The 461,373-nt window shown below is 71.5% G+C and carries 351 protein-coding genes, 9 pseudogenes and 1 riboswitch (2 of these 361 running past the window's edge); of the genes and pseudogenes, 183 read left to right on the top strand and 177 right to left on the bottom strand.

Annotation, left to right across the window (positions count from 1 at the left end; all coding sequences use genetic code 11):
• Positions 1-5,721, bottom strand: the 5' portion of a protein-coding gene (locus tag ACRAS8_RS34895) for an amino acid adenylation domain-containing protein (RefSeq protein WP_438490040.1). It extends 1,470 nt beyond the left edge of the window; 5,721 of the gene's 7,191 nt are visible here — the first part of the coding sequence; the start codon lies at positions 5,719-5,721; its stop codon lies beyond the left edge, outside the window.
• Positions 5,722-6,365: 644 nt separating this feature from the next.
• Between ACRAS8_RS34895 and ACRAS8_RS34890 the strand changes: the two genes are divergently transcribed.
• Positions 6,366-6,695, top strand: coding sequence for an ArsR/SmtB family transcription factor (locus ACRAS8_RS34890; RefSeq protein WP_438490039.1), 330 nt, complete (start codon positions 6,366-6,368; stop codon positions 6,693-6,695).
• 279 nt (positions 6,696-6,974) lie between these two features.
• Here the strand turns inward: ACRAS8_RS34890 and ACRAS8_RS34885 are convergent, their stop codons facing one another.
• Entirely contained in the window at positions 6,975-7,352 is a 378-nt protein-coding gene (locus tag ACRAS8_RS34885; RefSeq protein WP_438490038.1) for a hypothetical protein, read from the bottom strand.
• 409 nt (positions 7,353-7,761) lie between these two features.
• Between ACRAS8_RS34885 and ACRAS8_RS34880 the strand changes: the two genes are divergently transcribed.
• A complete protein-coding gene (locus tag ACRAS8_RS34880; protein ID WP_438490037.1) occupies positions 7,762-11,508 on the top strand; it encodes an nSTAND1 domain-containing NTPase in 3,747 nt (1,248 codons plus the stop codon).
• An 86-nt stretch (positions 11,509-11,594) separates the two neighbouring features.
• Here ACRAS8_RS34880 and ACRAS8_RS34875 read toward each other — a convergent pair whose 3' ends face one another.
• Together ACRAS8_RS34875 and ACRAS8_RS34870 are read right to left on the bottom strand one after the other, a co-directional pair.
• Entirely contained in the window at positions 11,595-12,077 is a 483-nt protein-coding gene (locus tag ACRAS8_RS34875; RefSeq protein ID WP_438490036.1) for a DUF3995 domain-containing protein, read from the bottom strand.
• Between the two features lie 10 nt (positions 12,078-12,087).
• A complete protein-coding gene (locus ACRAS8_RS34870) occupies positions 12,088-12,600 on the bottom strand; it encodes a DUF3995 domain-containing protein (protein WP_438490035.1) in 513 nt (170 codons plus the stop codon).
• A 270-nt stretch (positions 12,601-12,870) separates the two neighbouring features.
• On the opposite strand from ACRAS8_RS34870, the gene ACRAS8_RS34865 reads away from it, so the two are divergent.
• Both ACRAS8_RS34865 and ACRAS8_RS34860 read left to right on the top strand, forming a co-directional pair.
• On the top strand, positions 12,871-13,791 hold the full coding sequence (locus ACRAS8_RS34865; protein WP_438490034.1) for a trypsin-like serine peptidase: 921 nt from the start codon (positions 12,871-12,873) through the stop codon (positions 13,789-13,791).
• Positions 13,792-14,028: 237 nt separating this feature from the next.
• Positions 14,029-14,238 (top strand): hypothetical protein, encoded by a 210-nt coding sequence (locus tag ACRAS8_RS34860; RefSeq protein ID WP_438490033.1) that lies wholly within the window; start codon positions 14,029-14,031, stop codon positions 14,236-14,238.
• Positions 14,239-14,362: 124 nt separating this feature from the next.
• On the opposite strand, the gene ACRAS8_RS34855 is transcribed toward ACRAS8_RS34860, so the two are convergent.
• Positions 14,363-15,244, bottom strand: a complete 882-nt coding sequence (locus ACRAS8_RS34855) for a hypothetical protein (RefSeq protein ID WP_438490032.1) — start codon at positions 15,242-15,244, stop codon at positions 14,363-14,365.
• 596 nt (positions 15,245-15,840) lie between these two features.
• On the opposite strand from ACRAS8_RS34855, the gene ACRAS8_RS34850 reads away from it, so the two are divergent.
• Positions 15,841-16,785: a phosphotransferase enzyme family protein gene (locus ACRAS8_RS34850; protein WP_438490031.1), complete on the top strand. Its 945-nt coding sequence runs from the start codon at positions 15,841-15,843 to the stop codon at positions 16,783-16,785.
• A 66-nt stretch (positions 16,786-16,851) separates the two neighbouring features.
• On the opposite strand, the gene ACRAS8_RS34845 is transcribed toward ACRAS8_RS34850, so the two are convergent.
• From ACRAS8_RS34845 to ACRAS8_RS34780, 14 genes and pseudogenes are all read right to left on the bottom strand, one after another.
• Positions 16,852-17,541 (bottom strand): NAD(P)H-binding protein, encoded by a 690-nt coding sequence (locus ACRAS8_RS34845; protein WP_438490030.1) that lies wholly within the window; start codon positions 17,539-17,541, stop codon positions 16,852-16,854.
• A 2-nt stretch (positions 17,542-17,543) separates the two neighbouring features.
• Positions 17,544-18,830 carry an MFS transporter gene (locus ACRAS8_RS34840; RefSeq protein WP_438490029.1) on the bottom strand — a complete coding sequence of 429 codons (1,287 nt, stop codon included), beginning with the start codon at positions 18,828-18,830 and terminating at the stop codon, positions 17,544-17,546.
• A gap of 32 nt (positions 18,831-18,862) precedes the next feature.
• A complete protein-coding gene (locus ACRAS8_RS34835) occupies positions 18,863-19,639 on the bottom strand; it encodes a thioesterase II family protein (protein WP_438490028.1) in 777 nt (258 codons plus the stop codon).
• Positions 19,640-19,671: 32 nt separating this feature from the next.
• The gene (locus ACRAS8_RS34830) at positions 19,672-22,449 is read right to left on the bottom strand and encodes an AAA family ATPase (RefSeq protein WP_438490027.1); all 2,778 of its coding nucleotides are present in this window, start codon (positions 22,447-22,449) and stop codon (positions 19,672-19,674) included.
• A gap of 421 nt (positions 22,450-22,870) precedes the next feature.
• Positions 22,871-24,916, bottom strand: a complete 2,046-nt coding sequence (locus ACRAS8_RS34825) for a non-ribosomal peptide synthetase (protein WP_438490026.1) — start codon at positions 24,914-24,916, stop codon at positions 22,871-22,873.
• Positions 24,913-26,058: an acyl-CoA dehydrogenase family protein gene (locus ACRAS8_RS34820; RefSeq protein ID WP_438490025.1), complete on the bottom strand. Its 1,146-nt coding sequence runs from the start codon at positions 26,056-26,058 to the stop codon at positions 24,913-24,915. The genes ACRAS8_RS34825 and ACRAS8_RS34820 overlap by 4 nt, the downstream gene beginning before the upstream one ends.
• A gap of 19 nt (positions 26,059-26,077) precedes the next feature.
• On the bottom strand, positions 26,078-26,356 hold the full coding sequence (locus ACRAS8_RS34815) for an acyl carrier protein (RefSeq protein WP_438490024.1): 279 nt from the start codon (positions 26,354-26,356) through the stop codon (positions 26,078-26,080).
• On the bottom strand, positions 26,353-27,249 hold the full coding sequence (locus ACRAS8_RS34810; RefSeq protein ID WP_438490023.1) for a 3-hydroxyacyl-CoA dehydrogenase family protein: 897 nt from the start codon (positions 27,247-27,249) through the stop codon (positions 26,353-26,355). Before ACRAS8_RS34810 ends, ACRAS8_RS34815 begins: the two co-directional genes overlap by 4 nt.
• Positions 27,250-27,284: 35 nt before the next feature.
• A complete protein-coding gene (locus tag ACRAS8_RS34805) occupies positions 27,285-32,687 on the bottom strand; it encodes a type I polyketide synthase (RefSeq protein WP_438490022.1) in 5,403 nt (1,800 codons plus the stop codon).
• A 28-nt stretch (positions 32,688-32,715) separates the two neighbouring features.
• Positions 32,716-37,569, bottom strand: coding sequence for a type I polyketide synthase (locus tag ACRAS8_RS34800; protein WP_438490021.1), 4,854 nt, complete (start codon positions 37,567-37,569; stop codon positions 32,716-32,718).
• A 47-nt stretch (positions 37,570-37,616) separates the two neighbouring features.
• Positions 37,617-42,656: a type I polyketide synthase gene (locus ACRAS8_RS34795; protein ID WP_438490682.1), complete on the bottom strand. Its 5,040-nt coding sequence runs from the start codon at positions 42,654-42,656 to the stop codon at positions 37,617-37,619.
• A 20-nt stretch (positions 42,657-42,676) separates the two neighbouring features.
• Complete coding sequence (locus ACRAS8_RS34790) at positions 42,677-47,473, bottom strand: type I polyketide synthase (protein ID WP_438490020.1); 4,797 nt, start codon at positions 47,471-47,473, stop codon at positions 42,677-42,679.
• A gap of 25 nt (positions 47,474-47,498) precedes the next feature.
• Positions 47,499-57,425, bottom strand: coding sequence for a type I polyketide synthase (locus tag ACRAS8_RS34785; RefSeq protein ID WP_438490019.1), 9,927 nt, complete (start codon positions 57,423-57,425; stop codon positions 47,499-47,501).
• Positions 57,426-57,479: 54 nt separating this feature from the next.
• Positions 57,480-70,211: pseudogene (locus tag ACRAS8_RS34780) on the bottom strand (SDR family NAD(P)-dependent oxidoreductase); the annotation flags it as partial.
• A 1,124-nt stretch (positions 70,212-71,335) separates the two neighbouring features.
• Between ACRAS8_RS34780 and ACRAS8_RS34775 the strand changes: the two are divergent.
• From ACRAS8_RS34775 to ACRAS8_RS34765, 3 genes are all read left to right on the top strand, one after another.
• Positions 71,336-72,487, top strand: coding sequence for an ABC transporter substrate-binding protein (locus tag ACRAS8_RS34775; RefSeq protein ID WP_438490018.1), 1,152 nt, complete (start codon positions 71,336-71,338; stop codon positions 72,485-72,487).
• A gap of 714 nt (positions 72,488-73,201) precedes the next feature.
• Positions 73,202-74,788, top strand: coding sequence for a sensor histidine kinase (locus ACRAS8_RS34770; RefSeq protein WP_438490017.1), 1,587 nt, complete (start codon positions 73,202-73,204; stop codon positions 74,786-74,788).
• A 122-nt stretch (positions 74,789-74,910) separates the two neighbouring features.
• A complete protein-coding gene (locus ACRAS8_RS34765; protein ID WP_438490016.1) occupies positions 74,911-75,561 on the top strand; it encodes a response regulator in 651 nt (216 codons plus the stop codon).
• Positions 75,562-75,564: 3 nt separating this feature from the next.
• Here ACRAS8_RS34765 and ACRAS8_RS34760 read toward each other — a convergent pair whose 3' ends face one another.
• Both ACRAS8_RS34760 and ACRAS8_RS34755 read right to left on the bottom strand, forming a co-directional pair.
• Positions 75,565-76,791: a PP2C family protein-serine/threonine phosphatase gene (locus tag ACRAS8_RS34760; RefSeq protein WP_438490015.1), complete on the bottom strand. Its 1,227-nt coding sequence runs from the start codon at positions 76,789-76,791 to the stop codon at positions 75,565-75,567.
• A 46-nt stretch (positions 76,792-76,837) separates the two neighbouring features.
• On the bottom strand, positions 76,838-77,002 hold the full coding sequence (locus tag ACRAS8_RS34755) for a hypothetical protein (RefSeq protein WP_438490698.1): 165 nt from the start codon (positions 77,000-77,002) through the stop codon (positions 76,838-76,840).
• Between the two features lie 220 nt (positions 77,003-77,222).
• Here ACRAS8_RS34755 and ACRAS8_RS34750 point away from each other — a divergent pair, with 220 nt between their 5' ends.
• From ACRAS8_RS34750 to ACRAS8_RS34735, 4 genes are all read left to right on the top strand, one after another.
• Positions 77,223-78,071: a hypothetical protein gene (locus ACRAS8_RS34750; protein WP_438490014.1), complete on the top strand. Its 849-nt coding sequence runs from the start codon at positions 77,223-77,225 to the stop codon at positions 78,069-78,071.
• A 5-nt stretch (positions 78,072-78,076) separates the two neighbouring features.
• The gene (locus ACRAS8_RS34745; RefSeq protein WP_438490013.1) at positions 78,077-78,757 is read left to right on the top strand and encodes a hypothetical protein; all 681 of its coding nucleotides are present in this window, start codon (positions 78,077-78,079) and stop codon (positions 78,755-78,757) included.
• A gap of 68 nt (positions 78,758-78,825) precedes the next feature.
• Complete coding sequence (locus ACRAS8_RS34740) at positions 78,826-79,380, top strand: Rv0361 family membrane protein (protein WP_438490012.1); 555 nt, start codon at positions 78,826-78,828, stop codon at positions 79,378-79,380.
• A 308-nt stretch (positions 79,381-79,688) separates the two neighbouring features.
• Positions 79,689-80,534, top strand: a complete 846-nt coding sequence (locus ACRAS8_RS34735) for a putative RNA methyltransferase (protein ID WP_438490011.1) — start codon at positions 79,689-79,691, stop codon at positions 80,532-80,534.
• 371 nt (positions 80,535-80,905) lie between these two features.
• Here the strand turns inward: ACRAS8_RS34735 and ACRAS8_RS34730 are convergent, their stop codons facing one another.
• Positions 80,906-82,681: a right-handed parallel beta-helix repeat-containing protein gene (locus tag ACRAS8_RS34730; RefSeq protein WP_438490010.1), complete on the bottom strand. Its 1,776-nt coding sequence runs from the start codon at positions 82,679-82,681 to the stop codon at positions 80,906-80,908.
• 214 nt (positions 82,682-82,895) lie between these two features.
• On the opposite strand from ACRAS8_RS34730, the gene ACRAS8_RS34725 reads away from it, so the two are divergent.
• Both ACRAS8_RS34725 and ACRAS8_RS34720 read left to right on the top strand, forming a co-directional pair.
• Positions 82,896-83,789 (top strand): TetR/AcrR family transcriptional regulator, encoded by an 894-nt coding sequence (locus tag ACRAS8_RS34725; protein WP_438490009.1) that lies wholly within the window; start codon positions 82,896-82,898, stop codon positions 83,787-83,789.
• A 197-nt stretch (positions 83,790-83,986) separates the two neighbouring features.
• On the top strand, positions 83,987-84,262 hold the full coding sequence (locus ACRAS8_RS34720; RefSeq protein ID WP_438490008.1) for a hypothetical protein: 276 nt from the start codon (positions 83,987-83,989) through the stop codon (positions 84,260-84,262).
• Between the two features lie 102 nt (positions 84,263-84,364).
• Here ACRAS8_RS34720 and ACRAS8_RS34715 read toward each other — a convergent pair whose 3' ends face one another.
• Positions 84,365-84,883 carry an SLATT domain-containing protein gene (locus tag ACRAS8_RS34715; protein ID WP_438490007.1) on the bottom strand — a complete coding sequence of 173 codons (519 nt, stop codon included), beginning with the start codon at positions 84,881-84,883 and terminating at the stop codon, positions 84,365-84,367.
• 348 nt (positions 84,884-85,231) lie between these two features.
• Here ACRAS8_RS34715 and ACRAS8_RS34710 point away from each other — a divergent pair, with 348 nt between their 5' ends.
• On the top strand, positions 85,232-85,525 hold the full coding sequence (locus ACRAS8_RS34710) for a hypothetical protein (protein WP_438490006.1): 294 nt from the start codon (positions 85,232-85,234) through the stop codon (positions 85,523-85,525).
• Positions 85,526-85,664: 139 nt separating this feature from the next.
• Here the strand turns inward: ACRAS8_RS34710 and ACRAS8_RS34705 are convergent, their stop codons facing one another.
• Positions 85,665-86,837, bottom strand: a complete 1,173-nt coding sequence (locus tag ACRAS8_RS34705; RefSeq protein ID WP_438490005.1) for a hypothetical protein — start codon at positions 86,835-86,837, stop codon at positions 85,665-85,667.
• 162 nt (positions 86,838-86,999) lie between these two features.
• On the opposite strand from ACRAS8_RS34705, the gene ACRAS8_RS34700 reads away from it, so the two are divergent.
• Both ACRAS8_RS34700 and ACRAS8_RS34695 read left to right on the top strand, forming a co-directional pair.
• Complete coding sequence (locus tag ACRAS8_RS34700) at positions 87,000-87,779, top strand: SDR family oxidoreductase (protein ID WP_438490004.1); 780 nt, start codon at positions 87,000-87,002, stop codon at positions 87,777-87,779.
• Positions 87,780-88,101: 322 nt separating this feature from the next.
• Positions 88,102-88,863, top strand: coding sequence for a VC0807 family protein (locus ACRAS8_RS34695; RefSeq protein ID WP_438490003.1), 762 nt, complete (start codon positions 88,102-88,104; stop codon positions 88,861-88,863).
• Between the two features lie 64 nt (positions 88,864-88,927).
• Here ACRAS8_RS34695 and ACRAS8_RS34690 read toward each other — a convergent pair.
• From ACRAS8_RS34690 to ACRAS8_RS34675, 4 genes and pseudogenes are all read right to left on the bottom strand, one after another.
• Positions 88,928-89,178: pseudogene (locus ACRAS8_RS34690) on the bottom strand (GNAT family N-acetyltransferase); the annotation flags it as partial.
• 250 nt (positions 89,179-89,428) lie between these two features.
• The gene (locus tag ACRAS8_RS34685) at positions 89,429-90,058 is read right to left on the bottom strand and encodes a rhomboid-like protein (RefSeq protein ID WP_438490002.1); all 630 of its coding nucleotides are present in this window, start codon (positions 90,056-90,058) and stop codon (positions 89,429-89,431) included.
• A gap of 225 nt (positions 90,059-90,283) precedes the next feature.
• Positions 90,284-91,573, bottom strand: a complete 1,290-nt coding sequence (locus ACRAS8_RS34680; protein ID WP_438490001.1) for a methyltransferase family protein — start codon at positions 91,571-91,573, stop codon at positions 90,284-90,286.
• Positions 91,570-92,556: a hypothetical protein gene (locus ACRAS8_RS34675; protein ID WP_438490000.1), complete on the bottom strand. Its 987-nt coding sequence runs from the start codon at positions 92,554-92,556 to the stop codon at positions 91,570-91,572. The genes ACRAS8_RS34680 and ACRAS8_RS34675 overlap by 4 nt, the downstream gene beginning before the upstream one ends.
• A 109-nt stretch (positions 92,557-92,665) precedes the next feature.
• Here ACRAS8_RS34675 and ACRAS8_RS34670 point away from each other — a divergent pair, with 109 nt between their 5' ends.
• Positions 92,666-93,370: a TetR/AcrR family transcriptional regulator gene (locus ACRAS8_RS34670; RefSeq protein WP_438489999.1), complete on the top strand. Its 705-nt coding sequence runs from the start codon at positions 92,666-92,668 to the stop codon at positions 93,368-93,370.
• 89 nt (positions 93,371-93,459) lie between these two features.
• Here the strand turns inward: ACRAS8_RS34670 and ACRAS8_RS34665 are convergent, their stop codons facing one another.
• Positions 93,460-94,320 (bottom strand): haloalkane dehalogenase, encoded by an 861-nt coding sequence (locus ACRAS8_RS34665; protein WP_438489998.1) that lies wholly within the window; start codon positions 94,318-94,320, stop codon positions 93,460-93,462.
• Positions 94,321-94,457: 137 nt separating this feature from the next.
• Complete coding sequence (locus ACRAS8_RS34660) at positions 94,458-95,333, bottom strand: LysR family transcriptional regulator (RefSeq protein ID WP_438489997.1); 876 nt, start codon at positions 95,331-95,333, stop codon at positions 94,458-94,460.
• A 59-nt stretch (positions 95,334-95,392) separates the two neighbouring features.
• Between ACRAS8_RS34660 and ACRAS8_RS34655 the strand changes: the two genes are divergently transcribed.
• Positions 95,393-96,289 carry a 4-hydroxy-tetrahydrodipicolinate synthase family protein gene (locus ACRAS8_RS34655; protein ID WP_438490681.1) on the top strand — a complete coding sequence of 299 codons (897 nt, stop codon included), beginning with the start codon at positions 95,393-95,395 and terminating at the stop codon, positions 96,287-96,289.
• A 50-nt stretch (positions 96,290-96,339) separates the two neighbouring features.
• The gene (locus ACRAS8_RS34650; protein WP_438489996.1) at positions 96,340-96,957 is read left to right on the top strand and encodes a DJ-1/PfpI family protein; all 618 of its coding nucleotides are present in this window, start codon (positions 96,340-96,342) and stop codon (positions 96,955-96,957) included.
• Between the two features lie 180 nt (positions 96,958-97,137).
• Here the strand turns inward: ACRAS8_RS34650 and ACRAS8_RS34645 are convergent, their stop codons facing one another.
• Positions 97,138-98,895 carry a serine/threonine-protein kinase gene (locus ACRAS8_RS34645; protein ID WP_438489995.1) on the bottom strand — a complete coding sequence of 586 codons (1,758 nt, stop codon included), beginning with the start codon at positions 98,893-98,895 and terminating at the stop codon, positions 97,138-97,140.
• A 220-nt stretch (positions 98,896-99,115) separates the two neighbouring features.
• Between ACRAS8_RS34645 and ACRAS8_RS34640 the strand changes: the two genes are divergently transcribed.
• Positions 99,116-100,027 (top strand): hypothetical protein, encoded by a 912-nt coding sequence (locus tag ACRAS8_RS34640; protein ID WP_438489994.1) that lies wholly within the window; start codon positions 99,116-99,118, stop codon positions 100,025-100,027.
• On the opposite strand, the pseudogene ACRAS8_RS34635 reads toward ACRAS8_RS34640, so the two are convergent.
• Positions 100,022-100,451 (bottom strand): annotated as a pseudogene (locus ACRAS8_RS34635) (GNAT family N-acetyltransferase). The gene ACRAS8_RS34640 and the pseudogene ACRAS8_RS34635 sit on opposite strands and share 6 nt — an antisense overlap.
• Positions 100,445-100,966, bottom strand: coding sequence for a DUF1203 domain-containing protein (locus ACRAS8_RS34630; RefSeq protein WP_438489993.1), 522 nt, complete (start codon positions 100,964-100,966; stop codon positions 100,445-100,447). Before ACRAS8_RS34630 ends, ACRAS8_RS34635 begins: the two are co-directional and overlap by 7 nt.
• 635 nt (positions 100,967-101,601) lie before the next feature.
• On the opposite strand from ACRAS8_RS34630, the gene ACRAS8_RS34625 reads away from it, so the two are divergent.
• From ACRAS8_RS34625 to ACRAS8_RS34590, 8 genes are all read left to right on the top strand, one after another.
• Positions 101,602-102,291, top strand: coding sequence for a response regulator transcription factor (locus ACRAS8_RS34625; RefSeq protein ID WP_438489992.1), 690 nt, complete (start codon positions 101,602-101,604; stop codon positions 102,289-102,291).
• A 302-nt stretch (positions 102,292-102,593) separates the two neighbouring features.
• Complete coding sequence (gene lanKC, locus ACRAS8_RS34620) at positions 102,594-105,236, top strand: class III lanthionine synthetase LanKC (RefSeq protein WP_438489991.1); 2,643 nt, start codon at positions 102,594-102,596, stop codon at positions 105,234-105,236.
• Between the two features lie 6 nt (positions 105,237-105,242).
• Positions 105,243-105,350, top strand: coding sequence for a noursin family copper-binding tricyclic lanthipeptide (norA, locus tag ACRAS8_RS34615; protein ID WP_438489990.1), 108 nt, complete (start codon positions 105,243-105,245; stop codon positions 105,348-105,350).
• A 220-nt stretch (positions 105,351-105,570) separates the two neighbouring features.
• Positions 105,571-107,664 carry a prolyl oligopeptidase family serine peptidase gene (locus ACRAS8_RS34610; RefSeq protein WP_438489989.1) on the top strand — a complete coding sequence of 698 codons (2,094 nt, stop codon included), beginning with the start codon at positions 105,571-105,573 and terminating at the stop codon, positions 107,662-107,664.
• A 208-nt stretch (positions 107,665-107,872) separates the two neighbouring features.
• A complete protein-coding gene (locus ACRAS8_RS34605) occupies positions 107,873-108,685 on the top strand; it encodes an MgtC/SapB family protein (RefSeq protein WP_438489988.1) in 813 nt (270 codons plus the stop codon).
• Between the two features lie 467 nt (positions 108,686-109,152).
• Positions 109,153-109,770 carry a hypothetical protein gene (locus ACRAS8_RS34600; protein ID WP_438489987.1) on the top strand — a complete coding sequence of 206 codons (618 nt, stop codon included), beginning with the start codon at positions 109,153-109,155 and terminating at the stop codon, positions 109,768-109,770.
• 29 nt (positions 109,771-109,799) lie between these two features.
• On the top strand, positions 109,800-110,681 hold the full coding sequence (gene uppS / locus ACRAS8_RS34595) for a polyprenyl diphosphate synthase (protein ID WP_438489986.1): 882 nt from the start codon (positions 109,800-109,802) through the stop codon (positions 110,679-110,681).
• Positions 110,682-110,823: 142 nt separating this feature from the next.
• A complete protein-coding gene (locus tag ACRAS8_RS34590) occupies positions 110,824-112,926 on the top strand; it encodes an MMPL family transporter (RefSeq protein ID WP_438489985.1) in 2,103 nt (700 codons plus the stop codon).
• A 54-nt stretch (positions 112,927-112,980) separates the two neighbouring features.
• Here ACRAS8_RS34590 and ACRAS8_RS34585 read toward each other — a convergent pair whose 3' ends face one another.
• The 3 genes from ACRAS8_RS34585 to ACRAS8_RS34575 form a co-directional block, all read right to left on the bottom strand.
• Positions 112,981-113,199, bottom strand: coding sequence for an EF-hand domain-containing protein (locus ACRAS8_RS34585; protein WP_438489984.1), 219 nt, complete (start codon positions 113,197-113,199; stop codon positions 112,981-112,983).
• Positions 113,200-113,311: 112 nt separating this feature from the next.
• Complete coding sequence (locus ACRAS8_RS34580; RefSeq protein WP_438489983.1) at positions 113,312-114,244, bottom strand: hypothetical protein; 933 nt, start codon at positions 114,242-114,244, stop codon at positions 113,312-113,314.
• An 89-nt stretch (positions 114,245-114,333) separates the two neighbouring features.
• Positions 114,334-114,681, bottom strand: a complete 348-nt coding sequence (locus tag ACRAS8_RS34575) for a PadR family transcriptional regulator (protein ID WP_438489982.1) — start codon at positions 114,679-114,681, stop codon at positions 114,334-114,336.
• A 377-nt stretch (positions 114,682-115,058) separates the two neighbouring features.
• Here ACRAS8_RS34575 and ACRAS8_RS34570 point away from each other — a divergent pair, with 377 nt between their 5' ends.
• Both ACRAS8_RS34570 and ACRAS8_RS34565 read left to right on the top strand, forming a co-directional pair.
• Positions 115,059-116,507, top strand: coding sequence for a glycosyltransferase family 39 protein (locus ACRAS8_RS34570; protein WP_438489981.1), 1,449 nt, complete (start codon positions 115,059-115,061; stop codon positions 116,505-116,507).
• Between the two features lie 279 nt (positions 116,508-116,786).
• Positions 116,787-119,162 carry a hypothetical protein gene (locus ACRAS8_RS34565; RefSeq protein ID WP_438489980.1) on the top strand — a complete coding sequence of 792 codons (2,376 nt, stop codon included), beginning with the start codon at positions 116,787-116,789 and terminating at the stop codon, positions 119,160-119,162.
• 199 nt (positions 119,163-119,361) lie between these two features.
• Here ACRAS8_RS34565 and ACRAS8_RS34560 read toward each other — a convergent pair whose 3' ends face one another.
• Positions 119,362-119,535 (bottom strand): hypothetical protein, encoded by a 174-nt coding sequence (locus ACRAS8_RS34560; RefSeq protein ID WP_438489979.1) that lies wholly within the window; start codon positions 119,533-119,535, stop codon positions 119,362-119,364.
• A 1,344-nt stretch (positions 119,536-120,879) separates the two neighbouring features.
• Between ACRAS8_RS34560 and ACRAS8_RS34555 the strand changes: the two genes are divergently transcribed.
• Positions 120,880-121,104, top strand: a complete 225-nt coding sequence (locus ACRAS8_RS34555) for a hypothetical protein (protein ID WP_438489978.1) — start codon at positions 120,880-120,882, stop codon at positions 121,102-121,104.
• Between the two features lie 18 nt (positions 121,105-121,122).
• Here ACRAS8_RS34555 and ACRAS8_RS34550 read toward each other — a convergent pair whose 3' ends face one another.
• The 4 genes from ACRAS8_RS34550 to ACRAS8_RS34535 form a co-directional block, all read right to left on the bottom strand.
• Positions 121,123-121,941 carry a maleylpyruvate isomerase family mycothiol-dependent enzyme gene (locus tag ACRAS8_RS34550; RefSeq protein WP_438489977.1) on the bottom strand — a complete coding sequence of 273 codons (819 nt, stop codon included), beginning with the start codon at positions 121,939-121,941 and terminating at the stop codon, positions 121,123-121,125.
• A 239-nt stretch (positions 121,942-122,180) separates the two neighbouring features.
• The gene (locus ACRAS8_RS34545; RefSeq protein WP_438489976.1) at positions 122,181-122,750 is read right to left on the bottom strand and encodes a rhodanese-like domain-containing protein; all 570 of its coding nucleotides are present in this window, start codon (positions 122,748-122,750) and stop codon (positions 122,181-122,183) included.
• Positions 122,751-122,860: 110 nt separating this feature from the next.
• Complete coding sequence (locus ACRAS8_RS34540; RefSeq protein ID WP_438489975.1) at positions 122,861-123,406, bottom strand: nitroreductase family deazaflavin-dependent oxidoreductase; 546 nt, start codon at positions 123,404-123,406, stop codon at positions 122,861-122,863.
• Positions 123,391-124,887: an FAD-dependent oxidoreductase gene (locus ACRAS8_RS34535; protein WP_438489974.1), complete on the bottom strand. Its 1,497-nt coding sequence runs from the start codon at positions 124,885-124,887 to the stop codon at positions 123,391-123,393. The genes ACRAS8_RS34540 and ACRAS8_RS34535 overlap by 16 nt, the downstream gene beginning before the upstream one ends.
• A gap of 88 nt (positions 124,888-124,975) precedes the next feature.
• Between ACRAS8_RS34535 and ACRAS8_RS34530 the strand changes: the two genes are divergently transcribed.
• Positions 124,976-126,322 carry a cytochrome P450 gene (locus ACRAS8_RS34530; protein WP_438489973.1) on the top strand — a complete coding sequence of 449 codons (1,347 nt, stop codon included), beginning with the start codon at positions 124,976-124,978 and terminating at the stop codon, positions 126,320-126,322.
• On the opposite strand, the gene ACRAS8_RS34525 is transcribed toward ACRAS8_RS34530, so the two are convergent.
• Positions 126,291-126,884 carry a hypothetical protein gene (locus ACRAS8_RS34525; RefSeq protein WP_438489972.1) on the bottom strand — a complete coding sequence of 198 codons (594 nt, stop codon included), beginning with the start codon at positions 126,882-126,884 and terminating at the stop codon, positions 126,291-126,293. The genes ACRAS8_RS34530 and ACRAS8_RS34525 overlap by 32 nt on opposite strands.
• 246 nt (positions 126,885-127,130) lie before the next feature.
• Between ACRAS8_RS34525 and uppS (ACRAS8_RS34520) the strand changes: the two genes are divergently transcribed.
• On the top strand, positions 127,131-127,808 hold the full coding sequence (gene uppS, locus ACRAS8_RS34520; RefSeq protein WP_438489971.1) for a polyprenyl diphosphate synthase: 678 nt from the start codon (positions 127,131-127,133) through the stop codon (positions 127,806-127,808).
• On the opposite strand, the gene ACRAS8_RS34515 is transcribed toward uppS (ACRAS8_RS34520), so the two are convergent.
• The 3 genes from ACRAS8_RS34515 to ACRAS8_RS34505 form a co-directional block, all read right to left on the bottom strand.
• The gene (locus tag ACRAS8_RS34515; RefSeq protein WP_438489970.1) at positions 127,762-128,496 is read right to left on the bottom strand and encodes a DUF6114 domain-containing protein; all 735 of its coding nucleotides are present in this window, start codon (positions 128,494-128,496) and stop codon (positions 127,762-127,764) included. The genes uppS (ACRAS8_RS34520) and ACRAS8_RS34515 overlap by 47 nt on opposite strands.
• Positions 128,497-129,018: 522 nt before the next feature.
• Positions 129,019-130,395 carry a serine/threonine-protein kinase gene (locus tag ACRAS8_RS34510; protein WP_438489969.1) on the bottom strand — a complete coding sequence of 459 codons (1,377 nt, stop codon included), beginning with the start codon at positions 130,393-130,395 and terminating at the stop codon, positions 129,019-129,021.
• Positions 130,396-130,405: 10 nt separating this feature from the next.
• Positions 130,406-131,173, bottom strand: a complete 768-nt coding sequence (locus tag ACRAS8_RS34505; protein WP_438489968.1) for an AraC family transcriptional regulator — start codon at positions 131,171-131,173, stop codon at positions 130,406-130,408.
• Positions 131,174-131,342: 169 nt separating this feature from the next.
• On the opposite strand from ACRAS8_RS34505, the gene ACRAS8_RS34500 reads away from it, so the two are divergent.
• From ACRAS8_RS34500 to ACRAS8_RS34480, 5 genes and pseudogenes are all read left to right on the top strand, one after another.
• Entirely contained in the window at positions 131,343-132,746 is a 1,404-nt protein-coding gene (locus ACRAS8_RS34500; protein WP_438489967.1) for an MFS transporter, read from the top strand.
• A 138-nt stretch (positions 132,747-132,884) separates the two neighbouring features.
• Positions 132,885-133,054, top strand: a pseudogene (locus ACRAS8_RS34495) (ornithine decarboxylase); the annotation flags it as partial.
• Positions 133,055-133,128: 74 nt separating this feature from the next.
• Positions 133,129-133,479, top strand: coding sequence for a DUF6480 family protein (locus ACRAS8_RS34490; RefSeq protein WP_438489966.1), 351 nt, complete (start codon positions 133,129-133,131; stop codon positions 133,477-133,479).
• 803 nt (positions 133,480-134,282) lie between these two features.
• A complete protein-coding gene (locus tag ACRAS8_RS34485; RefSeq protein ID WP_438489965.1) occupies positions 134,283-134,879 on the top strand; it encodes an NAD(P)H-dependent oxidoreductase in 597 nt (198 codons plus the stop codon).
• A gap of 1,836 nt (positions 134,880-136,715) precedes the next feature.
• Positions 136,716-137,315: a YdcF family protein gene (locus ACRAS8_RS34480; RefSeq protein WP_438489964.1), complete on the top strand. Its 600-nt coding sequence runs from the start codon at positions 136,716-136,718 to the stop codon at positions 137,313-137,315.
• Here the strand turns inward: ACRAS8_RS34480 and ACRAS8_RS34475 are convergent.
• The gene (locus tag ACRAS8_RS34475; protein ID WP_438489963.1) at positions 137,284-137,847 is read right to left on the bottom strand and encodes a transposase; all 564 of its coding nucleotides are present in this window, start codon (positions 137,845-137,847) and stop codon (positions 137,284-137,286) included. The two genes, ACRAS8_RS34480 and ACRAS8_RS34475, sit on opposite strands and share 32 nt — an antisense overlap.
• 178 nt (positions 137,848-138,025) lie before the next feature.
• Between ACRAS8_RS34475 and ACRAS8_RS34470 the strand changes: the two genes are divergently transcribed.
• Positions 138,026-138,688, top strand: a complete 663-nt coding sequence (locus ACRAS8_RS34470) for a maleate cis-trans isomerase family protein (RefSeq protein ID WP_438489962.1) — start codon at positions 138,026-138,028, stop codon at positions 138,686-138,688.
• 1,620 nt (positions 138,689-140,308) lie between these two features.
• Here ACRAS8_RS34470 and ACRAS8_RS34465 read toward each other — a convergent pair.
• The 3 genes from ACRAS8_RS34465 to ACRAS8_RS34455 all read right to left on the bottom strand — a co-directional run bounded on the left by ACRAS8_RS34465 (position 140,309) and on the right by ACRAS8_RS34455 (position 143,688).
• Positions 140,309-141,838, bottom strand: coding sequence for a serine/threonine-protein kinase (locus ACRAS8_RS34465; protein ID WP_438489961.1), 1,530 nt, complete (start codon positions 141,836-141,838; stop codon positions 140,309-140,311).
• 336 nt (positions 141,839-142,174) lie between these two features.
• Positions 142,175-142,687 (bottom strand): GNAT family N-acetyltransferase, encoded by a 513-nt coding sequence (locus ACRAS8_RS34460; RefSeq protein WP_438489960.1) that lies wholly within the window; start codon positions 142,685-142,687, stop codon positions 142,175-142,177.
• 824 nt (positions 142,688-143,511) lie between these two features.
• On the bottom strand, positions 143,512-143,688 hold the full coding sequence (locus ACRAS8_RS34455) for a hypothetical protein (protein ID WP_438489959.1): 177 nt from the start codon (positions 143,686-143,688) through the stop codon (positions 143,512-143,514).
• Between the two features lie 745 nt (positions 143,689-144,433).
• Between ACRAS8_RS34455 and ACRAS8_RS34450 the strand changes: the two are divergent.
• Positions 144,434-144,733 (top strand): annotated as a pseudogene (locus ACRAS8_RS34450) (IS5/IS1182 family transposase); the annotation flags it as partial.
• Positions 144,734-144,832: 99 nt separating this feature from the next.
• On the opposite strand, the gene ACRAS8_RS34445 reads toward ACRAS8_RS34450, so the two are convergent.
• Complete coding sequence (locus ACRAS8_RS34445; protein ID WP_438489958.1) at positions 144,833-145,681, bottom strand: alpha/beta fold hydrolase; 849 nt, start codon at positions 145,679-145,681, stop codon at positions 144,833-144,835.
• Between the two features lie 85 nt (positions 145,682-145,766).
• Here ACRAS8_RS34445 and ACRAS8_RS34440 point away from each other — a divergent pair, with 85 nt between their 5' ends.
• Positions 145,767-146,264, top strand: a complete 498-nt coding sequence (locus ACRAS8_RS34440) for a MarR family winged helix-turn-helix transcriptional regulator (RefSeq protein ID WP_438490680.1) — start codon at positions 145,767-145,769, stop codon at positions 146,262-146,264.
• 283 nt (positions 146,265-146,547) lie between these two features.
• Here ACRAS8_RS34440 and ACRAS8_RS34435 read toward each other — a convergent pair.
• The 4 genes and pseudogenes from ACRAS8_RS34435 to ACRAS8_RS34420 form a co-directional block, all read right to left on the bottom strand.
• A pseudogene (locus ACRAS8_RS34435) lies at positions 146,548-147,954 on the bottom strand (S10 family serine carboxypeptidase-like protein).
• A gap of 26 nt (positions 147,955-147,980) precedes the next feature.
• Positions 147,981-149,204, bottom strand: coding sequence for a phosphatidylserine decarboxylase (locus ACRAS8_RS34430; RefSeq protein ID WP_438489957.1), 1,224 nt, complete (start codon positions 149,202-149,204; stop codon positions 147,981-147,983).
• Positions 149,205-149,319: 115 nt separating this feature from the next.
• Positions 149,320-149,919: a hypothetical protein gene (locus ACRAS8_RS34425; protein WP_438489956.1), complete on the bottom strand. Its 600-nt coding sequence runs from the start codon at positions 149,917-149,919 to the stop codon at positions 149,320-149,322.
• A gap of 715 nt (positions 149,920-150,634) precedes the next feature.
• Positions 150,635-151,108 carry a DUF1348 family protein gene (locus ACRAS8_RS34420; RefSeq protein ID WP_438489955.1) on the bottom strand — a complete coding sequence of 158 codons (474 nt, stop codon included), beginning with the start codon at positions 151,106-151,108 and terminating at the stop codon, positions 150,635-150,637.
• A 150-nt stretch (positions 151,109-151,258) separates the two neighbouring features.
• Between ACRAS8_RS34420 and ACRAS8_RS34415 the strand changes: the two genes are divergently transcribed.
• From ACRAS8_RS34415 to ACRAS8_RS34405, 3 genes are all read left to right on the top strand, one after another.
• A complete protein-coding gene (locus ACRAS8_RS34415; protein WP_438489954.1) occupies positions 151,259-151,813 on the top strand; it encodes a TetR/AcrR family transcriptional regulator in 555 nt (184 codons plus the stop codon).
• Positions 151,814-152,201: 388 nt separating this feature from the next.
• The gene (locus tag ACRAS8_RS34410) at positions 152,202-152,684 is read left to right on the top strand and encodes a hypothetical protein (protein ID WP_438489953.1); all 483 of its coding nucleotides are present in this window, start codon (positions 152,202-152,204) and stop codon (positions 152,682-152,684) included.
• A complete protein-coding gene (locus ACRAS8_RS34405; protein ID WP_438489952.1) occupies positions 152,681-155,557 on the top strand; it encodes a M48 family metalloprotease in 2,877 nt (958 codons plus the stop codon). The genes ACRAS8_RS34410 and ACRAS8_RS34405 overlap by 4 nt, the downstream gene beginning before the upstream one ends.
• Positions 155,558-155,632: 75 nt before the next feature.
• On the opposite strand, the gene ACRAS8_RS34400 is transcribed toward ACRAS8_RS34405, so the two are convergent.
• The gene (locus ACRAS8_RS34400) at positions 155,633-156,787 is read right to left on the bottom strand and encodes a GNAT family N-acetyltransferase (RefSeq protein ID WP_438489951.1); all 1,155 of its coding nucleotides are present in this window, start codon (positions 156,785-156,787) and stop codon (positions 155,633-155,635) included.
• Between the two features lie 543 nt (positions 156,788-157,330).
• Between ACRAS8_RS34400 and ACRAS8_RS34395 the strand changes: the two genes are divergently transcribed.
• From ACRAS8_RS34395 to ACRAS8_RS34380, 4 genes are all read left to right on the top strand, one after another.
• Positions 157,331-157,792: a hypothetical protein gene (locus ACRAS8_RS34395; protein WP_438489950.1), complete on the top strand. Its 462-nt coding sequence runs from the start codon at positions 157,331-157,333 to the stop codon at positions 157,790-157,792.
• Between the two features lie 328 nt (positions 157,793-158,120).
• The gene (locus tag ACRAS8_RS34390) at positions 158,121-158,984 is read left to right on the top strand and encodes a chitosanase (protein ID WP_438489949.1); all 864 of its coding nucleotides are present in this window, start codon (positions 158,121-158,123) and stop codon (positions 158,982-158,984) included.
• A 215-nt stretch (positions 158,985-159,199) separates the two neighbouring features.
• Positions 159,200-159,742, top strand: coding sequence for a hypothetical protein (locus ACRAS8_RS34385; RefSeq protein ID WP_438489948.1), 543 nt, complete (start codon positions 159,200-159,202; stop codon positions 159,740-159,742).
• Between the two features lie 273 nt (positions 159,743-160,015).
• Entirely contained in the window at positions 160,016-162,085 is a 2,070-nt protein-coding gene (locus tag ACRAS8_RS34380) for a bifunctional polysaccharide deacetylase/glycosyltransferase family 2 protein (RefSeq protein WP_438490679.1), read from the top strand.
• A gap of 24 nt (positions 162,086-162,109) precedes the next feature.
• Here ACRAS8_RS34380 and ACRAS8_RS34375 read toward each other — a convergent pair whose 3' ends face one another.
• The 4 genes from ACRAS8_RS34375 to ACRAS8_RS34360 all read right to left on the bottom strand — a co-directional run bounded on the left by ACRAS8_RS34375 (position 162,110) and on the right by ACRAS8_RS34360 (position 165,558).
• Positions 162,110-162,904, bottom strand: a complete 795-nt coding sequence (locus tag ACRAS8_RS34375; RefSeq protein WP_438489947.1) for an ABC transporter permease — start codon at positions 162,902-162,904, stop codon at positions 162,110-162,112.
• A complete protein-coding gene (locus ACRAS8_RS34370) occupies positions 162,901-163,581 on the bottom strand; it encodes an ABC transporter ATP-binding protein (protein ID WP_438489946.1) in 681 nt (226 codons plus the stop codon). Before ACRAS8_RS34370 ends, ACRAS8_RS34375 begins: the two co-directional genes overlap by 4 nt.
• A gap of 103 nt (positions 163,582-163,684) precedes the next feature.
• Positions 163,685-164,848, bottom strand: coding sequence for an ATP-binding protein (locus ACRAS8_RS34365; protein ID WP_438489945.1), 1,164 nt, complete (start codon positions 164,846-164,848; stop codon positions 163,685-163,687).
• Complete coding sequence (locus ACRAS8_RS34360) at positions 164,845-165,558, bottom strand: response regulator transcription factor (protein WP_438489944.1); 714 nt, start codon at positions 165,556-165,558, stop codon at positions 164,845-164,847. The genes ACRAS8_RS34365 and ACRAS8_RS34360 overlap by 4 nt, the downstream gene beginning before the upstream one ends.
• Positions 165,559-165,737: 179 nt before the next feature.
• Between ACRAS8_RS34360 and ACRAS8_RS34355 the strand changes: the two genes are divergently transcribed.
• The gene (locus ACRAS8_RS34355) at positions 165,738-166,706 is read left to right on the top strand and encodes a DUF1259 domain-containing protein (protein WP_438489943.1); all 969 of its coding nucleotides are present in this window, start codon (positions 165,738-165,740) and stop codon (positions 166,704-166,706) included.
• Positions 166,707-166,799: 93 nt separating this feature from the next.
• Here the strand turns inward: ACRAS8_RS34355 and ACRAS8_RS34350 are convergent, their stop codons facing one another.
• Both ACRAS8_RS34350 and ACRAS8_RS34345 read right to left on the bottom strand, forming a co-directional pair.
• Positions 166,800-168,062 (bottom strand): M6 family metalloprotease domain-containing protein, encoded by a 1,263-nt coding sequence (locus tag ACRAS8_RS34350; RefSeq protein WP_438489942.1) that lies wholly within the window; start codon positions 168,060-168,062, stop codon positions 166,800-166,802.
• 121 nt (positions 168,063-168,183) lie between these two features.
• On the bottom strand, positions 168,184-169,104 hold the full coding sequence (locus ACRAS8_RS34345) for a LysR family transcriptional regulator (RefSeq protein ID WP_438489941.1): 921 nt from the start codon (positions 169,102-169,104) through the stop codon (positions 168,184-168,186).
• Positions 169,105-169,281: 177 nt separating this feature from the next.
• Between ACRAS8_RS34345 and ACRAS8_RS34340 the strand changes: the two genes are divergently transcribed.
• The 4 genes from ACRAS8_RS34340 to ACRAS8_RS34325 all read left to right on the top strand — a co-directional run bounded on the left by ACRAS8_RS34340 (position 169,282) and on the right by ACRAS8_RS34325 (position 176,195).
• Positions 169,282-170,823 (top strand): M20 family metallopeptidase, encoded by a 1,542-nt coding sequence (locus tag ACRAS8_RS34340; RefSeq protein ID WP_438489940.1) that lies wholly within the window; start codon positions 169,282-169,284, stop codon positions 170,821-170,823.
• A complete protein-coding gene (locus ACRAS8_RS34335) occupies positions 170,723-172,030 on the top strand; it encodes an MFS transporter (protein WP_438489939.1) in 1,308 nt (435 codons plus the stop codon). Before ACRAS8_RS34340 ends, ACRAS8_RS34335 begins: the two co-directional genes overlap by 101 nt.
• Before the next feature lie 265 nt (positions 172,031-172,295).
• Complete coding sequence (locus tag ACRAS8_RS34330) at positions 172,296-173,321, top strand: hypothetical protein (protein WP_438489938.1); 1,026 nt, start codon at positions 172,296-172,298, stop codon at positions 173,319-173,321.
• Positions 173,322-173,495: 174 nt separating this feature from the next.
• Positions 173,496-176,195 carry a glycosyl hydrolase gene (locus ACRAS8_RS34325; protein ID WP_438489937.1) on the top strand — a complete coding sequence of 900 codons (2,700 nt, stop codon included), beginning with the start codon at positions 173,496-173,498 and terminating at the stop codon, positions 176,193-176,195.
• Between the two features lie 152 nt (positions 176,196-176,347).
• Here ACRAS8_RS34325 and ACRAS8_RS34320 read toward each other — a convergent pair whose 3' ends face one another.
• The 3 genes from ACRAS8_RS34320 to ACRAS8_RS34310 all read right to left on the bottom strand — a co-directional run bounded on the left by ACRAS8_RS34320 (position 176,348) and on the right by ACRAS8_RS34310 (position 177,873).
• A complete protein-coding gene (locus ACRAS8_RS34320) occupies positions 176,348-176,755 on the bottom strand; it encodes a DUF2267 domain-containing protein (protein ID WP_438490678.1) in 408 nt (135 codons plus the stop codon).
• Positions 176,756-176,932: 177 nt separating this feature from the next.
• Positions 176,933-177,328, bottom strand: coding sequence for a DUF2267 domain-containing protein (locus tag ACRAS8_RS34315; protein ID WP_438490677.1), 396 nt, complete (start codon positions 177,326-177,328; stop codon positions 176,933-176,935).
• A 110-nt stretch (positions 177,329-177,438) separates the two neighbouring features.
• Positions 177,439-177,873, bottom strand: a complete 435-nt coding sequence (locus ACRAS8_RS34310) for an Hsp20/alpha crystallin family protein (RefSeq protein WP_438489936.1) — start codon at positions 177,871-177,873, stop codon at positions 177,439-177,441.
• Between the two features lie 131 nt (positions 177,874-178,004).
• Between ACRAS8_RS34310 and ACRAS8_RS34305 the strand changes: the two genes are divergently transcribed.
• The 3 genes from ACRAS8_RS34305 to ACRAS8_RS34295 all read left to right on the top strand — a co-directional run bounded on the left by ACRAS8_RS34305 (position 178,005) and on the right by ACRAS8_RS34295 (position 179,659).
• Positions 178,005-178,676 (top strand): type III effector protein, encoded by a 672-nt coding sequence (locus ACRAS8_RS34305; RefSeq protein WP_438489935.1) that lies wholly within the window; start codon positions 178,005-178,007, stop codon positions 178,674-178,676.
• 403 nt (positions 178,677-179,079) lie between these two features.
• Positions 179,080-179,256, top strand: coding sequence for a hypothetical protein (locus tag ACRAS8_RS34300; RefSeq protein WP_438489934.1), 177 nt, complete (start codon positions 179,080-179,082; stop codon positions 179,254-179,256).
• A 100-nt stretch (positions 179,257-179,356) separates the two neighbouring features.
• Positions 179,357-179,659: a hypothetical protein gene (locus tag ACRAS8_RS34295; protein WP_438489933.1), complete on the top strand. Its 303-nt coding sequence runs from the start codon at positions 179,357-179,359 to the stop codon at positions 179,657-179,659.
• A 233-nt stretch (positions 179,660-179,892) separates the two neighbouring features.
• Here the strand turns inward: ACRAS8_RS34295 and ACRAS8_RS34290 are convergent, their stop codons facing one another.
• Positions 179,893-181,596 carry a mycolysin gene (locus ACRAS8_RS34290; protein WP_438489932.1) on the bottom strand — a complete coding sequence of 568 codons (1,704 nt, stop codon included), beginning with the start codon at positions 181,594-181,596 and terminating at the stop codon, positions 179,893-179,895.
• A 1,125-nt stretch (positions 181,597-182,721) separates the two neighbouring features.
• Between ACRAS8_RS34290 and cseB the strand changes: the two genes are divergently transcribed.
• The 4 genes from cseB to ACRAS8_RS34270 all read left to right on the top strand — a co-directional run bounded on the left by cseB (position 182,722) and on the right by ACRAS8_RS34270 (position 188,398).
• Positions 182,722-183,423: a two-component system response regulator CseB gene (gene cseB, locus ACRAS8_RS34285; RefSeq protein WP_438489931.1), complete on the top strand. Its 702-nt coding sequence runs from the start codon at positions 182,722-182,724 to the stop codon at positions 183,421-183,423.
• A 26-nt stretch (positions 183,424-183,449) separates the two neighbouring features.
• Positions 183,450-184,727: a sensor histidine kinase gene (locus ACRAS8_RS34280; protein ID WP_438489930.1), complete on the top strand. Its 1,278-nt coding sequence runs from the start codon at positions 183,450-183,452 to the stop codon at positions 184,725-184,727.
• 260 nt (positions 184,728-184,987) lie between these two features.
• Positions 184,988-185,761: an ABC transporter ATP-binding protein gene (locus tag ACRAS8_RS34275; RefSeq protein ID WP_438489929.1), complete on the top strand. Its 774-nt coding sequence runs from the start codon at positions 184,988-184,990 to the stop codon at positions 185,759-185,761.
• 75 nt (positions 185,762-185,836) lie between these two features.
• Entirely contained in the window at positions 185,837-188,398 is a 2,562-nt protein-coding gene (locus ACRAS8_RS34270; RefSeq protein ID WP_438489928.1) for an ABC transporter permease, read from the top strand.
• A gap of 78 nt (positions 188,399-188,476) precedes the next feature.
• Here ACRAS8_RS34270 and ACRAS8_RS34265 read toward each other — a convergent pair whose 3' ends face one another.
• The gene (locus ACRAS8_RS34265; RefSeq protein WP_438490676.1) at positions 188,477-189,139 is read right to left on the bottom strand and encodes a DUF4097 family beta strand repeat-containing protein; all 663 of its coding nucleotides are present in this window, start codon (positions 189,137-189,139) and stop codon (positions 188,477-188,479) included.
• Between the two features lie 277 nt (positions 189,140-189,416).
• Here ACRAS8_RS34265 and ACRAS8_RS34260 point away from each other — a divergent pair, with 277 nt between their 5' ends.
• The 9 genes from ACRAS8_RS34260 to ACRAS8_RS34220 all read left to right on the top strand — a co-directional run bounded on the left by ACRAS8_RS34260 (position 189,417) and on the right by ACRAS8_RS34220 (position 200,865).
• Complete coding sequence (locus ACRAS8_RS34260) at positions 189,417-190,169, top strand: helix-turn-helix domain-containing protein (RefSeq protein WP_438489927.1); 753 nt, start codon at positions 189,417-189,419, stop codon at positions 190,167-190,169.
• A gap of 77 nt (positions 190,170-190,246) precedes the next feature.
• The gene (locus ACRAS8_RS34255; RefSeq protein WP_438489926.1) at positions 190,247-191,290 is read left to right on the top strand and encodes a hydroxymethylglutaryl-CoA reductase; all 1,044 of its coding nucleotides are present in this window, start codon (positions 190,247-190,249) and stop codon (positions 191,288-191,290) included.
• A gap of 278 nt (positions 191,291-191,568) precedes the next feature.
• The gene (gene mdlC, locus ACRAS8_RS34250) at positions 191,569-193,173 is read left to right on the top strand and encodes a benzoylformate decarboxylase (protein WP_438489925.1); all 1,605 of its coding nucleotides are present in this window, start codon (positions 191,569-191,571) and stop codon (positions 193,171-193,173) included.
• 88 nt (positions 193,174-193,261) lie between these two features.
• Positions 193,262-194,665: an FAD-binding oxidoreductase gene (locus ACRAS8_RS34245; RefSeq protein ID WP_438489924.1), complete on the top strand. Its 1,404-nt coding sequence runs from the start codon at positions 193,262-193,264 to the stop codon at positions 194,663-194,665.
• Positions 194,662-196,095: a cytochrome P450 gene (locus ACRAS8_RS34240; protein ID WP_438489923.1), complete on the top strand. Its 1,434-nt coding sequence runs from the start codon at positions 194,662-194,664 to the stop codon at positions 196,093-196,095. The genes ACRAS8_RS34245 and ACRAS8_RS34240 overlap by 4 nt, the downstream gene beginning before the upstream one ends.
• 11 nt (positions 196,096-196,106) lie before the next feature.
• Positions 196,107-197,468 (top strand): hypothetical protein, encoded by a 1,362-nt coding sequence (locus tag ACRAS8_RS34235; RefSeq protein WP_438489922.1) that lies wholly within the window; start codon positions 196,107-196,109, stop codon positions 197,466-197,468.
• Positions 197,469-197,564: 96 nt separating this feature from the next.
• Positions 197,565-199,400 carry a peroxidase family protein gene (locus ACRAS8_RS34230; protein WP_438489921.1) on the top strand — a complete coding sequence of 612 codons (1,836 nt, stop codon included), beginning with the start codon at positions 197,565-197,567 and terminating at the stop codon, positions 199,398-199,400.
• A complete protein-coding gene (locus tag ACRAS8_RS34225) occupies positions 199,397-199,678 on the top strand; it encodes a hypothetical protein (protein ID WP_438489920.1) in 282 nt (93 codons plus the stop codon). The genes ACRAS8_RS34230 and ACRAS8_RS34225 overlap by 4 nt, the downstream gene beginning before the upstream one ends.
• Positions 199,679-199,824: 146 nt before the next feature.
• Entirely contained in the window at positions 199,825-200,865 is a 1,041-nt protein-coding gene (locus ACRAS8_RS34220) for an aldo/keto reductase (RefSeq protein WP_438489919.1), read from the top strand.
• Positions 200,866-200,885: 20 nt separating this feature from the next.
• On the opposite strand, the gene ACRAS8_RS34215 is transcribed toward ACRAS8_RS34220, so the two are convergent.
• The 9 genes from ACRAS8_RS34215 to ACRAS8_RS34175 all read right to left on the bottom strand — a co-directional run bounded on the left by ACRAS8_RS34215 (position 200,886) and on the right by ACRAS8_RS34175 (position 207,739).
• The gene (locus tag ACRAS8_RS34215) at positions 200,886-201,320 is read right to left on the bottom strand and encodes a VOC family protein (RefSeq protein ID WP_438489918.1); all 435 of its coding nucleotides are present in this window, start codon (positions 201,318-201,320) and stop codon (positions 200,886-200,888) included.
• A 116-nt stretch (positions 201,321-201,436) separates the two neighbouring features.
• The gene (locus tag ACRAS8_RS34210) at positions 201,437-202,891 is read right to left on the bottom strand and encodes an amidase (RefSeq protein ID WP_438490675.1); all 1,455 of its coding nucleotides are present in this window, start codon (positions 202,889-202,891) and stop codon (positions 201,437-201,439) included.
• Between the two features lie 149 nt (positions 202,892-203,040).
• Positions 203,041-203,628, bottom strand: coding sequence for a transcriptional regulator (locus ACRAS8_RS34205; RefSeq protein WP_438489917.1), 588 nt, complete (start codon positions 203,626-203,628; stop codon positions 203,041-203,043).
• Positions 203,628-205,325, bottom strand: a complete 1,698-nt coding sequence (locus tag ACRAS8_RS34200) for a helix-turn-helix domain-containing protein (protein WP_438489916.1) — start codon at positions 205,323-205,325, stop codon at positions 203,628-203,630. The genes ACRAS8_RS34205 and ACRAS8_RS34200 overlap by 1 nt, the downstream gene beginning before the upstream one ends.
• A 14-nt stretch (positions 205,326-205,339) precedes the next feature.
• On the bottom strand, positions 205,340-205,738 hold the full coding sequence (locus ACRAS8_RS34195) for a hypothetical protein (RefSeq protein ID WP_438489915.1): 399 nt from the start codon (positions 205,736-205,738) through the stop codon (positions 205,340-205,342).
• A gap of 65 nt (positions 205,739-205,803) precedes the next feature.
• Complete coding sequence (locus ACRAS8_RS34190) at positions 205,804-206,172, bottom strand: hypothetical protein (protein ID WP_438489914.1); 369 nt, start codon at positions 206,170-206,172, stop codon at positions 205,804-205,806.
• Between the two features lie 197 nt (positions 206,173-206,369).
• On the bottom strand, positions 206,370-207,047 hold the full coding sequence (locus tag ACRAS8_RS34185) for a GNAT family N-acetyltransferase (RefSeq protein ID WP_438489913.1): 678 nt from the start codon (positions 207,045-207,047) through the stop codon (positions 206,370-206,372).
• A gap of 63 nt (positions 207,048-207,110) precedes the next feature.
• Entirely contained in the window at positions 207,111-207,386 is a 276-nt protein-coding gene (locus ACRAS8_RS34180; RefSeq protein ID WP_438489912.1) for a hypothetical protein, read from the bottom strand.
• Positions 207,387-207,454: 68 nt separating this feature from the next.
• Entirely contained in the window at positions 207,455-207,739 is a 285-nt protein-coding gene (locus ACRAS8_RS34175) for a hypothetical protein (RefSeq protein WP_438489911.1), read from the bottom strand.
• 246 nt (positions 207,740-207,985) lie between these two features.
• Between ACRAS8_RS34175 and ACRAS8_RS34170 the strand changes: the two genes are divergently transcribed.
• The 7 genes from ACRAS8_RS34170 to ACRAS8_RS34140 all read left to right on the top strand — a co-directional run bounded on the left by ACRAS8_RS34170 (position 207,986) and on the right by ACRAS8_RS34140 (position 216,281).
• Positions 207,986-208,543 carry a PadR family transcriptional regulator gene (locus ACRAS8_RS34170; RefSeq protein WP_438489910.1) on the top strand — a complete coding sequence of 186 codons (558 nt, stop codon included), beginning with the start codon at positions 207,986-207,988 and terminating at the stop codon, positions 208,541-208,543.
• An 89-nt stretch (positions 208,544-208,632) separates the two neighbouring features.
• Positions 208,633-210,354 (top strand): acyl-CoA dehydrogenase family protein, encoded by a 1,722-nt coding sequence (locus tag ACRAS8_RS34165; protein ID WP_438489909.1) that lies wholly within the window; start codon positions 208,633-208,635, stop codon positions 210,352-210,354.
• A 409-nt stretch (positions 210,355-210,763) separates the two neighbouring features.
• Entirely contained in the window at positions 210,764-211,927 is a 1,164-nt protein-coding gene (locus ACRAS8_RS34160; RefSeq protein WP_438490674.1) for an MFS transporter, read from the top strand.
• Positions 211,928-212,021: 94 nt separating this feature from the next.
• Positions 212,022-213,191 (top strand): anhydro-N-acetylmuramic acid kinase, encoded by a 1,170-nt coding sequence (locus tag ACRAS8_RS34155; RefSeq protein ID WP_438489908.1) that lies wholly within the window; start codon positions 212,022-212,024, stop codon positions 213,189-213,191.
• A 96-nt stretch (positions 213,192-213,287) separates the two neighbouring features.
• Positions 213,288-213,770, top strand: a complete 483-nt coding sequence (locus ACRAS8_RS34150; RefSeq protein WP_438489907.1) for a GNAT family N-acetyltransferase — start codon at positions 213,288-213,290, stop codon at positions 213,768-213,770.
• 496 nt (positions 213,771-214,266) lie between these two features.
• Entirely contained in the window at positions 214,267-215,253 is a 987-nt protein-coding gene (locus ACRAS8_RS34145; RefSeq protein ID WP_438489906.1) for an LLM class flavin-dependent oxidoreductase, read from the top strand.
• A gap of 143 nt (positions 215,254-215,396) precedes the next feature.
• Entirely contained in the window at positions 215,397-216,281 is an 885-nt protein-coding gene (locus tag ACRAS8_RS34140; protein ID WP_438489905.1) for a sigma-70 family RNA polymerase sigma factor, read from the top strand.
• Positions 216,282-216,414: 133 nt separating this feature from the next.
• On the opposite strand, the gene ACRAS8_RS34135 is transcribed toward ACRAS8_RS34140, so the two are convergent.
• From ACRAS8_RS34135 to ACRAS8_RS34120, 4 genes are all read right to left on the bottom strand, one after another.
• The gene (locus tag ACRAS8_RS34135) at positions 216,415-217,656 is read right to left on the bottom strand and encodes a serine hydrolase domain-containing protein (RefSeq protein WP_438489904.1); all 1,242 of its coding nucleotides are present in this window, start codon (positions 217,654-217,656) and stop codon (positions 216,415-216,417) included.
• 132 nt (positions 217,657-217,788) lie between these two features.
• Complete coding sequence (locus tag ACRAS8_RS34130; RefSeq protein WP_438489903.1) at positions 217,789-218,316, bottom strand: hypothetical protein; 528 nt, start codon at positions 218,314-218,316, stop codon at positions 217,789-217,791.
• A gap of 168 nt (positions 218,317-218,484) precedes the next feature.
• A complete protein-coding gene (locus ACRAS8_RS34125; RefSeq protein ID WP_438489902.1) occupies positions 218,485-220,803 on the bottom strand; it encodes an ATP-binding protein in 2,319 nt (772 codons plus the stop codon).
• 174 nt (positions 220,804-220,977) lie between these two features.
• Positions 220,978-221,907 carry an SDR family NAD(P)-dependent oxidoreductase gene (locus ACRAS8_RS34120; protein ID WP_438489901.1) on the bottom strand — a complete coding sequence of 310 codons (930 nt, stop codon included), beginning with the start codon at positions 221,905-221,907 and terminating at the stop codon, positions 220,978-220,980.
• 50 nt (positions 221,908-221,957) lie between these two features.
• Between ACRAS8_RS34120 and ACRAS8_RS34115 the strand changes: the two genes are divergently transcribed.
• Positions 221,958-222,419 carry a MarR family winged helix-turn-helix transcriptional regulator gene (locus ACRAS8_RS34115; protein WP_438489900.1) on the top strand — a complete coding sequence of 154 codons (462 nt, stop codon included), beginning with the start codon at positions 221,958-221,960 and terminating at the stop codon, positions 222,417-222,419.
• A gap of 58 nt (positions 222,420-222,477) precedes the next feature.
• Here ACRAS8_RS34115 and ACRAS8_RS34110 read toward each other — a convergent pair whose 3' ends face one another.
• On the bottom strand, positions 222,478-225,300 hold the full coding sequence (locus ACRAS8_RS34110; RefSeq protein WP_438489899.1) for a helix-turn-helix transcriptional regulator: 2,823 nt from the start codon (positions 225,298-225,300) through the stop codon (positions 222,478-222,480).
• Between the two features lie 703 nt (positions 225,301-226,003).
• Between ACRAS8_RS34110 and ACRAS8_RS34105 the strand changes: the two genes are divergently transcribed.
• The 8 genes from ACRAS8_RS34105 to ACRAS8_RS34070 all read left to right on the top strand — a co-directional run bounded on the left by ACRAS8_RS34105 (position 226,004) and on the right by ACRAS8_RS34070 (position 232,247).
• Entirely contained in the window at positions 226,004-226,918 is a 915-nt protein-coding gene (locus tag ACRAS8_RS34105; RefSeq protein WP_438489898.1) for a hypothetical protein, read from the top strand.
• Between the two features lie 131 nt (positions 226,919-227,049).
• Positions 227,050-227,967 (top strand): hypothetical protein, encoded by a 918-nt coding sequence (locus ACRAS8_RS34100; RefSeq protein WP_438489897.1) that lies wholly within the window; start codon positions 227,050-227,052, stop codon positions 227,965-227,967.
• Positions 227,964-229,550: a hypothetical protein gene (locus ACRAS8_RS34095; protein ID WP_438489896.1), complete on the top strand. Its 1,587-nt coding sequence runs from the start codon at positions 227,964-227,966 to the stop codon at positions 229,548-229,550. Before ACRAS8_RS34100 ends, ACRAS8_RS34095 begins: the two co-directional genes overlap by 4 nt.
• A gap of 191 nt (positions 229,551-229,741) precedes the next feature.
• A complete protein-coding gene (locus ACRAS8_RS34090) occupies positions 229,742-229,924 on the top strand; it encodes a hypothetical protein (RefSeq protein WP_438489895.1) in 183 nt (60 codons plus the stop codon).
• 86 nt (positions 229,925-230,010) lie between these two features.
• Positions 230,011-230,187 (top strand): hypothetical protein, encoded by a 177-nt coding sequence (locus ACRAS8_RS34085; protein ID WP_438489894.1) that lies wholly within the window; start codon positions 230,011-230,013, stop codon positions 230,185-230,187.
• Between the two features lie 254 nt (positions 230,188-230,441).
• Positions 230,442-230,849, top strand: a complete 408-nt coding sequence (locus ACRAS8_RS34080) for a hypothetical protein (protein ID WP_438489893.1) — start codon at positions 230,442-230,444, stop codon at positions 230,847-230,849.
• Positions 230,850-231,024: 175 nt separating this feature from the next.
• Complete coding sequence (locus ACRAS8_RS34075) at positions 231,025-231,588, top strand: hypothetical protein (RefSeq protein WP_438489892.1); 564 nt, start codon at positions 231,025-231,027, stop codon at positions 231,586-231,588.
• A gap of 95 nt (positions 231,589-231,683) precedes the next feature.
• Entirely contained in the window at positions 231,684-232,247 is a 564-nt protein-coding gene (locus ACRAS8_RS34070; RefSeq protein ID WP_438489891.1) for an MFS transporter, read from the top strand.
• 44 nt (positions 232,248-232,291) lie between these two features.
• On the opposite strand, the gene ACRAS8_RS34065 is transcribed toward ACRAS8_RS34070, so the two are convergent.
• Positions 232,292-233,170, bottom strand: a complete 879-nt coding sequence (locus ACRAS8_RS34065; RefSeq protein WP_438489890.1) for a helix-turn-helix transcriptional regulator — start codon at positions 233,168-233,170, stop codon at positions 232,292-232,294.
• A gap of 199 nt (positions 233,171-233,369) precedes the next feature.
• Between ACRAS8_RS34065 and ACRAS8_RS34060 the strand changes: the two genes are divergently transcribed.
• The 6 genes from ACRAS8_RS34060 to ACRAS8_RS34035 all read left to right on the top strand — a co-directional run bounded on the left by ACRAS8_RS34060 (position 233,370) and on the right by ACRAS8_RS34035 (position 239,535).
• Entirely contained in the window at positions 233,370-234,419 is a 1,050-nt protein-coding gene (locus tag ACRAS8_RS34060; protein ID WP_438489889.1) for an aldo/keto reductase, read from the top strand.
• Positions 234,420-234,460: 41 nt separating this feature from the next.
• On the top strand, positions 234,461-234,757 hold the full coding sequence (locus ACRAS8_RS34055) for a putative quinol monooxygenase (protein ID WP_438489888.1): 297 nt from the start codon (positions 234,461-234,463) through the stop codon (positions 234,755-234,757).
• A 467-nt stretch (positions 234,758-235,224) separates the two neighbouring features.
• The gene (locus tag ACRAS8_RS34050) at positions 235,225-237,138 is read left to right on the top strand and encodes an ABC transporter ATP-binding protein (RefSeq protein ID WP_438489887.1); all 1,914 of its coding nucleotides are present in this window, start codon (positions 235,225-235,227) and stop codon (positions 237,136-237,138) included.
• Complete coding sequence (locus ACRAS8_RS34045; RefSeq protein WP_438489886.1) at positions 237,135-238,004, top strand: serine/threonine-protein kinase; 870 nt, start codon at positions 237,135-237,137, stop codon at positions 238,002-238,004. The genes ACRAS8_RS34050 and ACRAS8_RS34045 overlap by 4 nt, the downstream gene beginning before the upstream one ends.
• Positions 238,005-238,178: 174 nt before the next feature.
• Positions 238,179-238,793 (top strand): RNA polymerase sigma factor, encoded by a 615-nt coding sequence (locus ACRAS8_RS34040; protein WP_438489885.1) that lies wholly within the window; start codon positions 238,179-238,181, stop codon positions 238,791-238,793.
• Positions 238,786-239,535 carry a hypothetical protein gene (locus ACRAS8_RS34035; protein WP_438489884.1) on the top strand — a complete coding sequence of 250 codons (750 nt, stop codon included), beginning with the start codon at positions 238,786-238,788 and terminating at the stop codon, positions 239,533-239,535. Before ACRAS8_RS34040 ends, ACRAS8_RS34035 begins: the two co-directional genes overlap by 8 nt.
• Before the next feature lie 43 nt (positions 239,536-239,578).
• Here the strand turns inward: ACRAS8_RS34035 and ACRAS8_RS34030 are convergent, their stop codons facing one another.
• From ACRAS8_RS34030 to ACRAS8_RS34020, 3 genes are all read right to left on the bottom strand, one after another.
• Complete coding sequence (locus ACRAS8_RS34030) at positions 239,579-240,019, bottom strand: hypothetical protein (RefSeq protein WP_438489883.1); 441 nt, start codon at positions 240,017-240,019, stop codon at positions 239,579-239,581.
• 85 nt (positions 240,020-240,104) lie between these two features.
• On the bottom strand, positions 240,105-240,938 hold the full coding sequence (locus tag ACRAS8_RS34025) for a heavy metal-binding domain-containing protein (protein WP_438489882.1): 834 nt from the start codon (positions 240,936-240,938) through the stop codon (positions 240,105-240,107).
• 155 nt (positions 240,939-241,093) lie between these two features.
• Positions 241,094-242,032: a heavy metal-binding domain-containing protein gene (locus ACRAS8_RS34020; RefSeq protein WP_438489881.1), complete on the bottom strand. Its 939-nt coding sequence runs from the start codon at positions 242,030-242,032 to the stop codon at positions 241,094-241,096.
• Between the two features lie 480 nt (positions 242,033-242,512).
• Here ACRAS8_RS34020 and ACRAS8_RS34015 point away from each other — a divergent pair, with 480 nt between their 5' ends.
• The 3 genes from ACRAS8_RS34015 to ACRAS8_RS34005 all read left to right on the top strand — a co-directional run bounded on the left by ACRAS8_RS34015 (position 242,513) and on the right by ACRAS8_RS34005 (position 245,719).
• The gene (locus ACRAS8_RS34015) at positions 242,513-243,508 is read left to right on the top strand and encodes a phospholipase D-like domain-containing protein (RefSeq protein ID WP_438489880.1); all 996 of its coding nucleotides are present in this window, start codon (positions 242,513-242,515) and stop codon (positions 243,506-243,508) included.
• A gap of 507 nt (positions 243,509-244,015) precedes the next feature.
• Positions 244,016-245,335, top strand: a complete 1,320-nt coding sequence (locus tag ACRAS8_RS34010; RefSeq protein ID WP_438489879.1) for a S53 family peptidase — start codon at positions 244,016-244,018, stop codon at positions 245,333-245,335.
• A 147-nt stretch (positions 245,336-245,482) separates the two neighbouring features.
• Positions 245,483-245,719, top strand: a complete 237-nt coding sequence (locus ACRAS8_RS34005) for a DivIVA domain-containing protein (RefSeq protein ID WP_438489878.1) — start codon at positions 245,483-245,485, stop codon at positions 245,717-245,719.
• A 6-nt stretch (positions 245,720-245,725) separates the two neighbouring features.
• Here the strand turns inward: ACRAS8_RS34005 and ACRAS8_RS34000 are convergent, their stop codons facing one another.
• Positions 245,726-246,793, bottom strand: a complete 1,068-nt coding sequence (locus tag ACRAS8_RS34000; RefSeq protein WP_438489877.1) for a YncE family protein — start codon at positions 246,791-246,793, stop codon at positions 245,726-245,728.
• 229 nt (positions 246,794-247,022) lie between these two features.
• On the opposite strand from ACRAS8_RS34000, the gene ACRAS8_RS33995 reads away from it, so the two are divergent.
• The 5 genes from ACRAS8_RS33995 to ACRAS8_RS33975 all read left to right on the top strand — a co-directional run bounded on the left by ACRAS8_RS33995 (position 247,023) and on the right by ACRAS8_RS33975 (position 251,399).
• Positions 247,023-247,952: a LysR family transcriptional regulator gene (locus ACRAS8_RS33995; protein WP_438489876.1), complete on the top strand. Its 930-nt coding sequence runs from the start codon at positions 247,023-247,025 to the stop codon at positions 247,950-247,952.
• A gap of 109 nt (positions 247,953-248,061) precedes the next feature.
• Positions 248,062-248,778 (top strand): molybdopterin-dependent oxidoreductase, encoded by a 717-nt coding sequence (locus tag ACRAS8_RS33990; RefSeq protein WP_438489875.1) that lies wholly within the window; start codon positions 248,062-248,064, stop codon positions 248,776-248,778.
• Positions 248,762-249,391 (top strand): cytochrome b/b6 domain-containing protein, encoded by a 630-nt coding sequence (locus ACRAS8_RS33985; protein ID WP_438489874.1) that lies wholly within the window; start codon positions 248,762-248,764, stop codon positions 249,389-249,391. Before ACRAS8_RS33990 ends, ACRAS8_RS33985 begins: the two co-directional genes overlap by 17 nt.
• Before the next feature lie 147 nt (positions 249,392-249,538).
• Positions 249,539-250,297 carry a response regulator transcription factor gene (locus ACRAS8_RS33980; RefSeq protein WP_438489873.1) on the top strand — a complete coding sequence of 253 codons (759 nt, stop codon included), beginning with the start codon at positions 249,539-249,541 and terminating at the stop codon, positions 250,295-250,297.
• Positions 250,287-251,399, top strand: a complete 1,113-nt coding sequence (locus tag ACRAS8_RS33975) for a sensor histidine kinase (protein ID WP_438489872.1) — start codon at positions 250,287-250,289, stop codon at positions 251,397-251,399. The genes ACRAS8_RS33980 and ACRAS8_RS33975 overlap by 11 nt, the downstream gene beginning before the upstream one ends.
• Positions 251,400-251,457: 58 nt before the next feature.
• Here ACRAS8_RS33975 and ACRAS8_RS33970 read toward each other — a convergent pair whose 3' ends face one another.
• Positions 251,458-252,384, bottom strand: a complete 927-nt coding sequence (locus ACRAS8_RS33970; RefSeq protein WP_438489871.1) for a phosphotransferase — start codon at positions 252,382-252,384, stop codon at positions 251,458-251,460.
• Between the two features lie 110 nt (positions 252,385-252,494).
• Positions 252,495-252,716: riboswitch (cobalamin riboswitch) on the top strand.
• 164 nt (positions 252,717-252,880) lie between these two features.
• Between ACRAS8_RS33970 and metE the strand changes: the two genes are divergently transcribed.
• Positions 252,881-255,199 (top strand): 5-methyltetrahydropteroyltriglutamate--homocysteine S-methyltransferase, encoded by a 2,319-nt coding sequence (metE, locus tag ACRAS8_RS33965; RefSeq protein ID WP_438489870.1) that lies wholly within the window; start codon positions 252,881-252,883, stop codon positions 255,197-255,199.
• Positions 255,200-255,262: 63 nt separating this feature from the next.
• On the opposite strand, the gene ACRAS8_RS33960 is transcribed toward metE, so the two are convergent.
• The gene (locus tag ACRAS8_RS33960) at positions 255,263-256,057 is read right to left on the bottom strand and encodes a TSUP family transporter (RefSeq protein ID WP_438489869.1); all 795 of its coding nucleotides are present in this window, start codon (positions 256,055-256,057) and stop codon (positions 255,263-255,265) included.
• A gap of 94 nt (positions 256,058-256,151) precedes the next feature.
• Here ACRAS8_RS33960 and ACRAS8_RS33955 point away from each other — a divergent pair, with 94 nt between their 5' ends.
• From ACRAS8_RS33955 to ACRAS8_RS33945, 3 genes are all read left to right on the top strand, one after another.
• Complete coding sequence (locus tag ACRAS8_RS33955; RefSeq protein ID WP_438489868.1) at positions 256,152-256,916, top strand: AraC family transcriptional regulator; 765 nt, start codon at positions 256,152-256,154, stop codon at positions 256,914-256,916.
• Between the two features lie 101 nt (positions 256,917-257,017).
• Positions 257,018-257,917: a DUF4190 domain-containing protein gene (locus ACRAS8_RS33950; protein ID WP_438489867.1), complete on the top strand. Its 900-nt coding sequence runs from the start codon at positions 257,018-257,020 to the stop codon at positions 257,915-257,917.
• Positions 257,918-258,060: 143 nt separating this feature from the next.
• Complete coding sequence (locus ACRAS8_RS33945) at positions 258,061-258,654, top strand: MarR family winged helix-turn-helix transcriptional regulator (RefSeq protein ID WP_438489866.1); 594 nt, start codon at positions 258,061-258,063, stop codon at positions 258,652-258,654.
• On the opposite strand, the gene ACRAS8_RS33940 is transcribed toward ACRAS8_RS33945, so the two are convergent.
• From ACRAS8_RS33940 to ACRAS8_RS33925, 4 genes are all read right to left on the bottom strand, one after another.
• A complete protein-coding gene (locus ACRAS8_RS33940) occupies positions 258,635-260,527 on the bottom strand; it encodes an alpha-keto acid decarboxylase family protein (RefSeq protein WP_438489865.1) in 1,893 nt (630 codons plus the stop codon). The genes ACRAS8_RS33945 and ACRAS8_RS33940 overlap by 20 nt on opposite strands.
• Complete coding sequence (locus tag ACRAS8_RS33935) at positions 260,524-262,653, bottom strand: flavin monoamine oxidase family protein (RefSeq protein ID WP_438489864.1); 2,130 nt, start codon at positions 262,651-262,653, stop codon at positions 260,524-260,526. Before ACRAS8_RS33935 ends, ACRAS8_RS33940 begins: the two co-directional genes overlap by 4 nt.
• A 67-nt stretch (positions 262,654-262,720) precedes the next feature.
• A complete protein-coding gene (locus tag ACRAS8_RS33930) occupies positions 262,721-263,029 on the bottom strand; it encodes a hypothetical protein (protein ID WP_438489863.1) in 309 nt (102 codons plus the stop codon).
• A 245-nt stretch (positions 263,030-263,274) separates the two neighbouring features.
• Positions 263,275-264,444 carry an FAD-dependent monooxygenase gene (locus tag ACRAS8_RS33925; protein ID WP_438489862.1) on the bottom strand — a complete coding sequence of 390 codons (1,170 nt, stop codon included), beginning with the start codon at positions 264,442-264,444 and terminating at the stop codon, positions 263,275-263,277.
• Between the two features lie 192 nt (positions 264,445-264,636).
• Here ACRAS8_RS33925 and ACRAS8_RS33920 point away from each other — a divergent pair, with 192 nt between their 5' ends.
• A complete protein-coding gene (locus ACRAS8_RS33920) occupies positions 264,637-265,614 on the top strand; it encodes a TetR/AcrR family transcriptional regulator C-terminal domain-containing protein (protein ID WP_438489861.1) in 978 nt (325 codons plus the stop codon).
• A gap of 28 nt (positions 265,615-265,642) precedes the next feature.
• On the opposite strand, the gene ACRAS8_RS33915 is transcribed toward ACRAS8_RS33920, so the two are convergent.
• Complete coding sequence (locus tag ACRAS8_RS33915) at positions 265,643-266,869, bottom strand: PP2C family protein-serine/threonine phosphatase (RefSeq protein WP_438490673.1); 1,227 nt, start codon at positions 266,867-266,869, stop codon at positions 265,643-265,645.
• A 79-nt stretch (positions 266,870-266,948) separates the two neighbouring features.
• Positions 266,949-267,893: an amidohydrolase family protein gene (locus ACRAS8_RS33910; protein ID WP_438489860.1), complete on the bottom strand. Its 945-nt coding sequence runs from the start codon at positions 267,891-267,893 to the stop codon at positions 266,949-266,951.
• Between the two features lie 65 nt (positions 267,894-267,958).
• On the opposite strand from ACRAS8_RS33910, the gene ACRAS8_RS33905 reads away from it, so the two are divergent.
• Positions 267,959-268,474 carry a MarR family winged helix-turn-helix transcriptional regulator gene (locus ACRAS8_RS33905; RefSeq protein ID WP_438489859.1) on the top strand — a complete coding sequence of 172 codons (516 nt, stop codon included), beginning with the start codon at positions 267,959-267,961 and terminating at the stop codon, positions 268,472-268,474.
• A 47-nt stretch (positions 268,475-268,521) separates the two neighbouring features.
• Here the strand turns inward: ACRAS8_RS33905 and ACRAS8_RS33900 are convergent, their stop codons facing one another.
• From ACRAS8_RS33900 to ACRAS8_RS33875, 6 genes are all read right to left on the bottom strand, one after another.
• Entirely contained in the window at positions 268,522-269,160 is a 639-nt protein-coding gene (locus ACRAS8_RS33900; protein ID WP_438489858.1) for a class I SAM-dependent methyltransferase, read from the bottom strand.
• Positions 269,157-270,320 carry a CaiB/BaiF CoA transferase family protein gene (locus tag ACRAS8_RS33895; RefSeq protein ID WP_438489857.1) on the bottom strand — a complete coding sequence of 388 codons (1,164 nt, stop codon included), beginning with the start codon at positions 270,318-270,320 and terminating at the stop codon, positions 269,157-269,159. Before ACRAS8_RS33895 ends, ACRAS8_RS33900 begins: the two co-directional genes overlap by 4 nt.
• Before the next feature lie 315 nt (positions 270,321-270,635).
• The gene (locus tag ACRAS8_RS33890) at positions 270,636-271,352 is read right to left on the bottom strand and encodes a cutinase family protein (protein WP_438489856.1); all 717 of its coding nucleotides are present in this window, start codon (positions 271,350-271,352) and stop codon (positions 270,636-270,638) included.
• A gap of 291 nt (positions 271,353-271,643) precedes the next feature.
• Complete coding sequence (locus tag ACRAS8_RS33885; RefSeq protein WP_438489855.1) at positions 271,644-272,276, bottom strand: GmrSD restriction endonuclease domain-containing protein; 633 nt, start codon at positions 272,274-272,276, stop codon at positions 271,644-271,646.
• A 111-nt stretch (positions 272,277-272,387) separates the two neighbouring features.
• Positions 272,388-272,600 carry a hypothetical protein gene (locus ACRAS8_RS33880; protein WP_438489854.1) on the bottom strand — a complete coding sequence of 71 codons (213 nt, stop codon included), beginning with the start codon at positions 272,598-272,600 and terminating at the stop codon, positions 272,388-272,390.
• Positions 272,601-272,728: 128 nt separating this feature from the next.
• The gene (locus tag ACRAS8_RS33875) at positions 272,729-273,496 is read right to left on the bottom strand and encodes a MerR family transcriptional regulator (RefSeq protein ID WP_438489853.1); all 768 of its coding nucleotides are present in this window, start codon (positions 273,494-273,496) and stop codon (positions 272,729-272,731) included.
• Positions 273,497-273,819: 323 nt separating this feature from the next.
• On the opposite strand from ACRAS8_RS33875, the gene ACRAS8_RS33870 reads away from it, so the two are divergent.
• Positions 273,820-274,446, top strand: a complete 627-nt coding sequence (locus tag ACRAS8_RS33870) for a DUF1062 domain-containing protein (RefSeq protein WP_438489852.1) — start codon at positions 273,820-273,822, stop codon at positions 274,444-274,446.
• Between the two features lie 56 nt (positions 274,447-274,502).
• Here ACRAS8_RS33870 and ACRAS8_RS33865 read toward each other — a convergent pair whose 3' ends face one another.
• The 3 genes from ACRAS8_RS33865 to ACRAS8_RS33855 all read right to left on the bottom strand — a co-directional run bounded on the left by ACRAS8_RS33865 (position 274,503) and on the right by ACRAS8_RS33855 (position 276,998).
• Entirely contained in the window at positions 274,503-274,934 is a 432-nt protein-coding gene (locus ACRAS8_RS33865) for a TIGR03668 family PPOX class F420-dependent oxidoreductase (protein WP_438489851.1), read from the bottom strand.
• A 34-nt stretch (positions 274,935-274,968) separates the two neighbouring features.
• A complete protein-coding gene (locus tag ACRAS8_RS33860) occupies positions 274,969-275,793 on the bottom strand; it encodes an LLM class F420-dependent oxidoreductase (protein WP_438489850.1) in 825 nt (274 codons plus the stop codon).
• A 206-nt stretch (positions 275,794-275,999) separates the two neighbouring features.
• Positions 276,000-276,998 (bottom strand): zinc-dependent alcohol dehydrogenase family protein, encoded by a 999-nt coding sequence (locus ACRAS8_RS33855; RefSeq protein WP_438489849.1) that lies wholly within the window; start codon positions 276,996-276,998, stop codon positions 276,000-276,002.
• 163 nt (positions 276,999-277,161) lie between these two features.
• Between ACRAS8_RS33855 and ACRAS8_RS33850 the strand changes: the two genes are divergently transcribed.
• A complete protein-coding gene (locus tag ACRAS8_RS33850; protein WP_438489848.1) occupies positions 277,162-277,539 on the top strand; it encodes an ArsR/SmtB family transcription factor in 378 nt (125 codons plus the stop codon).
• 338 nt (positions 277,540-277,877) lie between these two features.
• On the top strand, positions 277,878-278,036 hold the full coding sequence (locus ACRAS8_RS33845) for a hypothetical protein (protein WP_018539529.1): 159 nt from the start codon (positions 277,878-277,880) through the stop codon (positions 278,034-278,036).
• 80 nt (positions 278,037-278,116) lie between these two features.
• Here the strand turns inward: ACRAS8_RS33845 and ACRAS8_RS33840 are convergent.
• A pseudogene (locus tag ACRAS8_RS33840) lies at positions 278,117-278,209 on the bottom strand (VOC family protein); the annotation flags it as partial.
• Positions 278,210-278,242: 33 nt separating this feature from the next.
• Here ACRAS8_RS33840 and ACRAS8_RS33835 point away from each other — a divergent pair.
• Positions 278,243-278,380 (top strand): annotated as a pseudogene (locus tag ACRAS8_RS33835) (VOC family protein); the annotation flags it as partial.
• A gap of 49 nt (positions 278,381-278,429) precedes the next feature.
• On the opposite strand, the gene ACRAS8_RS33830 reads toward ACRAS8_RS33835, so the two are convergent.
• From ACRAS8_RS33830 to ACRAS8_RS33820, 3 genes are read right to left on the bottom strand one after another with little or no spacing between them, the layout of a single operon-like run.
• Positions 278,430-278,993: a TetR/AcrR family transcriptional regulator gene (locus ACRAS8_RS33830; RefSeq protein WP_438489847.1), complete on the bottom strand. Its 564-nt coding sequence runs from the start codon at positions 278,991-278,993 to the stop codon at positions 278,430-278,432.
• 16 nt (positions 278,994-279,009) lie between these two features.
• Entirely contained in the window at positions 279,010-280,485 is a 1,476-nt protein-coding gene (locus tag ACRAS8_RS33825; RefSeq protein ID WP_438489846.1) for an amidase, read from the bottom strand.
• Positions 280,472-280,687 carry a hypothetical protein gene (locus ACRAS8_RS33820; protein ID WP_438489845.1) on the bottom strand — a complete coding sequence of 72 codons (216 nt, stop codon included), beginning with the start codon at positions 280,685-280,687 and terminating at the stop codon, positions 280,472-280,474. Before ACRAS8_RS33820 ends, ACRAS8_RS33825 begins: the two co-directional genes overlap by 14 nt.
• Positions 280,688-280,951: 264 nt before the next feature.
• Here ACRAS8_RS33820 and ACRAS8_RS33815 point away from each other — a divergent pair, with 264 nt between their 5' ends.
• The 4 genes from ACRAS8_RS33815 to kdpF all read left to right on the top strand — a co-directional run bounded on the left by ACRAS8_RS33815 (position 280,952) and on the right by kdpF (position 286,340).
• Positions 280,952-281,917 carry an MBL fold metallo-hydrolase gene (locus ACRAS8_RS33815; protein ID WP_438489844.1) on the top strand — a complete coding sequence of 322 codons (966 nt, stop codon included), beginning with the start codon at positions 280,952-280,954 and terminating at the stop codon, positions 281,915-281,917.
• Positions 281,918-283,307: 1,390 nt separating this feature from the next.
• Positions 283,308-284,513, top strand: a complete 1,206-nt coding sequence (locus ACRAS8_RS33810; protein ID WP_438489843.1) for a PLP-dependent cysteine synthase family protein — start codon at positions 283,308-283,310, stop codon at positions 284,511-284,513.
• Positions 284,510-285,805 carry an MFS transporter gene (locus ACRAS8_RS33805; RefSeq protein WP_438489842.1) on the top strand — a complete coding sequence of 432 codons (1,296 nt, stop codon included), beginning with the start codon at positions 284,510-284,512 and terminating at the stop codon, positions 285,803-285,805. The genes ACRAS8_RS33810 and ACRAS8_RS33805 overlap by 4 nt, the downstream gene beginning before the upstream one ends.
• Before the next feature lie 445 nt (positions 285,806-286,250).
• Positions 286,251-286,340, top strand: coding sequence for a K(+)-transporting ATPase subunit F (kdpF, locus tag ACRAS8_RS33800; RefSeq protein WP_018539518.1), 90 nt, complete (start codon positions 286,251-286,253; stop codon positions 286,338-286,340).
• Positions 286,341-286,387: 47 nt separating this feature from the next.
• Here kdpF and ACRAS8_RS33795 read toward each other — a convergent pair whose 3' ends face one another.
• Positions 286,388-287,137 carry a DUF4118 domain-containing protein gene (locus tag ACRAS8_RS33795; protein ID WP_438489841.1) on the bottom strand — a complete coding sequence of 250 codons (750 nt, stop codon included), beginning with the start codon at positions 287,135-287,137 and terminating at the stop codon, positions 286,388-286,390.
• A 225-nt stretch (positions 287,138-287,362) separates the two neighbouring features.
• Between ACRAS8_RS33795 and ACRAS8_RS33790 the strand changes: the two genes are divergently transcribed.
• The 3 genes from ACRAS8_RS33790 (at position 287,363) to ACRAS8_RS33780 (ending at position 290,212) form a co-directional block, all read left to right on the top strand.
• Positions 287,363-288,160 (top strand): hypothetical protein, encoded by a 798-nt coding sequence (locus tag ACRAS8_RS33790; RefSeq protein WP_438489840.1) that lies wholly within the window; start codon positions 287,363-287,365, stop codon positions 288,158-288,160.
• Complete coding sequence (locus ACRAS8_RS33785) at positions 288,157-288,387, top strand: hypothetical protein (RefSeq protein WP_438489839.1); 231 nt, start codon at positions 288,157-288,159, stop codon at positions 288,385-288,387. The genes ACRAS8_RS33790 and ACRAS8_RS33785 overlap by 4 nt, the downstream gene beginning before the upstream one ends.
• Before the next feature lie 256 nt (positions 288,388-288,643).
• Entirely contained in the window at positions 288,644-290,212 is a 1,569-nt protein-coding gene (locus tag ACRAS8_RS33780) for a Na+/H+ antiporter (protein ID WP_438489838.1), read from the top strand.
• Between the two features lie 84 nt (positions 290,213-290,296).
• Here the strand turns inward: ACRAS8_RS33780 and ACRAS8_RS33775 are convergent, their stop codons facing one another.
• Positions 290,297-290,386, bottom strand: a complete 90-nt coding sequence (locus ACRAS8_RS33775) for a hypothetical protein (RefSeq protein ID WP_018539510.1) — start codon at positions 290,384-290,386, stop codon at positions 290,297-290,299.
• 345 nt (positions 290,387-290,731) lie between these two features.
• Positions 290,732-291,112: a VOC family protein gene (locus ACRAS8_RS33770; protein WP_438489837.1), complete on the bottom strand. Its 381-nt coding sequence runs from the start codon at positions 291,110-291,112 to the stop codon at positions 290,732-290,734.
• Between the two features lie 240 nt (positions 291,113-291,352).
• Between ACRAS8_RS33770 and ACRAS8_RS33765 the strand changes: the two genes are divergently transcribed.
• The gene (locus ACRAS8_RS33765) at positions 291,353-293,386 is read left to right on the top strand and encodes a S8 family serine peptidase (RefSeq protein WP_438489836.1); all 2,034 of its coding nucleotides are present in this window, start codon (positions 291,353-291,355) and stop codon (positions 293,384-293,386) included.
• Between the two features lie 92 nt (positions 293,387-293,478).
• On the opposite strand, the gene ACRAS8_RS33760 is transcribed toward ACRAS8_RS33765, so the two are convergent.
• From ACRAS8_RS33760 to ACRAS8_RS33740, 5 genes are all read right to left on the bottom strand, one after another.
• Entirely contained in the window at positions 293,479-296,106 is a 2,628-nt protein-coding gene (locus ACRAS8_RS33760) for a hypothetical protein (RefSeq protein WP_438489835.1), read from the bottom strand.
• Between the two features lie 448 nt (positions 296,107-296,554).
• The gene (locus ACRAS8_RS33755; RefSeq protein WP_438489834.1) at positions 296,555-297,022 is read right to left on the bottom strand and encodes a hypothetical protein; all 468 of its coding nucleotides are present in this window, start codon (positions 297,020-297,022) and stop codon (positions 296,555-296,557) included.
• 22 nt (positions 297,023-297,044) lie between these two features.
• Positions 297,045-297,488: a hypothetical protein gene (locus ACRAS8_RS33750; RefSeq protein ID WP_438489833.1), complete on the bottom strand. Its 444-nt coding sequence runs from the start codon at positions 297,486-297,488 to the stop codon at positions 297,045-297,047.
• Between the two features lie 271 nt (positions 297,489-297,759).
• Positions 297,760-298,671, bottom strand: a complete 912-nt coding sequence (locus ACRAS8_RS33745) for a hypothetical protein (RefSeq protein ID WP_438489832.1) — start codon at positions 298,669-298,671, stop codon at positions 297,760-297,762.
• Between the two features lie 291 nt (positions 298,672-298,962).
• Entirely contained in the window at positions 298,963-300,984 is a 2,022-nt protein-coding gene (locus ACRAS8_RS33740) for a DUF2264 domain-containing protein (protein ID WP_438489831.1), read from the bottom strand.
• 275 nt (positions 300,985-301,259) lie between these two features.
• On the opposite strand from ACRAS8_RS33740, the gene ACRAS8_RS33735 reads away from it, so the two are divergent.
• Positions 301,260-302,483: a Gfo/Idh/MocA family protein gene (locus ACRAS8_RS33735; RefSeq protein ID WP_438489830.1), complete on the top strand. Its 1,224-nt coding sequence runs from the start codon at positions 301,260-301,262 to the stop codon at positions 302,481-302,483.
• 201 nt (positions 302,484-302,684) lie between these two features.
• A complete protein-coding gene (locus ACRAS8_RS33730) occupies positions 302,685-303,293 on the top strand; it encodes an HAD family acid phosphatase (protein ID WP_438489829.1) in 609 nt (202 codons plus the stop codon).
• A gap of 48 nt (positions 303,294-303,341) precedes the next feature.
• Here ACRAS8_RS33730 and ACRAS8_RS33725 read toward each other — a convergent pair whose 3' ends face one another.
• Together ACRAS8_RS33725 and ACRAS8_RS33720 are read right to left on the bottom strand one after the other, a co-directional pair.
• On the bottom strand, positions 303,342-303,542 hold the full coding sequence (locus ACRAS8_RS33725; protein ID WP_438490672.1) for a ferredoxin: 201 nt from the start codon (positions 303,540-303,542) through the stop codon (positions 303,342-303,344).
• Positions 303,543-303,573: 31 nt separating this feature from the next.
• Positions 303,574-304,794, bottom strand: a complete 1,221-nt coding sequence (locus ACRAS8_RS33720) for a cytochrome P450 (protein WP_438489828.1) — start codon at positions 304,792-304,794, stop codon at positions 303,574-303,576.
• 271 nt (positions 304,795-305,065) lie between these two features.
• Here ACRAS8_RS33720 and ACRAS8_RS33715 point away from each other — a divergent pair, with 271 nt between their 5' ends.
• Positions 305,066-305,572, top strand: a complete 507-nt coding sequence (locus tag ACRAS8_RS33715; protein WP_438489827.1) for a TetR-like C-terminal domain-containing protein — start codon at positions 305,066-305,068, stop codon at positions 305,570-305,572.
• Positions 305,573-305,635: 63 nt separating this feature from the next.
• Here the strand turns inward: ACRAS8_RS33715 and ACRAS8_RS33710 are convergent, their stop codons facing one another.
• Positions 305,636-305,977, bottom strand: coding sequence for a hypothetical protein (locus ACRAS8_RS33710; protein ID WP_438489826.1), 342 nt, complete (start codon positions 305,975-305,977; stop codon positions 305,636-305,638).
• A 532-nt stretch (positions 305,978-306,509) separates the two neighbouring features.
• Here ACRAS8_RS33710 and ACRAS8_RS33705 point away from each other — a divergent pair.
• Positions 306,510-307,334: a lipase family protein gene (locus tag ACRAS8_RS33705; protein ID WP_438489825.1), complete on the top strand. Its 825-nt coding sequence runs from the start codon at positions 306,510-306,512 to the stop codon at positions 307,332-307,334.
• Between the two features lie 85 nt (positions 307,335-307,419).
• Here the strand turns inward: ACRAS8_RS33705 and ACRAS8_RS33700 are convergent, their stop codons facing one another.
• The 3 genes from ACRAS8_RS33700 to ACRAS8_RS33690 are packed head-to-tail and all read right to left on the bottom strand — an operon-like array spanning position 307,420 to position 311,110.
• Positions 307,420-308,154, bottom strand: coding sequence for a hypothetical protein (locus tag ACRAS8_RS33700; protein ID WP_438489824.1), 735 nt, complete (start codon positions 308,152-308,154; stop codon positions 307,420-307,422).
• On the bottom strand, positions 308,151-309,317 hold the full coding sequence (locus ACRAS8_RS33695) for an NAD(P)/FAD-dependent oxidoreductase (RefSeq protein ID WP_438489823.1): 1,167 nt from the start codon (positions 309,315-309,317) through the stop codon (positions 308,151-308,153). Before ACRAS8_RS33695 ends, ACRAS8_RS33700 begins: the two co-directional genes overlap by 4 nt.
• Positions 309,314-311,110 carry a LodA/GoxA family CTQ-dependent oxidase gene (locus tag ACRAS8_RS33690; protein WP_438489822.1) on the bottom strand — a complete coding sequence of 599 codons (1,797 nt, stop codon included), beginning with the start codon at positions 311,108-311,110 and terminating at the stop codon, positions 309,314-309,316. The genes ACRAS8_RS33695 and ACRAS8_RS33690 overlap by 4 nt, the downstream gene beginning before the upstream one ends.
• A 646-nt stretch (positions 311,111-311,756) precedes the next feature.
• On the opposite strand from ACRAS8_RS33690, the gene ACRAS8_RS33685 reads away from it, so the two are divergent.
• Positions 311,757-312,020 carry a hypothetical protein gene (locus ACRAS8_RS33685; RefSeq protein ID WP_438489821.1) on the top strand — a complete coding sequence of 88 codons (264 nt, stop codon included), beginning with the start codon at positions 311,757-311,759 and terminating at the stop codon, positions 312,018-312,020.
• Between the two features lie 401 nt (positions 312,021-312,421).
• Here the strand turns inward: ACRAS8_RS33685 and ACRAS8_RS33680 are convergent, their stop codons facing one another.
• Positions 312,422-312,850, bottom strand: coding sequence for a MarR family winged helix-turn-helix transcriptional regulator (locus ACRAS8_RS33680; protein WP_438489820.1), 429 nt, complete (start codon positions 312,848-312,850; stop codon positions 312,422-312,424).
• Positions 312,851-313,112: 262 nt separating this feature from the next.
• On the opposite strand from ACRAS8_RS33680, the pseudogene ACRAS8_RS33675 reads away from it, so the two are divergent.
• The 4 genes and pseudogenes from ACRAS8_RS33675 to ACRAS8_RS33660 all read left to right on the top strand — a co-directional run.
• Positions 313,113-313,400: pseudogene (locus ACRAS8_RS33675) on the top strand (SDR family NAD(P)-dependent oxidoreductase); the annotation flags it as partial.
• Positions 313,401-313,402: 2 nt separating this feature from the next.
• A complete protein-coding gene (locus ACRAS8_RS33670) occupies positions 313,403-314,284 on the top strand; it encodes an amidohydrolase family protein (protein ID WP_438489819.1) in 882 nt (293 codons plus the stop codon).
• An 11-nt stretch (positions 314,285-314,295) separates the two neighbouring features.
• Positions 314,296-315,801: an acyl-CoA synthetase gene (locus ACRAS8_RS33665; RefSeq protein WP_438489818.1), complete on the top strand. Its 1,506-nt coding sequence runs from the start codon at positions 314,296-314,298 to the stop codon at positions 315,799-315,801.
• Between the two features lie 33 nt (positions 315,802-315,834).
• On the top strand, positions 315,835-316,290 hold the full coding sequence (locus ACRAS8_RS33660; RefSeq protein WP_438489817.1) for a MaoC family dehydratase: 456 nt from the start codon (positions 315,835-315,837) through the stop codon (positions 316,288-316,290).
• A gap of 42 nt (positions 316,291-316,332) precedes the next feature.
• On the opposite strand, the gene pcaB is transcribed toward ACRAS8_RS33660, so the two are convergent.
• The 4 genes from pcaB to ACRAS8_RS33640 all read right to left on the bottom strand — a co-directional run bounded on the left by pcaB (position 316,333) and on the right by ACRAS8_RS33640 (position 320,189).
• A complete protein-coding gene (pcaB, locus tag ACRAS8_RS33655) occupies positions 316,333-317,712 on the bottom strand; it encodes a 3-carboxy-cis,cis-muconate cycloisomerase (RefSeq protein WP_438489816.1) in 1,380 nt (459 codons plus the stop codon).
• 184 nt (positions 317,713-317,896) lie between these two features.
• Positions 317,897-318,670, bottom strand: coding sequence for a protocatechuate 3,4-dioxygenase subunit beta (gene pcaH, locus ACRAS8_RS33650; RefSeq protein WP_438489815.1), 774 nt, complete (start codon positions 318,668-318,670; stop codon positions 317,897-317,899).
• 59 nt (positions 318,671-318,729) lie between these two features.
• Entirely contained in the window at positions 318,730-319,407 is a 678-nt protein-coding gene (locus ACRAS8_RS33645) for a CoA transferase subunit B (RefSeq protein WP_438489814.1), read from the bottom strand.
• The gene (locus ACRAS8_RS33640; protein WP_438489813.1) at positions 319,407-320,189 is read right to left on the bottom strand and encodes a CoA transferase subunit A; all 783 of its coding nucleotides are present in this window, start codon (positions 320,187-320,189) and stop codon (positions 319,407-319,409) included. Before ACRAS8_RS33640 ends, ACRAS8_RS33645 begins: the two co-directional genes overlap by 1 nt.
• A gap of 152 nt (positions 320,190-320,341) precedes the next feature.
• Here ACRAS8_RS33640 and ACRAS8_RS33635 point away from each other — a divergent pair, with 152 nt between their 5' ends.
• Positions 320,342-320,812 carry a MarR family winged helix-turn-helix transcriptional regulator gene (locus tag ACRAS8_RS33635; RefSeq protein WP_438489812.1) on the top strand — a complete coding sequence of 157 codons (471 nt, stop codon included), beginning with the start codon at positions 320,342-320,344 and terminating at the stop codon, positions 320,810-320,812.
• Positions 320,813-320,933: 121 nt separating this feature from the next.
• Here the strand turns inward: ACRAS8_RS33635 and ACRAS8_RS33630 are convergent, their stop codons facing one another.
• Positions 320,934-321,215, bottom strand: a complete 282-nt coding sequence (locus ACRAS8_RS33630; RefSeq protein WP_438489811.1) for a chaplin — start codon at positions 321,213-321,215, stop codon at positions 320,934-320,936.
• Positions 321,216-321,694: 479 nt separating this feature from the next.
• On the bottom strand, positions 321,695-322,438 hold the full coding sequence (locus ACRAS8_RS33625) for an SDR family NAD(P)-dependent oxidoreductase (protein ID WP_438489810.1): 744 nt from the start codon (positions 322,436-322,438) through the stop codon (positions 321,695-321,697).
• A 289-nt stretch (positions 322,439-322,727) separates the two neighbouring features.
• On the opposite strand from ACRAS8_RS33625, the gene ACRAS8_RS33620 reads away from it, so the two are divergent.
• Together ACRAS8_RS33620 and ACRAS8_RS33615 are read left to right on the top strand one after the other, a co-directional pair.
• Positions 322,728-324,239, top strand: a complete 1,512-nt coding sequence (locus tag ACRAS8_RS33620; protein ID WP_438489809.1) for a carboxylesterase/lipase family protein — start codon at positions 322,728-322,730, stop codon at positions 324,237-324,239.
• A 75-nt stretch (positions 324,240-324,314) separates the two neighbouring features.
• On the top strand, positions 324,315-324,704 hold the full coding sequence (locus ACRAS8_RS33615) for a tautomerase family protein (RefSeq protein WP_438489808.1): 390 nt from the start codon (positions 324,315-324,317) through the stop codon (positions 324,702-324,704).
• Positions 324,705-324,782: 78 nt separating this feature from the next.
• Here ACRAS8_RS33615 and ACRAS8_RS33610 read toward each other — a convergent pair whose 3' ends face one another.
• The 3 genes from ACRAS8_RS33610 to ACRAS8_RS33600 form a co-directional block, all read right to left on the bottom strand.
• Positions 324,783-325,280 carry a nucleoside deaminase gene (locus ACRAS8_RS33610; RefSeq protein WP_438489807.1) on the bottom strand — a complete coding sequence of 166 codons (498 nt, stop codon included), beginning with the start codon at positions 325,278-325,280 and terminating at the stop codon, positions 324,783-324,785.
• Between the two features lie 86 nt (positions 325,281-325,366).
• Complete coding sequence (cynS, locus tag ACRAS8_RS33605) at positions 325,367-325,861, bottom strand: cyanase (RefSeq protein WP_438489806.1); 495 nt, start codon at positions 325,859-325,861, stop codon at positions 325,367-325,369.
• A 20-nt stretch (positions 325,862-325,881) separates the two neighbouring features.
• Positions 325,882-326,484 (bottom strand): carbonic anhydrase, encoded by a 603-nt coding sequence (locus ACRAS8_RS33600; protein ID WP_438489805.1) that lies wholly within the window; start codon positions 326,482-326,484, stop codon positions 325,882-325,884.
• 149 nt (positions 326,485-326,633) lie between these two features.
• Here ACRAS8_RS33600 and cynR point away from each other — a divergent pair, with 149 nt between their 5' ends.
• Entirely contained in the window at positions 326,634-327,539 is a 906-nt protein-coding gene (cynR, locus tag ACRAS8_RS33595) for a transcriptional regulator CynR (protein ID WP_438489804.1), read from the top strand.
• 44 nt (positions 327,540-327,583) lie between these two features.
• Here the strand turns inward: cynR and ACRAS8_RS33590 are convergent, their stop codons facing one another.
• Entirely contained in the window at positions 327,584-328,783 is a 1,200-nt protein-coding gene (locus ACRAS8_RS33590; RefSeq protein WP_438489803.1) for an alpha/beta hydrolase family protein, read from the bottom strand.
• Between the two features lie 142 nt (positions 328,784-328,925).
• On the opposite strand from ACRAS8_RS33590, the gene ACRAS8_RS33585 reads away from it, so the two are divergent.
• Together ACRAS8_RS33585 and ACRAS8_RS33580 are read left to right on the top strand one after the other, a co-directional pair.
• On the top strand, positions 328,926-329,471 hold the full coding sequence (locus tag ACRAS8_RS33585; protein WP_438489802.1) for a helix-turn-helix domain-containing protein: 546 nt from the start codon (positions 328,926-328,928) through the stop codon (positions 329,469-329,471).
• Between the two features lie 46 nt (positions 329,472-329,517).
• On the top strand, positions 329,518-329,973 hold the full coding sequence (locus ACRAS8_RS33580) for a GNAT family N-acetyltransferase (protein ID WP_438489801.1): 456 nt from the start codon (positions 329,518-329,520) through the stop codon (positions 329,971-329,973).
• 61 nt (positions 329,974-330,034) lie between these two features.
• Here ACRAS8_RS33580 and ACRAS8_RS33575 read toward each other — a convergent pair whose 3' ends face one another.
• Positions 330,035-330,838 (bottom strand): alpha/beta fold hydrolase, encoded by an 804-nt coding sequence (locus tag ACRAS8_RS33575; RefSeq protein WP_438490671.1) that lies wholly within the window; start codon positions 330,836-330,838, stop codon positions 330,035-330,037.
• 234 nt (positions 330,839-331,072) lie between these two features.
• Between ACRAS8_RS33575 and ACRAS8_RS33570 the strand changes: the two genes are divergently transcribed.
• A complete protein-coding gene (locus ACRAS8_RS33570) occupies positions 331,073-331,885 on the top strand; it encodes a GNAT family N-acetyltransferase (protein ID WP_438489800.1) in 813 nt (270 codons plus the stop codon).
• A 189-nt stretch (positions 331,886-332,074) separates the two neighbouring features.
• A complete protein-coding gene (locus ACRAS8_RS33565) occupies positions 332,075-332,866 on the top strand; it encodes a DsbA family protein (RefSeq protein ID WP_438489799.1) in 792 nt (263 codons plus the stop codon).
• 106 nt (positions 332,867-332,972) lie between these two features.
• On the opposite strand, the gene ACRAS8_RS33560 is transcribed toward ACRAS8_RS33565, so the two are convergent.
• Positions 332,973-334,577, bottom strand: a complete 1,605-nt coding sequence (locus tag ACRAS8_RS33560; RefSeq protein ID WP_438489798.1) for an ABC-F family ATP-binding cassette domain-containing protein — start codon at positions 334,575-334,577, stop codon at positions 332,973-332,975.
• 212 nt (positions 334,578-334,789) lie between these two features.
• Entirely contained in the window at positions 334,790-335,713 is a 924-nt protein-coding gene (locus ACRAS8_RS33555; RefSeq protein ID WP_438489797.1) for an LLM class F420-dependent oxidoreductase, read from the bottom strand.
• Between the two features lie 167 nt (positions 335,714-335,880).
• Here ACRAS8_RS33555 and ACRAS8_RS33550 point away from each other — a divergent pair, with 167 nt between their 5' ends.
• The gene (locus ACRAS8_RS33550; protein WP_438489796.1) at positions 335,881-336,471 is read left to right on the top strand and encodes a DinB family protein; all 591 of its coding nucleotides are present in this window, start codon (positions 335,881-335,883) and stop codon (positions 336,469-336,471) included.
• A 112-nt stretch (positions 336,472-336,583) separates the two neighbouring features.
• Here ACRAS8_RS33550 and htpG read toward each other — a convergent pair whose 3' ends face one another.
• On the bottom strand, positions 336,584-338,485 hold the full coding sequence (htpG, locus tag ACRAS8_RS33545; RefSeq protein WP_438489795.1) for a molecular chaperone HtpG: 1,902 nt from the start codon (positions 338,483-338,485) through the stop codon (positions 336,584-336,586).
• 134 nt (positions 338,486-338,619) lie between these two features.
• Here htpG and ACRAS8_RS33540 point away from each other — a divergent pair, with 134 nt between their 5' ends.
• On the top strand, positions 338,620-339,624 hold the full coding sequence (locus ACRAS8_RS33540; protein WP_438489794.1) for a YdcF family protein: 1,005 nt from the start codon (positions 338,620-338,622) through the stop codon (positions 339,622-339,624).
• Between the two features lie 55 nt (positions 339,625-339,679).
• Here ACRAS8_RS33540 and ACRAS8_RS33535 read toward each other — a convergent pair whose 3' ends face one another.
• The gene (locus ACRAS8_RS33535) at positions 339,680-340,591 is read right to left on the bottom strand and encodes a helix-turn-helix domain-containing protein (RefSeq protein WP_438489793.1); all 912 of its coding nucleotides are present in this window, start codon (positions 340,589-340,591) and stop codon (positions 339,680-339,682) included.
• Positions 340,592-340,718: 127 nt separating this feature from the next.
• Positions 340,719-340,955, bottom strand: coding sequence for a DUF397 domain-containing protein (locus ACRAS8_RS33530; protein ID WP_438489792.1), 237 nt, complete (start codon positions 340,953-340,955; stop codon positions 340,719-340,721).
• Between the two features lie 197 nt (positions 340,956-341,152).
• On the opposite strand from ACRAS8_RS33530, the gene ACRAS8_RS33525 reads away from it, so the two are divergent.
• Positions 341,153-341,677, top strand: a complete 525-nt coding sequence (locus ACRAS8_RS33525; protein WP_438489791.1) for an ATP-binding protein — start codon at positions 341,153-341,155, stop codon at positions 341,675-341,677.
• 44 nt (positions 341,678-341,721) lie between these two features.
• Here ACRAS8_RS33525 and ACRAS8_RS33520 read toward each other — a convergent pair whose 3' ends face one another.
• From ACRAS8_RS33520 to ACRAS8_RS33500, 5 genes are all read right to left on the bottom strand, one after another.
• Entirely contained in the window at positions 341,722-342,564 is an 843-nt protein-coding gene (locus tag ACRAS8_RS33520) for an SAM-dependent methyltransferase (protein ID WP_438489790.1), read from the bottom strand.
• A gap of 74 nt (positions 342,565-342,638) precedes the next feature.
• Positions 342,639-343,523 (bottom strand): SAM-dependent methyltransferase, encoded by an 885-nt coding sequence (locus ACRAS8_RS33515; protein ID WP_438489789.1) that lies wholly within the window; start codon positions 343,521-343,523, stop codon positions 342,639-342,641.
• A gap of 158 nt (positions 343,524-343,681) precedes the next feature.
• Complete coding sequence (locus ACRAS8_RS33510) at positions 343,682-344,905, bottom strand: cytochrome P450 (RefSeq protein WP_438489788.1); 1,224 nt, start codon at positions 344,903-344,905, stop codon at positions 343,682-343,684.
• A 122-nt stretch (positions 344,906-345,027) separates the two neighbouring features.
• Complete coding sequence (locus ACRAS8_RS33505) at positions 345,028-345,945, bottom strand: alpha/beta fold hydrolase (protein WP_438489787.1); 918 nt, start codon at positions 345,943-345,945, stop codon at positions 345,028-345,030.
• Positions 345,942-346,373, bottom strand: a complete 432-nt coding sequence (locus tag ACRAS8_RS33500) for a helix-turn-helix domain-containing protein (protein WP_438489786.1) — start codon at positions 346,371-346,373, stop codon at positions 345,942-345,944. Before ACRAS8_RS33500 ends, ACRAS8_RS33505 begins: the two co-directional genes overlap by 4 nt.
• 176 nt (positions 346,374-346,549) lie before the next feature.
• Between ACRAS8_RS33500 and ACRAS8_RS33495 the strand changes: the two genes are divergently transcribed.
• Entirely contained in the window at positions 346,550-347,131 is a 582-nt protein-coding gene (locus ACRAS8_RS33495; protein ID WP_438489785.1) for a hypothetical protein, read from the top strand.
• Positions 347,132-347,288: 157 nt separating this feature from the next.
• On the opposite strand, the gene ACRAS8_RS33490 is transcribed toward ACRAS8_RS33495, so the two are convergent.
• The 5 genes from ACRAS8_RS33490 to ACRAS8_RS33470 form a co-directional block, all read right to left on the bottom strand.
• The gene (locus ACRAS8_RS33490; protein WP_438489784.1) at positions 347,289-347,492 is read right to left on the bottom strand and encodes an MbtH family protein; all 204 of its coding nucleotides are present in this window, start codon (positions 347,490-347,492) and stop codon (positions 347,289-347,291) included.
• A 143-nt stretch (positions 347,493-347,635) separates the two neighbouring features.
• The gene (locus ACRAS8_RS33485) at positions 347,636-367,699 is read right to left on the bottom strand and encodes a non-ribosomal peptide synthase/polyketide synthase (RefSeq protein ID WP_438489783.1); all 20,064 of its coding nucleotides are present in this window, start codon (positions 367,697-367,699) and stop codon (positions 347,636-347,638) included.
• A gap of 11 nt (positions 367,700-367,710) precedes the next feature.
• Positions 367,711-386,322 (bottom strand): non-ribosomal peptide synthase/polyketide synthase, encoded by an 18,612-nt coding sequence (locus ACRAS8_RS33480; RefSeq protein WP_438489782.1) that lies wholly within the window; start codon positions 386,320-386,322, stop codon positions 367,711-367,713.
• Positions 386,323-386,468: 146 nt separating this feature from the next.
• Positions 386,469-387,824 carry a serine hydrolase domain-containing protein gene (locus ACRAS8_RS33475; protein WP_438489781.1) on the bottom strand — a complete coding sequence of 452 codons (1,356 nt, stop codon included), beginning with the start codon at positions 387,822-387,824 and terminating at the stop codon, positions 386,469-386,471.
• Between the two features lie 143 nt (positions 387,825-387,967).
• Complete coding sequence (locus tag ACRAS8_RS33470; protein WP_438489780.1) at positions 387,968-389,176, bottom strand: cytochrome P450; 1,209 nt, start codon at positions 389,174-389,176, stop codon at positions 387,968-387,970.
• A 1,710-nt stretch (positions 389,177-390,886) separates the two neighbouring features.
• Here ACRAS8_RS33470 and ACRAS8_RS33465 point away from each other — a divergent pair.
• Positions 390,887-391,168: an acylphosphatase gene (locus ACRAS8_RS33465; protein WP_438489779.1), complete on the top strand. Its 282-nt coding sequence runs from the start codon at positions 390,887-390,889 to the stop codon at positions 391,166-391,168.
• Positions 391,169-391,593: 425 nt separating this feature from the next.
• On the opposite strand, the gene ACRAS8_RS33460 is transcribed toward ACRAS8_RS33465, so the two are convergent.
• Positions 391,594-391,941 (bottom strand): DUF3040 domain-containing protein, encoded by a 348-nt coding sequence (locus ACRAS8_RS33460; protein WP_438489778.1) that lies wholly within the window; start codon positions 391,939-391,941, stop codon positions 391,594-391,596.
• A 354-nt stretch (positions 391,942-392,295) separates the two neighbouring features.
• Positions 392,296-392,796 carry a DUF402 domain-containing protein gene (locus tag ACRAS8_RS33455; RefSeq protein ID WP_438489777.1) on the bottom strand — a complete coding sequence of 167 codons (501 nt, stop codon included), beginning with the start codon at positions 392,794-392,796 and terminating at the stop codon, positions 392,296-392,298.
• Between the two features lie 288 nt (positions 392,797-393,084).
• On the opposite strand from ACRAS8_RS33455, the gene ACRAS8_RS33450 reads away from it, so the two are divergent.
• From ACRAS8_RS33450 to ACRAS8_RS33440, 3 genes are all read left to right on the top strand, one after another.
• On the top strand, positions 393,085-393,282 hold the full coding sequence (locus ACRAS8_RS33450; RefSeq protein WP_438489776.1) for a DUF6126 family protein: 198 nt from the start codon (positions 393,085-393,087) through the stop codon (positions 393,280-393,282).
• A 13-nt stretch (positions 393,283-393,295) separates the two neighbouring features.
• On the top strand, positions 393,296-393,898 hold the full coding sequence (locus ACRAS8_RS33445; protein ID WP_438489775.1) for a SixA phosphatase family protein: 603 nt from the start codon (positions 393,296-393,298) through the stop codon (positions 393,896-393,898).
• An 88-nt stretch (positions 393,899-393,986) separates the two neighbouring features.
• Positions 393,987-394,532, top strand: coding sequence for a hypothetical protein (locus ACRAS8_RS33440; protein WP_438489774.1), 546 nt, complete (start codon positions 393,987-393,989; stop codon positions 394,530-394,532).
• Positions 394,533-394,556: 24 nt separating this feature from the next.
• On the opposite strand, the gene ACRAS8_RS33435 is transcribed toward ACRAS8_RS33440, so the two are convergent.
• Entirely contained in the window at positions 394,557-394,892 is a 336-nt protein-coding gene (locus tag ACRAS8_RS33435; RefSeq protein WP_438489773.1) for an SHOCT domain-containing protein, read from the bottom strand.
• Positions 394,893-395,092: 200 nt separating this feature from the next.
• Between ACRAS8_RS33435 and ACRAS8_RS33430 the strand changes: the two genes are divergently transcribed.
• Positions 395,093-396,205 carry a baeRF2 domain-containing protein gene (locus ACRAS8_RS33430; protein ID WP_438489772.1) on the top strand — a complete coding sequence of 371 codons (1,113 nt, stop codon included), beginning with the start codon at positions 395,093-395,095 and terminating at the stop codon, positions 396,203-396,205.
• 54 nt (positions 396,206-396,259) lie between these two features.
• Here ACRAS8_RS33430 and ftsH read toward each other — a convergent pair whose 3' ends face one another.
• Positions 396,260-398,209, bottom strand: coding sequence for an ATP-dependent zinc metalloprotease FtsH (gene ftsH, locus ACRAS8_RS33425; protein WP_438489771.1), 1,950 nt, complete (start codon positions 398,207-398,209; stop codon positions 396,260-396,262).
• A 177-nt stretch (positions 398,210-398,386) separates the two neighbouring features.
• Between ftsH and ACRAS8_RS33420 the strand changes: the two genes are divergently transcribed.
• Positions 398,387-398,962, top strand: coding sequence for an Rv1733c family protein (locus ACRAS8_RS33420; protein ID WP_438489770.1), 576 nt, complete (start codon positions 398,387-398,389; stop codon positions 398,960-398,962).
• A gap of 24 nt (positions 398,963-398,986) precedes the next feature.
• On the opposite strand, the gene ACRAS8_RS33415 is transcribed toward ACRAS8_RS33420, so the two are convergent.
• Complete coding sequence (locus ACRAS8_RS33415) at positions 398,987-399,622, bottom strand: TetR/AcrR family transcriptional regulator (RefSeq protein WP_438489769.1); 636 nt, start codon at positions 399,620-399,622, stop codon at positions 398,987-398,989.
• Positions 399,623-399,789: 167 nt separating this feature from the next.
• On the opposite strand from ACRAS8_RS33415, the gene ACRAS8_RS33410 reads away from it, so the two are divergent.
• The gene (locus ACRAS8_RS33410) at positions 399,790-400,713 is read left to right on the top strand and encodes an alpha/beta fold hydrolase (RefSeq protein WP_438489768.1); all 924 of its coding nucleotides are present in this window, start codon (positions 399,790-399,792) and stop codon (positions 400,711-400,713) included.
• A 331-nt stretch (positions 400,714-401,044) separates the two neighbouring features.
• Here the strand turns inward: ACRAS8_RS33410 and ACRAS8_RS33405 are convergent, their stop codons facing one another.
• The 3 genes from ACRAS8_RS33405 to ACRAS8_RS33395 all read right to left on the bottom strand — a co-directional run bounded on the left by ACRAS8_RS33405 (position 401,045) and on the right by ACRAS8_RS33395 (position 403,133).
• Positions 401,045-401,800, bottom strand: coding sequence for an SDR family oxidoreductase (locus ACRAS8_RS33405; protein ID WP_438489767.1), 756 nt, complete (start codon positions 401,798-401,800; stop codon positions 401,045-401,047).
• A 345-nt stretch (positions 401,801-402,145) separates the two neighbouring features.
• The gene (locus ACRAS8_RS33400; protein WP_438489766.1) at positions 402,146-402,391 is read right to left on the bottom strand and encodes a hypothetical protein; all 246 of its coding nucleotides are present in this window, start codon (positions 402,389-402,391) and stop codon (positions 402,146-402,148) included.
• 163 nt (positions 402,392-402,554) lie between these two features.
• Positions 402,555-403,133: an RNA polymerase sigma factor gene (locus tag ACRAS8_RS33395; RefSeq protein WP_438489764.1), complete on the bottom strand. Its 579-nt coding sequence runs from the start codon at positions 403,131-403,133 to the stop codon at positions 402,555-402,557.
• Between the two features lie 128 nt (positions 403,134-403,261).
• Here ACRAS8_RS33395 and ACRAS8_RS33390 point away from each other — a divergent pair, with 128 nt between their 5' ends.
• Positions 403,262-403,399: a hypothetical protein gene (locus tag ACRAS8_RS33390; RefSeq protein WP_438489762.1), complete on the top strand. Its 138-nt coding sequence runs from the start codon at positions 403,262-403,264 to the stop codon at positions 403,397-403,399.
• A 180-nt stretch (positions 403,400-403,579) separates the two neighbouring features.
• On the opposite strand, the gene ACRAS8_RS33385 is transcribed toward ACRAS8_RS33390, so the two are convergent.
• Positions 403,580-403,930: a DoxX family protein gene (locus tag ACRAS8_RS33385; RefSeq protein WP_438489760.1), complete on the bottom strand. Its 351-nt coding sequence runs from the start codon at positions 403,928-403,930 to the stop codon at positions 403,580-403,582.
• A gap of 136 nt (positions 403,931-404,066) precedes the next feature.
• Here ACRAS8_RS33385 and ACRAS8_RS33380 point away from each other — a divergent pair, with 136 nt between their 5' ends.
• Both ACRAS8_RS33380 and ACRAS8_RS33375 read left to right on the top strand, forming a co-directional pair.
• Positions 404,067-404,969, top strand: a complete 903-nt coding sequence (locus ACRAS8_RS33380; RefSeq protein WP_438489758.1) for a LysR family transcriptional regulator — start codon at positions 404,067-404,069, stop codon at positions 404,967-404,969.
• Between the two features lie 50 nt (positions 404,970-405,019).
• Positions 405,020-405,835 (top strand): maltokinase N-terminal cap-like domain-containing protein, encoded by an 816-nt coding sequence (locus tag ACRAS8_RS33375; RefSeq protein WP_438489756.1) that lies wholly within the window; start codon positions 405,020-405,022, stop codon positions 405,833-405,835.
• Between the two features lie 400 nt (positions 405,836-406,235).
• On the opposite strand, the gene ACRAS8_RS33370 is transcribed toward ACRAS8_RS33375, so the two are convergent.
• Positions 406,236-407,585: a hypothetical protein gene (locus tag ACRAS8_RS33370; protein ID WP_438489754.1), complete on the bottom strand. Its 1,350-nt coding sequence runs from the start codon at positions 407,583-407,585 to the stop codon at positions 406,236-406,238.
• Positions 407,586-408,012: 427 nt separating this feature from the next.
• Here ACRAS8_RS33370 and ACRAS8_RS33365 point away from each other — a divergent pair, with 427 nt between their 5' ends.
• The 8 genes from ACRAS8_RS33365 (at position 408,013) to ACRAS8_RS33330 (ending at position 416,956) form a co-directional block, all read left to right on the top strand.
• Entirely contained in the window at positions 408,013-409,380 is a 1,368-nt protein-coding gene (locus ACRAS8_RS33365; RefSeq protein ID WP_438489752.1) for a hypothetical protein, read from the top strand.
• A gap of 297 nt (positions 409,381-409,677) precedes the next feature.
• Positions 409,678-410,583 carry an acyltransferase domain-containing protein gene (locus ACRAS8_RS33360; protein WP_438489750.1) on the top strand — a complete coding sequence of 302 codons (906 nt, stop codon included), beginning with the start codon at positions 409,678-409,680 and terminating at the stop codon, positions 410,581-410,583.
• A complete protein-coding gene (locus ACRAS8_RS33355; RefSeq protein ID WP_438489748.1) occupies positions 410,555-412,393 on the top strand; it encodes an acyl-CoA dehydrogenase family protein in 1,839 nt (612 codons plus the stop codon). The genes ACRAS8_RS33360 and ACRAS8_RS33355 overlap by 29 nt, the downstream gene beginning before the upstream one ends.
• A gap of 14 nt (positions 412,394-412,407) precedes the next feature.
• Entirely contained in the window at positions 412,408-413,508 is a 1,101-nt protein-coding gene (locus tag ACRAS8_RS33350) for a 3-oxoacyl-ACP synthase III family protein (RefSeq protein ID WP_438489745.1), read from the top strand.
• Positions 413,505-414,350, top strand: a complete 846-nt coding sequence (locus ACRAS8_RS33345) for an SDR family NAD(P)-dependent oxidoreductase (protein WP_438489743.1) — start codon at positions 413,505-413,507, stop codon at positions 414,348-414,350. The genes ACRAS8_RS33350 and ACRAS8_RS33345 overlap by 4 nt, the downstream gene beginning before the upstream one ends.
• A 25-nt stretch (positions 414,351-414,375) precedes the next feature.
• On the top strand, positions 414,376-415,482 hold the full coding sequence (locus ACRAS8_RS33340) for a beta-ketoacyl-ACP synthase III (RefSeq protein ID WP_438489741.1): 1,107 nt from the start codon (positions 414,376-414,378) through the stop codon (positions 415,480-415,482).
• A complete protein-coding gene (locus tag ACRAS8_RS33335; RefSeq protein ID WP_438489739.1) occupies positions 415,455-415,715 on the top strand; it encodes an acyl carrier protein in 261 nt (86 codons plus the stop codon). The genes ACRAS8_RS33340 and ACRAS8_RS33335 overlap by 28 nt, the downstream gene beginning before the upstream one ends.
• Entirely contained in the window at positions 415,712-416,956 is a 1,245-nt protein-coding gene (locus ACRAS8_RS33330; protein WP_438489737.1) for a beta-ketoacyl-[acyl-carrier-protein] synthase family protein, read from the top strand. The genes ACRAS8_RS33335 and ACRAS8_RS33330 overlap by 4 nt, the downstream gene beginning before the upstream one ends.
• Positions 416,957-416,986: 30 nt before the next feature.
• Here the strand turns inward: ACRAS8_RS33330 and ACRAS8_RS33325 are convergent, their stop codons facing one another.
• Positions 416,987-417,652: a TetR/AcrR family transcriptional regulator gene (locus ACRAS8_RS33325; protein ID WP_438489735.1), complete on the bottom strand. Its 666-nt coding sequence runs from the start codon at positions 417,650-417,652 to the stop codon at positions 416,987-416,989.
• An 81-nt stretch (positions 417,653-417,733) separates the two neighbouring features.
• On the opposite strand from ACRAS8_RS33325, the gene ACRAS8_RS33320 reads away from it, so the two are divergent.
• Positions 417,734-419,338 carry an FAD-dependent oxidoreductase gene (locus tag ACRAS8_RS33320; RefSeq protein ID WP_438489733.1) on the top strand — a complete coding sequence of 535 codons (1,605 nt, stop codon included), beginning with the start codon at positions 417,734-417,736 and terminating at the stop codon, positions 419,336-419,338.
• 71 nt (positions 419,339-419,409) lie between these two features.
• Here the strand turns inward: ACRAS8_RS33320 and ACRAS8_RS33315 are convergent, their stop codons facing one another.
• Complete coding sequence (locus ACRAS8_RS33315; RefSeq protein WP_438489731.1) at positions 419,410-420,225, bottom strand: isocitrate lyase/PEP mutase family protein; 816 nt, start codon at positions 420,223-420,225, stop codon at positions 419,410-419,412.
• 231 nt (positions 420,226-420,456) lie between these two features.
• Between ACRAS8_RS33315 and ACRAS8_RS33310 the strand changes: the two genes are divergently transcribed.
• The 7 genes from ACRAS8_RS33310 (at position 420,457) to ACRAS8_RS33280 (ending at position 427,232) form a co-directional block, all read left to right on the top strand.
• Positions 420,457-420,924, top strand: coding sequence for a DUF4334 domain-containing protein (locus ACRAS8_RS33310; protein WP_438489729.1), 468 nt, complete (start codon positions 420,457-420,459; stop codon positions 420,922-420,924).
• Between the two features lie 87 nt (positions 420,925-421,011).
• A complete protein-coding gene (locus ACRAS8_RS33305; protein ID WP_438489727.1) occupies positions 421,012-422,115 on the top strand; it encodes an NAD(P)-dependent alcohol dehydrogenase in 1,104 nt (367 codons plus the stop codon).
• Between the two features lie 736 nt (positions 422,116-422,851).
• Positions 422,852-424,354: a sensor histidine kinase gene (locus ACRAS8_RS33300; RefSeq protein ID WP_438489725.1), complete on the top strand. Its 1,503-nt coding sequence runs from the start codon at positions 422,852-422,854 to the stop codon at positions 424,352-424,354.
• A gap of 50 nt (positions 424,355-424,404) precedes the next feature.
• Positions 424,405-424,791, top strand: a complete 387-nt coding sequence (locus ACRAS8_RS33295; protein WP_438489723.1) for a roadblock/LC7 domain-containing protein — start codon at positions 424,405-424,407, stop codon at positions 424,789-424,791.
• Positions 424,788-425,156 carry a DUF742 domain-containing protein gene (locus ACRAS8_RS33290; protein WP_438489721.1) on the top strand — a complete coding sequence of 123 codons (369 nt, stop codon included), beginning with the start codon at positions 424,788-424,790 and terminating at the stop codon, positions 425,154-425,156. The genes ACRAS8_RS33295 and ACRAS8_RS33290 overlap by 4 nt, the downstream gene beginning before the upstream one ends.
• Positions 425,137-425,760, top strand: coding sequence for a GTP-binding protein (locus ACRAS8_RS33285; RefSeq protein ID WP_438489719.1), 624 nt, complete (start codon positions 425,137-425,139; stop codon positions 425,758-425,760). The genes ACRAS8_RS33290 and ACRAS8_RS33285 overlap by 20 nt, the downstream gene beginning before the upstream one ends.
• 116 nt (positions 425,761-425,876) lie before the next feature.
• The gene (locus ACRAS8_RS33280; protein ID WP_438489717.1) at positions 425,877-427,232 is read left to right on the top strand and encodes a cytochrome P450; all 1,356 of its coding nucleotides are present in this window, start codon (positions 425,877-425,879) and stop codon (positions 427,230-427,232) included.
• 155 nt (positions 427,233-427,387) lie between these two features.
• Here ACRAS8_RS33280 and ACRAS8_RS33275 read toward each other — a convergent pair whose 3' ends face one another.
• Positions 427,388-428,377 carry a terpene synthase family protein gene (locus ACRAS8_RS33275; protein ID WP_438489715.1) on the bottom strand — a complete coding sequence of 330 codons (990 nt, stop codon included), beginning with the start codon at positions 428,375-428,377 and terminating at the stop codon, positions 427,388-427,390.
• 826 nt (positions 428,378-429,203) lie between these two features.
• Between ACRAS8_RS33275 and ACRAS8_RS33270 the strand changes: the two genes are divergently transcribed.
• Positions 429,204-430,658, top strand: coding sequence for a hypothetical protein (locus tag ACRAS8_RS33270; RefSeq protein WP_438489713.1), 1,455 nt, complete (start codon positions 429,204-429,206; stop codon positions 430,656-430,658).
• A gap of 495 nt (positions 430,659-431,153) precedes the next feature.
• Positions 431,154-432,764: a multicopper oxidase family protein gene (locus ACRAS8_RS33265; protein WP_438489711.1), complete on the top strand. Its 1,611-nt coding sequence runs from the start codon at positions 431,154-431,156 to the stop codon at positions 432,762-432,764.
• Between the two features lie 70 nt (positions 432,765-432,834).
• Here the strand turns inward: ACRAS8_RS33265 and ACRAS8_RS33260 are convergent, their stop codons facing one another.
• Both ACRAS8_RS33260 and ACRAS8_RS33255 read right to left on the bottom strand, forming a co-directional pair.
• Positions 432,835-433,452 (bottom strand): HAD family hydrolase, encoded by a 618-nt coding sequence (locus ACRAS8_RS33260; RefSeq protein ID WP_438489709.1) that lies wholly within the window; start codon positions 433,450-433,452, stop codon positions 432,835-432,837.
• A gap of 3 nt (positions 433,453-433,455) precedes the next feature.
• The gene (locus ACRAS8_RS33255; protein WP_438489707.1) at positions 433,456-434,211 is read right to left on the bottom strand and encodes a DeoR/GlpR family DNA-binding transcription regulator; all 756 of its coding nucleotides are present in this window, start codon (positions 434,209-434,211) and stop codon (positions 433,456-433,458) included.
• Positions 434,212-434,418: 207 nt separating this feature from the next.
• Here ACRAS8_RS33255 and ACRAS8_RS33250 point away from each other — a divergent pair, with 207 nt between their 5' ends.
• Both ACRAS8_RS33250 and ACRAS8_RS33245 read left to right on the top strand, forming a co-directional pair.
• Positions 434,419-435,615: an MFS transporter gene (locus tag ACRAS8_RS33250; protein WP_438490670.1), complete on the top strand. Its 1,197-nt coding sequence runs from the start codon at positions 434,419-434,421 to the stop codon at positions 435,613-435,615.
• 200 nt (positions 435,616-435,815) lie between these two features.
• Complete coding sequence (locus ACRAS8_RS33245) at positions 435,816-436,595, top strand: alpha/beta fold hydrolase (protein WP_438489705.1); 780 nt, start codon at positions 435,816-435,818, stop codon at positions 436,593-436,595.
• Positions 436,596-436,645: 50 nt separating this feature from the next.
• Here ACRAS8_RS33245 and ACRAS8_RS33240 read toward each other — a convergent pair whose 3' ends face one another.
• Together ACRAS8_RS33240 and ACRAS8_RS33235 are read right to left on the bottom strand one after the other, a co-directional pair.
• Positions 436,646-436,807 carry a hypothetical protein gene (locus tag ACRAS8_RS33240; protein ID WP_438489703.1) on the bottom strand — a complete coding sequence of 54 codons (162 nt, stop codon included), beginning with the start codon at positions 436,805-436,807 and terminating at the stop codon, positions 436,646-436,648.
• Positions 436,804-437,043, bottom strand: a complete 240-nt coding sequence (locus ACRAS8_RS33235) for a hypothetical protein (protein ID WP_438489701.1) — start codon at positions 437,041-437,043, stop codon at positions 436,804-436,806. Before ACRAS8_RS33235 ends, ACRAS8_RS33240 begins: the two co-directional genes overlap by 4 nt.
• Positions 437,044-437,127: 84 nt before the next feature.
• Here ACRAS8_RS33235 and ACRAS8_RS33230 point away from each other — a divergent pair, with 84 nt between their 5' ends.
• Positions 437,128-437,811, top strand: coding sequence for a TetR/AcrR family transcriptional regulator (locus ACRAS8_RS33230; RefSeq protein ID WP_438489700.1), 684 nt, complete (start codon positions 437,128-437,130; stop codon positions 437,809-437,811).
• 7 nt (positions 437,812-437,818) lie between these two features.
• On the opposite strand, the gene ACRAS8_RS33225 is transcribed toward ACRAS8_RS33230, so the two are convergent.
• Positions 437,819-438,607 carry an aminoglycoside phosphotransferase family protein gene (locus ACRAS8_RS33225; protein WP_438489699.1) on the bottom strand — a complete coding sequence of 263 codons (789 nt, stop codon included), beginning with the start codon at positions 438,605-438,607 and terminating at the stop codon, positions 437,819-437,821.
• A 126-nt stretch (positions 438,608-438,733) separates the two neighbouring features.
• Between ACRAS8_RS33225 and ACRAS8_RS33220 the strand changes: the two genes are divergently transcribed.
• The gene (locus ACRAS8_RS33220; RefSeq protein ID WP_438489698.1) at positions 438,734-439,681 is read left to right on the top strand and encodes a CPBP family glutamic-type intramembrane protease; all 948 of its coding nucleotides are present in this window, start codon (positions 438,734-438,736) and stop codon (positions 439,679-439,681) included.
• Positions 439,682-439,752: 71 nt separating this feature from the next.
• On the opposite strand, the gene ACRAS8_RS33215 is transcribed toward ACRAS8_RS33220, so the two are convergent.
• The gene (locus ACRAS8_RS33215) at positions 439,753-440,622 is read right to left on the bottom strand and encodes an NmrA family NAD(P)-binding protein (protein ID WP_438490669.1); all 870 of its coding nucleotides are present in this window, start codon (positions 440,620-440,622) and stop codon (positions 439,753-439,755) included.
• A gap of 82 nt (positions 440,623-440,704) precedes the next feature.
• The gene (locus ACRAS8_RS33210) at positions 440,705-441,055 is read right to left on the bottom strand and encodes an ArsR/SmtB family transcription factor (protein ID WP_438489697.1); all 351 of its coding nucleotides are present in this window, start codon (positions 441,053-441,055) and stop codon (positions 440,705-440,707) included.
• Between the two features lie 173 nt (positions 441,056-441,228).
• On the opposite strand from ACRAS8_RS33210, the gene ACRAS8_RS33205 reads away from it, so the two are divergent.
• On the top strand, positions 441,229-442,485 hold the full coding sequence (locus ACRAS8_RS33205; RefSeq protein ID WP_438490668.1) for an MFS transporter: 1,257 nt from the start codon (positions 441,229-441,231) through the stop codon (positions 442,483-442,485).
• Here ACRAS8_RS33205 and ACRAS8_RS33200 read toward each other — a convergent pair.
• Positions 442,482-443,333, bottom strand: coding sequence for a cupin domain-containing protein (locus ACRAS8_RS33200; protein WP_438489696.1), 852 nt, complete (start codon positions 443,331-443,333; stop codon positions 442,482-442,484). The two genes, ACRAS8_RS33205 and ACRAS8_RS33200, sit on opposite strands and share 4 nt — an antisense overlap.
• A 274-nt stretch (positions 443,334-443,607) precedes the next feature.
• Between ACRAS8_RS33200 and ACRAS8_RS33195 the strand changes: the two genes are divergently transcribed.
• The gene (locus ACRAS8_RS33195) at positions 443,608-444,810 is read left to right on the top strand and encodes a cytochrome P450 family protein (protein WP_438489695.1); all 1,203 of its coding nucleotides are present in this window, start codon (positions 443,608-443,610) and stop codon (positions 444,808-444,810) included.
• A gap of 51 nt (positions 444,811-444,861) precedes the next feature.
• On the opposite strand, the gene ACRAS8_RS33190 is transcribed toward ACRAS8_RS33195, so the two are convergent.
• Complete coding sequence (locus tag ACRAS8_RS33190) at positions 444,862-445,518, bottom strand: response regulator transcription factor (RefSeq protein ID WP_438489694.1); 657 nt, start codon at positions 445,516-445,518, stop codon at positions 444,862-444,864.
• On the bottom strand, positions 445,511-446,671 hold the full coding sequence (locus tag ACRAS8_RS33185; RefSeq protein WP_438489693.1) for a sensor histidine kinase: 1,161 nt from the start codon (positions 446,669-446,671) through the stop codon (positions 445,511-445,513). The genes ACRAS8_RS33190 and ACRAS8_RS33185 overlap by 8 nt, the downstream gene beginning before the upstream one ends.
• A 185-nt stretch (positions 446,672-446,856) precedes the next feature.
• Here ACRAS8_RS33185 and ACRAS8_RS33180 point away from each other — a divergent pair, with 185 nt between their 5' ends.
• Positions 446,857-447,318: a hypothetical protein gene (locus ACRAS8_RS33180; protein ID WP_438489692.1), complete on the top strand. Its 462-nt coding sequence runs from the start codon at positions 446,857-446,859 to the stop codon at positions 447,316-447,318.
• A gap of 51 nt (positions 447,319-447,369) precedes the next feature.
• On the opposite strand, the gene ACRAS8_RS33175 is transcribed toward ACRAS8_RS33180, so the two are convergent.
• Entirely contained in the window at positions 447,370-448,869 is a 1,500-nt protein-coding gene (locus ACRAS8_RS33175; RefSeq protein ID WP_438489691.1) for a carboxylesterase/lipase family protein, read from the bottom strand.
• Positions 448,870-449,202: 333 nt separating this feature from the next.
• Between ACRAS8_RS33175 and ACRAS8_RS33170 the strand changes: the two genes are divergently transcribed.
• Positions 449,203-449,574 (top strand): ATP-binding protein, encoded by a 372-nt coding sequence (locus tag ACRAS8_RS33170; RefSeq protein ID WP_438489690.1) that lies wholly within the window; start codon positions 449,203-449,205, stop codon positions 449,572-449,574.
• Positions 449,575-449,691: 117 nt separating this feature from the next.
• Entirely contained in the window at positions 449,692-450,582 is an 891-nt protein-coding gene (locus ACRAS8_RS33165; protein ID WP_438489689.1) for a SigB/SigF/SigG family RNA polymerase sigma factor, read from the top strand.
• A gap of 58 nt (positions 450,583-450,640) precedes the next feature.
• Here ACRAS8_RS33165 and ACRAS8_RS33160 read toward each other — a convergent pair whose 3' ends face one another.
• Positions 450,641-451,789: a macrolide family glycosyltransferase gene (locus ACRAS8_RS33160; RefSeq protein WP_438489688.1), complete on the bottom strand. Its 1,149-nt coding sequence runs from the start codon at positions 451,787-451,789 to the stop codon at positions 450,641-450,643.
• A gap of 81 nt (positions 451,790-451,870) precedes the next feature.
• Positions 451,871-452,140, bottom strand: coding sequence for a hypothetical protein (locus tag ACRAS8_RS33155; RefSeq protein ID WP_438489687.1), 270 nt, complete (start codon positions 452,138-452,140; stop codon positions 451,871-451,873).
• 138 nt (positions 452,141-452,278) lie between these two features.
• Between ACRAS8_RS33155 and ACRAS8_RS33150 the strand changes: the two genes are divergently transcribed.
• From ACRAS8_RS33150 to ACRAS8_RS33130, 5 genes are all read left to right on the top strand, one after another.
• Positions 452,279-453,130, top strand: coding sequence for a maleylpyruvate isomerase family mycothiol-dependent enzyme (locus ACRAS8_RS33150; protein ID WP_438489686.1), 852 nt, complete (start codon positions 452,279-452,281; stop codon positions 453,128-453,130).
• 201 nt (positions 453,131-453,331) lie between these two features.
• A complete protein-coding gene (locus ACRAS8_RS33145; protein WP_438489685.1) occupies positions 453,332-455,077 on the top strand; it encodes a hypothetical protein in 1,746 nt (581 codons plus the stop codon).
• On the top strand, positions 455,074-455,697 hold the full coding sequence (locus ACRAS8_RS33140; protein WP_438489684.1) for a hypothetical protein: 624 nt from the start codon (positions 455,074-455,076) through the stop codon (positions 455,695-455,697). The genes ACRAS8_RS33145 and ACRAS8_RS33140 overlap by 4 nt, the downstream gene beginning before the upstream one ends.
• A gap of 11 nt (positions 455,698-455,708) precedes the next feature.
• Entirely contained in the window at positions 455,709-456,398 is a 690-nt protein-coding gene (locus ACRAS8_RS33135; protein WP_438489683.1) for a DUF3558 family protein, read from the top strand.
• 349 nt (positions 456,399-456,747) lie between these two features.
• Positions 456,748-457,140: an SH3 domain-containing protein gene (locus tag ACRAS8_RS33130; RefSeq protein ID WP_438489682.1), complete on the top strand. Its 393-nt coding sequence runs from the start codon at positions 456,748-456,750 to the stop codon at positions 457,138-457,140.
• 69 nt (positions 457,141-457,209) lie between these two features.
• On the opposite strand, the gene ACRAS8_RS33125 is transcribed toward ACRAS8_RS33130, so the two are convergent.
• Positions 457,210-458,028 (bottom strand): class I SAM-dependent methyltransferase, encoded by an 819-nt coding sequence (locus ACRAS8_RS33125; RefSeq protein WP_438489681.1) that lies wholly within the window; start codon positions 458,026-458,028, stop codon positions 457,210-457,212.
• Positions 458,029-458,137: 109 nt separating this feature from the next.
• Between ACRAS8_RS33125 and ACRAS8_RS33120 the strand changes: the two genes are divergently transcribed.
• Positions 458,138-458,743 carry a TetR family transcriptional regulator gene (locus ACRAS8_RS33120; protein ID WP_438489680.1) on the top strand — a complete coding sequence of 202 codons (606 nt, stop codon included), beginning with the start codon at positions 458,138-458,140 and terminating at the stop codon, positions 458,741-458,743.
• Positions 458,744-458,754: 11 nt separating this feature from the next.
• Here the strand turns inward: ACRAS8_RS33120 and ACRAS8_RS33115 are convergent, their stop codons facing one another.
• From ACRAS8_RS33115 to ACRAS8_RS33105, 3 genes are all read right to left on the bottom strand, one after another.
• Positions 458,755-459,090, bottom strand: coding sequence for a hypothetical protein (locus ACRAS8_RS33115; RefSeq protein WP_438489679.1), 336 nt, complete (start codon positions 459,088-459,090; stop codon positions 458,755-458,757).
• Entirely contained in the window at positions 459,087-459,932 is an 846-nt protein-coding gene (locus tag ACRAS8_RS33110; RefSeq protein ID WP_438489678.1) for a DUF4344 domain-containing metallopeptidase, read from the bottom strand. The genes ACRAS8_RS33115 and ACRAS8_RS33110 overlap by 4 nt, the downstream gene beginning before the upstream one ends.
• Before the next feature lie 100 nt (positions 459,933-460,032).
• On the bottom strand, positions 460,033-460,614 hold the full coding sequence (locus tag ACRAS8_RS33105) for a GNAT family N-acetyltransferase (RefSeq protein ID WP_438489677.1): 582 nt from the start codon (positions 460,612-460,614) through the stop codon (positions 460,033-460,035).
• A 163-nt stretch (positions 460,615-460,777) separates the two neighbouring features.
• On the opposite strand from ACRAS8_RS33105, the gene ACRAS8_RS33100 reads away from it, so the two are divergent.
• Positions 460,778-461,373: the 5' portion of a permease gene (locus tag ACRAS8_RS33100; protein WP_438489676.1), read on the top strand. It continues 583 nt past the right edge of the window; the window shows 596 of its 1,179 coding nt (coding positions 1-596); the start codon lies at positions 460,778-460,780; its stop codon lies beyond the right edge, outside the window.

The raw sequence follows: 461,373 nt of genomic DNA, 5'->3' as shown, positions 1-461,373 counted from the left end.
GATGGTCCCGTCCGGCAGGACCAGGCCGAGGTCACCGGTGTCGTAGAGCATCTGGTCGCCGCCGGCGAAGGGATGGGGGATGAACCGTTCCTTGGTGAGGTCGGGGCGGCCTTCGTAGCCGTCGGACAGGCAGGTGCCGCCGAGGTGGATCGTGCCGCGCGCTCCGGCGGGCACCGGGCACAGCCGGTCGTCCAGCACATGGGCCTCGGCGCCGTCGATGGAACGTCCGATCGGGGGCAGTGTGGGGAACGTGGCCGGGTCGCCGGTGAGGGTATAGGCGGTGGCGACGTGGGTTTCGGTGGGCCCGTACTGGTTTTCCAGGACGGCGCCGGGGAGCGCGGCGCACAGCCTGCGGATCTCCCGGGTAATGCGGAGTTGTTCGCCGGAGGAGATCAGCACCTTCAGCGCCCGTGGGGTGATGTCCAGTGCCTGTGCGGTCTCGGCCAGTTGTTGGAGGGCGACGTAGGGCAGGAAGATCCGCTCGATCCCCTCGCGGTCGATGCGTCGCAGCAGCTCGGGCATGTCGCATCGCTCGGCGTCGGCCACCAGGTGCAGCGTGCCGCCGGAGCACAGGGTCGAGAAGATCTCCTGGAAGGAGACATCGAAGCTCAGGGGCGCGTACTGCAGGGTGGCGCCGCCCGGGGCACCGCTGGTGGCACGGGTTTGCCAGGCGACCAGGTTGGCCAGGGAGCGGTGCGGCATGGTCACGCCTTTGGGCCGGCCGGTGGAGCCGGAGGTGAAGAGCACGTAGGCGGTGCTGTCGGCGGGAGGGTGGGCCGGAAGCTCCATGGCCGGGTCGGGGGCCGGTTCGGTGGCGGACTCTGCGGGCAGCAGCAGGTCGGGGACGAGGTGGGCATGGGCGGCGTGGGCGATGACGCGGAAGGGCTGTGCCTGTTCGAGCATGTGGGCCAGGCGCTGGGCGGGGTAGCCGACGTCCAGCGGCACCACGGCCCCGCCGGCTCGCAGCACGCCCAGGATCACCGCGATCGTCCGGGGTGAGCGGTCCATGGCGATGCCGATGCGGGCTCGGGGCGGGGCGCCCAGCGCGCGCAGGTTCCGGGCCACGGTGTCGGCTGCCTGGCCCAGTTGCGCATAGCTCCACCGCTCCTCCCCCCTCACCAGGGCCGTTGCGTTCGGTGTACAGGTGACTTGCCGGGTGAACCGCTCGACGACGGTGGGGGTGGGGTGCGGTGTGGTCGCGGCGAGGATCGGCTCGGCTGCGAGGAACGCGAAGTCGGGCTGGGCATGCGGGTTCTGCACCATCGTGCGCAGGATCTGTGGGTAGGTGCGGGCGTAGAGGCGGAGCTGGTCGGCGGGGAGGGGGCCGCCGGCACCGTCGATGCGCAGCCACACGCGCCCGCCGTCGGGGTCGGTGACTGCGTTGACCAGGAGCCGGAAGTTGGTCTCCTCCCAGGTGTGGAAGGACCGCAGGCGCACCTCGGGCAGGCCGAGGACGTCGGCCAGTTGGTGGAAGTGCACGTAGTTGAAGGCGGTGTCCAGGACGGGGCCGCCGTGGTCCTCTTGGATGGCGCTGAGCGGGTAGCGGCGATGGGGGTGACTGTCCTGTTCCTGCTGGAAGGCGTCCCGCGCCACGTCCAGCCAGGTGGCCTGTGCGATGTCGAGCCGCAGGGGGAGGGTGTTCAGGAAGAGTCCCGCGGTGCGTTCGGCGTGGGCGAGTTCGGGCCGTCCGTGCGTGACCAGTCCGGTGGTCACGTCGTGGGTGCCGGCGAAGACGGCCAGCGTCAGGCAGTGCGCCGCGAAGAGCACGGACTTCACCGGAAGTTTGTGCTCGGTGGCGAACTGCCTTACCTCGTCGATGAGTTCACCTGGCAGGTCGGCGCGGTGCGTGGCCGGTTCGTTGCCGACGGCGGGCAGGTGCGCGGTGAACGCTTCGATCCCCGGCGGTTCGCAGCCGGCCAGCCTCTCCTTCCAGTACCGCTGTGCGCGCGGGGAGTCCAGGGCGTCGCGCTCGCATGGGACGAAGGAGGCGGCGGAGGGTGGTTGCGGGGCGTCGACGGGGCCGATGGGCAGTCCCAGGCCGTGGGCGTAGTCCTGGAGGAGTTCCTGTAGGAGGTTGGCCACGCTTCCGCCGTCGAGGAGTGCGTGGTGGAAGCTGAGGACCAGGTCGACGGTGTCGGGCCGGATGTGGGCCCGGAGGAGATACAGCGGCGCCTGGTCGAAGACGTAGGCGTGGCGGCGGCGTGCGTCGATGTGTGCGCGGACCTCGGCGTCGGCGGTGGCGCCGGCCAACGGGCGTAAGTCGACGACATCCAGGCCGCCGGGTGCCTGGGGATGGACGATCTGCAACGGCTCGGAGAAGCCGGCCAGGTCGAAGGCGGAGCGCAGGACCGGATGGCGTGCCACCAGTCCGTCGAAGGAGCGCCGGAAGGTGTCCTCGTCCCAGGGGATTTCGAGGGTGTACCGGAAGACGTCCTTGTAGGTGGCGGAGGTGGCGTATTGGCGGCTGTGGTAGAGCAGGCCGAGTTGGAGGCGGGTGAGCGGCCAGGCGTCCTCGGCGCCTTCCAGGCGGGCACGGTCCACGCCGGATATCAGGCCGAACGGCGCGGGAGCCGCGTGCTCGACGGGCGCGGCCAGGCTCTCGATGCACGTGGCCAGTCCCGCGACCGTGGGGTTGCGCAGGAGGTCGGTCAGGGAGAACCGCAGTCCCTGCGCCTCGGCCCGGGCGCGCACCTTGAGCATCAGGATCGAGTCTCCGCCGAGGGCGAAGTAGTCCTCGTGCACGCCGACGGTCTCCCGGTCCAGCACCCTGGCCCAGATCTCGGCCAGGAGGGCCTCGGTGCGGTTGCGCGGCTGTTGGCCGCGGGTCGCCGTCTCCTGCGGCAGGGGCAGCGCCCGGCGGTCGGCTTTCCCGTTGGGGGTGAGGGGAACGGCGTCGATGCGTACGAAGGAGGCCGGGACCATGAACGCCGGCAGCGTCCGTGCGAGCAGCTCACGCAGGTGTGCGGGGTCGATGACGGCGTCGGCGGCGTAGTAGCCGATGAGGTGGGTGCCGCGAGCGGGGGTGGTGTGGTCGGTGACGAGGGCGTCGCGGACGCCGGGGATCGTGCGCAGGGCGCTCGCCACCTCTCCCACTTCCACACGGTTGCCCCGGATCTTCACCTGGCCGTCGATCCGCCCGAGGTACTCCAAGGTGCCGTCCGCCAGCCATCGTGCGAGGTCACCGGTGCGGTAGAGGCGACCGCCCGGGACGAACGGGTCGCGGAGGAACTTCTCGGCGGTCAGTTCCGGGCGGTCCAGATACCCTCGGGCGACCCCGACGCCACCGATGCACAGCTCACCGGCGACGCCCACCGGCTGCGGCAGGCCGTCGGGGTCCAGGACGTAGAGCCGGGTGTTGTCGATCGGCCGGCCGATCGGGACACGGTCGATGCCGCGGGCGGGGTCACCGGGGCAGTCGTAGTACGAGACGTCGACGGTGGCCTCGGTCGGTCCGTACAGGTTCACCAGCCGTACCGGGCACGTGGCACCGGCTGCCCCGAAGAGGGCGTTGAACTGCTCGACGCGCTCGGGCGGAAGGGCCTCGCCGCTGCAGAAGACGTACCGTAACGAGCCCAGGTCCGCGCGTGCCTGTGGCGTTGCCTGGAGCAGGTCGAGGAACGGGGCGAGCATCGAGGGCACGAAGTGCACGACGCTGACGCGCTGCCGGCGGATGGTCCGCAGGATCTGCCGGGGATCCTGCTGGCCACCGGGCGGAAGCAGCGCCACCGCGGCACCCTCGATGGCCCACCAGAACAGTTCCCACACCGAGACGTCGAACGAGGCCGGCGTCTTCTGTAACAGGACGTCACCGTCGTCGAGCGGATAGCGTCGCTGCATCCACGCCAGGCGGTTGACGACGCTGTGGTGCTCCACCATCACGCCTTTGGGCCGGCCGGTCGAGCCGGAGGTGTAGATGACGTAGGCCAGGTCGCGGGAGGTGCTCAGCGGTGGGAGCGGGGCACCGCTCGGGTGCCGCAGTTCCCCGATGTGCCGCACGTTCGCCCCCGCAGGCACAGCCGCGGCAGGCTGTTCGTCATCGACCATCACCACCTTGGCGCGACTGTCGTCGAGCAGGAACCGCACACGGTCGGCCGGGTAGCCGGGGTCCACCGGTACATAGGCGCCCCCGGACTTCAACGTGCCGAGGAGCGCCACCAGTAGCTGGGGCCCCCGTTCCATCATCACCGCGACCCGGTCGCCCGGCCCCACGCCCTCGCCGCGCAGGGCCCGGGCGACGCGGTTGGCCCGTTCGTCCAGTTCCGCGTAGGTCAGGGTCCGGCCTGCGGCATCGACGACGGCCGGCTGCCCCGGCCGGCGCCTGGCCTGCTCCTCGAACAGGCCATGGAGCGTGGCCCGGTCCGCGTAGGGCACGGTCGGGCCGTGACTGCGCACCGATGTGAGGTCCTCGTGTTCGGCGGGTGTCAGCATCGACAGGGCCGTCACGGGCTGGTCCAGCATGTCCGCACCGTGCGTCAGCAGCGTGCCGAGGTGGCCGGCGACCGAGGTGACGGGCAGGTCCTGATCGAAGACGTCGAGGGCGTAGTCCAAGTCGATGTGGAGGTCGGCCGTGTCGTCGAAGGCGGACACGACGACGGCCAGGGCGTCCTGTTCGTGCGAGCGGGCCATCATGGCCGTGTGTCGCGTGATGCCCGGCAGGGGTGCCGGCCGCGACCAGCGCAGGTAGGAGAGCGTCACGTCGAAGAGTTGGCGGGGGCCCTCGGTGTTCGTGGGCAGCTCGCGCAGGACATCACCCAGCGAGAGCCGTTCGTGGTGCCGGAGCGCGACGACCGCTGCCTGGGCGTCGGCGACCATCTCCCGCACCGTCCGCCCTCCGTGCGCCGCCAGTCGCAGCGGCAGCGTGTTGGCGAACTGCCCCAGGATGTTCTTGTGGTGGCTCGCCGGCCGATTGAGGAAGGGCACGCCCAGGACCACCTCCTGACTGCGGTGCAGCCGCGTCAGCCAGGTGCCCAACATGGCGGCGAGGTAGGCGAACGGCGAGAGACCGGCGGCCCGGACCTGTTCGACGACGCGACCGTCGACGACGAACGAGTGGCGGCCGCGGCCATCCCCGCCCGGTGTCCGCGTGAAGAGCGCGGGCGCCACACCGTCGAGAGCCTCCCGGTGAAAGGCACGGTCGCGGTCCCCCTCCGCACCGGCACGGTAGGCCAACTCCTCTTCGAGGAACGCGAGGTACGAGGAAGGGGCGCGATGACCGACGCCGCCGCCCTGCCAGGCACCCACGGCCCGTGCGTAGTCCTCAAGGATCTCGTGACTCAACCGATTGACGGTCCATCCGTCGGCAACGATGTGATGGGCCTTGATGTGCAGATGTGTGACGTCCCCGCTCTCCCGGAGCAACGTGGCTTCGACCAGGGCCCCGCCCTCCACGAGCGGCAGCGCCCTCGCCATCGAGCGTCGCATCCACTCCGCACAGGCCACGTGCGGGTCGGCCTCGCCTGCGAGATCGACTCGACGGACCTGGACGCTCTCGCCCGACACCCACTGGAACGGTGTGCCCTCCGCCTCCCCGAACCGCAGCCGGAAGGTCTCGTGACGGCGCAGCGCGCGCTCGACGCATCCGGCGAGCCGGTCGTGGTCGACGTCACCGTGCAGACGCTCATGGAGGACGCAGTTGAACTGCGGCGATTGCGGAGCCTGCGAACCCGCGGCCCAGATGTCCCGCTGATACGCCGTCAGCGAGCTCCGCGCGTGTTCTTGCACCTGGGTGTCACGGGGTAATGCTCCGGCAGCCGCTTTCCTGATCATGATCAACATCATGCCTACTCACGAGTAGAAGCGTGACAGGCACAGAAGCGCCCCAGGCGAAGAGTGACCAGATCACGCCAACCACCATGAGCTCCCGAACCCGGCGCACACCAACCCCACCACCTCCACGATCCATCGCAGGATCGCTTCCGTCAGCCACAGCAGGGGCCCTCCCGACGCACCCGACTCCACTCCGGAAGTTGTCCAAATCCGCAAGGGGGACAGCCGGGACCGACGGCACCCGACTCGACTCCCCCCGCCTGCTAAAAGAGCGCTTCATCTACGGGGAAAGCGTTTCAATTCGCTGTGGTTATGGGGGTATGGGGACATCGAGGCATGGGGGTATGCGGGAATTTGGTTCGGGATTCACATGTCAGGCCAGCTCGGGGGTGGAGGGGAGCACGGAGGTGAGGCGTGCGCGCCGGAGAAGGTGCGCCGCAGCCGGCGTGGAGGATCCACGACCTACCGCCCAACGCTTTCCTCGGCGAACCACCCCACATGACTTGCGCAACACCTAAACTGAGTGGTCCGGCAGGCAACGCCGCTCCAAGCGGCGGAGCCCAACAGTGCCTCAGGGCGGCGAAGGCGAGGATGATGTGGTGGACCGGTCCGCCGAGGTGCTGGACGAAACCGCCGCCGTGTTCGGATTGCTCGGCTCACCCCCGCGCCTGCGCATCGTGTGGACGCTGCTCCACGGAGAAAGCGATGTGACGGGCCTCGCAGAGCGGGCCGGCGGCACCCTCGCGCTGCCCACAGTGAGCCAACATCTGTCGAGGCTGAAGCGTGGGGGCCTGGTGCGCTCACGGCGGGAGGGCCGACGGATCGTGTACTTCGTGGACGACCCCGATGTTGTGGCGGTGGTGCGGCTCGTGGTTGCTCAGCTCTCCGCCCGCTCCACCCCTCTCGCCACAGGTGTGAAATGCCCATAGAGGGCCGCTGATTCACCTACATCCTGGGTGACGAGTCCAATGTCGCTGAGGCCGAGTTCAACGACCCGCGTAAACCTCAGCTGGATACCGACGACCTCGACCGGTACCCGGCCTACATCCGCCTTGAGCAGGAAGGCACGACGGCTGACCGCACCTACCCGAAAGCGGCCGGAGCCATTGCAGCTGGCTCCGGCCGCCCGGACCGCACTCCAGCTCAACTCCCCGACATGAGCGGGGTGATGGCGTCCGGTCTCGCGGGCTGTGGGCTGTGCGGTTCGGTCAGCAGAAGATGGTCGTGTAGTGGGCGCCCGGTGTCGTGGAGTTCCAGTGCCACCATGCGACGTCGTTGGGCCCGATGGTGCGCGGCGGTGCGACGTAGCCGTCGGAGAGGTTCTTGGCGCAGACCGTCACCGCGGAGTCGCTGCAGTTCTTGTAGTACTGGTCCATCGGCTTGCCCTCCGGGTTCTCGGGCACGAACGACGTCCAGCACGGGTGGTCCGCGAGCGCCGGGGTGCCGGTCGTCGCGGCGCGAACGGAGGCGTTTCGGGTGGCCTGGTCCTGAGTGGGCGCGGCGGATGCGGTGGTGGAGGCCGTCAGTATCGCGCCGACCGCCACAGCGGCCATCGCGACCGCGGCGGCACCGTTGCGGATCTTCATCGTGGTGTTCCTCTCGTGTGTGGTGCGTTCTCGTGTGTGGTGTGTTCGGCACGGGCTACGGCGTGGCCCGTGCCGGGCCGGCGCGGACGGCGTCACTCCGAGTTCTGTCCGGGCACCTCCCGAAAGGGGTGCGGCGCCCGGGGTCAGTAGCTCGGCTCCCCCGTCGTTCAGCCGATCCGTAGCCAACGTTGGTGCACCGCAGGGTTGTTGGGCAGCACATTTCCTGTGCACAACAATCCGCGGGCGGCGGCCGGAAAGGACCGCATCCGCCATGAGCATGTCTTGTGGGGCGCGGCGGAACATGCCTAGCGTGGCGGGCAATCAGGACACCGCGGGGGACGTGGAACAGCGTGGGGGGGGACAGGGAGCACCGCGGAGGACGGGGAACAGCGCGGGGGACGGGGACGACATGGGGCGTCGTGAGAATCCGGTGGATCCGACGGCCGGGCCGGTGCAGCGGCTTGCGTTCGAGTTGCGCAAGTTGCGCCAGGGGGCGGACGGCATCACCTATCGGGAGATGGCGCGGCGGGTTCCGTACTCCGTGCCCACGCTCTCCCAGGCGGCCGCGGGCGAGAAACTGCCGTCCCTCGCGGTCACCCTGGCCTACGTGGCGGCGTGCGGCGGGGACGCCGAGGAGTGGGAGCTGCGGTGGCGCCAGGTGTGCGAGGAACTGGCCGCGCGGTCGGCCGGCGGGGACGGTGCGGGTGCGCCGTATCGGGGGCTGGCCCGCTTCGAGGCCGATGACCACGCGCGGTTCTTCGGCCGCGACGCGCTCACCGACACGCTCGTGCAGTTGGTGCGCGAGCACCGGGTCGCGGCTCTCTTCGGCCCCTCCGGGAGCGGCAAGTCCTCCCTGCTCCGTGCCGGGCTGATCCCACGCCTGCAGTCCACCGAGGATGCCGGTCTGCGTCCTGCCGCGCTGCGGATCGTCACCCCCGGGCCGCATCCGCTGCGCAACCATGGACGGCTGTTCGGCCCGTCCGAGGCGGAGGGGGATGTCTGGCTGATCGTCGACCAGTTCGAGGAGCTGTTCACCCTCTGTGCCGACGCGGAGGAACGCAGCCGGTTCATCGACCTGCTGCTGGCCGCGGAGGATCCCGGCAGACGGCTGCGGGTGGTGCTGGGCGTGCGCGCGGACTTCTACCCCCGCTGCGCCGAGCACCGAGGGCTGGTGACCGCTCTGCAGCATGCGACGCTCATGGTCGGTCCCATGAGCCCGGCCGAGTTGCGCGAGGCCATCGTCAGGCCCGCCACGGCCGCGAACGTCGTCGTCGAGCGGGCCTTGACCAACCGGCTGATGGGCGAACTGGCCGACGCGCCGGGCGGATTGCCGTTGCTGTCGCACGCGCTGCTGGAGACCTGGCGCCGCCGCCGCGGCAGGACCATGACCGTGGACGCCTACGAAGCGGCGGGCGGTGTGCACGGCGCCGTCGCCCAGACCGCCGAAGACGTCTACACCGGCCTCTCCCCGGCCCAGGCACGTCTGGCCAGGCGCATCCTGCTGCGGCTCATCGCTCCGGGCGACGGAACGCAGGACACCCGACGCCCCGTCCCGCACGTCGAGCTCGACACCGGTGAGCCGGCCGGCACCCGTATCGTCCTCGAACGGCTGGCCGGCGCCCGGCTGATCACGCTCGATGACGGCATCGTCGACCTCGCCCACGAAGCCCTGATCACCTCGTGGCCACGCTTACGCGGCTGGATCGAGGAACACCGCGACCGGCTGCGCATCCACCGAAAGCTGACCGAGGCCGCGCAGGCATGGCAGGAGCTGCGGTGCGACGCCGGGGTGCTGTACCGCGGAGCCCGTCTGGCCACGGCGAAGGACGCCTTCGCCACTCCCCCGGCACGGGCCGAACTCACCGTCCTGGAAGGGAAGTTCCTCGATGCTTCGATCGCCGCCGAAGAAGGCGAGCGGGCCGCCGCCCGTCGCCGTACCCGTCGCCTTCGTCAACTCGTCGCGCTGCTCACCGCCGCGGTCCTGGTGGCCGGCGTCAGCACCGTCCTCGCCTTCCGCGCGGAGCGGTCCTCCGACCGGGAACGCGACATCGCGGTGTCGCGACAGGTGGCGATCGAGGCCATGGCGCAGCGGGCCACCACTCCTGCCCTGGCGGCACAACTCGGTCTGGCCGCCTACCGCCTGGCCCCCACCACCGAAGCCCTGGGCGCCGTGCTCAGCACGTTCGCCACGCCCTACGCCCACCAGCTGACCGGCGTCGCCAGTGCCGTGGGCTTCAGCCCGGACGGGCGGGTCCTGGCCACCGCGACCGAGGACCACGCGGTGCGGCTGTGGAACCTCACCGGTCCGAGCGGCCCGGGCGGTCCAACGGGGCTGGCCACCCTCACCGGACACTCCGACACGGTCCGTTCGGTGAGGTTCAGCCCCGACGGCCGTCTTCTGGCCACCGCCGCCGTCGACCGGACCGTCCGCCTGTGGGACGTCACCCGTCCCCAACGCCCCCAACGCCTGGCCACCCTCGGCAACCACACCGACAATGTCTGGTCGGTGGCATTCAGTCCCGACGGGCACACCCTCGCGGTCGCCGGCGACGACCGCCGCACCGTGCGACTGTGGAACGTCACCGACCCCCGGCACCCCGACCGGCTCGCATCTCTGGTCGGTCACACCGACACCGTGCTGTCGGTGGCGTTCAGCCCCGACGGCCACACCCTGGCCACCGCCGGAGACGACCACACCGCCCGCCTGTGGGACGTGAGCGATCCCCGTCATCCCCACGGCCTCGCCACTCTCGACGGCCACACCGACACCGTGTGGTCGGCCGTCTTCAGCCCCGACGGACGCACACTCGCCACCGCCAGTGCGGACCGGACCGCACGCCTGTGGAACATCTCCGATCTCGAACATCCACGGCATCTCGCCACCCTCTGGGGACACACGGACGCCGTCCGCTCGGCGGTGTTCAGCCCGGACGGGCGCACGCTCGCCACCGCCGGCAACGACCACACCGCCCGCCTGTGGGAGGTCACCGACCCCGAACATCCCCACCACCTCGCCACGCTCACGGGCCATACCGACAACGTGGTGCAGGCGGCCTTCAGCCCGCAGGGCCATACCCTGGCCACGGTCGGCGACGACTCCACCGCACGGCTGTGGGACCTTCCCGGCCCGATCCTCACCGGCCACACCGACGGCCTCTACAGCGCGGCGTTCACTCGCGACGGCCACACCCTGGCCACCGCGGGAATCGATCACACCGTGCGCCTGTGGAACGTCACCGATCCCCACCATCCGCAACAACTCGTCACCCTCACCGGCCACTCCGGCACGGTCCGCTCGGTCGCCTTCCGTCCCGACGGCCGGCTGCTCGCCACGGCCGGCGACGACCGCACCGCACGCCTGTGGGACGTCACCGATCGCCGGCACCCGCGCCCCGTGGCCACCCTTCACGGCCACCGGGACACGGTGTGGAAGGCCACGTTCAGTCCCGACGGACACACCCTCGCCACCACCAGCGAAGACGCCACCGCCCGCCTGTGGGACGTAGCAGACCCCTACCGCCCCACGCTCGCGGCCGAGCTGGACGGACATCGCAACAACACCGAAGGGGCGGCGTTCAGCCCCGATGGTCACCTCCTGGCAACGACCAGCCAGGACCGTACCGTCCGCCTGTGGGACATCGCCGATCGCCGGCACCCGCACGGCCTCGCGGTCCTGACCGGCCACACCCAGTCCGTCCGTTGCGCCGCCTTCAGCCCCGACGGCCACACGCTCGCCACGGCCGGCCTCGACGGCACCGCACGCCTGTGGGACGTCACCGATCCGCAGCATCCCCACCGCCTGTCCGTCCTCACCGGCCACACCAACGCCGTCTACGGCGTGGCGTTCAACGGCGACGGTCGCGTCCTGGCCACGGCGAGCGCCGACACCACCGCGCGCCTGTGGGACGTCGCAGACCCCGCAAGGCCGACGGCACTGGCCACCCTCGCCGGCCACACCGACCGCGTCTACGGACTGGCCTTCAGCCCCGACGGCCACACGCTGGCCACCGCCGGAGACGACCACACCGCCCGCCTGTGGGAGACCGACCCGCAGCGCGCCGCCGCTCGGATCTGCACCACCGTCCACCCCGCACTCACCCACTCCGGCTGGAACCGCTTCTTTCCCGGGCTCCCGTATCACCCGCCGTGTGCATGAAGGAAGGGCCTCGTGGTGCCGGCCTGCCGTGCCGGGTACGCGTACGGGTGCTGCGACTCACCCTGTTTGCGTGCTCCGACGTACCGTCAGGCGGCACCGGGACTCGGACGCTCCGCACCTCCGAACTTCCGAGCAGCCAGGCCGAAGACGAGACCGCCGACCAGGAACCAGGGGTTCCACAGCACCAGCGTCCACAGTCGTTGTTCCGGGCTTACGTCGATCTCCTGGCCCGCTGTGCCGGTCAGCAGCAGCATCTCGACGGCGATACCACGCACCAGCAGCACAGCGCAGACGCACCAACCCAAAGCCTTGACCGCCAGTCCTGCCGGGCCACCAGGCCGCGGCCTGGCGAGCAACCATCCCAGCACAGCGCCGACCAGGCACAGTGTTCCCACACCCCACAATCCCAGCGCCACAAACCACCCGGGGCGTTCCTCGGCCAGCGGCCCCGCTGAGACGCTCAGGCCCCAGCTGCCGCCCAACGCCCAGTAGAAATGCAGCAGGGCGAAAGCGACCGCCCAGGCACACGCGCTACGCCCCCACACCCCGGGCGCCCTGTCAACAGTCATGTGACGGCTCTCAACCGATCCCGGTGACCGTCGAGGCCACGGACAGGAGCAGGGCGCCCAGCGTGCCCACAGCGCAGTAGAGAAGCAGCTTGCGACGCCTGTCGTCGTCGCGGTGGCGGACATACAGCGCGGTGGCGCCGGCGAAGGCCAGACCACCCACGATGAACCACGGGCCCCACAGATAGAGGTACCAACCAGTCAGCGCAGCCAGATCCGGTTCGACGGAGGCGGCCCCAGTCTCGACCAGCACCCCGTGGACGACGAACAGGCCGCCATGCCACGTGAGCAGGGTCGCCGCGGCGCCGCCGCAGAACACCATGAGTCGACTGGTCCACAAGCCCCGCGGGCGCGTCAGGCCGATGCCGACCAGGGCCCCGAAGAGCTTCAGAAAGCCGGTTACCACCAGGACTGTCAAGAACCAGGGCACTCCGTCGCGAGCGAGCTTCACCAATGACGGCGACACGGTTGACTGCGCACCGAAGGTATTGCCCGTTGCCCAGACGAAGCTGGGTACCGCGAACAAGATCCCCCATGCCGCGGCGGCGTATCCAGGCCATCTGCTCAGGTGGAGGCGGGCTGCCCGGGGCGGGACGGGACGCGTGGCGTCGTCGTCCAAGGAACACATGAGTGACATGCCTCGATCATGGTTCGGCGCGTGACGATATGCCTCGTCCGCACGGATGATCTACCTTCCGCGGATTGCGTTGCGGACGTATCCGCACGCCCTCCGGGGAACACCAGTCGTAGTGGCCAAGCGCCCCTGAACCGGGCGGTATGCGCCTAGCATCCCACCATGCGCCACAGGTTTGCCGTGACAGCTGTGACAGTTGCCCTGCTCGCCGGGCCGGCTGCCGTGTCGGGTTGTGCCACCGACAGCGTACCGGCCAGGAGCACTCCGGTCTCCGCATCGCCCTCGTCCTCCCCGCTCGCCAGTGCCACCGGGCCCGCGCAGATCTGGTCCGCGCAGCGGATGCGGAGTGCGCGGCCGTTCCGCCACCAACCGGGGGTCTCGCACACCCCGCCGCCCACCACGTCCAACGCCCGCGTGGGCGCGCTGTTCAGCCACGGTGGCAGCGGCGACCACTTCTGCACCGGGAGCGTCGTGGACAGTCCCGGCAAGTCCGTGGTGATCACCGCTGCGCACTGCATTCACACCGGCAAGGGTGGCGGCTACCAGACGGACCTGGCTTTCGTCCCGGGCTACCGTGACGGGCAGACGCCCAACGGCACCTGGCCGATCACGAAGATGGTGGTGGACGACCATTGGGCGCAGTCCTCCGACCCCGGATACGACGTGGGGTTCGTCATCGTCGGCAAACTCGACGGCAAGCGGATCGCCGATGTTCTGGGCGCCAACAGCTTCGGCTACGACGTCGGATACGGCAACAGCGTGCGGATCACCGGCTATCCGGCCAGCGGCCAGGACCCCATCTCGTGCGTCAACAAGTCCACGAAGTTCCAAACGGGCCAGATGAAGGTGGACTGCACCGGCTACAGCGGCGGAACCAGCGGCAGCCCCTGGCTGACCCACTTCAACCGCGCCACTCGCACCGGCGAGGTCATCGGTGTCATCGGCGGCTACCAGGCCGGCGGTGACACCGACGACACCTCCTACAGCCCCTATTTCAACGACGCCATCAAGTCCCTCTACGACAAGGCCGTCAGCGAGGAGAGCCACACGGTCGGCGCCCCTTCCCATACACCGCAGTCTTGAGGCGACGGCGGCAGACTGCACCGGCACCACCATGATGACGACGGCCAGGCCACTGTCCTGCGTGAAGTGGGCCTTCCGCTTCCAAGCATGGCGTGTGCAGTGCGTGAAGGGTGTGACGTTTCGCTCTTCGCACCACACCAGAGCGTGCAGTCTGGCGCATGCGGGAGCCGTTCAAGGGTCCCCGCTCGCCGTGTGCCATGCATGGCGACCCATCGGAGAAAAAGGACGCCCGTCACCATGAGCAACACCTCCGGCATCGAGACCCGCGAGATCGCCGACGACGACCTGGACAACGTCGCCGGCGGCCTCTCCGTCAGCGGCACCCTGGACGGTCTCACCGCCAAGTTCGCCCCCGGCCCCAACGGCGTGCCCGTCCTCACCGGCGGTTCCGTGAAGTCCATCAGCGTGACTGTCTCGGACATCCCCCTGGGCCCGATCGGCGGCTGACATACGGCGATCGCTGTCGACGGATCCTCCCGCCGACATGGCGCGGCGCCAGCCCAAACGGGCTGGCGCCTTTCCCTTGCACTGCGTGCATGACCTCGACGAGGTGCCGTGGCTGCCCCGCGAGTTACCAGTCCCGCGCGTTCTTCGCCAGCACGCTCCTCAGGACGCGCCAGGAGAGGTCCGAGTACGTCTGGAACTGCTTCTTCTCGTGCGTGACTTCGTCGATGTAGTCGAAGGCATCCCGCGAGTGGGAGTCGTCGAGTGCCACGCTCAGCTCGTCCTGGTTGAGGTAGACGTGGAAGCTGGCCCCGAAGTCGCCGGTGTCGTTGAGGAGTTTGGTGGGGTTGGGGCCGCCGTCCAGGGGACAGAACACCTTGTGCACCGCGTAGTTGTCCTTGGTCAGCCAGGCGCACTGACCCGGTGTGAGCGTGACCAGGCCGCGTTTTTGCGCGTCCCAGTCCAGGGTGGCGTAGGACATCACGTCGATCTGCCCGGCGAGGCAGTAGACGATGCCGGTGGTCTCGCCGTGCGAATGCATCGGCGAGTAGTGCTGCGCCGGCCAGATCTCCAGCACCACCGGTGATCCGTAGTCGCCCTCGTGGGTCACCTCGTACCCGTGCTCCGCGGCGAGGTCGTCGTAGTCGCCCTTGCCGGTGCAGGCCACGCGGATGTACGGCGGGTGACTGTCGTCGCCGCCTTGCTTCGGATCCGACTTGTTGATCAGGATCTGCCGCAGCAGCGGCTCGCGGGCCCCGGGCGCGGCCGGGGCCAGGAGTTGGCGGATGCCCTCGATCTCCCAGGCCGAGAACCGGATGTCTGCCGCCTTGCGTGCCAGATCCATGACCGCGGGCGGCACCATGAGCTGACGCGCGTATTCGTCGAACGACGACGCCTGGGTGATGACCAGCGAGGGAGAGATCTTCTCGGCAGCGAGGCGCAGCTGCCTCTCCTCGTCCTTCGAGATGTAGAAGGGAGGGCCGACCTGGGTGTTTTTCTGCTGAGTCATGCAGGCGACCCTTCCACCGACCCCCACACCCGGAAAGGGGGCACGCATGATCCGGCCACGCGCCAACTCGGCATGTTCCGCCTGCGGATAGGCCCATTCGCTGGTGTACTGCCGGTGCCTGCACACGGCGCGCCACACCGTTCTCTCCTGTCACAACGAAAAGCCCGGCGGATTGGCGTGGATGCCCTTATACCCTTCCCGCTGAGGCTGCCTGGTCCTCGCGAACGGACCGAACAGGCCGTAGCACGGTGCGACGGCCCTCGCCGCGGAGCGAGGGGGGCCACGTTCAGCAGTTCAGTAGTTCAGTAGTTCAGCGCGAACAGATTTGCTGTGACGGGGAATTCTCCATGAGTTGAACAGAAAGGAAACGTGCGGCAACACCCCACTCTCCCCCCTAACACCCCCCTCAATGCGGCGCCCCCTACATGGGGAACGGCGGTGTTGCCCAAATGTTGCTTAAGCAGTTGCGGAACGGTGGGCCGGCCGGCGTGGCATGCGGCGAGCGGGATGTACAGTCCGCGGAACCTCATGAGTGAGCACCGGGTCGCCCGGCGAGCAGCTCGGCGAGACCGATGCGGCAGGACCGATGAGAACGGATGGACATGCCTGTTTTTGATCCGCTGCCCGCGGCACCCGCGGTGGGTGATCTTCCTCTGCACCTGTGGGACGCCGCGGACTTCACGGTGGTGCCATGGCCGGCGGACACCTGGAAAATCGGCTACAACTCGCACACCTGGTTGTTGGCACGCGACGGCGACCGTGCGGTGCTGAAAGCCGTACCGAAGGGATACGGCGTCAAGTTCGCCTCCGGTCTCCGGGCGGCGGAGATGGCGGAACGGGCGGGCGTACCCTCCGCGGCGCCGCGCCGCACCCTTGCCGGCGAGGTCGTCGCGGAGCAGGGAGACTGGTGCTGGGGGCTGTTGGAGTACCTGGACGGCCGGCCGACCGACACCGACGAGCCGGCCGAACTGGCCATGGTGGGACGCACGTTGGGCCGTATCCATGAGAGCCTGCGCGCGGTGCCTCCGCTGCCGGAGACGATGGTCTGGTCGCGGATGGAGTGGCTGCTCGAACCGCAGCCGTTCCTCGCGGACCTGGAATGGATCCAGCAGGCCATTCGCGAGGGCTTCGCCGCGCTGCCCGAAAAGCTGTCGGACGGCATCATCCACTGCGATCCCCGGCTGACCGAGTTCCGCTTCGACGGCGCCAAGGTCGGGCTGCTCGACTGGGGCGAAGTCATGCACGGGCCGCACATGTTGGACGTCGCGACCACTTTGAGTTTCGCGGAGCCGGAAATCGATCCGACGCCGTTTCTGAGCGGCTATCTGGAGACGTCACCGGCCGGCGTCGAAGAATATGCGCAGCTGCCGACCATGTTGAAACTGCGGGCCGCCATCGAAGGGTGGATCTACGCCCGCCGACGGCACTTCGAAGTCGATCTCGGGCAGGTCGGCGAGCACACGAACAGCACGCTGATAGAGCGGGCGCGAGAGAACATCGCGGCCGCCGACGCATTGCCGGCCGACCACTACCTGATCTGAGTTGCACCGTAGTCGCCGGGCGCCGGCCACCCACCGCGCCCGGTGATTTTCACTGTCTGCGGCTCTTCACCCGTGTTGCAGTGCTCGCCCGTGTCGCAGTGCCGCAACGGCGTCGCGAATGGGTACGTCCCCGGCGGAGACGGCCAGTGTCCCACGCACCGGTACGGGGCCGGTCAGTATGTTGCAGACGGTCGTGGCCAGGTCGGTCCGGGCGATTCGTCCGTCGGGGCGGGGGTCCGCTCCGGTTCGCACCCGGATGCGGCCGGTCGCGGGGGTGTCGTCGAGGCTTCCGGGGCGGAGCACGCACCAGTCCAGGTCTCTTTCGCGCAGGGCGTGTTCGGCCTTTGCCTTCTCCCGCAGGTAGGCCGGGAGCCGGTCGCCCAGTTCGGCCCGGACCGCCTCGTCGGGCAGCAGTGCGCTCACCATCACGTACCGGCGCACACCGGCCCGTTCCGCGGCCCCGGAGAGCAGCTCGGCCGGGGAGGCCGTGGCGGTGGCGGCGCCCAGCGAACCGGGGCCGGTACCGGTGCCGGCGGCCAGGACGACGGCACCGGCGCCGGCGAGGGCCCGTGACAGCCCGTCGCGCACCGGGTCACCGCCGGTGTCCAGCAGGACCGGCTCGACGCCCGCCGCCCGCAGCGGCTCCCGCTGCGCTGCCTTGCGGATCAGTCCGACCGGAGTGCACCCGTACGCCGGCAACGCCTGTGCCAGTCGGGCGCCGAGACCCGTGGTGATGCCCAGGACGACCACGCGCATCGTCAGCCCGCCTCTCCGGCGGGGCCGGCGAGGCCCGCCCCGGGTTCGTCGGACGCCTCGTGCTCCTCGGGCTCCTCGGTCCGCTTGGGCAGGGTGAGGGCCAACGCGGCGGACAGCACGGCGGCCACCGAACCGGAGCCGAGGGAGGCGGCGGGGCCGGCGAGGTCCAGCAGGCGGCCGCTCAGCGGCAGCATGGCGGCGGCGCCGGCGGTCGTCGCGGTGGCCAGCCAGCCGAACGCCTCCGCGCGGCGGTGTTCCGGTGTCAGGTCGCCGATCCGGGAGTTGCTCGCGCCCAGGCTCGGCGAGACCACAGATCCGGTGACCACCATCACGAGAGCCAGCAGCCATACGGGAGTTGCGCCGCTCGCCGGAGGGAGCAGGAGGGCGAGGACGCCGGTGCCGGCCGCGAGGCCGCCGATGCCCAGGGCGCTGCTGCGCTTCCCGCCGCGGCCGACGGCGAGCAGTCCGCCGAGTGCGGAGCCCAGGCTGAAGAGCGCGATCAGCACGCCGGCGATGCCCGGTGTCCCGCGGTCGCGGCCCCAGGCCACCACCGAGAGGTCCACCGAGAACAGCGCGGCCATCAGGAAGAACGGGACGAGGATGGCGCGTACGAAGACCTGGTCGCGCAGGAGGGAGCGCTGCTTGCCGTGGGTGCCGGGTTCGGAGCCGGTGGTGGCGGGGAGTTCGGTGCGGTCCAGTCCGGCCGCGCGCAGTACCAGCCCGAAGAGCAGTGAGCCGCCGGCGGCGAGCGCCGCGCAGACCACCACGGCCGCCGTGCCCCCGGAGAGGGTGACCACGCCGGCCGCCAGCAGGGGGCCGGCCATTGCCACGATCTCGTAGCCGGTGGCCTCCAGCGTGAACAGCGACTCGCGGACCTCTCCCTTGGCCAGTCGGGGCCACAGGGCCCGGGATATCTGGGAGATCGGGGGCAGGGTGAGTCCGGTGAAGAAGGAGATCGCCACGGCCACGGGCCAGGCGCCGGCGGGGAGCAGCACCGCCGCGAGGAGCAGGGCGAGGAGCCCCACGGTGTACCCGCCGCCGGTGACGAAGAGCAGTGTGCTGGCCGAGCTGCGGTCGGCGACCCGTCCCCGGATCGGGCCGGCCACCGCCTGGCCGATGGCCATGGCGCCGGTCACCAGGCCGACGGTGGTGTAGCCGCCCGTCCAGCCGGCGATGAGGAAGGACAGCGCGACCGGCAGGCCGCTCAGGTGGATGCGGCCGAGGAGCGACAGCGGGAGCAGCGTCTTCAGCCGTGGGATTGCGGACAGCGCGCGTAACGAACTGGACATTGCTGACTCTCCTCGTGTGGTGCGTTCAGCCGTCAGGCGCGGGTCGCGTGGTGCATCATGCCGCCCAGTGCGTCCCTGATCAGGGCCAGGACGTGCGGGCGCTGCTGCTCGAAGAAGAAGTGGCCGCCGGTGACCTCGTGCACGGTGCAGGGAGCGGTGGTGTGCGCACGCCAGGCCGCGGCGTCGGCGGACGAGACGCGCGGGTCGGTGGTCCCGGTCAGCACGGTCAGCGGGCAGGGGACCGCCGTGCCCGGTCGGGGCACGTAGGACTCGGCCAGCCGGGAGTCGGCGCGCAGCGCGGGCAGGACGAGTTCCAGCAGGTCCGGGTCGCGCAGCAGGGCGGGGTCGGTGCCGCCCAGGGCGCGCATCTCCTCGATGATCTCCGCGGTGCTCAGCCGGCGACCGCCGCGGGGCGGGCGGACCGAGGGGGCGCGACGGCCCGAGACGATCAGTCCGCGCAGCGGCCCGGCGCCGTCCCGCAGCGCCAGGGCGGTCTCGTACGCGATCAGGGAGCCGAGGCTGTGCCCGAAGAGCACCAGCGGGAGGGGCGGACGGGCGCGCAGCACGTCCGTGACCGCGCTGATCATCGCGGTGAACTCCTCGACGGGCGGCTCGCGGTGGCGTTCCTGCCGCCCCGGGTACTGCACGCACAGCAGCTCTCCCTGCGGGGGCACCGCGGCGCGCAGCCACGGGTAGTACGCGGCGGAGCCGCCGGCGTGCGGGAAGCACACCATGCGGAACTCCGGCTCGGGGCATGCCCCGTAGCGCACGAGCCAGGTGTCGGGTGCGGGCGCGCTGGGTGGCGTCACCGGTTTCCTTTCGTTGCCTGCCGCGGCGCCGGTCACAGGACGTTCACCCGTGCTCCCAGTTCGGAGCGGCGGCGGATCTTGAGCTTGCGGTAGATGCGGGTCAGGTGTTGTTCGACGGTGCTCGCGGTGACGTACAGCGCGTCGGCGATCTCCCGGTTGGTGTATCCCTCGGCCGCCAGCCTGGCGACCTTTCCCTCGGCGAGGGTGAGCGCCGGTCCCCCGGCGGCGGCCCAGGGGGCCTGGGCGGCGGCGCTCTTGTCCTGCGCCGCGGTGGTGCGGGCAGAGGACGGCTGTGCGGGGGCCGGCGGGCAGATGGCGGGGTCGGGCGAGGGGGCCGGGGTGTGCCGTGTGGTGAGGGCCCGGATCTCCTCCAGGGCGCGGACGCCACCGCATTCCCGGGCGAGTCGCTCCGCCCTGCGCAGCGTTCTGCGGCCGTAGGCCAGGTCGCCGGTGAGCTGGTAGGTCTGCGTCAGCACGCCGAGTGTGCGGGCCAGTTCGAGCGGGTCGCCGCACCGTTCGAGCACCATCGCCGACTCCCGCAGCCCCGCCGCGCGCCGTCCCTTCGGGGAGGCCATGGCGCGCAGCCGGAGCGCGATGCCGCGGCTGCGGGCGTGCGGGGCCGGGAAGAGGTCGAGGTGTTCGTCGATCCGGACCCGTGCCTCCTCGCGTTCCCCGAGGCGCAGCAGGGTCTCGGCAAGGTCCAGGCGCCACGGCACCAGGCCCGGCAGTTCGGTCTTCCAGGACCGCAGGATGTCCCCGCAGCTGCGGAAGTCGTCGAGGGCGGCCCGCAGGCCACCGGTGGCCAGGTGGTGCCGGCCCCTGGCGCGCAGGAGGACCAGCCCGTAGGGGCTGCGCGCGAAGAACGCCGGCATGGGCCGGGACAGTTCCTTCTCGACCTCCTGGTGCCGGCCCTGTTCGGTCATGGCCAGGAGGTGGAGGCCGCGCGGGAGTCCGAGCAGGATGCCCCACTTCGGGGCGTCCAGCAGTTCCAGCGCGGATTCCACCGAGCGCACCGTGCCGGCCGGGTCGCCCCGCCACAGGTCGACGACGCCCTTCGCCACCGACAGCATCGCGGTCCACAACGCGGGCACCGGTGTGCCCCCGGACTCCACCGCGGCCTGGATGGACCAGAGTCCGTCGGCGTCCAGTCGTTCCGCGGCCAGCAGGGAGAACAGGGCGACCTGCGCCGCTTCGAGGTCGGCGTGGTCGGGCCGGGCGCGTTGGAGGATCTCTTCGGCACGGCGCGCCACGGGCTCCTGCCCGCCACCGGTGAGCAGTCCGGGCAGTTCGCTCGCGCTGCGCAGCCACGGGAATCCGCCGATGACCATCTCCGGGTTGAGCTCGCCTCCGTCGCTCGCCGCGGCGTGCGGCGTGCCGGGGAACGCATGGCGGATCCAGAAGTCGGTGATGGCGAGTTCGATACGGGTCTCGGGATCGCTCGGGTGGCCGGCCCTGGCCATCGCGAACACCTCGTCGGCCTCGTCGGCGCGGCCCTGCCAGGCCAGGCGCCGGGACAGCCGGGAGAGCCAGCGCCCGGACAGGCAGCCCTCGCGGGCGCTGGTCACCAGGGAGTTCAGGCGCCGGGAGACCAGGGTCGGGTCCACCCACCAGGTGATGTCCAGCAGTTTGGCGTGGACTTCGACGCGGGTGCGGTCGTCGGTGCAGCCGTCGGAGGCGAGTTTGAGCAGGGCGATGGCGTGCTGGTAGTCGTAGCGCCGGGCCGCCTGGTCCGCGGCCTCGCACAGGATGCCCACCGCCCAGGGCTGCGGTGCGGCCTGGGCCGCGAGCAGGTGCTGTGCGATGTGCTCGGCCGGTGCGCCGTCCTCGTAGAGCACCTCCGCGGCGCGCAGCCGCAGCCGGCGCGTCGCCTCGTGGTCCATGGCACCGGTCAGCACGTCACGGACGCGGGGGTGCAGCACCCGCCCCGGGGACAGCACGCCGCCGGCGGTCAACCCGTCCAGTACGTGGTGCAGTTCACGGGGCGCCAGTTCCACGACGCGAGCCAGTCGGTCCTGGGTGCAGGACGGGCCCAGGACGGCCGCCGCCTCCGCGATGTCGGCGGTGGCCGGGCAGTTCGAAGGGCGCAGGCGGGTCAGGACGGTCTGCGCGAAGGAGCAACCGTAGACCGGTTCGTCCCGGTCCTCTGCTCCCGCGGCCACGACGTCGTCCAGCAGGGCCTGGAGGAGCAGCGGGTTCCCGCCCGTCACGGCCATCAGTTCGTCGACCAGAGCGACCGCGGGGTCGCGGTCGAGCCGGCTGCGGACCAGTGCGACCACGCCCGGGCGGGTCAGCGGTCCGAGGGTGAACGAGCGCCGGCGGGAAGGGGGGAAGAGGGGGACGGTGTGCCGGGAGTTGTGGGCGCCGGCGGAGCGTCGGAAGTCGGAGACCAGCACGTGCAGCGGCGCGGAGTCGAGGTGTCGGGCCAGTTCCCGCAGGAATGTCGTGGAGTCCGGGTCCGCGAGGTGGGCGTTGTCCACGACCAGCAGCAGCGGCTCGGCCGGGGCGAGGGCGATGAGGTGCCGGGCGAGCGCGGTGGGGGCGGTCGGCGGCTCGGTGGCCGTGGCGTTGCGCAGTACGTCGCGCACCGATCCCACCACGTCGACCACGGCCGGCCCTTCGGGGTCGGGGCCGCCGACGGTCAGGACCCGCCAGCCCTGTGTCCGGGCACGCTCCGAAGCCGCTTCGAGCAGGGCGGACTTGCCGCAGCCGACCGGCGCGCTGACGGCGAAGAACTCTCCTCGCCCTGCCGTGCTCGGCCCGATGCGGTCAGCAAGCTCGCTCAACGGCGCGTCCCGCTCGACTAAGTACATTCCGCCTCCTGCGATGGGCATCGCCCAGTTCCCGTACGGCTCGGGCGTTCTCCGTGGGGAAGTCGCATCCGGAGGACCACGCTGTCATCAGAACCCGACTCTTCGATCCGCGAGGGTCGCGGGGTGTGCATGTGCAACAACCGTGCTCGGGCGACTTCCGCTCGGGACCGAGCAACGCATTACGGCATCCGATCACAGCCCGCCCGATTCGCTCAAGATTGACCGGGCGGTCATGACTGATACCAGTCGCTCCTACAGTCATCCCTACAGTCATCGCTACCGTCACCGGTCGCGCCATGCCCCGGTGACACGGGAGCGCTTTGCAAGAGCGCCCTCCGCAGGAGACGCCGGCCCTCGGTGAAACGGAGGTGGGGGATGCCCTCGACGTACGCGCCGAGGGCATCCCCCACCATGTGCCGTGCTACCACCGTCTGCCGTGCCGGTCCGCCCAGGCCGGGTCCTGGAGCGTACGGCGGTCCAGCTTTCCGCTGCCGGTGCGGGGCAGTCGGTCGAAGTGGTGATGGACCGTGGGCAGCATGTACTGCGGCAGCCGGGCAGCCGCGTGGTCGCGTACCTCCTGGGGAGACAGTCCGTCCGGCCCGGCCACCGCGGCCCGGAGCACCGCGACGGTCGGGGCGGGGCGGTCCACCACGACGGCGCACTCGGTGATGCCCGGGAACTCCAGCAGCACGCCCTCGATCTCACCGAGGTCGATGCGGATGCCCCGGATCTTCACCTGGTCGTCCGCGCGCCCCAGGAACTGCAGCTCGCCGGAGGGCAGCCACCGGCAGATGTCCCCGGTGTCGTACATCAGCCCCGGTCCGCCGTCGAGTTCCGGCACGAAGCGCCGGGCGGTCAGCTCCGGGTCGCCCAGGTACCCGCGGGCGACCTGGGCGCCCGCCAGGAACAGCGTGCCCCACACCCCCACCGGTGCCGGGCGGCCGTAACGGACGACGTACGCCCGGGTGTTGTCCACCGGGCGTCCGATCGGCACGGTGCCCTCGCACGGGCCGGGCGGGCAGTCGTGCGCGGTCACGTCGACGGTGGCCTCGGTCGGCCCGTAGAGGTTCACCAGCCGGGTGCCGCGGTCCTCGAAGACCTCGTTGAACGAGGTGACCGCGGCCGGCGACAGGCTCTCGCCGCTGGCGAAGACCCAGCGCAACCGGTCGCCCACCACCCCGCCCCCCTTGCCCCGCACATGGTCGACGAACATGCCCAGCATCGACGGGACGAAGTGCAGCACGCTGACCCCCTGGGCCCGCACGGTGGCGGCGGTGGCGAGCGGGAAGCGTTCCATCCCGGGGGCGAGCAGGTGCATCCGGGCGCCGGCGAAGAACCACCAGAAGAGTTCCCACACCGAGACGTCGAACACGAACGGCGTCTTCTGCAGCAGGGTGTCCCCCGCCGTCAGCGGGTACTGCCGCTGCATCCATGTCAGCCGGTTGATCACCGAGCGGTGTTCGACCATGACCGCCTTGGGCCGGCCGGTCGAGCCCGAGGTGTAGATGACGTAGGCCAGGTCCGTCGGACCGCCGCGCCGCAGCGGTGCCCCGGGGTGCTCGGCGTACGGCTCGGGGGCGTCCAGGCGCGTCACCGGGGCGGCCAGGCCGTCCGGTACCGGCACACCGGGCTGGGCCAGCACCCGGGCCGCGCCGGCTCGTTCGACGAGGTCGAGCAGGCGCAGCGTCGGGACCGTCGGGTCCAGGGGCAGGTAGGCGGCACCGGCCTTGAGCACGCCCAGCACGGCGACCGGCAGTTCCAGGCACCGGTCGCTGAGCACGCCGACGACGTCACCGGGGCCGATGCCCTGCGCGACCAGGAAGCCGGCGAGCCGTTCGGTGCGCTCGTCGAGCTCGCGGTAGGTCAGCGCGGCCGTGTCGGTGCTGACCGCCACCGCGTCGGGGGTCCGGGCGGCCTGCGCTTGGAAGATGCCGTGCAGCGTCGCGTCCGTGGGGAAGTCCCGGTCGGTGGCGTTGAATTCCCGCAGCACCCGGTGCCGGTCCTCCGGGCGCAGCAGTTCATGGCTGCCGACCGGGAGGGCGGGGTCGGCGACGGCCTGGGCGAGCACCGTGCGGTAGACCTCCGCCAGCGCGGCGGCCTCCAACGGGCCGTCGGGGGCGCCGTCGTGGCCGACCGACGGCTCGGTGCCGCTGAGGTCGAGCACCCGCCGGAAGCCGTCCCGGGCGGTGCCGGGGACGCAGGTGACCAGGAGGTCCGGTGCGTCCCCCGCCGCCTCGCCGGCGGGCTGCGCGGCGTACAGCGCGGCCTCGACCCGGTCCGCGAAGTCCTTGAAGGACACCGTCGGGTCGACGGGGAGCGCGAGGATGCGGGGCGCGCCCGCGGCCGGGACCACCCGGACGCGGGGTTCGGCGTCGTGGACGACGTGGTGCAGCGCCAGGAGGGCCGCGGCCAGCCGGTCCCGGTCGCCGTGCGCGTCCGGTGCGCCCGTCCGTGGTGCCGCGGTCACCGGGCGGCCCCCGTCGCGCCGGCGAGCATCGGTGCCAGGGTCCGCTCCAGGATCTGCTCGGTGCCCTCGATGATGTTCAGTACCTTGCTGTCCCGGTAGGCGCGGGCGGTGACCGACCGCTCCGAGACGCCGGAGGAGGCCAGCAGCTGTACCGCGGAGGCGGTGTGCTCCTGGGCCACCCGGCACACGAAGTACTTGGCGAGCAGCACCGACCGCATCGTCTCCGGTGCCTTGTCCCGCATCGCACGTGAGGCGGCGACGCACAGGTGGCGGGCGGCCTCCAGGTCGGCGCCCATCCGGGTCACGAGCGTCTGTATCTGGCCGTGTTCCAGCAGCGGGCTGCCGAAGGTCCTGCGGGTGCGCACGAACCGGGCGCATTCCTCGAAGCACGCCTCCAGCATGCCGAGCGCCATCCACGCCACGGCGTGCCGGCCGTGTTCCAGCGCGGTGGGGACCAGCACCGGTACCGCGAAGTCCGGTTTGCCGACCAGCGCCTCCGGGGCGATCACGCAGTCCTCGAAGTCGATGCGCGCCAGGCCCGCCGCGCGCAGGCCCAGCATGTCGCCCATGGGCGTCACGGTGATGCCGGGGGCGTCCCGGCTGACCAGGCACGCCTCGGAGCGTCCGGCGCGCTGGGCGAACACCAGCAGGTCGTCGGCGCGTTGGCCGAAAGTGATGTACACCTTGGTGCCGTTGAGCACCAGGTCGTCGCCGCGTTCGGCCAGGGTGGTGGTGATGTCGCTCAGGTCGCTGCCCGCGTGCGGCTCGGTCATGCAGATCGCGGCGACCCGCTTGCCCGCGCCGAGGGCGGGCAGGACGTTCTCGCGCTGCCAGGGTGTGCCCCAGCGGGCGAGGGTCTGCGCCATCATCCCGTGCACATTGACCAACGAGGCCAGTGAGATGCTGACCCGCCCCAGGGCCTCGTACAGCAGGCCCGCCTCGATGGCGCTCCATCCGCCGCCCCCGACGGAGGCGGGCAACGGGGCGCCGAGCAGGCCCTGTTCGGCGGTCCATGTCACCACCTCCTCGGGCAGCAGCGCGCCGTTCTCCCAGGTGTGTGCCTGGTCCTCCCAGCGGTCCCGTACCAGGGTGAGCATCCGGCGGTGGTGCTCCCGCTCGTCCGGTGTCAACAGCCGGTCCACAGTGTTGCTCTCCCTCGGATCAGGCGGGGTCGGCTTCGAGCTGCTTGCGCTGCACGAAGCCGGTGATCTTGGCGATGCTGGCGAAGTTGCGGAGGTTCAGGTCGTCCACGTCGACCTCGACGCCGAACCGGCTCTCCAGGAAGCTCATGAGCTGGATGGCGAAGAGCGAGTTGACCCGGCCGGTCTCGAACAGGTCCTCCTCGCGGGCGGGTTCGGGGGCGGTGCTGTGGGAGGCCAGGTACTCCAGGACGATGCGGTCGATGTCGGTGGCGTTGTACGTGGCGTTGTGCTCGGTCATCGTGCGTTCCTCGTGGTGTCGGCCGCGGTGGTCCCGCGGTGTTCGTAGAAGCCCCGGCCGCTCTTGCGGCCCAGGCGCCCGGAGGCGACCATCTCCCGCAGCAGGCCGCAGGCTTGGTAACGGTCGTCCCGGTAGCTGTCGTGCAGGTACTCCAGGGTGAGCAGCACCGTGTCCAGGCCGATGAGGTCGGCGGTCTCCAGCGGGCCCATGGTGTGCCCGAAGCACTTCTTGAAGATGTCGTCGACCACTTCGGGGCGTTCGCCCTGGTCCTGGACGGTGCGGATGGCCTCGTTGAAGAAGAGGTGGGAGATGCGGTTGCTGACGAAGCCGGGGAAGTCGCCGACCACCACGGACTGTTTGCCCAGGCGGCCCAGCATCTCCTGGACGTAGGCGAGGCAGGCGTCGGAGGTGGCGGCGCCGCGCATCACCTCGACGGCGTCCTTGAGGTAGGAGGGGTTCATGAAGTGGATGCCGACGACGCGCTCGGGCCGGGTGGTCTCGGCGGCCAGCAGCCCCACCGGGATGCTGGAGGTGTTGACGCCGATGCCGGTCCCGGCGGGCAGGATCTTGTCCAGCGCGCGGTAGAGGTCGCGCTTGGCCTCCCAGCGTTCGCTGATGTTCTCCACCACGAACTCGCAGTCGGCCAGGGCCGTCAACTCGGTCGTGGTGACCAGGCGTTCGTCGGCGGTGGCGGCGGGCAGCCGGTCCAGTCCCGGGCGTACCGCGGGCAGGAAGCGGTTGGTCTCGCGCAGCAGCCGGCGGGTGGCGTCCAGTGCCGCCCGGTCGGTGTCGACGGCGATGACGCGGAAGCCGTGGATGACGTAGTCGACGCAGACGCTCGCGCCGATGCAGCCGGTGCCCACCACGCCGATGGTGCGCAGGGGTGGTGCCATGGTGTTCTCCGTAAGTGGGGTGGAAGGGGCGGGGGTCAGAGGGTGTCGAGCCAGTCGTGCACCACGGCGGCGGCCTCTCCGGCGTTCTCCGCGACGATGGTGCAGTGGTCGCCGGGGATGACGGCCTCGGTGTGCGGCAGCGGCCAGTGGGCGCGCCAGTCCTCGGTGATGGGCGGGGCCTCGGGGTCGCCGGGAATGCAGTCCTCGGGGCGGAGGAAGAGCGTCGGTGTCGCGATCGGCTCGGGGGTCCAGCCGCGGAACAGCTTGCGGTAGCTGCCGAGGGCGGTGAGCGAGGTGAAGTTCATGGTGGTGAACCGTGCGCGGCGCTCGTTGACCTCGTACGTCATGGCCTGCCGGACGGACAGCGGCATGCTGTCGGGCAGGTAGGTGTCCAGCAGGACGACGCCCTGTGCCGGGGTGCCGGCGGACTCCAGGCGGGCGGCGACGCCGTGGGCGAGCCAGCCGCTGGAGGAGTAGCCCAGCATCGCGAAGGGTTGGCCGTCGGCGCAGCGCAGGGTGGCGTCGGCGAGCACGTCGACGAGGACGTCGATGCCGGCGGCCAGCGGCTCGTCGGGCAGGAAGCCGGGCACGGTCACCATCGACAGGTCGCGGCGGTCGCGGAAGAAGGTGGACAGCCGGGCGAACTGGAGGGACTGCTCGACGGGCGCGAACGGTGGCAGGCAGACCACCGCGGGGCCGCGGTCGCCCTTGGCGAGCCGTACGTAGCCGGTGCCGGCGGGGGCCTGGGAGGGGTCGGTGAAGCGCCTGCGGAGTCCCGAGGCACCGCTGAGCAGGGCCTCGACCTCGGTCATGCGGCCGCGCAGGGCGACCTGGCGGTAGACGGCCGCGAAGGACTCGGCGGCGTCCACGCTCGGTGCCGTGGCGGCGGCCGGGGCCGCGGCGCCCTGGTCGAGGGCCTGTTGGAGGAAGGCGCACACGTCCGTGACGGTGGGGTGGTCGAAGACCAGCATGGCGGGCAGGTCCAGGCCGGTGGCCAGGTTCAGCCGGCTGCGGACCTCGACGGCCGACAGGGAGTCGAAGCCCAGCTCCACGAACGGCTGTTGGTCGCCGACCGAGGTCGCGTCGGGGTGTCCGAGCACGGCGGCCACCGTGCCGCGCACGAGTGCGGCGAGTTCCTCGTGACGCTGTGCGGCGGGCAGGGCGGCCAGCCTGCGGCGTACGTCCTGGTGGTCGGCCGGGGGCGCGGTCTCGTTGCGGGCCGCCAACAGCTCCCGTACCCGCGGCAGTTCGCCGATCAGCGGGCGCGGCCGGGCGGCGGTGTAGCCGGCGAGGAAGGGCTCCCAGTCCACGTCGGCGACGACCAGGGTGGCTTCGTCGCCCTCCAGGGCCCGTTCGAGGGCTGAGATGCCGTCGGCGGGGGGCATCGGCACCAGGCCGCGCCGGCGCAGCTGGTGGCCGCCCTCCGGTCCCACCATGGCGGAGCCGTCCCAGACGCCCCAGGCGACGGCGGTGGCGGTGAGGCCGCGCGCGCGGCGGCGTTCGGCGAGGGCGTCGAGGTGGGCGTTGCCGGCGGCGTAGGCGGCGTAGTGGCCGCTGCCCCAGACTCCGGAGACCGAGGAGAACAGCACGAAGGCGTCCAGGGCGTCGTCGTGGAAGAGTTCGTCGAGGACGTCGGCGCCGGCGGTCTTGGCGGCGGCGACGGCGCGGAACTCCGCCAGGTCCATGGCGGCGAGCGGGGTGTTCTGTCCGACGCCCGCGGCGTGGAAGACGGCCCGGACCGGCTCGCCGTCCGCCGCCAGTCCGCGGACCAGCGCGGTCATCTCCTCGCGCGCGGCCACGTCGGCGGCCACGATCCGTACCCGGGCGCCCGCCTCGGTCAGCTCGGCGGCGAGGTCGGCGGCGCCGGGGGCGCGTTCGCCGCTGCGCGAGAGCAGGACGAGGGAGGTCGCGCCGCGGGTGACGAGCCAGCGGGCGACGTGGCCGCCCAGCGAGCCCGTACCGCCGGTGATCAGCACCGTGCCGGTGGGTTTCCAGGTGCGGACGGCCGTGGGCGCGGGGGCGGGGACGACGCGGCGCCGCAGTACCCCGCCGGCCCGCAGCGCCACCTGGTCCTCGGTGCCGTCGCCGGTGAGCAGTCCGGCCAGCAGTGCGGTGGTGCGGTCGTCGAGGGTGCGGGGCAGGTCGATCAGGCCGCCCCAGCGGTCGGGGTGTTCCAGGGAGGCGACCCGGCCCAGGCCCCAGGCGGCGGCTGGCCGCGTCCGAGGCTCCTCCTCGGCGGCGGTGGCGACCGCACTGCGGGTGAGGCACCACAGGCGGGCGCCGATTCCGGCGTCGCCGAGGGCCTGGAGGAGGACGAGCAGCGGTTCGGGCTCCTCGACCAGGGCGATGACGCCGGACAGCGGCGGCGCCCCGGCGGCGGCCTCAGCGAGCGCGGCGCGGGCCCGCGCCCGGTCGGTGCCGGTCTCGACCGTCACCACGTCGGCGACGACCCGGGTGAGCGCGCGTACCGTGTCGGCCTGCTCCGTAACGCCGCCTTCGGGCAGCACCACCAGCCAGGTGCCGGGCACTTGGGAGGCGGTGACGGGCTCGGCGGCCGGGTGCCAGGCGACGCGGTAGCGCCAGGAGTCCTGGGTGGCGCGGCGGCGGCTTTCCCGGTGCCAGTCGGCCAGTTCGGGCAGGACGGGCAGCAGGGCGGCGGGGGCGCCGAGCGTCCGGGTGAGCGCGTCGTGGTCCTGCTGCGCGACGGCGTCCCAGAAGCTGCCGTCGCGGTCGGTCGCGGGGTGCGCCGCGGTGCGCGGGGCGGAGCCGGTGAGCCAGTAGGTCTGCCGTTGGAAGGGGTAGGTGGGCAGGGGTACGGGCGGGCGGGGGGTGAGGAGCGCGGACCAGTCGACGGGGGTGCCGTGGGCGTGGGCCGCCCCCACCGCGGTCACCAGGGCGAGGACCTCGTCCTGGCCTCGACGGGCGCTGGGCACCGCGGCGCGGTCCGTCAGCACCGGCGTCAGCACGGCGTCGGGGCCGACCTCCACGAGGACGTCCGCGGTGCCCAGGCCCGCCACGGCGTCGGCGAACCGCACCGTGTGCCGGGCATGATCCAGCCAGTACTCGGGCGACGCGAAGGGGTGCCCGCTCTCCGCCGCCGGGCTGACCGGAATCCGCGGCTCGGTGAAGGTCAACTCGCCCAGGAGGGACCGGAACTCGTCGAGCATCGGCTCCATCAGCGGGGAGTGGAAGGCGTGGCTGACCCGCAGCCGCGTGGTGCGCCGCCCCTGGTCGCGCCAGTGGCCGGCGATGCGCTCGACGGCCTCCGTCCCGCCGGAGACGACTACGGCGCGCGGCCCGTTGACGGCGGCGACGGCCACCGTCGGCTCGACGTCGGTCAGCACCCGGACCTCGTCCTCGGTGGCGGCGACGGCCGCCATCGCGCCGCCCGCCGGCAGCGCCTGCATCAGCCTGCCGCGGGTCACCACCAGACGGCCGGCGTCCTCCAGACCGAGGACGCCGGCCACCACCGCCGCGGCGATCTCCCCGACCGAGTGCCCCGCCACCGCGTCAAAGGCCACGCCGAAGGACTCCCACAGCCGCGACAACGCCACCTGGTAAGCGAAGAGCGCCGGCTGCGCGTACTCGGTACGCTCCAGCACCTCCGCCGGCTCGTCCCACATCACCGCACGCAACGACCGGCCGAGCAGCGGGTCCACCACCCCACACACCTCGTCCAGCGCCGCCGCGAACACCGGGAACCGCGCGGCCAGTTCACGCCCCATCCCCGGACGCTGCGAACCCTGACCGGAGAAGACCGCAGCCGTGCGCCCCTCCCCCGCCGTCACCGGCACCACGCCCGACAGGGCTTCCAGTGCCGCCCCGCGGTCCGGCGCCGGCACCACGGCCCGCACCTCGAACGACGAGCGCGCCGACACCAACGACCACGCCACGTCCGGCAGCGGGATCTCGGTGCGCTCCCACAGCAGGGTGGCGAGCGCGGCGGCCTGGTCCCGTACGGCCTGTTCGGACCGGCCCGAGAGGACGAGTGGCACCGGGCCGTCCAACGCGGGGGTGTCGGGCGCGGGTTCGGTGGCCGGTGCCTCCTCCAGGACGATGTGCGCGTTGGTGCCGCTGATGCCGAAGGAGGAGACGCCCGCGCGCCGCGGGCGGCCCTCGGCCTGCCACGGGCGGGCGGACGACAGCAGACGGACCTCGCCGCCGCCCCAGTCCACGGCCCGGGTCGGGGTGTCGGCGTGCAGGGTGGGCGGGAGGATGCCGTGCCGCATGGCCTGCACCATCTTGATGATGCCGACGACACCGGCGGCCGACTGGGTGTGACCGATGTTGGACTTCAGCGAGCCCAGCCACAGCGGCCGCTCCGGGTCCCGGTCGCGGCCGTACGTCGCCAGCAGCGCCTGGGCCTCGATCGGGTCGCCGAGCTGGGTGCCGGTGCCGTGCGCCTCGACCGCGTCCACGTCCGCCGGCCCGATGCCGGCGCTGGTCAGCGCGTCGAGGATGACCCGTTGTTGGGAGGGGCCGTTGGGCGCGGTGAGCCCGTTGGACGCGCCGTCCTGGTTGACCGCGGAGCCGCGTACCACGGCCAGTACGCGGTGTCCCTTGCGCCGGGCGTCGGAGAGCCGCTCCACCACGAGCATGCCGACGCCCTCGGACCAGCCGGTGCCGTCGGCGTCGGCGGAGAAGGACTTGCAGCGGCCGTCGCGGGCGAGGCCGCCCTGGCGGCTGAACTCCACGAAGACGCTGGGGGCGGCCATGACGGTCGCCCCTCCGGCGAGTGCCAGGTCGCACTCGCCGCGGCGCAGCGCCTGGCAGGCCAGGTGCAGCGAGACCAGGGAGGAGGAGCAGGCCGTGTCGATGGTCAGCGCGGCGCCCTCCAGGCCGAGGGTGTAGGCGAGGCGGCCGGACAGCAGCGACGTGGAGACGCCGGTGATGCCGTATCCCTCGACGCCGACGCCGCCGCTGTGGACGTCGAAGCCGTAGCCCTGGGTGGCGGCTCCCACCCAGACCGAGGTGCGGCTGCCGCGGAGGGTGCCGGGGACGATCCCGGCGTCCTCCAGCGCTTCCCAGGTGGTCTCCAGCAGCAGCCGCTGCTGCGGGTCCATGCCCAGGGCCTCGCGCGGTGAGATGCCGAAGAACGCGGCGTCGAAGCGGCCCGCGCCGTAGAGGAAGCCGCCCTCGCGGGTGTACGTGGTACCGGGCCGGTCGCCGCTGGGGTCGTAGAGGCCCTCGGTGTCCCAGCCCCGGTCCGTGGGGAACCCGGAGATGGCGTCGGTACCCGAGGAGACCAGCTCCCACAGCTGGTCGGGGCTGCCGACGCCGCCGGGCGCCCGGACGCCGGCGCCGACGATGGCGATCGGTTCGTGCTGCCTGGCCTCGTGGTCGTCGAGTCGCTTGGTGGTCTGCCGGAGTTCGGTGGTGAGTTGCTTGATGAAGTGCCGCATCCGGTTCTCCGCGGACGCGTGGGTGTCTGGGCACATGGGAAGGGCCTTTCGGGGGCGGACCGGGTCAGGAGATGCCGAACTCGCGGCCGAGGGCGTCGAGGAGTTCGTCGTCGGAGGCGGTGTCCATGTCCGCGGTGTCCTCGGACTCCGTCCCCGGTTCCGGTGCGGCGGGCTGTCCGGTCTGCTTCCAGCGGGTCAGGATGCTGGTGAGGCGCATGGTGATGCGGGAGCGGGCGACCGAGTCGGCGTCCAGTCCCTCCAGCGCGCTCTCCAGCCGGTCGATCGCGGCATCGGCGCCGTCCGCCTCGGCCGGGCCGTCGGCGGCCCGCAGCTCTTCGAGGAGGAACGCGGCGGTCGCGGCGGGTGAGGGGTGGTCGAACGCCAGCGTCACGGGTGTGGTCAGGCCCGTCCTGGCGTCCAGGCGCTTGCGCAGGCCGACCGAGGCCAGGGAGTCGAAGCCCAGGTCGCGGAAGGAGCGGTCGGTCTCCAGCCGTCGGGCGTCGGGCAGACCGAGTTCGGCGGCGGCCTCGGTGCGCACCAGGTCCAGCAGCGCGCCCTTGCGGTCGTCGGGGGCGAGGGCGCGGAGCCGGGTGCGGAAGTCCTCCGCGGCGGTCGGGTCGGCGGCCCGCGCCGCCTCGCGCAGCGCCCGGACCGGCGCCAGGTCCTCGATCAGCGGCCGGGGGCGGCCGGCGGTGTAACCGGCGGCGAAGGGCTCCCAGTCGACGTCGGCGACGGTCACCGTGTCCGTCCCGGCGTCCAGGGTCAGCTGGAGGGCGGCGACGGCGCGCTCCGGGGGGATGGCGCCCAGTCCGATGCGGCGCAGGGCCCCGGCCGTCTGCGCGTCGACCATGCCCGCGTCGGCCCAGATGCCCCAGGCGATCGAGGTGCCGGCGGCGCCTCGGGCGCGGCGCCGCTCGACGAGGGCGTCGAGGTAGGCGTTGCCCGCGGCGTAGGCGCCGCTGCGGGCGCTGCCCCAGATCGCGGAGATGGAGGAGAACACCACGAAGGCGTCGAGGTCGGCGTCGTGGAGCAGCTCGTCGAGGATCTCGGCGCCGGCGGTCTTGGCGGCGGTGACGGCCCGGAACTCCTGCGCGGTGATGTCCGTCAGGGCGGTGTTCTGGGCGATGCCGGCGGCGTGGAAGACCGAGCGGACCGGTTCGCCCTCGGCGGCGAGCGCGTCCAGCACCCGGGCCATCTCGTCCCGGTCGGCGACGTCGGCCGCCAGTATCCGCACCGGGGTGCCCCCGGCGCGCAGTTCGGCCGCCAGTTCCTCGGCTCCGGGCGCCTCGGGGCCGCGCCGGGACAGCAACACCAGCGAGCAGTTGCCGTGCCGGGCCAGCCAGCGGGCCAGGTGGCCGCCGATCGCCCCGGTGCCGCCGGTGATCAGTACGGTGCCGGAGGGCCGCCAACTCCCGGCCGCGGGAGGCGTGGTGGCGGTGTCGAGGCGGCGGACGTACAGGCCGTCGGGCCGTACGGCCAGTTGGTCCTCGGGGCCGGGTGTGCCCAGGAGGGCGGTGAGCGCGGCGTCGGTGCCGGCGCCGGGGTCACCGGCGGGCAGATCCACCAGGCCGCCCCACGCCCCGGGCCGCTCCAGGCTGATCACCCGCCCCAGGCCCCAGAGGGCCGCACCGGCGGGGTCGGGGGCCGGGTCGGCGGCGGACACGGCCACCGCGCCGCGGGTGAGGCACCACAGGGGGGCCTCGATCCCGGTGTCGCCGAGTGCCTGGGCCAGGGTCAGCAGCGCTCCGGCGTCGTGTCCGGCGTACAGCACCCCGTCGAACGGGCCCTCCAGGGCTGCCAGTTGGCCGCCGAGTGCGGCGCGGTCGCCGGGGTCGGCGGGCAGGCGGAGGGGCTCGGCGGCCTGGTCGAAGAGGTTCGCGGCGGGCAGGAGGGACGCGTCTCCGGCCAGCAGCCAGCGGCCCGGTATCCGCGCGGCGGCGGCCTGGGGGAGGTCGGCGGTGCGCCAGGTGATCCGGTAGCGCAGGCCGTCCAGGTCGGAGTGGAGCTGCCGCTCGCGCCGCCAGCGGGCGAGCGCGGGCACCACCTGCGGCAGGCCGTCCGCGGTGCCGAGGTCGGCGGCGAGCCGGTCCAGGTCCTGGCGTTCCACGGCCTCCCAGAACCGGGCGTCGGCGTCGGACGTCCGGGCGGCGGACGGCACGAGCCAGTAGTGCTCGCGCTGGAAGGCGTGGGTGGGCAGGGTGACCTGTGCGCCGCGGGGCAGGACGCGGGTGAGGTCCGCGGGCAGGCCCCGGACGTGGCCCTCCAGGAGGGACAGCAGCAGGCGGTCGGCGCCGCCGGAGTCGCGACGCAGCGAGCCGATCACGACGCCCTCGTGGTCGCCGGCCTCCAGGGTCTGCTGCACGCCCACGGCCAGCAGCGGGTGGGTGCTGGCCTCGACGAAGAAGCCGAACCCGTCGGCGACCATGGCCTCGATCGCCTGCTGGAAGCGCACGGTCTCGCGCAGGTTGCGGTACCAGTACGCGGCGTCGAGTTCCCGGCCCGCGGTCCGGGCGCCGGTCACGGTGGAGTACAACGGCACGTCGGTGTCGTGGGGTTGGACGTCCGCCAGGGCCGCGAGGAGGTCGGCGCGGACCGACTCGACCTCGGGCGAGTGCGAGGCGTAGTCGACATCGATCCACCAGGCCCACACGCCGTCGGCCAGGCACTGCTTGGCGAAGGCCCGCAGCGCGTCCCGCTCCCCGGAGACGACCACCGAGTCGGGGCCGTTGACCGCCGCGACGGACAGGGCGTCCGCCCAGGGGGCGACGGCCTCGGCGACCCGCGGTGCCGACAGGCCGACGGACAGCGCCCGGCCGCCGCCGGGCAGCCCGGCCAGCAGCCGGGAGCGGGCCACCACGACCCGGGCGGCGTCCTTCAGGGACAGCGCGCCGGTGACGCAGGCGGCGGCGACCTCGCCCTGCGAGTGCCCGACGACCCCGTGCACCGGCACGCCGAAGGACTGCCAGACCCGGGCCAGGGAGACCATCACCGCGAACAGGGCGGGCTGGACGACGTCGACCCGTTCGAGGAGCTGCTCGTCCTCGCCGGTGACGGCGTCGAGGAGCGACCAGTCGACGAGCGGGTCCAGGGCGGCGGCGCACTCGCGCAGCGCGTCGGCGAAGACCGGGACAGCGGCGTACAGGTCGCGGGCCATGCCGACCCACTGCGCGCCCTGGCCGGGGAACATCAGCGCCACCCGGCCGTCGGTGGCGGTGCCGCGGGCCACGCCGCGCGGCAGGCTGCGGTCGCCGGTCAGCGCCTCCAGGCCGGCCAGCAGGGTCGCGCGGTCGGCGGCCAGCACCGCCGAGCGGTGGTGGAACGGCGAGCGGGTGGTGGCCAGCGACCAGGCGAGGTCGCCGAGCGGGAGGTCGGGGTGGGCCAGCAGGTGGTCGTGGAGGCGGGCGGCCTGGTCCCGCAGGGCGGCGGGGGACTTGGCCGAGAGGACGACGGGGGACGGTCCGTCAAGGCACGCTGCGGGAGCCTCCGTTGGGGCCGCGTCGGCCGACTGGACGCGAGCGTCGTGCTCCAGGACGACGTGGGCGTTGGTGCCGCTCATGCCGAACGCGGAGACCGCGGCCCGGCGCGCGCGGTCCACCTCCGGCCAGGGCAGCGCCTCGGTGAGCAGTTCGACGTGCCCGGCCGACCAGTCCACCTCCGGCGTCGGCGCGCTGACGTGCAGCGTCTTGGGCATGACGCCGTGCTGGAGGGCCATGACGGTCTTGATGATGCCGGCGGCGCCGGCGGCGGCCTGGGTGTGGCCGATGTTGGACTTCAGCGAGCCGAGCCGCAGCGGGCGGGCGGGGTCGCGGTCCTGGCCGTAGACCTCCAGCAGGGTCTGGGCCTCGATCGGGTCGCCCAGGGGGGTCGCGGTGCCGTGGGCCTCGACCATGTCGACCTGGTCGGGGGTGACCCGGGCGGCGGCCAGCGCGGCCTCGATGACCCGGCGCTGGGAGGGGCCGTTGGGGGCGGTGAGGCCGTTGGAGGCGCCGTCCTGGTTGAGGGCCGTGCCGCGGATCACCGCCAGCACCTGGCGGCCGTTGCGCCGGGCGTCCGACAGCTTCTCCAGGACCAGCATGCCGCAGCCCTCGGACCAGCTGGTGCCGTCCGCGTCGGCCGAGAAGGACTTGCAGCGGCCGTCGGGGGCCAGCGCGCGCTGCCGGCTGTACTCGCTGAACACCGTCGGGGTGGCGATCACCGCGACGCCGCCGGTCACCGCGAGCCCGCACTCGCCACGGCGCAGCGCCTCGCAGGCCAGGTGGAGGGCGACCAGCGCCGAGGAGCAGGCGGTGTCCACCGTCATCGCCGGCCCCTCCAGACCGAGGGTGTAGGCGACGCGGCCCGAGGCGATGCTGGGCGCGCTGCCGGTGACCAGGTGGCCCTCCACCTCGGTCGGTACGGACCCGCCCGCGCCGTAGTTGTGCGCCGACAGCCCGACGAACACCCCGGTGTCGGTGCCGCGCAGCGAGGCGGGGGCGATGCGGGCCCGCTCCAGCGCCTCCCAACTGGTCTCCAGCAGCAGCCGCTGCTGCGGGTCCATGGCCAGCGCCTCGCGCGGGGAGATCCCGAAGAACCCGGCGTCGAACGCGGCGGCGTCCTTGAGGAAGCCGCTCTCGGTGACGTAGCTCTTGCCGGGGCGGTCGGGGTCCGGGTCGTAGAGGTCCGCGAGCGGCCAGCCGCGGTCGTCGGGCAGCGGGCCGATCGCGTCGGTGCCGGATACCACCAGCTCCCACAGGTCCTCGGGCGTGCGGACGTCGCCGGGGAAGTGGCAGCCCATGCCGATGATGGCGACGGGCTCGGTGGCGCGGTCGCGTTCCTCCTGCAGCCGCTGCCGGGTGCGGCGCAGATCGTGGGTGACGCGCTTGAGGTAGTCGCGGTACTTCTGTTCGTCGAAGCGGGCGTCGGTGGCGGGTTCGGGCACGGCGGGGTCTCCTCTGGCGGTACGGGCGGTGCGGGGCGGTGAGGGGATCAGTCCAGGCCCAACTCCCGGTCCACCAGGGCGAAGATGTCCTCGTCGGCCGATGCGTCGCCCGGGTCGTCGCCCGGGTCGTCGGCCCCGGGCGCGCCGGTGGCCGGGGCCGGTGCGTCGTCCAGGCCGTCGGTCCACCGCCACAGCAGGGCGCGCAGCCGCTCGGTGACGCGCCGTCGCTCCTCGCCCTGCGGGTCCTGTTCGGCCACCAGCCGCGCGAGCCGGTCGAGGCCGGCCTCGACCGGGGAGGCGGTCCGCTCGGGCGTCAGGCGTGTGGCGAGGTGCCGGGCGAGGGCGGTGGGCGAGGGGAAGTCGAAGACCAGGCCGGCGGGCAGGGTGAGGCCGGTGACGGCGGTGAGCCGGCTGCGGAGTTCGACCGCGGTCAGCGAGTCGAAGCCCAGGTCGGTGAAGACCTGGTCGGCCTGGACCGCGGCGGCCGAGGGGTGGCCGAGGACCTCGGCGGCCTGCTGCCGCACCAGGGTCAGCAGCCTGCTCTCCCGGTCGGCCGGGGACAGGGCGGTCAGCTCGTCGCGCAGCGCGGTGTCCCGCCGGTCCGGTGTCGCGGCGGTACGACCCGCCAACCGGTGTAGCAGGGGCGGCAGTTCGGGCGCGTCGGCGCGCGAGCGCAGCACCCGTACGTCGAGGCGGGCCGGGAGCAGGACGGCGTCGCCGTCGCCCCCGGTGGCGGCGTCGAACAGGTCCAGGCCGAGCCGGGTGGGGAGTTGGCCGAGGCCGATCCGCCCCATCCGGCGCAGGTCGGTGCCGGTGACCGAGGCGGTCAGGCCGCTGGTCTGCTGCCACAGGCCCCAGGCCAGCGAGACGGCGGGCAGGCCGGCGGCCCTGCGGTGCTGGGCCAGGCCGTCGAGGAAGGCGTTGGCGGCGGCATAGTTGCCCTGGCCCGGTGCGCCCAGGACGCCCGCGGCGGAGGAGAACATCACGAAGCCGGCCAGGTCCAGGCCGGCGGTGGCGCGGTGCAGTGCCAAGGCGGCGTCGGCCTTGGGGCGCAGCACGTCGGAGACGGCGCCGGGCCGGAGCGCCTGTATCACCGCGTCGTCGAGTACGCCCGCGGCGTGCACGACGGCGGTGAGCGGGTGCTCGGGGTCCACGAGGGCCAGCAGCTCCGCCACGGCGCCGGGGACGGTCAGGTCGCAGGCCACCGCCCTTACGCCGGGGCCGAGTTCGGCACAGAGTTCCGCCGCGCCCTCGGCGGCCGGACCCTTCCGGCTGACGAGCAGCAGGTGCCGGATGCCGTGGGCGGTGGCGAGGTGGCGGGCGATCAGCTTGCCCAGTCCACCGGTGCCTCCGGTGATCAGGACGGTGCCCTCCGGGTCCCAGCCGGTGGCGGCCGGGCCGCGGACGGGGAGCGCGTCGTCCTCCCCGGGCTCGCGCGGGGCGGGCGGCTCGGCCCGTACCAGGCGGGCGACGTGCGGGCGGCCGTCGCGGATGGCGTACTGGGCCTCGCCGTCCGCCAGCGCGGCCGGGACGGCCAGGGTGGACAGCGGCCGGTCGTCCAGGTCGACCAGCACGAAGCGGTCCGGGTGCTCGGACTGTGCGGAGCGCACCAGACCCCACACCGCGGCCTGCACGGGGTCGACCGGGGCGCCGTCGCCGGTGCTCACCGCTCCCCGGGTCAGGAAGACCAGGCGGCTGGCAGTCAAGTGGTCGGCGTTCAGCCAGAGTTGGAGTGCTTCCAGGGCCCGGCCGAGGGCCTGGTGCGCCGCTTGCGCCGGGTCCTCGCTGTGGTCAGTGGGCCACCACAGGACGACGGTGTCCGGTGCCTGGCTCCGTTCGGCGAGAACCTCGGGCAGGGTGTCGCCGGTGGTGGTGACGGTGACCCCGCTCCACAGGTCGGCGGAGTGTCCGGGGTCGCCGACCACGGCCCACCGCTGTCCGGCGGGCTCGGTCCGTTCGCCGCAGGGGGCCCAGTCCAGCCGGAACAGGCTGTCGCGCACCTCGCGTTCGGCGACGGTCCCGGCGTCGGCCAGTGGCCGGACGGTCAAGGCGCCGACGGTGGCCACCGGCAGGCCCTCGCCGTCGGCGAGGTCGATCGCGGCGGGTTCCCCCGCGCCGCCACGGATCCGGACCCGTAGCCGGGTGGCGCCGCCCGTGTGCAGGCCGACGCCCTCCCACAGGAACGGCAGTACGGGGGTGGCGTCCGCGCCGCCGCGCAGCGCCAGGGTGTGCAGGGCGCTGTCGAACAGTGCCGGGTGCAGGCCGAACCGGCGGGCGGCGGCGTGGGCCTCCTCGGGCAGCGCCACCTCCGCGTACAGCTCGTCGTCGGTGGCCCAGGCCCGGGTCAGGCCGCGGAAGAGCGGTCCGTAGTCGAGCCCGGCCGCGGACAGCCGTGCGTAGAGCCCGGCGGTGTCCAGGGGTTCGGCGGCGGGCGGCGGCCAGGGGAGGGTCGCGGCCGGTTCCGGCCGGCCGGGGGCCAGGGTGCCGGCGGCGTGGCGGGTCCAGTCGGTGTCCGCCGTGGCGCGCGAGTGCACCGTGACGCCGCGGGCGCCGCGGGCGTCCGGGGCGGCGGCCTCGACGCGCAGGAGGCGTGCCTCGCCGGTCTCCAGGACCAGCGGGGTCTCCAGGGCGAGTTGTTCCACCTGGTCGCAGCCGGCGGCGCGGGCCAGGTGGAGGGCCAGTTCCACGAGGGCGGTACCGGGGACGAAGACGCGGCCGTCGACGACGTGTTGGGCGAGCCAGGGCTGCGCGGACAGCGACAGCCGCCCGGAGGCGGACAGCGCGTCGCCGTCCACGCTGCCGATCAGCGCGCCGAGGAGCGGGTGTGCGGCGTCCTCCAGGCCGGCCGCCGTCACGTCGGCGGCGGTCTCCCCGTCGGGCCAGAAGCGGGTGTGCCGGAACGGGTAGCCGGGCAGCGGCACGGGGGTGGCGGCCATGCCGTCGTAGGTGCGCGCCCAGTTCACCGGTACGCCGCGCAGCCACAGGTCCGCCAGGGCCGAGAGCAGTGCCCGGCGGTCGCCCGGGGCGTCCGGTCCGGGGCCCGCCGGCACGGTGATCCGGGGTGCCGCGGCGGCGGGCGGTGCGGCGGCCGGCAGCGGCTCCCGGCCCGCCGCCTGTGCCAGCGTCAGGGCGCCGTTGAGGTGGGCGGCGATGCGCGCGCCGTCGCCGTCCCCGGTGCACCACACCGGTTCCACGCCGTGCGTCTGCCACATGCGCGCGGCCGCGAGCAGGCCGGTCAGGGCCGTCAGCCGCCCGCCCTCGTCGTCCTCTTGCTCTTGGTCTTGCTCTGGCTCTTGCGGGGCGGCCAGCGGGTCCTGGCCGGTGGCTGCCGCCATCTCGGTGCGCGCCTGCTCCAGCGCGGCGGCGTACGCGGGGAGGGCGGCGGCCCAGGCGCGGACCCGTGCGGGTGTGCCGGGGTCGGGGTCGGGTGCGGGCAGGTGCAGGACGACTTCGGGGCGCTGGTCGGTCTCGGCGGACGGTGGCGCGGTCAGCAGCGCCTCGGCCATCGGGCCGGTTTCGTCGCCGATGACGACGGCGCGGTGCGCGAAGCGGGCGGCGCGGCCGGCGAGGGCGATGCCGATGCCCGCCGCCGGTCCGGCGGTCCGGGCGATGGCGGCGCAGCGGTCCGCCAGCCCCTCGCGGGTGCGGGCCGACACCACCCAGGCGACCGGGGTGGCCGGCGCGGGTGCGGGCGTCGCGGGCGTCGCAGGCGTCTGCTCGGGGGGCGCCTCCTCCAGGATGACGTGGGCGTTGGTGCCGCTGATGCCGAAGGAGGAGACGCCGGCCCGGCGGGTGCGGTCCCCGGCGGGCCACGCGCGCTCCTCGGTCAGCAGCCGTACGCCGCCGCTGCTCCAGTCGACGTGCGGGCTCGGCCGGTCCACGTGCAGGGTTCGCGGCAGTACGCCGTTGCGCAGCGCCAGCACCATCTTGATGAGGCCGGCGGCACCGGCCGCGGCCTGGGTGTGGCCGAGGTTGGACTTCAGCGAGCCGAGCCACAGCGGGTCGTGGCCGGCTCGTTCCCGGCCGTAGGTGGCCAGCAGTGCCTGGGCCTCGACGGGGTCGCCGAGCCGGGTGCCGGTGCCGTGCGCCTCGACCGCGTCGACCTGGGCCGGGGAGAGCCCGGCGGCGGCGAGCGCCTGCCGGATCACCCGTTGCTGGGCGGGGCCGTTGGGCGCGGTCAGCCCGTTGGACGCGCCGTCGGAGTTGACGGCGGAGCCGCGCACCACGGCGAGCACCCGGTGGCCGTTGCGGCGGGCGTCCGACAGCCGCTCCAGGGCGAGGAGTCCGGCGCCCTCGGCCCAGCCGGTGCCGTCGGCGGCCGCCGCGAAGGGCTTGCAGCGCCCGTCCGGGGCGAGGCCGCGCTGCCGGGAGAACTCGATGAACATCAGCGGACTGGCGATCACCGTGGCGCCGCCGGCCAGGGCCAGATCGCACTCCCCGGCCCGCAGTGCGCGGCAGGCGAGATGCAGGGCCACCAGCGACGAGGAGCACGCGGTGTCGACCGTGAGGGAGGGCCCCTCCAGGCCGAAGGTGTAGGCGATCCGGCCGGCGGCCACCGACATCGCGTTGCCGGTGGCGAGGTGGCCGCGGGTCTCCGCCGCGGACCGTGCCGCCGTGGTCAGGTAGTCCTGTGCGCCGGCGCCGACGAACACGCCGGTGCGACTGCCGCGCAGGGCCGCCGGGTCGGTGCCCAGTGCTTCGAACAGGTCCCAGGAGGTCTCCAGGAGCAGCCGCTGCTGCGGGTCCATGGCCAGCGCCTCGCGCGGGGACAGGCCGAAGAACTCCGCGTCGAACCCGGGGGCGTCGGCCAGGAAGCCGCCGTTGCGTACGTAGCAGGTGTCGGGCCGTTCCGGGTCGGGGTCGTAGACGGCCGCCAGGTCCCAGCCGCGGTCCGCGGGGAAGTCGCCGATCACGTCACGGCCCTGGCTCAGGACGTCCCACAGTTGCTCGGGGGTGTCCACCCCGCCGGGGAAGCGGCAGCTCATGGCGGTGAGGGCGATCGGTTCCGCCGCGGCTTCCTCGGCCGTGCGCAGGCGTTCCCGGGTCTCGTGCAGTTCGGTGCTGACCTTGCGCAGGTAGCCGAGCAGTTCGCGTTCGCTGGTCATAGTCAGTTCACCTCGTGGGGCGCGGTGATGCCCAGTTGGCCGGTGATGAAGTCGATGACGTCACCGGCGGTGGAGTCGTCGTCCAGGACGGCCGGGGCGGTGTCGTCGGGTCGTGCGGCGCCGTCCCAGCTCCGTGCCAGTTCGCGCAGTCGGGCCGTGACGACGCCGCGCCCGGCGTGATCGAGGTCGGCCGAGCCGAGCAGCGCGTCGAGCCGGTCGAGCTCGGCGAGCACCGTCTCGGGCCCGGCGGAGATCTCGCGCAGCATCGCGGTGCGCAGGAAGGCGGCCAGGGCCTCGGGCGTGGGGTGGTCGAAGACGAGGGTGGCGGGCAGTTCGACGCCGGTGGCGCGGTCGAGCCGGTTGCGCAGCTCGACGGCGGTGAGGGAGTCGAAGCCCAGGGACTGGAAGGTGCGGTCGGGCGTCAACTGCCGGTCGGTGCCGTGCCCCAGGGTGGCGGCGATCTCGGTGCGCAGGGTCTCCAGCAGCACGGCCCGCTGCTCGTCCTCGCTCCGGCCGGCCAGGCGCTGGACGAGGGTGCCCCCGGCGACGTCGGGGCCGGTCCCGGTGGTGAGTTCGGCCAGTTGCGGGCTGGGGCGTGCGGCGCAGACTTTGGCCGCGTAGGCGTCCCAGTCCAGGTCGGCGACGAGCAGGGCGGGGGTGCCCTCGCCGACCGCCTGCCACAGGGCCTCCAGGGCGTGCGGTGCGGGCATGGGCCGCAGGCCCGCCCGGCGCAGTTGCCCGGTGTCCACGCGTCCGGCCATGCCTTCTTCGGCCCAGGGGCCCCAGGCCACGGAGGTGGCGGGCAGGCCGAGTGCGCGGCGTCGCTCGGCGAGGGCGTCCAGGTGGGCGTTGGCAGCCGCGTAGTTGCCCTGGCCGGCGTTGCCCAGCACCCCGGCCAGCGAGGAGAACAGCACGAAGGCGTCCAACGGCCGGTCCTTGGTCAGCTCGTGCAGATGGTCGGCGGCGGTCGCCTTGGGCGCGGCGACGCGGGCGAAGCGGGCGGCGTCCTGTCCGTCCAGCACGCCGTCGTCGAGCACGCCGGCGCTGTGGAAGACGGCGCTCAGGGGGCGTTCGGCGGGGATGGCGTCCAGCAGTGCGGCGAGCGCGGTGCGGTCGGAGACGTCACAGGCGGCGAGGGTCACCGTGGCGCCGAGGGCCTCCAGTTCGGCGCGCAGCTCCTCCGCGCCGGGGGCCTGCGGGCCGCGGCGTCCGGCGAGGAGCAGGTGGACGCCGCCGCGGGCGGCCAGCGCGCGGGCGACCTGGGCGCCGAGGCCGCCGGTGCCGCCGGTGACCAGGACGGTCCCGTGCAGGGCCGGCGGCGCCGCGGGGGCCAGGGGCAGCCGGGCGATGCGCCGGGCCAGCAGGCCGTCGGTCCGCACGGCGAGTTGGTCCTCCTCGCCGGTGAGTGCCGCGGCCAGCAGAGCGCCGGTGGCCGGGTCGTCGACGGCGGGCAGGTCCACCAGGCCGCCCCACCGGTCCGGGTGTTCCAGGGCCACCACCCGGCCAAGTCCCCACACCTGCGCGGCGTCCGGGTCCGGCGGGCCGTCCCCGGCGTCGACGGCGCCGCGGGTCAGGCACCACAGCGGCGCGGTGTTCCGGGCGTCGCCGAGGGCCTGGACGAGGGTGAGGGTGGCGGCGGCCGCGCCGGCCGGGCGGTCCAGGGCCAGCGTGCTGAGCACGCCCTCGGCCGGTCCGGCGGCGGTGAGCGCGCCGGCCAACTCCGCCCGGTCGCCGTGGGCTTGGACCGGTACGACGTGGGCGCCGTGGGCGGTGAGCCACTCGGTGAGCTGCGGCTGCCGACCGGTGCCGACGAGGAGCCAGGTGCCGGACAGCGGGCGTCCGGTGGCGGGCACGGGCCGCCAGGCGGCGGTGTAGCGCCAGTCTCCGGCGGGCGTGGCGGGGGCGGTCAGCCGTGCGTGCAGGGCGGGGAGCACGGTGGCCAGATCGGCGTCCTCGGGCAGGCCGAGTGTGCCGGTCAGCGCGGCGGGGCCGCCCTCCAACAGCTCCCGCAGCCGGGTGTCCTGGGTGCGGGCGCCGCCGGCCGGCACGTCCAGCCAGTGCCGTTCGCGCTGGAACGGGTAGGTCGGCAGGTCGAGGTGGCCGGTGTGCTCCGGCAGCAGCGCGGTCCAGTCGGGCTCGATGCCCTGGCAGTGCAGCCGTGCCAGGGCGGTGAGTGCGGCCTGCGGCTCGGGCAGGTCACGGCGGAGCAGCGGTGCGGTCAGGGCGTCCCGGTCGGTCAGGCAGTCCGCGAGCATGCCGGTCAGGATGCCGTCGGGCCCGAGTTCGAGGTAGGTGGTGACGCCGTCGGCTTCGAGGGTCAGCGCGCCCTGGTGGAACCGTACGGCCTCCCGTACGTGCCGCACCCAGTAGGCGGGGTCGGCCAGTTCCTCTGCGGTGGCGAAGGCGCCGGTGACGTTGGAGACGAGCGGGACGGCCGGCGCGGCGCCGCGGACCGAGGAGGTGACGGCGAGGAAGTCGTCGAGCATGGGGTCCATGCGCGGGGAGTGGAAGGCGTGGCTGACGTTGAGGAGCTTGACGGGGCGGCCCCGTTCCCGCCAGGCGTCGGCGATCTCGTCGACGGCGTCCTGGTCGCCGGAGATCACGACCGCGCGGGGGCCGTTGACGGCGGCCAGGCCGAGTCGGTCCTCCTTGCCGTCGAGCAGGGCACGCACCTCGGCCTCCGTGCCCTTGAGGGCGGCCATCGCACCGCCGCCGGGCAGGGCCTGCATCAGCCGACCGCGGGCGGCGACCACCGCGCAGGCGTCGGGCAGGGACCACACACCGGCGATCCGGGCGGCGGCGAGTTCGCCGATGGAGTGGCCCAGCAGCCGGTCGGGTCGGATGCCCCAGCTCTCCAGCAGGGCGGCCTGAGCGACCTGGAGGGCGAACAGCGCGGGCTGGGCGTACTCGGTGCGGTCCAGCAGCGGGGAGCCGCCCAGGACCACCTCGCGCAGCGGCTCCGTCAAGTGGGGCGCGAACGCCGCACAGACCTCGTCGTAGGCGTCGGCGAACGCCGGGAAGGTCTCGTACAACTCCCGCCCCATGCCGGGGCGTTGGCTGCCCTGGCCGGTCAGGACGAAGGCGAGCCGTCCGGCGGGGCGGGCGGCGCCCGTGACCGCCCGGCGGGACCCGGTGCCCTGGGCCAGGGCGGCCAGGCCCTCCTGGAGGGCCGGCAGGTCGCTGCCGAGGACGACGGCCCGGTGCTCGAAGCGGCTGCGGGTGGTGGCCAGGGCGTGCGCGGTGCGGTACGGGTCGGTGTCGGGGCGGGCGGTGGACCACTCCAGCAACGCGCGGGCCTGCTCACGCAGGGCCGGTTCGGTGCGCGCGGACAGCAGCCACGGGACGGGGCCGGGGCGGGCGGCAGGCGGCTCGGTGCCCGCCGGCTCCGGCGCGTCCGGGGCGGCGGGGGCCTCCTCGACCAGCACGTGGGCGTTGGTGCCGCTGATGCCGAACGAGGAGATCCCGGCGCGCCGCGGACGCTCGCCGCGCGTCCAGGGGCGCGCGGCGGTCAGCGGGAGCACGGTGCCCGGCGACCAGTCGACCTGGTCGCTCGGCGGGTCGGCGTGCAGGGTCGGCGGGAGCGTCCCGTGCCGCAGCGCCATGATGACCTTGATCACTCCGGCGGCGCCGGAAGCGGCCTGGGTGTGGCCGATGTTGGACTTCACCGAGCCGATCGGGAGCGGGTCGGCGGGGTCGCGGGGCGGCCCGTGCACGGCGAGCAGGGCGCGGGCCTCGATGGGGTCGCCGAGCGCGGTGCCGGTGCCGTGCGCCTCGATCAGGTCCAGGTCTCCGGCGGACCAGCCGGCGGCGTCCAGCGCGGCGCGCAGGACCCGTTCCTGGGAGGGGCCGTTGGGGGCGGTGAGGCCGTTGGAGGCGCCGTCCTGGTTGACGGCGGAGCCGCTGATGACGGCGAGCACCGGGCGGCCGAGCCGGCGGGCGTCGGAGAGCCGTTGCAGCAGCAGCACGCCGGCGCCCTCGGCGAGGCCGAAGCCGTCGGCGCCGGCCCCGAACGCCTTGCAGCGGCCGTCGGGGGCGAGCGCCCGCTGCCGGCTGAACTCGGCGAAGGCGGTCGGTGTGGTCAGCACCGTCACACCACCCGCCAGGGCGGCGGTGCACTCGCCGTTGCGCAGTGCCTGCGCGGCCTGGTGCAGGGCGACGAGCGAGGAGGAACAGGCGGTGTCCACGGTCACCGACGGCCCCTGCAGGCCCAACGCGTAGGAGATCCGGCCGGAGACCACGGCGCCGGTGGAGCCGGTGACCACGTATCCCTCGGCGGCCTCCCCCGCGTCCGCGAGCACTTGGCCGTAGTCCTGGATGTTGGACCCGGCGAACACACCGGTGCGGCTGCCGCGGAGCGCGCGCGGGTCGATCCCGGCCCGCTCCACCGCCTCCCAGCAGACCTCCAGCAGCAGGCGCTGCTGGGGGTCCATCGCGGCGGCCTCGCGGGGCGAGATGTCGAAGAACTCGGCGTCGAACCGGTCGGCGTCGTGCACGAAGCCGCCGGCCCGGCTGTAGCTGCGCCCGGGGGCGTCCGGGTCCGGGTCGTACATTCCGGCGACGTCCCAGCCGCGGTTGACGGGCAGGCCGGTGATGGCGTCCCCGCCCCGCGCGACCAGCTCCCACAGGTCCTCGGGGGTGCGGATCCCGCCGGGGTAGCGGCAGGCCGCCGCCACGACGGCGATCGGTTCGCGGGCGCGGTCCTCCAGTTCGCGGGCCCGCTGCTGGGCGTCGCGCAGTTCGGCGCTCATCCTGCGCAGGTGTCGTCCGAGGCGTTCCTCGGTGGTGCGGTCGTTGCTCACTTCTTCTCTCCCACCCTGATCGGGCTCAGGCTTCGCCGAACTGCCGGTCGAGCAGGTCGAGCAGTTCCTCGGTGCTGTCGGCGGTCTCCAGGCCGCCGCCGTCGTCGCCGGGGTCCTGTGGCGGGCGGACGGCGGTCATCAGCGCGCCGATCCGCGCGGCCAGGCGTCCGCGGGCGGTTTCGTCGTCGGGCGACCGGCGGATGTCCGCCGCCAGTTGGTCGATGCGGGTCAGTAGGGCCTCCTCGGAGGGGCCCGCGCCGTCGGTCAGCAACTCCAGCAGGTGCCCGGCCAGTTCGGCCGGGGTGGCGTGGTCGAAGACCAGGGTCGGCGGCAGGCTCAGTCCGGTCGCGGCGGCCAGCCGGTTGCGCAGTTCGACGGAGAGCAGCGAGTCGAACCCGGACTGCCGGAAGGCGGCGTCGGCCGCCGGCGCGCCGTCCCCGCGGTGTCCGAGGACGCTCGCGGCGTGTGCCTGGACGAGTTCGACCAGGCTCCGGGCGCGGTCCGCCGGGGGCAGTGCGGCCAGTCGGGCGCGCAGCGCGCCGCCCGCGCCGTCGGATGCGTCCTGCTCGGCGGCGGGTGCGCCCGCCGCCTCCGGGATCTCGGCCAGCAGCCGGGTGGCACGTCCGGAGGTGAACACCGGCACGAAGGTGGGCCAGTCCACGGCGGCCAGGGCGACGAACGCCTCCTCGTCGGCCAGTGTCTGGTACAGGCCCTCGAAGGCCGTGTCGCGGTCGAGGAACGGCAGGCCGCGGCGGAGCACCGCGTCGGCGTCGGTGCGTTCCCTGGTGATCTGCTCGTCCCAGATGCCCCAGGCGACGGAGGTGACCGGCAGCCCGGCCGCGCGCTGCTGTGCGGCGAAGGAGTCGAGGAAGGCGTTGGCTGCGGCGTAGGCGCCGTGGTCACCGCTTCCCCACACCCCGGCGATGGACGAGAACAGCACCAGTTCCCGCAGGTCGGCGGGGTCGAGCAGGCGCGCGAGGTGGACCGCGCCGGCCACCTTGGCGTGCACCACCTCGGCGAACTCCGCCAGTGTGGTGGTCGCCAGCGGCGCGATGTCCAGGTGGGCGGCGGCGTGCAGGGCCGTGGTCACCCGGTGACCGTCGGCGGTCAGGGTGGCCAGCGCGGCCTCCAGTGCCTGCGCGTCGCGCACGTCGCAGGCGAGCACGGTCACGGCGGTTCCGGCGCCTTCGAGTTCGGCGGCCAGCTCGGCCATGCCGGGCGCCTGCGCGCCGCGCCGGCTGAGCAGGGCGATGTGGCGGGCGCCGCGGGCGGCCACGGAGCGGGCCAGGTGCGGGCCGAGCGAGCCGTTGGCGCCGGTGATCAGCACGGTTCCTTCCGGCTGCCAGGCCGGCTTGGTCCCGTCGGCCGGGCGCCGGTGGCGTACCAGGCGGCGTACCCGGGCCTGGCCGGCGCGCACCGCCCACTGGTCCTCGTCGACGGCGCCGGCCAGGATGCCGAGCAGCAACTCGGCGTCCTGTTCGCCGGGTTCGGCGGGCAGGTCCACGAGGCCGCCCCAGCGGCGCGGGAATTCCAGTGCGGCGACCCGGCCCAGGCCCCAGACCTGGTGCTGGCCGGGGTGTTCGGGCGCCTGGTCCCCGGCGCCCACGGCCCCGGTGGTGACCGCCCACAGGGGCGCGTCGGTGTCCTGGAGCGCCTTCAGGGCGGTGACGGTGAGCGCCAGGCCGGTGGTCATGCCGGGCAGTTCGGGGTGCGGGCGCTCGTCCAGGGCGAGCAGGGAGAGGACACCGTTGAAGGTGGTCGCCTGCACGTCGATCCGCGCGGCCAGGTCGGCGGGGTCGGTGCCGTAGGGCTCCAGCGTCAGGCGGCGCACGTCCAGTTTGGCGGCGGTCAGCAGGGCGCAGAGGTGCTCGGCCGCGTCGGTGCCGGTGTCCAGGACGAGCCAGGGGCCGGACGGCGCGGTGCCGGTGTCCAGCGGCTGCGGGCGCCAGGCGGTGGCGTAGCGCCAGCCGTCCAGCACCGACTGCCGGCGGCCCTCGCGGCGCCAGCGGGCCAGCGCGGGCAGCACGTCGGCCAGTCCGTCGGCCGGGCCGATCTGGGCGGCGAGCCCGTCGAGGTCCTCGCGGTCGACGGCGTCCCAGAAGCGGGCGTCGGTCTCGGACAGGGCCGCCGGGGCGTCCTGCGGGTCGAGCCAGAACCGTTCGTGCTGGAAGGCGTAGGTGGGGAGTTCGGCCCGACCGCCGGGTCCCACGATGTCCTCCCACCGTAGGGGCAGGCCCTGCACCCAGCCCTCGGCGAGGGACAGCAGCAGCCGGTCGCGGCCGCCGGAGCCGCGGCGCAGGGTGCCCAGGACGGTGCCCCGCCCGCTCAGCGTCCGGCTGAGGCCGACCGTGAGCACCGGGTGGGGGCTGGCCTCGACGAAGAACCGGTGGCCGTCGGCGGCCAGCGCCTCGACCGCCGTCCGCAGCTGCACGGTCTCGCGCAGGTTGCGGTACCAGTAGGCGGCGTCGAGTTCGTTGCCGGCGAGCCGGGTGCCGGTCACGGTGGAGTACAGCGGCACGGTGCCGTCGCGCGGTGCGATGCCGTCGAGTTCGGCGATGAGCCGGGTGCGGAGCACCTCCATCGCGGCGGAGTGCGAGGCGTAGTCCACGTCGATGCGGCGGGCCCGTACGCCGGCGCGCTCGGCCCTGGCCATCAGGGCGTCCAGCTCCTCGTCGGGGCCGGAAACCACCGTGGAGTCGGGGCCGTTGACGGCGGCGACCGACAGGCCGTCGCCGAGCCAGGGCGTCAGCTCTGCGGTGGGCAGTTCCACCGAGACCATGCCGCCGGTGCCGGACAGCTCGCGCAGCAGGCGGGAGCGGGTGACGGCGATCCGTGCCCCGTCGGCGAGCGAGAGCGCCCCGGCGACGCAGGCGGCGGCCACCTCGCCCTGGGAATGGCCGACCACGGCGTCGGCGGTGACACCGCAGGACTGCCAGACCCGGGCCAGGGACACCATCACGGCGAACAGGACGGGCTGGACGACGTCCACGTCCGCGAGCGCGTCCTGGTCGGTGTCGCGCACCACGTCCAGCAGTGACCAGTCCACCAGCGGGTCCAGTGCGTCCGCGCAGGCGCGCATCGCCTCGGCGAACACCGCGTCGGTGTCGAGCAGTTCACGGGCCATGCCGGGCCACTGGGACCCCTGGCCGGGGAAGAGCAGGGCGACGCGGCCGTCCGCCGCCCGGCCGGTGGCGGTGCCTGCCGGGGCGACGGCCTGCGGGTCGCCCAGGGCGGCGAGGCTTTCCAGGAGCGTCTGGCGGTCGGCGGTGACGACCGTGGCCCGGTGCTCGAAGGCGGAGCGCGCGGTGGCCAGCGGCCCGGCGACGTCGGCGGGGCCGAGGTCCGGTGCGGTCAGGAGGTGGGTGTACAGCGCCCGGGCCTGTGCGGGCAGCGCCTCCGGGGTGCGGGCCGAGAGGACGACCGGGACGGTGGTCGGCTCGGCGGGCTCCGGACCGGTCAGCGGGTCGCCCTCCTCCAGCAGGACGTGGGCGTTGGTGCCGCTGATGCCGAACGAGGAGACGCCGGCCCGGCGCGGCCGGTCGCCCGCGGGCCACGGCCGGGCCTCGTCGAGCAGGGCCACGGCGCCGGAGGACCAGTCCACCTCCGGGGACGGGGTGCCGGCGTGCAGGGTGCGCGGCAGGGTCTGGTGGCGCAGCGCCAGCACCGTCTTGATGACGCCGGCGACGCCGGCCGCTGCCTGGGCGTGGCCGATGTTGGACTTCAACGAGCCCAGGTACAGGGGCCGTTCGGGGCTGCGGTCGGGCCCGAAGACGCTCAGCAGTGCCTGGGCCTCGATCGGGTCGCCGAGGCGGGTGCCGGTGCCGTGGGCCTCGACGGCGTCGATGTCGGCGGGCGACAGTCCGGCGCGGTGCAGCGCCTCGCGCACGACGCGCTCCTGAGAGGGGCCGTTGGGGGCGGTCATGCCGTTGGAGGCGCCGTCCTGGTTGACGGCGGAGCCGCGGACGACCGCCAGTACCTCGTGTCCGAGCCGCCGGGCGTCGCTGAGCCGCTCGACGAGCAGTACGCCGGTGCCCTCGGACCAGCCGGTGCCGTCGGCGTCGGCCGAGAAGGACTTGCAGCGGCCGTCCCGGGCGAGCCCGCCCTGCCGGCTGAACTCCACGAAGATGTTGGGCGAGGCCAGCACCGTCGAACCGCCCGCGAAGGCGAGGTCGCACTCCCCCTGGCGCAGCGACTGGCAGGCCAGGTGGAGCGTCACCAGTGAGGTGGAGCAGGCGGTGTCCACGGTGACCGCGGGGCCTTCCAGGCCGAGCAGGTAGGACAGCCGACCGGACATCACGCTGTTGCTGTTGGCGATGCCGAGGATGCCTTCGAGGCCGTCGGGGATGCCGTTGAGGCGGTTGAGGTAGTCGTTGTACATCACGCCGGCGAAGACCCCGGTACGGCTGCCGCGCAGCCGCTGCGGGTCGATCCCGGCGCGCTCCGCCGCCTCCCAGGCGGTCTCCAGCAGCAGCCGTTGCTGCGGGTCCATCGCCAGGGCCTCGCGCGGCGAGATGCCGAAGAACGCGGCGTCGAAGCCGGCCGGGTCGGTGACGAAGCCGCCTTCGCGCGCGTAGGTGCGGCCGGTGCGCTGCGGGTCGGGGTCGTAGAGGTTGGCCAGGTCCCAGCCGCGGTCGGTGGGGAACGGCGTGATCGCGTCCCGGCCCTCCTCGACCAGCCGCCACAGCTCCTCGGGCGAGGAGACGTCGCCGGGGAAGCGGCAGCCCATGCCGACGATGGCGATCGGCTCGTCGTGGGAGAACGTGGCCGTGGGTGTGTGCGTGGCGGTGACGGGCTCGGTGGGGGCCGCACACTCGCGCTCCAGGCGGGCGGCGAGGGAGGCCGCCGTGGGGTGGTCGAAGACCAGGGTCGCCGGCAGCCGGGTGCCGGCGGCGGTGGCGAGCCGGTTGCGCAGTTCCACGGACATCAGCGAGTCGAAGCCGAGCTCCTGGAGCGGGCGTTCGGGGTCGATCCCGGCGGCGTCGGCGTGGCCGGCGACGGCCGAGATGTGCTCGCGCACAGTGCGCAGCAGCTCCGCGGTGCGGGCTGCGGCGTCGAGCCCGGCGAGCCGCTGCCCGAGGGTGCCCGTCGGGGCCGCGGGCTCGGTGGCCCGGGGAGTCGCGGGGACCAGGGCCTCGAAGAGCGGGGCGGGGCGGGCGGCGGTGAAGGCGGGCAGGAACCGCCGCCAGTCGACGTCGGCGAGGACCGCGTCTCCCCCGGTGTGCAGCGCGTCCGTGAGGGCGTCGACGGCGTCGGCCGGAGGCAGCGGGGTCAGCCCGAGGCGTCGCAGCCGGTCGTCCAGGTCGGCGTCGACCATGCCGGCACCGGCCCACGGTCCCCAGGCCAGTGCGGTGCCGGCCAGGCCGCGGGCGCGGCGGCGGGCGGCGAGGGCGTCCAGGGCTGCGTTGCCCGCGGCGTATCCGGCCTGCTGGGCCGCGCCCCAGGTGCCGGATATGGAGGAGAACAGGACGAAGGCGTCCAGTTCGGTGTCGCCGAGCGCCCGGTCGAGGGCGAGGGCGCCGGCGGCCTTGCCGGCCATGGCCGCGCGCAGCCGCTCGGGGGTGGTCTCCAGCAGCGGTGCCTCGTCGGCGATCCCGGCGGCGTGGAAGACCGCGCGCACCGGGGCGCCGCGCTCGGCCGCGTCCCGCAGCAGGGCGGCGGCCACCTCGGGGTCGGCCACGTCACCGGCGGTGATGCGCACCTCTGCGCCCAGCGCGGTCAGTTCGGCGGCCAGTTCGTCCGCGCCGGGCGCGTCGGGCCCGCGGCGGGAGACCAGCAGCAGCGTGCAGTCGTGGTGGGCGGCGAGCCGGCGGGCGACGTGCCCGCCCAGCGCTCCGGTGCCACCGGTGATCAGTACGGTGCCGGACGGCGTCCAGGCGTCGCCGGACGGTGCGGGCCGCGGGGCGGGTACCAGCCTGCGGGCCAGCACCTCGTCCGCGCCGATGAGGACCTGGTCCTCGGTGTCCGGTCCGGTGGCTCCCTGCGTGAGCAGGCCGGCGAGCCGGCGGGCGGTCCCGTCCCCCACGGACGGTTCCGTGTGTCCGATCAAGCCGCCCCAGCGGTCCGGGAGTTCCAGTGCGGCCACCCGGCCCAGGCCCCAGACGGCGGCCGCGTCGGGGTCCTGCCGGGGGTCGCCGGTCAGGCACCAGGTGCGGGCGTCGACGCCGGCGTCGTCGAGCGCCTGGAGTGCGACGAGCAGGGTCTCCGGCTGGGAGGCCAGGACGAGCACCCCGGTGTACGGGCCGGCGGGAAGCGCGGAGGCCAGTGCGGCGCGGTCGGGCTCGGGGCCGATCACGACGGTGGTGACGTGCTCCAACGTCCCATCGGGCCGGGGGTGTTCGCCGGCGGCGTCCAGCACCAGCCAGGTACCGGGCACGGTGGTGGCCTCGGGCGCGTCGGCGAGGGGCTGCCAGACCACCTCGTGGCGCCAGGAGGCGGGGCGGGTACCGGCGGCGTCCCTGATGCGGGTGCGCTCGACCTCGCGCAGCACCACGCCCGCCGACAGCGCGGGGGCGCCGGTGGTGGTGGCGGCCTGGAGGTCGACGGCGGTGTCGGTGATCCGCAGCCGGACGCGCAGGGCACCGGCGCCGGTGGTGTGCACGGCGGCCCGGCCGAAGGTGAACGGCAGCCGGACCCGGTCCTGGTAGGAGCCGTCGATCAGCGGCAGCACGTGCAGGGCGCTGTCGAGCAGCGCGGGGTGCAGGGCAAACCGGGCATCCTGCCGCCCTTCGGGCAGGGCAACCTCGGCGTACACGTCCTGGCCGAGCCGCCACACGGCGCGCAGTCCGCGGAAGGCCGGGCCGTAGCGGTAGCCCTGGGCGGTCAGCCGGTCGTAGTGGCCGTCCAACGGCACGGGCTCGGCGCCGGCGGGCGGCCAGGTGCCGGCGGCCCACTCCACGTCGGCGGGCGCGGCGGCGCCCAGCGTGCCGGTGGCGTGGCCGGTCCAGCCGCCGCTCTCGTCACGGGAGCGGATGACGAAGTCGCGGCTCGCCGCCCCCTCGTCGGGCGCCACCCACACCTGCACGTCCACGCCGCCGTCGGGCAGCACGAGCGGCGCTTCGAGGACGAGGTCGGTGACCTCCGAGGCGCCCACCTGGGCCGCGGCACTCGCGGCGAGCTCCAGGAAGCCGGTGCCCGGCAGCAGCACGGTGTCGTACACGGCATGGTCGGCCAGCCAGGGGTCGACGGAGGGCGAGAGCCGTCCGGTGAGCAGGACGCCGCCGGAGCCGGGCAGTTCGACGGCGCCGGAGAGCACGGGGTGCGCCAGGCCGTCCATACCGGCGCCGGAGGCGGGCGGCGCGGCGAGCCAGTAGGTGCGGCGCTGGAAGGCGTAGGTGGGCAGGTCGACCAGGGTGCGGTCGGGGAGCACGGCGGCCCAGTCCACGGCGGCGCCGTGGGCGTGCGCGGAGCCGAGCGCGGACAGCGCGGTGCGGGTCTCGGAACGGTCGCGGCGGCAGGAGGGCAGGGCCGTGCGCTCCCCCGCCAGCGGCGTCAGCACGGCGTCGGGCCCGATCTCGACGAGCACACCGGTGGCGGGGAGGTTCCGCAGGGCGTCGGCGAAGCGGACGGTGGCGCGGATGTGATCGACCCAGTACGCGGCGCGGTCGACCGGCTGGTCGGTGGCGGCGGACGGCGCGAACGCCACGGCGGGCTCGTGGAAGTCGAGTTCCCGTACGACGGCGGCGAACGCGTCGAGCACGGGGTCCATCAGCGGCGAGTGGAAGGCATGGCTGACCCGCAGCCGCGTGGTGCGCCGCCCCTGGTCGCGCCAGTGCGCGGTGACCGCCTCGACCGCGTCCCGGTCGCCGGAGACGACCACGGCGCCGGGCCCGTTGACCGCGGCGAGCGCCACCCGGCCGTCCAGGGTGGGGCGGATCTCCTCCTCGTCGGCGGCGACGGCCGCCATGGCTCCGCCCTCGGGCAGCGCCTGCATCAGCCGTCCGCGCGCCACGGCCATCCGGGTGCCGTGCTCGGTGCTGAGGACGCCCGCGACGACCGCGGCGGCGATCTCGCCGACGGAGTGTCCCGCGACGGCGGTGACGGCGACGCCCCAGGACTGCCAGAGCCGGGCCAGCGCCAGCTCGAACGCGAACAGCGCGGGCTGCGCGTACTCGGTGCGCTCCAGCACCTCCGCGGGCTCGTCCCACATCACCTCGCGCAGCGACCGGCCGAGCAGCGGGTCCGCGACCGCGCACACCTCGTCCAGCGCCTCGGCGAACGCCGGGAAGCGGGCGGCCAGTTCCCGCCCCATGCCCGGGCGCTGCGAGCCCTGGCCGGAGAAGAGCAGGGTCACCCCACCGGGGCCCGCGGTGACCGGGTCGACGTCGGCGAGCCCGGCCAGGACCTGGTCGCGGTCGCCGGTGACCGCGGCGCGGTGCTCGAAGCGGGCGCGGGTGCCGGCCAGCGTCCAGGCGACGTCTTCCAGCGGCAGTTCCGGGTGGGCCAGCAGGTGGCCGCGCAGCGCGGCGGCCTGGTCGCGGACCGCTTGCGGGGTCCGGCCCGACAGCACCAGCGGGACCGGTCCGGCGGACGGGCGCGCGTCGTCCGCGGCCGGCCGCGGGGCGGTGAACTCCTCCAGGATCACATGGGCGTTGGTGCCGCTCATGCCGAAGGAGGAGACCGCGGCCCGGCGCGGGTGGCCGCCGCGCTCCCAGGGGCGGGCCTCCGCCAGGAGCCGGACCGTGCCCGCGGACCAGTCGACCTCGTCGGTGGGGTTGTCCGCGTACAGGCTCTTGGGCATGGTGGCGTGCCGCATCGCGAGGATCGCCTTGATGATGCCGGCGACGCCGGCCGCGGCCTGGGTGTGGCCGATGTTGGACTTGAGCGAGCCGAGGTGGATCGGGTCGTCCGGGGTGCGGCTGGTGCCGTAGGTGGCGATCAGCGCCTGTGCCTCGATGGGGTCGCCCAGGCGGGTGCCGGTGCCGTGTGCCTCGATCAGGTCGACCTCGGCCGCCGGGATGCGGGCGCTGGTCAACGCGGCCTCGATGAGGCGCTTTTGGGAGGGTCCGTTGGGGGCGGTCATGCCGTTGGAGGCGCCGTCCTGGTTGACCGCGGAGCCGCGCACGACGGCCAGCACGGGGTGGCCCCGCCGCAGCGCGTCGGACAGCCGCTCCACGACGAGCACGCCGACGCCTTCCGACCAGCCGGTGCCGTCGCCGTCGGCGGCGAAGGAGCGGCAGCGGCCGTCCCGGGACAGCACCCGCTGTCGGCTGTACTCCTGGAAGTACAGGGGGGTGGACATCACGGCGACACCGCCGGCCAGCGCCATGTCGCACTCGTCGTTGCGCAGCGCCTGGCAGGCCAGGTGCAGGGAGACCAGCGAGGAGGAGCAGGCGGTGTCGACGGTGACGGCCGGGCCCTCGAAGCCGAACAGGTAGGACACCCGCCCCGCGGCGATGCTCGGGGCGCTGCCCGCCGCCAGGTAGCCCTCGAAGCCGTCGGGGGCCTGCTGGAAGCGGGTCCCGTAGTCGTGGTGCATCACGCCGGTGAAGACGCCGGTGCGCGAGCCGCGTCGGTCGGCCGGGTCGATGCCGGCCCGCTCCAGCGCCTCCCAGCTGGTCTCCAGCAGCAGCCGCTGCTGGGGGTCCATCGACATCGCCTCGCGGGGGCTGAGCCCGAAGAAGTCGGCGTCGAAGCGGTCCACTTCGGTCAGGAAGCCGCCTTCGCGGGTGTACGACTTGCCCACGGCGTCCGGGTCGGGGTCGTAGAGGTTGGCGAGGTCCCAGCCGCGGTCCTCGGGGAACGTGGTGATCTCGTCGCGTCCCTCGGCCACCAGCCGCCACAGGTCCTCGGGGGAAGCCACCCCGCCCGGGTAGCGGCAGCCGATACCGACCACGGCTATGGGCTCGGTGTGCTTCTCCTCCACTTCGCGCAGCCGGGTGCGGACCTTCTGGAGATCGGTCGTGGCCTTGCGCAGGTATCCGACAAGTTGTTCTTCATCGGCCATGAGGGGCACCTATCGAGTGGGAGGGGAGAGGGACGACGGGGGTGGCGGCGCGGCGGCCGGGGGTCACAGGTCGCCGAGTTCGTCGATGAAGCGCATCAATTCGTCGGCGCTCGCGGTCTCCAGGGAGGACGCCTCGGACACGGGGCGCGCGTCCCTCTCGGACAGCCGGTCCAGGAGCGCGCCGAGCCGGGAGGCCAGGGCCGTGCGGTCGGCCGGGGTGGTGAACACGGACAGCGCCGCCTTCTCCACGCGGGCGAAGTCGTCCAGCACCGAGCCGCTGCCGGACGGTGCGTCGGCCACGGTGATCTCGCCGCGCAGGTGCTCGGCCAGCGCCGACGGGGTCGGGTGGTCGAAGACCAGCGTGGCCGACAGCCGGACGCCGGTGGCCTCGGAGAGCCGGTTGCGCAGTTCGACGGACATCAGCGAGTCGAAACCCAGGTCCTTCAGCGCCCGGTCCGGGGCGATGTCGCCGGCCTCGCCGTGGCCGAGGACCCCGCCGACGGTGGCGCGCACCAGGTCGAGCAGGACCGCGCCGCGGTCGGCCTCGGGCAGTGCGGCCAGCCGCTGGGCCAGGGGTTCGCCGCCGGCGGGGGCCGCGGACCGCTGCGGCGCCCTGGGGGCGAACCTGGCCAGCAACGGGCTGGGCCGGGAGGCGGTGAACGCGGGCAGGAACCGTGACCAGACGACGTCGGCGACCACCAGGTCGGTGCCGGCGGTGACGGCCTCGTCGAGGGCGTCGAGCGCGGCGTCGACGGCCAGCGGGACCAGCCCGCGGCGGCGCAACTCACGTTCCACGCCGGGCTGTTCGACCATGCCGCCGCCCGACCAGGGGCCCCAGGCGACGGAGACCGCCGGTCGGCCGGCGGCCCGGCGGCGGCGGGCCAGGGCGTCGAGTGCGGCGTTGCCCGCCGCGTAGCCGGCCTGGCCCGCGGCGCCCCAGATGCCGGAGATGGAGGAGAACAGCACGAAGGCACGCAGGTCCGGGAGGAGTTCGTCGAGGACGAGGGCTCCGGTGACCTTGCCGGCCATCTCCTCGGCGAGCTGCCGCGGGTCGCTCTGCGCCAGCGGTACGTCGCGCACGACTCCGGCGGTGTGCACCACGGCGTCGACGACGGTGCCCTGGGCGCGCAGCTCCGCCAGGAGCGCGGCCATCGCGGCACGGTCCGCGACGTCGGCGGCCAGCACCCGGACTTCCGTGCCGGTGGCGGCGAGTTCGGCGGTGAGCTCGGCCGCGCCGACCGCGTCGGGGCCGCGGCGGGAGAGCAGGAGCAGCGAGCAGTCGCCGCGAGCGGCGAGCCGGCGGGCCACGTGGCCGCCCAGTGCACCGGTGCCGCCGGTGATCAGCACGGTGCCGGCCAGCGGTGTACCGGTGTCCGGGACGGTGGTGTCCGGCGCCGGTACGGGTGCCGGCACGGACCGCGCCGGTGCGACCCTGCGGGCCCACACCCCCGTGTTGCGGATGGCGAGTTGGTCCTCGGTGCCGTCCCCGGCGAGCAGGGCGGCCAGCAGGTTCCGGGCGGGTGCGTCGAGCGGGTCGGGCAGGTCCACCAGACCGCCCCAGCTGCCCGGCGTCTCCAGCGCGGCGACGCGGCCCAGGCCCCAGGCCGCGGCGGCTCCCGGGTCCGCTTCCGGATCGTCGGTGCCGACCGCGACGGCGCCGCTGGTCAGGCACCACACCGGCGCCTGGATGCCGCGCCGCCGCAGCAGGGTCAGGGTCTCCAGCAGCTCCTCGGCACCGGTCGCCGTGCACAACACGCCGTCCGGTGTGCCGGCCGCCTCCGGTTCGGTGGTGCTGTGCTCGAAGAGCCCGGACAGGTGTCCGGTGCCGAGCAGCAGCCAGCGTCCGGGTACCGCGACCACCTCGGCCGGGTCGGGCAGCCGCTCCCAGGTGACGGCGTAGCGGCCGGTCCGGTCGGCGGCCACCGCGTCGAGCTGGGCCCGGTCCACGGGTCGCAGCACCAGCGCGTCCACCGCGATCGCGGGGGTGCCGGAGGCGTCGGTGGCGTGCACGGCGACGGACTCCTCGCCGGCCCGCAGCCGCACCCGCAGCCCGCGGGCGTCGGGGGACAGCGGCCGCACGCCGGAGAAGGAGAACGGCAGCCGCACCTCGTCGGCCTGGTAGCCGCGGCCGGTCAGCGGCAGGGCGTGCAACGCGGCGTCCAGCAGGGCGGGGTGCAGGCCGAAGTCGGTGGGCTGGCCGTCGGGCAGGGCGATCTCGGCGAAGACCTCGTCGCCGCGCTCCCAGACTCCGCGGACGCCCTGGAAGGCCGGGCCGTACTCGTATCCGCGCTCGGCCAGGTCGGGGTAGAGGGTGCCCACCGGCACCGGGACGGCGCCGACGGGTGGCCACTGTGCGCCCGTCCAGTCGGCGGTGAACGCGTCGTCGTCAGTAGCGCGTGGGCCGACGCTGCCGGAGCCGTGCAGGACCCACTCGCCGTCGGCACCGCGCGAGCGGATATGGAGCTCCCGTTCACCGCCGCCGTCCGCGGCCACCCAGACCTGTACGTCCCTGGGCCGGCCGCCGGGGAAGACCAGGGGGGCCTGGAGCACCAGTTCCGTAACGCCCCCGGCGCCGGCCGCGCGGGCGGCCTCGGTGGCCAGTTCGACGAATCCGGTGCCGGGCAGCAGCACGGTGCCCATGACGGCGTGGTCGCGCAGCCACGGGTCGCTGCCCGGAGCCAGCCGTCCGGTGAGCAACAGGCCGCCGTTGCCGGGCAGTTCGCTGCACGACGAGAGCATCGGGTGCGGCCGGCGGTCGGCGCCCGGCGCGTCGCCGGCGGCGGTGGGGGCCGCGAGCCAGTAGGACGCGCGCTGGAAGGGGTAGGTGGGCAGGTCGGCGGTGGGCCGGACGGGCAGGATCGGGGACCAGTCCACCGGGGCGCCGTGGGCGTGTGCCCGGGCGACGGCGGTGAGCCAGGTGACGGTCTCCGCGCGGTCCCGGCGGGCGCTGGGCAGTGCGGTGCGGCCGTCCAGGTGCGGCAGCAGAGCGGCGTCCGGCCCGATCTCCACGGTCAGGTCCGCCGCGGGCAGCCGCTCGACGGCGTCGGCGAACCGTACGGTGGCGCAGACGTGCCGGGCCCAGTAGGCAGGGGTGTCCACCGGGTGGGAGGTGTCGGCGGCGGGGACCAACGGCACAGTGGGCGGGCGGAATTCGAGCCCCTCCAGCAGGGCGGTGAACTCCTCCAGCATCGGCACCATCAGCGGCGAGTGGAAGGCGTGGCTGACCCGCAGCCGCGTGATGCGCCGCCCCTGGTCGCGCCAGTGGCCGGCCACGGCGGCGACGTCCGCCTCGGGGCCCGAAACCACCAGCGCACGGGGCCCGTTGACGGCCGCGAGCGCCGTGCCCGCCGGCAGCGTCGGGACGACCTCGTCCTCGGTGGCGGCGATGGCCGCCATCGCGCCGCCCGCCGGCAGCGCCTGCATCAACCGGCCGCGGGTCACCACCAAACGGGCGGCATCCTCCAGACTGAGAACACCGGCCACCACCGCCGCGGCGATCTCGCCGACCGAATGCCCCGCGACCGCGTCGAAGGCGATCCCGGCGGCCTGCCAGAGCCGGCACAGCGCGACCTGGTGAGCGAAGAGCGCCGGCTGCGCGTACTCGGTACGCTCCAACACCTCCGCCGGCTCGTCCCACATCACCGCACGCAACGACCGACCCAACAACGGGTCCACCACCGCACACACCTCGTCCAGCGCCGCCGCGAACACCGGGAAACGCGCGGCCAGTTCACGCCCCATCCCCGGACGCTGCGAACCCTGACCGGAGAAGACCGCGGTCACGCGGCCGGTGCCGTCGGCCGTCACCGAGGGCTCGCGCAGCGCGTCCGCCAGTTCCGCGCGGCCTCCGGCGACCCCGGCGCGGAAGGCGAGGTGCGCACGCCCGCGGGCGAGGGTCGAGGCCACGTCGGCGAGGGGCACCTCGGGGTGCTCGGCCAAGAAGGTGCGCAGCGCCGCGGCCTGGTCCCGTACGGCCTGCTCGGACCGGCCCGAGAAGACGAGCGGCACCGGGCCGTCCAACGCGGGGGCGTCGACCGGGAGTTCGGCAGGCGGCGCCTCCTCCACGATCACATGCGCGTTGGTCCCGCTGATGCCGAAGGAGGAGATGCCCGCGCGGCGCGGACGGTCCCCGGTCGGCCAGGCGCGCTCGCGGTCGAGCAGCGCCACCGTGCCGGTGCTCCAGTCCACCTCGTCCGTCGGCCGGTCGGCATACAGGCTGCGCGGCAGTACACCGTTGCGCAGCGCCAGCACCATCTTGATCACCCCGGCCACCCCGGCCGCCGCCTGTGCGTGACCGATGTTCGACTTCAACGAGCCCAGCCACAGCGGACGTTCCGGGTCCCGGTCACGGCCGTACGTCGCCAGCAGCGCCTGCGCCTCGATCGGATCGCCCAGCCTGGTCCCGGTACCGTGCGCCTCCACCGCGTCCACGTCGTCCGCCGACAGGCCGGCCGCCGCGAGCGCCTGACGGATCACCCGCTGCTGCGCGGGGCCGTTGGGCGCGGTGAGCCCGTTGGACGCGCCGTCCTGGTTGACCGCCGAGCCGCGCACCACGGCCAGCACCGGGTGCCCGTTGCGGCGGGCGTCGGAGAGCCGCTCCACGACCAGTACGCCGACGCCCTCGGACCATCCGGTGCCGTCGGCGTCGGACGAGAAGGAGCGGCAGCGACCGTCCGTGGCGAGCCCGCCCTGCCGGCTGAACTCGACGAACATGCCCGGCGAGGCCATCACGGCGGCCCCGCCGACCAGGGCCAGGTCGGTTTCGCCCTGCCGCAGGGACTGGCCCGCCAGGTGCAGTGCGACCAGCGACGAGGAGCAGGCCGTGTCGACGGTGACGGCCGGGCCCTCCAGGCCGAGGACGTAGGCGAGGCGGCCGGAGGTGACGCTGGAGGTGGTGCCGGTGAGGGCGTGGCCGTCGGCGGCGGGGCCGGACTCGTGCAGCCGCGGCCCGTATTCCTGCGCCACGGCGCCGGTGAACACGCCGGTGCGCGTGCCACGCAGGGTGGTCGGGGCGATGCCCGCCCGTTCCAGCGCCTCCCAGCCGGTCTCCAGCAGCAGCCGCTGCTGCGGGTCCATCGCCAGCGCCTCGCGCGGCGAGATGCCGAAGAACGCGGCGTCGAAGGCGCCGGCCGCGGTGAGGAAGCCGCCCTGCTGGCTGTCGGAGGCGGTGCCGCCCTCGCGCAGCGCGTCCAGGTCCCATCCGCGGTCCTCGGGGAAGGCGCCGATGGCGTCCCGGCCCTCGGCGACCAGCCGCCACAGGTCCTCGGGCGAGGCGACGTCGCCGGGGAAGCGGCAGCCCATGCCGACGATGGCGAGCGGCTCGCCCGCGTCCGGGGCCGGGGCAGCGGAGGTGGGGGCGGGGGCCGCCTCCCGTGTGCTTCCGTCTAGCAGCCCGGCGAGGTGGTCGGCCACCGCGGCGGGGGTGGGGTGGTCGAAGAGCAGGGTGCTGGGCAGCGGGCGCGCCACGGCGGCGCTGAGGCGCTGCCGCAGTTCGAGCACGGTCATGGAGTCGAACCCGGCGTCGGAGAAGGCGCGGTGCGGGTCGACGGCGGTGGCGTCGGCGTGGCCCTGGACGGCCGCCGCGTGCGTCAGGACGAGGTCGAGCAGCGCCTCGGGCGTGGTGGCGGCGGGGGCCGTGGCCACGGTGGCGTTGCGGCGCACGGTGGCGGCCGGGCGGACCAGGGAGCGCAGGACGGCGGGCACGGTCGGCCGGCGGCGCAGGGTTGCCGCGTCGAACGCCAGCGGGGCGGTGACGGGGCGGCCCGACGCCAGTGCGCGGTCGAAGAGTTCGAGGCCGGTGCCGGCGGGCAGCGGGGCGATGCCGCGGTCGGCCCAGCGATGCCGGGCGGACGCGTCGAGGCCGGCGGTCATCCCGGTGTGCTGGTCCCACAGCCCCCAGGCGAGGCTGAGGGCGGGCAGTCCGGCGCGGTGGCGCCGGGCGGCGAGGGCGTCGAGGTGGGCGTTGGCGGCGCCGTAGGCCGCCTGGCCCGGGACGCCCAGCTGTGCGGAGACCGAGGAGAACAGCACGAACGCGCTCAGGTCCAGGTCACGCGTCAGCTCGTCCAGGTGGACGGCGGCGGCCGCCTTGGGCGCCAGGACCGCGTCGGCCCGCTCCGGGGTGAGCGACGGCAGCAGGGCGTCGTCGACGACGCCGGCGGCGTGCACGACGGCAGTGAGCGGGTGTTCCGCGGGAACGCCGTCGAGCGTCCGGCGCACCTGGTCGCGGTCGGCCGCGTCGCAGGCCACGACGGTGGCCCGGCCGCCGAGGCCGGCGAGTTCGGCGCGGGCCGCCTCGGCGTCGGGGTGGTCCGGGCCGCGCCGGCTGACGAGCAGCAGGTGGCGCACGCCGTGCCGGACGACCAGATGGCGGGCGAGCAGCGCACCCAGGCCCCCGGTACCGCCGGTGATCAGAACGGTGCCCTCGGGGTCGAGGGGCGCGGGCAGGGTGAGCACGACCTTGCCGGTGTGCCGGGCCTGCTCCATGTACCGGAACGCTTCGGGGGCGCGGCGCAGGTCCCAGGCGGTGAGCGGCGGCAGCGTCAGCGCCCCGGTGCCGAACAGGCCGGTCAGCTTGCCGTTCATGGCGGCGATCAGGTCCGCGTCCACCTCGTAGAGGTCGAACGGCAGATAGCGCACGCCCGGGTGGTCGGCGGCGATCCGCTCGGGGTCGCGGAGGTCGGCCTTGCCCATCTCGACGAAGCGGCCGCCCGCGGACAGCAGCCCGAGGGAGGCGTCGGTGAACTCCCGGGCCAGGGCGTTGAGCACCACGTCCATGGGGCCGAAGGCGTCGGCGAAGGCCAGGTCGCGGGAGGAGGCGAGGTGGGCGTCGTCCAGGCCGAGTGCGCGCAGCGCGTCCCACTTGCCCGGGGACGCCGTCGCGTACACCTCGGCACCCAGGTGACGGGCGATCTGCACGGCGGCCATGCCCACGCCGCCCGCGGCCGAGTGCACCAGGACCTTCTCGCCGGGCCGCAGGCGGGCGAGTTCCGCCAGCCCGTACCAGGCGGTGAGGAAGGCGATGGGGACGGACGCGGCCTCGGCGAACGTCCAGCCCTCGGGTATCGGCGCGAGGCGGCGCCGGTCGGCGACGGCGACGGGGGTGAAGCCGCCGGTCACCATCCCCATGACCCGGTCGCCGGGGCGCAGTTCGGTGACGTCCGGGGCGGTCTCGGTGACCACTCCGGCCACCTCGCTGCCCGGTACGGCCGCGCCGGGATAGGCGCCGAGCCGGATCAGCACGTCGCGGAAGTTGACGCCGGCGGCGCGCACCGCGACGCGTACCTCTCCGGGCCGCAGCGCCCGGTCTGCCCGGTCGTCGGGGACGAGGGCCAGCTCGCGGGTGCGGGCGTCGCCGACGTCCAGTCGCCAGGACCCTTCGGGGGCCCTCAGCGGTGAGTCGGCGCGCTCCAGCCGGGGCAGCAGGACCTCGCCGGCGCGGAGCACCAGGTGGGGTTCCTCGGCCAGCAACGGCAGGGCGCGGCGCAGGACTTCTTCGGACGCCGCGCTGCCGTCGCTCGCCACAAGCCCGAAGCGGTCCGGGTCCTCGGCCCGGGCGGCGCGCAGCAGTCCGCCGAGCGCGGCCCCTACGGGGTCGGCGGTGTCGGTGACCAGCACCAGACGGCCGGTGCCGGTGGCGGCGTGGTCGCGCAGCCGGGTCAGGACCTGTCCGACGGCGGCGCGGGCGTCGGCGGCGGCATCGCCGGTGGCCGGCACGTCGGGGCGCAGCAGGACGGTGTCGGCTTCGGCGGCCGGCCCGCCCTCGGGCAGCGCGGCCGGGATCAGACCGGGTACCAGGAGCGAGCCGGCGGACGTCCCGTCGGCCTCCCGGAGGGTCAACGTCCCGATGGCCAGCACCGGTTCGCCCGCCGGGGTGGCCGCGTCCAGGCGTGCGGTGCCGGTGGTTCCGGTCAGCCGCACGCGCAGGGTGTCGGCCTGCCGCGGCGACCCGACGGCGCCGCCGAAGGAGAACGGGAGCACGGTGCGGTCGCCACCGGTCAGCAGCAGTGCATGCAGCGCGCTGTCCAGCAGTGCGGGGTGGACGTCGAATCCGGCGCCGGCTCCGGAGCGGTCCAGGCCCACCTCGGCGAAGATCTCGTCCCCGCGCCGCCATGCCGCACGCAGTCCGCGGAACGCGGGTCCGTAGCCGTAGCCGCGGTCCGCGAGGTCGTCGTACAGGCCGTCGACCGGGACCGGTTCGGCATCGGTGGGCGGCCACTGTGCCGGGCTCCAGTCGGGCGCGGTGGCGTCCTCGGTGAGGGCGCCGGTGGCGTGGGTCACCCAGTCGCCGTCGCCGGTGCGGGCCCGGATCTCCAACTCGCCGCCGCCCGGGGCGGCCCACACCTGTACCTCGACGCCGCTCGCGGTCAGCGGCAGCGGTGTGTGCAGCGCCAGGTCCGCCACGCCGCGGGCGCCGGCGTGCCGTGCGGCGCGCAGCGCCAGTTCCAGGAAGCCGGTGCCGGGGAAGAGCACGGTGCCGTCGACGGCGTGGTCGGCGAGCCAGGGATGGGTGTGGCGGGAGAGCCGTCCCGACAGCAACACGCCGCCGCTGCCGGGCAGTTCGCACACCTCCGTGAGCAGCGGGTGGTCCAGGGAGTCGGTGCCGGTACGGGCGGCCGGGAGGGACCGGAGCCAGAACGACTCGCGCTGGAAGGGGTAGGTGGGCAGGTCGGTGTGGGACCCGGCGGGCAGCACGGCCGTCCAGTCGACGGGGGCTCCGTGGGCGTGTGCCTGCCCGATCGCCTGCAGGAGGCACGGCACCTCGTCCTGAGCGCGCCGCGCGCTCGGCAGGGCCACCCGGTCCGGCGCCAGCATCGGCGTCAGCGCGGCGTCGGGCCCCACCTCCACCAGTACGTCCACCGGGCTCAGCCCCGCCACGGCGTCCGCGAAGCGCACCGCGTGGCGCGCGTGCTCCAGCCAGTAGCCGGCCGAGGCGAACGGGTGCCCGCTCTCGGCTGCGGCGCTCACCACGACCCGCGGCTCCGCGAACGTCAACTCCCCCAGCACCGAGGCGAACTCGTCCAGCATCGGCTCCATCAGCGGGGAGTGGAAGGCGTGGCTGACCCGCAGCCGCGTGATGCGCCGCCCCTGGTCGCGCCAGTGGCCGGCCACGGCGGTCACCTCCGCCTCGGGGCCCGAAACCACCAGCGCACGGGGCCCGTTGACGGCCGCGAGCGCCGTACCCGCCGGCAGCATCGGGACGACCTCGTCCTCGGTGGCCTCGATCGCCACCATCGCGCCGCCCGCCGGCAGCGCCTGCATCAGCCGGCCGCGGGTCACCACCAGACGGGCGGCGTCCTCCAGACCGAGGACGCCGGCCACCACAGCCGCGGCGATCTCCCCGACCGAGTGCCCCGCCACCGCGTCGAAGGCCACGCCGAAGGACTCCCACAGCCGCGACAGCGCCACCTGGTAAGCGAAGAGCGCCGGCTGCGCGTACTCGGTACGCTCCAGCACCTCCGCCGGCTCGTCCCACATCACCGCACGCAACGACCGGCCGAGCAGCGGGTCCACCACCCCACACACCTCGTCCAGCGCCGCCGCGAACACCGGGAAACGCGCGGCCAGTTCACGGCCCATCCCCGGACGCTGCGAACCCTGACCGGAGAAGACGGCGGCCGTGCGCCCCTCCCCCGCCGTCACCGGCGCGACCTCGGACAGCGCTCCCAGCACGCCGGCGCGGTCGGCACCCGAGGCCACCGCCCGGCACTCGAACACCGTCCGGGCCGAGGCCAACGTCCACGCCACATCGGTGAGCGGGACGTCGGGGCGTTCCGTCAGGAAGGTGCGCAACGCCCCGGCCTGGTCCCGTACCGCCTGCTCCGACCGGCCCGACAGCACCAACGCCACCGGCGCGGAATCCCCTTCGGGCACCGGCACGGGCCGCGGCTCCGGCTCCGGTGCCTCCTCCAGGATCACGTGCGCGTTGGTGCCGCTGATGCCGAACGACGACACCCCCGCGCGCCGCGGGCCACCGCCCGGCACCCACGCGCGCTCGCGGTCCAGCAGCGCGACCGCCCCTGATTCCCAGTCCACCTCGTCCGTCGGCCGGTCGGCATACAGGCTGCGCGGCAGCACGCCGTTGCGCAGCGCCAACACCATCTTGATCACACCGGCCACCCCGGCCGCCGCCTGCGCATGACCGATGTTCGACTTCAACGAGCCCAGCCACAGCGGACGTTCCGGGTCCCGGTCGCGGCCGTACGTCGCCAGCAGCGCCTGCGCCTCGATCGGATCGCCCAGCCTGGTCCCGGTACCGTGCGCCTCCACCGCGTCCACGTCCGCCGGCCCCAGCCCCGCGCTCGTCAACGCGTCCAGGATGACCCGCTGCTGCGACGGGCCGTTGGGCGCCGTCAGGCCGTTCGACGCGCCGTCCTGGTTCACGGCACTGCCCCGTACGACTGCCAGCACCCGGTGGCCGTTGCGCCGCGCGTCCGACAGCCGCTCCACCAGGAGGACGCCCACGCCCTCGGACATGCCGAAGCCGTCGGCGTCCGCCGAGAACGCCTTGGAGCGGCCGTCCGGGGAGAGCGCGCGCTGGCGGCTGAACTCGATGAACATGCCCGGTTCGGCCATGACCGTGGCCCCGGAAGCGAACGCCAGGTCGCACTCACCCCGGCGCAGCGCCTGGCAGGCCAGATGCAGCGCCACCAGCGAAGAGGAACAGGCCGTGTCCACGCTCACCGCGGGGCCTTCCAGACCGAGCAGGTACGACAGCCGGCCGGAGACCACGCTGGAGGTGGTGCCGGTGAGCACATAACCCTCCAGGTCCGGGCGGGCCTGGTGCAGCGGCTGGCCGTACGGGAGGTTCATCACGCCGGTGAAGACTCCGGTGCGCGAACCGCGCACCGCGGGGCCGGTGAGGCCGGCGTGCTCCAGCGCCTCCCAGCTGGCCTCCAGCAGCAGCCGCTGCTGTGGGTCCATCGCCAGCGCCTCGCGCGGCGGGATACCGAAGAAGCCGGCGTCGAACCGGTCGGCGCCCGCCAGCAGGCCCGCCTCGCGCTGGTAGAACGTGCCGGGGACGCCGGCGTCCGGGTTGTAGAGGGCGTCGAGGTCCCAGCCGCGGTCGGACGGGAACTCCGTGATGGCGTCCCGGCCGCCCGCGACGAGCTCCCACAGGCCCTCCGGCGAGTCCGCGCCGCCCGGGAGGCGGCAGGCCATGCCGATGACCGCGATCGGGTCGTCCTGGTCGACGGGCACCGTCCGCGTGGCGAGGAGCGGCTCGGCGGTGCCGAACAGGCGGCGCCGGATCTCCTCGGCCAGCGCGCCTGGCGTGGGGTGGTCGAAGACCGTGGTCGCGGGCAGGCGGAGGCCGGTGGCCTCGTTGAGGCGGTTGCGCAGGGCCAGTGCGCCGACCGAGTCCACGCCGAGCGAACGGAAGTCCTGGCCGGCGCGCACCGACGCGGGCACCTCGGGTCCCGGTGCGTCGGCGAGCTGCCGGACCACCAGGTCCAGCAGTGCGGACAGTTGGTCGGCGGGGCCCAGCGGCAGCAGCCGTTCGTACAGCCCGCCGTCCCCCGCCGGGGTGCCGGCGGCGTCGCTCTCCAGCCGGTAGCCGGGCAGCAGCACGGTACGGCCGGCCCCTTCCAGGACCGCGGACCAGTCGGGGGACGCGCCGTGCACCTGCGCCTCGGCGAGGGCGCGCAGATGACCGGCGAGCCCGGCGTCGTTGCGCCGCATGGTGTCCAACACCACGGCGTCCGTGCCGACTTGGGCCACGGTGTCCTCGGCGCCCGGCGTGAGCACGGGATGCGGACCGAACTCGGCGAACAGCCGGTATCCGTCGCGCAGCGCCGCCTCGGTGGCGGCGTGGAACCGGGCGGTGTCGCGCAGGCTGCGGTACCAGTAGCCGGCGTCCAGCGTCGCGGTGTCCACGAGGCCGCCGACGGCGGAGGCGTACATCGGCACCTCGCCGGCCCGCGGCCTGATCGGCGCGAGCTCCCGGAGCATGTAGTCACGGACACGCTCGATCTGCCGGGAGTGCGCGGCGACCCCGACCGGCAGCAGCCGGCTGCGCACGCCGCGCTCCGCGAGCCGCCCGGTCAGGGCGCGGGCCGCCGCCGGGTCCCCCGAAACGACCGTCGCACGCGGGCCGTTGACGACGGCGATCTCCAGATCGAGTCCCCATTCGGCAAGCAGCGCCCCGGTCTCCTCGGCCGGGAGGCCCACCGCCACCATGTCGCCCTGCCCCTGGATCAGCGCCTGGGCCCTGCTGAAGTACGTGACGAGCCGGGCGCCGTCGTCCAGCGACAGCCCGCCCGCGACGGTGGCCGCCGCGATCTCGCCGAGGCTCTGCCCGACGACGGCCGCCGGACGCACCCCGTGCGCGCGCCACAGGCCCGCCAGCGCGACCATGACCACGAACATCGCGGGCTGGACCACGTCGATGCGGTCCAGCGGCACCGCACCGGACAGCACGTCCCTCAGCGGCACCTCACCGTACTGGCGCAGTGCCTGGTCGCAGGCGTCCAGCTCGGCGCTGAAGTGTGCGCTCTGCGCGGCCAGTTCGCGCCCCATGCCGACCCACTGGCCGCCCTGCCCCGGGAACATGAAGACCATCGGCTGCGGTTTCGGGGCGATGCCGTGCACCGCCCCGGTGACCGGCTCGCCCGCGGCCACGGCACGCAGCCCGCTCAGTTGCTCCTCCCGCGTCCCACCGGGCAGCGCCACACGACGCGGCCACACGGTGCGGGAGACCAGCTGCGTGTACGCCGCGTCGGCCGCGGCGAGCCCGGGGTGCGCGGCCAGGTGGTCGGCGAGCCGCCCGGCGTGCTCGCGCAGCCCCGCCTCGGTCCGACCGGAGACCAGCAACGGCACGCGCGCCGAAGACGCCGCCGAGTCCCGCTCGGCAGCCGGCCGCGAGGCCGACGGGAGCGGCGCGGGCTCCATGGCGGAGAGCTGCGCAGCAGGTGCGTCACCGAGCACTCCGTAGCGCCCGCTGTCACCGGCCGACGCCAACACCACCGCGACGCCCGCCGCGACGACCTGCACGGCCACCGCCGACGCCGTACCCGCCGCGAGCACCGCCCGCGCCACCGCCCAGGGCTCGTCGTCGTGCCCGGATACGACCTCGACACCGGCAACGCCGTCCAACTCGGGAAGCGGGCCACTGCTCAGCACCGTCACCGCGCAATGTGGTCCGGGCACGATCCCGGCGTCCTCGATGGCGGCCCACAGCGCCGCGGCTTCGGGGGCGCCCGACGACGCGTCGGCTCGTGCGACACCCATGATCACGACAGCGGTGGTTTGCTCAGCCATTTTCGGTAACTCCTGCAACGTTCTGGCGAGCGCTGCCGCGGACCCCCCGATCGCGCGCTCCCTGCATGCCGTTCATTCAACGTTCGACGCGAATTCACCAGCCACCCCTAACCCACCCCAAAGACCCCCCTAACCCGGCGATTAAGGGGAGCGCCTCATGCGCCCGAGTGGTAAAGCCCAGGGCAGGCCACCCGACGACAACACCACCCATTGATCAACTTTGCACTCGCGGCAGCGAACGACGCCCGACCCGACCCGGAGCGCATCGGCGACCGGTTCACAACAAAGGAACGACCGGTTCACAGCAAAGGAAAAGGAAGGGGAGCGAACAGCCAGGCACAGAGGTATCCCACGGCAGCCGGACTGCCGCAAACCGGAATATCTCTCCTCGAACCGATGAATTAAGGCCGGTTCAATTCGGAGAAGTTCGGAGAAGTGGGGTCAAGCCAGACCGTCAGCGCCTGCAAGGACGCCTGTGAGCTGCGATTTCGAGAGAAACGAAGTCTTTCGTTTCCCCATCGTTTACCTTGTGGACACCATAGTTGGGCCTACTGAGGCGCAGCTTGTTCAGCCAAACGTCGGACAGGTGCTCACCCCCCACGTGCATCCCCTGTGTGGCCCCGCATGAATCCCCTCAACCCTCTGTGCGTACCCCTGGAGAGTCCGTGACCGTCCCCCTCCCGAGAACCGCCGTCCTCACCGGCGTCCTCACCACCGCTGCCGCCCTCACCCTCAGTGCCTGTGGCGCGGACTCCGACGCGTCGACCCCCTCCGGCGGGAAGAGCGCGGCCGCCGCGACCACGGCCCAGGCATTCGGCGGCATGGACGCCCTGGTCACGGAGGCCAAGAAGGAGGGCACGCTGCATGCGATCGCGCTGCCCCGCGACTGGGCCAACTACGGCGCCCTGATCGACGGTTTCGAGAAGAAGTACGGCATCAAGGTCGAGGTCGAGAACCCGAGCGGCGCCAGCCAGGACGAGATCAGCGCGGTCACCTCGCGCCAGGGCAAGGAAAACGCACCCGACGTCCTCGACCTCGGCAGTTCCTTCGCGCAGAGCGCCGCCCAGCAGGGGCTGCTCGCGCCGTACATGGCCGCCGGTTTCAACGACATCCCCGATGACCAGAAGGACTCGATCGGCCGCTGGTCGAACGACTACGGCGGCTATATCTCCTTCGGCTGCGACGCCAAGCGTGTGCACACCTGCCCGACCAGTTTCAAGGATCTGCTCAAGCCGCAGTACAAGGGAGAGATCGCGCTCAACGGCGACCCGACCAAGTCGGGTTCGGCCTTCAGCGCCGTGTACGCGGCCTCCCTCGCCAACGGCGGCTCCTTCGACGACATCCAGCCCGGCATCGACTTCTTCGTCAAACTGAAGAAGAGCGGCAACTACACGCCCGTCGCCTCCACCGCGGCCACCATCAAAGCGGGCAAAACGCCGATCAGCATCGACTGGGACTACCTCAACGCCGGGTACACCGACGAGTTCAAGTCCAAGGGCCTCGACTGGACGGTCACGGTCCCGTCGGACGGCCAGTTCTCCCAGTACTACTCGCAGGCCATCAACAAGTACGCGCCGCATCCCGCGACCGCGCGCCTGTGGCAGGAGTATCTCTACAGCCCCGAGGGCCAGAACCTCAGGCTCAAGGGATACGCCCGCCCGGCTCTGATGACCGCCATGGAGAAGGCCGGCACGCTCGACAAGGCCGCGGCGGCGAAGCTGCCCAAGGTCTCCGGCACGCCGACCTTCCCGACCGAGGCCCAGCAGAGCAGCGCCAAGTTTGCCCTCTCCCAGACCTGGGGCGAAGCCGCCGGATGAGAACCGCGCACGACGCGCTGCGGCGCTCACCCCGTTGCCGCGGGGTGAGCGCCGTCCGCCGCGAGGTGAGCGCCGTCTCCGTTCAGGCCGTTCGTCCGGCTTCTCGTCCGGCTGCGGTGGATGCTCGCGACCTCAGTGGCGCGCGAGACCGTCGAGCATCAACTCGATGGTGAAGTCAAAACGTTCGTGGTCGGTCCCCGCGGTGAGTTCGGCGGCGTAGCGCCTGGTCCGCGGGAAGGCGCCGGGCAGGTTGGAGAACCGGCTGCGCAGTTCGTCCCGGTTGACGGCCCACTCGTTGCCGGATCCGCCGAGCAGCGAGATCTCAAGGGTGTAGGCGTTGACGTAGAGCGTCAGGGAGCCGACGCCCCCAGGCGGCGGTCTGCGGGGCGATGCCTCCGGCGAGCAGGACGGCGAGCAGCTCGTCCAGGTCTTCCTTGTTGTCCCTCGGGGACGGGCTGATGGTGCCGCGCCGCGCGCCGTCGCCGAGGGGTGGAGGGCATAGCCCGAGCGGACCGAAGAACGAACCTTGTTCCGCGCTGACGACCATCGTTCGCTTTCACACGAACAACGTTCCGCTGCCCCGTATATGTATACGCAGACCGCCCCGTATACCGCCCCGTATGCCGCGCGAGCCCGGTAGGGGCACCTTTCGTCGTCGGCCATCGCGACCAATGGCGTATGCGGAGTCCGGCAGTGGCCGCCTACCGTGGCCGCGTGACGCGTGTGGAACGTACGGACGGCTGGGCCTCGACCCGCCAGGCATGGACAGCGGGATTGCGCTCGGCGCCCCGGCGGCTGGCCGAGCCGGGCAGGGCACTCTTCGCCCCGGGGATGTGGACTCCCTGGCGCATCATGGGCGAAACGCTGCTGAGCGTGGTGCTCGGGCTGCTGGCGGCGGCCTCCTACATCCCCAGCGGGCTGGCGTTCGGCGCCGACGTCGGACCGGCCGTCGCCGTGGGGCTGGCCGCTGCGGTGCTGTCACCCCTGCGTCGGGTCCTGCCCGCGACCGTGCTTCTGCTCCCCGCCATCGGACTGGACCAGTTCAGCGGCCTCGGCCCGCTGCTCCTGGTCGCCGCCTGGTCGGCCGGGCGGCGGATCGACGGAGCCGGCAGGGCGGCCGGCACCTTCGCCGCCGCATATGTGCTCAGCCTCGGCCTGAGCCTCCTGAAGGCTCCGCCCCCGGTATGGCTGACCCTTGCCTTCGACGGCCCGCTGCTACTGGTCGTGATCGTCGTACCCGGCCTCATCAGCCGCTACTGGTCGCAGCGCCGCACGCTGACGGACACGCTGCGGGAGTACAACGCCCAGCTGCTGCGCGAACGCGCCATGGTCGCCGGCCAGGCCCGGATGCGGGAGCGCCAGCGCATCGCGCAGGACATGCACGACAGCCTCGGCCATCACCTCACGCTGATCTCGGTCCACACCGGGGCGCTGGAGGTGGACCGGGAGCTGACCGGACGGCAGCGGGAAGCCGTCGGTGTGCTGCGCGAGGCATCGGTGGCCGCGATGCACGAGCTGCGCGAGGTGGTGGGACTGCTCCGGGACGGCACCGAGGGCCCCCGCAGGAGCCCTTCCTCCCCTGCCGGTCAGGCCACGGGAGAAGAGGACGCCGCATCGCCCTCGCGCGGGGTGTCCGGCATCGAGAGCCTGGTGGGGGCGTCCCGGAGCGCGGGGACGGCCGTGGAGCTGCGACGCTCCGGCGAACCGCGCCCGCTCCCCCCGACCGCCGACCACGCGGCGTACCGCATCGCGCAGGAGGGCCTGACCAATGCCCACAAGCACGCCCCGGGCGCCGCGATCACCATCGAGCTGCGGTACGAGCCGGACGCATTGGTCGTGGAGGTCGCCAACGGCCCCGCCCCGGAGACGGCGGCCACCGGCCGGAGCGTGGTGAGCGGCGGTCTGGGCCTGACCGGGCTCGGCGAACGGACCCGGCTCATCGGAGGCATGGTGCACGCGGGCCCGACGGCGGACGGCGGCTTCCGACTGGCGGGCGTACTGCCCTACGCCTCGCCGGAAGGCGGTGCCCCGAGCCGCTCGCCGGGGGATGCGGAGACGACGTTCGTCGGTCCCAGCAGCGACTTTCGGGAGCAGATCCCGGCCGGCTCCCTGGGCGAAGGTGTTCCGGTCATCGACGGGAACGATCTTCCGAAGGAGCTGGCCAGAGCAATGAGCAGGAACGCGAAGAGCAGCAGCATCGGCATCGGCTGTGGGATTGCGGCACTGGCCCTCGTGCTGCTGGTGGTGGTCCTCGGGGTCGTCGCCGCAATCTTCCTGGCGGGTTCCTCGGCCAGGCCGTGAGCGAGCCGGAGCAGTACGACGCGGTGCGGGCGGTCCGGTCCGGTCCGGTCCGGGGACGATGTCGGGGATGATGGCATGGTGGCCGCGCGGGCCGTTCGGAGTCGGAACAGTGCAGGAGCGTCGTGATCAGGGTTCTCGTCACGGATGACGAGCCGCTCATTCGGGCCGGCATCAGGATGATCCTCACCTCGGCCGACGACATCGACGTCGTCGCGGAGGCCGGCAACGGCCGCGAGGCGGTCGAGCTGGCGCGTGCCCAGCGGGTCGATGTGGCACTGCTCGACATCCAGATGCCGGTCATGGACGGCCTGACGGCCCTGGCCGAGCTACGCCGGACCGTCCCGGACACCCGCGTCCTGATCCTCACCACCTTCGGCGCCCAGCAGAACGTGCTGCAGGCCCTGACCGAAGGCAGCGCGGGCTTCCTGCTCAAGGATTCGGCACCGGCGGAACTCATCCGGGCGGTGCGCGCCGCGGCCGCCGGAGAGGCATACCTGTCGCCGGGCGCCACCCGTCATGTCGTGGACTCGCTGGCGTCCGGCCGGACCGGCCGGGCCGAGCAGGCCCGTCGCCGGCTGGAGGCGTTGACCGAGCGCGAGTTGGAGGTCCTGGCCCTCCTGGGCGAGGGCCTGTCCAACGCGAACGCCGGCCAACGGCTCCACATGAGCGAGGCCACGGTCAAAACGTACGTCAGTCGGATCCTGACCAAGCTGGACTGCGAGAACCGCGTACAGGCGGCACTCCTGGCACGCGACGCGGGCCTGGGAGCCTGACACTCACCGCCCCAGCGACCTGACAGTCGTGTGCTGCGGGCCCCATTCGAAGAGCAGGATGGTCGCGTCGTCCCGCAGTTGGTTGCGCTGGCGGTCGAGGATGGCGTGGATGAGCAGCCGCAGCACCTCGGCCGGGCGCTGGCCGGCGGCGGAGGAGCGGATGATGAAGTCGGTGAACCGGTCGAGGCCGAACTCCCGTCCGTACGCGTCGCGTGCCTCCACCACTCCGTCGGTGTAGAGCAGTACGTGGTCGCCCGGTTTCAGTGTCGTCTCGTGGACCTGTCGGGTTACCGGGGAGAGTTGGCCGGCCAAACCGATGGGGAGTTGAGGGGGACTGTCCAGCGCCCCGGCGAGCACCCGCTCGGCACGGATCAGCAGCGGCGGCGGGTGACCGCAGTTGACCCAGCGCAGCACCCCGGTCTCCGTGTCGAGCCGGCACAGCACGCCGGTGCAGAAATGGTCGGGCAGCCACTGGGTGAGGGCCTGGTCGATGGAGTCCACGATGTCGACGACGTCACCACCGCCGCGGCGGGTGTTCCGCGCCGCAGCCATGGCGACCGACGCGGTCAGTCCGGAGTTCAGATCGTGCCCCATGGAGTCAAGGATCATGGTGTGCAGCACAGTCTTGACCACCGAGTGGTCGAAGGCGTCGCCGGCCACGTCGTACGCGGGTTCCAGGACCGCGCTCGAAACGCACCTGCTGCTGCCGACGGTGTGGGGTGGCAGGAAGGCCCGCAGCATCTCGGCGGGCAACCCCATGGTCACGGTGCGGGCACGGGCAGCAAGCCAGTCACTGTAGGCGCGCTTGGAAGTGATCAGCATGGCGAACAGATGGGCCAGAATCCGGCTACGGCGCATCCGCGCCCCGTCGAGCGAGGCGGTCCTCAGCGCCAGCACACCCAGCCGCTCCGCACCGTCGACCAGAGGCATCCAGACGATCACGCCGTCGTCGACGTCGGCCACCCTCGGGGAGACGGTGCGGTAGGCCCAGCCCGCCAGCGAGTCGGCCACCGGCAGCGGTTCCATCGCCTCGTCGAGCGGCATGAGCAGTCGTTCTTGCAGGTCGGCTAGGTAGATCAGCGCGGCGTCCAGGTCGAGGGCGCGGGCGCACCGGTTCGCCAGGGCGGGCAGTTCGAACGGAAGGGCCGTCTGCGCCTCGCTGATCAGCACCTCCAGCCGACTCTCGTCGACGGCGGCGCGACCGACGGACGCATGCGGTGTACCCGACACGGGATCACCCCTTCCGCACCCAGTCTCACACCGATCCCGACCCCTCTCACATCAGGCACGCTCCTGCCGTGCCGCACGCCGCGGCCTCGGCGAGCGGGTACGTCTTGCTGCGCAGGTAGTCCTGGTTCGCGCCGCCGGCCGTGCCGATCACCGTGATGCCGCGGTCTCGGGCGATCTGCCCCTCGGCCAGGTCGCTCGGGAGCGATTTCATCGGCATTTCAATGCCTGCCGCAATGGTTGATGTGGCGGCACCGGCTTCCGAGGGACGTCTCGCGCGCCCAGTGGTCAGCGTCGCCCCGCCTTCGCCAGGCAGAAAGTAACTAGATGGCCGGGCAAGGGATTTGGCGAAGCCGGATCGCGATTGATGGGGGATGGGGGGAGAAGACATGCGTCTGTCACCAAGGTCCAAACGGGTCCTGACCGTGCTCGTGGTGCTGTTCGCACTGCTCGCGTTCGTGTCCCCGGCGGAGGCGAAGCCGGTCCGGCCCGTGGATCTGTGTGGGGCGCAGGTCGCGGCAGCTCGGCAGCTCGGGGCTGATATCCGGGCGCACAACGCCAAACCGCATCGCTTCCGGATGCCGGAGCAATCCTTGGCCGCCGCGGCGTACAACGCGGAGAAGGCGGCCCTGGAGGCTCGTAGGGCCGCGGTCGTCGCCCAACTGCAAGCCTGTATGCAGGCGATGCGCGCGCTCGAAGCGGCCGATGCGGGTTCCCTGGGCCTGAAGTCCCCGGCCCGGCGGACGTTATCCAAGATCGAGAAGGCCCGGGACCAGGTTCCGTCGAACTGGACCGCACCGCCGCCGCCCCGGCCGGGCAGGAACTGGGAGGTCCCCAAGAACTCCCCGATACGTCCGGTCTTCGAGGCCCTCCGCGGCAGCAACCCGGGCAAGGTTGGCAACATCCGGCTGAACGGAATCGACCGGCCTCGGGTCTCGGACCGGGACCCGGCCTATCCTGCCTCGTCGGGCCGCACGATCGGGTCCTATGACTCCGGGAATTCGAAGGTCTCGCCCGACCACATCATCCCCCTGGCCGAACTCGTCCAGATGCGGGGCTTCATGAAGCTCACGCCGCAGAACATGTACGTGGTCTCGCGTGCCCCGATCAACCTCCAGTGGCTGTCGAAGGCGGCGAACGAATCCAAACAGTCCCGGAGCGCTGCGTATGTGTCGGGGGCCGATCCACAATGGATCAGCGCTCAGACCGCGCTGGAGGACCAGACCCGTAAGAAGCTGCAGGACATCATCGACCAGCTGCTCAAGAGCCAGTACCGAGGTTAGAGGACATGGGCCCTGAAGAAATCGCCGCTACGTTGGAGGACTGGTCGCTGACGTTCGTCGGGACCGACTCCGGTGAGATCGCGCGGATCCCCGACAGGTGGCGGCCGATCGCGCTGTCGGCCGATCCGGAAGACCGCCGTCGAATGGCGTTGTCGCTGTGGAACCATGGTTTCCTCGACTTGGTCCCCGAGTTCGCCGAGGTGCTTGACGCGCACTGTGTCGATGTGCGCGTCGGTATCACCGACGGCTCCGCCGTGCTGGTCTATGTTCTGGCGACGGAGGACGGCGAGCTGGTCTCCTGGGTCGGTTACGATCCCGGCACTTTCGATGAGCCGGAGTTCTGGGCGAGTTTCCCAGCGGCGGTTCAGGTGTTCCTGCGCGAGGTTCATGCGGGGTTCGTCTCGGGGAGCAGGGAAGCGTTCGGCGTGGCGCGCCCCGTCGCCATGGGAACCCTCGCCGAGTTGGCCGACTTTCCCGAGGGCATTCCCGGATGGGAGGACGAATCCCGCATTTCGTCGATGCGCCTGTTGCAGATCACGACGGATGGCGGCCTGCTCAAGTTCTGCCTGTCCCCGGATCTCGCAGTGGGCAAGGTCGCCCTGGTCTACGAAGGAGACATCGACCCGAAGGACTTCGGTCAGGAACTGGACGAACTCCTGATGTCCCGCTTCGCGGAACCCTCCTGATCCACGAAACCTTCCTGACCCACGGACCCTCCTGACCCACGGACCCTCCTGAACTCAAAGGCGTTCACATGTCGTATGAGCCCGGTCAAGAGCCGCCGCCCTGGCCCCCACGCGCGCCTCAACCACCGCCCACGCCATCAGGAGGCGGGCCGCAGTCGCCGATGCCGCATGACCCGTCATCCTCCCGTCCTTCGTCCCGCCGCCGGAAGACCTGGTGGACTCTCACGGCAGTCGGCGTACTGCTCGCCGCCGTCGTCGTATGCGTTGGCGTGTTCTTGCGACCCGAGCGGGGCGACACCGAGCAGTCGAAGGTCCAGAAGGTGGTCGCGGACTTCGCCCTCGCGGTCGATCGGGGGGACACCTCCACGATGGTCGCGCTGCTCTGCCTGGAGGAAGCCCGTGGAATCACCGACAACGACGACAACTCGGCAGACGGTGAACGCGACACCCGGTCGAAGCCGATACCGACCACGACATCGGACGTCAGGATCAAGGGGAACGTCGCCAGCGCCGTGGTCACCAGGCCCGCCCAGAAGCCGGCCTCCGTCTACCTTCGCAAGGAAGACGGCACGTGGAAGATGTGCGCCCCCGTTGAGAAATCCTGGTCGCAGCCTGCGCGGTGAGGCAGGCCGCAGTCCGTCCAGCCCGCGGCGTAGAGCGCCTCGCCAGGGCCGCTGCCGGAAGAGTCGTAGACTTGTGGCGTGGCATTCATGAGCATCCCGCACTACTGCTTCCTGTGATCGGGAGGTCTTGAGGGCGACGCCGGACGGCGTCGCCCTCCTCGGCGTGCCTGCCGCGTGAATCACGTCTCCTCGCGCTGCCGCACCCAGGTGACCAGACGCTGGACCTGCGTGTTGCTGGGGCAGCGCCCTTCTGGGCGCACGTACAGGCACGGTCCCTTTCCCTTCCTTCACCGTTGCCAGGAGTGCTCGTGCCCGTTCTTCGCCCTGCCCTCGAATCGTTCCTCGACCTGCTGCGCTGCCCGACGTGCCGCGCCCACCTCCATCCCGACGGCAGTGCGCTGCGTTGCCTTGCAGGCCACACGTTCAACGTCGCTCGCCATGGCTACGTCAGCCTCCTGGCAGGCACCCGCCCCACCAGCGGCGATGACGCCGCCATGGCCCGGGCCCGGGACCGGTTTCTGTCCACCGGCGCGTACGGGCCCATCCGCCAGGCCGTGGCACGCCTGGCGGCCGACGCCGTGATCGAACAAGGCACGGTGGTGGACGTGGGGTGCGGCACGGGCTACTACCTGGCCGGTGTACTCGACCAACTACCCATCGCCCGTGGGCTGGGGCTGGATACCTCGGTGCGCGCACTGCGCTCGGCGGGCCGAGCCCATGAACGAGCCGCCGCGGCGACCTGGGACGTCTTCCGTCCCTTCCCACTGGCCGACGGGGTGGCCGACGTCGTGCTGGACGTGTTCGCGCCCCGGAACCCATCCGAGTTCCACCGAGTGCTGCGCTCCACCGGCCGGTTGGTCGTGGTACGGCCTACCCGGCGGCACCTGGCCGAACTGCGCGGCCCACTCCCCGCAATGGTCACGATCGACCCGGCCAAGGAAGAGCGCCTGCATCACGCGCTGAATCCCTTCTTCGACACCGCCGTCACCGAACTGGTCGAGTACCCCATATCCCTGGCCAGGCAGGAGGTCCTCGACCTGGTGGGGATGACACCGAGTGCGCGCCACGTGCCAAGTGCGGACCTGGATGATGACGGGACCCTGCCCAACCAGGTCACCGTCTCCGTCCTGGCCACCTCCTACCGGCCTCGGTGACCACGAGCCGGCGTGTGCGCCCGCTGACGGATGAGCAGTGGGCACACCGGCGCGATCCGGTCACCCGCTCGGCGACGCACTCGCCGACGTGGTCGAGCGCGACCCGGCGCCGCCACTATGCATGGGCCGCCTTCCTGGGCATCGACTCGGCTCACCGTCCAAGTAGTAATGCACTTGCATACGTTCGCGCCCCGGCGACGCGATGAACGCTGAACTGTGGAGCAACTCGGGCCACACCAACACGCCCGACCTGGCGATCTCCGTGCGCATGCCCGCGGCCTTCAACGGAGTGGCGGGACCGGCGCCGAGCCACGACCGCTTCGCCGCCGATCACCGCGGGCTCTGTTGGCGGAGTCTCCGAGGCGGGAGGGTCACACAGCCTGGCCGGGGTTCGGGGCAGCGGATGGCATGCTCCGGCCTGCGGAAGCCAGTATGGCGGCGCCGGCGGGGTCGGCGGCCAGGGCCGACTCGAAGCCGTCCTTGGGCAGCACCTTGTTTCCGGCCAGGGTGACTCCGCTCGGCGGGGTGTCGGCGTCGGCGGGGTGGTCGTCCCAGAAGTTGTCGAGGAAGGTCACGTTCTCCAGTGGGGGTGTCACCCGGAGCACGATCGGGGTGTCGCTGCGGTGGACGACGTTGCCCTGCACGGTCACCCAGGCGGCACCGAAGTCGGTGTAGAGGCCGAAGTTGTAGGGGGTGAGGGTGTCGCGGATGACGTTGCCTCGTACCAGGGTGCCGTCGGCGTAGGAGGTTCCCTGGGGGCCGTTGAGGTAGATGCCGCCGCCGTCGGCCAGCACGGTCATGGTGCGGTGGATGAGGTTCTCGATGATCTGGACCCGGGCGGCCCGGTCGCCGCCGGTGACGACGATCCCGCTGTAGGGCACGTCGTGGATCTCGTTGTGAGCGACCGTCACCTCTCGGGCATCACTGACCCGGAGGGCGGGTGAGCCGTGGTACTCGCGGCCGATGTGATGGATCAGGTTCTGCTGGATGCGGGTACCGGTGCCCGAGGTGACGGTCAGGGCGCTGCCGGAGACGTCCTCGATCCGGTTGCCGACGATCGCGTTGTCGCGGCCCGGGCCGGCGAAGCCGATCGCCCCGGCCCCGAGCCGGGTGAAGCTGTTGTCGTGCAGTGCGACCCGCACGGCGCCGGTGAACTCGACGTTGGCCGGTATGGACCGGGGCGCTGCCGGGACCGTCACATGGGCGTTTCCTTCGGCGAGTTCGACCTTCTGCAGCTCCCCGCCGCCGTAGTACGCGTTGGCGAAGAAGTGCAGGAACCCGTGGGGACCGTCCGGTTCGGTCCAGCCGGCGTGGGAGAAGGTCAGGCCGCGCAACGTCACGTCGTGCAGCGGGTGTTCCTCGGTTCCCCGGCCGACGACGAGCTTCTCCAGGACCGGCGCGATGATCTCGGCTTCGGCCATCTCCTCCCCCGGCAGTGGCAGGTAGTGCAGGACATGGTTGCCTGGTGTGGATCGGTCGAGGACGAAGGTGCCCGGCTCGGTCAGGAAGCTCACGCTGTTCTCCGCCGATCCCGGCCGGGCCAGGCCGTCCCACCGCGGGTCCCGATGGCTGTCGGGGCTCTTGGGACTCTCGGGCTGGTCGCCGACCCAGGTGGCGGCGTAGAGCTCGCGGGCCCAGTCGAAGGCCGGTTGCGCGAGGGTGATGGTCGTGGACTGCGCGTCGCCGGTGATCTCGGCGACGCGGCAGCGGGCCTCCGACCACGGGTACACCCACGGGAAGACGAATTCGATGCCCGTCGGATCCTGCCAGCTCTGCGGAGCCGCACTGTCCGTGACGTAACCAGTCTCGGTTTTCGTCACGCTGCCCGGGATGCCGGGACTGAGTGAGGCCCTGGGTGCCCGGCGGCCGTTCACATACAGCTGCCGGGTCTCCAGCGACCCCACCTCGGCCCGCCAGGCACCGTCCACCTCACCGGGAATCCACCCCGTGATCACCCGGCCGCCACTGACAACGACCTTCTCCTGACGGCGACTTCCATAGCCATATGCCTGGTAGACGACCCGGTGGCCATTCTCGCCGGAGTCTCCTGCCTGGCCGTCCAGGGCGAGCGGAGCGTCGAGGAAATACGTTCCGGCGTGGAGATTGACCAGAAGGTCGGTATGCAGCGACGCGGTGCGGGCACGCACGGCACGCTGTGCGGCAGGCAGGGTGGCGAACGGCCGGTCGTGCGTTCCGGGCCAGGAGTCTCTACCCCAGGGAGCGACGTGGAGCTGGTCGGACTGACCGGACTGATCGTGGAGCATGGCGTACCTTCCCCCAAGTAGGTCTATGCCGTACACGGATGCGTACACCATAAACGCCAGGCTAGGGTGGAGGTCAAGGATGGGAAGGTGAGTGCGCATGACCGAAGAGAACACGGCGGCGGACCCTGGACGCACCGTCGAACTGCTCTGGGGCGCAAAGGAGAGCCAGGCAAAAACGGGGCTGAACCTTGCCGCGATCGTCTCGGCGGCGATCGAGGTCGCCGACGCCGAGGGACTGTCCGCACTGTCCATGCGGCGGGTGGCCGAGCGGCTGGGTTTCACACCGATGTCTCTCTATCGGCATGTGCCCGGCAAGGCGGAGCTGATCGAGCTGATGCGGGACACCGTGGTGGGCGAACTCGTCGCGACCGCATCCGACCGTCCCGAGCCCGAGAACGTCGACTGGCGCAGCGGCATGGAGGCATGGGCCCGCGCGCACTGGGCCCTGCACCTGCGCCACCCGTGGATCGTGCACACCGCCGGCAGTCGCCGTCTGCCCGGTCCCAACATCATGGCCGACTACGACCGCGCGTTGCGGATCGCCGAGGGGACGGGGTTGCGGGCTTCCGAGGTGGTCGCCGTGGTCTCACTGGTCGGCGGATTCGTGAAGACCGCCGCCCGGCAGGTCCATGAAGTCCTCAGCGAAGAGCGGGAGTCCGGCGTTTCCCACGCGCAGTGGTGGCGCAGCCGGGAGGATCTGGCCGAGCACATGGGCCCGTATCCCGCGCTCGGCCGCCTGTGGCAGGCCGGCGGCTTCGACCAGCCCGAAGACCCCTTCGACTTCGGCCTGGCCCGCACTCTCGACGGGGTCGAACTGCTCATCCAGCGCCGACGTGACGGAAATCGTGACGTAACTACGTCGCAGCCCCCCACAGGGCAGTGCTCGGTCTGCGGCAGCCAGTTCGACGGGACACACCGAGGCCGGCCACGGGACTACTGCTCCCCCGCCTGCCGCCAACGGGCCTACCGCCAGCGCCGATCGGCGACCTAGGAAATTTCTGCATACTCCGCAGAACATGTCTGACATATCACATGCCACGGCAGAGGCCGTGATGGCCTGGCGCCAGGACCTGGTGTCTGGTGTCTGCCGCCTGGCGTCGATCTGACTGCGCATCAGTCCCTGACCCCCCGACGCACAGTCAGCCAGAGGTCAGCTGGTGGTCAGCTATTGGTGAACCGTTTGACGTGGTGGCTGGCCAGCGCCTTCTGGGGCCGGACTCGGGCTGGCCAGCCCTGTTCGGGGGCCTGGCTCTGAGCGGCATCGGCATGGGACTGATCTTCCAGGTCGCCGCCTCCCGCGCGCTCGACGCGTTACCCGCCGAGCACGCGGGCGCGGTCATCCTCGCCGTCGCGGCCCTCGTCCGATGGCTGACGCGGACCCGCCGCCCCGCACCGGGCCGCCTGGACGGCGCGCCCACGGTGCCTTCCCCGCAAGAGGCCACGTTTGTGATGCACGACCAGTAGTTGCGTGAGCGTGACCAGTGCCGCGTGAGAAGCCTGGGCCCTGTTGTTATGGCCATTACGGCCATGCGTCGGTCAGGTTCCGGTCTCGGCGACGTGGCGTCGTCAGGCGCGGTGCTCAGGCACGGTGCTCAGGCCGCGTTGCGGGATGCGGGCGATCTCTCTCCTGGCGCGGCGACGGACACCGATCGGCAGCTGTGGGGCCCACCGCTCGATCTCTTCCCACTCGGACGACGTGGCGTCGACGTCTGCCTCGGTCACCTGGTCCTGCCTCGCCAACCGCAGGTCCACCTGTCGGCGGAGGGTCGCGTAGCGCACAGCAGCGGCTCGGTGGCGCGAGGCTAGTTCGGGATAGTTCCAGACGAGTTGCCCGGCACTGAGCGCGGCCGTCAGCAGGCTGGCGGCGCCGGCTACCTCGCGGATAGCGGCGAGGCCGGAGGTCGAGAGCGAGGCGAAGAGCGTCGTACCGACGGCCGCGGACAGCATGGCTGTGGTGATCCCGGTGACGCGGTTCCGGAGGTTGAATCGCTCCGAGGCGATGTTGTGAGCCACATGGAGCATCTGTAAGCCCCGGCCCCAACGCTCCAGTATCTCGAAGTGGTCCGGGATGCCGGTATCAGTCACTACGTGCCCCCCCGACTCGACGGCCGCGCCCAGTGCGCACTCATCATCTCGCCCGACATTGAAGCCAACGTCAAGAGCGCACCGTGAGTCGCTACCTCGCCCCGCGGGTCGGCGCACGTCAAGGCCCCTGTCGCGTTGGCTCGCACGGCGGCGGGCCAACGTTGCAACGAACACGACGCCGGCAACGGCGAGGGGCCGTCCGGCCCCCAGGCAGAGCAGTGCGGAGAGGCTTTGGGCTGGAGCCGGCACCCGGGCCACGTCACCGCGATGGCCCGCGCCAACCGGCAGAACCGTCCGACCGCGGTGAGGATGAGCGGGACAAGAGGGGGAAAGCGAAAGGATCTGATCATGTTCCGTTCGATTGCCACGGTACTGGCCGCTACCGCCTTCACCGGTTTCCTGAGCGCCGGTATAGCCAACGCCGCGCCCGCCCAGCCCCAGGCCCCTGCGGCCGTCACCCAGCAAACGCACGGCAGCGACCACGGCGGCGGTTGCCACAGCCGCGGTGGCGGCGTCGGTGTCGGGGGCGTCGGCAACCCTGACGTCGGCGTCGGCGTCGGCGGCCTCGATGCCTGCGCCACCGTCGGTGTCGGCGGCCTCGGCCCCAACGGTAACGAAGGCGTCGGCGTCGGCGGCATGTAAGGTTCTGGCCGCTGTTCCCTCCCGGCATCCGTCTCGTGCGGGGCCGGGAGGTTGCGGCCGACGACAGGCACCAAGTGACTCCTCATGGTGTTCCCCACCCTCACCAGGCACGTCGCCACAGGGGCACCTTCGCCGCCGGTCAGTGCACCTGTCGCGCCGTCACCGTCAAGTAGCCGACCTTCATGACGCGGCGGTGGTGGGCAACGACAGTCACGGGGTAGCGGCCCGGCTTGAGACCGTCATGGATGGTCGCCGTGTTGAAGTAACGCGGGTCATCGCCGTCTGCGGACTTGCTGTCGTCGCGGTTGAGGCGGAGTGCCCGCGTGAACGCCGGGGAGGTGGCGGTCAGCCGTGTCTCCTCGCCGGGATCCGGGACCGCGTCGTGCCACATGACCGCGACCCGTCCTCCGGGGCTGACCTTGAAGTCGTGCCGATGAGGACTGTCGGCGTAGCCGATGCTCGGATCGTAGAGGTCGGGGCCGTGTGCCTTGCCGAGGTAGTCGGCGTCGCCGGGGCGGGCTGCGCGGACCGTCAGGCGCTTCTCGGCGATGCGGTGGCCGTGCGGGCCGTACAGCGCGAAGGTGTACTCACCGTCCGCGAGACCGGGTGCGAGCTCCGCCCTGGCCGAGAACGCCCGGGGGTTGTAGAAGTCGTTCCGCTCGTCGTGGACGAGACGGACGGGCCGGTGCAGTGCGGCGGACCGTACGGTGAAGTCGGTGCCCCGCTCACCGGGGTACAGATCATCGAAGTTCAGCCACAGCGGCTCACCGGGCCGCGCCACGTCCGACTCGAACGTCATGGTGAAGGAAGGGCGCTCGGAACGCAGGACGTGGATCCTGTCACGGGCGACGATGCGGCCTGCGACGGAGACCTCCAGCGGGTACCAGCCGGCCTTGTCCGTCATCGCGAGCGCGCGCGTGGCGCCGTAGGAGTCGTCGTCCTGCCACCACAGCCGTACGGGCCCGCTGAACGCCGGCGAATGGGCGGTCACCGCGTCATGGCCCTGAGCGCGGGAGATGAAGTCAAGCCGGATGCTCACCAGTTGGCCGGGGCGCGCGTCGAGATTGCCCGCCAGCTCCAACACGGGCTTGAAGGGCTTGCCGGTGAGCGCACCGTCGCGGTTGCCCGCGGTCTTCTCCGCAGCCTCGTGCTTGTCCGCAGCCTCATGCGCCTTGTGGGCAGACGCACCCGAGCCCTGCGCCGCTGCCCCGCTCGCGCTCGCCGCATGGGCGCACCCGCACAGCGCGAGACCGGCCGCCGCAAGCCCCACCAGCCTGGTCCAGTCCATCGTCTCCCCCATGTAGTTGGTCACAGGAAGAGATGACGGGGTGGCGCTGTCGGTTGTCTGGGGTAGTACTGTCAGTTGTCGACGTTGCTCCCCAAGGTCATGGTCGGGGCACCGTTGCAAAAGCCGCCGGAGCAGCGGAGCGTCGGAGCGAGGAAGTGACGCTGCGCGACGGTAGCCTCCGATCTCGTGGATCTTGGTCTGGCAGGACGAGTAATCGTGGTGACCGGCGGCAGTTCCGGGATCGGCCAGGCCACCATCGGACTACTCCTGGCCGAAGGCGCCCAGGTGGCGACGTGCGCCCGGGACGGGGAACGGCTCCAGCGGGTCTGGAACGGACACCAGGCACACCTGCACCTGGCGGCGTGCGACGTTCGCGATGTGTCCGGGGTTGACGACTTCATCCACGCGACGGCCGAGCGGTTCGGTCGGATCGATGCCGTGGTGGCCAACGCAGGAGAGGGGACCCTGAGCACCTTCGGGGAGGCAACGCCGGAACGCTGGCTCGCCGACCTGGAGGGGAAGGTGCTGGGCGCCGTACACCCGGTGCGCGCCGCACTGCCGTGGCTGCGGCGCTCCGACGCGGGTCGCGTGGTGCTGATCAGCGGGCTGATTTCACGCGAACCCGAGCCCACACTGGTCACGGCGAGTGCGGCCCGTGCCGCGCTCGCCAACCTGGCTCGCTCCATGGCGACCGAACTCGCGGACGACGAAGTCCTGGTGAACACCGTCAGCCTGGGCATCATCGACACACCGCGGCAACGCGTCATCCACGCGTCGTCGGGCAGCACTGCCTCCTACGAGGAATGGGCCGCCGACTGGGCCCGGCGCCGGGGAGTGCCCCTTGCACGAATGGGACGTCCGGATGAGGTCGCCCCGGTCATCGCCCTGCTGGCCTCGCCCCTGGCCTCGTACGTCAGCGGCGCCGATGTCACCGTGGCAGGCGGCGCGGGGCGCTCCGTGCACTGACCATCTCAGCCCGCTGCCACCGCCCATGACGACCAGAACACGGCCGCGAGCGTCGTGCCTGTTTGCGCGCCAGCGTCCCGTACCGCTCGCGCCAGCTCGGCCTGGGCGCGCAGCGCGTGCGGAGCCCAGGGACGCCGGGAGCTTCGGCGGCCGTGTCCAACGCACCGGGGTGCCGCACCCCCGGGCACACCCGGCCCACGCACGTCGATCTCGTGCTCGCGCGTCTTTGACCAGCACGTTTCCGTGATAACTCTATGCAACAGCCGCGCGCTCCAGACATGTCGCAGCCACACACTGAAAAGCTCATCAAGGGAGCCATTACATGAAGACCCAGGCATCGACCCAGGCATCCAAGTCACCGGGCCCGGCACGCAAGTTCCGGGCCCTCGCCCCCATGGTGCTCGACCTGGTCATCCCCGTCGCGGGCTTCTACGTACTGCACCAGTTGGCCGGCCTCAGCCAGGTCTGGGCGCTGACCCTCGCCGGCGCGGCGGGCGGCGTGTGGACGCTGATCCACACCATTCAGCGGCGCAAACTCGACGTCATCGGCCTGCTCGTCGTCCTCGAAATGGCGCTGACCGTCGCCTTGCTGTTCATATCCGACGATCCGCGCCTGATCGCCGCCAAGCCGTCCTTCTACACCCTGCTCGCCGCCGTCTACCTGCTCCTCACCTGTGTCGCCGGGCGGCCCCTGGTCTATGTGGCGGCCACCCCGATGGCGACCGACGGCGACCCCGACCGCACCGTCGCCTATGAGCAGGCGTGGGAGCGCTCGCAGCCGTTCCGCGCTCGTGAGCGCATGGTGACGGCGGCGTTCGGGCTCGCCGCACTGGTCGACGCCGTGCTGCGCGTGATCGTCGTCTACAGCTTCGACGTCGACAAGTTCAATGAGTCGTTCCTGCTGTCCCAACTGCCGGGCATCGTGCTGATCGTCGCCGTGCTGCTGTTCACCAAGTCCCAGATCAAGGTGCTGCACGGGCTCGTCGACGAGGTCCACGATCAACTGGCCGCCGAAGGTGTCATCGGCCCGCGCCCCGACGCCGGCCGGCACGCCGCCTCAGCACCGAACGAGGCCACACGATGAGTACGAGTACGCGCGTGAGCATCGCCTGCACCCTCATCCACTACCGCGCGTACTGACCGCCCCCTCACCCCGCGGCGTTCAAGATCATGAAGTTCTCGGGGTGCGGGACGGGGATGAATCCAGCCTTCGCGTAGACCTCGTGCGCGTCGCGCGTCGAAGGAGCACACGCTTCAGCCGATACGGGGCGAGGTGGTCGCGAACCGCCGTGGCAAGCCAGGTCCCAAGTCCCTTGCCACGGTGGGCAGGAGCGACGTAGACGTCACACAGCCAGGCGAAGGTGGCGCGATCGGTGACCACACGGACATAGGCGACCTGTCGTGCCACATGAGATGTGCTCGACGAACCGACTGCGGCCCCAGACCTTCCCCGCGGCGGGGCGGGCAGCACGACACCGGTCAGCCGGACGGTCGCGTACTCTGCGCCAGCCGCAGCGCGGTGGCCGGCCCACCGGCCGGCGACGTGGTTGGTGCAGTCCGCCACCGGCAAGCGCCAGGCTCAGGGCCGGGGCCAGGATCCGGCAGGTCGCCGGCGACGACACCATGCAAGTCGCCCCGCGCTACTGAGGTCAGTTGGCGGTCCGCGACCTACGGGCCCGGAGCCAGCGGCTGCGTGCAGCCACGACACCCAGCCCGAGCGCCACCAGGTGCCCGGCGTCGGCCAGTTCCTGGTTGATCGCCCATGCCGCCGCGAGGAGGGCGGCGAGTATCGGCAAGCCGTAGCGCCGGGAGCGTCTACTGCCCAAGGACAGCAGGCAAGCGATGGTGGCCACCAGGCCGTAGCTGATTCCGACATCTCGGGCGCGAGAAAGCGCACCCGGCAGATGCGCGAGCCGCATCAGCCACATGACGCCTTCGGTGACCAGGGTCGCCGCCACGTGTCCGAAGAGGAACACACCCATGCCGCGTACGCTGCCCCAGCGCCACTCGGCCAGTCCGAGTGCGGCGGCCACTGCACCGATGCCGAGCAATACGGGGACGCCGTCGACCACCAGGCCGCTGGTGAGCAGGGTCCACCACTTGCCGACTTCGAGGTGGTGCACATTGCTGCTGTTGTGGCGTATGAAGCGCGCTTGCTCGCGGAACGGTTGGAGAGCCAGCCAGGCGGCGGTGGCGACGAGCAGTGTGACGTACACCGTGGTCGCGGGCAGCCCCCGGACCATGGTCCACGGCCGCAATGCCACGTGCTTCAGTGTCATTCCCTCCCCCGCCGCCCCGTCGAACCACTCCCGGAATTATCCGCATCGCTGCCGGAATTATCCTCAAATCGATATACAGCTTAGCTCAGGCATCCGTCACAGCGCATAAAGGGCCATGCGGGCCCTCAACTCTGCGGCACACCTACGACGCCCAGGTCACCCTGGGCGCCGGCAGCCGCTGCCGAAGCCGGTGGGACGTCCGCTACGGCACGGCCTCCTCGTCCGCTACCTGGGGGCGGTGCGTGGCGACTGTGGGATGTCGCGCGGGCCTGCCCCGAGCGCGTCGGCGCACAGTTGGGCGAACCACCGCAGCCCCGGGACCATCAGCAGCCAGCCCAGCACCGCCCACCCCAGGTGGAGATGGTTGAGCATCCGGCCGAGCGCGGCGATGCCCTCGGCCCGGACGGCGCCGTCGTCCGTCTCGTACGTCATCCGGCGCAGTCGTTGCGGGTGCCGCTCGGCCGGTACGAGTTCCAGCGCCACGGGCCGTCGGCGGGCGATCCAGCGTCCGAACTGGCTGCACGGGCCGCAGGTTTCGGCGACGTACAGTCGGGCGCGGGCGCTGCCGGGCCAGGGCCGGAGACTGGGCAGCCAGGCCGGTACCGCGGCCCGGTAGGCGGTCCAGGGCTCGCCGTAGGTCTCGCGCATCCGGCCGCCTTCGTGCCAGGCGGCGAGGCCGGCGCCGTAGGCGAAGGCCGCGGCGGCCCCGGCCAGCAGCCGTGCGTCGCGGGCCAGCAGGCCGAGCAAGGCATAGAAGAGGAAGACCGACAGCTGCATCGGGTTGCGGACGTAGGCGTACGGTCCGCTGGTGACGAGCCGGCGCGGTGGGTCGTAGGGCAACGGGGTCCCGCCGCCGCGCTGGACGAACTCGCGTACCGCGACGGCACCGAGCAGCAGTGGCACGGCGAGGAGCTGCCCGGAGACCGCCCAGCCGGTGCGGCCGCCGGGCGGCGCGGGCCGGACGAGTGCGAGCGGCAGGGCGAGCATCAGTGCGCCGCTGAGCAGCATCTGGGCGCCCGCGCGCAGAGCCAGGCGCCGCTGGTGCACCGTCCAGCGGGCGAGCAGGAGCCCAGGCACGAGGGCGACCGCCACGGCGACCGCCTCACCGACGAGCCAGCCGTCGCCGAGCCGCACGACGGGTGCGGCAAGCGGCATCGCCGCCAGATCGAACCAGGCCAACCCCGCGGTGAGCAGCGGCAGTGCGATCCGGTCCGCGCCGGCGAGGACGGGGAGCGTGCCCCAAAGGATCGCCCAGCCGAGGAGGAGGTCGAGCGGGAGCCCGGCGACCGAGCCACCGTCGACGTGGAAGGTCCACCAGGCCCGATCGATGGCGAGGAGGTTGACCGCGGGGAGCCAGGCCACGTTCCAGGCGGTCGCCAGTATCGCCGCGGCGAGCGTCCGCCGGCCCGGTGGCCTGCGGAGCGCGGCGGCACCGGTGGCGAGGAGCGGGCCGAACAGGCAGGCGGCGCGAATGAGCGCCGGATCGGCTTCGGGAAGAATGGTCAGAACGGTCATCGGGTGCTGGTGCCGGCCGGCGCGGAGGAGGACGTGGCGGCCTGCGCGGTGGGGTGGGAGTGGGAGAAGGTGTCGGAGAGGTAGGCCGCCGCCTGTTCCATCCCGTACTGCTGGATCGGGCCGAAGTACCAACCGGGGTCGAAGGTGCGGCGGTAGTGCAGGGTCCAGGTGACCTCGGTGCGTCCCTCGGCGGCCGGCCGCCAGGTCACCTCGGCCGATCGGAGGTCCAGCCAGCGGGCAAGGGTGGTGTCGTGGGTGACGGCGAAGCGGACGTGGCCCGGGGTGTGCTCGGCGACGGCCAGGCGCATGGAGCGCGGCGTGGGGTGCGACCCGATGCCCAGTGACCGGTGCGGGTTGAAGGCGATCTCCCGGTGGGCGCCGACTCCCAGGCCCACGCCCTCGGAGTGCTGTGGCCGGGGGAAGGGGATCTGCAGGAACACGGGCTCGGGCGCGGCGAAGTGGGGCGGCGCGGCGAGGGTCCGCTCGAACTGTGCGGGGTTCATCGCCACGGTGCGGGTTACGGCGGCGGTGCCGTCCCGCGGGAGTTCGTAGGCGCCGGTGCCTTCCAGGGCGAGGAGCGCGATGAGCGGCACCGTCGCGAAGGCGTGCGCGCGCCCGCCCCGGCCTTTGCGCGCCCGGCGGCGGGCGAGGTCCACGGGCGCGGCGATGATCACGGCCAGCAGATAGAACAGCGGCGCCGCCATGACCAGGCAGATGATGCCCTCGTCGAGCAGCGGTCCGGCGAGCGCCAGGCCGATGGTCACGGCGGCGAGGGCGGTGCCGGTGACGCTCTTGGGCCGGGCGCCGACGGCCACGGCGAGCGCGATGAATGCGGGCAGGCCCACGTAGAAGAGCGCGGTCTGCTCCAGGTGCCCGGCGTGCAGCACCTTGTAGAGCAGCATCGCCGCGAACAGCACCACCAGGACTCCGACCAGTTGCCGGCGGGCCCGTGTCATGGGCCTGCGTTCCGGTGTCTCGTCCATCGTCTCCACCCTGCCTTTCCCTCAGTCCACTCGTTCATCGACTCATTCATCGACTGATTTAACCAGTCGATTAAACCCTATGATGAAGACACCAGCGAGAGGACGGTCGATGACGACGGGCAACAACAGCGAGGAAGCCCCTGCGGGAACGCAGGGCACCGGGGGCGCGAAGCGGGCGAAGGAGTCGAAGGCGGCCGGCGGCGCCGCGGCGACGAAGGACCGGCTGATCGAGGCGGCCACCGCCGTCCTGAAGAACCAGGGCTACGCCGGAACGAGCGCCCGGACCATCGCCAAGGAGGCCGGCGTCAACTCGGCGCTCGTCTTCTACCACTTCGGCGGCGTCGATCAGCTGCTGCTCGCCGCCCTCGACCGTTCCTCCGCCGAGCGGATGGCGCAGCACCGCGCCACGGTCGCCAAGGTCCACACCCTGGAGGAACTGGCCGACGCCGCCACCCGCATCTACCGGGACGACCTCGACGGCGGCCACATCACGCTCTTCTCGGAGCTGGTGGCCGCCGCAGTGGCCAAGCCCGAACTGCGCGAGCCGGTGTCGGAACGGGCCGAGCCATGGCTCGCCTTCATCGAGGCGACCCTCGACCGCGTCATCGGCGGCACCCCACTGGCCCGTCTCACCCCGCCCCGCGACCTGGCGAACGCGGCGATCACCTTCTATCTCGGCGTCAACCTCTTCACGGTCCTGGACGCCGACCGGTCGCGCACCGACTCGGTGTTCGCGATGGCCCAACGGCTCGCCCCGCGCGCCAAACTGCTCACCCTGCGGATGCCGCGGCGCCGACCACGGGGGGATGCCTGAGGCGCTTGTGACGGATCCGGGCCTTCACTGCGATCGACCGGCCCAGGTCAAAGAACCGTGGTCAAGGAACCGTGGCCATAGAACCGTACTCACGGGAATCGCTTCGCGATCGCCTCCGTGATCGCATCCGGCGCCTGTTCCTGAATGAAGTGCCGCGCGCGTGGCAGCTCGACTACGTCGAGATCGGCGAAGGCGGCACGCATTCGCGGGATGCAGGCGTTCGGACGGAACACCATGTCCCGCATTCCCCACACCAGCAGGGCCGGTTTGTCGCCGAGCAAGGCGGGCACGTCTCGGGCGAGTTGGTCCAGTAGAGGGCGTGCGGCACGAATTTCTTTGGGCATCGCGGCAAGTCCGCGCCGGGCTTCCGCGGTGGGCTGCACCTTTCGATAGTGATCGGCCTCAGCCGCGTTGATCTTGTGACCCAGCTCTGCGAGCAGGACGCGCTCAACGAGGAAATTCTCTTCGAGAATCCGCCGTTGCATCGGACGGCTGCTCATGATCACGCCGAACGCCCGATTAGCCATCGCTTCGGTCGGCCAGAACAGGGTGTTGCCCAGCACGATCCCCCTCACCCGGTCCGCGCGCGTGGTGACCGCGCCCAGACCGACGGGTCCGCCCCAGTCCTGTCCCATCAGAACGAAGCCGTCGAGCCGCAGGTGATCGATCAACTCGCCGAGGACCGCGGTGTGTTCGGCGATGGTGTAGCCGAAACCCGCAGGGCGTTCGGACAGCCCAAAACCCAGATAGTCGACGGCGATACACCGATACCGGTCGCGCAGGTCCTTCACGATGTGGCGGTACAGAAAACTCCACGCCGGAGCGCCATGACAGAAAAGGAGCGGCGGGCCGGTGCCCTCGTCGACGTAGTGAACCCGGCCGACGGACGAGTCGAACCAGCGCGACTCGAAAGGGTACAAGCTCCTGTCGGGAACGAAGTCGACCAGCATCGGGCCCTCCCCCTGATCCAGGACTACGTGCGTAGTGCCCTGCAGATACTACATGTGTAGTACCCGAGTGCACGGGCACAGCGGGCGGTACGCCGGCAACAATGTCCGGGGAGAGCAACCGAGCAGGCCCGGCCCGCTCACCGGAGTTCTGGTGGGAGGGTCATGCGGAGGGCTGCGGTGACGGTGGCGACGGCCGGGTGGTTGGCGGCGCCCGCGCGGTGGACGGTGCGGGTGCGGCGGGACATCGCCAGTCGCGTGAGGGTGAGGCCCGGTGGTGGGGCGGTGGCGCCGAGGTGGGGAACAAGAGCGACGCCCTGACCGAGGGCGACCAGGGCCAGGACGGTCGCGAAGTCGTCGACCTCGTGGCGTACACGAGGGGTGAAGCCGGCTGCCTGGCAGGCCCGTACGGTCATGGTGCGGCAGAGCCTGCCGGGCGGAGCGGTGATCCATGGGCTGGTGGCGTGGTCGGCCAACGAGCTCGGCGTGCGTGCCGCCAGGTACATCGGTTCGGTGAACAACTCCTGTCCGGTCAGGCCGGGCTGCGGCTCGGCGGGGACGAAGTCGTACTCGTGCACCAGGGCCAGGTCGAGGTCTCCGGCTCGTAGCGCCGCGGCCACACCGGCCGGATCGACGTCGGTCACCCGTGCCTCCAGCGCGGGGTGTTCGCGGGCGAGCGCGGCCAAGGCGGCCGGGATGATCGCGTGGGTCGCGGACGGGTAGCTTCCGATCCGTACGGGGCCGGCCAATCCGTCGCGGACGGCTGCGAGTTCGGCGTCCGCCCGTTCCAGGCGCTCCAGCAGGTCCTCGGTGTGCCGGACCAGGTTCTGCCCGGCCGGGGTCAGCGCGACCCGGCGGCCGGTGCGCTGCAGCAAGGACACTCCGGTCTCGCGTTCCAGCACGGACAGTTGTTGGGAGACCGCGGACGGGCTGAAGGACAGCGCCTCGGCAACGGCGGCGATGGTGCCCCGGTGTGCGAGTTCCCGGAGCAGACGCAGGCGGCGAACGTCAAGCATCAGCTCAGCTTACGAGCACCATCGATAATGTGTGCTGGACCTGTGCAGTACCGGTCGCCATGCTCAAGGGCATGGAACTGCACGGCATTTACGTACCGCTGGTGACACCCTTTGCCGAGGATGGAGCGGTCGCGCTCGACGCGTTGGAACTACTGGCCCACTCGGTGCTGGCGGAGGGCGCCGCCGGGCTGGTCGCGCTGGGCACGACGGGGGAGCCTGCCGCGCTCTCGCCGAAGGAAAAGCTCCAGGTGGTGGAGGTCTGTGCCCGAGTGTGCCGGGAACACAGAGCGACGCTGATCGTAGGCGCCGGGGGCAGCGACACCAGGCAGAGTGCGGTAGCGCTGGCCGAACTGGCGGGCGTCGCGGACGCCGCGCTGGTCCCCGTACCGCCGTTCGTCCGGCCCTCGGAGGACGGGGTGCTCGCGCACTTCGCCCACCTCGCGGAGCGGAGCCCGGTACCGCTGGTGATCTATCACATCCCGCACCGGACCGGTCAGGCACTCGGAGCGGGCACGCTGCGCCGGCTGTGCCGGTTGCCCGGGGTCATCGGGGCCAAGCTCGCAACGGGCAAGGTGCTGGACCACGACACCGTCGAGCTGTTGGGCGACCTGCCGCCCGGCGTCGCCGTACTGGCCGGGGAAGACCCCTTCCTCGTCCCGCTGCTCGCCCTCGGGGCCACAGGCGGCATTCTCGCCTCGGCACACCTGGCCACCGCGCGCTTCGTCGAACTGCTCGATGACTGGGAAACGGGAGATCTGGCGCATGGCCGCCCCCTCGGTCATCGGCTGGCGGAACTGTCCCAGGCGGTCTTCGCCGAGCCCAATCCCGCGGTGGTGAAGGCAGTACTGGCGGCTGAGGGGCGGATTCCGACACCGTCGGTCCGGCTGCCGCTGCTGCCGGCGAGCGAGACCGCAACGGCCCGGGCACTGGCTCGCCTCGGCGCGCTCGCCGCATGACATCAGCACAACCGCCGGACGGGAGCGGGCCAGTCTGCTTGGATCGCGACATGATCAGCAAAGACACGATCAGCAAAGACACACGGAAGATCGGGATCCTGCTGTTCCCCGACGTCGAGGAGCTCGATGCCGTCGGACCGTGGGAGGTCCTGTCGTACTGGACACGCAACTTCGCCGAGGACGGGTGGCAGGTGTTCTGTTTCTCCGCCGACGGCAATCCCGTGACCTGCGCGAAGGGGCTCACCCTCGCGGCTCATCATGCGAGGGGCGACATGCCGGCCCTGGACGTACTGGTCCATCCCGGCGGCCGCGGTACTCGTCCGCAGCTCAACGACGACACACACCTGGAATGGGTACGTTCCCAGCGGCGATCGGTTCCCCTGATGACAAGTGTCTGCACCGGCTCGCTGGTCTTCGCGGCGGCCGGGTTGCTGGCAGGGCGAGCGGCAACCACACATTGGGCGTCATTGGACCGGCTCGCGGAGCTCGACCCGACGATCGACGTGCGGGCCGACGAGCGGTTCGTCGACGAGGGCGACGTGGTCACCTCCGCGGGGATTTCGGCAGGCATCGACATGGCGCTGCACCTGGTTGCCCGACTGGCGTCGTCAGAGCGGGCGCGTGAGGTGCGACGCGGCATCCAGTACGACCCGCAACCACCGGTGTGAGCAGCCCCGGCTTCGCTAGGGCGTGTCCGATGGGTCAGGGCCGGGGCCGCGACGCCTGGCACGGCACCTCGCCGCGTTGCCGAACCGTCCCGATAGCTCCGCTATCAGGCCGCTCCGGCGCCTTGCGATGCACCGCACCAGACGCCCCGGCCTATCCGCCCCTGACCCATCGGACACGCCCTAACACCGGACCGGCCAGCCACTCTGGCGGATGATGCTGTCGGCGGACACCCAGCCCGCGTCCTTCGTCCCGCCGATGCGGACGTAGAGCCACTTGTGGCCGTAGGAGTTCTCGACGGAGCAGTGGAACCACAGCTTCGTGCCGGACTTGGCCGCGGCCACGGAGGAGCAGGCCATGTAGGGCCCCGTCAGGAGGCGGTGATCGCCGGACAGGTAGCCGTACGTTCCCGGCTCCGGGTCATGGTGGCTCCAGCCGCTGCAAGTCGTCGACACCGAAGTGGGCTTGGCCGAAGGAGAAGCGGATGTGCTCGGCGTGGCACTGGGCTTGGCCGACGCCGACGGGGAGGTGGAAGAGGGAGAGGTCGAACTGGACGGACTTCCCGGGCCCGTGGACGGCGAGGGGCCCGGGGAGTTCACGCCGTCGACCACTCCGCGGCCGCTCGGCTGACCGCTGCCTGCCGGGGAGCTGGTTCCTGGGGCTGCCTGCGGCTCGTCACCGTCCGCCGCGCCGTGCGGGCCGGTCAGCGCGTACGTGACGCCGCCTCCCGCGAGCACGGCGAGCGCAGCTGCCGCCGCGATGAGGGCACGACGTGGGCGCCGGCCGTGGCTGGCGGTGGCGGGGACGCCGCCAGGAGCGTAGCCCGCGGTCGGCACGCCGGACTGCGGAACGGGTCGCGGGCCGGACGGCGGATAGCCGGTGTGCGGAGGCTGCGCGGAGGAGGGGTGGAACGGCGGCGCAGCACCGAATCCAGGCGGCGGCACCGGGGCGGCAGCCTGGGACGGTGCCGGGGCGACGGGCGGGGCCGGGGCGACGGGCTGCGCCGGCGTAGAGGTGGGGCCGAGGGGGACCGGCGGCGCGAGGTTCATCGTCGTGCCCACGGCCGCCGCCCGCTGCAGCATCTCGCGCGCCTGCTCGGCCGTGGGCCGGTTCTCCGGCTCCTTCGCCATCAGCGCCCGCAGTACCGGCGTCAGCGGCCCCGCGCGCCGGGGCTCCGGCAGCGGCTCGGTGACGATCGCCGACAAGGTGGACCACACGGACGTGCGGCGGAACGGCGATGTGCCCTCCACCGCCGAGTACAGCGTCATGCCGAGCGACCAGATGTCCGACGCGGGGCTGGGCGCCGTGCCCTGCGCCCGCTCCGGCGGCAGGTAGTCGAGGGAGCCGACGAGCTGACCGCTCTGGGTCAGCTTGGCCATGGCCTCGTCACCGGAGGCATCCATGCTGGCGATGCCGAAATCGGTGAGCACGACCCGGCCGCCGTGCTCCAGCAGCACGTTCCCCGGCTTGACGTCCCGGTGCAGTACCCCCACCCGGTGCGCGGCGTCGAGCGCGTCCATCAGCTTGGCGCCGATCTCCGCCGCCTCGTGCGGCGGCAGCGTGCCGCGCTCCGTCAGTACCTCGTCGAGCGACGGTCCGTCGACGAGTTCCATGACGATGACGGGCAGGCCCTGCTCCTCGGTCACGTCGTGCACGGTGACCACGCCGCTGTGCCGGATACGGGCGGCGGCCTGCGCCTCCCGCTGCATCCGGGTCCGCAGATCGAGCAGCTCGGGCGCGGAGGCGTCGGTGAAGGCCCGCAGGACCTTGACGGCGACCTCGCGGTTCAGCAGTTGGTCCACAGCCCGGGCGACCACGCCCATGCCGCCCCGCCCGATTGTCGCGGTCACCCGGTAGCGGCCCCCGAGAACCTTTCCTATCAGTTCCTCGCCGCTCGCTTTCCCGGCCGTCACCGCACGCTCCGTTCCGCCACCGCTCATCGCCGTTCGTCGTTCACACCTGGCGCCCCAGAGTAAAGGCTGGCAGGCACCGGAGCGGACACCGGGAGGGGTCGCACAGCGGTGCCCCCTGGCCGGCCTCGCGGGCCTGGGGAGGGGGACGGACCCGAGGGAGACCACCGGGGAAGACCGAGGACCCACCGGAGAGGGATGATGCCTGGCGGCACCGCATCGACGTTCCGCGAGAGAGAAGGCGCCCCGCATGACTGATCCGGCCGCTGAACAGGAGCACCCGAGCCCGCCGCCCGCCGCCCCGGAAGCAGCGGAAAGCGCGGTGTGGCTGAGAGGGCATCTACTGGAGATCGCCTCCGCGCTGCGTCCGGACCACCGCCCGGTGGTGGTCCGTGAGTGGAGCGACCCGGTACGGCTCCGTGACCCCGCACCCATCGGTCACCGCTTCCTGTGCCTTGTCTGTGTCGGTGGGAACGCGCGCCCGTCGTCCCCCGGTTTCGACGACGCCCTCAACGCCTTCACCGCGGCCGGCTGGAGAGCGGACGTACACGATGGAGGCCATCCCGGGGAGAGCTGGGCGACGGCCCGCCGTGACGGTTACCGGGTCAAGGTCTACGAGGGCGGCGGTCCCGGAATCCTGACGTTCACCGGCTGGACACCGGTCCTGTACACAGACACCGAACGGCAGCCGGTCCAACCGCACTTCACGCTCAGCACGGTGCCTGCCGACGAGGTGTTGTGCGATGACTGCCATGGCTGGGGCGTGTGCCTGGACTGTGAAGGCAGGGCCTACAGCGGCGGCAGCGGCGGATATGGGCGGTGCTGGTGTGTCGGCAACAACGCCGGGCCGGGCAAGTGCGTGGAATGCGCCGGGCGGGGTGTCCTCTCCTCCGCGGCGATGTCGTGGAAGCGGAAGCAGTACGGACTGCCCGAGGCCGACAGCGACGAGGCTGTCCGGCAGTCGCCGGCCGAGGACGGTCACGACTCCCACCTCAACGCGTTCACCGAGGTCAGCCAACGGACTTGCGCGTGCGGGGAGTTCCGCTGCTTCTGGCGCAACATCCTTACCCAGGCCGGCGACCACCTCCTCGCCCGGTTCGTCGGCACCTGCCAGGGGTGTGCTGCGCGGCGCGCCTATGCGTTCAGGCTCCCCCTGTCATGAGGCGGCACCGAGCTCCCTCGTCGTACTACGGGCGGCGCGGTACAGCACGTTCGGACGCAGTGGCCCTTCGGGCGCGGTGGGGTCGTCGAAGTCGTCGGCCGGGTCCCGGGTCATGCCGATCCGGCGCATCACCGCCTGTGAACGGAGGTTGGTGGCCGTTGTCACGGCGAGGATCTCGTACCTCGTCCAAGCCCGCGAAGCCGATGAACTCGCCCGTGGCCCGCACCTCAACCGCCCACCATCCGTATCCCCGCTGGTCGAACTCGGCCTGGAACCGTGCCACGGACGCATCGCTCTGTTCGCGGGTCAGCAGATCGAGCCATGCTGCCCGGCCAACGTGACCTCCGGCCGCAGGGCAATCCCTTTTCTGCACCCCACAGTCGCGCGCGACCCAGCTTGCCGGTTTCCGGGACGACCTCACCATTGCACCTCTGTGGAGGGCCGGCGCACCTCGAAGTGGAAGCACCCGTATTCCAGTGCCCGGACGTGTACGAGCACCACGTCCGGATCGTTGAACGCGTCGTCGAAGGCTGCATCGAAGCCGTCCGTGGCGTCGGCCGGAATCTCCAGAAGGCGGCCACCTGCGATATGGCCCCGGGCGTCGTAGCGACGCACGGTACGCAGGGCACCCGGTCGGGCGAAGGGGTAGTTCTCGCCGGGAGTGAAGCCACCGCAGTCATCGGCGTGGATGAAGATGGGCCCCTGTTCGTCGTACGCGCCCGGATCTGCCCCCTTCGCGGCGGCCCAGCGACGCAACGGGGCATACGAAACGAGGGCGATCCGCTCGCCGAGCGTGATGGGGCGCAGGCAGCAGCGCAGCGGCGAGCCGGCGTCGTCGGGAGTCGCGATGTACGGGGCGCAGGGGCGACCCGCGTCGTCGGCAATCCGCAGTTCCTTGAGAACGGTCGCGTCAACGGGGAGCACGGTGTACCTGGTCATGTACCCATGCTGGACGGACGGGCGTGTGCTTGCTGGCGGGAAACGGACGCCACGTACGTTCGGCGGTCCTCCCGCCATCGGCAGAGGCGTGCTGCACGCCTCTGCCGCGACGGATCGCCGAGCGTGCCATCCTGCCCCGTCAGACCTCCGGGATCTTGGCGGGCGGGCACTCCCTGTCCCGCTGCCCGGCGAGCGCCTCGCGTGCTTGCCGGTGCCATCCACCCCGAGCAAGCCGCTGCTCTTCGAATCTGTCTGAATGTTGGGCCGATTCAGGCGATGTGAGCCTTGGTTACTTACGACCTCGCGCAGGCGTTCATCGACGGCGAGCTTGTTCCGCCAGCTCCACCCGGAGATCTTGATCACCCATGCGGGTGAGGTTCCGGAAACTCCCGGTCAAGTGGGCCCGGCCCTTGATGGAGTGGAGATCTCGGGGGCCCTTTGACAGTTGACGCCAGGCATCGAAAGTTCCCTGATACTCCCTGACGAACCTGACACCCCCTGACGAAGTAGACACCTGACGAAATAGACACAGCGCCACCGAGGAGTGGCAGGCAGGCCGACACGCCCCCGAACTGCCCTGCCACGCCTCCCCCAGGCAGTCGAGAACTCATCAATTCATGGCAAGGGAGCATGCGATGGCAGCCATGCGGGAGCCGGTCGGTTCGCCTCGGGCGGCCGACTGCTCCGTCGGCCCGTACACGGGGATCTCCGTCGCAGTGGTGGACCAGGCCCTGGTCATCCGGCGGGGTATCCCTACGATGTTCGCCGCCACCCCCGAGATCCGATCGGTTCGGTGTTTCTCGGAGGTACCGACGGTCAGCGAGTTGTCCGGTTACGACGTGCTCCTCCTCGGTCTCCATTCGAGCCGGGATCTGGGCCTGCTCCGACTGGCCCATGACCTGGCCGTCGTCTGCCGCCTGGTCCTGCTGTGCACGTCGGTCACCACGGCAGCCGCTCTGGCCCTGCTGGATGCCGGGGCCGACGGCTATCTGACGACAGACGCCGACGCGCACGTCTTCCGGGAGGCCGTGCTGCGGGTCGCTCGCGGCCACACCTACCTGTACCGACCGGTGGCGGACCTGATCCGCGACAACAGCCGGCCGGTCACCCCGAAACTGGCGCCGCGGGAGGCGGAGTTACTCGGCTACCTGGCCATCGGCTTCACCCACGCGCAGGCAGCCCGGCGGATGGGCGTGGCCGTCGGCACGGTGGAGACCTACGTACGCCGCATTCGAACGAAGTGCGCCGTCTCCGGGCCGATGCGCCTGGCCCGGGTCGCCAGGGAGGCGAGGCTTCAGCTGATGCTCGACTGCCAGGATCGTTGACGGCGGTCAAGTCCCTGTTTTCAGGACGTCCCGGCGCGACCTCATTCCAAGGCGTTTTCGCCCCAACCGCTTGCATGTATACCCGACTTCGGCCGCATCACGGAGGCAACGGGATTCGGCGGGCACCCGACAGGCACTCGACGGGCACCCGAGGGTCACTCGCCCGACCGAATGCGGTCGCTCCCCGCTCCGCGTGCGCACTGACAAGTCCCCAGTTACATGGACTCGCTCTCAATCGGCCATACAGATAATCATGTTGGCGCCCGGCCAAAGGCTGCGGCGACCTTTGGGGGCTGATTCCGTTGGACCTGGCGGCGTTCTACCTCGCACACTGTCTGGCCGATCCGGACTTCTACGACACCGCGGAGCTCTGGGACGACTCGGCGAGCCGCTTCGCGCTGACCAGTGCGGAGCTGCCCGGCGGATGGCACCGCTCCGAGCAGGGACTGTGGGTGCTGCAACTCCCGCCCGGCCATCGGCTTCCCGAGCAGGGCTGGAAGGTCCACGTCTCGGCGGGCCTGGACAACGCCGAGGAGGTGCTGGGCGCGGTGTGGGACCACTGCGTCGAGCGCCGGATCGCATTCAAGTTCCTGCGCAGCCGGCAGGTCCTGCAACTCACCAACGCCAAATACGCCGACCGCGGCTCCAGCGGGAAGTTCTGTGCGATCTACCCGTCCTCCGACGAAGAGCTGTCACGGGTGCTCAACGAGCTGGGCGAGGTGCTCGATGGCCAGCCCGGCCCGTACGTCCTCAGTGACCTGCGGTGGCGCGACGGTCCCCTGTTCGTACGGTACGGCGCCTTCCAGCACCGCACCTGTCGCGGCGAGTCCGGCGAGCCGGTCCCCGCGCTGACCGATCCGAGGACCGGCCGGCTGGTCCCGGACCTCCGAGGGCCGTCCTTCCGGATAGCGCCGTGGGTCGAACCGCTCCCCTTCCTGGCCGAAATGATGGCGGCGCGCGACAACGGCGGCGGCACTTTCCCGTACCAGGTGCGGAAGGCGTTGCACTTCTCCAACGCGGGCGGTGTCTATCTCGCGACCGATCCGCACACCGGCCGGAACGTGGTGCTGAAGGAGGCCCGGCCGCTGGCCGGGTTGGACACCGACGGGGTGGACGCGGTGACGCGCCTCCGACACGAGCGCGCCGTCCTCGACCAGCTCGCCGGACTGGCCGTGGTCCCCCGCGTTCTCGGTCACTTCACCTGCTGGGAACACCACTTCCTGGTCGAGGAGTACATCGAAGGGGAGCCCCTGACCAGGGAGGCCGCGCGCCGGCATCCGCACCTCAAGCCGGAGCCCTCGCCCCGGGAGATCGCGGACTTCACCGCCTGGGTGACGGAGGTCATCGGGAAGGTGCGCGCCGCGTTGCGCGCGATCCACTCCCGGGGCGTCGTGGTGGGCGACGTGCACCCCGCCAACATCCTGTTGCGCCCGGACGGCGGCATCGCCCTGATCGACTTCGAGCTGGCGCTGCCCAACGGCACGGCGGAACGCCCGCCGCTGGGCGCACCCGGGTTCGTCCCCCCAACGGGCTGTACCGGCCCGGCCATCGACCACTACGGGCTCGCCGCCAGCGCGCTGTGGGTCTTCTTTTCCATGGCGCCCGTGCTTCAGAGCCGGCACCCCGGAAAGACCGAACTCTTCCTCCGGGTTCTGGCCGACCACTTCGGAGTCTCCAACTCCTTCCTCGCCGACTTGCGCCGCGACCTTCGGTCTGAGGACCTTCGGCCTGAGGACGAGACCTCCGGCACGACGGCCGGCCACGGGCACCGTACCGGCGTCCAGGCACTCGGCGATCCGAAGCCCGAGGACTGGACGCACCTGCGGCGGTCCCTCGCCGAGGGCATCCTGGCGACAGCCACCCCGCAGCGATCCGACCGGCTCTTCCCAGGCGACGTAGAGCAGTTCCGCACCGGCGGGCTCAACATCTCCCACGGCGCGGCCGGTGTACTGCTCGCCCTGGCCGAGGCCGGTGTCCCGCCCGACCCCGAGCACGTCGACTGGCTGATCCGCGCGGTGGACCGCTGGGAGACACCACAGCCCGGCTTCTACGACGGACTGCACGGAATCGCCTACGTCCTCGACCGGTTGGGCCGTCGCGACGCCGCGCTGTCCACCCTGGGCCGCGCGGTGGACCTGAGGGAAACCGAGCCGCCTCTCGCCGGCCTCCACTCCGGGCTCGCCGGAATGGGACTGAACCTGCTGCACTTCGGCGCCGCGGACGCCGACTGCCTGCGCCGGGCCCTGGCGATCGCCGACCGACTGGCCGCCGACGTACGCACCGGCGCACTGGGCCCGGACCGGCCCACCGCCGCCGGGCTGATGTTCGGGGCGACCGGCGTCGCGCTGTTCTTCCTCCACTGCTTCCGCGCCACCGCGGACCCTGAGCTCCTCGAACTGGCGGGGGCCGCTCTGCACCGGGACCTGGCCGACTGCGAAACCGGCCCCGACAACACCTTGCAGGTCCGCGAGCGGAACCGGCTGATGCCTCATCTCGCCATCGGCACCGCCGGCATGGCCCCCGTGCTGGGCGAGCTGCTCCGGGAACGCGACGACGCACCGCTCGCCGTCGCGTACGAGCGGATCCGTCGTACCTGCCGGGCCGAGTCCGGAATCTTCCCCGGACTGTTCACCGGCCACGCCGGAGTGATGGCGTCCGCGGCGGCCACCGGCCCCACGTCCGCCCTGGACGATCCCGCCGTTCGGAAGCACCTGCGCCGACTGTCCTGGTACGCCGAGCTCCGCCGCGGACGGCTGGTCTTCCCGGGCGAGCAGCTGTACCGGTTCTCCACGGACCTGGCGACCGGCGCGGCCGGTGTACTGCTCGCCCTCACCGCGGTCTTCGACGACCGCCGCGACTTTCTGCCCTTCCTGCCGGCGGACGCCTCCGCGCCCCGGCAGACACCGACCTGCGACCCCGCAGGAACTACGGCTGGAAGGAGGTGAACCGCCATGGCCATGATCCTTGAGCTGCAGGAGCTGGAGACCCCGCAGGGCCCCTCGCTCGCCCCGAGCAACGTGCTGAGCACGCTCCTGCACGGCGAGACCACCTGTCTGTGAAGCGTCACACGACGCACTACGCGGCGCCCAACGGTACGCACCGCGTGAAGCGTCGGTGATCACAGATCCGCTGGGTGGGGCAGGCCATCACCTCGCCCCACCCAGTTGGCTGCCATCGCCACCGGACGCATTCGGTGGCCCGAGCTGCCCTGAGACCAGTTCGCTTCGCCCCGCCCCCGGCTCCTCCGCTCTCCCCGATCCAGCCCTACGGAGGCCGCTCGTGCCTGACCGGTTCCGGTTCCCGCCCACACCGCTTCGCCCGGAGTCCAACGAGATCGGCGGGATCGGCTTCACGGATCCGTACCAGTGGCTGGAGGAGGACAGTCGCGCCACGCTCGCCTGGGCGGCGGCGCAGGACCGGTTCGCCCGCGACCTGCTGCACACCGATCCGCCCTGGCGTCTGGCGCGCGATACCGCCCGACGGTTCAACGCCAGTGCACTGACCCACCGTCCTCCGGAACTCCACGGTCGCCGCTGGTTCATGGAACACGTACCCGAGGACCACGGGCTTCCGGTGCTCGATGTCGCCGAGGCCCCTGACGTACCGGACACGGACGCACCTCGGGTGCCGGCGACCCCGGCATCGGCCCGTCGTGTGCTGGATCTCGCGGTGGAGCTCGCCGAGTCACCCCCGTACGAGCCGGCCAGCATGCTGTGGCAGCCGTCGCCGGACGGCGAGATGCTCGCCTACCAGGTCTCCGGCCCTGGGCGGAAACCGCTCTTCCGGGTCCGCGACGTGGATTCCGGGGAGATCCTGGTCGACGGGTTGCCGGAGACCGGCATCTGCCGGGTCGGCTGGCTGCCCGACGGCCGGCGGTTCTTCGTCGTGGTCATCGACCGGGAACGGTTGGACCGGTGCCGGGGCGTCTTCCAGGTCGATCTCACGGCATCCGGCTCGACGCCGGCCATCTGCCGCGAGGACCTTCCACCGGAGTTCCCCGCCCGCGGGGTGAGTGTCTCCCCCGAGGGGCGGTGGGCGCTGGCGCACGGCCCCGGCAGGCCGTACTACGTACGCGACCTTGCGGCGCCCGCCGCCCCGTGGCGACCGTTCCTCCGGGACTCACGTTCGGTCTTCCGCGGCGCCCTCGTCGGCGACGAGTTCATCGCGGTGACCGATGACGGCGCACCGCGCGGCAGGGTCGTCGCCCTCCCGTTGCCCGGCCCGGCGACGGACCCGGCCGTCTGGCGCGAACTCGTCCCACCCGGTGACTCGATCCTGTTCTCCCTCACCCCGGTGGGCCCGGACCTGGTCCTGTCCGAGCACGCGAACGGCGCCACCCGGCTGCGCCGGATCTCCGCCCAGGGCGCTCCGCTGGGCGAAATCCCGCTGCCGGAACCGGGGATGGCATGGCCGGGAAGCGGCCGGGACGGCGGACTGGTCACGCCGGCCGGCAACGGATGCACCTTCGCCTTCTCCTCACTCACCCGGTCTCCGGCGGCCTATCGCTACGATCTGGCCACCGAGACCCTGCTGCCGCTCACGAAGCCGCGCGTCGTCGTCCCGGATGCGGTGACCCTTAGGGGAACGGCACGCAGCGCCGACGGAACCGCCATCCCGTACCAGATCGTCTCCCGCGCCGGCGTCGACCTCAGCGTGCCGCAGCCCCTGATCATCAGCGGCTACGGCGCCCTGAACATCGCCTGGCTGCCGGCCTACCTGTTCGCCCTGCCCGCGGCCTGGGTCGAGCTGGGCGGCGTCTACGTCCACGCGCATCTGCGCGGCGGCGGCGAGTTCGGTACCGACTGGTGGCGCGCGGCCCGCCGCGGCACCAAGCAGCGCACCTTCGACGATCTGCATGCGGTGGCCACCGACCTGATCCGCCGCGGCCACACCGCACAGAGTCGGCTCGGCGTCTTCGGCTACTCGATCAGCGCCCTGACCGCAGTCGTCGCAGTCACCCAGCGACCCGATCTGTACCGGGCGTGCGTGGCCGCGCTTCCCGTACTGGACCTGCTGCGCTGCAAGCGGGACCAGGTCACCATGGCGGACATCGTGTCCGTGGACTTCGGGGACCCGGACGACCCCGGCGACGCGGCCGTCCTGCACCGCTACTCCCCTTACCACCAGGTGCGCGACGGCGTCGACTACCCGGCCGTCCTTCTCGACTGCGGCTCCGCCAACCGCAGCTGCCCCGCCTGGCACGCCCGCAAGATGGCAGCCCGCCTGCAACGGGCCACGTCCTCACCGCACCCGGTACTGCTGCGCACCCGGCAGGCCGGACACACCGTGGAGACCTCCCCGGAGGACGCACTCCTGCGCGAGTCCGAACACCTCGCCTTCATGATCCGCGAACTCGGCCTGGCCATCGCATAGTTGCCGACTACGCCTGCTCCGACGCCTCGGAGCGGGGTCACCTGACCGTGCGTCCTTGAACCCGTACCCGGCGGACCACCACCTCCTTGCCCAGGGACGGGCGGCGGCATCGAGCCCCGAGACGCATCCGCTGGTTCAGTACCTGGTTGCCAATTGCCGATACAGGAGCCGACACGGGAAAGGGATCAACGTACGGGAGGAACGGATCATGGTCATCGTCAACGAGTGGCAGATGGTGGACAACATCGCCGCCGGGCTCGGCTTCGGCGCTGCCATCGGCCTGGAACGGCAGTGGCGGGCCCGGATGGCCGGGCTGCGGACGAACGCGCTGGTGGCCGCCGGGTCCGCGCTCTTCGTCCTGTTGTCCAACTACGGCTTCGCACAGGCCACCAGCACCATCGGGTACGACGGCTCGCGCGTCGCGGCCCAGATCGTCTCCGGCATCGGCTTCCTCGGAGCCGGCGTCATCATCCGGGACGGGCTCAGCGTGCGCGGGCTCAATACCGCGGCCACCCTGTGGTGTTCGGCCGCGGTGGGCGCCCTGGCCGGTACGGGGCTGTACATCCTGGCGGGACTCGGCACAGCGGCCGTGGTCGGTGCCAACCTGGTGCTGCGCCCGCTGGGCAGGCGCCTGGACCGGGAGCCGCGCGGCGGCGCCGAGGTCGCCACCGACTACTACTTCGAGGCGGTGTGCGCCGAGTCCGAGGAGGCACACATCAGGGCCCTGATCGTCCAAGCCGTCGCCCGGCCCGGCTTCCGGCTGCGCTCGGTCTTCAGTCGCGACGCCGAGGCAGGCAAAGTCACCGTCGCCGCGGAACTCACCACCGAGCGGCGTGACGACTCCCTCCTCGAAGCGGCCGTCAGCCGACTGTCGTTGGAGCCCGCAGTCTCCGCAGTCAGCTGGACGGTCATCGGCCACCCGGACGAGGACGACGTCAACTACCCCACGGACGAGGCGCCCCACCACCGCTTGAGGAACCTGTTCACCGGGTGGGTCCGTACGGGAACCCGCCGGCGGTAGCCAGATAGCGGGGACGGCGGAAGAAGGTCTCCAGCACCCATACTGAACGCATGAATTACGTTTCAATGTTCCGTCGAACCAGCGTGCGGAAAATGTCCGCACTATGGCATGACGGTGTCGCCGGTAAAGATTAGTCATTGAATTCCATCTGGCATCTTCCACCTGGATCGGCCCCGCAGTACGGTGGCTGCAATACGGCAGGTCTGTACGGCGAAAGCGGCCTCGGCGGATTCTGTGACAGCGTTCCGCATATCGCGGACTGTGGCGCATATCCCTTCACGGAGCCCTTTTCCGGAAGTCACCCTCTCTCGCCGCGCATCTGTGGTGACATTTTTCTTTGGATTCGCGGAGCGGTGAGTTGCGTCCACTCGGGCCGATGACGGCCCACTTCCCATTATTTTCCCGCACTGCGACGTGTAATCACTTCTGCCCCGACGCAGTTCCAATTCCTCTTGGAAGGGGGAAGCGTGTCAACTCAAGGAAATGTCCATGGAAATCCGCAGGAAGGCGCCGTCGAAGGTGCGGGCGCGACGTCGAAGTGGCGTCGCCGTCTGACCCGCCTCGGTGTCTACAGCCTGTTCGCGGTGCTGGCCGGAACCGCGGCGACGGCCACGGCAGCGCCCGCCACGCAGTCGCCGGCGGTCAGCGCCGCACCCGTGTCCATCACCTGCCCGAACGGCACCGGCACCGTGGCGGTGACCGACGCCGACCCTGGTAAGCCGGTCATGTATCAGGCAAAGGGCACCTGCTCGGTCACGGGCACGGAGAACGGCACCGCCAGCGGCATCGCCACGTTCTCCATCCCCCGGAACAACTGCGCGAACGCAACCACACCCGTCACGGGGACCATTACCTGGCCCGATGGGAAGAAGAGCACCGTGACGGCCACCGTGGTGTGGGCCGCCACTGCCGGAAAGGGAATCACCGCCAGCATCTCCAACGGCTCGATTACAAGCGGTGCCTTCACAGGAGCCGTGGTGAACGGTACCGCCAAGGCCGCTCAACAGGTCGAGGTCAACTGTCTCACCAGCGGGACCTTCAATGGGGCCACCGGCACCGGCTCCGGGACGCTGAGCGGTAGCTGACGGTCTCCCTCACGAATGCGGGGTGCACTGTGCGACGAGAGCAGTCATGTCGAGCCGAGGCGACGTCACCGGGCACCGCCGTGACCAGTCCGTGCTCCGTGGCGGAGAATCCCCGGGTGGATCCGCGTCCGGTCCGTTCGGCGTCGCCCATTCCCGGTCATGTCGCCATCGTCATGGATGGGAACGGGCGTTGGGCCACCCGACAGGGTCTTACGCGCGCCAGGGGCCACGTAGCCGGCGAAAAGGCGCTGTCGCAGGTCGTCGAAGCCGCCGTCGAGATCGGTGTTCGCCATTTGACGGTATTCGCGTTCTCCACCGAGAACTGGTGCCGTCCCGCGGCCGAAGTCGACTTCCTCATGACGCTGATGCAGCGCACCCTGCGCAATCGTCTCCAGCGGCTGCATGCCAACGCCGTGCGCATCCGCCACCTGGGGCGACGCACCGGACTTCCGCCCGCACTCGTCAGCGAGATCGAGACGGCCGAGCAACTGACCGCCGGCAACGACCGGCTCACCTTGAGCGTGTGCCTCGACTACGGAAGCCGGACGGAACTTGTGGACGCGGCGCGCCGTATCGCCGAGGCCGCCGCCCTCGGCACGCTCGACCCGGCGTCCCTCGACATCCCGACGTTCGCCCGCCACCTCTACGCACCCGACCTCCCGGACGTCGACCTGTTCATCCGTACTGCCGGCGAGCAGCGCCTCAGCAACTTCCTTCTCTGGCAGTGCGCTTACGCCGAACTCGTCTTCGTCGACATGCCATGGCCCGACTTCGACCGTCATCACCTGCGGCAGGCGGTGGAGATCTACGCGACCCGCAACCGCACCTTCGGAACAGTCGAGGAACCAGAGCGCGGCACCGCGCGGTCCGCACCCGGGAGGCAGCCGTGTACCTCGACCAACGCGCCCTGACCCGCGCCGGCATCCACGATCCGCTCCAGCACCCCCATGCGCGGATGGCGCCGCACCTGGGCGGTCCCCTGCTGACATCCCGGGCTCGCCGTTCCGGTACGGGAGCGGGCCCCGCGCGGCACTGGGAGGGAGCCGCGTGTTCGTGAGGCTCGGACGTGCCGCCTCCCACCACAGATGGATCTTTCTCGTGGTGCCCTTGATGCTGGCCGCACTGGCCGCGGTCGCGGCGTCCGACATCCACGACCGGCTCAGTTACGGGGGAATCATCGCGCACGACGCGGAGTCGAACCGGGCCGCGGTGGCAGTGCGGGAGCGCATCGGGCGGGGTGGCGCGGATGTGATCGCCCTCTACCGCAGTCCCCACCACACGGTGGACGAGCCGGTGTTCCGACAGGCGGTGGAGCATTCGCTGGCGTCCGCGCCGAGGGGGACCGTCATCTCCACGATGACGTACTGGTCGCGCGATCTGCCCCCGCTGGTCTCCAAAGATCACCATGCGACCGCGGTCACGATCATGCTCGCCGGAGCGGACGACACGAGTCGAGTGGCCAGTTACCACCGGCTGCGCCCGGCACTGCGGGCCGAGGGTTTCGACGTCGAGTACGCCGGGCCGGTCGCCGTGGTCGACGGGGTCGCCGAGCGTGCCCTGGCGGATGCGCGCCGCGCCGAGCTGGTCGCCTTCCCCCTGGTGCTGGCCCTGCTCCTGCTGCTCTTCCGCAGCTTGGTGGCGGCCCTGTTGCCGGTGGTCATCGGCGGGCTCAGCATCAGCATCACACTTGGCGTTCTGGTGCTGCTGAGCGGCACCGTGGAGATCTCGTTCATCACCGTCAGTCTGGTGACCTCCCTGGGACTGGCCCTGGGAGTGGACGCCGCGCTCTTCGTCGTCGGCCGGTTCCGCGAAGAGCTCACCCACCGTGGCAGCGTGCCGGACGCGGTGGCAGCCACCTGCGCCACCGCCGGCCGCACGGTGTTCCTGTCCGGGACCACCATGACCGGAATCGCGTTGGGACTCCTGCTCTTCCCCATCGGCGTGCTGCGGGCGTTCGGTGTCGGAGCAGCTGCGGTCATCGCCATCAGTGCCGTGCTGAGCGTCACCGCGCTGCCCGCCGCGCTGGCGCTCCTCGGACCGCGCGTGAACGCCGGACGCCTCCGCCGGCCACGGCGTAAGGACGCGGCCCCGGCAGAAGGACCGTGGGCCGGACTGGCCCGGGCTGTGATGGCCCGGCCCGGTCACTACGCGATCGGTGTACTGCTGGCCTTACTTGCCATGACGGCACCGTTCGCGCACATCACTCTCGGGTTCCCCGACCAGCGGACCCTGCCCGCCGACGCACCGGCTCGCCTGGCCTCCGACGCCCTGGGGCGCGACTTCGCGCTCGGGGGGCTGGACGCGGTCCAGGTGGTGGTCACCGTGCCGCAGCACCTGGACACCCACGCCGGACAGCAGACGCTGACGGCCTGGGTCGGCGAACTCGTCCGTCTTCCAGGCACCGGTGCCGGTCTCATCGCCGCGACGTCCGAGCACAGCGCCGTGGTCTATCTGACACACAACAGCAGCGCCGAGGACCCGGCCACCCGCACACTGGTCAGACGCATTCGCGCGCTCTCCCCACCGGACGGTGGACAGGTGCTGGTGGGTGGGTTGTCAGCCATGGCCGAGGACACCCTCCAGCTGCTGGGTCACCGCCTGCCATGGGTCTTGCTCGCCATCGCGGTGTTCACGTATGCGCTGCTGCTGACGGCGTTGCGGTCGGTCGTCCTGCCCGCGAAGGCGTTGCTCGTCAACGCGCTTTCCCTCGGCGCCTCCTTCGGCGCCCTCGTGTGGATTTTCCAGGACGGGCATCTGACGTGGCTGGTCGGCGGGGATCGCATTGGCTACGTCGATGTCGCCCAGCCCGTGACCATGCTTGTCCTGCTGATCGGGCTCTCGATGGATTACGAATTCTTCCTGTTGTCGCGCATCCGTGAGCAGTACGACGCCACCGGGGACAACACCGCCTCCGTCGCAGCCGGGCTACAGCGGTCCGCTCCGGTCATCACCGCTGCCGCGGCGGTGGTTCTGGTGGTGAGCGCGGTCTTCGCCACCAGCAGCGTGAACATGGTCAAAGAGCTGTGTGTCGGAATGTTCATCGCCATCGCCCTGGACGCCACCCTCGTCCGGGCACTGCTGGTTCCGGCGACCATGCGGCTGCTGGGCCGGGCCAACTGGTGGCTGCCCGGCGCGAAGCGACGTCAACGGCCCTGATCCGACGCCTTCGTGGAGCGGGTCCGGCACGTTCACATGCCGGACCCGGCCGTGTCAGCCATTCATGGCCGCCCAGAACTCCTCGAAGGACATCTTGCGGTCGCCGTCGGTGTCGACGGAGTCGATCAGCTCCTGAGCCTGCGACTCGGTGAGCTCCAAGCCCTCCAACTCCGCAACGACCTTCCGGTACTCCTCCGCGGTGACCTGACCGTCCCCGTCGATGTCGTAGCGCTCGAAAACCTTCCGCGCCGCCGCCTCCACTATGTCTGCCATGTGCTCCGCCCTTCTGCGATCTTGCTGACGGACCCAGGTTAACCGTCCGTCCGGAACAACGCGGGTCCGCCCAACCCGCCGGACCGCTATGGGCTGGGCTCGCCAGGAGGCATCAGGCTGGCTGTGCGGGCGTCCCATGGTGGGTGCGGCGCCGGAGTCGTACGACGATGGCCGCCAGTACGGCGGCGCCGAAAGGGTAAGCGGCGATGAAGCCGTCGTCCGGCAGGAAACCGAGGGACGCGAAGTCGCGCCAGGCCAGGATCGCGGCCGCCGTGAGCACGCCGGCTGCCGCGGGGAGGGCGCGTCTGCCGCCGCGCGCCAGAGCGACGAAGAGGAAGACCGCGAGCAGAGCCGGGGGCGCCAGCCTTTCCACGGACCACAGCACCCCGCCGACGCCCGGCCTGTCCCACTCCGTGAGTTGGGGGAAGAAGCCGGACCCCGCGGCCACTTGTGTGACGAAGACCGTCACGGCCACGACCGCGATCATCGTCCGGTCACGGCGCGAGACGGCGGGCAGATCAAGGGGGCAGCCCAGCAGGATCAGGACGACGCACGTGGGACAGAGGATGTTCACGAGGGCGGCTGCCGGGCCGTCAGCGCAGTGATGGTAGACGAGGTAGCTCCCCATCCCCGCCCACTGCACGATCTCCTCGGTCACGACACCGAACGCCGCGAGCATCCGCGCCGAGCCCCACCGCCCTCCCGCCGCGCACAGCACCGCCGAGGTCAGGGCCAGGGCGGTCCCCGTCCCTACGGCCCATGCCCACGCCCCGTTCTGTCGGACTATGGGGTGGGCCGCATTCCTCAGCAGGCGGAAGAGGGCGGGGGCACACACGACGGCCAGGACGTAGGGCGCGGCGGCGGCCAGCAAGCGGCCGGCCGGGTTGGCGGACGTCAGGCTCAGCCGCACCCGCAGAGCATGGCCGGTCAGGTCGGCGGCTTCGCGGAGGCGGGCCGGTTTCGTGGCGCCCTGGGTGGCTTCGGCGTAGATGGCGGCGATCTCCTCGCCGTGCTCGCGCCGGTAGTGCGCGGGGTAGAGGCGCAACAGCCGTGTTTCCGGGGCCTGTTCACTCTGCGTTTCGCTATCCGGAGCCGGAGTGCGCCCGGTGGTGTGGCGCGGGGCGGGTGCCTGGTTCACGCGGTGGCCCCCTTCGGGCCGGGGCGGTGCAGGGCGAGGCGGCGCTCGGCCTCGGAGGCGGTGGCGTGGAGACGCTCGGCCTCGGAGGCCAGTGTGGCGCGTCCGGCGGGGGCCAGGGTGTACGTACGGCGCAGCCGCCCGCTGACGATCTCCTCGCTGTGGACCTGGATTTGGCCGTCCTTGAGCAGGCGTTCCAGTGCACTGTAGAGAGTGCCGGTACGCAGGGTGACGCGACCGCCGGAGATCTTCTTGACCTCCTGAAGGATCGCGTACCCGTGGCGGGGCTCGTCCGCGAGGGCGGTGAGGAGAAGCAGGGTGGGTTCCTGCAGGGCACGGTCAGACATGTGGCAAGCATATGCCGATCGCCGACATATGCTCTCGCTCCTCGCCGGGCTTCCGGATGAGGCAGGCAAGAAGACACAGGGGCGCGCCGTCACGCAACACAGATCAGCGCAGATATTCCCGTGGACGTCATATATCGATGAACGTCATATGCTGGTGAGGTGTACATCGGTAAGTCGATGTCGGACGTCAGGCGGTCTCCGTGGGCAAGTGCCAGGTCAGAGGTATCTCCGCATGTGGACACCCCGTCCATGAACCCTGCGCGCACAGCGCCCGCACAGTGCCCGCTGTATCGCGTCATGCCCTCCTCGCTCCTCCGCCGGTCGACTCGGCGGCCACCGCTGCTGTCGCCGCGCCGCCAGGCACCGGCCGACGCCGGTTGACAGCGGCCCTTGCCGTCCCCGCGGCCCCCGCCCTGCTGGCCGTCGCCCTTGGTCTGTGGGGTATCGCCCGGGACGGCGCCGCCTGGCGGGACGAGGCCGCGACCTGGCAGGTGGCTCGGCGTTCCCTGCCGGAGATCTGGCACATGCTGGACACGGTCGACGTCGTCCACGGCCTCTACTACGCGCTGATACACGGCGTCTTCGAGATATTCGGCGCCGGACTGCTCGCCCTGCGCGCGCCATCCGTGCTCGCCGTCGCCGCCACGGCGGCACTCACCGCTGCCGTCGGGCGTAGACTCGCCGGGCCATGGGTCGGTATCGGCGCCGGAATCGTGCTGGCCCTCCTTCCCAACATGCAGCGGTACGCGCAGGAGGGACGTTCCTATGCGCTGGTCGCCGCCGCCGTGGCACTGGCCACCTGGCTGCTGGTGGGCGCGCCGGCCCGGGCCGGCGCGCGCCTCACTCGGTACCGGCGTTGGAGCGCCTACGCCGCCGTGCTGTTGACCGCCGCGTATCTCAACTGGTTCTCCTTGCTGGCCCTGCCCGCCCACGCCATGACCGTCCTGATCGCGTACCGACGCGGTGCCCGCCGCCTCCTGGCGCCATGGACCGCGGCCGCCCTGGTCACAGTGGCGGGAACGCTGCCGCTGATCCTGGCCAGCTACCCCCAGTCGGGCCAGATCTCCTGGATCGGACCCGTGACCTGGACCACCATCACCGCCATGGCCGCCGTCTTCTCGGCGGCACTGCTCTGCGCCCGGCTCCCCTACGGTTCAGCAGCCCGTACGGCTCCGGCCGCCCGCATGACCTTGGCCTCCGTCGGACTTCCGCTCCTCACGGCACCCCAACTCGGCCTGCTCCTGGCCTCGTTCGTCAAACCGCTCTACGTGGACCGCTATGTCCTCTTCGCAAGCCTCGGCTTCGCGCTGCTCCTCGGGGCAGGCACCGCCGCCATCGTTCAGGCGCTTCCCGTGCGCCGCCGACTCGCCCTCCTGGTCACCACCGCCATCGCCTTCCTCGCGCTGCTCCCCACGGAACTCGGTCTGCGATCAGCGACAAGCCGGACGGACGACGTCATGGCCACGGCCGAGAAGGTCGCCACGGTCGCCCGCCCCGGCGACGGCGTACTCTTCCTCCCCGCCGCCCGCCGCGATACGGCGTCGGTAACCCCCACTGCTTTCACCGGACTTCACGATCTCGCCCTCGCCGACGACGCCATATCCTCCGGCACCCTGGAGGGCATCGAGGCCGGGCCCGATGCCATCCGTGTCGCCATGCTCGCCCAGCCCCGTATCGTCCTGGTCACCGATCCGGACGTGGCCTCTCGCGACCTGGCCTCGGAACGCGAAGCCACCAAACGACGCACCCTGGACGAGCACTTCATCCACACCGGCATCTGGAAGGCCGGCGGCCGGCTCGTGGAGATCTACGAGCGAGCCCGCTGACCCCGCCCTCACGCCTGCGGCCAGGTACGGCATCGCGCCGTTCAGCCGGCCGCCCGGGGCGGAGAGGCGGAACGGCCTGGTGGCGGGAACCGTCCGGGGTGGCGTCCCGTTCCACGCATTCTGACAGCTCGTCAGCGGGATGGCCGCGTCGACATCTCACCCATTTCAGGGATAAAGCCGATTTTCCGAGTGCCTTGCCCCCGCTGCATCACACCTTGGGCGAGCCTTGTCATGCCTCCACAGGCCGAGCCGATCCCCGACCACTCGAAAGGATGTGCAGTGTTCCGTTCCCGACACAGGCGCGGCCTGATCGCCGCGCTCATCGCTGCACTCACCGCGATGTCCGGATTCTGGTTCTCGGCCTCCGCCGGCCACGCCGCGCGCCCCACTCCGGCGCGACACCGCTCACCCGACACCGGCTCCGCCGTACGACACGACACCTCTCGCACCCTGCGGTCCATGGCCGCCGCGCACGGCCACCATCGCGGGCGCGGCGGCACGAGGCAGCAAGGCCAGAAGCGCAGGCAGCTGCCGCATCCACCCGCTTCATCCGTTCCGGACTCGGTGGTGCAGCCGAGCCCCCGCGGCTCCGCCGCTCCCACCTCGGGGGCCAACTTCGAGGGCATCGGCGCCGGCAACTACTCGGTCGCCGGGCTCCCGCCGGACCCCAACGCGGCCGCCGGCTCCAGTCAGATCGTCGAGACCGTCAACACCGCCTACGCGGTGTATACGAAGAGCGGGGCCACCGTCCTCGGCCCGACCAACACCAACGTCCTGTGGTCCGGGTTCGGCGGCCCCTGCGAGTCCACCAACGATGGTGATGCCGTGGTGCGTTGGGACAGCCTCGCAAGTCGGTGGGTGGTCACCCAGTTCGCCAACGTCCGGTCCACCTCGGGCCCGTACTACCAGTGCGTGGCCGTCTCCACCGGCGGGGACGCCACCGGCAGCTACCACCGCTACGCGTTCCAGTACGCCAGCTTCCCGGACTACCCGAAGCTGTCGGTGTGGCCCGACGCCTACTACGTCACGTACAACATGTTCAGCTCCTCCGGCAGTTTCCTGTACGCCGAGGCGTGCGCGCTGAACCGGGCGAACATGCTGACCGGCGCCGGCGCCGCGCAGCAGTGCTTCACCACGTCATCCTCGTACGGCGGGTTGCTCGGCGCGGACCTGGACGGCCGGACCGCTCCCCCGTCCGGGGAGCCAGAACTGATGATGGACCTGGGGACCTCCAGTTCGGGGCTGGCTTACTGGAAGTTCCACGTCGACTGGAGCAACCCCGCCAACTCCACCTTCACCGGCCCGTCGACGCTGGCCGTGGCCCCCTACACCACCGCCTGCGGCGGTTCAGGGGCCTGCATTCCGCAGAGTGGCACCAGTCAGCAACTCGAATCCGTCTCCGACCGGTTGATGTTCCGGCTGGCCTATCGCAACTACGGCGAACACGAGTCCCTCGTGGTGAACCACGCGGTGACCGCAGGAAGTTCGGTGGGCGTGCGCTGGTACGAGTTCCGGCTGTCGGGCGGCACCCCCACCGTCTACCAGCAGGGCACCTACGCGCCCGACTCCACATTCCGCTGGGTCGGTTCGATGGCCCTGGACAAGGTCGGCAACATCGGGCTCGGCTACTCGCAGTCCTCGTCGTCGACGCATCCATCGATCCGCTACACCGGCCGGCTGGCCGGCGACACACCCGGGCTCATCACGCAGGGCGAGAGCACCGCGATCACCGGCGGCGGCTCCCAGACAGGGGTCGAACGCTGGGGTGACTACACCTCCATGGCCGTGGACCCGGCGGACGACTGCACGTTCTGGTACACGAACGAGTACATCCCGACCAACGGCAGCTACAACTGGCACACCAGACTGGCCTCGTTCACGCTGCCCAACTGCACTTCCTCCACAGCGAGTTCCCCCACGCCAAGTCCCACCACACCGAGTCCTTCCGCACCAGGTCCCACCACACCAAGTCCCACCACAGCGGGCAACAACTTCTCTATGGTGGTCAGTCCGGCCTCCCCCAGCGCGACCGCCGGGTCGCGGGTCACCACCACGGTCTCCACCCGGGTCACCTCCGGCTCGGCGCAGCCCGTGAGACTGTCGGTATCCGGGCTGCCGAGGGGAACCACCGCACGCTTCAACCCGGCGTCGGTCACCGCGAACAACAACACCTCCACGCTGACCCTTTCCACGTCTACCTCGACCCCGCCGGGCACGTACCGCATCGTCGTCACCGGCGCCGGCGCATCCACCACGCACACGACGACCTTCACCCTCACGGTCACCGACTGCGGCTGCCGTACGGACCCCGGCGGCGGCCTCGAATCCGGCAAGCCGGCCGGCCAAAAGCCGCCCGGCACCAAGCCGACGACCGGCTCCCGGACGCACGGCGGCGCGGCACGGCCCAAGCCCACGGCGCTGCACCCACCGACAGCCCACCGCCGGCCGACGGCGCCCCACCCACCGATGACGCCGCACGGCCCCACGGCGCCCCACCAACCGCCGAAGCCGCACCGACCACCGGCGCCTCACCCGCCAACAGCGCCTCGCCGACCAACGGCCACCCATCGCCCGCCCAGACCAGCCTCACCGCACCCATCAGCAACATCGGCGGCATCGGCAACGCCGGCACACCCGGCTTCCCGCCGCACGTGACCCGCTTGCCTCCGGGGGCGTCGTCCCAGCCCTGATGCGACGCCGCCGCCCGGAGTTCTTCCGCGACGGTTTCTTTGGCCCGTACGGGCAGCGGCCGCCGCCCTCATACGCACCGACCGGGCCGCCGTCCTGCAGTGGGCACCTAGAGCGGTGTCGCGGACGGCGACGATCGCGGCCTTCGTGGACCGGGAGAGCGGCGTCAGAACCAGTCGAGCATGGACCCGAAGTCGCGGAACGGCGCCAAGCCATACGGTCCCAGGCCGACCATCCCGGAGCCGAACCCGCCGAGCAGGTCCCCCAGGCCGCGGACATTCCCCAGGTCGAAACCGCCCGTGCCAGCACTCGAACGGGCGCTACCGGGACCGGTACTCACCAGACCTCCACCACCCGGACCCCCACCACCGGGGCTGGTGCCGACTCCCCCACCAACCGGAGCCTCTCCGCCGGGACCGGTGCCTTCTCCCCCACCACCGGGACCAGTGCTGCATGGACTGACACCACCGGGACCGGTACCAGTCGGCTCCCCGGGAGCGGTACCAGTCGGCTCGCCACCCCCCGGACCCGTACCAGTCGGCTCCCCACCACCGGGACCCGTACCGGTCGGCTCCCCACCGCCCGGACCGGTACCAGTCGGCTCCCCGGGAGCGGTACCAGTCGGCTCGCCACCCCCCGGACCCGTACCAGTCGGCTCCCCACCACCCGGACCGGTACCAGTCGGCTCCCCACCGCCGGGACCAGTGCCAGTCGGCTCGCCACCCCCCGGGCCGGTATTAACCGCACCGCCGCCACCGATACCACCGTCACCCGAGCCGGAGTCGCCGCACGCACACGCGTCGCACCCGTCGTGACGCTGCATGCGGCCGTGTTCACCACTCACCCTCAAGGACCGGCCGTGAGAGACGGCCTGGGATATTTCGGCGATCGGGACAACGGTAGCCGCGCTCGCCACCACGACGGCAAGCGAACGGCCTATGAACGTACGCATCGCTTCTCCTAATCGACAGGCAATCGGACGCCGAATGAATACCTCCCCACGCCCGATGTCACACCGGCGCCCCGAAAATCCACTCCAACGGCCGGATGTCGTTACCCTGATCGCCGCAACGATCAGACACCCGCCAAACGTGAAGCACACCGGCCCGGGCCTGAGCAGGTCACGGCACGGGGCGGCATCGGCATCGGCCCTGAGACACTGCTGTCACTCGAACTCGCACACGGCATAGACGGTGGCCGTCCCCGTTGAAAATTTCCACACGCCACCATCTGTCACTCGCACCGTCCAGCCCTGCCCATCATCCGTCGGGTGGTCGGCCCACGCGAACAATCTCAAGCGCCCGGAGTCGAATCCGCCACCAACGACCGCAGAGCCCTCGGGGCATCGTGCGGTGCCCTCTCCGTACGCTCCCCAGTACCCTGCCCTTACCGAGAATTCCTGCTGGACGATCTGCTTAGCGGGGGCAGCCTGCGCTGGGGCGGCAAGGGCGCCCAGAAGCACGGTGGACCCGAGAATAGTGCTGGCGATGCGATACACAAATTGCCCCTTTTCCCTCTGGGATTGAACCACGATGCAGGTTGCCTGGATTTCACCGACTAGATACCGACCCCTTGCCGAAATCACCTAATGAGAGGGGGAGCGGCGCTCCCATCCCTCATTGGAGGTGCCATGCCCCGAAACCGCTGCTCGGCCCACCGGTAAATGACGGACCGGAGCCCGGGCATGAGAATGCTGAGCACGGCCAAGATCAGGCTCTACTGCTACTTCTGCCCGACGGCCAACTGCAGGGCTGAAGACCGCCGGTTAGCGGCAGCTCACGTCGTCTGTGTGACCGGCGCCAAGAACATCGTCCGCGGTGACGACGACGCTCACCCGTTGCGCCTGGCCCTGCTCAACGACTCCCTCGACGGCCCTGTGAAGGGACGGCCAAGCGGCCGGCCGTGGTAGCGGGATCCTCGGCACGGGTCAGAAAGCGGTGTGGGCGAACCAACGGTCGAGTGCCGCGGTCTCACCCGAGACGTGGAAGGCGGTTTCCTGGTACGACCGTCGCCCATAGAGCAACATCAGAAGGTCCGTTGCCTGGCCCCGAACCGCTGCCTGTGCTCCGGACGGCCCGGCGTCAGTCCCTGCCGACCGGCTCGGCAGCAGGCGGAAGCCGTCCGGGTTCAACCGCACGCGCCACTCCTCGCCGATGCGGCCGGCACCGTCCAGGCACTGGAAGGCGATCACCTCGCCGTCGCCGCGCAGCTTCGTCACGGCCGGGGCGAAGAGTCCCGCGTAGGGCAGGTTGACGAGGAACTCGTCCACTCCGTCCGCTGCCAGCGTGGGATCGACGTCCGATTCCCGGCCCACCGCACGCTCCGCGTCCACCCGGTGCACAAGAGTTTCGAACAGCATCCGACGGGCCCAGAACCGCGCATGCTGGTCCTCTCCCCAGGCCCACATGGCAGCCAGCGGATCTGTCGCCCGCAGCACGGCGCTTACCGCAGGCACACCCTGCGCCACCCAGTCGGCGTACTCCTCGACACGTTCCGGCAGCCCCAACTCCACCTCACGGCTACGTGGCGGCTCCTGCACCAGGCGGCTCAGCAACGTGCAGAACCAGCGCTGCAACGCTCCCACGTGCTGCGTGAGCTCGGTCAGCGTCCAACCAGGACAGGAGGGTACGGCGGTACCGGGGTCCACGCCTTTGACCACCTCGGCGAAGCGCAACGTCTCCTGCTCGATCGCCCGCTGATAGGTGCCGTAGGGCAGAGGGTGCCCCGCCCTGTTCGTCGTCTCCATCTGCTGTCGCCTTCCGTCCATGGCGCGGATCCGTCGTGATCGGACCGACCCGTCGCGATCAGTGTGAGCGTTGGAGTCCACTCGAAGGCAAATGCGGGGCAGATCCGGAGCAGACCGGAGTACCGCCTGGTCCGACCGGGTCACTCCGCTCGTCGGTTGACCGGCCGGAATCCGGCGCGGCAGGTCGATCGGCCATCGACGCGGACGCGCCGGGGCACGGTGCGCCGTGCCGGACGGTGTCAGCCGGTCAGAGCGGCGAGAGTGGCGTCGAGGTCGTCGGTGGCCTGGGACTGGTTGTGGGGGAGTTTGGCGAGGACCTTGGCCATGCCGCAGGTGTTGGTGAGGGCGGAGAAGACCAGGCCGCCGGCGATGCCCGCGGACAGCAGGCGGGCCTTGGGCCAGCGCCGACCGGTCAGCAGTCCGGTCAGGACGAGGCAGCCGGCGGCGAGGCGGACCTGGCGCTCCATCGCCCACACGGCGCGAGCGCCGGCGAGGCGCTGGACATCGTGGCCGAGTTGCGTCCAGGCGGTGGTGCCGCCGGTCAGGTTGGCGGCGGCGATGCCGTGCTGGGCCAGGCGCTCACGGGCCTGGTCGGAGCGGGTACCGGAAGCGCACACGAGGAGGAGGTCGCCACGGCCGGCGGCGGTTTTCAGGGCGGGAAGGGCCACGTCGAGGTGGTCCAGGGGGATGTTGTGTGCGCCGGGCAGATGGCCGGAGGCGTATTCGGCGGGGGTGCGGACGTCGATGACGGTCAGCTCGTGCAGGCGGGTGTGGGCCTGGGTGGCGGTGAGGGCGGTAGTGGGTGCCACAGGGATTTTCCTTTGCTCTTCGTGGATTCCCCCTTCGATAGGTTACCCAACGGGGCATTCCCGTGAAGGAGTTCGGGCTGTGGATTTGGCGCCGGCGGCCGACGACGGCTTTACGGGGCCGAACGGCGGCGCCTGCCGACGGAAGAGGAGCGGATGGCGGAGGCGGGCACGAGGCGGAAGACGCGGAGGGGCCGGTTCGCGGCGCGGGCCACGTAGTGGTCGTACACCGGGAGGGCGGTGAGAATCCTGGGGCGTTCCGCGCGCACCTCCTCCGGAGTGAGGAGGCAGGCGGTCACCGGGTGATTGCGGCCACCGCTGGTCACCGTGGCCGGCGGGTGGCGAAGGAGGTTCTCGCTCCACAACGGGTGCCGCGGGCGGCCGAAGTTGGAGGCGATGACGAGCCAGGCGCCGTCCGGGTAGGGGTAGGCGCAGACCGGGGTGGTGTGCGGGTGGCCGTGGGGGTGCCGGGTGGTGAGCAGGATGGTGGGGAGAAAGAGGCGGCTGGGCATCCAGTGGCCGCGGGTGGCCCGGTGGGCCAGGCGGTCGCACGCCGGCAGCAGATGGGGGGCCAGCGCGTAGAAGAGGCGAGTGCGGCCGAGGCGGCTGATGAGTGGGTGGACGGGCCGCGTCCGCTCGCCGCTCATGCCGTCGGCCACCGGGCAAGGGCCCGTTCCGCCATGGCGGTTATGGTGAGCGCGGGGTTGCAGCCGAGGTTGGTGGGGACGGCGGAAGCGTCGACTATGTGCAGGTCCGGGTGGCCGTGCACCCGATGGTGGACGTCCGCGACGCTGGTGTCCGGGTCGTCGCCGAGCGGGCATCCGCCCAGCAGGTGGGCGGTGAAGGGCAGACGCAGCAATCGGCCCCACCACAGTACGTGGGTGCGGCCCCCGACGTTCTCGGCGTAGCGGTGGGCCACCGCCCGGGCTGCGGCCAGGCTGACTGGTTCGGCCGGGCCCTCCCCCGGTCGGAAGGTCATCCGCCCCCACCGGTAGTGGCTGGTGAGGCCGGAGTCGGCGTTCTCCATGGCGAACAGCAGGGCGGTGTGCGGTCCGAAGCGCCGCACCGGTGGTATGAACGCGGCGCCCAGCGGATGGAACTTCGAGCCGAGGCGGGCGAGTTGGACCAGGGTCTGGTCGTCGGGGCGCAGTGCGGAGCTGATGACGACACCGGGGCCCACCTGGGCACCGGGATCCGAGATGGCGAGCGGCACTTCCCGGTTGGTGCGGGTGCCCGTGCCCAGGGCGGGAGAGAGGCCCGGGAGGATGCCGGCGGCCCGGCAGCGGTGCAGGAGCTCCACCGTGCCCCAGGCACCGGCGGCCAGTACGACCTGGTCGGCTTCGAGCGTCTCGCCCCGCCGGCGGATCAGCGCGTCCGACCGCACCGTAGGGAGCCGCCATCCGCCGCCCGGCCGCGGGTGGAGCGAGGTGACGGTGGTGCGGGGGCGGATGCGGGCACCCAACTGCTCGGCGAGACAGAGGTAGTTCTTCACCAGAGTGTTCTTCGCGCCGACCCGGCAGCCGGTGAGACAGTGTCCGCATCCGGTGCAACCCGTACGGTCGGGGCCCCGGCCGGCGAAGTACGGGTCGGCGGCGGGCACTCCCGGGGAGCCGAAGTACACGCCGACCCGGGTGGGATGGAAGGTGTCGGTCACCCGCAGGTCGTCCGCGACCCGGCGCAGCGCGGCGTCGCCGCCGGTGTCGCCGTCGATGTCGATGTCGCCGTCGATGTCGCCGTCGGGCAGCGGCACGGTCGTGGTGCCGAGCATGCGTTCCGCGAGGTCGTAGCAGGGGGCGAGTTCGGTCTGCCAGTCGACCGAGGGATCCCAGCCGGGTGCGCGGAAGATCTCGGGCTGCGGGCGGTAGTGCACCCCTGCGTAGGCGAGCGAGCCGCCACCGACGCCGATGCCCGTGAGGGTCAGCAGCCTACGGCGCGCGCGGACCTGGACGATGCCGGACATTCGTAGCTTCGGCGCCCACACCAACCGGTGCAGCTGCCAGGGGGAGCGTGCGAAGTCGGCGTCGGCGAAGCGGCGGCCCGCCTCCACGACGGTGACGTCGTACCCCTTCTCGGCGAGCCGTAGTGCGGCCACCGCACCGCCGAAGCCGGAACCGACAACCACTACCCCAGACCTCGACATGCCGGATATTCTACCAATGACGCCATGTCAATAGCCATAACTCCCCTGTGTAGGTGGTTCTTTGAGCGTCCCTACCGCACCCTGGGCCGTGCCGCCACCAATCGGCCATGGTGGTCAACTCTGGTTCCGTCCACTGGAGTTCGTCACCAGCCTCAACGAACTCGGGCCGCTCGTCCGCTTCCGCCCCGGGCTCCGCCCCTGCTACCTGGTCACCGACCCGGAGCTGATGCAGCGCATGCTCGTCACCGGTACCCGGGACTTCGTCAAAGGGCGGCTCACCGACGCCGCGGGCCCGCAGATCGGGGTGAGCCTGGTGATGGACATGCAGTTCCCCGGGCTCACTCCCGCCGCCGCACACCGCCGCCACCGTCGCGCGATCCAGCCGGCTTTCCACCCCTACCGGCTCGCGCGGCAGCTGGAGTTCACCGTGCGGGCCACCGAGGAACGGCTCGCCACCTGGCGTCCCGGGCACCCGCTCCGTCTGGAACGGGAGCTGCTGACGCTCGCCAACCGCATCGCCGCGCACGCCTTCTGCGGCGAACCCGTCGACGAGGTGGCCGCGGCGCTCTCGGCGGTCGAGGCGCACCTCAACACCGGTCTGTACTGGCGAACGGTCGCCCCGCAGTGGACCCAGCGGGTGCCGGTGCCCGGAACCGGCGGCTTCGTGCGGGCCCGGGCCAGGCTGCGCGCCGCGATCGGCGAGGCTCTGCGGGCACGCCGCCGCTCCCCCGGGCGGGATGACGGCGACGTCCTGTCGGCACTGGTGCGCTGCCGCTACCCGGAGGGACTGGGGATCGACGACGCGCAGATCGTCCGGGAGACGTTCTTCTATCTGGTCGCCGGGGCCCATGGGGTCGGTGACGTGCTGCCGTGGGTGTTCTACGAGCTGGCTGCCCATCCGGACGTGGAACACCAACTGCACCAGGAGCTCACCGCGGTGCTCGCGGGGCGGCGGGTCGGGGCGGACGACCTGCCGAAGCTGGCCTACACCCGGCGCGTGGTGCTGGAGGCGCTGCGCCGCTACCCACCGGTGTGGCTGCTGGGGCGACGCACTCTCGACGAGGTCGAGTTCGGCGGCATCCGCATGCCCGCCGGTACGGACCTCGCCTGGTCGGCATATGCACTGCACCACCACCCGCAACACCATCACGACCCGCACCGGTTCGACCCCGACCGCTGGCTTCCCGAACGGTCCCGGACCCTCGCCCCGTGCGCCTACCTCCCCTTCGGAGCCGGGCCGCGCAAGTGCATCGGCGAGCGGATGGCGATGCACCAGATGCTCACCGTGGTAGCCACGATCGCCGCCCGATGGCGGCTGCGGGCCCTGCCAGGCACTCCCGTCCGGCCGTCGGCGCGGATCTTCCTGCGTCCTCAGGCGATGACGATGGTGGCCGAGCCCCGGCTCAGCCGGCCAGCCACAGCACCACGGCAGTGAGCCCGGCGCCCAGCACCCCGCCCGCCCACACCTGACGCCCCGTATGCGCTCCGAGCCGCACCCGCGACCAGCCGACGAGCGCCAGCAGGGGGACCCCGACAACCGCACACCACCCGCTCACCTCGATCGAGAGGAGGGCGACCCCGCCCGCCGCGGCACTGGTGTGCAGCGAAACCTTGCCCCGGCGGGTGCACACCACGAACGCCGCGCCACCCAGCGGAGCGAGCGCCGCGGGCACCAGCAGTTCACGCGGGGCGCCGAGCCGCCAACATGCCAGCCACACCACCAGGGCACCGGCCGTGGCCCAGGCGAGCGGCAGCGGACGTTCGCCCCGGCGGCTCAGCTCCCAGTCAGACCACCAGCCCCGCCGCACTCCCAAGCCGATGGCCATCGCTCCCAGCGCCGCCCATACGGCGGCGGTGATTCCCCACACGGGCGAGGCCGCCCGCCAGCTGAGTGCGCAACCGGCGGCCACCGGCAGTACGGGGGGCGCGAACAGCCTGCCCGTCCAACGGGCCAGCCGGTCGGGCGCGTTACTTGTGCGCGTGCGCCTCTCTGCCACTTCTCACCACCAATTCGCCCAACCGGATGGATTAGGCATGCGAGTTCCACCCTCCAGGTAACGCTCCACACAGATGCGCGGTCAGGATGCGCGGTCAGGGGGTGGCCGATGTCCAGGTTCTCGAACTGGCGGATATCCGCCGCGGCATGGCTGCTCCGCGGTGTTGACGCACGGTCCGAGGAAGGCCACAGGATCTCCTCGCGTTCCCCGGCCCGGGACGGTCGCCCCCGGCATATCGCCATCATCATGGACGGTAACGGGCGGTGGGCCACCGCCCGAGGGCTGCCCCGGATCAAAGGTCACGAGGCGGGAGTGCGCGCGGTGCGGTCGGTGCTGGACGCGGCACTCGACGAAGGCGTCGGCCATCTGTCGCTCTTCGTCTTCTCCACCGAGAACTGGCGCCGGCCCGAGGCGGAGGTGGTTGGCCTGATGCAGCTGGCCGCCGACAGCATCCGCTCGGTCGCCGACTACACCGACCGCGGCCTTCGTCTGAGGTGGTGCGGCGCACAGGAAGGGCTGGCTCCCCATGTGGTCGAGGCGCTGGGAGAAGCGGAGCTGCGGACCCGGCACGGCCGGTCCATGACCGTGGTCTTCTGCCTCAACTACGGCGGCCGGGCCGAGATCACGAAGGCCGCTGCGGCGCTGGCCCGCGCCACGCTGGCCGGGCAGCTGGAACCGGATGCCGTCGACGAGCAGGTTTTCGCCCGGCACCTGCTGCTGCCCGACCTGCCCGACGTGGACATGCTCGTTCGTACCTCGGGAGAGCAACGGATCTCCAACTTCCTGCTGTGGCAGTCGGCCTATGCGGAGTTCTTCTTCGTGGAGACCCTCTGGCCCGACTTCACCGGTGACCAACTCCGCCTCCTGATCCAGGCGTTCAGCGCCCGTAAGCGACGGTTCGGCGCGGTGCCCGAGGCGCCGTGACGCTCTCACCCGTACCCGTACCCGCACCCGTGCCCGTGCCGGTGCTCGTTCCCGTGCCCGTGCCCGTTCCCGTGCTGTGCTGTACGACGTCCCGGAGTCGGCCGCCCAGTAGGGAGAAGCCGTCGACGGTGGTGGTCACCTCGCTCAGCGCCGGGCCGCCGAACCGGCAGTGCAGCAGTGGGCGTTGGCCGTCCGAACGCCGGACGCACTGGGTGGAAATGGCACTGATGCTCCGGGCGCGCACCATCAGCGGCGCGGACGCCAGGGACTGGTCGAATGTCGGGACTGGCGCCGGCTCCGGCTCCGGGTCCAGATCCGGCTCCAGATCCGGCTCCGGGTCCGGTGCAGTGGGCGGAATCCAGGCAAACCCCCACACGCCGCCGACGCCGGCCAGCGCACTGCCCACCAGCAGACCTCCCACGTTGCAGGTCACCAGCGCGACCAGCGCGAGCACCAGCACCACCAGCACTACCGGCGTATGGAACTGCGGAGGCGTGATCAGCATCAGGGAGGCCGCCAGCAGCGGCACGCTGGTCGAGAACCCCGCGCCGCCGACGATGCCCGCCACCACCACCGTCGCCGGACCGCCGGAGAACGGCAACAGCAGCATCTCCGCCGACCCCAACACCGCGAGCACGGCAGCGCCCCAAGGGCGGCCACGCCGCCACACCCGGTCACACGGCCGCATCAGTAGCATTCCGCCCGGCCGGGCTTGACGGTGACGTCCACATCCCGCACCCGGAAGCTTCCCGCCGTGGCGAGCGAGGAGGTGAACGGGTCCGGGTCACCGCCACATGACCGGCCCGGACACCCATGCCGCCCTTCGAAAGGAACCCCACCCGCAATCCGCTGTGACGGGTCCCGTCCTGCTCCGCCACGGAATCGGTCACCTCCGTGACCCCGTCGCGCTCCAGTTGTTCACCGGACACCTTGAACGCACTGCCCGAGCCCGCCACGGACACCGCCAACACGCCATGGGCCATGCACAACATTGAACTATCGAGCAGCAGCCCCAGTCGCCCTGCCGACCCGGCGTGCGGAGGCCCACCGGGGCTGCTCGAAGCGCACGGGGGCGCGCGAAGTGCGTGGGGCCCGACTGCGGTTTCCCCGTCCGGCACCGCATCGTGCCGCACCCGGCGGGCGCGTCCCAGCCAGCCGCGGGCGACCGACCTCGACGCGCCCGGCGCGACGGATGGGCGGGAACACCGAGTCAGCGGTTCCGCCACCTGCCCTGCACCGACCGCCACAGGCCCCAACAACAGGTGCCCAAGAGCAGCGCGTTGAGGAAGATCCCCATCCATGCCCATACCTGGAAGATGACGTTCACCCCGAAAAACAGCACGAGGTTCGCTGCGACGAACAGCCGCCACGCCGAAACCCCCGGCAGTCTGGGGCGAATCGCCGTGTTGACCAGAGCCGCCACCACAGCTACGCCGGTGATGAGCAACTCCCGTGGAATGCCGTACCAGTACGGCCTGATCTCCCGACCCCACAGGACGAAGGCGCCGACCCAGACCAGGGCGAAGCAGCCCACAGCTCGCACCAGAAGGGCCGTGGACGACTGCGCCCCGCGGGCGGGTGCCGCGGCCCCTGCAACAGCACCGGGCGCTGACGCGACGAGAGGCTGCGGTGACGCGAACGGCGCCGGCGGCGCACCGAAACCCGGTTGCGGCGACGCACCGAAACCTGGTGGGACCGGTCCTTGTCCCGGCGGCGCGACTTCCGTCGGCACCGGAGCCTGCGGCCAGGAAACTCCGGCCGCCTCGACACCCCTCGCGATGGCATCCAGTGCGGCCAACGCCTGTTCGGCGGTGGCACGTCGCGCCGGATCCTTGGTCAACAGGGCTGCCAACACCGGCGCCAACGGCCCGGCCCGCTCCGGCGCCTGCGGCTCCTGCGTGACGATGGCGATGCACAGGGCGGTGAACGTCTCGGCGGAGAACGGCGGCCGGCCCTCGACGGCGGTGTACAGGGTGGCACCCAGCGACCAGAGATCGGTGGAGGGCGTCGGCGGACGGCCCTCCAGTTGTTCGGGGGCCATATAGGCAGGGGTGCCGATAAGGGTTCCGGAGTGGGTGAGTGCCATCGTGGCATCAGCCATGTGCGCGATGCCGAAGTCCGTGATGATCACCCGGTCGTCCATCAGCAGAACGTTGTCGGGCTTGAGGTCACGGTGGACGATGCCCGCAGCATGTGCCTGAACGAGGGCCTTCAGCATCAGGGCGCCGATCTCCGCGACCCGCCGAATCCGCAGGCGTCCGTCGCGCGCCACGGCGGCGGCAAGGGACACACCCGTTGCGTACTCCATGACGATCACGGGCGCGCCCTCGTGCTCGACCACGTCATGCACGGTGATGATCCCCGGATGGTTGAGCCGCGCGGCAGCCCGCGCCTCCCGCATCACGCGCTGGAGCAGGACATCACGGTCCTCGTCGCTCACGCCCTCCGGAAGCGTGACCTGCTTGACAGCGACTTCCCGGCCCAGCCTCTCGTCGCGGCCCTTCCACACCCGGCCCATACCGCCCCGGCCGATCAGCTCCAGGAGCCGGTACCGGCCGCCTATTAACGCCCCGCTCACCTCTGACATGGCGCATACCCTAACCGCACTCCGTCGACCGGCTGCCTTCATGTTGGTAGCGGCCGGGAGTTTGGCCGATGGCTACGGTGAAGGCGCGAATGAAGGTGCTGGGGTTGGACCATCCGCAGGCGTGAGCGGTGGCAGTGACGGTGTGTCCCTCCGAGAGCAGGACCAGGGCGTGATGTAGGCGCAGTTGGGTGCGCCATTGATGGAAGCTCATGCCCAGTTCGTCGTGGAACAGCCGGCTGAGGGTGCGTTCGCTGGCCCCCACTGCCTGGCCGAGCGCCACGAGTGGTGCGGTGTTGGTGGGATCGTCATGGAGCAGGCGGGCCAGGGCCCGTAGGCGGTCGTCCTGAGGTTCGGGCAGGTGGAGAGGTTGCTCTGGAGACGTGCTGACTTCGTCGACGAGGATGGCGCGTAACCGGGTGCGGGTGGCCGGGCGGTAGGAACGGCTGCCGGTGAGCGCCAGCAGGACTTCCCGGGCCAGTCCGGAAATGGCGAGTACGGCAGGACGGTTGGGAAGGGCGCGGGCCAGGGAAGGCGCAAGGAACACGATGCGCATGTCGGTGCGGCCGTGGGCTTGGTGCTGGTGCTCGGTCCGGGCCGGAGTCCAGGCCGCTCGGTTGGCGGGGCAGATCCATCTGCCCCGCTGAGTGGTGACTGACAGGATGCCGCTCGCGGCATAGACGAGGTGTCCGCGCTCATGCTGGTGAGGGGGGCTGATATCGCCGTGGGTCAGGTCGTGAGAGATCCACCCTGCTCTGGGCAGATGGCGGGCTACGAGCATGACGTGGCAGTCTATCGGTAGCCCGCAAGGCATCGCATCGGTGAGATTGTGGTCCATGTCCGCACACGTGCACTTACCATCGACTGCTGCGATCCGGGACGCCTTGAGGGGGCCGTCGGGGCGGCGCCGCCGACTGGCGGTGCTCGGGATCTGTGGTCTGTCCCTTTTCATGACCTACCTGGACAACACCATCCTCAACGTCGCGTTGCCCGCGATCCAAGCCAGTCTGGCCTGCGATCTGACCGCACTGCAGTGGGTGATGGACGCCTATCTGCTGGTGCTGGGCAGCTTGCTCCTGCTGGCCGGCTCCGTCGGCGACCGATGGGGACGACGTCGACTGTTCCTGTTCGGGCTGCTGGTATTCACCGTTGGGTCGGCGCTGTGCAGCGCGGCGGTGAATCTGGGAACTCTGGTCGCGGCGCGCGTGGTTCAGGCCATCGGCGGGGCTGCACTGACACCGACTTCGCTGTCGATCGTGCGCGATGTCTTCCGCGACCCTGATGAGCGGGACAGGGCGCTGGGGGTGTGGAGTGGGATCTTCGGCGTGGCCACCGCCTGTGGGCCACTGGCCGGCGGGCTGCTCGTGAGTGTTGCGGGCTGGCGCTCGGTGTTCTGGGTCAACGTCCCGCTTGGCCTGGTCGCACTGGTACTCGCGCGCCGGTTCGTGCCCGAGTCCCGGGCACCCCGACCTCGCCGCGCGGACCCGCTCGGACAGGGCTTGATGATGGCGCTTCTTGCCACCTTGACGTACACGCTCGTCCAGGGCCCCAGGGATGGTTGGACCAAACCGCTGATCGTGACTGGTCTTGTACTCGCTGCCGTCACGCTCATCGCGTTCGTCGCGGTCGAACTTCGGCAGCGCGAACCGATGTTGGACCTGCGGTACTTCCGGAACCCTTCGTTCAGCGGCGCGAATGTGATCGCGCTGCTGGCGTTCGTCGCGCTGGCCGGCTTCCTGCTCGTCAGCACGCTGTACCTGCAGCAAGAACGGGGGTTGTCCGCACGAGGCGCCGGAGTGGCTCTGCTGCCGGCCACGGTGGCGATCGCTGCCGGAGGGCCGTTGGGCGGCTGGCTGGTGGCTCGCTACGGGCCCCGCCTGCCGTTGACTGCCGCCGGCCTGTTCATGACGGCGGGCAGCGCGGTACTGCTCGGGTTGAGCCCCACCACCCCCTACGCGCGGATCGCACTCGCCTACGTGCTGCTGGGCGCCGGGTTCGGCCTGGTCAACCCGCCGATCACCAGCATCGTCGTCAGCGGTATGCCGGCCAACCAGGCCGGCGTCGCCTCGGCGGTGGGTGCCACCGCGCGTCAGTTCGGCAACGCCCTGGGCGTTGCCGTCCTGGGAGGGCTGCTGGCCGTCGAGCTCAAGTCACCAACCGGCTCGCACCTCCTCGGCAACGCCGTGCGGCTGCCATGGGCGTTCCTCTGTCTCGACGGCCTGGCCGTCACCGCCGTCGCGCTGCTCGCCACCAGACGGCGCCCACGGCACGGCGGCGGAGAGTCCGTCTCACCGAGCATGCCAACACCAGAGAATGCGCAGCCAGTCACAACCCGCCTCTACCCAACAGATTGAAAACAGACGCCACTGAGTTCACTGTCCAGGAGACCGCGGACGCCCTGGTGGCGACGGTGCGGGCGTTCGCGGCCATCGCGCCGGACCTGCCCCGCGGCCCACGCGTGAACGTCTCCCCCGGCCGTCCGCGATCCGGCTGCCGCGGAGATACTGGCGCCCTATCCGCCAGGCATCCCGGTCGTACTCCCCGGCGAACGGATCACGTACCCGTTCTCGACTACCTCTGCTCAGGGGTCGCCACCGGCATGAACGTCCCCGACGCCGCCGACCCCGAACTGCGAATCGTCAGAGTCGTGGCGGACCCCTGACCCACCTCACGACACGGTTGCGCTGACCCCGCAACAGCTACCTGCCCAGCCCAACCCGCCAACGCTCAGCCCTCTTGGCGCGCAAGCCGTACGGATTGCATTTTGCATCATGCCCGCACAGGCGGCCGCACCACCGGCCGGCCGTCGCGCGCAGGGACAGTGACCGTGCCGGCGAAGTCCCCGACGAACAGAGCCCGGACCACCCGTGGGGCGGCGAGTTCGGATCGGTGCCGTCGATCAGCAAGCCGGGAGCCGATGTACTGCCGGGTGAGACACCACCGGACGAAGCCGGCACGGAAGCGGAAACGGGCCCACGGGACAAGCCGAAGCCAGGCTGTTACAAGGTCCCGACGATTCTCATCGCCTTCGTCGTCGCCCTCTGTGTGACCTTCTTCGTGGCATACGCAGTGATCACGGCGCGCTGAGCCCACGTTGCGGCTCTCCTCGATCCCGCTGCGCAGGGTTCCCCTCCGGTCCACGACGTTGGTTGGCCTCCGGCGACTCCTCGGCGCCGACGGACTCCTGGCCCTTGGCCTTTGCCGCGCCGAGCTCACGGCCGGTGGCCAGGCGGCGGAGGGGCGGCCATGCTGGCGCGGACATCGGCCACGTCCAACGGCAATGGCATCGGTCAGCAAACGTGGATCTTCCCCAACTCCCGGTGCGCGCGGGCCAGGCTGCCGAAGTCACGCGGTACGCGGCGGCATCCACACCACACCGGTCAGTACCCCAACCCTGCGGGCGTGTTGAACCGTGCGTTGCCAGCCGTGCGCGCTCACCAGGCGGATCAATTCGATGCCGTGGTTGAACAACAGAATCCGGGTGTCCCGTCACGTCATACGCCTCGACGGAGTCCAGACAGGTTCTCGCAGCCCAGGCGTCAGCTCTCGGCGCCGAAGACAGACCAGCACGTCACCTACCCGGTGCGCAGTTCCTGTCACGGGTCGAGCAGGAGGAAGGACCCCACCAGGAGCCGGCCGGTCGACGGCAGGTGTCGGCGTACACCTGAATGTGCACGAGTGGTACGAACAAGAAGGCTCAGATGATCTGCCAGACCGCCAAACCGTGAGACGGCGAGACGGCGAGACGGCGGGTCACTGGGCGGCTGGTGAATTCACCCGGATCTTGTCAACCAGTTCCATGAGCAGTCCTCACCAGCCATGATGATCAGCGGAGCGAGGACGACTGCAGACCCCGCTCGGCTGACGACATCGATGCCTTCGGAGGATGAATGCCGCGTATAGGGGCCTACCTCGCGCACCCACGGCCTGGCAGTTTTAACCACGCCGTGTTCCACACCGTTGTGCAACACCTGCGCGACCTCGGATGCGAGGTTCTCGCGCATGACCTCTACGCCGAGGAATTCGCACCTGGGCTGACTGCCGACGAAACGGAGACGGTCCTGCCTGTCACAGGCACTCAGGATTCGCAAGTGGCGCTCCATCGGGCGGAGGTGGCCACACTTGACGCCATGGTGTTCGTGCACCCGAATTGGTGGGGCATGCCACCGTCTGTCCTTGCAGGTTGGGTGCAGCGTGTCCTCGCACCCGGAGTTGCCTACAAACTGGGAACCTCGGAGGGGGAGCCCGAGGGGCTACTGAGAGCCGGCCGAGCCCTCATCCTGAACACCTCTGATACCCCCGCCGACCGCGAAGAAGCAGAGTTCGGAGACCCGCTGCAAAGGATCTGGGAGGCATGCGTCCTGCCATACGTGGGAGTTACCGACGTTCGCCGGGTCGTCTTCCGAACGGTCACCGACTCTTCCGACGAAACCCGCGCCTCATGGTTGCATCAGGCACGTCACCACGCCGCTGCACTGCTGGCCTGACATGTACGCGGGGTGGTGGGCCCGCGCAGGATGCAGTCCACGGCTACGACCTTGCCGCCGCGAGCCAGGCACTCGTGGACGAACCGGCGGTACGCTTCGGGGAGCCGGCACCACTTGAAGCCGAAGAGGTATGGCAAAACATCGTCGCAGGTCAGAGGGCATTCAAGGTCAGCAAGTCAGCATCGGCGGCGCTACGCCGGGAACCGCGCCTGCCGCCGGACCAGGCAGTGGCACTCGCCCGCCTCCAGGGAGCCGACTGGCCTCGACGGAGGCCATGCCAGCTCGCCTACGAGGTAACGGTGGACCCGCCCGGCAGCTGGCTCTGGACTCCGCCGGGAATCAGGTCGACGTCATCGTCGCAGCCGCTGAGACTGCGGTTCGACGCCGCGGGGAAGCGCTGGAGCCACACGTCGGACTTCCTCGCGGTGACCCGGGGCCGGGAGTCTGGCTGATCGACATATGTCCGGAGCCTTGATCAAGAAAGGTGGCCGGGAGCCTGAATTCACGCCGGCAGTCTGGGGACGCCCCCACGCGGCAATCAGTTCCAGCCGTCTGCCGTGGTCGGCGCTCGGCGCTCGCCGGTAGCAGCCTTCGCCGACATGTCCGCGGCACCCTTAGGGGGATCCAGCCGCCACGATCCTTCCCGGTCATGACCGTGCTGCCGCACCACACAACACCGATAGCTTGAGCGTGCATCAGCCCACTGAGGACCCGTCATGCATCGCCGCACAATCGTCGTCTCAAGCCTTCTCGCTGTCGCGGTCCTCGCACCGTACGCCCCCGGCCGCCGCCTCGGCCCAGCGAGCGGACACCCTTTAACTCAACGCACCCTGGACGCAGTCGTCGCTGGGCGTGCCCACCGCCATCGCCGAGGGTGCGGGGCGGCGATACGGTCTTGCGCGACGGTAGCGGCCTCGCCGGCCCGGTCGAGGGAAGCGGGCGCGGCCGGGGACCGCTTCCGGGCTGGCAGCGTGACCAAGTGTTTCGCCGCCACGGTCGTCCTCCAGCTCGTGGCCGAGGGTAAGGCCACCCTCGCACGGACTCCACCAAGTCCGACCGGGCCAACGACGCCGTGCTTAAGGTACTCGCCGCCCTGTGCACCAAGTAAGGTCGCCGGCCTCAAACCAGACACCCCTCTCAGGTCGGCCAGCCCTCGTGCACAGGTGGGCTTGGTGGACGCGCCGGAGCCGTTGAACCCAACGAAAGCCACGACCTGGCCGGCGGTGAGGGCCATGGAGGCACGATCCAAGCCTGGGAGGTCCTGGCCGGGGCAGCTGTACGACATATCGCGCAACGCTCGTTCGCTGCACGGCCATGACTGGCCTGGTTGAACGGCTGGTGCCAGTGCGAGTTGTGTGCGCACTCCCCCCGTCGTCGGCTCCGATCCGATGACGAACGGCTTGTCGTCCGGATCGCCGCCCGGCCGCTGTTGCCATACGAGCCCGTGGCAGTTGCGGAACACCTGGCCGAAGTACCGGTAGGCCGCCTGGATGCATGGGGGGCTTCGACGGTCTCGGCCTCCCCCGCCGTCGCCGCACCCGCACAGCGGCACGTCCGCGAGCTCGAACAGCTCGTCCTGATGCGCGTGCCGACACGTAGAGAAGTCGGACCGGAAGTGCGATGCGCAGGCGAACCGCCTCCTGCCGGACATCGTGGTGCAGCAGACTCACCAGACTCACCTCCAACGGCGTCCTTGAGGCTGGTGGCACGCACGATCTGGTCAGCATGAAGGATGCCGCCAAGACCGCCTCGGCACCTCCGGAATCTCCAGAAGGCGTCGTCAGTGGCGCGGCTGGTGCCTTCGCTTCCGATACCGGGGTGCCCTAGAGTCGCCGCATGCGACGAAGGACGGGACTGGGGATAGCTGGGGCCGCGGCCCTGGCCTGGGGCGAGTGGTTGAACTGGCGCTGGTCTCGATCCCTCGTGGGGACCAACGGGGGCGTATCCGAAGCTGTGGTCGTGCTGGGCTACCGGAATCCCCAAGCGACGGCGAACTTCATCAACCGCTGGCGAGTCCGCTCTGGAATTCGCTCCGTTGCCGCTGACAGTGCGCGTGGCACTCTCGTAATCTTCAGCGGTGGTGCGACCAGCGGCTGCATTGCGGAAGCCCAGTTGATGGCTGACTACGCACAGTCGGTGCTTGAGTTCGATGGCACAGTGCTTCTCGAAGACCAAAGCGCGACCACATGGGAGAACATCACGAACGTGATCCCACTGCTTGAGGATGTCGATCGAATCAAGATCGTCTCCCAACCAGCTCACGCGCTCAAGGCCCGTGCGTACTTGCGGCGGCAGCGCCCTGATCTTGCTGAGAGGCTCGTGCGAGCGGGTGACTACCGTCCTGGCGAGTGGTTGGTTGGGAAACCGCTGCTGGCTCTGTACGGGCTTTGGACACTCCGCGGTCTCAAGGCCGAAGAACGGAAGGTCTCGCTGTAGAAAGCCGCTGTCGCGTCGGTGTCACAAGCGGGGGGTTGTTCAGCCGTCGCCAGCAGATGACTGCGCATCCGACGGTGAGGAAGGCTTCGTGGGTGTCGTCGCGGATCTCCCAGCGGATCCGCAGGCGGCGGGCACAGTGAAGGTGGGCGAACGCGCGCTCCACGACACAGCGTTGGGTGCCAAGGCTGGAGCCGCGCGGGATCCCGCGCCGCCGGACGACCAGCGGCTTCACGCCGAGATCGCAAGCCAGACGGCGGTACTTGTCGTGGTCGTAGCCGCGGTCGCCCAGCACGATGTCCGGGCGGCGCCGGGGCCGGCCACGCTTGCCCGCACCGGCGGAACGGCTTCGAACAGCGGACTGAGCTGGGTGACATCGTTGCGATTGCCGCCGGTCAGCATGGGGAGCGGGATAGCGGTGACGTCGTTGATCAGGTGATCGGTGGACGCCCGGTGCGGACGGCAGGAGACGACGGCGGCGCGCAGCTGACCGACCGCGCCGTAGCCGGGATTTCGTGGTCGGCCGCCTTCGCATGCGCGCTCCGGCGCTGGTCCGCTCGAAGGCCGGCCGCAACAGTGACACGACCGGGTGCGGCAGCACCCTTGACGTGCCAGCCTCGCCCCGGACACTGACGCATCAGGGAGACCTTCTACGCACACTCCGAGAAGGGACAAAAACAGTGCCGGCCACCGAAGTTTCCTCTCTGCCCCGCGTGGGCCTGCTCATCCCGTCCTCGAACACGGTCATGGAGCGAGACCTGCGCCGCAGCCTCGCGGACGTCGCCGAGCTGTACTCCGCGCGGATGCACCTCGTCGAGACGACTGCGGACGCCGAGGCCGCGATGCTCGACACCTATCTGCCCCAGGCCATCGAGGACATCGCGTCGCTGCGGCCGACCGTCACCATATTCGGGTGCACCAGTGCCGGCGCGCTGCGCGGGCCGGAATATGAGCGCGAGCTCTGCGTGCGGATTGCGGACTGCACGCAGAGCCGTGCGGTCAGCACGATCTCGTCCGTAAGCGCCGCGATCTGCAAAACCGGCCGCCACCGTGTTGCTGTGCTGACGCCGTACGTGGACGAGCTCAACGCAAAGATTCGCAGCAGCCTGGGCAGCGATGGCCTCGAGATCCTGGATATCGAGGGCTTCGGCATCGCGGACTGCTTCCGTCTCGCCGAGCCGACTCCACGGGAGATCGCGGACCGCGCAGTGAAGTTGGTAGAGCGCGCCCGCCCTGAGGTGCTCTTTCTCTCGTGCACGAACTTCCGGGCACTGGAGGCGGTCGACGCGATCGAGTCGGTGACTGGGATCCCGGTCGTCACCAGCAACGGAGCGGTCGCCTCGGCGGTGCGCGAGGTGTTGGACAAGGCCCAGTAATCCGGATCTGTCCGTCAGCCGTCAGAGCACGCCTGCAAGAACATGCGGGACGACAGTGGCCAGCGGCAGGCGGCCAGCGGCAGGCGGCACCGGCACTCGCAGTCCGCCCCCGTACCGCCCAACCGCCGGGCGGTGGCAGGCTGGTGGAGCAGTAGCCGGCCGACGGGCAGGCCGAACCGGCAGATTCGCCCTCCTTGGCGTGGTCCCGCCCTGCACGGTCGGCATCCTGTGCCGTCTGGCACTGCCCGCACCGTCGCCTCAGCTGTGCCCTCGGCATCATCGTGGGCATCATCGTGCGGTCGCCGTCGCTCTGTCCGGGTCGCTCCTCCTCTCCTACATCAGCACCAGCGGCAACCTCGGCCGGTTACCAACTACCAACAGTTCTTAACGACACGCATCGGAGACGCCCTCCAGCCAGTCGCGGATCGCGCCTCGCTGTTCCGGTGTGAACTCGGCCTTGGTGTGGGCGGCCTACTCCGGCGATGCAAACCAACTGATCGCCGCTCGGGCCGCGATGGGCGTGGGCAGCGCACTGATCACGCCCGCGCAAATGGCCATCCTGATGTGGACTTTCAGCGGCCCCCGCCCGCGCCACCGCGATCGGCATCTCCGCGTCAGCCGCCGGCGTCGGCATAGCCGCCGGCCCTATGCCGGCCGGACTCCTTCTCGACCACTTCGGGTGGGGCTCGGTCTTCCTCGTCGACCTCCCCATCATGGTGCTGACACTCGATCGGCAGGGTGATCGGCCCAGTCATGGCAGGGCTCACGAGCACTCTGCCGTTGGAACGGGCCGGTGCCGGTCCGGCCGTTCTCAACACCGTGTGCCAGGCCGGCAGCCTGCTGGGGATCGCGATCGGTGGCACGATCATGCCGATCGCCAACCGGAACCCGATCGAAGGCTCTCTGCGCGGATGCCCCGGCCCCGTGCGGGAAACAGGCGCGAAGCTCCGCGGAACAGGCCCGACACGCCGCCAGCACGATCCACCAGCCCGCCCTCGCGAACGCCGCCGACCACGCGTTCATCCACGCCATGCACGTCGCCGCCGGCGCGACCATGCTGATCGCCCTGGCGGAGCGGTCCTGCTGACGGCCGCCTTGCGTCCCGCTCGAAAGGCCACGAAGCCGGTCCGGTACCGGAGTTGACCTGACACGCTGGTCTTGGCGACGGGCAATAACCGTTGCATCCGTCGCCAAAACCACAAGGCCAACGGGCTCCAATGCTTGCTCCCCTGCCATACCTTCCCCGCTCAGGGGCGGAACCGCCTGGCGTCACCGCCGATGAAGTATGCGCGTCGGGCCGGACGGATGGACGAGGCCGTGGCCCGTCCTGTCTGGTGCCAGGCAGCTGGTGTTCCGGGGAAGGACCAGAAGGGCTGGGTTGGATAGTGCTGGCGGAGGAGCTCTCGACGATGACGTGTTGGAGGACTGGCTGAAGTGGGCCATGGAGGTCACCGTGGAACTGCCGCCCAAGTGATCCCGTCCGTCTGGCCATTCCGGCTCACGGACCGGCTTCCTGGGCTCCCGTAGCCGCCGGGTCCTCCGGATCTCGACGTCCATCGCACCCCTTGAACTGGGGTGTTGCAGCGACTGCGGGAACGGAAGCAGCAACCGTGCGGCCCTCTATTCACGAAGACGGATTCCCTTGACAGCGGTGTCGAAGACCGGCCGATACCGGTCCCATCGCTCATTCGGCGCGGAGAAGTAGATCACGTACTGAGTGGCGTCGGCACCGCTGAAGGCCAGCTCCACCGCCCGGTACTCCCGTGCTCTGCCCTGGAACGTGAACTCCCAGTACCCCGCGGGCCGCCCCCGGAACGTCGTGGGGCCCATTCTGACCCGTTCATAGCCCGGGTTGTCGCGACGCGTCTGGGCCTCTTCTGTCTCCCGCCAGTGCCGGAGAGGATCACCGCCCGCGAACTCGACGACGTCGATCCTCAGGCTGGCCAGCCCGGAGAGGTAAGCGACCTCACCGCCAGGCATCTTCTTGAAGGTCCAGCCGTCCTGCACGGGGATGGAGAAGCCTTGGCCCGCCTGCTCAAGGTGGTACCCGTTGGGCAGTGGTGGCAGAGATGACGGCGACGGGGGACTGGGAGTCGGCGGGTGGTTGGAGGTGCTGCCCTGCGAGGGGTGAGCACTCGGCGAAGCTTCCCCGCCCCCGGGCCAGAGCAGCACCCCGCCCGTCGCGAGAGTGGTGACAACCAGCGCCGGGACCATCCACAACGCCGTGCGGCGGCCGCCTTTGGCGCGCCCGGGCGCCGGAGGCACCGGAGCCGCCAGGCTACCTACATGGGCCTCCGGCCGCGTGGGCGAGTCGAGGGAGACGGCTCCCGTTCCAGGCTCAAGGTCCAGGAGTCGTTGGGCTTCCTGGGCGTCCATGCGCTGGTCAGGTTCCTTCACCAGCAGGCCCTCGATCACCGGAGTGAGGTGCCCTGCATCGCTCGCGGGCGGGCACTCCTCGGTGGCGATGGCGTACGCCGTCTCGATCGCGGTGTCCCGCTGGAACGGGGGACGCCCTTGGACTGCCTGGTACAGGGTTGCCCCGAGGGCCCACAGGTCACAGGCGGGGCCGGGCTCGGCGATCCCGGGTCGCAGGCGTTCCGGCGCCAGGTACTGGATCGAGCCGACCAATTCGCCAGTCTTGGTCAGTGACGGCGTTCCGGGCTCCACCGCGATCCCGAAGTCGGTGAGGACGATCCGCCCGTCCTTCCCCAGGAGTACGTTGGCGGGCTTGACGTCCCGATGCAGCACTCCGGCCTCATGCGCGGCGCGCAACGCGGCGGCCATGGCCCGGCCGACCCGGGCCGCCTCGCTGACTGGCACCGTGCTCTGCCTCTTCAGGACGTCGCTCAGTGTGACCGAGGGGATGTACTCCATGACGATGCACGGCAGCCCCTCGTCGTCGACGACGTCGTGCACCACGATCACGTTGGGGTGGGCGATCCGAGCGGCGCTGCGGGCCTCGCGACGGGTGCGCTCGTAGAGCCGCCGCACCTCATCGTCGTGCAGGTGCGGCGGAACGTGCAGTTTCTTCACCGCGACGTACCGGCCGAGCAGCTCGTCCTCGGCCCGCCAGACAGTGCCCATCCCGCCACGGCCCACCCGCTCCACCAACCGGTAGCGGTCGGCTATGAGCCGCCCCAGATCAGACACCGTGAAACCTTCACCTTCCCCGCACGCCTGAGCATGCCCGACAGATTGCGGGAGAACTTTAAACGCGTGTCGGTTGCATGGCCACGCCAGCGGATTTCCCGAGCCGCCGCATCCCATGGGCACCTCATGTGCTCGCACCCACACCAGGATCGTGTGCTGATGGCAATCGTCAGAAGGTGGCTGCCTGGGTCCTCTGGTTCCAGCGCCGCCGACTTACGCCCTGAAGGCACGGCACTCGGGCAGTGGGCGCTGCCTCTCCACAGCCGCCACCGGCTCGGCCGCGGCGAGGTGTCGCGGTCAGAGCCTCTGCAGATGGGGCGGCGCCGGAGACTATTTCTACAGCTCTTTCACCCATCGGTTCTGCCTACCTGGGACCGGGGAGTGAACAAACCCATACCGGGTCAATGCGCGACTTCCGGCCATGGTGCCCATGTTGGACACGATGCGCTCGAAGCCGCCGTCCTTGACGGTCTGGAATCCCCTCTCCATGATTGCGTCCAAGACGCCTCTGCGGTAGGCGCGTGGGAGGTCTGGGGCAAGAAACACCCAGCCCACGTCGCAACTTTTCTCGCCTTTGTTCGGCCGTGTCGGTAGGCAGAAGAATCCGCCGACGAGTGCTCCGTTCTCGATTGCCACTACGTGTTTCACCCCAGGCCCCAGTTCTCCGTCCACGCCGGCGCGGGTGAAATGGACCGGGTTCTCTATCGAGTAGCCTTCGTCGTTGTACTGAGCACTTTCGAATGCTTTCCGCAGCATGCGTTCGACCTCGTCCCAGCAGGACCGCATTCCTGCTCCGTCGAGCAGCCTGACCTCAAACAAGCGATCCTCAACCTCTATGTTCCAAAACATGGCAAGCCTCCTCGCGAGATGAACGAGGCATCTGGTGTCGCGAAACCGGCTGGTTGGCGGGCTGGCGAGATGGAGATTTACAGTACCGCTTTTCAGTACCGCACGGAGCCTTGCTTCGCGGCATGTAAACGTAGGCCATACGAGTGAACATCGCGGCCGGTGTCGGTAGGTGAACTGTTGGTGACTGCGGATTCGATGGAAAGCCAGGCTCGAAGTCTCAGGGACGCTTGAATCCGGCCGCATGGCAGTGGCAGCCGTGAAATGCCAGTGGTGTGCTGTGGGCGGTGATCGAGCCTCTTCTGTAGAAGGTTGCGCGCCGTGTGCGTCATCCGAGCCGCCAACGCACGTTAGATTCGTAAATGGCCATGTGGAAAAGGTCCGTCACCGTCGCAGCGCACCTTCCCGGCAAGTACGCCAGCCTCGGTAAGCGCATCACGGGCTTGAAGACGGTGCCCGGCGGCGCCCGGCGCGAGAATCCGTCCGGCGCACTGTCCGTCTTCCGCAGACGTCGGCGGCTTTCCAAGGGGGGCGGCAATGCAACTTGCTTTCCTTAAACGGCTTTACACGGAGGCTGGTCTTTTCGCTTCGATCTGTCCCGACACCTCACGCGACGACGCCATCAAGGATCCGGAAGCCGTCATGGAGCTGCGTTGGCGGCACCTTCGTGATGACCTGATCACCCGAGGCGCAGACCCCGGACTGCCTGGCGGCCCTGGCGAGCACCGTGCGGGACGACGCCGCAATGCCTGGCATGCACGGCCAGGCCGCCGACACGGGGCACAGCTCACTTCGGCCCGGCTGCCGGACACCATGCCTCTGGTGCTTCAGCATGCGCCAGAGATCCATACCTGGCGGTGCGCGTGCACCACACCGGCCGCCACTCCGCCGCTGCCGAAGGGGCCGTCCGGGTCGATGCCGAGGCGGGTGTCTGGTCGCTGGCCTACCGCAGCGGCACGGAGACCCTGGTGCTCGCCGGAGAGGAACAGCTGGGCCAGGAGCATCCTGGCCCACCGGCTTCCCAAGCGCCTTCGCGGCCACCGGCGCATCTCTCCCTGGGGCGATGAACATCCGCCGCCAGGCCCTGAACCGTCGTGATGCGCAACATCCGCGCGACGCACGGCCACCCGACCGGTTCCGGCCGTGCGCGCCCGGGCATGAAGCCCCGCGACCGGGCCAAACCGATCCTGCGCAAGCGCCGGTGGAGGTAAAGGTGAGGTGCGGAACGACACCTGCCCTTGGCCATGGCGTTTTCGGTATTTCGGCGTTGCGCAGTGTGTCGTTGGCGTGCGTGCTGGAGCGAATGACGCGTGTCCGTGGCTAGCCTCGACTCCGCGCCCGACGTCGGGGCTGCCTTGCTCTGAATGCCCCGTCGTCGGTGAGCAGGCGTCTGGCGATGAGGCGTCGGAGACCTCCTGCTCCTGCGGGGCGAGGTCGCCGCGGCGCACCTGCCGGCGGGTGACCTCGTTTTCGTCGACGGTGACGAACTGCAGCAGCGTGGTGTTCACGGGTGTGTCCGCCAGGTCGGCGGCGATCTGATCAACCCGCTAGGACAGGGCTCCGGCGACGCCGCTGAGGGCGCGGTGGGTCTCCTCGGTCGCCGTCCCACCGGAACCTCCTGCGCGCAGGTACAGCTCTTGGAGGGTGTATGAGGTCGCGCAGATAGGCGGCCGGGAGACGGGGACATCACAGGCTCCGTGATCACGGAGTTGCGACGCTCCAGGGACACCGGATGGCGCCGTCCACGGCGATCTGGCCGCTGGCCACGACTCGGCCAAGTCCCGCGCCATGCATGGCGAGCGGGGCCTGCGCGGCCGGATCGCCCAGAACGGGACCAGGGCGCCTGTCCAGGCCACCCAGCGGTGGCAGGTCGAGCGCGCCCACGCCTGACAGACCGCCTTCCACCGGCTCGCGCGCTGCTACGAACGGCGGATCAGCGTCATCGAAGCCCTCTTCGACCTCGCCGACGCGATCATCACCGCCCGTAGCCTGATCCGCCGAGCCAGGACCGCCCACCGCGGGGAGGGACGTCCCCGCCTCCGACCATGAACGACCACGTGCCTTCCCCCGAAGTGTAGATCGCACCGCTGAACGGCCTCAGCGCAATCCGCTCCGCTTGATCTCCCTTCAAACCGGGGCCGGAACGGCCTACTTCTCCTGGTTGCCTGCCAGGAAGTCGGTGATCCAGTGGTTCGTCTGCGCAGGCACGGCGGTGGGCATAGCGAAGTGGGTGAGCTCGGCGAGGATCTCGATCCGGGCGTCCGGTACGGCCTTGCGGACGCGGACTGCGACGTTCGCGGCGTCGTGGACGCCACTGCGGCCGGCGAGAAGGACCAGGAGCGGGACGCTCAGCGCCGCGGGGTCCGGGCGGCGGCCGACGACCAGTTTCCGGTTCGAGAAGCCCGAAGCCGCCAAGGCATAGAGCCGCTTCCAGCCCAGATCGGTGTCGGTCCCCGCGGTTTCGCGGTCCAGAAAGGCCCGCGCACGGGCTTCCGTCGGGCGCAACAGAATCGGCAGCGAGCGCAGCAGGAAGCCCAGGCGGTAGTTGGCGAAGCACTGGGTCGGGTCGAGCAGTACCAGCCGATCGACCCGCCGTGCGGCGTGCAGGGCGTAGGCCAGGGCGATCCAGCCGCCGTAGGAGTGGCCCAGCAGGTGCGTGCGGGACACGGCCAGGCCGTCGAGCAGTGCATCCAACCAGGCCATCAGGTCGGTGGTGGTGCGCAGCGGGCGCCCGCCGGGGACGCTGCGTCCGGCATCGCCGAGGATGTCGACGGCCAGCACCCGGTGCTGCGTGCCGAGTGCCGGGGCATTGGCGAACCAGACTGCGCCGGTGGAGCCACCGCCGTGCAGAAGGAGGACCGGGGTGGCGTCAGCGGGGCCGTAGGCGTGGACGCGGGTGGTGCCGTACGGGGTGGGAACGTCGATCTCGGTGGTACCGGTGGGCCAACGGGCGAGGAGTGCGTCGTAAGCGGCGAAGAAATCTTGGGATGAGGACACGGTGAACCCCCGGGGACTCGTCTCGTTGACCAAGTGTCTCGCTTGGCGAGATACTAGCCCGGTGAGTGATGACACCAACCCCGCGATGCGGCTGGTCCACCTATTGCGCGCAGTAACCGTGGAATTCGACCTGCGCGGCGCCGAGTTCGCCGCGCGAAACGGCCTGCACACGACCGATCTGCGGGCTCTCATCCACCTGCTTGACGCCGACCGGGCGGGCACCGACGTCTCCCCAAGCCGACTCGGTGCGGCGCTACGGCTCAACTCGGCTGGTACGACTGCCCTGTTGGACCGGCTGGAGCGCCTGGGGCTCGTCCGCCGTAGGCGCGATGAAAACGACCGGCGGCGGGTTGTGCTGACGGTGGAACAGAAAGCGATGGAACTGGGCCGGTCCTTCTTCGGCCCGCTCATCGCCAACCTGGTCGAGGCAGCCGAGGACTTTACCCCGGCCGAACTGGACATCGTTCACCGCTACCTGACGGCTGCCCTTCAAGCAGCCGCTCCCGGCCACAACGCGTCGACGGCCACCGCCGGGATGTCGCCAACACGACAACCGTTCTCACGGCGGTGCGGTCAGCCATGATGAGCAGGACATCGACCACGAGCACCTTGGTGTGTCGTCGATCCATAGGTCGACAACTCATCTGACGGAGAGGGTCAGATAGCCAGATCCTCACAAGGCGCCCGGCCGGACCTCTGATGTACGGACCGCCTCCGGCTCACCGGAAAGGTGCTGGTCCATCGCCGCCGCATTGCGCTGTGCGACGCGCACGGGCCCGGCCGACAGGGGCGGCTCCCTGCCGGCCGGGCCCGTGCGGCAGTGCCGGCGGCGGTCGGAACGCCGTACGGAGGCCGCGAGGGCGCGTTCATCGCTTCCGCAGGCCGAGGTTGCCATGACGGTGCTTGGGGGATTGCTGCGGGTCGTAGCCGGGGAAGGGACGATCGAAAAGCCAGTTGTAGAGCATCTCCCGGCAGTATTGCGGCTGGAACGCCGGCACCTGGTGCCCGGAGCCAGGCACGCTGACCTGCGTCAGATTCCTGTGGTGGCGCACGAATCCCTTCGGATTCCCCTGCGCCTGCGTCCAGACCGTCCGGGGAGCGTTGCGCCACTCCGCGTGCGCGTGCTCGCCTTTCTGCCTCATGAGGTCGTCGAGCATCTCCTCCGTGCTGCGGTGTCCGCAGGCGGTGTCGAAGTTCCCGGTGTAGAGCAGGGTTTTGTAGCCCTTTTCGATGATCTCGGAGTACTGCCCGGAGGAGTCCGCCATGTTGTCCTTCACCAGCCATTCGGCGACCGGGCCCTCGTTGTCGGCGCACTGCCAGGTGACGTCCGCGGGGACGTGCAGGGACTCCTTCACCGCCTTGCTGTCGAGGTAGACGCGCAATGCCCCCATGGGTAAGTCGTCCCATCACCGCACGTCGTAGACGTCGAAGTTCCCTCCGTAAGCCACGGTCCGGTCCACCAGTTTGTTGCCGAGATCGGTGGCCTTCTCCATTTCTCCGGCAGCGAGGGCGGCTTGGTATTCGGCGTAGGCGTCGTAGAGCGCGTCACGCTGGCTGATGCCGAGGAACCCGGTCGTGTAGACGTAGTCGATCAGGACGCGGAGCGACAGTTCGGGTTTGATCCAGCCGTTGCCGACGGCGATCCCCTTCAGATTGATGTGCCGTTCGCCCGCGTTCCGGCGATTCTGCTCGTCGATCTCCAGGGCGATCGTCGGCACGTACTTGCCGGCATAGCTCTCCCCGCAGACGTACACCGGGCATTGGGCGTACTCCGGGTGCGCGGCGAAGAATTCCTGTAGACCCTCCCAGAACATCCGGCCCAGGGTGCGCTCGTCCTGGACGTACTCCCCGACGTCGGAGTAGCTGTATCCGGTGCCGACCGGCTGGTCCCAGAAGATGACGTGTGCTTCCTGGTTCCAGGAGTTGGAGTTCACCGATATGGTCCCGGTGGCATCGTCGCCGATGGACAGCGGCCCGTTCTCCAGGAACAGACCCAGCAGCGAGGAGGCACCGGGCCCGCCGTTGAGCCAGATCAGCAGCGGCGTCCGGCTGATCAGCTCCTGCTGGTTGTGCGCCTCGAGGTAGGGGGTGCAGGTCTGACTCTCGAAGAACCAGTAGAACAGGTGGTTCTTGGTCCCCGGGTGCTCCGTGCTGTTGAGGTGCACGTGCCCGGAGTAGGAGCGGACCTTCTTGGTGGCTCCGGTGCAGAAGTCGATGCGCAGGGTGTCGAGGATGTTCGCCGGAATCGAGACGACGAGGTCGTCTGAGGACACGGTTCACCTTCCGTTCGGCAGCAGGGTCACGGAGCCAGGGGGCGACGGCGCCGGGACTGCGTGTGATAGGAGCCGGTGAACAGCCCGGCCGTGCGCTCCGGTTGCTCCAGAACCCCGATGCGCTGGCCCTGGAGCAGTTGCAGCGCGGGGAACCGGCCCTTCTCGAACAGCAGGATGTTCAGCGACCCGCCGTACTTGAAGTTCCCGATCTTCTCGCCCTTTTCCACCGGGACCGGCGTCGTGAGGCCCGGGCCGAGGCCCTGGAATTTCTCCAGGAAATTCACGGAGGCGATCGAGTTGAGGCCGACGGGCACCAGTCCGACGAACCCCACCTCGTTGTGTTCTCCCTTGGCATCGGGGTACCAGGTCTTGATGATGAGGTATCCCCGGCGGAAGTTGTCGAACATCTCGTAGTCGTAGCCGTAACCGACGTTCCCCTTGTTGAGCAGTTCGGGGAAGTCCCGCATCCCGTAGTAGGCACCGCCGATGTCGCTGCGGGCCTCCACCACCTGACCCCTCACCGGGGCGTGATACCAGTGGTAGGAGTCGGGCATGAGGATGCACGACACCGCCGTACCGCCGAGGAACATCTCGGCGTAGTCGGAGTCGCCGAGCAGCTGCCTGACGTTCATGGTCACCGTCTTGACCGGGATCGGCGTTTCCTCGGTCAGCTCATCAACGATCATGTTGATGACGCAGTCGGCCGGGGCGACCACCACGCTGTCGTCGTCCTTGTGGTCGATCGGCCTCCTGCCCTCTTTGAGGTCCCGAACGAAGAAGTCGTTGAAGTTCCGCCAGGGACCGGGCTCGAAGTCGTCCATGCGCTTGTGCCCGAGCTCGTCGACCCACTTCTGGATGAGTGCCTGCCCCTCGGGCCCCTCGTCGTCCATCTGCAGGCCCTGCAGGTTCGTGAAGTCGGCGGTCATCTTGTACCCCGGCCCGGAGGTGACGAAGACCATGCCGTAGTCGTTCTCGTAGTTGAGCCAGCTGAACTTCTCGATGTAGTCCAGCCCGTTGTTGACCCCCGACTTCCAGTGGTACCACTCCCTGAAGAACTCGCACAGGAACTGGATGTCCTTTCCCTTCCAGTCACAGCGCACTTCTTCCGGTGTGTCCTCCGGGTACGGCACGACATTCGCGACCGCCGCGTCATACATGGTCTTGAAACCCTCGTGGTCGGTTTCGTACCACAGCGTGATTTTCTTGAGGAAGTCGTCGAGGTTCGCCGAGTACTGTTCGTCGCCCTGCATCACTTTCCTGTCTCCTTCCACGCGAGGGAAGTTGACCCCGCGGACGCACTGGATCCTGCGGGCGGCGGGGAGGGCCCGGCCGGGCCGTCCCTCCCCGCCGCGTGAGGCTTGATCGTCAGCCGCAGATGGGGTTGACGGCGAGGTCGTCGACGTTCACCGCGTAACCGTCGCAGCCGCCGCGGATGTTGGAGAAGTGGTACTGCAGGTGCGGCCGGGCCACCAGGGGCTTGACCAGCGAGACGTACTGGTAGGCGTCTCCGTGTCCGGCATCCTGGAGGACGGTGTACGCCTCGTCGGGTGTCAGGCCGGCCTGGTCGGTGATCGGCATGACGCCCGCCCAGGACGAGGTGTGGTAGACCGGCTGGTCGATCTCGCCCTCAAGCGTGGCGTGGAGTTCGATCGACTTGATGCGGGAGGCGCCGTCGTTGGTGTTGTAGACGAGCCGCCAGTCGGTCACCTGCGACATGTCCTGGGTCTTGCCGCTGGGTGAGCTGCCGTCGGCCACCATGAGCGTGGCGTTCGGGAACGTCATGTGGACCTCGTCCGCGGCCGCGTCGAGGAGTTGCTGCAGGGACAGCTGGTCCGCCGCCTTCACCCCGTGGGCGACCGACGCGGAGGCCGGCGTGGCCGCCTGTGCCGCACCGGTTCCCGCTACGCCAGTCACTGCGAGTCCACACGCGACGATGACGACCGCGAGACTGTTCCTGAGCTTCATCAGCTCTCCGTTCTCTTCTCGGAAGGGGACACTTCTCGGAATGGGGACACACTCATCCGCCCCTGGTCGGCACAAGGACAGCGATGCGCCTGGCCGACAGGAAGCCCTGAGCGCGACCCACCATTCCGTCACGATGAGTGCTCGATCAAGAGCGAAATGTAGTCATGGGGTTGCGGGTGAGTGTGCGGTCAAGAAGGCCGAAATCCCTGCCCTGTCTGCTGCAGGGCAGCGGAGGTTGAAGTCCTGCCGAGACCGGAAGAGATCACCAACAGCAGTCGCCGCGATCGGCGCTTCAGGCGAGCAGCGCCTGCGCCCACACCGCCTTGCCACCCGTCGAGCCAGGCGTGATACCGCGCGAGTGCCGAGCACCTCCACCAGCGGCAGGCCCGCCCCATCACGACCTCCTCGGGCCAGGCATCCGGGGCGGGCGCCCACTCTTCGCACACATTAACGAGCTCGATTCGCAGCGTGCCAGCCTCGACACCGAGGGCCAAAAGCCGCGCACCCGCCCCGTACCTGTCCGTGGAGCATGGCAACGGACGCCGGGACCACAGGGGATGCGCGAATGCCCGTACGTCCGACCGGAGTTGGAGGCCAATCGTGTGCGAGGCCCACGATGGCGGGCGGACGGGAGCGGTTGCCGCAGCCGGCCCTCGCACACTCCGTCAGCGTGCGGGGCGGGCCGCTCCCCTCTGTGGCTGCCGGGAAGGGGTCCTCAGAAGCCGAGGTCGCCGAGTCCTGGGTGGTTGTCGGGGCGGCGGCCCAACGGCCAGAAGTACGTGCGCTCGGATTCGGCGATCGGGAGGGAGTTGATGGAGGCGTGGCGGGTGCGCATCAGGCCGTGCTCGTCGAACTCCCAGTTCTCGTTGCCGTAGGAGCGGTACCAGTTCCCGGCGTCGTCGCGGTGCTCGTAGGCAAAACGGACGGCGATGCGGTTGCCGTCGTACGCCCACAGCTCCTTGATCAGCCGGTAGTCGAGCTCGGTGTTCCACTTGCGGGTCAGCAGCGCGACGATCTCGTCTCGGCCCGTGGCGAATTCGGAGCGGTTGCGCCAGCGGGAGTCCACCGTGTAGCCGAGCGACACCTTCTGCGGGTCGCGGGTGTTCCACGCGTCCTCGGCCAGTCGAACCTTCTCGATGGCGCTCTCCCGGGTGAACGGGGGCACCGGTGGGCGGGGCGTGTCAGCCATGCCGCCTCAACTCCTTCGAAGTCTGGAGGCCGGCGGGTCAGCGTGCCCGCGGACCCACGGACCCGCTGACCTCGGAAACATTGGAGAACGAACGTTCTCTCCGCGCTTGATAGCGTAGAGAACGTTGGTTCTCCATGCAAGGGGGCTTAGATGCTGGACCGGGAAACGGCGCGGATGCGCGTGCTCGAAGCGGCCGAGGAGCTGTTCTACAGCCAGGGCATCCAGGCAGTCGGGATGGATGCGGTGCGCCAGGCTTCCGGGGTTTCGCTCAAACGCCTCTACCAGCTGTTCCCCTCCAAGGAAGAGCTGGTGCTGGAATTCCTCCGGCAGCGGGACAGGCGGTGGCAGCAGGCGCTCGCCGGCTACGTCGACGCACAGCCGACGCCCGAGGAGCGGATCCTCGCAGTGTTCGACTGGCTGCACACGTGGTTCTCCGAGCCCGACTACCGCGGATGCGCCTTCATCAACTCCTTCGGCGAGCTGGGCGCAGTCTCACACGAGGTCGCCGAGCAAGCCCGGCGCCACAAGAAGACCTTCCACGACTACCTCGCCAGCCTCGTCACGGCAGCTGGGCGGCCCGCCGAACTGGCCGATCAGCTCGCGCTCCTCGCCGAAGGAGCGATCACCACGGCAGCCATCTTCGGCACACCCGAACCTGCGCACCGGGCACGAGAGGCTGCGCTGATCCTGATGCACACGCCGTGACAAGGGCACGCGAGCCCGACCGGGAGCGGTCGCACAGGAACGGACGCCGTCGAGCACCTTGATCAACCGGCTCAAGGACCGGCGCGGCATCGCCCCACGTTTCGGCCAGACGCCCGAGAGCTACATCAGGCCCCTCCCGCCACGGACTGGGCTACGTCCCGAAGCCACCCAGGCCCTGGCGCAGTTCGCCCTCACCACACCCGACGTCCATACCGTGTCGGCGTACGTGCTGCGCCGCTGGCCGGTTCGTGACGGTGTCGGCCGCGCCGGCGCGCGCTTTTGCCACGGGTCCGTCACCGTGTCTCCCCGGGGGTATCCCACGTTCCCCCTTTGGTGCTGCAATGCAATGAACTGGACTGCTACGTACGGGGGTTGAACGGTGCTGTATGTGCGCGATCTGGTGCGCGAAGTGGTGGCAGAGCACGCGGCCCACGAGTTGCCGCTCGTCGACAGTCTGCGGACGTTGGACGACGACCGGGTCGTCCGCACCCTCGCCGGGGGCGGGCAGAAGCGGGAGCCGCTCGGGTTCGGCTACGCCGAAGTGTCCGCGCTGGTCACTCCGGTTGTCTGGCTCGTCCTCGATCAGGCAGCCCGCCGCACGGTCGACCGAGCCACGGAGGGCCTGCTGGCGCGCGGCCGGGCCGGCGTGCGCAGGCTGCTGCGCCGGGCGCCGGGCGCGCCGAGCCGCACGCTGATCGCGTTGGACCCTGTCGAACTGGCGCTGGTCAGAACGCGCATCGTGGAACAAGCCACCGAGCGGGGCGTCGACCGCCGGGAGGCCGAGGCGCTGGCCGACAGCGTCGTGGCGCGGATCGCGACGGCGGCCGCGGCCGACGAGGCCCGCCCCGAAACCCCTGGTGCGGGCTCGTGAAGGCCCGCACCGCGCTCCGGAGCGCGACCGGGACCGGCCCCCGCTTCGCGCTGCTGATGGTCCTCGTCGTGGCGTCGAGCATCCCCACGCTCGACACGCTGCTCCAGGATGTCCCGGTCCTCCTCGGCCTGCGGGACGGCCGGGAGGCCCTGCACGGTCCGTCGGGGTGCGAGTACGCCGCCGGATTCGACCCCGGCAGCAGCGATATGGAGAACCTCCTGAGGGCCCTGATCCGGCCGGACACCCTACACAAGTGCATCGGCGACCACACGCTCGTCCCGTACCGCGGCGCCCTCGCCACCCTGGTGCTGCTCGCCCTCGCGGCCGCGCTGTACTGGTGGCTGCCGACGGCCCGCGAGCGGTGGCGCCGGACGGTGCCGCTCGAAACCGTCGACGCCGACGGCACACTGCGGGCCGAGCTCGCCGCGCTGTGCGCCCGCACCGGCGTCCGCGCGCGGTTGCGCTTCCGGGTCGACCCGACGCGGACGACCTCCGGCGCCAGCGTCCACGGCCGCTCCGGGAACTACACCGTCTTCCTGCACTCCGGTCTGCTCCCCCGGCTCGACACCGACCCCGAGGGCTTCCGCGCCGTCGTCCTGCACGAACTGGCCCATGTGCACCACCACGACGTGGACTACGCCTACGCCAGTACCGCCCTGTGGCGGGCCTACGTCCTGCTCGCCCTGATCCCGACCTTCGCCGTGACCGGCTGGCTCCTCTTTCTGGCGCTGTCCGGCACCAAGTCCCCTTGGTGGCCCGGCGCCGCGGCCAACCTGCTGGCCCCCGTGCTGGTCGGACTGCTGCTGGCCGTGCTGGTGCATCTCGCCCGGGCCGACCTGCTGCGGCGGCGCGAACTGTTCGCCGACCGCCGGGCAGTCATCTGGGGTGCGGATGACGCCAGTTGGCAGCGCCCCGACCCCGTCGGCCCCGTGGCACCGTGGCTACGGCGGCTGACCGCGCTGCTCGGGACCCACCCGCGATGGGAGGAGCGGCGGCGCGCGCTCGTCGACGCCGGCCGCCTCCACCACGTCAGCGCCCTGGCGATGTTCCTCACCGGCATCTCGGCGGCGCTCCTGAACCAGGCCCTGGCGACGCTTCCGGTCCTGTCCGGTGGCCCAGGCTCCATCTGGATCACGGTCGGCGCGGTGACCCCGGTGCTCTGCTTCGCCCTGGGACTGCCGCTCGTGCGGGCCTCGGGCACGTCCGACGGAGACGGGCGGTCCGCCGCGGTGGCGGGCCTCTGGCTCGGCTTCGGCCTGCTGCTGGGCGAGTTCGTGTCCAGCGGTGAGTACCGGATCGACTGGATGCTGCCGCAGCCCCAGTACTTGCTCGCGTTCCTGCCCATCGCGGCCGTGCCCGCGGTGTGGTGGTCCCAGTCACTGCGCCAGGCACTCGCCCTGCCCCGGCGGGGTCGCTGGGCGGCCGCGGTGTGCTGCGCGCTGGTGACCGCGACCGTGCTGTGGGCCGGGCTGCAGTGGTGGCGGACGGCGGGTCGGGCGCTCGCGCTGGGCGCCGTCACCCAGGGCGCGGAACTGGCCGCGTACTACGCCCGGACGGTCCCGGGCGACTGGCACGGCTACGGCCCGGACCTCTCGGCCTTGACCACCGGCCTCGTCCTCCTCACCCCGCTGAGCGACGAGATCCTGGCCGGGGCCGCCGCGCTGCTGATGTGGCTGGTACCGCTGGCCCTCGCCCTGCTCCGGCGTACGGGCCCGACGGGCACGGGGCTGCGGCTGCGCCGGACGCTCGGCGCCGGCCTCGCCGGGGCCCTGGTGTGCGGGGCCGGCCTGGTCCTGGCCCAACTCATGATGAACCAGTCACGGCCGGCGACGAAGGGACCGGCCGGCCCCTTCATCGTCGTCCATGTCTGGTGGGTGACCGTGACGGTCCTGGCGGCCTGCCTGCTGACGGCCGCCGTGGTGGCCGCCCGCTCCCGCCGGCACTGGCTGCCGCGGGCGCTGATCGCCGCGCAGATGGTCCAACTGCTCGCCTACGCCGAGGTGTTCCTGCTCTTCTCCGCCGACGGCTGCCTGGGGCCGCTGAACACCGCCTTCGACGTGTGCCGGTGGCGCCCCCGCAACGGCCTGATCATCGACGGCCCGGTCACCTCCCTCACGCTCGTCAACGCCGTCCTCGGATCGGCCGGCGCGGCGTTGGCGGGGGCGGGTCTGGCGTGGGCGGTGCGCCGGCTCCGCAGCCGGCCGACCGCGGACAACGCCGAAGAACCGGCATCGAGGGCGGCCGGCCGCCCGCCCTCGATACTCCTGAAGGCGGGCACGCTCCTCACGCTCGCCGTACCGGCGATGGTGCTGGCCGCCGTGACCTTCACCCAGGCAACCGCCCCCGATGACTCCCGCCTGTGGCAGGAAGCGGCCGATACAGCCAGGAAGCAACGCGGGCCCGCCCCGCCGGCGCAGGCACCGCAGACCCGCGCCTGGCAGGCGGCGTCCTGGCTGAACGACGGCGGGACCCGGCATGCACAGCAGATCAACGCCGCCTCGATCGCCCTGGACTCCGAACTCCTCAAGGCCGCCTCGGGGAAGCGCAACGCGGACGGGAAGGTCGCGCTGGATGAGAAGGCGTTCCACCGCCTCTGCGGTGCGCTGAGCCAGCGGGTCGAGGAAGCCCGGGACTACTTCCCCGTCCCGGACCGGGACCTCCAGAAGAACTGGTCCGCCGCGCTGAATCAGGTGCACCACGGTGCCCAGGACTGCCAGGAGGCGACTTCCCCGCCCAAGGGCGCGCCGCACCGGACCGACGCGGAGCGCGAGCGCCTCTTCGCCACATCCCTCAACGAGATCGTCAGCGGAATGCGCACCTTCGGCGCCACGGTCCAGGACATCAAGACGGCCGCCACTTCGCTGACCAAGTAGCTCCCACGGTGCCGCCGGCGGGGTGCGTGACGGGCAATCCGCCCCTCTCGTATTGACAATTACGCGCTCGTCGACTCAGGACTGTTCTCCGTACCGCTTGAGTGCCATCGGGAGGAACTTCCTGAGGATGACTCTCCATACCCGGTTGCGGTGCGTCACGGCATGTTCGAGTGGGACGAGGTGGCACCCCAACTTGCGTTTCGCCTCGTAGGCGTTCTGCATCAGGTCGATTCTGGCCATACCCAAGCCAATCATCTCCTCGATGCTGCGATAGTAACTGACCTGATAGACCCGCAGTTCACGCGAGCAGTCGTAGTCGAGGCCGATGCGGATCGCCACCGCACTCTTCTCCCCGAACAGGAAGATCAGGAATCCCACCAGACGGTCTCGCTGCCAGCAGGTGACCGCCCTGGCCGGAATCCTCGGGTCGGTGGAGAGCACGGTCATGAACTCCGGTGTCCAGACATCCAGCCGGGACTCCGCACGGTCGAGTACCGCCTGATAGAGCGGCATCATGGACGGTACGAGGTCCTCGAATCGTTCACGCACCTCGACGCACACGTCTTGATGATCGGCAAACCTCGCCAGATTACGTCGGATGTTACGCCGGCCGTTCCTGGACAGAGAGGCAACATATTCCTCGAAGCTCTTGGCGCGCAGGCGGAGCCATGCATGGGGAAGCCCTGGAACGCGGAAGTATCCGGCTCTTCTCAGAGCCGGATCCAGCCACTCCAGTTCCGACGGCGAGAAGTCCTTGAAGACGGTCCCCCGGGCGCCCAGCGAGGCAGCCAGCTGCTGCACCGCATCGACCAAGAGGTGTGGCGCGGTCTCGGGGAGCCCGCCCTCACGCAGGACCCTCCCTTCGCCCAGGAGATGTCCGCAGATCAGAGCCTTGATGCGCAGCGGTCTTCCCGTGATGAGGCGCAGAGGCCGCAGTGCTCGGCGTCCCTGGGATCCCACGACGTCTTCCAGAACCAGTTCGTCGAAGAGGCACGTCGGCAGTACGGCCTGTAGCTGCTGTCCTCGTCTGAGCAGGATGTAGTGATAGGAATCCGGGCCGATTCCGGTCCGCTCCATAGCCTGGAAGAACGCGTAGCCGTAGATCGGGTCGTCGGACGGTGCGAGCTTCTGCCAGACCTCCGGCGGGATCTCGGAGACGCTGTCGGCCACTACGACCCGCCAGCCGGATCGAGAATCCGAAGGCGTCTGTTCAGGGCTGACCACCGTCACACTCCGAAGGTGTCGAGGACAGATCCTTGCATTCCGCGACCTGCGCCCTGGGGCCCAAGGGAAACCCGAGAGCGCGTCGAATACCTTATTCGGCTCCACACCGGAAACGTGGAGAGCAACATGGGCCTGGCGAGCTGAACCCCCAAATTTTCCGAGCCACGGGTCAAGGATGGCACGAACTTCCTCAGCCTGGCGCGAACCAGGCAGGTCATCCGGCCCTTGCGGCCCCAGGTCCCGGCACGCGGCGGCGCTGTGGACGAGCGTCCTCCGTTCCAACTCGCACTCCAGAATGGCTATTTGCTCCGGGCCGAGTCTCGGGCGGCATATCTCACGCCCAACGGCTACCGGAGCCAGCCGGCGGCTCGTGGTGCGGCGAAGTGCGTGGAGAGGAGGCTTCGGGTAAAGCCCCCGAGCGCGGCGCCGCCTGCGAACGATGAATCCCCAGAAATCCCCAAGAAATCCCCAGACCGCTTCCGCTCGTAGTGAGTAACAGAGGACGTCTCGGATTGCCTGATCAACGCGACGGAAGCACCTGGAGTCCCCATGACCTCCACCAAGACCACCGGAGCCGCCCTACGAGGACTGGGCGTGTGCTGTGCCATCGGGAACACGGTGCTGCACGGCCTCCTCACCCCCAGCCACCTCGAAGAGAAGTTCTACATCGGCGTCCTCTTCGCCGTGGGCAGCGCCGTCATGCTGGCCGTGGCGGCCGGCCTTGCCACGATGAGGCGTCCCACGGCCGTGTGGCTGGCCGGAACTCTCGTCTGCCTGGGCATGATCACCGGCTTCCTGCTGTCGCGCACCACCGGCTTGCCTGGCGGCTACTACGAGACAGACTGGGAGCCGCCGTACGGGCTCCTCTCCTTGATCGTTGAAGGGTTGTTCCTCCTCACCTTCCTGACCTGGCTCGCAAGAAGGGAGGGACCGCAGCGCATCTTCCGGCCACCTCGCGCGGCGGGCCGCGAGTGGATCCTCGCCCGGCGGAGCACGTCCGGGCAGGGCTGACGCACCCGCTCAAGTCAGCGGATGTACGCGGGGGCGATCCTCCGCCGCCCATAGCGCCGATCGCCGCGTTCGATGCTTCGTCGCAGGTCAGACCGCGATCCGGCTAGATGCGCTCCAGAACTCGGGCTCAGATGCGCTCCAGAACCTTGCCCCGGGTCTCCGGCAGCAGGAACACGTCAGCCGAAGGGCCGCCTGCGGGCGCCTTACGGCCGTCACCAGGCGGCTCGCCTGCCCGGGCCTCCGGCGCCCGCGTCCACCACCCTGATCAGCGAGAACCCGGCACGCTAAGGTCTCCGGCAAGGCTCGGGGCAAGAAGGTGGAGCGGTTCGTGAAGTTGAGCAGAATACGGCGCACCATGCTCGTCGTCCTCGGGGCGGTGCTCACCGTGGGTGGCTGTGCGTCCGGTACCGCCGACCAGGCCGGCGGTACGGCCGGTGCTCCGGCGACGCCCGCGGCGGCGGGTCCGGCGGCGATCCTGATGATGGATGACATCACCGCGGTGTTCGAGAACGGCGCCACCGTTCCGCAGTACGCCTACATCACCGATCTGCACGACGGCTGTGGCTACACGGCGGGGTGGATCGGGTTCTGCAGCCAGAGCGGCGACATGCTCGGGTTGGTCAGGTCGTACAACGCCGCCGCTCCCCACAACGTGCTCGCGAAGTACACCAGCGCCCTTCAGCGACTGGCCGGCTCGGGAAGCGAGGACACCGGCGCGCTGGGCGAGGCGTTCGTGCGTGACTGGAAGAAGGCCGCCCTGGACCCGGCGTTCCGGAGGCTGCAGATCAAGGTGGGACACGACATGTACCTCACCCCGGCCATGAAGCTGGGCGCACAGGAGGGGGTGAAGAGCGAACTGGGTCTGGAAAACCTCTTCGACACCGCCCTGATGATGGGCCAGGCTTCCGATGACTGCGACGGCATGGTCAAGATCGCCCGTGAGACCGACCGGACGCTCGGCGGCAACCCGGCCTCCGGTGTGAACGAGGCGAAGTGGCTGGCCCGGTTCAACACCGTCCGGCAGAAGCACATGAAGCACCCCTGTACTCCCGACCGCGGGAACGACTGGCCGCAGGCGGTCGACCGGTCGCAGGCTCTGCAGGAGCTCGCGGACCGCGGCGAGTGGGAGCTGAAGGCTCCGCTGACCGTGCGCGCCGACTTCAAAAGGACCATCAGCAGGCCGCAGGACTGACACACTTCGCGCTACCCGTCGCGGCGACCCGGCGAGCCAGTCATCAGCTTTGCTGACTTTTTTCGCGGGCTTCACGACTCCTGTACTGCCCGTACATTTTCAGCCACTAGTGTCTGGATCTTGTGCAGACCATTCCGGAGGGCCAGGCGCCCGCCGGAGACGAAGTGACGCCTGACGCGTCCACGTCTCCCGATGTTCCCTCTCAGGGCCCTACCGTGGCCGGTTCCCCGGCCGAGCCCACCGGTGACACCCTGCGTCTGAGTGCCGGACCGATACGGCGCACCGCTCCCAAACCCATCTTCGTCGACGCATCGGGAGGCCGCCGCAGGCGGCTGCGCCTCCTGGTGGCCGCGTTGGTGGCTCCGGCAATGGCCTACGTCGCCCTGCTGGTCAGCACCCTGCTGGGCGGCCCGACCCTGCCGGCGCTGCTGCCGCACCCCATGCGGCCGAAGCCTGGCGCGGGCGCCGTCGCCGCGCACAAGACACGCCGGGCCCAGCCGTCCCCCACAGCCGCGGCCACCCCCCAACGGCATCGGAGCCCAGGCCGGACGACGACGGTGCCGAAGGCCATCGGCGGCGCGTCCGCCAAGGCGAAGTCGCCCTCGACGGCGAAACCGTCCCCGACCGCGAAAGCGTCGCCGAGGCCGAAGCCGTCCGAGAGCCACAAGCCTTCCCCTGGCCACAAGCCTTCCCCGCATCCGAAGCAGACCCCGTCCCCGACGCCCTCCTTCCTTCCGCCCACCCACGGCACGCTCTGATACGCGCCTGACGGTTCGCCAGGAAGCCCTGCTGGGCCCCTGGGCCGGTGGGTCGTTGGGTCGCGCCCGCGGTGCCCCGCCGACTCCTTGCAGCGCCGCGCAGTCCAACCGCCGCGCAGTCCAACCCCGGCACTTCCCTGGCAAGCCGATCAGTTCCAGACAGTTCCAGAACTCGTCACTCCTCCAGAAATCACGGTTGTGAGCACATCTCCACGGCGTGGCCGTACCGCCCGCGAAACGCCGGTTCGCACCCATTGGGTGTTGCTGGTGACCATGGTGCTGACCCTCACCCTCACGCTGCTCATCGAGGGCTACACACAGCACATGTTCGGCTTCCAGGACGACGGCGGGAACCCTCCGCAGGGACCTGTCGACCAGGTGCCGCCCTCGGTCCAGAACGGCGGCCCGGTGATCTCGGCGAGCGGGTCACCGGTCTCGCTCGCCCCACCGGCGCACACCGTGGTACTCACCTTCGACGACGGCCCCGACCCGACCTGGACCCCCAAGATCCTGGCGACGCTGGAACGGCACCACGTGCCTGCGACCTTTTTCCTCGTGGGCACCGGCGTGACCGCACACCCCGAGCTGGCCGCGCGGATGGCGAAGGATCACGACGAACTCGGCCTGCACAGCTTCACCCACCCCTATCTGCCCAGCCTGCCCAACTGGCAGCGCACGCTGGAGATGCGGGAGGATCAGCTCGCGGTGGCCGGCGCCGCGGGTGTCACCAGCACCCTCTTCCGCCCGCCGTACTCGTCCGGCGCCGACGCGGTGGGCAATGCCGACTGGGCCACCATGCGACAGCTCGGCAAGCAGGGCTACCTGACCGTGCTCGTCACCCAGGACAGCGAGGACTGGCAGAAGCCGGGCGTGCAGCGGATCGTCCGCAACGCCACCCCTCACGGATCCACCGGCCAGGTGCTCCTCTTCCACGACGCCGGCGGCGACCGCGCGCAGACCGTGGCCGCGCTGGACACACTGATCCCGCGCCTCAAGGCACGCGGCTACCGCTTCCAGACGGTCAGCCAGGCATTCCACCTCACCGACGCCACCCGCCCGGCCTCCACCACCCAACACCTGCTCGGCATCGGGCTGCTGTGGCTGCTCAAGGGGGCGGTCTGGGGCCTCGACGCGCTCGACCTGCTGCTGCTCGTCGCCGGATTCCTGGGCATCCTGCGCGCGGTGATCTCCATGATCGCCGCGGCCAGGCACCGGCGGCATGCCAGGAAGACGTGGGGAGCGCAGGTCACCGAACCGGTCTCGGTGATCGTGCCCGCCTACAACGAGTCGGCCGGTATCGAGGCGACTGTCCGGTCCCTGGTCGCATCCGACCACCCGGTCGAGATCATCGTCGTGGACGACGGCTCCACCGACGGCACCGCCGACATCGTCGAGGCACTCGGCCTGCCGGGGGTACGGGTGATCCGCCAGCGGAACGCGGGCAAGCCCGCCGCGCTCAACACGGGGATCGCCGCCGCTTCGTACGAGATCGTGGTGATGATGGACGGCGACACGGTCTTCGAGCCGGACGCGGTCCGCCATCTGGTGCAGCCGTTCTCCGACCCGGGGATCGGAGCGGTCTCCGGCAACGCCAAGGTCGTCAACCGAGGTGGCCTGCTGGGCCGTTGGCAGCACATCGAGTACGTCGTCGGCTTCAACCTGGACCGGCGGCTCTTCGACCTGGCCCGGTGCATGCCCACCGTGCCGGGCGCGATCGGCGCCTGGCGGCGGGCCGCGCTGGTGCGCGTCGGCGGTGTCTCCGAGGCGACCCTCGCCGAGGACACCGACCTCACCATGGCGATCTGGCGCGACGGCTGGCGCGTGGTCTACGAGGAGAAGGCCATCGCCTGGACCGAGGCCCCCGCTTCCCTCGGCGCCCTGTGGCGGCAGCGTTACCGCTGGTGCTACGGGACCCTCCAGGCGATGTGGAAGCACCGCGGCGCGGTCCGCCAGAGCGGCGCGGCCGGCACGTTCGGCCGTCGCGGGCTGCTCTTCCTGGCGCTCTTCCAGGTGCTGCTGCCGCTGTTCGCACCCTTGGTCGACGTGCTGAGCGTGTACGGGCTGATCTTCCTCGACCCCGTCCACGTACTGCTGCTGTGGTGCTCGTTCCTGCTCGTCCAGGTCGTCACCGGGGCCTATGCGTTCCGCCTCGACGGCGAACGGCTCGGACCGCTGTGGAGCCTGCCGTTCCAGCAGTTCGTCTACCGCCAGTTGATGTACCTCGTGGTGGTCCAGTCAGTGGCCACCGCCCTGTCCGGCAGCCGCCTGCGCTGGCAGCGCATGGAGCGCTACGGCTCCCACCAGGAACCACCGCTGTCACCGACGGCGGGGGCGCGGGGCTGACGGCGGGGCGGGGCCCGGCGCCTCCTAGGACACGCCCTGGGAGGCGCCGGGCTCGCGCATGTCGCGCAGGCGGTGGGCGTCGTCGAAGAGGGCGCGTTCGGCCAGGCGGGCCGAGGTGAGGGAGGCGAGGGCGGCTGCGGCGAGCAGCATGTACATCACGACGATCTGGTAGCGGATGGCGGTGAAGGGGTCGACGCCGGCGAGGATGAGGCCGGTCATGGCGCCGGGCAGGCTGATCAGGCCGACGGTCTTGGTGGAGTCGACGGCGGGGATGAGTGCGGTGCGCAGGGTGGTGCGCAGGTAGGGGGCGAAGGCTTCGGTGGCCGGCAGTCCGAGCGCGAGGCGGGCCTCGATGGCGGGCCGTGCGGTACGGGCTTCGTCGCGCATGCGGATCAGGACCAGGGCGGTGGCCTGCATGGCGCCGGAGACGACCATGCCTCCGACGGGGATGACCACTCGGGCTTGGGCGGCGATGACACCGAGGGCGAGCAGGGCGCCGAGCGTCGCCGCGGTTCCGGCGCTGATCGCGGCCGTGGCAATGGGCAGTGCGCGGGGCAGGCCGCGGGCACGGCGGGCGGCGACCTGGCCGGCGATGAGCACCATCAGCGCGAGCCAGCCACTCGCTCCGGCCAAGCCGGTGTGCTGGAAGACCAGCAGCAACACCGCACCCACGGCGGCCAGTTGGGCCCCGGCACGGGCCGCGGCGATGGCGATCTCGCGGGCCAGGTGCAACCGCCCGTGCCATGCCACGGCCACGGCCAGCAGGACCAGTGCGCCGGAAGCGGCGACCCCCGCCCAGGTGGGGACGGCGGGATTCATGACTCCTCCCTGAGGTGGTCGATGTCCGCTGCGGGGCCGCAGGCCACCAGCTTCCCGGCCCGCAGGACGAGGACCCGGTCGGCGATCCGGCGGGCCTGCGCGGTGTTGTGACTGGCCAGGATGACCGTCAGCCCGATGGAGATCAGGCGGCGCACCGTTGCTTCGACTGCTCTGGCGCTGGCGGCGTCCAGCGCTGAGGTGGGTTCGTCCAGCAGCAGCACCTCGGGGCCGACCGCGAGGGCGCGAGCCAGGCAGAGGCGTTGGGCCTCGCCGCCGGACAGTCCGGCCGTCCGCCGGGTGAGCATGGCGGTGGGCAGGCCGACCTGGTCCAGCAGCGTCTGTGCCTGGTCGTCGGTCAGGCCGGGTCGGCCGACGCGTAGTTCGTCCGGGACGTGGTCGGTGAGCAGGACCGGTTGCTGTCCGACCAGCCCGACCCGGCGGCGCAGGGCGAGGACGTCCCCGTCCGGCAGTGGGCGGCCGTGCAGGCGGATCTGGCCGGCGGTGGGTTCCTCCAGGCGGTTGAGCAGCCGCAACAGGGTGGATTTGCCCGCGCCGGACGGTCCCATCAGCGCGGTGCACGCCCCGGCGGGGATCTGGCAGGTCACCTCGTCCAGCAGCACTGCGGGGCCGCGCCGTACGGTCACCTGCTCCAGCGCGAACAGCTCGTTCGGGCCCATCGTCGCCTTCCACCTCCACCTCGTAGAGCCACCCGGTAGACCCGAGAGCGGATCAAGGCATCCTTCCTGACCCGCGCCGAGTTGCACGGGAGTGCGGAGACGGTCAGGAGGTATGTGCGTCATCTTCGCCGAGATCTGTTGGGGGATCTGTTGCGAGGTCTGTTGAGAGATCTGTAGGGAAGCTGATCCACACGTCCGCGCCGCCTTCGGGGTGGTTGGCCGCGCCGTGGGTACCGCCGGCGGCGCGGGCGATGGCGGCGACGATCGCCAGTCCGAGGCCGGAGCCGCCGCCGGTGCGGGCGTGGTCGGCGCGGGTGAAGCGGTCGAAAGCGGCCGGGAGGAAGCCGGGCGGGAAGCCGGGGCCGTGGTCGCGGACGTGGATCTGGGTCTGGGTCGGTGACTGGGTCTGGGATTGGCGCCCGCCGTGGTGTTCCCGGGCGGTGATCTCGATGGGGCCGTCCCCGTGCTGGAGGGCGTTGGTGATCAGGTTGGTCACCGCGCGCTCCAGTCGGGACGGCTCGGCCACCAGATGGAGCTGATCAGGACAGTCCACGGTGAGGATCGCTTCGGGGAAGGCAGCCCGGTGCCGGGCGGCGATCCGTTCCAGCAGCGGCGCCAGCTCAATGGTTCGCCGGCCCGGTTGCGTGGGTCCGTGGTGTGTCTGGTCGGTGCGGGCGAGGAGCAGCAGGTCTTCGGCGAGGGCGACCAGGCGCTGGGTCTCCTCGCTGGCGGAGGCCAGGGCGGCGGTCAGTTCGGCGTGGCTGCGCGGCCGTCGCAGGGCCAGGTCGAGTTCGGTGGTGAGCAGGCTGAGCGGGGTGCGTAGCTCGTGGCTGGCGTCGGCGGCGAAGCGCTTCTCCCTCTCCAGTCCGGCCTGCAGACGGTCCAGCATGGCGTTGAGGGTGGTGGCCAGGCGGGCGATCTCGTCCCGGCTGGGCGGGATCTGGAGGCGGCGCTGGGGGGTGGTGTCGGTGACGGCGGCTGCCTGGGCGCGCATCCGCTCCACCGGGCGCAGCGCGGCGGTGGCCAGCAGATAGGCGCCGACGGTGGCCGCTACGAACACCAGAGGAAGCGCGGTGAGCAGTTCCCGGCGCAGGTCGGCATAGGCTTCCTGGCCGGCGAGGGCCTGGGCGGGGGTGACCCGGTGGGTGTATTCGTTCTGGGATTCGGCGAACCGGCTCAGGGTGAGGTATCCGGCGCCGGCCAGTACCACGGCCATGGCCAGCGCGAAGATCGCCGTCAGGCGGATCCGCAGCGGCACCCTGTTCATCGCGGACGCGCCGGGGGTGAGGTGGGCCGGGGGCGGCCGCCGTCGCGGCGCAGCCGGTAGCCGGCGCCGCGGACGGTCTCGATCCCGGCCGCGCCGAAGGGCCGGTCGATCTTGTCGCGCAGGGAGCGGATGTGTACGTCGACCACGTTGGAGTACGGGCTGGTGGCGAAGTCCCAGCAGTGTTCGAGGAGCATCTCGCGGGTCAGGACGGTGCCCGGGCGGCGCAGCAGAGCCTCCAGCAGGGCGTATTCCTTGCCGGTCAGGGTGATCTCCGTTTCGCCGCGCCAGATCTGCCGGGTGGCCGGATCCAGGCGCAGGTCCCCGACACAGAGCACCGGCGGCAGCGGTGCCGGTCCGCGGCGGATCAGGGCGCGGAGCCGGGCCAGCAGTTCCGCCAGGCTGAAGGGTTTGGTGAGGTAGTCGTCCGCGCCACCGTCCAGGCCGGCGACCCGGTCGGCGACCGCGTCGCGGGCGGTCAGCATCAGGACCGGCACCCGCGCCCCGCGGCGGCGCAGCCTGGCGCACACCTCGAAGCCGTCCAGGCCGGGCAGCATCACGTCCAGCACCACCGCATCGAAAGCGGCGGCCTGCGCCAGGGCAAGGGCCTGCGGCCCGTCCGCGGCCGCATCGACGGCATAGCCCTCCTCGACCAGTGCCCGGCGCAGCAGCGCCCGCATCTTCGGCTCGTCCTCCACCACGAGGATCCGCATCGCGTCGTCCCTCCTCCCGCCTGTACGCGACCTTTCCCGCCGATCATGAAGTGCGGATGAAGTCGGGCCCCGCCGGACGCGTCTTCATCTCCACTTCATCATCGGCCGCTTCCGTTGTCTGCACAGTGGGTCGCACAGACCGTGTGCGACCGGCACTCTCCCGTTTCCGAGGAGGGCCGATGTTCCCTCGTTCACGCAGCAGGCGGCTACGCCTGGCCGGCGCCGGCACCGCGGTGCTGCTCGCGCTGACCGCCTGCGGGACAACCGCCACCGCCACCAACATAGACCGTGATCACAGCGGCCGACCGCAGCCGCCGGTGACCACGACCACCGCCGACTGGAAGGACGTGGCCCATACCCTGGGCCGGACCGGCACCCTGATGGGCGGCACCGTGTACCGCGTCCCGCTGCCCCGTAAGGACCTCACCGTCACCTCCCACGGCGTGACCATCAAGCCGGGCCTGTCCCTGGGCGGCTATGCGGCCTTCGCCACGTACGGGGACGGGACCATGCTCATGGGCGACCTGGTGGTCACCGAACCCGAACTGCCCAAGGTCACCGACGCGCTGCAGGCCGCCGGCATCGACCAGACCGCCCTGCACAAGCACCTGCTCGCCCAGCACCCGGACATCTGGTGGACGCACATCCACGCCATGGGCAACCCGGCCGGCCTGGCCAGGGGACTCAAGGCGGCACTGGCCGCCACCGCCACCCCGCCGGCCTCCCCACCCCCCGCCTCTCAGCCACCCCTCGCACTGGACACCCACGGCATCGACAAGGCACTCGGACGCGAGGGCACCGCCGACGGCGGCATCTACAAGTTCTCCCTCGCCCGCAAGAACACCGTCACCGACGGCCGGCACATCCTGCCGCCCGCCCTCGGCATCACCACCGCCGTCAACTTCCAGCCACTCGGCGGCGACAAGGCCGCCATCAACGGCGACTTCGTCATGACCCAGGCGGAGGTCCAAAAGGTCATCCAGAACCTGCGCAAGGGCGGCATTGACATCGTCGAACTGCACAACCATACCCAGGACGAGCAGCCCCGCCTGTTCTACCTGCACTACTGGGCCACCGGTGACGGCGTCACCCTGGCCAAGTCCCTGCGCCCGGCCCTGGACGCCACCGCACTGGCTCCCGCGTCGTGATCGGCTGGGCTCAGATCGGCTACGGCCCCGGGCTTCAGCGAGGTCACGTCGTCGCCTGACTCCAAGGTGCAACTCCCCCACATTTCAGGCGAGTTACGACTTGGTGAGGCGTACGGTGTCCGAGTGGTCGTCCGAGCTCAGCACGTCGATCCGTACCCCGGCGTCGGTGTCGGTGAAGGACGTGCCGGCCGTGTACGGCGCGTCGTCCAGGGGCCGGCAGCCGCTTGGCGGGGTGGCGTCGGGCTTGGCGTCCATGACCCGGATGGGGCCTTCGCCGGTCTGCACGGACGAGTCGACCTTGTAGACGAGCGCGCCGGTCGCGCACGCGCCCCGGTCCGCGAGGTCCGCGCGACGGGATTCGACCACGTACGCCGTCGTGGGGCCCGTGCGGAGCACGGCCAGCTTGGTTCCGCCGGGGCGCTCGACGGCGGAGAGTCGGACGGTGTCGCTGCCCGCCGAGGCCCGGCACACGACCTGGCTGTCATCGGTCCAGCCGAGCTTCCACGACTCCCAGCCGAAGTACTGCGGCCCAGCCCCGCTGATCAGGCCCATGACGTCCCACCCACCGACGAAGCGGTGCGCGTCGCTGCCGGCGTCGAAGGCGTAGAGGTCGGGCAGTCCGAAGGTGTGCGCGGTCTCGTGGCCGACGAGTTTGGGACCCCAGTGCCACATGTCCTGGCCGAAGGTGACGGCCCACTTGATGCGTTTGCCGTCGGCGACGACGCCGTCCGTGCCCGGCTCGTAGACATAGGTGGGCGTGAAGGAGATGGCCGCGGCGTTCTTGGTCGGCATGACGTACACCATGTCGTACTGGGAGAAGTCGACGTCCGCATCGGCGGCGGTGACGGCATCCTTGATGTACGCCTCGTGGGTCTCGTGGCTGAAGCCGCGCTGGAAGTGGTAGTCGGTGGAGTTGTGGGGCATACGCACCCAGTGCCGGTGCTGGGTGATGGCGAGCCATGCCTTGCCGTACGACGCCTGCCATACCCAGTCCGCGCCGGGCGTGACCTGGGCCGCGTCGTCGCCCGGCGACTCGGTGGCCGGGGCGTCCGGGAAGTCCACGAAGATCATGGCGGCCTTGATGGTCCCGGCGGGGCGCTGGAAGACGGAGAAGTCGGTGTTGTGGCCCTCGTCCGTCCATCCGGTACGGCCCGGCAGCGCGCAGTCACCGGCGTTGTCCGCGGTCTTGGAACTGTCCGCCGCCCTGGAACTGCCGGCTGCCTTGGAACTGTCGGCTGCCCTGGATATCAGCGAAGCCTGGGCGTACGGAATTCCGGCAACGGCCAGCAGCAGACCGGCGATTACCGCCGACAGCAGCACCGCACCTCGCTTGCGGGAAACACGCAGGGCTTTCACGGCCTGGCACCTCCATATGAATCCATATGAACAGCGTGTGAAGTGCGCACAAGACTGAGGGCTGAACGCCGTGTTGGGTACCCCTCGCCTGCCCATAACATCCGCTGCGAGCCACTCACAGTCATCGCGTCGACTCCGACCGTCGCAGCAGTGAGACCAGCAGCCCGGTGAACTCTGTGGCCGCCCAGGGGAGTTGTCGGCCGAGCATCGTCTGCACCTGGGCCTCGCGGCGGCGGAAGACCGGGTGGTCGAGCGGTACGTAGACGACGCCTTCGGCGGCCGGGTCCGGGTGCGGGTCCGGGACGCCCAGGTCGCCGACGAGTGCGATGCCGCCGCCGGAGCGGACGAACTCGTACTTCGAGGCCATGGCGTCGCAGACCAGGGCCGGCCGGACGGTCAGTCCCTCCAGTTGCACGCCGATGTCGAAGAGGTCGCGCTGGGTGGTTCCGGCCGGCGCCAGGGCCAATGGGTACGCGCACAGTTCGGCCAGGCCGACCCGCTCGCGGTCGGCGAGTTGGTGTCCTGACGGGACGATGGCGGCCATCTGCACCACCACGGCGCACTCCACCCGTACGTCGTGCCGCGGGCCCATCGCGTAGGTGACGGCGACGTCGGCGATCCCCTCGGCCACCCGGCGGGTGGCCTCCTGGTGGGGTACGCGGTCGAGCCGGAACGTCACGTCCGGATGGTCCTGGCGGAAGGCCGCCATCGCATGCGGGACGAGGCGGCGGGCGAAACCCTCGGAGCAGGCCACGGTCACGCTGCGGACGTCGGCGCCGCTGCCGGTGCGCAGTTCGGTGAGGAGCGCGGAGGACTCGGCCTCGCTGCGGCGGGCGTGGACCAGCAGGCGCGAGCCGGCGTCGGTCAGGGTCATCCCGCGTGGATGCCGGACGAACAGGGGGACGCCGACCCCGGCTTCCAGCTTGGCGATCTGGCGGCTGATCGCCGAGGGGGCGACCCGCAGATTCTGGGCGGCCTCGCTCACCGCTCCCGTCCGGGCGACTTCGAGAAAGTACGCCAGGCTCACCGGCATGAGCTGCATCGGACCTCCGTGGATACGTCGAGCGGCGCCGCCCGACGCGTACACCGGTGTGCCGAAATTAGAACGCTGGGCGGCACAAACGGCAATAGTCAGTGCGCAGCGGGCGCCCTTACGCTGCTGAGCCAACACGGCACGCGCCGTTCACCGTTACCTGCTGCATTCCCGGGAGTACCCCAAGTGATCCCCGAAAGTCTGATCCAGCGAGCCGAGGAGTACGTCGACTCGGGCGCCTTCTTCGCCGACTTGAGCACCATGGTCGGCTATCCGACGGTGAGCGCCCGACCTCAACACCGCGTTGCCGTCAAGGCATACCTCGACGACGTTCTCGTTCCTGCGCTGACCGGCCTCGGGTGCTCCGTGGCCGAATACGCCAACCCGGATCCGGCCGGCGGGCCGTTCCTCGTCGGCACCCGCGTCGAGTCCCCCGAACTCCCGACGCTGCTCTGCTACGGGCATGCCGACGTGGTGGACGGCCATGCCGGCCAGTGGAGCAACGGTCGCGACCCGTGGACGCTGACCGCCGACGGCGACCGGTGGTACGGCCGTGGGGCGGCCGACAACAAGGGGCAGCACCTGGTCAACCTCACCGCGCTGCGGCTGCTCCTGGCCGAGCGGGGGACGCTCGGCTTCAACCTGACCTTCCTGTTCGAGACCGGCGAGGAGACCGGCTCACCGGGCCTTGCCGCCTTCGCCGCGGCGCACCGCGACCAGTTGCGGGCCGACGTTCTCATCGCCTCGGACGGGCCGCGCCTGGACGCGGCGACGCCGACGCTGTTCCTGGGCGCGCGTGGGGGTGTCAGGCTTGTGCTCGATGTCGACCTGCGCCCGGATGCGTACCACTCGGGCAACTGGGGCGGGATCCTGCGCAACCCCGCCACCACCCTGGCCGGTGCCGTCGCGAGCCTGGTCGACGGGCACGGCCGCATCCAGGTCCCCGCGCTGCGGCCGCCCGGCCTCCCGGATGAGGTGCGGGCGGCGCTGGCCGGCGTCACGGTCGCAGGCAGTCCCGGCGACCCCGCCCCCGACGAGGGGTGGGGCGAGCCCGGTCTGACCCTGGCCGAGCGGCTCTACGGCTGGAACACCCTGGAGGTCCTGTCGCTGGGCTCCGCCGACATCGACCGCCCGGTCAACGCGATCCCCGGCCGGGCCCGGGCCGTCCTGCAGCTGCGGTACGTCGCCGGCACCGAGGTGAGCGGGATACGGGAGGCCGTCGCCGAGCACCTGGCCGAGTGCGGCTATCCGATGGTCGACGTGAGCGTCCGGGGCAGCTTCCCCGCGAGCCGCACACCGCTCGACGACCCGTGGGTGCGCTGGGCCGAGGCGACGCTGGAGCGGGCCACCGGCAAGACCGTCGCCGTCCTGCCCAACATCGGCGGCTCGCTGCCCAACCACGTCTTCACCGACATCCTCGGCCTGCCCACCCTGTGGCTGCCGCACTCCTACCCCGGCTGCCTCCAGCACGCCCCCGACGAGCACCTGCTCGGCACCCTCGCCCGCGAGGGCATCGTGCTGGCGGCCACGCTCTTCCACGCCCTCGGCCATCCCGCGGCCGACCTCCCGCTCCCCGCCCCCGCTCGGCTGACGACCGTCGGCCCGGCGCCTGCCGGAAGGACTCGCGATGACCGCAGTCTCCCCTCAACCCACCGAGCCGAGCGCGCCCCCGAGACGGGCCTCCGCCAAGCGCGCGATAGCGGCGGCGACCATCGGCAACGCCCTTGAGTTCTACGACCTCGCCCTGTACGCCCTGATGGCGACGTACATCGGCAAGACCTTCTTCCCCGCCGACACCCCGGGCATCCAACTCCTCCAGACCTACGCCGTGTTCGGCATCAGCTATCTGATCCGTCCGATCGGCGGCCTGCTGCTCGGCTCGTATGCCGACCGGCGGGGGCGCAAGCAGGCGCTGATGCTGTCGATCCGGCTGATGGTCCTCGGCACCGGGCTGATGGCGTTCATGCCCGGATATGCCACGCTCGGGTTCGCCGCACCTCTGGGTATCGTGCTCGCGCGGCTGATCCAGGGCTTTGCGGCCAGCGGGGAGTTCGGCGCCGCCACCGCGTTCCTGGTGGAGCAGGACGGCCGGCGCAAGGGTTTCCTCGGCAGCTTCCAGTTCGCCAGCCAGGGCATCGCCACCGTGCTGGCCTCGGGATGCGCCGCGGGGCTGACCGCGGTGCTGTCCGAGGCCCAGATGACGGCGTGGGGCTGGCGGTTGCCGTTCGTCTTGGGCCTCCTGGTCGGCCCGGCCGGCTACGTCATACGGCGCTGTGTCGAGGAGTCGCCCGCGATGACGCAGGTCCCGGCGGCGCGGGAGCGCGGCCGGGCGCCTTCGCCGATCCGCTCGGTGTTCCGCCGCCACTGGAGCGGCCTGTTGATCGCCGGCGGAGCACTGGTGGTCTCCACCGCTCTCAACTACACCCTGCAGTACCTTCCCACCTTCGCCATCAGGCAACTGGGCCTGGACGACTCGCTGTCGTTCACCGCGCTGCTCATCACCGGCACGGTCCTCACGTTCGGGACTCCGGTCGTGGGACTGCTCGCCGACCGCTTCGGCCGACTGCGGATCATGGTCCCCGCCGCGGCTCTTATCGGCCTGAGCGCCGTCCCCTTGTTCCTCTGGCTCGCCAAGGCACCGTCCTTCCCGGCCCTCGCGCTGTGCATGACGGTCCTCGGCCTGCTGAAGGCGGCGTACTTCGGCGCGCTGCCGTCGGTGATGGCCGACGCCTTCCCGGCGGAGGCGCGCGCGACCGGGCTCGCGTTCAGCTACAACACCACGGTCGCCCTCTTCGGCGGCTTCACCCCCGCGATCGCCACGGCGCTGATCACGGCGACCGGTTCCCCGATCTCGCCGAGCTACTACCTGCTGGCCCTGTCGGCCCTGAGCGTCGCCTCGTTGGCGGGCGCGTACCGGATCCGCGGCATCCGCTGACCGGGCGCTCGCAGGCGAGGGAGGGGCGCAATACCCGGTGGCCCGTCGGAAGTTCGGGACAGCACGACCCTTGCCCGGTCCGATCGACCCGAGTCGACCGAGTCACTTTCGTTACAAAACCCTCGGGTGAACGTAATAGTAACTTTCTAGGTTATTTGCCGCGGCCCCATCGATGCGGAATACCAACTCCGGTGCACGCCGCACCCCCCACGAACCAGCACGGCGGCCCACGTGCGGCCGATGCACTACTGATAAGGAGACCCGCGTGTCAACGCAGCTGCAGGCCGGCCTCGTTCAGGGCCGGCGCAAGCACAGTGTGATGGCCGGGGCACTCGCCACCGCTTTCCTCACCGGCATATCCCTGGTCGGCTCCCAGTCCCCCGCGTTCGCCGACGACGGTCAGCCGGCGAAGGTCGCCGACGGCACCTACCAGTCCGACCAGGACGTCATCGCCGCGATGACCAAGACGGATCCGGTCAACCCCTCGGAATCCTCCATGGGTTACCCGGCCGGGGTCGACAAGGACAAGAACGGCAACGTCAAGACCTTCACCCTGGCGGACGTACAGAGCAAGTACGCTCCCGAACAGGCCGTCAAGGACGCCCAGGCGGCAGCGACGCAGTACGCGGCCGACACCAACCACTCCGCGCCGCTGCGGGAAAGCGCCAAGCACCTGGTCGACGGATGGGCCGATACGACCAAGCCCAACGGCACCGACGTCCGCCAGAACACCAAGGACAACGCACTGACCGGCGGGCAGAGCGCCGAGCAGTACTGCAACATGACCAACAAGGACCCGAAGAGCCCGTTCTACGGCCAGGCGGCGCCCTGCATGTTCGTCGGGAAGGTCGACGAGAAGTACCCGCAGCGGGGGGCCAGCGACGGCCTCACAGGCGAGGGCAAACTCACCTACAAGGTCACGGCGTCCGTCGCCGACGAGAGCAGCACGACCGAAGGCTGGCAGGTGGGCGGCAAGATCACGCCCTCGATCAGCGGCGATGGCGCATCGGTCGGCGGCGAGGCCAGCTTCACCTACAGCTACAGCTCCACGTCCACCACCAAGGTGCAGAACACCCGGGAAACGGGCGTCGAGATCAACGTGCCGCAGGGCAAGAAGGGCTACCTGGAAGGCCGGGCCAACGGGGCCACCTACACCGGCTACATCGTCGTCCGCGACCTCGACACCGGCACCAACCAGGAACACCTCGTAGCCATTCCCGCACGGGTCTTCATCCAGGCGCCCGGCAGCAGCAGCTCGGTCACCTGGGTCAAGCGGCTCACCGCCGCGTAACGGGTCACGGGCCCCGCATTCCGGTAGCGAGAGCGAAGTTTGGGCCCATGCGGGCCACAAACGTAAACTCCGCACCATTTTTCTCGCGGGCCTCTACGCAGTGATGTCGCGGACACGCCAAGATCTCCTCCGGCGTCGGGCCACCCCGCATACCCGGCGCAGGGAGGAGTGGGCATGTTGCCCCAACGGCACCGATGGCACCCCCCGCACCGACGGCGGTTCATCACCTGCACCGTCGTGGCCGCCGCGTTCGGCCTGGCCGCCGGCCAGGCGTTCGCGGCGTCCGGTGACACCAGACCCCGGCCCTGGAACGCGCGTCACCAAGCCGACGTGGGCCGCCAGCACACGAAGGCGGTGCACCACCACGGCGAAAGATCCGCCGTCCTCGCCCCCGGAAGCGGGGACGGCGGCTCCGACGAGGCGGAGAACTCCGCAGAAGCCACTGCCCAGTTCACCGAGGCGCGGACGGCTCCAGGCGTGGTGGCGCCTGGAGCCTACGGGGCGGCGTGGCAGCAGCTCCAGTCGATGCGGCACGCGGGAGGTGCCTGGGGGCACGTCACCAAGAAGGCGTACGACGCCGACGACCCGCGCTACCGCGATGTGAACTCCAACTCCAGCGGCGGTTTCGGGAAGGTGACCGGCCGGATCACCGGGATCGCCGCCGACGACCAGGGGTATGTGTACGCGGGCGGCGCCAACGGCGGCGTCTTCCGGTCGAAGACCGGCGGCGGGCTCTGGGAGCCGATCGCCGACAAGCTGCCGTCCCTGTCGACGGGCACCCTCGCCCTGGACGGCAAGCAGCGCCTCTGGTACGCCACCGGCGAGTCCAATACCGGGGCAACGTCCTTCGTGGGTACGGGAGTCTACGTCCTGGGCGACCCGCGGCACGGGCAGTTCCGGCCCGGCGGCCGCGTGGGCGGCACCGAGCTGGAGAGCACCGTCATCCATGCGCTGCGGTTCGCTGGCACCAAGGTGTGGGCGGCGACCAGCCGTGGCGTGTGGTCGCACTCCACAACTACCCTGTCCGGGCCGTGGAAGCTGGAGTTCGCCCCCAACCCCGACTATCTGCCGGGCGGTTCGAAGGCGGACGACCCGAGTGCGCCGTACAAGAACATCGCCAATGACCTCGCCGTCGACCCCAGGGACCCGTCCAAGGTCCTGCTCGCGGTCGGCTGGCGCGGTGGCGACACGTACAACGGGCTGTATGCCAAGCAGGACGACGGCGGCTGGAAGCCGGTCAGCGGGCTCGGTGACCTGCCGACCGGCAGTGCCGACGTCGGCAACATGACGTTCGCCGCCGCTGCCGACGGCTCGCGGCTCTACGCCATCGACCAGTCCCCGGCACAGACCGCCGCCAACCCGGACAGCGGCCTCAAGGGCGTGTACGTGTCGAAGAACGGCTCGCCGTTCGGGCCGTGGACGCAGATCGCCGACTACGCCAAGCTCAAGGCATCGGGATCCGCGCTCCAGAGCGCCGGCTATCTGCCCGGCATCCAGTCCTGGTACAACCAGTTCCTCCAGGTCGACCCGGCCAACGCCGACCACGTCTACCTCGGTCTGGAAGAGGTCTTCGAGACCAGGAACGGCGGCGCCAGCTGGACCACGCCGGGCCCGTACTGGAACTTCCCCTTCCCCTGCTGGAGCATCGACCCGGCCAAGCAGACCGGCGACTGCTCACAGACCACCCACTCCGACCAGCACGCGGTCGCGATCGGCAGCCACCACGGCAGGACCTGGGCATACGTCGGCAACGACGGCGGCATCTACCGCCGCCCGCTCAACGGCGCAGTCGACTCCGGCGGCCACGCCAAGGACTGGCAGTCCCTCAACGACGGCACCCTCGACACCCTGCAGTACTACTCGGTGGGCGTCGGCAAAGACCTCACCTACGGCGGCGTCTCGGTGACCGGCGGCCTCCAGGACAACGGCCAGTCCATCCTGCGCGGACGGGACAGGGTCATGGGCTCCGACTTCGGCGGCGACGGCGCCGACACCATCGCCGACCCCGCCAACGGCTGCAACATCGCCGCGGAGTACGTCTACCTCGACATGTGGGTCACCCAGAACTGCGGTGTCAACAACGGCTCGTGGGCCACGGACCCGTCCAAGGCCACCGAGTACGAGGTCGCCCCGCCGGACAAGGACCTGGGCGGCGCCGGCGCCCGCTTCATCGCCCCGATCACCGCCGACGCCAAGGACACCCACACCTGGATCGCCGGCGGCCGGCATGTGTGGGTGCAGAACAAGGGCTTCGCGATCCGCTCCCGCACGGAGTGGAAGAACGCCTACGACCTCGGCGACGGCCATGTGGCCACCACCGTCGCGTCCTCGGGCGGCACCGTGTACGTCGGCTGGTGCGGGCCCTGCGACAGCAAGGGCTTCACCCGGGGCATCGCCGTCGGCAACGCCGACGGCACCGGCTGGCACCAGCTCGGCCTCCCGGCCGACGGCACCCTCCCCAACCGCTACATCTCCGGCTTCGAGGTCGACCCGGCCAACGCCCGGCATGTGTACGTGGCCGTCAACGGCTTCTCCCGCAAGTGGACCGAAGGCCCCGGCGCGGGCGTCGGCCACCTCTTCGAGTCCACCAACGGCGGCACCGACTGGACGGACATCTCCGCGAACCTGCCCGATGTCCCCGCCAACACCGTCAAACTGCTCCCGAACGGCGGCCTCGCCCTCGGCACCGACCTGGCCACCTTCTACCGGCCCGCCGGCGCCACCCAGTGGCAGGTACTGGGACACAACCTCCCCACCGCAGCCGTGCTGCAACTGCGCCTGGGCCCGGACGACAGGCTCTATGCCGCCACCCACGGGCGCGGCATATGGTCCTTCGACGTACGGCGCCTCAAGGCCACCCCTAACCCCGACTGACCGCGAAGCATCCTGGTCCTACGGCGGCCGGTGCGTACCCCACCCGCGGGGGCGCACCGGCCGTCCGCCTCCGCCGACACGAGGCCGCCCGATGCCCGGGCGCTTCGTGAGCTGACTTCGTGCGCTGAGCGAAGAGACCGACCGGCCAGGACCTAGGCGGCCTGTCCCTGCCGGGGGCGGAGTTCAGGCCGTCCGAACAGCAAGGCGTAGCCCTCGGGCAGCTGGTCGAGGATCTGGTCCAGCAGAGCGGGCTCGGTCAGCTGGGCGAGGACGGAGAAGACCGTCCCGGTGTTCCAGCGGGCGACCGCCGGCGTGGTGCCGGTCCGCAGCGCGAGGTCCTTGATGAAGCCCCACCCCGTCAGCCGCTCGGCGGCGGGGGCCTGGCCGGTGAACTCCAGCGCGGCCTCCAACGGCAACCGGGCGGCAAGCGCGACCCGTTCGTCGCCGGTGAGCTGGCGGCCGAGCGCGGCGAGAACCTGAAGGGTGACCTCCTGGGCCCGTTCCCGGGTGGGGTAGGCGCCTTCGTACCGGACCTTCGCCAGCAAGGCGTCGAAGGTCATCGCGACATCGGGACGGTCCGGGTACCGCTGGTCGCTGTACCGCTGGTCGATCATGACGGGTGGCATGCCTTTCGTGTCGATACGGGCCCGGCCGGCCCCGCTCACGCCGGGTGGCAGGGGCCGGCGGGCCGGATGGGCAGAAGCTCCGGCGGTGGTGTGCGGATCAGATCGGCGGGGTCAGATCGGCTGGGGGTGACCGAACAGCAGGTCGTAGCCGACCGGCAGCTGAAGCAGCAGCCGCCGGGTGAGGTCTTCGCCGGCGGCCTCGGCCACCGTGCTGAGGACCGCGCCGACGTCCCACTTGGCGGTCTCCTCGGTGGCCCCCTCGATCCAGGCCGCGGTGGCCCGGACGAAGCGCTCGGGGGTCAGCGGTTCGGCCGCGGGCAGCGGGTTGAGCAGGATCAGGGCGAAGGTCTCGGGCAGCCGGGCGGCAAGTGCGGACCGCTCCTCGCCGACCACGTGCGCGCCGAGCAGGGCGAGCACGACCCGGGCGGCGCGTTCGGCCTCGTGCCGGGTGTCGTACTCGCCGCGTTCCCGGACACGCTCCAAGAACTCCTCCCATCGGACGGCCACCATGGCCACCCCTCCTAACGGGAGACGGTGGACGGGAGGCGGGATGCCGGGAAGCGCTCCCGGTGCCGGAATGCGCTCCCGCCTCCCTCGCTGCTGCGGGCCGGAGCGGGTCAGCCGCTGATCTGCTTGGGCTGCGCCGATCCGCCGATGGTGATCTTGCGGGGCTTGGCGCGCTCCGCGATCGGGATGCGCAGGGTCAGCACCCCTGCTTCGTAGGTGGCCTCGATGCGCTCGGCGTCAAGGGTGTCGGCGAGCATCAGCTGGCGGGAGAAGACCCCCAGCGGCCGCTCGGACAGCTCCATCTGGACGTTCTCGCCCTTGGCCGTCGGCCGGCGCTCGGCCTTGACGGTCAGCATGTTCCGTTCAAGATCGATGTCGATGGCGTCGGCGTCCACGCCGGGAATGTCCAGCGTGATCACATAGACGTCGCCCTCGCGGTAGGCGTCCATCGGCATCGTCGACGGCCGTGACCAGGTACCGGACGTGCCCAGGAGCTGCTGGGAGAGCCGGTCGAGCTCGCGGAACGGGTCAGTGCGCATCAACATCGCGAAACACCTCCAGTGAGACGGGCAGAAACTGCTGCCAATGCGCTGCACCTGCTCCCGTTGTAGCATGTCATCGAAACGATGACAAACAATATGTCGTCCGAACGACGACGAAAGGAGGGAATCCCCACGTGACCGCAGCAGACGAGCAGCCCCAGGACCTCCCCCCGGTGCCCTTCCTCACCGCGGAGGCAGCCCTGCGCGCCATCGACGAGGCGGTACGCGCCGCCCGCAACGCCCCCGACGGCGAGCCCCGCGCCGGCGATCCGCCCAAGCCCGAGCAGGCACTGGCCGCGCTGCTCCTGCTGCGCGAGGTGCGCCACCAACTCGCCGACTGGGAACCCGGCCTGGTCGAAGCGGCCCGCGCGGCCGGCGCGAGCTGGGCCGACCTGGCCGCACCTCTGGGCGTGGCCAGCCGCCAGGCAGCCGAACGCCGCTACCTCCGGCTCCGCCCCGGCGCCGCCGACACCACCGGCGAGCAGCGCGTCAAGGCCACCCGCGACCGCCGCGCCGCCGACCGTGCGGTCATCGGCTGGGCCCGGGACAACGCCGGCGAACTCCGCCGGCTCGCCGGCCAGATCGCCGCCCTGTCCGACCTCCCGGCCACCGCCCGCCCGCCCGTCCGCCGCCTCACCCTCGCCCTCGCCGACGACGACGCCGCCCTGCTCCTCGCCCCGCTCACCGACACCGAACCACACCTACGTGGCAGCCACCCCACCCTGGCCGCCCACATCGACCGCCTCACCCACCACACCGACCAACTCCGCCACCGCAGCAACACCGCCCGCCGCGCGCAGACCTGACGAACCGATGAGCGCCTCTGGCGGCCGCCGCTCCGTCCGGGGCACTCGTCGACCTGGCGCTGATTCCCGAACACCGCTGTGATCACGGCTCGTTGTATCGCGGTCTCAACGCTGACTGCCCTGGGCAGGCGCTTGGCCGGCCCGGCGCGGGACGTCCTCGGTAAAGCGGAGCGCGTCCGCCCGCGGCCCCAGGAGTCGCTTTCCCGGTGGTACTGGACGATTCAGCGGCGAACCGCAAGTTTTGCTGCCCTGTTCGGGTGATGGGCCGTTACTACGCCCGACGCGGAGGAATGCCTCTTATCGAATCCGCTCCGCCTCGGGGGCGCCCTCCACGCGACTTCACGCATGTGAAAGGCGCGCACGTCGACGCTGCCCGCGAACGAGAAGAAAGAAGGGGCCTGCCATGCGGCGCCATTTCCGCATCCTGACCGTCTCCGCCGCGCTTACCTTGCTCGCCTTCGGCTTTGTCGCCCCAGCCCACGCCGGGGATTCAGGCGGTAGCGGTAAAGCGCCCAAGATCAAGGCTGTTCTCACCAACGTTCCCGTCGTTGGTCACCTTCTTGACGGGCTCAACGACTGAGCAGCCCAAAGAGGTTGAGGAGATCGCCTCCGGGTGCGACAGATTGCGACACCAAGCCGATCACTGCCTGATCGGCCTCTTCCAATCAATCGGAGAAGAAATGCGTAAGCTTCAGAAGGCTGCCGTCGTGGTGGCTGTCCTTGGCAGCGTCTCCCTTCTTGGGGCCGGCACGTCCTACGCCGGCGGCAAGGGTGGGAGCCAGTTCGACATCAGACAGGGCAGCCAGTGCCGGTCGCACGACTTGAACGTCAACGTGCTCGGCGAGGTCGGGATCATCGACGGAGCACTGGGCAACCTGCTCGGCGGCGAAGGGTCCACGGGCGCCCAAAGCACCCCGATGGGCTCGAGAATGGGCTGCGACAACAGCTTCGGCGGTGGCGGCAAGGGCGGCGGCAAGGAGTAAAACGCCGGCTGCGGTATACACGGCTCGCGGAAGGCTCGACGGCCGGCGTGTGGACGCCGGCCGTCGAGCCGCTGAGTCTCTGCGAGCTCGCCGGCGGCGTACTGGACGGCTGCCCCTCGGGAATGCGGCTGCTCACGCGAGAGGAACGCCCGCATCCTGGGGCCCAGTTGCGTCGCGCGCATGGGTCCGCCCGGGACGTACCCCGGACCGGACCCATGCGGTCGTTGCTGTGGTCAGTACTGGATGGTGTGGTTGTAGAGGATGCTCCGGGCCTTGGGTCCGCTGTCCAGGCCGTAGTCGGGCCGGTCGTTGACGTACTCGCGGAGGCTGGACTGCCAGGTCCTGGTCATCATGGTGTTGCTCTTCGTCCAGTTGCCGTCGATCTGGGACCACAGGTCGAGCAGTGCGGTGGCGACGCGGGCCTCGCAGGCGTCGCCCTGGTCGATTCCGGTCGTGGTGCGGTCGTTGGCGAGGTTCATGGAGCTGCCGTTGCCCCAGTAGTACGTGGTGTCGTTGAAGGTGTGGAACGCCACCGCGTTGGCGAAGCCCTCGGTCCAGCCGCAGCTGGTGGAGGAGGTGCGGTTGACGTAGTGGGGCGAGCAGTTGGTCACGTGGGGCCACCAGCCCTTGTAGAGCTTGCCCATGAGGGCATGGCCCGACTCGTGGATGGTGGTGTGTTCGGAGTCGGGGTCGTTGTCCGCGAGGTGGATCTTGTCGTCGCCGGTGCTCCAGTAGGTGCCGTCGGTGGAGCCGGGGTACCACTGGACGGTGATCGGGGTGCAGTGACCGTCCTGCTGGCTGCCGGCCCAGCAGTTGGTGGTGGAACCGCGGTTCCACCAGAGCTTGTTGAGGGTGTCGAAGGCGTGCCAGGCGCGGCTCTGCCCGTCATTGGCGTAGACGTTGCCCAGGTTTTTGCTGCCGGAGACGTTGTCCTGTGAGTAGGTGGCGGTGGCGTAGAGGCTGCCGTTGCCGTCGACCACCGACCACATGGCGCCGGCCTGGGTCTTGAACTCCACCCAGACCTTGGACGTGACGGAGGTGGTGGGGGTGTAGCAGAGGTTGAACCTGCCGTCGTTGTTGCCGGTCATTCCCGTGGCGAGCTTCTGCGTACCGCTGTTGGCGGTGGGCCGGCCCCACAGGGTGACGTTGGCGTTGTGGACCGGCTCGTCACGGTTGGCCTTGCCGTTCCAGTTTCCGCCCTCGGCGGACTGGAAGCGGTTGCGGTAGGTGCCGCTGATGCAGACCTGGGAGGAGGCCCTGGCGGAAGCGGTGGCGCGCGGGGCGGCCGAGCCTGCGGCGGCCGAGGCCGAGGCCGAAGCGCGAGCAGGGGCAGGGGCGGCCTTGGGGGTGACCGGCCGTTCCTTGTGGGCGTCGGGCGCGGGACGGTGGACCGGGGCCGGGCGGGCCTTGGTGACCGAGACGCCTTTGGCCGTGGAACCCTCGGACGTGCCGACGGTGAGTTCCACCGAGTCGTGCGCGGCGCGACGCGGGTCGGGGCGGTCGGTGTCGCTGATGTCGGCCTGGATCTGGGCCGGTCCGGCGGCGACGGCCTTGACCTGGACCTTGACGGTGCGGTTGCCGGGGGTGAGGGCGAGCGTCCGGCTGGTGCGCTGGCCGAAGGTGTCTGTCGTGGGGGCGGTGAGGCCGGAGTCCGCACCGGATATCCGGAGCGCGGGCGGCAGTTGGAGGGACAGGCCGGCGTGCTTGACGTCGGTCTGCGCCGTGATGTCCACGGTGAGGGTGGCCTGTTCGCCGACGGCGGGCAGGTGGTCGAGGGAGGCGGTGATGCCGAGGCAGCCGAGCGGGGCCTCGGAGTCCTTTGCCGCGGGGCGGATCGTACAGGTGCCGGTCTGGTTCGGGGCGCCGGCCTGTGGGGAGGTGCCGGCGAACGCGGACGGTACGACGACGGCGGCCAGGCAGGCGCCTGCGCCGGCCATCGCGAACAGACCGACGGATTTCGGAACCCGTCTCCGGGACCGTATTCGGGACATGGGCATGCCTTCCTACGGCGTGCCCGACCGACTTCGGTGCACGCCGACAGAGCGTGAGGGGGGTAAGGCACCGGCCCTGGGCGCTATAGCCAGCAATCATTGGCCATAGCAGCACCGTGGGTGACGGTGGCCGGAACCATATACCTCAGGGCTTGCGCATGTCACTGCTTCGGAGAAGAGCGCGACCGGACAAGAGCACGAGCCGCACGACGCACGCGCCTGGCGAACGCCTCGCTGTGGGGCTCCCCTTGGCGTCAGCCGACGTGCGGAGAACTCCTGTGTGTCGATGTCAGTCGATGTCAGAGGTGCGGCGATCTGCCGTTGAGGCGTGGTCTATGGGCCTAATGGCCTTCGGCAGTGTCTGCGGGCCGTTGCGTCTCAGCTGCGTCTCAGCGTCGTTTCCGCGATGCGTTTTTGACGCTCTGTCTGTCGCAAGCTGCGGTGTCTCAGGGGGCATTGGCGTGCCCGGGTGCGGTGTCGGCTGGAGCATCCATGTCGCAGGCAGTCCCCACCCCGTCAGTCGCGTTCGTATCGCCGTGGGAAGCTTCCCGCCCGTCGGCGGTCGGCTTGCGTGGCCGGCTGGTCCGCGCTGATGGGTGTGCTTCGCGTCGGCGCCCCTCACCGGAGAACGTCCTGCGCGGTCCAGGCAGCACCGCTCGCGCACCAGGCGGGCTTGATGGGCCGAGCAGGATTTGTATCCGGTGAGTATCAGGGAGCGCTTGATCGTGCATCGAATCGGCGCGGGGGCACGCGACGAAGGGGGCCTACAGGGGGTTGGAGTGCCGTGGTCCTGCCGTGGTCCGGCCAGCTGCCCGGGCCGGCGTTACCGGTCTGACCTGGTGATTCGCGGTGGGAAGAGGCCGTGGAGGAAGGCGCTGCGTGCCGCCTGTGCGACACGGCCGCCGAGCCCGCTGTCTGCCGTATCGTTCCTACAGTAATCAGGTCGCCGCAGTAATCAGGTCGCCGGCTGTGCGTGCAGCCGGGATCGATACCGCGTCCAGTCCGTCCGAACAGGAGATTCCGCCCGTGTCCTCGTCTGCCCCGGCCGGGGCCTCCTCGCGCCCTGTTCGCGTGTTGCTGGTGGAAGACGACGAGCTGATGCGCCGGTCCTTCACCGTCGCCCTGGAGCGCTACGGCTACGCGATGAAGGCCGCGGCCGACGGCCTTACGGGGCTTGAGCTCTTTCGGGACGAGGACTTCGACCTGCTGATTCTGGACGTGATGCTGCCCGGTCTGGACGGGATCGGCCTCTGCCGCAGAGTCCGGGAGTCCAGCTTGGTGCCTGTTTTGATGATGTCCGCCCGAGGGGACGGACTCGATGTCGTCGCCGGACTGGAGGCCGGAGCGGACGACTACGTGGTCAAGCCCGTGGAGACCTCCGTGCTCGTGGCGCGCATCCGCTCGCTGCTGCGGCGGGCAGCCTACGCGCCCGCCCCGGGCCTGGGCGCCGAGCAGCCCGTGGGCGAGGAGCCGACGCGCTCCGAGGGGGCGACGCTGGTCTTCGGGGACCTGACCATCGACACCGGCGGCCTGGAGGTCTTTGTCTCCGGAAGCCCGGTGGCGTTGACCCCGACCGAGCTGAAGCTGCTCCTGGAGTTCGCCGCCCACCCGGGCGTCGTGCTGGAGCGCCACACGCTGCTGCGCGATGTCTGGGACTACGGCTGGGACGGCGACAGCCGGGTCGTGGACCTGTGTGTGCAGCGGCTGCGCAGGAAGCTGGGCCGGGACCGGATCGAGACGGTCCGCGGCTTCGGCTACAAGTTCAGGCGCTGAGGCCGGTGCGCCCGTTCCGCCGACCGATGCGTCCGTTCCGCCGGCTGTGGCTGGGCCTCGGGTCCCTGCGGTGGAAGATCGCGGCGCTGGCCGCGGTCACCGCCTGCCTGGTCATGGCCGTGGTGGGGGTGCTGGTGCATCTGTGGACCGCGCGCGACATCCGCTTCCGGGCCGAAATGCAGGTCTTCAACGCGGTCTACTCGGCCATGGACGTCTACCGGCGTACCGGAACGCTGACGGACGGTGCCGAGCTGGATCCGGCCGACCTGCCCGCCGCCCTGCGGGACCCGGCCGACAGCAAGCGGCACACGTCCTACGACGGGCGCGTCCACGCGGACGCCAACGTGGGGCCGACCATGTGGGCCGCCCAGCGGACCGGCGGCCCGGGCAGCCCGGTCCTCGCCGTCCGGGTCAACATGAGCACTGACTTCCACAACCTGCGCCAACTCGATGTGACCATGGCGGTGGCCTCACTGGTCACGCTCGCGGCGGCCACGCCCCTGGCCGTCTACGCGTCCGGGCTGCTCGCCCGCAGACTGCGACGGGTCTCCGAGACCGCGGGCCGGATCTCCGCCGGGGACCTCGACGCACGGACCGGGCCCACCAAGGGCCGCGACGAGGTGGCCGACATCGCCGCCACCGTCGACCTCATGGCCGACAGCCTCGGCCAACGGCTGCGCACCGAGCGCCAGTTCACCGCGGACGTGGCCCATGAACTGCGCACCCCCGTCGGCGGTCTGCTGGCCGCCGTCGACCTGCTGCCGCCCGGTGAGACGGAGGATCTGCTGCGGGCCCGCGTACGCGATCTGCGCAGCCTGGTCGAGGACCTGTTGGAGATCTCCCGGCTGGACGCGGGCGCCGAACAACCGATCCGCGCCCATGTGCCGCTCGGCGCGGTCGTCTCCGAGGCCGTGGCGCGCACCGGCTTCGACACCGAGGTCACCGTTGCCGAGGCGGAAGCCGCGCAGGCCGTGCAGGCCGGGCAGACCGTGGAGACCGACCCGCGACGCCTGGAGCGGATCGTCAGCAACCTCGTCGTCAACGCGCACCGGCACGGAGAGGCCCCGGTGCGGGTCACCGTCGAGGGCCGGACGGTCGTCGTACGCGACCATGGTCCCGGCTTCCCGGCGGACCTGCTGCTGCATGGCCCGCGCCGCTTCCACACGGGTGCGGCGGAGCGCGGCTCGGGCCACGGCCTGGGCCTGACCATCGCCCTGGGGCAGGCCCGGCTGCTCGGCGCCGAACTGCGCCTGGACAACGCCCCGGACGGCGGGGCCGTCGCCACCCTGCGCCTGCCGGCCTGACCGCCGCGGCACCCACTCCCCCGCCCCCTGCTTCCCCGCCGCCCTGCCACGAACCTGCAGAACCACTCCGGACCTACAGAACCACTCCGGGCTACAGAACCGCACGGGCCTACAGAACTGCTACGAAGCGGCGCAGACGCCGATACACAGCGGCTCAGGCCCCGATACGTTCCCCGGACACCCTTCGAAGTGCACCTTTCCGCACCCGAAGAGGAGTCCCTGTGACCGCCGACCCCCTTGCCTCACTCACGCAGCGCACAATGCCCGGGATCGCGGCCGCCGCCACCGGCCTGACGAAGGTCTACGGCAGCGGCGACACCCAGGTCGTAGCCCTCGACCAGGTCAGCATCGACTTCCGCGAGGGCGAGTTCACCGCGATCATGGGCCCCTCCGGCTGCGGCAAGTCCACCCTGATGCACTGCGCCGCCGGACTCGACACCCCCACCTCCGGCAGCGTCCGCATCGGCACCACCGAACTGAGCACGCTGGGCGACCGGCAGCTCACCCAGCTGCGCCGCGACCGGATCGGCTTCATCTTCCAGGCGTTCAACCTGTTGCCGACGCTGACCGCGCAGGAGAACATCACGCTGCCGCTGGCCCTCGCCGGACGCCGGCCCGACCAGCAGTGGCTGGACCGCGTGGTCTCCATGGTCGGCCTCTCCCAGCGCTTGGGCCACCGCCCCGCCCAGCTGTCCGGCGGACAGCAGCAGCGCGTCGCGGTCGCCCGTGCCCTGGCCGCACGTCCCGCGATCATCTTCGGCGACGAGCCCACCGGCAACCTCGACTCCCGCACCGGGGGCGAGATCCTCGGCTTCCTGCGCGACTCGGTACGCGAGCTGGGCCAGACCGTGGTGATGGTCACCCACGACCCCGTCGCCGCCGGCTTCGCCGACCGTGTGGTCTTCCTCTCCGACGGCCGCCTGGTCGACGAGATGGCGCACCCCACCCCGGACCGGGTCCTCGACGTCATGAAGACCTTCGACACGAAGAGCGTCGGCACGGAGAACGTCGACGCCCGCTCGCGCACCAGCTGACCCACACCCGCGCCACTTCTCCCCCGTCGCTCCCCGTCGTCCTACCCCTCCCTCCCACGTTCCCGAAAGCTGCCCATGCTGAGAACAGCCCTGCGCAACGTCCTGGCGCACAAGGCCCGTCTGGTCATGACCGTCCTCGCGGTCTGCCTGGGTGTCGCGTTCGTCTGCGGCACCCTTGTCTTCGCGGACTCCTCCGCCGCGGCCTACCGCGCCGCCGCATCGAAGAACTTCGCCGACATCGCGGTCAGTGTGACCGCGAAGGAGCCCCCGCCGGGGGCCGCCGCCAACCAGCACTCCAGCGTGCTCGACGACACGCTCGCGCGGAAACTCGCCGAGGTGCCAGGTGTCGCCGCCGTGCGGCCGTCGGTCGACGGCTCCGCCGTCCTGAACGCGGCGGACGGCGCTCCGCTCCGGGCCGACAAGGCATGGGCGAACCTCGCCGCCGCCTACGTACCGGGCAAGGACGGCAAGGACAGCCGCTATCCGCTGGTCGAGGGCCGCGCCCCGAAGAGCGCGGACGAACTCGCCGTGGACAGCGGCACCGCAGCCGCCGGCCGCTTCGGCATCGGCGACACGGTCACGCTCGCCACCGACGGCCCGGTCATGACCAAGCGGCTCGTCGGCATCGTCACCACCACCGAGACCCGGGTGACCACCGGCGGCACCCTCGCCCTGTTCGACAAGGCGACCGCCCAGAAGCTGTTCGCGTCCCCGGGCCGGTACACCGGCATCGATCTGTCGGCCGCACCCGGCACCGCCCCGTCCGAGCTCTCCCAACGGGTCACCGACGTGCTCCCGGCCGACCGCGCCGAGGCCACCACGGGCACCGCCCAGGCCGACCAGCAGGCCCTCCTCGTCGATTCCCTGACCCGGGGCTACGCGAAGATGCCGATGGTTTTCGCCGGAGTCTCGCTGTTCATCGGCTCGTTCCTGATCATCAACACCTTCACCATGCTCGTCACCCGGCGCACCCGCGAGATCGCGCTGCTGCGGGCGATCGGTGCCGCGCGCCGTCAGGTGGTCCGCTCCGTCCTCGCCGAAGCCTTCCTGGTCGGTCTCGCCGCATCAGCAGCCGGTTTCCTCCTTGGCCTCGGCATCGCCTCCGTACTGCCCGACGTCCTGAGCACCGGCGGGAACACGCTGCCCCGCGGCCCCCTGGTGATCGGCCCGCTCCCCGTCATGGCGGCGCTCGGCGTGGGCGTGGGCATCACCGTGCTCGCCGCCTGGCTGCCCTCCCGCAAGGCCGCCAGGATCGCGCCCGTCGAGGCACTGCGCACGGCCCAGCAGCCGCCCACCAGCCGGTCCCGAATCCGCGCCCTTGTGGGCCTGGCCCTGCTCGTCCTCAGCACCGGCCTGCTGATCTCCCTCACCGGCGCGAAGGACGCGTCCGAGGAGAACCTGCGCAGTGCGATGCTCGGCTGCGGTGCCCTCGTCGTCGCCCTGATCGTGCTGGCGCCGTTGCTCGCCGTCCCGGTGATCCGGCTGATCGGACGACTGACCGGCCGCTTCGGGATCACCGGCCGGCTGGCACAGCGGAACGCGCTGCGTGACCCGCGACGCACGGCGGCCACCGCCGCCACCCTGTTGATCAGCACCGCACTGGTCACCGGACTCGCCGTCATCGGCAACTCCACCGGCCAGGCCCTCGACCGTCAGGCCGCGGCCGGTCTCGGCGCCGACTACGTGATCAGCACCCGGACCCCCACCACCGGCATCGACCCGGCCGCCGTAGAGCGGGTGGCCGGCACCTCCGGGGTGCGGACCGCGACCGCCGTCACGGACTCCACGCTGTTCACCGGCGGCGGTGTCCGGCAGATCTCCGGCATCAACCCCCACGCCGTGAAGGACGTCATGAAGCTCGACTTCGTCAGTGGCTCGCTGGCGGATCTCGCGCCGGGCCGGATCGCCGTCTCCAGCACCCTCGCCCGGGAGCACGGCGTGCGCGCGGGGGGCAAGCTCCACGCGAGCATGGGCCGGAACCAGGGCTTCAAGCAGTACACCGTCGTGGGCGTCTACAAGGACAACCCCGTCGCCCACGACGCGCTGGGCGCCCGCGCCGAAGTGCAGCAGAACAGCCTCAAGCCCGGCTCCGTCCAGCGGATCCTCGTCCGCGCCGACAGCGGCGCGCTCTCGGAGACCACCGAGGGACGGCTGCGTACCGCGGTGGGCAACAACCCGCTACTGAAGGTGCAGGACCGCGCGGAACTCGTCCGCGAGGCCGCCGGCACCGTGGGCGAGCTGCTCACCCTGATGTACGGGCTGCTCGCCATCGGCGTCGTGATCTCCGCGCTCGGCATCGTGAACACCCTGGCCATGTCGGTCGCCGAACGCACCCGCGAGATCGGCGCCCTGCGCGCCATCGGTATGGACCGTGCCGGTATCCGCCGGATGATCCGCCTGGAAGCGGTGACCGTCGCCGCGTTCGGTACGCTCCTCGGCCTGGCGGGCGGGCTGTTGGGTGCCTGGGCGGTCGGCTCGCTGGCCAACGGCGCGGTGGAGCAGTACTCCCTGGCGCTGCCCTGGGGAACGCTGCTTCTGGTGTGCCTGGCCTCCCTCGCGATCGGCGCGGCCGCGGCCGCCGTCCCGGCCCGCCGGGCAGCCGGCCTGAGCCCGCTGGAGGCCGTCGCGGAGGCGTGACGCACCTCGGGGTCGAGCAAGTCGACCCCGAGGCACTGCAGGGTGGGGCCGGCCATCACCAGTCCTGGTCCTGCTCGCTCAGAGGCTGCGGGCGGTGATGTCACCGTTGGAGGTGGTGGCGCGGATGTCGAGTTCGGCGGCGCCATCGTTCTTGAGGGCGTTGCTGATGCGGCCGTGGCTGGTGCCGGCGTCCAAGGTGGCCGAGACGCCGGCGGCGGCGCCGATGATGATGTCGCCGGACTGGGTGGTGAGCACGACCGTGCCGCCCATGGCCTCGGCGATGCGGATGTCGCCCCGTGCGGTGCTGATCTCCGCGGGGCCGCCCAGCCGGCCGACCTCGACATCGCCGTCGATCGCGGCGAGGCGAAGGCTTGCGGTCTCGTCCAGCTTGATCTGACGGTACGCGCCTTCGAAGGTGACGTCGCCGAGGCGGCCGAGGGTCCTCAGTTCGGCGCTGGCGGTCTTTGCCTCAACGCGGGAACCGGCAGGCAGCTTGACCGTCACCTCGATCGACCCGGAGGGGCCGAAGTACTGGTCCCTGACCGCAGAGACGATCCGCAGGACGCCGTCGGCGTATTCCACCGCGGTCTGCTCAACTGCCTTCACATCGCGGCTCTTCGAGGCGTGCACAGGCAGGACCTCGACCACAGTGTCGGACCGGTCGGCGGCGATGAACTGGACACGTCCGGCGGGGACATCCAGGACGACGGAGATCGGGGCGGGGGTGTCGAACTTCTGCATCATGCTCTCCCTGGCACTCACTGTTCGGCGTTTCCGAACGATGGAAACGCTACGTTGCTTTCCATGGCAGCGCAACGATGGGTTTGCTTCAAAATGCTATCTGCGCAGGCGAGATGGGAAATATCATTGCAACGCCCTCTCGTTTAACGCAACGATAGGGCCACCGATCGTTGCAATGTAATGACGATGAACGCTATGGTGGAGGCGTCAAGGAACACCGAGCAGTGCCACGGAGCATCACGGAGCACCCGTGGGGCAAGGCACGAAGGAGGACGTGATGCCGGGAGGCAGGCTCACTCAGGCCGAACGCCAGCAGATCGCGGTGGGGTTGGCCGACGGTCTGGCCTACGCCGAGATCGCCCGCCGCCTGGACCGTCCGACCTCCACCATCACGCGTGAGGTGACACGGAACGGCGGCCCCACCGCCTACCGCGCCGACCTGGCCCACCGCGCCTCCCAACAGCGCACCCACCGACGCAGACAGACCGCACCGGCGGGGCCCCAGGCATCCCCGCAACCCTACGGACGCGACGCCGAAGCCGTGCGCGACTACCAAGAGGTCCTCACCACCGTCTACATGGCCTCGGGCCTGCCCAAGATGATGGCCCGGGTCCTGGGCTGCCTCTACACCACCGACAGCGGCAGCCTCACCGCCTCCGAACTCGCCCAACGCCTCCAGGTCAGCCCCGCATCCATCTCCAAAGCCATCACCTTCCTGGAGAGCCAGGACCTCGTCCGCCGGGAGCGCGACGAACACCACCGCCGCGAGCGTTACACCGTCGACGACGACCTCTGGTACCAGGCGATGATCCGCAGCGCCCGGGCCAACGACCAGTTCATCGAAACCGCACGACAGGGCGTCGACGTCCTCGGCCACGGCACCCCCGCCGCCACCCGCCTCGAAAACGCCGCCCGCTTCCTCGACTTCGTCAGCGAAGCGCTCATCCGCGCCGCAGACCAAGGACGCGAAGTCCTCTACACCAGAACAGACACGCCCCCGGACAGCACCACCACAACGGCCACAGACTGAGACGAAGCCGGACGCGCGCGACCGGGCCCGCGCCGCCGGTGCCTTCGCGCCCTCCGCCAGACAACAGGAAGTGCACGATGAACGACACTCACGGAATCGCCGGGGTCCCCATGAAGTGGGTGGGACCACTGAGAATTTCGGGAAATGTAGCAACGACGGAGACCGAAGTCCCGCTCGCCACCTACGAGTCACCGCTGTGGCCATCCGTGGGGCGCGGCGCAAAGATATCCCGGCAGACCGAGCGGGGTGTCGTCGCCACTCTCGTCGACGAACGGATGACCCGCTCGGTGCTCGTCGAAGCCGAAGACGCGCAGACCGCTTACGCAGCCGCGCGCCAACTCGACGCGCAGTTCGACGTCTTGGGCAAGGTCGTGCGCGCCTGCAGCAAATTCGCCGAACTTGTCGGCATGCGGCACGAGATCACGGCCAACTTGTTGTTCATCCGGTTCGAGTTCACCACCGGCGACGCGTCCGGGCACAACATGGCGACGCTGGCGGCCGACGCTCTCCTGGGGCACATCCTGCAGAACGTTCCAGGGGTTTCCTACGTGTCGATCTCCGGAAACTACTGCACCGACAAGAAGGCGAACGCCGTCAACGGAATCCTGGGCCGTGGAAAGAACGTGGTAACCGAACTGCTCGTGCCGCGCACCGTGGTGACCGGGATGCTGCACACCACGGCCGCCAAGGTAGCCGAACTGAACGTACGCAAGAACCTGATCGGAACGCTGCTCGCCGGCGGAATACGCTCGGCCAACGCGCACTACGCGAACATGCTGCTCGCCTTCTACCTGGCCACCGGCCAGGACGCGGCAAATATCGTCGAAGGCTCACAGGGTGTCACCGTGGCCGAAGACCGGGACGGCGACCTCTATTTCTCGTGCACGTTGCCGAACCTGATCGTGGGTACGGTCGGCAACGGCAAGGATCTGGACTTCGTCGAGGCCAATCTGACGCGGCTCGGCTGCCGGACGGAGCGCGAGCCGGGAGAGAACGCCCGCCGGCTCGCCGTCATCGCGGCCGCCACGGTGCTGTGCGGCGAACTCTCGACCCTCGCGGCGCTGACGAACCCCGGCGAACTCATGCGCGCGCACATCCAACTGGAACGCAGACAGGATTAGTTGGCTAGTTAGCGGCAGCCGACGGCCGCCGGAATCTTGCTGGTCGGGTGCAGCTACCCGGATCATCAAGGGAAGCCGGAAGAACGCCGACACGTGGGGTTTGCCGAACGCGTAGTTGACAGAAGTCCGGCGCCGTCGCGGAGAAGAACCTGGTGCGGCGGTCCGGAGGCAGTCAAACGGAGAGTTCCGGACGTTTTGTCGGACCGCACCTGTCATGCTGTATTGACCTTCGCGCGCTGTGACCACCGTCACCGTCAACTCCGCGGGAAGGGACCACCATGCGCACAGTCCGGGAATCGGCCCTTGATGTCCTGAGGGCGCGTGGCATGACCACGGTCTTCGGTAACCCCGGTTCGACCGAACTTCCGTTCCTCAAGCACTTCCCGGACGATTTCCGCTACGTCCTCGGTCTCCAGGAGGCCGTCGTCGTCGGCATGGCGGACGGGTATGCGCTCGCGTCCGGGACCACCGCCCTCGTCAATCTGCACACCGGTCCGGGCACCGGGAACGCGATGGGCGCCATGCTCAACGCCCGCGCCAATCGCACCCCCATGGTGGTCACCGCGGGTCAACAGGTGCGGGCGATGCTGACCATGGAAGCGCTCCTCTCCAACCCCCAGCCCACGCTGTTGCCGCAGCCGGCCGTCAAGTGGGCGTACGAGCCGCCACGTCCGGCCGACGTACCGGCCGCACTCGCCCGCGCCGTGCAGATCGCCGAAACCCCGCCGCACGGGCCGGTGTTCCTCTCCCTGCCGATGGACGATTTCGACGCGGCCGTCACGGAGGACGAGGACCGGAGCGCGCTGACGACGGCGGCCCGCAGAGTCGAGCACACCGCCGCCCCGCAGCCGGAGACCGTTCGTTCGCTCGCCGAGCGCATCGCGGCGGCCGGTTCCGCCGTCCTGGTCGTGGGGGACGATGTGGACGCCGCCGGTGCCTGGGACGCCGTCGTCCGCCTGGCCGAGCGTGGCGGCCTCCCGGTATGGGGAGCACCCGCCTCGGCCCGTGTCTCCTTCCCGCACGACCACCCGCTGTACCGAGGTGAACTGCCGCCCGCCATCGGTCCGCTCGCCCGTGCACTGGAGGGCCACGACCTGGTCGTGGTCATCGGGGCGCAGGTCTTCCGCTACTACCCCTACGTGCCGGGCCCGTACCTGCCCGGCGGTGCCGAGCTCGTCCTGCTCACCCGGGACGCGGACGAGGCCGCCAAGGCGCCCGTCGGTGACGCGGTCGTCGCCGACCTCGCGCTGACGGCCCAGGCACTGGCCGCACACTTCCCGGACCGCGAGCCCGCTCCGGCACCGCACCGGCCGGCACCCACCCCGCAGACGGAGGACGGCCTGCTGCCACCGGGCGCCGCGCTGGCGGCCGTTGTGGAGGGAGCGCCGGCAAACACGCTGTGGGTGAACGAGTCACCGTCCAACGTTCCGCAGTTCCACCAGGCGGCACGGATCAACACCCCCGGCTCCTACCTCTTCTCCGCCGGCGGCGGGCTCGGGTTCGGAGCCGCCGCGGCCGTCGGCGCGCAACTCGGCGCTCCCGACCGGCCGGTCGTCGCCGTCCTGGGCGACGGCTCGGTCCACTACGCCGTACAGGCCCTGTGGACCGCGGCGGCCTACCGCGTGCCGGTCACCTTCGTGGTGCTGAGCAACGCGCGCTACGCGATCCTGCAGTGGTTCGCGCAGCTCGAACACGCGCAAGGGGCTCCCGGCCTGGAGATTCCCGGACTCGACATCCTCGCGATCGCCGCCGGGTACGGGGTGCGGTCCCGGCGCGCCGAGAGTGCCGCGGACCTCACGAAACTCGTACGGGAAGCCACGGCCCAGCGCGAGGGCCCCGTACTGATCGACGTACCCGTCACGACGGAACTGCCCTCGCTGTGACCACCGGCGGGCTTCCCGCCATCCGCCCGTCCGCCCGTCCGCCCGCAGCAGCGCGAACCCCCTTGCCGCACGACCTCTGGAAGGCTGTATGTCCCCTGACTCCGTACGGCTGTTGAGTGAACTCCGGGACCGGCTCCCCGCCGACACCCTGCTGACCGACCCCGGAACGCTGGCCGCTCACGCCCGGGACGCCGCCCCGTTCTCGGTGGCCGGCTCTCCCGCCGCCGTCGTCCTGCCACGCACCGCCGCCGAGGTCGAGGAGGTGATGAGGACCGCGTACGAGTGCGGCGTGCCCGTCGTCCCGCAAGGCGCGCGCACCGGACTGGCCGGTGGTGCGAACGCGGTCGACGGCTGCGTGGTGCTCGCCACCACCCGCATGGACCGGATCGGCACCATCGACCCCGTCAACCGGCTCGTCAAGTGCGAGCCGGGTGTGATCACCAAACGCCTCAACGACGCCGTCGCCGAGCACGGGCTGACCTACCCGCCCGACCCCGCGTCCTGGGAGACCTGCACGATCGGCGGCAACATCGCCACCGGGGCCGGCGGTATCTGCTGTGTGAAGTACGGCGTGACGGCCGACTACGTTCTCGGCCTGGACGTGGTGCTCCCCGACGGGCGGCGCATGCGCACCGGGCGCGACACGGCGAAGGGCGTGGCCGGGTACGACCTGACCCGGCTCTTCGTCGGCTCGGAGGGCACCCTCGGCGTCATCGTCGGTGCCACTCTCGCCCTGCGGCCTGCCCGGTCCGCTGCGCTCGCGCTGCTCGCACAGTTCCCGAGCCTGGCCGCGGCCGGGCACGCGGTCGCCGCCATCACCGGCGGCGGGTACGCCCCCTCGGCCGTGGAACTGCTGGACCGTGCGACCTCCCAGGCCGTCGCCGAGTTCGGGCACGCCCTGCTGCGCCCCGACAGCGCCGCCACCCTCATCGTGGAGAGCGACGCCCCGGACCCGGCGCCGGACCTCGCGGCGATGAAGGCGCTGTGTGAGAAGGCCGGCGCCCACCAGGTGGTGGCCGCCGGCACCGCGGAGGAGTCGCAGAAGATCATCGAGGCGCGGCGGCTGGTGTCCCCCGCGCTGGGCGCGTTCGCCGCGTCCCTCGGCGGGCGGCCCACGGCGTTCATCGAGGACGTGGCCGTGCCACCGTCCGAACTGCCCGAGTTCGTCGGCACCATCGAGGACATCGCACGGCGCCACCGGCTGCGGATCTTCACCCTCGGCCACGCCGGGGACGGCAACCTGCACCCCACGGTGGTCTTCGACGAGTCCGATCCCGACGAGGTGCACCGGGCCAGGACCGCCTATGACGACATCATGGCGGCGGGACTGGCGCTCGGCGGCACCACCACAGGCGAACACGGCATCGGCACCCTGAAGCGTGCCTGGCTCGGCCGCGAACTCGACGCCGTGAGCCGGGCGTTGCACCGGGATATCAAGCGGCTCTTCGACCCGCGCAACCTCCTCAACCCGGGAAAGGTCGTGGAAGCATGACCCGGCCCCTGCCCGCCGCCGGCCCGGCCGGTCCGCACAGCCCCGTGGACGGTCCCACCGACCCCGGCGCCCTGCCCGCCTCGCCGGACGGGCCCACTGCCGTGCGGCCGCGCCGCGCGAGCCGGGGCGCGTCCCTCCGCTTCGCCCTCACCCACACCCTGCCCGCCTTCGTACGAGGGGTCCCGGCCCCGCGCCCCGCGATCATCAGGCTGCTGGGCGCGGCGGGGCAGCCACGCTGGTCGGCCGCGACCCTGCGCGCCCTGCGCGAGGGCCACGGCGGTGCCCCTGTGGTGGTCGGCGGGCCCTCCGGTGACCTGCTCGTCCTGCTCGACCCCGCCGACGTCCGGGAGTTCTTCGCCCGCCCGGTGCGCGAACTGGCCCTGGACGCGGTGGACAAGACCAGGATGCTCTCGGTCTTCGAACCCACCGGTGTCGTCTGCTCCCATGGCGAACTGCGCGACCGGCGGCGCGCCCTCAACGACCAGGTGCTGGCGCCCCACGAGCCGGTGCACCCCTCCTGGGACGCATTCCGCACCGTCATCGCCGAGGAATGCACCCGGCTCACCACCGGCCCCGCCCTCGCCTTCGCCCGGCTGCAGCGCACCGTTCAGCGCATCTCACGCCGCATCACGCTGGGCGACCAGGCCGCCGGTGACGAGGAACTGCACCGCTGGCTGGTCGCCCTGCGCAAGGAGGGCAACTGGGGAGCGGTGCGACGGGGGCCCACTCCGGCCAACCAGCGGATGTACGAAGCCGCTGCCACCCGGCTGCATGTCTACGCCCCGCACGCCCCGGCGACCACTCTGCTCGGGCGCGTCCGGGCCACTGCCTGGGACGCGGACGTCGACGCCGTGGGCCAGGCCCACCACTGGCTGCTGGCGCTGGACTCGGTCGCCGCCATCGTCGCCCGCACGCTGCTGCTGCTCGCCTTCCACCCCGCCGAACAGGCCGCACTGTACGAGGCGCCGCATGCGCTCGACACCACCCGGCTGGGTGTCTGCGCCCTGGAGAGCCTGCGGCTCTACCCCGTCGTGCCCGACCTGTTGCGGATCGTGCGCGCCGACACCACCTGGCGCGGGATGCCCTGCCCGGCCGGGACCCATGTCCTCGTCCCCATCGGGTTCCTGCAGCGGGACAGCGGCGTGGTCCCCGGCGGAAGTCTGTTCATCCCCGGCCGCTGGCTGGCCGAGGGGGCCGAACACGACCCGCGGATGGCGCCGTTCAGCCATGGCGAGGGCCGCTGCCCGGGCGATCGACTCGGGCTGATGGTCGCCACCGAGGTCTGCGCACAGCTGCTCCGCGAGCACCGTGTCACCGCGGGCCGTCCTCGGCTCGATCCCCACCGGCCGCTGCCGGACACCCTGGAATCCTCCCGCATTCACCTCACCCTGGCCCGCCGCCGGCCCGACGCGACCGCCGACCATTCGTAGGGACACCACCCATGCCCGAGACCGACAGCGAACCGGACGTGGCCGCGCTGCACGACCTGAGCCGCGAGCTGGGTGAGGCCGCGGACGCCGTACGCCGAGCCGCCCGGTACACCAGCGAACTCGCCCTGGACTCCCGCCTCCCGGCACAGGCCCTCGGCAGCGGCCGGGCCCGCGCCGTGCTGCGCTGCCTGGTGGGCACGCTCACCGACCCGGCGGGACTGGGCTGGGCCTTCGACGGCCGGGGGCCGGCCGCCCGCATCGCCTGGCTGGCCGGGGTGCTCACCAGCCGGGAAAGCCTGGCGGTGAGCCTGGCCGTGGCGGGGCTCAAGGCGCGTATCCGGGCGGCCGCCGTCACCCATCCCGACCTGCTCACCGACCCCGACACCGGCCGGGTGCTCCGGGCCATCGAAGACGACCGGCAAACCGAAGCACTGCGCGCCTTCCGGACCATCATCGGCAGCCGCGGCGCGGAACGCGCCTTCGCCCTGCTCGCACCGTCCTTCGGCGACATCCTCGCGTGGAACGCGCTCACCGACGAGAACCCGTTCAACGACTCCGCCGGCTGGGACATCGCCACCGGCCGCACCCTGACCACCGCAGAGCCGCTCTTCGGCATCAGCAGCCGCATCTGGGCCCTCCTCGACCGCGGCCCCGGCCGGGCCGAACCGGTCGCCCCCGACCCGTCCCTGCTGGAACGGCTCGACTGCTCCGGCACGCTCGTCGGCTACGTTCGCAACATCGGAACCCTCGGCACCGAGGGGAGGCTGCTCGTCCAACGGGTGACCGGCCCGGACTCGGTGACGCGGTATGTCGTCCAGCTCGCCGGCATGGCCACCGACGCGATCTCCAAGGAAAGCCCCCAGGACGTACTCGGCGCCATCCACGCGGTCGCCCGGACCTCCACTCCCTACTCCCGCGCCGTCACACGGGCCCTGCGCACTCTGGTGCCCTCCGGCACCGACATCGCCCTGATCGGGCACAGCCTCGGCGGCATCACCGCACTGAACCTCGCCGCCGACCCCGACTTCTGCGCGCTGTACCACGTCACACACGGCGTGGCGATCGGCTCGCCGGTCGACGGCAAGCACCCCGCCGACCCCCGCACCCAGGTGTTCTCGCTGGTCAACCAACACGACGTGGTCCCCAGTCTGGAGGGCCGCTCGACGGTTTCGCCCTACGCCCTGCCGGCGCAGTTCACCGAATACACCTGGACCGACGACACCCACGCCTTCCCGCTGTGTCATGCGGCCGAACGCTACGCGCACAACCTTGAGTTCGACGTCCTCAAGGCGAGCGCCGACATCGACGCGGCGCTCGCCCCGTACCGAGGCCGGGTGACCGCCAACCGGCTCTTCGCGCTCTATGACCGCTGAGTTGCGCTCTACGACCGCTGAGTTCGCGGTGTCGCTGCCGCTGCGGCCCGTTCCATCCGTCCGATCCGTCGCCGACCGTCCGTCCGGAGGTTCCCGATGACCGATACCCCACCCCGCACCGCCGGCACGTCCACCAGCCCGCAACCCGCCCTCCTCGAACGCCTCGGCTCCGCAACGTTCGCCCGCCTGAACCGCAGCCGCGAATGGCATCAACTTCCCGCGCCCCTGGCCCTGTTGAACCTCCGTGTGCTCCGCGACGACCTGCGCCGCGACAACCTGCACGACACCTACGGCGCCGGCGGCGAGCGCACCCGCCGCGCCCCGGCCGACCTTCCTCCGTACCGCTCCTACGACGGATCGGCCTACGACCCCCACGACGAGGACATGGGCCGGGTCGGCACCCGCCTGGACCGCAACGCCCCGCTCCACCTCGCCTTCCCGGACCCCGAAGCCGAGCTGATGTCGCCCAACCCGCGCGAGGTCAGCCGCCACCTCCTGGCCCGGCGCGGCTTCATCCCTGCGCCCACGCTCAACCTGCTGGCCGCCGCGTGGATCCAGTTCGAGAACCACGGCTGGGCCAACCACGGCGACAACCATCAGGCCGACCCCTTCACCGTTCCGCTGGCCGAGGACGACGACTGGGCGGGCGAGTGCCCCATGCGTATCAACCGCACCCGTCCCGACCCGGTCGCGCACACCACCCCGCACGCCCCGCCCACCTACGAGAACACCGTCACGCACTGGTGGGACGGCTCACAGATCTACGGCTCCACCGAGGAACGCTGCCGATCGCTGCGCACCGGCGAGTCGGGACAGCTCATCCTCCGCAACGGCCGGCTGCCGGCCGATCCCGCACCGGGCCTGTCCTGCCTGGACGCCACCGGAATGAACAGCGACTACTGGACCGGCCTGTCCCTGCTGCACACCCTGTTCGCCAAGGAACACAACGCCATCTGCGACCACCTGCGCTCGCACTACCCCACCTGGGACGACGAGCGGCTCTTCCACACCGCCCGGCTCGTCAACACCGCTCTGATGGCCAAGATCCACACGGTGGAGTGGACGCCGGGCATTCTCAACACTCCCGTGCTGCACCGGGCGATGAACGCCAACTGGTACGGCGTTCTGCCCCGCTGGGTCCGCCGCAAGTACGGCCGCGTCGGCAACGGCGAGATGCTCAGCGGCATCCTCGGCTCTCCGACCGACCACCACGCCGCGCCGTTCTCCATGACGGAGGAGTTCGTCTCCGCCTATCGTCTCCACCCCCTCATCCCGGACGAACTGACCCTCCGCGACCACCGCTCGGGCCGCCGGGGCAAGACGATCGGCTTCGACGACATGCAGGGCGCCACCACCCGCACCGCGATCGACGCACACGGCATGAGCGACCTGTTCTACAGCTTCGGCACCGCCCACCCCGGCGCCCTGGTCCTGCACAACCATCCCGACGCGCTGCGCAACCTGACCCGACTGACCGGCGAGCACATCGACCTGGGCACCGTCGACATCCTCCGGGACCGCGAACGCGGCATCCCCCGCTACAACGCCTACCGGAAGATGCTCCGCAAACGCCCCGTCGCCTCCTTCGAAGAACTCACCGGCGGCCATCCCACCGACACCCGACTGCTGGAAGAGCTGTACGAAGGCCGTCTCGACCGCGTCGACGTCCTCGTCGGCAACCTCGCCGAGCCGCGCCCCGCCGGCTTCGGCTTCAGCGACTCCCTCTTCCGCATCTTCATCCTCATGGCCAGCCGACGCCTCAAGAGCGACCGCTTCTTCACCACCGACTACCGGCCCGAGATCTACACCCCCGAAGGACTGGAGTGGATCGACCGGAACGGCATGATCCGCGTCCTGCTGCGCCACCACCCCGAACTCGCCCCCGCGTTGGACGGCGTCTCCAACGCCTTCGCTCCGTGGAGGCACCTGTGACACCCCCGTCCGCCACCACGGTCCCCGTCCCCCGCCCAGTCACCGACGACCGGCGTACCGCCGCCGCCCGGCTACGCGCCCATGCCGCGGCTCTCCAGGCACACGCCCGACAACTCCGCACAAGGGCCGCCGCCGTCCACTGGACCGGCCCGGAGGCAACCGCCTTCCACCACCACGTCGAGCAACTGGCCGACCGTTGCTCCATCGCCGCCCACGCCCTCACCCGATCCGCAGACCACCTCGACACGCTGCGCTCACGCGCAGGGAGGGAGGTGTAGCCGAACCGATCAACTCGGGAAGTGGTCGCTCGCTGGTCATGGCATGCCTAGGCAGCGTCCGGCACTGTCTGGTCCGGCGTGTGTCGCCGAAGGTTGAATCCGCCGGAACGGTTCCGGCTCTTTCGACTCGCAGGAGCGCATCACTCATGACTGTCATGCTTGGCCGTACCGGCATGGAGATCACGCGGTTGGGTTTTGGTTCGTGGGCCGTGTCGGGCTCTGGCTGGACCTTCGGCTGGGGTGCCACGGACGACGCCGAGTCGGTCGCCGCGATCCGCCACGCGCTGGACGCGGGCGTCAACTGGATCGACACGGCCGCGGTGTACGGCCTGGGCCACTCGGAAGAACTGGTCGGCAAGGCCATCGCCGGCCTGCCCGAAGCCGACCGCCCCTACCTCTTCACCAAGGTCGGCCTGGTCTGGGACCCGGACAATCCGTCGGCCGCGCCCCGGCGGATCATGAAGCCCGCCAGCGTGCGCCGCGAGGTCGAGGACTCCCTGCGACGGCTGGGCGTCGACCACATCGACCTGTACCAGGTGCACTACCCCGACACCGGCGAATCACTGGAGTACGCCGGTGGCGGCTTCGGCGCGGTCTCGCCCAACGCCACCCCGCTGGAGGAGTACTGGCAGGTCATGGCCGACCTCAAGGCCGAAGGCAAGGTCCGGGCCATCGGACTGTCCAACCACACACCCGACCTGCTCGAAGCCGCCGAGCAGATCGCTCATGTCGACGCCATCCAGCCGCCGTTCTCGGCGATCAACCGGTCCTCCGCCGCCGAGATCGCCTGGGCACACGCACACCAGACCGGCGTGATCGTCTACTCGCCCCTGCAGTCCGGCCTGCTCACCGGGGCCTTCTCCGCCGAGCGTACGGCCGGCCTACCCGCCGACGACTGGCGGAGAGCCCACCACGACTTCACCACCGGCCTGACCGCCAACCTCCAACTCGCCGAGGCGCTGCGGCCGATCGCCGAACGCCATGGACGCAGCGTGGCCGAGGTCGCCATCGCCTGGGTACTCGCCTGGCCAGGCATCACCGGGGCGATCGTGGGGGCACGCAAGGCCGCTCAGGTGGACGGCTGGATCGGCGCGGGATCGTGCGAGCTGACCCCGGCCGACATCGACGAGATCGCCACCGCGATCGCCCTCTCCGGCGCGGGCAGCGGCCCCGCCCGCCACGCATGACGGGCCGGGGCCAGCTCCCCTCAGTCGAGACAGAACTCGTTGCCCTCGACGTCCAGCATCGGGATGCACGACTCGTTCACGCCATCGGCGCGCAGGACTTGCACACATACCGCGCCGAGCGCTTCCAGCCGTGCCCGCTCGGCCTGAAGCGCCGCCAGGCGCTCTTCACCCACGAGCCCGGTGCCGACCCGCACATCAAGATGCACCCGATTCTTGACGACCTTGCCTTCGGGAACGCGCTGGAAGTACAGCCGCGGGCCCACACCCGAGGGATCAACGCAGGCGAACGCCGAACCCTGACGCTCGGGCGGCAGCGAACGGTCGAAATCGTCCCAGGTGGCAAACCCCTCCGGTGGCGGCGGCACGACGTACCCCAACACCTCGCACCAGAAGCGGGCGACGCGCTCAGGTTCCGCGCAGTCGAAGGTGACTTGGAACTGCTTGATCGATGCCAACGGTCCTCGGTCCTCCATATCCGGTGATCTCGGTCGCCGTGGGCGAGCTTGCCATCTGATCACCGGAGGCTCAACCAATTTTCCCTCTCGCCCCAGGTCTTCAGTCGGCTGTGCGCCTACTTCGTCGGTGCCTGGAACCCGCCGATCTTCTGCTCAAGCAGTTCGGCCAGCCGCAGCGGGGTCCGGTCCTCAAACATCGGACCGATGAGCTGCACTCCCACCGGCAGCCCCTCGGGGGACCGGCCCGCTGGTATGGCGGTGGCGGGCAGGCCAGGCATGGTGGCCAGACCAGCCCAGACAAGCTGGTCGAAGTACGGGTACGCGACGCCGTCGATGTCGATCCGGCGTTCTCTCGGATCGGGGTTGTGGTCGTGCGGGTACGCGGGAGTGGGCGTGATGGGACACACCACGGCGTCGAACTCGGCGAGGAACCGGCGCCAGCCGTGGCGGTGGAGCTCACGACGGTTGTTCGCCTCCATCCAGTCGCGGTGGCTGCAGACCATGCCGCGCAGCATCGCCGCGTCGAGGCTCTGGTCGTCGGCGCTCAGTCCGGCGGCGCGGGTCCGAAGCTCCTCGTACGCCTCGACGGGAAACCGTGCAACGGAGCCCGAAAACAGCAACTGCCTGTAGAGCATCGCGGCTTCGGTCAGATCGGGCAGCAGCGGACTGTGCCGCTCGACGCGGGCGCCCTCGTCGGCAAGCGCGTCGGCCACCCGGTTCACGCCCGCCCGCACAGCGGACCCGGTCGGAATGAGCGGATGCTGCTCAAGTACCAGGACCCGGAAGTCGCGGAGCCGGTCACGGCGCGCGGGCGGCAGCGTCAAGTCGTACGCCACACCGTGGGTCAGCGGGTCCGGTCCGGCCATGACATCGAGCAGGAGCGTGAGGTCACGGGCGGTGCGCGCCATCGGACCGACGACGGCGAGGTCGGAGTCGGTCGGCAAGGCCGGCGCGGGCGGCGGAACCATACCGCGGATCGCCGCCAGCCCGAGCGTCGGCTTGTGTGCGTAGATGCCGCAGAAATGGGCGGGGGTGCGCAACGAACCGGCGAGGTCGGAGCCGATGGACAGCGCGCCGAATCCCAACGCCAGGGCGGCCGCCGATCCGCCGGAGGATCCGCCCGACGTGCGATCGTGATCCCACGGATTGTTGGTGGTTCCGTAGATCTCGTTGAAGCTCTGGATATCTTGCAGCCCCAGGGGCACATTGGTCTTGCCCAGCACCACCGCGCCCGCGGCCTTGAGCCGCGACACCTGCACCGCGTCCTCGGCCGGCACATAGTCCCGGTGTTGCGGCATGCCCCAGGTCGTGGGCAGCCCGGCCATGTTGTAGGACTCTTTGACCGTCACCGGAATACCGAGCAGCGGCCGGTCCTCACCGCGGGCGCGCGCCTGGTCGGCGTCGCGCGCGGCGGCCCGTGCACGGTCGAAGTCCGGCACACAGATCGCGTTGATTTCCTTGTCGTCCCGCTCGATACGGGCGATTGCCTCGTCGGTCAGTTCCGCCGAGGTCACTTCACCGGCACGCAAGGCAGCCGCGAGTTCTTCGGCCGTCGGAAAATTCCGCTCCATGGATTGCATGGAGCGGACCGTAACGGCCTCTGGGAGAAGTCACGAAATGCCAATTTGTGCAAGGGGGGATATCTCCTCCTCGTGATGTTCCTCTCCGGCCACAGACAATGCGCCGGACCGCCGCGGACCTTGAGACCCCGCACTGGCGGTCAGGCGGCCCAGCCGACGGAGGAGACGTAGGTGTAGGCATCCCAGTCGGTGCCCAGGCCGCCTTGGATGATCTCGTCCCAGATGGCTTCGAGTTCGCGCGCGTCGTCCGCGATCCAGGCATCGACCGTGCGGTCCCAGATGATGCCGCGAACGTTGATGGAGCGGGTCTCCACGGTGCGGCGATGGCGGGGGTCGACCTCGGACTGGTCGGCCGGATCGATCTCGATGCGGGTACCGCGGCCGCGGTTGGCCAGCCGGCGCTTGAGGTCGGCGACGACGTTGTGGCGCCGCAGGTCCCAGTAGGCGACATCCAGGCGTACCAAGTTGGCGCTGCTCGGCGTGCGTTCCTCGGCGAGCCAGGCGATCAGGGTGCGGGGACGGACGTGGATGCCGGCGCGGTCCATGGCGTCGTAGCCGGCGTGGGAGGCGGTGAGGTAGCGCAGGCGGGCGGCCAGGCCGCGTTCGGAGGTGACGGGGGATTCGATGCCGGTGACCATCTTGTCGATGCCTTCGGCCAGCGCGACCCAGCCGGGCAGCCCTCGGGCTCCGTAGTGGCCGTAACGCCGCCAGCGGGAGTCCTGCGCCATCAGCCGGCCACCTTGCCGACGGTGTACTCACCAGACGCCTTGGCGTCGCCGTGCTTGATCTTCATCTGTGCCAGGCCCCGGCCTTCGGTGAAGACCTGGCGCCAGTCACCGGTGACGTGGAGTTCGTCGGTGCCCATCATGGCGATGACTTCCAGGCCGGCCTGGTGGGCCTTGTATGCCTTGCCCCAGAGGTTGGCGTATGCCTGGCTGTGGATGATGTGCATCCAGTCCGGGCGCTGGATCTCGCGGTTGTGGATGGACTCCCCCATCGTCGAGATGAACTTCGAGTACATCGCCTTGACGTAGGTCTCGGTGATGGTGTCGTCCTGGGCGAGGGCGGTCTCCCGGGCGGCGGCGAGGACCTTGCGCAGGGCGTCGAGGAAGTTCTCCGTCGCGCCGGAGGTCCAGGACTCATGGACGGTCGGCGGGGCGACGAGGCCGTGTTTCGGGCCGGACAGGCGCAGGAGGAGGCGCAGGGTGGCATCGGTGATCCACAGGGCGCCGGGCTCCTCGCGGTCGCCGAGCGGGTCGGGCAGGTGAGGATGCTGCCACTGCGTGGGGGTGACCAGGTGGACGCCGGAGCGCTTGGGGTCCACGCCGTCGCTGCCGGCGTGGTGCTCCAACTTTCCGATCGGCAGCCAGCACTTGAGGGCGCTGAGGTAGGCGGCGTTCGCGTCCAGGGCCGTGACCTGGACGTCGCCCGGGGCTTTGAGGGAGTAGTGCGGGTGGTGGAAGTTGGGACGGGCTTCCCAGATCTGGTCCGGCTCCCGCTTCGAGGGCTTGTGCAGGATCTCCGGCAGGGAGGGGTAGGCGGTGTACTGATAGCGGGCGGTCGCGCGAGTCTCCTCGAACAACCGCATCACATCCGGGATCGCACGCTTGATCAACGCCTGCTGCGCCGCATCCGCATCCCCTGCGGCGCGCTCCAACTCCTCATGCACGGCCTGGGTGATCAGACTGTTGGTCTCGGACTGGGCGCGGGCCGAAGAACGAGCTCGGCGCTCCGGGCGAGACGGTAGTGGCGCGGGAACGGGTGCCGGCCGAGGGGCCCCGGCCGGCGCCGAAGCCTGAACGATGGGCGGGGCGTTGGTATGGGGCACAGCGGAGACGGCCGGCGTCGCGACGGAAGGCTGGCACATCGCACCGGGGTGCAGAGAACGCCCGTCGGTTGCCTTGAACGGCGTCACCACCCCACACCGGATGCAGGGTGCGGGCTCGCCTTGCACCACCAGCCCGTCCGGACGGAACGCCGTCGGCGGCAACTCCTCGGCAGAAGGCAGCCGCGGCGCGGCAACGGGCGCATCGGGAACCGGGGACGGATCGGAGCCGGCCTGTGTCTGCTGAGCGGCTGCGGTCGCGTCCGGCGTCTCCACCACGTCAGGAGCAGTGGACTCCGGCACGTCAGGAGCAGCGGACTCCGGTGCCGGTGCGGTGGGGGCGGGGAAGCGGTGGGCGAGGCCGTCGAGGAGCTTGCGATAGGCCTCCAGACGCTGCCCCTTGGGCTCGGCTCGGCCGGCCTCCCAGGCATGGATGCTCTGGACGCGCACACCGAGAGCGTGGGCGACGGCCGCCTCGGTCAGGCCGGCCGCCTCGCGCAGCCGGACCCGCTCGGCCGGAGCAGGCAGCAGCGTATTGTCGTCAACGGCCTGAAGGAGCAGGTCGACAGCGTCGAACAATCCCTGCGGCTGATCGGTCATCTGCTGTTTCTCTCTTACCGGATGCCTTGGCGGATCTCTTCGAGGCGGGTGGTCAGCCGCTGATAACGCTGGGAAGCGGCCTGAGAGGATCTGAAGCCCTGGTGCCGGGAGATCTGCCGCCAGTCCATGCCGCAACGCCGGGCCTCCATGACCACCTGCGTCTCCAACTGGTCCAACGCCAGGCGCATCTGGTCGAACAGGCTCAACCCGGCAGCCACCTCGCCCGCCAAGTCCTCCTGCGGATCGCCGTTCTGCCGCCGGTCGACGGCGACCGCCAGAAGACGCGCCAGCAGAGCCGCGTCCCGCTCCAGAGCGCGGGCGGGGACACCGTCGGCCCCAGCGGGCCCGGCGGCCACCTCGTCCGGCAGCCCCGCCAAGCGCCGTCGAGCCGCATCCCGAAAGTCCTCTGCCATGCGACCAGCCTACCGCAACCGCCCAACGAACCAACAGAACGTTGTCTCGTTGGGCGGTTCGCTTCTCACTGGTACAGCACGATCGAGTTGACCGGGGTCAGGTCGGTCCACCAGCCGTGCTGCGGTTCCATGTCGTGGTAGCAGTTGCCGGTGCCGTTGTAGCCGGTGCACAGCTTGGCGTGGGCGCCGCCGTACTGGTTGTTGAGGACCCAGTGGTATCCGTACTGCCCGTCGAGGTTGTGCGCGCCGTAGCTCCAGAACGTCAGACTCGGCGTGGCGGCCGGGGTCTGCCCCTGCGGGTAGACGCAGACCGCGCCGTCGGGGCAGCCGGCCCAGTCACTGGCGGGTGCGGCGCCGGCGGTGCCGACCGTGAGTACAGCCGCTGCGGCGGTGCCGGCTGCGACGATGGCAGCGCGGCGAAACATGCTTCGCATGAAGGCCCCTCCCCTGGCGGTTCCGGCCGGGCATCGGTTGCCCCGCCGGCCCTCAGCATCGTGGAACGGCCCCGCCTCCCCCAGTGCGGAATCAGACATTACCGCCTCAAGTCAGCTCTTCTCCCATGACATCGGGCCTTCGATCCGTTGCGGGCGTGGCCTCAACGACATGCTCAACGACGCACTCAATGGCGTGCTCAATGATCAGGCAGACCCTGGATTCCGAGGACCGGCAGGCAGTCGGCGACACCGACGAGTTCGATGTCGTCGCGCCGCGTCCTGAGCCACTGTTCGCGGGTCAGCTTCCAGCGATTCACCTCGGCGGCAGCGCCTCGGCGCGTGTCCCAGTCCATGCCGTTGGGCAGGTAGCCCACGGCCCGGGAGACGCGGTTGGACGCGTGGTTGTCGACGAACGCCGCGCTGTCCGCCTGCCTGGCGCCGAGTCCGGCGAAGGCCAGATGCAGCACGGCCTGCCGCATCTCCTTGCCCAGGCCCAGTCCGCGGGTTTCCGGGCTGAGCCAGGAGAACGTCTCGACCGTGCCGAACCTCGAAAAGTTGGTGCCGATAAGGTCCTGCATGCCCACCGGCCGGCCGTCGACGACGACCACGAAGTACAGCCGCCAGAAGCTGTCGCTGACCTTCGCACGGCCGGCCCAGATCCCACGGAGCCAGGCCCATTCCCGGTCCGGGTTGTCCTGGTACAGCGACATCGGGTCGTCGAACGGCCACGGCGGCCCCACGGCCACCCCCTTGCGGACCGCAGGCACCAGTTGCTCCAGCAACTCGTCCGTCGCCCCGAGCAGCGACAGCCGGGGCGTATGCACCTGCACGTTCAACGGAGGATACGGGGACGCGGACTTGGCGATCGTCGGCACGGACGTAACCGTAGAAGCAGTCGCCAGGCTCCGCACCTGAATACTTCCGAATACTTCCGCGGGTCAGCCGAGATAGGTCACTTGCAGGACCGTGACGGTCCGCAAGGTCTCCCCGACCAGGATGACGGCGGCGATCTGCTCACCGAGAACCATCCGCACGTACTTGTCCTCCTCGCCGTAAGGGATCGTGGCGTCCAAGGGGTCGGTACAGGCATCGGCGAGAGCCAGGGTGAGTTCTTCGCCGGCGCCCGCAGGCAGCGCTTCGTGAACCGCTTCGGCAGCCGGGTCGTACTTGAGGCGGTACACGCATTCCTCCAGAACCAGCTCCGTCTCCCCCACGGCACGCGTGAGCGTAGCGGATCACCAACTGTGCGTGTCCACAGCGTGGGTGACGTGCACTCAGGCGGTCAGGTTGCGCCGCGCGCCCGGATCTGCGCCGCCTTCTGTGAAACAGCGTCGGTCCGCTCGACCCAGGCTCCGGGGAGGTGCTCGCCACGGGCGACGTGCTCGGCGAGGATGTGGCCGCGGTCGACGGCGGCTTGGAGGTCTTGGGCGATCCGCTCCCACTTCGCAAACACCGCTAGTAGCTGGTGAGCCGGCGCACGGCCGATCTCGCCGAGGAAGCGCTGGGCGAGGGCGGGGCTGCCGAGGGCGTCACCGATGCTCTCGATGGTCCACGGCTCAGCGCTCATGCCGCCTCCAGAAGCTGGAATCGCGAATCACCCATCACGAATCACGAGACAAGATAGCGCAGCGTTCGACCTTCAAAGCACAGCGTTCGACCTTCAACCTGAACGCCCATACCGCAGACATATGCGTAATTTGCGCGGCGGCGGGGCAAGGCTTCCACTCCCGCTCCGGCCCCGTCGGGAGTGACCCACGTCTCACCCCGGCGGGACCGCTTGTCTATGCAACTCGTTGCATAGCAGGATCGGGGCATGGCGCTCGAACACGCGATCCTTGTGTCCCTGCTGGAGCAGCCGGGGTCCGGCTACGAGCTGTCCCGGCGCTTCGAGCGGTCCATCGGCTACTTCTGGACCGCCACCCACCAGCAGATCTATCGCGTGCTCAAGCGGATGGAGCGGGACGGCTGGATCGACGTCCGGGACGTGCCGCAGCAGGGCCGGCCGGACAAGAAGGAGTACTCCGTCGCGGCCCCCGGCCGGGCCGCCCTGTCCCAGTGGCTCAACGAACCGGTCGAGCCCGAGAGCGTGCGGCACGATCTCGCCGTCAAGATCCGGGGCGCGGCCTTCGACGACCCGGGCGCTCTGATCCGCGAGGTCGAACGGCATCGCCAGGCACATGCCGACCGGCTCGCCCACTATCTCGCGGGTGAGCGGCGCGACTTCACCGGTCCCGGGGCCGGCGCCCCGCTCGACGCCGGACAGGAGCTCCAGCATGTCGTGCTGCGCGGCGGAATCGCCTACGAGCGGATGACGATCGCCTGGCTCGACGACGTCCTCGCCACCCTGCACCGGCTCCGCCCCGCGCCCTGAACCTCACGCGGGCGTCACGGCCCCGCAGCCCCACGGCCCTGCAGCCCCACAACCGAAAACCCTCAGCTCAGCCCGGAAAGGTGACCGTCATGGCGGATTCCCTGCTGTTCAACCCCCGCACCTACGACCCGGCGCACTTCGACGCCGAGACCCGCCGGCTGCTGCGCGCCACCGTCGACTGGTTCGAGGAGCGCGGCAAGCGCAAGCTCATCGAGGACTACCGCTCCCGTGCCTGGCTGGCGGAGTTTCTCGCGTTCGCCGCGAAGGAGAAGTTGTTCGCGACCTTCCTGACCCCGGCCTCGGCCGCCGACGGGCAGCCGGACAAGCGGTGGGACACCGCCCGGATCGCCGCGCTGAACGAGATCTTCGGCTTCTACGGGCTCGACTACTGGTATGCCTGGCAGGTGACCATCCTCGGGCTCGGCCCGGTCTGGCAGAGCGACAACGCCACCGCCCGGGCCCGCGCGGCCGAACTCCTCGACCAGGGCGAGGTGTTCGCCTTCGGCCTGTCGGAGAAGGCGCACGGTGCCGACATCTACTCCACCGACATGCTGCTGGAGCCCGACGGCGAAGGCGGTTTCCGCGCCAGCGGCTCCAAGTACTACATCGGCAACGGCAACGCCGCCGGGCTCGTCTCCGTCTTCGGCCGGCGCACCGACATCGAGGGCCCGGACGGCTATGTCTTCTTCGCCGCGGACAGCCGCCACCCGGCATACCACCTGGTGAAGAACGTCGTCGACTCTTCCAAGTACGTCAGCGAGTTCCGTCTGGAGGACTACCCGGTCGGCCCCGACGACGTCCTGCACACCGGCCGCGCCGCCTTCGACGCCGCCCTCAACACCGTCAACGTCGGCAAGTTCAACCTCTGCACCGGCGCCATCGGCATCTGTGAGCACGCGATGTACGAGGCCGTCACCCATGCGCAGAACCGCATCCTCTACGGTCGTCCGGTCACCGCCTTCCCGCACGTGCGCCGCGAGCTGACCGACGCCTACGTCCGTCTCGTCGGGATGAAGCTCTTCAGCGACCGCGCCGTCGACTACTTCCGCTCCGCCGGCCCCGACGACCGCCGCTACCTCCTCTTCAACCCGATGACGAAGATGAAGGTGACCACCGAGGGCGAGAAGGTCATCGACCTGATGTGGGACGTGATCGCCGCCAAGGGCTTCGAGAAGGACACCTACTTCGCGCAGGCGGCCACCGAGATCCGGGGTCTGCCGAAGCTGGAAGGCACGGTCCACGTCAACCTCGCCCTGATCCTGAAGTTCATGGGCAACCACCTGCTGAACCCGGCCGAGTACGCGCCTGTGCCCACCCGTCTCGACGCGACCGACGACGCCTTCCTCTTCCAGCAGGGGCCCGCGCGCGGACTGGGCGCCATCCGCTTCCATGACTGGCGCACCGCCTACGACCGCTACGCCGAGGTGCCCAACGTCGCCCGCTTCCGCGAACAGGCCGACGCGCTCTGCGAGTTCGTCACCACTGCCGCCCCCGACGAGGAGCAGAGCCGCGACCTCGACCTCCTGCTCGCCGTCGGCCAGCTCTTCGCGCTGGTCGTGCACGGCCAGCTGATCCTGGAGCAGGCGCAGCTGACCGGACTGGAAACCGACGTCCTGGACGAGCTGTTCGCCGTGCTCGTCCGCGACTTCTCCGCGCACGCCGTCGAACTGCACGGCAAGGACTCCGCCACCGAGGGCCAGCAGCGCTGGGCACTGGGCGCGGTCCGCCGCCCGGTCACCGACGAGGCCCGCTCCGCCCGTGTCTGGCAGCGCGTCGAGGCGCTGGCCGGGGCCTACGAGATGGCGCCGTAACGGCCTGATGGTGCCGTAACGGCCTGGTGTGCGACTCGTCCGCCCGGGACCGCAGCCGGTCCCGGGCGGCGGTCGGTCCCGGCTCGCCTCCTCGGCGCCCGCGCACCGCCCCCAGTACTGCTCCTCGCCGTCGTCGTCCTCACGGACCAGCAGGTACTTGACCGGCAAACCGCGTTCCCAGGCGGCGTGATCCACGATCCGCGATCCGCGATCCGCGATCCGCACACAAATTCCTGCCCCATGATCCCCACACGGCAGACGAATTGGGTTGCGGGAGGGTCGGTGGGCCCGATGAGGTACGTCCATGGACGGGGTCGCGGAACAGGCACAACGGGCGAGGGCAGGAAGAGTCCGCGTGCGCACGCGGCCACCGGCTGCCTGGCATGGGCCGGCAGTACTCGTCGCCCTGATGCTGGCCGCCTTCACGTTCAACACGGCGGAGAACCTGCCGGTCGGCCTCCTTCAGCTCATCTCCCGAAGCCTGCGGGTGTCCCAGTCAGCGGTCGGTCTCCTGGTCACCGGTTACGGCCTGACTGTGGCCCTCGCCTCTGTGCCGCTCGCCCACGTCGTGCGGGCCGTGCCCCGACGTCACGTGCTCACCGGACTCCTCGGCGCGCTCGTCGTGTCCAGTCTGGTGGCGGCGTTGGCGAACTCCTACTGGTTGTTCCTTGCCGCGCGGCTGCTGACCGCGCTCGCCCAGGCACTCTTCTGGGCCGTGCTGGGGCCGGTCGCGGTGGGCCTGTTCACACCACGGGTCCGCGGGCGTGTGGTCGGGGCCCTGTCCGTGGCCGGTTCGCTCGCCCTCGTGCTGGGTGTTCCTGCCGGGACATGGCTCGGCCAGCAGAACGTCTGGCGGGTGCCCATCGCCATGCTCGCGGCCGCGGGGTGCGTCTCCTGGGTGACGATTGCCGCACTGTTCCCCACCTCGCGCCCGGAAGAAGAACCCGCCGCCTACGGAACCCGTCCCCACACTCGCCGGTTCGCAACAGTGCTGACGAGTGGGGCCCTTTCGGCCACCGGGGCGTTCGCGGGATACACCTACCTCTCGACCTTCCTGAGCGACGTGAGCGGGTTCTCCCCAAGCATCGTCAGCGCCTTGTTCGTGGCGTTCGGTGTTGCCTGCCTGGCCGGGGTGAGCATCACCGGCGCGCTGCTGGACCGCTTCCCGCGCTCCGCACTGGTCGCGGCCGTGGCCACGCAGGCGGTGGGCATGTTCGGCCTGTACGCGGCAGGCAGCGAACCGGCGGCAGCGGTGGCGTTCCTGGCCCTGATGGGCGGCGCACTCGGGCCGGTGTTCATGACCACCCAGAACGCCATGCTGGAGTGCGCACCGGGCCGCACGGACCTGGCCCTGGCGGCCAACTCCGGTGCCTACAACGCCGGCATCGCAGCGGGCGCCGCGCTCGGGGCACTGGTCCTCACGCTGGCCGGCGTGCGGATCACCTTCCTCGCCGGCAGCCTGCTGACCGTCGTAGCCTGCGCGGTACTACTGTGCGAACGACTACTGCCTCATGGGCGAACGACTGCCAGGCGAAGGTGTCGTCTCGGGACCCAACTCCGGGAACGGTCATAGAGTTTGCTTCGCCTCCTCCCCTACCCTCGTCCCCAGGAAGGAACCGGTGCCCCCACCCCACCCCGACCGCGCAACCAACCTACCCAACGACGCCATGCGCGTGATCGGACTGATGTCAGGGACCTCCTACGACGCCATCGAGGCTGCCGCGGCGGACCTCGTCCTCGACGGCGATGCCCTGCACCTGCGCCCGCTGGGACATGTGTCTGTGAACTATCCCGACGATCTGCGGAACCTCATCGCCGGCGCCCTGCCCCCGGCCGCCACGACCGTGCAGACCATCTGCGCTCTGGATACCGGCATCGGACGGGCCTTCGCCACCGCTGCCGAACGAGCCCTGCACGAGTTGTGCGCCGACGCCGCCGACCTCGTCGTCTCGCACGGCCAGACCCTCTACCACTGGGTCGACAACGGCAGCGCCCGCGGCACGCTTCAATTCGGCCAGCCTGCCTGGATCGCCGAGCGAACCGGGCTCCCCGTCGTCTCCGACCTGCGCAGCAAGGACGTCGCCGCGGGTGGACAGGGCGCCCCGCTGGTCAGCATGGTCGACACCCTGCTGCTGGGTGCGCTGCCAGGCACACCGGCGGCTCTCAATCTCGGAGGCATCGCCAACATCACCGTCGTCGCCCGCGGGGACGAGCCGCTGGCGTTCGACACCGGCCCCGCCAATGCCCTCCTGGACGCCGCCGTCCGCCACTTCACCAACGGGGCAGCGCACTACGACCAGGACGGACGCAGAGCCGCCGCCGGCCGAACCCATCCCGACCTGCTCCGCCGCCTCCTGGCCGACCCTTACTACCGCAGGCCCGCGCCCAAAAGCGCCGGCAAGGAACACTTCCATCTGCCCTACCTGCAGCAGGCGCTGCAAACGACGCCAGGGCTCGCCGCCGTCGATGTGCTGGCCACCCTGACGCGCCTGACCGCGATCACCGTTGCCGACGCCTGTCGGAATCACCGCGTCACCGACCTCGTCGTCTCCGGCGGGGGAGCCCGCAATCCGACGCTCATGCGGATGATCGCTGAGGAACTTCCCAACGTGCGGACGCGTCCAAGCGACGACTTCGGACTGCCCTCCGACGCGAAGGAAGCGCTTGCCTTCGCCATCCTGGGCTTTCTCACCTTCCACGGACTGCCCGGCACGATCCCCTCAACCACGGGCGCCCGCCATACGACTCTCCTGGGGAGCATCACTCCGGGTCGCACCCCTCTTCAACTACCCGAACCGGCACTCCGTTCCCCTCGCGTACTGCGGATCACTGCTTGACCACCCTGCTCACCAACCGAGGAAACACCTTTGAGAGCATGCCAGAAACCGATTAACCGGTGGGGTGGCGGAACCTGGGGCCGCTAGCGTGTAGCCATGCAGATCCGTGAATTCCAAGATGCCGACTGGTCCCAAGTATGGGAAATCATCCGGGATATCGTGCGGGCACAGGAGACGTTCCCCTATGACCCGGAGATGAGCGAGGAAAAAGGCCGGATGTGGATCGAGGAACCGCCCGGCCTGACCGTTGTCGCAACTGAGGGCGAACGCGTTCTGGGCACCGCCAAGATGGGGACGAACCGGCCCGGCCCTGGTTCGCACGTTTCCACCGCGAGCTTCATGGTGGCCGCTGATGCCCGGGGCAAGGGTGTGGGTACGGCCCTGTGCCGATTCGCAGTGGACTGGGCAAGAGAACGCAGCTACGCAGGGATGCAGTTCAACGCTGTGGTCGAGTCGAATCACATCGCCGTCGAGCTCTACCAGCGCCTTGGTTTCGAGGTGCTCGGAACCGTTCCCGGTGCCTTTATGCACCCAGAACTCGGAGCCGTTGGCCTGCATGTCATGTATCGGCAGTTCTGACTGAGGCCCCTCACCCGCTGCGCCGCACAAGAGCCAGAGGAGTGCACAGAGCGCTCCGGTACGTGGGCAGGTGATTCTCCGACCTTTTCTCACAGCGCACGCCCGCGGTCATCGCGTCGACTACGGCCGGCGGCGTCATGCTGAGGGGTTGCTGCTTCCGTTGCCCCCGCGCCAGCCCGACCCCGTCCCCCACACCTCAAGTACAGCAGCGGACGAAACACGCGGACGCGATCCGTGGTGATCCGCGAACGCGCTGCGGCCGGCGGTTCTGACCGAAATGGCCCGCAGGACCGTCGTGTCAGCGTCGGCGAGCGCCCCACTGATCGGCGCGCCGCCGATCACTGCGCCGATGCCTCCGCACGCGTAGGTGATGCCAGCGGCCGCGGAGAGGATCGCAGACAGCACTTTGCGGCCACCGTGCTGCCGCCGTCCCACGAACTCCGGCCATGACGCACAACTTGCTGGACCACACGAAATGACCTCCTAGGCTTGCCACATGATCGATGTACCTCTTTCCGCACTCGAAGTCGCCATGGTGCAGTCCGGTGCCGCAGCCTTGGAGACCCTGCGCGACACCGCCGCTTTCGCACAAGGGGTGGAACGGCTTGGCTACCACCGGATCTGGTACGCCGAACATCACCACTCCCCCGCCATCGGCGCGTTCCCGCCCGTGGTGTTGATCGCGCACGCTGCCGCGTCCACCTCGGCGATCCGTCTCGGTTCGGGCGGAGTACTGGCGCCCAACCACGCACCCATCATGCTCGCGGAACAGTTCGGAACGCTGGCCGCCTTGCACCCGGACCGCATCGACATAGGTGTCGGCCGCGGCCCAGGCACGTTCGACGAGGCCATCGCGCGGGCGCTGCGCCGAGGAGCCGGACCGACGACCGATGCGGAGTACCACGCCGATGTGGCCGCGATCCTCTCCTTCCTGGTGGACGAGGTCGCACTCGGCCCGCTTCCGGAGCCCTGGCTGCTGGCCTCCAGCACCGCGGGTGCCGCCCTCGCCGCGGAACTCGGCCTCCCGATCGCCCTCGCCCACCACATCCGTCCGGAGAACACCCAGGCAGCGCTGGAACGCTACCGGGCCGACTTCACCCCGTCCCGGTGGTGCGAGCAGCCCCGCGCGCTGGTGTGCGTGGAGACGGTGTGCGCCGAGACCGAAGAGGAAGCCGCCTGGCGCGCCGGGCCGATGAACGTCGTCAAGGCCGGGCTGTTGAAGGGCATCAGCGATATCCCGTTCCCCACGCCTGAGGAAGCAGCCAACCACCCCTTCACGGCGCAGGAGCGAGAGGCACTGGCCGGCTTCCGTGCACAGCAGGCCCACGGGACGCCCAAGACCGTCATGGACCGACTGGCACAGCTGGCCGACGAGACCGGAGCAGACGAACTGATGCTCACCACTCCCGTCTACGACCTCCACGACCGCCTGCGTTCCTACGAGCTCATCAAGGAGTACTCCAACGGCACGACTGCGCGGTAGGCACGCATGGCTGAGGATGATGCCTGGTGCCCCGTCCTCGCAGCCGGTGAACCCGAACGTTGTGGCCTTCATGTGATGCTCCCCTGGTGACCGGTTAGCGTCTGTCACTGGACCGACGGATGCCCGACACGGGGGTGTGACAGGTGAGCGACGACATTTCTCTGGCCGAACGCTTCGAGGCGGAGCGGCCGGGACTGCGGGCGGTGGCGTACCGGATGCTGGGGTCGCTGGCCGAGGCGGAGGACGCCGTCCAGGAGACCTGGCTCAAGCTCGGCCGTACCGACGTGAGCCAGGTCAAGAACCTGGGTGCCTGGCTCACCACGGTCGCCGGACGGGTGTGCCTGGACATGTTGCGTTCGCGCACCTCCCGGCGGGAGGATCCGCTGCCCGAGCAGGAGGAGTCGGTCCGGCTGCCTGACCCGGTGGTCACCCAGCTCGGGCGCGTCGATCCCGAGCAGGAGGTCCTGGTCGCGGATGCGGTGGGCATCGCGCTGATGGTCGTGTTGGAGACCCTCTCCCCCGCCGAACGGCTGGCCTTTGTGCTGCACGACATGTTCGACGTGCCCTTCGACGACATCGCCCCCGTCCTCGGCCGTACCACGGTCTCCACCCGGCAGCTCGCCAGTCGCGCTCGCCGACGGGTCCAGGGCGCCGCCCCGGCGGCCGACACCGACAACGCCCGCAAACGCGATGTCGTGAACGCCTTTCTGACCGCCTCCCGTGGCGGTGACTTCGAGGCGCTCCTGGCCGTTCTCGACCCGGAGGTGGTCGCGCGCTCCGACGGCGGTACGCGCGTGCCGAGCGTTCTGCGGCGTGGTGCGGCCGATGTGGCGTCGCAGGCGATCACCTTCGCCCGCTTCGCGGCGGACGCGCGTCCGGTGCTGGTCAACGGGACTCCCGGCGTGGTCGCGTTCGCCGGGGGACGGCCGATGTCGATCATGTCGTTCACCATCCGGGACGGTCGCATCACCGGACTCGACATCCTCACCGATCCCGACCGCCTTTCCGCGCTGGACCTCAGCGCCTGAACTCAGGGGAGCCCACCGAGGGGATCTCGCCCTCGGTGGGCTCGGTTTCAGCCATCGTGTCGGTCGTCGTATCAGTCGTCGCGTCAGTCGTCGGTCGGCGTGTCAGTCATCGGTCGTCGTGTCGATCGTCGTGTCAGTCGTCGATCGCCTGGTAGAGCGTGGTCCAGAAGTCGTGGATGACCCGGGCCGAATCAGGGGTGGACATCCCGACCTGGGTGAGCAGGATTCCGGTGAGCTGGTTGTCCGGGTCGGCGTAGGTCGAGGTGCCGCTTCCGCCGTCCCAGCCGAACTGGCCGATGGGAGCGTAGTCGCCGCGGCAGGTGCGCACCGCCATGCCGAAGCCCCAACCGCCGTGCTGTCCTTGGCCGAAGGAGAGGTGGACGTTGTCGCGAGCCATGGCGTTGCGGGCGGCGTTCTGCTCGGGCGTGAGGCGGTTGGTGGTCATCAGCTCGACGGCGGCCCGGGACAGGATCCGTTCGGTCCCGTGCATCCCGTTGTTCAGCAGCATCCGGAAGTAGGCATGGTAGTCGTCGACGGTGGAGACCAGGCCACCGCCGCCGTCCTGGAACGCCGGAGGCTGGCTGTGGCGTCCCCCCTCGGCCTCGTCCCACACCATGAACTCGCCGGTCTGCGGGTCAGGAGTGTAGAGGGGCGGCAGCCGGTCCATCTTGTCGGCGGGGACGTAGAACCCGGTGTCGTTCATCCCCAGCGGGTCGAAGATCCGCTCACGCAGGAACGTCTCGAATGACTGGCCCGTGACCCTGGCGACGAGCACGCCGAGCAGATCGTTGCTGATGTGGTACTGCCAGCGCTCTCCGGGCTGGTTCATCAGCGGAAGCGTGCCGAGGCGGCGCATCCACTCGTCCGGCTCGGGCATCGGCTCCGGCAGGTTGGGCGTGAGCCCCTGCTCGAATATCGCGTTCATGATCGGAGTGCCCAGCACCGTCAAATCCATGCCGAGCCCGAACGTGGAGGTCAGCACGTCCCGTACGGTGATCGGCCGGCGCGCCGGCACGGTGTCGTCCAGCGGGCCGTCGATCCGCTTGAGCACCTGCCGGTCGGCGAGTTCCGGCAACCACGGCTCCACCAGGTCGTCCAGGCGCAGCCGACACTCGTCGAGCAGGACCATCGCCGCCGCCATCGTGACCGGCTTGGACGTCGAGGCCATCCGGAAGATCGTGTCCCGGCGCATCGGCGCGCCACCGTCGTGGAGCATCGTCCCGATCGCTTCGACATGTGTCCGATCGCCCCGGCTGACCAGGGCGACGAGCCCGGGAATCTTCCCGGAGTCGACATGCCGGGCCAGGACCTCGTGCAGGCGGGACAGTCCCGCGTCGGAGAAGCCGCTGTGTCGGTCGGTGCGGGTGAGGGACATGGTGGTGTGTTCCTTCGGTTGAACGGATGGATGGGATGGATGGGATGGATATGGATCTGTAGGGGTGGATATGGGTGGGTGGGGGTGGAGACGGATTGGGCAGGGGAACCCACTGGGGAGGAGGCCGGGTTGTCAGCAGCCGAGCCGGTCGGCGATCACGTCCAGCACTTGCCCCAGGTCGCGTAACATGCGCGACCGCAGGCCGATCTCGGCGATTCCGGCCGCGAATCCCGGATGGTCGGGGAGGACGCGGTGGACGCGATGGGTCACCAGGGTGCCTGCGGGGCAGGCGGTGGCGGTGTGCACCCCGGCGTACCAGCTCTGCACCGCCAGCCTGGACCGGGCCCGGTCCACCTGGATCTCCACCGGCTCCACCAGCCCGGCGAGTTCGGCGCGATAGGTGCCGGCATCGGCCCCAGTCCCGGTCCCGGTCCCGGCTATCCCAATTCCGGTCCCGGTCCCGGCTACGACAGTCATCGCCCCCTGCCGGGCCGCCGAAGCCCTGCCCAGCACCAGCAGGTTGTCATCGCCGACCCGCCCCTCGGCGACGGCGAGCAGCAGCGCGGCGACCGCTGCGACGGGTGCGGCGAGCGTCCCTTGCACTTCCCACCGGGCGGGCAGCGCATCCAGTTCGGTGAGGAGGGATGGCGTCGTGTTCATGGTGGAGAGTTTGGGCATGGGGCCCGTCCGGGGCCACCCATGCGGCACGGTCCGGGACGCGGGAAGGCCCGCCGCTGCCCGGCTGACCTGCGCTGTCACTCCGGCGGACGGCTGCTGCGCGGGTGTCCCGGGACGGGACGGGACACTCGCGCCACGCCTGGGACAGGCTCAGGACACCCGGGCCAGACCCGCACGCGCCGCCGGCACCAGGTAGTTGAGGCCGTGTGCGGTGGCGCTCTCCAGCGCCGCTTGGAAGTGCCGCGCCGCGGCGTCCCGGTCGCCCGTGGCCAGGCATGCCTCCGCGTACGGGAGGAGACTGCGCACCATCCGATGCGGCTCGCCGGCCCGTTCGAGGATCCGCAGGGCCTCGGTGTGCCTGGCCGTTGCCTCCTCGGTGCGTCCGAGGTGGCGCAGGGCGACGGCGGCGTCCGTGAGGCTGGCCGCCTCGAATACCGGATGGCGGGTCGCCCGATTGAGCGCGACAGCCTGCTCGGCGAAATCGAGGGCAGTGCGGACGTCGCCCAGGCCGAGTGCCGCCCGACCGAGTACGTCCAGGCACATGCGCTCCGCCTGTCGGTCCAGTCCGCGCGCGGTCTCGGTCACCTCCGAGACCGTCTCTCGGGCCTCGCCGTACTTCCCCAGCTGCACCAGAGCCTGGCCGAGACCGGTGACCACCCGCACGCGGGCGGCGGCTTCGCGCGGTGGCAGCAGCGCGGCTGCCTGGCGCAGGAAATCGACGGCGGCTTCGGCGTCGGTGTCGACTTCGGTGTCGGCTTCGGCTTCGGCGCAGTACATCCGGCTCTCCGCCAGCTGAAGGAGGGCCATGGCCTCGCCGAGGATGTCGCCCTCCGCGGCCATCAGCACGCGGGCCGCCGCAAGCTCCGGCGCCGCCTCCGCCAGCCGGCCGACGCGCATCAGCGCGGCACCCAGCAGGTACCGGTGCGAGGCCAACACCCTGCGCTCGCCGAGCCGTTCGGCGGCGGGCATGCTGAGTTCGAGCCCGCGAAGCAGCTGCGCCATGCCACCGCGCCGCGCGTGGGCGATCAAGGCGAGCTGTCCGAGCCCGACCGCCGGTGCGTCGATGCGCAGTTCCACGGCGAGCGAGAACGTCGCGACGAGGTTGGCCCACTCGGTGTCCAGCCAGTCGACGGCGGTGTCGTAGCCGGCGAGGCCGGGCAGGGCGGGAGGTGGCTGCGCCACGGTGACCGGCAGCGGGATGACGATCTCGACCAGCTCTTTCACGGCCAGCATGCCGCTCAGGTAGTAGTCGGCCAGCCGGGCGATCGCCGGTACGGGGTCGGCTGCGGCGGCGTCGGCGCGGGCGGCCTGGCGCAGCAGGTCGTGCATCCGGTAGCGGCCCGCCGCCGGCTCCTGGACGAGATGCACGTCGACCAGATCCTCCAGCAGGGAACGGGCGTTGGGCAGCGGAATCCCGGCCAGGGCGGCCGCACCGTACGCGTCGATGTCCTCGCCCGGCACCAGCCCCAGCAGCCCGAACATCCGCCGTTGGGCGGGGTCGAGCTGCCGCAGCGACATCTCGAACACGTCCGACACCGCCAACTCGCCCTCGCGCAGCCGTTCCACCAGGGTGTCGAGAGTCCACGCGGGCCGGTGCCGCAGCCGCGCGGCGGCCACCCGGATGGCCAGTGGCAGGTTCCCGCAGCGGCGCAGCACCTCGCCGACGTCACCGGGCCGGGTCCCGCCCGCGGACGCGACGAACAGCGCCGCCGCCTCTTCGGACGGCAGGACGTCCAGCGAGATCGGCCAGGCGCCGTCCAGCTCCACCATCCGCCGGCGGCTGGTGATCACGACGAAGCTCCGGCCTGCGCCAGGCAGCAGCTCGCGCACATGATCGGCGTCGGCGGCGTTGTCCAGCAGCACGATCGCGCGCCGCGTCGCCAGCTCCGACCGCCACAGCGCGGCCCGTTCGGCGACCCCGTCGGGAATCCTGCCGGGCGGCAACCCGAGCGCGGTCAGCAGCACCCGCAGCGCCTCCGCGGGCTCGACCGGTGCCCGGCCCGGAGTGAAGCCGTGCAGGTCCAAGTAGAGCCGGCCACCGGGGAAGTCGGCGGTCAGCAGATGCGCGGCGTGTACGGCCAACGCGGACTTGCCCACTCCGCCCATGCCGTCGATCGCCACCACCGACGTGTTCCGCGCGGCGCCGAGGAGAGCGTCCAGCTCCGCCCGGCGGCCGGTGAAGGCGGTGATGTCGTGGGGCAGGTCATTGCGGACGGTCGGCGCGGCAGCCGTGCTGCTGCTCGTCTGGGGTCCGTCCTTGGCCCGCTCCCACACCTCGCGCAGTGGCCTGGGGTCATGACCGGCTGCCTTGCAGAGCGCCACCACCGCCGGCCAGGGAGGTACGGCCTGGCCGGAGAAGTAGCGCGACAGCGAGGAGCTGCTGATGTGGATGTCACGGGCGAGCTCGCGCAGGCTCCGTCCGGTCAGGTCTCGCAGCTGCCGTAGCCGCCCCGCCAACTCCTCGCGCATGCTTGCCCCCGTTTCTCCGGTGTCAGGCGCTGATACTAGAGGGGTTGAGGTGGGGCTGCTCCGGGATGTGGGCTTGCCTGGGGGGCGGCTTGCCTGAGGGCATCGGCCTGCGTGCGGAAGAGGAGCTCGATACGTTCCCTCCCCTCCCTGCATGCGTATGGCGGCAGTCGCCGATCAGCTGGTGAGCCAGGGGCGGGTGAGGTTCTGGACGGCCGAGCCGTCGAGGTCGGCGAGCTTGGTACTGACCACCTCGCGGGCACGTTCGGAGGTCTGGATGCGGAAGGCCGGGCGGTCGCCGGTCAGGGCCTCGACGATCGGGGCGGCGGCATCTGCCTGGGACTGGGCCGTGACAAAGACGTTCTGGATGCGGTCGAAGTACGCCTCGAGGGCCGGCGCGTAGGGCCCGGCCTCGGCGACCATCGCGGGCCGGCCCAGACTCATACTGGCGACGAACTCGCTGGCCACGGCGGCGGGTTCGACCACGGCGACCTCGACGCCGACGGCGGCGGCGACGGGCGCGAGCGACTCCATGAAGCCCTCGACGGCGAACTTGGCCGCGCAGTAGGGCTCGTTGAAGGGCTGGCCGACAATGCCGCCGACGCTGGTGACGGTGATCACCCGGCCCTGGGAGGCGCGCAGGTGCGGCAGGGCGGCGCGGGTGAGGGCCACCACGCCGAAGAAGTTGACCTCCATGGCGGTGCGGAAGTCGTCGAGCTCGATGAGTTCCGCGGTGCCGACCTGGCCGGCGCCGGCGTTGTTCACCAGTGCGTCCAGGCGGCCGTGTTCGGCGATCACCTCGTCCAGGCAGGTGGCGATGGTCTCGGAGTCGACCACGTCCAGGCGCTTGACCTGGATGCGGTCGGCGACCCCGTGGTCGGCGGCGGCCTTGAGCAGGGCCTCGGCCTTGGCGGTGTCGCGCATGGTGGCGATGGTCGTCCAGCCGGCCCGAGCGGTGCCGAGGGCGGTGGCCAGGCCGATGCCGGAGGAGGTGCCGGTGATCAGGACGGTCTTCGGGGCGGTGGTCATGGGTGTGCTCCGCTTCTGATGCCGATGCCGATGTCGATGCTGAGTTCTGAGCTCCGACGCGATTGCGTGTGTGCACACACATCTTGCATATGCGTGTGCGTACACGCAACCCGGCTAGGATGGCCCCCATGCCGGACACCGACACCAACCCGCAGGAATCCACCCCCCGAGACCGCGCCTTCTACGGACTGATCTGGGCCTGCACCACCCTCACCGCCCAGGCCGACGCCGCCCTGACCCGCACGCACGACCTGCCGCTGACGTGGTTCGAGGTCATGCTCTGGCTCCACACCCAGAACGAACCGATGGCCGCCTCCGATCTCGGGGCCAAGGCACTTCTCAGCCGCAGCCAGGTCTCCCGTGTCATCGACTCGCTCCAGGCCCGTGGGCTGGTCGAGCGCACCCCCTCCCCCCACGACGCCCGCTCCGTGCAGATCACCCTCACGCCGGCCGGCCGCACCGCCTTCGCCGAAGCCAACGCCACCCGCCGCGCCGCGCTGGCGGAGGTCTTCGACGATCTCCTCGACGACGAGGACATCACCGCCCTCCAAACCGTCTGGAACAAGCTCAAGCGCGACGCACCCTGCTGACCCGGCGGCCACGCGCGCCGGCTTACGTTACGGAGGGCGCCGGCCCCGGCAGCGGGCGTCAGCCCAAGTTCTTGCCGTAGAGCTGGGTGCGGGAGGAGATGCCGAGCTTGGGGAAGAGTTTGTAGAGGTGGTAGCCGACGGTGCGGGGGCTGAGGAAGAGGCGGGCGGCGATGTCGCGGTTGCTCATGCCCTGGGCGGCCAGGCCGGCTATCTGGAGTTCCCGTGAGGTGAGGCGGGCGGTTTCCGCGGCGGCTGCGGGGTCCGGTTGGTCGGCGGCGCGGTCGCCGGCGGCGCGCAGTTCGTGGCGGGCCAGGTCGGTCCAGGGGCGGGCGCCGAGCGTGCGGAGATAGGTCTCGGCCTGGTGGAGGTGTTCCCGAGCCTGCTTGATACGGCGGTTGCGGCGCAGCCACTCGCCGTAGAGGAGGTGCGTGCGGCCGGTGTCGAAGGCCGAGGGGTGAGTGGCGTCCAGGGCCTGGGTGTACAGGTCGTCGGCTTCCTGGCTGGGCGCGAGAAGGGCGCGGCACCTGAGCCACATGGGGCGCAGGTGCGGGAGGTGGGCGGGATTGGCCTGTTGCTCGAAGCGTTGCAGAGCTGCCTGGGCCGTTGTCTGTTCACCGGCGCGTACCAACGCTTCGACGAGGTCCGGGAGTACGAGCCAGCCGACCATGAAGTGCTCGGCGGGTCCGCCGGCGGAGGTGACCTCGCCCAGTAGCCGGGCGGCGCGGTCCGGGTGGCCTTCGGCGAGGGCGTGCAGCCCCAGGGCCCACTGGGCCAGGCCGATGGCGGAGGTGATGCGGCGCGGTACCGACAGCGCCAGGGACTCCTCGGCCAGGGACCGGCAGCGCTCCCCCTCACCCTGGGCGGCGGCGGCCCAGGCAAGCATGGCCCGCAGGTGACTGGCGGCGCCGAGCTGACCGGTGTCGTCGGCGAGGGCGAGGGCCTCGATGGCGTGGGAGATCGCCGCGGGCCACTGGCCGGTGATGAGTTGCAGCGCCACCAGCGGGGCGAGGGACATCGGGAGCGCCCCCACTGCACCGACCTTGCGCAACTCGTCGACGGCGCGCTGGTGGGCGTGCAGCATCTCCTCGGTCGTCCCGGTCAGATAGGGCAGGAACACCGGCGGCCAGATCCAGGGGCGGGGATGTGTGGGGGACAGCCAGGCCATGCGGGCGACTGGGACTTTCGGGGGGCGCGGAGGGGCTGTTGGGCGGACTGTTGGGTGGGTGCCGGGGGCGAGGCTGCCCAGGTAGTGGAAGTGGCGGGAGAACTGGTCGGTGATGGCGGCAGCCCGGTCGTCGCTGGTGGGGGCGGGGTCGACCGCGGTGCCGGTGGTGGTGGCGGTGTCGCCCTGGGCGGCCGCTCGGGAGGGCAGGCGGGCGAGAAGGTCGGCGATCTCCGTCAGATGTGCGGGGGCGCCGGCCACCCAGGCCGAGCGGGCGGCCATCACCAGCAGTTCGCCTGCCAGTTCCGCGTCCGTCTCCCCCACCAGGCGGGCGCCGTCCACCAGCATCCGGCAGGCCAGGGCCGGGTCGCTGCTGGCGTGGGTGATGGCGCCGCGCACCCGGGCGGCGCGTGCCCGCAGCGCCGGGTCGTCGGTCAGCGACTCGGCGCGGTCCAGGAGGGCTTCGGCGTGGGAGGTCTTGGCCGCCGTCCATGCGCATTCGGCCGCATCCACCAGCCACCGGGCCCGTCGGCGGGAGTCCGAGGCCAGCGCGGCGGCGCGGCACAGTGCCTGGGCGGCGGTGGTCACGCCGCCGGTGCGGCGGCTGCGTTCGGCGAGCGCGGCCAGCAGTTCGGCCACGGTGTCGTCGGTGCCGACCGCGGCCGCCGCCGCATGCCAGACATACCGGTCGTTCTGGCGCCCGACGGCCTCGGCCAGGGCCAGGTGGGCGGCGCGCCGGTCGTTGAGGGGCGCGCCCTGGTAGAGCGCGGAGCGGACCAGGGGGTGCCGGAAGCGGACGTGCTGCTGGTCCAGGTGGAGCAGTCCCTGGGACGAGGCCGCGGACAGGACCTCCATGGCCGCCTCGGCGTCACCGGCGGCACCGAGCACGGTGGCCAGGTCGCCCTCACCCTCCGCCGCGGCGAGCAGCAGTACGCGGTGGTGGTCGGCCGGCAGGCGGAGCGCGCGGTGCCGGAAGATCTGGTGCAACCGTTCGCTGAGCGGCAGGTGTTCGGGCAGCGGAGCGGTGCCGTCCAGGTGGTCGGGGCGCAGCGTGGAGGGCAGTTCCATCAGGGCCAGGGGGTTGCCGCCGGCCTCACGCAACAACCGTTCGCGGACGGTCGGTGTGGACTGCGGCAGATGGCAGGCCAACAGGTCCGATGCGGCGGATGCCGACAGCGGCCCAACTCGCAGATGGCGCAGGCCCGGTGCGGGGAAGGGCCGTGCGTGGTCGCGGACCGCGAAGACCAGGGCCACGCTCTCCCGCTCCATCCGCCGGGCCACGAACATCAGCGCGTCCGCCGTCGCGGAGTCCAGCCAGTGGGCGTCGTCGACGACCAACAACAGCGGCACGTCCTCGGAGGCGTCGGAGAGCAGGGTCAGTACGGCCAGTGCCACCAGGAACGGGTCGGCGAAGGCGGTGGCCATCCCGAACGCCCCGCGCAGTGCGGCGGCTTGCGGCTCGGGGAGGCGTGCCACATACCGCATCAGGGGCCGCAGCAGTTGATGCAGTGCGGCGAACGGGAGCTCCACCTCGCCCTCCACGCCGACCGCGCGCAGCACCCACACGTCCGGTTCGGCCCGCTGCACCATGTCCGTCAGGAGCGCGCTCTTGCCGATCCCGGCGGGCCCGCGCAGCACCAACGTGTTGCTGCTCCCCTTACGTGCGTCGTCGAGGAGCCTGCCCAGCTCGTCCCGCTCCGGCTCTCTCCCGACCAGCATCCGACGGTGTCCCTTCTCCTTGAGTATCCCCTGCGTATGACGGGTGTGTATAGCGGCCGGTTGCATCCGCCGATCGCATTCAGCCGCTGGTCACGACGGGTTTCCGGGCAGATGTTGCGGATGGCGGCCCAGTCGGGGGCCGGTCGTGTGACGGATGCCTGCGGAACGACCGTTCACACAGACTGACGAACAGACCGACGAAACGTAAGGACCGGAACAGACGGGGCGGTCCGGGCCCCGCCCGGGACAAGCAAGGAGCAGCCAGCGAGGAGCAGCCATGCATTTCGAAGTGTCCGACCTCCCTGACGTCTGCCGCGAGAAGTGGAAGCCCTGCGACCCAGTGGCAGATTACTTCGCCGGCGCGCGTGCCCAGTGCCCCCGGACAGAATCGACCGCATCTGCGCCCGCTCGCGAAATCGGCCGGATTTGTATGGGTGAAGATGCGCGTCCGCCATCCCATCGACTACTGCGGCGACTGCCGCCCGGGCCGCTGTCCGAGCCGCTTTCCGAGCCCGTTGCCCTTTCCCGGCGCGGTCTCGGCGGCGACGCGCTCAGCGGGCCTCCGCTCGCCCCAATTACACGGTTGCGACTGCCGAGGGGCGGTAATCGGGCGACTACCGCGGCTACGGCGACTTTGGCCGGAATTCGGTGGGTGTCGCCCCCGCCCACGCCCGAACCCCCTTCCTGAAAAGACGTCGAGGCCATGGAAGTCGAGACCATGGAAGCAGAACGCCAAACACTGCGAGATGCGGTTGTCCCGACCACCGGCGCGGTGCGCCCACGGCTGCGCGGCGATGTGTCCGGCGCGGCGACGCCCGACGGCGCGGTCGTCCGCCTTGAGGTCGAGGAGGCCCAACGGTACGCCGCGCAGGTCCAGTTCATCGATTGCTTCACCGACTCGGCCGAGCGCCGCTTCCAGGACTTCCGCGCCGCCTGCCTGGTCTGTGTCTGCGGCCCCGATGCGGCCCGCGGTTTCCTCGGCGCGCTGACCGACTGCGGCACCACGCGGCTGACCCTCGTTCTTCCTGACTCCGACGCGATGTTGACGGTTCATCAGTTCGCGACCACGCTGCCCGAGGTGCCCGCCGAGCTGGCGTTCGTTCCGGCGCCCGTCACGGCGGACGGCACCGACGCGGCGGACTGGGAGACTCTGTTGGGCACGGCCGACGCCGTCCTCCATCTCGCCGACCACCCCGGGGTCGGCGACCGCGAGGCCGTGGCACGCTTCTGCACCCGCCTGGGCAAACCGCTGGTCCAGGGCCTGGCGGTGGCGGACGCGGTGTGGATCTGGCCGGTCCGCATGCCGGCGGGGGGCACGGCGGGCGGTGACCGGGGGCGGGGTGGTGACGGGAAGCGAGACGGTGACGGGGACGCGCCGTGGCAGCGGCTGCTGGCCACTCGTACCGAGGCCGAGCGTCGGGCGCTGCTCGCCGGTCCCTGTCCCGATGAGCTCTACCGCGGTCCGGTACCGGAGTTGGCCGCGATCCAGCTCGCGTTCCGGGCGTTCTGCCATCTGACCGGAGTGGCCATGCCCGAGCTGGCCGCCATGGCCCGACTGGACACCGGGACGCTGGAGATCGATCACCACCCCGTCCGGACGGTGCTCGGCAATGCCTGAACAAATCGCGTGGGCTGCCGGCAGGTCAGGGCCCGCGGCTGCCGCAACCGCAACAGGAAGGACAGGCGGCCCGGCCCCCGCGGAGGAGGACGAGGAGAGGCAACCATGCCAATTTCGGGAGGTACCAGGTGATGGGGGAGACAGCATCGTGGGTGGCGCACGACCTGATCGCGGCGCCCGGGCTCGGGGCCACCGTGCAGGACGTACTGGCCCCCGCCGTGGAGCGGCTGACGGCGGCCGGCGCCACGTACCGCTTCGTCTTCCAGGCGGTCAAGTCCGGTGGCCGGCTGCGCGCCTGGTTCCACCTCGCCGACCCCGGGGCGCAGGAAGCCGTACGGCACGAACTGGACCGCCGGCTGACCGCCTACGGCCAGGAGCGGCTCACTCCGCCACCCGACCGGCAGCGTCCGCCGGTGCTGCTCGACGGGACGCCCCGGGTCGTTCGATGGCAGGAGGAGCACCTGGCGACCAGCAGCGAACTGGCCCTGCGGATGCTGCTCCAAGGGCTGGACGAGACCGACCGTGACACCGAGGTGCTCTCCTTCCTCCTCGCCAACCGGACCCATGACCTGCGCCGCCCGCCCGAGCTGCGCGCCCGGTCCGAGGCCCTGGCCGCCGCCGACGATTTGGAGGAGGTGCTGAGTTCGGCGGCGCTGACCACGGAGTTCGCGGCCGGGCAGCGGGACTTCGTCGCCCTGCTGCGAGGCATATGGACGCTGCCGAAGGGCTGGGACGGGGCCACGCTGGGCCCGTACCAGGGCGGGCCGTGCGCACCGGGGCCGCACGAGGAGGACTTCTGGGCGCTGGGCGCCTGGATGACCGCCACCCACCCCCTGCTGGCCAGGCTGACCGGCGCGGTCGGAGCCTCCAGGACACCGGCCTCCGCAGTCCCGGAGGTCCATCTGCTGCGGCTGCTCGACGACTACACGGCGCTGATGGGCAACCGACTTGGCGTTTCCGGCGATCGCCACCGGACGCTGCTGGCCCTGGCGGCCGCCTCGGTCCGGGCGCTGGTCCCGGCTCCGAGGAAAGAAGGCCCCCACCAATGAAGACCAAGACGGTGGAAGCTGTTGCGGCTTCCCTCCCTCATCCCGACCCGGCCGCCGAGTACCTGGCGCCGCACGTCTTCCCCACCCCCGTCCACCTACCGGACGGCACCTCGAACGCCGACTCCGAGACCGAATCGGGTCCCGCCCCCGCCGCCATCCCGCTGCCCTGGCCACCACCCTCAGGCTCCGGTCTCGGAACGCTGCTGCATGCCGCGTACGGCCTCACCCGCGCCCAGTGGTTAACCGCACTCGACCGGCTGCCGCTGGTCGGCGACCTCGACGAGTTGGCCGTCGAACCCGGAGGCGGGCCGGTGCTCCGCCGCCCGGTGCCATCCGTCGGCGGCCTGTACAGCGTCGGCCTGCACTGCGTACTGCCCGACGGCTGCCACCGCTACGACCCGCTGCACCACCGCCTGCTGCCGGTGCGGTCCGGCGATCACCGGGCGGCGCTCGGGATTCCGCCGACAGCCGAATTCGGCTGGGTGTGCTCGGTGTCCTTGCGCACCATCGCCGCGCGCTACGGCGAGTTCGGCTACCGCTTCGGATGCCTGGAGACCGGCATCGTCACCGCACAGTGCGAGGTCGTGGCCCCGTCGGCCGGGCTGCGCGCGGTGCGCGCCGCACCGTTCGACCCCGCCGTGGCGGCCGGTCTGCTGCGGCTGGACCCGCTCGCCGAACCGGTCACCGAGGTCGTTGCGTTCCATTCCGCGCCGTCCGCCGCGGGCGCCGCACCGCCCGCGGAGTGCCCAGACAAGTCCGCCGCCACCCTCCGCGCCCCCGAGCCGCCGCCCGGCCCGGTGGACGCGCTGCTACCTCGGACGGCCGCACTGCTCCGCGCCGTGCACCGCGGCCCCGCCCCGGACCACACCACCGTCGAACTGCCCCGCGCCCACCCCTTCGACCTGGCCCGCGGTCTGACCCGCCGACGGTCCGCCCTCGGCGGCTTCGCCCAACTACCCATCAAGGGAGCTGACTTCGCCACGGTGCTGGCTGCCACCACCACCCCGGAGGACAGCGGCTTCCTGTTCTGCTACGTCAACGAGGTGACCGGACTGCCCCGGGGCCTGTTCCGCTATCTGCCCGGCCGCCACCGCCTCCTGCCGGTCTCCGTGGGCAGCCTCGGTCCGGCACTGGCCGACTGCGTCGTCCAGGACTTTGTGCGCGAAGGATTCCGCAACTCCGCCGCGGGGTTGATCTGGGCCACCGACCTTGCCGACGGGCTGCGCACCCACGGCGCCGACGCCATCCGGCTCCGATACACGCGGGTCGGCGCCGCCGCTCACCGCGCCTGCCTGGCCGCCGCCACCCACGGCTTGGCCTCGCGGCTCCACACGGATGTGCTGCCCGCAGAACTCGACCGACTGCTGGGGCTGCACACCGAGTTGCCGGCCAGCGCACTCCTCGTCCAACTCGGCCGTCCGGCCCCAGGCGCCGCCCGCCCCGAACACCGACTGGGCCCGAACACACCACGACCCACCAACGACGACCCCAACCCCAGCCCCAGCCACAACCGCCGCCACAAACCCTCCAACCACGACCACAGTCGCGGCCACAGCCGCAGCCCCAACCGCAATCGCCGCTGACACACCCCGCCACTCCCGCCCAGGCATGCCCGACTCTCCCCAGTCCCGCAGAACCTCCGAAGGACAGTCCCATGCCCGCGCCCGCACAACCCCGTCCCCGTCCCCGTCCCCGCAACAACCCCCGAGGCAAGGCACGTCCCGCGATTCACGTCCGCGGACTGACCAAGCGCTACTGAACAGGCTCTCCGGCGATGAGCGCCGCCTGGAAATCGCTCTGGGCATCGTCGGCCGCCCCCAACTCCTCTTCCTCGACGACCCCACCACCGGCTTCGACCCCGAAGGGCCGGATGGTCGCCGTCGACACTCCGGCACGACTGGGCGGCCGCCGGACGTTGGAGGACATCTACCTGGACCTGATCGGACAGCACGCCTGACCGCCGTCACCACACACCGCACCCGCCCTCGTCCGCAACCGCACAGCCCCCTGCGCACCCTCGCCGAACACCATCGAATCGTCGCCATGCCCGGCCGCCGCCCCGAACCGTGCGCCGGCGTCTACGCCCAGGTCGTCCGCCCCGGCCGCGTGGCATTGGGCGACACCGTCCACTTGTCGCCCGAGACCGTCGACACCAACCGTCTGGTGACCGCTGCACCGTCGGACCGCGACTTGGACCGCAACTTCGGACCGTCGGCGTGACTGCCGATCCGTCGGACCGCAACTTCCGACCGCCGGAGTAGCGTCGAACGACTGACAGCTCATCTCCCCCCCCCCCCCGTTTCCACTCGGTGCGAATTTACGTTTCTCATCGACCGGCAGCACGCACTTCTGCGACAGCTCAGGTACGCCGAGACACGGAAACCGAAGAAGTTCGCCTCCTCAAGTCCGATTGGCTTCAACTCCCTCATTTCTACTAGAATTTGTGTCGCACCAAACAGGAAAGGGGCGGCATAATGGCCGTGAAGGAAACCATCCAGGTTGACGAATCGCAGAAGGGCGAGCCGGGTGTTCAGGAGGTAATTACTCCTGTTCCGGTTGGCAACCAGATCGTCAAGAAGGCCACTTACTGGCGCTCGATTCTCCAGGACGACCTCGATCCCGCGGTCACGGACGGCGTCACCACGGTCAAGTTCGCTGTGCCTGCGATGGTCGACGAGGAGTACGAGACCGGGGAGACGAACGAAGACGGCACCAAGGAGATCAGCATTCGTCAGGTTCTCGATCTCAAGTGGTACGAGGCCGATCTTGGCGCCGAGAATCTGGCCAAGCTCCAGGATGCGGTCAAGTCCTTCGTTGGCGTTGCCCGCGAGTCCGAGGCTCCCGCGGCGAAGCCGGCACGCAAGAAGCGCGCTGCTAAGTAGCGCGAAAACGCCCCCTCCCGCGAGGGGGCGTTTCCCGTAGCGCAAATCTCGCTAACCGCAGTGCCACATCGCTTCGCGTCGGTTCACGTCGCCAGTTGGTCGCCCAGTGGGCTGCGCACCGGGGCGCGCACGGTCGTCAACGTCGGCGCGGGCGCCGGGTCCTACGAGCCGGCCGATGGTCGCCTGCTTCTTGCAGGGCGAGTTGTCCAGCGAGAGGTTCGGCGAGGCTGTCCGGTCCGGCCTGGCCGCACGTGGCTTGTCCCAGCGCCTGCTCACTCATCCGGACCTCCGCGACGCTGAAGCGAACGCCGCGCGCCGGGATCTCCTCGCCGCAACGCGCGGGTACGGCGAGAACCGCGAACTGTTCGAGGGTTTCCCTGCCGACGTCGTGTGGAGCAGGGCGGTGCTCAGCGCCAGGGAAGTGTCGACGGTGCGGTACCTGGACTACTCGTACTGGGTGGAGTTGTCGGGTGGCAGCCGCCGGCCCGCCGACGCGGCCGAGCGCATCAGGGCTGGTCTACGGGTGTTTGACGTACCCAACGAGCCGTTCGTGACGGCGGCTCGCGCGCTTGCGGCAGGCGAGCGGTTCCCACCGTTGATCCTGGTCGGTGGGAGACATGGCGAGATGGTGTGCCTGGAGGGCCACCTGCGTCTGACTGCCTACGCCCTGGCAGGCTTCCCGACCGGTGTCGAGTGCCTGGTGGGCACTGCGCCGGACATGGATAGCTGGACGCGCTGAGCAAGGCGACCTGCATACCGCACGCCGGTGTGTCCGATGGGTCAGGCCCTTCGCCCTAGCCGCGTTGACGTACCCGGCGGGCGGTGGGGCCGGCAGTGCCCGCCGCACTGGCCATCGGTGCCGTCTCGATCGGCCTGTCGGCCCGGCTGATCGCCCGCTACGGTGAGCGCGCCGTGGTCCGTGCCGCCCTCGTCCCGCTGCTCACCGCCCTCGCCCTGCTCACCCGGCTTCCCGTGCACGCCGCCTACGCCGTCGATCTGCTGCCGGTGATACTGCTCGTGGCCGGCTTCGGGCCGGCGCTGCCCGCGCTCACCGCACTCGGGATGTCCGGCGTCGACAGCCGGGACGCCGGCCTGGCCTCCGGCCTGTTCGACACCACCCAGCAACTGGGCTCGGCGCTCGGCGTCGCGGTACTGTCCACACTGGCCCCGCCCGGACCGAATCCCTCGCGCAGCAGGACAGTCCCCGTCCGGAAGCCCTCACCGCCGACTACCAGGTCGCCTTCGCCGTCGGCGCGGGACTGCTCGTCGTGGCGCTACCGGCCGCCATGGTCCTCCTGCGGCGGCCCGCGGCGCCGACAGCTGCTCCCGAGCCGGCAGGCATACCGGAGTCCGGTGAGCGGCCTGCGTCAGCCGCGACCGCGGTTCCCAACCGCCTGACCTGGCCTCCAGGCCCCGCGAACCGGCTGTGCGCCCCGGCCGGCTCAGCCCACCGGCAGTGCTTCGCGTGCCCAGTTCGACAGCAGTCGCAGGGCCGTCTCCGACGGTGTCCCCTCGTCCACGGTGTGGGCGATCAGTGCCTGGTCCGGGTCATCGGGCAGTCGCAGCGTCTCGAAGCCCAGGTCCAGTTCTCCCACGACGGGGTGATGGTAGACATACCGCCCGTGGGTCTTGTCCTTGAGCTGGTGTTCGGCCCATGCCTCGCGGAACTCCGGGCTGGCGGCGGCGAGTTCGTCCAGCAGCTCGGCAGTCCGCGGGTCGTCCGGGTGGCGGCCGGCGTCCAGGCGGAGGTATGCCGCCACATCGGATGCCTTGCCGCGCCAGTCGGCGTACAGGCTGCGCATGCCCTCGTCCAGGAACACCAGGCGGGCCAGGTTGCGCTGCCGGGGCGGCAGGGCACCGAAATCGGTGATCAGCGCCGCGGCGAGGCGGTTCCAGGCCAGCACGTCGGTATCCCGGCCGACGATGTACGCCGGGACGTCGGGCGTCGAGTCCAGCAGCCGGAGCAGGCCCGGCCGCACCCGCTGCGCCCGGGGCTGCTCCTGGTCGGCCCGGCCGTCCGCGCCGCCCGCCTCCGGCCACGGCCGTGCCAGGCGGTAGAGGTGCGCGCGCTCCACCGCGTCCAGGCGCAGCGCCCGGGCGACGGCATCCAGTACGGCTTCCGAGAAGTGCAGGGTGCGGCCCTGCTCCAGGCGTACGTAGTGATCGACGCTCACCCCGGCCAGTTGCGCCAGTTCCTCCCGCCGCAGCCCCGGAACCCTGCGGCGTCCGCCGTATGCCGGCAATCCCAGTTCCTCCGGCCGCAGGCGGGCCCGGCGGGAGCGGAGGAACTCACCCAGTTCTGCACGTCGATCCAATGCCATGCCGGAAGTATCGGCCCTGTCGGTGCTCGGTGTCGCCCTCTCAGCCTGGTCATGTCGTGCCCAGGCACCGCCTGCCACTCCCTTCCCCTCCATCGGTCGACCAATGTGGTGTCCATCGACGGAGCCGACCCGGAACACCGACAACGCCCTCGGCAGTAACCACACACGCACACCAACTCCCGGACAGGAAGCACCTGTTGTGACCAACCTTCCCACGCGCCCGTTGGGCACCACCGGCATGGACATCACCACCGTCGGCTTCGGCTCCTGGGCCGTCTCCGGCACCGGCTGGCGCTTCGGCTGGGGCACCACCGACGACGAGGAGTCCGTCGCCGCCATCCGCCACGCCCTCGCCTCCGGCGTCAACTGGATCGACACCGCGGCTGTCTACGGCCTGGGCCACTCCGAGACACTGGTCGGCAAGGCCATCGCCGACCTGCCCCGGTCCGAACGCCCCTACGTCTTCACCAAGGTCGGCATGGTCTGGGACCCCACCGACCCCCAGGCACCGCCCCGTCGCACCATGAAGCCCGCCAGTGTCCGCCGTGAAGTCGAGGACTCGTTGCGGCGGCTGAACGTCGAGCACATCGACCTCTACCAGGTGCACTGGCCGGACACCGGCGGGTCGCAGGAGCGGGTCGGCGACGGCTCCGGCGCCGTCTCTCCCGACGCCACCTCGCTGGAGGTGTACTGGCAGGTCATGGCCGACCTCAAGGCCGAGGGCAAGGTCCGCGCGATCGGTCTGTCCAACCACTCTCCCGAGCAGTTGGCGGCCGCCGAGGAGATCGCGCACGTGGACGTCATCCAGCCGCCGTTCTCCGCCATCAACCGCTCCGCCGCCCCCGAAATCGCCTGGGCCCACGCCCACAACACCGGCGTCATCGTCTACTCACCGCTCCAGTCCGGCCTGCTCACCGGCACCTTCTCCGCCGAGCGCGTGGCCAATCTGCCCGCCGACGACTGGCGCGCCGTTCACCCCGACTTCACCACCGATCTGGCCGCCAACCTCCAGCTGGCCGAGGCCCTGCGCCCCATCGCCGCCCGTCACGGCGCCACCGTCGCCGAGACCGCCATCGCCTGGGCGCTGGCCTGGCCCGGCCTCACCGGCACCATCGTCGGCGCCCGCCAACCGGCCCAGGTCGACGGATGGATCAACGCCGGCGCCATCCGGCTCACCTCGGCCGACCTCGACGAGGTGGCCGGCGCCATCACCGCCTCCGGCGCCGGCACCGGCCCGGCCCGCCCCTGAGGTCCCCACCCTCACCGCGTACCACTGGAGGAACGCTTGCCATGTCACTGACCGTCGTCGCCGAATGCCTGGCCGCCCCCGGACACGAGGACCGGCTCCGTACCGCCCTGGAAGCCATGATCGAACCGTCGTTGGACGAGCCGGGCTGCCTGGCCTACCACCCCTATACGGACCCCAACGAACCGGCCCGCATGGTGATCGTCGAGGAGTGGACCGATGCACGGGCCCTTGACGCCCACTTCGCCACCGCCCACTTCCACCACGTCCGCCAGGTCCTGGACCTCGTCCTCGCGGAACCGATGACCGTACGGAAACTGGTGGCCGCGCCCGGGGCCTGAGGGGGACCGAGACCGGCGATCCGGCGGTCCGACGCATCCGGCGGTCCAGCGATCCGGCCGTGCGGCCACTCCCCCGGTATCAGGGCAGTCCCTGCATTCCTTGCATGCCCCCGCACGCCCCGCATTCCCTGCAATCCCTTTCGCCTTTCCTTCCGTATACGCAATTGATGGATGGACTCATCGGGGATCCAGGAGGAAGGGGCAAGCATGGGAATCTTGGACAACCTGGCTCCGGCGCTGGGCCGTGACCGTCGTGACAGCACGACGCGAGGCCGGCGCAGGACCAGCGACGAACACGACCGCGATCGTCGTCGACGCCACGACCGGGACCACGACCGCGACGATCGCCACGGCCACGGCCGGGAGCATGGAGAGAGGTACTGAATCTTCGCCGTTTCTGTTCAGCGGCCGGGCCTTCCGCCCGGCCGCGTCGGTCGGTGAGGAGATCGGTCGGTCGGTGAGGCGAAATGAGCCGTCTGAGGTGGACCGTTCGGCGGTTGTTGTCCGTCGCGGAGGACCCCGATGGCGCGGCCGGAATCGTCGAGGCCGCCCCGCCGGTGCCACTGCACGAGATTTTCCGGCGCTTCTGGCCCTATACGCGCGGCGGTCGGCGCTGGCTGGCGGTGATCCTGGCCTTCGTCGTGCTGGGGCCGGCCGTTGACGCCGCCGAGGTCTGGCTCTTCAAAATCGTCATCGACGACATGCTGATCCCGCGCAATCTGCACCTGTTCCTGCCGATCGCGCTCGCCTATGTCGGTTTCACCTTCCTTGCCGGAATTCTCGCCTTCGCCGACGACGTGACCTCCACCTGGGTCAGCGAGCGCTTTCTGCTGGCTCTGCGGTCGGATCTGTTCCGCCACGTCGAAGGGCTGTCCCTCGGCTTCTTCGAGCGGCGACGGCTCGGTGATCTGCTCTCCCGCGTGACCGGGGACGTCGACGCGGTGGAGACGTTTCTGCTCTCCGGGATCGTGAACGCCCTCGCACAGGTCATACGCCTGGGCATTTTCCTCGGTGTGCTGTTCTTTCTCCGCTGGGACCTGACGGTCCTCGCCCTCGTCATCGCTCCGCCGTTCTGGTACATCGCCCGGCGCTTTTCGCGGCGGGTGAAGGCCGTATCGCGGGAGCGGCGGCGCCGCAGCGGCTCGATCAGCGCGATCACCGAAGAGGCCCTGGGCAATATCGCCCTTGTGCAGGCGTACAACCGTCAGCGATGGGAGCAGGACCGATTCGAGCGGGAGAATCTCGGCAGGTTCCGGGCCGCCATGGCGTCCGCGCGGATCGGTGCCGCATACGCCACGGTCGTCGACGTCATCGAACTGATCGGCGCGCTGCTGGTGATGGGCCTGGGCGTCTGGGAGCTGGCACAGGGCCGTCTCACCCTGGGCGGCCTGATGGTCTTCCTGACCCTGCTGCGCCGGCTCTACGGTCCCATCCGCGGCATCTCCGGCCTCAGCAACCGCTTCTACTCGGCGTCCGCGTCCGCGGAGCGGATCATCGAGCTGCTCGACCAACGGCCGCAAGTCGTCCAGGCGGCGGCGCCCCGGGCGCGCCTCCGGGCCCGCGGCGCGATTGACTTCGACGACGTCTCCTTCCGCTACCCGGGGAGCACGACGCCACCGGCCCTCTCCGGTGTCTCGTTCAGTGTGGCCCCCGGCGAGACCCTGGCGCTGGTAGGGGCGAGCGGCGCCGGCAAGTCGACCGTCGCCAAGCTGCTGCTGCGCTTCTACGACCCGGACCACGGCACCATCCGCCTGGACGGGCATGATCTTCGCGACCTGCGCCTGGACGACGTACGGAACACCATCGCGATCCTGCTCCAGGAGACCCTGGTCTTCCACGGCACGGTCCGCGACAACATCGGCTACGGCCGCCCGGGCGCGAGCGACGACGCCATCGTCGCGGCGGCCGTCGCCGCCGACGCACACGAGTTCATCAGCCGGCTTCCGCAGGGCTACGACACGGTGGTGGGCCAGCGCGGGCGGCTGCTCTCCGGCGGACAGCGGCAGCGCCTCGCCATCGCCCGCGCCATGATCCGCGACGCGCCCCTCCTCATCCTCGACGAGCCGACCACCGGCCTCGACGCGGAGTCCGGCCGGCACATCCTGCAACCACTGCGTCTGCTGATGCGCGGCCGCACCACGATCCTGATCTCCCACAACCTCCTCACCGTCCGCGACGCCACCCGGATCGTGCTTCTCGAACACGGCCGCGTCATCGACCACGGCACGCATGAGGAACTGCTCGGCCGCAGCACGGTCTATGCCCGGCTCTACCGGTTGCACGGGGCCGACGACGACACATGCGGGTCGCACGGGTCGGGCGACGGCACACGCCGGTGGCCTGGAACGGGCGACGCGCCGATGGCCGAGGTGCTGCCATGAGCCGGATCCAGGCAGCCTCCGAGCCGGCACCACTGGCGGCCGGCACGACGGTGGCTCCCCGCTACGAAGTTCTCGCGCACCTGTGCCGTACCGGCTGGCTGGACCTCTACGACGCCTGGAGCCAGGAGCGGGAGTGCCGGTGCGTGGTGAAGGTACTGCGCCCGGACCGACGAGGCGACCGGCACCTGCGCGAGCAACTGCTGCGAGAGGGCCGCTGGCTCCAGTCGTTCACCCACCCGCACCTGGTCCGCGGCTACGAGACGGGCGAGCACCCGCAACCGTTCGCGGTGTTGGAGACGCTCACCGGAGAGACCCTGGCGCACCTCATCGACCGCCGCCGGCGCCGCCTGGCCGCCCACGACCTGGCCCTCCTCGGCGTGCAGCTCTGCTCGGCGGTGCACTATCTGCACGGTAAGGGCCTGCTGCACCTGGATCTGAAGCCCTCCAACATCGTGATCGACTGCCGACGCGCCAAGCTGCTCGACCTGAGCATCGCCCGCTCACCCGGGCCCGCTCCGCCAGGCATCGGCACCGTCGGCTATCTCGCTCCCGAGCAGGCGGGCGGCGGGACGCTCAGCCCCGCGACGGATGTCTGGGGGATCGGCAGCACGCTCTACGAGGCGGCCACGGGACGCGCGCCCTTTGACAGCGACGAAGACGACGAAGACTGCGAGAGCAGCTACCCGCCGCTCGACATGCCGGCTCCGCCCGTCACCACCCACCGGCGCCTTCCGCGTCCCCTCGCCGCAGCCATCGACAGCTGCCTGGCCGCCGACCCTTCCCATCGACCGCGTCTGCCCCAACTCGTGGCGGTGCTCGATGAGTTGCTGCCTCAGAGCCGTCGCGGCACCGCGACGTCCGCCTGAAGTCCGACAGCCTGCCGATCACCCCTTGCATAAAGCCGGTACACAGTTGGTGGCCACAGTCGATAGCAACAGTCAGGACTCGGGTGGCAACCGTCAGGACTCGGTCAGAATGGTGGTGTGGTCTTCCGTAATCGCCAGGCAATCCCCTGGCCGGGGCGGACCGTACGTAGGAGTATGCAGAGTTTGCGGCTCCCGGTCGGACGCATCCCGGACGAGGCGCTGCTGGCCGGCCTGGCCACGGGCGACCCCGAGCTCGCCGTCACGTTCGTGCGTCGCTTCCAGCACACGGTCTTCGGCGTGGCCCTCGCGGTCACCCGCGATCAGCAGCTCGCCGAGGACATCGCGCAGCAGACGTTCGAACGTGCCTGGCAGCACGCACAGGTCTACGACTCGCGCCGCGGATCGGTGACGGCGTGGTTGACGACCATCGCGCACAACCTTGCCATCGACGCCGTCCGGTCGCGTCGGCCGGAGCCGGTGGCCCCCGAGGACCTCGACGCGCTGCTGGGCGCGGTGACGAGCACCCCCGAGGAGCAGGCGCTCGCGGACGAGGCGTCGTCCGCGCTGCGGGCCGCGGTGGCGCGGCTGCCGGGCGAACAGGGACGCGCCCTGGTGATGGCCGGGATCTACGGGATGACGGCCCAGCAGGTCGCCGACTGGGAGCACATCCCACTGGGCACCGCCAAGACACGGATCAGGACCGCGATGGGAAAACTACGGACCGCACTCACCTCACCCGATTCCGCACCCGCGCACCCCACGTCTCCGGAGCGAGGCGGCCATGAATAGGGACCTGACCTGCGAACAGCTGCACGAGATCGGTGCCGAGCTGGCATTGGGCGTGCTCTCGGGACGGGCCCGGGCCGAGGCGACCGCCCATGTGGACCGCTGTGCCGACTGCCGGGAGTACATCGGGCAGCTCGCCCTCGTCGGCGACGGGCTGCTGGGCCTGCTGCCCGGTCGCGAGCCGCCGGTGGGTTTCGAGGCCCGGCTGGCCCGGCGGCTGACCCAGGCCCGGGCTGCGCGCGACGGACGCGAGGCCGCCCGCGGTTTCGGGGCCCGGCGCGCCGGCATCCGCAGGGGCGTCCGGCTGCGGATCGCCTCCGCCGCCGCCGTGCTGGCGCTCGGGTTCGGGTTCGGCGGCTGGGCCCTCGGTTCGGCCATCGAAGAGGTGGTGGCCGGCCCCGCACGGCCCGTTCAGACGGTCACGGGGATGCTGCAAGCGCCGCTCACCGGGGCCGGGGCGGGACATGGCCGGCCGGCCGGTGAGATCTACGCCCACACCGGGACGGAGGGCTGGGTGTTCATGTCCGTCGATCTCGCCGATGCCGGGATTCCGTACAGCGGCAAGGTGACCTGCCTACTGGAGCGTACGGACGGCACAACCGTCCGCCTCGGCACCTTCACCGTGTACGACGGGGACGGCTACTGGGGCGGTCCGGCACCTGTGACCTCCTCTACGGTCTCCGGTGTCCGTCTCACCTCGGCCGACGGTCGCGTGCTCGCCACCGCGCACTTCACGGTGCGCTGAATGGTGTCTGAACGGTGCGCTGATCGGAATCTCGCCGCGCAGATCAGCCGCCGAGGAGCAGCCGCTCCAGCGCCACCCGGGCCCGGGCGTCGGACTCCGCGCGGGCGGCGATCGCCTCGGCCAGTTCCCGCACCCACTCGTCCAGGGGCACCGGGCGCCGGGAGAGGATCACGCCCCGTACCTCCTTGCAGATCTCGCCGCTCGGGCGGCCGCCGGAAACGTTGAGCAGCAGGCGCTGCTCGCCGAGGGAGACGTCCAACCGGGCCACCCTGCCGTCCCGGCCGGCCAGCCGGTCGGCCATGGTGCGCTTGCGCTCGACCACCACCGAACCCGGCGGCAGCGCGTCCGCCAGCGTCACGGTGAGCACCTGGGCGTAGACCTCCAGATCGGCGGCGTCCCGGCGCAGGGCGGCAGCGAGCTGGTCGACGGAGGCGGGGCCGTCGCCGGACGCGGGCAGTGCGGGATCGTGATCGTGGGAGGTCATGTGCGCGATGGCCTTTCGTCTGGGGCTCGGGGGCAGCAGGGCCGGCGGGGGTGGGGCGGCAGAATGGGACAGCAGGGTGGGGTGTTCAGCCGTCCAGGCTCAGCACCATCGTCGGACGCTCGATGACATGATCGTCGCGCAGCGGCCGCACCGCGGTGCCGACGGCGAAGAACTCGGTGGTGTGCCCGCCCCAGCGGTGGTTGTGCGAGTTGAGTTGGACGCCGACGATGCCCTCCGCGTGCAGTTCCTCCGCCTCCCGCTGCATCCGCTCCATCGCCAACTCCCGTGCGTCGTAGAGGGCCTGGGTGAACGGTTCGATCTCCACGTTCTTGCCGATGTTGGAGAACACCGAGCCGATCTTCTGGTGGGCGATGTGGTAGACGCAGGTGCCCATCACCATGCCCAGCGGGGCGTATCCGGCGCGCACCAGGGTCCAGAAGTCCTGTCCGCTCAGGTCGGAGGTGAAGGGCTGGCCCTTGATGTTGCGCCAGCTGCCGTTGCCGCCGGGCGCGGGTGCGTCGGCCTTGACGGCGGTGCCGATGGCGATGAACTCGGCGATGTCGTTGCCGAACTCCCGTGCCTCGACCGAGAGCCGCACTCCCACGATGCCGTCGGCGCCGAGCTGCGCCGCCTCGGCCTCCATCCGCGTCATGGCCAACTCCCGGGCGTGGTACATGGCCTGGCTCAACGTCGTGAGCTCTTGGTTCTTGCCCCAGCGGCCCAGCTGGATGCCCACGTGGTAGATGGAGCTGCCCAGGACCAGGCCGAGCGGGCGGAACCCCGCCTCGCGCACGAGCAGGAACTCGTTGACCGTCAGGTCACTGGTGAAGATCGACCCCGGCCTGCCCGGCTGGAGTTCGGCCAGCCGGCGCATCGCATCGGCCGGGACGCCCTGGGAGGTCGGATCGGTGGCGGTCATGAGCGGTTCCCCTCGTGAAAGTACCTGGGTGGGCGATGGCGTGGGCGGGTGGCGGCTGAAGGTTGGCGGTTGGCGGTTGGCCAATGCGGATGGTGAGGGGCGCGCGAGCGTGGGCCACGGCCGGTGGGTGGGGCACGGCCGGTAGTGGTACGCGGTCACACCGGCCGCGAGCGGCGTCGTTGCGGATCCAGTGACATCATCGTCAGCGTGCGCGGCCGTGCCTGGCGCACGGTGAACCCGGCCACGGCCGTGCCGATCAGCGTCGCCTCGGCGACATGGTCCTTCTGGTCGGAGTCGTTGTTGCGCCTGCGCGCCCTGACACAGGTCTCCTGCCATATCCGTAGTCGGCTATCGCCCAGTACCACGCCGTCCGCCCCCGTGGACCACGCCTGCTCACCGATCCGTGCCCGTGCGTCATGACGGGTCGCCGCGACCAGCTGGCTCCAGCCGGTGACCTCCTGATTGCCGGCCGCGAACCACTTCTGCCGACGCGTCGTCCAGTCGTCATGACGGGTGCCGATGGCGAGCCCGACCAGCAGCTCGACCGGTACCCAGCCCGCGGCGATCAGCTTGGCGAAGCCCTGGCCGTCCAGGTGCGTGGTGAAGGGGCGCTTCGGGCGCACCTCCCCCTGTGCACGGACGGCGGTGCCTATCACCTGGAATTCGAAACAGTGGGGAGAGGACGGGAACGGCGCCATGGTGAGGTCGGCGGCCACCACACCGTCGCCGCCGAGTGCTGTGCACTCCGCCGTCATCCGGGCGAGTGCCGCGTGCCGTGCCGCCAGCAGCACGTCGACCAGCGCCTTGGAGGCCGCGCCCTGACCGGAGACGGCGACCGACGCGGGCTCACGGCTGCTCCCGGACCACGTGGCGTACCGGTAGCCGCAGTCGTAGTAGCGCCAGCGGGTCCCCCCGCCCGCCACGTGGTACACGGCCGAGCCCAGCACCTGCCCGACCGGCTCGAAGCCCACGGATCTGATCGCGGCGAACTCGCCCGTCGACAGCGCCGAGGTCCAGGTGCCGCTGCGCCGCGCCTCGGCCGTGCGTGCCGCCGCCACCGGTGGCAGTCCGCCCCCAAGCCATTCCCCGCTCATGGACACCACTCCGTTTCCCCTGGCACGAGCCCTCGACAATTTCCCCCTGGCCCGAGCCCTCGAAAACCGAGTCTAGGACGCGGGTCCGACAGCGCAGGTCGAGGGGACCGGAAGACGCGGTCACCGGTCGGCAGTTGGGCTTCCCGCTGCCCAGCAGCCGCTCGGGCCGCTGCCCTTGCCACGCCTGGCAGTCGGGCTCCCGGCCCCCGCCACCCCCGAAACGGCAACGTGACGAGTGGCTGACGCTCAGGCGAAAACACCACCGAAACACCACCAAAACACCGGCGCCGCCGAATGTAAACGATCATTAACTTGCGGGGGATTTTGGTGATTTGATTCGCAGTCAAGTACCGCTGCATTTTGCACAACCCTTCCCTTCTGTTCACGCAACTTGACTTCAACGAGCATCGGAGCTGTGCCTTACTGGGGAAGCGCTACGCGCGTTGCGCGTGTCCCCCCCACTACGTCAGGAGAGTTCCGGTGAGCCCTACCCGCCGCCTCATACCCGCTCTGACCGCAAGCGCCTTGGTCGCGGTGGGCGCTCTGCTGCCCGCCACCGCCTCCGCCCACACCGCAAGCGCCTTCTCCCTGGTGATCCTGCCGGATCAGAAGGAGGGCGCGATCTATGACTTCGTCAACTCGGCGAAGAAATCGGTGGACGTGACCATCTACGAGTTGCGCGACACCACGCTCGTCAACGATCTGGTCAAGAAACAAAAAGCGGGCGTGAAGGTCCGGGTGGTCTTCGACGCCCAGCACCAGTCCGTCGACGGCGCCGCCTACAAGGCGCTCGCCGCGGCCGGCGCCGGGGTGACGTACTCGTCCTCGGCGTACACCTACACGCACCAGAAGACGATCACCGTCGACGGCGTCAAGTCGTACGTGAGCACCGGAAACTTCGACACGAAGTACTATGCGACCTCGCGTGACTACGGCGTCTTCGACTCCGACAAGGCCGATGTCGCGGCGATCGAGAAGGTCTTCGACGCGGACTACGCGAAGACCTCCGTCACCCCGTCCGACGGCACCGACCTGGTCTGGTCGCCCACCGACTCGCAAAGCCACCTGCTGAGCCTGATCAAGGGGGCAAAGCACTCCCTCGATATTCAGCAGGAGGAGTTCGGCGACACCACGCTGGTGAATGCCATCGCCGCGGCCGCGAAACGCGGTGTCGCCGTACGTGTCGTCGTGGAGAACCAGTCGTCCAAGTACAGCAAGCAGCTGGAGAAAGTCACCGCTGCGGGCGGCAAGGTAACCACCTACACGAGTTCCACGGGCTACTACATCCACGCCAAAGCGATCGTCGCCGACTACGGGACGGCCGCCGCGAAGGTGTTCGCCGGATCGGAGAACTTCTCCAGCAACTCCCTCAACCACAATCGTGAACTCGGCCTGATAGTGGCCGATTCCGCCGTCATCAACGGCATCGAGAAGGCATTCACCGCGGACTTCCGCAAGGGTTCCGGAACCGCCTGACGGTACCCGTTCCGCAGCGGGCGAGTGCGGTCATTTCGGCGGACATTCCGTAGGCGAGCCGCGTGCGATGACCTCCGGCATGCGTGCGTCGCGAGCGTCCGAGCGATCGGCCGCACCTGCCCGCGGGCACCACCCCCGGGCACCGCCCAGGGCGAGAGATCGGGAGAACGGCTACCGGCCGCCACCGCACCAGCGGGCCCGGCGGGCCCCAGGGCAAGCCTTTGCCATAGCCCGGTATCTCTTTGACGCATGGTTCACTACTTTGCAAGAGAGCCACCACTCACCGGGGTGGCGCCACTGAGTGCACGTGCGCAACTCATCACCGGTAATTCGCCGCACTCCTGACGGTACGTCAGATCTGCTCTGCCCTGCGCAGCCAGCAGCACCTCTTGACGCGATATGACATGAACTTGACATGTCGGAGGTATGCGCCGAGTACGAGTGGCGTGGGCGTTCCCAGACCGGGAGTGCCGGCGGCCGGACTCTTCCCCCACGGAGGTCATGGCCTTGCGTTCCCCACGAAAGGGCAGATCCGCTCGCACCCGGGGACTGGCGCGTCGCGCGGTCCCGACCCTGCTGTCGGCGGCAACCCTCGTCATCGGCGGCATGATCGCCGCCGCCCCGTCCAACGCCGCATCGACGGCGCTCGTTCGTCACACCTCCCCCAACACCTCCCCCACCGCGTCCGCAGCGACATCGGCGGCTCGCACCCACGCACACATGCACACCCGCCGGTTGTGCGCACATCCGTCGAAGCCCGGCGAGATGGCCTGCAACGCGGTGGCCCGGACGGACGTCAAACAGCAGCTGTCCCTGCGGCCGCACGCCGCCCCAGGGGGGTACGGCCCCGCTGACCTGCGGAGTGCCTACAACCTGCCCCAGTCGGGCGGCGACGGCCAGACGGTGGCGATCGTCGACGCCAACGACGACCCCAACGCCGAACAGGACCTGGCGACCTACCGCGCCCAGTACGGTCTGCCGGAGTGCACCACCGCCAACGGCTGCTTCAAGAAGGTCGACCAGAACGGCGGCACCAACTACCCCGCACCGGACTCCGGTTGGGCCGGCGAGATATCCCTCGACGTCGACATGGTCAGCGCCGCCTGCCCGCAGTGCCACATCCTGCTGGTGGAAGCGAACAGCGCCAGCATGGACGACCTGGGGGCGGCGGTGAACCGCGCCGTCGCCATGGGCGCCAAGTTCGTCTCCAACAGCTACGGCGGCTCCGAGGACTCCACCGACGCCACCTCCGACGAGCAGTACTTCAACCACCCGGGGGTCGCGATCACCGTCAGCTCCGGCGACAGCGGCTACGGCGTCGAGTACCCGGCGGCCTCGAAGTACGTCACCGCGGTCGGCGGCACCTCGCTCCAGCAGGACGACAGCTCCCGTGGCTGGTCGGAGACTGTCTGGGGCACCAGCGCGGGCGGCCAGGGCGCCGGCTCCGGCTGCTCCCAGTACGACGCCAAGCCGGCCTGGCAGCAGGACACCGGCTGCAGCAACCGCACCGTGGCCGACGTCGCCGCGGTCGCCGACCCCGCCACCGGCCTCGCGGTCTACGACACCTACCAGGCCAGCGGCTGGAACGTCTACGGCGGCACCAGCGCCTCGGCCCCGTTCATCGCCGGCGTCTACGCCCTCGCGGGCACCCCGGGCTCGTCCGACACCCCGGCCTCGTTCCCCTACAGCCACGCCTCCGCGCTGAACGACATCACCAGCGGCGCCAACGGCTCCTGCTCGCCCTCGTACCTCTGCACCGCGGGCGACGGATACGACGGCCCGACCGGCCTGGGCACGCCCAACGGGACAGCCGCCTTCACCCAGTAAGGCAGCGTCAGTACAGACAGACACCGTCACAGTCCGGCGGCCGCCACGGCGCCGGACTGTGGCCTGCGTCAAGAGCAGCCGAGGCGGTGGCTGAGACGTGGTATGCCTCAGAGGACGCACGAAGTACGGAAGGGATGGGGGGACCAGGTGTTCTCGCGCAAGGCACGGAGTCCGGAGTCCGCTTTCAGGTTCGGACTGGTACGGCGGGGCTATGACCGCGGGCAGGTCGATGCGTACCTCGACCGGCTGTCCCAGTCCGGGCCGCCGCCGAGCGAGCCGCCGGCGTTCGACCTGGTCCGGCGTGGGTACGACCGGCTGCAGGTGGACGCCTGCATCGAGGAGCTGCGGGCGCGCAGGAGCCCAGGCCCGCAGCCAGGGCAGTAGCTCGTGTCAGGCCGGGCGCGGGATGTAGGCCATGCCGTGGGCGCCGGCCTCGCCGCGCTTGGGGATGTCCAGTCTGGTCAGGCGCTGGAGCGTTGCCAGGTCGATGATGTCGACGGTGGACGAGGCGACACAGGCCACGTAGGCGAGCCGGCCGTCGGGTGACGAGGTGATCGTCAGCGGCAGGTGTCCCACTTCGATCTCGCCCAGGTTCTTGTGGGTGTCGGCGGCGAACACCGTGAGGCGACCGGGGGCGCTTCGGCCGAGGGCGGAGTCGGGGTCGTGGGCCAGGCATCCCTCCCCCGCGAGCAGCTTCCCCGTCGATGTCAGGTGCACCGGTAGGGCGGTGTCGGCCGTGGGCAGTGTGTCGACGACGGTTGCCGTCCGGGCGTCGATGACCCGGATTCCCGTGACCGGTCCCTCGTCCTCCGCTGAGGTGGCGAAGGAACCCGCGTACGGTGCGGCCACGAAGACGTGCGTGCCGTCGGCGGAGACGGCAAGTCCTTCGCTGCCAGGCACCTCGACCTTTGCCGTGAGGGTTCCCCGTTCGAGGTCGACGACCGACACGAACGGGGCCTCCTTGTTGGTGGCGAAGCCCGTCCTGCCCGCCGGGTCGATGGCGAACCAGTGCGGGCCGGGCGCGTCCGTGTCGATCCGGCCCAGCGGCCGGCGGGTGAGGGTGTCGATCACCACGACACCGCCGGGGCGATCCGCCGAGCCCTCCACGCTGACGTAGAGGCGATGGCGCGCCGTGTCCAACGCCAGGCCGTGCGGGCCGTGTTCGGGGGCGAGGTCCACGACCTGAACGACACGGCGGGTGTCCGGGTCGATGACGGTCACCTCGGTGCGCCGGCCGCTGTTGGCGTGGTAGTAGCCCGAGTGATACGCGCTGGTGCACCACAGGAGGCGCTGCGTCGGGTCGAAGCACAGCTCGTGTGGTTGGGCGAGGACTTCGGTCGTACCGAGGTGCCGGTCGGAGGCGGCGTCGAAGAACGAGACGGTGGGCCCGCTCTGGCTGACGACGGCCAGAACGTCGCCTTCTCGACCGGCGCGAGGGGACTGAGGGGACTGCTGCATGCAGGGCTCCTTGAACGGAACTGAACGGAACGGAACGGAGGGAAGGTGGAGGGTGGAGAGGAGAAGGTGACATCACGCGGCTTCGCGGACAGTTCCACTCTCCACCCACAACTAACCGCGAGCAATGCAAAGATGGGCATGGAGGCATTGCTTCAGCCGTAAAGACGCAGTTCACATCCCACATCCCATATCCCACAAGTCGGCTCACCAGTGCAGCTCAGGAGCGACGATGGATCTCAACCTGCTGCGTGTCCTGGACGCCCTGCTCCAGGAGAACAGCGTCACCCGTGCCGCCGAGCGACTGGGCACTTCCCCCGCCGCGGTCAGCCGGACCCTGGCCCGGCTCCGCCGGGCCGTCGGCGACCCGCTGCTGGTCCGCGCGGGTCAGCAGATGGTCCCCACCCCGCGAGCCGTGGAACTCCGGGACGAAGTCGGCGCGTTGCTGCGCCACTGCGACAACGTCCTACGGCCCGGAGCGGGATTCGACCCGGTGCACCTCCAACGCACCTTCACCGTGCAGGCCACCGATCTGCTGCTGGCGGGGCTGGCCGGGCCGCTGACGGAGCGGATCCACGCCGAGGCCCCGCACGTCGATGTGGTCTTTCTGCCGGAGGCGATGGAGGGCGGCCCTGCTCTGCGGCAGGGCTGGGTGGACATCGAGTTGGGTGTCCTGGGACACCTGGATCCGGAGACCCGGGCCCGGCCACTCACCCGGATGAGACTGGTCGGCGTCGCCCGCGAGGGCCATCCTCTCTTCCGCAAGCGGATCGACGCCCGTCGCTTCGCCGCGGTCGACCACATCGGCATCTCCCGGCACGGCAAACGCCTCGGCCCCATCGACAACGCACTCGCGGAGCGCGGGCTGCGGCGCCGGGTCGCGGTCGTCGTCCCCAGTCACACCAGCGCGATGATTCTCGCCCGGGACACCGACCTGGTCGCGCTGACCCTGGCCGACTGGCTTCCCGACACCATCGCCGCACTGGGCCTGCGCACCTTCCCCATCCCACTCGCCCTGGAACCCCTCGATCTCGGTATGGCCTGGCACCCGCGCAACTCATCCGATCCAGGCCACCGTTGGTTCCGCGACCGCCTGGCAGCCGCGGTGCCGGCTCCACCGGTGCAGGACGACAGCGGCTCTCCCGGAAGCACGACACCGTAGGGGCGGGGCCGCGCACCCGCGCCGTCGGTGTGGGGCCGGGTCTTACGAAGCGCTGACGGTGGGGCGTGCGGGGTGGGCGAAGCGCCGGGGGTGGTGCTCTGCTGGGCGCATGGTCAGTGAACGGCAGGACAGGCCCGTCGGTCGGCGGTTGGTGCTGGGGATGCTCGGGCTCGGTGCCGCGGGTGTGGCGCTGGGGGCACCGCTGCAGGACGGCATCAACGGAGCGCTCGCGGGCGTGCGCGACAAGGATCCCACCGGTGTCACGGGGCTGTTGCCCGGCTCCGGTGGCTTTCGGTACTACTCGGTGGCGTCGTCGGTTCCGCGCCGGACCGCGGCCGACTACCGGCTCACCGTGGACGGGCTCGTGGCGCGTCCGAGGACGTACACACTGGCGGAGCTCCAGGGCCTGCCGCGTACCCGCCTGGTGAAGGACGTGCAGTGTGTCACGGGGTGGCGGGTGCCGAGGACGCCGTTCACCGGGGTGCTGCTGTCCCGTCTGCTCGCTGCGGCGGGGGTGAAACCGCAGGCCAGGGCGGTGCGCTTCACCTGTTTCGACGGGGTGTACAGCGAGAGCCTCACCCTGGAGCAGGCCCGGCGTCCGGACATGCTGGTCGCCTATGCGATGGACGACCGGCCGGTGACCGATGCGCACGGCGGCCCGGTCCGGCTGTACGCGGCGCCGATGTACTTCTACAAGTCGGCCAAGTGGCTGTCCGGCATCACGGTCACCGATCGGGTGCAGCCCGGCTATTGGGAGCAGCATGGGTACGAGGTGGATGCCTGGGTCGGCAGGTCGAACGGGCGGGACGATGCCGGTATCGACTGAGCGTGCGGCCGCGACGCGCGGCGAGGAGCCGGTGTTGCGGAGGTTCACCGCGGTGGAGCGGTGGGTGCACTGGGGAACGGCGGCGCTGATGGGCGTCATGCTGGTCACGGCTGCCTGTCTGTATGTGCCCTCGCTGGCGGAGCTCGTGGGCCGTCGCAGGCTGGTGGTCGGCCTGCACGAGTGGGCGGGGCTGGCGTTGCCGGTGCCGCTGCTGGTGGGGTTGGTGTCGCGGGCCTTGCGGGCGGATCTGGGCCGGCTGAACCGGTTCGGTCAGCATGATCGCGGCTGGGTGCGCGCGGCGCTGCGTGGCCGTCGGCGTCCGGCGGGCAAGTTCAACGCCGGGCAGAAGCTGTACGCGGCGTTGCTCGCCGGGGCGGCGCTCGTCATGATCGGCACCGGGCTGGTGCTGTGGTTCCCGGGCCTGGTGCCGGTGCTCTGGCGGACGGGGGCAACCTTCGTCCACGACTGGATCGCCCTGCTCATCGGCGTCCTCGTCGTCGGTCACATCGGGATGGCGGCCCGCGACGCGGAGGCTCGCCGCGGGCTGCGTACCGGCTACGTCTCGCGTGCCTGGGCCAGGCGGGAACATGCCTTGTGGGAGCGGGAGTCCTGACCTGGGCGGCGGGTGCGGTACCACGCACCGGCTTGCGAAGACAAAAACGATATAAGGGACTTGGTGGCCTTACGGAACACTTACGGAACGCTGGCGCCCCTGGACCGCCGCGGTCGGCGGCCGCAGCGGGGTGCCAGACTCGGTGGGGTGAAACGCGTACTCGTCGTGGACGACGACCCCACCGTCTCCGAGGTCGTGGCCGGCTATCTCCACCGGGCGGGCTTCGCGGTCGAGGTGAGCGCCGACGGCCCGGCCGCCGTGGCCCGCGCCGCGGCACGACCGCCCGACCTGGTGGTACTGGACCTGATGCTGCCGGGGATGGACGGACTGGAGGTCTGCCGCCGCCTGCGTGCGCGGGGCCCGCTCCCGGTCATCATGCTGACCGCGCGCGGCGACGAGGAGGACCGCATCCTGGGCCTGGAGTTCGGGGCGGACGACTATGTCACCAAGCCCTTCAGCCCGCGCGAGCTCGTGCTGCGGGTGGAGTCCGTACTGCGCCGGGCAGGCACGCCGACCGCGGCCGGGGGCGCGACGGCGGAGTCATGGCTGCGGGCCGGTCCGCTCGCCCTGAACCCGGCCGCCCGGCGCGCCACCCGCCACGGCACCGAACTCGCCCTGACCATCCGGGAGTTCGACCTGTTGGAGTTCTTCCTGCGGAATCCGGGGCGGGCGACGAGCCGGGAGGAGCTGATGCGCCGGGTGTGGGGCTGGGAGTTCGGCGATCTGTCCACGGTGACCGTCCATGTGCGGCGGCTGCGGGAGAAGGTCGAGGACGACCCGGCCCGGCCCCGGCTGATCAGCACGGTGTGGGGCGTGGGCTACCGCCTGGACGCTCCCGCGCCTGGCCCGAGCATCACGGAGAACGACGGAGAAGGAGAAAGAGACGGAGCCGGCGATGCTCGGTGACGCGCTGCTCATCGCGCTGTACGCGGCGGCCGGCGCGGCCGCCGCCGGGCTGGTCGGGACGGCCGCCCTGCGGTTGCTGCGGAACCGCTCGGTCACCCTGTCCCTGGCCGTGGTCGCGGCCGTCACGGTGGCGGCGATGCTGGCCGGGACGCTGTTGGTGTCCTGGGCGATGCTGCTGTCCGAGCACGACCTGTGGGTGGTGACGACGGTGTGCGCCATGGCGGCGCTGGTGTCCCTGGCGGTGGCCCTCGTCCTCGGGCGCGGTGTCGTCCGGGGCAGCCGCGCGCTGGCCGAGGCCGCCCGCGCACTGGGCGACGACGGCCGCTTCACGCCGCCCGCCACCGCACCGACGGCCGAACTCGCCGAACTGAGCCGGGAGTTGGCCGCCACCAGTGCCAGGCTCACCGCGTCCAGGGAACGCGAGCGGGCCCTGGAGTCCTCCCGCCGGGAACTGGTTGCCTGGATTTCCCATGACCTGCGCACTCCCCTGGCCGGGTTGCAGGCGATGGCCGAGGCGCTGGAGGACGGCGTGGTGGCGGACCCGCGCGTCTATCACACCCGGATCCGCACCGAGGTCGAGCGGATGGGCACCATGGTCGGCGACCTGTTCGAACTCTCCCGCATCCAGGCCGGGGTCCTGTGCCTGTCCCCGACCCGTATGTCGGTCTACGACCTCGTGGGCGACGCGATCGCCGGCGCCGACGCGCTGGCCAGGGAACACGGCGTACGGCTCGTCGGGGACGGCGTCGAACGGGTGCCGGTCGAGGTCGACGGCCGCGAGATGTCCCGGGTGCTGGCCAATCTGCTGGTCAACGCCATCCGCCGGACCCCTGCCGACGGCACCGTCGCGGTCTCCGCCCGTCGGCGGGACGCCGGTGTGGTGCTGTCCGTCACCGACGGCTGCGGCGGGATCCCCGCGGAGGACCTGCCCCGGGTCTTCGACACCGGCTGGCGCGGCACCGACGCCCGGACCCCGCCCGCCGGCGCGGGCCTGGGCCTGGCCATCGTCCGTGGCATCGTCGAGGCTCACCAGGGCCGCGCGGCGGTGCGCAACGTGCCTGGCGGGTGCCGCTTCGAGGTCCATCTGCCGGCGGCGGGCTGAGCCGCACGGGCCAGGCATCCGCCGGCCGCCCTGATCCGGCTCAGTCGGGGACGGACCCTCAGTCGGGGACGGACAGCTCCTCCCGCAATCCCTCCAGCGCCGTGTGGTCGTCGTCGTTGCCGACGTGGGGCCCGGCGAACCAGTGGGTGTACGCGGCGATCTCGGACAGCCGCCAGTCGAGGGCGAACAGCTCCAGCAGCGCCGGATCGTGCGGCACCTCGGCGCCGGCGGCGAGGAGATCGCCGTAGTCCCGCTCGCGCGGGGCGATGGCCAGCGATTCCCAGTCGACCAGCCGCAGCCCGCAGGGGCCGACGAGTTGGTTGGCGTAGTGCGGCTCGCCGTGGGTCGGCACCCAATGGTCGCGGTGGGCGAGCGCGCTCTCGGCCAGCAGGTGATAGCGCGCCGTCCAGTGCCGGATGGCGTCGACGCGCTCGGCAAGCGCGTGCCGTGCCTCCTCGCCGAGCGGGCCGGTCATCCATGGCCGGGCGGTGCGGGCCCGCACCTCGTCGGCGAACGCAGGGCCGACCTGCGGGGCCCAGACAGGCAGGCCCTTCGGCGGCTCGGTGCCGTGCAACGCGGCCAGGGCGTCGGTGACTTGGCCGAGGTGGGCGGGCTCGCGGGCCTCCGCTTCGGTCGGCGGGTGCCCGTCCAGCCACGGCGTCACGCTCAGGGCGCCGCCCGCGACGGCGACGGTGAACCGGCCGGATCGGTGCGGCAGCGGTGCGCACACCGCAGCCAGTCCGCCGGCGGCCAGCGCGGCGGCCCCCGCATAGGCCGCTTCCAGCGAGGCCGCGGTGTGCCGGGGCGCCAACTGGTCCAGGGTGACGAACAGCGTCGTGCCGCCGCCGGAGATCCGCCAGTGATGGGCGCCGAATCCCCAGGGGAGATAGCCGGCCTCGGTGATCCGCGCGTTCTCGGACAGCCAGTGTCCGGCGACCGTGGCTGCGATGACGTCGTCGCTGAGGGAAGGCGGGCGGGAGCGCATGGCATCGACCCCATCACAGTGCGGTGCCCCGGGCACCCGAATTTCCGCCGGAGGCTGCCGGGTCCTTCCGGATCGTGGACTCGACGCCCCATCGGGCCCCCGCACCCTCTAAGCTGGCCGGTGCAGCTGGTTCGCCCCGTCAAGCCAGGCGGGAGCGTCGTAAGAGGGAACCCGGTGGGAATCCGGGACTGCCCCGCAGCGGTGAGTGGGAACGACCGCCGTCATACGCACTGGACCCGAGGTACGGGTCCGGGAAGCGACGGCCAGTAGGTGTCCTGGTAGGTGAGGACGTGCCCGCGAGTCCGAAGACCTGCCATCTGCCCGTGTGCGAACGACTCGTGCGCGGACATCCCGGTGACCTCGAGGGCGGGTCGGCGTTCATACCAGGCGGACGGTCGTGCCTCGCCGTGCACGCTCACACCGCCCGGTTCGTCGCCCTTCGCGCTCTCGTCCGGTCCCCGGGATCTCAGGGATTCATCTCGCGAAGGAGATCTCCGTGACCACCAAGTCCGCAGTCGCGGCAGCACGGGCCACCGTGTACGGCTACCCCCGCCAGGGCCGCCGCCGGGAACTCAAGAAGGCCGTCGAGGGCTACTGGAAGGGCCGCGTCACCGCGGACGCCCTCCGCGCCGCGGCCGCCGAACTGCGCCGCACCCACTGGCGGCAGCTCGCCGAGGCCGGCATCCACGAGGTGCCGACCGGTGACTTCTCGTACTACGACCACGTCCTCGACACCACCGTCATGGTGGGGGCGATCCCCGCGCGGCACCGCGCCGCCGTGGCGACCGACGCCCTGGACGGCTACTTCGCCATGGCGCGCGGCACGCAGGACGTGGCGCCGCTGGAGATGACCAAGTGGTTCGACACGAACTACCACTACCTGGTGCCGGAACTGGGCCCGGACACCGTGTTCACGGCCGACTCGACCAAGCAGGTCGCGGAGCTGGCCGAGGCGCTCGCGCTCGGCCTCACCGCTCGGCCCGTGCTCGTCGGCCCGGTCACCTACCTCCTGCTCGCCAAGCCCGCGCCGGGCGTGCCCGCGGACTTCGACCCGCTGACCCTGCTGGACCGGCTGCTGCCGGTGTACGCCGAGGTCCTCGCCGATCTGCGGGCGGCCGGCGCCGAGTGGGTGCAGCTCGACGAGCCGGCGCTCGTCCAGGACCGCACGCCCGCCGAACTGAACGCCGCCGAGCGCGCCTACCGCGACCTCGGTGCCCTCACCAACCGCCCGAAGCTGCTGGTCGCCTCGTACTTCGACCGGCTCGGCGCGGCCCTGCCGGTGCTGGCCAAGGCACCCGTGGACGGGCTCGCGCTGGACTTCACCGAGGCCGCCGCCGCCAACCTGGACGACCTCGCCGCCGTCGGCGGACTGCCGGGCAAGCGCCTGGTCGCGGGGGTGGTCAACGGCCGCAACATCTGGGTCAACGACCTGGAGAAGTCGCTGTCCACGCTGGGCACCCTGCTCGGGCTGGCCGACCGGGTCGATGTGTCGGCCTCCTGCTCGCTGCTCCATGTGCCGCTGGACGCGGCGGCCGAGCGGGACATCGAGCCGCAGATCCTGCGCTGGCTGGCCTTCGCACAGCAGAAGACCGCGGAGGCCGTCACCCTCGCCAGGGGCCTCGCCCGGGGCACCGACACGATCGCCGCCGAGCTGGCCGCCAACCGGGCCGATCTGGCCTCCCGTACGGCCTCGCCGATCACCCACGACCCTGCCGTCCGGGCCCGGGCCGCCGCCGTCACGGAGGCCGACACCCGCCGCTCCCAGCCGTACGGCGAGCGGGCCGCCGCCCAGCGCGCGCACCTGGGTCTGCCGCTGCTGCCGACCACGACCATCGGCTCCTTCCCGCAGACCGACGAACTGCGGGCCGCGCGGGCCGATCTGCGCGCGGGCCGGATCGACACGGCCGGCTACGAGGAGCGCATCAGGGCCGAGATCCAGGCGGTGATCTCGTTCCAGGAGAAGGCCGGCCTGGACGTGCTGGTGCACGGCGAGCCCGAACGCAACGACATGGTCCAGTACTTCGCCGAGCAGCTGACCGGCTACCTCGCCACCCAGCACGGCTGGGTGCAGTCCTACGGCACCCGCTACGTCCGCCCGCCGATCCTGGCCGGTGACATCTCCCGCCCGTCGCCGATGACGGTCCGCTGGACGGCGTACGCCCGGTCCCTGACCGGCCGGCCCGTCAAGGGCATGCTCACCGGCCCGGTGACGATGCTCGCCTGGTCCTTCGTCCGCGACGACCAGCCGCTCGGCGACACCGCCCGGCAGGTGGCCCTCGCCCTGCGCGACGAGGTCAACGACCTGGAGGCGGCGGGCACTTCGGTGATCCAGGTGGACGAGCCGGCGCTGCGGGAGACCCTGCCGCTGCGCGCCGCCGACCGCCCGGCCTACCTGGCGTGGGCGACGGAGGCGTTCCGGCTGACCACCGGCGGGGTCCGGCCGGACACCCAGATCCACACCCATATGTGCTACGCCGAGTTCGGTGACATCGTCCGGGCCATCGACGACCTCGACGCCGATGTCATCAGCCTGGAGGCCGCCCGCTCCCATATGCAGGTAGCGCGCGAACTGGCCGCGCACGGCTATCCGCGCGAGGCGGGGCCGGGTGTCTACGACATCCACTCCCCGCGCGTGCCCAGCGCGCAGGAGGCCGCGGCCCTGCTCCGCAGGGGACTTGAGGCCATTCCCGCCGAGCGGCTGTGGGTCAACCCGGACTGCGGTCTGAAGACCCGTGACTGGCCGGAGACCCGCGCCTCCCTGGAGAGCCTGGTCGCCGCCGCCCGTACGGTCCGGGCGGAGCTCTCCGCCTCCTGAACCCCGCGGGTGCGGGCCGGGGAAGGGGCGACCGTGCCCCTTCCCCGGGCACCGTACGCGCGCCTACCCCGACAGCAGCATCGCCACCGCCACCAGTGCGAGCAGGCCGACGTACGCACGGGCGTAGAGGCGGTCCGGGATCCGCGGCGGGCGGCGGCGCAGTACGGCGATGACCGGCAGTGCGCCCAGGAGCAGCGCCGCGGCGGCGCCGACGTCGACGAGGCCGACCAGGTGCACGTGCGCGGCGCTCGCGGGCGGGAGCGCGGCCGCGCCCAGAGAGACCGCGGTGGCCGGGAGGGCGATGGCCACGGTGAGCGGGTTGGCCAGGGCCGTCGCCGTCTGCATGGTGTGCCCGGCTCGCCGCGCCGCGGGCACCGTCATGACGCTGCCGCCCACGCCGAGGAAGGCGGCGATCGCGCCGATGGGCACACCGAGCAGGGACGGTATCGGCCGAGGTACGGCGGGGGTCGTCCCGGCGGGTGCGCGCGGGCGCAGGAAGCCGGGCCGCAGCAGCAGATCGACGAGGGTGAGCGCCAGGTATCCGACGAACGCCCAGCGGACCAGGGCGGCGGGGGCAAGTCGGGTGGCGAGGGCGCCCGTTGCCGCGCCGGCCGCCAGCAGGAGCAGCAGCACACCGCTGCCCCGCAGGGCGCCCAGCACCCGGCGTGGTGTGACGGCCGTGGCGAAGCCCGCGTTCACCACCATCACCAGGGCCGAGGTGGCGGTGGCCACCCGCATCGCGTCCGCGCCGAGCGCGGCGTCCGCCCACACCACCACCGGGACCGCGACGAACCCGCCGCCGAACCCGAACAACACGGTCGTCACCCCGGTGACGAGCCCGATCCCGATCAATGCCATCACGTCCACGGGACCCACTCCACCAGCTCCCCCGATCCGCCCGCATGCGAAGATCGGCATCGTTTCTTCGCATCTCGGCCAGTACAGTGCCTGGGTGAGAAACATCGCCTTGGACGCCGTCGACCACGTCGACCGGGCGGTGCTGCCGATCGGCACCGACTACCCCTCCGGGCATGTGCTGGACTGGCACGAGCACCGGCGCGCACAGTTCCTCTACGGCGCCACCGGCGTGATGGTCGTCGACACCGCCGAGGGCACCTGGACGGTTCCGCCCGAGCGGGCCGTGCTGATTCCGGCCGCCACCCGGCATCGGGTCCGCATGCTGGGCGTGAGCACCCGGAGCCTGTACATCGAGCCGGCGGCGGTCCCCTGGTGGCCGGTCAGCTGCACCGTCGTGGACGTGCCCGCGCTGCTGCGCGAACTGCTGCTGAGCGCCGTGGAGTTCGAGGCCGACTACCGCCTGTCCGGCCGGGAAGGGTGCATCGCCTCGCTGCTCCTGTACGAGATCGCCGCGCGCACCCCGCTGCCGTTCCATGTCGCGATTCCCTCCTCCGGCGATCTGGCGGCGCTCTGCCGCACCTATCTGGCCGCCCCGGACGTGGGCGTCACCAACGCCGCGTGGGCCGGCCGGGCGGCCATGAGCGAGCGGGCCTTCACCCGCCGGTTCCGGGCGGAGACCGGCGAGAGCCCCGCTGTCTGGCGGTCGCGGGCCCGCCTGCTCGCGGCCGTGCCGCTGCTGCGTACGGCGTCCGTCAGCGAGGTCGCCGGCCGCCTCGGCTACGCCTCCCCCGCCGCGTTCACCGCCGCCTTCACCCGCGCCTTCGGCCTGCCGCCGTCCCGCTTCACCACGTCCTCCTAGTGCGGGGCAGGGCAGTGCCGCCCCCCGGTGACCGCGAGAGGTAATAAATACGGAAAATGCTTGGTAATCTTCCTGTTCAGCGACGCGCGTGAAGGATCCGCATGACTACGCCCACCCCACCCGACGGTTCCACGACCGCGGATCGCCAGACACCGGAGCACGACCCGTGGGCTCCGCCGTCGCCCGACGCGGTCGACGTGCCCCGCCCCGCGCCCCCGGCCATGCACGCGCCGACGTATCCGGCCGCGTACCCGCCGGTGCCGGCCGGCCGTCCCACCAACGGCATGGGTATCACCGCCCTGATCCTCGGCCTGGTCGGGGTCGTTCTGGGCCTCTTGATCTTCCTGTTCTGGCTCTCGTGGCTGCCCGCCGTGCTGGCCGTGATCTTCGGCGCGGTGGGGATGAGCCAGGCACGCAAGGGCCGCGCCACCAACAAGTCCATGGCACTCAGCGGTCTCGTCCTGGGCATCGTGGGTGTGCTGCTCGCCGCCGGCAGCGCGGTGTTCACCGTGGTGATGGTCAAGCACGTCGTCGACGACGCACGCACGAAGGTCAAGAAGGAGAAGGCCGCCGAGGCGTCGGCGGCGGCCGAGGAGGAGAAGCGGCATCTCTCCTTCGGTGAGGCGTACACCTTCGGCAACGGTCTGAAGGTCACGATCGCCAAGCCGGCCCCGTTCACCCCGGACGCGTACGCCAACGGGCATGCCAAGGGCAACAAGGCCGTCGAGATCACGGTGACCGTGGTGAACACCGGTTCCCGGCCGGTCGGCGTCGAGACCGGTATCCCCGACGTCAAGGACGCCGACGGGGACTCGGCGCAGCTGGTGATCGACGGCAGCGGCCGTCAGAAGGTCCTCACCGACGCCGTCCAGCCAGGGAAGACGGCCGTCGGCAAGTACGCCTTCTCGCTGCGGCCGGAGGCCGCCGAGCGGGTCGAGATCGAGTTCAGTCCGGACTCACTGCGCTGGGACGACGCCTACTGGAGCGGGCCCGCCTCCTGAGGCGCGCAAACGCCTGAATCCCGCACCGGCGGAGCGTGGGCCGGACGTCTCCCGGCGTCCGGCCCACCTACAATTTGGCTCCGAACGGTCGCGGACTGTCGGGTGCGCGGCCGGGCCGTACACCGGCGACCGTAGGAGGGCCCGTGCCAGGCCAGCGTTCCCTCACCGAGGCCGAGAAGTCCGTCGAGGCCAGGCTCGGTGGCGTCCCGATCGGACATGACCAGATGGCGGTGGTGGCCACCCTCTACCGGGCGGCCGCGACCGTTCGGCAGCATCTGGAGAACTCCGTGCTGCGCGGGGCGGATCTGACGTGGACGGCGTTCGTCGTGCTGTGGGTGATCTGGATCTGGGGCGAGTCGGAGACCCGTTACGTCGCCGAGGAGGCCGGTATCTCTAAGGGCACCCTGACCGGCGTCGCCCGCACCCTGGAATCCCGTGGGCTGGTCCGGCGGACCGGCCACCCCGAGGACGGCCGCCTGGTGCTGCTCAGCCTGACCGAGGGCGGCGAGACGCTGATGCACCGTCTGTTCCCGCAGTTCAACGCGGAGGAGGTGTTCGTCACCGAAGCGCTCGACGCGGACGAGTGCCGGCGGACGGCGGAGCTGCTGCGCCGGATCGTGGTGCAGGTCGAGACGCACGGCGAGGAGCGGCGGACGGAGCTGCTGGACGGCGCGGAGCCGGCGCCCCGCCGCAGCGGACGCCGGCCCAGGACCGGGCTCAGCCCGTCTTCGCCTTGAGGGGTGCGCCGACCGGGGGCGGGCAGTTCTCCTGGATCTTGTACTTGAGCGCCTCGGGGTAGTCGCTCCGTGCGAGGGCCACCCGTACCACGATCGGGCCGCGGTTGACGGGGTCGGTGGGTTCGCTGATCTTCTTGAAGAGGTCGGTGAGTTGCTGGTGGCTGGTGATGCTGACGCCGTGCATCGGGTGCTTGTCGTCGCCGAAGACCTCGGCGAGCTTCTCGTACCGCCAGGGGTGGAGGTCGTTGTAGAAGTCGGCGCCGTCGGAGGACGGTGTGCCGTCCGCCTTGTAGTAGCAGGGGTGGACCAGCATCTGCTCGATGCCGTAGAAGCCCTCGTTGTCGAGGACGAAGACCACGGGTTTCAGGCCCTGCCGGACGTGGGTGGACATCTCCTGGCAGGTCTCCTGGAACGAGCCGTCGCCGACGAAGACCATCGGCCGCTTGCCCGCCCGCAGGCGGCCCAGGCCGACGCCGGTGGCGAAGCCGACCGAGTAGCCGATGGACAGCCAGCTGTTCTGGGCGACGAAGGAGGCACGTTCGGGCATCCGCAGGTTCATCGAGGCGATGAGGGCGAACGCGGCGTCGCTGATCACGGTGAACGGGGTGGTGCGCCGTCCGTCCTCCTCGCTGACCTGCGACTTCAGGAACGCGTTGACGTGCCGGAAGAAGCTGTCGTAGGTGGGGCTCTCGGGGTACGAGCCGCCGGTGAGGGTCTCCAGGAAGGCGGCGACGCTGTCGGGGACGTCCAGGCCGGCCTCGTGTGCCTGGGCGTAGTAGTCGGCCGTGAAGTGGCCGGTGCCGAACGCCTCGACGAAGGCGTCCCGCAACGCCGGGATGAACTCGGCGAGTTGGACGTCGGGGAAGTATGAGGCGCCGACGTGCACGCCTTGGTGGGCGGCGACCGCCCAGTCGGCGCCGATCGAGCGGACGCCGCCGAGGTTCTTCGACGTCGCCCAGGTGCCCAGTCCGATGCGGCAGCCGGCGTTGTGGAACATCGACGCCACGTCCGGGTTGCTGGCCTTGCCGTTGTAGACGCCGGAGAAGCCGGGGGTGTCCTCGGAGATGACGGACTTGGCGCCGATGGTGGTGCAGTACGGGATGCCGGTGGCGCGCACCAGCTTCTCGAACTCGTCGGCCAGGTTGAAGCGGTCGATCTCCTCGCCGGCCCACAGGATCGGGTTGTAGTCGTGTTCCCGCACCAGTTGCAGGCATGCCTGGACCGCGGCGTCGAGCATCTTCGCGTTGCGCGGGGTGAGGGGGCGCTCGCGCCGTGCCAGGCGGCCCTGCGGTGCCGGGCAGCGGGCCTCCCAGACATCCTCCATGAACTCCAGGTAGACCGGTCTGCGGTGGGTCAGGCACGCGGTGATCGCGCTGTCGATCTGGCTGGGGGCCAGTCCGGGGTTGGAGATCACCTGGGCGTCGACCGTGACCTGCCGGTAGACGTCGAGGTTGCTCTCCGGGCGCTGCGACATGTGCGAGGTGAGCAGGCCGATCGCCTGTTGGTTGAGCCACTGTTCGTAGGTGGGGGCGCCGTTGATGGCGATCAGCGGGATGTATTCGGTGTAGCCGCCGCCGATGGCGTTGAGCAGGTTGAACGCGCCGACGCCGTAGGTGACGGCGACCGCGCCGATGCCCTGTTCGCCCTGTGCGGTGCGGGCGTCGGCGACCTTGACCCGGGTGTAGGCGTCCGCTGCCTGGCCGGCGCCGCCCTCGGTGGGTGTGCCGACCCAGCGGACCTTGGTCTTCTCGTGCAGGGTCGACAGGAACGGTCCCAGGTGGTTGCCGGGCACGCCGAACAGGTGGGTGATGCCGAGCTGTTCCAGGCGGACGGCCAGGTATTCGGCGACGGTGCAGGTGTCGTTGCTGGTCATCGGGTCAGCGCTTTCTCTCGGGTGGGCTCCGTTGACGCGGTGGCCGCGCGGTGGCCGTCGGCGGTGGTGATGCCGGCTTCCGGTGCGGGCGCCTCGTTGACGGCGATGGCGGCCCGGACGGCGGTCTCGATCGCGCCCTCGATCCAGGCGTGTTTGAGCGAGATGTGCTCGCCGGCGAAGTAGACCGGTCCCTCGGGCCGGACGACGTCCAGGTGGAAGCTGGTCATCTGGTGCGGGGTGTAGACCGCCGCCTCGCCGCAGGCGTACGGGTCGCGCAGCCAGCTCTGGGTCTGGCCGGCGCCGGTGAAGAACACCTCGATCCGGCGGCCGTGCACCGCCTGGAGGTTCTCCAGGGCGTAGCCGTAGCGCTCGGCGTCGTCGAAGGAGTCCCAGCGGGCGGCGTCGTCGGACCAGGAGTAGGCGGCCAGCACCACGCCGCCCTCGCTGTCCGGCACGGGGTGGGAGGGGAAGTACATGAAGCGGTTGGGGTTGTCCGTGGTGGAGCCGCCGCCGTGGGCGTGGGTGGCCGGCCGCACTCCGCCGCGCAGATGGGAGCGCTGGTGGTACTCCACCTGCTCCTCGCTGATCCGGGTCTCGTCCACGCTCGGGTGGGCGCCGAGCAGCCCGGTGCGCAGCTTCCGCAGGCTCTGCGGCAGGGACAGCGCGGCCTCCGCCTCGTCCTCGCCCCACTGCTGGTAGTACTCGTAGAGGCCGGGGGCGATGGCGTCCAGCTCGCGTTTCCAGTCCGCTTCGGTGAACTCCCACCAGCGCCGGGAGAACTCCAGCAGCACCTTGGTCGCCTGGTCGTAGTGGGTCTCGATGACGGCCCGGCGCTTCTTGTAGGAGAACGGCGGGGCGACCTTGACGAACCGCAGGCTGGAGAAGGGGATGGTGACGATGGCCAGGTCGCCGGTCCAGGTCTCGGTGGCCGCGTAGGGGTCGCCCTCGGGGATGGTCTCGATGGCGACGGCAGGACCGCCGGGTCCGGTGAGTCCGCCGTGGTGGCCGTCGCGGCCCGGGTCGTAGTACTCCAGGCGGACCATCCGCTGGCCCATCACGATCTGGTCCCGCAGCTCCTTGGCGAGCGCTTCGGGCAGCCGGCGACTGCCACCCTCGATCTCCCAGTACGTGGCGTTGGGATCGATGTCGCTGCGGCCCAGGAAGCTGTGGAAGAAGGCCAGATGCAGCCGGGACGTCATGTTCTCGATGGTGCCGATCGCCTCGACGGCCTCGTCGCTGAATCCCGCGTACTCGCGGAGGAAGCGCCCCATCGAATAGCCGTCGAAGTCGCGGATGACGTCGGCCCAGCCCGCCAGCCACTCCTCGAAGGGCTTGTTGACCCGTTTTCCGTCGTGCTGCTTGACGGAGTAGTAGTCCCGTACCGGTTCCAGTGCCTGGTTGACCATGTCGGCGACGGTCATCCGGGTTTCGCAGCCGGTGAGGTGGAAGCCCTCGTTGAGCCGGGAGGGGTCGGTGGCGTACTGGGCGCGCCGGACCTGTTCGCGGTTGGTGCGGATCCAGGTGTGGTAGCGCTTGTCCGGCTCCTTGAAGGCGGGGTTGGGTGTGCCGTTGGTCCAGGTCGTGTCATCCTTGAAGGACTTGTAGACGACCGGCGGTACGGGCGGCTGCTGGTTGCCGGTGTCCGGATCGACGTCGACGTTGAAGAACAGCCGCCGTTTGAGGCCCAGCTTGTCGACGAGCGCGAGGGTCAGCGGATGGAAGCTGGGCAGGCGCATCGCCCCGGCCTCCGCGTACTGCGCCGGGTCGGTGAAGGGCGACGGCCGGCCCTTCGCGGTGTGGAAGGTCTTGATCCGCCCGCCGACGCGGTTGGCGTTGGCCTCCAGGATCGTCACGTCGTGTCCGGCGCGGGTCAGCAGGTCCCCGGCGACCAGGCCGGCGATCCCGGCCCCGACGATCAGGATGCGTTTGGGCGGGCCGGGGGGATGGAGTCCGCTGTCGATCAGTACGTCGAGGTAGCGCAGCTTGAGGTCCTCGTTGGCGGGCGCGGGGCCCACCAGCAGCAGTTCGCGGGCCAACTGCTGGTAGGTCAGCTCGTTCGCGCGCTCGATCGCGGTGGTGCGGGGTCGTGCGGTGGCGTCGCGGGAGGGGGTGTGGGGGTCGTTCATGCCAGGGTTCAGCCGTTCTCGTGCAGGGGTGGAGGGGCCGCGCGGGGCGGCCTGGCATATACCGAAGTCAGCTTCGGCACGGCAGCGCCCCCAGCCCATCACCGAACGGGGCGGTGCGCATGTGCAGCGGGCCGAACGTGGACGCGGCGGGCGGGAACCACCGGGCGAGGCGATCGCGGCACCCCGGCCGGTGCCGGCGCAGTTCGCGCCGGATGCCGCGGCGGCCGGCCACCGAGTCGAGGACCCGGCGCGCTGGACGGCCGGCGTGCGCACGCTGCTCGCGGAACCCGCCCTGTGCGGCGAGATGTTGCGGGCCGGGGCCGTCGCCGAACGCACCGGCACCGGCACCGACCTGCGGCCGGGCCTGCATCCGCACCTCGTCGCGTCCTCGGTGATGGGACACACCCCGGCCGACGCCGCGGTTCCTGTTCGGTGCGTACCCGCTCGACCTGCACGACCTGCCGGACAACCCGCTCTACACGGTGCGGGTGCCACAACGCCGGATCGAGGAGTCGCCTGGCAGGCACCACAGGCGAGGGGCTTCACCAGGCACTGGGGACCTGGTTCACCGCCGCCTGAACCGCGGCCTGAACCGCGGCCGATGGCAGGTCATCCGTCGAGTCATCCGTCGAGCGCGATGGCGTTCTTGGCGCGCTCCACGGATGCCTCGTCGGCCGGTGCGCCGGGATTCTCGGTGGCCAGTGCCTGGTTGAGCGCGACGAACGGGCGCATGCGCTCCTCGTAGGAGGTAAACGCTGCTCGGTGGTCGCCCCTGGCCCGGCGCAGCGCGTCGGCGAGGACGTAGGCGCCCACGAGAGCCAGGCTGGTTCCCTGGCCGGAGAGCGGTGAGGCGCAGTATCCGGCGTCGCCGAGCAGTACCGTCCGGCCGTGCGACCAGCGGTCCAGGTGCACCTGCGTCATGGCGTCGAAGTAGAAGTCGGGCGCCTCCCACAGCGCCTTCAGCAGCCTGGGGGTCTCCCAGCGCAGCGCCGCCATCCGGTCGGCCACCACCTGCCTCTGCCGTTCGGGGTCGCGGTCGACGACGGTGGCCGGCTCGGCCGCGAAGCCGAACGAGATCCGCAACTCGGTGTTGTCACGCACGGGATAGATGCCGTAGCCGGCCTCGCCGTCCCTGAGCCAGACCTGCCAGTCCTCCAGGCCCAGGAAGTTGTCGGCGCTGAAGATCGCCAGCTGCATGCCCAACGGGCGGGTGAAGCGTTCCGCCGGCCCGAAGCTCAGGCGCCGTACGCACGAGTGCAGTCCGTCGGCCCCCACCACCAGGTCGAACGTACGCGGGCGGGCATGCTCGAAGGCGACCCGGACACCGTCCGTGTCCTGGTCGAGCGCGGCGATACCGTCCCCGAAGAGGAACTCGACGTCGGTGCCGGCGCGTTGGTGCAGCAGCCGTACCAGGTCCTCGCGCAGCAGCTCGATGTCGTCGCTGTCGAGCCGGCCGCTGCTGAAGGTCGCCTCGGTGGACCGGCTGATCTCCCGGCCGTCGCCGTCCAGGACGGACATGCCCCGCATCCGCGTGCGGTGGGCTCGGGCCGGGCCCAACAGCCCCATCCGGTCGATGACTTCGAGCGCGACGCCCCGGATGTCGATTGCCTGGCCGCCGCGGCGTACCCCCGGCGCGCTGTCCACCACCGTCACGGCAACGCCCGCCCGGCACAGGAGGGAGGCGAGCGCGGCCCCCGCCACACCGGCGCCGGACACGAGCACCGTCTTCGCGCGCGCGGTCTTGGCGGGAAGAGTCTTCGCGGGAACAGTCTTCAGGGGAGCAGTCTTCATGTGAACAAGCCCTTTCATACGCTGTACGCGACTGAATGTACGGCGTATGCGCAGCGCTGCCAACTGCCCTTTCTGGCTTGCTATTCTAGTTCAGATGGCAGCTTTCCCGCTCACCGCGCTGGTAGGCTCTGCTCTAGTACAGCTCTTGTACAGCTGCCGCGAGCCCGAAAAATTTCTCAGGGAGCCGACGACATGGCCGCGACCTCCGACCCGCCGTTCCGACGCATCGCCGATGAGATCGGGCAACGCATCCTCAACGGCACCATCGCCCCGGGCGAACGCGTGCCGTCGACGCGGCAGATCGCCCGTGAGTGGGGAGTCGCCCTGGCCACCGCCACCAAGGCGTTGACCACACTGCGCCTGGAGGGTCTGGTCGAGGCCCGCCCCCGGGTCGGCACCGTGGCGGTGGCCCGGGACCGTACGCCGTCGCCGGAGCGGCCTGCCGCGCCCAGGCGCCGCTCGCCGTCCCCGGCCGCCTCCGATCACGAACTGTCGCGTGCGCGGATCGTCCGCGCGGCGACGGAGATCGCGGACAGCGAGGGACTGGCGGCGGTGTCCATGCGCAGCGTCGCCGCCCGGCTCGGTGTCGCCGCCATGTCCCCGTACCGGTACGTCACCAGCAAGGACGACCTGGTGCGGCTGATGGCCGACGCGGCGTTCGGCGAGGAGAGCTATCCGGCCACCCCGCCGGAGGACTGGCGCGCCAGGCTGGAACTCGGTGCGCACACCCTGTGGCGGATCTACCGCAGACACCCCTGGCTCGCGCAGGTCGACACGCTCACCCGCCCGCTGATGCTGCCGGAGTTGATGGTCCACGCCGAGTGGGCGCTCGCCGCCCTGGACGGCCATGGCCTCGATCCGGCGACCATGTTCGACCTGCACGTCCTCCTCTACAGCTATGTGCAGGGGATCGCCGTGCACCTGGAGCGGGCGGCCCAGGCCGAGGCGGCCACCGGGCTGTCCGCGGACCAGTGGATGGACCGCCAGACCTCTGCCTACGAGGCGATCGTCGCGGCCGACCGCTACCCGGTGTTCACGCGCACCGCGCGCAGCCTGGACGGCGGCTACGACCTCGACCTGGACGCCCTGTTCACGTTCGGTCTCAAGCCACTGCTCGACGGCATCGCCCTGGCCGTGCGGGGCGGGCCCGCCCACCGCACGAGGAAGTGAGCCGGGCGGTCCGCCTGATCCGCCCCGATCAGGACGGACGGATGTTGTCCTCGGACGGTGAGGAGTCCGGCCATGAGCGTGCGGAGTCCGGCGGGTCGGCAGCCGGTGCTCCCTCGTGCGAGGAGTGACCGAATCCGCCGAGGTGCAGACCGCGCCCGGCGTGCCGCCCGCGGTGCACGGTGGGTGTGCGGTGCAGCGCGATGAGCGCCGCGTCGTCGGTGAGGCGCCCGCCGACATGGGTGAGGAGATCGCGCCGGATGTGGTGCAGCAGCGCCTCCGGGCTGGTCCCCGTCCACTGGGCGGCCCGTTCGCCGAACGGGTAGAAGCCGCCGGCGGCGTCGCGGGCCTCGACGACACCGTCGGTGTAGAGCAGCAGCGTGTCGCCCGGCTGGAAGGAGACCACGTCCAGGGAGTAGCCGTCCGGGCCGCCGGCCCCGATGCCCAACGGGGGCGCGGGATGCAGACTCGGGGCGGTGACGGCGCCGCCGGGGCTGAGCAGCAGGGGCGGAGGGTGACCGCAGCTGGTCATGCGGGTGATGTGGTCGCCGTCGGGGATCTCCAGCAGCAGCGTGGTGGCGAACCGCTCCCCCGCCTCCTCTGCCGGCTCGAAGTCCGTGAGGTAGCGGGCGACGCTCTCCTCCAGAGTGGCGGCGAGATCGGGCAGGGTGGTGTGCCGGTGGGCGGCCTCGCGGAAGGCACCCAACAGCAGTGCGGCCTCGCCGATGGCGGACAGGCCCTTGCCCCGTACGTCTCCGATCATCACCCGGACCGCGTTGTCGGTGCGGGTGGCGGCGTAGAGGTCGCCGCCGATCTGTGCCTCGTCCTCGGCGGCCAGGTACAGACAGGCGATCTGCAGCGGCCCGATCCGTTCCGGCAGCGGCCACAGCAGCACATGCTGGGCGGCCTCGGCCACCGACCGCACCTGCGCCAGCTCCGCGCGGTGCCGTTCCCGCGCCAGGCAGTAGCAGACCACCAGGCTCGACAGCACCGCGATCGCCAGGATCTGCACCAGCACATTGCGGGTGAACAGCGCATCGAAGTGCCAGCCGATGAAGGCTTGCGCCGCCACGGACAGCAGCCCGATCACCCCGGTCGTCCACGGTCCGGCGAACGACGCGGTGATCGCCGGCGCGATCACCAGCAGCGGCCCCAGATGCACATCGGCCGGCACCAGCAGATCCACCACCGTGATCGTCACGATGAGCACGACGGGAATCAGCAGCAGCGCATGGCTCAACTTCCACGGCTGCCGCATACCGGCAACGAGCTGCCGGGTGGCCACCCCTCCACCATGCACCGCCCCCTGTCGGCGCACCAACGCCACCGGCGAGGCGTCAGTGGGCGAGACGGGGGAAGAGGGCCTCGGCGTTGCCGCGGTCGATGGCCCGGGCCTGACCCGGGGCGTAGTGGGGGTAGGTCTCCAGGTGGTGGTTGTAGTAGGTGCCGGCTTCCTGGGGCGCGAAGGGCCAGTCACTGCCGTAGAGGACGTGGCCCGGTTCGGCGAAGGCGAGCAGGGCGGGCAGGGCACTGGGGCTGGCGGAGAGCGCGGTGTCGAAGTAGAAGCGCTTGAGGTCGCGCAGCACGTCGTCGGCGTCGTGGTCCGGGTCCACGGCGAGGGGAGCCAGGCCGGAGAAGCGGTACGCGGCGTAGGGCAGGAAACCGCCGCCGTGGGAGAGGATCACCCGGAGGCTCGGATGGCGGCGCAGCACGCCGTTGAGCACGAGGTTGAGGGCGCTGCGAGTGGTGTCGAAGACGAAGTCGGCCAGCGGCGCGGGGGCGCCGGGCAGCAGCGGCAGCGGGGGCTGGGCGGGGTGGACGAAGACGACGGCCGCCCGCCGGTCCAGTTCGTCCCACAGCGGCTCGAAGTCCGGGTCTCCGAGATAGCGGCCGTGCGCGTTGGACATCAGCACGACGCCGTCGGCGCCCAGGGTGTCCAGCGCGTGGACGGCCTCGGCGAGCGCCGCATCGATGTCCGGCAGGGGAACGCCGGCGAAGTGGCCGAAGCGGTCGGGGTGGTCCTTGACGACCTCGGCGGTGTAGTCGTTGACGGCGCGGGCCAGGGTGCGGGCCTCGGCGTCGTCGGCGAGGTGGACGCCGGGCGCGGTGACCGAGAGCACGCCGGTGGCGATGCCCTGCCGGTCCATCATGGCGATCGCGCTGTCCGGGCTCCAGGCCGGGACGGGCCAGCCGCCGGAGTCCAGGCCGCGCGCGGCGAGGGTGTCGGCCCAGACCGGCGGGACGATGTGCTGGTGGACGTCGATGCGTGCGGGGAATCCCATGATCCCTAGCTCCTGGCTCACCATTACTTAGCTCGCTAATGAATTTATTGAGTAAGCTAACAGTCATGCCGGACACCAGCAAGGGCGCCACCGCCGATCACCGGGATTCCGTCTCCGACCGGGGCAGCGTGGACGAACTGGCGCAGGCGGCCGACCAGTTGTTCTACGCCATGCGCCGCTCGCGGGCCGCCACCGTCGGCCGCTCCGCGGCCGGGCTGTCCATGGCCCAGCTGGCCCTGCTCGCCCCGCTCACGGAAGACGCTCGCGGCGACGGCCTGCCGGTCGGCAGGCTCGCCGCCAACGCGGACATCAGCGTCCCCACCGCCACCCGGATGCTCAAACAACTCGAAGCCAACGGCGTGGTCACCCGACGGCGCTCCGAGCACGACGAACGCCAAGTACTCGTCCGCCTCACCGACGACGGCACCCAGCGGCTGACCACCATGCGCACCGAACTGCGCGCACGCCAGTCCCAGGCACTGTCGCAGTTCACACCCGACGAACGGCACACCCTCGCCGCCCAACTGCACCGCCTCGCCGGCATCATCGCCGACACGATGACCGGACCGGAGCCCCGATAGGGCCCCGCCGGTACGCGGACGGTCCCCTCCGGCCGATCCGGCCGGCCTCAGGGACGGCGTGCCCAAAAGAGCGCATGGCCGCCGTCGCCCTCCGGCACGAACTCCTCCCGCTCGACCGTCAGTCCCGCCTGAGTGATCCACGCGCGGTTGGTGGCGGCATCCGCATGGCTCCACCACATCGGGGCACCGCCACCGAGCCAGTCCTCCTCCACGCCCGTCCAGGCACCGGATCCGGTGATGGCCACGAACCACCCTCCGGGGCGCAGCCATTCGGCGACCCTGTGCAGCAGGGGCGGTTGCTCGGCCAAGGGCAGATGGATCAGCGCGTAGAAGGAGACGACGGCGTCGAACGACGCGGCGGCGAACGATGCTGCCGAGGCATCACCGTGGAGGAACTCCGCCTCCGGCACCCGCTCCCGGGCCCGGCGGATCTGCACCTCGCTGATGTCGATACCGGTGACGCGGTGACCGGCGGCGGCCAAGGTCCGGGCGACCGGCACTCCACTGCCACAGCCGAGGTCCAGCACCGTGCCACCGGCCGGAATGCGCCGGCGCAGTTCGCGTAGCACGGGGCGGTACTTCCCCTCGCCGCCGTACACCTCTTCGTAGCGCAGGGCGGCGGCGTCGTACCCGCGCCGCACGATGTCCTTGGGATCGTCGTGCGGCCGGCCGCTGCCCGCGCTCACCGGACGGCGCCTTCCGCCTTGAGGGCCTCGACCTCCGCCGTGGAGAAGCCGACCTCCTCCAGGATCTCCAGCGTGTGTTCGCCGACGGCGGGCGCGGGACGGTCGCGCTCCGGGCCGTCGTGGGCGTAGGCGAACGCCGCGACCGGCACCGTCGGGTCACCGTTCGCGCCGTGGTGCAGAAGGGGGCGGTGACCGAGCTGGTCGTCGGCGGTGATCTCGGCCAGGGTGCGGAGCCGTTCACCGGGTAGGCCGTGTGCCTGGACCCAGCCCTCCCATGCGGCCGCGGTGCGGCTCAGGAAGATGCCGGCCAGCACCTGCCGCATGGCCTGACTGTGGCGGTACAGGCTCTCGAAGTCGGGCAGATCGCGGAAACGCGGATGGTCGTGCCCCTCACTCGCCAGGGCGGTCCACAGTCGGCGATTCTGGTCGGGCGTCGGGGCGCCCAGGACGAACACCCCGTCCGCGGTGGGGTACGCGCCCAACCCGGCCTCCGGTGGCGCCTGCCAGTCCGGTGCGTGCAGCTGAGCCGCCAGGTGCGGGCCCATCAGCATCAGGGCGGTGTCGAGCATCGAGCAGTCGATCCGCTGCCCGCGGCCGTCGCGGTCCCGGCCGTAGAGGGCGGCGGCGATCGCGAAGGCCGCGTTGTAGCCGCTGGCATAGTCGACGAAGGGGAGGTCGGGCTTGTGGCCGCCACAGCGGTCGATGATGCCCGAGGCCGCCTGGATCACGTTGTCGTAGGCGGTCACCCCGGCGCGCGGGCCCTGCTGCCCGTAGCCGGTCATCGAGCAGTGGATCAGGCGCGGATTGATCCGGGCCAACTGGCTGGCGCCCAGGCCGAGTTCCTCCAGCGCCCCGGCCCGGTAGTTCTCCACGACGACATCGGCCGTGCGAACCATGCGCCGGAAGACCCGCCGACCGCCGGGCGTCTTCAGGTCCAGCGCCATGGCCCGCTTACTGCCGCCCTGGACCTGGTAGTTCACCCCGCGCTGCTGCTGATTGAGCGCGGGGTCCGGGCCCTTGAACCGTACGAAGTCCGGCCGGTCCGGGGGCTCGATCTTGATCACATCGGCGCCGAGGACCGCCAGTTGGTAGGTGGCGAACGGTCCTGCGAGAACGTGCGTGAGATCGAGTATCCGCACTCCGTCGAACGGTCGGGGCATCCCGTCTTCCTCCGTTGCGTAGGCCGTCGGGCCGTCGGACGTGGTGCCTGGTGACGCTGTCCCAGCAGCGGCTCGTATCGATCGGCAGGCCACTGCGCCCCTTCGCCCATCCGCCGCCTGTCGCCGCCCAGTTGCCCGACGAGCGTCTCAGACACGGGCTCGGTCGACCAGGGCGCGTACCGGGAGCAATCGTCATCTGGCTCGGAAACACCCGTCCAGAGGCCCGGCCGGCGCGCTTCACCGGCCGGGCCGGGCTCTCCCCCACTTCCGTCAGGGCAATCGGGACGGACGTCGGGACAGACATCGGGACAGACCCTACGCAGGACTCCCGTCGGGGTTCCGCCACTGGACCCCGTCACGGCCGTCCTCGGCGATGGTCTGCGTCATGACGTTGCCGTCATACGGGTACTTGTCGTGCAGCTGGAAGTAGCCCGGGATGTTCACCGGTGACGCTTCGCACACCGGGTCGCCGTGGATGCAGTAGCGCGCGACCGGAATGCCGTTGAACTTCTCCGGCCCGGCGCCGGGCGAAGTGAACCCCGGCAGGCCCACCCCCTTCGGCACCTGGGCCGTGAAGCCGGTGCCCGGCTGCATCGGGTCGGCGTAGAGCATGCCGTTGACCTGCGAGCGTGGAATGTCGGTGCCACCGTTGGCGATGGTCTGGAGCACCTGGTCCGCGGCCTGCGCGCCCTGGGAGTAGCCGACGATCGTGAGGCGGGCGTCCGGGTGCTCGCGATGCGTCTTCTCGGCCTGGGCCAGCAGGTTGTCGTACCCCTGCTTCACGCTGTCGTCGTAGCTGGGCGCGTTCAGGTCCAGCACGCCGCCGTGACCGTTCAGCCACGGGCCGGCGCTCGCCGGGTAGCAGACCGGAACCCAACTGCCCGGCTGGAGGTGCTGGTTCGCGGCGCGGTAGTTGGTGGTGCACTCGTGCTCGTCCGAGGCACCGGTGGTGCCACCGATCTCGATGTAGTAGTGGTCGATGGAATCGGCCTGTGCGACGGTGGGCGCGACCGCGGCCGTACCGGCCACCATCGCCGCCGTCGCTACAGCCCGTGTCAGCCTGTTCGTTCGCGACATCGGCTGGGGTCCCCCTTGGGTTGTGACTTGCCTGCGTCGGACGGCATCGACGCTAGCCATGGCCGTTGAAATATCCATGACATGGCGAGGGCCCCACAGCACGCTACGCACGTGACAACGCATCGCGATGACACGTCGGGATAACCCGTCGCGACAACGCGTCGTGCGGGCCGGGATCGTTCCCAGCCCGCACGACGCTCGATGAACGATCTGCGCACGGCATCACCGAGGCAGAAGGCCGTTCGGTCAGTTGGTGCAGCTGTCGAGCATCGAGGACAGGGCCTTCTTCTCGTTGTCGGTCGTGGTCAGCTTCCAGACGGACTTGACGTGCGTGTAGTCCTTGGCGTACGTGCACCAGAAGCCGTGGTTGGTCGGCTTCCAGTCGGCGGGGCCGCTGTCGCTCTTGGAGCTGTTGGAGGATTCCGAGGCGATCAGCAGCTGGGGGTCCTTCAGGTCGTTGCCGAAACCCTTGCGCTGCTCGTCGGTCCAGGTGTCGGCGCCGGACCGCCAGGCTTCGGCCAGAGGAACCATGTGGTCGATGGTTGCCTGGCCGACGTCGGTGACGGTGGCGTCGTCGTAGGCGGAGTACCACGATCCGCTGGACGGCTGGCAGCTGCCCGGCTTGTCCTGGACGTCCTTGCCGTCGCGGGCGAGGACCTCCTGGCGGGTGGTGCAACCATCGGGCTGCTTGGCCCATATGGAGAACTTGTCACGGGAGTAGCCGTCCATGGAATGCGGGGCGGCCACCTTCAGGGCCGACAGTTCGGCGCGGGCCGTCGATGTCGACGGCGGAGCCGGCGGTTCGGCGAGTGCGGGGGCGGCGCAGAGGCCGACGACGACAACTGCGGCGGCCGACAGGCCGAGGGCAGCGCGAGGCATCAACGTCTCCTGAAATGTGGGGGGTTGGAGAGACTCCTTTCGAGGAAACCGCACCTGCCGCACCCTGCGCTACGCGCGTTGAATGGACATGACAATACCTTTCCCTTCCCATTACTCCCCGTTGAACCCGTTGAACCCGCTGAACGGAGCCGAGCGGAGCCGGGCCCAGGTGACGGTGGCATGTACGGCGAGTGCGATCGGGACGGCGAGAAGAATCGTCCAAGGCACGAGACCGAACGCGGCCAGAAGGGCGCAGAGCGGAAGGGTCAGGAGGGTGGGGAAGGTTGAGGCCAGGGCGATGCGCCGGCAGGTTCGACGGTTCATGGAGGAGTCGGGCCCTTCGAGGGAGGGGGAGGGGGAACGGAGACAGGCACAGGTACAGGGACGGGGACGGGGATGAGAACAGGTACGGAGACGGAGACGGAGACAGGGACAGTGACAGGGACGGCCGGTCAGGCGATGTGGCGGCGGGCGGCGTCCAGGTAGGCGGCCAGTTCCCGCCAGTCATCGGCAGCAGCGGCAGGGTCCCCGGACATGACGGCCGGGTCGTCGTGCCAGGCGTCCCGCACACCGGTGGCGATGTCGTCGTCGCCACCCGTGAACATCGTGCTCAACTCGTCCATGCGCGCCACCAGGCAGCGGACCTTCGGGTCGGTGGGCGGGGTGCCGATGGTGCGCAGCCGGTCGGCTCGGCGATACAGCTCCGGCCATTCGATCTCAAGCAGATAGTGCACTGCGGGCCCAAGTGCCGCGGCGCGTGTCCGCAGTGTCTGTATCTGGTCGGCGTCCAGATGACGGCGCAGTGTGTGCTCGCCCTCTGGGCCGGTGGCGCCGATCGCCTGGAGCGCGGCGAGCAGCACATCGGCCGTCGGGGGCTGGTCACCTGCCAGTCTGTCGCCGAGCCGGATCAGGCGCTGCCGCAGGCCGTCGAGCGCGGTGATGGAGGCTTCGACACTCGCCAAGTGGTCCCGGACCAGGCGTTCCGGGTCCACTCCGGTGTCCAGGCAGACGGCGATGGTGTCCAGGCCCAGCCCCAGGCCGCGGAGCGCGAGCACTTGGTAGAGGCGGACGAGATCGTCCTCGGTGTACTCACGGTGTCCGCCCGCGGTGCGCTGCGAGGGGCTGAGCAGGCCGATGGTGTCCCAGTGGTGCAGGGTGCGCACGGTGAGCCCGCTGGCCGCGGCGAGCGGACCCACTTTCCAGGTGGTGGAGGAAGCCATGGCTCAACCTTGCATCCTCACACCGCGTGAGGTTCAAGTCATACCGGACGGCCGGTGCCACCGAGGCGGGGCACCGTCATCGTTGCCTCGATCCGACTCTGGCTCCGCCCATGATCCGCCAGACAGAACCTGGCGGTGGGCGCCCGAAAACCAGTGGAGCAACGCCGCTGTGCGCCCTTAACGTGCTCCCGAGCCAAGTCGTCTAGTCAAGGACGTGCCGTTGTACACCCTGTGAGACCCCCGAGCGCTGATTCGTAGCGCGTCGCGCATGTGCGCCGCGCTCCCTTTTGCTGCGGACTTCTCACTGAAACCGGTGTACTTCTGTGCTCAAAAACTGGGTGGTCGTGCCCACCTGCCTGCCGCTCGTGCTCCGTCGTTGCCACGCCTGCGCGTCCGAGCGCTTCCGCGCAAGCGGTAAATTTCGCGTCAACGCAAACCACAAGCTCATCGACGCCTGGATCCTCGCGCTCTGTACCGCTTGCGGGGATACTGCAAAGCTCACGGTCTTCGAACGGATGAATGTGCGCTCCGTAGGACCTGAGCTGCTGGACCGGCTGCATGACAACGACCCTGGCCTGACAGCTGAGCTGCTCCAGGATCCGGTCGTGCGGCGCCGTAATCGCATCGCCCTTGACTGGGACGACAACGCCTGGCGCCTCGACACCGGTGGACCGAATAGCCTGGACCGCGGATGGGGTCTCGCCTGTTCGTGGGGGTCCCCCCGCTCGAACGAAGTTGAGAGCGGGGGAGAAGCCGAGAGCTTGGGGAAGATCGACGTCTCGGTCCGCTTCGCGGCGCGGATCCCTGTCCGGCCGGTGCGGCTGATCGCTGAAGGTTGCGGTCTTTCGCGTGCCGAAGTCGAGAGACTGATCACGGAGGGGAAACTCGTTTCGGTGGTCCGGCTGAGCGGCAAGCTCTCCAGCGACTTCACCTTCACGCTCAAGCGCTGAGCCCTCCTCGGGGCGAGAGCCTGTCCGGCAAGATCCGCCGGACAGGCCCTGGCTCCCTATGTGGCACACCACCCGGACCACCGTCCCACGTTCACCTCCACCACGGGCCCGCTGGGGCGGCGGTCGGCGTACTGCGACCGGTACTTCTCCGCCAGCAGCCGCACATGGCGCGCGGACGCCGCCGAGCCGTCCGCCGGCGGCAGCACGGTGGCGGTGCCGTCCGCCCGTGCCCACCACAGGCGGTCCCAGTCCTCGCCGTACTCGTCGACGAGGAGGCAGACCCCGGGATGCGTACGGATGTTGGCCAGGCGCTTCAGCTCGGTGGCCCGCTTGGGCTTGTGGTCCACGGCGAAGACGAGCGTGTCGCCCGTCACGGCGAACACCACCGGCACCAGATGCGGGCGGCCCTCGGCATCGACGGTGGCCAGCCGGGCGACCCGTGCCGCGACGAAGCACTGCCGGGCCCGCCCTCGGGTCATCGCCGGCACTGCTCCCCCGCCCCGTTCACCGGAAGCGCCCCGTTCACCGAAAGCGCCGGGCGACGTCGGCGAACCGGTCGAGGTGCGGTAGCGTCTCGGCCTCCGGCACCGTCGGCAGAGAGAACAGCACCCGTTCCACACCGAGCCGCGCGTACCGCTCGATGACCTCCGGATCCTGCGGCACCGCGTAGACGGTCACCGGCACGTCCCGGCCCGCGAGGCCGCGCAACCGCTCGATCTGCGGCCCCAGTTCCTCGGGCGAGGCGCTGTTGGCCAGCCAGGCATCACCGAGCGCGGCCACCCGGTTGAAGGCGCCCTCGCCGCCGCCCACATAGATCGGTGGATGCGGCTGCCGGACCGGCTTCGGCCAGGAGTAGACGGGGTCGAAGTCCACGAACTCCCCGTGGAACTCGGCCTTCTCCCGCGTCCACAGTTCCCGGATGGCTCGCAGCCGTTCGTCCACCAGACGGCCCCGGGTACGCGGGTCCGTGCCGTGGTTGGCCATCTCCTCCCTGTTCCAGCCGATGCCGACCCCGAAGACCGCCCGCCCGCCGGAGACCAGGTCCAGCGAGGCGACCTCCTTGGCCGTGATGATCGGGTCCCGCTGGGCCACCAGCGCGATACCGGTGCCCAGCAGGAGCCGTTCGGTGACCGCGGCGACCGCTGCCAGCGCGACGAACGGATCGAGGGTGCGGTAGTAGATCTCGGGCAGTTCGCCGCCGCGTGGATACGGCGTGCGGCGGTCCACCGGGATGTGGGTGTGCTCGGCGATGAACAGGGAGTCGAGTCCGCGCTCGTCCACGGCACGCCCCAGGGCGGCCGGCGCGATCCCCTGGTCGGTGAGGAAGGTCGATACCCCGAACTTCACAGCGACTCCTTCGCTTCCGGGTCTCGGGTGCCGCGGTCGGCAACCCCAGGCGAGGTACCCCGGCCGGCCCCGGCCCAACAGTGCGTCCCGCCAACCGGGCGATCACCGCAGAGGCACCGCGAGGCACCGCGAGGCGCCCCGCCCGTCCACGTCCACAGCCACAGCCACAGCCACAGCCACAGCCCCCAACGACGTCGCCCCTCCCCTCAGTGACCGACCGTGACGACGATCTTGCCGACCTGACCTCCCGCCTCCATGTAACGGTGCGCATCGGCGATCTCTTCCAGGCCGAAGACCCGGTCCACGACGGGCTTGAACGCCCCGGAACGCAGCCCGGACGCCACGAACGCCTCGGCCCGGCGCAGCCGTTGCGGATCGGTACTCGTCGCGAAGAGCGTGTAGGTGCGCATGTTCAGCGCGGGCATCCCGAGGTCGAACGCCGGGTAGGGGGTCGTTTCTCCGCTCAGGGCGCCGTATTCGATGAGGGTGCCGCCGGGCGCGACCACCTTGGCGAGGTCCAGCACGCCAGGGCCCGCGATCGCGTCGAAGACGAACTCGGCGCCCCGGCCCCCGGTCAGGCCGAGCACCCGCGCCACCACGTCCTCCTCGTCGGTGACGACGACGTCCGCCGCCCCCGCCGCGAGCAGGGCCTTCTTCTTGGCTTCGGTGCGGGTCGTGGCGATGGGCACGGCTCCGACGCGCAGCGCGGTCTGGATCGCCGCCAGGCCCACGCTGCTGGACGCCGCGGTGATGACGACGGTGTCCCCGGCCCTCATGCCGCTGACCTCGACCAGGGCCCCGTAGGCCGTCACATAGGGCATCCAGACCGCCGCACCCGCGACGGCGTCGATCTCCTCGGGCCTGTGCACGAGCGCCGCCGCGGGCACGATCGCGCGCTCCCCGTAGACGCCGTAGTCGTTCATCGAGAAGGCCGGCACCACGCTGACCGGGTCGCCGACCGCGAATCCCGTCACCTGCGCCCCGACGGCTTCGACGGCCCCCGCGGCTTCCGTGCCGAGCCGCGCGGGGAACCGCTGGACGGATTCGATGTAGTTGCCGCTGCGGAACAGCACCTCGGCGCGGTTGAGTCCGAACGCCTCGACCCGGATGGCCACCTCTTCGGGGCCGGGTTCGCCGATCTCCACGTCCTCCAGCCGCAGTACGTCCGGCCCGCCGAGTTCGTGGAACCGCACGATTCTGGCCATGGCTGATCTTCCTTTCGTTCGGTGCCGGCGACACCGAGCGGCGCCACCGCGGCTTCACCAAAGCGCAAAGTACGACCACTGTCAAACTTTGACGCCTATCAAACCTTGACATCCATCAAAGTTTGACGCGTGTCGTACAATGTGCGCGGGAGGTCACCAGACGATGACGGCAACGACAGCGGCAGAGCGAGCCGGCAGGGATCGCACCCCGCCGCACCCCGATATCAGCGCGATCACCCTCCAGCAGGTCCTGGAGGCGTTGGTCGATCCGGTGCGCCGCAGCATCGTCCGCCAGCTCCACGCGGCCGGGCGGGAACTCGCCTGCGGCACCTTCGACCTGCCGGTCAGCAAGTCCACCGCCACCCACCACTTCCACGTGCTCCGCGAAGCCGGCCTGATCCGGCAGTACTACGCAGGCACCTCGCGCATGAACACCCTGCGCCTGGAGGAGTTCGACCGCGCCTTCCCCGGCCTCCTCCCCGCATTCATGGCCCAGCGCGACGACATCGCGGACGGCAACGGCAACAGCAAAGACGGCTAGGAAGCCGCTGCCGCAACCGCGACCGCACCGACGACGGCGAGTCCGAGTGCGACCACGACTTCGACTACGACCACGACTCCAAACACCCCTGGAATCAACGGCGTTCACGAGACCACCGCCCCCACCCGGCACCCGACCACAGGACGACGCGGGCGCACATTCACCGGATCCCCTCAGGACGCGCCGGGCGACGCACCGAGTTCACAAGCGCACAACCTCGTAAGCTTGCAGGTAACGCAAGGGAGCCCAGGATCGGGAGTCCGGCGACCGACGCTGCCCGATCGGGGCTCCCCCTGTGGAACCGTCGCTGTTCTCCGCGTTCACGAGAGGGGCTCCCAATGCAGACGATGGAGGGCCGTCAGCCGACAACCACCCGCTTCCGTAACCCATGGCGCCGCTACGGTCGGCTCGTTGCCACCAACTTCCTGCGCGGTGCGTCCTATGCGCTGGGCACCGCGGTCATCGGCCTCGCTGCGTGGTGGGCACAGAACCGCTAGCCAGGCAGAACCAGCCAACCACCGGCACCCCGACAGCGGCCCCTTCGGCACCCACCGCCGGAGGGGCCGCCGCCCAGCAGTCCAGGCAGGTCGACGTCCTCGAACACCACACCGCGGCGCCTGAGTTCCGCCACGACCGCCTCGATGTCGTCGACCTCCCAGGCCGTCGGTGTCCGTGACTCCACTGTGCCGCAACGGGCGGCCGGCGAGCCGAGGTCGAGCGCCTGGTGTCCCTGGGCGCCCAACGTGTCGACTGGGACCTCTATCCGGACGACGCCGACTTCGTCGTCCTTGCCGATCCTGAGGGCAACCGCTTCTGCGTCATCGACGCCGCCCGCACCTGACCGTGCGCGCAACTGCGCCGCGACCCGCCTTGAGTCAGGGGCGGTCTCGTTATGCCGGCTCGTCGAGGACCGCGGTCACCAGGCCGTGGGCGTAGGCGGCGTCCAGGGGACCGTGGCGGAAGAGGATGCGGTACATCATGGGCGCCACGATGTGGTCGATGAGGGTCTCGGTGTCGGGGGCCTGTTCGCCGCGGTCGGCGGCGCGGGCGAGGATGACGTCGATCTGGTCGGCCGCGTAGGCGGAGCACTGACCGGCGTTGTTGCCGTCCGGGTCGCCCAGCAGCGCGTCGCGGATGTACGCGCGGCCGGGCGGCGAGGCCATCTCGTCGAGGAACTGTTCGGCCCAGGACGCCAGGTCGGAGGCGAGATCGCCGTGGTCGTCCGGCGGCGCCTCCGGGCGCAGGCGCTCGACCGCGACATCCGAGAGCAGTTCCCGCAGATCGCCCCAGCGGCGGTAGATCGTCGACGGTGTGACCCCGGCCCGCGCGGCGACCAGTGGCACCGTCAGGCCCTCGCGGCCCACCTCCGCCTCCAGCTCGCGCACGGCAGCGTGCACCGCTTCCTGGACGCGGGCGCTGCGGCCTCCGGGACGCACCATCGGTCGGGGACTCATGTCACCACCCTAAGCGCTAACGCAAAGCCGTTGCTTCTGGTTCTCTGGTTCCGGGCCCGCGCGGCGGTTCCAGGCCCGCGCGGCCGCCGGCCGGCGGTGCGAGGGTCCGGGCCGGCGCGGACCGCTCGTAGGCGTGCCCCACGCGCAGAAGATCGGGCTCCCCAAAGGGCCGACCGATCAACTGCATCCCGATCGGCAGGCCCGTATGGTCCTGGCCCGCATGGTCCTCCCCCACCGGCAGGGACAGCGAGGGCACTCCGGTGATGTTGGCGGGTGCGGAGAGGCGCACATAGGCGTCGGAGACACTCTCGACCGTGCCGTCGGGCCAGGTGAGCGTGTCCTGACCGGTCGGCGTGGCGACAGTGGGCACGGTCGGCGCCGCGATCACATCGACCTCGTCGAACAGCCGGGCCCACGCCTGCCGCATCAGCGTCCGGGCGCGCTGGGCCCGCAGATAGTCCCCGGCGCCCAGCAGTTCGCCGGCTTCGAGGAGGACGCGGACGTCGTCCGTGTAGCGGTCGGGCGTCGTCCGCAAGGTCCGCTCGTGGTACGCGGTGGCCTCGGGAACCATCAGTCCCCACTGGGTCGCCTGGATGTAGCGCGTCATGGGGATCTCGACCTCGACGAGCCGTGCGCCGAGAGCCTCCAGCCGTTCGATGGCACGTCGGACCACGACTTCGACGTCCGTCGCGACCCGGTCGAAGTAGTAGTTGCGAGGAACGCCGATCCGCAGCCCGGTGAGGTCGGTGCCGCAGGGCGGCAGGGGGTCTGCGGGGCGGGTGGTGAGCGAGGCCGGGTCGCGCGGGTCGTGGCCGGCCAGTACGGGCAGGACGAGGGCCGCGTCCGCGACGGTGCGGGTGAGCGGGCCGACATGGTCCAGCGACCAGGACAGCGAGGTGACACCGTGCCGGGGAACGAGCCCGTAGGTCGGCTTCAGGCCGACGACGCCGTTGAGTGCGGCCGGCACCCGGATCGATCCACCGGTGTCGGTGCCCAGGGCGAAGCCGGCGGCGCCCGCGGCCACGGCGACGGCCGACCCGCCGCTGGAGCCGCCCGCGACCCGGCCCTCGTCCCAGGCATTGCGGGTCTGCGGGGTGATCAGCCCGTAGGCGAACTCATGGGTGTGGGTCTTACCTACGAGCACCGCACCGGCCGCCGCCAGACGCCCGGCGACCGTGCTGTCGGCGTCCGCGCGATGTCCGTCCCGGACCTGGGAACTGGCCGTGGTCGCCGTGCCGGCGGCGTCGATCAGGTCCTTCAGTCCCATGGGTATCCCGTGCAGCGGCCCGCGGAGGCGACCGGCGACGGCCTCCCGTTCGGCGGCGCGGGCGGCCCCGCGGGCCTGCTCGGCCGTCACCGCCACGTACGCACCCAGGTGCGGCTCCACCTGCTCGATGCGGTCGAGCACCGAGTCGACCAGTTCGACGGGCGACAGCCGCCGGGCCCGGATCGCGTCGGCTGCGGCGGACACGGACAGCTCATACGGCCGCATCGGACATCTCCCCTGCGCGGTAGGAGGCGGCGGGCGGGGTGTCCCCGAAGTCCAGTTCCCGCAGGACCGAGACGACGGAGTGGATGTGCTGGGCAGTGGCCGCGACGGCATCATGGCGATCGGCCGGCAGAGGCAGCCCGGAACGCTCGGCCCAGCGGGCCGCCTCCCGGGGTGTGAGGTCGGGGACGGGATAGAGGGGCATGGGTCGTCTCCTGGTCGAGTGGCGTCTGATCGCGTCAAGTTGAGGCAGGCCGGCCCAGGTCGGGGCGGTGCGAGCTGGGTCGGCCCGGATCGGGCGGACTGGGGTCGAACGCAACCCCAAACGCTAACGCTAATTGTTTGCGTTAATGGATGATAGGCCCTACGATCGACCTAACGCAAATGGATTGCTTTTAGCCTGACCCGGCGCCCCTGCCCCTGCCCAGCCCAAACCCCACCCACCCCCACCCAACCAAGAGGACGGACCATGACCACCCGACCACCCACCGAGTCAACCAACCAGCTCCCCACAACGCCCACTTGGACCGTGGGCGACGTCACCGTCCACCGCATCGACGAGGTCGCCCTGCCACCGGAGACCGGCCCCTGGCTGCTGCCCGGCGCCACCCCTGACGTGGTCGGCCAACATGACTGGCTGCGCCCCGACTTCGCGGACGAGAGCGGGACGCTGCGCCTGGCCAGTCACAGTTTCGCCCTCTCGGTGGGCGGCCTGCGGGTGCTGGTCGACACCGGGATCGGCAACGGCAAGACCCGGGCAAACGCTGCCTGGCACGACCTGCGAACCGACTACGTCTCTCGGCTCACCGCCGTGGGTTTCGCTCCGGACCTCGTCGACCTGGTCGTTCTGACGCACCTCCACGCCGACCACGTCGGCTGGAACACCCGGGAGCAGGAAGGCGGTTGGCTTCCCACCTTCCCGAACGCCCGTTACGTCGCCTCCCGGACCGAGCGGGAGTTCTGGGCCGGATACGACATGGACGAGCCACGTCGACAGATGTTCCGCGACTCGGTGTACCCGGTCGAGGACGCCGGACTGCTGGACCTCGTGGACATCCCGCGCCAGGGAGCGGAGATCGCCGCCGGTCTACGTCTCCTCCCGACGCCCGGACACACCCCCGGCCATCTCGCGGTGGAGATCAGCAGCGGTGGCGCCACGGCACTGATCACGGGTGACTGCCTGCACCACCCGGTCCAGTTTGCCGACCCGGCCCTCGGCAGCTGCGTCGACATCGACCCCGAACAGGCCCGGGCCACCCGCCGTTCACTGCTCTCCGAGCTGGCCGACAGCGAAACGCTCCTTCTGGGAACGCACTTCCCGCCGCCCACCGCCGGGCGAGTGCGCACCGAAGGGAACGCGTACCGACTCGCGCCCGTTCCTGCAGACACCCGGCTCCCGCGGCATACGAGCTGCGGAACGCGGTCGACAAGGTGACCAAAGTGGCCGAAGTGACCGAAGTGACCGAAGTGACCAAGGGTGCCCGGATGCATCCGTGAGCCGGCTCGCACCGGCCGAGGCCAGGGCCACCGCCGCGACGCCCGCTCACTGCGGCAGGGCGAGGTGCCGGCCGAGGAACAGCAGGCCGGCCGAGGAGGGCGCCGACGGCCGGTTCCAGGCCGGTGAGGACGGCCGAAGACGCCGGGCGGCAGGCATCGCAGGGCCTCCATCTGGACGATATGAGGTGGTGGACGGCAGTCAGCGCGCCTGCGGCCAGGGCGAGCGTCCAGGTCGCGCGGCCCCCTCGCCGACCCGGCCGCCATACGAGCAGCAACACGATCGCCGCAATCAGCAGTCGGCCCAGGCCCGTCCAGAGAGGTCAACGCCCCGCGTGCGCCGTGGTTTCCGCACGGCAACCTGCCGGTGACGGGCGCATGTTTGCCCTGCCTTTACGGGGATGGCGGCTCCTCGCCACCACCCGGGCCGCCGCGCAGGCACGGTCCGGCCGTTGTGTGGCCGGTTGTCGCTGATTGGCGTGTGGGTCGTACCGGGTCGTGGTTCCAGGCGTTACCCTCGCGGCATGGTCACGGCCCGGTCGCCCTTCGGTATGCGACGGGCTCGCTTCTCGGCGGGCCCGATAGGGCTGCTGTGCCTGTTCGCGGCGCTGCTCGCACTGCTGCTCAGCCATGGGTTGAGCGCGGAGAACGGCGACGGTCACCTGCCTGCCACGGTCGCCGCCGTCGGTTCCGGTGCCGGTGCCGGTGGCCATCCCTCCGCCGTCGAGCCCGCCGTCGCCGTGGCGCCGACCGCATCCGTGGCGGAGCCAACTGCTTCCGTAGCGGCCCCTGGGCAGCAGCGGCACCATGAGCGGCCGGACGGCCATCCGACGGGGGCGTGCCTGTCCGGCAAGCCCCCGCAGGGAGCGGCGCTGCAGGCTCCGGACCAGTCCCCACTGGACCGTTGTACTGCCGCCTCAATTCCCCTGGTACGCACCGCCGTTGATGCATCGGGTTCACACGCCATGCCGTCGGCACAGACAGCTGTGACACGCTCCGCGGTGCTGTTGATTTAGAACAGGCCCCAGGACGCCACACCCGGGAACCGGTAGGTCCCTCCCCCGCCCTCAACGGCGCATCCAGCTGCGCGGCATGACGTGGCATGACCCGGCGTCGCGCCGCGTGGCGCGGCCAGGCATGTCCGGCCCGCCCCTTTCCCTCACCTACCGGTGGCGCATCGAGCGACCTGCGGGACACCAGACGGCCTTCACCCAACTCGCCATTCGGCCTGCGAGATGGGCACCTGTCGCAAGCCCGCGAACGTGTCGCGCCCGGGCGAACGTGTCGCAACGCCGAGCACCATGACGCACTCCGACGAACGAGAAGACGCCATGACCTCTATTCTCAGCACCACCGCACCCCTCGCCCGCCCGTCCCTGCCCGGGCTGGTCGGCAACACCCCGCTGCTGTACGTCTCCGAGCCGCTCTGCCCGTCCGGCACCGGATTCTGGGCCAAGTTGGAAGGTTTCAACCCCGGCGGTATCAAGGACCGGCCGGCCCTGTACATGGTGGAACGGGCCAAGGCACGCGGCGATCTGCGCCCCGGTGGCCGGATCATCGAGTCGACCAGCGGCACGCTGGGCCTGGGGCTCGCCCTGGCGGGCCTGGTGCACGGCCATCCCGTCACCGTGGTCACCGATCCGGGCCTGGAGCCGTCGATGGCACGGCTGTTGGCGGCGCACGGGGCGCGGGTGGACCTCGTCGCCGAGCCGCATCCGACGGGCGGCTGGCAGCAGGCCCGCCGCGACCGGGTCCGCGCCCTGCTTGCCGAACACCCCGGTGCCTGGTGCCCCGACCAGTACCACAACCCCGACAACGTCGCCGCCTACACCCCGCTCGCCCTGGAACTCGCCACAGGGCTCGGCCACATCGACGTGCTGGTGTGCAGCGTCGGCACGGGCGGGCACTCCGCCGGACTGTCCGGGGTGCTCCGCAGCCTCTACCCGGCGCTGAAGGTGGTCGGTGTCGACACCGTGGGTTCGACCATCTTCGGGCAGCCGGCCCGCCCACGGCTGATGCGCGGCCTGGGGTCGAGCATCTTCCCCCGCAACGTCGCCTACGACCGCTTCGACGAGGTCCACTGGGTGGCGCCGGCTGAGGCCGTGTGGACCTGCCGTCGGCTGGCCGCCTCGCACTACGCCACCGGCGGGTGGAGCGTGGGAGCGGTCGCGCTGGCGGCGGGTTGGCTGGCCCGCACCAGCGGACCGGGCACCCGTATCGTCGCGGTCTTCCCCGACGGGCCCCAGCGGTATCTCCAGACCGTCTACGACGACGAGTACTGCGCGGCACACGGCCTGTCGGACGCTCCGCCGGCAGCCGGGCCGGAGGTGATCGGGCGGCCGGACGAGAAGGAGGTCACCCGCTGGACGCGCTGCACGAACGTCGTGGATCCGTTGTCGCTCCGAGGCGACACGGTGGGCACAGCCCGCACGGCGGGAACGGCGGGAACGGCGGGAACGGCGGGCGCGGCCACCACCATGGGCATGACCGGCACGGCTGCCGCCTCGGAAGCCCCGGAAGGCGGTGCGGGCCGGTGAGGACGGTACTGCGCCAGGCACGCTCGTACGAGCGCAGCGTGCAGTTGCTCCTGCTCAACCAGTTCACCATCAACCTCGGCTTCTACATGCTGATGCCCTATCTGGCACAGCATCTGTCGGGGGCGCTGGGACTGGCCGGCTGGACGGTCGGACTGGTGCTGGGCGTCCGTAACTTCAGTCAGCAGGGGATGTTCCTGCTCGGTGGCACCCTCGCCGACCGGCTGGGGTACAAGCCGCTGATCGTCGCCGGCTGCCTGCTGCGCACCGTGGGGTTCGCCGCGCTCGGGCTGGTGGATTCCGTGCCGGCGCTGCTTGCGGCGTCCGCGGCGACCGGTCTGGCCGGTGCGCTGTTCAACCCGGCCGTGCGAGCCTATCTGGCCGCCGACGCGGGTGAGCGCAGGGTCGAGGCGTTCGCCCTGTTCAACGTCTTCTACCAGGCCGGCATCCTGCTCGGGCCGCTGGTCGGCATGGTGCTCACCGGAGTGGACTTCACGGTGACCTGCCTGGTTTCGGCGGGCGTCTTCGCGGTGTTGAGCGTGGTGCAGATCCGGGCGCTGCCGGCCCGCCGGGGCGAGGCGGCCGGGCACTCGTCCGGGGAGCGTGAGGGCGTGCTGCGCCAGTGGCGCGGCGTACTGGCCAACCGTCCGTTCCTGCTGTTCTCCGGCGCCATGATCGGGTCTTATGTGCTGTCGTTCCAGGTGTATCTGGCCTTGCCGCTGGAGGTCCGACGGCTGGGCGGGGACGGGGAGTTCGGGACGGTGGCAGTCGCGTTGCTGTTCGCGGCGTCCGGACTGGGCACTCTCTTCGGCCAGACACGGGTCACCGCCTGGTGCGCGGCCCGTCTGGCCCCGGGCCAGGCACTGGCCTGGGGGCTGACGGTGCTCGGTGCCGCGTTCGTACCGCTGGTGGTGGCGAGCGCGGTGCCGGTGCCGGGCGGGGGGCCGGGGCGGTGGGCGCTGGCGGTCGGGCCGCCGGTGCTGGCCGCGCTGCTGCTGGCGCTGGGCACGATGGTGACCTATCCGTTCGAGATGGACACCATCGTCCGGCTCTCCGGTGACCGGCTCGTCGCCACGCACTACGGGCTCTACAACACCCTGTGCGGGATCGGCATCACGGTGGGGAATCTACTGACCGGGGCGGCGCTCGACGCCGCTCGGGCGGCCGGGCTGTCGGCCCTCCCCTGGCTCGTCCTCACGGCGCTGGGGCTGACCTGCGGCGCGGCGCTGTACGGCCTGCACCGCACCGGCCGGATGGCGACACCCGGCACGGCGGCGCGGCCCGTGACGGCCTGACAGGCGGCTACGGGCCCATGGTCGCGAGGGGGCGAGGGGGCGGGTGGTGCTGGCGAGTGTTGCCTACCGCCCGCCCCCGTTCGACCGTACGGGCGTGCGACATCCGGCGTGCTCCGGTGCCCGGCCGTCATCGGCGCGGCACGCGGCCGTCACGTCAGATCTGATATAGCGTCGGAAAATCATAGAAACTCACAGAAGCACTCAGAAACCTGCAGGAACATTTAGAAACCCACGGGAACATCTAGAAGCCCGCAGGACCTGCAGAAAGTCGCAGGTATTGCAGAAACGCGCAGAAACTCGCATATGCCCAGAGGACCGGGCGGGACGGGGCTCCCGCCCCTGATGATCTGCGAGGTGCCACACGCATGTCGGACATTGCCCATGTCGGCCTGACGGCCGTGGTGTTCGCCCTGATCGGCCTGGCGGCCAAGGGGGTGGGACACCGGTGAGCGCGGAAAACATCATCGGCCTGATCGTCGCCGCCGGCCTGGTGATCTACCTCGTCCTCTGCCTGATCTTCCCGGAGAAGTTCTAGGGGAGCACCCCTGGGTCGGGCGGCTCCTGAGTCGGTCGGCTCCTGGCTCAGGCGCGCATCGGGATGACGGACTCGAAGGCCGCCCCGACCTGGTTGGCCAGGGTCACCGCGACCAGCCGGGCGGCGAGCGGCGGCGCGGCACCCGGCGCGGCACGCAGCAGGAAGCGGCCGTGGAAACGCCCACCGCGGTTGACCCGCAACTCGATCTCCTCGTCCGGCAGTCCGTCGCGGTCGGCGTCCCAGCGGCGGCGCCCCCAGGACAGCGAGCCGTCCTCCAGCAGCCGGGGTGGGTGCCCGATGAGTGTGCCGTACTCGAAGCGGCACGAGGTCAGTCCCAGCAGCCCCACCAACTGCCGCCGCACATGGTCGACCACGGCGTCCGGACGCCCTGCGGCGCTCTCGACGAGGCGGGCGGTGTGGTGGATCTGCGCCAGGTAGTCGTCGTCGGTGATGGCGATGACCTTCAGTTCCCGGGTGCGGGCGGCGAGCTGGGAGACCGCGACGCCGACGACGAGGAGCAGCACGGCGGTGGCGAGGTCGGCGGACTTGGTGATGGCGAACTGCTCGTAGGGCCGGGTGAGGAAGAAGTCGAACCACACCGCGGCGGAGAGCGCCGCCAGCGCCCCGGCCAGGCGGTGCCCCAGCACAGCGACGGCCACCACCACGACGACGAGCACCAGCGCCGCGTTCGTGTTGGACATCCAGCTCCGAAAGGGCAGCAGTACCGCGCAGACGGCCGGCGGCAGCACGAGCGCGGCGGCGAGCGCGACCTGGTCGCGGGTGAAGTAGCGCAGCATGGAAGCCCACCTCCAACTCCGGTGTAATCGGCAGTACCCGTCTATCGGCAGTACCCTTCTCCGGGCCGGTTGCGCTCCTGCTTTGACGCGACCTTGACGACGGCGGGGCCCAAGGGTTCTGTCCGTGGAGGCCGGGGACGCCACACCTGGGTGGTCGGACACTGGGACGCGTGGCCGGTGTCGGGCATCCTGGGCCGGCAGCGTCCCGTGGGAGGAGGCGCCTGGATGGGCGCGACATACGGACTGGTGGCGGCGGTCTTCCTCGCCTCGGTGGTGGAGGCGGTGGAGGCGCTGACCATCGTCATGGCGATGGGCATGACGCGGGGCTGGCGGTCCGCCTGGGCCGGCACCGTGGCGGCCGTCGCGGCCCTGGCGGCCTTCACCGCCGCGGCGGGCTACGCGCTGGCCACCTGGCTGCCCAGGACCGCGCTCCAGCTGACCGTCGGTACCCTGCTGCTGGTCTTCGGCCTGCAGTGGCTGCGCAAGGCGGTGCTGCGCGGCGCCGGTCTGCGGTCGCGGCGCGACGAGGACGCGGCCTTCGCCGCGCAGACCTCCGCGGCCCTCGGCGTGGACGGGACCACCCGCCTCGGCCTGGACTGGTTCGCGTTCACCGTCACGCTCAAGGGCGTCTTCCTGGAGGGCGTGGAGATCGTCTTCATCGTGATCACCTTCGGGGCCAGCGCCCACGACGTCCCGGTGGCCGCCGCCACCGCGGCCGCCGCGGCGGTCTGTGTGGCGATCGCCGGGCTCCTCGCCCACCGGCCGCTCTCCCGCGTCCCCGAGCACCTCCTCAAGTACGGCGTCGGACTGCTGCTGACCGGGTTCGGCACGTACTGGGCGGTGGCCGGCCTCGGCGTCTTCGCACCCGGCGGGCAGAGCATCGCGTGGTATGGCGGCGACTGGGCGATCCCGGTGCTGATCGCGGCCTGGTTCGCCGTCAGCCGCCTACTGGTCCGGGCCGCGCCCGCGGTCGCCGCCCGCGCCCGTCCGCATCCCTCCGCACGCGTCCGGAGAATCCCATGAACATCGCCGCCCTCGCCAGGACCTTCGCCCGTTTCTGGTACGCCTTCCTCGTCGGCGACGACTGGAAGATCGCCGCCTCGGTGGTGGCGGTGCTGCTGATCGGGCTGGCCTTGCTGCTGGCCGGCGCCGCGTCCGGCGGGGCGCTGGCCGCGCTGCTGGGAGTGCTGCTGATGGCCGGATTCGCCGGCGCGCTACTGCTCGACGTACGCCGCCGCGGCCCGCACTGAACGCCACACCCTCACCGCCGACGGCAACGAGATCGCCCTCCAGGGAGGGCCCGCCGCGAGAAGAACGCCAACCACGGGAAGGAGTCCGGCCAGAGCTGAACCCGCCCGCCATGCCGGCCCCGGGCAGGACGGGGCGGGCCGGGGCGTAGAAAATGTGGCAGCAACGCGCTAAGACCCGGTAAGTTTCCCGGCGGAGTGCCGGGAAGTCTGGTCGGCGACGGTTCAACACCAGCCGGAGCCATCGAGAGACGAGCGCGTGACCGACCTTACTGCCATTCTCCTCCTCGTCGTGTTCGCCACGTTGGTGGCCACCGGCGCCCGCCACTGGCGCATCCCCGCCCCTTCGCTACTGGTCGTCGGCGGGCTGCTCGTCGGGCTGCTGCCCTGGCTCCGAGACGTCCAGGTGGCGCCCGAAGTGATCAGCGTGGTGGTGCTGCCGCCGCTGCTGTACGCCTCCGCCGAGGAGATCCCCTGGCGCGAACTGCGCCTGGTATGGCGGCCGGTGACCGTGCTCGCCTTCGGGCTGGTGCTGGCCACCGCGGCCGCCGTCGGGGTCGTGGCGTCCGCGGCCACCCCGCTCTCCCCCACCATGGCGTTCGTACTGGGCGCCGTGCTGGCCAGCACTGACCCGGTCGCCGTGACAGCGCTCGGCCGCAAGATCGCGCTGCCGCCGCGGATACAGGTCCTGGTCCAGTCCGAGAGCCTGTTCAACGACGCCACCAGCCTGGTGCTCTTCAAGGTGGCGGTGGGCACCGCGGCAGTGGCCCATGCGGTCACCCTGCCGTCGGCCGGCGGCCAGTTCCTGGTCCTGGGCGGCGGCGGGGCGCTGGTCGGCGGGGCCGTCGCGGCCCTGGTGGCGCTGATCCGTCGGCGGACCGAGGACCCGATCCTGGAGACGGTGATCGCCCTCTTCACCCCGTACGCCTCGTACGTCCTGGCCGAGGATCTGCATGCCTCCGGTGTCACCGCGGTGGTGGTCGCGGGGGTGGTGCTGGGCAGCACCGGACACCGGCTCACCAACGCCACCATCCGCCTCCAGGTGCACGCCGTCTACGGCACCGTGGTGTTCCTGCTGGAGAGTGTCGTCTTCGCGCTGATAGGGCTGGAACTCCCAGCCCTGGTGCGGCAGTTGAACGCCGTCGACCATGCCTGGCCGCTGGGCGTGCTCGTGGTGGCCGGCACCGTGATCGCGGTGCGGATGCTGGGGGTGCTGCCGCTCTCCGCCGTCATGCAGCGCCGGCGCGGCAACGGCGCGGTCACCTGGCGGATTCCGGCGGTGGTCTCCTGGGCCGGCACCCGCGGGGTGATGCCGCTGGCCGCCGCGCTGTCCATCCCGCTGGCCGCCGGCGACGGCAGCCCGCTGCCGCACCGCCCGCTGGTCCTGGTGCTGACCACCGGCGTGGTCGTCTTCACCCTCGTCCTGCAGGGCTTCACCCTCGCGCCGGTCGTCCGCTGGTCGGGGATCGCGCTGGAGCCGGAGCACACCGCCCGCGAAGAGGCCCGCGCCCGCGCCGGACTCGCCAAGGCCGGGCTGGCCTGCCTCGACGAGTTGGAGGCGGCCGAGGCAGCGCCCACCGCGCTGATCGACCAGCTGCGCCGCGGTCTGCTGGCCCGTCTGGACCAGGCCGACGCCGACCAGGACGACGACGCCACGCCGTCCACCTGGGCCTCGGCAGCCACCTACCGGGAGCTGCGCCGCACCGTGATAGCCGCCGAGTCCACCCAGCTCCAACGGCTGTACGCGGAGCACCACATCAGCGACACCACCCGGCGCCGGCTGCAGCGCGGCCTGGACCTCGAAGACGCCGGACTGGGCGAGGACTGACCGCCCGCGCGGTGGTCATCGCGGCTCGCGGCCCGCGTCCTCGACCGCGATCCGGCTGCCACGCCCGCACAGCCTGCCGCGAACTCAGAACCGGTCCGGGAACTTGACGCCGGCCACCAACAGCCCGACCAGTGCCACCGCCACCAGCACCCCCACGATGTGCTCCGCGCTCACCACGGACCTCCTCTTCTTCTGCGCCCCGCCGGATCGGCGTCCGCTCCACGTTGGCGTCCGTCCCGGCCACGCGTGCACACCGGGCCCGGTTCCCTAACGGAATCCGAACGGGCCGGCCCCCGGGCACGCAGCAACCCGCCGTGCGGCGGCCGCCATTCCTGACACGGACGGTCCAGCCCCGGACGGTCCAGCCGGAGCCCACCGAGGGTGTCGTTCGCGGCGCGCGAGGTCGTGCCGTGCGGGGCGGTGCGCCCGCCGGCCCGACGGCCAGGACCCGTACAACGTCGGCCCCGGAAAGCGGTGTTGGGGCGGGACGACCGGCCCGCGTGCGGATCACGTCTCGGATCAGGGATGTTGCACCCGCTCGGCGGCGCTGCGTTCGACGCAGAACTCGTTGCCCTCGGGGTCGGCCAGGGTCACCCAGCCCGTGCCGTCGGGCCTGCGGTGATCGGCCACCAGCGTGGCTCCCAGGGCGAGGACGCGGGCCACCTCCTCGTCCCGCGTCCGGTCCTGGGGTTGCAGATCCACATGCAGCCGGTTCTTCACGGCCTTGCCCTCCGGCACCGCGAGGAACAGCAGCGCCGAGCCCGGGGCGGTGACCAGGGCCTCGGGGTCTCCCGGGGCGTCGTCGTCGGCCAGCGAGCCGTCCAGGACGGCGGCCCAGAACTGTCCCAGGCCGTAGGCGTCGGAGCAGTCGAAGGTGAGGTGCCGCACGCGAGAAGCCATGCGGCGCACTATCCGGCAGTCCCGCGGCGACTGTCCAGTGGACTTTTCCGTCACAACATCCATCACAAGGGGAGGCGGCCAGGAAGTTGAACAGGAAGTTGAACGGGACACGGGCATCGGACACGGACAAGCGGTGATCCGGCGGTAATCCGGCGGGGATTCGTCCCCGAGCCCGCCATCGGTATCGCTTCTATAGTGAGAAAAGGGAGCCACTGTACGTGCGCAACTTTGGAGCTTGTCGTGGCTCGCATCACTATCAACGGCGTGACCATCGACCCCTTGGTCCAGTCCGCCGAGCTGGCCAGTGAAGAGCTGGTCTCCGAGGATGCTTCGGCATCAAACTATCTGCTTGTGCAGACCACGCACGCGCCGTCCGCGGACGAGAAGAGCCAGCTGACGGCTCTGGGCGTGGTGATCCACGAGTACGTACCGGACAGTACCTATCTGTGCGGATACCGGCCGTCCGATCTGGCGGCCGTGCGCGCCCTGCCGTTCGTGGCCTGGGCGGATGTCTACCTCAAGGGCTTCAAGCTCGCCCCGTCGCTGCGCTCGGGCCGACTGCGGCCGGGCGTCGCGGTGCTCGCCGAGCCGCTGGAGATGGCGGAGCCCCGCACCCACACCGTCGATGTCGTCCTCCACCAGGACGTCGATGCCGGCTCCGCCGAGGTGCGGGAGCGGATCGCGCAGGCCGGCGGGGTCGGCATCGGCGACGTCCGATCCGGTCGCCGGAAGGTGCGGATGACGGTGCCGGAGGAGAACCTCGCCGCGCTGACCTCCCTGGACGACATCCGGCATGTCGAGGAAGTCCCGGCCATGGTGCTCTACAACCCCGTCGCGGGGGCACTGCTGCACGCCCGGGTCTCCCTCAACGGCACGCCGTTCCGGGGCGCGGGCCAGGTGGTGGCCATCGCCGACACCGGCCTCGACAAGGGCTCCGCCCAGGACGTGCACCCGGCGTTCAACGGCCGGGTCAAGCGCCTGGTCGCCCTCGGCCGCACCGACCCGGACCAGACCGACGATCCGGACGGTCATGGCACGCATGTGGCCGGTTCGGTCCTCGGCAGCGGCCAGTCCGCGTCGATGGGCGGCGCCATCGACGGCACCGCGCCCGAGGCGACGCTCGTGCTGCAGTCCCTTCTGGACGAGAACGGCGGACTGGGCGGCATCCCGACCGATCTGCAGGACCTGTTCGGGCCGCCGTACACCGAGGACGAGGCACGGGTCCACACCAACTCATGGGGCCCGACCCAGCCGGGGCTGCCCTACAACGAGCAGTCGGCCGAGATCGACCAGATGGTCTGGGACCACAAGAACCTCGTCATCTGCTTCGCCGCGGGCAACGCCGGGCGCGATCTGGGCCGGACCGGCCGGATCAGCCCCGCCTCCGTCAGCGGGCCGGCCGCCGCCAAGAACTGCGTCACCGTCGGCGCCAGTGAAAGCCGGCGCCCGGACATCCCGCTGACCTATGGCCAGTTGAGTGGGTTCTCCTTCCCGGTCAACCCGATCCACGACGACCGGCAGGCGGACAACCCGGCCGGAATGGCGGCGTTCAGCAGCCGGGGCCCCACGCAGGAGGGCCGCTTCGCACCCGACGTCGTCGCGCCCGGCACGTCGATCCTGTCGACCCACTCGCGGGCGGCGAAGTTCAGCACGGTGTTCGGAGTCTCCAACGATCCGGCGTTCTTCTTCGACAGCGGTACGAGCATGGCCACGCCGCTGGTCGCGGGCTGTGTGGCGGTACTGCGGGAAGCCCTGGTGAAGAACGGCACCCCCGATCCGAGCGCGGCGCTGCTGAAAGCCCTGTTGATCAATGGGACGGACGACCTTCCGGGCCAGTACAACCCGTCCGAGGCCGGCCCTTCCCCGAACAACAACTCCGGCTTCGGGCTGGTCAATCTGGAACAAGCCATCGTGCTGCCCGACGCCGACGCCGGTGACCATGCGGGCTTCGCCGAGGGGGACGCGCTGGACCAGGACGAGGAGCGCGCCTTCACCCTCACTGTCCCGCAAGACGGCGCCCACGAGCTGAAGATCACGCTGGTCTGGACGGATCCGCCCGGACCCGCCCTGCAGAACGACCTCAACCTGATCGTCCGCGCGGGCGGGCAGGAACGCCACGGAAACATGGGCACGGACTCCGGATTCGACCGGGTCAACAACATCGAGCAGGTCCGCTGGCCCGGCATCCCGAGCGGGGACACCGAGGTCGTCGTCCGCGCGCATCGCATCACACAGTTCGCCCAGCCGTACGCCGTGGCCTGGCGCCTCGTGTGAGGCAGCCGCCCACGGCGCCGGACCGCCACAGAGCCACAGGGCCGGACCGCCCGGTACGCCGCCCGCGTTGCTACAGGGCGCGCACCGGGCGGTCATATCCCCTGCCGCGTAGAGGCGCGCGTCGGGGCCTTGGCCGCCGCCAGGAGTTCGGGGAGCGTCCCCGCGAAGGTCGGCAGCAGCTGGAGGCAGCGGGCCCAGGCATCGACGTCCGTCCCCAGATGCTCCCGGGTGAGCAACTCTGCCTGGACGCACACGGGGTGCGGGGGCGGGTCGGCGCCGTAGGGCTCAGAGGGCTCAGCGCGGTGGGGCTTCTCGCCGGTCGGCTCGCCACCGTGGGGCTCGTCGCCGGGCCGCTCGTCGGGGTACTGCTGGAGGGTGTGCAGGGCCGCGCGGGCGGGGGCTGCGTACATGAGGACATCGGTGTGGGTGAGCCGGCCGCTGCCGAGCGCGGCACGTAGCCAGTCCGCTCCCCACACCGGTGTCTTCTCCAACGCAGCCAGCAACAGCGCCCGGGGGCAGTCGGGAAGCTCCACCAGGGCGTCGAGCAGCTCGTCGGAGAGCGTCCCGGCGTCGCGCGCCGCGCTGAGGGCCTGCCAGGGCGGTGTGGCGCCCTCGTCGCAGAGCTGCTGCAGACGCTCCCGCTCCCGGGGATGGTCGGCCGGCTCGGTGAGATACGCCAGCAGCGCCTCCGGCGACTCCGCCTCGGCGAGCTGGGAGCGCAGCTCCGCCAGGCCGTCAGGCGACGCCAACTGCCGCTCCGTACAGTGGCGGAGGGCGACCGGCAGGTGATCCGTCGCCAGTATTTCGCGGACCGCGTCGGGACCGCTGCGCTCCCAGACGGCGACCAGCAGCCGCAGCCGCGAGGCCGGCAGCTGGAGCGGCCGCAGCCGCGCCAGCACCCTGTGTGCCACCCCGAGATCCCCTGACCCCAGGCCGGCTGCCAACTGGGTCCGGTCGTAGGCGGCGTCGGGATCGTCCAGGGCCGCGAGCAGCTCCTCGGGGACCGCTTCCCGACGGCCGCCGGCCCGTAGGAAGCCGGCCAGCAGCCGCTCGTGTTCGGTCCGGTCGAGGGGGCCGTACCGGAACAACATGGCGTCCACGGCCGGCTCGTCGAGATCCAGGAGAGCGCGCACCTTCCCCTCGGAGAGGGCCTGGCTGCCGGCCATCGCCACCTGGGCGGAGGGACCGTGGGCGGCGAACACCGCCTCGCGAACGGCCGGGGAGGGGTTGCCGAAGACGAGGAAGTGCTGCACGGCCCGCTCGTCGAAGTAGGGCATGACGGCTAGTTGAGCCTCCGCTGAGGCGCACGCCAGCACCTTGAGGAAGGCGGACCGGGCGTCATCGGGTGGCTCGGCCGGGAACTGCGCAGGGGCCGGCCGTGACCAGCTCTCGTGCCGCTTCGCGCGGGCGTCCTTCGCGATGGCATCCGTCGCAGTGGCATCCACCGCGGTGGCATCCGTCGCGGTGGCGTCCGCGACGAGTTCGGTGACGCTCCCGGTGGCCGTACTCAGGCGGGCGTAGAACGTCAGCCAGTTGACGGGGTCCTTACCGAGCGCCGCCAGCAGATCCGTGAGTGACTTCCTGGTCGGGCCGTGGTCGAGCGGCAGATGCGCCAGGACCGCCTCGGCCGGGCCCACCTCGGCCAGCACCCGCTCCACGGGCAGCCGGCCGGCGAGGATGCCGCGCTCCAGGGCGTGGCACAACACTCCGTTGCGCTCCTCGCGGTCGGTCCACAACACGGTGAACGCCTCGAACGGGAGCTCCGCGGCGTACTTGGCGGTCTCGACCGGATCGGCCCGGAAGCTCTCCCACAACAGATGGGTGGGACATCCCTCCCACTGGGTGAGCAGGAGCAGCGGGGCGACCGCCCGGCCGGTGTCGTCCGCGGGGAGGTTGTCCCGGTGGAAGGACAGGCGCTCGTGCTCCCGCCGGATCAGCGCCCAGTCCAGGCCGTCGGGCCTGGCCGTGAGGCCGGGGTATCCGCAGCGCACCCTCGCCAACGCGTGAAGGTGCTCCGGGTCGGTCCACTCATCCGTGGCCCGGTGCTCCAGGAGGTACGCCTCCGGATCGGGGGCCGTGAGGGCGGCGCGCAGCATGTCCGGCAGCCACGAATGCCAGTGGGTGAGCAGCGGCACGTCCTCGTGCATGCGGAGGAATTCCTCGAAGGGCTCGGTGGTGCCCCAAAGAGCGAGCAGGCTCAGACAGGCGTCGACGACGACCGGCGGCGGGAGGTAGGGATTGAACGCGGCGAGGAGGTCCATGGAGAGCCCGGCGGCCCCGCTGGTCAGGGCGGGGAGCATCAGGGGCCCCGCGGCTTTGTAAACCATGTTGAGCAGGCCGTCTTCGGCGTACCAGCGATCATCCGTGAAGTCGGCGGCCGCCAGCAGGATCGCCGGCAGCCCCGGCGCCTCCTCGACCGCACGGATCTTGCTCCCGTCGTTGTCGCGGTACTCCGCGCGCCACAGCGCCGGACCGAGGAGTGGATCTCCCGCCTCCGCCGCCGCGGCGAGCCATTCGACCGGGTCCTCCTCCAGGACCGCCCGCAGCCGTCCGGCGTCGTCCTCGCCGAGGAGTTCGCCCACCAACTCCCCAGGGAGGCCCAACCGGTCGGAGAGCAGGGCCAACAGCTGCGGCCGCATACGCCCGGCCAGCGCGTCGGCGGTGGCCGGATCGGCGAGGCGCAACGCGAGACGAAGCGCGGAGCGGGAGCTGTCGCTCACGGTCGAGTCCCTTCACTGCGGTGTGGACGGGCGGGAATGCGGTGTCTGCGCGCGGGCCTGCTGCGCAGCGGCCGTACGCACCGACCCGACGTCTTCGATCGTGACACAGCCCACTGACAACGCCGCCCGTCCGCACCCAACCCCCGCTCCGGCAGCAAGAGTTCCCACCTGTCAGGCACTGCGGCGGCGCCTTGCCTGTTCGACGCGGGGTGACCGGGCTCGGCTCGATGCTGAGCGCGGGGACCTTCACCGCGCTGGGGCCGGCCGCAGCCGCCGCCGGTTCCGGCCCGCTGCCGGGGCTGCTGGTCGCGGCGGCGGCGGTCGCCGCGGTGGTGCCGCCTACGGGCTCCGCCAGGCAGCCGCGCACCACTGAGGAGGGCCCCGAGCAGGCCCGCCAACTCGGCGACCGGGCGCGGCCGGACGCCGTACCGGACGCCCCGCGGCGCCGTCAGGAATTTTCGGGTGCCGGTCCGCGGTCGGCGGAGCGGAGCCGCCGGCGCCGCACGACCGCGGCGACGAGCGCGCGCAACCTGCGCAGCAGCCCGAGGCACGGACGTCCGCCGTCCGGAGCCGGAGCCGCGGGCGGGGGCTCGGGGGCAGCGGCCGGGTCGTCCGGTCTGGCAGGCGGCGTTGCGGGCTGCGCGGGCACGGAGACGGACGGGTCCTGTGGTGTGGACAGGTCCTGTGATGTGGAGGGGGCCAGTGACGGGGAAGGGTCGGTCGGTGCGGTGGCGGCCGGTGGGCGTGGCTCGGATCGGGGTGCGTTGCGGCGCGCCTCGGCGCGTACGAGGGCGGCGAGGGCGGCGAAGACGTCGGCGGGCATGCCGGAACTCCTGCGGTGCGGGATGTCGTGGACGCTGCAGCGGCAGGCCGCGACCTCCCCCTCGGCCCCGTGGTGCGGGGGCGCGCGGGGCATGGTGGTACGCGGCCGGGCTCGCTCAGCAGCGCAGAACGGTCACCCGCGCGGGCAGGCCGGTGGCGGTGGACGGGAGGACGCCCCAGGAGGCGGCGGGTCCCGGTGCGGCCAGGGGCTCTTCGGCACGGGATTCCCGCAGGGCCTTGCCGTTCGGCCCGGACGGGACGTGGTGACGCAGATGGCAGGCGGTGGCGTGGCACAACCGCCGGAAGCCGTTGCCCGGATGGTGGTGAGCGGTGCCCCCGGCCGAGGCCAGCACATGACTCGTGGTGTCGCAGATCCGGTCCGCGGCACTGGTGGAGGCCGGAGCCTCGACGCGGGTGGGGCACCGGCCGCCTTGGGCGTCCGCCGCGTCGGCGTAGCCGGTGGTGAGCGCCGCGAACAGCAGGGCGAGCAGCCCCAGGAAAAACAGCATGCGGCCGCCGCCGGACGCCGCGGAGCGGCCGGTGCCGACGGTGTCACGCATGCGGGTCTCCCAACGCTCTTCCGAGAAGAAATTCCCCTGGGAGAGATCGGGAAATTCGGGAGACACGGGAAAGAGTCGGTTATTCCACTCGTTCCGGCTATGCGTCGTATGCCTGACCCCACCGCGGCGACGTGCGCCACAGTGGCGAGAGACGGCATACAGCGCCATCGAGGCGGACGCCGCTCACCTGCGAGACCCGACCCGCTCGCGCCGCCCGCGCCACCTCACCGCCGCCGGGCGACCGCCACGTTGAGGAACCCCACCGCCCTCGTCACTCGCTTTCGCGGGCGCGGGCGTAGTAGTGGGAGAACCGCTCCAGCGGCTCGCCCTCCGCGTTCCACGGCCAGGGCGTCCCCACGCCGCCGGTGCTGCGCAGCACGTTCGCGGCCTCGCCGGGGCGCGCCGCCTTCATCAGCGCATAGGCCAGCAGGTTCAGGTCGGCGAGTGCCTGGGCATGGCGGAGGAAGCCCTGGCTCGGCCAGTAGTGCGCAGCGTGGTCGAGCACCGTGACCGCGTCGTGCCGGCGCCAGAACTCGCCCGCGCCAAGGGCCGTGACCCCTCCGGGAGCCATGGCTCGCTGGTGGTTGCGGACCAGGGCGGTGAGTTCCAGGCCGGCCGCGGGAGCGTTGGTGGGCATCGCGGAGCGGACGCTGTCGAGCAGGTCGAGCACCTGGCTGCTGGAGCCGCATTCGTCCGGTGAGAGGTAGCCCAGTGCCTGGAGGTGAGCCTCCCGGTTCCACGGGTCGCGGGCCTTGATCTCGCGCCAGATCGCAGCCAGTTCGGTGGACGGGCGACGCTCCAGGCGGAGAATAGCCAGATGCAGGGTCCAGGGCGTGGGGTCGGCGGGCAGCAGTTCGGCCGCGCGGTGGCAGGTCTGCCGGGCGGCCTCCAGGTCGACGTCGGAGCCTGCCTGGCGGGCCTGCAGCAGGTCCGACCAGGCATGCAGCAGCAGGGCGTCCTGGTTGTGCGGGTTGTGCTCGCGCCAGATGCCGGGCAGGGCCCGTCCCGCGGCTGCGGCCAGGACGCGCAGACGGTGCGCCTTGCGGTCCCAGTCGTCGCCGGCGTCGCGGAGCACGTCTGCCATCAGGGCCATGACAGGCGTGTCGAGCGAACCGCGGTCCCAACAGGTCTCGACGCGTCGCCTGACCTGCCCCAGGGCGGCGTCGTCGAGTTCGGGGAGCATACGGGGACGACTGCCTTTGCGGCGTCTGAAGACGGGCATTCCGCGGTGGCCTTCCGGATGAGGTGGGGACGAACGGAGTTCCGGCATCGTACGGGCGACGGCCGGCCACGCAATCCGCCGCCCGCACTCCGAGACGCAGCCGATACCCAGGCGCGTCCATTTCGATCCCAGAACATACTTGTCCAGAGCCTTCACCCGCGTGGCACATACTTTCAACCAGTTTGTAAAAGCCTGGCCATGAATTGATTACCTTTGTGCATGCGGTGACAGCGCTGGCAGCTGACAGTGGCCTCAGTCGCGAACGATCACCGGTTCCTCGTCCGGGGAAACCCGGGCGTACCGCACCGGCCCGGTCAGCGGCACCCCGCCCACCACCGGCGACCGTGCCTGCTCCGCCCCGAGGGCCACCACCACCCAAGTACGGCCGGGCAAGCCGGCGATGACGGTCGTCCCCTCGACGGTGCATCGTACGACCGGAGGCTCGGGGTCCGCGCCACGGCCGGTGAGACCGATCAGGGCGACATGCAGCGTCCGGGCCGTCGTGCGCCGCCCGGTGGCATACGGGACGGCGGTGTACCGGCCGAAGGCGCTGGTGCCCTCCGCGGTCGCCACGTCGAGCTGCGTGTGGCCGGAGAGGGAGACGAATGTGCTGGTCAGGCCGTTGTCGGTGGCGGCTTCGGCCCGGTGGTCGGTGACCTGGACGCGTGGCGGCCGCTCCCCCGCGAGCTGCCATCCGCTGTCGTGCAGCGGCAGGTACGGGGGCGCATCGACGAGATGGGCGCGCAGTTCGAACGCGCCCCAAACCACGCTCGCGGTCTCGATCCGGGCCGCGGCCTCGGTGTCTGTCCCGTCGTGCCAGTCGGCTTGCTGGCGAGTGGGACGGAGAGCGGAATGGTGCCCGGCCGATTGATGCCAGGCAGGTTGGTTCCAGGCAGGCTGGTGCCAGGACGCGGCGTAGTGGTCGTGTAGATGCAGGCGGTGGATGCGGGTGCGGCGGGATAGGCCGAGCTCGGGGTGGCGGAAACGGCCTGCCGCGCGGCCGCCCCGCGCCTGGTCGTCGCCTCCGTGGTCGGCCGTCGCGTAGTTGTCGCTGCCGTGGTTGAGGAGCCGTACCACGCCGTCCGCGCGGGTCGCCGAGATCACGAAGCCGGGGACGGGCAGGGCCTGGATCCGGTCGCCCCGTTCGACGGGCAGCGGCTCCTCCGGCTCCGTCCAGCACGGGTGGTCGGCCGGCAGCAGCAGGCCGAGGAATGCCTTGGCGAGCCAGTACGGGGACGCCGGGCCGGAGTAGCCCTGCACCAGTGGTGGGTACGGCCCGTACCAGCCGAGGGTGGGAATGCCGTTCCGGTCGCGGAATCCGCGGTCGGTGAAGTGGCGCAGCGCACCACTGGCCAGTCGCCGGGTCTGGCCCGGTCCGAGCGGGGTCGCGTCGACCAGTGCGCCCAGCCACGGGGCGGTGACCGCCGCGAACCGGTAGATCAGCGAGCGGCCCTGATGCACGGGTGCGCCGTCCGCGCCGAAGAAGAGTGCGTAGTCGGCCAGGAAGCGCCGCAGTCGCGCTTTGAGGACCGTTCGGTCCGTGGCGCGCTCGCCGGCCATCAGGGACCACAGGAGGGGGTAGGTGTGCAGGGCCCAGCCGTTGTAGTGGTCGAAGTTGTCGGCGGTGCGGGTGTCGCCGCCGTCGCGGTACCAGCCGTCGCCGACGTAGAACTCCTCGATACGTGCCAGGTCGTGGTCCATCGCGGCGCGGTCGTGGGCGGCCCCGACACTCGCCAGGAACTCGCCGACGATCACCCGGAACATGTGCCAGTTGTTGTCGGGTATCCGCAGCCCCCAGGCACCCTGCAACCACGCGACGACCCGTTCCCGCACCCCGTCCGGCAGGTGGTCCCACAACCACGGCCGCGTCAGGTGCAGCCCCAGGGCCAGGGAGCACGCCTCGACGAGGGTCTGCCGACACTCCTGGCCGAGTGCCGGCCACGCCTCGGGATGTCCGGGGTCGGTGCCGGCGCCGATACCCGCCGCGTAGGACTGGAGCAGGCCGGCGGGCGCCTGTCCTTCGCAGCCCGCGATGCGGAAGGCCAGCAGGAGGAACGTACGGGCGAAGCCTTCGAGTTGGTCGGAATCGGTGCCCGACGACGACGGTCTGCCGGGCAGCACGAGGCGTGCGCCGGAAGGCGAGGCGAACCGGTGCGCGTCCGTCAGCAGCCGGTCGGCGAGGGCCAGCCAGTGCGCGCGAGCGTAGCCCGTGAAGGGCGAGAGCGTACGGTCCTCGGGTGGCAGTGACGGTCCGGTCCCGCGCGTGCGTGACATGGGGCTCCTTGAGTCCGGTGCTCGGCGGTGGTGTGGTGGTCATCGGGTTGCCGTGCGGCAGATTTCGGGGTGTGCCCCGCGCCAGCATGGCCGCCTGCCGACGAAGGCCACAAGCACCTGAAACGGACGGGACGCGGGAGCCTCCGGCCGGCCGCCTCGCGCGCGCCGGCCGACCCGTCAACGTCCCTGAAGGAAAGAAGGAAAGGCTGATGCGGTTGTCCAGCAGCCCCCAGCAGGAACCAAATGGCCATCAAAGGCCAGTAAAACATGATGGGTTGGGCGCCCTTGAGCCACCCGAAGCTCAGCAAACGTCACAGACCGCGGAGGAACTGCGGCTCGCCGTGGTGGGGCTCGGGATGCGCGGAACGCTCGGCAGGCATGTGGCCGAGCAGCGTCTGCGGGCGCGGGTGGTGGCGGCGTGCGACCCGGTCGCGGCCCGCCGGGAAGGCGGCCGGGAACTGTACCCGGGGGCCGAGCGGTACGCCGACCACCGCCGGTTGCTCGATGCGGGGCTGGACGGGGTGATCCTGACGACGCCGGACGACACCCACGAGCAGTTGGCCGTCGACTTCCTGACGGCCGGCGTCGCGGTGTTCGTCGACAAGCCCCTGGCGATCACCACCGCCGGGTGCGACCGCGTACTGGAGACGGCGCGACACACCGGCACCCGGCTCTACGTCGGCCACAACATGCGGCACATGCCCGTCATCCGGACGCTGCGCGACCTGGTCCGCGAGGGCGTCATCGGCGAGGTCAAGGCCGTCTGGTGCCGTCATTTCGTCGGCCACGGCGGGGACTTCTACTTCAAGGACTGGCATGCGGACCGGCGCCGGACCACCGGTCTGCTGCTGCAGAAGGGGGCGCACGACCTGGATGTGATCCACTGGCTGGCCGGCGGCTACACCGTGCGGGCCCAGGCGATGGGCGGGCTGACCGTCTACGGCGACATCACGGCGCGCGGCGGGCAGGGCGAACGGACGCTTACCGAGTGGTTCGATCCCGAGAACAACTGGCCGCCCACCTCGCTGACCGGCCTGAACGACGTGGTCGATGTCGAGGACCTGTCGATGATGACCATGCGCCTGGACAACGGGGTGTTCGCCACGTACGAGCAGTGCCACTACACGCCCGACTACTGGCGCAACTACACCGTCATCGGCACCCACGGGCGGCTGGAGAACTTCGGCGACACCGACGGGGCGGTGGTCAAGGTGTGGAACGGCCGGCGCAGCGGCTATCGCGCGGACGCCGATCTGGTCGTCGCGGTTCCCCCGGACGACGGCGGGCACGGCGGGGCCGACCCCCGACTGATGGCCGAGTTCGTCAACTTCGTACGCGAGGGCGGGCGCACGCTCACCTCGCCGGTGGCGGCCCGGCAGGCGGTGGCGGCCGCCTGTGCCGCCACCTCATCGCTGCGCGCCGACGGCGTTCCCGTCAATGTGCCCGCATTGCCCCAGGGGTTGGCCGACCATTTCTCCACCAATGGCCAGGGAACGTGAGGGAAATGTGAGTTGAAATCCCTATTTCAAGGAGGTAAATCCTTCGTAGTGTGCAGATCGGTGGATTCCTTCGACGGGTGCGGCTCGATGTGAATCACGTCCCATTGTGACGATTGGCGAGGCATGGACACCGTTTAGGGCCGCTAATTCGGGTAGCAATGACCTGGACGACCCGCACACAAAGGAGTGAGGGAATCAGGCATGGGAATAGGAATGGGCAAAAGAGCCGCACTTGTACTGGGGCCGGTGCTGGGTGCGTTGGTGGCACTGCCGCTCTCCGCGCAGGCGGCCGTCCGCCCGGACTCGTTGCCGAGCAAGCCGGACTCGCTGCCGAGCAAGAGCGAGTGGCTCAAGGATGTCGCTCCGGTCGCCGCGTCCCTCCAGGACTACCTGAAACACCGTCTGGCCGAGGGAAAGAGCGGCGAGAAGCCGGCGGTCGTCCTGGACATCGACAACACCTCGCTGGCCACACACTACGACCGGGGGAAGCCGATCGAGGCGATCCTCAAGGCCACGGAGTACGCGCACGCGCATGGCGCGGCGGTGCTGTTCGCGTCCTATCGCGACCCCGACGAGCAGGACTCCACGACCCGCGAACTCGCCGCGGCCGGCTACACGGTCGACGGCCTCTGCCTCAAGCCGCACGGCAACAGCCCAGGAAAAGCGCAGGTCAAGCTCGGCTGCCGGAAGAAGTACGAGTCACAGGGCTACACTCTCGTCGCCAATGTCGGGAATCGCAGCACCGACCTTGAGGGCGGACACTACGAGAAGGGCTTCAAACTGCCCGACTATGACGGGCAGTTGAGCTGATGCAGTTGAGCTGATTGCCGGACTCCCGGGCCCCTCACGCCCCGATCGCTACGCATCCGCCTCGTCGATGCGGACCGCGCGGGACGGGCAGAGCAGGCCGGCCTCGCGTGCCGCCGTACCGTCGTCGCCGGCGGGGGCGGATTCCAGCACCGTGACGATCCCGTCGTCGTCCTGGTCGAACACGCCGGGGGCGGTCAGCGCGCACAGTCCGGCGCCCACGCAGACCGTCCGGTCGGCACTCACCCGCATGGTCATCGCACTCCCCTTCCCTCTCCGCGCGTCACCAGGTGACCAGGAGCTCGTTGACGCCCTGGATGGTGGTGCCCGGTCGCAGCTTCAACTGGTCGACGGGGGTGGCGAGTTGAAGCGTCGGGACGCGGTCCATCAGCGCGTTGAGGATGACCTCCAGCTCCAGTCGGGCGAGGTTCTGCCCCAGGCACTGGTGCACGCCGAAGCCGAAGGACAGGTGGTGGCGGGCGGAGCGGCGGACGTCGAAGGCGTCCGGGTCCTCGTACACCGTGCCGTCCCGGTTGGCGATGGAGTTGACGACGAGCACGCCCTCGCCGACCCGGATGAGACAGCCCTCGATCTCGATGTCGGCGGTGGCGACGCGGCCACCCGCGACGTCCGCGATGGCCAGGTAGCGGAGCAGTTCCTCCACCGCCCCGGGAACGAGGCTGCGATCGTCGCGCAGGGCCGCGTACTGCTCGGGGTGTGCCAGCAGGGTGATCGTGCTGAGCGAGGTCATCGAGGCGGTGGTCTCGTGGCCGGCGATGAGCAACAGCAGCGCCGTGGAGACCAGTTCCTCGCGGTCGATCTCGCCGTTGGCGAGCTGCTCGGCGACCAGGCTGCCCACGAGGCCCGAGCCGGGCTCGGCTTGGAAGGCGGTGATGAGTCCGTCCATGTAGCGCCCGAGCTCGTCGCGTGCCGCGGAGGCACTCGCCGCGTCCGTGGCCTGCACCAGGCGCCTGCTCGCGTCCTGGAAGAAGTCGTGGTCGGCGTAGGGCACGCCGAGCAGCCGGCAGATCACCATGGACGGCACCGGCAGTGCGAACTGGCTGACCAGATCGGCGGGCGAGCCGGAGGCGAGCATCTCGTCGAGGAAGCCGTGCACGATCTCCTCGATCTCGGGGCGCATGCCCTTGATCCGCTTGACGGTGAACTCGCTGATCGTCATCCGCCGCTTGGCGCCGTGCTCGGGCGGGTCCAGGCCGATGAAGGCCGGGCGGCTCTCCCGGACGGCCTCGAAGCGCGGTGACGTGGCGGGGAAGTTGGCATCGGTGCGGTCGGACGACAGGCGCGGGTCGGCGAGCAGCTTGCGCGCAGCCTCGTGCTTGGTGACCACCCATGCCTGGCGGCCGTCGTAGAGGGTCACGCGGTGCAGGGGGCCGGGGGCGTCCCGCAGCTCGGCGTAGCCCTGCGGTAACTGGTATGGACAGGTCCGATCGCTCGGGAAGGCGGGCGCTTCGGTTGCCTGGGGCGTGGTGGCGGTATCGGACATCGGTCCACTCCGAATCGAAAACCTCATGGTTAAGGAACGCGTTGTTCTCTAATTCGGAGAATAGACTGGGCTTCATAGAGAACGCAATGGCCTCTACGAGACCTCTTCGGGAGTCACGCTGTCACCCAACGCCGATCCCACCGCCGATCTCAACGCCGCACCCGCCGCCGACCACCGCAAAGGGCCCCGCCGTCGCGGCGCGGAGCTGGAGAAAGCCATCCTGACGGCGACTCTGGAGGAGCTGACCGAGACCGGCTATGCCGAACTGACGATGGAACGGGTGGCCAGTCGGGCCCGCACCGGCAAGGCGGCCCTCTACCGACGCTGGTCCAGCCGCGCCGAACTGGTCATGGACGCCTGCCGGTCGACCGCCCTGACCGCCATCGAGACACCCGACACCGGCGCCCTGCGCTCGGACGTGATCGACCTGATGCGGCAGCTCGCCGCGAAGGTGGCCAGCCCGCTCGGCGGTATCCTGCGCGGCCTGCTGGCCGAAATGACCCGCGACCCCGACTTCGCCAAACTGGTCCGGGAAAGCGTCCACACCGTCGGCCCGGCGGCCCTCCGGACCATCCTGGAACGCGCGGTCGAACGCGGCGAGATCCAGCCCTGGATCCTGAACTCCCGGCGCGCCACGGTCGCCACCGACCTCCTGCGCAACCAGTTCCTGCTCTTCGGCACGCCCGTCGCGGACGACGTCATCACCGACATCGTCGACGACATCTACCTTCCCCTGATCCTGCATCCGGCCCCGAAGCGCGCGGGCGACGGAGGCTAGAGCCTGTCCGGTGGGTCCCGGACGCCGAACCTGTTTCTGGCAGAGCGACGTCCGGGTCTGCGGCTACAGCTTCTGGAACGACGCCGTGTAAACGCCGGTCTCCTGGGTCACTCCGCCGGGCCGGAGGCACTGCTGCATGCTCGGCTGGGCGACGTCGAGGACGGTCTCGACGGTGTCTCCCTGGAACTCGCCGGCCGTCGCTGTACCTCTGAAGATGCTGAGCACGTCGCCGCCGGTCGAGCTCGCGGTGAACTTGCCGCTGGCCGTGCTGGTCTTGCCGTTGTTCCAGTGGAACGTCAGGGTGGTTGGGCCAGTGAAGACCGGCGTCAGACAGGACAGGGTGAAGGTGCCGTCGAATGACTCCGTCCTGCTGGTCAGAGTGGGGTCTGTCGAGACGCAGCTCATGCTCTGGTCCGTGTGGACCTGCACAAGCTGAGGCTTCAGCGTCAGGCCGGGAGTGTAGGTGTCCTGTTCTCGGCCCCTGCAACTAACGTCGAGGCTGACAGCGTGGGCGGAGGTTGCCGGGTCCCGCCAGAGGGATGGCCGCGGCGAGCAGCAGCGTCGCTGCTGCTGAGGCAGGTGCGGTTCTCCTGGTCTTCAGAGCACGCATGGCAGACCCTTTCTGTCCGGTGCGGGGCGCGGTAGAGCCCCGTCGAATACCGGTCATGGTCGGCCCGCCCGGCCCGTCGGCGATATGCCCACACAGGGGCGCACAGGCGTCACCCAGGGCGCGCACGACACCCGTACGCCTCCCTCCAGGTTCAGCGTGTCGTGAGGTGGAGGGCCGGCCCAACCCCCTAGGCCCGCCGTTCGAGGGACTACGGGCGCGGCGACGGGTCGGGGGCCGGGTGTCGGCCGTTACGAAGGGACCGACCCTGCGCCGCCGGGACGGCCCGCCCGCACGGCCGGCGTACGACTCGGAACGAAAGGACCCCGCGTGTCCGCACCGACCGCGCTCGACCACCATGCAAAGACCGGGTACAGCCTGCCGTTGGCCTACTGGCTGGCCCAGGCATCGGATCTCGCCTACAAGGACGAGGCCACCATCGAGTCCCAGGCACGCGACTGGGACTTCGACGAGGTGCGCCACCATCAGACACAGTTCACCCCGCCGTTCCCCCTGGAAGACACCCAGGCATACACCGCGGCCAGCGACCACATGATCGTCACCGCCTTCCGCGGCACGGAGCCGGCGCAGATCCGTGACTGGCTGTCGGACGCCAGCACGCCGCCGTGGCCGGGTCCGGCCCAGACGGGCTACGTCCACTACGGCTTTGCCGAAGCCCTCCAGTCGATCTTCCCGAGCGTCAAGGACGCCCTGGCGGAGCTGCGCACCAACAACCAGACCGTGTGGTTCACCGGGCACAGTCTCGGCGGTGCGCTGGCCATGCTCGCCGGCGCACGGATGTACCTGGAGGAGCCACGGCTCCAGGCGGACGGCGTCTACACCTACGGGCAGCCCCGCACCTGCGACCGCATCCTGGCGAACGCGTACAACAAGGGCTTCAAGAACCGCATGTACCGCTTCGTCAACAACAACGACATCGTCCCGCAGCTTCCGCCCGAGCCGGTCTTCACGCACGTCGAGGCGCTGAGGTACATCGACTCGGGCGGAAAGCTGCACGAGTCCATGGGTCTGCTCGGCGGCCTGGCGGACCGGGCCAAGGGGCTGACCGCGGACGCGTTCGCGCCGGCCGCGGACGGTGTCCGGGACCACTCGATCAAGCGCTACATCGCCGCCATCGAGAAGAACATCTCCTGACGGACGGTCAATTCACCGCCGGCTCGGGCCGCGAGAGGTTCGCGGCCCGAGCCGGGGCGACCGGGGCGAGCGGTCGCGGCGTCCGTCAGGCGGTGTTGAGGCTGGTGTGGTTCCACCAGCCCTGGCGGCCGACGATGAAGTCCACCGTCTGGTTGCCGGTGCTGATCTTGCCCTGGTACTGCTGGCCCTTCTTCAGCAGGCTCTCCTTGATCACGCCCTTGGGGTCGTTGATCGAGTCGATGACGACCGGCGGGACCTTCTTCAGCGTCGCGTCATCGATGGACTGCTTCGTCGTCACGGTGATGACCTCGTCCCAGTTCGGGCGCTCGGCGAGCTGGTGGGCGAAGTGGACCTCCTTGCCCGCGCCGAACGCGAGGTAGGTGAGGCGCTCGGGGTAGGGCAGGGGCCGGTCTGCCAGGTCCCGGAAGGACAGGACGTCCTCCGGCCGGCACTTCACCAGCACCGGCGCCTCGGTCGGGGTCATCTGCTCGAACTTGCGGCTGCCGTCGTCCTGGACCACCACCCGCTCCAGGAAAACCCGGAAGTCCTTGCCGTCCTGGAGCTCCGGCAGCTCGAAGTGGTGCGGACAGCGCAGGGAGTAGTAGACCCGTTTGTCCTCGTTCTCCTTCAGGTCTTTCAGGTACATCTCCTTCAGGTCGTCGCCCTGAATCTGGAAGGAGAAGACCGCCTGGTAGTGGTGGCCGAGGTCCGGGTTGTAGAGGGACAGGTGGTAGAAGAACAGCTTCTCCTTGCCCAGGATCAGGAAGCGGTGGATGTGCTCGTGGCCGCCGTGCTCGGGCGATGCGTCAGGGGTGCTCATGGGGCGTGACTGCCTTTCGTTTTCGTGCGGGTGGGGGTGGGTGTGGGATGCCGCCTGGCCCAGAAGGGGCGGTCGGCCCATCGGGTTTCCTGGGTATGGACGACGCGATGGCCGTCCTCGTAGGCGGCACGTGCGGTGGCGACCTTCGCCGCGTAGTCGGCCAGTGCCGTGCGATCGCCGCGCAGCCGGCCGTCCACCGCCTCGCCCGCGCTCAGCCCGGTGTAGAGGGCGGTCAGGATGCCCTGGGAGCTGAGCGGGTCGAAGGCGGCGGCCGCGTCTCCGGCGGCCGTCCAGCCGTCCCCGTGTACCCGGTCCAGATGGGCGGTGTGCGCGGGGGCGCGGCGGGGCGGCCGGAGAGTGCCGAGACCGTGCGGACGGGCCCGGCGGGAGACGTGCCGGGTGGCCAGCAGCCGGTCGCGGAACCCCTCGGCGCCGCGGACGGCGGCGAGGGTCAGGTCGGGGTCGGTGAAGTAGGCGACCAGGCGTTGCCGGGAGGGCAGCAGGGCGGTGTACCACCAGCCGTCCTGGTCGGACTCGACCAGCGAACGGCCGTCGTTGGCACCGTCTGGCACCGGGTCGAGGAGGAGGTGTAGGGCGGTGAGCCGGTCGCCGGTCCGGCGGCGGGCGCCGGCGCGGACGGCCAGCGCGGCGCCCCGGCCGGTGGCGTCGACCAGCCAGCGGCAGCGGACCGTGCGCTCGCCGCCCCGGGTGCCGCGGTCGCGCAGGGGGACCTGCCAGCTGCCGTCCGGCTGCCGGACGGGGCGCCGTACGGCGGTGCGTTCGGCGACGTCCGCGCCCGCGGCCCGGGTGGCCGCCCGCAGCCGCCGGTCGAAGAGCGCGCGATCGAGGTGCCATCCGTGGCCGTAGGGGTCGCGGAGGAAGTCCACCTCGTGCAGTGCGGACGAGCCCCAGGCGGACTGGTTGCCGTGGCAGGGCAGATGGCCACTGCCCAGCACCGGGCGCTCGACGCCGAGGTCGGCCAGGATCAGCCGCCCCACGGAGACCAGCGCCTCGCCGACCTTGGGCGGTCCGGTGCCGGCGTCGGCGAGCAGCACCCGGCGCCCCGCCCGGACGAGGGTGAGCGCGGCGGCGCAGCCGGCCGGACCGCCGCCCGCGACCACCACGTCATAGGCGGGCGCGGGGCTCCGCGGTTCTCGGCTCACTGGTTCTCGTGGAACGGGTCGAGCTTCTCCAGGTAGCCGGCGGCGATCGCCGTCTCGTCGTATCCGGTCAACTCCTTGGCCTCCTCGACCGCTTGTTGGACCAGGGCGGACTCGACGTCCTCGGCGGAGAGGGCGCCGCGCCAGGTACCGGCGGCCGCGGCCAGCTGGGGTACACCGGCCTCGGGCACATGGATGTTGATGAGGTTGGCGTGGTCGGGGGCCGGGTCGTAGCCGGGCTCGGACTCGACCTGCATGTACTTCGGGAACTTGCCGTCGCCGACGGTGTATTCGTGCGGCTCGACGATGCCGAACTTGAACCAGTCGTCGATCATCTGGCGGCGCTGCTCGTTGTATTTCACGTTCTTCAGGCCGCGCAGCCAGACCACCCGGTTCTCGAACGCCTTCTCCCGGGCGGTGTCATCGCCGCCGCTCGGCTTGGTGTTGACGGTGTCGAAGTCGGCCTTCTTCAGAACGTGGTTGGGCATCTGGGCGGGCCAGAAGGTGGGCAGATAGGGGCTGTAGCGCGGGCCGAGCTGGCTCACCACCTGGTAGCCGAAGCGGCAGCTGGCGGTGTCGCACTGCCAGGGTGCGGCCATCCAGCGGGTGAGGTCGCCGGGGCCCTGTGCGTAGAGCGGGCCGTTCTTTCCCAGCATCTCGTCGACCGTGAACTCGTCGCCGTAGTCCGGTTCCTGGGTTCCCTCGGCGCGGTGCAGGATGCGGAACGGCTCGGAGAACATGGTCTTGTGGCGGATCGGCCAGGTGACCTCGCTGCCGGGGTGGAAGGCGTCGGCGGCGCAGTTGTCGAGTGCGGCGCGGTCCAGCAGGGCGGGCTGTTGGGTGACGGGAGCCTTGTCCACGTCGGGGAAGCCGGTGCGGCGCGGGCCCGGGACGAACTCACCGTCCGCCCACCGGGCCAGGATCCGGTCCTGGGTGGGTGAGAGGGTGAGGTGCTGCCGCACGGAGTCGGGCTTCTTGGCCGTCATGGCGTCGCCGTACAGCCATGGCCAGGGCACCGGCGACATGCCGTCCCGGTCGTAGTCGCGCATCTGGTGGTAGATCTGGCGGCGCAGGTCCCGGTTGGTCTCGCTGGTGTCGTTCAGGCGCTTGCGCATGGCCGGGTCGAGGAAGTGGTAAGGACCCTTCCAGCCGAACTGGGTGGCGAAGCCGTGGTTGACCCACTGCAGTTCGCAGAAGCGGGCCAGCAGCGGTTCGACGTCCTCCGGATAGGAGGGCGGGTCCTTCAGTTCCAGGGTCTGCTCGGTGACGAACAGGTCGTAGAGCAGGTCGTAGAGGGTGCGGATGGTCTTCACGCCGGGGGCGTAGTGGGGCGGGCCGACGACCACCCAGGCCGGACTGGCGGTCCTGGTCACGCCTGCGATGGTCACCTCGGCGGTGATCGGGCCGTCGGAGATGTTGTCGTACCAGGTGTCGTTGTTGGCGACGCCGGAGATGGGGTTGTTCTTCTCGTCCCAGGAGGCCGACGCGCCGTCTCCGCCGGACACCAGCAACCGGCCACAGGACTCGGCGAACGCCTGCCCGAGCGTGATCGGCTGCCCCATGATCTCCCCGGCGAAGGTGAAGGGCTTCTCCTGAGGCACCGCGATGGTCTGCCGGCCGGAATCGATGACAAGCTTCTTGCGCGCCTCACCCTTCACGGTGGGCGAGCCCGGCCGCAGTGGCGGCTGGTCCGGCGACTCCGGCCCGATGTACGGCATCTGATCACTGTTGCCGACCCTGGCTATGCCGATGGCGGGGTGGATCTTTACCTGAACGATCTGCTGATCCTGATCCATTACGGGACCTCATAGTGGAGTGATGTCGATAACCCCCTCAGTTACGTAATAGTCGTTATCGCCACAGGCCCCGGCGATCCGGCCGCGTCCCAACGGGTTCAACGTTCACTCCGTTGCTCACCGCACCGGAGAAGACGGTCTCTCCGGCACGGCGGCGCGGGGCCGGACGGGTGGCGTTGCCCCTCCGGTCGGGTGCTGCGGACGGGGCGGACGATTGCGGCCCGGCCGGGCTGTGGCCGTCACCGGGGCGAGCCACCGGCCGGTGATCACGTCGACGAGGCCCGGTCATCCGACGAGGCCCGGTCATCGCGTCGACGAGGCCGCGTCCGCGTAGACGTTCCCGGTCAGAGGGGAGGGGTGGGGGCACCGTCGGCGATGGCGTTCCCATCAACTGCCCTGCTACAGCTGCGAGTTCAAGCCGTACAGGCAGCGGCAGAGCGGGCAGACCGCCCAGTCCCGCACGTCGCGCGAGCCGGCGGTCGGCCGACGCCGGGTCCGATCATCAGTCAAGCAACTGACGTGAAACCGGGCGTGCTTGTGCCGTCGCGGAGCGGCGCCCACCCCGCGGCGCGGACAGCTCAACTGATCGAGTGCACTCCGGGGCAGGTCGTCGTCTCGGAGGCGCGGGCCGGATACCCTCCGCGCCATGGGGACCTTCGCCGACGAAGCACGGTCACGGCTGGCGAATCTGCTGCGCATGGCAGGGAACAGCGAGCGGGACCGGGCGCTGATCATCGCGTATGTGGAGTCCACGCCCGAGCCGCCGCCGCTCGGGCCGCGCGGCATCCACACCAGCGGCTGCCCGCAGTGCCGGAACACCATGTGGGGCCAGCGCGACCGGGACGGGCATCCGATTTCCGTCTGCGCGTGGTGCGGATTCGTCAAGGAGGCCGACAGTGGACTGTCCTGACTGCCGCTTGCCGATGGTTGAGCCTGGCCCGCAGAGTAATCGACACTGGTGTCATCGATGCGGTCGCGTCGCGGCGACCGGTGAGACCCCGGACGACATCACCCTTCGCGAGCGCTGTCGCCAGGAGGCGTTCGTCCTGCTCGACTACGCGATGGCGCTGCGCGGCAGGTGCCGCACACGCTCCCCGAGGGAGGATCTGCCCATGGGCCAGCTCATTCAGACCCGAGGCTGCGGCAAGTGCGGCGGCACCATGTACCGGACGGTCGAGACGGACCAGGACGGGAATCCGACACAGGAGAGCCAGTTCGTCTGCTCCGCCTGTGGCAACGTTGAATGATGGTGCGTCAGTTCAATGATGGTGTGTCAGTTCTCCTCTGCCGCATGGCCGTTCGCGATGTGGATCAGGCTGTAGAGGCGGGGTCCGAGATGCGCAGCAGCAGTGCGTGGAGGCTGGTGCGTTCGTCCTCCGCCAGGGGTTGGAGCAGTTGGTCGGTGACGTGGCGGCTCATCCGGTCGGTGTCGCGCAGGAACGCCCGGCCGTCGTCGGCGAGGACCACCACGCGACTGCGGCGGTCGCCGGGCGCGGGGCGGCGTTCGACGAAGCCGAGACCTTCCAGGTCGTCGACGAGGCCCACGATGGCGCTGGGGTCGTAGCCGAGACGGGCACTCAACTCGCGTTGCGGGGCGCCCTCGACGGTGGCGAGGTAACGCAGCAGCGCGTAGTGGCGGAGCCGCACTCCGGACTCCTGGAGTGCGGCGTTGAACAGCTGCCCGGAGCGCAGGCCGAGCCGGTAGAGGAGATAGCCGGTGTCGGAGTGCAGGCCGCGCATCCAGGGCTGGTCGGCGTCGACGGGCTCGGGCTTACGGGGCTGCGGTCGCTGGCTGGTGATGGCGTGCTCCCTGATCCGGGGCCCTCGTCGGGCCGGTGCACGGTGCGGGGGTCCAGCATGGCGAAAATCGGTGCCACGAACAACCATTGACGTCAACAATTATTGGTCTTAGCTTCGACATGGCGGCTCGACCCGGATCGAGCCCGGCTCTCCCGCGCCGCCGCAGCCTGGTCAACTCCCCGCTCGTCGAAGGGACTTACCCATGCCACACGCCTCATCCGTCGATCTCACCGGCAAGGTCGCCGTGGTCACCGGCTCCGGCCGGGGCCTCGGTCTGGCTTGCGCCCGCGCCCTCGCCGAGGCGGGCGCCGCCGTGGTCGTCAACGACCTCGGCCCGGCCGCCGCCGAACGGGCCGCCGCGATCCGTATGCGGGAGCAGGGCGAGGGCGGCAGCCTGGTGCTGGTCGGCTCGCCCGCCGGGCAGCGCGGCGACTTCGGGCAGACCAACTACGCGGCGGCCAAGGCCGGTATCGCCACCCTGGCGCGCACCTGATGACCGGCATCGACGTGGCCGCGCTCACCGCGATCGACGTCCACACCCACTGCGAGGTCTCCGCGCAGGGGCATGCCTCGCTGCCGGCCGAGCTGCACGACGCCTCCAGCGCGTACTTCAAGGTTCAGGGCGGCCGGAAGCCGACGCTGCAGGAGACGGCCGCCTACTACCGGGAGCGGCGGATGGCCGCGGTGGTCTTCACCGTGGACGCCGAGCACGCCACCGGGACCGCGCCGGTGCCCAACGAGGAGGTCGCCGAGGCCGCCGCCGCCCACTCCGACGTGCTGATCCCGTTCGCGTCCATCGATCCCTTCCGGGGCCGGGCCGGGGTCCGGCAGGCCCGCCGGCTGGTCGAGGAGTACGGCGTGCGGGGCTTCAAGTTCCACCCCGGCATCCAGGGATTCTTCCCCGACGACCGGCTCGCGTACGGCCTGTACGAGGTGATCGAGGAGACCGGCACCATCGCGCTGTTCCACACCGGCCAGACCGGCATCGGGGCGGGCCTCCCGGGCGGGGGTGGCATCCGGCTGAAGTACTCCAACCCGCTGCACATCGACGACGTGGCCGCCGACTTCCCGCACCTGAAGATCATCCTGGCTCATCCGTCGTTCCCGTGGCAGGACGAGGCGCTGGCCGTGGCCACCCACAAGCCGGGCGTGCACATCGACCTCTCCGGCTGGTCACCGAAGTACTTCCCGCACCAACTCGTCCGGTACGCCGACTCGTTGCTGCAGGACAAGGTGCTCTTCGGCTCCGACTACCCCGTCCTGACCCCGGACCGCTGGCTGGCCGACTTCGCCGACCTCCCGCTCAAGGACACGGTCCGCCCGAAGATCCTCAAGACCAACGCCGCCCGGCTGCTGGGGCTCACCGGCTCCTGAAAGGGGACGTGATGCGCAACGACGGACTGGGGTCCTGGCCGGCCCGCCGGGCCCGCAAGACCCCGCACCGCACCGCCCTGATCCACCGGTCCACCACCCGCACCTACGGCGCGCTCCACGAACGCACCACCCGGCTCGCCCACGCCCTGCGGGCCGCCGGCCTCCGCCGCGGCGACCGCATCGCCCACCTCGGCCCCAACCACCCCTCCTTCCTGGAAGCCCTCTTCGCCGCCGGACTGCTCGGCGCCGTCTTCGTCCCGCTCAACACCCGCCTGACGGCGCCCGAACTCGCCTACCAGACCACGGACTCCGGCGCCGCGGCCCTGCTCCACTCCCCCGACTGCGCCCCGCTCGCCGACGCGCTCCGCACCCGGACCGGTCTGCGGACCCTCCTCCCGACCGGCGGCCCCGCCTACGAGGAGCTGCTCGCCACCGCCCCCACCACACCCCTCGACGAGCCCGTCACCCACGACGACCTCGCCCTGATCATGTACACCTCCGGGACCACCGGCCGTCCCAAGGGCGCGATGCTCACCCACGGCAACCTCATCTGGAACGCCGTCAACGTCCTGGTCGACCTCGACCTGCTGGCCGACGAGACCGCCCTGGTGTGCGCGCCGCTGTTCCACACCGCGGCCCTGAACATGCTCACCCTGCCGGTCCTCCTCAAAGGCGGCCGCTGTGTGCTGGTGGAGTCCTTCGAACCGGGCCGCACCCTCGACCTGATCGAACGGCACCAGGTGACCTGCATGTTCGGAGTGCCGACCATGTTCGACCGGATCGCCCGGCATCCGCGCTGGACCGCGGCCGACCTCTCCACCCTCCGCACCCTCAACTGCGGCGGCGCGCCCGTCCCCACCCCGCTCATCGCCGCCTACCAGGCCCGCGGTCTGGCCTTCCGCCAGGGCTACGGCATGACCGAGGCGGCACCCGGAACGCTCTTCCTGGACGCCGAACACGCCGTCTCCAAGGCCGGATCGGCCGGGGTGCCGCACTTCTTCAGCGACGTCCGCGTGGTCCGGCCCGACATGAGCCCGGTGGACGTCGGCGAGACCGGTGAGGTGGTGGTCCGCGGCCCGCACGTCATGCCCGGCTACTGGGGGCTGCCGGAGCAGACCGCCGCCGCCTTCACCGACGGCTGGTTCCGCAGCGGCGACGCCGCCCGGCTCGACGCCGACGGCCATCTCACCATCGTCGACCGCATCAAGGACGTCATCATCTCCGGCGGCGAGAACATCTACCCCGCCGAGGTCGAGAACGCCCTGCTCGCCCACCCCGACATCGCCGAGTGCGCCGTCATCGGCGTCCCCGACGAGACCTGGGGCGAGGTGCCCCGAGCCCTCGTCGTCCCCCGCGCGGGCAGCACGCCCGAGCCCGAAGACCTCCTCGCGTCGCTCCGCGATCGCCTCGCCCGCTACAAGATCCCCAAGTCCGTCGTTCTGCTGCCCGAACTGCCCCGCACCGGCACCGGAAAGCTCCTCAAACACCGGCTCCGCACCGAACACGGCACCGCCTGAACACAGCCATCACCCACTCCCCGGGAGACCCGCATGACCGTCACCGTCAACGGCCTCGACGCCCTCAAGCGGCTCGCCGGCAGCAGCCTGGGCACCAGCGACTGGATCACCGTCACCCAGGACCGCATCAACGGCTTCGCCGACGCCACCGACGACCACCAGTGGATCCACGTGGACCCCGCGCGGGCCAAGGACGGCCCGTTCGGTGCCCCCCTCGCCCACGGCCATCTCACCCTCGCCCTCTTCATCCCGCTGTTCACCGGCCTCCTCGACGTCCACGGAGTCACCACCAAGGTCAACTACGGGCTGAACAAAGTCCGTTTCCCCGCCCCCGTCCCCGTGGGCTCGCGGCTGCGGCTCGCCGCGCGACTGACCGCCGTCGACGACGTCCCCGGCGGAGTCCAGGTCACCATCGACGGCACCCTCGACATCGAGGGCGGCAGCAAGCCCGCCTGCGTCCTGCAGAGCCTGTCCCGCTTCTACGCCTGAGGCGCGCCCGGGCCGGCGTCCGGCCGGTCCGTCTTCGCAGACTCACCGCCGGGCAAGGGCGCGGTCGGTGAGCGCCGCCGCCGCGCCGGTGTAGTGCGCCGGGTCGGTGAGGGAGACCAGGTCAACGCCCCTCAGGGCGGGCTCCGAAGACAGCGCCTCGGCGAGACCGACGCCGCTCCCCCGCACGGTGTGGGCGGCCTCGGTCAGCAGATCGCGGGCGCGGGCCCGTCCCAGCCGGGCGGCGAGGACGGCCATCAGCCGCTCCGAGACCACCATTCCCCCGGTCAGATCGAGGTTCGTCCGCATCCGCTCCGGATGCACCCGCAGGCCCGTGGCGAGATCCCCGGCGTCCCGGGCCGCTCCGCCGACCAGGCGGAGGAGGTCCCGCAGGGTCTCCCACTCCGCATGCCAGGCTCCGGCAGGTCGTTCGTCCTCCGCGGCGACGCAGCCGTACAGCACGGCGGCCAACGCGGGCGCCCGGCGCGCGGCGGCGGCCAGCAGCGTGGCCCGGACCGGGTTCGCCTTGTGCGGCATGGCCGACGAACCGCCGCCGGCGCCCTCGCTCACCTCACCGATCTCGGTGCGGGAGAGCATCAGGACATCGGCGGCGAGCCTGCCGAGCGCCCCGGCGGTGAACGCCAGGGCTCCGGCCAGATCGGCAACCGGGGTGCGCAGGGCATGCCAGGGCATCGCGGGCTCGGCAAGCCCGAGTTCGCGGGCGTAGGCACCGACCAGGACGAGCATCGACTCGGCCGGCACCGGGCCCCCGCCCGCCGCCTCCGACTCCGCATACGTGGACGCACAGGCATACGCATGGAACGCCGCCAACGTACCTGCGGCGCCGCCCAGTTGGGCGGGCAGGCTGCGGCGTACGGCACTCAGACGGTCCCGGGCGTCCAGCACCAGACTGCGCCAGCCCGCAGCCTTGAGTCCGAAGGTTGTGGGGACGGCGTGCTGGGTGAGGGTGCGGCCCGGCATGGGGGTGTCGCGGTGCGCGGCGGCCAGACGGGCCAGGGCGTCGGCCGTGCGCTCCAGATCTGCCAGGAGCGGCCGCGTCGCCCGGTGGGCGACCAGCATCGACGCCGTGTCGAGGATGTCCTGGCTGGTGGCGCCGCAATGCACATACGGCGCATGGGCGTCGGGCACCGCGGCGGTCAGTGCCGCGACCAGCGGAATGACCGGATTGCCGCCGGCCCGGGCCCGCAGTGCGAGATCGCGCACGTCGAAGCGGTCGGCGCGAGCGGCCTCGGTGAGCGCGCGGGCCGCCTCGCCCGGCACCAGGCCGACGGCGGCCTGTGCCCTGGTGAGGGCGGCCTCCGCGTCCAGCATCGCCTGGAGGAACGCGGTGTCGCCGGTGGCCGCCTCGGCCGCCGCGCCCACGCGCACCGGGTCGAGCAGGCCGACGTCTCGGTCATCGCTCATACCAACTCCACGCACACCGTCTCCGCCGCACTCTGCGGCCGGATGTCGAAGCGATGGGTGCCCCGCGGTACCCCCGTGACCACCAGCGTTGCGCGCCGTTCGGGTGGCTACGCGGCCGGCAGCGCTTCACCGGCCGCGTAGCCACTGGACGGGGCTCCGGACGGGACTCCCTCGCGCTCTCCTCTCAGCGCCCCTCCTCGACCCACGTGGCGGTGGGGCCGTCGAGGACGATGTCCCAGTGGTAGCCCAGGGACCACTCCGGCACCGACCGGCCGTGGTCGTAGCGGGCGACCAGCCGTTGCCGCGCGGCGTCGTCGGTGACGGACTGCAGGATGGGGTCGTGGCGGAAGAGGGGGTCGCCGGGGAAGTACATCTGCGTGATCAGCCGCTGGGTGAACGCGGTACCGAAGAGCGAGAAGTGGATGTGGGCGGGCCGCCAGGCTCCGGTGTGGTTCCGCCAGGGGTAGGCGCCGGGCTTGATGGTGGTGAAGGTGTAGCCGCCGTCGTCGCCGGTCAACGTCCGGCCGACGCCGGTGAAGTTCGGGTCGAGCGGCGCGGGATGCCGGTCTTGCCGGTGGGCGTAGCGCCCGGCGGCGTTGGCCTGCCAGATCTCGACCAGTTGGCCCCGCACGGGTCGGCCGGAGCGGTCGACCAGCCGGCCGCTGACGGTGATGCGCTCACCGAGCGGTTCGCCCTGGTGCCGGCGGGTCAGGTCGTGGTCGAGCTCGGTGACATCGGTGCGGCCGAAGGCGGGCGAGGCCAGTTCGACGGCCTCGGGGTCCTGCCGCAGGGCCACCTGCACCAGGGGTTGCCGGGGATGGCGCAGCGTGCTGGAGCGGTACGGCGGATAGTTCCGGGCCGGATGCGCGGTGCGCGGGGCGCCCTCGGCGACGGCCCGCTCGTACGCCTCCCGCTCCCGCGCGATCTCGCGGTCGATCTGGCCTTGGGTAGCTGCCATGCGTGCCGAACTCCCTCACTTCCGTGGCAAGTTGAACCAATAACGCGGTGGCTGCCGGGTCACACCGAGGACGAAGGGGAAGCCGGGCTCCCCTCCCCTGCCCGGCCCGGGATGTGGACCGGTGCGCCCGTCTTCGCGACGATCTCCTCGACCGTGACGCCGGGCGCCCGTTCGGCGAGGACGAAGCCGTCCTCCGCGAGGTCGAACACGCCGAGATCGGTGATGACGCGGTCGACACAGGCCCGTCCGGTCAGCGGGAGCGTGCACTCCGCGACGAGTTTGGCCGAGCCGTCCTTGGCGGTGTGGGTCATGACGACGAGGACGGTGCGGGCGCCGTGCACCAGGTCCATGGCGCCCCCGATCCCGGTGATCAACTTGCCGGGGACGGCCCAGTTGGCGAGATCGCCGCGCCGGGACACCTGCATGGCGCCGAGTACCGCGACATCGATGTGGCCGCCGCGGATCATCCCGAAGGACAGGGCGGAGTCGAAGTAGGCGGCGCCGGGCAGGACGGTGACGGTTTCCTTGCCGGCGTTGATGAGATCCGGGTCGATCCTGTCCTCGGTGGGGTACGGCCCGGTCCCCAGGATCCCGTTCTCCGACTCCAGGATCACCTCCACGCCCTCGGGAAGGTGGTTGGGGATGAGGGTCGGCAGCCCGATGCCGAGGTTGACGTACTGGCCGTCCGTCAGCTCGCCGGCCACCCGCGCGGCCATCTCCTCACGGGGCCACGGCATCAGCGCGCCTCCGTTCCCCGGGTCTCCGGTGCGGCGACGGTGCGCCGTTCGATGTGTTTGTCGGCGGCCTGTTCCGGCGTGAGCGCCACGACGCGCTGGACGTAGATGCCCGGCAGATGGACCTGGTCCGGATCGATCTCGCCGGGCTCGACCAGTTGCTCCACCTCGGCGAGGGTGACGCGTCCGGCCATCGCCGCAAGGGGGTTGAAGTTCCGGGCGGACTTGGCGAAGACCAGATTGCCGTGCCGGTCGCCCTGGGCGGCCCGGACGAGGCCGAAGTCGGTGCGGATCCCCCGCTCCAGCACGTAGCGGCGCCCGTCGAACTCCCGCACCTCCTTGGCCGGCGAGGCCACCGCGACTCCGCCCGCGCCGTCGTACCGCCAGGGCAGCCCACCGTCGGCGACCTGGGTGCCGACGCCCGCCGGGGTGTAGAAGGCGGGGATGCCCGCGCCCCCGGCACGCAGCCGCTCGGCGAGCGTCCCCTGCGGGATCAGCTCCACCTCCAGCTCACCGGCCAGGTACCGGCGCGCGAACTCCTTGTTGGCGCCGATGTACGAACCGGTGACACGGGCGATCCGGCCCGCGGCGAGCAGCACGGCCAGCCCCCGCTCCATGGCACCGCAGTTGTTGGACACGACGCCGAGGCCGCCGACCCCCGTCTCGTACAGGGCACGAAGGAGCACCTCCGGCACGCCGCTGAGCCCGAAACCGCCGACGGCCAGCGACGCCCCCTCCCCCACATCTGCCACCGCCTCGGCGGCCGAGGCCACCACCTTGTCCATCCCCACTCCTAAGGACGACAGTCACGGGCACCGACCCCGCAGAATAATCAGTGCACTGACTAACTGCTGGCGTTCCAAAGCGTGGCATGATGAGAAATCGAGAGCAAGACCCTCAGTGCAATGAGCATCGGCGAGAGGAGCAGGACCCCACCGTGCCCGCGCTCGACCTCAGCACCCACCCCGGCCACCTGGCCCGCCGGTTGCAGCAGGCACACACGCTGCTGTGGACCACGGTCGTGTCGGAGGACGTCACCTCCCCGCAGTTCGCCGTGCTCAACACCCTGGTCGGCGAGGACGGCCTCGACCAGCGGACGGTCGGCGAACGGGTCGGCCTCGACCGCTCCACCATCGCCGAGGTGGTCCGCCGCCTGGCCGCGCGCGGTCTGGTCGACAAGGTCCGCGACTCCCGGGACGGCCGGCGCTCCGTGCTCCGCCTCACCGACGAAGGCACCAGGCTGCACCGCCGGCTCGCCGGGCGGACCGCCCGGATGAACCAGATCTTCCTGGCTCCGCTGGATGTCCAGGAGCGGTCCACGTTCCTGGAGTTGCTGCAACGGGTCGCCGACGCGGCCGAGGGGCTGCGCAACCCCGCCGCGGAGCCGGCGGAGAGCCCGGCGCCCTGAGCCACGCCCGGGAACCGGAAGGCGCACAACCGGACCCGCCCTGTCCCGACCGGGTGACCGGTGGGGACAGGGCGGGTCCGTGGTCCGACAGCCGGGGCTCACGCGGCCGGCAGCGGTGGGGTCAGCGGCGGCCCTCGTAGCCGTGGTGCTTCTCCTTGTGCTTCCCGCCGTTGACGCAGACGTTGCCGAAGGCCGGGTCCAACAGACCAATGACGTCGACCGTGTTGCCGCACAGGTTGATGGGAACGTCCACCGGGATCTGGATGAGGTTGCCCGAGAACACGCCGGGTGATCGGACGGCGGCGCCTCCCGCGTTACTGTCGGCGAAGGCTGCCGAACTCCCGCCCAGCGCGGTCCCGGCCGCGAGCACGGCCATGGCGGTGATCCGAGTGATCCGTGACATTCCGAACCTTTCGCTCAGTCCAAGCGACCCACTGCCGCTCACTTCTCCTCCCTTCGGCACACAGAACTTCACCATTGAGCCGGCAGCTGGCAATTCCCTCTTTCGCGTCGTTTCAATGACGCCGACCCTCGCATCACTCCGTGCCCGCCGGCCCCGCGCGTCAACACGCCATCGACGCGTGGCAGTACGTGCAGGCGCCGGAGGCCGGCGGCGCGCGCCGGCTCGGCCGGCTCGCGCTCGTAGCGGCGGGCGAACGCCGGTACCTGGCCTCCTGGACTCCGTACCAGCGCCACAGCGCGGCCGACGGCGCGACGGCCGCCAGCCAGATGTCCGGCCGTGGCGTTCCGGTCGTTCCTCACCGCTCGCCGGTCGAACTCCTTGTCATCAGGCGGCACTCCGAGGTTCTCATGCGCCATTCGACCGGGGGCGGACCGCGTGCCGCCCGAGGGGGCAGACGCCGGTACGGCGCCCGGGCGGGCTCAGCGCAGGTACGACGCCCCGTTGACGTCGAGCACGGCACCCGAGGACCAGGCCGCCTCGGGCGAGGCGAGGTACCGCACGGCGGCGGCGATCTCCTCGGGTGCGGCAACCCGCCCGAACGGGCTCTGCTGCTCGACGGCGTCGGTGATCCGGTCGGCGACCCGTTCGGTGGCGACGAAACCGGGTGCGACCGAGGCGACCGCGATGCCATGGGGAGCCAGGGAGACCGCGAGGGACTGGCCCAGGGCGTGCAGGGCCGCCTTCGTCGCGCCGTAGGCGGGGTGGTCCGGCTCGCCCCGGAAGGCGCCGCGGGAACCGATGTTGACGATCCGGCCCTCGACCTTGTGGTCGATCATGTTCCGGGCCACGCAGTAGGTGACATGGGCCGTGCCCAGCAGATTCACGTCCACGGTGCGCCGCCAGGCATCCTGCCAGTCCTCGTAGGAGGTGGTGGCCAGGGGATGCGCGATGTTGGCCGCGGCGTTGTTGACCAGTACGTCGATCGGGCCGAGCGCTTCGATGGCCGCGGCGACCACGGCGGCCGCGCCGTCCGGGGTGCCGATGTCCCCCTGGACGAGGACGTGGCCGCTGCCCTCCAGGGCGCGCAGGGCGTCTTCGGCGGCCTCCCGGCTGGACGCGTAGTGCAGGGCGACCCGGTCGCCGTCGGCGGCGAAGGCCGCGGCAACAGCACGGCCGATGCCGCGCGACGCTCCCGTCACCAGTACGGTCCGGCTGCGGTTCATCGGGCATCCTCCAACGGTGGGCGGCACGGCGGCCGCACGGTGCAACGATCTTGCTGGACACCCTCGCACGCGGCCGCGCGGGAGAGAAGAGAAGACCGGAGCCATTCCGTCAGGGCGCTTCTGACGGGGCTCGGCGGGGACGGTGCCGGCGACCGCCAGGACGCACCTCGTCCGTCGATCCAACGGCCGACCTTTTCCATACACCTCCTTTCCAATACACTTGACATAATACAGGTGACCGATAAACCTGGAAGCTCACCGGCCAGGCAAACGGAAGCGGGGAGGCAACATGCCTGAGCAGCAGCCGAGAGTGCGGATCGCGCAGGGTGTGGTGGAGGGCCGTCGGCAGCGGGGGAACGCGGTGTTCCGCGGCATCCCCTATGCCCCACCGCCGGTCGGGGCGCTCCGTTTCGCGGCGCCCGGTGCGCCGCCGCGTTGGGAAGGGACGCGCCGGGCAACGGAGTTCGGCCCCGCGGTACCGCAGTCCGGGCCGGTCCGGGCGGAGGCGACGGAGGACGCGGACTGGCTGACGCTCAATGTGTGCACACCGGATCCAGGCGCAGCGGGCCTGCCGGTACTGGTGTGGATCCATGGCGGCGCCTTTGTCGCGGGGACGGCCGGCGACCCGATGTACGACCCCGCGGCACTGGCCGCAGCGGGTCTCGTCGTGGTGAGCATCAACTACCGGGTCGGCGCGGAGGGTTTCGCGCTGTTCGACGGCGTGCCGCCCAACCGCGGGTTCCTCGACCAGATCGCCGCGTTGCACTGGGTGCGGCGGAACATCGCGGCCTTCGGTGGCGACCCGGACCGGGTCACCCTCGCCGGGCAGTCCGCCGGAGCGGGGTCGATCGCCGCGCTGCTGACGATGAAACCGGTACGCGGCCTGTTCCGGCGCGCCATCGCGCATTCGGTGCCGGGCAACCACTGCACCCCCGCGCTCGCGGAGCAGGTGGCCGCCGCGCTCGCGGAACGGCTCGGCACCGCGCCCACCGCCGCCGCGCTCGCCGAGGTCGCCCCCGGCACCCTGGCCGAGGCGGTCACCTCACTCGGCGCCGGCCTCGCCGACCAGCGCGACCGATGGGGAGGCTTCTCCCAACTCGGCGTCGCCATCTGCCCCGTCGTCGACGGCGAAGTCCTCGCCGAGACGCCCTGGGCCGCGCTGGCCGGCGGCCGCGCGAACGGGATCGAGCTGCTGGTCGGCCACACACGGGAGGAGTTCCGGCTGTTCAGCGTCATGAGCGGACGGCGGGGCCGGTTCACGGAGCAGGACGCCCGCACCGCCCTGGAGCTGTTCGCCCCGGGCCCCGACGGCGCGCACGCCTACCGCGCCGCCCACCCGCGCGCCACGCCGGAGGAGCTGCTGGAAACGGTCTACTCCGACGCCCTCTTCCGCATGCCGTCACTCCATCTGGCCGAGGCGAACGCCGCGGCCGGCGGCACCTCGTTCCTGTTCGAGCTGGCGCTCGCCGCCTCCGGTCCCGGGGGCGCACTGGGAGCCTGCCACAGCCTTGATGTCCCCCTGGCGTTCGGCACGTTGGACTGCCCCGCCGGCAGCCGGCTCCTCGGCGATCCGCCCGCCCCCGAGGCCGTGGCGGTGTCACGTGAACTCCAGCGGGCCTGGGTCCGCTTCGCCACCGACGGCGCGCCCGGCTGGCCTGCCTACCACCCCGATCACCGGCTCACCCGCGTCCTGGACACCACCTCGACGACCGTGCCCTATCCGGAAGAGTCCTCCCGCCACATCTGGCAGGACCACCCTCCTGTGCCCTTCGATATCGATACCTCCTCCTGTAACTACTAGTATGTACACTCGCATGCGACCGGAGATTTCCGTGGAACGCTGCCCCTCATAGATCCCCCGTAGAGGAGAACCGGCATGCCCTTCGTACGCATCGACGCGCTGCGGGCCGACGGCGAGCGGCTCGACGCGCTCGGCCGCGCCGTGCAGGACGCCCTGGTCGAGACGATCGGCATCCCGCCCGACGACCGGTTCCAGGTCCTGACCAGCCACGACGGCGTCAACAGCACGCTGCGCTACGGCACTTACTACGGCGTACGGCGCGACGACGACATCGTCTACGTGGCGATCACCCTGCGCTCGGGACGCACCGACGAGCAAAAGCAGGCGCTCTACCGGCGGATCGCCGAACTGGCCCAGGAGTACGCGGGCACCGAGCCGCGCAATGTGTTCGTCCTGCTGACCGAGAACACCTCGAGCGACTGGTCGCTCGGCAACGGGGTGGCGCAGTACCTCGCGCCCGCGTAGGGCCTGTCCGGGGGGTCGGACAGGCCCTGGAGCCGGTCATCGTGCCGCGGGGCGTCACCGCCCGTGGGCGTTGCCGCCCTACTTGCCGGGTGCCGCGTTCCGGTGGCGTTCGCCGCCGTTGCGCTCCTGCCAGAGGCGGTAGACGTCCACCGCCGCGTCGCTCGGTGCGTAGCGCATCGGCAGGCGGCGCTGGTCCCAGTCCTTGGCGAACTCGTCGTAGAAGGTGGCGAGTTCGAAGTACCTGCGGTCGTCCACGTAGTGCGGCTCGTAGGCGTCCCGCGTGGTGAGGAAGACGACCTCGTCCGGGGAGCAGTAGTAGAGGGCGCCCAGGCACATGGGACAGGGGTGGGCGAGGACGTAGATGGTGGCGCCGGTCAGGTGCTCGGTGCCGAGCTTGGTGCACGCCTCGCGGATGGCGAGGACTTCGGCGTGTGCGGTGGGGTCGTTGGTCTGGGCGACCTTGTTGGGGCTCTCGGCCAGGATCTCGCCGTCCTTGACGATGACGGTGGCGAAGGGCCGGCCGCCCTCGATGACGTTCTGACGGGCGAGGTCGATGGTGCGTTGGACGAAGTCCATGGAGACGGCTTTCTGTGAGTGGGAGCCGGGTGGACGTGGACTATGGACTACTACTTCCGCTGGCTGATACTTTCGCTGACCGCTCATCAGAACGGCTTGGTCGGCAGGTACTTGCCGTCCAGAGTGATGAGGGCGCGTTCGCCGCCCTCGGGGTCGGCGACCTTCTTCACGTCCAGCTTGAAGTTGATGGCGCTGATGATGCCGTCGCCGAACTGCTCGTGGACCAGGGCCTTGAGGGTGGTGCCGTAGACCTGGAGCATCTCGTAGAAGCGGTAGATGGTCGGGTCGGTGGGGATGCCGCCGGGGATCGAGCCGCGGGTGGGGATGGTCTGGAGCAGCATCGCCGCGTCGTCGTCGAGGCCCAGCAGGTCGGCCACTGCCTGGGCGGACCGGGCGGGCAGGGCGTGCTGGCCGAGGACGGCGGCGGCGACGAACGCGACCGACAGGTCGGCGGCGTCGGCGATCTGCTGCCAGGTGAGGTTCTTGCGGGTCTTGGCCTCGACGGCGGCGTCGGCGAGTGCCTGGCGAGCGGCCGGGTGCAACTGGGCGTGGGGCGTGGTGCCGGTACGGGAGTCGGTCATGGGAGTGCTTCCTTTCGGGGTCAGGCGGTGGAGGTCGGGTCGTGCGGGGGTTCGGTGGGCTCGACGGTGCCGGTGGCGATGTCGTAGACCCAGCCGTGCAGCCGGACCGCGTTCTCGGCGAGGGCGCGGGCGACCGAGGGGTGGGTGGCCAGGTTGGCCAGTTGCGCCCGTACGTTCTGCCGGACCAGGGTCGCCACGTCCGTGGGTGTTCCGGCGGCCGTCGCGCGGGTCCGGGAGGCGTCGGCGTGGTCGAGCCAGTGGGCGAGCGCGGGGGCACCGGCGAGGTCCTGGCCTTCGGCGAGAGCGGTCATCGCTCCGCAGGCGGCGTGCCCGCACACCACGATGTCGGTGACGCCGAGGACGGCGACGGCGTATTCGATGGTCGCCGTCACCCCGTCGCCGTACCGGGGATGGTAGGCGGGGACGAGGTTGCCGGCGGTGCGGATGACGAAGAGTTCGCCTGGTTCGCAGGCGGTGATGAGCTCCGGGACGACGCGGGCGTCGGAGCAGCCGATGAAGAGGGTGTGGGGTTGGTGGTGGGTGGCCAGGTGGCTGAACAGGTCCGCCTTGGCCGGGAAGACGTCGCGTCGGAATCGGGCGACGCGCTCGGCGAGGTCAGGCATGGTCGTTCCCTTCGGTGTGTGCCGGCCTTCCGGATCGACCGGATCCGCCGGGCGATTTCCACCTTGCACGACCTGCCCTTATTGAGTCCAAGAGCTGCTTGGCATGCCTGCCATAGACCGCATCTATAGGCGGTCCTATAGTGGTGGGCATGGCCCTGGAACTGCGTCATCTGCGCTATCTGCTCGCCGTGGCGGAACGCGGCAGCTTCACCCGCGCCGCCGAGGACCTGCACATCTCCCAGCCGACGCTCTCCCAGCAGATCAGGCAGCTGGAGCGGACCGTCGGGGTGCAGCTGCTGGACCGCACCGGCCGCACCGTGCGGCTCACCGACGCCGGTGAGGCGTACGCCCAGCACGCCAGGCACGCGCTGCGCGATCTGGCCGCCGCCGAGCGGGCCGTCCACGACGTGCAGGACCTCTCCCGCGGCCATCTGCGCCTGGGACTGACGCCGACGTTCACCACCTACCTCGTCGGCCCGCTCACCGCGGAACTCCACGCCAGGCATCCCGGGGTCACGCTGGCCGTTCGGGAGATGCCCCAGGATCGCATCGAGGCAGGGCTGCTGGACGACGACCTCGATCTCGGTATCGCCTTCGCAGGGCCCCATCTGGCCGGGATCGAGGCGGCGGCCCTGTTCACGGAGACGCTCAGCCTGGTCACCGCCGCCTCGGGCGAAGGCGCCGACCCGCTGAAGCCACTACCCGTGGCCGACCTAGCCGACCGCCAACTCGCCCTTCTGAGCGGCGACTTCGCCACCAGGACACACATCGACACCTACTTCGCCGAGCACCGCGTCAGCCCGCGGATCGCGGTGGAGGCCAACTCCATCCAGGCACTCACCGAGATCGTCCGGCGCACCTCACTGGCGACCGTGCTCCCGGACGCCGTCACGCACGACCATCCCCATCTGGCCCCGCTCCCTCTCTCCCCTGCACTCCCCACCCGGACCGTCACCCTGCTGCGTCGCACCGACGCCTATCGGAGCGCCGCGGTCCGCGCGTTCATCCGCCTGGCCCGGGAACTGGTCCGCAGTCGCGGCTACGCCCCGGCCTGAATCGCCGGGCGGCGGTGTCGGTGGTTCAGGCGGTGTCGGGTGGTTCAGACGCCGTCCGTGTCGGGGGCCAGCCAGGCGGCGATGTCGGCGATGACCGCGGGGTCCACATGCTGGGGGCGTTGGTAGTCGGCGGGGGTGGAGGGTCCGGTACCCGGGAAGAAGAGGTGGTCGGCGGCGTCGTGGACGTGGACGGTGACGTCCGGGCGGTGCGCCAGGCCGGTCCGCCAGCCGGCGAGGTCGTCCTCGACGGTGACTTGGTAGTCGCGTCCGCCTTGGAGGATGAGCAGGGGGATGTCGAGTGTGGCGGCGGTCGCGACGGGGTCGTAGGCGCGCAGGTCCAGCCAGTAGGAGCCGGAGAGCCCCAGGGGCAGGTCGGCGGCGGGCGTGGCGGGTGACAGGTCGGGGCTGTCGACGAGCGCGGCCTGCCGGGTGAGGGTGTCGACGAGTGCCTGGGCCGCAGGGGCCGGGGCGAGGTCGGCGAGGTGGCGGGCGACACGGACGGCGGCCCGGTGCATCGGCTGGGTGTCGCCGGCGAGGATCACCAGGCCGGCGACGGACGGTTCGGCGGCGGCGACGCGCGGGGCGACCTTGCCGCCCATGCTGTGGCCGAGAACGAAGACGCGGGCGGGGTCCACGGCCGGGTGATCCCGGAGCAGTTGGACGGCGGCGACGGCGTGCGGGACGTATTCGTCCGTCATGGTGAGGTCGTGCCGGTCGGCCAGGGCGGCGGCGTGGGTGTGGGTCACCTTGTCGAAGCGCAGGACCGCCACCCCGTGGGTGGCCAGTCCCCACGCGAGGTCCTTGAGGGGCTTGTTGGGTCCGCTGGTCTCGTCGCGGTCGAAGGGGCCGCCGCCGCTGAGCAACACCACGGCCGGGCGCGGGCCGGGGGCGTGCGGCAGGGCGAGGGTGCCCGGTACGGCCAGCGGCCCGGAGCCGACGGTGATCTCGTGTTCGGTGAACGTCCGCGGGTCGGCATAGGGCGGGGGCGTCCAGGACGCGGTAGCCGGTGCGGCCAGGCGCAGGCCGTGCAGCAGGCCCGCCTCGTCCACCGACATGACCAGGGTGAAACCGCCCCGCGCACAGGTGAGAGGGACACCGACCCGGACCAGTCCGGCCGCCGCCGGTTCGCTGACGGGCACCTGGACGGCGGTGACGGGCCCGACCTCGCCGAGACGCTCGTCCCAGGCGGTCCGCACGACCTCCGCGGAGACCAGGGTCCGCAGCGACGGTGCGAACAGCGCCACGATCCCCTCAAACTCCCCCCGACAGGCCCTCTCCGCAACGGACTTGGCGACGGCCGCCGGCCCGGTTTCGGTTTCCCGCATGTCCTCCCCCAACCCTTTCTCAAGTTTTGAGAAAGGTAACACAGCGTGCGAACGTAGGGACATGGATCCATTGGAGCTTCTGGCCCACCCGGTACGCCTGCGCATCGTGCACCTGATGCGGGGCGGGCAGCTGCTGACCGCCTCCGAGCTGTGCGCACGGATCCACGAGGTCTCCAAGGCCACCGTCTACCGGCACCTCGAACTGCTCGCCGCCGGCGGCGTCCTGGAGGTGGCCGACGAACGGCGGGTGCGCGGCGCGGTGGAACGCCGGTACCGGCTGTGCCAGGAGCGGGCGACGCTCACTCCGGAGACCGTCGCCTCGCTGACACCCGACGACCACCGCCGCGCGTTCGCCGTCGCCATGACCGTCCTGCTCACCGAGTTCAACGCCTACCTCGACCAGGAGCACGCCGCGCCGGCGGACGATCTGGTGGGGTACCGGCAGCACGCCGTGTGGCTGAGCGATGCCGAACTCCACGCGCTGATCGGCGATTTGCGCAGCGTCATCGCGCCGCGCCTGGCCAACGGGCCGGCGTCCGACCGGTCCCGGTACCTCCTCAGCCCCATCCTGTTCCCGGTCGCGGAGCCACCGGCCGGGAGAGAATGAGCGCGGCCACCACCGTTCCCCTCCGACCCGAAGGAGAAAAGCCCCCGTGCAGATCGCGACAGACGACCTCTCCGGACCCGACATCGCCGCGTTCCTTGAGGAGCACGTCCAGCAGATGAGGGCGGTATCCCCTCCCGAGAGCAAGCACGCCCTCGATCTCGACGCGCTGCGCAGGCCCGAGGTCACCTTCTGGACGGTGCGGGACGGCGACCGGCTGGTGGGCTGCGGTGCGCTCAAGCGACTGGACGCGGAGCACGCCGAGCTGAAGTCGATGCGCACGACGCCCGCACGGAAGCGGAGCGGGATCGCCTCACTGCTCCTCACGCACCTCATCGGCGAGGCCCGCTCCCGGGGCTTTCGGCGGTTGAGCCTGGAGACGGGGGCGGCCGACTTCTTTCTGCCTGCCCGGCGGCTCTACGAGAAGTTCGGGTTTGTGCACTGTGCGCCGTTCGCGGGCTACCGGCCCGACCCGAACAGTGCGTTCATGACGCGGGAGTTGTAGTCCGGGCGGCCTCCCGGTGGGTGTCGGCAGGCCCCGTCGCCGGGACCGGCGAGGCCGCCGCTTACAGCGCGGTCAGGAACTCCCTTACCGCGGCGGCGAATCCGGCCGGATCGTCGTCGTACAGCCAGTGCCCGCAACCGGGGAACTCCCGCAGGATGGTGGCCGGCCGGCGCTCGGCCATCTCCCGTGCCATCGGCGTCGGCAGGACGAAGCTGTCCAGGCCGTGCAGCAGCAGCGCCGGGCAGGTGCCGGCCAGCCAGTCGGGCCACCAGTCACCGATCAGGGCCTCCTGCGACCGCATCATGTCCGCATGGTCGAAGAGGAAACCCCAGCCGTCGGGGTGTTCGACTGCGCTCTCCAGGAAGTATCCGGCGTCCGGGATGCCGCGCGCCTCGACCTCGTGGCGCAGGGCGTCCAGCGTCGGCGCGCGGTGCGGCCAGTCCCGGACGTCCAGGACCGGATGGGCCACCTCGGGGCGGCGGTTGAGCGCGCCGCCCTCCGCCACGACCAGGGCCCGGACGAGTTCGGGATGGCGCGCCGCCAGGCGGAACGCCACCACGCCGCCCATCGAGTGGCCGAGCACCGGCAGCGGGCCCAGCCCGAGGGCTCGCACGAACGCGGCGGCATCGGCCACATAGGCGTCCGGGGAGAGGTCGTCGGAGTGTTCGCTCTGGCCGTGGCCGCGCTGTTCCAGGGCGATCACCCGGAACTCCGGTGCCAGCGCGGCCGCCAGTCCGGCGAAGGTCCGGGCCCGCCCGAAGTGGCCGTGCAGGGCCAGCACCGGCTCGCCGGGCCCGCCGGCGTCCGCATAGGCCAGCCGCAGGCCCCGCACCGTCGCGGTCTCGACGGTCATGGTGATGGACATGGGCTTCGTCAGGGGCTCGATCGGAGGATTGGTCAGGGGGTTGGTCATGGCTTGGTCTCTGTCGTCGTGGGTAACTTCATCTTCGTTCCTCCTGAGGGGCGTTGAGGGCTTTGGGCGGCTCGGGAAGCTCGGGGCTCGGGAGGGGGTTTGAGGGGTATGGGGTGACGATACTCGCGACGGCCGGCGAGGGCGGCGCCCGGTCCAACCGAGCCGACGCCCGGAAAACCAGTTGCCATGGCTCGTACCGTCTCTCCTGTGACGGACATCGACGGCTTGCTCGCGGCCTACGACGAGCAGATGCGGGGCGTACCGCCCACCCCACCCGAGGGGGTCGGCTACGAGCAGGACGGTCCGCTGCTGCGCATCGTCGGCCAGTTCCGTGGTTTTGTGAGCGCGCCGCGGGATGTCGGGGTGCGCGGCGCCGAGTTGGACCGGCTGATCGCCCGGCAGCGCGACTACTTCGCGGCCCGCGGTGAGGCGGTGGAGTGGAAGACCCGGGGGCACGACCGGCCGGCCGACCTCACCGACCGGCTGCGCGCCGCGGGCTTCGTCCCCGAGGAGCCGGAGACGGTCCTGATCGGCCTGGCGAAGGAGATGGGTGTGGCACCGGTCCTGCCGGAAGGGGTTGTTGTGCGGCGGGTGACCGCGGACGCCGACATGCACCGCATCGCCGCTATGGAGTCGGCCGTCTGGGGGCAGGACTGGAGCTGGCTGGCCGAGGATCTGATCAGCCGGGTCGCGGCGGACCCGGACGAGATCGCCGTCATGGTGGCCGAAGCCGGCGGCGAGGTGGTCTGCGCGGCGTGGTTGGTCTTCCGCGGCGGAACGGACTTCGCCGGCCTGTGGGGCGGCTCGACGCTACCGGGCTGGCGCGGCCGGGGAATCTACCGCGCGCTGGTAGCCGCCCGCGCCGAACTCGCGGCCGCCCGCGGGGTGAAGTACCTCCAGGTCGACGCCTCCGCCGACAGCGCGCCCATCCTGCGCCGGCTGGGCTTCCACGCGGTGACCACCACCACGCCCTACGTATGGGCGCCGACCGCGTCCTGACGCACCGGGCTCTCTCACCGTCGTGTGAAGCGGGCGCTCCGGGCCCCGCCCCCGAAGCAGGGAGCGGAAGCTGCCACACTGTGCGTGCCACAGCCGTGACCCGCTCCACGCGAGGGCGGCTGAGGACGGCCCGGCAGCACGCCCGGCGCCGTCGGCGAGCACAGTGAAATGCCTGGTGAAAGGGTGCGCATGGTGGCCTCCGCAGGGAAAACGGACAACGGTGGCGACGCGACGCGAAAGAGCTCCCGCGCCAAGTGGCGCAACTACGCGGTGACGGCCGTCGGCCTGGCCGTGGTCTGCGGAGCGGCGGTCGTGGTCGGCCAGTTCTCCCGCGCCAACGAGGCGACGGCGATCGAGCCGCCCTCCGGCGCCGTGGGGAAGACGGGCGACACAAAGCTGGATCTTCCGGTCAAGCCGACCATCCCGGTCACGCTGACCGTGTACGAGGACCCGCGCAGCCCCGACTCGCGCGCCTTCGCCCAGCAGTACGCCGACACGTTCTCGCGCCTCTTGGCGTCCGGCCAGGTCCAGATCAACTACCGGCTGGTCACCCAGAGCGACCGGCAGTACGGGGGCACCGGCGCGCGGGAGGCCGCCGCCGCGGCCGCCTGCGCCCAGGACCAGGGCCGCTTCGGCCCGTTCATGGACCAGCTGTGGCAGCACCAGCCGGCCCCGACGACCGACGGCCTGAAGGACCGCAAGCTCCTCAAGGAGATCGCCAAGAAGGCCAAGAAGATCGAGCACGACACCTTCGACCTGTGCCTCGACCGCGGCTCGCGCCAGGGCTGGGTGAAGAAGGCACAGGAGGAGTACGCCGCCTCGGGCCTGGGTCCGGTCCCCGTCGTCCAGGTCAACGGGCGCACCCTCCCGGACCCCAGGACCCAGCTGACGCCGAAGAAGCTCACCGCCCTGGTCACCAAGGAGGCGCGCCAGGTGGCGGCCGCGGCGCCGGCCACTCCCTCGCCCACGCCTACTCCGTGAGGTGAGACCAGGACACCGATGAGGCCAGAACACTGATGAGACCAGGGCACCGATCGGCCGGGAAGGACACGGCCGATCGGTGCCAGTCGGTTCCGGTCGCCGTCGGTCAGGCCAGGGTCACCAGATCCCGGTAGTCCTCGCTCCACAGGTCCTCGTCCGCGTCCGGCAGCAGGAGCACCCGGTCGGGGCGCAGGGCGTCGATGGCGCCCTCGTCGTGGGTGACCATCACGATCGCGCCGGGGTAGGAGCCGACCGCGGCCAGGACCTCGTCGCGGGAGGCGGGGTCGAGGTTGTTGGTCGGCTCGTCCAGGAGCAGCACATTGGCCCCGGAGTGGACGAGTCCGGCCAGGGCGAGGCGGGTCTTCTCGCCACCGGAGAGGACCCCGGCGGGCTTGTCGGCGTCGTCCCCGGTGAACAGGAACGCCCCCAGCACCCGGCGGATCTCCTGGTCCGTGAGATGCGGGGCGGCGGTCGCGAGGTTGTCCCGGACGGTGCGGATGCCGTCGAGTGTGTCGTGTTCCTGGGCGAAGTAGCCCAGCCGCAGTCCCGGTCCGTGCACGACCCGGCCGGCGTCCGGGGTCTCGGCGCCGGCGAGAATCCGCAGCAGGGTGGTCTTCCCGGCGCCGTTGAAGCCGAGGATCACCAGGCGGCTGCCCCGGTCCACGGCCAGGTCCACACCGGTGAGGACCTGGTGATCGCCGTAGGACTTGGCGAGGCTGATCGCGCCGAGCGGCGTCCGGCCGCAGGGCTGCGGCTCGGGCAGCCGGATCCGGGCGACCTTCTCGCTGCGCCGGGCCGGTTCGAGATCGGCGAGCATGCGGTCGGCGCGGCGGGCCATGCTCTTGGCCATCACGGCGGTGGCCGAGCGGGCCTTCATCTTCTCGGCCTGGGCGTGCAGGGCCGCGGCCTTGCGTTCGGCGTTGGACCGTTCGCGGGTGCGGCGCCGCTCGTCCGCGTCCCGCTGGGCGAGGTACGCGGTCCAGCCGGTGTTGTGGAGGTCGATCGTCGCGCGGGTGGCGTCGAGGTGGAAGACCCGGTTGACGACGTCCGCGAGCAGGCCGGTGTCATGACTGATCACCACCAGGCCGCCCTGGTGGGCCTGGAGGAAGGTGCGGAGCCAGGCGACCGAGTCGGCGTCGAGGTGGTTGGTGGGCTCGTCCAGCAACAGGGTGCCGTGGTGCCCGGCGAAGAGGATGCGGGCCAGTTCGACGCGGCGCCGCTGGCCGCCGGAGAGGGCGCCGACGGGCTCGTTCAGCACCCGCTGCGGCAGGCCGAGCCCCGCGGCGACCCGGGCCGCCTCGGCCTCCGCACCGTACCCGCCGCCGGCCTGGAAGGCGCTCTCCGCGCGGGCGTAGGCGGCCATCGCGCGCTCCAGCCCACGCGGGTCGTCGGCGTCGGCCATCGCGGACTCGGCCGCACGCAGCCGGCGCAGGGCCACGTCCAGGCCGCGGGCGGAGAGGATCCGGTCGGCGACCGTGCCGGCCGGGTCCGCGGCCCGGGAGTCCTGGGCGAGATAGCCGACCGGGCCGGTGTGGGTGACGGTCCCGGCGGCGGGCCTGGTCTGGCCCGCGAGGGCGGTCATCAGGGTGGTCTTGCCCGCTCCGTTGCGGCCGACCAGGCCGATCCGGTCGCCGGGAGAGACGGTGAAGGAGACATCGGAGAGAAGCAGGCGGGCGCCGGCGCGCAGCTCGACATCGCGGACGGTGATCATGGGATAACGCTCCGAAAAAGCACGAGGACACACTTCTGGCGTGGAAGCGGGTCCTCAGCTAGGAAATTCGGGGCGTAGACATGCGGACACCGTAACGGAGGCCCGGGGAGCGGTGCATCCGCTTTTCTTCCGGAAGCGCGCCCGGCCAGCCGGCCCGCCCGGGCGACCGGCCGGCTCACCAGAGGGCTCAGTCAGGCCGCCAACGAGCCCGGTCAGCCCGCCAGAGAGCCCAGGAGGTCCCAGGTGCGGCGCCGGTTGGTGGCGCCGGCGATCTCCGTTCCGGAGAACACCACTTCCGTCGCCCCGGCGTCGCGGTAGCGCTCTACCTCGGCGGCGACCGTCTTCTCGTCACCGATCACCGCGACATCGACGGCCCGCCGGGCGCCGGAGAGTTCGATGGCTCGGGCGTAGGAGGGTATCTGCTCGTAGAAGGCCAGCTGCTCGGCGGCCGTGGCGCGGACCGCGTCGGCGTCGTCGGTGACCACGCCGTGGACGAGTGCCACGATCCGGGGCGCGGGGCGCCCGGCGGCCTCGGCGGCGGCGGTGACGGCCGGCACGATGTGGTCGGCGAGGGCCCGGGGCCCGGCGAGGTAGGGCAGGATGCCGTCCGCCAGCTCGCCGCTGACCCGCAGGGCCCGCGGGCCCATCGCGGCGACGAGCAGCGGGACTCCGGACTCCGCGCCCGGCACCCGGGCGGGTATGGGAGTCGCCGCGGTGAGCAGCTCGCCGTGGAAGTCGGCGCTGCCGGTCTCGGTCAACTGCCGCAGCGCGGTGAGGAATTCCCGCAGGCGGGCTACGGGCCGCTCGAAGGGGAGGCCGAAGCCGCCCTCGGTCAGGAGCTTGGTGCCGAGCGCGAGCCCGAGGTGATAGCGGCCGTGCGTGGCCGCCTGCGCGGTCTGCGCCTGACTGGAGACGACCAGCGGGTGGCGTCCGAAGACGGGGACGGCGGACGTGCCCACATGCAGTCCCGGCACCTCGCGGCCGACGATCGCGGCGAGCTGGGGCGAGTCCGCGCCGAAGGTCTGGCCGAACCAGGCGGATCGCAGTCCGGCGGCCGCGGCCTCCTTGGCGAGCGCCACGCTCGCGTCGATCTGGTTGACGGGATCGGTCGGGTTGAGGGCAACTCCTACGGTCATGTCCGTTGTCAACAGCGTGCGTTGACGCATGATTCCCGACCAACCACCGCTTCCCCACCACCGACTTTCAGCTTCTCGGCGGACTTGCTCATCTAGGACAGCACCTGTCCTCCTAGCTCCCTACTGTGGTCCTCACCACCGCACGAGAACACCGAAAGGCGGAGACCATGACCGACACCCAGGCGACCACCCGCACCCAGGCGACCACCCAGGACCAGTCCGAGTCCCCGGCCGGCCAGGCCCCGGCCGTCACCGGTGAGCGTGCCGAATGGCTGGAGGCGCTGGCCAAGCACCGGCACTTCCTGCGGTTCGCGGCCCGTGACCTCACCGACGAGCAGGCCGGGCGGCGCACCACCGCCAGCGAGTTGTGTCTGGGCGGTCTGATCAAGCACGTCAGCGCGGCCGAGGAGCACTGGGTGAACTTCATCCTGCACGGCGCCTCGGCGCTGCCGGACTTCACGGCGCTGACCGAGGACGACCTGGCCCGTCGCGCGGACAGCTTCCGGATGCTGCCCGGTGAGACGCTGGCCGGCGTACTGGCCGAGTACGAGGAAACGGCCCGCCGGACCGACGAGGTGGTGGCCGCCCTGCCCGACCTGGACCGTGCCTGGCCGCTGCCCAAGGCACCCTGGTTCGAGCCCGGCACGCAGTGGTCGGCCCGCCGGGTGCTGATGCACATCGTCGCCGAGACCGCGCAGCACGCCGGGCACGCCGACATCATCCGCGAGTGCCTGGACGGCGCCAAGAGCATGGGCTAGGGCGCTTCTGACGTGCACCGGGCGTGAGCGGAGCGTCCGCCGGAGGCCGGGGTCGGCCGCCGGCGGACGCTCTCGTGCCGCGCTCAGGTCCGCGTCACGGGGCGGCGCCTGATCACAGGGTGCGGCCCAGGCGGTCCGCCACCACCTTCACGAAGTGCGCGGGGTCGGTCGGCCGGCCGCCCTCGGCCAGGACGGCCAGGGAGTAGAGCAGTTCGGCGGTCTCGGTGAGGTCGGACCGGTCCTCGCGCTCCCCGTATGCCTGGTTCAGGCCCTGCACCAGCTGGTGGGCGGGGTTGAGTTCGAGGATGCGCTTGGTGTGCGGCACCTCCTGCCCCATGGCCCGGTACATGTTCTCCAGCGCCGGGGTCAGATCCTCGGCGCCCGCGACGATGCAGGCCGGCGAGACCGTCAGGCGCGACGACAGACGCACCTCCTTGACGTCGTCGGCCAGCTGCTCGGTCATCCAGCCCAGCAGGTCCGCGTACTGCTCGGCCTGCTTCTCCCGCTCGTCCTCGGACTTCTCGTCCCCCTGCGCACCGAGGTCGATCTCTCCCTTGGTGATCGACTGCAGCCGCTTGCCCTGGAACTCGCCGACCACGTCGACCCACACCTCGTCGACCGGGTCGGTGAGCAGCAGCACCTCGATGCCCCGCTCCCGGAACGCCTCCACGTGCGGGGAGTTGTCGATGCTCTGCCGGGACTCGCCGGTGATGTAGTAGATGTCCTCCTGGCCGTCCCGCATCCGCGCCACGTACTGCTCCAGCGTGACCGGCTCGTCCTCGTCGTGCGTGCTCGCGAACGACGACACCGCGAGCAGCGCGTCGCGGTTGTCGGAGTCGGTGATCAGCCCTTCCTTGAGCACCGCGCCGAACTCCCGCCAGAAGGTGCCGTAGCGCTCGGCGTCGTCGGCCTTCATGGTCTTGACCGACGCCAGCACCTTCTTCGTCAGCCGCCGCTGCATCATGAGGATGTGCCGGTCCTGCTGGAGGATCTCGCGGGACACGTTGAGCGAGAGGTCCTGGGCGTCGACCACGCCCTTGACGAAGCGGAGGTACGGCGGCAGCAGCGCCTCGCAGTCGTCCATGATGAACACGCGCTTGACGTACAGCTGCAGGCCGCGCTGGTAGTTCTGGGTGAACAGGTCGTGCGGGGCGTGCGACGGGACGAACAGCAGTGCCTGGTACTCGAAGGTCCCCTCGGCCTGCAGCTGGACGGTCTCCAGCGGGTCGCGCCAGTCATGGCTGATGTGCTTGTACAGCTCGTGGTACTCGTCCTCGGACACCTCGTCGCGCGAGCGCGCCCACAGCGCCTTCATCGAGTTCAGCGTCTCGGGCTCGGCGGGCTCGTCGCCGTCGTTCGCGGTCTCCCCGACCAGCTTGACGGGCCAGGTGATGAAGTCCGAGTAGCGCTTGACGATCTCCTTGAGCTTCCACGGCGAGGTGTAGTCGTGCAGCTGGTTGTCGGAGTCGGCCGGCTTGAGGTGCAGCGTCACCGAGGTGCCCTGCGGCGCTTCGTCGACCTCCTGGAGGGTGTAGGTGCCCTCGCCCCGGGACGCCCAGCGGGTGCCCTTCTTCTCGCCCGCGCGCCGCGTCAGCAGGGTCACCTCGTCGGCCACCATGAAGCCGGAGTAGAAGCCGACGCCGAACTGGCCGATCAGCCCCTCCGCACCGGCCGCGTCCTTGGCCTCCTTCAGCTCCTGGAGGAAGGCGGCCGTACCCGAGTTGGCGATGGTGCCGATGAGCTGACCGACCTCGTCGTACGACATCCCGATGCCGTTGTCGCGCACCGTGAGCGTACGGGCGTCCTTGTCGATCTCCAGCTCGATGTGCAGGTCGGAGACGTCGGCGTCGAGGGTGTCGTCGCGCAGCGCGGCCAGACGCAGCTTGTCCAGCGCGTCGGAGGCGTTGGAGACTAGCTCCCGGAGGAAGACGTCCTTGTTCGAGTAGATCGAGTGGATCATCAGCTGGAGCAGCTGACGAGCCTCCACCTGGAACTCAAACGTTTCGGTCGGCATGGTTCGCGATTACCTCACTTGATCATGGATCGCCGGGCTTACTGCCGTCACTTTAATCAGCGCGTCCGCCCGTGGAGCGCCCTGGTCGGCGAAACGACGATCATCGACCTGCGATCGCTGTCTACGATGCGGGCATGTTGGCCTTCTCCCCCGCGCTGTTGTTCCTTCTCCTCTTCTGCTTCGGTGTGCTGCGCGACCGCCGCCGGTTCGGCAACGCCGTCCATCTGGGACTGGCCGTGGCCTTCGGGCTGTTGGCGACGGTCGGCACCCTGGGGCGGTCGCATCCCGTATGGGGAGCGGTCGCCGGACTGGCACTGGTGGTGCTGCCCGCGCTCGGCACGGTGGTCCTCGCCGGCTTCCTGATCGCCAATGGTGTGACGATGGTGCGCAAGGAGGGCCGCCGCCCGGCCAACCTGCTGTCGCTGCTCGCCGGGCTCGGCATCATCGGCGTGATCGTGTTGCTGGTCACGGCGGTTGTCCTGCACACGGTCGGCCTGCTGGTGATCGCCGGGGTCACCGTCGGAATGGTCGGCTATGTCTCGTTTCTCTTCCTCTGCTTCGTGGGATATGCCTTCCTCTACGGGCGATGGCCGGTGCGGCGGCAGGCCGACTATGTCGTGGTGCTCGGTTCCGGGTTGATCGGCGGGTCCAAGGTGCCGCCGTTGCTGGCCAGTCGGCTGGAGCGGGGGCGCGCGGTGTACGAGCGGCTGGTGGCGCGGGGTTCCACACCGCTGCTGATCACCTCCGGCGGCCAGGGTCCGGACGAGAAGCTCCCGGAGTCCCATGCGATGGCCGACTACCTCGTCGAGCGCGGGTTTCCGGCGGACCGGATCGTGCGCGAGGACCGTTCGCGGACCACGGAGGAGAACCTGCGGTTCAGCCGGACGCTGATGACGGAGGCGAAGCCGGACTACCGCTGTGTGGTCGTCACCAACAACTACCACGTGTTCCGGGCCGCGTTGATGGCCCGGAAGACCGGCCTCAACGGCCAGGTCGTGGGTTCTCCCACCGCCGCGTACTTCTGGCCGAGCGCGACGATCCGCGAGTTCGCCGCGGTGTTCCTGGCCCACAAGGTGATCAACCTCGGGGTCTGTCTGCTGCTCGTCCTCGGCGGGGCACTGGTCTGGTGGGCCCGCTGAGCGGGGCCGGCCCACGGACTCCGCGGCCCACGGCCGCGGAGGCACCTTCTTCGGATCAGTCGAGCCGGTCGATCAGCCGGGTCAGGAAGGCGCTGGTCTCCGCCGGTGTGTTGGCCTCCGTGCACAGCCGGTCCATGACCGCCGTGTACTGGTCCACCGACTCCTGCTTGTCCAGATACAGGGCGCTGGTCAGCTGTTCCAGATAGACCTTGTCGGGGAGTTCCGGTTCGGCGAACCGGAGAATGCTGAACGGGGCGCCGGCCGCCGCGTTCGCCCCCACGCTGAAGGGGGCGATCTGCAACGTGACGTTCGGCATCTGCACCGCCTTGAGGAGGTGGCGCAGCTGGGCGGCCATCACCTCGGTGCCGCCGAACGGGCGGTGCAGCACCGCCTCGTCCACCACCGCCCACAGCCGCGGGGCCTCCGGCCGGGTGAGCAGCCGCTGGCGCTCCATCCGCAGCGCGACCAGGCGGTCCACCTTCTCCTGCGGCGCGTTGGGGTAGCCGATGCGGGTGACCGCCTGGGCGTACTCCTCGGTCTGGAGCAGGCCGGGCAGGAACTGCACCTGGTAGGTGCGGATCAGCGCGGCGGCCTCCTCCAGGCCGAGGTGGAGTTCGAACCAGTCCTCCAGGACGTCGCTGTACTCGTGCCACCAGCCGCTGGAGTTGGCCTGGTCCGCCAGCTCGAAGTAGTCGGCCCGGCGCTCCGGATCGAGAATGCGATAGAGCGTCAGCAGATCGGCCAGGTCCTGTCTCTTGAAGCCTACTTGCCCTCTTTCAAGACGGGTGATCTTGGCGTGAGAACCACGGATCGTCTTGCCCGCGTCCTCACGCGAAATGCCCGCGCCGGTGCGCAGCCTCCGGAGCTGGGCGCCCAGCACGATGCGCGCGGCGGTGGGCCCTACCTGCGTCTCTTTCAGGTAGCGCGTTATCGACAGCTCGGCTTCCGGCCGCATCATCGCGGTCATCCCAACTCCCGTGAGCGACAGTGTTGATACCACCAGTGTCGCACTTGCGGGTCACCAGGTACAGAAACGCGCCATCGTTGCGATGCGCGGCGGACCCGCCGGCGTGGGTCCGCCGCGCGCCCGCCGCTCAGCTCAGCAGCGCGTCGAAGTCGCCGTCCTTGGCGCCGCCGACGAACGCGGCCATCTCCGCGTGGGTGTAGATCAGCGCCGGCCCGTGCGGATCACGGGAGTTGCGGACGGCGAAGCCGCCGTCGGCCAGCCGGGCGACCTCGACGCAGTCGCCACCGGGCGCGCTGCGCCGGCTCTTCCTCCAGACCGCGCCCTCGATCAGGTCCGCGGCCACGCCGTTGTCGAACTGCTGCATCCTGCCACTCCCTTGTTATGCGCAGGTGTCTGACCAGGCATCACATGCCACCGCACGTACGGCTGCACTTACCGATGCAATTACGTCCGCCTCGAATGTAATTGCAGATGCACTTGCAGCGCCAGCCGTCGCCAAGGAATAGTGGAACCCCCTCACTCGATCGTGATGAAGTTCCGCAGGCAGCCACGGAGTTCGTGATGACCACCCACCCGGCAGGACCGGCTGCCGAGTTCCCCGTTGAACCCCTCGGCCGCTGGCTCGCGCAGGCGCCACAGGGCGTTCCGCACGACGACCGGGCCGTCCGCCCCGCCGATCTGGCCGCCCGCGCCCTGACGGCGGACGGCCGGGCCGGCTCGGAGGCCCGCCGCTTCACCGGGGCCACGCTCAGCGGATGGAATCTCGGGCCCCTCGTCGACAACGCCGTACTGGTCGTCACGGAGTTGCTCTCCAACGCCCTGCGCCACGGGCTCGCCAAGCCCGCCGGGCACCTCCTGGGCGCCGCCCCGCGCCCGCTGTGGCTGGGGCTGCTGCGCTGCCGGGACCTCGTCCTGTGCACGGTCTGCGACCACAGCACGGACGTTCCGGTGGTGCGGGAGCCCGACCAGCTCGCCCAGAGCGGGCGCGGGCTGCACATCATCGACTGCCTCAGCCAGTCATGGGGTTGGACCACCCCGACGGCGGCCGGCAAGGCCGTATGGGCCGCGCTGCCGACCGCGGAGTGAGGCCCGCGGCACCGTCCGTCGTGCCGGTGCCGCGGGGACGCCGGTCAGCCCTTGCGGGCGAGCCCGGCGTAGAGCGGCAGCTCCGCGTCGGAGAGGGAGTCGGCGCCGACCTCGACGGGGTCGGGACGCCAGCGGTGGACCACGGTCAGGCCGGGGTCGACCAGTTCCAGGCCGTCGAAGAAGCGCAGCACCTCGGCCCGGGTGCGGGTGCGCACATGGGAGCCCTTGGACTCGAAGTTGTCCGCGATCTCCCGCAGTGCCTCCGGCTCGAAGTCGGCGGTGGCGTACGTCAGGGCCACGTAGCTGCCCGGGGCGAACGCGTCCATCAGCTCGCGGACGACGGCGTAGGCGTCGCGCTCCGGCGGGAGCCAGTGCAGAACGGCGATCAGGGTCAGGGCCACCGGCTGGCCGAGGTCGAGGGTGTCCCGCAGGGTCGCGTCCCGCAGGATGTCCTGGGGGCGGCCGAGGTCGGCCTGGATGTAGGCGGTCCGGCCGTCGGGGTGGCTGGTGTGCAGTGCCCGTGAATGCGCCAGCACGATCGGGTCGTTGTCGGCGTAGACGATACGGGCCTCCGGCGCGGCCGCCTGGACGAGCTCGTGGAGGTTGGGCGAGGTCGGGATGCCGGTGCCGATGTCCAGGAACTGCCGGATGCCGGCCTCGCCCGCGAGGTAGCGGGCCGCACGGTGCATGAAGGCGCGGTTCTGCCGGGCGATCATGGCGGCGTTGGGCAGCGACGCGAGGGCCTGCTCGGCCGCCTCCCGGTCCGCCGGGTAGTTGGTCTTGCCGCCGAGCAGTACGTCGTAGACGCGGGCGGCGTGCGGCCGATCGGTGTGCAGATCGATCGGCTCCTGGGGCCGCGCCCCCATCCAGTCCTCCGGCACCGCCATGTCCTGGTCTTCCTTCCGTCGTGCTGACGCGCAGCCCCCGCAACTTCCCGGCCACCCTAGTGCGTTGGCTGGTGCTAGCGCTCGGCGGTGAGGAAGCGACTGTGTGCCACGGTGCGGCCCATCGGGCCGTGGAGCTCCCGCCGGTACGCCGCGGCGACCTCGTACGCCGGGACGGTCCGTACGTCCCAGCCGGCGGAGGTGAGTGGCCGGCAGGGGTCCTCCTTGTCGTCGAAGTGCCACAGGTCGACGAGGTCGACGCCGAGTTGCCTGGTGGCCGCGCGGTACTCCGGCTCCCCGACGATCGCCCGGACGCTCGGCGCCAGGTGTTCGGCGGCCAGCCGGCTGCCGGGTGCGGAGAGCCGGCTGACGCGGTCGAAGAGCAGCCGCTCGGCGGCGGCGGTCAGGAAGGGCAGCAGCCCCTCGGCCAGCCATACGGCCGCCCGGCCGCGGTCGAACCCGGCGTCCTCCAGAGCGGCGGGCCAGTCGTCCCGCAGATCGATCGGGACGACGTGCCGGCCGCACCGGGGCCGGGCACCGAGGCGGTCCAGTACGTCGTCCTTGAACTCCAGCACCCGCGGCTGGTCGATCTCGAACAGCTCGGTGCCCGGCGGCCACTCCAGCCGGAACGCCCGGGCGTCGAGGCCGGCGGCGGCCACCACGACCTGGGTGATCCCGCCGGCCGTCGCGGTCATCAGGAAGCGGTCGAAGAACAGCGAGCGGACGCCGAGGTACGCCGCCATCGAGGTCCACATGGCGCGGGCGGCGGCGGACAGCGGCTCCGTGTCCGCGAGCCGTCGCGGCACGGACACCGGCGCGTCCGCCGCCGCCAGGAAGGCGTCGGCGTAGGGGTCGCTGACCAGGCGGTCGGGGCGTTCGGTCTCCAGCGCCCGCCCGGCCGCGACGCCGAGTGCGGTCAGCCCGATCCCGGTGACGATGTCCCACTGCTCGAACTCCGTCATGCGGACTCCTCCACCGGCACAGGCGCGAACGGACCGGAAAAATCGGACATGGATGCCATGTCGTCACTCTGGTCGGGACGGCCTGGCCACGCAAGGAGCTACGCCGGGGCCAGAGGGGCCCGGGAGCTGACCGAGTGCGTGCGGGGCGCTCGGACCCGTCAGCCCGCCTCTCCGCCCAGGCGGAGCCACAGTTGCCCCGGCCCCCTCGTGAAGACACCCACTTCCTTCGGTGGGGAACCGCTCGCGAGCCGCAGGGCGGGGAACGCATCGAGGAGTTGGTTGACGCCGGTCTCGACCTCGGCCCTGGCCAGCAGGGCGCCCACACAGAAGTGCCGGCCGAGTCCGAAGGCGACGTGCTGCGCGGCGGCGCTGAAGGCGGTGCCCGGGTCGAGGTCGGTGCGGAAGAGGTCGAAGGCGTCGGGCCTGGCGTAGCGGCGCGGGTCCCGGTTGGCGGCGCCGATCAGGCAGACGACGGTGGCTCCGGCAGGCACGGTGCCGCCGCTGAGGGTGACGTCCTCGGCGGGCTGACGCATGATCATCTGGACCGGTGGGGTGTGCCGCAGCGTCTCGGCGAAGGCGGCGGGGATCAGCGAGCGCTCGGTGCGGACCGCGGCGAGTTGGTCGGGGTGGGCGAGCAGGCTGCGGACAATCAGGGCGAGGGCCTTGTCCGAGGTCTCACCGCCCGCGGACAGCAGCAGGCTCACGAACGCGGTGATGTCCCGGTCGTTCATCCGGACGCCTTCGACCTCGGCGGTGCACAGCCGGGAGAGCAGGTCGTCGCCGGGCGCGGCCCGCCGTTCCTGGATGACCGGGTGCAGGTACGCCGCGAGTTCCCGGCTCGCGCGGCGGCCGGCCGCCGCGATCCCGGGGTCCTGGCCGAGGTTGGAGATGAAGGCGACGACCGCGGTGTACCAGCCGTGGAAGCGGTCGTGGTCGGCCCGGTCCAGGCCGAGCATGTCGACGATCACGTTGATCGGGAGGCGGGTGGCGAACCGCGCCACCAGGTCCACCTCGTCCGCGCCGCGGAAGCCGTCGATCAGCTCGCGGGCGTTCCGCTCGATGAGCGGCAGGAACGTCTCCCGCAGTTCCCGGCCGCGGAAGGCGGGCGCCACCAGGGCCCGGCGGACCGCGTGTTCGCGGCCGCTCATCTGTGGCAGGGTGCGGCCTCCGTGTACCGGTTCCAGCTGCCAGCTGTAGCTGTCGGTGCTGAACACCGGCTCACGGAAGGCGCGTTCGACGTCTTCGTAACGGGATAACAGATAGCTGCCGGTGCCCTTGTGGTACAGCAGTGGGTAGTGCTCGCGCAGTACGCGGTACGCCGGATACGGGTCGGTCGCGAACTCGGGTGACAGGATGTCGGGAGGCTCCGGAATGCTCGTCACGACGCGTGACGCTAGGGGCAGTGCGACAGGCTCGTCCAGAGAGCCGCCGGGGTGCGCCGATGCGCAGGGGGCGCGCATGGCGGACCACCGGGCGTGAGCGGCGGCCCTCGCCCGGTGGCGGCCTAGCGTGCGGGCTCCGGGGCGCGCAGGAAGTCGAGGACGGTGTCGGTCTGCCCGAAGAGGGCGTGTCCGGCCTCGGGCAGGAGGTGGACCGTCGCCCGCGGTACGCACGCCCGCACCCGCCGCGCGGTGCCGGCCGAGTCGAACAGCGCGTCCCGCCCGCCGGCGATCACCAGCACCGGCATGGCGAGTCGGCGCAGCGCCTCGTCCGCGACGATCGGCAGCCGCTCGGTACGCGGCCTGAAGTGCGTGAAGGTGAGGACCACCGTGTCGAGGACGGACTGGAGCCCCGGGTCCTCCAGACCGGCCCCCTTACGCACCGACCGGACGACTCCCCTGCGCCCCAGGGCGCGCAGCAGCAGTGCCCTGAACAGCCAGCCCACCTTCTGCCGTCCGATCCCGCCGGGGCACAGCAGTGCCAGCCGCGTCACCCGCTCCGGCCGCCGCCGGGCGTAGTCCAGTGCCCACCAGCCGCCAAGTGAGGTCCCCACCAAGGCCGTTGCGGAGATCCCCAGCCCGTCCAGCACCTCGTCCAGCCATCGCGCGGGGTCCTCCGAAGCCAGCGACGGCCGGGCCGGCGCGCTGAGGCCGGGCTCGCCGATGACGTCCACGGCGTAGGTGCGGAAGTGCCGGGACCAGTCGGCGACGTCGCCCAGCCACATCGTCGTGTTCGCGCCGGAACCGTGCAGCAGCACCAGGGGCGGTGCGTCCGCCGGCCCGGACACGACGACGAACGTCTCCCCCTGCCTCGTCGGCACCCTTACGTGCTCGGCCGGCACCGGCCAGGACTCCAGCGCCGCCCGATAGCGCCGCAGAATCTCCGCCGCGCCGGCCTGCGACTTGTAGAGCGCCCGCACGTCGGAACGCACCTCCGCACCCGCGTCCGTGCGCACGGCTCCCCCGCCTTCTCTCGTGCTCATGACTGGAGCACCCCCTCCATGTAGTCCAACAGCCGGGCCGTGTCGGCCAGTCCGCCCAGGACGACGACCTTCAGCCGGGCCCGGTCCTTGTCGTGGACCGTCTCGATCCGCAGCGGACGCTCCCCCGGGCCACGGCCGGCGGCCGCGGTCATCATGAGCGTGGTCAGGCGGTCGGCCGTCACCCGGTCGACGCCCTCGATCTCGACGATGCTCGACACCTCGGTGTGCCGCTCCCGCCCGGCCGGTCCGGTGTCGGGCGCGGGCACCGGACGGCCGGTGAAGACCTCCAGGTCCTCGTGCGCGATGCGGTACTGCTTGCCGATCCGGACCGCGGGCAGCCGCCCGTCGCGCACGTAGTTGCGGACGGTGCGTACATGCAGCCCGAGTCGCTCGGCCACCTGCTCCACGGAGTACAAACGGTCACTCATGAAACTACCTTAACCTTCCCTATCTGCATACCCAATAGGGAAGGTTAAGGAGTTGTCGGGTATCCGTAGAGCCGTGGATCAAGACTCCCGTTGAGCGGTCGTCAACAGAACGTTGATCGCCGCTCCCTAGCGTTTCCGGTGCATCGATCACCGATCAACGGTTGGGTGAACCAGGCATGTTGTTCCGCACTCCAGGCAAGGGCAAGATCTCTTCCTTATGCGCCCGGGCGAACACGCCCCAGCGGCGCGCCGCGGTCATGGCCGGGGTGCTCGCGGGTGTGTCCGTGATGGCGCTGGGAACGGCTTCCGCTGCGCCGCAGGGTCCGGAGAAACCGACGACGGCCGCTGTGCAGGCGGCTCCGGCGACCGACTCGGCGCGGCGTGAGCACTGGCAGCCGCCGGCGCACCAGAGCCCCGGATACCCCGTGCTCAACGCCGACTACCTGATCAGCGACGTGTCGCCGGCGCAGTACCGCGGCTGGTGGTACCAGTCCCACCTCACCGGCATCAACGTGACATGGATGACGTCCTCGGGGCGGGATCCGTACGACGGCTGGGACTGGATCGAGATCGTGGACAGCAAAGGCAAGCGCATCACGTGGGACTGGGTCTGCGGCAACGCCCACTGCGGCGCGTACGGCTCGACCATGATCGGCTTGCACCTGAACAAGGGCGAGGAGTACAAGGCCCTCTACTGGAGCGACGGAGGACGGGTCACCAAGGGCCACCTGCGGGCCGAGTTCGACTTCTGGGCCTGACGGTCGCCCAGAGCCGCCCGGAGGCCCGACCGGCGGCCCGGGTTTCTCAGTGCAGCACGACGTAGCGAACCCGGTCACCGGGGGCGGCCATGGGCCCGTGCCCCGTTCGGGCGGGCCGGCCCGGTGGTGGCCGGGCTCGGGCCGCACGGAGCACCGGTCAGGGGCTGACCTGGTCCATTCGCTCGCGCAGGCTGCGGGGGCGCATGTCGGTCCAGACCTCGTCGACGTAGGCGGCGCACTCGTCCTGGGTGCCCTCCTTGCCCACCGGGTGCCAGCCGGCGGGTATTTCGAGGTCGGCGAGCCACAGCGAGTACTGGTCCTCGTCGTTGCGCAGGACCTGGTAGCGGGCGTTCTCGTCCATGTCCGGTTTCTCCTGTCGGGCGTGGGTGTGTGGTGCGGTGCGGTGGTCGGTCGGGGCCAGGGGGCCGGCGCGGGGCGGGGCGCGGGAACTTTTTCCGTACGCCGTTCCCACGCCGGTCGTGCCCGTCGCGCAGGTCACGTCGCTCACAGGCTGTCCCGGGCATGTCGGGCGATCCGTCCGAGGGCCAGGGCGAAGTCCTCGGCGACCGCCCGTACGGTGGCCTCCTCGTGGACATCGGGACGGTAGTGCCAGGTGAAGGCGAGCCGGCCGTCCTGCACGGCGCCGACGGTCTCCAGCAGGTGGGAGCCGCCGTCCCGGGGGTCGTGGTCCCGGCCGAAGGAGCCGTGCTCGGCGCGGACCAGCGCGCCGCCGGTGCCGTCGGGCCGGGCGTCCCACTGGCCCAGGTAGTTGAAGACCAACTGGCCGCGGCCGGTGCGCGCCAGGCGCTCGCGGATCTCCGCGGAGCCGTGGGTGCGCAGCGCGCCGAAGCCCAGGCCGTTGCCGGGTACGGCGCGAAGCTGCCGCCGGACCGCCTTGACCAGCGCCCGCCAGTCCCGGTCGGGTCCGAGGTCCTCCGGGTCGAAGACCCGCAGGCCCACCGGGTGGACGGTGGTGAACCAGCCGACCGTGCGGGAGAGGTCCACCCCCTCCAGGAGGTCCTCGCGGCCGTGGCCTTCGAGGTCCACGCAGACCCGTTCGTTCCCGGTCCAGCGGGCCAGAGCGAGCGCCAGGGCTGCCAGCAGGACGTCGTTGATGCGGGTGCGGTAGGCGAGCGGGGCGGAGCGGAGCAGCGCCGTGGTGTCCCGCTCGTCCAGCGTCACGGTGATCGTGCGGGATGCCTCGCCGGGGGTGCCGGGCGTGCCGGGGTCGTGGTCCACCGGCAGTGGGGCGGCGGACACCGCCTGCTCCCAGTACGGCAGTTCGTGGTCCAGGCCGCCGGCGGCGACGTGCGCGGCCAGGCCACGGGACCAGTCCCGGAAGGCGGTGGTGCGGTCGCCGAGGTCGGCCGGGGTGCCCGCGACGGCCTGCTGGTAGGCGGTCTCCAGATCGTCCTGGAGGATGCGCCAGGACACCGCGTCGACGACGAGGTGATGGGCCACCAGCAGCAGGAAGGCGGGCCGGTCCGGGCCACCGGTGAACAGCGCCGCCCGGAACAGCGGCCCGCGGCCGAGGTCGAAGCCGGTGTGCAGCGCGTCGGCCGCCCGGTCCATGGCGGCGTCGGCCTCGTCGGGCGACAGGCCGCTCAGATCGTGCCGGACGAGGAGGCCGTCGGGCACGGACGGCGGCGGGTTGTGCTGGTGCCAGCGGCCGTCCTCCTCGGTGAACCGCATCCGCAGCGCGTCGTGATGCTCCAGCAGCGCGGCCAGCGCCGTGTGCAGAGCCAACGGGTCGGGGGTGCCGGTCAGTTCGAGCAGCGCCGACTGGTTGAAGTGGTGGCGGGCCGCGCGGGGGGTGGCGAAGAACCACTCCTGAATGGGGGTGAGCGGCAGCTCCCCGGTCACCGGGCCGCTGTCGGAGCCGGTGGGGCCGGTGGTCACGACGGTGGCCAGCGCGGCCACCGTCTGATGGGTGAACAGGTCCTTGGTGGCCAGGTGGAGCCCGTCCCGGCGCAGCCGCGAGACGACCTGCATGGTCAGGATGGAATCGCCGCCGAGGTCGAAGAAGTTGTCGTCGGCCCCGACGGTGTCGAGCCCGAGGACGTCGGCCCAGATCCGCGCGATCCGGCGTTCGGTCGCGGTGCGCGGTGCGACGTGCGGGGCGGCGGAGGCGGCTTCCGGGCCGGGGTCCGGCAGGGCGCGCCGGTCGGTCTTGCCGTTCGGGGTGAGCGGCAGCACGGCCAGCGGGACGAACAGCGCGGGCACCATGTGCGGCGGCAGCAACCGGGCCAGGTGGTCGCGGAGTTCGGGGACGGGAAGCGGCTCCGGGGTGCCGGGGGCCGGGACGACGTAGGCGACCAGCCGGCCGGGGCCGGCCGGGCGCTGTCCGTCGCGGCCGGTGGTGCGGACCGCGACCACCGCGTCGCGCACCAGCGGGCTGCGGCGCAGCGCGCTCTCGATCTCGCCGGGCTCGATGCGGAAGCCGCGCACCTTGACCTGGTCGTCGGCGCGGCCGGCGAACCGCAGTTGGCCGTCGGTGTCCCACCGGGCCAGGTCCCCGGTGCGGTACATGCGCGAGCCCGGTGGGCCGTACGGGTCGGCGGGGAAGCGGCTCGCGGTCAGCCCCGGGCGGCCGAGGTAGCCGCGGGCGAGTCCGGGCCCGGCCACGTACAGTTCACCGGTCACGCCGACCGGTACGGGCTGCAGCGCGGCGTCCAGCACCTGGACCCGGGTGCCGGCGGCGGGGCGGCCGATGGGCGGCGGGCCGGCGGCCGGGGCGAGCGGTTCGGTCCAGGTGGCCACCACGGTGGCCTCGGTCGGGCCGTAGGAGTTGATCACGCGACGGCCGGGGGCCCAGTGCGCGACGAGGTCCGCGGGGCACGCCTCGGCGCCGACGATCAGGGTGCGCAGGCGGGGCAGGGCGGCGGCCGCCTCGGGCGGCACGGTGGCCAGCGCCGCGGGCGGGATCAGGGTGTGGGTGATCCGCCGCTCGGCGAGGACCCGGGCGAGCCGTTCGCCGAGCAGCGGGCCCTCCTCGCCGGCGACGAGGGTGGCCCCGGAGAGCAGTGCGACGCACAGTTCCAGGACGGCGGCGTCGAAGCTGGGCGAGGCGAACTGCAGGACCCGGTCGCCCGGGCGCACCTGGTAGCGGGCGGTGGCGGCCGCGGCGAAACCGGCGAGGCCGGTGTGCGGGACCACCACCGCCTTGGGGGTGCCGGTCGAGCCCGACGTGTAGATGACGTAGGCGGGGTGCTCGGTGCCGAGCGGGGCGTGGCGGTCCGCGTCGGTGGGCGCGGTGGCGGGGCCGTCCGGGCGCCAGACGGCGGCGGGATCGTCGAGGACGAGGTGGGCCCCGGAGTCGCGCAGCATGAAGGCGCGGCGTTCGGCCGGGTAGGCCGGGTCGACGGGCAGGAAGGCGCCGCCGGCCTTGACCACCGCCAGCTGCGCCACGACGGTCTCCGCCGAGCGGGGCAGGGCCACCGCCACCACCCGCTCCGGGCCGGCGCCGCGGCCGATGAGGTGGTGGGCCAGCCGGTTGGCGGCGCGCTCCAGCTCCGCGTAGGTCAGCGTCCGGGGGCCGGCGGTGAGCGCCACCGCATCCGGTGTGCGGGCCGCCTGGCGCCGGAACAGCTCGCCGAGGGTGGCCGGGGGCACCGGACGGTCCGTGCCACGGCCGTCGGCCAGCAACCGCCGCAGTTCCTCGCGGGGGGCCAGCGGCAGCGCCCCGAGGGGGCGTTGGGGGTCGTCGGCGAGCGCGGTCAGCAGTGTGGTGAGCTGGTCCGCGATCCGTTCGGCGGTGGTGGCCTCGAACAGGTCGGTGTTGTAGGTGAGCAGTCCGTGCAGGGCGCCGGAGTCGTGCTCGGCGAACTCCAGGGTGAGGTCGAAGCCGGCGTGGTGGGTGTCCGGTTCGATGTCGTCGACCTGGAGGCCCGGCAGGTCCAGCGCGGCCGCGGGGGCGTTCTGCAGGACGACCATGGCCTGGAAGAGCGGGGTGCGGCTGGTGTCCCGGGCGGGCTGGACCTCGTCCACCACGCGCTCGAACGGCACCTCCTGGTGGGCGAAGGCGGCCAGCACCGTCTCCCGCACCCGCGCGAGGAACTCGGGGAACGGCAGGTCCGGGTCGACGGCCGAGCGGAGCACGAGGGTGTTGACGAAGAATCCGATCAGGTGCTGGGTCTCGGCGCGGTCGCGGCCGGAGGTGACGGTTCCGACGGCGATGTCGCGCTGGCCGGAGAGCCGGGCGAAGAGAGTCTGGACCGCGGCGACGAGGGTGGTGAACAGGGTGGTCTGCCGGGCCCGGCCGAACTCCGCCAGGCGGCGCGCGGTCCGTGGTGGGAGGACGAGCCGGGCCGTGGCACCGTTCCTGGTCCGCACGGCGGGGCGCGGCCGGTCGGTGGGCAGGTGCAGGGGTTCCAGGCCGGCCAGGTGGTCGCGCCAGTACCGCAGTTGTTCCTCGGCGGCGGCGTCCTGCGCGGTCCGCTGCCAGTGTGCGATGTCGGCGTACTGGACGGGCAGCGGCGGGAGTTCGGCGGTGGGGGCGCCGAGCGCGGCCCGGTAGTAGTGGGCCAGGTCGCCGGTGAGCACCGCGGTCGACCAGCCGTCGGTGATGATGTGATGCAGGGTCAGGGTCAGGACGTGGTCGTCGTCGGCCAGCCGGATCAGCCCGGCCCGCAGCAGGGGGCCGCGGCACAGGTCGAAGGGGCGGGTGCGCTCCTCGCTGAGCAGCCGCGCCAGCCGGTCCCGGCGGGCCTCGGCGGGCAGCGCCGACAGGTCGCGCAGCGGCAGCGGCACGTCCTGGGGCGGATGGATGATCTGGACGCCCTGGCCGTCCACGGTGTCGAAGGTGGTGCGCAGCGACTCGTGGCGGGCGGCGAGCCGGGTCAGGGCGGTGCCGAGCGCGGCGGTGTCGAGGTGGCCGCGCAGGCGCAGGGCGAGGGGGGTGAGGTACTCGGTGCCGCCGGGCTCGAACGCGTCGAGGAACCACAGGCGTTGCTGGGCGTAGGAGAGCGGCGGCGGGGTGTCCCGGGGGACGGGGGTGGGCGCGGACAGGCCGGCGGTGTCCGGGCGGCTGAGCAGTTCGGTGAGCGCTTCGGGGGTGGGGTGGGTGAAGACCGCGCGCGGGGTCAGTTCGGTGGCGAAGACCTCCGCGAGGCGGGCGGCGAGCCGGATGCTGAGGATCGAGTCGCCGCCCAGGGCGAAGAAGTCGTCCCGCATGCCGACGCGTTGGGTGCCGAGCACCTCGGCCCAGACCTCGGCCGTGCGGCGTTCGGCCTCGGTGCGCGGGGCGACCGGCGCCGGCCGGTCCCGGCGGTCCTCGGGCGCGGGCAGGGCGGCCCGGTCCACCTTGCCGTTGGGGCTGAGCGGCAGGGCCGGCAGCGGTACGAAGGCGGTGGGCACCAGGTAGTCGGGGAGGGTGGCGCGGGCGTGGGCGCGCAGCGCCGCCATGTCGAGTTCGTCGCGGGCCACCACGTAGGCGGCCAGGTGCCGGGCGCCGGAGGGGGCCGTATGTGCCACCACCGCGACGTCCGCGACGCCGGGGTGGGCCGCGAGCGCGCCCGCCACCTCGCCGGGCTCGACCCGGAAGCCCCGGATCTTGACCTGGTCGTCGGTGCGGCCGAGGAACTCCACCGTGCCGTCGGGCCGCCGGCGGGCCAGGTCGCCGGTGCGGTACATCCGGCCGCCGGGCGGGCCGAAGGGGTCGGCGACGAACCGGTCCGCGGTGGCGGCGGGGCGGCCGAGGTAGCCGCGGGCCACGCCCTCGCCGGCCAGGAAGAGTTCGCCCGCGGTGCCCGGCGGCACCGGCCGCATCCGGGCGTCGAGGACGTGGACGCGCATGTCGTCCAGCGGCCGGCCGATCGGGACGGTGGCGGGGACGGCCGCGGGGTCGGTCAGGGCGAAGGAGGTCGCGAAGGTGGTGGTCTCGGTGGGGCCGTAACCGTCCACGACGGTCAGGCCGGGGCAGGCGGCCAGCACCCGGCGGACGGCGGCGGCCGGGACCACGTCGCCGCCGGTCCACACCTGGTGCAGTCCGGCGAAGCACTCCGGCGCGTCCTGGGCCAGCAGCCGGAACACACCGGCCGTCAGCCACAGCGCGGTGACCGCGCCTCCGGCCGCCAGCCGCCGCAGCGACGCCGCGTCCACCGCGCCCGTCGGGGCCACCACGATGCGGCCGCCGTTGAGCAGCGGCACCCACACCTCGAAGGTGGCGGCGTCGAAGGCGGCCGGTGAATGCAGCAGGACCCGGTCGAAGGCGGGGCCGGTGAAGCGGCTGTCGGTGGCGAGGGCCGCCACATCGCGGTGGCGCACCCCCACCGGCTTCGGTGTGCCGGTCGAGCCGGAGGTGAACATCACGTAGGCGAGCTGGTCGGGGTCCGCGGGCGGCAGCGGCGGCGTGGCGGCCGGACCGGCGGTCCGGGCGGCCAGGACGTCGCCGGCGGTCAGGTGGGCGGTCACCCGGGCCTGGCCGAGCAGCAGTTGGCGGCGTGCTTCGGGGGCGCGGCCGTCCACCGGTACGTAGGCGCCGCCCGCCTTCAGCACGGCGAGCTGGGCCACCACGAGGGCGGCCGAGCGGTCCAGGTGGAGTGCCACGCGGGCCTCGGGGCACAGTCCACCGGCCCGTAGAACGCCGGCCAGCCGGTCGGACCAGTCGTCGAGTTGACGGTAGGTCAGTTCCTGGTCCGCTTCGGTGAGCGCGACCGCGTCCGGGGCGCGCCGGGCCTGCGCGGCGAAGAGGTCGACCGGCGAACCGCCCGGAGCGGGGCGGGCGGTGGTGTTCCAGCCGCGCAGCACCTCCCGGTCGGCGGCGGTGAGCAGGGTGAGGTCGTCGAGGGTGCGGGCGGTGCCGTCGGCGAGCGCGGTCAGCAGGGTTTCGAGCCGCCGCGCGGCCCGCTCGACCGTGGTGCGGTCGAAGAGCGCCGGGTCGTAGGCGAGATCGAAGCCGAGGCGGTCGGCGAGGTAGGCGCGCAGGCACAGCGGGAAGGTGGTGGCGTCCTCGGCGCGGACGTCCTGGATACGGATGCCGGCGCCGGCGGTGGCGGCCTCGTCGAAGGGGTAGTTCTCGAACACCACCATGCTGTCGAAGAGCGGTTCGCCGGGCTGGAGCTGTGCGAGTGCCTGGATGCGGGCGAGCGAGACGAAGTCGAAGCGGCGGGCGTCGCTCTGCTGTTCCTGGAGTTCGCGCAGCCAGGGCAGTACGCCGCCGGCGCCGTCGGTCCGGGCGCGGGTGGGCACGGTGTTGATGAACATGCCGATCATCGACTCCACGCCCGGCAGTTCCGCCGGGCGGCCGGAGACCGTGGTGCCGAAGACCACGTCAGGGCGGCCGCTGTAGCGGGCCAGCAGCAGCGCCCAGGCGCCCTGCACCACGGTGTTGACCGTCAGTCCGCCATCGCGGGCCGTCGCGCGCAGCCGGGCGGAGACCTCGTCGTCCAGTTCCAGGTGGACCAGGGCGGAGGAGCGGGCGCGGTGCGCCTCGACGGGTGGCCGGTCGTACGGGAGGGGGGTGCGGGCGGTGAACCCGGCGAGGGTGGCGGCCCAGTGCTGCTCGGCGGCCGCCCGGTCCTGTCCGTCCAGCCACTCCAGGAAGTCCCGGAACGGCCTGCGCGCCGGCGGGCGGCCGGTCAGGCCCCGCACGTCCGCCGCGTACTGCGCGCAGACGTCGGCGAAGAGGGCGCCGGTGCTCCAGCCGTCGAGCATCACATGGTGCGAGGTCCACACCAGGACGATCTCGTCGCCGGGGAGCGCGGCCACCGCGAGGCGGCTGAGCGGTGCGGTCGTCACGTCCAGGCCGGCCGCCCGGTCCTCGGCGAGCAGCCGGTCCAGCGCGCCGTCGCGCTCCGCGGGGGCCAGGGTGCGCCAGTCGTGGTGGACGACGGGCAGGACGGCACGGCGGCGGACGACCTGCACGGGGTGCGGCAGGCCGCGCCAGTGGACGCTGCTGCGCAGGGCCGGGGTGCGGTCGGCGACGGCCTGCCAGGCCGCGGCGAACGCCCGCGGGTCGGCGACCCCGGCGATCCGGAGCACGATCCGGTCGAGGTAGGTACCGTCCTCGCCGACCAGCCCGTGGAAGAGCATGCCGGCCTGGAGCGGGGTGAGCGGAAGGACGTCCTCGACGTCCCGTCCGTCGCCGGCGACCAGGTCCACCTGGTGCTGGTCGAGCCGGGCGAGAGGGAAGTCGGAGGGGGTGCGGCCGCCGGTGCCCGGGCGGGCGCAGTGCGCGACGATCTCGGTCAGGGCGGCGCGGGTGTCCTCGGCGAGGCGGCGCACGGTGGCCTCGTCGTAGAGCTCGGGCGGGTAGGTCCAGCCGAGTTCGAGCCGGCCGTCCTGGACGGCGCCGGTGACCTCCAGCGGATAGCCGCGGGGCTCGTCGGGGTCGGTGTCCTGCCCGGCCGGGGGCAGGGTGGCGCCGTAGGGGCCGGGGGCGTCCGGTCCGTCGCCCGCGGCGGGGCTCCACTGTCCGTGGTAGTTGAAGCCGATGCCCGGCGCGGGCGCGCCGGCCAGCGGGCTGTCGGGCACCAGGTGGCGCAGCGCGCCGTAGCTGAGTCCGCGCAGCGGGACGGCGCGCAGCTGCTCCTTGACGGAGCGCAGGGTGGTGTGCCAGTCGGCGTCCGGGGCGACGGTCAGGGCGAGCGGGAACTCTGCGGTGAACCAGCCGACGGTGCGGGAGAGGTCCAGGTCGTCGAAGAGGTCCTCGCGGCCGTGGCCCTCCACGCCGATGAGCACGGTGTCCCGGCCGGCCCAGCGGGTCAGGGTGCGGCCCAGGGCGCTGAGCAGGACGTCGTTGACCTGGGTGCGGTAGGCGTCGGGGACCTGCCGGAGCAGGGCGTCGGTGGTGTCCCGGTCCAGGCGGACGGTCACCGTGGCGGCGGTGGCCGCGGTGGCGGGGGGTGTGGTGGCGGGGCGGTCCGTGGGGAGGTCGGCGGGGATGCCGGCGGTCCGGGTCCAGTACGCCAGGTCGCCGTCGAAGCCGCCGGCGCGGGTGTGCTGTTCCAGGCGGGCCGCCCAGCGGTCGGGGCCGGTGCTCGCCGGGGGCAGGGCGGCCGGGTGGCCGGCGGTGGCCTGTCGGCAGGCGGTCGCCAGGTCCTCCAGCAGGATCCGCCAGGACACCCCGTCGACGACCAAGTGGTGGGCGGTGAGCAGGAGTTGTGCGGGACGGCGGTCGCCGCGGTCGAAGTACAGGGCGCGCACGACCCGGCCCTCGGTGGGGTCCAGGGAGGTCTGGGCCGCGGTGGCGGCGCGCCGGACGGCCTCCTCGGCCCGCGTGTCGTCGAGGCCGGTCAGGTCGTGGCAGGCGAAGACCTCGCCGGGTGCGGTGGGCAGCGCCTCCTGGTGCCAGGTGCCGCCGGTGCGGCGGAACCGGGTACGCAGCGCGGGGTGGTGGGCGACGAGCGCGTCCACCACGTGCCGCAGCGTCTCCTCGTCGGTGCCGGCGGCGAGGGCGAACCGGTGGGTCATGGTGAAGCGCAGGGCGTCCCCCGGGCGCCGCCGGCCGAGGTACCAGTGCTGGATGGGGGTGAGCGGCGCCGGTCCGGCCGGGGCCGGTGCGTCGGTGGCGGGCGGAGGGTCCATCGGGGCGGTGCGCAGGGCGAGTTCGGCGACGGTCTGGTGGCGGAAGACGTCCTTGGAGGTGAGGGCGTATCCGGCGCGGCGGGCCCGGGAGACGATCTGGATGCTGAGGATCGAGTCGCCGCCCAGGGCGAAGAAGTTGTCGTCGACGCCGACCCTGGACACGCCCAGCACCTCCGCCCAGATGGCGGCGAGGCTCCGCTCGGTGGCGTTGCGCGGGGCCACATGGGGGGCGCCGCCGTCGGGCCGGCCGGGGGGCGCGGGCAGGGCACGCCGGTCGGTCTTGCCGCTGGTGGTGCGGGGTATCCGCGCCAGGGGGACGAAGACCGTGGGGACGAGGTGGTCGGGCAGGGTGCGGCGCAGGTGGACGCGGAGTTCCTCGGCGGGCGGCGCCTCGGGCGCGGTGGGCACCAGGTAGGCCACCAGCCGGGCCCGGCCGTCGTCGTCGCGGGCCACCACCACGGCGTCCCCGACGGCGGGGTGGCCGAGCAGGGCGGCCTCGACCTCGCCGGGCTCGATACGGAAGCCGCGGACCTTGACCTGATCGTCGGTGCGGCCCAGGAATTCCAGCAGTCCGGCCGCGGTCCAGCGGGCGCGGTCGCCAGTGCGGTACATCCGGGTGCCGGGCGGGCCGAACGGGTCGGCGAGGTAGCGCCCGGCCGTCAGTCCGGGCCGGCCGAGATAGCCGCGGGCGACCTGGGCGCCGGCGAGGTAGAGCTCGCCCGGCACCCCCGCCGGGACCGGCCGCAGCGCGCCGTCCAGTACGTAGGCGCGCACATTACGGCCCGGACGGCCGAGGACCGGCCGCTCCGGGTGGTCGGTGAAGCGGCCGTAGACCGCGTCGACGGTGCACTCGGTGGGGCCGTAGATGTTGTAGGCGGTGACGCCCTCGGCCTCGGCCGCCCGCAGCTCGTGCCACAGGGGGATGCTGACGGCCTCGCCGCCCACCAGGACGATCCGGGGGCGGTGGTGGTCACCGTCGAGCAGCCCTGCGGCCAGCAGTTCGTGCAGGAAGGACGGTGTCACGTTGACGGCGTCCAGGCGCTGGTCGGCGATCCGGCGGACGAAGGCGGCCGGGTCGAGGCGTTCGTCCTCGTCGATGAGGTGGACCTGCTGGCCCAGGGCCAGCAGCAGCGGGCCCTCCCACGAGGTGTCGAAGGAGAAGGCGGCGCTCAGCGCGAAGCGCAGCGGTTCCTCGCCGGTCGTGTGCGGGGCGACCAGGCCGGCCCGGTGGTCGTGGCAGAGGTTGACCAGCTGACGGTGTTCGACGGCGACGCCCTTGGGGCGGCCGGTGGAGCCGGAGGTGTAGGTGAGGTAGGCGGTGTGGGCGGGGTGCAGGGGCGTGGTGCGGTCGGCGTCGGTGGGGTTGTGGGCGGGCCGGCGGCCGAGCGGGGCGGCGCGCAGGGTGTCGGCCGTCAGGACGGTGTGCGGTGCGGCGTCGGCGCGCAGGAACGCGACGCGTTCGGCGGGCAGTTCCGGGTCGAGGGCCAGCAGGGTGCCGCCCGCCTTGAGGACGGCGAGGAGCGCCACCGGCATGTCGGAGGTGCGCGGCAGTTGGACGGCGACCACCCGCTCGGGGCCGACGCCCAGGGCGATGAGGTGGTGGGCCAGCCGGTTGGCGCGCTCGTTCAGCGCGGCGAAGTCGAGGGTGGCGTCCCGGGCGACCAGGGCCGTGGCGTGCGGGGTGCGATCCGCCTGCTCCTCGAAGAGGTCCACGAAGGTGGTGTCCGGTACGGGCAGGGGGGCGCCCTGCCACTCCTGGAGCAGCCGGCGCCGCTCCGTGTCGGAGAGCAGCGGCAGCGCGCCCACCGGGCGTCCGGGGTCGTCCGCGACCGCGGTCAGCAGCCGGCGCAGGCGCTCGGCGGCGGCTTCGACGGTGGCCGTGTCGAACAGGTCGGTGTTGTATTCGACGAAGCAGGTCAGGTCGCCGTCGCGGGCCACGAAGTCGAAGGCGAGGTCGAACGCGGCGTGCCGGCCGGGCGGTTGGAGGGTCCGAACGTCGAGGCCGGGCAGGCGCGGGGCCTCGGCGCCCAGGTTGTGGAGGGCGACCATGACCTGGAACAGCGGGGTGCGGCTGGTGTCGCGCTCCGGCTGGAGCACGTCGACGAGCCGCTCGAAGGGCACGTCCTGGTGGGCGAAGGCGTCCAGCACGGTGGTGCGCACCTCGGACAGCAGCGCGCTGAACGGCAGGGCGCCGGGTACCCGGCTGCGCAGCACCAGGGTGTGCACGAACATCCCCACCAGATGCTCCAGTTGGGGGTGGTCGCGGCCGGCGGCGACGGTGCCGACCGCGATGTCCTCCTGGCCGGCCCAGCGCGCGAGGAGCACCTTGCAGGCCGCCAGCAGCGTCATGTAGAGGGTGGCGTCGGCGCGGTGGCCGACCTCGCGCAGCCGGTCGGTGAGCGGGGCGGGCAGGGTGAACTCCAGCAGCGCGCCGTTGGTGGTGCGCACGGCGGGGCGCGGCCGGTCGGTGGGCAGCTCCAGCGGGGCCACGTCGGCCAGTTTGGCGGTCCAGTAGCCGAGGTGTCGGCGCTCGGTCTCGTCGGCCCGGGCGCGCTGCCAGGCCGCGTAGTCGGCGTACTGCACGGGCAGCGGGGGCAGTTCGGGGCGGCGGCCTTCCAGGGCCGCGGCGTACAGCTCACCGAGGTCGCGGCCGAGCACGGCGGTGGACCAGCCGTCGGTGACGAGGTGGTGCATGGCCAGGGTGAGGACGTGCTCGTCGTCGGCGAGCCGGATCAGGCCGGTCCGCAGCAGGGGTCCCTCGGCCAGGTCGAAGGGGGTGGCGCCCTCGCGGGTCAGCAGGGCGTCGAGCGCGGCCTCGCGGGCCGGCTGCGGGGTGTTTGACAGGTCATGCCGTGGCAGGGCGACCGGGTGGGGGGCGTGGACGGTCTGGTGGGCCCGGCCGTCCCGTTCGGTGAAGGTGGTGCGCAGCGGTTCGTGCCGGGCCACCAGGGCGTCCAGGGCGGTGTGCAGGGCGGGTTCGTCGAGCGGTCCGCGCAGGCGCAGCACGAAGAAGGTCAGGTAGGCGGTGCCGCCCGGCTCGAAGGTGTCCAGGAACCACAGGCGTTGCTGGGCGAAGGAGAGCGGCAGGGCGGCGGTGCGGTCGGCCGCCGGGATCGGCTCGTGGCCGGCCGGGCGGCCGGCGGCCGGGCCGGGCAGGGCGGCGGCCAGCGCTTCGAGGGTGGGGTGGGTGAAGAGCAGCCGGGGGGACACGTCCGTGCCGAGCGCGGCGCGGAGCCGGGAGGCGACGCGCAGGGCGAGGATCGAGTCGCCGCCCAGGGCGAAGAAGCTGTCCCCGGTGCCGATGGCCGCCTCGGCGTCGCCGGTGCCGAGGGCGTCGGCCCAGGCGCGGGCGACGAGCCGTTCGGCGGCGGTGCGCGGCGCGGTGCGGTCCGCGCCCGCGGCGGCCAGCCCGTCGGGCCCGGGGGCGGGCAGCGCCCGGTGGTCGAGTTTGCCGTTGGGGGTCAGCGGCAGCGCGTCCAGGGTGACGTAGGCGGCGGGCACCATGTGGGCGGGCAGGGTCCGGGCCAGGTGGGCGCGGAGGGCGGCCGGGGCGGGCGCGGGGCGGTGGGCGGCGGGTACGGCATGAGCGACCAGGCGCCGCTCCCCGGGGGTGTCCTCGCGGACCGTGACCACGGCCTGGGCGAGGTCCGGGTGGGCGGTCAGTGCGGCCTCGATCTCGCCGGGTTCGATCCGGAATCCGCGGATCTTGACCTGCTGGTCGGCGCGGCCCAGGTATTCCAGGGTGCCGTCGGCCCGCCACCGGGCCCGGTCCCCGGTGCGGTACATCCGGGTGCCGGGCGGGCCGAACGGGTCCGCGACGAATCGGGCGGCGGTCAGGCCGGGCCGGTTCAGATAGCCGCGGGCCAGCCCCTCCCCCGCCACGTACAGCTCGCCGGCGGCGCCGGGCGGCACCGGGGCGAGGCCGTCGTCGAGCACCCGTACGCGCAGGTCGGACAGGCCGCGGCCGATGGCGCTGCCGGTGGCCTCGGCCGCGGTGGCGCGGTCCAGCGGGGCGTGCGTGACGTGCACGGTGGTCTCGGTGATCCCGTACATGTTGACCAGGACGGGCGCGGTGTCCGGGTGCCGGGTGTACCAGTCGGCGAGCCGGGCCGGATCCAGTGCCTCGCCGCCGAAGACGATCCAGCGCAGCGCCAACCGCGCGCCCACATCCGGGAGTTCGGCGTCGGCCCGCATCAACGGGTGGAAGGCGGAGGGGGTCTGGTTGAGCACGGTGACCCGTTCGTCCGCCAGCAGGCGCAGGAAGTCCTCGGGGGAACGGGCGATGTCGTGCGGGACGACGACGAGCCGGCCGCCGTGCAGCAGCGCGCCCCAGATCTCCCAGACGGAGAAGTCGAAGGCGTAGGAGTGGAACAGGGTCCATACGTCGTCGGCGCCGAAGGCGAAGTGGCCGCGGGTGCGGGTGAACAGCCGCACCACGTTGGCGTGCGGGACGACGACGCCCTTGGGGCGGCCGGTGGAGCCCGAGGTGTAGATGACGTAGGCGGGGTGCTCCGGCAGCGGGCGGCGGGCCGGGGCCGGGCCGGTGGCGGGGCGCCGGTCCAGGTCGGCGCGGGCCGCGGGGTCGTCGAGGAGCAGCCGGGGGCAGGCGCCGCCGGGGAGGCGCCCGGCGACGGCGGTGGTGGTCACCAGCAGGGCCGGAGCGGCGTCGGCGAGGACTGCGGCGATCCGGTCGGCGGGCAGCTCGGGGTCGAGGGGCAGGTAGGCGGCCCCGGTCTTGAGCACCGCGACGAGCGCCACGATCAGCTCCGCGGAGCGGGGCAGGGCGAGCGCCACGAAGCGTTCGGGGCCGGCGCCGCTCGCGGCCAGCCGGTGGGCCAGCCGGCCTGCCCGGGCGTCGAGTTCGGCGTAGGTCAGGGCGCTGCCCTCGAAGGTCACGGCGGTGGCGTCGGGAGTCCGGGCCGCCTGGTCCTCGAAGAGGTCCACCAGGGTCGCCGTGGGCCGGCCGCGGTCCGTGCCGTTCCAGTCCTCCAGGATGCGCCGGCGTTCCTCGGTGGTGGTCCAGGCCAGGTCGCGCAGCGGCCGGTCCAGGCCGTCGGCGAGGCCCGTGAGGAGCAGGCAGAGCCGGTCGGCGAGGGCGCCGGCGGTGGCGGGGTCGAAGCGGTCCGGGTCGTAGGCGAGGTCGAAGCCGAGGCGGTCGGTGTGGTGGGCGCGCAGCACCAGGGGGTAGTTGGTGGCGTCCCGCGAGGCGACGTCGAGGATGCGGACGCCGGCGGTGCGGGCGTCGTCGAACGGGTAGTTCTCGAAGGCCACCATGGACTCGAACAGCGCGGTGCCGGCCGGGACGTCGCTGAGCCCGGTGAGCCGCGCCAGCGAGACGGACTCGAAGCGCCGGGACTCCGACTGGGTGTCCTGGAGCTCCCGCAGCCAGGCGGCGGCCGGGCGGCGCTCGTCCACCCGGACGCGGGTGGGCAGGGTGTTGATGAACATCCCCACCATGGACTCGGCGCCGGGCAGGTCGTCGGGGCGGCCGGAGACGGTGGTGCCGAACACCACGTCCCGCTCCCCGCTGTAGCGGGACACCAGCAGTGCCCAGGCGCCCTGGACGACGGTGTTGAGGGTCAGGCCGTGGCGCCGGGCGGCGTGTGCCAGGCGCCGGGACGGCTCGGGGTTCAGGCCGCCGGTGCGCACCGCGGCGGAACGGGCCCGGTGGGCCTCGCGGGCCGGGCGGTCGCAGGGCAGCGGGGTGGGCGTGGCGAAGCCGGCGAGGACGGCGCGCCAGTGCTCCTCGGCGGCGCGGCCGTCCTGCGCGGCGAGCCGGCGTACGTGGTCGCCGAACGGGCGGCGCACGGGCGGGGCCGTGGTGCGGCCGGCGGTGAGGGCGGCGTACTCCTCGCACACGTCGGTCAGGACCTGTGCCAGGCTCCAGCCGTCCAGGATCAGGTGGTGTGACGTCCACAGCAGGCGCAGCCGTCCGGCGGGCAGCCGGATCAGGGTGAGCCGCATCAGCGGGGCGGCGGTGAGGTCCAGGCCCCGCGCCAGGTCCTCGGCCCGCACCCGGGCGAGTTCGGCCGTCCGCCGCTGCTCGTCCAGGTCGCGCCAGTCGAGGTGGGCGGTGGGCACCGTCACCCGCCGGTGGACGAGCTGCAGCGGTACGGGCACCCCCTCCCAGACGACCGAGGTGCGCAGCGCCGGCGTCCGGTCGGTGACATGCTGCCAGGCGCGGGCGAACGCGTCGGGGTCGGCGATGCCGTCCAGCAGCAGGGTGGCCTGGTCGAGGTAGACGTCGTCGGCGCCGCCCATCAGGCGGTGGAAGAGCATGCCTTCCTGGAGCGGGGTGAGCGGGAGGATGTCCTCGACCGTGCGCCCGTCGCCGGCCAGTCGGTCCACTCCGGCCTGGTCGAGCCGGGTCAGCGGGAAGTCGGAGGGGGTGCGGCCGCCGGCGTCCGGGCGAGCGCAGTGGGCGGCGAGGGCGGCCAGTGCGCGGACGGTGCCGTCCGCCAGCGCGCGGACCGTGTGCGCGTGGTGGATCCGGTCGCTGTAATGCCAGGTGAACTCCAGCACGCCGTCGGCCACCGCGGCCGAGATGTCCAGCAGGTGGTCGAGGGGTTCACCGGGGGCGATGTCGCGGCCCGGGGCCTCGCCGGCGGGCGCGAAGTCCCGGCCGGGTGCGCTCTCCCACTGGCCGTGGTAGGTGAAGCAGACCTGGGGCAGCGGGAGTTCGGCGAGGGTGCGGGCGGCCGGGTCGGGTGAGCCGAGGCGGGCCACTGCCTCGTAGCCGAGGCCGCGGTGCGGGACGGCCCGCAGGCGCTCCTTCACCGCCTTGAGGGTGGCGCCCCAGTCGGGTTCCTCCGGTGTCCCGGCCGGGGTGAGGGTGACGGGGTACTGGGTGGTGAACCAGCCGACGGTACGGGACAGATCGACTCCCTCGCCGCCGACGGGGCTGTCACCGGCACCGTCGGCTCCGGGGAGGTCCTCGCGGCCGTGTCCTTCCAGCGCTACCGTGACGCGGTCGCTGCCCGCCCAGTCGGCGAGCACCCGGCCCACCGCGCTGAGCAGGACGTCGTTCATCCGGGTGCGGTAGACCCCGGGCACCCGGCGCAGCAGCGCCTCGGTGGTGTCGCGGTCGAGGCGGGCGCGGACGGTGCGGACCGAGCCGGCGAGCGGGGTGCCCGGGGTGTCCACCGGCAGCGGGGTGCGGGGCGCGGCGCACTCGGCCGTCCAGTAGGCCAGGTCGCCGTCGAGTCCGCCGTCCCGGACGTGCCGGGCCAGGTGTGCGGCCCAGGTGGTGAACGGCGTGGTGGCGGGCTCCAGTTGGAGGGGTTCGCCGGCGGCGGCCTGACGGTAGGCGGTCTCCAGGTCGGCGAGGAGAATGCGCCAGGAGACGCTGTCGACGGCCAAGTGGTGGGCGGTGAGGAAGAGTTGCGGGCGGCCGCCGGGTGCCGCGGGGAACAGGGCGGCGCGCAGCAGGGTGCCGGTGGCGGGGTCGAGGGCGGCGCGGGCCGCGTCGGCGGCGGCGGTGCGGGCGGCGTCACGGGCGGGGCCGGCGCGGTCCGGCAGGCCGGGGCGGGCCAGCAGGCCGGGCGGGACGGCGGCGCCGGGTTCCTGGCGCCAGGTGTCGCCGGTGCGGACGAACCGGGTGCGCAGCGCCGGGTGGTGGGCGGCCACCGCGTGCAGGGCGCGGTCCAGTGCGTCGGGGTCGAGGGCGTGCGGCAGGTCGAGCAGCACGGACATGCTGAAGTGCCGCAGCGGCCCGTGGGTGGCGAAGAACCACTCCTGGATGGGGGTGAGCGGGGCCGGTCCGGCTTCGTCGGCCGGGCGGGGCGTGGCGGCCGGGGCGGTGCGCACGTCGGCAGCGGCGGCGAGTTCGGCGACGGTCTGGTGCCGGAAGACGTCCCGGGAGGTGAGCCGGAGTCCGGCGGCGCGGGCCCGGGAGACCGCCTGGATGCTGAGGATCGAGTCGCCGCCGAGTTCGAAGAAGTTGTCGGTGACGCCCACCCGGGCGAGGCCCAGCACCTCGGACCAGATGCCGGCCAGGGTCCGCTCGGCCTCGGTGCGCGGGGCCACGAACTCCCGCTCGTCGCGGTCGGCTTCGGGGTCGGGGGCGGGCAGGGCGCGGCGGTCCAGTTTGCCGCTGGTGGTGAGCGGCAGCGCGGCCAGCACGACGAAGGCGGCGGGGATCAGGTGGCCGGGCAGGGTGCGCCGCAGGGCCGCGCGCAGCGCCGCGGCGGCGGGCCGGGCGGCGCCGGCGGCGGGCACCAGGTAGGCGGCGAGCCGGGCGTGGCCATGGGTGTCGGGGACGGCGGCGACGGCCGCCTCGGCGACGTCCGGCAGGGCGGTGAGCGCCGCCTCGACCTCGCCGGGTTCGATGCGGTGGCCGCGGATCTTGACCTGGTCGTCGGCACGGCCGAGGTAGTCGAGGCGGCCGTCGGCCGTCCGGCGGGCCAGGTCGCCGGTGCGGTACATCCGGCTGCCGGGCGGCCCGAACGGGTCGGCGACGAACCGGGCGGCGGTCAGGCCGGGGCGCTGGTGGTAGCCGCGGGCGACCTGGTCGCCGGCGAGGTACAGCTCGCCGGCGACGCCGGGCGGCACCGGCTGGAGCCGGCCGTCGAGGACGTGGGCGCGCACGTTCGGCAGCGGCCGGCCCACCAGGGGCCGCCCGGTGCCGTCGATGCGGCAGGACAGCGCGTCGACGGTGCATTCGGTGGGGCCGTAGAAGTTGTGGGCGGCGACGTCGGGCAGCGCGGCGAGTTCCCGCCACAGGTCCGGGCCGACGGCCTCGCCGCCGAGCATCAGCACCCGGGGGTGGTGGCGGGGGTCGGTGAGCAGTCCGGCGGGCAGCAGCTGACGCAGGTGGGACGGGGTGAGGTCGAGGAAGTCGACGCGGTGCTCGACGACGTACTCGACCAGGGCCGCCGGATCGAGCCGGGTCGCCTCGTCGACGAGATGCAGCCGGTGGCCGTCGGCCATCAGCAGCACGCCCTCCAGCGAGGTGTCGAAGGAGAACGACGCGGTCAGCGCCACCCGCAGCGGTCCGCCGCCGGCGTCGGCGACGAATCCGTGCCGGTGGCCGGCGAGCAGGTTCATCAGGGAGCGGTGTGCGACGGCCACGCCCTTGGGGCGGCCGGTGGAGCCGGAGGTGTACAGGACGTAGGCGGTGGTGTCGGGGAGCAGTGGTGCGCGGCGGTCGGCGTCGGTGGGATCGTCGGCGCGGTCCGGGCCGGGCAGGTCGCGCACGGCGGCCTCGTCGAGGACCAGCAGCGGGCGGGCGTCGTCGAGCAGGAACCGCAGCCGTTCGTCGGGGAGTTCGGGGTCGAGGGGCAGATACGCGGCGCCGGTCTTGAGGACGGCGAGGAGCGCCACGATCAGCTCGGCGGTGCGCGGCAGCCGTACGGCCACGAGCCGTTCGGGCCCGGCGCCGCGCGCGATGAGGCGGTGGGCGAGCCGGTTGGCGCGGGCGTTGAGCGTGGCGTAGTCGAGCACGGTGTCCCCGGCCACCAGCGCGGTGGCATGCGGGCTGCGGGCGGTCTGTGCCTCGAAGACGGCGGGGTAGGTGGTGGGCGCGACGGGCAGCGCGGTGGCGTTCCACTCGGTGGTCAGCCGCCGCCGCTCCCGTTCGGACAGCAGCGGCAGTTGGCCCAGTGGCCGGTCGGGTTCGGCGGCCACTCCGCCGAGCAGGACGAGGAGTTGGTCGGCCATCCGCGCGGCGGTGGCGGCGTCGAAGAGGTCGGTGCGGTACTCCAGCAGTCCGCTCAGTCCGTCGCCGTCGGGGACGAACTCGATGCTCAGGTCGAAGGCGGCGGCGCGGCGGGGCACGGGGACGGTCCCGGCGGTCAGCCCGCGCGGGGCGGGAGCCGCGGGCGGGGCGGGGTGGAGCAGGACCATCACGTCGAAGAGCGGGTTGCGGCCCGCTTCCCGGGCGGCTCCGGCGGCCTCCACGACCCGTTCGAAGGGGAGGTCGTCGTGGGCGAAGGCGTCGAGGACGGCGGTGGCGGAGGTGTCGAGCAGTTCGCGGTAGGAGCGGGTGGCGTCGACCGGGGCGCGCAGCACCACGGTGTTGACGAAGAGGCCGACGGCGCGCTCCAGTTCGGTGCGGCCGCGGCCGGGGGTCAGCGAGCCGACGGCGATGTCGTCCTGTCCCGACCAGCGGGCGAACAGTGCCTGGCAGGCGGCGATCAGCGCGGTGAACAGGGTGGTGTGCTGCTCGGTCGCCACCTCCCGCAGCCGGGCGGCGGTGGCGGCCGGGACGCGGAAGGTGTGGACCGCGCCGGCGCCGGACTCCTCGCCGCCGCGCGGACGGTCGAGCGGAAGCTCCCACGGCACCAGCCCGTCCAGCTGCTTGGCCCAGTAGGAGAGTTGGTCCTCCAGCAGGGCTCCGGAGAGCCGTTCGCGCTGCCAGACGGCGAAGTCCGGGTAGGGGGTGGCGGGCGGGGCGGGGGCGGGCGCCTCCCCGTGGGCGAGGGCGTCGTAGTGGGCGCAGATCTCGTCCAGCAGTACGCCCATGGACCAGCCGTCGGTGACGATGTGGTGGGCGGTGAGCAGCAGGACGTGCTCCTCCGCTGCGCGGCGGATCAGCAGGGCGCGCAGCAGCGGGCCGGTGTGCAGGTCGAACGGGCGGGAGTACTCGGCGAGCAGCAGCCCGTCCAGCGCGCCGCCCCGGTCGTCCGCGCCGGACGCATCTTGCTGACGACCCGTCATGTCGTGTAAGGGGAGCGGGACGGGGACGGCCGGGTGGACCACCTGGTGCGGCCGGCCGCCGTCCTCGTCGAAGGTGGTGCGCAGCGCCTCGTGGCGCGCCACCACGGCGTCGAGGGCCCCGGACAGCGCGGTGCGGTCCAGGGGGCCGGCCAGCCGCAGGGCGACGGCGCTGTTGTAGCGGGCGTCGCCGGGCCGGAGCCGGTCGAGGAACCAGAGCCGCTGCTGGGCGAAGGAGAGCGGCAGGGGGCGGGACCGGTCCGCGCGCGGGATGCCGGGGCGGGCCGTGGCGGCCGGCGGTGCCTGTCCGGCCAGCCGGCGGCGCAGCGCCTCCCGCAGCTCCGGCGGCAGGGCCGCGGCACGGTCCTTCTTCGCGTCCGGGGACGTCATGTCGTCGTTCCTCACCGTTGGTCGGGGTCGCTGTCGCGGGCGGCGTCTTCCAGTTCGCGCAGAACGTGCTCCTCCACCAGGTCCGCGAGGGCGGCGACGGTCCGGGCGGTCAGTACGTCCCGGGGTGTGAGGTGCACGCCGAAGGTCTCGTTGGTCCGGGAGGCGAGCTGCAGGCTGCGCAGCGAGTCGCCGCCCAGGGCGAAGAAGTCGTCCTCGACGCCCACCGGCCGGCCCAGGACCTCCGCCCAGAGGCCGGCGAGGAACTCCTCGGTGGGCGTGCGGGGCGCCAGGCCCGCCGCGGGTTCGGGCAGTTCGGGGCCGGGGGCCGGGAGGGCGGCGCGGTCGGTCTTGCCGTTCTCGGTGAGCGGGAAGCGCTCCAGGACGACGAAGGCCGAGGGGACCATGGAGCCGGGCAGCGTCCGGGCGGCGAACGCGCGCAGCTCGGCGCCGGACGGGAGGTCGGTGCCGGGGGCGGCGAGCAGGTGGGCCACCAGGCGCGGTGCGCCGGGCTCGTCCTCCCGCAGGGTCACCACGGCGTCCCGTACGGCGGGGTGGCCGGCCAGGGTCGCCTCGACCTCGCCGGCCTCGATCCGGTGGCCGCGCAGCTTGAGCTGGTGGTCGGTGCGGCCGAGGTAGTGCAGCTCGCCGTGGGCGTCGCGGCGCACCAGGTCGCCGGTGCGGTACATCCGGGTGCCCGGCGGGCCGTAGGGGTCGGCGAGGAAGCGGGCGGCGGTCAGGCCGGGGCGGCGGAGATAGCCGCGGGCCAGGGAGGGCCCGCTGAGCCACAGTTCGCCGGGGACGCCGTCGGGGACGGGGCGCAGCCGCGCGTCGAGGACGTAGCCGCAACTGCCGGGCCGCGGGCGGCCGATGGGGGGCGCGGCGCCGTCCGGCCGCAGCGGCCCGGACCAGGTGGCGACGACCGTGGCCTCGGTGGGGCCGTAGGAGTTGATCATCCGGTGGTGCGGGGCCCAGCGGGCGACGAGGTCGGCGCCGCAGGCGTCCGCGCCGACGATCAGGGTGCGCAGGTCCGGCAGCGTCCCGGCGGTGCCGGGCGGCACGGTGCCGAGCGCGGCGGGCGGCAGCAGGGTGTGGGTGACGCGTTCGGCGCGCAGCACCTCGGCCAGCTGCGTGCCGAGCAGCGGGCCGGGCGGCGGCACCACCAGGCGGGCGCCGGCCGGCAGCGCCAGGCACAGCTCCAGCACCGAGGCGTCGAAGCTGGAGGTGGCGAAGGCCAGTACCCGGTCGCCGGGCCGCACTTGGTAGTGGGCGGCCTCGGCGGCGGCGAAGGCGGCCAGGCCGCGGTGGGTGACGACCACACCCTTGGGGGTGCCGGTGGAGCCGGAGGTGTAGAGCACGTAGGCCGGATCGTCGAGGTCGAGTGGACGGGTGCGATCCCGGTCGGTGGGGCGGTGGCTCGGTGCGTCGTCGTCGGCCAGGAGGGCGTGGACCTCGGCGGCCTCCAGGGTGACGGCGGGGGCCGCGTCGCGCAGCATCAGGGCGATCCGTTCGGCCGGGTATCCGGGGTCCACCGGCAGGTAGGCGGCGCCCGCCTTGGCGGTGGCGAGCTGGGCGACGATCATCTCGGCGGAGCGCGGCAGGACCAGGGCGACGAGGTCGCCGGGGCCCGTGCCGCGCGCGACGAGCCGGTGGGCGAGGCGGTTGGCCCGCGCCTCCAACTCGGCGAAGGTGAGGCACAGTTCGGGTGCGCTGACCGCCGTGGCGTCGGGCCACCGGTCCACCGCCGCCTCGACGAGCGCGGCCAGGGTGGCCGGCGGGACGGGGTCCGGGGCGGGCGGCGCGGTCAGCCGGGCGTGCTCCGCCGGCGGCAGGGTGGCGATCGCGTCGAGGGTCGCCGGGCCGCCGGGCGAGCCGGCGGCGGCGGTCGCGGCCAGGGTGTGCGTCAGCTGGGCGGCGAGGGAGCGGGCGGTGGACTCCTCGAAGCAGCGGGGGTCGTAGCCGAGTTCGATACTCAGTCGGGTGCCGGGCGAGATCACCACGGTGAGCGGGTAGTTGGTGGCCTCCAGGGCGTGCAGGTCGCGGACCCGCAGGCCGTGGGCGGTGGCCGCGGTGTCGTTGATCGGGTAGTTCTCGAAGACCAGCAGGCTCTCGAACAACGGGGTCCCGGCGGGCACGTCGCTGCACTCGCGCAGCTCGGCGAGCGGGAGATGGTCGAAGCCGCGGGCGGTGGCCTGGGCGGTCTGCAGCCCGCCCAGCCAGTCGGCCGGGGCCGCGCCGCCGTCCACGTGGCAGCGCACCGGGAGGGTGGCGATGAACAGGCCGGGGATGGCGTCGGCGCCGGGCAGGCCGGCCGGGCGGCCGGAGACGGTGCTGCCGAAGCACACCTCCCCCTCCCCGCTCCAGCGCGACAGCAGCAGCGCCCAGACGCCCTGGACGACGGTGTTGAGGGTGAGGTGGTGACGCCGGGCGAAGTCCTGCAGCGCGGCGGTCTCCCGCTCCCCGAGCCGGTACGGGAGCCAGGTGCCGGCGCGGGTGGGCGCGCCGGGGGCCGGGCGGCGGTCGTAGGGCAGCGGGGTGGGGGCTGCGAGACCGGCCAGGGCGCGGCGCCAGAACGCCTCCGCCGGAGCCGGGTCCTGTGCGGCCAGCCAGGCGACGTACTCCGCGAAGGGGCGGCGGTCCGGCAGCCGCGGCTCGGTGCCGTGCGCCAGCGCCGTGTGGCAGGCGAAGACGTCGGAGAGGACCTGGAAGACGCTCCATCCGTCGAGCAGCACATGGTGAAAGGTCCACACCACCCGCACCTCGGAGGGGCCGAGCCGGACGAGGGTGAGCCGGAGCAGCGGCGGCCGGTCCAGCGCCATGCCCCGGTCCCGGTCCTCGGCGAGCAGCCGGGCCAGCGCGGCGTCCCGCTCGTCGGGGGTGCGGGCGCTCCAGTCGAGGGTGGTGACGGGCAGGGTGACGGCGCGGTGGACGACCTGGAGGGGGGCCGGCACGTCGCCCAGGATCACGGCGGTGCGCAGGACGGGGGTGCGGTCCACGACCTGCTGCCAGGCGGCGGCCAGCAGCCCCGGATCGGTGACGCCGTCCAGGACGAAGGTGGCCTGTTCCACGTAGAGGCCCTGGCCGGGTTCGTCGAGGGCGTGGAAGACCAGGCCGGTCTGGGTGGGGGTCAGCGGGTAGATGTCGGTGACGTCCCGGCCGTCGCCGGCGAGCCGGTCGACGGTGCGCTGGTCGAGGGCGACCAGCGGGAAGTCGGAGGGGGTGCGGCCGCCGGCACCCGGTGCGGCGCAGTGCCGCAGGATGTTCCGCAGTTCGGCGGCGGTCTCCTCGGCGAGCCGGGCCACGGTGGCGCGCCGGTGCAGGTTGGTCGAGTACGACCAGGTGAACTCCAGTCGCTTGTCGGCCACTTGGCCGATGACGTCGATCAGGTGGGGCCGGTCGGCGGCCGGGTTCAGGTCGCCGTCGAGCGCGCCGTACGGGGCGTGCAGCAGGCCGCCGTCCTCGGTGGCGCTCCAGTCCTGCCGGCCGAGGTAGTTGAAGACGATCTGCGGGGCGGCCGGGAGGCCGGCCGGTGCCGGGGTGCGCAGATGGCGCAGCGCACCGTGGCCCAGGCCGTGCCGCGGCAGCGCCCGCAGCCCCTCCTTGGCGGACTTCAGCGCCGTCGCGAGGTCCGCGTGCGGCGGGAGGTCCAGCGCGACGGGGAACAGGGTGGTGAACCAGCCGACGGTGCGGGAGAGGTCCACGTCGTCGAAGAGTTCCGCGCGGCCGTGGCCCTCCAGCCCGATGAGCACCCGGTCGTGCCCGGTCCAGCGGGCCAGCACCCGGCCCAGGGCGCACAGCAGGACGTCGTCGATCCGGGTCCGGTAGACGTCGGGCACGTCTTGCAGCAGCCGGCGGGTCTCCTCGGCTTCCAGGCGGACGGTGACGGTCTCCTCGGAGTCCGCGGTGTTGCGGCCGGTGTGGTCGGTGGGCAGTTCGTGGTGGGCGCCGGGCCGCTGCCAGTAGGCGAGTTCGTCGTCGAAGCCGCCGGCCGCGGTGTGCTCGCACAGCCGCTCGGCCCAGGCGCGGAACGAGGTGGTCTTGGGGCCGAGCACGGCCCGGCCGCCGGTGCGCACCTGGCGGTAGGCGGTGTCGAGGTCCTCCAGGAGGATGCGCCAGGACACCGCGTCGACGACCAGGTGGTGGGCGACGAGCAGCAGGACCGGGCGGTCCTGGTCGCCCGGGCGGCACAGGGCGGCCTTCAGCAGCGGGCCCTCGGCCAGGTCGAACCCGGCGCTCAGTTCGCGGGTGAGTGCGCGCAGCGCGGCGGGGTGTTCCTCCGGGCGCCGGCCGGACAGGTCGCGGACCTCCAGGGCGGCGCCCGTGCCGGGCAGCGTGCCGTACTGGCGCCAGTGGCCGTCCCCGTTGGTGCGGTACCGCATGCGCAGCGCGTCGTGGTGGTCGAGCACCGCGCCCAGTGCCGCCCGCAGCGCGTCCTCGTCGGTGTCGGCGGCGAGGTGGAAGGAGAGCGCCTGGGTGAAGTGCGCCGGATGGTCGGGCAGGGTGGCGAAGAGCCAGTGCTGGACGGGGGTGAGCGGTATCTCGCCCACCACGGGGCCCTGTTCGGCGGTGGCGGCCGCGGCCCGCGGTTCGCCGGCGGCCGCGGCGAGGGCGGCGACGGTCTGGTGGACGAACAGTTGGCGGGGGGTGAGCGTGAGGCCCGCGCGGCGGGCCGCGGAGACGATGCGGATGCTGAGGATGGAATCGCCGCCGAGCGCGAAGTAGTTGTCCTCGACGCCCACTTGGGCCACGCCCAGCACCTCGGCCCAGATGGCGGCGAGCACCCGCTCGGTGTCGGTGCGCGGCGGGACGTGTCCGGCGGCCGGGGCGGCGGCCGGGCCGGGCGCGGGCAGGGCACGCCGGTCGAGTTTGCCGGTGGGGCCGAGCGGCAGCCGTTCCAGGGGGACGACGAGTGCGGGGACCAGGTGGTCGGGGAGGCTGCGGGCGAGGAAGGCGCGCAGCTCGACGGGGTCGGGGGCGGCCTCGCCGCGGGCGACGACGTAGCCCACCAGGCGCTTGTGGCCGTCGGTCGCCACGACCCGGGCGGCGGCCGCGGCCACGTCCGGGTGGCGGGCCAACGCGGCCTCGACCTCGCCCGGTTCGATCCGGAAGCCGCGCACCTTGACCTGGTCGTCGGTGCGGCCGAGGTACTCCAGCCGGCCCTCGGCGTCCCAGCGTACGAGGTCGCCGGTGCGGTACATCCGCTCGCCCGGGGGGCCGAACGGGTCGGGCAGGAAGCGCCGCGCGGTCAGGCCGGGCCGCGCGAAGTAGCCGCGGGCCACGCCGGTGCCGGCGAGGTGAAGCTCGCCGGGTGCCCCGACCGGGACCGGGCGCAGCCACGGGTCCAGGACGTAGGCCCGGGCGCCGGCGACCGGGCGGCCGATGGGTGGGGTGCGGTCCGGGTCGGCGGGGTCGCAGTGCCAGGCGGTGGCGTAGACGGTGGCCTCGGTGGGGCCGTAGAGGTTGGCGACCCGGCAGCCGGGGACGGCGGCGCGGACCTCGCGGACGGTGCGCGCGGCGAGCGCCTCGCCGGCCAGTACCACGGTGTCCGCGCTGACGTGGACGGTGTCCTCGGCGAGCAGTCGGCCGAGGGCGGAGGGGACGGCGCTGAGCAGGCCGGCGGTCCAGGGCCCGGGGCGTTCGGCGAGGGCCAGCAGGTCCCGGACGATCTCCACCCGGCCGCCGGCCAGCAGCGGGCAGAGCAGTTCGAACACCGACACGTCGAAGTTGAGCGAGGTGGACGCGACGACGTGGGCGAGGCCCCGGGGGCCGAATTCGGCGGCCGCCCAGTCGGCCAGCGCCACGACGGAGGCGTGGGTCACCACCACGCCCTTGGGCACTCCGGTGGAGCCGGAGGTGTGCAGGACGTAGGCGGGGTGGTCGGCCAGCAGCGCCCCGGTGCGCTCGGTGTCGTCCAGGTCGGCGGCCGGTCCGGCGGCGAGGTGGTCCGCCGGCCCGGGGTCGTCCAGGAAGAGCCGGGTGGCGGGCCCGTCGGGCAGCCGGCCGGCCGTCGCGCGGGTGGTGAGGACGACGTCCGGTGCGATGTCGTCGAGGAGGAACGCGACCCGCTCGGCGGGGTGGCCGGGATCGATCGGCAGGTAGCCGGCGCCGCTCTTGAGGACGGCCAGCAGGGCCACGGCCAGGTCGCAGGTGCGGGGCAGTGCGAGCGCGACGAACCGTTCGGGGCCCGCGCCCGCGGCGACCAGCAGCCGCGCCAGCCGGTTGGCGCGCTCGTTCAGCTCCCGGTAGGTGAGCCGGTCCGCGCCGGCCAGGACGGCCGGGGCGTGCGGGGTGCGGGCGGCCTGCGCCTCGAACACCTCGGGCAGGGTGCGGCGCGGCCGCGGCACGACGGCGCCGCCGAACTCCGCGACGACGCGGTGGTGTTCGTCCTCGGTGAGCAGCGGCAGCTCGGCCAGCCGGCGGTCCGGGTCCGCCGCCATCCCGGTGAGCAGCGTGCGCAGGCAGGCGCCGAGCCGCTCGACCGTCGCGGTGTCGAAGACCGCCGGGTCGTGGTCGAGGGCGACGGTCAGCCGCTCGCCGGGGGCGACGATCACGCTGAGCGGGTAGTTGGTGGGCTCCAGGTCGCGTTCGGAGGTGAGGCCGAGGCCGTGCCGGGTCAGGGCGCCGCTGTCGAAGGGGTAGTTCTCGAAGACGACGATGGTCTCGAACAGGTCGGTTCCGGGCGGCAGTTCGCTCCAGGACCGGATGTCCGCCAGGGAGACGAAGTCGAACCGCCGCGCCTCGGACTGGGCGGTCTGCAGCTCGCGCAGCCAGTCCGGCAGGGCGCGCCGTCCGTCGACGCGGACCCGGGTGGGTAGGGTGTTGATGAAGAGGCCGACCATGGTCTCCACGCCGGGCAGCGTGGCGGGCCGTCCGGAGACGGTGGTGCCGAAGACCACGTCGTCACTGGTGCCGTAGCGGGACAGCAGCAGGGCCCAGGCGCCTTGCAGGACGGTGTTCATGGTGAGGCCGGCGCGCTGCGCCATCCGGCGCAGGCGGGCCGACTCGGCCGCGTCCAGGGTGAGGTGGACCGAAGCGGAGGACGAGGCGCGGTGGGCCTGTGCGGGGGTGCGGTCCTTGGGGAGCCGGGTCGGCTCGGTGAAGCCGGCCAGCGCGGCCCGCCAGTGGTGTTCGGCCTGCCCGGTGTCCTGCTCCGCCAGCCAGCGCAGGTAGTCGGCGAAGGGCGGGCGGGCCGGTACGTCGGGCGCCCGGCCGGCGGTGAGCGCCGCGTACCGTTCGCAGACCTCGTCGAAGGTCTGGGCGGCGCTCCAGCCGTCGAGGAGGAGGTGGTGGAAGGTCCACACCAGGCGGACCCGGTCGGCGGGCAGCCTGATCAGGGTCAGCCGCATCAGCGGGGCCCGGGTGAGGTCGAGGCCGGCCGCGCGGTCCTCGGCGAGCAGCGTCTCCAGGGCGCGTGCGCACTCCTCGGTGCTCCGGCCGGTCCAGTCGTGGTGGGTGACGGGCACGGTGGCCCGGGCCTGGACGACCTGGAGCGGCTCGGGGGTCTGCGCCCACACCAGGCGGGTGCGGAGCACCGGGTTGGCGTCGGCCGTCCGCTGCCAGGCGGTGGCGAGCGCGGCGGGGTCGCGGACGCCGGAGAGCACCAGCTGGACCTGGTTGACATAGGTGTGGGCGGCGGGGTCCATCAGGGTGTGGAAGAGCATGCCCGCCTGCATGGGCGTCAGCGGGTAGAGGTCCGTGACCTCCCGGCCGTCTCCGGCGACCCGGTCCACGGTGGCCTGGTCGAGGCGGGCGAGCGGGAAGTCGGAGGGGGTGCGGCCGCCGGCGTCCGGACCGGCGCAGTGCGCGACGATCTCCTCAAGTGCCGTGCGCATGCCGGTCGCCAGGGCGGTGACGGTCTCGGCGCGGTGTACCGCGCGGCTGTGGTACCAGGTGAGTTCCAGACAGCCGTCCTCGACCTTGCCGACCACGTCGAGCAGGTGGGGGCGGACGTTTTCGGGGGCGGCGGCGCCGTCCAGGCCGCCGCGGACACCGCGGATCAGCCCGCCCTCGCCGGACCAGTCGAACCGGCCCAGGTAGTTGAAGCTGATCCGGGGCTGCGGCGTACCGGCGAGGGCGCCGTCCGCGGCGAGCCGGCGCAGTGCGCCGTGGCCCAGGCCGCGGCCGGGCACGGCGCGCAGCTGTTCCTTGACGGACTTCAGCGCCGTTCCCCAGTCACCGTCGGGGAGGTCGAGGGCCACCGGGAAGAGGGTGGTGAACCAGCCGACCGTGCGCGACAGGTCGACACCGTCGAAGAGCGCGTCCTCCCGGCCGTGGCCCTCCAGGCCGACGGCGACGGTGCGCCGGCCGGTCCAGTCGGCCAGGACCCGGCCGAGCGCGGTGAGCAGTACGTCGTTGATCTGCGTCCGGTAGGCACCGGGGACGTCGCGCAGCAGGGCGGCGGTGCGCGGCCGGTCCAGTCGGACGGTGACCGTGCCGAGGTCGGCGAGGGTGTTGGTCCCGTCGGCGTCGGCCGGCAGCGGCGCCGCGCAGTGTGCGGCCGCCGCGCTCCAGTACGCCTGCTCGGCGGCGAACCCGCCGGCCTCGGTGCGCTCGTGCAGCAGCCTGGACCACTCCTGCACGGAGGTGGTACGGGCGGGCGGGGCCGCGGGTTCTCCGGTACGGGCCCGGCGGTAGCCGCTCTCCAGGTCCTCCAGCAGGATGCGCCAGGAGACGCCGTCGACGACGAGGTGGTGGGCGGTCAGGAACAGCCGCGGCGGCGCGTCCGGTGCGCCGGTGAAGAGCCGGGCGGCGACCAGCGGCCCGCACGCGAGGTCGAAGCCGGCGTGGGCCTCGGCCATCGCGGCCTCGACGGCGGTGGCGCACTCCCGCGCGTCCCGCCCGGTCAGATCGTGGACCCGCAGGGCCGGCGGCTCGGCGGCGTCCGGCGCCGGGCAGTGCTGCTGCCAGCCGCCGCCGTCCGCCCGCTGCGTGAAGCGGGCCCGCAGGGCGTCGTGGTGAGCCCACAGCGCGGCCAGGGCGTCCCCCAGTGCCCGGGTGTCGGGCTCCTCGGCCAGTTCGACGACGACGCACTGGTTGAAGTGGCCCGGACGCGACGGCCGGGCGTCGAGGAACCAGCGCTGGATCGGCAGCAGGGGGACCTCGCCGGTGACCGGGCCGGTGCCGGTGACGGGTGCGGCGGCGCCGGTGGCGGCGGCCAGGGCGGCGACGGTGGGGTGGCGGAACACGTCCCGGGGGGTCAGGGCCAGGCCCGCCCGGCGGGCGCGCGAGACGACCTGGATGCTGAGGATCGAATCGCCGCCCAGCATGAAGAAGTTGTCGTCGGCGCCGACCCGTTCGACACCCAGCAGAGCGCTCCAGATGTCCGCGAGGGTCCGTTCCGCCCCCTCGCGCGGTGCGCGGTATGTACCGCCGGTGGCGGGCGACCACCGTGGGGCGGGCAGCCGGCGCCGGTCCACCTTCCCGTTGCCGGTCAGCGGCAGCGCGTCCAGGGTGACGAAGGCGGCGGGGAGCATGTAGTCCGGCAGCCGCGCGGCGAGGAAGCCGCGCAGCTCCTCGGGCGGGGGCACGGTCGCGTCCGGGGTGGGGACGAGGTAGGCGGCGAGGCGTTTGGGGCCGTCCGTCTCGACGGCGGTCAGCAGTGCCTCGGCGACCGCGGGGTGCCGGGTGAGCGCGGCCTCGATCTCGGCCGGTTCGACGCGGAAGCCCCGGATCTTGATCTGGTCGTCGGTGCGCCCCACGAAGTGGAGTTCGCCGTCGGCGCTCCAGCGCACGAGGTCGCCGGTGCGGTACATCCGGCCGCCGGGCGGCCCGAACGGGTCGGCGAGGTAGCGTGCGGCGGTCGCGCCGGGGCGGCCGTGGTAGCCGCGGGCGACGCCGGCGCCGGCCACGTACAACTCGCCGGGGATTCCCGGCGGTTGCGGCCGCAGCGCGCCGTCCAGGACGTAGCAGCGGGTGTTGTCCAGGGGGCGGCCGATGGGCAGGGTGGCGGGCAGCGGGTCGCCGGCGCGGAAGACCCGCCGGGTCGCGAAGGTGGTCGTCTCGGTCGGGCCGTAGCCGTCGACGACGGCGAGGTCCGGGCAGGCGTCGAGGACCCGGCGCACCGCGGCGCCCGGCACGGCCTCGCCGCCGGTCCACACCTCGCGGGCGCCGCGCAGGCAGGCGGGGTCCTCCTGGGCCAGCAGGCGGAAGAGCCCGGCGGTCAGCCACAGGCAGGTCACGCCCTGTTCGGTGACCGCCCGGCGCACGGTGGCGGCCTCCAGGTCGCCGGGCGGAGCCAGGACGGCCCGGCCGCCGCGCAGCAGTGGCACCCACAGTTCGTAGGTGGCCGCGTCGAACGCCGCCGGCGAGTGCACCAGGACCCGTTCGTGCCCGTCGAAGGCGTGGTCGAAGGCGAGCGCCACGACGTCACGGTGGCGCACCGCGACACCCTTGGGGCGGCCGGTGGAGCCTGAAGTGAACATCAACTGGAGCGCATTGTCCGGGTGGAGGGCCGGGAGGGCGGCGTCCTCGTGCCCGGCCGGGTCCGGGGCGGCGGCCGTCACCCGTAACGTCCGCCCGCCGGGGGCCACCGCGCGTGCGGTGTCCTGCCAGGCGGCGTCGGTGAGCACCAGCTCCGCGGCGGCCTCCCCCAGCGTCAGCCGCAGCCGCTCCCGGGGGGCGCGGCCGTCCAGCGGGACGTACACCCCGCCCGCCTTGGCGAGGGCGACCTGGGCGACGACGAGGGCGGCCGAGCGGTCCATCAGGACCCCGACCGGCTGCTCGGGGCGGACACCGAGCGCGGCCAGCCGACGGGCCAACGCCTCGGCGCGGGCGTCGAGTTCGCGGTAGGTCAGGCGGAGGGCGCCGGCGTCCACGGCGAGCGCGTCGGGGACGCTCCGGACCCGGTCGGCGAAGAGCCCGGCGACCGTCCCGTCGGGCAGTGCGGTGGCGGTGTCGTTCCACTCCTCGACCACCTGGCGGCGGCGCGCCGCGCCGAGCACCGGCAGCCGCGCGGGCGGGCGGTGGGCGTCGGCGGCCATCCCCTCCAGCAGCACGGTGAGGTACTCGGCCATCAGCTCGACGGTGGCGGTGTCGAACAGCTCGGGGTCGTAACCGAGGCGCAGGCCCAGTTCCGGGCCGGGGTAGACGACCAGGCTCAGCGGGTAGTTGGTGGTCTCGATGCCGTCGAGGGCGCTCAGCCGCAGCCCGTGGGCCGCGGCGAGGCCGTCACCGGCCGGGTAGTTCTCGAAGACCACGATGCTGTCGAACAGGGCGGTGCGCTCGGGCAGTTCGCTGAGCGCCGTCAGCCGGGCGAGCGGGACGAAGTCGAAGCGCCGGTCCTCGGTCTGGATCTCCTGCACCCGGCGCAGCCAGTCCGGCAGGGTGCCCTCGGCGGGCACGGTCAGCCGGGTCGGCACGGTCGCGATGAACAGGCCGGTCATCGCCTCGGCGCCGGGCAGTTCCGGCGGGCGGCCGGAGACGGTGGTGCCGAAGACCACCTCCGGGCGTCCGCTCTGCCGGGCCAGCAGCACCGCCCAGGCGGCCTGCACCAGCGTGTTCATGGTCACGCCGGTGTCCTTGGCCAGGTCCGCCAGCCGGCCGGTGAGGGCCGTGGGCAGGGTGACCCGCACCGCCTCGGTGGACTCCGCGCGGTGGCTCTCCCGGGGGTCGCGGTCGTAGGGCAGGGCGGTGGGTTCGGTCAGCCCGTCGAGCCGGGCCCGCCAGTGGTCCTCGGCCTCCGCCGGGTCGCGCTCGCGCAGCCAGGCGACGTAGTCGCGGAACGGCCGGCGGGCGGGCAGCGCGGTCTTGGGCGCCGGGCCGCTCCCGTCCGCCGGGCCGCTCAGCCGGGCATGGTCGCCGAAGACGTCGGAGAGCACCTGGAACAGGCTCCAGCCGTCCAGCACCAGGTGGTGGAAGGACCACACCACCCGCACCTCGGTGGCGGACAGCCGGGCCAGGACGAGGCGCTGGAGCGGGGCGGTGGCCAGGTCCATCCCGACTCGCCGGTCCCGGGCGAGCAGTTCGCGCAGCCGGGCGTCGCGTGCGCCGGGCGGCAGGGCGCGCCAGTCCAGGTGGGTGACCGGGAGGGTGACGCCGTTCTCGACCACCATCAGCGGCTCGGGCACGTCCTGCCAGACGACCCGGCCGCGCAGCACGGGGGTGTGGTCCGTGACCCGCTGCCAGGCGGCGGCGAGCGCCGTGGGGTCGGGCACCCCGTCCAGGACGAAGGTGAGCTGCTGGAAGTAGACGCCGCCGTCGTCCTGGGCGAGCCGGTGGAAGAGCATGCCGGCCTGGGTGGGGGTGAGCGGGTGGATGTCCTCGACGGCCCGGGCGTCGTCGCCCACCAGCCGGTCGACGGTCGGCTGGTCGAGGGCGGCCAGCGGGAAGTCGGACGGGGTGCGGCCGCCGGCCCCGGGGCGGGCGGCGTGCCGGGCGATCTCGCCCAGGGCCGCGGCGAACTCCCCGGCCAGCCGGGCCACGGTCGCCTCGTGGTGCAGGTTGACCGAGTAGAACCAGGTGAACTCCAGCGCTTCGCCGTCGAGTCGGCCGACCACCTCCAGGGCGTGCGGCCGCTGGGCGGCCGGGTCGGCGTCGAGGGCGAGCGGGCGGTGCGAGCCGCGGTAGAGGCCGCCGGCGGTGCCGGGCAGGCCGAAGCGGCCGAGGTAGTTGAAGCTGATGCCGGCGGACGGGCCGACGGGCAGGCCGTCCGGCCGGGTCAGGTAGCGCTGGACGCCGTAGCCGAGGCCGCGGCCGGGCATCGCGCGCAGCTGCTCCTTGACGGACTTCAGCACGGTGTCCCAGTCGGCGTCCGGCGCCACGGTGAGGGCGACCGGGTAGCGGGTGGTGAACCAGCCGACGGTGCGGGAGAGGTCGATGTCGGCGAAGAGTTCCTCACGGCCGTGCCCCTCCACGTCCACGGGCACCGTGTCGCGTCCTGTCCAGGTGCCCAGCACCCGGCTCAGCGCGCTCAGCAGCACGTCGTTGGCCTCGGTGCGGTAGGCGCCGGGCAGGGTGTGCAGCAGGGCGGAGGTCTGCTGCGGGGTCAGGCGGACGGTCACCGAGCGGGCCGACGCGTAGGTGTTGGCGCCGGTGCGGTCGACGGGCAGTGCCGGGTCGCCGGCGCGGGCCGACGCGGTCCAGTACGCGGCCTCGTCGCGGAAGCCGCCCGCTTCGGCGTGGGCGGTCAGCCGGCGGGCCCAGTGGCGCAGCGGCGAGGAGGCGGGGAGCGGCGCGGCGTCGCCGCCGCCGCGCCGGGCGCGGTAGGACCGGTCGAGGTCCTCCAGCAGGATGCGCCAGGAGACGCCGTCCACGACCAGATGGTGGACGGCCAGGTGCAGGACGCGGGGCCGGCCGGCGCCCCGGTCGTGCAGCACCGCGCGCAGCAGCGGCCCGCGGTCCAGGTCGAACGGGCCGAGGTGCGGGGCGTCGTCGTCGGGGCCGGTATGGCGGTGCAGGACGATCGGGGGCGCGGTGCGGTCGATGTGCTGGCGGCGGCGGCCGTCGCCGTCCGCCGGGAAGCGGGAACGCAGCGCCGCGTGATGGTGCGTCAGGTCCCGCAGGGCGGCTTCCAGCGCGGCGGCGTCCAGGTCCTCGGCCAGTTCGACGGAGAGGGTCTGTGCGAAGTGGGCGGCCCGTTGCGGGTCGGCCTCGAAGAGCCACCGCTGGATGGGGGTCAGCGGCGACGTCCCGGTGGGCTCGGCCGCCGGGGCCGGGGCGGCGGGCCGCCCGGCGGCGTCCGCGCACCGCGCGAGGGCGGCGACGGTCTGGTGCCGGTAGACGTCGCGCGAGGTGATCGCCAGGCCCGCCTGCCGGGCCCGGGCCACCACCTGGATGCTGAGGATGGAGTCGCCGCCCAGCGAGAAGAAGTTGTCCTCGGCCCCGACCCGCTCCACCCGCAGCACCTCGGCCCAGACGGCGGCGAGGGCGCGTTCGGTGGCGGTGCGCGGGGCGACGAACTCCGCGGTCGCCTCCGTCGTCCAGTCGGGGGCGGGCAGTTGGGCGCGGTCCAGTTTGCCGTTGGGGTTGAGCGGCAGCGCGTCCAGGACGAGGACGGTGGCGGGCACCATGTAGTCGGGCAGGGTGCGGCCGAGCCGGCGGCGCAGCGTGCCGGGCGCGGGGTCCGCCCCGGGCTCGGGGACGACATAGCCGATCAGACGCGGGTGGCCGTCGGTCTCCCGGGTGGCGGCGGCCGCCTGCGCGACCCCCGGGCAGCGCAGCAGCGCCTCCTCGACCTCGCCCAGCTCGATGCGGAAGCCCCGCACCTTGACCTGCTGGTCCGCCCGGCCCAGGTATTCCAGCTCGCCGTCGCCGGTCCAGCGCACCAGGTCGCCGGTGCGGTACATCCGGCTGCCGGGGCCGGCGAACGGGTCGGCGAGGAAGCGGGTGGCGGTCAGGCCCGGGCGTCGGAGGTAGCCACGGGCCAGCCCCCCGCCGCCGAGGTACAACTCACCGGCCACCCCGGGCGGTTGGGGGCGCAGCCTGCCGTCCAGGACGTAGCAGCGGGTGCGGGCGACGGGCCGGCCGATCGGCGGGGCCTGTGCGGGCGGGGCGTCGCCGGCGAACCAGGCGGTGGCGTAGACGGTGGCCTCGGTCGGCCCGTAGACGTTGGCGACCTCGGAGGACGGCATGGTCTCCCGGATCTCCTGTACGGTCCGGGCGGGCAGCGCCTCGCCGGCCAGCAGCACCGTGTCGGCCGTGACGCCGCCGGCGCCCCGGGTGAGCATCCGGGAGATCACCGAGGGCACGCCGCTGAGCAGGCCGGCCCGGCGCGGCGCGGCGCCGGCCCGGTCGGCGAGGGCCGGCAGGTCCGCCACCACCTCGACGCTGCCGCCGGCCAGCAGCGGGCAGAGCAGTTCGAAGACGGAGACGTCGAAGTTGAGCGAGGTGGCGGCGACCACATGGCTCAGCCGGGGGCCGAACCGGGCGGCCGCCCAGGCCGCGAGGTCGGCGACGCTGCGGTGGGTGACCACCACGCCCTTGGGGCGGCCGGTCGAACCGGAGGTGTAGATGACGTAGGCGGGGTGGGCCGTCTCCAAGGGGCCGGCCCGGTCGGCGTCGGTGAGGTCGTCCGCCGCGTGGCCGGCCAGCCGGGCCACGGTCTCCGGGGCGTCGAGGAGCAGCGGTTCGGTGTCCGGGGGCAGGCAGTGGGCGGTGTCGCGGGTGGTCAGGACGAGGGCGGGGGCGGCGTCGGCGAGCATGAACCGGATGCGTTCGGCCGGATAGCCGGGGTCCACCGGCAGATACCCGGCGCCCGCCTTGAGCACCGCCCAGAGCACCGGCACGAGGTCGGCGGAGCGCGGCAGGGCCAGCGCCACCAGGGTCTCGGGGCCGGCGCCCTGGCCGGCCAGCAGCCGGGCGAGGCGGTTGGCGCGCCGGTTCACCTCGGCATAGGTGAGCCGGGTGGCGCCGCAGACCACGGCGGTCCGGTCGGGGGTGCGGGCGGCCTGCGCCTCCAGGAGGGCGGGCAGGGCGGTGTCCGGGCCGCCCTGTTGAGGGGTGTTCCAGGCGTTGAGCATGGTGCGCCGCTCGTCGTCGGTGAGCAGCGGCAGGTCGGCCACGGTCCGGTGCGGGCCGTCCGCCATGCCGTCCAGCAGGAGGTGCAGTTGGCGGCTCATACGGGCCACGGTGCGGGCGTCGAAGAGGTCGGTGTTGTATTCGACGGTCAGCCCGAGGGATCCGTCGGGGTGCGGCAGGAATTCCAGGACGAGATCGAAGCGGGCGGCCGGCCGCGGCAGCGGATGCTCCTCGATCCGCACCCCGCCGGCTTCCCGCGGGTGCACCATGGGGGTCTGCTGGACGACGAGGACCTGGACCAGCGGGGTGCGGCCGGGGTCGCGCGGCGGGGCCAGTTCCTCGACCAGGCGGTCGAAGGGGACGCCGGCATGGCTGAAGGCGTCCAGCAGCGTGCCGCGCAGGGTGTCCAGGAAGTCGTCGACGGTGGCGGTGTCGTCGACGTCGGTGCGCAGCACGAGGGTGTTGACGAAGAAGCCGGTCACGTCCTCCAGTTCGCGCCGGTCGCGGCCGTTGGTGACGGTGCCGAAGACGATGTCGCGCCGGCCGGTGTAGCGGGAGAAGAGCACCGCGGCCGCCCCGGCGAACAGGGTGAACAGGGTGGTGCCCCGGGCCCGGGCGCGGGCCCGGAGGCGCTCGGTGAGGCCGGCCGGCAACCGGTGGCGGTGGGCCGCGCCGGAGGTGGTGCGCACCGGCGGCCGGGGCCGGTCCACGGGCAGGTCGAGCTGGGGCATTCCGGCGAGGTGCCGTTTCCAGTACGCGAGGTCGTCGGCGTGCCGGCCGGGGGTGTGGTGGGCGCGCTCCCAGACGGCGAAGTCGGGATATTGGAGAATCGATTCTTCGAGGTCGTCGGGGCCGCCGTCCGCCTCCGCGCCGTACAGCGCGGCCAGTTCCCGTACCAGCACCCCGACCGACCAGCCGTCGGTGACGATGTGGTGCTGCGCCAGCAGCAGCACATGCTCGTCCCCGGTGAGCCGGATCAGCAGGGCCCGGGTGAGCGGTCCCTCGCGCAGGTCGAAGGGGCGCCGCAGTTCCTCGGTGAGCAGCCGGTCGGCCTCCTGGGCACGGTGCGCGGCCGGCCGGTCGCGGAGGTCGGCGGTGGCGAGCGGCAGGACGGCGGCGTCCGCCACGCGTTGCACCCCTTGGCCGTCCACGGTGGTGAAGGTGGTGCGCAGGGAGTCGTGACGGGCGGTGAGCCGGTCCAGGGCACGGCGCAGCGCGCCGGTGTCCAGCGGGCCGCGCAGCCGCACCCCCACCCCGGTGTTGTACTCGATGCCTCCCGCGGTCAAGTCGTCGAGGAACCACAGCCGTTGCTGCGCGGCGGAGAGCGGCAGCGGCCGGTCCCGGCGGGCGGGCGTGACCGGCGCGGGAGCGGCCGCGGTGGCCGGCTCGTCGAGGAGGGACGCCAGGCCGGCGAGGGTCCGGGCGCCGAACACGTCGCGGACGGTGAGCCGGACGCCGAGCGCCGCGCGGATGCGGGAGAGCACCCGGGTGGCAAGGACGGAGTCGCCGCCGAGGTCGAAGAAGTCGTCGGTGGTGCCGGGCTCGGGCACCGCCAGGACCTCCGACCAGATGGCCGCGAGGGCCCGTTCTGCCGGGGTCCGCGGGGCGTGCCGGCCCGGCTCCGGGGCGCGGACGGCAGCGGGTGCGGGCAGCGCGCGCCGGTCGATCTTGTGGTGGGCGGTGAGCGGGAACGTGTCGAGGACGACGACGGCCGACGGCACCATGTGGGCGGGCAGGCCGCGGGCGAGGGCGGCGCGCAGTGGCGCGGGCAGCGGGGGCCGGGCCGGGTCGCCCGGTGTCACATAGCCGACGAGCCGCCGGTGGCCGGGCTCGTCCTCGCGTACGAGGACCACCGCGTCGGCCACCTCGGGGAGCCGGGCCAGCGCCGCCTCGATCTCGCCGGGTTCGACGCGGAAGCCGCGGATCTTGACCTGCCGGTCGGCCCGGCCGAGGAATTCCAGTTCGCCGGCGGGGTCGCGGCGCACCAGGTCGCCGGTGCGGTAGAGCCGGGCCCCGGGCGGCCCGGACGGGTCGGCGACGAAGCGGGCCGCGGTCAGGCCCGGGCGCCCGAGGTAGCCGCGGGCGACCCCCGGGCCGCCCACGTACAACTCGCCCGCGGTGCCGTCCGGGACCGGCCGCATGGCCTCGTCCAGAATCCGGGCCCGGGTGTGCGGCAGCGGCCGGCCGATCGAGGGGGTGCCGCCGCCGGCGGACAGCGGACCGGTCCAGGAGGCGACGATGGTGGCTTCGGTGGGACCGTAGGAGTTGATCAGCCGGCGTCCCGGGGCCCAGCGGTCGGCCAGTTCGGCGGGGCACGCCTCGGCCCCGACGATCAGGGTGCGCAGGCCGGGCAGGCGAGCGCCGTCCGCGGGGACGGTGGCGAGCGCGGCCGGCGGGATGAGCGCGTGGCTGATGCGGTGCCCGGCCAGCACCGCGACGAGTTCGTCCCCCAGCCACGGCCCGTCCGGCGGGACGACGAGAGTGGCGCCGGCCAACAGGGAGACGCACAGCTCCAGTACGGCGGCGTCGAAGCCCGGCGAGGAGAACTGCAGAACCCGGTCCCCCGGCCCGACCGCGTACCGGTCGGCGGCCGCCGCGGCGAAGGCGCCCAGCCCGGTGTGGGGCACGACCACGCCCTTGGGGGTGCCGGTGGAGCCCGAAGTGTAGATGACGTAGGCGGGGTGGTCGGGGTGCAGCGGGGAGAGCCGGTCCCCGTCGTCCGGGGCGCGGTCGGGGCCGGCGGCGGCCCGGATCGCGGCCGGGTCGTCGAGGACCACGGCCGGGCGGGCGTCGGCGAGCATCAGGGCGCGGCGCTCGGCCGGGTACGCCGGGTCCACCGGCAGGAAGGCGCCACCCGCCTTGGCCACGGCCAGCTCCGCGACGACCAGTTCGACGGAACGGGGCAGGACCAGCGCCACCGTCCGCTCCGGCCCCACGCCCCGGCCGATGAGGAAGTGCGCGAGGCGGTTGGCCCAGGCGTCGGTCTCCCGGTACGACCAGGTCCGCCGGCCGTCCGTCAGCGCCGTCGCGTCCGGCCCGCGGGCCACCCACCGTGCGAACAGGTCCGCGAGCGCCGGGGCGGGGACCGGACCGGCCGGGCCCGGCTCCGCATCGGGGGTCCGGACCCGCGGTGCGGTGGGCTCGGGGGCTGAACTCTGGTGCTGGTCCGTCATGTTCGTCAGTCCTTCTGGGCGGGGACGGGGCGGCCGGCGGGACGTACGGCGGTGCGGCGGGCCGCCCGGAGAAGCGGGGCCGGGCGGAGCGGAGCCGGAGGGGCGAGCGGGTGGGGAGGCACACCTGGGCGTCCGCCGGGCCCGGTTCAGGCGGTGGCGGTGCGGCGGGCCGTGCGGCCGGAGATCTGGAGGCGGTCGATGGCCCCGCTGTCGGGGTCCCGCAGAAAGCGTCCGCCGGGCACCGTACGACCGGTGGCGGGGTCCACCAGGTCGCAGGAGAGATCCGGGTAGCAGACCAGCGGCGCCGGGGTGTCGCCGTTCACGGTGAGGGACAGGGTGCCCGCGGCGTCCGCGGTGACGAGGTACTCGACGGTGCCGTTGCGGTAGCTCCCGGCGCCCTGGGGCAGCGCGCGGGCCGGGCCCCGCTCGGGCGGCCGGGCGGCCGGCGGGACCGGCTCCCCGGTGATCCCGCCGAGTTCCGCGGCGAGTTCGTGCCACAGGGCGGTGCCGTTGTTGGCGTTGGCGGTGAAGGCGACCACGGTTCCGGTGTCCGGTTCCGCCCGCAGATGGCAGGAGGTGCCCTGGGCGTTGCCGTCGTGGCCGCACCACAGCCGGGCGCCCTGCTGGAAGAGCGCGAGGCCCGGGCCCCAGGCGTCGGCGAGCGCGCCCGGGACGGCGCCGGGCGCCGGGCGGCGCAGCTCCTCGGCGGCCTCCGGCGCCAGCACCGCGCGGGGACCCGCACCGGTCAGCGCCCGCCCGAGAGCGACCAGGTCGAGGGCGCTCGCCGCCAGTCCGCCCGCCGGAGCCTCGACCGGCGCGAGGGTCTGGTGTACCGGCCGTACCCGGCCGGAGACCGGGTGGACGGAGTGGCCGCGGGCGACCGGCCGCCCGGGAGCCGGTTCGCCCAGGAAGGCGGGCGCGGTGCCCAGCGGTTCGAGGAGCAGCGTCCGCACGGCGTCCCGCCAGGCCATGCCGGTGACCTCTTCGATCAGCCGCCCGGCGGCGACGTATCCGGCGTTGGAGTACGAGAAGCCGGTGCCGGGCGCGCACACCATGTCCGGGCCGGCGCAGTAGGTGGCGAGGTAGCGGGCGGCCGTCAGCCCCGTCGCGTCGTCCGAGTCGGGCCCGGTGGGCAGTCCCCCGGTGTGGCTGAGCAGCTGCCGCACGGTGAGGTGCGGGGCACGGCGCAACTCCGGTATGTGCGTCCCGGCGAGGTCGTCGAGGTCGAGGTCACCGTCGTCGGCCAGGAGCAGCACGGCGGCGGCCGTGTAGGGCTTGGTCAGCGAGCCCAGCGGCACCGCCGTCTCGGCGGTGAGCGGCCGGCCCGTCCCGGCGTCCGCCACGCCGGTGTGCAGCGTGTAGGTCACCGCGTCGACGTGTACGGCGAGTTGGGCGCCCGGCACGTGATGGGCGCGGGCGAGGGTGTCCAGACGCTCTTGTAAGAGACGTCGTATCCGGGTCGGCTGCCGGTTCGCGACCGGCGCGCTCGGAGCGTGCGGCATGAGGAAGGAACTCCCGGGACTCGGAACTCATGGGGAATGACGCGACTGCCTGCCGCGGGACCGGCAGCACCCGGTGGGGGCGGGCCGGCCGGTCGTCTCACGCGGACGCGGCCGGTGGGGCCGGGTCCGTGCGGCGCACGGCGCTATGACCTGCGGACCTCCAACGGCACATGGCGCGGGCTGACGATCACGGCCGGGTTCTGAAGCACCACGTCACGGTGGTCCGGGACCGTGAGGTCGGAGAATCGATCCAGCAGCAGGCGCAGGGCAATCCGGGCCTCCAGCCTGGCCAGTGGCGCCCCGAAGCAGAAGTGGATGCCGTGGCCGAAGGTCAGGTGGGGGTTGGGGTGGCGCGTCACATCGAAGCGGTCGGGCTCGGTGAACCGGGCCGGGTCACGGTTGGCGGTGGCGAGGTGGGCCGTGATCAGCGTGTCGGCCGACAGGGTGTGGCCGCCGATCTCCACCTCCCGCGTGGTGCGGCGGCCCAGTTCGGGGAAGGGCGGCAGCCACCGCAGCACCTCCTCCAGGGCCGCCGGCAGCCGCCCCGGCTCGGCCCGCAGCAGGGCGGCGGCGTCAGGGTGGGCGTCCAGGCAGAGCACCGCGTTGCCCAGCAGGGCGGTGGTGGTGATGTGCCCGGCGACGAGCAGCAGCGCGACGAAGCCGACGATCTCCTGGTCGGTCAGGCGGACGCCGTCCGCCTCGGCCGCCAGCAGTCTGCCGGTCAGGTCGTCGCCCGGGTCCCCGCGGTGGCGGCGGATGTGGTCGAGAAGGTAGCCGTTCATCTCCCGCACGGTGGGCGCGAGGGCGTTCAGGGCGCGTTCGAGGTCGGCCATGTCCGGAGCGTCGCCGAGGTCGTCGCCGGCGAAGAGAACCGCCGCCCATTCCTGGAACAGTCCACGGTCCGCGGCCGGTACGCCCAGCAGTTCGGCGATCACGATGACCGGCAGGGGGTAGGCCAGCGCGTCCACCACGTCGAACCGGCCGCGGTCCGCGACGGCGTCCAGCAGTTCGGTGGTCAGCGTGTGGATCCGTGGCTCCAGTCCGGCCACCACACGAGGGGTGAACGCCTGGCTGACCAGGGCACGCAGGGTGCGGTGGCGCGGCGGGTCCATGCCGACGAAGTTGCCCTCGCGGAAGGTCTCGAAGTCCGGCTGGGTGGGCGTCAGTCCGGAGAGGTCGGAGGAATAGGTGGCCGGGTCGGCCAGTACCGCGGCCACGCTCCGGTGGTCGAGAACCTGCCAGACGCCCTGCCGTTCGTCGTGACGCACCGGGCCGGCCGCCCGCAGGGTCAGCCACCGGTCGATCAGCTCGTCGAAGACGGTGGGCGACGCGCTCAGTTCTTTGCTGGTCACCGGTTCTCCTGAAGTACGGGTTCTGGAGGGGGTTTTCCTCCACGGCAGTTGTGCACGGGACTGTTCGGCGGCCCGACGCCCGGAAAAGATGGCTCGCCAGGTGATGCAAGAGGCTTACTATCACAGCCCTTTCACGGCCTTGACTGCTTTCCGATTAATTCTGTGTTGCCGCCGAGCGAATGGGGAAGCCATCGGAACAATGGCGCGCAGGCAGGCGTCAGCACATGGCCGCCATAAGGCCGGCCCGCACGCCCGAAGGCACCCCCACACCGCCTCCGAAGGCACCCCGCACCGCTTCCGGCAGTTCCGGGACTTCCCGTTCTCCCGAACTCCCCGGCACACGCGACCGGTTATCGACTCCGCTTATCGACACTGCGCACGCGCACACCGAGCGAGGGAAATCGGGCGCACGACGGAATAATCCCGCAGGCGCTCGGCGGAACACGTCAGCACAGCACGTTCCGGCGCCCGGACATCCTTTCCGGCAGCCCGGATGTGGGGGCACGTGACGGAAGTTGAGCCCCGCGCCCGCCACGCCGCCCGTACCGGAGTGGCACCTGCCCTCCTCGGCGGCGCAAGGTCAACGGCGACAGCAGCCGAAAGGCAGCCGCGTCGGCCGAGCGGCACGCCGGTCCGCACGGGCCACCGTCCGGCCCCGTCCCCTTCGCAAGGACCCACGACGGTGACACCACCGTCGACCGACTCGTCACCACACATCCCCCACAGGAAATCTCTCGCCCGGGGCACGCATGAGGCGTCTCCGCACCAGCAAACGTGAGCGGACCCCACCCGGGCCACCCGGTGCCCACAAGAGGCAACGAGAGACCATCACCATTACCGGCAGGCTTACTTGGAGTTGTCAGCGATCTGTGCCCCTGGCACATTCTCGCCAGTCGAACATGACCGACAGTCTTCACTCGCCGTCACGCAATATCAACCCCCCATGTTCTGACGATGTGCGATTTTCCGGTTCATTTGCCTTGACTTGCCAGTAGGTCACCTGGGACTCCCGGTACCCAAGAGACACGTGTTATTCGACTTTCCGTTCGAGCGAGGTGCCGAGAATCGCACAAACGTTTCCCGTAGGGCGGCCGGGCACTCCAGGAGCGCCCCCTCTCTCTCCTGCCGGACGAAGACGATGCGGCTCACCCCCGCACGACGTCAAGGCGGCGCAGGCAGCATTCCACCTGCAAAGCGAGCGCCCCGCACCGAAGCCCGGGCCTGCGCCCGCGTCACCGTTCGCCGTCCTGCCGGGCGTTGGCCATCGCACCGTCCGCCCGGAGCGGCAGGCCAGACGGGCCCACCGGCCGACTCTCGCCCACCCGCCCCCGCGTTCCCCGTACCCGACCGGCCAACGCCCCCGTCGCGGAATGGCTCGCTTTCACCGGTCGGCGAATTGGCCGGATCCCAGACCTTCCCTCCGGCACACACGCCGAGTTACTCGCGGTAAACTCCGGGCCGATGCCACCACGTCCCCTGATATACGCCCCCAATGCGCCCCTATCACGCCCCAGTTGCGCTCCCATGCGCCCCCATGTGCCCCCACAAAATCGCGAACGCCCCGGCTTGACGCGCGTACGAAACAAACCCAACAGGCCCTGGTGCACGTGGACTTCACCACGGCGGCCGGGAACCGGCGGTGAAACCCGCCGGGGCGCGCCGGAGCGGTGGTCGCGCACCGGTCCGACCGCTTGATCTAGAGTCCTGGGCATGGTGCGGAAGCACGTCATCGTGACGGGACAGGTGCAGGGCGTCTTCTTCAGGGACGCCTGCCGGCACAACGCGCTGGGGTACGGCGTCTCGGGGTGGGTGCGCAACCTGCCCGACGGGGAGGTCGAAGCGGTCTTCGAAGGGACCGAGGACGGTGTCCGGCGGATGGTCGACTGGGCGCACGAGGGGCCGCCGGCCGCGGACGTGACGACGGTCGAGGTACGGGACGAGGAGCCGGAGCGGCTCAGCGGCTTCGAGATCCTGCCCACGCCTCATCGTTGAGCGCGGGCCGCGGGGCGCCGGCGGTGGCGCGGGGACACGACGGCTGCCGCGGGTGCAACGGTCCGTCCTCGGCCACCACCCGTGGCAGCCAGTACGCCGTCGCGTCCACCGTCCACACCGCGGTCGCCCGACGCATCCCCGCCTCCCACACCACCTCATCACCCAACTCCGGGGAGACGGCGGCCCGGCAAGGCCCAGCGACAGTCCCGCCGCCTCCGAGGTGAAGGACCTGCGTCCCTCCGGATCGTCGCTGAACGCCTTGATGATCGCTCTGCCCGCTCCGGCCTCCACCGAGCAGCGCAGCACCACGCTGTGCGGGCTGTCGCCCCACACCACGGGCTCCGCCACGACCGCCCCCAGCACACCGCTCGCAGCCCGTAGAGCCGCGCGTATGACTGCATCCAGGGCAGATGGCCGGCCTGCGGTCATCGGTCGGCGTCGGCCGGTTCCCGGCCGTCGGGGCTCCGTAGCCGCGCCCGACAGGCGACCAGGCGGGCCAGACAGGTCAGCGCCAGTCCCCAGACCGATGCGCAGGCCGCGATCATCGCCGTCGTGGCGGTCGAGGCCGCCGACCCCAGTACGCCCCGGAGCAGGGCGCCCAGTGCCCGGACGGCGGGACCGAGGCCGTGCCCGGCCGACGGTGGTGGCTGCGGCGGTGGGACGTCCCACCGCATGGTGGTCAGACGACGGTCGAGGTCCGCGTCGTCCGTACGCAAGTCCTGTTCGATCTGTGCCAGGAGGAAAAGCTCCCGGCGGGAGAGTGCCTCAGTCATTGCGGTACGCCTCCGTGAGACCGCCCCCACGACTTCCGCTCTCCCTCCCACTGTGGTCCCACCCCGCCGGCCAGGCAATCGCAACGACGGCCGCGGCGGCCCGGACCCGGGATGTTCCGGCCTGGGACCGGCGCCGTCCAACCGCCCGTGACCTGTGCGGATGCACGCGGATGCACGTCGCTCGGGGCCTGACCGGCGGGGTGGCGACGACCGCAGACGGCGCAACGGAGTGGAGCGGAAGGCGCCTTCGCCCAGTCATCGGTGGCGGTGCCAGGCATTGCCAGCGGTGCCAGGCATCGGTGCAAGGGGCAGGGCACAGTCCCGGTGGATCCGCAAGTCGGTGGCCGGGCGGGGTCAGAGGGTGCCCAACCGCCCGGCGCGGGCGAGTGCTTCGAGCGTGTCCAGGGCCCGTCGTGCCTGGGCCGCCGCGGCCGGATCGCGGCGCTCGATGCCGCTCCGCACGAACTCGTCCTCGTCCAGGCGGAGCACGGTCGCACCGTCCGCCGACTGCCACAGGTCCAGCTCCAGGTCCTCGACCGCGATGCCGTCCGGACCGATCCGCGCCGGGCGCGTCACATCGCAGTACCAGCCCTTGAGCGCGCCGTCGGCGGCCCGGACCGCCTTGACCGCGTACCAGCGGTCACGCCAGTAGTGCTCGGTGAGGACGTCGCCCGGCTCGAAGCGTACGAATCCGAAGTCCCGGGCGGTGGGCCGGGCCCAGCGTGCCCGCACCACGGCGCGCACGCCGTCGTCGCTCACCACGGTGGCGGGGTACCGCACCTTGGTCCGCCCCGCTTTCGTCAGCGTGACGTGCGCCTCGCGCCCCACCGTCAGCGCCACCGTCCCAGTCACCACAGTCCCTCTGCTTCCGTTGATTCCGTTGCTTCCGTCCGTGTACGCGCTCCGCCACGGAGCACCGAGCACCGGCGCCTCGCAGCTTCTCCCGGCTCAGGGCCGTGGCGACAGCGATTTTCGTGGTGACGTGCCTGGGCCTGCTGAGGGAAACCGTGAGCGAGGGGGCGGGGCGATGGGGCGTCGCCTAGACTTGCAGGGTTTCGCAAGCCTGTGGGCGGCTGCCGGGCCCGTAGAGCCCGCGGCCGCGTCGGGACATGCGGCGATACCCAGGAGGACGGACAGCACACCATGAGCGACGGCCAGAGCACCGGACAGCCCAGCGACGCGGCGCCGTCCGCGCCCGATCCCGGCTTCGGTGGTGGGATGTCGGAGGCCCGCAAGGAACGCGGGGCGTCCTGGCGGGTGTTCCTCTACATCGCCGGGAGCCATCTCCTCCTCGGCTTCATGGCCCTGTTGTTCTACCTGGGGTCGCACGCCCAGAAGTAGCGCGGAGGCTTCCGTGAGTGCTGCCGAGAGTGCTTCGACGAGCGCTTCCGAGGGCGGGTGCACCCGTCTGATCGTGCTGCGGCATGCTAAGTCCGCCTGGCGGGAGGGCGTACCGGATCACGAGCGTCCGCTGGCGGGCCGGGGACGCCGTGACGCGCCGGCGGTCGGCCGGTGGTTGCGGCAGCGGCACTGCACGCCCGACCTGGTGGTCTGCTCGACGTCCCGGCGGACCCGCGAGACGTGGGAGCGGGTCTCGGCGGAGCTCCTTACGACGGCGGAACTCCCCACGTCACAGGCAGCTCCGGCGGGCCCGGACGTGATCTTCGAGCCACGGGTCTACGCGGCGAGCGCGGACACCCTCCTCCAGGTGGTGCGGGCGCTCCCGGACCGTTGCCGGACCGCGCTGGTGATCGGCCACCAGCCGGCCGTGCAGGACCTGGTGGTGGCGCTGGCCGGGTCGGGCGACGCCGATTCGCTCGCGCGGGTCCGTGGCAAGTTCGCCACGTCCGCGGTGGCGGTGCTGACGGTGCCCGACGGGTGGGCGCGGCTGGAGGCGGGCGGCGCGGTGCTCACCGCCTTCGCCGTTCCGCGCGGCGCGGCCCACGACGCTCACTGAGGCACTCCCGGCCGGGTCGGCCTGACCTGTCACCCCCATGGTCCGCACATCGCGCGGGCGCGCGGGGTCCGCGGCGATCCTGTGGGGCATGGCGGATGGTACGGGCGCCGACGATCGTGCGGACGACGACGGCCGGCGCGTCCCCGGGCGGCCGGAAGAGCCGCGAGGGGCGCACACCGACTACGGAGGCGCGGTCTACGGTTCCCTCCAGGCCGCGTCCGTCGTGGCCGGCACCGCCGCCTTCGGGCCGTTCCCACGGGTCGGGCTGGTGCTTCTGCTGCTGGTCACGGGCCTGGTCTTCTGGGTCGCGCACGTCTACTCCCGGCTTGTCGGCGCGCTGGCGTCGTACCGGCATCTGACGTGGAACCGGGTGCGCCGGGTGGCCGGGCACGAGTGGCCGATCGCGCAGGCCGCGGTGGCGCCGGCCGTGGCCGTGGCGATCAGTCCGCTGCTGGGGTTGAGCCTGCCGGCCACCGCGTGGTTCGCGCTCGCCGTCGCCGTGGCGGAGCAGATCGGCTGGGCCGGCGCGGCCGCGATCCGCGCCGGGGCCTCGACCCGGCTGGTGGTGGTCTCGGCCGTGGTGAACCTGGTGCTCGGCCTCGTCATCGTGCTGCTCAAGGCGGAGCTGCATTAGCGGAGCCGCAGTCGCAGCCGCGGCTCACGGCGCCGGTGCGTCCGGGGGTCTCGTCGGTCCGCCCTTGCCGGAGCGCAGCACGGCCAGCCGTCGCTGGTATTCCTCGTCCTCGATCTCGCCGCGGGCGTACCGCTCGGCGAGGATCTGTTCCGCGGTGGGCGGCCCGCCGGGCGGAACTTCCGGGCCCCAACCGGGCGCTCGGCGGCCCGGCCCGGCCGCTCCGAACGCGCCGGGACGGGTCAGGGCGCGGAAGATCAGGACGCCGATCACGATCACCAGTGCCCAGAACAGGACCATGCCGACCGTGGCCCCGAGCCAGCCCCAGCCCGGGCCGTGGTGGTGGCCGTACCAGAACAACATCGGACCTCTCCTTCCCAGCTGGGAGGGCGGCTGCGGGTCCTTGGCGAGGGCCCGCACGCGCACGGGTGCCCTCAGCTCGATTCTCGCTCGTGTGGCCGCCGGCGGCGCATGCTGGACGTGAGGGGCGGCGGTCCGCCCGGCCCGGCGCGGTTCCGGGGCGGTGCGGGCGCGTTGCCCGTCGGGGCGTCGTGGTGGTGGCGATGCGACTCACCTTCCTGGAACCGCTCTACGGACAGCCGGGCCCGTTCGCCTCCGTCTACGTGGACACCTCGCAGAACGACGCGCAGACCGATCCGGACGCCGTCCTCGCACTGCGGTGGCGGCGACTGCGCGACACCTTGGTGGCCGAGGGCGCCGACGAGGACTCGATCAGCGCCGTGGCGGCCTCACTGGGACACGACGCCGATGTGCCCGGGACGCACGGCCAGGCGCTGTTCACCGCGCACGGCGCGCTGGCGCTCCAGGGCGAGCTGCCGGACCCGCCGGCCCGGGACACCGCGCACTTCGGCGCACTGCCCGACACCATGCCCCTCATCGCCCAGCACGCCCCGGAGATCCCGTACCTGGCCGGGTACGTCCACTACGCGGGGCGCCACTCCCTGGACGCGGGCGGCACCGTCCATGTGGAGGCGGAGGCCGGTCGGTGGCCGCTCACCAAGGTCACGCCCGGCGAACGGCTCGACGAGCGGGTACCGGTCGCCGAGTGGCCGCACGCCGCGGAGCGGCTGGGCCGGTGGCTGGCCGGCCGGGCGGACCGGATGGGCGCCGAGGTGCTGGTGCTCGCCGGCGACACCTGGGCGCGCGGCATCCTGGCCCGCCGGCTTCCCGCGCGGCTGCGCGGCCGCGTCACGGCGGTCGACGCGGGCGGCGCGCCACGGCCGGGGCGGGCCCTGCTGGAGGCCGCCGTGGAGCGGCTGTTCCGCGGGCGGCCGGCGGCGCACGACGAGGCCCTGGTGGGTGCCTTCCTGGCGCAGCGGGCGCGCCGCGGGGCGGCGGCCGAGGGGCTGGCGGAGACCGTGGCGGCGCTGCAGCGCGGCCAGGTCGGCGCACTCCTGCTCACCGACCGGCGCCGTTCGGCACCGCCGCCGCTGTGGGTGGGGCCGGAGCCGGCGCACCTGGCGCTGACGGAGGGCGAGCTGCGGTCGTACGGCGTGGGCGGCGTCCGGCCGGAGCGTGCGGACGCCGCGCTGGCCCGTGCCCTGGTGGGGACGGGTGCGGAGCTGGTGCTGGTCTCCGGGCGGCGGCTGCGGTTGCGGGACGGGGTCGGGGCGCTGCTGCGGTATGCGGACTTCCCGCGGGCCGTGGCGGCGTGAGGGCGGGCCGATGCGCCCGGTGGTCGTCGGGTCGGGGTCCCGGTGGTCGCCGGGTCAGGGCGGGGGTGGCCCGGGCTCATGGGGGTGGTCCGGGGGCGGCCCCGGCTGCCGGCGGAGGACGTCGAGGACGACGGAACCGTCGATCGTCTCGCGGGTGGTGAGCAGGTCGGCGAGGTGTTCCAGGGCCGCCCGGTGGTCGCGGAGCAGGGCGGTGGCGCGTTGTTCGGCCTCCCGGACCAGGCGGGCGATCTCCTCGTCGATGAGGCGCTGGGTCTGCTCGGAGTAGGGGCGGTGGAAGGTCTCGCCCGGGGTGTCGTCGCCGGGCCGGTGCAGGGCGCCGGTGGTGGCGTAGCCGACCGGGCCGAGGGAGGGCGAGAGGCCGAAGTCGCGGACCATGCGGCCGGCGATCTGGGTGGCGCCGGCCAGGTCGTCGGCGGCACCGGTCGAGCCCTCGCCGAAGATCACGAGTTCGGCGGCCCGGCCGCCGAGCCGGACGGCCAGCAGGTCGCTGAGATAGCCCTCGGTGTAGAGATGCCGTTCGGCTTCCGGGAGTTGTTCGGTGGCGCCCAGGGCGGGGCCGGACGGCAGGATGGTCACCTTGGCGACCGGGTCGGCGTGTTCGCACAGCGCGGCCACCAGGGCGTGGCCCGACTCGTGGACGGCGACGGCATGGCGTTCCTCGGGGAGCAGGGCGTTGGAGGATTCCCGGCGTCCGAGCAGGACCCGGTCGCGGGCGTTGTCGAGGTCCTGGGCGGAGATGACGGTGTTGCCCGCGCGGACGGCGTGGATGGCGGCCTCGTTGAGGAGGTTGGCGAGGTCGGCGCCGGAGAAGCCGGGGGTGGCCCGGGCGGCCACGTTCCAGTCGACGTCGGGTGCCAGTCGTTTGCCGCGGGAGTGGACGGCGAGGATGGCGGCGCGTTCGGCCTGGTTGGGCAGCGGGACGGTGACATGCCGGTCGAAGCGGCCGGGGCGCAGCAGGGCCGGGTCGAGGGCCTCGGGGCGGTTGGTGGCGGCGAGCACCACGATGCCGCTGCTCTGGTCGAAGCCGTCCATCTCGGCGAGGAGTTGGTTGAGGGTCTGCTCGCGTTCGTCGTTGCCGCCGAGCCGGACGCCGCCGCGGCGGCTGCCGACGGCGTCGATCTCGTCGATGAAGATGATCGACGGTGCGCGTTTGCGCGCCTCGTCGAAGAGGTCGCGGACGCGGGAGGCGCCGACGCCCACGAACATCTCGACGAACGCCGATCCGGTCACCGACAGGAACGGCACCGCCGCCTCACCGGCGACGGCCCGGGCGATCAGCGTCTTGCCGGTGCCGGGCGGCCCGACCATCAGCACCCCGCGCGGCCCGGTGGCGCCGACCACGGCGTACCGCTCGGGGTGGCGCAGAAAGTCCACGATCTCGCTGATCTCCTGCTTGACGCCCTCGTATCCGGCGATGTCGTCGAAGCGGGTGGTGGGCCGCTCGGCCTCGATGATCCTGGCCCGGGAGCGGCCGATGCCGCTGAGCCCTCCGGTGAGGCTGCGCGCGGCCTGCCGCCCGGTCCACAGGAACAGCGCGCCGAGCAGGACCAGCGGCAGCAGCACGGCCGCCAGCGGTCCGATCCAGCTGCCGCCGTCGCTGCTGCTGGAGGCGGTGATGCCGACGTCCTTCGCGCGCAGTTCCTGGGCGAGCCCGGTGGTGCCCAGTGCGGTGGGGATCCGGGTGGTGAACTTCCGGCCGTCCTTGAGCTTGCCGTTGACGCCGCCCTTGTCGTCGATGTCGACGGTCTTGACCTGCCCGGCTTCCACCTTGCCGAGGAACGTGCTGTAGGTCAGGGAGGTGCCGGAGGGGTTGTGGGCCCGGCTGAGCAGGAGAACGAAGACCGCCAGGAGGATGATGGGCAGCAGCCATGGCCGCCAGGCGGGCGGCCGCGGGCCGGCCGGTGGCTTGGGCGGCTCCCGCGGCGGGCCCGGCTTCGCCGAGCGCGTGGCGTGGCGCCCCGGCAGGCGCACTGCGGTGATCACGACGGCTCCCTACGGCTCCGCACTCCTGGGACGCGTCCGCTCCGTGCTCCCGGGACGCGTTCCGCTCCACTTCAACGATCGGCTTTTCCGGCCTGTTCCGCAGGGCGGTGGCCGTCGTGCGGTGGGGCCGCGCGGCCAGGTGTGGCACGCTCGAAGAGCAGGCAAAGGGGGTGCGTGATGCCTCTTGGGAAGCTCCGGCCGCCCTGGCGGCACGGCCCGCTGCGGCGGGGCACGGATGTGGCGCAGTCCTGGATCGCGCTGACCGCAGGCGTGCTGATCGCCGTGGCCGCCCCGACCGCGGGGGTGCTGGCCGGCAACGCGGTGGATGCGGCGGCCCACCGGCAGAGCGCCGAGTGGCGCCCCGTCTCCGCGGTGGTGGTGAAGGATCCGGCCGCCCGGATCACGGTCGACAGCGGGACCGGCACGGGCAGCCGGGTGCACACGATCGTGCGCTGGACGGCCGCGGACCACACCGCGCGGACGGGCGAGACGACCGTGCCGCCCGGTGTCCACGTCGGGGACCACACGACCGTCTGGCTGGACCGGAACGGCAAGCTGGTGCGCGACCCGAGCACGCCGACGGACTCGCTGGCCGAGAGCGTGGTGGCGGGCACGGTGGTCGCGTCCGGCACCGGTCTGCTGCTCTACGGCGCGGAGAAGGCCGGCGTCCGGCTGCTGAACCGCCGGCGCTACGCCCAGTGGGAGAAGGAGTGGGCGGACCTGGACACCCGCTGGCGGCACCCGCAGCAGTGAGGCGCCGTGGCGCGCCGCCCTCGGTCACGGGATCGCGCGCGCCAGTGAACCGCCGCCGCCCTCCTGGAAGATGCGGTCCAGGTGCCGGTCCAGGACGTCCGCGGCGGACCGCGCGCTGCTCCGGCCCACCAGGACGCTGGTGCCGAGCCCCGCGGACAGGGCGAGCAGGGTGACGGCCTCGGCGCGCGCGTCCACCCCGGGCCGGGTGAGGCCCGCTGCCTGTGCCTGTTCCAGGAGCGCGGTCAGGCGGTCCTCGGCGGCCTCGGGGTTCTTGATGAAGGGCTGTGCGGCGAGCGCCTCGTCGGTCACGGAGAGCACGGCGTACGAGGTGTAGACGAGGTGGAAGGTGCGGCTCTCCTCGTCGGTCGGCAGCGACGCCATCAGGAGGGCTTCGATCACCGCCCGCGGTCCGGGGCGGTTCCCGGTGGCCCCGACGCGGGTGGCGACCCGTTCCCCGAACCGCTCGGCCAGGTGCTGCAGTCCGTGCAGCAGCAGCTTCTCCTTGGTCTCGAAGTAGTACTGCACCAGCCGCACCGACACTCCGGCCTCCGCCGCCACGTCCCGCATCCCCACGGCGTGCAGGCCGCGTCGTCCCGCGACGCGGAGCAGCGCCTCGGCGATCTCGGTACGTCGTTCCGTGTGGTCCACGCGCTTGGGCATCGGCCGCGTCTTTCCTCGTCAGTCGTATCGGCAGTCGTCACGTCGGTCGTCACGGCAGGGGGCCGTGGTCCGTATCGTGCCAGGCGATTTTGTTGATACAACCGTACCAAGATCGTGGTACGTTCGTATCACGAAGACCGCGAACAACGGATTCCCCGGAGGTGGCCGTGTCCGTGACCACTGCCCGTCCCCCCGCCGATGTCGGCCGCTATGTGAGCGAGGCCCTGCGCGACGAGTACTTCGCCGCGTGCGACGCGCTCTACGCCCTGGGCGCGCCCGCGGCCGAGGAACAGGACGTAGAGACGTCCTTCGGCACCACCCACGTCTACCGCTACGAACCGGCCGACCCCGCTGCCCGGAACCGCACCCCCGTCGTCCTCGTCCACGGCTCGGGCTCCTGCTCCGCCATGTGGTACCCGAACACCCCCGCCCTCAGTGCCGAGCGACCGGTGTACGCGGTGGACACCCCGGGGGACCCCGGACGCAGCGTGCAGCGCGCCCCCATCCACCAACCCGAGCGCGCCGCACAGTGGTTGGACGAGACGCTGGACGCGCTCGGACTCGACCACGTGCACCTGGTCGGCTCCTCCTACGGCGGCTGGCTCACCCTGAACCAGGCACACCGCAGGCCCGGTCGGCTCGCCTCGGTCACGCTGCTCGATCCCGGCGGACTGGAGAAGGTGGGACTGCGCTTCTTCGCCTGGATCTTCCTCAGCCTCTTCGCGACCTCCGCCCCGAAGGCGCTGCGTCCGCGCCTGGCGGCCTGGTTGGAGCAGCCGGTGATCATCGTGACGGAGCTGCGCACGATGATCCGGAAGGGTGTGCGGGCCTTCCGCGTCCGTCGCCCGTCGCCGCTGCCGCTCTCCGACGACGAGCTGGCGACCATCCGCACCCCGCTCTATCTGGTCCTCGGCAGGCGCAGCCTTCTGGTGCACCCGAAGCGGCAGTTGGAGCGGGTGCCGCGCCTGATACCGGGAGCGCGCGCCGAGATCGTCTCCGCGACCGGCCACGGACCGCAGATCGACCACCCTGAGGCGGTCAACCGCCGGATGCTGCGCTTCATGGACTCCGTCGACGGACCGGCCGAGTGACCGGCTAACCAACTGGCGGGCGGCACCGGCCTTCTGTACAGGGCTCAGCCCAAAGGCCAGGCTGCCGCCCTTCCGGCGGCCGGTGCGACGGCGCCCTCCGGTACGGTCCGGGGGCGGCGCCGTCCCCGCGCCGACGTCTCGCTCCGCGGAGGGTAACTGCCGGTGTCCGCAAGGTATAAGCAACCTCATGCCCCCTCACGAAGCCGCTGCGCCGAAACCTCCCGACGTGGCCGCCGCGATCCGTGGGCATGTACTTCACGCCGGAAGAGGGCCAGGCATGCGCGCCGCGTCGTGGAACGGAACCGCGAACGACGCCCCGCGGCAGTCCCCCTCAGCGCGTGGTGTATCCACCGTTGACGAAGAGGGTCTGCCCGTTGAGCCACCAGCCCTCGGTGAGCAGGAAGAGCACATAGGGCGCGATGTCCTCGATCTTGGTCAGTTCGCCGTTCATGGACGAGGACTTGTGGAACGCGATGGAGTCGTCGGTCTCGGCCGGATAGAAGAACGAGGTGTCCATCGGGCCCGGGGCGATGTTGTTGACGCTGATGTTGCGGCCGAACAGCTCCTTCGACAGGGCGCGGGTGAAGTGCTCGACCGGTGCCTTGCTGCCGGCGTAGACCGAGTACAGGCCGGTGTAGGCGGCCAGCAGCGAGGTGACGACGGTGATGATCGAGCCGTCGCGCTCGATGCGCTTGGCGGCCTCCCGCATCATGAAGTAGGCGGCCTTGGAGTTCACCGCGAACATCCGGTCGTACTCGTCCTCCGAGGTCTCGGTCATCGGCTTCTTGATCACCATGCCCGCGGTGTTCACACTGGCGTCGACCCGCCCGAACGCGTCCACCGCGGCGTCGAAGAGCCCCTCGACGCCGGCCACCCGCGTCAGGTCCGCCTGGTAGGTCACCGCGTCGCCGCCCGCCTGCTTGACCGCCGCGGCCGTCTCCTCCGCGTCGGCACGGGAGGAGTCGCTGTTGTAGTGCACCACGACCTTGGCGCCGTGCTCGCCGAGCTGCCGGCTGACCAGGCCGCCGAGGTTCCTGGAGGCCCCGCCGACCACGACGACCTTGTCCTTGAGCGTACGAGCGGGCATGACGCGTCTCCTCACACAGTGGTATCCGTCCCCGCGCGTGCGCGCCGGCACAGCTCAGCGCCCGCACGCCCGGGCCATGTCCCCGCCCGTGCGACGCGCGGCCACCCCGACGCTAAGCAGGCGCCCCGGTGATCGCATCCGCAGGCCGGGCGGGCGTCACCCGCCCGGCCGACCGGCCTGCGGGACATCCGGCACACCGTTCGCGTGTGTGCGGCGGCGGGCGAGGCGGGTGGCGCGACCCCACCCCCGTAGGGGCCGCGCCACCCGTCGCCTCGTCGGATTCATCCGGGCGTCCGCTGCGTCACAGGGAGTGTGCCGACGCACCCGACCGGTGCGGTGCGCCGCTCACCACTTCACCACCGACGGCCCCAGCGCCGCCCCGTCGAGTCCGTCGCGGTACCAGGCATCCGGCGACAGGTCGGGGGGCTCAAGGGGAGCCGGAGCGGCGGCCGGCAGCGCGGCGGCCGCCGCCACCGTGTCGTACAGAGCCTCCCAGTCACATGCTCTCCGCGTGACCGGGGGCAGGAGCTGGTCCCCCTCTCGGAGGTAGGCCAGCATCCTCTCGTGCGGAGAGGAATTGCTGTTCGTCATGGTCACCCTTCCGTCAAGAACTCTTGGCGTGGGATCGGTCCCACCCCGGAGCCACGGGTCCGGCTGGCAGCCACGCCGTGGCTCCGGGGCGCAGCCCGTTCCGGCACTGCGGACGTCGGGCGCGCGGCCGCCGCACGCGGCCGCCGCGCGCCCAGGACATGCCCTACGCGAGGGCCGGCTCATCGTCGCCCCCACGGAGTCCGGCCCTGGCCTTCGCCTCGGCCGCGGCGAGTTCACGGCTGACCGTCGCGGACGAGATCTCCAACAGCTCGGCGATCTCGATGCCCTTCAGGCCCCACACATGGGTGAGTTCCCAGACCGCTGCCTGGCGTTCGTCGGCGATCGCCGTCTTCACCGACTCCAGGAGCTCCAGGTATTCGAGCGCGACGGTCGGTCCGGTGCCGAACTGCCGGGCGTGTTCGGGGGGTTCATCGTAGAGCCGCTCTCCCGAGGATGCCTTGCGCCAGTGGTCCCGGAGCTTGTTCCGGGCGACCACGGTGGCGAAGACGATGACCGGCTTCTCGAACCTGGTACCGCGACGGAACTCCTGGAGGATCGCGATGCAGGTCTCCTGGGTGATGTCCTGGGCCAGGTGGTAGTCGCGCGTGACCCGGGTGACCGAGGAGATCAGCCGCGGTACGACGGTCCGCAGCGCCTCCTCCATCAGCGCGTCCTCGCGCTCCTTCGACAGCCTGCGGTGCGCCTCCCCGGAGTCGTCGCCGCCCCCTGAGAGCTGCCTCATGTGTCGTCCTCTCCACTGACCGGGTACCGCGCCGCGGCCCCGGGCTCGATAGGAGGACGTGCCGGCGCGCGGATTCTTTTCACGGCCGCCGGATGAAAATTCCGGCGGCCCCGACGGGACCTGACGGCATGGACACTCGCCTCGCCCTCGTGCTCGTACTCGGCGGCCTCGCCGTCTATCTCGCCTACTCCGACCCGGTACTCGGCGCGGCCCTCGGCATCGGCGTCGCCGTGGTCACCCTGCTGCTGTCGCTGCTGGAGAAATAGCGCGGAGCCGTGCGGTGATCTCCTATCACTTCGGCACCAAAGGGGAGTTGATGAGCGCCGTTCTGGAAGAGGTCAGGTTACGCGCGCACCGGGCGATGGTGACCGTCGCGGCAGGCACGTCCACCGCCGCCGGGCGCACCGGCAACCGCCGACACCTTCTGGTGCAGCCGACGGCAACTCCTAGCGCAGAAGGGCCAGGACGAGCGAGGCGACGGCCAGACCCAGGTAGCCGGCGGGCCCCGCCAACGTCGCATAGGCGCGCACCCGCACATGGGCGACGACGGCGCCGACGAAGAACAACACCAGGCCCACGGCGGCGGCGACACCGAGGACATGAGCCCCCAGGATCCCGGCCAAGAGCCCTGCCGCTCCTGCACCCTTGAGCCCGCCGAGCCACGGAAGCCAGGACCGCGGCACCCCCACCGCGGCGGAGTTGGCGAGGACGAACCGGGCCCTCGCCAGGTCCGCGACCGCCATCCCCCCGTTCGCCACGATCGCGATGCCGGTGACGAGCACGTAGGCCAGATCCATGTCCGACACCTCCCTTCCATCCATCCATGCGTTCTGTCTGTCTGCCTGTCATCTGTCTGCGAGCAGGCCCCTGTCTGTGACCAGGCTCGTCGTGCCGACGTCCGGCGTCCAATACCTGCGGCTATAACCTGGCGGCATGGATGTCGACACCCGGCTGCTGCGCTACTTCGCCGCCGTGGCGGAGGAAGGGCGCCTGACCCACGCCGCGCAACGCCTGTTCGTCTCCCAGCCGGCGCTGACGAAGCAGATCAAGCAGTTGGAGGCACAGCTCGGAGTGGTGCTGTTCACCCGCTCCCGGACCGGGATGGCGCTGACGGAAGCGGGACGCGCCCTGGCCGAGCGGGTGCCTGGGCTGCTGGCCGACTGGGACCGGATGCTGCGGGAGACGAAGGCCGCGGCGAGCCGGGCGGAGCGGGTGCTGCGGGTCGGCTTCGTGGCCAGCGGCGCCAACGAGGCGACCCCGGGCATCGTCGCGGAGTTCGCCCGGCGCCGACCTGGCTGGCGGGCCGAGATGCGGCAAGCCGCGTGGTCCAACCCGTCCGCCGGACTGGCCGATGCCGAGGTGGACGTCGCCTTGGTGCGGCTGCCGTTCCCCGGCCAGGACGCAGTGCGCGTCGTGCCCCTGTTCACCGAACCGCGCTGGGTGGCGCTCGCCGACGGGCACCCCTTGGCCGCACGCGAGGTGATCCCGTTCCGGGAGCTGTACGACGAGCCGTTCGTGGCCGCTCCGCCGGAGACGGGCCGGTGGCGGGACTACTGGCTGGCCGCCGACGAGCGCGAGGGGCACCCGGTCCGCATCGGCGCCGTCACCGACCAGCCGGACGACTGGCTCAGCGCGATCGCCAACGGCTACGGCATCGCGCTGGCCCCCGAATCCGCGTCCCGCTTCTACGCCCGCCCCGGCGTCACCTATCGCCCGGTCACCGGCGTCAGCCCCAGTCAGGTGGCCGTCGCCTGGGCCCCGGCCGACGACACCAACCCGGTCGTGCGGGACTTCGTGCGGTGCTGCCTGAAAGGGATGCAGGGCGGATGCGGATGACGGGCCGGGGTGGGACGGGAATGCCGTGGTCAGGGGTGGTATGAAAGGGCATGGCTGTCATTCACCACACCACTCTGAAGCCCACCAAACTGCAGCTTCTCACCACCTGGCTCCCGGGCCGGCCCTGGTACCGGGGCGCCGGCCAGGCACCGCAGTTGACCAAGGCGGGCGGCTTCCGGCTCGACGATCCGCAGGGCGAGGTGGGGATCGAGTGCCTGGTGGTCACCGACCGGTCCGGTGACCTTCCGGTCACCTACTTCGTCCCGCTGACCTACCGCGGCGAGCCGCTCGACGGTGCCGAACAGGGCCTGATCGGGACGCTGGAGCACGGCCTGCTGGGCCGTCGCTGGATATACGACGGTGCCCATGACCCCGTACTCGTGGGCGAGTTGATCGCCGTCTTCCAGGGTCGCGCCGTGCCGCAGGCACAGGACGTCAGCGATGTGCGTGACGGCTCCGTCCACGGCCGCCTCGCCGAGACCGCCCAGGCCGCCGCTGTGGGCTCGTCGAGGGTGGTGGGGACGGCGACCGTGGTCGACACGGCGCACGGCACCGAGCTCGTGCTGGAAACCACCACGGAAGCCGATGGGGAAGCAGGAACGGCAGGGAAGGCGGGTGGGGAAGCGCGAGGTGAGGGGAAGGCAGCCGGGGAAGCCGTCGCGGTCGGCGCTCTTTCGAACCGCGGGCGGGCCACGTTCGGCCTGCGTATGGAGCGCGTTCTGGAAGCGCTGCCGCAGGAGGGGCGCGTTGGTTCCACGGACAGTGCCGGCCCGGAGTGCCTGGGCTCCCTGACCGGCGTCTGGCAGTCGGCCGACGGTGTGGAGCACCGCGGTCTGTTCGCGGCGCTCCACACCACGGAGCGCTGACGGGCCCCGATAGGTCCGATGGGTCCGACGAGTCCGACGGGCCTGACGAGTCCGATGGCTCCGCTCTACACCGTGCCGCGGGCGACGGTCCCGGCGGAGGGAACAATTTCCCTCCGCCGGGGCGGAGTTCCAGAGGCCCGGGAGAGGGTGTGCCTGGCGTGGCCCGGTGGGGCAGGCGGAGTGCGTGCTTCTGGGTGAAGAGTCCGGGCGGATGGGCGTGCCGGGAGTCGAAACGGCGCCGCCCCTCCCCCTTATAGCTGTGTGACCGATCCTGTGGACATGGCGATGGTGTTGCTGCGCGGAGTGTCCGCGGTGCCTGTGAAGGGCGAGGGGGAAGAGCGCCGGTCGGTGGACGTACGGCGGCGGATGCCTGGCAGTGAGGAGGGGGCCCGGGCGGGCCTTACCGGGCCGTCACGCGCAGACGTTCCCGGAAGGCTTTGACGCGGGGGTTGCGCTGATGGGGCGCGAGTCGGTGAGCCAGGCGGGGCAGTGTGCCGTGCACGGAGCCGGCGGCGAGCTGCCGGTGGTGGCGCAGGGCGTGGAAGGAGTGCTCCACGGCCGCGTCGACCTCGTCCAGGGCGAGCAGGGTGTGCGCGAGCTGGACGTGCAGCAGGGTGCGGGCCTTGTGGTGGTCGGCCGGCCGGCAGGCGAGGGAGTGCTCCAGTTCGGACAGGGCCGCCTTGTGGTCGCCGAGGCGTGAGAGCACCTCGGCGCGCTGGTAGCGCAGGGCGGTCTCCGGATAGCTGGTGAAGGGCCCTTCGGGGCCGGTGGCACGGGCCAGGTGCTGTTCCGCGGTCAGTAGGTCCGTGGTCGCGGCGCGGCTCTGGCCGGCGCCGGCCCGGACGACGGCGCGCCCGGCGTGGAGATAGGCGCGGACGGCGTCGGGCACCGCCGATCCCGCGGTGTCGACGGCGGCCTCGGCGAGGGCGAGTGCCTGGTGGTGGTCGCCGAGTTGATGGGCCTGCACGCTCAGGCAGCGCAGCACGATCGCGTACGAGCCGCGGTCGCCGGCCGCGTGGGCGAGTTCGAGGGCGATGTCGTAGTAGTGCTGGGCGAGGGCCGGGTGGCCGGTTTCGCAGGTGCGGCCGGCCAGCAGCAGGGTCAGTTGGGCGGCGCCGGTGAGGAGGGCGCGCCGCGGGCCCGGGGCGGCCGGGGCGGTGAGCAGCGGCGCCACCTCCACGGCGAGGTATCCGGCCAGCGCGGACCGGCCGTGGGCGCCGCCGTACCGCTCCCCCAGCAGGGAGCTGCGGGCCGCCATGGCCTCCAGTCGGGCGGGGGCGTCGGCGGATGCCTGGGGGGCGCGCGGGTCGGCCGGGGGCAGGGCCGGCAGGCGGCTCCCCCAGTCGCTGAAGACCGGTGGCGGGGCGGAGAGCACGGTGCGGGCGAGGTCGGCCCGGCGGGCGGGGTCGGTCTCCGCGCGGCACAGGGCGGTCAGCCGGTGGACGGGGGCGCCGCCGCGCAGGGCGGAGGTCAGCACGCCGACGATGGGGTCGGGGTCGGGGAGCCCGGTGTCCTGGGGTGTGAGCCGGCGGCCGAGGCGTGGGCTCAGCGCCTGGCCGATCAGCTGGCCCACCGGGGGGCGGGGGCGGGCCCCGTTGAGCCAGCGGGCGACCGAGGTGCGGTCGTAACGCAGGCGGAGGCCCTGGGCCGCGCCGAGTGCGTTGACGGCGCGGGAGAGGTCGGTGGCGGTCCAGTCGGCTTCGGCCAACAGTGCCGCCAGCATGCGGTTGGGGCGGCGCGGGGGCGTCATGGTGTGGCTGCCTCGCTCACTCGTCAGGCTTTCCGGCTCGGCGCTGCCCCCGTCGCACGCAGGACTTTCAACACGTTCACGCTTCCCGCCACGATCGGGCGTTCCGCCCCGGCTCGATTCATGGTTCCGTTGATGAACGGCTGTTGGCTACGGCGCAGTGGTTCGCAAGGCGCGAATCCGGCCACCGTAAGGCTGCCCCGGACGAATTCCGCGGACGCGCGAGAGCCCGGCCGTTGATGGGTATGCATGCGATCAGGCACAAGAGCAGGATCAGGTACGGACCTTACTTCTCATGAACTCCTTTCGTCTCTTCCGTTTCTCCGGCTTCCCTCGTCCGTTCGTCCGCGGTGGGACCGTGGAATTGACGCGGAATGATGCGGCCGCGGCGGCCGGCGTGGATCCCGAACTCCCCTGCCGGGAGCCATAGGTGCCGCCGCCGTCACGCCGCCGTAACGCGAATCTGCGGGCCCTGCTGGCGGAGGCCCGTTGGACGCAGGCGGCGCTGGCGCGCACGGTCAACGCCCTCGCCGCGGAAATAGACCTCGACCTGAATTACGACCGCACTGCCGTGGCGCACTGGCTGAGTGGGACGCGTCCCGCTCCGCCGGTGCCGGAGTTGATCGCGGAGGCCCTGTCCCGTCGCCTGGGCCGCGCGGTCTCGCCCGCCGCCGCGGGCCTCGCCGGCGAGCCGTCCGCCTCGACGGGCGGGCGGCTCCCGGCCTCCGGCACGCCGGTCGGCACCGCGCTCACCGAGCTGTGCAGCATGGAGAACGACCCGGCGCGCCGGGCTTCCGCCCGGATGCTGCCGTACCGGGAGGCGGAGTTGGCGAAGGCGGCGGCCGGTACCGCCAACCGGGAACCGGCGCCTCCGGTGCCGCGCGGTGAGCCCGACACCGAGGACGACCTCGGTGTCGTCCGGCTCGCGGTGCGGTTCTACTCGGCCTCCTTCGACGCGCACGGCGGGCGCCGGGCGCGCTCGGCGCTGGCCGCGTACCTCGCGGACGACATCGCTCCGCTGCTGCGCGAGCAGGAGGGCCGGCAGCCGCGCCGCGGGCTGCTGGTGGAGGCGTCCCGGCTCTCGTTCCTGCTGGCCCGGATGTACCAGGACGCCTCCGTCCACGGTCTCGCCCAGCGCCATTTCTCCACCGCCCTGCGGCTCGCCGACGAGTCCGGGGACGCCACGGCGCGTGCCGTCGTCCTGCGCGGGCTGAGCGCCCAGGGGCTCGGTCTGGGCCACCGGCGGATCGCCCTGGACGCCGCCGAGGCGGCCGCCGCCGTCCGTGTGCCGGACGCGCCGGCCCGGGCGTTCCTGCTGTCCCAACTCGCCGTGGCCCAGGCGGCGTGTGGGCGGCACCGTGCGGCGCGGGAGTCCCTCGGCCGGGCCGAGCGCGCGCTCGCGAAGGGCGGGCGGGGCGGTGGGGCGGAGCCCTTCACCGCGTATTCACCGGGTTCCCTGGAATTCCAGAGTGCCGAGGTTCTCAGATATACCGGCGACCTCCCGGCGGCGCGTGTCGCCCTGGCCAACTCCCTTGCGCACCGCTCGGATCGGGACCACCGGGGCATGGCGCTGAGTTACGCGCAGTACGCGGAAATCCTCATGGGCCTCGGTCATGTGGAAGAAGCCTGTGTCTCCTGGAATTCCTTCCTCGATCACTATGTTCATCTGCGGTCCGGGGCGGCGGATCTCGCCGCGGGCCGGCTGCGGCAACTGCTGACCCCGTTCCGGAATCTCCCGGTGGCGACCGCCGTGTTGCACCGGGCGTTCGCCGTGGCGTCTCCGTCCCCACACTCCTGAGACACCGCGTCGCCTGCGCATTCACCTCTTTCAACAGCCTCGGAGCGGAATCCCGGACCATGAGCCCGGTGACGGAGGTTGAATGACACCACACCGACCGGAAACCACCGGAAATGGGATGTGGAAATGCGTGACGCCCCCGCGACCCCGCACGGAAAAAACGACTCGGCACCGCCCCGGATCCTCCATGTCTTCCCCGGGCAGGGCGACTTCGCGGTAAGCCCGCTGGTCCGGGCAGTACGCTCGCACCCAAGAGTACGAAAAGCCGTCCGCGAGGTATTCGAAGAAGCCGAGGAAGTGGGCGAGGAATTCGGCATCGCGCCTTTGACCAAGGCATTGCTGAGCGATACGCCGCCCAGCGGCCGTGAGCTCGCCGACGGCAGTGTGGGCACTCCACAACTCGCCTTGTTCTGCTCCTCGGTCGCGGTGCACCGTGCGCTCTGCTCGGCCGGACTGGCGCCCGACGCGGTGCTCGGGGTGAGTTTCGGGGAGATCGCCGCCCTCACCGCGGCCGGTGTGTTCGAGGTCGCCGAGGGTGCCCGCATCGCCTGCCTGTTGGCCCGTCAACTCGCTTGCTGCGAAGGTGGAATGACGCTGGTCGGCGTCGGCGAGGCGGACACCGAGGCCCTGCTGCGCCGCACCGGCTCCCCCGCCCTCGCCCTGGCCTGCGTCAACGCCCCCGACGAGTGCCTCGTCAGCGGCCCGCTGCCGGAGCTGCGGATCCTGGAGGAACTGGCCGCACGCCAGGGCGTCACGGCCGCCCGCCTGCGGTTGCCGTTCTCCTCCCACCACCCGGCCCTCACCGGTCCCGCGGACGCCTTCGCCGCCGGGATCGGCCACCTCGCCCCGCGCCCGGCCCGGGTGCCCGTCCACTCCGCCGTCCACGGCGGCCCCTACGGCCCCCGGGACGACGTCCACCGCGGACTGGCCAACTGCCTGATCCACCCCTTCCGCCTGCCCCCGGTGCTCCGTCGGATCAGCGCCGGCGGCCGCGCGCTGATCCTGGAAGCAGGCACCGGCCAGGCACTGACCCACAGCATCCGGCAGACCCTGCCGCCCGAAGTGGCCGGCGCCCACGCGCCGCTCGCCGACCCCGCCTTCCCCTGGTCGCGGCCCGGCACCCCGGCCACCGGCCAGCCGGACACCGACCTCGCCGCCCTCTGGAGCCACCACAATGACCACCCGCACGCAACCACTCGGTGAACTGGCCGAGATCGTCAGCGGATCCCGCACCAGCACCCTGCGCAGCCGCCTGCTGACCGCCCTGGCCGCCGACCGCGCGCAGCCGGCCGACCCCCGCGAGGACCGCGCCCACCGCACCCACCGGCGGCTGCGGCTGATCGCGGACAACCTGCCACCGGTACGCCGGCTGTTCCGTGACCCCGAACAACTCACCGCGCTCGGCGAGTGCGTGGCGCTGACGGACCCGCCGCTGTACATGACCGTCATCAACCACTACCTGCTCTGCCTGGGTTCGCTCGTGACCCTGACCGACGACCCGGCGAGCGTCGGCCGGCCCTGGCGGGAACTGACCACCGGCCGCAGCAAGGGCGCCTTCCTGGTCACCGAGATCGGGGACGCCGGCAGTCACCTCGCGACCCGTACGCTCGCCCGATTCGACCCGGAGACACGGGAGTTCGTGCTCGTCACGCCGGTGGCCGGGGCGGCCAAGTTCTCCGGTGTCGGGGGTTCGGGAGTGCCGCACACCGCCGTGGTGTGTGCCCGCACCGTCGTCGACGGGGCCGATCGCGGGGTGTTCTCGTTCGTGGTGGAGCTCACCACCGCCCACGGTCCGCTGCCGGGTGTGACGGTCTCCCGCGGCCTGGAAGCGCCGTCCCTGCCGCTGGACTACGCGCTGGTGCGGTTCGACGGCGCCCGGGTGCCGTACGCCCAGTGGCTGCGCGACGGGGCACGCATCGACGCCGACGGGGCCTTCCACGATCCGCTGGGCGGCCCGGACGCCCGGCTGCAACGGACCCTGTCCGTGGGCCAGATCCTGTGGGCCACGCTGCCCTCGGCGGTGGCGACCATGGCCCGGCAGTGCTCCGTCTCGGCGCTGCGCTTCTCCGCGCACCGCCGGGCCCACGGCCGACTGGCCCCCGGCGCGCGCGTGCTGGACCTGCGCAATCAGCAGCACGCGCTGCTCGGGGCGCTGGCCGAGGCGTTCGCCCTGACCTGCGCCGGACGGACCGCACGGGAGATCTGGGCCCGGTCGCGCACCGCCCGCCGCACACCGGCGCACCGCACGGACGGGATGACCTTCGCGCCGTGGACCGCGGTCGACCGGCCGCTGGCCGTGCTCAAGGCCGTCACGGTCCGCGGCGCCGCACGGGTGGCCGCCGCTTGCCAGCACCGCTGCGGGCTCGCCGGATTCCTGCACCCCAACCTCCTCGACGGCTACCACGGCTTCGCGCACGCCTTCGACACCGCGGGCGGCGACAGCCAGCTGATCCTGCTGGACGCCGGCCGCTCCCTCGCCCGGGAGAAGGGCACCGGGCCGCTCGGCGCCCTGCCGCCCGCCGACGTTCCCGCAGATCAGCCCGCTTGGTGGCCGGCAGTCGCCCGCGCCCACGAGAACTGGCTGCGCGACGAACTCCACCGCGTGCTCCAGCGCCGCACCGGCGCCGGACGGACCGGACTGGAACTGTGGAACCCGCTGCTGGACGCCGCACACGGACTCGGCGAGGTATATGGCGCGCGCCTGGTCGCGAACGCCGTGACCGCCGCCGTCGAGGCCGTCCACGACCCCGAACTCCGGGCCGTGCTACGGCCGTTGGCGGCGCTCTACGGAGCCGTGGAGGCACGCCGCCTGGCCGGCGGGCTGCTGGCCGCGGGCACCCTCGCCCCCGCCACCGTCCGCACCCTCCCCACGGTGATCGACGGCCTGTGCGACCGCCTGCTGCCCCACCTCCCGCTGCTGTGGGAGGCGATGGGCGCACCGCCCGGCGCCGCCCCGGCCCCCCTGGGCGCCGACGACTACGCCGCCGCGCTGTACGACTTCCTCGACCGGTGACCGGAAAGGCCGTCATGAGTCCGCACTCCTCCCCCGCGCCGCCCATCGGCATCCTGGGCATGGGCACCTACCTTCCGCGCGACACCCGCAGCAACGACGACGTCGCGGCCACGGCCGGCGTCACGCCGGAGTGGATCGCGCAGCGCACCGGCGTGCACACCCGGCATGTGGCCGACGCCGACGAGGCCGCCTCCGATCTGGCGGCGGCCGCCGTCCGGGCCGCGGTGGCCGCCGCGGGCATCGACATCGACCAGCTCGACGTGCTGATCGCCGCCACCTCCACCCCCGACGAACTGGGCCCCTCCACCGCCTGCCGCATCCAGGCACTGACCGGTGCCAGGCACGCGGTCGCCCTCGACGTCAGCGCGGCCTGCGCCGGCTGGCTGTTCGCCGCCCGGGTGGCGCACGACTGGCTGCGCGGGAACGGCGGCGCGCGCTACGCGGCGGTGGTCGGCGTCGAGGCGTACTCCAAGTTCCTCGACCCCACCGACCGGGGCACCGCGGTGCTCTTCGCCGACGGTGCGGCCGCCGCGGTGCTGGGCCCCGTACCGGACGGCGCCGGCTTCGCCGACTTCCGCCTCGGCTCCGACGGCACCGGCGCCCACCACGTCCTGATCCCGGGCGGCGGCAGCCGTCTGCCGGCCAGTCCCGCCACGCTCGGCGAGCACCGGCACCACATCCATATGGACGGCCGGGCGGTACGGGACTTCATCGTCGAGATCCTCCCCCGGCTCGTCCACGAGTGCCTGGCCGGCAACGGTCTGCGCATCGACGACATCGACGCGTTCATCACCCACCAGCCCAACCCGGTCCTGCTGCGCAGCCTCGGCGAGTCGATCGGCATCCCGCGCGAGCGCCTGGTCATCGTCGGCGACGAGGTCGGCAACATCGGCGCCGCCAGCGCCCCGTACGCCCTGGCCGGCGCCGCCGCCCGCGGGCTGCTGCCGCGCGGCGGCCGGATCATGCTGGCCGTCTTCGGCGCCGGCGTGACCTGGGGCAGCGCCCTGCTGACCTGGACCGGAGCCCCCACCATCCGCATCGCCCCCACCCGCGCACCGCGCGCCTCGGCCTCCTCCCCCACCTCCGTTCCCACCTTGCAGAGGAGTTCCTCATGACCACAACGATCCACGACCCGTTCCGACTGGACGGCGCCCGCGCGCTGGTCACCGGCGCCTCACGCGGCATCGGCAAGGCCACCGCCGAAGCGTTCGCCCTCGCCGGCGCCGATCTGGCGCTGTCCGCGCGGAGTTCGGAAGCGCTCAAGGAGACCGCCGCGCTGGTGGAAGCCGAGGGCCGCACCGCGGTACCGGTCCCCGGCGACCTGGCCGAACCGGGCGCCGCGGAGGCGGTGGTGGACGACGCGGCGGCCGCGCTGGGCGGACTCGACATCATCGTCCACAACGCGGGCGTCCTGCCCGCCCAGGACGACGGCACGCCCACCCTGGTGCCCCTCCAGGACTCCGCACAGGCCGACTGGGACCACGTCCTGTCGGTCAACCTCAACGCCACCGCGGCACTGTGCCGGCGGGCCCACCACCACCTGACCGGCTCGTCCCGGGCCAGTGTGGTGCTGATGTCCTCGCTGGCCGGAGTCGCCGGCACCCCGCGGATGGAGGCGTACGGCGCGTCCAAGGCGGCGCAGATCGCGCTGGCCCGCAGCCTGGCGGTGGGCTGGGCACGCGAGGGCATCCGGGTCAACGCCCTGTGCCCGGGCTGGACCCGTACCGACATGACGTCCTTCGCCCACTCCCTGGAGCCGCTGTCGGACTGGCTGACGGCGCACGTCCCGCTGGGCCGCTGGGCGGAACCGGAGGAAATCGCCCGCGCCGCGCTGTTCCTCGCCTCGCCCGCCGCGTCCTACCTGACCGGCCAGGCACTGGTCCTCGACGGCGGGGTCTCCGTACCCGACGGCGGACTGGCGGGCGTCCCCAAACCGCCGTCGCCGTTCGCCGCCTGACCGCCCGCGAGACGAGGGATACGCCATGACAAGGGTGAGCCCCACCGCCGTGATCGACGGCATCGGCAGCTGCCTGCCACCGCGGGTGCTGACCAACGAGGACGTCCGGCGCCGCGGCGTCCTGGACACCACCGACGAGTGGATCCGCACCCGCACCGGCATCGCCCGCCGCCGGGCGGCCGACGACGACATCAGCACCGGCGACCTCGCGGTGGCCGCGGCCCGGGCCGCCCAGGAATCCGCGGCGGCCCGGGCGGACCTGGTGCTGGTCGCCACCACCACCCCCGACCGGCGCTGCCCCGCCACCGCGCCGGAGGTCGCCCAGCGGCTCGGCCTGGGCACCGTGCCCGCCTTCGACCTGGCGGCGGTGTGCTCCGGTTTCCTCTACGGCCTCACCGTCGCCACGGCCCTGATCCGCACCGGGGTCTGCGCCCGGCCCCTGGTGATCGGCGCCGAGACCTACTCGCGCATCATCGACCCGCTGGACCGGGACACCGCGGTGATCTTCGGCGACGGTGCCGGCGCGGTGCTGCTGCGCGCCGGCGACCGCGCCGAGCCCGGTGCGATCGCCGGCACCGACTGGGGCTCCGACGGCTCCGGCAGCGACCTGATCGCGATCTCCGCCGGTGGCTCCCGACTGCCCGATCCGGCGCGGCGGTTGTGCCGCGAGGACCACTACTTCCGGATGCGCGGCCGGGAGGTGTACGGGCAGGCGGTGCGCCGGATGACGGCGTCCTCGCTCGCCGTCCTGGCGAAGACCGGCTGGCCGCCCGCCGCGGTCGGGGCGTTCATCGGCCACCAGGCCAACCAGCGGATCCTCGACTCGGTCGCCGACCGGGTCGGCATCCCCCCGCGGTACCGCTTCGGCAACCTCCGCGACGTCGGCAACACCGCCGCCGCGTCCATCCCGCTGGCCCTCGCCGACACCGCCGCCCGCCGCCGGGTCCACCCCGGCACCCCCACCCTCCTCACCGCCTTCGGCGGCGGCCTCACCTGGGCCTCCGCCGCCCTGACCTGGCCCTCGGCCGGCCCCCGCGCCCGCCCGCCGGAGCCCCGCACGACCAGCTCGGCCAAACCCCGCCACACTCACCGGAGGACCCCCTCATGGACGCTGTCTACGACCACCTCGTGACCGTTCTCACCGAGAAGTTCGAGGTCGACGCCGAAGAGCTCCGCCCCGACAGCACCCTCACCGCCCTGGAACTGGACTCCCTCGCCGTCGTCGAGCTCTACGTCACCCTCCAGGAACACTGGGGCGTGCCGCTGGAGGAGGACGAAGCCGCGGCCGAACTGACCCTGGAACAGGTGGCGCGGGCGGTGACGACGCAGCTGTCCGGCGCCGGCCGGGGAGGAGCCCCGCGGTGAGCGCCCCAGGCACTGACGCGGGTCTCGCGGTCACCGGAATCGGCCTGGTCACCCCGGCCGGTTCCGGCACCGCGGCCACCTGGGAGGGGGTCTGCGCCGGCCGGGGCACCGCGGCGCCCGACCCGGAACTGGCCGGCCTGCCGGTCGCGTTCTCCTGCCGCGTCCCCGGCTTCGACCCGCGCACCCAGGTCCCGGGCACCCGGCCCTGGCAGCACGACCGCTGCACCCAGTTGGCACTGGCCGCCGCCCACGAGGCGGTCACCGACGCCGGACTGGACCCGGCCGCCTGGAACGCGCCCCGCGTCGCAGTGGTCCTGGGTTCCGCGGCCGGCGGCGTGGGCACCTACGAGGACCAGCACCGCAAACTCACCGACGCCGGCCCCCGGGCCGTCTCCCCCCTCACCCTGCCCGCCTTCCTCCCCAACATGGCCGCCGGCCAGCTCGCCCTCGCCCTCGGCGCCCGGGGGCCGGTCCTGCACACCGCGACGGCCTGCGCCTCGGGCGCCTCGGCGGTGGCCCTGGCGGCGCTGCTGCTGTCCGCCGGCGCCTGCGACATCGCGGTGGCCGGTGGCGCCGACGCCATGGTCACCCCGCTCTGCGCCACCGCCTTCGCGCGGATGGGCGCCCTCTCCCGCCGCCACGACACCCCCGCCCACGCCTCCCGGCCCTTCGACGCCGACCGGGACGGCTTCGTCCTCGCCGAGGGCGCCGGCGTCCTCGTCCTGGAACGCACCACGGACGCCGAGGCCCGCCACGCCCCGGCCCAGGCACGCCTCGCCGGCTACGGCATCGCCGCCGACGCCCACCACCCGGTGGCCCCCGACCCGGAGGGCCGCGGTCTGCGCCTGGCCATCCAGGAGGCCCTGCGCTCGGCCGGCGCCACCGCACACGAGATCGACCACATCAACGCCCACGGCACCAGCACCCCCCTCAACGACCGCGCCGAGGCGGCCACCCTGGCCCACCTCTTCGACGCCGCACCCCCCTCCGTCACCTCCACCAAGGGCGTACTGGGCCACACCATGGGCGCCGCCGGCGCCATCGAGGCCGCCCTGACCGCCCTGACCGTCAAGCACCAACTCGTCCCGCCCACCGCCAACTTCCACCACCCCGACCCCGGCTCCCCCACCCTCGACCTCGTCACCGCCCACCCCCGCCCCCAACCCGTCCGCCTCGCCCTCAGCAACTCCCTCGGCTTCGGCGGCCACGCCACAGTCCTCGCCTTCCGCCCAGCCACCTGAAGCCCCAACTCCCTGCAATTTCCCAGAAGTTCAGTCGGACCGACCGGGGCCGTTCCCGGCCAGACACTCCATCAGTTTGGCAAGCTGCCCGGCATAGTGCTCGACCACTTCGGACGAGCTTCCGTCGGCGCCGAACAGGCCGCGGGCCAGCTGAGGGTAGACCGCCAGCGCGTTGGACGCGCTCATCTGGATGAGCAGCAGCGCGGCCGGATCGAAGCGGTCGTCGAGCTCGCCGGCCAGCTGACGCTCGCGGATCGCCGCCACCTCCTGTTGCAGCCGGGCGTCGCGTTCGGCCGCGCCCTCGTCGTCCTCGCCCGTGTCGGCCAGCCCCTCCCAGGCGAGCAAGCGCCCACCGAGCCGGGGGTCAACGCTGGCCCGCACATAACGCTTGATCATCTCGGCGTGATCCATGTCATCGGGCATCGCCTCGGCCTCGTAGGCCCGCCACCGCCGGCCGATCTCCCGGTACAGCCCCTCCTTGCCGTCGAAGTAATACGAGATCAACTGCTGGTTCACACCGGCCCGCGCGGCGATCTCGGACACCCGGGCGCCGGCGAAGCCCTTGGCGGAGAACACCTCGGTCGCCGCGTCGACGATCAGCGCCTTGGTGCGCTCGGGGTCCCGCTGCCGCTCGTGCGCGGCCGGCGCCCGGCGCGCCGTCCGCCGGGTGCTGCCATCGCTCTTCTTGCTGCTCATGGCCAGAATTCTGCCATCCGACCGCCTAACCTAATCAACTATCCGTTTGACAATTTCATACATACAGTTGATTCTGTCGACATGAATCGCCAGAAGACTCAGGTACTCGTCGTCGGAGGCGCCCTCACGGGGCTGAGCGCCGCCGTCTTCCTCGCCCACAGGGGCATCCGCGTCACCGTGGTGGAGCGCCACCCCGACCTGCTCTCGCACCCCAGACTGCGCGGCATCACCCCGCGGACCGTCGAGGTGCTCAGCCAGGTCGGGCTCGGTCCGTCGATCCGACGGGAGAGCTTCAGCAGCTTCAGCGGCGAGGACCACGCCTTCGTGCCGCTACGGGCTCACACGCTCGCCGACGCCTACGAAACCGTGGAAGAGGCCGGCCAGGCGGAGTTCGTCGACCCCCGCACCTACAGCCCGTCCGCCTTCGCCGGCATCGACCAGGATCGCCTCGAACGCCTCCTGCGCGACCGCGCCCGCCAACTCGGCGCCGAAATACGCCACTTCACCGAGACGGTCGCCCTCGACCAGGACGAGGAGGGCGTCACGGTGGCCGTCCGGGACCGCACGAGCGGCAACGAGGAAGCGCTCCGCGCGGACTATCTCCTCGCCGCCGACGGGTCGAAGAGCCGGATCCGCAACTGGCTGGGAATCGACACCGACGGGCCGGGGGTGCTCTTCCACACCGTCAGCGCACTCGTCCACGCGGACCTCTCGGCCGCCGTACGCGGCCGCCCGATCGGCATCGCCTACCTGCAGAAGCCGCGCCCGTTCAGCTCGATGATGCCGCACGACGGCTCGGGCACGCGCTGGCTGTTCGGCACCGGATACGACCCACGGCACGAGTCGGTGGCGGACTTCACGACCGAGCGGGTGGCGGAGATGGTGCGGGAGGCATCCGGACTGGAGGACGTCGAGGTGTCCCTGGCGCCGCAGATCCCCGGCACCGACATCACCGTGCTCGGCTTTCCCATCGGCGCCCAGGTCGCACGGTCGTACCGCTCGGGCCGGGTCTTCCTGGCCGGCGACGCGGCGCGCATCCAGCCGCCCACCGGCGGCTTCGGCGGAAGCACCGGCATCCAGGACGCCCACAACCTCGCCTGGAAACTCGCCGCCGTCCTCACCGGGCGGGCCGGCCCGGGACTGCTCGACACCTACGACGCCGAGCGGCGCCCCTACGGCCGGCTCGCCATGCAGCAGGCGTTCGCCCGCTTCGGCGACCGGATGGCCGACGGTGCGCAGGCGGAGCTGCTCGACTACTCGGCGGTGACCATGGGCTTCCGGTACGCCTCGGCGGCAGTGCCGGGCAACCACGAGACCGACCCGATCCCCGCCGTCGAGCTGCGCGCGCAACCAGGCACCCGGGCGCCGCACCGCCCGACCGCGGACGGCGGTTCCATCCTCGACCTGTACGGCGAGACCTTCGTCCTGCTGACCGGCCGAGACGGCCAGGCATGGGTCAAGGCCGCGCAGGACCTGGGCACCACGATGGGCATCGAGGTCCAGTCATACGTCCTGGGCACGGATCTCGATGTCGAGGACGGCGAGCAGGCGCACGGCATCGGCCCGGACGGCGCGGTCCTCGTCCGCCCGGACGGCTTCGTCGCCTGGCGCAGCCACTCCGCCGCGACGGACGCGACCACAGCCCTCGCCGGGATCTTCCGCTCCCTCCTCGCCAGGCAGAGCTGACCCCGGCGAGGGCGGCTCCATAACGGCGGATCCCAGGTTGGGGCGTCGGCGCCGACGCCCCGGGGATCGAGTCAGCGCGGTGGGAACAACGCGTTGAGCTCCGGGAAGGCGATGCCCTCGGCGAGGGACTCATAGCCGCCGGTGCCGTACAGCTCCTGTGCGGCGCGGCGGGCGGCGGCGTACGCGGCCTGGGCCACGCCCGAGCCGAGGCTCACGCGTGCCACGCCGAGGCCGCCCAGCGTGGCGACATCCGGCGCCCCGGGACCGGCCATGAGGTTCAGCGGTACGGGGATGCCCGCCACAAGGGCCTCGATGGTGGCCGCGTCGGCGACGCCCGGGACGAAGATGCCGTCGGCGCCGGCCTCCACGTAGGTGTGCGCCCGCCCCAGGGTGTCCTCCAGTCGCGTGGCGGGGTCACCCAGGCCGAACAGGTAGGTGTCGATACGGGCGTTGAGGAAGAGTTCCCCGCCCGCCTTCTCCAGCGCGGCGCGCGCCGCCGTCAGCCGGTCCCGGAGCTCGGTCGGGGGCCGGGTGCCGTCCTCGATGTTGACGCCGGCCGCGCCGGCCTCCAGCACCCCGACGACGGTCGCGGCGACCTCGGCCGCGTCCTGCCCGTAACCGCCTTCGATGTCTGCGGTGACCGGCACGGCCACGGCCTCGGCGATCCGGGCGATCAGGTCCAGCGCCCGGTCGCGGGCCAGCACGTCGCCGTCCGGGGAGCCGAGCGCCCAGGCAACACCGGCGCTGGTGGTGGCGATCGCGGGCGCGCCCGCGGCCTCGATGACGCGGGCGCTGGCGACATCCCAGGCATTGGCGAGGGCCAGGGGCCGGGCAGGGGTGTGGAGGGAACGGAAGAGTTGGACCCGCTCCGCCTGTGTCGTGGTCATGCGGCCATCCAACCAACGCCCCCTGACAGCCGTCTGGCGGAAATCCGACATGACCACCACCCGCCCCTTGGCCATCGCCCACCCCTCGGCCACTGGCCGACACCGCTCCGCCGCCTCCCCTCGCCCCTCTTCCTTCCGACGCCTCACGCCTACGAGTTGAGTAGTGTCAGGACACGCCGCATACCGCACAGCGAACTCTGCAACCACACACCCACCCAGGAAGGGATCCGCATGGACGTCGAGCAGGCCCGGGAACGCATCGCCGAGATCCGCGCAGCCGGTGGGCAGGTGTCCACCGATGAACTGGACGCGCTGTGGGGAGCGTTGTCGCCGGTGCGGCCCGAGGAGATTCTCGGTGCCTGGCGCGGCCGCGCGTTCGTCACCGGCCACCGGGTCGAAAGCCTGCTGACCGCGGCGAACTGGCACGGAAAGCGCTTCCACTCCCTCACCGATGTGCAGCCGCTGATCTGCCGCGATGCCGACGGGGCACTGTTCTCCAACATCGAGGCGGGCAAGGGCGAAGCCAGCCTGTGGATGGTCGAGTTCCGCGGTGAATCCACCGCCTCGATGGTCTACGACGGACAGCCCGTCATCGACCATTTCAAGCGGATCGACGACACCACCCTCCTGGGCATCATGAACGGCAAGGACGTGCTCGACAACGGCCGGCACTTCTACTTCCTCCTCGAACGCGAGTAACCGGGCCACTCCAGACAGCCCCCAGGCACCCTCGGCCGGCCCACCACCACGCCACCTCCCCAACCCCACAGAAAGCCGGAGCAACTGATGCGCATCCAGGCAGCCGTCGTGGAAGCCCCCGGAGAACCCTTCACCCTCCGCGACGACCTCGTCATCGAGGCGCCCCGGTCCGACGAGATCCTGGTCAGGATCACGGCAGCCGGAATCTGCCACACCGACCTCAGCACCCGGCAGAAGTGGCCACAGCAACTCAGTCCGATGGTCTTCGGCCACGAGGGCGCCGGCGTCGTGGAGGCAGTGGGCAACGAGGTCACCTCCGTACGGCCGGGTGACAGCGTGTGCCTGAGCTACCGCAGTTGCACCCACTGTGGCCAGTGCGCCACAGGCCACCCCGCCTACTGCGACACCGGCATCTTCGCCCTCAACGCCAGTGGGACCCGGCCGGACGGCACCACCCCGCTGTCCCGGGCCGGCGACGGGAGCCCGGTCTACGGCAGCTTCTTCGGCCAGTCATCCTTCGCCAGTCACGCCCTCGCGCACACCAGCAACGTCGTCAAGGTGCCCGCGGACCTCCCGCCGACGGTCGCCGCACCGCTCGGCTGCGGGGTGCAGACCGGAGCCGGCACGATCCTCAACGTGCTCCGCCCGCCACGCGGTTCGTCGGTCGCGGTCTTCGGCGCGGGCAGCGTAGGGCTCACCTCCGTCATGACCGCGGTCGCCGAGGGCTGCCGCGTCATCGCCGTCGACCCGCTCGCGGCCCGGCGCGCCAAGGCCCTCAAGTTCGGCGCCGTGGCAGCCGTCGATCCCACGGCCGTCGCCGACGTCGCCAGTGCGGTCCGCGACCACACCGACTGCGGACCTGCCTTCGCCATCGACACCACCGGTCAGCCGACCGTGATCTCCCAGGCCATCGCCGCACTGGCGCAACGCGGCACCCTGGCCCTGGTCGGCGTCGGCGGCCGCGCCGAATTCGACATCATGACCGTGCTGACCAAGGGAATCCGGATCCGCGGCGTCATCGAGGGCGATGCGGCGCCCGCCGACTTCATCCCCCAACTCATCGCCCGCTACCGCCAGGGCGTCCTTCCCCTCGACGAGATCATCACCGAGTTCCCGTTCCACGAGATCGAGCACGCCGCCCAGGCAGCATCCACCGGCGAGGTCATCAAGCCCGTCCTCCGCTTCCCCTGACGCAGGGGAACACACCCTCTGACCGACGGCCGACAGCCAACACCCGGCACCCGGGCACCCGGCCGCTCCGGCCCGCTCATCCGGGAATTGAACCCAGCGCATGTGCCGGCCGCGGGTGCGTAACCAATTGCCGCAGCCGTAGTCCCTGCCGATTGTGGCGAAATAACGACCGCCCCCGACTTCATCCCCGCCAGAGGGATTTCCGCCCGAGGAAATCATCTCCCGGGCCCCTGGCCGCTCAGGGTTCGGACAAAGTCGCCGCGTCATCCACACCACCACCGCACGCTGCACGTCATCCGGCACCCCGCACCCCCGGCAGCCCGCCCCAGCGCAGGACCGCCCAGCCCAGTCCACACGGCCCGCCACCCCACCCACCCCAACCACCCCCCACCCCGACCAAACGATTCTCCTGAATTTCGCACACGAGTGCAGTTATGTGTTATACGCACTCACGCCACAGAAGCATCCCGACCCCGCTATGCTCGCTGACGCACAGCGAGTTGTGGCGATTACCACACGTCGCCGCTGGCTGTCGTGGTGCCGTCAATCGCACAAAGGCTCGGGCATCCTGGGGCCCGGCCTCATGCGTGCGGAACGCCGCCGTGGAATGCGCTTCGACCAAGCAATTGGCGAGCGTGATCCCGCGGTTGTCGATCTCTTTCAGGCGGCCTTCCCATGGTGCCCATATACGCCATGTATGTCGCCCTGTCCATTCATGAGAGCTCTGAGGATGCCGATGGTTCGTGCTGGTTCGCCCCATGGTGGATCGGGGCCCGCCCCCGCCCCCATATGGCTGTTGCCGTCCGTACTGCTGGCCGTCTGTACGGCCGTGGCCGTGTCGTTGACGCCGTCGATGGCGCGTGCCCAGGTCGTTTCGATCGGCGTGATCGCGACAGTGGCTGTGGCCATCGCCGGCGGGGAGGCGGCGCGTCGCGGACGCGCGCTTGAGGAACTGCGCAGGCGGTCCGCCGAGCAGGAGGCCATTCTGCGCGGCCACTTGGCCGAGCAGGAGGCCGAAACCGTACGGATGGCCAAGGAGACCCTGCCCAAGGCGATGGCCCAGCTCCAGCAGGGTATCCGGGCGGATGAGGTACTCCGCAAGGTCGTCCATGTCTCCCGGGTCAGCCCGGAGTTCGAAGCCGCGTACCGGGGAGTGCTGCGCTACGTCCTGGAGGCCGTCGAGGCCGAGGAGGACCTGCGCGATTCCGCCCAGCGAGCGTTCGTCAACATCGCCCGACGCGTCCAGGCCATCACCCACCAACAGGCCCAGGAACTAAGGGAGATGGAGGACAAGCACGGGAACGACCCGGAAGTCTTCGGCGACTTGCTCCAACTCGACCACCGCACCGCGCTGGTCGGCCGGCTCGCGGACAGCATCGCCGTACTCGGCGGGGCCCGGCCCGGCCGTCAGTGGCAGCAGACCATCCCGCTGTTCAACGTGCTCCGGGGTGCGATGTCCCGGATCATCGACTACCAACGCGTCGATCTGCACTCCGTGGCCGAGGTCGGCATTCTCGGACGCGGCGTCGAGCCGTTGATCCACGCCCTGTCCGAACTGCTGGACAATGCCACCCGCTACTCACCTCCCCAGACCCGCGTCCATCTGACCGCGACCGAGATCCAGACCGGTGTGGCCATCGAGATGGAGGACGCCGGGATCGGCCTGACCGACGAAGCCCGGGTGCGCGCCGAGCGGGCCCTGGCACAGGACTCCCCGAAAGAGATCGACCTCGACGATCTGGGCGAGTCGCCACGGCTCGGCCTGGCCGTGGTCGGCCGCCTGGCCCGCGCGTACGACTTCAAGGTCTCCTTCCGCAGCTCCGCCTACGGCGGGGTCCGGGTGGTCCTGATCGTCCCGCCGGACATGATCACCGCGACTCCGGTGCCGGGTGGGGCCCTGGCCAAGGCAGCCGTCCTGCCGCCGCCCCGGCGCCGCGGCCCGATGCGCCGGACGGAAGAGGCTACCGAGGAGACTCTGCCCACCAGCGCACCGCGCGCTGCCAACGGGCTCCCGCAGCGCAGGCGCCGTACCCGCGCGGTGATTCCGCCCCTGCGGCAGAAGCCCGCGGCCGCCGCCTCCTCCGCCACTGGATCCGACGCCTCGGTGTCGGCCGCGCCGGCCCCCCAGGCCGGGATGTGGCTGGCCGCCTTCCAGGAGGGCATCTCCGGCGAGCCCCGGGCCGAGTCCCCGGCCGACCGCCCCGACGGACCGAGGGACAAAGAGTCCGAGCGTAACTGAGTCATTAGGTAAGGATGAGTAAGTAAGTGGTGACACCGCAGCGACTCAATATGAACTGGATGCTTGAGGATCTGGCGTCCAGTGTTCCGCACACCCGTGACATCGTGGTGCTGTCCTCGGACGGTCTGTGTATGGCTCAGTACGGGACGGACGAGGAGACCGCGGATCGCCTGGCTGCGGCCTGTGCCGGTCTGCAGAGCCTGTCGGCGGCCATTGCCACCGAATTCCCGCACGGAGACGGGCGGATGAAGCTGGTCGTCATCGAGGTCAACGGCGGCTTCTTCTATCTGATGGCAGCCGGCGCCGGGGCGTATCTGGCGGTGCTGGCCGATGACGACGTGGACGCCGGCCTCATGGGGCAGGGAATGCGGGACCTGGTCGCCCGGATCGGTCAGCACCTCACCAGCCCACCGCGGGCCGACCGGCAGGCCACATGAGCGACGCGAAACCGGAAAAGCGCCGGAACTGGGAGGAAGGCGGTCCCGAGCGCCTCTATGTCCTTACGTCCGGCCGGAGCTCACCGTCCGAAGCGCCACTGGACATGGTCACGCTGATCGTGACCCGGAACCGGCCGGGTTCGAGCCTGCAGCCGGAACAGGCTGCCATCCTCCGGATATGCGACTATCCGCTGTCGGTCGCCGAGATCTCCGCCTACGTCCATTTACCGGTCAGCGTGGTCACGGTGCTGCTCGCGGAACTGCTGGAGAGCGGCCATGTCGAAGCACGGGCACCGATCCCGGCCGCGTCGTTGCCCGATGTCGAACTGTTGGAGGCGGTGATGAATGGACTGCAAAATCTCTGAGCCCATCGTTGGTCCCCGGAGCGAGGACATCCTGCCGGCCTCGGTCTCCACCGCGGTCAAGGTGGTGATCGTCGGCGGCTTCGGGGTGGGGAAGACCACCCTGGTCGGATCGGTCAGCGAAATTCGCCCGCTGACCACCGAGGAAACCATGACGCAGGCCGGGGTCGGGGTGGACGACCTCGCCGGAGTCGAGCGCAAGACGCAGACGACAGTCGCGATGGACTTCGGCCGGATCAGCCTCAGCAAAGAACTGGTGCTGTATCTCTTCGGCACCCCGGGCCAGCAGCGTTTCTGGTTTCTGTGGAACGGCCTCTTCGAAGGCGCGCTGGGGGCGGTGGTCCTGATCGACACCCGGCGCCTGGACGACAGTTTCGACGTGATCGGCCGGCTTGAGGAGCGCGGTCTGCCCTTCGTCGTCGCCATCAACGCCTTCCCGGACGCCCCTTCCTATCCCATGTCCGAACTCCGCGCGGCCATGGACCTTCCCGACGAGGTACCCATGGTCGATTGCGACGCCCGCGACCGTGCCTCCAGCCGCGACGCCCTGATGACCCTGATGCGCTATCTGTACACCCTCACGACCACAGCCCCGGAGCCCCGTTGACTTCCTTTGACACAGACCAGCCCAGCACGACCTCAGCATCCGCACCGCCCCCGGAGTGCCCCGCCCATGGCCGCACCGGAGACACCGACGGACTGGCGAGGCTTTTCGGGCCCGAGGTGGTTGAGGATGCGCCCGGTTTCTTCGAGCGACTGCGCGCCGAACACGGCCCCGTGGCGCCTGTCCTGGTGGACGGTGATCTGCCGGCTTGGCTGGTCCTCGGCTACCGGGAGAATCTCGAAGTTCTGCGTACGCCCTCCCGCTTCTCCCACGACTCACGTATCTGGCATTGCTTCAAGGAAAACAGGGTCGCTCCGGACTCGCCGCTCATGCCGGCTCTGGCCTGGCAGCCGGTCTGCCTCTTCATGGACGGTGAGGAGCATGAGAGGTTCCGCGTCGCTCTCACCGAGAGCATGGGCCGACTGGACCGCCGTGGAATCCGCCGCTGTGTGACCCGGTCCGCCCATCAGCTGATCGATGACTTCGCCGCCGACGGACAGGCCGATCTCGTCAGCCAGTTCGCGGAGCAGCTGCCCCTGCGCGTGATGGCACAGCTCATCGGAATGCCCGAAGAGGAGGGTCCGCGGCTGGTCGAAGCCACCCGGGACCTGCTCAGGGGGTCCGAGACTGCTTTTCAGAGCAACGAGTACCTCGTGGCGGCCCTCAACAAGCTGGTTGCCGGCAAACGTGCAGCCCCTGGCACCGATTTCACCTCGTGGCTGATGACGCACTCGGCCAAGCTCAGCGAAGAGGAAGTCGCGCAGCATCTGCGACTCGTGGTCATTGCCGGAAACGAGAACACCACCAATCTGACCGCGAACACCCTGCGCATGATGCTGACCGATCCCCGCTTCCGGGCGTCGCTCGCGGGTGGCAGCATGACCCTGCCCGACGCGCTGGAACAAATGCTGTGGGACGAGCCACCGACTTCGGTGGCGCCCGCTCGGTGGGCTACCGGGGACACCGAACTCGGAGGTCAGTCCGTCAAGGCCGGGGACATGCTGCTGCTCGGGCTGTCCGCCGGCAACGCCGACCCTGCCATCCGTCCCGATCTCTCCACATCCATGCACGGCAACCGCTCCCACCTCGCCTTCAGCGGCGGTCCGCACGAATGCCCCGGTCAGGACATCGGCCGGGCCATTGTCGATACCGGTATCGACGTTCTGCTGATGCGGTTGCCCGACCTGGAACTGGCCGTTCCCGAGAACGAACTGAAGTGGGTGTCCCATTGGATCGCCCGCCATCTGACGGCACTCCCGGTGAAGTTCGCCCCGCGTCCCCGAGAGACGTCACTCGCAGCAGGCAGTGCGAGTGCTGCGGAGGACGAGGTGCAGAGCGCGCACGGCCTGCAGAGTTCCACCGCCGGCGACCGGGAGACCGTAGCGGGAACTCTCGCTTCTCCCATCGGTGTTGGCGCTACCAAGGCTCCTTGGTCCTGGTGGAACCAGGTGAAGAGGTGGCTGACGAGGAAGTAACTCGGTTACCGAAGCACGCAAGGCGTACGCCTCTCGGAACCGCAATCGGAACGTAAGAGGCGCATGGCGGGACGCTGGAGCAGATATCAGCAGCCCGGTATGCGCCTCTTGATGCTTTATGCGCCTCTTGATGCTTTTAGTGACCGCGTTTGTCTCTACAATAATTCGCGGTAGCGAGACGATTCGAGCGACCAGTCGTAGTTCGCTCGAATCCAGCCCTGTAGGTGCGCCACCTGGCGAGATGCCGCCGAGCGTTCACGTTCTGGCATCCTTTGGACAGCCAGCCAGTCTGCGAACCTTTCCCTTCGGCGCCTGAATCGGCGAATACAGTCATCCAGCAGATCGGCGACCTTGAACTGCGCCGTTCGACGATCGCAGTGCGCTTCGTTTTGAATGACCGAGACGGCGTTGAACGGCTCACCTGCCGATTCTTCCTTGTTCGCGGACCACAGGTCGTTGACGAAGATGATGGCGTCCGCGGTGTCGGCCTCCATGCCCCGGAAGTACGGATTCATCCCCACTTTTTCGGATATCTCGAAGCCGCAAGCACGCTCGTTCAAATCGGCCGAGGGGGCCGCGGCAATCGTGTAACGGCGCAGCTTGATCAGCTCAGCCAGCGAGATGGGGGCGCGGGTAGCCCTGATCACGGTTTCCTTGAGATTCCCCTCGAAGTATCCGCGCCAGTGAGCCGCCGATCGCTTGACCCATTGGCGAGACATGCCTCGCACGCTTCTTCGGCGGATATCGCGGAACGCGCCGATGACAGGCACCTCGTCGAGTTCCGACGCGAAGCCGGGGTTGCCTGCGATTCTGGTTGCGGCCGCGATGACTTTTGACGCCCGGGCGAGGTCACAGGCCAGCGGACCACCGTCGAACAGGTCGTCGAAGCGGAAGAACCATCCCATGGCATCGGCGGCGATACGTAGGCCACGGGCAGTGGCCTCCGGGTAGGCCCGTGCGGCCAGCTCGACCATTTTCCATTCCTTGAAACTCTCGGCGTCGGCATCGTCCGAGATGAGGTGATGTTTCCGTAGCCAGCGTTCATGGCCATCCCGGATGGCCTCCAGATGTGGATTGACTTTCGAAGGGAAGGGGATGGCGGTCCCGAAGTCTTCGAGCCGCATGATCTCTGACACATGCACCATGATTGATGACTCCTTCCTTCACGTAGATGCAGTCGCCATGATTGCTGTGCAGTCACCATGATTGCTGTGGATCAGAGACGGCCGGTTGGGCTCCGCGCGCGATCCTCGGAGTCATTGTCCGCGCGAAGACGCGGATGCCGAGGAAAACCACGAAAACCAAGGGATCTTGTGCCGGAAACCGGTAAAGGCGATACGGCTACGACTCGGCAACAGCGAGCGCGGGCCCCGGCGTGCCCTTGAACGCGTGGGAGATCACGGCCCGCCGCCCGACGCGCGCGCTGCGCCGGGCTCACCTATGAACGAGGGCCGGAGGGACTGACCACGAGACACTATGTCCAGTATTCGAGGTAAGGGCGCGGTTTGTGGCACGACAATGCTCCTCAGGAGCCTGGTAGAGCATCCGGCGAACTTGCCTGCGTGAATCAGCTGTGGGTTCCAGCCACTGGGTGCGTCGGACAAGAATCGCGCAACGTCGCGTGGGTGTACAGAGGTTCGTGTGCATCACTGCCCGCCAGCGGTACGCGCCCCTGCCTTGCTCGTGTGCACGGACGGTGTCCAGTGCGGCTGGCGTGACACTGCCCGACTCAGGCGAACCACGCTGCCCATGCGGACGATGCGCTCGGGTGAGTGCCGCGAACGTAGCGGCGACTGCCCGCATTCCCCCTTGATGTGACCCAGATCATCACCATCTGCCCGGCTATTCGGTCTGGGGCGGTGCCAGCTCATGGCACGATCATGCCAATCATTTACCCACGGGTAATTGTTCGGCCGGAGACGTGCTTCAGCGCTTCGGCCACCCCCACATCACACTCTTGAGGAATCAACTGTGCGCCGTCCCTTGAGATATGCCGTTTTACCGGCACTGACCGCCGCCTCCCTGCTTGTCGTCACCGGATGTGCGGCAGGGTCGTCGTCCGACCGCGCCACGGCCGGGAAAAATGGCGCCGAGGAGTCGATATCCGCGGTTGAGGACGCGGCGGGGGACGCGCAGTCGCCCCTCGCCGTGGCCTCGGCGCCCAACGGGTCCGGCACGCCCAGCGCCGTCGCGACGCCGGGGCCGGGCCACCGTCCCGCGGCCAAGTCGTCGCTGAGGATCGTCAAGTTCGACGGGCACAGCGGCCGGGCCGTCCTGAACGGGCCGACCACCGGTACCCCGCCGAAGGACAAGGGCGAGCGGGCCACGCCCAAACACCAGGCACCGGTCGCCGTCGGAGACGTCATCGCCAGTGCGCCCGCTCCGGGTGCGCCGCGCGGTGCCTTGGCGAAGGTCACCGAAGTGGTGGGGACGACCTCGCAGGGCACCGAGGTCAAGACTGCGCCGGCCACGTTGGGCGCGCTGCTGGGCGGTTCCACGGCGAAGGGGCGGGTGCCCGTCGACCCCTCCGCGGTGAAGGTCGAGCCGCTCGCCCCCAAGGTGGCGGTCTCCTGGGCGAAGACCGGCGGTGTGCACATCGGGCCGGAGGGAGGCCGATTGCCGCTGGGCAGCCTGCGGGTTGACGTCAACGCCGCGCTGCCCACGGTCAGGACACGGGCGGGTTCCGTCGACGCGTCCGCTTCGGGCTTTGTGCAGTTGGCGCCCCAGGTCGAGTTCTCCTACGACGGCAAGGGCACGTCCACCGGTACACCGGGGACGGCTTCGGTGAGCCTGGCGGGTGACTGGACCTCGCAGTGGGAGCTCAAGGGCCAGGCGGCCGCGTCCACTCAGGATGGCGCGCCGCTGCGGGTGCCGTTCGCCAAACTGCACGCCGACCCGGTCATCCAGGTCGGTGTGGTGCCTGTCGTGGTCAACCTCGACCTCACCTGCTATCTCCAGGTGGACGCGGACGGAAAGGTGAGCGTCGACGTCAAGCAGGATGTGAAGGGAAACTTCCGGGTCGGCGGTTCGTACAGCCGGGCCAAGGGGTGGACGCCCATCGCCCGCGCCGATCTGACCGGCACCCCGGTGACGGCGACCGCGACGGCCGCCGGAAGTGTGAAGGCCAGTCTCGGCGCGGAGGCCAGTGTCGGGCTCTACGGCACCGTCGGCGTCACCGGCACGCTGGCCCCGTACCTGCGTGCCGAGGTGGAAGGCACGGCGAGCGGTGCCTCGAACGGCACCGGCTCGCTTGTCGGCAAGTGGGCGGCGTACGGCGGAGTGGACCTGTCCGGTGCGCTCCGGGCGCATCTGGACATCTTCGGTACGCCGGTGTTCGAGCGGAGCATTCCGCTCGGGCCGCTCAACCGTGAGTGGCGGCTCGCCGGCGGAGAGGGTGCGGTGCGCACTCCGGCGAAGCGGTCCTGACCGCCTGGGCTCGGGGCCCGGAGCCGGAACCGTCGGGCGGACGACGGTCGGCGCGCCATCCGGGCCGCGGCGCATCCAGCCGCGGCCCGGATGGCGCAGCACGGCATGACGGTGCGCCAAGGTGTACACGATCATGACGACATGACGCAGCGCCAGGAAGCCGATCGGACGGCGCCGGACGCCGACGGCGGCGCCTCGGGCCCCGCTTCGGTGTACCGGGCCGCGGTCTCCTTGTGGACTCCGGCCCGGCTCCGCCTCGGTGGCGGCCTGCGATCCGGCCGTTGGGAGTACGGCCCGGCGGCCGCCCGCCCTCCCCGGCGGCCGCGCCGGCGGTGGTCCATACGTCCGCCACCGCGCCACAGACTCCTCGTCCGACTGTCGGTACTGCGCCTGTAGGAGCGCACCCCGCCGCCGACACCCCGGAGTCCGCGGCAGCGAAGCGCCCGCACGTCGTCCACCCACACCCCCGACACGATCGCCACGAGGTGTATCCCCATGCGTACGCACTCCAGACGTTCCCTGCTCGGCGCAGGTATGGCTGCCGCCGGCAGCGGATTGCTGACCTCCACCGGGGCCTACGCCCTGGACACGAGGAACGGCCGGCACCGGCACCACTCCCACCACACACCTCCCCCACCCGACGGCCATGGCTCGCACGGCTCCGCCACGGCCGGTTATGTCTCCCCCGACGGTCCGGAGGTCCTCAAGGCGGAGCGCGCCCGCGGGTCGGGGCCCGTACGCCGCTTCTCGGTGACCGCGTCCGAAGCCCAGTTCGACATGGGTGGGCAGGTCGTCGACACCTGGGCGTACGGAGACCTGCTGCCTGGCAAGGAGGTCCGGGTCAAGGCGGGCGAGCGGGTCGCCATGACCCTCCACAACCGTCTCCCGCACTCCACCACCATCCACTGGCACGGGGTGCAGATCCGCAACGACATGGACGGCTCGCCCGACGTCACCCAGCGTTCCGTGAAGGCCGGCGCCTCCTTCGACTACGGCTTCGCGGTCGACATCCCCGGTACCTACTGGCTCCATCCGCACGTCGGTGTGCAGCTGGATCGCGGGCTGTACGCACCCTTCATCGTCGAGGATCCCCGCGAGCCCCTCTCGTACGACCACGAGTGGATCGTCATGATCGACGACTGGCTGGACGGGGTCGACGGGATGACTCCGGACGCGATGCTGGACGAGCTGAACAAGGACAAGCCCGGTGGCGGGATGAGTGGCCACAGCGAGATGCAGCGAGGCGGCAATCGGGCGGCGGCCGCCGCCGTGGCCCGGATGCGCAGACGTGCCAGGCACCGCATGTCGGACGACCCGTCGGACAACATCGAGTATCCCTTCCACGTGATGAACGGCCGGGTGGCCAGGGACCGGGAGACGTTCCGTGCCAAGCCCGGCGACCGCATCCGGATCCGGCTCATCAACGCGGCCGCGGGCACGGCGTACCGGGTCGCGCTGGGCGGTCACAACATGACGGTGACGCACATCGACGGCTACCCGGTACAGCACAAGGAGACCGACAGCCTGCTGATCGCCATGGGCGAGCGCTTCGATGTGCTGGTCACCGCGAAGGAAGGCGTCTTCCCGCTCACCGCGCTCTCCGCGGGCGGCAACAACCAGACCGCGCAGGCCCTGCTGCGCACCGGCAGCGGCGACGCACCCGACGACAAGATCCGCCCGACGGAGCTGAGGAGCGGCGGGCTGAGCGCGGACAAGTTCAAGGCCGCGTCCTCGGTACGGCTGTCGGACAGCGAGCCCGACCGCACCATCAAGCTGGATCTCACCGGCAACATGGATGACTGGGACTGGGCGATCAACGGGAAGCCGTACTCGGCGTCGGCGCGTTATCCCGTGGAGCAAGGGGAGCGGGTGCGGATCACCTTCCACAACACGACCACGATGTGGCACCCGATGCACCTGCACGGACACACCTTCGCGCTGGCCAACGGCGGCCCCCGCAAGGACACCACCATCGTCCTGCCGGACCAGGAGGTCTCCGTCGATTTCGACGCCGAGAACCCCGGGTTGTGGATGTTGCACTGTCACAACGTCTACCACTCGGAGTCGGGGATGATGACGGTGTTGGGCTACAAGTCGCAGAAGTGACGGTGGCCGGCGGGGGTGCGCGGGCGGTGGCAAGGCACAGGGGCGGCTCCCGCCCCCTGCCCTCCCCGGCTCACACCGTCCCGGCGTCCCATCGGTCGAGGCAGGCACGCAGTCGGGCCTGGGTGGTGAAGAGGTGGCCGTGCATACCGACCTCCTCGGCAGCCCGGACGTTCTCCTGGCGGTCGTCGACGAAGAGTATGCGGTGCGGCGGATCGGACAGCGCCCGCCGGCACCAGTGGTAGGCGGCCGGTTCGGGTTTGGCGTGGCCGATGCGGCAGGAGAAGGCACGCACGGCGAAGTGGCCGAGCCAGGCATGCTGGGTTTCGTAGTGGTGGGCCAACTCCTCGGGGATGTTGGAGAGCAGTCCGAGCCGCCGTCCCTGAGCCGCCAACTCCTCCACCAGAGCGATCATTTCGAGGTCGACGGCGCTCCAGCTCGCGACGTCGGCGGCGATGAGTGCGGCGGTCCGCCGGGCGTCGAAGCGCACGGCCAGGCGGGCGGCCACCTCCTGCCAGTAGCCCGGTCCGTCGGTCTCGCCGCGGTCGTAGGGCGGGCGCAACGCCCAGTACGCGTCCCAGAAGTCCTGCGCCGGCACGCCAGCGGTCCGAACCAGGCACTGCCGGCCCGCGGCGGAGTGCTGCCGGGCCAGGACACCGAAGAGGTCGAAGAGCACGGTCCCAGGCCTCATCGCTCACACCGTCCGTACGGTCACGCCCGCCGCGGCCAACCGCTCCGTCCGATCGTCCGCATCGGCGTCGGTGACGACGGCGTGCAGTGCGTCGGCCGGCGCGACATGGGCGAGCGCGGTGCGGGAGAGCTTGCCTGCCTCGGCGACGGCGATGACGCGCCTGGCACAGGCGATCGCGGTGCGTTTGATCGCGGCGTCGTCCAGGTCGAAGGCGGTCAGGCCGTGCTCCGCGCTGAGCCCGCAACAGCCGATGACGGCGGTGTCGAAGCGCAGCGCGGCCAGTGAAGCCTCGGTCAGCGGCCCGGTCAGCGCGAGCTCACCGGGCCGGGGCCGGCCGCCGGGCACCAGCAGCGTGAGGTGCGGGCCGTCGGCCAGGGCATTGACGGCATGCAGGGACAACGGCATGACCGTCAGCCGGCGCTGGGCCAACGCCCGGGCCACTTCCAGACACGTGGTCCCGCTGTCGAGGACGACCGATTCGCCGTCGGCGATCAGTCGGGCGACCTCGGCGGCGATCCGGCGCTTGGCCTCCAGTCCCTCCTGGGCGCGCATCGCGAACGGGGGCTCCGCGCCACGCAGCAGCAGGCTTCGTGCTCCCCCGCGGTAGCGCTCGATGACCCCCTGGGCGGCCAGCGCCTCCAGGTCACGGCGGATGGTCATCTCCGAGGCACCGGTCAGCTCGGCCAGTTCGGCAACGCCGAGGCGCCCTGCCTCGCGTACCGCCTCGGTGATCTGTCTGAGTCGTTCTACACCAGCCATGACATCATTGAACATGATGTGCGTGCGATAGGCAATATTCCGAACAGATTCCTTGTTCGCTATGTTCGTTCCATGGAGATACGGCCACAGAGGCAGAAACAACTTCAGGCACAGGCACAGATACAGGCACAGGCACAGAGAAAGGCACAGTCACGATCTGGTGCACGACGGGGGAGGTGGCGGCCGGGTACGCCCTCGGGGAGGCAGCTGCGGGCAGGGCGGCTGGCCACCTTCGCCTACTTCGCCCTCAACGGCTTCCTGATGGGAATGTGGATCGTTCACATCCCGAGCATCGAGCATCGGGTGGGGATCAGCCATGCCGTGCTCGGCTGGCTCCTGCTGCTGCTCGGCGCGGGAGCCTTCGTCGGCATGCAGATCGTCGGTCCGCTCACCGACCGTTTCGGTGCTCGTACCGTCGTCCCGCTCAGCGCGGCAGTCTGCAGCCTCACCCTCGTCCTGCCCGGACTGGCCACGCATGCCTGGACGTTGGGGGCGGCACTGCTGTTGCTCGGGCTCGGCAACGGCTGCCTGGACGTCAGCATGAACGCCCACGCCGTCCAGGTCGAACGCGGCTATCGGCGACCGGTCATGTCCGCCTTCCACGCGACCTTCTCCATCGGCGGCGTACTGGCCGCCCTGGCAGGCGCACGCACACTCGCCTGGGACTGGAGTGCGCCCGGGGCCCTCGGCACGGCGGCCCTCCTGGGACTGGCCGTCACCGCGCTGGCCGCCCCGGCACTACTGCCGTCCGCCGGATCACACGCCACCGAGGCGGCCGACGCGGGAACTGACGCCGCCGTCCCCAGTCGGGTTCGGCGCAGCACCCCGCGCCACGTCTGGTTCCTGGCGACCCTCGCCTTGATGATCATGCTCTGCGAGGGCGTGGCCAACGACTGGAGCGTGCTGCACCTCCGCACCATCCTGGACGCGCCCGCCGCCACCGCAGCCCTCGCCTACGGGGCTTTCGCCACCACCATGACTCTCGGCCGCTTCCTGGCCGACCGGGCGGCCGCCCGCTTCGGCCCGGTGGCCCTCCTCCGCTACGGCGCCGCAGCGGCCGCCGTCGGCCTGACCGCGGCGGCCCTCTCCCCATGGATCCCCCTGGCCCTGGCCGGCTGGGCGGTGTTCGGCGCCGGACTGTCCGGCTGCGTTCCCCAACTCTTCAGCGCCGCCGGCCATCTCGACCCCGACAACGCCGGGGCCAACGTCTCCCGGGTCGCCGGGCTCGGCTACGTCGGCATGCTCGCCGGCCCCGCCGTCATCGGCCCGCTGACCCACGTCGTACCGCTCAACTTCACGCTGTTCCTGCCCGTGGCGTGCTGCGTCGCGGCCGCCGCCACGGCCGGAATCCTGCGGCCCCGAGGCCCTGTGCCCACCCCGCACGAAGGGGGAGCCCCGGGGTAGGCGGTCACCCGTTCCGCGAACTTCAAGCACATTCGCCGGACAGGCCGACGACCGGGCGGAGTTGACAACCTGGTGGGGTTCCCAACCTGGTGAGGGTGCCGGCCCGTTGAGGTTCCCATCCTGGTGGGGTTGCCACAGTCGCGTCGCGGACTGGCCGTTACGCTCTTCCTCCGTCCATCGCAATTCCAGGGGGCCAGGCTGTGCGCAACGCCGTCGTGACAACCGCAGGTGACCGAATCCGCTGGGTCGAGCTTCCGGGACGCGAGCCTGCCCGCGTCTACGTGCACGGCCTGGGCGCGACGTCGCCCGCCTACTTCGCGGAAATCGCGGTCCACCCGCTGCTGGCCGGTCACCGCTCCCTCCTGATCGACATGCTCGGCCACGGCATCAGCGACCGCCCGACGGACTTCGACTACACGCTGGAATCCCACGCCGACGCCCTCGCCGACGCCCTGACCGCGGCGGGGGTCACCGGCGCGCAGCTGATCGCCCACAGCATGGGCGGCGCGGTGGCCATCGTCCTGGCTGTCCGGCACCCGCACCTGGTCTCCCGCCTGGTCCTGATCGACGCCAACCTCGACCCGATCCAGCCCCGTTCCGGTGCAGGCGGCAGCAGCGGCATCGCCGGGTACTCCGAACCGGAATTCCTCGCCGGTGGCTGGCAGGAGGTCCGCGACCGGGTCGGCGCGCACTGGTGGTCCACGATGCGCCTGGCCGGCCGCGAGGCCCTGCACCGCAGCGCGGTCCATCTCACCCGCGGCACCGTGCCCACCATGCGGGAGCTCCTGCTGGACCTGAAGATCCCGCGCACCTACCTCCGGCCGGAGGCCGACGGCCCGCTCGCCGGCGCCGCCGCACTCGCCGACGCCGGGGTGGCCGTGGTCCCCCTCCCCGACTGCGGCCACAACATCATGCTCGACAACCCGGACGCCTTCGCCCGCGCCACCGCGGCGGCACTCGCCGCACCCGAGCACGGATAGCGGCCAGGGGGCGGCGACAGGGGCCCGCTACCCCCTCTCTGCCACCCCCTTCACTCGCGGCCATCCCTGGAACGTCGTCCTGCCCTCCGCCAGAGCAGCCTCATGCCCAGCGCCAGGAGGCCCAGGGCCGCGACCACGATGACGATCTTGATGACACGGTCGAGCAACAGGTGCTCGATGAGCTCGGACGATCCCGCTGCGAGGCCGGTCATCGCCAGCCGTCCCGCCGCTGCGTCCCGGACGCCCCGCGCCGCCGGCGCTCGTCGAGCCGCCGGGCAGCGGCGCGCATTCCGGCCCGCACCGCGGGGTCCGCATACCGGCGCACGTCATCGAGCCTCCCCCGGCGCTTGAGGATCAAGGCGACGGCGAAGATCAGCAGCGCCAGCACCACCAGACCGCCCGCGATCACGCCGAACCTGATCAGCATCAGATTGAGAATTCTCTCCACGAGGAAGCCTCCACCCGTTTTTCTGTCACACCTGTGACACATCCCTACCTCTCCGTTGTATCACAGCCGTGATAGAAAGGCTTCATGCCCAAGTACGTGGATCCGGAGGCCCGCCGTCGCCTCGTCGTCGACGCACTGTTCCGTGTCGTCGTCCGCGACGGCTTGCAACGCACCTCACTGCGCGCCGTCGCCGCCGAAGCGGAGCTCAACATCGGCTCGCTGCGGCACTACTTCGCCAGTCAGCACGATCTGATGCACTTCGCGATGCAGTCGATGCTCGACCGGGTGGGCAGCCGACTGCTCGATCACATCGAGCAGATCGGGGACCTGAGCCGCTATCCCCGCACGGAACAACTCCGGCTCACCGCCGACCTCCTGGCGGAACTACTGCCCCTCGACGACAACCGCCGCGCCGAGGTCACCGTCTTCCTGGACTTCAACACGGCCACCCGCACCAACCCGGCCTTCCGCGAACTCTCCCACCAGGCAGCCGACGGCACCCGACGCTTGGTGCGCCGCGTGCTCACACGCCTCGATGCCACGGGCACCCTGCGTCCCGGCCTCGACCTCGCCGTCGAAACCGAGCGACTGACGGCCCTCCTGGACGGACTGGGGCTGAGCGCCGTCCTGCATCCTGAGCTGCTCGCACCGCAGACCTGCGTCGACGTACTGGCCACACACCTCGGCGGGCTCTCGCTGTGCACGGAAACTCCGTCAGGGCACGGTAGAGCCGCCGCTACTGGACGCAGCCGTCAGGCGCCCGCGTAACGGTGCGTCAGGGTGCGGCCGGCAGGCGGGCGAGGACACCGTCCAGTCCACTGCGGACCGTATCCCGGTCGTCGAGATCCAACCCGTGCGTCACCTCGTGCCAGGGTCCCAACTGATGCCAGAGCAGGGCACGTTGACAGAGTTGCGGCGTGATGGGGTAGTTGGAGGCAAGGGCGTCGGCGAACGCGGGCGGGGTGGCGTGCAGGGCCCAGGCCAGGTCGATGGCCGGGTCGCCGATATGCGCGTCGCCGAAGTCGATGACGCCGGTGAGACGCCCGTCACGGGCCAGGACGTGTTCGGGGCCGAGATCGCCGTGGACGAGGGTGTGGGCCGGCAGTGCGGCCACCTTCGCCAGCAGGGCGGAGGCCGGGCGGTGCCGCTCGGCCGGGAGGAGCGGCACGACCCGCGAGGTGAACTCCCTTACCATGTCGGCGCGTTCGCGGCGCGTCCACTCCACCGACGGGGCCCCACGGCGTACCGCTTCCGCCGCATCGGCGGCGTGCAGGGCGCGGAGAAACGCACCCAGTCGGCGCCCGTGCGCGACGAGTGGCGCGGTGAGCGGTTCGCCGGGTACCACGACATGCCGGACCACCAGCGGATCGTCGGCCACGACGGCAGGTACCGGGACGGGCAGCGGAAGCTGCGGGGCGAGCCACGGCATCAGACACGTCTCCATACGGAGCCGCTCGGCGACCTCCGGACGACGCGGTCGCCGTTCCACCCAACGACCGCCGACCAGGCGCGCCTCGCTGTCCCAGCCGTCGGGAAACGTCGTGCTCGCGGGGTCCGTTGGCATCTCTCCATCGTAGATGACAGGCAGCCGCGCTATCCGTACCCCTCGCCACGCCCGGGGGGTGCCGCCAGGCAAGGACTGGGGGTAGCCGGATTCTGCCGGGTGCAGCGCATCCGTAGCGTCGCCGCCATGACGAACGACTCTGCGGTGCGGGAGCGAGCGCGGCGACGACGCGGGCCGGCGGCGTACCTGGCGATTGCGTATCTGGGCATGTGGGTGGCGATGTCACCACTGCTGTTCAGCGGTTTCCGGCGTGGTGACGCCCGGGAAGAGACCGGCGCGCTGGAGGAAACGTGCATCACTGTGGCGATGTTCGCGCCCGCCGTCGCCGCCATCCTCGTGATCCGCCTGGTCGAACGGCGCGGTCGGGTGCGGGACGCCCTCGCCCTGCGGTGGCCGCGCCCCTGGGGACGCGGCGTGCGTGCCTGCCTGATGGGACTGGCCGTGCCTGCCGGTCTGACCGTCGCCGCGCTCGCCATCGACAGCGCCGCCGGGGTCTACCCGGTGGGTGACCTGCACTGGAGCACGTTGGGTGCGTGGGCGGGTGGGATGCTGGTGCAGATGGTGGTGGCGCTGCCGTCGTTCTTCGGCGAGGAACTGGGCTGGCAGGGCTACCTGTTCCCGCGCCTGGCCCGGGCCGGCCGCGGTACGCATCTGCTGCGGGCCTACCTCCTCACCGGCTGCGCCTTCGCGCTCTGGCACCTGCCCACACTGCTGCTGGGCGGGCAGTACCCCGGCCGGCCCTGGTACGTCTCGGTGCCCGCGATGGTGGTGAGCTGCACGCTCATCCTGCCGGTCTTCACCTGGTTGCGACTGCGCTCCGACTCGGTGCTGCCGGCCGTGCTCGCGCACACCTTCGTCAGCACGGCAAGCGTCGGCATGGTCAAGGAACTGGCCGCCCCCACCGCCCAGTTGGACCCGCTGACCATGGGTCTCACCGGTTGGCCGGGCTGGCTGGCGTCGGGCACCCTGGTCGCCTTCCTGGCCCTGACCGGCAGACTCCGCATCCCACCCCGGACTCCGGCCTCCTCCCGGCCCCTCCCCACCGCCGGCGGAGCGCTCACCGAGGGCGCTTGACGCCGGGTGGACGACTCGTTCGACCTCGCCCCGGCGATGCCCGCGACCAGGTCGGCCAGCCAGTCAGTCAGTCAGTCAGTCTCCAACGCGGCCGGCCGAAGAACCTCCCTGGCGAAGTCGTCGGCCGAGCGTGGGGGCCGGCCGAGGACGCGCTGGACGCCATCGCCCAGACCCGCAACTCCCTCGCGGCGGTAGTTCGCGTACAGGTCGTGCAACCCGTCGATGATCTGCGGGGAGAGCCCACGCTCCGCCAAGTCTGTCCGCCAGGCATCGTCCAGTGGCACGTCCAGGTGTCGCACCGGCGTCTCCAGGGCGGCGCCGAAGGACTGGGCGAGTTCGGCCAGGCTCAGCGCATCGGGCCCGCTGATCTCGATCGCGCCGCCCACCGGCCGGTCCGCGAGGAGTTCGGCGATCGCGACCTCGGCGATGTCCCGTACATCCACATAGCCCCGGGCACCGGAACCGGCCGGGTCGGCCAGTGTGCCCTGGGCAATGGCGGATGCCGCAGGGAGGAAGTTCTGCAGGAAGCGGTCGGGTTGGAGGACCGTCAGCTCCTCGATGCCGGTGTCGCGCAGGCGGTCGGTGATGATGTCGTGGTTGCCGGTGACCGCGTCGGGGACGAGGCCGCCGTAGAAGCGCCGGGCGCCGAGCTTGACGATCCGTCGCACGCCCGCTTCAACGGCGGCCACACCGAGGGTCGTTTCGGCGTGGATCTGATCCTCCGCGAACGGGTGGGCAAGGAAGAGCCGGTCCACGCCCGCGACCGCGCGCCGCACGTCCTCGGCGTTGGTCGCGTCGCCCCGCAAGACCTCTCCGCGGACCACTCCCTCCAGCACCGCGGCGCTCGCCTCCGAGCGCACCAGGAACCGCACATCGCGCCGGTCGCGCAGCGCCTCGGCCACATGGCGACCCACGACCCCTCTCGGCGTGGTGACCAGCACTTTCCCCTGCGCAGCCGCAGTCACAGCCGTTGTTGCAGTCGCAGTCTCAGTCGCAATCGCGTTCACAGTCTGACCTACAGTCCTACAGTGTCCGGCCGAGGGTTGCGACGAACTCGGCGATGCGCTGCTCGTCGCGCTTGTAGTGGGTCCACTTGCCTACGCGCGTCGCCCGCACCAGGCCCGCTCGCTGGAGTTCGGCCATGTACGCGGACACCGTTGACTGGGCGAGTCCCGCCTTGGCCTGGATGTGGCTCACGCAGACACCCACCTCGATCGGGTCGGCGATCGGCTCCATCCCCGCGAAGTGGTGTGTGGGGTCGCGCAACCACAGCAGCATCTGCAACCGCACGGGATTCGACAGCGCCCGCAATGCGTCGACCAGGTCGGGATCCGGTGAGGTCGCGTTTGCAGTAGCGGTGTCGGTGTCCGTCATGACCCCCAGGATACAGCCGGCGAGCGACATTTCGAAGAATCTCGAAGTGATCTGGAGCATGCGGGCCCGTGGCGGACCTCCGTCACTCAATGGCGGTTTATCGGAAGCGCGACACCACGGCCGGCAGTGAGCATGGCGCCGTGCCAAGAAACCAATCGCCAATAAAAACAAACCTGAACGGGAACACGTCGATCCTTCTGTTGTCGGTCGGGCATGCCTGTGTGGACGTCTATCAGGGCGCGGTGGCATCGCTCATCCCGTTCTTCGTCGCCGAGCGTGCCTACACCTACGCCGCCGCCTCCGGCATCGTCCTCGCCGCATCGCTCTTGTCGTCAGTGGCGCAACCGCTGTTCGGCGCGCTCACCGATCGCCGGGCGCTGCCGTGGCTGCTGCCTGTCAGTACGGTGCTGGGCGGACTGGGCATCGCGCTCAGCGGTCTCACCGGTTCCTACCCGCTGACGTTGGTGTTCGTCGCGGTTTCCGGGATCGGGGTGGCCGCGTACCATCCCGAGTCCGCTCGCATCGCCCGGATCGCCGGCCGTGGCAGTCACACCGCGATGAGCTGGTTCTCGCTGGGCGGCAACCTCGGCTTCGCCGCGGCGCCGATCCTGGTCACCGCGGTCGTCGCGACCGGTGGACTGCACCACTCACCGCTGCTGGTGATACCGGCCCTCGCCGGCAGCGTGCTGTGCCTGCCGGTCCTCCGAGCCCTGGGCCGGACGGGCCCGGACCAGGCAGACCCATCGGCCCGAAGCCATCCCCAGGCAACCGACAACTCCTCGCCCAGCATGGGAACTCATGAGGGAACCGACGACAAGAACTCCTTCGTCAAACTGTCCCTGGCCGTGGCCTGCCGGTCCATCGCCTTCATCGGCCTGAGCACCTTCCTGGCGTTCTACGTCCGACAGCGCACCGGAGGCGGACCGGCGGCCGGCACGGCAGCCCTGGCTGTGCTCTACCTCGGCGGGGCGGTCGGCACGGTGCTCGGCGGCAGTCTGGCCAATCGTTGGGACCGGGTCACCACCGTCCGCCGGTCCTACCTGCTCTCCGTCGTCGCCGTCGCCGGTCTCGTCTTCGTGCCCGGTCCGGCGATCTACGTGTTCGTGGCGCTGACCTCCGCCGGTCTGTACGTCCCGTTCTCGCTCCACGTCACGCTCGGTCAGGACTATCTGCCCTCGCGGGTCGGCACGGCCAGCGGGATCACCCTCGGACTGGCCGTCAGCATCGGCGGTCTCGTCAGTCCGCTGCTGGGCGGCCTGGCGGATGCGACCTCCCTCCGGACGGCGCTGGCCCCGCTGATTCTGATGCCCGCGCTCAGCTGGCTGCTGTTCCGGAAACTGCCCGAACCGACTCCGCCAACATCGCTCTCCGCCGCACCTCGACCGCCCGTGGCGACGCAGGCGGCTCGCTCTCCCGGCTCTCTTGGCTAGCCGTTCGCCGGGCCCTCGTCGTACGTGACGCCGTACTCGCGCGTATAGCGGTTGAGTGCGGCCGGATCGAAACGGCCCGCTCTGCTCACCTCGGTCCGGTGCTCGATCAGGGTCTCGACCACGCACTCCCAGCCACCGGGTGAGGAGATCTGGAGCACGCGGGGCGGAGGGTTGGAACCGGGGCGGATCGCGTGCGGGACCCCGTGCGGCAGCAGGACGAACTGCCCCTGGCGTGCGGTGTGCAGGCGATCGTCGAAGTCGATGTGCAGTTCGCCTTCGAGCACGTAGATGCCCTCGTCGGCCACGTGGTGGGTGTGTCGCGGGATCGGCTGGGCGACCGTGACTTCCAGGAACGAGAAGAGGCCGGCGGTGTCGGCGGTACGGGCCTTGATGCTGAAGGCGGGCGGAACCGCGATCCGGCCGGGTCGAGCCGCGCCACGGGGGAGGACGAAGAAGCGCCCCGTGCCATCGGCCCCGTCGGCTTCGGGATGGTTCGCCCCCTCCCCCGCCGTCACCGCCGACAACCTGAGCGCGTGTACGGCCGAGTCGGCGCCGCCAAGGTTGTGCATGGCGTGGGTGACGCCGCGAGGTATCAGGGCGCACATACCGCGGGTGAGGTGGTGAGTCCGGCCGGCGACGGCTATGCCGAGGTCACCGTCCCGTACGTAGACGAACGCATCGAAGGCGGGGGCTTGAGCGGGGACGCCGCGCTCGTCTCGTATCTCTACGAGCACGAAGCGGCCCTCGGTGTCGCGGGCGCCGGCCTTGAGGGTCGTCCCGGGCGGCAGGTGGTCGGAGGTGGGGCGCGAGGCGCCCGCGTCGAGCAGGAAGAAGCGGTCCTTGGACATGCGGAGTTCCCTTCTGGAACCGTGCCGAGTCGAGCCGTCGTCACTACGATACGGAATCGGAATCCGATTCCGTTTTAGAGATAGCAGGAGGCGCGGAGCGGTGTCAAAGCTCTTCGGGCGGTGGCTGCGGCCGGCGCGGCGGCGTCTGCGATCATCGCCCTGACGACCCTGCCGCCACACCCCTCCCCTTTACCCCTGCCCCTGCCCCTGCTCCCGCCCCGGATCCTGCCTGACCCCCCAACCACCCCCACCGGAGACCCGTATGACGCCACCTATGACGCCGCCCACAACCCTCCTCCGTCCCTTCGACGCGGAGTTCTTCCGGGATCCCTATCCCGTGTACGCCCGGCTCCGGGAGTTGGGTGCCGTCCTGGAGGTCGCGCTGCCCGACGGGGCGCGGGCCTGGCTCGTCACCCGTGAGGAAGAGGTGCGGGTGGCGTTCACCGACCGGCGGCTGTCGGTGAACAAGGCGCGTTCCCGCAACGGCTATCAGGGCTTTTCGCTGCCGCCCGCGCTGGACGCCAATCTGGCAAACGTCGACCCGGACGACCACCTGCGGCTGCGCCGGCTGGTCTCCAAGGGGTTCACGCCACGGCATGTCGAGCAGCTCCGCGAGCGCGTCGTCACGGCGGCCGGGCACTACGCCGACCGGCTGGCCGCACAACTCGCGGAGTGCGGCCAGGCCGATCTCCTCCCGGAGTTCGCCACTCCACTACCGCTGGTCGTCATCGGTCATCTGCTGGGCGTCCCCGAGGCGGACGGGAGGGCGTTCTCGCGGTGGGTCGCCGCGATGTTCGCACCGGATCACCCCGGGCACACAGCCGAGGCCATCGATCACATCCACCGCTATCTGCTGGGGCTGATCGGGGCGCGGCGCGCCAAGCCGGGGGATGATCTGCTGTCCTCGCTGATCGCCGCGCGGGACGAGGGGGACCGGCTGAGCGAGGACGAACTGGTCTCGCTGGCCTTTCTGTTGCTGATGGCGGGGACCGAGAACGTTCAGCATCTGATCGCCGGCGGGGTGCTCATCCTGCTGAGCCACCCGGAGCAGCTCGCGGACCTCCGCCGGCGGCCGGAGCTCATGCCGGAGGCCGTCGAGGAGCTGCTGCGCTACGGCCACCCCAACCAGATGGCGGTCCGTCGGTTTCCCCTCGAAGACATCGAGATCGCCGGTACGCGGATTCCGGCCGGGGACACCGTGCTGCTGGGGCTCGCCTCGGCGCACCGCGATCCGGCCCGCTATCCGGAGCCGGACCGCTTTGACATCCACCGGGCGGACAAGGCCCATCTCGCCCTCGGCCATGGGGTGCACTACTGCCTGGGCGCGGCGCTGGCCCGGATGGAGATCGGTATCGCGTTGGGTACGCTGCTCGATCGGTTTCCCTGTCTCGAACTGGCCGTTCCTGTCGAGCAGTTGGAGTGGCGGGCTTCGTTCCGGTCGCATGCGCTGCGACGGTTGCCGGTGAAGGTGGGGTGAGGCGCCGGGCTCCGGTGCGGAGCGTGTGGAGCGTCGTATGGGTGTCTGTGGTCAGAGGCCGTGGTCGCGTACCCGCTCGACCAGGGCCGCCGCCTCCGCCCGGCTGCCGACCTGGAGCTTGCCGAAGAGGTTGTTGACGTGTGTCTTGACGGTGGCGACGGAGACGTAGAGGGCCTCGGCGATGGCGCGGTTGGTGCGGCGCTCGCTGAGGAGTTGGAGGACCCGGGTCTCCTGCACCGTCAGCGCGTGGGCGGCCGCGAGGTGTTCCAGGGCGGTGCGGTGGGTCAGTCCGCGCACCATGGCCGAGGCGATCTCCGGCGCGAAGGTGCGGTGCCCGTCGGCGGTCGCGGTGATCGCGGAGACGATCTGGGCGCGGCCGGCGCTCTTGGTGAGATAACCGGCGGCGCCTGCCTGGAGCGCGCCGACGACGGAGGCGTCGTCGGCGTAGGTGGTCAGGACCAGTACCGCGGGCGCGGGGTCGAGCGCGGTGAGGGTGCGGGTGGCGGCGATGCCGTCGACCCCGGGCATCCGCAGGTCCATCAGCACCACGGCCGGGTTCAGGCGCCGGGCCAGGTCGACGGCGGTGGCGCCGTCGGCCGCGGCGCCGACGACGTCGATGTCGGGTTCGTGGTCGATGATGGTCACCAGGCCGTCGCGCACCGCGGCCTGGTCGTCGGCGACGATCACCCGGATCGGTCGCTCACTCATAGGGCACCCGGCATTCCACAATCCACTCCCCCTCCACCGGTCCGGCGGTCAGTCTGCCACCGACGATCTCCGCGCGCTCCCGCATGCCTGGGACGCCGTGGCCGCCCGAGGGGTGCGGGGCCGCCCGTTCGCCGGGCGGAGCGAGCCGGTTGGTGACGCTCAGCAGGGCGGCGTCCCGGCCCGCCTCCACGACGACCGCGACGGGGGCGCCGGGGGCGTGCTTGCGGGCGTTGGTGAGAGCCTCGACGGTGACGGAGGCGATGACCTCCGCGACCGGGTCGGGCACCCGCGCCGACTCGCCCCGTACGTCGACGTCGACGGTCGTGCCCAGGGCGCGGACGCCGGTGACGATCTCGCCGAGCGCCGCGTCGATGCCGGCGGGGAGCCGGCGCAGGGCGTCCACGGCTCGCTTGGCGGCCACCAGACCGTCCGCCGCCATGGCGCGTGCGCCGCGGACCCGGGCCACCACGTCGTCGTCGGCTCCGCGGCCCACCGAGACCGCTTCCAGCGCGTCGAGCTGGATCACCAGGCCGCCGAGCGAGTGGGCGAGGACGTCGTGGATGTCCCGGGCGATCCTGGCGCGTTCCTCCTGGACCGCGTGTGCGGCCCGCCGTTCGGCCGATCCGCGTTCGGTGCGGCGGTCAAGGGCGTTGAGGCGGGCAAGGAAACCGAAGCCGCCGCCGGTCACGGCGGAGATCAGCACCGAGACACCCACTGCGGCATCGCCGCCGGCGGCCTTGTGGGCAAGGGTGAAACCGGCGATGCCGGCCGCGAGGACAGCGCTGATCCACAGTGCGGGAGTCTCGGCGGCCGAGATCAGCAGGAACAGACCGGTCGCGCCGACGAAACCCGAGGCGGACGGGTTGGTGGGGCTGAGGCCGGCGCAGACCGCGCCGCCGACGAGCAGCACGCTCCAGGCCGCCTGCGGCCAGCGGGGCGCGAGGGTGTGCCGGATGGTCGCGGTCACCGCCCACAGGGCGAGCAGGGTGCAGAAGACCACGGCGTGCCAGGCCGGGTGGGCGTCGAACGTGTAGAAGGTCACGGCGAGGGCGATGGCCAGGCAGTGCAGGGCGAGCCGGCGCAGGCGGGGCGCGTCGAGGCCGTCCCGGAACCCGCGGGCCGGCCGCCCGGGTATGTCGTGGTCGTTCAGCACGGCCCCATTGTCGCGGTGTGCGGCGGGTGCTCCGGTCCGGGCCGGCGCGATCTCCACCCTTTTCTCCACCCCGGTGGCCGATCCGCGGACGGTTGCCCGGCCGCAGGGTGAGGGGTGGCGGCATACCGTCGCCCGCGCTCGTTCTCACAGTCACACTCACACTCACACGGAAGGTTCCGGGGGTCATGAACAATCCCACCACCACCAATCTCGCCATCACCGCCGTGGTGCTGCTGTGGCTGCTGTCCAGGCAGCTCGTGGAGCGGCCGCTGCGGGAGAAGTCCCCGGTCGGGCTGGTGCTGATCGTCATCGGCGCGGTCGAGACCGGTTGGTACGTCACCTCGCATCCGCTGTCCTGGCGGGACGGTGCGCTGGTCGTGGCGAGCCTGGCCGTCGGGGTGCTGCTGGCGGCGATGCGCGCGTTCACCGTGCGGCTGTCCGTGCGCGGCGGGCGGGTGGTGCGGCAGGGCACGGTGCTCACCGCGGTGCTGTGGGTCCTCGGTCTGGGGCAGCATTTCCTGATCGACACCGAGGTCGCGGCCGAACTGGGCGCGGTCACCGTGCTGTTCTACTTCGGGGTGGTGCTGCTGGCGCAGCAGCTGGTGCTGGTGCGGCGGGCCGCCGTGGCGGGCCTCGCCGGCCGCTGACCCCACGGTCGCCGGCCGGGACGCGCGCCGACGGCGGCCCCTGCGCCGCGGTCAGCTCCGGGCGCTCCCGTTCCCGGCGTTCCCGGCCGCTTCGGGCACGAAGTGGCGGATGCGGGCGGGGGTGTCCGGGGCGTAGGCGGGGATGCCGTGCGCGGAGCCGGTGGTGACGAAGGTGGCGACGGCGCCGGCGAAGGCGTCGCCGAGCGCGCGGGCGGCGGCGTCCGGGCGGCCCAGCATGGGACTGTCGGGGTAGTTGTCGAACGTGCCGAAGAGGAAGGGCAGTTCGCTGCAGTGGCAGGCGCCGAGCGGGTTGTCGTCGCCGGGTGCGGCGTAGTCGAACTGGTAGACGTAGGTGGGGTTGCCGGCGGCGGCGTGGTGGTCGGCGATCTCCAGTGCGCCGGCGCGGAACTCGGCGTCGGTCGTGGCGGCGATGGCGATCCGGCCCGGTGTGGCCTGCGGGAGCTGCCTGGCGTAGCGCTCGTAGCGCCGCTCGGCTTCGCCTTCGCCGGGTGTCTGTCCGGCGAGCAGGGCCAGGGCGCCGGCGCGGCTGAGGGACTGGATGGCGGGGTCGAGTCCCATGAACGCGGTCATCTCGTCGCGGGTGGTGCCGATCAGCAGGTCCTTGCCGTCCAGGGCGCCCGCGGTGAGTGCGTCGCGCCAGGCACGGGGGAGGCCGGCGCCGCCGAGCACCGGGTACATCGCCGGGGCTACGCTGCCTGCCTGGGCGAGCTGCCTCGCCAACGTTCCGTAGGCGGCGAGGAGTTGGGAGGCGGGGAGGGCGCGGAGGGCCTTGCCGAGGTCTGCCTGGCCGGCCACGTCCAGCAGGCGGAGATATGCCTGGGCGTGCTCGCCGGCGAGGGCGGGGTCCTGCGGCGGCAGGCCCCAGGGGCCGCTCTGCAGCAGGACGCGGTGGACGAGTCCGGTGGTGAGGGGGTCGGTGGCGAGCGCCAGGGCCGCGTAGGCGCCGGCGGACTGGCCGCCGACGGTCACCGCGTCCGGGTCGCCGCCGAACGCGGCGATGTTGTCCCGCACCCAGCGGAGCGCCGCCGCCTGGTCCTGGACACCGAGGTTGTCCGCGCCGATCTCCGGGAGGCAGAGGTAACCGAACGGTCCCAGGCGGTAGTTGGCGGTGACGACGATCAGGTCGCCGCGGGCGGCGAGCCGGGCGCCGTCGTACCAGTCCCAGCCGGCCGAGCCGCTGCTGAAGCCGCCGCCGTGGAACCACAGCAGGACCGGGCGGGCCGCCCCGTCCTCGCGGGCGCGCGGCGGGGCCCAGACATTCAGGGTGAGGCAGCCGTCCTCGTTCCAGTCCGGGGTGCGGCGGCCCATGACCGCCTCCAGGCGGGACGGACCCTGAGGCGCGGAAGGTCCGGCATGTAGCGCGTCGTGTATTCCCTCCCACCGCGGGTGGGGCTGCGGCGGGGCGAACCGCAATGCGCCCACGGGCGACGCGGCGTAGGGGATCCCCCGGTAGGCCGCCACGCCTCCTTCGGCCCGGCCCCGGACCCGGCCCTGGTGTGTGGCCACGACCTGGTCGCTGTCCTGCGTCATCGTGCTCCCCTTTCGTGCGTCGCGCATCCGCTCGCCTGCTCCGGCCGTTCTGTCCCGAATGCGGCGATCCGGGCCGGCGGAGTCCGTGGCCGCCGCTTTTCGGCCGTGATGCGATCATGCCGGAGCCGTGGACGGGGTGACGAGGGTGGGGTGCATGGCGTACCGATCGGCGCCGACGGCACCCGCGAGCGACCACGAGCACCCGCGAGCACCCGCGAGCACCCGCCCAGGCGTTCGACCTGGTGTGGCAAAGTGATCCTGGATGCACGAAGCGCAGGTCGGCGGGTAGGCGCACTCCCGACGCCGGATCCCGCACCGTCAGGGAGGTGAACGGTGGCTCGCACAGCGGAACTCCCCGCTACCTCGGCCGAGGCACGCGACCGCGTGCTCGCCCTGCTGCATGGCTGCCACCGGCAGCTCGACGAGGTGGTGGTGACCGATGCATTGCTGATCACCTCGGAGCTGGTCACCAACGCTCTCCGGCACGCCGGCGGGGTGACCGGCTTCGTGGCCCGGATCACCGGGGACCGCCTCGAACTGACCGTGGAGGACGCCAGCCCCGTCCAGCCGTTCGCCCCGTCCGACGTCCGGGAAGGCCGGATCGGTGGCTACGGCTGGTCACTCGTCCACCGCCTCGCCACCTCCGTCACCGTCGTCCCGTCCGCGGCCGGCAAGGGCATCAGCGTCGCGCTGCGTCTCATGTGAACGGCTCCGCCAGGCGGGCACCGCACCCCGAATCACCACCCTTCGGGCATGTCCTCGGCCTGTCCTGGGTAGGCGGCCGCACAGGTGCCCGCGGGGACGGGCACGGAGGGAGGCGTGATGACCACCGTCGTGAACGGCACCGCGACAGCCGCGCTCACCACGGAACGTGACGACGGTCTCCCGGAGATCAGGCGCCCGGGGGCGATGGCACCGCAGGACGCGCGCGAGCTCTCCAAGCTGTTCTTCGACCGGCTGCGCCACCTCGAAGAGGGCACCCGCGCCTACCAGTACGCGCGGAACACCCTCATCGAGATGAATATGTCGATGGTGCGCTATGTCGCCCGCCGGTACCGTCACCGCGGCGACGACATGGACGACATCGTCCAGGTGGGCACGATCGGGCTGATCAAGGCGATCGACCGCTTCGACGTCTCGCGCGCGGTGGAGTTCTCCACCTTCGCCGTGCCGTACATCCTCGGCGAGATGAGGCGCTTGTTCCGGGACACCGGTTGGGCGGTGCACGTCCCCCGGCGGCTCCAGGAGCTGCGTACCGAACTCGCCAAGGCGAAGGAGGAGTTGCATGCCCGGCTGGACCGCGATCCCACCGTCGCGGAACTCGCGGCGCATCTGCGGCTGCCGGAGGAGGAGGTGATCGAAGGTCTCGTCGCGGCCAACGGCTATGCCGCGGACTCCCTGGACACCCCGCTCGATCCCGATCCGCTCGGCCGGCGGCGCGCGCTCGCCGATGTCCTCGGCGAGGAGGACCGCGCCCTGGCGACGGTCGAGGACCTGCACGCCCTCGCCCCGTTGCTGCGGCAGCTCGCACCCCGCGAACGCCGCATCATCGAGCTGCGCTTCGGCCAGGAGATGACCCAGTCCCAGATCGGTGCCGAGATCGGCGTGTCGCAGATGCATGTCTCGCGTCTGCTCAACCACACGCTGACGAGGCTCCGCAGCGGCATGCTCGCCGACCGGCCGCCCGGGGCCGCGCCCTCCCCCGGCCCATGACGCCGGAGACCGGCCCGTCCGCACCACCACCGGACGGGCCGGGTCCCTTGCGCCTTGCTCAGGCCAGGTACTCCTCGATCACGTCGACACCGCGCGCGGCGCCGCCGCTCCCCCGGACGACCTTGCGCATCCGGTCGAGGTTGCTGCGGATCTGCGGGTCGCCGGCGACCCGGGCGACGGCGGCGCGCAGCGACTCTGCGGTCACCGCGTTCGTGTCGAGCTGTTCGCCGAGCCCGAGCTCCTGCATCCGTCCGGCGTTGGCGGCCTGTTCGGGCATCTGCGGGACGGCTATCAGGCCGACGCCGTAGTACAGGGCCTCCATCGTGGAGTTCATGCCGGTGTGCGAGACGAAGGCGGTCGCCCGCTGGAGCACGGCCGGCTGCGGGAACCGCGCCCGGACGTCGAACGACGGCGGCAGCGGCCCCAGATCCGCGGGGTCCACCCCGCCCACGGACATCGCGATGTGATACGGCTCGTCGGCGAATGCCTCTATGCAGGTGCGGTAGAACTCGGGCCGGTTGTTGAAGACCGTGCCCAGCGCGATGAACACCACCGGTCTCTCGGGGTCCGGCGGCGACCAGGCTTCGTTCTCCCGGCTGCCCACGGAGGGCCCGATGAAGTGGAACCGCTCGTCGAACGTGTCACCGGCCGGCTGGAACTCCCTCGGTATGAAAACGAGGTTGAGCTCCTCCGTGACGTCCAGCAGATTCGCCGGGTCGAGCTCGACGCCGTGTTCCGCGGCGAATTCCTGACAGCCGGCGGCTATCGCCCCGGCCACCGGACTCTCCGGGCCCGTCGCGTCCATGAAGCCGCTGAACAGCGAGTAGTGCTCGTTGGACGCGAAGTGGGGTATCAGGCGGACAGCCGGCAGGCCCAGTTGCTCGGCGACGACCCGGCCGCACCAGTTCATCGCGTCGTAGCAGAGCGCGTCCACCGGCTCGTTGGCGCAGTGGTCCCGCAGCACCGGATAGGACGCGCGCATTCCGGCGAAGAGGTGGCCCATGAAGAGGCCGAAGGCTTCCGGTCCGAACTCGGTGGGCGGGTCCATGTGCGGGAGCCCCGGCAGCTCCACCCAGCGTGCGCCGGCCCGGGTGACCGCCTCGCCGTGTTCCGCACCGGTGGCGTAGTCCACGCGATGGCCCCGCCGCACCAGCTCTTCGACCAACGGCAGGGTGGGATTGACGTGTCCGTGGCCGCCAAGGGTCACGAATAACAAGTGTTTCGCCATATCGAAAATCCTACCGATCCCGGATTTTCGCTCCCGCCCCCACCCACCTCACTCAGCCCGTCAACTGCCTGTCACCGGCCCGTCTCTGTACCGTCGCGCTCCTGTCGCCGTCCCGTCGCCGGCGGCACCGCGGCCTCGCTGACCGGACGGCAGTCGCCGCACCAGATTCCGGGCCAAATGCCGTGCGGCGTGGGACCCTTCACCATTCCCCGCCGCCAACAGCCGCAACAACTCGATCGCGGCCCGCGCCTCCCGCAGGGTCAGCAGCGGCAGCCGTTCCTCGTCCGCATCCACCACACCGTCGACGAGGCTGAGCAGACGGTCGTTCATTGCACTCATGGACGGGTTAACGGCCACTCACTTACCCGGTTACGGCGCGGTCTCCGGCCCCGCAGGCGACCCCGCCCTCGTTCCGACGCGCGGAGTATTCGATGGCAGACCGGGGCTCCCGGCTGACAGGCTTTGAGTATGAGTCCCGAGTCCAACGGCATGTCCGGCGCTTCCTGGCTGGGCGACCCGATCGACGCCCGCCCGTTGTTCGGTTCGGAGCTGGGAGCACTCCTCGGCACCTTGCGCGGCCTGCGGTCCGCTGACTGGCGCAAGAGGGCAGTCCCGCGCTGGACCGTGCATGACCTCGCCTCCCACATCCTCGGCGACTACTACGCACGCCTCGATCGCACCCCAGGCGGATTCCGGCGCGCCTTCATGCCTGGAGAGACGCTGGAGGCGTTCATCCACCGCACCAATCAGGAATGGGTCGACCGCCACGCCGATGACAGCCCCGCCTCGCTCATCGAGGCCCTGGAAGTGGCCGGGACCCGGCTCGCCCGGCGATTCGCCACCGCCGACCTCAAGGCACCCGCCCTGGGCGTCTCGTGGGCAGGAGCCGACCCGGCGCCAGGATGGCTGGACATCGCCCGCGAGTTCACCGAGTACTGGACGCACCGGCAGCAGATCCGCCATGCCATCGGCAGCGACACCGACCCGGAACCGCACGCCTTGTCCACGGTCCTGGACACCTTCATGCGCGCCCTGCCCCACACCCTGCGGCATACGACAGCACCTGCCGGGACCCAGATCGACGTGATCGTCGAGGGGCCGGCCGGCGGCAGGTGGACCGCCACCGCCGCCCCGGACCGCTGGTCACTGGCCGAACCGCCCAGCGGCAGGCCGACCGCATCGGTACTCCTGGATACGGAAACCGCCTGGCGTCTGTGCACACGTGGCATCGATCCCGCCACGGCCCTGGGCCGGGCCCGCGTCCGGGGAGAGCGCCGACTTGCCGAAGCCGCGTGCATGGTCGTGTCCATCGTCTACTGATGCCCCCGAAGGCGGCCGCCGCAAGTGCCCGATCAAGGGATCAATTCCCCGTGATCACAGGGGAGTTATCGATCCACGGGAATCCCTCGGAATCCCTGGGAATCCCTTCCGGGGCCCGCGACCGAGGGTCATACTGCCTCCAAAGCAACTCCCTCAACTCCTCGCAACAGAGGCCGAGTTCGATCAAGGGGGTGCACGTACGTGTCTGTGCCCGAACAACCCGCCTCGTCACCGACATCCACTTCACCGCCCTCACCCACCGCATCACCTTCCGACGCCCCGCCTCCGGAGCACGGCCTGAGTGAGGCCACCCGGCTGCTCTGCGCCGGGGTCTACTTCGACGGCCAGTTCCGCCGCCGTGTCATCCAGGAGCTGGTCGAGCACGAGGAGCGGCCGATCGCCCCCTCGCTCGGCTATGACGCGCTGCCGGTCCTCGCCCATGCCCTGCGGGCCCGCCACCGGGAGGCGATGACCGGACTGGTGCTGCTGGCCGTCTGGGTGGTGTTCATCGTGCTCGACCTCTCCGGGGTCGGCTCGCAGACACTGCTGCCCGTCCCGTGGTGCCTGGCGTACGGAGCGGTCTGCTTCATGTCCTGGTTCGCGCGCGGAACCCGGAGTTCCCTCTTCACCCTCGGACGTTCGGTGATCAAGGAGGCGACCCGGGGCCGGCTCAAGGCGGTGCTGCCGGTCCTACCGTTCCTGGTCGCGGTGGTGTACTGGGCGGCCGTGCTGCTGTCGCTGTTCCGCGGCGCGGATGCCTGGCTCGCCGTGGTGTTCCCGATCCTGCTGGTGCCGCCGGTCTGGGCGTACCGCAACCACGTCGCCTCCGTCATGCGCCGTCAGCTGAGCCGCGACGCCTTCGCCGAGAAGGGCCGCGTGGGGCTGCCGGCCACCGCTCAGTTCCGGCGCATCGGCACGGCCATCGCCCGCGAACAGCACGCCCGGCTGGTCATCTACGACCCGTTCCGGCCCTTCGTCGGCGCCGGCGAGCCGTACAAACCGTGGTCGGTCGCCATGGAGCTCAAGCACCCGTCGTGGTCGGCGCCGACGGAGGCGGCGGAGGCCGACGCCCCGCCGCGGCCCGCGCCCGTCTCGTTCACCAAGTCGGCGCCGGCGAGCGGCGGCGGCGCCTCGCTCACCGGCCGTGAGGTCGTCGACCTGATCAAGCCCCGCCTGGCGGCGCTGCGCACCTCGGCGGCCGCCACCAGCCGGGACCGCCTGCGCTTCCTCCAGGTCGAGGAACTGGTCTATCTGCCGGTCGGGCTGCCGCGGGACCAGGTGGACTACGCCCCCGAGGTCATCCAGGAACACCTGGACCGGGCGGTCGGCGAGGGCGCGGAGGCCCGTCGGCACTTCCTGCGGGTGCGGGTCGGTGCCTGGGACGAGCAGGTCGCGATCTGCCTGTTGGTCCGCATCCACACACAGGGCGGGATGCTGGTGCTGGAGGTCGCGCCCCATGTCCTGACGCCGGTGCGCCCGGAGTTCAAGTCGGTCGACGTGCTCGCGGCGCACGACGGGGACGGGCCGCTGCGCGATGCCGTGCGCGGTGTGCTGACCAGTCCCTCGGCGGGGTTCGCCGCCGGGATCTCGCTGGGCCACACGGCGCTGTCGCTGTTCCGCACCTGGCTGACGATGCCTCAGCACGCCCTGCCGGACGCGCCGGCCGCGTCCGTGCGGGAGCTGGGGAGCGTGAAGGAGATCTCGCTGTTCCAGGAGATGGACATCAGCCGCTATGTGAAGACGCTCCAGGACCGGATCGCCAACGGCGTGCAGGAGGCCCTGCGGAGCAAGGGCTACGAGACGAACGTTTTCGATCAGTACATCATCAACGTGGGTGAGGGCGGGGTGTTCATCGGCGATATGAGCGGCGGCGCGGTCGCCTCCGGCGAGCGGGCCTCGGCGAAGCACCTGGACACATCGACGGAGACGGGGGGCGGTCGGACATGACGACCGGGGAACGGGAACCGGAGGCGGGCCCGCGGGCTGCCGCCGGCGAGGCGACCGAAGCGGACGACTCTCCCCCGCCACGCGGCGGGAAACGGGACGGTGGCGCGGACAGCGGCGGCGGGATCAGTATCGGCGTGCTGACCGGCGGCGCGGTGGCGGCCGGGGAGCGGGCGAGTGCCGAGGACCGTTCGCACCGGGACGGCCGGGCGGCACCGCCGCTGCCGGCCCCGTCCGGCGCGGACGGGATCGCCGTACCGCGCAGCGCCCCCGGCGGTATCAGCGTCGGCGTGATGGCCGGCGGCGCCGCGGCGGCCGGCTCCGACGCCCGGGCACTCGACGCCTCGACGCAGGCGACGGTCGACGCGCCGCCGGAACTCCGCGCGGCGCTGGGCACCCTGCGCCGGCAGCTGCCGCTGCTCAACGCCAGCGACGAGACCTCGGAGATCGATGGCCGACTGGCCGATGCCGAGGAGGAGATCGAGGCGACCGGACAGGTGCGCAGGGATCGGCTGCAATGGCTGCGCGACCGTCTGGACCTCGGTGCGACGGCCGTGGCGGGGCTCGCCTCGGCGACGGCCGTCGTACAGCAGATCACCCAACTCCTCGGCGGCCAGGGCTAGGGGGGATCGCCATGCCCCAATGGGACGAGGACATGCAGGACTGGGTGGCGCCCTCCCGACCGGCCCGCCCGTCGGCGGACGGCCGGCTCCGGCGCATGCTGATGGTGACGGTCACGGTGCTCGTGCTGGTCGCGGCGGCGGTCGTCGGTCTGTGGCAACTGGCGGGCGACGACGGCCCGGGCCCGCCGGAGTGGAACATTCCGACCGCGCTGCCCAGCGGCGGCTGGACGAACACTCCCGCTTGGACGAGCACCCCCACTTGGACGGGCACCCCCACTCCCGGCTTCTCCTCGGAACCGGGCGGTGGCCTCACCACGACCGCCGATCCGTGCACGGTGATCGACGCGAGCACGGCGTCGTCCTGGGGCCTGTCCTCGGGAAGCGCCTCGAATCCCGGCAGCTCCCAGACCGGGCTCAGGGCGTGCAGTTGGAGCGGAACGGCGTCCAGCACCGGCGCGTACATCACCTACACGCTCATCTACTCCAAGGACCTTCCGATGTCGCCGGCGCCCACGCCGACCAGCATCTCCGGTGTGCCGTCCGCTTCGGTCGCCGGGAACGACCTGGGGTGCGTGGTCCTGTGGTCCACCTCGTTCGGGAAGGTATTCGTGCACGCCAGGCCCAACAGCGGAGCGCAGGCGAACCTGTGCACCGCCGCGGCCAACTTCGCCTCACTGGTGGCCCCGAGAGTGCCGTCCTGACCTCCCCTGACGGCGTGCGACGGACCCGTCAGGCCAGGGCGCTTCTGATGGATCTCCGTGGAGGAAGGAGCGGCGCCTGGTGCGTGCTCTCGCAAGGCGCCGGGATGGCTTCATAGCGGAGCTATGGAGACATTTCGGCAACGCCGCGAGAGTGCGTGCCAGGCGCCGCGACGCCGCGGAGATCCGTCAGAAGCGCCCCAGCCCCCGCGGAGGTTTCGCGCAGTCATTCGACAGTCTCCCATGACGGTGAATTCGGCGGCCGTCGCGGATCCCGGCCGCCAGCCGGGGAAGTCTCGGTCCGCACCGAAACATCCGGACCGCCGGATGGATCGCAACCGGGAGGTTGGCCATGACGCATCTTTCCTCGTTCCGCCGAGGCGCCGCCGTGCTGGCGAGCGCCGGGCTGCTCTGTGGTGTCCTCGGCGGCGGCGTGGCCGCCGCCGCGGCCCCCTCGCCGTCCGCTCCGGGCGTCGCTCAGGGCCCCTACAAAGGCCGGCTGCTCGCCCAGCCCCGCCTCACACTGCGGGCCGGCCCCGGGACCTCCTACCGAGTGGTGGGTTCGCTGCCGCACGGCGCGGTCGTCGGTATCCGCTGCAAGGTCAACGGCCGGCGCGTCCACGGCAATCCGCGCTGGTACCGGATCAACGAGGGCCGGCTCGGCCGGGCCTGGGCGTCGGCGCGCTACATCAGGACGGTCGGGGCGACGCCGCGCTGGTGCCATGAAGGACACCGCCGCACCTGACCACGTCGAGCCCGATCCGCACCGGCACCTCCGCCCCGGCCGCGCGCAGTGGCCGGGGCGGCCCGTCGTTCAGGCCGTGCCGTTCCGGTGCGCGGCGACCACCACCGTCGTGTAGCGCATGGTGAAGCTGCCGCCCAGGGCGTCGAGGGCGGATCCGACACCGCTCAGCACCTCGGTCAGCCTGTCCGGCGGGACCCTGGTGAAGGCGCCGAAGGTGGGCATCTGGTCCAGCCAGGCATCCCGGGTGTAGGTCCACTCCCACTCGTACTGCCACTGTTCGGGTTCGCCGAAGCCGTCCCGTTCGCGGATTCCGTCGGCGGCCCTGGCGAGAACCGGCCGGTAGACGTCCGGGGTTCCCTTCGTCATCGCCGCGAAGTCGAAGGGCGCGTCGGGCAGCACCCGGCGGCAGACCTCGGCGACGGCCTCCGCCAGCTCGGGCGGGAGCCGGAAGACGTTCCAGAACGCCGCCAGCAGACCTCCCGGCCGCAGCGCCCGGGCGGCCTTGGCGGTGCCCGCGACGGGGTCGATCCAGTGCCATGCGGTGGCGGCGACGACCGCGTCGAAGGTGCGGCCGGCCGGGTCCCAGTCCTCGAAGGTCGCGACGTCGACCTCGATGCCGGACCGCCGCGCGACCTCGGCCATCCGCACGTCCGGCTCGACCCCGTGCACCCGGCAGCCGGCCGCCTGGAACTGGCGGGCGGCGATGCCCGTACCGCAGCCGACATCGAGGACGTCGAGGCCCGGCCGGTCGGCGACGATGCGCCACAGCAGGGCTTCGGGGTAACGGGGCCGGGCGCGGTCGTAGCGGGCGGCGTCAATGCCGAACGACTCTGCCACGCGGCGGTGTTGACCGGGATCGGTGCTGCCGGAGGAAGGTATAGTGGGCATGCGCCCACTATGGTGGGCGCATGCCCACTCGTCAAGCGGGGGTGAGCGATAATCAGTTCCGACGAGGAAGCAAGACGGGGAAGCAAGACGAGGAAGCAGGGAGCGCAACGTGCCGACAGGGGTGGCCATCCGTGATGTGCGCCGGCAGTTGTTCGAGGCCGCCGAGCGCATCCTGCTCCGGGACGGACCGAACGCGCTGACCAGCCGGGCGGTCACCACGGAGGCGGGCTGCGCCAAGGGCGTCCTGCACCGGCACTTCGCCGACTTCGACGCCTTCCTCGCCGAGCTGGTGCAGGACCGCATCGGCCGGATCGAGGCCCAGGCCGCCGCCCTTCGCGCCTCCGCCGGCACCGGCGGCGTGGCCGAGAACCTCACCGGCGCGCTGACCGAGGTGTTCGGATCGATCGCCGTGGCGATCGTCGGTCTCGTCATCTCCCGGGACGGTCTGCGCGCCCGGCTGCGGCAGGCCGGCTCGGTCGGCGTACCCGTGCTCGCCGAGGCCACCGCGATGATCGCCGGGTATCTGACCGCCGAGCGCGACCTGGGCCGGGTCGCGGCGGACGCCGACGTCGACACCCTGGCTCCCACGCTGATCGGGGCCGGGCACCTGCTGTTCGCCGGCCGGGAGGGCACCCCGCCGGAGGCGGACGCCGTCCACAGGATCGTGACGACGGTCCTCGCCGGGGCGCTGCCGGCGGCGTGCGGTGACGGCTGAACAGCTGAACGTCAGCCGGCCGGCAGGCGGTTGAAGAAGGCGCTGTAGTGGCGCAGGTCGATCCGCGTCGGGATGCCGCCGGGTGACCCGGTGTGCTGCTCGGGTGGGCCCTCGGCCGGGCTGGGGGCCGGGCCGCCCAGGTCGGACGTGGGCCGGTCGGCGAACTCCTGCTGCACGCCTGTCCAGTCCCGGGTGGAGCGCTCCCGGCTGCCGCTCGGCAGGGGCTTGATGTCCAGGTCGTCATGGCGCTTCTCGCGGGCGCGGAGTTCGAGTGAGACCGCCGTTGCGATCAGTGCAATCACCACCACGGCGGGGATGGGCGTCACCGCCGCGGCCGCGAGCGTCACACATGGTGCTTGAGGTGTCCGATGAGGAGCTGCTGCCAGCCGTTCCGGGCCTGCGCCCACTCCTCGGGGCAGCTCTCGGCGCGGTCCTCGGTGACCCGTCCGCCGTCACCGACGAGGCCCCGGTGCCGGGCCGGGTGCGCGCCGTAGACGTAGCAGGCGTAGTTCGCCGCGCGCTGGCCGTCCAGGCTGTGCTCGTCGAGCAGATCGGTCTCGTCGATCGGGCTCTCCTTGGCGGAGAGGGCGTAATCCGCGGCGGCGGCAAGGGCCTTGGTGTCGCCGGCGGCGCCCTGGTCGATCAGCATCACCGCGGCGAACTGGTCGGCGACGTCCTCCTCCCGGCCGGTGAAGTGCAGCTTGAGGCGGTCGATCAGGGCGTGCGCGCTCTCGTGGTAGGCGGTCTCCTCCAGTACGGCGGCGACATGGGCGTCCCCGGCGCCCCGCGGCACGGCGTTCCGGCCGGCGTGCGCGACCCGGTCGCGTATCTCGTCGACGTGCTCCACGCAGAAGTCGACGGCACCGGTATCCGGGTCGTAGGCCGGCTCGGCCGAGCCGCACGAGCGGACGACGAAGGGGATGCGGTGCGGGACCTTGACGGTGTCGTTGAGCCGGTCGGCCGCGCTCTCCAGGATGCGCCGCGAGCGCAGATAGGCGGTGGCCCGCGCCGCCTTGTCACCGGTGCGGTACTGGACGGTGAAGCCGCCCGCGCTGTCCTTGCCGTGCGTGCGGCGGGCCGCGGTGTCCCTGGCGTCGGCCGTGTCCTCGCCGGCCGTGCAGCCGGTCACCGCGGCCGCCAGGGCCAGCGTCAGCAGTGCTCGTGTGCCGTTTCCCGTCCGGCGGCCCATGTCCACTCCTTCCCCGCCGCGCGCCGCGGCTGTCCGTCCGAGCAGGGAAGAGGAAGATCCGGAAGTCGAGGTTCCCGTTCGTGGGGGCACGTGCCGGGGATCACCACAGCTTGTCGATGTCGCCTGGGTGGAGGGCGATGCGGCTGCCGAGGAACGACGCACGGGCCCGGCGGGCGCGGTCGGAGAAGAAGGCGGCCATGGTGACCTTGTCGAATCCGGGACAGTCGCTGGGGAAGGGGGCCTCGGGCGTCCCCCCGACGAGGACGGTGCCGGGCAGATGGTGCCAGCCCGCGCTCTCGTAGAACGTCCGCAGCGGGCGGTCGCAGGTGAACAGGCCCAGGTCGTGGCCCTGGGCGGCGAGGGTCTCCCGGGCCTCGGCCACCAGGCGCCGGCCGTGCCCGCGGCCGCGGGCCTCCGCGCGGGTCACCACCGTGCTCAGCCCGGCGGCGGCGTAGCGCTGCCCGGCGTGACTGATCTCCTTGGCGAGCAGGTCCAGTGCGGCGAGCACCGTCCCGCCGTCCACCAGCAGCATCGACAGCGGTCGCAGCGCGGGGTCGTGGACGGGCGCGTCGTCGGGGGTCGGCGCGGGGCTCCCCGACGGCCAGGCCGCGTCCTGGAGCTCCCGCACCTGGATGCGGAGTTCGGCGGGGGTGGCGGCTTCGGGGAAGGTGAGGATCTGCACCCGCCGATTCTGTGCCGATGGCGGGCGGGCGGCGCAACGTGGTTTCCGGCGCCGGATCCGGCCCGGTGGCGCTCGGCGGTGCGGCGCGGGCCTCCGGCCACCGGGCCCCGTGCGCCGCGTGTCCGTCGCGGGCCGGGCGAGTCGGCCGGGGAAGGATGGGGGCATGCATGCCGTCCTGCACGCGCTGTCGATCACCGGCTCGATGACGTGGGAGATCGCCTGGGCGCTGATCCTGGGCTTCGGGCTGTCCGCCGTCGTCCAGGCGGTGGTGCGCCGATCCACCGTCGTCGCGCTCCTCGGTGACGACCGTCCGCGCACCCTGGCGCGCGCCGCCGGGCTGGGGGCGGCCTCGTCGTCCTGCTCGTACGCCGCGGTGGCGCTGGCCCGTTCACTGTTCGTCAAGGGGGCGGACTTCACCGCCGCGATGGCGTTCGAGATCGCCTCCACCAATCTCGTCATCGAACTGGGCGTCATTCTGGCCCTGTTGATGGGGTGGCAGTTCACGGTCGCCGAGTTCGTGGGCGGCCCGGTCATGATCGTGGTGCTGGCGGTGCTGCTGCGGCTGTTCCTGCGCGAGGAGCTGCTGCGTGCGGCGCGGGCCCAGGCCGAGCGCGGGCTGGCCGGCTCGATGGAGGGGCATGCCGCGATGGACATGTCCGTGCGGCGCCCGGGCTCGTTCCTGCGTCGTCTGCTGTCCCCCGAGGGCGTCACGGCGACCGCGCACGTCTTCGTCATGGAGTGGGCGGCCATCCTGCGGGA

The organism is Streptomyces sp. S186 (assembly GCF_051603415.1).
Lineage (GTDB): Bacteria > Actinomycetota > Actinomycetes > Streptomycetales > Streptomycetaceae > Streptomyces.
This window is presented reverse-complemented; position numbering and strand designations above follow the sequence as displayed.

Excerpts from the sequence above, each read along its gene's own strand:
- ACRAS8_RS34325 (WP_438489937.1), top strand. The coding sequence starts at position 173,496 with ATGTTGCCCCAACGGCACCGATGGCACCCCCCGCACCGACGGCGGTTC.
- ACRAS8_RS33875 (WP_438489853.1), bottom strand. The coding sequence starts at position 273,496 with ATGGCTTCCTCCACCACCTGGAAAGTGGGTCCGCTCGCCGCGGCCAGC.
- ACRAS8_RS33260 (WP_438489709.1), bottom strand. The coding sequence starts at position 433,452 with ATGAGGCCTGGGACCGTGCTCTTCGACCTCTTCGGTGTCCTGGCCCGG.
- ACRAS8_RS33585 (WP_438489802.1), top strand. The coding sequence starts at position 328,926 with ATGGATCCATTGGAGCTTCTGGCCCACCCGGTACGCCTGCGCATCGTG.
- ACRAS8_RS33305 (WP_438489727.1), top strand. The coding sequence starts at position 421,012 with ATGCGCATCCAGGCAGCCGTCGTGGAAGCCCCCGGAGAACCCTTCACC.
- ACRAS8_RS33480 (WP_438489782.1), bottom strand. The coding sequence starts at position 386,322 with ATGACGGACCAGCACCAGAGTTCAGCCCCCGAGCCCACCGCACCGCGG.
- ACRAS8_RS33975 (WP_438489872.1), top strand. The coding sequence starts at position 250,287 with ATGCTCGGTGACGCGCTGCTCATCGCGCTGTACGCGGCGGCCGGCGCG.
- ACRAS8_RS33830 (WP_438489847.1), bottom strand. The coding sequence starts at position 278,993 with ATGAGTCCCCGACCGATGGTGCGTCCCGGAGGCCGCAGCGCCCGCGTC.
- ACRAS8_RS33600 (WP_438489805.1), bottom strand. The coding sequence starts at position 326,484 with ATGCCTGACCTCGCCGAGCGCGTCGCCCGATTCCGACGCGACGTCTTC.
- ACRAS8_RS33165 (WP_438489689.1), top strand. The coding sequence starts at position 449,692 with ATGACCACCGTCGTGAACGGCACCGCGACAGCCGCGCTCACCACGGAA.
- ACRAS8_RS34665 (WP_438489998.1), bottom strand. The coding sequence starts at position 94,320 with ATGCTGGTCGACTTCGTTCCCGACAGGAGCTTGTACCCTTTCGAGTCG.
- ACRAS8_RS33310 (WP_438489729.1), top strand. The coding sequence starts at position 420,457 with ATGGACGTCGAGCAGGCCCGGGAACGCATCGCCGAGATCCGCGCAGCC.
- ACRAS8_RS34030 (WP_438489883.1), bottom strand. The coding sequence starts at position 240,019 with ATGACCTCCCACGATCACGATCCCGCACTGCCCGCGTCCGGCGACGGC.
- ACRAS8_RS34295 (WP_438489933.1), top strand. The coding sequence starts at position 179,357 with ATGCGTAAGCTTCAGAAGGCTGCCGTCGTGGTGGCTGTCCTTGGCAGC.
- ACRAS8_RS34845 (WP_438490030.1), bottom strand. The coding sequence starts at position 17,541 with ATGCGCGTGGTCGTCCTGGGCATCACCACGGGTCTCGGCGCCCGACTG.
- ACRAS8_RS33135 (WP_438489683.1), top strand. The coding sequence starts at position 455,709 with ATGCCCCAATGGGACGAGGACATGCAGGACTGGGTGGCGCCCTCCCGA.
- ACRAS8_RS34205 (WP_438489917.1), bottom strand. The coding sequence starts at position 203,628 with ATGGCGCAGGACTCCCGCTGGCGGCGTTACGGCCACTACGGAGCCCGA.
- ACRAS8_RS34380 (WP_438490679.1), top strand. The coding sequence starts at position 160,016 with ATGGTGCTGACCCTCACCCTCACGCTGCTCATCGAGGGCTACACACAG.
- ACRAS8_RS33720 (WP_438489828.1), bottom strand. The coding sequence starts at position 304,794 with ATGTCCGATACCGCCACCACGCCCCAGGCAACCGAAGCGCCCGCCTTC.
- ACRAS8_RS34710 (WP_438490006.1), top strand. The coding sequence starts at position 85,232 with ATGTTCCGTTCGATTGCCACGGTACTGGCCGCTACCGCCTTCACCGGT.
- ACRAS8_RS33430 (WP_438489772.1), top strand. The coding sequence starts at position 395,093 with ATGCGACTCACCTTCCTGGAACCGCTCTACGGACAGCCGGGCCCGTTC.
- ACRAS8_RS34455 (WP_438489959.1), bottom strand. The coding sequence starts at position 143,688 with ATGCTCCTGGCCCAGCTGTTCCTCTCCGGCGAGCACCAGGGTCTCCGT.
- ACRAS8_RS34875 (WP_438490036.1), bottom strand. The coding sequence starts at position 12,077 with ATGACTGTTGACAGGGCGCCCGGGGTGTGGGGGCGTAGCGCGTGTGCC.
- ACRAS8_RS34605 (WP_438489988.1), top strand. The coding sequence starts at position 107,873 with ATGGTCATCGTCAACGAGTGGCAGATGGTGGACAACATCGCCGCCGGG.
- ACRAS8_RS34860 (WP_438490033.1), top strand. The coding sequence starts at position 14,029 with ATGAGCAACACCTCCGGCATCGAGACCCGCGAGATCGCCGACGACGAC.
- ACRAS8_RS34810 (WP_438490023.1), bottom strand. The coding sequence starts at position 27,249 with ATGGCACCACCCCTGCGCACCATCGGCGTGGTGGGCACCGGCTGCATC.
- ACRAS8_RS33370 (WP_438489754.1), bottom strand. The coding sequence starts at position 407,585 with ATGACGCCCCCGCGCCGCCCCAACCGCATGCTGGCGGCACTGTTGGCC.
- ACRAS8_RS34095 (WP_438489896.1), top strand. The coding sequence starts at position 227,964 with ATGAAGACCAAGACGGTGGAAGCTGTTGCGGCTTCCCTCCCTCATCCC.
- ACRAS8_RS34685 (WP_438490002.1), bottom strand. The coding sequence starts at position 90,058 with ATGACACTGAAGCACGTGGCATTGCGGCCGTGGACCATGGTCCGGGGG.
- ACRAS8_RS34165 (WP_438489909.1), top strand. The coding sequence starts at position 208,633 with ATGGCGGATTCCCTGCTGTTCAACCCCCGCACCTACGACCCGGCGCAC.
- ACRAS8_RS33925 (WP_438489862.1), bottom strand. The coding sequence starts at position 264,444 with ATGAAGACTGCTCCCCTGAAGACTGTTCCCGCGAAGACTCTTCCCGCC.
- ACRAS8_RS33850 (WP_438489848.1), top strand. The coding sequence starts at position 277,162 with ATGACGGCAACGACAGCGGCAGAGCGAGCCGGCAGGGATCGCACCCCG.
- ACRAS8_RS33730 (WP_438489829.1), top strand. The coding sequence starts at position 302,685 with ATGGGAATAGGAATGGGCAAAAGAGCCGCACTTGTACTGGGGCCGGTG.
- ACRAS8_RS34515 (WP_438489970.1), bottom strand. The coding sequence starts at position 128,496 with ATGCGGCCGTGTGACCGGGTGTGGCGGCGTGGCCGCCCTTGGGGCGCT.
- ACRAS8_RS34660 (WP_438489997.1), bottom strand. The coding sequence starts at position 95,333 with ATGCTTGACGTTCGCCGCCTGCGTCTGCTCCGGGAACTCGCACACCGG.
- ACRAS8_RS34045 (WP_438489886.1), top strand. The coding sequence starts at position 237,135 with ATGAGCCGGATCCAGGCAGCCTCCGAGCCGGCACCACTGGCGGCCGGC.
- ACRAS8_RS33905 (WP_438489859.1), top strand. The coding sequence starts at position 267,959 with ATGCCGGACACCAGCAAGGGCGCCACCGCCGATCACCGGGATTCCGTC.
- ACRAS8_RS34360 (WP_438489944.1), bottom strand. The coding sequence starts at position 165,558 with ATGCGGATCCTCGTGGTGGAGGACGAGCCGAAGATGCGGGCGCTGCTG.
- ACRAS8_RS34310 (WP_438489936.1), bottom strand. The coding sequence starts at position 177,873 with ATGTTGATGCGCACTGACCCGTTCCGCGAGCTCGACCGGCTCTCCCAG.
- ACRAS8_RS33450 (WP_438489776.1), top strand. The coding sequence starts at position 393,085 with ATGAGCGACGGCCAGAGCACCGGACAGCCCAGCGACGCGGCGCCGTCC.
- ACRAS8_RS34680 (WP_438490001.1), bottom strand. The coding sequence starts at position 91,573 with ATGACCGTTCTGACCATTCTTCCCGAAGCCGATCCGGCGCTCATTCGC.
- ACRAS8_RS34855 (WP_438490032.1), bottom strand. The coding sequence starts at position 15,244 with ATGACTCAGCAGAAAAACACCCAGGTCGGCCCTCCCTTCTACATCTCG.
- ACRAS8_RS33265 (WP_438489711.1), top strand. The coding sequence starts at position 431,154 with ATGCGTACGCACTCCAGACGTTCCCTGCTCGGCGCAGGTATGGCTGCC.
- cynS (WP_438489806.1), bottom strand. The coding sequence starts at position 325,861 with ATGACCGACTCCCGTACCGGCACCACGCCCCACGCCCAGTTGCACCCG.
- ACRAS8_RS34100 (WP_438489897.1), top strand. The coding sequence starts at position 227,050 with ATGGGGGAGACAGCATCGTGGGTGGCGCACGACCTGATCGCGGCGCCC.
- ACRAS8_RS34270 (WP_438489928.1), top strand. The coding sequence starts at position 185,837 with ATGCTGAGAACAGCCCTGCGCAACGTCCTGGCGCACAAGGCCCGTCTG.
- ACRAS8_RS33155 (WP_438489687.1), bottom strand. The coding sequence starts at position 452,140 with ATGAACGACCGTCTGCTCAGCCTCGTCGACGGTGTGGTGGATGCGGAC.
- ACRAS8_RS33535 (WP_438489793.1), bottom strand. The coding sequence starts at position 340,591 with ATGACCGCGATGATGCGGCCGGAAGCCGAGCTGTCGATAACGCGCTAC.
- ACRAS8_RS34110 (WP_438489899.1), bottom strand. The coding sequence starts at position 225,300 with ATGCTGGTCGGGAGAGAGCCGGAGCGGGACGAGCTGGGCAGGCTCCTC.
- ACRAS8_RS33515 (WP_438489789.1), bottom strand. The coding sequence starts at position 343,523 with ATGACGGAGTTCGAGCAGTGGGACATCGTCACCGGGATCGGGCTGACC.
- ACRAS8_RS34745 (WP_438490013.1), top strand. The coding sequence starts at position 78,077 with ATGGGCCCTGAAGAAATCGCCGCTACGTTGGAGGACTGGTCGCTGACG.
- ACRAS8_RS33390 (WP_438489762.1), top strand. The coding sequence starts at position 403,262 with ATGGACACTCGCCTCGCCCTCGTGCTCGTACTCGGCGGCCTCGCCGTC.
- ACRAS8_RS34035 (WP_438489884.1), top strand. The coding sequence starts at position 238,786 with ATGAATAGGGACCTGACCTGCGAACAGCTGCACGAGATCGGTGCCGAG.
- ACRAS8_RS34050 (WP_438489887.1), top strand. The coding sequence starts at position 235,225 with ATGAGCCGTCTGAGGTGGACCGTTCGGCGGTTGTTGTCCGTCGCGGAG.
- ACRAS8_RS34415 (WP_438489954.1), top strand. The coding sequence starts at position 151,259 with ATGCTGGACCGGGAAACGGCGCGGATGCGCGTGCTCGAAGCGGCCGAG.
- ACRAS8_RS34345 (WP_438489941.1), bottom strand. The coding sequence starts at position 169,104 with ATGCAGCTCATGCCGGTGAGCCTGGCGTACTTTCTCGAAGTCGCCCGG.
- ACRAS8_RS33440 (WP_438489774.1), top strand. The coding sequence starts at position 393,987 with ATGGCGGATGGTACGGGCGCCGACGATCGTGCGGACGACGACGGCCGG.
- ACRAS8_RS33935 (WP_438489864.1), bottom strand. The coding sequence starts at position 262,653 with ATGAACGACCCCCACACCCCCTCCCGCGACGCCACCGCACGACCCCGC.
- ACRAS8_RS33610 (WP_438489807.1), bottom strand. The coding sequence starts at position 325,280 with ATGGACTTCGTCCAACGCACCATCGACCTCGCCCGTCAGAACGTCATC.
- ACRAS8_RS33555 (WP_438489797.1), bottom strand. The coding sequence starts at position 335,713 with ATGACCGTAGGAGTTGCCCTCAACCCGACCGATCCCGTCAACCAGATC.
- ACRAS8_RS33700 (WP_438489824.1), bottom strand. The coding sequence starts at position 308,154 with ATGAGCACCCCTGACGCATCGCCCGAGCACGGCGGCCACGAGCACATC.
- ACRAS8_RS34080 (WP_438489893.1), top strand. The coding sequence starts at position 230,442 with ATGGCCGTGAAGGAAACCATCCAGGTTGACGAATCGCAGAAGGGCGAG.
- ACRAS8_RS33915 (WP_438490673.1), bottom strand. The coding sequence starts at position 266,869 with ATGCGGCAGCCGTGGAAGTTGAGCCATGCGCTGCTGCTGATTCCCGTC.
- ACRAS8_RS33940 (WP_438489865.1), bottom strand. The coding sequence starts at position 260,527 with ATGACCAGCAACGACACCTGCACCGTCGCCGAATACCTGGCCGTCCGC.
- ACRAS8_RS33465 (WP_438489779.1), top strand. The coding sequence starts at position 390,887 with ATGGTGCGGAAGCACGTCATCGTGACGGGACAGGTGCAGGGCGTCTTC.
- ACRAS8_RS33315 (WP_438489731.1), bottom strand. The coding sequence starts at position 420,225 with ATGACCACGACACAGGCGGAGCGGGTCCAACTCTTCCGTTCCCTCCAC.
- ACRAS8_RS33495 (WP_438489785.1), top strand. The coding sequence starts at position 346,550 with ATGTTGTTCCGCACTCCAGGCAAGGGCAAGATCTCTTCCTTATGCGCC.
- ACRAS8_RS34850 (WP_438490031.1), top strand. The coding sequence starts at position 15,841 with ATGGACATGCCTGTTTTTGATCCGCTGCCCGCGGCACCCGCGGTGGGT.
- ACRAS8_RS33385 (WP_438489760.1), bottom strand. The coding sequence starts at position 403,930 with ATGGATCTGGCCTACGTGCTCGTCACCGGCATCGCGATCGTGGCGAAC.
- ACRAS8_RS34320 (WP_438490678.1), bottom strand. The coding sequence starts at position 176,755 with ATGACCTTCGACGCCTTGCTGGCGAAGGTCCGGTACGAAGGCGCCTAC.
- ACRAS8_RS33195 (WP_438489695.1), top strand. The coding sequence starts at position 443,608 with ATGACGCCGCCCACAACCCTCCTCCGTCCCTTCGACGCGGAGTTCTTC.
- ACRAS8_RS33810 (WP_438489843.1), top strand. The coding sequence starts at position 283,308 with ATGACCTCTATTCTCAGCACCACCGCACCCCTCGCCCGCCCGTCCCTG.
- ACRAS8_RS33880 (WP_438489854.1), bottom strand. The coding sequence starts at position 272,600 with ATGAACCGTCGAACCTGCCGGCGCATCGCCCTGGCCTCAACCTTCCCC.
- ACRAS8_RS34425 (WP_438489956.1), bottom strand. The coding sequence starts at position 149,919 with ATGAAGCTCAGGAACAGTCTCGCGGTCGTCATCGTCGCGTGTGGACTC.
- ACRAS8_RS34275 (WP_438489929.1), top strand. The coding sequence starts at position 184,988 with ATGCCCGGGATCGCGGCCGCCGCCACCGGCCTGACGAAGGTCTACGGC.
- ACRAS8_RS34575 (WP_438489982.1), bottom strand. The coding sequence starts at position 114,681 with ATGTCTGACCGTGCCCTGCAGGAACCCACCCTGCTTCTCCTCACCGCC.
- ACRAS8_RS33715 (WP_438489827.1), top strand. The coding sequence starts at position 305,066 with ATGGAACGGGTGGCCAGTCGGGCCCGCACCGGCAAGGCGGCCCTCTAC.
- ACRAS8_RS34260 (WP_438489927.1), top strand. The coding sequence starts at position 189,417 with ATGCCGGGAGGCAGGCTCACTCAGGCCGAACGCCAGCAGATCGCGGTG.
- ACRAS8_RS34105 (WP_438489898.1), top strand. The coding sequence starts at position 226,004 with ATGGAAGTCGAGACCATGGAAGCAGAACGCCAAACACTGCGAGATGCG.
- ACRAS8_RS34640 (WP_438489994.1), top strand. The coding sequence starts at position 99,116 with ATGACTGATCCGGCCGCTGAACAGGAGCACCCGAGCCCGCCGCCCGCC.
- ACRAS8_RS34040 (WP_438489885.1), top strand. The coding sequence starts at position 238,179 with ATGCAGAGTTTGCGGCTCCCGGTCGGACGCATCCCGGACGAGGCGCTG.
- ACRAS8_RS34235 (WP_438489922.1), top strand. The coding sequence starts at position 196,107 with ATGCCCGAGACCGACAGCGAACCGGACGTGGCCGCGCTGCACGACCTG.
- ACRAS8_RS34535 (WP_438489974.1), bottom strand. The coding sequence starts at position 124,887 with ATGTCGAGGTCTGGGGTAGTGGTTGTCGGTTCCGGCTTCGGCGGTGCG.
- ACRAS8_RS34755 (WP_438490698.1), bottom strand. The coding sequence starts at position 77,002 with ATGAAATCGCTCCCGAGCGACCTGGCCGAGGGGCAGATCGCCCGAGAC.
- ACRAS8_RS34480 (WP_438489964.1), top strand. The coding sequence starts at position 136,716 with ATGCGACGAAGGACGGGACTGGGGATAGCTGGGGCCGCGGCCCTGGCC.
- ACRAS8_RS33415 (WP_438489769.1), bottom strand. The coding sequence starts at position 399,622 with ATGCCCAAGCGCGTGGACCACACGGAACGACGTACCGAGATCGCCGAG.
- ACRAS8_RS33255 (WP_438489707.1), bottom strand. The coding sequence starts at position 434,211 with ATGGCTGGTGTAGAACGACTCAGACAGATCACCGAGGCGGTACGCGAG.
- ACRAS8_RS34000 (WP_438489877.1), bottom strand. The coding sequence starts at position 246,793 with ATGCAGCAGTCCCCTCAGTCCCCTCGCGCCGGTCGAGAAGGCGACGTT.
- ACRAS8_RS34210 (WP_438490675.1), bottom strand. The coding sequence starts at position 202,891 with ATGGAGCGGAATTTTCCGACGGCCGAAGAACTCGCGGCTGCCTTGCGT.
- ACRAS8_RS34255 (WP_438489926.1), top strand. The coding sequence starts at position 190,247 with ATGAACGACACTCACGGAATCGCCGGGGTCCCCATGAAGTGGGTGGGA.
- ACRAS8_RS34175 (WP_438489911.1), bottom strand. The coding sequence starts at position 207,739 with ATGAGCGCTGAGCCGTGGACCATCGAGAGCATCGGTGACGCCCTCGGC.
- ACRAS8_RS33575 (WP_438490671.1), bottom strand. The coding sequence starts at position 330,838 with ATGTCCATCACCATGACCGTCGAGACCGCGACGGTGCGGGGCCTGCGG.
- ACRAS8_RS33240 (WP_438489703.1), bottom strand. The coding sequence starts at position 436,807 with ATGACCGGCCTCGCAGCGGGATCGTCCGAGCTCATCGAGCACCTGTTG.
- ACRAS8_RS34725 (WP_438490009.1), top strand. The coding sequence starts at position 82,896 with ATGACCGAAGAGAACACGGCGGCGGACCCTGGACGCACCGTCGAACTG.
- norA (WP_438489990.1), top strand. The coding sequence starts at position 105,243 with ATGGCCATGATCCTTGAGCTGCAGGAGCTGGAGACCCCGCAGGGCCCC.
- ACRAS8_RS33990 (WP_438489875.1), top strand. The coding sequence starts at position 248,062 with ATGGTCAGTGAACGGCAGGACAGGCCCGTCGGTCGGCGGTTGGTGCTG.
- cynR (WP_438489804.1), top strand. The coding sequence starts at position 326,634 with ATGGCCCTGGAACTGCGTCATCTGCGCTATCTGCTCGCCGTGGCGGAA.
- ACRAS8_RS34440 (WP_438490680.1), top strand. The coding sequence starts at position 145,767 with ATGCGGCTGGTCCACCTATTGCGCGCAGTAACCGTGGAATTCGACCTG.
- ACRAS8_RS34265 (WP_438490676.1), bottom strand. The coding sequence starts at position 189,139 with ATGCAGAAGTTCGACACCCCCGCCCCGATCTCCGTCGTCCTGGATGTC.
- ACRAS8_RS34395 (WP_438489950.1), top strand. The coding sequence starts at position 157,331 with ATGACCTCCACCAAGACCACCGGAGCCGCCCTACGAGGACTGGGCGTG.
- ACRAS8_RS33125 (WP_438489681.1), bottom strand. The coding sequence starts at position 458,028 with ATGCCCACTATACCTTCCTCCGGCAGCACCGATCCCGGTCAACACCGC.
- ACRAS8_RS33685 (WP_438489821.1), top strand. The coding sequence starts at position 311,757 with ATGGGGACCTTCGCCGACGAAGCACGGTCACGGCTGGCGAATCTGCTG.
- ACRAS8_RS34430 (WP_438489957.1), bottom strand. The coding sequence starts at position 149,204 with ATGCAGGGCGACGAACAGTACTCGGCGAACCTCGACGACTTCCTCAAG.
- ACRAS8_RS33320 (WP_438489733.1), top strand. The coding sequence starts at position 417,734 with ATGAATCGCCAGAAGACTCAGGTACTCGTCGTCGGAGGCGCCCTCACG.
- ACRAS8_RS33660 (WP_438489817.1), top strand. The coding sequence starts at position 315,835 with ATGACCGTCACCGTCAACGGCCTCGACGCCCTCAAGCGGCTCGCCGGC.
- ACRAS8_RS34645 (WP_438489995.1), bottom strand. The coding sequence starts at position 98,895 with ATGAGCGGTGGCGGAACGGAGCGTGCGGTGACGGCCGGGAAAGCGAGC.
- ACRAS8_RS33210 (WP_438489697.1), bottom strand. The coding sequence starts at position 441,055 with ATGACGGACACCGACACCGCTACTGCAAACGCGACCTCACCGGATCCC.
- ACRAS8_RS33680 (WP_438489820.1), bottom strand. The coding sequence starts at position 312,850 with ATGCGCGGCCTGCACTCCGACACCGGCTATCTCCTCTACCGGCTCGGC.
- ACRAS8_RS34190 (WP_438489914.1), bottom strand. The coding sequence starts at position 206,172 with ATGCGAAGCATGTTTCGCCGCGCTGCCATCGTCGCAGCCGGCACCGCC.
- ACRAS8_RS33845 (WP_018539529.1), top strand. The coding sequence starts at position 277,878 with ATGCAGACGATGGAGGGCCGTCAGCCGACAACCACCCGCTTCCGTAAC.
- ACRAS8_RS33530 (WP_438489792.1), bottom strand. The coding sequence starts at position 340,955 with ATGCAGCAGTTCGACAACGGCGTGGCCGCGGACCTGATCGAGGGCGCG.
- ACRAS8_RS33130 (WP_438489682.1), top strand. The coding sequence starts at position 456,748 with ATGACGCATCTTTCCTCGTTCCGCCGAGGCGCCGCCGTGCTGGCGAGC.
- ACRAS8_RS34220 (WP_438489919.1), top strand. The coding sequence starts at position 199,825 with ATGACTGTCATGCTTGGCCGTACCGGCATGGAGATCACGCGGTTGGGT.
- ACRAS8_RS34550 (WP_438489977.1), bottom strand. The coding sequence starts at position 121,941 with ATGGAGACGACGAACAGGGCGGGGCACCCTCTGCCCTACGGCACCTAT.
- ACRAS8_RS34805 (WP_438490022.1), bottom strand. The coding sequence starts at position 32,687 with ATGTGCCCAGACACCCACGCGTCCGCGGAGAACCGGATGCGGCACTTC.
- uppS (WP_438489971.1), top strand. The coding sequence starts at position 127,131 with ATGGACGGTAACGGGCGGTGGGCCACCGCCCGAGGGCTGCCCCGGATC.
- ACRAS8_RS33755 (WP_438489834.1), bottom strand. The coding sequence starts at position 297,022 with ATGCCCCGCGCGCCCCCGCACCACGGGGCCGAGGGGGAGGTCGCGGCC.
- ACRAS8_RS33345 (WP_438489743.1), top strand. The coding sequence starts at position 413,505 with ATGACCACAACGATCCACGACCCGTTCCGACTGGACGGCGCCCGCGCG.
- ACRAS8_RS34085 (WP_438489894.1), top strand. The coding sequence starts at position 230,011 with ATGCCCGGCCGCCGCCCCGAACCGTGCGCCGGCGTCTACGCCCAGGTC.
- ACRAS8_RS34115 (WP_438489900.1), top strand. The coding sequence starts at position 221,958 with ATGCCGGACACCGACACCAACCCGCAGGAATCCACCCCCCGAGACCGC.
- ACRAS8_RS34830 (WP_438490027.1), bottom strand. The coding sequence starts at position 22,449 with ATGTACTTAGTCGAGCGGGACGCGCCGTTGAGCGAGCTTGCTGACCGC.
- ACRAS8_RS34365 (WP_438489945.1), bottom strand. The coding sequence starts at position 164,848 with ATGAACAGGGTGCCGCTGCGGATCCGCCTGACGGCGATCTTCGCGCTG.
- ACRAS8_RS34885 (WP_438490038.1), bottom strand. The coding sequence starts at position 7,352 with ATGAAGATCCGCAACGGTGCCGCCGCGGTCGCGATGGCCGCTGTGGCG.
- ACRAS8_RS33795 (WP_438489841.1), bottom strand. The coding sequence starts at position 287,137 with ATGCTGCGCTACTTCACCCGCGACCAGGTCGCGCTCGCCGCCGCGCTC.
- ACRAS8_RS34335 (WP_438489939.1), top strand. The coding sequence starts at position 170,723 with ATGACCGCAGTCTCCCCTCAACCCACCGAGCCGAGCGCGCCCCCGAGA.
- ACRAS8_RS34840 (WP_438490029.1), bottom strand. The coding sequence starts at position 18,830 with ATGTCCAGTTCGTTACGCGCGCTGTCCGCAATCCCACGGCTGAAGACG.
- ACRAS8_RS33750 (WP_438489833.1), bottom strand. The coding sequence starts at position 297,488 with ATGCGTGACACCGTCGGCACCGGCCGCTCCGCGGCGTCCGGCGGCGGC.
- ACRAS8_RS33460 (WP_438489778.1), bottom strand. The coding sequence starts at position 391,941 with ATGACTGAGGCACTCTCCCGCCGGGAGCTTTTCCTCCTGGCACAGATC.
- ACRAS8_RS34420 (WP_438489955.1), bottom strand. The coding sequence starts at position 151,108 with ATGGCTGACACGCCCCGCCCACCGGTGCCCCCGTTCACCCGGGAGAGC.
- ACRAS8_RS33970 (WP_438489871.1), bottom strand. The coding sequence starts at position 252,384 with ATGCGCTCCCGCCCGCCTTCCCTCAGCGACGACGTCATCGCAGCCACG.
- ACRAS8_RS34290 (WP_438489932.1), bottom strand. The coding sequence starts at position 181,596 with ATGGCCGGCGCAGGCGCCTGCCTGGCCGCCGTCGTCGTACCGTCCGCG.
- pcaB (WP_438489816.1), bottom strand. The coding sequence starts at position 317,712 with ATGAGCGATGACCGAGACGTCGGCCTGCTCGACCCGGTGCGCGTGGGC.
- ACRAS8_RS33190 (WP_438489694.1), bottom strand. The coding sequence starts at position 445,518 with ATGAGTGAGCGACCGATCCGGGTGATCGTCGCCGACGACCAGGCCGCG.
- ACRAS8_RS33435 (WP_438489773.1), bottom strand. The coding sequence starts at position 394,892 with ATGTTGTTCTGGTACGGCCACCACCACGGCCCGGGCTGGGGCTGGCTC.
- ACRAS8_RS33350 (WP_438489745.1), top strand. The coding sequence starts at position 412,408 with ATGAGTCCGCACTCCTCCCCCGCGCCGCCCATCGGCATCCTGGGCATG.
- ACRAS8_RS33770 (WP_438489837.1), bottom strand. The coding sequence starts at position 291,112 with ATGGCTTCTCGCGTGCGGCACCTCACCTTCGACTGCTCCGACGCCTAC.
- mdlC (WP_438489925.1), top strand. The coding sequence starts at position 191,569 with ATGCGCACAGTCCGGGAATCGGCCCTTGATGTCCTGAGGGCGCGTGGC.
- ACRAS8_RS33405 (WP_438489767.1), bottom strand. The coding sequence starts at position 401,800 with ATGCCCGCTCGTACGCTCAAGGACAAGGTCGTCGTGGTCGGCGGGGCC.
- ACRAS8_RS33725 (WP_438490672.1), bottom strand. The coding sequence starts at position 303,542 with ATGCGGGTGAGTGCCGACCGGACGGTCTGCGTGGGCGCCGGACTGTGC.
- ACRAS8_RS33670 (WP_438489819.1), top strand. The coding sequence starts at position 313,403 with ATGACCGGCATCGACGTGGCCGCGCTCACCGCGATCGACGTCCACACC.
- ACRAS8_RS33110 (WP_438489678.1), bottom strand. The coding sequence starts at position 459,932 with ATGGGCCGCCGGACGGGAAACGGCACACGAGCACTGCTGACGCTGGCC.
- ACRAS8_RS33500 (WP_438489786.1), bottom strand. The coding sequence starts at position 346,373 with ATGAGTGACCGTTTGTACTCCGTGGAGCAGGTGGCCGAGCGACTCGGG.
- ACRAS8_RS33485 (WP_438489783.1), bottom strand. The coding sequence starts at position 367,699 with ATGACGTCCCCGGACGCGAAGAAGGACCGTGCCGCGGCCCTGCCGCCG.
- ACRAS8_RS34655 (WP_438490681.1), top strand. The coding sequence starts at position 95,393 with ATGCTCAAGGGCATGGAACTGCACGGCATTTACGTACCGCTGGTGACA.
- ACRAS8_RS34155 (WP_438489908.1), top strand. The coding sequence starts at position 212,022 with ATGCGCGTGATCGGACTGATGTCAGGGACCTCCTACGACGCCATCGAG.
- ACRAS8_RS33380 (WP_438489758.1), top strand. The coding sequence starts at position 404,067 with ATGGATGTCGACACCCGGCTGCTGCGCTACTTCGCCGCCGTGGCGGAG.
- pcaH (WP_438489815.1), bottom strand. The coding sequence starts at position 318,670 with ATGGCAGCTACCCAAGGCCAGATCGACCGCGAGATCGCGCGGGAGCGG.
- ACRAS8_RS33890 (WP_438489856.1), bottom strand. The coding sequence starts at position 271,352 with ATGGTGGCCGGTACGGCCGCGGTCGCGCCCACCGTCGCACAGGCCGAT.
- ACRAS8_RS33825 (WP_438489846.1), bottom strand. The coding sequence starts at position 280,485 with ATGCGGCCGTATGAGCTGTCCGTGTCCGCCGCAGCCGACGCGATCCGG.
- ACRAS8_RS33220 (WP_438489698.1), top strand. The coding sequence starts at position 438,734 with ATGACGAACGACTCTGCGGTGCGGGAGCGAGCGCGGCGACGACGCGGG.
- ACRAS8_RS33640 (WP_438489813.1), bottom strand. The coding sequence starts at position 320,189 with ATGGACAAGGTGGTGGCCTCGGCCGCCGAGGCGGTGGCAGATGTGGGG.
- ACRAS8_RS33400 (WP_438489766.1), bottom strand. The coding sequence starts at position 402,391 with ATGACGAACAGCAATTCCTCTCCGCACGAGAGGATGCTGGCCTACCTC.
- ACRAS8_RS33540 (WP_438489794.1), top strand. The coding sequence starts at position 338,620 with ATGTTGGCCTTCTCCCCCGCGCTGTTGTTCCTTCTCCTCTTCTGCTTC.
- ACRAS8_RS34280 (WP_438489930.1), top strand. The coding sequence starts at position 183,450 with ATGCGTCCGTTCCGCCGGCTGTGGCTGGGCCTCGGGTCCCTGCGGTGG.
- ACRAS8_RS34160 (WP_438490674.1), top strand. The coding sequence starts at position 210,764 with ATGCTGGCCGCCTTCACGTTCAACACGGCGGAGAACCTGCCGGTCGGC.
- ACRAS8_RS34170 (WP_438489910.1), top strand. The coding sequence starts at position 207,986 with ATGGCGCTCGAACACGCGATCCTTGTGTCCCTGCTGGAGCAGCCGGGG.
- ACRAS8_RS33560 (WP_438489798.1), bottom strand. The coding sequence starts at position 334,577 with ATGATCACCGTCCGCGATGTCGAGCTGCGCGCCGGCGCCCGCCTGCTT.
- ACRAS8_RS33505 (WP_438489787.1), bottom strand. The coding sequence starts at position 345,945 with ATGAGCACGAGAGAAGGCGGGGGAGCCGTGCGCACGGACGCGGGTGCG.
- ACRAS8_RS33275 (WP_438489715.1), bottom strand. The coding sequence starts at position 428,377 with ATGGTGCATGTGTCAGAGATCATGCGGCTCGAAGACTTCGGGACCGCC.
- ACRAS8_RS34815 (WP_438490024.1), bottom strand. The coding sequence starts at position 26,356 with ATGACCGAGCACAACGCCACGTACAACGCCACCGACATCGACCGCATC.
- ACRAS8_RS34075 (WP_438489892.1), top strand. The coding sequence starts at position 231,025 with ATGGTCGCCTGCTTCTTGCAGGGCGAGTTGTCCAGCGAGAGGTTCGGC.
- ACRAS8_RS34650 (WP_438489996.1), top strand. The coding sequence starts at position 96,340 with ATGATCAGCAAAGACACGATCAGCAAAGACACACGGAAGATCGGGATC.
- ACRAS8_RS34585 (WP_438489984.1), bottom strand. The coding sequence starts at position 113,199 with ATGGCAGACATAGTGGAGGCGGCGGCGCGGAAGGTTTTCGAGCGCTAC.
- ACRAS8_RS33985 (WP_438489874.1), top strand. The coding sequence starts at position 248,762 with ATGCCGGTATCGACTGAGCGTGCGGCCGCGACGCGCGGCGAGGAGCCG.
- ACRAS8_RS34675 (WP_438490000.1), bottom strand. The coding sequence starts at position 92,556 with ATGGACGAGACACCGGAACGCAGGCCCATGACACGGGCCCGCCGGCAA.
- ACRAS8_RS34375 (WP_438489947.1), bottom strand. The coding sequence starts at position 162,904 with ATGAATCCCGCCGTCCCCACCTGGGCGGGGGTCGCCGCTTCCGGCGCA.
- ACRAS8_RS33710 (WP_438489826.1), bottom strand. The coding sequence starts at position 305,977 with ATGAGCTGCGTCTCGACAGACCCCACTCTGACCAGCAGGACGGAGTCA.
- ACRAS8_RS33665 (WP_438489818.1), top strand. The coding sequence starts at position 314,296 with ATGCGCAACGACGGACTGGGGTCCTGGCCGGCCCGCCGGGCCCGCAAG.
- ACRAS8_RS33180 (WP_438489692.1), top strand. The coding sequence starts at position 446,857 with ATGAACAATCCCACCACCACCAATCTCGCCATCACCGCCGTGGTGCTG.
- ACRAS8_RS34740 (WP_438490012.1), top strand. The coding sequence starts at position 78,826 with ATGTCGTATGAGCCCGGTCAAGAGCCGCCGCCCTGGCCCCCACGCGCG.
- ACRAS8_RS33740 (WP_438489831.1), bottom strand. The coding sequence starts at position 300,984 with ATGTCACGCACGCGCGGGACCGGACCGTCACTGCCACCCGAGGACCGT.
- ACRAS8_RS33375 (WP_438489756.1), top strand. The coding sequence starts at position 405,020 with ATGGCTGTCATTCACCACACCACTCTGAAGCCCACCAAACTGCAGCTT.
- ACRAS8_RS34510 (WP_438489969.1), bottom strand. The coding sequence starts at position 130,395 with ATGTCAGAGGTGAGCGGGGCGTTAATAGGCGGCCGGTACCGGCTCCTG.
- ACRAS8_RS33690 (WP_438489822.1), bottom strand. The coding sequence starts at position 311,110 with ATGGATCAGGATCAGCAGATCGTTCAGGTAAAGATCCACCCCGCCATC.
- ACRAS8_RS33490 (WP_438489784.1), bottom strand. The coding sequence starts at position 347,492 with ATGGACGAGAACGCCCGCTACCAGGTCCTGCGCAACGACGAGGACCAG.
- ACRAS8_RS33200 (WP_438489696.1), bottom strand. The coding sequence starts at position 443,333 with ATGTCCAAGGACCGCTTCTTCCTGCTCGACGCGGGCGCCTCGCGCCCC.
- ACRAS8_RS33420 (WP_438489770.1), top strand. The coding sequence starts at position 398,387 with ATGCCTCTTGGGAAGCTCCGGCCGCCCTGGCGGCACGGCCCGCTGCGG.
- ACRAS8_RS33895 (WP_438489857.1), bottom strand. The coding sequence starts at position 270,320 with ATGCCCCGACCGTTCGACGGAGTGCGGATACTCGATCTCACGCACGTT.
- ACRAS8_RS34500 (WP_438489967.1), top strand. The coding sequence starts at position 131,343 with ATGACCTACCTGGACAACACCATCCTCAACGTCGCGTTGCCCGCGATC.
- ACRAS8_RS34630 (WP_438489993.1), bottom strand. The coding sequence starts at position 100,966 with ATGACCAGGTACACCGTGCTCCCCGTTGACGCGACCGTTCTCAAGGAA.
- ACRAS8_RS34245 (WP_438489924.1), top strand. The coding sequence starts at position 193,262 with ATGTCCCCTGACTCCGTACGGCTGTTGAGTGAACTCCGGGACCGGCTC.
- ACRAS8_RS34625 (WP_438489992.1), top strand. The coding sequence starts at position 101,602 with ATGGCAGCCATGCGGGAGCCGGTCGGTTCGCCTCGGGCGGCCGACTGC.
- ACRAS8_RS33615 (WP_438489808.1), top strand. The coding sequence starts at position 324,315 with ATGCCCTTCGTACGCATCGACGCGCTGCGGGCCGACGGCGAGCGGCTC.
- ACRAS8_RS33785 (WP_438489839.1), top strand. The coding sequence starts at position 288,157 with ATGAACATCGCCGCCCTCGCCAGGACCTTCGCCCGTTTCTGGTACGCC.
- ACRAS8_RS34475 (WP_438489963.1), bottom strand. The coding sequence starts at position 137,847 with ATGCGAAGGCGGCCGACCACGAAATCCCGGCTACGGCGCGGTCGGTCA.
- ACRAS8_RS34020 (WP_438489881.1), bottom strand. The coding sequence starts at position 242,032 with ATGAGCGGGGAATGGCTTGGGGGCGGACTGCCACCGGTGGCGGCGGCA.
- ACRAS8_RS34025 (WP_438489882.1), bottom strand. The coding sequence starts at position 240,938 with ATGACCGCCACCGATCCGACCTCCCAGGGCGTCCCGGCCGATGCGATG.
- ACRAS8_RS34880 (WP_438490037.1), top strand. The coding sequence starts at position 7,762 with ATGGGGCGTCGTGAGAATCCGGTGGATCCGACGGCCGGGCCGGTGCAG.
- ACRAS8_RS34300 (WP_438489934.1), top strand. The coding sequence starts at position 179,080 with ATGCGGCGCCATTTCCGCATCCTGACCGTCTCCGCCGCGCTTACCTTG.
- ACRAS8_RS34460 (WP_438489960.1), bottom strand. The coding sequence starts at position 142,687 with ATGTTTTGGAACATAGAGGTTGAGGATCGCTTGTTTGAGGTCAGGCTG.
- ACRAS8_RS34240 (WP_438489923.1), top strand. The coding sequence starts at position 194,662 with ATGACCCGGCCCCTGCCCGCCGCCGGCCCGGCCGGTCCGCACAGCCCC.
- ACRAS8_RS34195 (WP_438489915.1), bottom strand. The coding sequence starts at position 205,738 with ATGGCAGAGGACTTTCGGGATGCGGCTCGACGGCGCTTGGCGGGGCTG.
- ACRAS8_RS34200 (WP_438489916.1), bottom strand. The coding sequence starts at position 205,325 with ATGACCGATCAGCCGCAGGGATTGTTCGACGCTGTCGACCTGCTCCTT.
- ACRAS8_RS33620 (WP_438489809.1), top strand. The coding sequence starts at position 322,728 with ATGCCTGAGCAGCAGCCGAGAGTGCGGATCGCGCAGGGTGTGGTGGAG.
- ACRAS8_RS33290 (WP_438489721.1), top strand. The coding sequence starts at position 424,788 with ATGAGCGACGCGAAACCGGAAAAGCGCCGGAACTGGGAGGAAGGCGGT.
- ACRAS8_RS33645 (WP_438489814.1), bottom strand. The coding sequence starts at position 319,407 with ATGCCGTGGCCCCGTGAGGAGATGGCCGCGCGGGTGGCCGGCGAGCTG.
- ACRAS8_RS34670 (WP_438489999.1), top strand. The coding sequence starts at position 92,666 with ATGACGACGGGCAACAACAGCGAGGAAGCCCCTGCGGGAACGCAGGGC.
- ACRAS8_RS33820 (WP_438489845.1), bottom strand. The coding sequence starts at position 280,687 with ATGCCCCTCTATCCCGTCCCCGACCTCACACCCCGGGAGGCGGCCCGC.
- ACRAS8_RS33150 (WP_438489686.1), top strand. The coding sequence starts at position 452,279 with ATGAGTCCCGAGTCCAACGGCATGTCCGGCGCTTCCTGGCTGGGCGAC.
- ACRAS8_RS34055 (WP_438489888.1), top strand. The coding sequence starts at position 234,461 with ATGTCACTGACCGTCGTCGCCGAATGCCTGGCCGCCCCCGGACACGAG.
- ACRAS8_RS33565 (WP_438489799.1), top strand. The coding sequence starts at position 332,075 with ATGGTGGCCTCCGCAGGGAAAACGGACAACGGTGGCGACGCGACGCGA.
- ACRAS8_RS33355 (WP_438489748.1), top strand. The coding sequence starts at position 410,555 with ATGACCACCCGCACGCAACCACTCGGTGAACTGGCCGAGATCGTCAGC.
- ACRAS8_RS33630 (WP_438489811.1), bottom strand. The coding sequence starts at position 321,215 with ATGTCACGGATCACTCGGATCACCGCCATGGCCGTGCTCGCGGCCGGG.
- ACRAS8_RS34505 (WP_438489968.1), bottom strand. The coding sequence starts at position 131,173 with ATGCTCGTAGCCCGCCATCTGCCCAGAGCAGGGTGGATCTCTCACGAC.
- ACRAS8_RS34370 (WP_438489946.1), bottom strand. The coding sequence starts at position 163,581 with ATGGGCCCGAACGAGCTGTTCGCGCTGGAGCAGGTGACCGTACGGCGC.
- ACRAS8_RS33520 (WP_438489790.1), bottom strand. The coding sequence starts at position 342,564 with ATGGCGGTGCCGGAGGACTGGATGGGGGCGCGGCCCCAGGAGCCGATC.
- ACRAS8_RS33960 (WP_438489869.1), bottom strand. The coding sequence starts at position 256,057 with ATGGCATTGATCGGGATCGGGCTCGTCACCGGGGTGACGACCGTGTTG.
- ACRAS8_RS33550 (WP_438489796.1), top strand. The coding sequence starts at position 335,881 with ATGACCGACACCCAGGCGACCACCCGCACCCAGGCGACCACCCAGGAC.
- ACRAS8_RS33140 (WP_438489684.1), top strand. The coding sequence starts at position 455,074 with ATGACGACCGGGGAACGGGAACCGGAGGCGGGCCCGCGGGCTGCCGCC.
- ACRAS8_RS33285 (WP_438489719.1), top strand. The coding sequence starts at position 425,137 with ATGGACTGCAAAATCTCTGAGCCCATCGTTGGTCCCCGGAGCGAGGAC.
- ACRAS8_RS34555 (WP_438489978.1), top strand. The coding sequence starts at position 120,880 with ATGAGAATGCTGAGCACGGCCAAGATCAGGCTCTACTGCTACTTCTGC.
- ACRAS8_RS34695 (WP_438490003.1), top strand. The coding sequence starts at position 88,102 with ATGAAGACCCAGGCATCGACCCAGGCATCCAAGTCACCGGGCCCGGCA.
- ACRAS8_RS34090 (WP_438489895.1), top strand. The coding sequence starts at position 229,742 with ATGAGCGCCGCCTGGAAATCGCTCTGGGCATCGTCGGCCGCCCCCAAC.
- ACRAS8_RS33625 (WP_438489810.1), bottom strand. The coding sequence starts at position 322,438 with ATGAACCGCAGCCGGACCGTACTGGTGACGGGAGCGTCGCGCGGCATC.
- ACRAS8_RS33910 (WP_438489860.1), bottom strand. The coding sequence starts at position 267,893 with ATGGGATTCCCCGCACGCATCGACGTCCACCAGCACATCGTCCCGCCG.
- ACRAS8_RS33175 (WP_438489691.1), bottom strand. The coding sequence starts at position 448,869 with ATGACGCAGGACAGCGACCAGGTCGTGGCCACACACCAGGGCCGGGTC.
- ACRAS8_RS34865 (WP_438490034.1), top strand. The coding sequence starts at position 12,871 with ATGCGCCACAGGTTTGCCGTGACAGCTGTGACAGTTGCCCTGCTCGCC.
- ACRAS8_RS34065 (WP_438489890.1), bottom strand. The coding sequence starts at position 233,170 with ATGGCATTGGATCGACGTGCAGAACTGGGTGAGTTCCTCCGCTCCCGC.
- ACRAS8_RS34130 (WP_438489903.1), bottom strand. The coding sequence starts at position 218,316 with ATGAACACGACGCCATCCCTCCTCACCGAACTGGATGCGCTGCCCGCC.
- ACRAS8_RS33295 (WP_438489723.1), top strand. The coding sequence starts at position 424,405 with ATGAACTGGATGCTTGAGGATCTGGCGTCCAGTGTTCCGCACACCCGT.
- ACRAS8_RS33230 (WP_438489700.1), top strand. The coding sequence starts at position 437,128 with ATGCCCAAGTACGTGGATCCGGAGGCCCGCCGTCGCCTCGTCGTCGAC.
- ACRAS8_RS34135 (WP_438489904.1), bottom strand. The coding sequence starts at position 217,656 with ATGTCCCTCACCCGCACCGACCGACACAGCGGCTTCTCCGACGCGGGA.
- ACRAS8_RS34125 (WP_438489902.1), bottom strand. The coding sequence starts at position 220,803 with ATGCGCGAGGAGTTGGCGGGGCGGCTACGGCAGCTGCGAGACCTGACC.
- ACRAS8_RS33950 (WP_438489867.1), top strand. The coding sequence starts at position 257,018 with ATGACTACGCCCACCCCACCCGACGGTTCCACGACCGCGGATCGCCAG.
- ACRAS8_RS34230 (WP_438489921.1), top strand. The coding sequence starts at position 197,565 with ATGACCGATACCCCACCCCGCACCGCCGGCACGTCCACCAGCCCGCAA.
- ACRAS8_RS33475 (WP_438489781.1), bottom strand. The coding sequence starts at position 387,824 with ATGCCGCACGCTCCGAGCGCGCCGGTCGCGAACCGGCAGCCGACCCGG.
- htpG (WP_438489795.1), bottom strand. The coding sequence starts at position 338,485 with ATGCCGACCGAAACGTTTGAGTTCCAGGTGGAGGCTCGTCAGCTGCTC.
- ACRAS8_RS33340 (WP_438489741.1), top strand. The coding sequence starts at position 414,376 with ATGACAAGGGTGAGCCCCACCGCCGTGATCGACGGCATCGGCAGCTGC.
- ACRAS8_RS34150 (WP_438489907.1), top strand. The coding sequence starts at position 213,288 with ATGCAGATCCGTGAATTCCAAGATGCCGACTGGTCCCAAGTATGGGAA.
- ACRAS8_RS33300 (WP_438489725.1), top strand. The coding sequence starts at position 422,852 with ATGGTTCGTGCTGGTTCGCCCCATGGTGGATCGGGGCCCGCCCCCGCC.
- ACRAS8_RS33920 (WP_438489861.1), top strand. The coding sequence starts at position 264,637 with ATGGCCGCGACCTCCGACCCGCCGTTCCGACGCATCGCCGATGAGATC.
- ACRAS8_RS33745 (WP_438489832.1), bottom strand. The coding sequence starts at position 298,671 with ATGCTCCCCGAACTCGACGACGCCGCCCTGGGGCAGGTCAGGCGACGC.
- ACRAS8_RS33325 (WP_438489735.1), bottom strand. The coding sequence starts at position 417,652 with ATGAGCAGCAAGAAGAGCGATGGCAGCACCCGGCGGACGGCGCGCCGG.
- ACRAS8_RS34145 (WP_438489906.1), top strand. The coding sequence starts at position 214,267 with ATGATCGATGTACCTCTTTCCGCACTCGAAGTCGCCATGGTGCAGTCC.
- ACRAS8_RS33885 (WP_438489855.1), bottom strand. The coding sequence starts at position 272,276 with ATGCCTCGCGCTGCCCTCGGCCTGTCGGCCGCCGCAGTTGTCGTCGTC.
- ACRAS8_RS33570 (WP_438489800.1), top strand. The coding sequence starts at position 331,073 with ATGGCTCGTACCGTCTCTCCTGTGACGGACATCGACGGCTTGCTCGCG.
- ACRAS8_RS33335 (WP_438489739.1), top strand. The coding sequence starts at position 415,455 with ATGGACGCTGTCTACGACCACCTCGTGACCGTTCTCACCGAGAAGTTC.
- ACRAS8_RS33225 (WP_438489699.1), bottom strand. The coding sequence starts at position 438,607 with ATGCCAACGGACCCCGCGAGCACGACGTTTCCCGACGGCTGGGACAGC.
- ACRAS8_RS33790 (WP_438489840.1), top strand. The coding sequence starts at position 287,363 with ATGGGCGCGACATACGGACTGGTGGCGGCGGTCTTCCTCGCCTCGGTG.
- ACRAS8_RS33525 (WP_438489791.1), top strand. The coding sequence starts at position 341,153 with ATGACCACCCACCCGGCAGGACCGGCTGCCGAGTTCCCCGTTGAACCC.
- ACRAS8_RS33815 (WP_438489844.1), top strand. The coding sequence starts at position 280,952 with ATGACCACCCGACCACCCACCGAGTCAACCAACCAGCTCCCCACAACG.
- ACRAS8_RS33855 (WP_438489849.1), bottom strand. The coding sequence starts at position 276,998 with ATGGCCAGAATCGTGCGGTTCCACGAACTCGGCGGGCCGGACGTACTG.
- ACRAS8_RS34355 (WP_438489943.1), top strand. The coding sequence starts at position 165,738 with ATGTTCCCTCGTTCACGCAGCAGGCGGCTACGCCTGGCCGGCGCCGGC.
- ACRAS8_RS33395 (WP_438489764.1), bottom strand. The coding sequence starts at position 403,133 with ATGAGGCAGCTCTCAGGGGGCGGCGACGACTCCGGGGAGGCGCACCGC.
- ACRAS8_RS34485 (WP_438489965.1), top strand. The coding sequence starts at position 134,283 with ATGCCGCGTATAGGGGCCTACCTCGCGCACCCACGGCCTGGCAGTTTT.
- ACRAS8_RS33995 (WP_438489876.1), top strand. The coding sequence starts at position 247,023 with ATGGATCTCAACCTGCTGCGTGTCCTGGACGCCCTGCTCCAGGAGAAC.